This window comes from Paenibacillus sp. FSL R10-2771, assembly GCF_038000205.1.
Lineage (GTDB): Bacteria > Bacillota > Bacilli > Paenibacillales > Paenibacillaceae > Paenibacillus_AQ > Paenibacillus_AQ phytohabitans.
The window spans coordinates 173015-634387 of sequence record NZ_JBBOBM010000001.1; the positions used below are offsets into that span (position 1 = coordinate 173015).

The 461373-nt window shown below is 52.1% G+C and carries 379 protein-coding genes, 16 tRNA genes, 5 rRNA genes, 7 pseudogenes, 3 riboswitches and 1 other annotated feature (2 of these 411 only partly in view); of the genes and pseudogenes, 288 read left to right on the plus strand and 119 right to left on the minus strand.

Annotated features, from left to right (window positions below):
• From NSU14_RS00805 to NSU14_RS00845, 9 genes are all read left to right on the plus strand, one after another.
• Window positions 1–333: the 3' portion of a hypothetical protein gene (locus NSU14_RS00805; RefSeq protein WP_052422113.1), read on the plus strand. 204 nt of this gene lie to the left of the window's left edge; the window shows 333 of its 537 coding nt (coding positions 205–537); the start codon falls outside the window, past its left edge; its stop codon occupies window positions 331–333.
• Window positions 334–424: 91 nt separating this feature from the next.
• Window positions 425–772, plus strand: a complete 348-nt coding sequence (locus NSU14_RS00810; protein WP_042217668.1) for a general stress protein — start codon at window positions 425–427, stop codon at window positions 770–772.
• Between the two features lie 214 nt (window positions 773–986).
• On the plus strand, window positions 987–2159 hold the full coding sequence (locus NSU14_RS00815) for a SpoIIE family protein phosphatase (RefSeq protein ID WP_042140012.1): 1173 nt from the start codon (window positions 987–989) through the stop codon (window positions 2157–2159).
• The gene (locus NSU14_RS00820; RefSeq protein WP_042140011.1) at window positions 2156–5824 is read left to right on the plus strand and encodes a response regulator; all 3669 of its coding nucleotides are present in this window, start codon (window positions 2156–2158) and stop codon (window positions 5822–5824) included. The genes NSU14_RS00815 and NSU14_RS00820 overlap by 4 nt, the downstream gene beginning before the upstream one ends.
• 82 nt (window positions 5825–5906) lie before the next feature.
• Entirely contained in the window at window positions 5907–6776 is an 870-nt protein-coding gene (locus tag NSU14_RS00825) for a CheR family methyltransferase (protein WP_042140010.1), read from the plus strand.
• A gap of 17 nt (window positions 6777–6793) precedes the next feature.
• On the plus strand, window positions 6794–8464 hold the full coding sequence (locus NSU14_RS00830; RefSeq protein ID WP_340942158.1) for a response regulator: 1671 nt from the start codon (window positions 6794–6796) through the stop codon (window positions 8462–8464).
• A gap of 96 nt (window positions 8465–8560) precedes the next feature.
• Window positions 8561–8899: an STAS domain-containing protein gene (locus tag NSU14_RS00835; RefSeq protein WP_039309255.1), complete on the plus strand. Its 339-nt coding sequence runs from the start codon at window positions 8561–8563 to the stop codon at window positions 8897–8899.
• Window positions 8900–8917: 18 nt separating this feature from the next.
• Window positions 8918–9370, plus strand: coding sequence for an anti-sigma B factor RsbW (gene rsbW, locus NSU14_RS00840; protein ID WP_042140008.1), 453 nt, complete (start codon window positions 8918–8920; stop codon window positions 9368–9370).
• Entirely contained in the window at window positions 9367–10137 is a 771-nt protein-coding gene (locus NSU14_RS00845) for a sigma-70 family RNA polymerase sigma factor (RefSeq protein ID WP_039309251.1), read from the plus strand. The genes rsbW and NSU14_RS00845 overlap by 4 nt, the downstream gene beginning before the upstream one ends.
• Window positions 10138–10306: 169 nt before the next feature.
• Here NSU14_RS00845 and NSU14_RS00850 read toward each other — a convergent pair whose 3' ends face one another.
• Together NSU14_RS00850 and NSU14_RS35895 are read right to left on the minus strand one after the other, a co-directional pair.
• Window positions 10307–10639 carry a DUF5665 domain-containing protein gene (locus tag NSU14_RS00850; RefSeq protein ID WP_042140007.1) on the minus strand — a complete coding sequence of 111 codons (333 nt, stop codon included), beginning with the start codon at window positions 10637–10639 and terminating at the stop codon, window positions 10307–10309.
• Window positions 10640–10817: 178 nt separating this feature from the next.
• A complete protein-coding gene (locus tag NSU14_RS35895; RefSeq protein WP_081970286.1) occupies window positions 10818–11354 on the minus strand; it encodes a YtxH domain-containing protein in 537 nt (178 codons plus the stop codon).
• A 359-nt stretch (window positions 11355–11713) separates the two neighbouring features.
• Between NSU14_RS35895 and NSU14_RS00860 the strand changes: the two genes are divergently transcribed.
• On the plus strand, window positions 11714–12433 hold the full coding sequence (locus tag NSU14_RS00860; RefSeq protein ID WP_340942161.1) for a pirin family protein: 720 nt from the start codon (window positions 11714–11716) through the stop codon (window positions 12431–12433).
• Between the two features lie 118 nt (window positions 12434–12551).
• Here NSU14_RS00860 and NSU14_RS00865 read toward each other — a convergent pair whose 3' ends face one another.
• The gene (locus NSU14_RS00865; protein ID WP_039309247.1) at window positions 12552–12776 is read right to left on the minus strand and encodes a DUF1128 domain-containing protein; all 225 of its coding nucleotides are present in this window, start codon (window positions 12774–12776) and stop codon (window positions 12552–12554) included.
• 146 nt (window positions 12777–12922) lie between these two features.
• On the opposite strand from NSU14_RS00865, the gene yyaC reads away from it, so the two are divergent.
• Window positions 12923–13450, plus strand: a complete 528-nt coding sequence (gene yyaC, locus NSU14_RS00870; RefSeq protein ID WP_340942164.1) for a spore protease YyaC — start codon at window positions 12923–12925, stop codon at window positions 13448–13450.
• 88 nt (window positions 13451–13538) lie between these two features.
• Window positions 13539–14324, plus strand: a complete 786-nt coding sequence (locus NSU14_RS00875) for an alpha/beta fold hydrolase (RefSeq protein WP_042140005.1) — start codon at window positions 13539–13541, stop codon at window positions 14322–14324.
• Between the two features lie 76 nt (window positions 14325–14400).
• Here the strand turns inward: NSU14_RS00875 and NSU14_RS00880 are convergent, their stop codons facing one another.
• Both NSU14_RS00880 and NSU14_RS00885 read right to left on the minus strand, forming a co-directional pair.
• Window positions 14401–15708, minus strand: a complete 1308-nt coding sequence (locus NSU14_RS00880; protein ID WP_336101165.1) for an MFS transporter — start codon at window positions 15706–15708, stop codon at window positions 14401–14403.
• Window positions 15709–16275 (minus strand): winged helix-turn-helix domain-containing protein, encoded by a 567-nt coding sequence (locus tag NSU14_RS00885; RefSeq protein WP_340942167.1) that lies wholly within the window; start codon window positions 16273–16275, stop codon window positions 15709–15711.
• 207 nt (window positions 16276–16482) lie between these two features.
• Between NSU14_RS00885 and NSU14_RS00890 the strand changes: the two genes are divergently transcribed.
• The 3 genes from NSU14_RS00890 (at window position 16483) to NSU14_RS00900 (ending at window position 21731) form a co-directional block, all read left to right on the plus strand.
• Window positions 16483–17145 (plus strand): DUF6483 family protein, encoded by a 663-nt coding sequence (locus NSU14_RS00890; RefSeq protein ID WP_340942170.1) that lies wholly within the window; start codon window positions 16483–16485, stop codon window positions 17143–17145.
• Window positions 17146–17191: 46 nt separating this feature from the next.
• On the plus strand, window positions 17192–18385 hold the full coding sequence (locus tag NSU14_RS00895) for a class I SAM-dependent methyltransferase (protein WP_340942172.1): 1194 nt from the start codon (window positions 17192–17194) through the stop codon (window positions 18383–18385).
• A 682-nt stretch (window positions 18386–19067) separates the two neighbouring features.
• Window positions 19068–21731: an O-antigen ligase family protein gene (locus tag NSU14_RS00900; protein WP_340942174.1), complete on the plus strand. Its 2664-nt coding sequence runs from the start codon at window positions 19068–19070 to the stop codon at window positions 21729–21731.
• Window positions 21732–21830: 99 nt separating this feature from the next.
• Here NSU14_RS00900 and NSU14_RS00905 read toward each other — a convergent pair whose 3' ends face one another.
• On the minus strand, window positions 21831–22484 hold the full coding sequence (locus NSU14_RS00905; RefSeq protein WP_042140002.1) for an SdpI family protein: 654 nt from the start codon (window positions 22482–22484) through the stop codon (window positions 21831–21833).
• A 116-nt stretch (window positions 22485–22600) separates the two neighbouring features.
• A pseudogene (locus NSU14_RS00910) lies at window positions 22601–22867 on the minus strand (autorepressor SdpR family transcription factor); the annotation flags it as partial.
• Window positions 22868–23120: 253 nt separating this feature from the next.
• Between NSU14_RS00910 and NSU14_RS00915 the strand changes: the two are divergent.
• From NSU14_RS00915 to NSU14_RS00965, 11 genes are all read left to right on the plus strand, one after another.
• Window positions 23121–23735 carry a DedA family protein gene (locus tag NSU14_RS00915; RefSeq protein ID WP_039303123.1) on the plus strand — a complete coding sequence of 205 codons (615 nt, stop codon included), beginning with the start codon at window positions 23121–23123 and terminating at the stop codon, window positions 23733–23735.
• Entirely contained in the window at window positions 23732–24298 is a 567-nt protein-coding gene (locus tag NSU14_RS00920; RefSeq protein ID WP_042140001.1) for a thioredoxin family protein, read from the plus strand. The genes NSU14_RS00915 and NSU14_RS00920 overlap by 4 nt, the downstream gene beginning before the upstream one ends.
• 5 nt (window positions 24299–24303) lie before the next feature.
• Window positions 24304–24933 carry an MBL fold metallo-hydrolase gene (locus NSU14_RS00925; protein WP_042141679.1) on the plus strand — a complete coding sequence of 210 codons (630 nt, stop codon included), beginning with the start codon at window positions 24304–24306 and terminating at the stop codon, window positions 24931–24933.
• A 183-nt stretch (window positions 24934–25116) separates the two neighbouring features.
• Complete coding sequence (locus NSU14_RS00930; protein WP_039303119.1) at window positions 25117–25323, plus strand: hypothetical protein; 207 nt, start codon at window positions 25117–25119, stop codon at window positions 25321–25323.
• A 56-nt stretch (window positions 25324–25379) separates the two neighbouring features.
• A complete protein-coding gene (gene sigY / locus NSU14_RS00935) occupies window positions 25380–25922 on the plus strand; it encodes an RNA polymerase sigma factor SigY (protein WP_039303115.1) in 543 nt (180 codons plus the stop codon).
• On the plus strand, window positions 25912–26238 hold the full coding sequence (locus tag NSU14_RS00940) for a YxlC family protein (protein ID WP_039303114.1): 327 nt from the start codon (window positions 25912–25914) through the stop codon (window positions 26236–26238). The genes sigY and NSU14_RS00940 overlap by 11 nt, the downstream gene beginning before the upstream one ends.
• The gene (locus NSU14_RS00945; RefSeq protein ID WP_042140000.1) at window positions 26235–26456 is read left to right on the plus strand and encodes a hypothetical protein; all 222 of its coding nucleotides are present in this window, start codon (window positions 26235–26237) and stop codon (window positions 26454–26456) included. The genes NSU14_RS00940 and NSU14_RS00945 overlap by 4 nt, the downstream gene beginning before the upstream one ends.
• A 41-nt stretch (window positions 26457–26497) precedes the next feature.
• A complete protein-coding gene (locus NSU14_RS00950; RefSeq protein WP_445669992.1) occupies window positions 26498–26704 on the plus strand; it encodes a PLD nuclease N-terminal domain-containing protein in 207 nt (68 codons plus the stop codon).
• A complete protein-coding gene (locus NSU14_RS00955; protein ID WP_340942180.1) occupies window positions 26704–27618 on the plus strand; it encodes an ABC transporter ATP-binding protein in 915 nt (304 codons plus the stop codon). The genes NSU14_RS00950 and NSU14_RS00955 overlap by 1 nt, the downstream gene beginning before the upstream one ends.
• Window positions 27615–28382 carry an ABC transporter permease subunit gene (locus NSU14_RS00960; protein WP_340942182.1) on the plus strand — a complete coding sequence of 256 codons (768 nt, stop codon included), beginning with the start codon at window positions 27615–27617 and terminating at the stop codon, window positions 28380–28382. Before NSU14_RS00955 ends, NSU14_RS00960 begins: the two co-directional genes overlap by 4 nt.
• A gap of 157 nt (window positions 28383–28539) precedes the next feature.
• The gene (locus NSU14_RS00965; protein ID WP_039303101.1) at window positions 28540–28923 is read left to right on the plus strand and encodes a hypothetical protein; all 384 of its coding nucleotides are present in this window, start codon (window positions 28540–28542) and stop codon (window positions 28921–28923) included.
• 294 nt (window positions 28924–29217) lie between these two features.
• On the opposite strand, the gene NSU14_RS00970 is transcribed toward NSU14_RS00965, so the two are convergent.
• Complete coding sequence (locus NSU14_RS00970; protein ID WP_042139995.1) at window positions 29218–30081, minus strand: PocR ligand-binding domain-containing protein; 864 nt, start codon at window positions 30079–30081, stop codon at window positions 29218–29220.
• 101 nt (window positions 30082–30182) lie between these two features.
• On the opposite strand from NSU14_RS00970, the gene NSU14_RS00975 reads away from it, so the two are divergent.
• From NSU14_RS00975 to NSU14_RS01075, 21 genes are all read left to right on the plus strand, one after another.
• Window positions 30183–31142, plus strand: a complete 960-nt coding sequence (locus NSU14_RS00975; protein WP_042139994.1) for an acetylxylan esterase — start codon at window positions 30183–30185, stop codon at window positions 31140–31142.
• 105 nt (window positions 31143–31247) lie between these two features.
• Window positions 31248–32990, plus strand: a complete 1743-nt coding sequence (locus NSU14_RS00980; protein ID WP_340942187.1) for a sensor histidine kinase — start codon at window positions 31248–31250, stop codon at window positions 32988–32990.
• Window positions 32987–34657, plus strand: a complete 1671-nt coding sequence (locus tag NSU14_RS00985; RefSeq protein ID WP_340942189.1) for a response regulator — start codon at window positions 32987–32989, stop codon at window positions 34655–34657. The genes NSU14_RS00980 and NSU14_RS00985 overlap by 4 nt, the downstream gene beginning before the upstream one ends.
• A gap of 99 nt (window positions 34658–34756) precedes the next feature.
• A complete protein-coding gene (locus NSU14_RS00990) occupies window positions 34757–36400 on the plus strand; it encodes an extracellular solute-binding protein (protein ID WP_340942191.1) in 1644 nt (547 codons plus the stop codon).
• Window positions 36401–36409: 9 nt separating this feature from the next.
• The gene (locus NSU14_RS00995) at window positions 36410–37828 is read left to right on the plus strand and encodes a family 43 glycosylhydrolase (RefSeq protein ID WP_340942193.1); all 1419 of its coding nucleotides are present in this window, start codon (window positions 36410–36412) and stop codon (window positions 37826–37828) included.
• A gap of 36 nt (window positions 37829–37864) precedes the next feature.
• Entirely contained in the window at window positions 37865–41107 is a 3243-nt protein-coding gene (locus NSU14_RS01000) for a DUF6259 domain-containing protein (protein ID WP_340942196.1), read from the plus strand.
• 41 nt (window positions 41108–41148) lie between these two features.
• Window positions 41149–42765, plus strand: a complete 1617-nt coding sequence (locus NSU14_RS01005) for an extracellular solute-binding protein (RefSeq protein ID WP_076248497.1) — start codon at window positions 41149–41151, stop codon at window positions 42763–42765.
• An 18-nt stretch (window positions 42766–42783) separates the two neighbouring features.
• The gene (locus NSU14_RS01010; RefSeq protein ID WP_371916306.1) at window positions 42784–43692 is read left to right on the plus strand and encodes an ABC transporter permease; all 909 of its coding nucleotides are present in this window, start codon (window positions 42784–42786) and stop codon (window positions 43690–43692) included.
• A gap of 14 nt (window positions 43693–43706) precedes the next feature.
• The gene (locus NSU14_RS01015; RefSeq protein WP_042139988.1) at window positions 43707–44588 is read left to right on the plus strand and encodes a carbohydrate ABC transporter permease; all 882 of its coding nucleotides are present in this window, start codon (window positions 43707–43709) and stop codon (window positions 44586–44588) included.
• A 34-nt stretch (window positions 44589–44622) separates the two neighbouring features.
• Complete coding sequence (locus tag NSU14_RS01020) at window positions 44623–46692, plus strand: TIM-barrel domain-containing protein (protein WP_340942200.1); 2070 nt, start codon at window positions 44623–44625, stop codon at window positions 46690–46692.
• Between the two features lie 9 nt (window positions 46693–46701).
• A complete protein-coding gene (locus NSU14_RS01025) occupies window positions 46702–48219 on the plus strand; it encodes an FGGY-family carbohydrate kinase (RefSeq protein ID WP_340942203.1) in 1518 nt (505 codons plus the stop codon).
• Window positions 48220–48232: 13 nt separating this feature from the next.
• Window positions 48233–49111: a class II fructose-bisphosphate aldolase gene (locus NSU14_RS01030; protein ID WP_340942205.1), complete on the plus strand. Its 879-nt coding sequence runs from the start codon at window positions 48233–48235 to the stop codon at window positions 49109–49111.
• A gap of 34 nt (window positions 49112–49145) precedes the next feature.
• On the plus strand, window positions 49146–50195 hold the full coding sequence (locus NSU14_RS01035; RefSeq protein ID WP_336101152.1) for a DUF4432 family protein: 1050 nt from the start codon (window positions 49146–49148) through the stop codon (window positions 50193–50195).
• A 19-nt stretch (window positions 50196–50214) separates the two neighbouring features.
• The gene (gene araA / locus NSU14_RS01040) at window positions 50215–51708 is read left to right on the plus strand and encodes an L-arabinose isomerase (protein WP_340942208.1); all 1494 of its coding nucleotides are present in this window, start codon (window positions 50215–50217) and stop codon (window positions 51706–51708) included.
• A gap of 175 nt (window positions 51709–51883) precedes the next feature.
• Entirely contained in the window at window positions 51884–52171 is a 288-nt protein-coding gene (gene gatC, locus NSU14_RS01045) for an Asp-tRNA(Asn)/Glu-tRNA(Gln) amidotransferase subunit GatC (protein WP_340942211.1), read from the plus strand.
• A 25-nt stretch (window positions 52172–52196) separates the two neighbouring features.
• Window positions 52197–53654, plus strand: a complete 1458-nt coding sequence (gene gatA, locus NSU14_RS01050; RefSeq protein ID WP_076248502.1) for an Asp-tRNA(Asn)/Glu-tRNA(Gln) amidotransferase subunit GatA — start codon at window positions 52197–52199, stop codon at window positions 53652–53654.
• A gap of 38 nt (window positions 53655–53692) precedes the next feature.
• Window positions 53693–55138 (plus strand): Asp-tRNA(Asn)/Glu-tRNA(Gln) amidotransferase subunit GatB, encoded by a 1446-nt coding sequence (gene gatB / locus NSU14_RS01055; protein ID WP_340942214.1) that lies wholly within the window; start codon window positions 53693–53695, stop codon window positions 55136–55138.
• A 103-nt stretch (window positions 55139–55241) separates the two neighbouring features.
• Window positions 55242–55715: a GNAT family N-acetyltransferase gene (locus NSU14_RS01060; protein WP_042139980.1), complete on the plus strand. Its 474-nt coding sequence runs from the start codon at window positions 55242–55244 to the stop codon at window positions 55713–55715.
• A 37-nt stretch (window positions 55716–55752) separates the two neighbouring features.
• Complete coding sequence (locus NSU14_RS01065; RefSeq protein ID WP_256704045.1) at window positions 55753–57678, plus strand: DUF4097 family beta strand repeat-containing protein; 1926 nt, start codon at window positions 55753–55755, stop codon at window positions 57676–57678.
• A 125-nt stretch (window positions 57679–57803) separates the two neighbouring features.
• On the plus strand, window positions 57804–58235 hold the full coding sequence (locus tag NSU14_RS01070) for a Fur family transcriptional regulator (protein WP_039310392.1): 432 nt from the start codon (window positions 57804–57806) through the stop codon (window positions 58233–58235).
• 179 nt (window positions 58236–58414) lie between these two features.
• Entirely contained in the window at window positions 58415–60136 is a 1722-nt protein-coding gene (locus tag NSU14_RS01075) for a glycosyl hydrolase family 18 protein (protein ID WP_340942216.1), read from the plus strand.
• Between the two features lie 107 nt (window positions 60137–60243).
• Here NSU14_RS01075 and NSU14_RS01080 read toward each other — a convergent pair whose 3' ends face one another.
• Window positions 60244–60609 (minus strand): DUF2614 family zinc ribbon-containing protein, encoded by a 366-nt coding sequence (locus NSU14_RS01080; protein ID WP_042139978.1) that lies wholly within the window; start codon window positions 60607–60609, stop codon window positions 60244–60246.
• A 131-nt stretch (window positions 60610–60740) separates the two neighbouring features.
• Between NSU14_RS01080 and NSU14_RS01085 the strand changes: the two genes are divergently transcribed.
• The 19 genes from NSU14_RS01085 to NSU14_RS01175 all read left to right on the plus strand — a co-directional run bounded on the left by NSU14_RS01085 (window position 60741) and on the right by NSU14_RS01175 (window position 68430).
• Complete coding sequence (locus NSU14_RS01085; protein WP_042139977.1) at window positions 60741–61616, plus strand: nucleotidyltransferase-like protein; 876 nt, start codon at window positions 60741–60743, stop codon at window positions 61614–61616.
• 432 nt (window positions 61617–62048) lie between these two features.
• Window positions 62049–63606: ribosomal RNA gene (locus tag NSU14_RS01090) — 16S ribosomal RNA — on the plus strand.
• A 334-nt stretch (window positions 63607–63940) separates the two neighbouring features.
• Window positions 63941–66871: ribosomal RNA gene (locus NSU14_RS01095) — 23S ribosomal RNA — on the plus strand.
• Together the 16S and 23S rRNA genes with 16 tRNA genes alongside form the textbook arrangement of a ribosomal RNA operon.
• A 63-nt stretch (window positions 66872–66934) precedes the next feature.
• Window positions 66935–67010 (plus strand) — tRNA-Asn (locus NSU14_RS01100).
• A gap of 3 nt (window positions 67011–67013) precedes the next feature.
• Window positions 67014–67103, plus strand: a tRNA-Ser gene (locus tag NSU14_RS01105).
• 31 nt (window positions 67104–67134) lie between these two features.
• Window positions 67135–67206: transfer RNA gene (locus NSU14_RS01110), tRNA-Glu, on the plus strand.
• A gap of 5 nt (window positions 67207–67211) precedes the next feature.
• Window positions 67212–67287 (plus strand) — tRNA-Val (locus NSU14_RS01115).
• 33 nt (window positions 67288–67320) lie between these two features.
• A tRNA-Met gene (locus NSU14_RS01120) sits at window positions 67321–67397 on the plus strand.
• A 4-nt stretch (window positions 67398–67401) separates the two neighbouring features.
• Window positions 67402–67479: transfer RNA gene (locus NSU14_RS01125), tRNA-Asp, on the plus strand.
• Window positions 67480–67498: 19 nt separating this feature from the next.
• Window positions 67499–67574, plus strand: a tRNA-Phe gene (locus tag NSU14_RS01130).
• Between the two features lie 20 nt (window positions 67575–67594).
• Window positions 67595–67670 (plus strand) — tRNA-Thr (locus NSU14_RS01135).
• Window positions 67671–67675: 5 nt separating this feature from the next.
• Window positions 67676–67761, plus strand: a tRNA-Tyr gene (locus NSU14_RS01140).
• Window positions 67762–67766: 5 nt separating this feature from the next.
• Window positions 67767–67840: transfer RNA gene (locus tag NSU14_RS01145), tRNA-Trp, on the plus strand.
• A gap of 26 nt (window positions 67841–67866) precedes the next feature.
• Window positions 67867–67942: transfer RNA gene (locus tag NSU14_RS01150), tRNA-His, on the plus strand.
• Between the two features lie 49 nt (window positions 67943–67991).
• Window positions 67992–68067: transfer RNA gene (locus tag NSU14_RS01155), tRNA-His, on the plus strand.
• Window positions 68068–68085: 18 nt separating this feature from the next.
• A tRNA-Gln gene (locus tag NSU14_RS01160) sits at window positions 68086–68160 on the plus strand.
• A gap of 6 nt (window positions 68161–68166) precedes the next feature.
• Window positions 68167–68241 (plus strand) — tRNA-Gly (locus tag NSU14_RS01165).
• Between the two features lie 7 nt (window positions 68242–68248).
• Window positions 68249–68322: transfer RNA gene (locus NSU14_RS01170), tRNA-Cys, on the plus strand.
• A gap of 29 nt (window positions 68323–68351) precedes the next feature.
• Window positions 68352–68430: transfer RNA gene (locus tag NSU14_RS01175), tRNA-Leu, on the plus strand.
• 152 nt (window positions 68431–68582) lie between these two features.
• Here NSU14_RS01175 and NSU14_RS01180 read toward each other — a convergent pair.
• Window positions 68583–69503, minus strand: a complete 921-nt coding sequence (locus NSU14_RS01180) for an aldo/keto reductase (RefSeq protein WP_340942220.1) — start codon at window positions 69501–69503, stop codon at window positions 68583–68585.
• 155 nt (window positions 69504–69658) lie between these two features.
• Here NSU14_RS01180 and NSU14_RS01185 point away from each other — a divergent pair, with 155 nt between their 5' ends.
• From NSU14_RS01185 to NSU14_RS01200, 4 genes are all read left to right on the plus strand, one after another.
• On the plus strand, window positions 69659–70039 hold the full coding sequence (locus NSU14_RS01185; RefSeq protein WP_042139976.1) for a MerR family transcriptional regulator: 381 nt from the start codon (window positions 69659–69661) through the stop codon (window positions 70037–70039).
• Window positions 70040–70458: 419 nt separating this feature from the next.
• A riboswitch (purine riboswitch) is annotated at window positions 70459–70562 on the plus strand.
• Window positions 70563–70722: 160 nt separating this feature from the next.
• Window positions 70723–72135: an allantoinase AllB gene (allB, locus tag NSU14_RS01190; protein ID WP_076247776.1), complete on the plus strand. Its 1413-nt coding sequence runs from the start codon at window positions 70723–70725 to the stop codon at window positions 72133–72135.
• 19 nt (window positions 72136–72154) lie between these two features.
• Window positions 72155–72715: a cysteine hydrolase family protein gene (locus NSU14_RS01195; protein ID WP_076247773.1), complete on the plus strand. Its 561-nt coding sequence runs from the start codon at window positions 72155–72157 to the stop codon at window positions 72713–72715.
• Between the two features lie 381 nt (window positions 72716–73096).
• Window positions 73097–76165 carry a glycoside hydrolase family 2 TIM barrel-domain containing protein gene (locus NSU14_RS01200; protein WP_340942226.1) on the plus strand — a complete coding sequence of 1023 codons (3069 nt, stop codon included), beginning with the start codon at window positions 73097–73099 and terminating at the stop codon, window positions 76163–76165.
• Window positions 76166–76294: 129 nt separating this feature from the next.
• Here the strand turns inward: NSU14_RS01200 and NSU14_RS01205 are convergent, their stop codons facing one another.
• The gene (locus NSU14_RS01205; RefSeq protein ID WP_340942229.1) at window positions 76295–77176 is read right to left on the minus strand and encodes a helix-turn-helix transcriptional regulator; all 882 of its coding nucleotides are present in this window, start codon (window positions 77174–77176) and stop codon (window positions 76295–76297) included.
• Between the two features lie 165 nt (window positions 77177–77341).
• Here NSU14_RS01205 and NSU14_RS01210 point away from each other — a divergent pair, with 165 nt between their 5' ends.
• The 4 genes from NSU14_RS01210 (at window position 77342) to NSU14_RS01225 (ending at window position 82685) form a co-directional block, all read left to right on the plus strand.
• Window positions 77342–78739, plus strand: a complete 1398-nt coding sequence (locus tag NSU14_RS01210; RefSeq protein ID WP_340942231.1) for an MATE family efflux transporter — start codon at window positions 77342–77344, stop codon at window positions 78737–78739.
• A 453-nt stretch (window positions 78740–79192) separates the two neighbouring features.
• Window positions 79193–80059, plus strand: a complete 867-nt coding sequence (locus NSU14_RS01215) for an ABC transporter permease (protein WP_371916301.1) — start codon at window positions 79193–79195, stop codon at window positions 80057–80059.
• A gap of 15 nt (window positions 80060–80074) precedes the next feature.
• Window positions 80075–80968 (plus strand): carbohydrate ABC transporter permease, encoded by an 894-nt coding sequence (locus NSU14_RS01220; RefSeq protein ID WP_039309445.1) that lies wholly within the window; start codon window positions 80075–80077, stop codon window positions 80966–80968.
• Window positions 80969–81128: 160 nt separating this feature from the next.
• Window positions 81129–82685 (plus strand): extracellular solute-binding protein, encoded by a 1557-nt coding sequence (locus NSU14_RS01225; protein WP_445670080.1) that lies wholly within the window; start codon window positions 81129–81131, stop codon window positions 82683–82685.
• A 1233-nt stretch (window positions 82686–83918) separates the two neighbouring features.
• Here the strand turns inward: NSU14_RS01225 and NSU14_RS01230 are convergent.
• The 12 genes from NSU14_RS01230 to NSU14_RS01285 form a co-directional block, all read right to left on the minus strand.
• Window positions 83919–86150 (minus strand): AraC family transcriptional regulator, encoded by a 2232-nt coding sequence (locus tag NSU14_RS01230; RefSeq protein WP_340942235.1) that lies wholly within the window; start codon window positions 86148–86150, stop codon window positions 83919–83921.
• A gap of 183 nt (window positions 86151–86333) precedes the next feature.
• Entirely contained in the window at window positions 86334–86984 is a 651-nt protein-coding gene (locus tag NSU14_RS01235) for an urea carboxylase-associated family protein (RefSeq protein ID WP_340942238.1), read from the minus strand.
• 24 nt (window positions 86985–87008) lie between these two features.
• The gene (locus NSU14_RS01240) at window positions 87009–87692 is read right to left on the minus strand and encodes a cyclase family protein (RefSeq protein ID WP_039307263.1); all 684 of its coding nucleotides are present in this window, start codon (window positions 87690–87692) and stop codon (window positions 87009–87011) included.
• Window positions 87693–87723: 31 nt separating this feature from the next.
• Entirely contained in the window at window positions 87724–89538 is a 1815-nt protein-coding gene (gene ade / locus NSU14_RS01245; protein WP_340942242.1) for an adenine deaminase, read from the minus strand.
• Window positions 89539–89541: 3 nt separating this feature from the next.
• On the minus strand, window positions 89542–89823 hold the full coding sequence (locus tag NSU14_RS01250; protein WP_039307265.1) for a EutN/CcmL family microcompartment protein: 282 nt from the start codon (window positions 89821–89823) through the stop codon (window positions 89542–89544).
• A gap of 13 nt (window positions 89824–89836) precedes the next feature.
• Window positions 89837–90589: a hypothetical protein gene (locus NSU14_RS01255; protein ID WP_340942246.1), complete on the minus strand. Its 753-nt coding sequence runs from the start codon at window positions 90587–90589 to the stop codon at window positions 89837–89839.
• Between the two features lie 8 nt (window positions 90590–90597).
• Entirely contained in the window at window positions 90598–90879 is a 282-nt protein-coding gene (locus NSU14_RS01260; protein WP_019908484.1) for a BMC domain-containing protein, read from the minus strand.
• A gap of 270 nt (window positions 90880–91149) precedes the next feature.
• Window positions 91150–91587 carry a BMC domain-containing protein gene (locus NSU14_RS01265; RefSeq protein ID WP_340942248.1) on the minus strand — a complete coding sequence of 146 codons (438 nt, stop codon included), beginning with the start codon at window positions 91585–91587 and terminating at the stop codon, window positions 91150–91152.
• Window positions 91588–91672: 85 nt separating this feature from the next.
• Entirely contained in the window at window positions 91673–93103 is a 1431-nt protein-coding gene (locus tag NSU14_RS01270) for a hypothetical protein (RefSeq protein WP_340942251.1), read from the minus strand.
• A gap of 939 nt (window positions 93104–94042) precedes the next feature.
• Entirely contained in the window at window positions 94043–94309 is a 267-nt protein-coding gene (locus NSU14_RS01275) for a BMC domain-containing protein (RefSeq protein ID WP_076247750.1), read from the minus strand.
• Between the two features lie 51 nt (window positions 94310–94360).
• Window positions 94361–95704 carry a UbiD family decarboxylase gene (locus tag NSU14_RS01280; RefSeq protein ID WP_340942254.1) on the minus strand — a complete coding sequence of 448 codons (1344 nt, stop codon included), beginning with the start codon at window positions 95702–95704 and terminating at the stop codon, window positions 94361–94363.
• Between the two features lie 292 nt (window positions 95705–95996).
• The gene (locus tag NSU14_RS01285; protein ID WP_039307282.1) at window positions 95997–96752 is read right to left on the minus strand and encodes a helix-turn-helix domain-containing protein; all 756 of its coding nucleotides are present in this window, start codon (window positions 96750–96752) and stop codon (window positions 95997–95999) included.
• 327 nt (window positions 96753–97079) lie between these two features.
• Between NSU14_RS01285 and NSU14_RS01290 the strand changes: the two genes are divergently transcribed.
• From NSU14_RS01290 to NSU14_RS01315, 6 genes are all read left to right on the plus strand, one after another.
• Window positions 97080–98216: a BMP family ABC transporter substrate-binding protein gene (locus tag NSU14_RS01290; protein WP_042139960.1), complete on the plus strand. Its 1137-nt coding sequence runs from the start codon at window positions 97080–97082 to the stop codon at window positions 98214–98216.
• A 132-nt stretch (window positions 98217–98348) separates the two neighbouring features.
• Window positions 98349–99911 (plus strand): ABC transporter ATP-binding protein, encoded by a 1563-nt coding sequence (locus NSU14_RS01295; protein ID WP_340942258.1) that lies wholly within the window; start codon window positions 98349–98351, stop codon window positions 99909–99911.
• The gene (locus NSU14_RS01300; RefSeq protein ID WP_340942259.1) at window positions 99904–100950 is read left to right on the plus strand and encodes an ABC transporter permease; all 1047 of its coding nucleotides are present in this window, start codon (window positions 99904–99906) and stop codon (window positions 100948–100950) included. The genes NSU14_RS01295 and NSU14_RS01300 overlap by 8 nt, the downstream gene beginning before the upstream one ends.
• Window positions 100947–101882 (plus strand): ABC transporter permease, encoded by a 936-nt coding sequence (locus NSU14_RS01305; protein ID WP_042139958.1) that lies wholly within the window; start codon window positions 100947–100949, stop codon window positions 101880–101882. Before NSU14_RS01300 ends, NSU14_RS01305 begins: the two co-directional genes overlap by 4 nt.
• A gap of 100 nt (window positions 101883–101982) precedes the next feature.
• On the plus strand, window positions 101983–102939 hold the full coding sequence (locus NSU14_RS01310) for a nucleoside hydrolase (protein WP_336103103.1): 957 nt from the start codon (window positions 101983–101985) through the stop codon (window positions 102937–102939).
• A 3-nt stretch (window positions 102940–102942) separates the two neighbouring features.
• Window positions 102943–104334 (plus strand): ADP-ribosylglycohydrolase family protein, encoded by a 1392-nt coding sequence (locus NSU14_RS01315; RefSeq protein ID WP_076247743.1) that lies wholly within the window; start codon window positions 102943–102945, stop codon window positions 104332–104334.
• A gap of 109 nt (window positions 104335–104443) precedes the next feature.
• Here NSU14_RS01315 and NSU14_RS01320 read toward each other — a convergent pair whose 3' ends face one another.
• Window positions 104444–104998 (minus strand): UbiX family flavin prenyltransferase, encoded by a 555-nt coding sequence (locus NSU14_RS01320; RefSeq protein ID WP_336103104.1) that lies wholly within the window; start codon window positions 104996–104998, stop codon window positions 104444–104446.
• Between the two features lie 153 nt (window positions 104999–105151).
• Window positions 105152–105502 (minus strand): hypothetical protein, encoded by a 351-nt coding sequence (locus NSU14_RS01325; protein WP_042239628.1) that lies wholly within the window; start codon window positions 105500–105502, stop codon window positions 105152–105154.
• Window positions 105503–105712: 210 nt separating this feature from the next.
• Here NSU14_RS01325 and NSU14_RS01330 point away from each other — a divergent pair, with 210 nt between their 5' ends.
• The 10 genes from NSU14_RS01330 to NSU14_RS01375 all read left to right on the plus strand — a co-directional run bounded on the left by NSU14_RS01330 (window position 105713) and on the right by NSU14_RS01375 (window position 118268).
• Window positions 105713–107254, plus strand: a complete 1542-nt coding sequence (locus tag NSU14_RS01330) for a response regulator (protein WP_336103106.1) — start codon at window positions 105713–105715, stop codon at window positions 107252–107254.
• 20 nt (window positions 107255–107274) lie between these two features.
• Window positions 107275–109098, plus strand: coding sequence for a cache domain-containing sensor histidine kinase (locus NSU14_RS01335; RefSeq protein ID WP_042139950.1), 1824 nt, complete (start codon window positions 107275–107277; stop codon window positions 109096–109098).
• Between the two features lie 3 nt (window positions 109099–109101).
• Window positions 109102–110646, plus strand: a complete 1545-nt coding sequence (locus NSU14_RS01340; RefSeq protein WP_340942267.1) for a response regulator — start codon at window positions 109102–109104, stop codon at window positions 110644–110646.
• Between the two features lie 114 nt (window positions 110647–110760).
• A complete protein-coding gene (locus tag NSU14_RS01345) occupies window positions 110761–112452 on the plus strand; it encodes a sugar ABC transporter substrate-binding protein (RefSeq protein ID WP_076247735.1) in 1692 nt (563 codons plus the stop codon).
• 89 nt (window positions 112453–112541) lie between these two features.
• A complete protein-coding gene (locus NSU14_RS01350) occupies window positions 112542–113519 on the plus strand; it encodes an ABC transporter permease (protein ID WP_039307312.1) in 978 nt (325 codons plus the stop codon).
• Between the two features lie 2 nt (window positions 113520–113521).
• A complete protein-coding gene (locus NSU14_RS01355) occupies window positions 113522–114481 on the plus strand; it encodes a carbohydrate ABC transporter permease (protein ID WP_081970570.1) in 960 nt (319 codons plus the stop codon).
• Window positions 114482–114543: 62 nt separating this feature from the next.
• Entirely contained in the window at window positions 114544–115557 is a 1014-nt protein-coding gene (locus tag NSU14_RS01360) for an endo-1,4-beta-xylanase (RefSeq protein WP_340942271.1), read from the plus strand.
• Window positions 115558–115939: 382 nt separating this feature from the next.
• Window positions 115940–116701, plus strand: coding sequence for a methionine ABC transporter ATP-binding protein (locus tag NSU14_RS01365; protein ID WP_340948873.1), 762 nt, complete (start codon window positions 115940–115942; stop codon window positions 116699–116701).
• Window positions 116694–117356 carry a methionine ABC transporter permease gene (locus NSU14_RS01370; RefSeq protein WP_039307317.1) on the plus strand — a complete coding sequence of 221 codons (663 nt, stop codon included), beginning with the start codon at window positions 116694–116696 and terminating at the stop codon, window positions 117354–117356. The genes NSU14_RS01365 and NSU14_RS01370 overlap by 8 nt, the downstream gene beginning before the upstream one ends.
• An 87-nt stretch (window positions 117357–117443) precedes the next feature.
• Window positions 117444–118268, plus strand: a complete 825-nt coding sequence (locus NSU14_RS01375) for a MetQ/NlpA family ABC transporter substrate-binding protein (RefSeq protein ID WP_042141666.1) — start codon at window positions 117444–117446, stop codon at window positions 118266–118268.
• 117 nt (window positions 118269–118385) lie between these two features.
• Here the strand turns inward: NSU14_RS01375 and NSU14_RS01380 are convergent, their stop codons facing one another.
• The 6 genes from NSU14_RS01380 to NSU14_RS01405 all read right to left on the minus strand — a co-directional run bounded on the left by NSU14_RS01380 (window position 118386) and on the right by NSU14_RS01405 (window position 123895).
• A complete protein-coding gene (locus tag NSU14_RS01380; protein ID WP_340942274.1) occupies window positions 118386–119336 on the minus strand; it encodes a metallophosphoesterase family protein in 951 nt (316 codons plus the stop codon).
• A 43-nt stretch (window positions 119337–119379) separates the two neighbouring features.
• The gene (locus NSU14_RS01385; RefSeq protein ID WP_039307319.1) at window positions 119380–119721 is read right to left on the minus strand and encodes a DMT family transporter; all 342 of its coding nucleotides are present in this window, start codon (window positions 119719–119721) and stop codon (window positions 119380–119382) included.
• On the minus strand, window positions 119718–120617 hold the full coding sequence (locus NSU14_RS01390) for an HAD family hydrolase (RefSeq protein WP_340942277.1): 900 nt from the start codon (window positions 120615–120617) through the stop codon (window positions 119718–119720). Before NSU14_RS01390 ends, NSU14_RS01385 begins: the two co-directional genes overlap by 4 nt.
• 61 nt (window positions 120618–120678) lie before the next feature.
• Entirely contained in the window at window positions 120679–122025 is a 1347-nt protein-coding gene (locus NSU14_RS01395) for an ABC transporter substrate-binding protein (RefSeq protein WP_340948874.1), read from the minus strand.
• A gap of 34 nt (window positions 122026–122059) precedes the next feature.
• Window positions 122060–122896, minus strand: a complete 837-nt coding sequence (locus NSU14_RS01400) for a carbohydrate ABC transporter permease (protein ID WP_039307391.1) — start codon at window positions 122894–122896, stop codon at window positions 122060–122062.
• 48 nt (window positions 122897–122944) lie between these two features.
• On the minus strand, window positions 122945–123895 hold the full coding sequence (locus NSU14_RS01405) for a carbohydrate ABC transporter permease (protein ID WP_042139943.1): 951 nt from the start codon (window positions 123893–123895) through the stop codon (window positions 122945–122947).
• A 224-nt stretch (window positions 123896–124119) separates the two neighbouring features.
• On the opposite strand from NSU14_RS01405, the gene NSU14_RS01410 reads away from it, so the two are divergent.
• The 4 genes from NSU14_RS01410 to NSU14_RS01425 all read left to right on the plus strand — a co-directional run bounded on the left by NSU14_RS01410 (window position 124120) and on the right by NSU14_RS01425 (window position 127714).
• Entirely contained in the window at window positions 124120–124683 is a 564-nt protein-coding gene (locus NSU14_RS01410; protein WP_340942280.1) for a GbsR/MarR family transcriptional regulator, read from the plus strand.
• A gap of 705 nt (window positions 124684–125388) precedes the next feature.
• Entirely contained in the window at window positions 125389–125841 is a 453-nt protein-coding gene (locus NSU14_RS01415; protein ID WP_076247727.1) for an Lrp/AsnC family transcriptional regulator, read from the plus strand.
• A gap of 4 nt (window positions 125842–125845) precedes the next feature.
• Window positions 125846–126817, plus strand: a complete 972-nt coding sequence (locus NSU14_RS01420) for an EamA family transporter (protein WP_340942283.1) — start codon at window positions 125846–125848, stop codon at window positions 126815–126817.
• Between the two features lie 27 nt (window positions 126818–126844).
• Entirely contained in the window at window positions 126845–127714 is an 870-nt protein-coding gene (locus NSU14_RS01425; RefSeq protein WP_076247725.1) for a helix-turn-helix domain-containing protein, read from the plus strand.
• A gap of 50 nt (window positions 127715–127764) precedes the next feature.
• On the opposite strand, the gene NSU14_RS01430 is transcribed toward NSU14_RS01425, so the two are convergent.
• From NSU14_RS01430 to NSU14_RS01455, 6 genes are all read right to left on the minus strand, one after another.
• The gene (locus NSU14_RS01430; RefSeq protein ID WP_042139936.1) at window positions 127765–130269 is read right to left on the minus strand and encodes an ABC transporter permease; all 2505 of its coding nucleotides are present in this window, start codon (window positions 130267–130269) and stop codon (window positions 127765–127767) included.
• A complete protein-coding gene (locus NSU14_RS01435; protein WP_042139934.1) occupies window positions 130266–130964 on the minus strand; it encodes an ABC transporter ATP-binding protein in 699 nt (232 codons plus the stop codon). The genes NSU14_RS01430 and NSU14_RS01435 overlap by 4 nt, the downstream gene beginning before the upstream one ends.
• Before the next feature lie 96 nt (window positions 130965–131060).
• Complete coding sequence (locus NSU14_RS01440) at window positions 131061–132095, minus strand: sensor histidine kinase (RefSeq protein ID WP_042139933.1); 1035 nt, start codon at window positions 132093–132095, stop codon at window positions 131061–131063.
• Entirely contained in the window at window positions 132092–132778 is a 687-nt protein-coding gene (locus tag NSU14_RS01445) for a response regulator transcription factor (RefSeq protein ID WP_042139931.1), read from the minus strand. The genes NSU14_RS01440 and NSU14_RS01445 overlap by 4 nt, the downstream gene beginning before the upstream one ends.
• 167 nt (window positions 132779–132945) lie before the next feature.
• Window positions 132946–135288 (minus strand): exosporium glycoprotein BclB-related protein, encoded by a 2343-nt coding sequence (locus NSU14_RS01450; protein WP_340942288.1) that lies wholly within the window; start codon window positions 135286–135288, stop codon window positions 132946–132948.
• Complete coding sequence (locus NSU14_RS01455) at window positions 135285–137138, minus strand: glycosyltransferase (protein WP_340942291.1); 1854 nt, start codon at window positions 137136–137138, stop codon at window positions 135285–135287. Before NSU14_RS01455 ends, NSU14_RS01450 begins: the two co-directional genes overlap by 4 nt.
• Before the next feature lie 288 nt (window positions 137139–137426).
• Here NSU14_RS01455 and NSU14_RS01460 point away from each other — a divergent pair, with 288 nt between their 5' ends.
• From NSU14_RS01460 to NSU14_RS01490, 7 genes are all read left to right on the plus strand, one after another.
• Window positions 137427–137726: a LiaF transmembrane domain-containing protein gene (locus NSU14_RS01460; protein WP_039307338.1), complete on the plus strand. Its 300-nt coding sequence runs from the start codon at window positions 137427–137429 to the stop codon at window positions 137724–137726.
• A gap of 47 nt (window positions 137727–137773) precedes the next feature.
• Window positions 137774–138451, plus strand: a complete 678-nt coding sequence (locus tag NSU14_RS01465; RefSeq protein WP_042239590.1) for a PspA/IM30 family protein — start codon at window positions 137774–137776, stop codon at window positions 138449–138451.
• 4 nt (window positions 138452–138455) lie between these two features.
• A complete protein-coding gene (locus NSU14_RS01470; protein WP_042139929.1) occupies window positions 138456–138932 on the plus strand; it encodes a PspC domain-containing protein in 477 nt (158 codons plus the stop codon).
• Between the two features lie 3 nt (window positions 138933–138935).
• Window positions 138936–139643, plus strand: coding sequence for a PspA/IM30 family protein (locus NSU14_RS01475; RefSeq protein ID WP_039307345.1), 708 nt, complete (start codon window positions 138936–138938; stop codon window positions 139641–139643).
• 298 nt (window positions 139644–139941) lie between these two features.
• The gene (gene liaF / locus NSU14_RS01480; RefSeq protein ID WP_039307347.1) at window positions 139942–140589 is read left to right on the plus strand and encodes a cell wall-active antibiotics response protein LiaF; all 648 of its coding nucleotides are present in this window, start codon (window positions 139942–139944) and stop codon (window positions 140587–140589) included.
• 46 nt (window positions 140590–140635) lie between these two features.
• The gene (locus NSU14_RS01485) at window positions 140636–141670 is read left to right on the plus strand and encodes a sensor histidine kinase (RefSeq protein WP_340942297.1); all 1035 of its coding nucleotides are present in this window, start codon (window positions 140636–140638) and stop codon (window positions 141668–141670) included.
• Window positions 141671–141691: 21 nt separating this feature from the next.
• The gene (locus NSU14_RS01490; protein WP_039307403.1) at window positions 141692–142345 is read left to right on the plus strand and encodes a response regulator; all 654 of its coding nucleotides are present in this window, start codon (window positions 141692–141694) and stop codon (window positions 142343–142345) included.
• A 69-nt stretch (window positions 142346–142414) separates the two neighbouring features.
• Here NSU14_RS01490 and NSU14_RS01495 read toward each other — a convergent pair whose 3' ends face one another.
• Entirely contained in the window at window positions 142415–143749 is a 1335-nt protein-coding gene (locus NSU14_RS01495) for an MATE family efflux transporter (RefSeq protein WP_076247713.1), read from the minus strand.
• A 226-nt stretch (window positions 143750–143975) separates the two neighbouring features.
• Here NSU14_RS01495 and NSU14_RS01500 point away from each other — a divergent pair, with 226 nt between their 5' ends.
• The 3 genes from NSU14_RS01500 to NSU14_RS01510 all read left to right on the plus strand — a co-directional run bounded on the left by NSU14_RS01500 (window position 143976) and on the right by NSU14_RS01510 (window position 148586).
• A complete protein-coding gene (locus NSU14_RS01500) occupies window positions 143976–144797 on the plus strand; it encodes a YwmB family TATA-box binding protein (RefSeq protein ID WP_076247711.1) in 822 nt (273 codons plus the stop codon).
• A gap of 270 nt (window positions 144798–145067) precedes the next feature.
• A complete protein-coding gene (zwf, locus tag NSU14_RS01505; RefSeq protein ID WP_039307355.1) occupies window positions 145068–146618 on the plus strand; it encodes a glucose-6-phosphate dehydrogenase in 1551 nt (516 codons plus the stop codon).
• 381 nt (window positions 146619–146999) lie between these two features.
• The gene (locus tag NSU14_RS01510) at window positions 147000–148586 is read left to right on the plus strand and encodes a peptide chain release factor 3 (RefSeq protein ID WP_042139924.1); all 1587 of its coding nucleotides are present in this window, start codon (window positions 147000–147002) and stop codon (window positions 148584–148586) included.
• Between the two features lie 120 nt (window positions 148587–148706).
• Here NSU14_RS01510 and NSU14_RS01515 read toward each other — a convergent pair whose 3' ends face one another.
• A complete protein-coding gene (locus NSU14_RS01515) occupies window positions 148707–148943 on the minus strand; it encodes a small acid-soluble spore protein SspI (protein ID WP_042139923.1) in 237 nt (78 codons plus the stop codon).
• A 171-nt stretch (window positions 148944–149114) separates the two neighbouring features.
• Here NSU14_RS01515 and NSU14_RS01520 point away from each other — a divergent pair, with 171 nt between their 5' ends.
• From NSU14_RS01520 to NSU14_RS01555, 8 genes are all read left to right on the plus strand, one after another.
• The gene (locus NSU14_RS01520) at window positions 149115–149798 is read left to right on the plus strand and encodes a potassium channel family protein (protein WP_144026190.1); all 684 of its coding nucleotides are present in this window, start codon (window positions 149115–149117) and stop codon (window positions 149796–149798) included.
• 370 nt (window positions 149799–150168) lie between these two features.
• Complete coding sequence (locus tag NSU14_RS01525; RefSeq protein ID WP_076247709.1) at window positions 150169–150966, plus strand: TrmH family RNA methyltransferase; 798 nt, start codon at window positions 150169–150171, stop codon at window positions 150964–150966.
• 296 nt (window positions 150967–151262) lie between these two features.
• Window positions 151263–151961, plus strand: a complete 699-nt coding sequence (locus NSU14_RS01530) for a LytTR family transcriptional regulator DNA-binding domain-containing protein (protein ID WP_256704018.1) — start codon at window positions 151263–151265, stop codon at window positions 151959–151961.
• 122 nt (window positions 151962–152083) lie between these two features.
• Window positions 152084–153634: a radical SAM protein gene (locus NSU14_RS01535; RefSeq protein ID WP_042139917.1), complete on the plus strand. Its 1551-nt coding sequence runs from the start codon at window positions 152084–152086 to the stop codon at window positions 153632–153634.
• Between the two features lie 94 nt (window positions 153635–153728).
• Window positions 153729–153935 (plus strand): hypothetical protein, encoded by a 207-nt coding sequence (locus NSU14_RS01540; protein ID WP_144026189.1) that lies wholly within the window; start codon window positions 153729–153731, stop codon window positions 153933–153935.
• A 90-nt stretch (window positions 153936–154025) separates the two neighbouring features.
• Window positions 154026–155861, plus strand: a complete 1836-nt coding sequence (locus tag NSU14_RS01545; RefSeq protein ID WP_340942306.1) for an ABC transporter ATP-binding protein — start codon at window positions 154026–154028, stop codon at window positions 155859–155861.
• Window positions 155845–157119: an insulinase family protein gene (locus NSU14_RS01550; RefSeq protein WP_042139916.1), complete on the plus strand. Its 1275-nt coding sequence runs from the start codon at window positions 155845–155847 to the stop codon at window positions 157117–157119. The genes NSU14_RS01545 and NSU14_RS01550 overlap by 17 nt, the downstream gene beginning before the upstream one ends.
• Entirely contained in the window at window positions 157116–158102 is a 987-nt protein-coding gene (locus NSU14_RS01555; RefSeq protein ID WP_336101581.1) for a VanZ family protein, read from the plus strand. Before NSU14_RS01550 ends, NSU14_RS01555 begins: the two co-directional genes overlap by 4 nt.
• A gap of 91 nt (window positions 158103–158193) precedes the next feature.
• Here NSU14_RS01555 and NSU14_RS01560 read toward each other — a convergent pair whose 3' ends face one another.
• The 3 genes from NSU14_RS01560 to NSU14_RS01570 are packed head-to-tail and all read right to left on the minus strand — an operon-like array spanning window position 158194 to window position 160136.
• The gene (locus NSU14_RS01560) at window positions 158194–159177 is read right to left on the minus strand and encodes a HAMP domain-containing sensor histidine kinase (RefSeq protein ID WP_083705711.1); all 984 of its coding nucleotides are present in this window, start codon (window positions 159175–159177) and stop codon (window positions 158194–158196) included.
• Window positions 159140–159775: a response regulator transcription factor gene (locus NSU14_RS01565; protein WP_340948876.1), complete on the minus strand. Its 636-nt coding sequence runs from the start codon at window positions 159773–159775 to the stop codon at window positions 159140–159142. Before NSU14_RS01565 ends, NSU14_RS01560 begins: the two co-directional genes overlap by 38 nt.
• Window positions 159741–160136, minus strand: a complete 396-nt coding sequence (locus tag NSU14_RS01570; protein WP_052422102.1) for a hypothetical protein — start codon at window positions 160134–160136, stop codon at window positions 159741–159743. The genes NSU14_RS01565 and NSU14_RS01570 overlap by 35 nt, the downstream gene beginning before the upstream one ends.
• Before the next feature lie 255 nt (window positions 160137–160391).
• Between NSU14_RS01570 and NSU14_RS01575 the strand changes: the two genes are divergently transcribed.
• The 6 genes from NSU14_RS01575 (at window position 160392) to NSU14_RS01600 (ending at window position 175005) form a co-directional block, all read left to right on the plus strand.
• Entirely contained in the window at window positions 160392–161438 is a 1047-nt protein-coding gene (locus NSU14_RS01575) for a LacI family DNA-binding transcriptional regulator (protein WP_340942318.1), read from the plus strand.
• 141 nt (window positions 161439–161579) lie between these two features.
• The gene (locus NSU14_RS01580; RefSeq protein ID WP_340942322.1) at window positions 161580–163991 is read left to right on the plus strand and encodes a hypothetical protein; all 2412 of its coding nucleotides are present in this window, start codon (window positions 161580–161582) and stop codon (window positions 163989–163991) included.
• Window positions 163992–164283: 292 nt separating this feature from the next.
• Window positions 164284–165693 carry an ABC transporter substrate-binding protein gene (locus tag NSU14_RS01585; protein ID WP_340942325.1) on the plus strand — a complete coding sequence of 470 codons (1410 nt, stop codon included), beginning with the start codon at window positions 164284–164286 and terminating at the stop codon, window positions 165691–165693.
• Between the two features lie 73 nt (window positions 165694–165766).
• Entirely contained in the window at window positions 165767–166705 is a 939-nt protein-coding gene (locus tag NSU14_RS01590) for a carbohydrate ABC transporter permease (protein WP_231575227.1), read from the plus strand.
• Entirely contained in the window at window positions 166702–167571 is an 870-nt protein-coding gene (locus NSU14_RS01595; protein WP_336101583.1) for a carbohydrate ABC transporter permease, read from the plus strand. The genes NSU14_RS01590 and NSU14_RS01595 overlap by 4 nt, the downstream gene beginning before the upstream one ends.
• Before the next feature lie 51 nt (window positions 167572–167622).
• A complete protein-coding gene (locus NSU14_RS01600) occupies window positions 167623–175005 on the plus strand; it encodes a DUF5695 domain-containing protein (RefSeq protein ID WP_340942328.1) in 7383 nt (2460 codons plus the stop codon).
• A gap of 90 nt (window positions 175006–175095) precedes the next feature.
• Here the strand turns inward: NSU14_RS01600 and NSU14_RS01605 are convergent.
• Window positions 175096–175353: pseudogene (locus NSU14_RS01605) on the minus strand (cupin domain-containing protein); the annotation flags it as partial.
• A gap of 217 nt (window positions 175354–175570) precedes the next feature.
• Between NSU14_RS01605 and NSU14_RS01610 the strand changes: the two are divergent.
• From NSU14_RS01610 to NSU14_RS01660, 11 genes are all read left to right on the plus strand, one after another.
• Window positions 175571–176452, plus strand: a complete 882-nt coding sequence (locus NSU14_RS01610) for a hypothetical protein (RefSeq protein ID WP_076247697.1) — start codon at window positions 175571–175573, stop codon at window positions 176450–176452.
• A gap of 446 nt (window positions 176453–176898) precedes the next feature.
• A 16S ribosomal RNA gene (locus tag NSU14_RS01615) occupies window positions 176899–178456 on the plus strand.
• A 334-nt stretch (window positions 178457–178790) separates the two neighbouring features.
• Window positions 178791–181719, plus strand: a 23S ribosomal RNA gene (locus NSU14_RS01620).
• A 77-nt stretch (window positions 181720–181796) separates the two neighbouring features.
• Window positions 181797–181913: ribosomal RNA gene (rrf, locus tag NSU14_RS01625) — 5S ribosomal RNA — on the plus strand.
• 183 nt (window positions 181914–182096) lie between these two features.
• Window positions 182097–182756, plus strand: coding sequence for a response regulator transcription factor (locus NSU14_RS01630; protein ID WP_076248823.1), 660 nt, complete (start codon window positions 182097–182099; stop codon window positions 182754–182756).
• Between the two features lie 2 nt (window positions 182757–182758).
• Window positions 182759–184129, plus strand: coding sequence for a sensor histidine kinase (locus NSU14_RS01635; RefSeq protein ID WP_340942334.1), 1371 nt, complete (start codon window positions 182759–182761; stop codon window positions 184127–184129).
• A 58-nt stretch (window positions 184130–184187) separates the two neighbouring features.
• Window positions 184188–185270: a hypothetical protein gene (locus NSU14_RS01640; RefSeq protein WP_340942338.1), complete on the plus strand. Its 1083-nt coding sequence runs from the start codon at window positions 184188–184190 to the stop codon at window positions 185268–185270.
• A 212-nt stretch (window positions 185271–185482) separates the two neighbouring features.
• Window positions 185483–186190, plus strand: coding sequence for a type 1 glutamine amidotransferase (locus NSU14_RS01645; protein ID WP_340942341.1), 708 nt, complete (start codon window positions 185483–185485; stop codon window positions 186188–186190).
• 31 nt (window positions 186191–186221) lie between these two features.
• The gene (locus NSU14_RS01650) at window positions 186222–187019 is read left to right on the plus strand and encodes a dihydrodipicolinate synthase family protein (RefSeq protein WP_340942342.1); all 798 of its coding nucleotides are present in this window, start codon (window positions 186222–186224) and stop codon (window positions 187017–187019) included.
• 133 nt (window positions 187020–187152) lie between these two features.
• Window positions 187153–187839 carry a metallophosphoesterase family protein gene (locus NSU14_RS01655; RefSeq protein WP_340942344.1) on the plus strand — a complete coding sequence of 229 codons (687 nt, stop codon included), beginning with the start codon at window positions 187153–187155 and terminating at the stop codon, window positions 187837–187839.
• Between the two features lie 91 nt (window positions 187840–187930).
• Window positions 187931–188386 (plus strand): OsmC family protein, encoded by a 456-nt coding sequence (locus NSU14_RS01660; protein ID WP_042139898.1) that lies wholly within the window; start codon window positions 187931–187933, stop codon window positions 188384–188386.
• Window positions 188387–188432: 46 nt separating this feature from the next.
• On the opposite strand, the gene NSU14_RS01665 is transcribed toward NSU14_RS01660, so the two are convergent.
• The 6 genes from NSU14_RS01665 to NSU14_RS01690 form a co-directional block, all read right to left on the minus strand.
• Window positions 188433–189857, minus strand: a complete 1425-nt coding sequence (locus NSU14_RS01665; RefSeq protein ID WP_231575226.1) for a sensor histidine kinase — start codon at window positions 189855–189857, stop codon at window positions 188433–188435.
• A 2-nt stretch (window positions 189858–189859) separates the two neighbouring features.
• On the minus strand, window positions 189860–190546 hold the full coding sequence (locus tag NSU14_RS01670; protein WP_042139896.1) for a response regulator transcription factor: 687 nt from the start codon (window positions 190544–190546) through the stop codon (window positions 189860–189862).
• Between the two features lie 14 nt (window positions 190547–190560).
• Window positions 190561–192036, minus strand: a complete 1476-nt coding sequence (locus NSU14_RS01675; RefSeq protein WP_340942349.1) for an FG-GAP repeat domain-containing protein — start codon at window positions 192034–192036, stop codon at window positions 190561–190563.
• A 484-nt stretch (window positions 192037–192520) separates the two neighbouring features.
• Entirely contained in the window at window positions 192521–193138 is a 618-nt protein-coding gene (locus NSU14_RS01680) for a helix-turn-helix transcriptional regulator (protein ID WP_336103717.1), read from the minus strand.
• Window positions 193098–193361 carry a cupin domain-containing protein gene (locus NSU14_RS01685; RefSeq protein ID WP_197074303.1) on the minus strand — a complete coding sequence of 88 codons (264 nt, stop codon included), beginning with the start codon at window positions 193359–193361 and terminating at the stop codon, window positions 193098–193100. The genes NSU14_RS01680 and NSU14_RS01685 overlap by 41 nt, the downstream gene beginning before the upstream one ends.
• Window positions 193362–194042: 681 nt before the next feature.
• A complete protein-coding gene (locus NSU14_RS01690; protein WP_340942359.1) occupies window positions 194043–195458 on the minus strand; it encodes a glycoside hydrolase family 1 protein in 1416 nt (471 codons plus the stop codon).
• 140 nt (window positions 195459–195598) lie between these two features.
• Between NSU14_RS01690 and NSU14_RS01695 the strand changes: the two genes are divergently transcribed.
• Window positions 195599–196570, plus strand: a complete 972-nt coding sequence (locus NSU14_RS01695; RefSeq protein ID WP_042139890.1) for a LacI family DNA-binding transcriptional regulator — start codon at window positions 195599–195601, stop codon at window positions 196568–196570.
• 112 nt (window positions 196571–196682) lie between these two features.
• Here the strand turns inward: NSU14_RS01695 and NSU14_RS01700 are convergent.
• A pseudogene (locus NSU14_RS01700) lies at window positions 196683–197025 on the minus strand (winged helix-turn-helix transcriptional regulator).
• Between the two features lie 86 nt (window positions 197026–197111).
• Between NSU14_RS01700 and NSU14_RS01705 the strand changes: the two are divergent.
• Window positions 197112–197837 carry an SDR family oxidoreductase gene (locus NSU14_RS01705; protein WP_336103715.1) on the plus strand — a complete coding sequence of 242 codons (726 nt, stop codon included), beginning with the start codon at window positions 197112–197114 and terminating at the stop codon, window positions 197835–197837.
• Between the two features lie 245 nt (window positions 197838–198082).
• Here NSU14_RS01705 and NSU14_RS01710 read toward each other — a convergent pair whose 3' ends face one another.
• A complete protein-coding gene (locus NSU14_RS01710) occupies window positions 198083–198781 on the minus strand; it encodes a DUF6710 family protein (protein ID WP_042139889.1) in 699 nt (232 codons plus the stop codon).
• A 116-nt stretch (window positions 198782–198897) separates the two neighbouring features.
• Here NSU14_RS01710 and NSU14_RS01715 point away from each other — a divergent pair, with 116 nt between their 5' ends.
• Window positions 198898–199563, plus strand: coding sequence for a glycoside hydrolase family 32 protein (locus NSU14_RS01715; RefSeq protein WP_340942363.1), 666 nt, complete (start codon window positions 198898–198900; stop codon window positions 199561–199563).
• Window positions 199550–199690, plus strand: coding sequence for a hypothetical protein (locus NSU14_RS35900; protein WP_442950238.1), 141 nt, complete (start codon window positions 199550–199552; stop codon window positions 199688–199690). Before NSU14_RS01715 ends, NSU14_RS35900 begins: the two co-directional genes overlap by 14 nt.
• A gap of 86 nt (window positions 199691–199776) precedes the next feature.
• On the opposite strand, the gene NSU14_RS01720 is transcribed toward NSU14_RS35900, so the two are convergent.
• Together NSU14_RS01720 and NSU14_RS01725 are read right to left on the minus strand one after the other, a co-directional pair.
• On the minus strand, window positions 199777–200103 hold the full coding sequence (locus tag NSU14_RS01720; RefSeq protein WP_042139888.1) for a hypothetical protein: 327 nt from the start codon (window positions 200101–200103) through the stop codon (window positions 199777–199779).
• Window positions 200104–200231: 128 nt separating this feature from the next.
• Complete coding sequence (locus NSU14_RS01725; protein WP_076248795.1) at window positions 200232–200705, minus strand: DUF2798 domain-containing protein; 474 nt, start codon at window positions 200703–200705, stop codon at window positions 200232–200234.
• A gap of 138 nt (window positions 200706–200843) precedes the next feature.
• Here NSU14_RS01725 and NSU14_RS01730 point away from each other — a divergent pair, with 138 nt between their 5' ends.
• From NSU14_RS01730 to NSU14_RS01740, 3 genes are all read left to right on the plus strand, one after another.
• A complete protein-coding gene (locus NSU14_RS01730; protein ID WP_156118737.1) occupies window positions 200844–201038 on the plus strand; it encodes a hypothetical protein in 195 nt (64 codons plus the stop codon).
• Between the two features lie 276 nt (window positions 201039–201314).
• Window positions 201315–201734, plus strand: coding sequence for a MarR family winged helix-turn-helix transcriptional regulator (locus NSU14_RS01735; RefSeq protein WP_231575225.1), 420 nt, complete (start codon window positions 201315–201317; stop codon window positions 201732–201734).
• A gap of 241 nt (window positions 201735–201975) precedes the next feature.
• Complete coding sequence (locus tag NSU14_RS01740; protein ID WP_336103402.1) at window positions 201976–204225, plus strand: helix-turn-helix domain-containing protein; 2250 nt, start codon at window positions 201976–201978, stop codon at window positions 204223–204225.
• A gap of 111 nt (window positions 204226–204336) precedes the next feature.
• Here NSU14_RS01740 and NSU14_RS01745 read toward each other — a convergent pair whose 3' ends face one another.
• A complete protein-coding gene (locus NSU14_RS01745; RefSeq protein WP_042139882.1) occupies window positions 204337–205227 on the minus strand; it encodes a carbohydrate ABC transporter permease in 891 nt (296 codons plus the stop codon).
• 316 nt (window positions 205228–205543) lie between these two features.
• On the opposite strand from NSU14_RS01745, the gene NSU14_RS01750 reads away from it, so the two are divergent.
• The 5 genes from NSU14_RS01750 (at window position 205544) to NSU14_RS01770 (ending at window position 211203) form a co-directional block, all read left to right on the plus strand.
• The gene (locus NSU14_RS01750) at window positions 205544–206467 is read left to right on the plus strand and encodes an ABC transporter permease (protein WP_371916330.1); all 924 of its coding nucleotides are present in this window, start codon (window positions 205544–205546) and stop codon (window positions 206465–206467) included.
• Window positions 206468–206569: 102 nt separating this feature from the next.
• Entirely contained in the window at window positions 206570–208108 is a 1539-nt protein-coding gene (locus NSU14_RS01755; protein ID WP_336103403.1) for an extracellular solute-binding protein, read from the plus strand.
• A gap of 31 nt (window positions 208109–208139) precedes the next feature.
• Window positions 208140–208382: a hypothetical protein gene (locus NSU14_RS01760; RefSeq protein WP_144026232.1), complete on the plus strand. Its 243-nt coding sequence runs from the start codon at window positions 208140–208142 to the stop codon at window positions 208380–208382.
• A 31-nt stretch (window positions 208383–208413) separates the two neighbouring features.
• Window positions 208414–210243, plus strand: a complete 1830-nt coding sequence (locus tag NSU14_RS01765) for an APC family permease (protein ID WP_171720171.1) — start codon at window positions 208414–208416, stop codon at window positions 210241–210243.
• Window positions 210244–210435: 192 nt separating this feature from the next.
• Window positions 210436–211203 (plus strand): hypothetical protein, encoded by a 768-nt coding sequence (locus NSU14_RS01770; RefSeq protein WP_197074301.1) that lies wholly within the window; start codon window positions 210436–210438, stop codon window positions 211201–211203.
• Here NSU14_RS01770 and NSU14_RS01775 read toward each other — a convergent pair.
• Window positions 211178–213571, minus strand: a complete 2394-nt coding sequence (locus NSU14_RS01775; protein WP_340942377.1) for an AraC family transcriptional regulator — start codon at window positions 213569–213571, stop codon at window positions 211178–211180. The two genes, NSU14_RS01770 and NSU14_RS01775, sit on opposite strands and share 26 nt — an antisense overlap.
• Window positions 213572–213702: 131 nt before the next feature.
• On the opposite strand from NSU14_RS01775, the gene NSU14_RS01780 reads away from it, so the two are divergent.
• The 10 genes and pseudogenes from NSU14_RS01780 (at window position 213703) to NSU14_RS01825 (ending at window position 226239) form a co-directional block, all read left to right on the plus strand.
• Complete coding sequence (locus NSU14_RS01780) at window positions 213703–215232, plus strand: extracellular solute-binding protein (RefSeq protein ID WP_171720165.1); 1530 nt, start codon at window positions 213703–213705, stop codon at window positions 215230–215232.
• A gap of 154 nt (window positions 215233–215386) precedes the next feature.
• Window positions 215387–216664 (plus strand): transcriptional regulator, encoded by a 1278-nt coding sequence (locus NSU14_RS01785; protein ID WP_340942383.1) that lies wholly within the window; start codon window positions 215387–215389, stop codon window positions 216662–216664.
• Window positions 216665–216858: 194 nt separating this feature from the next.
• A complete protein-coding gene (locus NSU14_RS01790) occupies window positions 216859–217983 on the plus strand; it encodes an Ig-like domain-containing protein (protein WP_336103404.1) in 1125 nt (374 codons plus the stop codon).
• 250 nt (window positions 217984–218233) lie between these two features.
• Window positions 218234–218569, plus strand: a pseudogene (locus NSU14_RS01795) (ArsR/SmtB family transcription factor).
• Between the two features lie 20 nt (window positions 218570–218589).
• Window positions 218590–218903 (plus strand): annotated as a pseudogene (locus tag NSU14_RS01800) (alcohol dehydrogenase catalytic domain-containing protein); the annotation flags it as partial.
• Window positions 218904–220065: 1162 nt separating this feature from the next.
• Entirely contained in the window at window positions 220066–221625 is a 1560-nt protein-coding gene (locus NSU14_RS01805) for an extracellular solute-binding protein (protein WP_042139872.1), read from the plus strand.
• Window positions 221626–221742: 117 nt separating this feature from the next.
• On the plus strand, window positions 221743–222711 hold the full coding sequence (locus tag NSU14_RS01810) for an ABC transporter permease (protein ID WP_042139871.1): 969 nt from the start codon (window positions 221743–221745) through the stop codon (window positions 222709–222711).
• Between the two features lie 21 nt (window positions 222712–222732).
• A complete protein-coding gene (locus NSU14_RS01815) occupies window positions 222733–223608 on the plus strand; it encodes a carbohydrate ABC transporter permease (protein WP_039305372.1) in 876 nt (291 codons plus the stop codon).
• Window positions 223609–223654: 46 nt separating this feature from the next.
• Window positions 223655–224770: a glycoside hydrolase family 88/105 protein gene (locus NSU14_RS01820; RefSeq protein WP_336102045.1), complete on the plus strand. Its 1116-nt coding sequence runs from the start codon at window positions 223655–223657 to the stop codon at window positions 224768–224770.
• Between the two features lie 125 nt (window positions 224771–224895).
• Complete coding sequence (locus NSU14_RS01825; RefSeq protein ID WP_042139869.1) at window positions 224896–226239, plus strand: glycoside hydrolase family 28 protein; 1344 nt, start codon at window positions 224896–224898, stop codon at window positions 226237–226239.
• Between the two features lie 648 nt (window positions 226240–226887).
• Here NSU14_RS01825 and NSU14_RS01830 read toward each other — a convergent pair.
• The 4 genes from NSU14_RS01830 to NSU14_RS01845 all read right to left on the minus strand — a co-directional run bounded on the left by NSU14_RS01830 (window position 226888) and on the right by NSU14_RS01845 (window position 230312).
• A complete protein-coding gene (locus tag NSU14_RS01830) occupies window positions 226888–227979 on the minus strand; it encodes an IS4 family transposase (RefSeq protein WP_340942393.1) in 1092 nt (363 codons plus the stop codon).
• A 606-nt stretch (window positions 227980–228585) separates the two neighbouring features.
• Entirely contained in the window at window positions 228586–229230 is a 645-nt protein-coding gene (locus NSU14_RS01835) for a hypothetical protein (RefSeq protein WP_340942396.1), read from the minus strand.
• A complete protein-coding gene (locus tag NSU14_RS01840; RefSeq protein ID WP_340942398.1) occupies window positions 229227–229730 on the minus strand; it encodes a flavodoxin family protein in 504 nt (167 codons plus the stop codon). Before NSU14_RS01840 ends, NSU14_RS01835 begins: the two co-directional genes overlap by 4 nt.
• Before the next feature lie 3 nt (window positions 229731–229733).
• Window positions 229734–230312 carry a TetR/AcrR family transcriptional regulator gene (locus NSU14_RS01845; RefSeq protein ID WP_340942402.1) on the minus strand — a complete coding sequence of 193 codons (579 nt, stop codon included), beginning with the start codon at window positions 230310–230312 and terminating at the stop codon, window positions 229734–229736.
• 202 nt (window positions 230313–230514) lie between these two features.
• Between NSU14_RS01845 and NSU14_RS01850 the strand changes: the two genes are divergently transcribed.
• Entirely contained in the window at window positions 230515–231525 is a 1011-nt protein-coding gene (locus NSU14_RS01850) for a ketoacyl-ACP synthase III (protein ID WP_340942404.1), read from the plus strand.
• A 305-nt stretch (window positions 231526–231830) separates the two neighbouring features.
• Here the strand turns inward: NSU14_RS01850 and NSU14_RS01855 are convergent, their stop codons facing one another.
• Both NSU14_RS01855 and NSU14_RS01860 read right to left on the minus strand, forming a co-directional pair.
• Window positions 231831–232736, minus strand: a complete 906-nt coding sequence (locus NSU14_RS01855; protein WP_081970257.1) for a helix-turn-helix domain-containing protein — start codon at window positions 232734–232736, stop codon at window positions 231831–231833.
• A gap of 230 nt (window positions 232737–232966) precedes the next feature.
• Window positions 232967–233983: a LacI family DNA-binding transcriptional regulator gene (locus NSU14_RS01860; protein WP_039305455.1), complete on the minus strand. Its 1017-nt coding sequence runs from the start codon at window positions 233981–233983 to the stop codon at window positions 232967–232969.
• A 281-nt stretch (window positions 233984–234264) separates the two neighbouring features.
• Between NSU14_RS01860 and NSU14_RS01865 the strand changes: the two genes are divergently transcribed.
• Window positions 234265–239493 carry a carbohydrate binding domain-containing protein gene (locus tag NSU14_RS01865; RefSeq protein ID WP_340942408.1) on the plus strand — a complete coding sequence of 1743 codons (5229 nt, stop codon included), beginning with the start codon at window positions 234265–234267 and terminating at the stop codon, window positions 239491–239493.
• 99 nt (window positions 239494–239592) lie between these two features.
• Here the strand turns inward: NSU14_RS01865 and NSU14_RS01870 are convergent, their stop codons facing one another.
• A complete protein-coding gene (locus NSU14_RS01870) occupies window positions 239593–240147 on the minus strand; it encodes a GbsR/MarR family transcriptional regulator (RefSeq protein ID WP_042139863.1) in 555 nt (184 codons plus the stop codon).
• A gap of 256 nt (window positions 240148–240403) precedes the next feature.
• Here NSU14_RS01870 and NSU14_RS01875 point away from each other — a divergent pair, with 256 nt between their 5' ends.
• The 15 genes from NSU14_RS01875 (at window position 240404) to NSU14_RS01945 (ending at window position 259945) form a co-directional block, all read left to right on the plus strand.
• On the plus strand, window positions 240404–241603 hold the full coding sequence (locus NSU14_RS01875; protein WP_042139862.1) for a quaternary amine ABC transporter ATP-binding protein: 1200 nt from the start codon (window positions 240404–240406) through the stop codon (window positions 241601–241603).
• A complete protein-coding gene (locus NSU14_RS01880) occupies window positions 241600–242436 on the plus strand; it encodes an ABC transporter permease (RefSeq protein WP_039305343.1) in 837 nt (278 codons plus the stop codon). Before NSU14_RS01875 ends, NSU14_RS01880 begins: the two co-directional genes overlap by 4 nt.
• 17 nt (window positions 242437–242453) lie before the next feature.
• Complete coding sequence (locus NSU14_RS01885; protein ID WP_256704063.1) at window positions 242454–243338, plus strand: glycine betaine ABC transporter substrate-binding protein; 885 nt, start codon at window positions 242454–242456, stop codon at window positions 243336–243338.
• A gap of 361 nt (window positions 243339–243699) precedes the next feature.
• Window positions 243700–244311: a TVP38/TMEM64 family protein gene (locus NSU14_RS01890; RefSeq protein ID WP_042139861.1), complete on the plus strand. Its 612-nt coding sequence runs from the start codon at window positions 243700–243702 to the stop codon at window positions 244309–244311.
• A 406-nt stretch (window positions 244312–244717) separates the two neighbouring features.
• Entirely contained in the window at window positions 244718–245980 is a 1263-nt protein-coding gene (gene yunB / locus NSU14_RS01895; protein ID WP_340942417.1) for a sporulation protein YunB, read from the plus strand.
• A 656-nt stretch (window positions 245981–246636) separates the two neighbouring features.
• On the plus strand, window positions 246637–248232 hold the full coding sequence (locus tag NSU14_RS01900) for a response regulator transcription factor (protein WP_340942420.1): 1596 nt from the start codon (window positions 246637–246639) through the stop codon (window positions 248230–248232).
• Window positions 248229–249995 (plus strand): sensor histidine kinase, encoded by a 1767-nt coding sequence (locus NSU14_RS01905; RefSeq protein ID WP_336102038.1) that lies wholly within the window; start codon window positions 248229–248231, stop codon window positions 249993–249995. The genes NSU14_RS01900 and NSU14_RS01905 overlap by 4 nt, the downstream gene beginning before the upstream one ends.
• Before the next feature lie 128 nt (window positions 249996–250123).
• Window positions 250124–251527 carry an ABC transporter substrate-binding protein gene (locus NSU14_RS01910; RefSeq protein ID WP_340942424.1) on the plus strand — a complete coding sequence of 468 codons (1404 nt, stop codon included), beginning with the start codon at window positions 250124–250126 and terminating at the stop codon, window positions 251525–251527.
• Between the two features lie 182 nt (window positions 251528–251709).
• Complete coding sequence (locus NSU14_RS01915) at window positions 251710–252597, plus strand: carbohydrate ABC transporter permease (protein WP_039307163.1); 888 nt, start codon at window positions 251710–251712, stop codon at window positions 252595–252597.
• Between the two features lie 56 nt (window positions 252598–252653).
• The gene (locus tag NSU14_RS01920) at window positions 252654–253424 is read left to right on the plus strand and encodes a carbohydrate ABC transporter permease (RefSeq protein WP_052770361.1); all 771 of its coding nucleotides are present in this window, start codon (window positions 252654–252656) and stop codon (window positions 253422–253424) included.
• An 18-nt stretch (window positions 253425–253442) separates the two neighbouring features.
• Window positions 253443–255284, plus strand: coding sequence for a glycoside hydrolase family 127 protein (locus tag NSU14_RS01925; protein ID WP_340942426.1), 1842 nt, complete (start codon window positions 253443–253445; stop codon window positions 255282–255284).
• A 33-nt stretch (window positions 255285–255317) separates the two neighbouring features.
• A complete protein-coding gene (locus NSU14_RS01930; RefSeq protein ID WP_340942427.1) occupies window positions 255318–256208 on the plus strand; it encodes a glycoside hydrolase family 43 protein in 891 nt (296 codons plus the stop codon).
• A gap of 179 nt (window positions 256209–256387) precedes the next feature.
• Window positions 256388–257884 carry a glycosyltransferase family 2 protein gene (locus tag NSU14_RS01935; protein ID WP_156118736.1) on the plus strand — a complete coding sequence of 499 codons (1497 nt, stop codon included), beginning with the start codon at window positions 256388–256390 and terminating at the stop codon, window positions 257882–257884.
• The gene (locus tag NSU14_RS01940) at window positions 257881–259230 is read left to right on the plus strand and encodes a hypothetical protein (RefSeq protein ID WP_340942430.1); all 1350 of its coding nucleotides are present in this window, start codon (window positions 257881–257883) and stop codon (window positions 259228–259230) included. The genes NSU14_RS01935 and NSU14_RS01940 overlap by 4 nt, the downstream gene beginning before the upstream one ends.
• Window positions 259211–259945 carry a glycosyltransferase gene (locus NSU14_RS01945; protein ID WP_340942432.1) on the plus strand — a complete coding sequence of 245 codons (735 nt, stop codon included), beginning with the start codon at window positions 259211–259213 and terminating at the stop codon, window positions 259943–259945. Before NSU14_RS01940 ends, NSU14_RS01945 begins: the two co-directional genes overlap by 20 nt.
• A 1582-nt stretch (window positions 259946–261527) precedes the next feature.
• Here the strand turns inward: NSU14_RS01945 and NSU14_RS01950 are convergent.
• The 4 genes from NSU14_RS01950 to NSU14_RS01965 all read right to left on the minus strand — a co-directional run bounded on the left by NSU14_RS01950 (window position 261528) and on the right by NSU14_RS01965 (window position 269751).
• A complete protein-coding gene (locus NSU14_RS01950) occupies window positions 261528–263708 on the minus strand; it encodes a tetratricopeptide repeat-containing glycosyltransferase family 2 protein (protein WP_340942435.1) in 2181 nt (726 codons plus the stop codon).
• A gap of 16 nt (window positions 263709–263724) precedes the next feature.
• Window positions 263725–265554, minus strand: coding sequence for a tetratricopeptide repeat-containing glycosyltransferase family 2 protein (locus NSU14_RS01955; RefSeq protein WP_340942436.1), 1830 nt, complete (start codon window positions 265552–265554; stop codon window positions 263725–263727).
• Window positions 265551–267617 (minus strand): glycosyltransferase, encoded by a 2067-nt coding sequence (locus tag NSU14_RS01960; protein WP_340942438.1) that lies wholly within the window; start codon window positions 267615–267617, stop codon window positions 265551–265553. Before NSU14_RS01960 ends, NSU14_RS01955 begins: the two co-directional genes overlap by 4 nt.
• A 163-nt stretch (window positions 267618–267780) precedes the next feature.
• On the minus strand, window positions 267781–269751 hold the full coding sequence (locus tag NSU14_RS01965; protein ID WP_340942440.1) for a DUF6385 domain-containing protein: 1971 nt from the start codon (window positions 269749–269751) through the stop codon (window positions 267781–267783).
• Between the two features lie 274 nt (window positions 269752–270025).
• Here NSU14_RS01965 and NSU14_RS01970 point away from each other — a divergent pair, with 274 nt between their 5' ends.
• From NSU14_RS01970 to NSU14_RS01980, 3 genes are all read left to right on the plus strand, one after another.
• Window positions 270026–270562 carry a hypothetical protein gene (locus tag NSU14_RS01970; RefSeq protein WP_042139852.1) on the plus strand — a complete coding sequence of 179 codons (537 nt, stop codon included), beginning with the start codon at window positions 270026–270028 and terminating at the stop codon, window positions 270560–270562.
• Window positions 270563–270591: 29 nt separating this feature from the next.
• Window positions 270592–271170: a hypothetical protein gene (locus NSU14_RS01975; protein ID WP_042139851.1), complete on the plus strand. Its 579-nt coding sequence runs from the start codon at window positions 270592–270594 to the stop codon at window positions 271168–271170.
• A 121-nt stretch (window positions 271171–271291) separates the two neighbouring features.
• The gene (locus NSU14_RS01980; protein ID WP_042139849.1) at window positions 271292–271960 is read left to right on the plus strand and encodes an alpha/beta hydrolase; all 669 of its coding nucleotides are present in this window, start codon (window positions 271292–271294) and stop codon (window positions 271958–271960) included.
• Window positions 271961–272192: 232 nt separating this feature from the next.
• Here NSU14_RS01980 and NSU14_RS01985 read toward each other — a convergent pair whose 3' ends face one another.
• A complete protein-coding gene (locus NSU14_RS01985) occupies window positions 272193–273209 on the minus strand; it encodes a LacI family DNA-binding transcriptional regulator (protein ID WP_336100870.1) in 1017 nt (338 codons plus the stop codon).
• 118 nt (window positions 273210–273327) lie between these two features.
• On the opposite strand from NSU14_RS01985, the gene NSU14_RS01990 reads away from it, so the two are divergent.
• Window positions 273328–275028, plus strand: coding sequence for an alpha amylase N-terminal ig-like domain-containing protein (locus NSU14_RS01990; RefSeq protein WP_042139847.1), 1701 nt, complete (start codon window positions 273328–273330; stop codon window positions 275026–275028).
• Window positions 275029–275053: 25 nt separating this feature from the next.
• On the opposite strand, the gene NSU14_RS01995 is transcribed toward NSU14_RS01990, so the two are convergent.
• Window positions 275054–276169 (minus strand): M23 family metallopeptidase, encoded by a 1116-nt coding sequence (locus NSU14_RS01995; RefSeq protein WP_336100872.1) that lies wholly within the window; start codon window positions 276167–276169, stop codon window positions 275054–275056.
• A 223-nt stretch (window positions 276170–276392) separates the two neighbouring features.
• Here NSU14_RS01995 and lipA point away from each other — a divergent pair, with 223 nt between their 5' ends.
• Both lipA and NSU14_RS02005 read left to right on the plus strand, forming a co-directional pair.
• Window positions 276393–277298, plus strand: coding sequence for a lipoyl synthase (gene lipA / locus NSU14_RS02000; RefSeq protein ID WP_039307183.1), 906 nt, complete (start codon window positions 276393–276395; stop codon window positions 277296–277298).
• A 316-nt stretch (window positions 277299–277614) separates the two neighbouring features.
• A complete protein-coding gene (locus NSU14_RS02005; RefSeq protein WP_340942451.1) occupies window positions 277615–278385 on the plus strand; it encodes a YutD family protein in 771 nt (256 codons plus the stop codon).
• Between the two features lie 164 nt (window positions 278386–278549).
• On the opposite strand, the gene NSU14_RS02010 is transcribed toward NSU14_RS02005, so the two are convergent.
• The 4 genes from NSU14_RS02010 to ylbJ form a co-directional block, all read right to left on the minus strand.
• The gene (locus NSU14_RS02010; RefSeq protein ID WP_052422092.1) at window positions 278550–280001 is read right to left on the minus strand and encodes a S41 family peptidase; all 1452 of its coding nucleotides are present in this window, start codon (window positions 279999–280001) and stop codon (window positions 278550–278552) included.
• A gap of 34 nt (window positions 280002–280035) precedes the next feature.
• Window positions 280036–281217: a copper amine oxidase N-terminal domain-containing protein gene (locus tag NSU14_RS02015; protein ID WP_340942454.1), complete on the minus strand. Its 1182-nt coding sequence runs from the start codon at window positions 281215–281217 to the stop codon at window positions 280036–280038.
• A gap of 217 nt (window positions 281218–281434) precedes the next feature.
• Window positions 281435–282232 carry an NAD kinase gene (locus NSU14_RS02020; protein ID WP_039307186.1) on the minus strand — a complete coding sequence of 266 codons (798 nt, stop codon included), beginning with the start codon at window positions 282230–282232 and terminating at the stop codon, window positions 281435–281437.
• Window positions 282233–282311: 79 nt separating this feature from the next.
• Window positions 282312–283562, minus strand: a complete 1251-nt coding sequence (ylbJ, locus tag NSU14_RS02025; RefSeq protein WP_340942455.1) for a sporulation integral membrane protein YlbJ — start codon at window positions 283560–283562, stop codon at window positions 282312–282314.
• A gap of 428 nt (window positions 283563–283990) precedes the next feature.
• Here ylbJ and NSU14_RS02030 point away from each other — a divergent pair, with 428 nt between their 5' ends.
• Window positions 283991–284374 carry a globin domain-containing protein gene (locus tag NSU14_RS02030; RefSeq protein WP_042139845.1) on the plus strand — a complete coding sequence of 128 codons (384 nt, stop codon included), beginning with the start codon at window positions 283991–283993 and terminating at the stop codon, window positions 284372–284374.
• A 27-nt stretch (window positions 284375–284401) separates the two neighbouring features.
• Entirely contained in the window at window positions 284402–285106 is a 705-nt protein-coding gene (locus NSU14_RS02035; RefSeq protein ID WP_042139844.1) for a DUF2225 domain-containing protein, read from the plus strand.
• A 121-nt stretch (window positions 285107–285227) separates the two neighbouring features.
• Here NSU14_RS02035 and NSU14_RS02040 read toward each other — a convergent pair whose 3' ends face one another.
• A complete protein-coding gene (locus NSU14_RS02040; protein WP_039307194.1) occupies window positions 285228–285458 on the minus strand; it encodes a hypothetical protein in 231 nt (76 codons plus the stop codon).
• Window positions 285455–285610 (minus strand): YycC family protein, encoded by a 156-nt coding sequence (locus tag NSU14_RS02045; RefSeq protein ID WP_076248154.1) that lies wholly within the window; start codon window positions 285608–285610, stop codon window positions 285455–285457. Before NSU14_RS02045 ends, NSU14_RS02040 begins: the two co-directional genes overlap by 4 nt.
• A 104-nt stretch (window positions 285611–285714) precedes the next feature.
• Here NSU14_RS02045 and NSU14_RS02050 point away from each other — a divergent pair, with 104 nt between their 5' ends.
• Both NSU14_RS02050 and NSU14_RS02055 read left to right on the plus strand, forming a co-directional pair.
• The gene (locus NSU14_RS02050; RefSeq protein ID WP_042139843.1) at window positions 285715–287514 is read left to right on the plus strand and encodes a M3 family oligoendopeptidase; all 1800 of its coding nucleotides are present in this window, start codon (window positions 285715–285717) and stop codon (window positions 287512–287514) included.
• A 385-nt stretch (window positions 287515–287899) separates the two neighbouring features.
• Window positions 287900–288310 (plus strand): hypothetical protein, encoded by a 411-nt coding sequence (locus NSU14_RS02055; protein ID WP_042139842.1) that lies wholly within the window; start codon window positions 287900–287902, stop codon window positions 288308–288310.
• Window positions 288311–288443: 133 nt separating this feature from the next.
• Here the strand turns inward: NSU14_RS02055 and NSU14_RS02060 are convergent, their stop codons facing one another.
• A complete protein-coding gene (locus tag NSU14_RS02060; protein ID WP_039307200.1) occupies window positions 288444–288677 on the minus strand; it encodes an alpha/beta-type small acid-soluble spore protein in 234 nt (77 codons plus the stop codon).
• Between the two features lie 101 nt (window positions 288678–288778).
• On the minus strand, window positions 288779–289750 hold the full coding sequence (locus tag NSU14_RS02065) for an aldose 1-epimerase (RefSeq protein WP_340942458.1): 972 nt from the start codon (window positions 289748–289750) through the stop codon (window positions 288779–288781).
• 134 nt (window positions 289751–289884) lie between these two features.
• Window positions 289885–290128 (plus strand) — a binding site (T-box leader).
• 63 nt (window positions 290129–290191) lie between these two features.
• Between NSU14_RS02065 and trpS the strand changes: the two genes are divergently transcribed.
• Window positions 290192–291181, plus strand: coding sequence for a tryptophan--tRNA ligase (gene trpS / locus NSU14_RS02070; protein WP_042139840.1), 990 nt, complete (start codon window positions 290192–290194; stop codon window positions 291179–291181).
• Here the strand turns inward: trpS and NSU14_RS02075 are convergent.
• Window positions 291178–291369 (minus strand): hypothetical protein, encoded by a 192-nt coding sequence (locus NSU14_RS02075; protein ID WP_042139839.1) that lies wholly within the window; start codon window positions 291367–291369, stop codon window positions 291178–291180. The two genes, trpS and NSU14_RS02075, sit on opposite strands and share 4 nt — an antisense overlap.
• Before the next feature lie 449 nt (window positions 291370–291818).
• Complete coding sequence (locus tag NSU14_RS02080; RefSeq protein ID WP_042139837.1) at window positions 291819–292823, minus strand: metal-dependent hydrolase; 1005 nt, start codon at window positions 292821–292823, stop codon at window positions 291819–291821.
• A gap of 258 nt (window positions 292824–293081) precedes the next feature.
• Between NSU14_RS02080 and cyoE the strand changes: the two genes are divergently transcribed.
• Window positions 293082–294014 carry a heme o synthase gene (gene cyoE / locus NSU14_RS02085; RefSeq protein WP_042217328.1) on the plus strand — a complete coding sequence of 311 codons (933 nt, stop codon included), beginning with the start codon at window positions 293082–293084 and terminating at the stop codon, window positions 294012–294014.
• A gap of 56 nt (window positions 294015–294070) precedes the next feature.
• Entirely contained in the window at window positions 294071–294688 is a 618-nt protein-coding gene (locus NSU14_RS02090) for an SCO family protein (protein ID WP_144026206.1), read from the plus strand.
• Between the two features lie 94 nt (window positions 294689–294782).
• Here the strand turns inward: NSU14_RS02090 and NSU14_RS02095 are convergent, their stop codons facing one another.
• Both NSU14_RS02095 and NSU14_RS02100 read right to left on the minus strand, forming a co-directional pair.
• Window positions 294783–295133, minus strand: coding sequence for a DNA primase (locus NSU14_RS02095; protein WP_039307212.1), 351 nt, complete (start codon window positions 295131–295133; stop codon window positions 294783–294785).
• Between the two features lie 181 nt (window positions 295134–295314).
• Window positions 295315–296490, minus strand: a complete 1176-nt coding sequence (locus NSU14_RS02100) for an MFS transporter (protein ID WP_042139836.1) — start codon at window positions 296488–296490, stop codon at window positions 295315–295317.
• Window positions 296491–296746: 256 nt separating this feature from the next.
• Here NSU14_RS02100 and NSU14_RS02105 point away from each other — a divergent pair, with 256 nt between their 5' ends.
• From NSU14_RS02105 to NSU14_RS02170, 14 genes are all read left to right on the plus strand, one after another.
• Window positions 296747–297190: a hypothetical protein gene (locus NSU14_RS02105; protein ID WP_042139835.1), complete on the plus strand. Its 444-nt coding sequence runs from the start codon at window positions 296747–296749 to the stop codon at window positions 297188–297190.
• Between the two features lie 51 nt (window positions 297191–297241).
• On the plus strand, window positions 297242–298384 hold the full coding sequence (locus tag NSU14_RS02110) for a transglutaminase domain-containing protein (protein ID WP_340942465.1): 1143 nt from the start codon (window positions 297242–297244) through the stop codon (window positions 298382–298384).
• Between the two features lie 111 nt (window positions 298385–298495).
• Window positions 298496–300577, plus strand: coding sequence for a peptidoglycan D,D-transpeptidase FtsI family protein (locus NSU14_RS02115; protein ID WP_340942467.1), 2082 nt, complete (start codon window positions 298496–298498; stop codon window positions 300575–300577).
• 92 nt (window positions 300578–300669) lie between these two features.
• The gene (locus NSU14_RS02120; protein ID WP_042139832.1) at window positions 300670–302760 is read left to right on the plus strand and encodes a peptidoglycan D,D-transpeptidase FtsI family protein; all 2091 of its coding nucleotides are present in this window, start codon (window positions 300670–300672) and stop codon (window positions 302758–302760) included.
• A 75-nt stretch (window positions 302761–302835) separates the two neighbouring features.
• Window positions 302836–303615 carry a Cof-type HAD-IIB family hydrolase gene (locus tag NSU14_RS02125; RefSeq protein WP_076248166.1) on the plus strand — a complete coding sequence of 260 codons (780 nt, stop codon included), beginning with the start codon at window positions 302836–302838 and terminating at the stop codon, window positions 303613–303615.
• A 43-nt stretch (window positions 303616–303658) separates the two neighbouring features.
• Window positions 303659–304144: a DUF456 domain-containing protein gene (locus NSU14_RS02130; RefSeq protein WP_042139830.1), complete on the plus strand. Its 486-nt coding sequence runs from the start codon at window positions 303659–303661 to the stop codon at window positions 304142–304144.
• Window positions 304145–304170: 26 nt separating this feature from the next.
• A complete protein-coding gene (locus NSU14_RS02135; protein ID WP_042139829.1) occupies window positions 304171–305799 on the plus strand; it encodes a putative polysaccharide biosynthesis protein in 1629 nt (542 codons plus the stop codon).
• 115 nt (window positions 305800–305914) lie between these two features.
• Window positions 305915–306259, plus strand: coding sequence for a thioredoxin family protein (locus NSU14_RS02140; RefSeq protein ID WP_042139828.1), 345 nt, complete (start codon window positions 305915–305917; stop codon window positions 306257–306259).
• Window positions 306260–306372: 113 nt separating this feature from the next.
• On the plus strand, window positions 306373–307305 hold the full coding sequence (locus NSU14_RS02145) for a COX15/CtaA family protein (protein WP_336100894.1): 933 nt from the start codon (window positions 306373–306375) through the stop codon (window positions 307303–307305).
• A gap of 56 nt (window positions 307306–307361) precedes the next feature.
• Window positions 307362–309134: a UbiD family decarboxylase gene (locus NSU14_RS02150; protein WP_340942477.1), complete on the plus strand. Its 1773-nt coding sequence runs from the start codon at window positions 307362–307364 to the stop codon at window positions 309132–309134.
• Window positions 309135–309161: 27 nt separating this feature from the next.
• Window positions 309162–309908, plus strand: a complete 747-nt coding sequence (locus NSU14_RS02155) for a Cthe_2314 family HEPN domain-containing protein (protein ID WP_042139825.1) — start codon at window positions 309162–309164, stop codon at window positions 309906–309908.
• Window positions 309909–309999: 91 nt separating this feature from the next.
• Window positions 310000–310135, plus strand: a riboswitch (SAM riboswitch).
• A gap of 98 nt (window positions 310136–310233) precedes the next feature.
• A complete protein-coding gene (locus tag NSU14_RS02160) occupies window positions 310234–311250 on the plus strand; it encodes a methionine ABC transporter ATP-binding protein (protein ID WP_042139824.1) in 1017 nt (338 codons plus the stop codon).
• The gene (locus NSU14_RS02165; RefSeq protein WP_039307238.1) at window positions 311250–311918 is read left to right on the plus strand and encodes a methionine ABC transporter permease; all 669 of its coding nucleotides are present in this window, start codon (window positions 311250–311252) and stop codon (window positions 311916–311918) included. Before NSU14_RS02160 ends, NSU14_RS02165 begins: the two co-directional genes overlap by 1 nt.
• A gap of 57 nt (window positions 311919–311975) precedes the next feature.
• Window positions 311976–312854, plus strand: a complete 879-nt coding sequence (locus tag NSU14_RS02170) for a MetQ/NlpA family ABC transporter substrate-binding protein (RefSeq protein WP_042139821.1) — start codon at window positions 311976–311978, stop codon at window positions 312852–312854.
• Window positions 312855–313056: 202 nt separating this feature from the next.
• On the opposite strand, the gene NSU14_RS02175 is transcribed toward NSU14_RS02170, so the two are convergent.
• Window positions 313057–313305 (minus strand): NifU family protein, encoded by a 249-nt coding sequence (locus NSU14_RS02175; protein ID WP_039307240.1) that lies wholly within the window; start codon window positions 313303–313305, stop codon window positions 313057–313059.
• An 82-nt stretch (window positions 313306–313387) separates the two neighbouring features.
• On the opposite strand from NSU14_RS02175, the gene NSU14_RS02180 reads away from it, so the two are divergent.
• The gene (locus NSU14_RS02180; protein ID WP_076248176.1) at window positions 313388–313642 is read left to right on the plus strand and encodes a YuzB family protein; all 255 of its coding nucleotides are present in this window, start codon (window positions 313388–313390) and stop codon (window positions 313640–313642) included.
• Between the two features lie 23 nt (window positions 313643–313665).
• Here NSU14_RS02180 and NSU14_RS02185 read toward each other — a convergent pair whose 3' ends face one another.
• Entirely contained in the window at window positions 313666–314727 is a 1062-nt protein-coding gene (locus NSU14_RS02185) for an NAD(P)/FAD-dependent oxidoreductase (protein ID WP_340942485.1), read from the minus strand.
• 79 nt (window positions 314728–314806) lie between these two features.
• A complete protein-coding gene (gene mqnE, locus NSU14_RS02190) occupies window positions 314807–315913 on the minus strand; it encodes an aminofutalosine synthase MqnE (protein WP_039307245.1) in 1107 nt (368 codons plus the stop codon).
• Between the two features lie 371 nt (window positions 315914–316284).
• Here mqnE and NSU14_RS02195 point away from each other — a divergent pair, with 371 nt between their 5' ends.
• The 11 genes and pseudogenes from NSU14_RS02195 to NSU14_RS02245 all read left to right on the plus strand — a co-directional run bounded on the left by NSU14_RS02195 (window position 316285) and on the right by NSU14_RS02245 (window position 323217).
• Window positions 316285–316644, plus strand: a complete 360-nt coding sequence (locus tag NSU14_RS02195) for a HesB/IscA family protein (protein WP_039307246.1) — start codon at window positions 316285–316287, stop codon at window positions 316642–316644.
• A gap of 472 nt (window positions 316645–317116) precedes the next feature.
• Window positions 317117–318832, plus strand: a complete 1716-nt coding sequence (locus NSU14_RS02200; RefSeq protein WP_340942487.1) for a hypothetical protein — start codon at window positions 317117–317119, stop codon at window positions 318830–318832.
• Window positions 318819–319322, plus strand: a complete 504-nt coding sequence (locus tag NSU14_RS02205) for a hypothetical protein (RefSeq protein WP_340942489.1) — start codon at window positions 318819–318821, stop codon at window positions 319320–319322. The genes NSU14_RS02200 and NSU14_RS02205 overlap by 14 nt, the downstream gene beginning before the upstream one ends.
• A 499-nt stretch (window positions 319323–319821) precedes the next feature.
• The gene (locus NSU14_RS02210) at window positions 319822–320121 is read left to right on the plus strand and encodes a hypothetical protein (protein ID WP_340942491.1); all 300 of its coding nucleotides are present in this window, start codon (window positions 319822–319824) and stop codon (window positions 320119–320121) included.
• Window positions 320082–320591: a hypothetical protein gene (locus NSU14_RS02215; RefSeq protein ID WP_340942493.1), complete on the plus strand. Its 510-nt coding sequence runs from the start codon at window positions 320082–320084 to the stop codon at window positions 320589–320591. The genes NSU14_RS02210 and NSU14_RS02215 overlap by 40 nt, the downstream gene beginning before the upstream one ends.
• A complete protein-coding gene (locus NSU14_RS02220; protein ID WP_340942495.1) occupies window positions 320537–320932 on the plus strand; it encodes a hypothetical protein in 396 nt (131 codons plus the stop codon). The genes NSU14_RS02215 and NSU14_RS02220 overlap by 55 nt, the downstream gene beginning before the upstream one ends.
• Window positions 320933–320983: 51 nt before the next feature.
• A complete protein-coding gene (locus NSU14_RS02225) occupies window positions 320984–321262 on the plus strand; it encodes a hypothetical protein (protein WP_340942497.1) in 279 nt (92 codons plus the stop codon).
• Window positions 321263–321285: 23 nt separating this feature from the next.
• Window positions 321286–321546: pseudogene (locus NSU14_RS02230) on the plus strand (CdiA C-terminal domain-containing protein); the annotation flags it as partial.
• Window positions 321539–322423 carry a hypothetical protein gene (locus NSU14_RS02235; RefSeq protein ID WP_340942500.1) on the plus strand — a complete coding sequence of 295 codons (885 nt, stop codon included), beginning with the start codon at window positions 321539–321541 and terminating at the stop codon, window positions 322421–322423. The pseudogene NSU14_RS02230 and the gene NSU14_RS02235, both read left to right, overlap by 8 nt.
• A gap of 176 nt (window positions 322424–322599) precedes the next feature.
• The gene (locus NSU14_RS02240) at window positions 322600–322839 is read left to right on the plus strand and encodes a hypothetical protein (RefSeq protein WP_340942502.1); all 240 of its coding nucleotides are present in this window, start codon (window positions 322600–322602) and stop codon (window positions 322837–322839) included.
• A 21-nt stretch (window positions 322840–322860) separates the two neighbouring features.
• Window positions 322861–323217, plus strand: a complete 357-nt coding sequence (locus NSU14_RS02245; protein WP_340942504.1) for a hypothetical protein — start codon at window positions 322861–322863, stop codon at window positions 323215–323217.
• Between the two features lie 176 nt (window positions 323218–323393).
• Here NSU14_RS02245 and NSU14_RS02250 read toward each other — a convergent pair whose 3' ends face one another.
• Window positions 323394–328511 (minus strand): bacterial Ig-like domain-containing protein, encoded by a 5118-nt coding sequence (locus NSU14_RS02250; RefSeq protein ID WP_340942507.1) that lies wholly within the window; start codon window positions 328509–328511, stop codon window positions 323394–323396.
• A gap of 239 nt (window positions 328512–328750) precedes the next feature.
• On the opposite strand from NSU14_RS02250, the gene NSU14_RS02255 reads away from it, so the two are divergent.
• Genes NSU14_RS02255 through NSU14_RS02265 form a run of 3 tightly spaced genes read left to right on the plus strand, consistent with a single transcriptional unit; the run spans window position 328751 to window position 330558 of the window.
• Window positions 328751–329227 (plus strand): DinB family protein, encoded by a 477-nt coding sequence (locus tag NSU14_RS02255; protein WP_340948877.1) that lies wholly within the window; start codon window positions 328751–328753, stop codon window positions 329225–329227.
• On the plus strand, window positions 329228–329974 hold the full coding sequence (locus NSU14_RS02260; RefSeq protein ID WP_076247472.1) for a hypothetical protein: 747 nt from the start codon (window positions 329228–329230) through the stop codon (window positions 329972–329974).
• Between the two features lie 44 nt (window positions 329975–330018).
• The gene (locus NSU14_RS02265) at window positions 330019–330558 is read left to right on the plus strand and encodes a GNAT family N-acetyltransferase (RefSeq protein WP_340942512.1); all 540 of its coding nucleotides are present in this window, start codon (window positions 330019–330021) and stop codon (window positions 330556–330558) included.
• A gap of 218 nt (window positions 330559–330776) precedes the next feature.
• Here NSU14_RS02265 and NSU14_RS02270 read toward each other — a convergent pair whose 3' ends face one another.
• The 3 genes from NSU14_RS02270 to NSU14_RS02280 are packed head-to-tail and all read right to left on the minus strand — an operon-like array spanning window position 330777 to window position 333631.
• Complete coding sequence (locus NSU14_RS02270; protein WP_076247476.1) at window positions 330777–331493, minus strand: ABC transporter permease; 717 nt, start codon at window positions 331491–331493, stop codon at window positions 330777–330779.
• Window positions 331493–332443, minus strand: coding sequence for an ABC transporter ATP-binding protein (locus NSU14_RS02275; RefSeq protein WP_042139811.1), 951 nt, complete (start codon window positions 332441–332443; stop codon window positions 331493–331495). The genes NSU14_RS02270 and NSU14_RS02275 overlap by 1 nt, the downstream gene beginning before the upstream one ends.
• A gap of 27 nt (window positions 332444–332470) precedes the next feature.
• On the minus strand, window positions 332471–333631 hold the full coding sequence (locus tag NSU14_RS02280) for an alpha/beta hydrolase (RefSeq protein WP_042139810.1): 1161 nt from the start codon (window positions 333629–333631) through the stop codon (window positions 332471–332473).
• A gap of 16 nt (window positions 333632–333647) precedes the next feature.
• On the opposite strand from NSU14_RS02280, the gene NSU14_RS02285 reads away from it, so the two are divergent.
• On the plus strand, window positions 333648–333929 hold the full coding sequence (locus NSU14_RS02285; RefSeq protein WP_340942515.1) for a hypothetical protein: 282 nt from the start codon (window positions 333648–333650) through the stop codon (window positions 333927–333929).
• Window positions 333930–334052: 123 nt separating this feature from the next.
• On the opposite strand, the gene NSU14_RS02290 is transcribed toward NSU14_RS02285, so the two are convergent.
• The 4 genes from NSU14_RS02290 to NSU14_RS02305 all read right to left on the minus strand — a co-directional run bounded on the left by NSU14_RS02290 (window position 334053) and on the right by NSU14_RS02305 (window position 339485).
• Complete coding sequence (locus tag NSU14_RS02290) at window positions 334053–335108, minus strand: HAMP domain-containing sensor histidine kinase (RefSeq protein WP_340942517.1); 1056 nt, start codon at window positions 335106–335108, stop codon at window positions 334053–334055.
• Window position 335109: 1 nt separating this feature from the next.
• Window positions 335110–335805, minus strand: a complete 696-nt coding sequence (locus NSU14_RS02295; protein ID WP_042139808.1) for a response regulator transcription factor — start codon at window positions 335803–335805, stop codon at window positions 335110–335112.
• 263 nt (window positions 335806–336068) lie between these two features.
• On the minus strand, window positions 336069–338891 hold the full coding sequence (locus NSU14_RS02300) for an O-antigen ligase family protein (RefSeq protein WP_042139806.1): 2823 nt from the start codon (window positions 338889–338891) through the stop codon (window positions 336069–336071).
• 384 nt (window positions 338892–339275) lie between these two features.
• Window positions 339276–339485: a hypothetical protein gene (locus NSU14_RS02305; protein ID WP_042139805.1), complete on the minus strand. Its 210-nt coding sequence runs from the start codon at window positions 339483–339485 to the stop codon at window positions 339276–339278.
• 210 nt (window positions 339486–339695) lie between these two features.
• Here NSU14_RS02305 and NSU14_RS02310 point away from each other — a divergent pair, with 210 nt between their 5' ends.
• Entirely contained in the window at window positions 339696–340358 is a 663-nt protein-coding gene (locus tag NSU14_RS02310) for a YheC/YheD family protein (protein ID WP_042139804.1), read from the plus strand.
• 337 nt (window positions 340359–340695) lie between these two features.
• Window positions 340696–340839 (plus strand): sporulation histidine kinase inhibitor Sda, encoded by a 144-nt coding sequence (locus NSU14_RS02315; protein WP_042217282.1) that lies wholly within the window; start codon window positions 340696–340698, stop codon window positions 340837–340839.
• 135 nt (window positions 340840–340974) lie between these two features.
• Here NSU14_RS02315 and NSU14_RS02320 read toward each other — a convergent pair whose 3' ends face one another.
• Complete coding sequence (locus NSU14_RS02320; RefSeq protein WP_039306995.1) at window positions 340975–341949, minus strand: NAD(P)/FAD-dependent oxidoreductase; 975 nt, start codon at window positions 341947–341949, stop codon at window positions 340975–340977.
• A gap of 324 nt (window positions 341950–342273) precedes the next feature.
• Here NSU14_RS02320 and NSU14_RS02325 point away from each other — a divergent pair, with 324 nt between their 5' ends.
• Window positions 342274–343467: an NAD(P)/FAD-dependent oxidoreductase gene (locus NSU14_RS02325; protein WP_039306992.1), complete on the plus strand. Its 1194-nt coding sequence runs from the start codon at window positions 342274–342276 to the stop codon at window positions 343465–343467.
• Window position 343468: 1 nt separating this feature from the next.
• Complete coding sequence (locus tag NSU14_RS02330; RefSeq protein WP_076247483.1) at window positions 343469–343753, plus strand: hypothetical protein; 285 nt, start codon at window positions 343469–343471, stop codon at window positions 343751–343753.
• 184 nt (window positions 343754–343937) lie between these two features.
• Here the strand turns inward: NSU14_RS02330 and hemQ are convergent, their stop codons facing one another.
• Window positions 343938–344696, minus strand: coding sequence for a hydrogen peroxide-dependent heme synthase (hemQ, locus tag NSU14_RS02335; protein WP_042139802.1), 759 nt, complete (start codon window positions 344694–344696; stop codon window positions 343938–343940).
• A 279-nt stretch (window positions 344697–344975) separates the two neighbouring features.
• Here hemQ and NSU14_RS02340 point away from each other — a divergent pair, with 279 nt between their 5' ends.
• From NSU14_RS02340 to dnaI, 3 genes are all read left to right on the plus strand, one after another.
• Window positions 344976–345272 (plus strand): YuiB family protein, encoded by a 297-nt coding sequence (locus tag NSU14_RS02340; protein ID WP_039306983.1) that lies wholly within the window; start codon window positions 344976–344978, stop codon window positions 345270–345272.
• Between the two features lie 226 nt (window positions 345273–345498).
• On the plus strand, window positions 345499–347049 hold the full coding sequence (locus tag NSU14_RS02345) for a helicase DnaB (RefSeq protein WP_042139801.1): 1551 nt from the start codon (window positions 345499–345501) through the stop codon (window positions 347047–347049).
• 18 nt (window positions 347050–347067) lie between these two features.
• A complete protein-coding gene (gene dnaI, locus NSU14_RS02350; RefSeq protein ID WP_340942528.1) occupies window positions 347068–348024 on the plus strand; it encodes a primosomal protein DnaI in 957 nt (318 codons plus the stop codon).
• 370 nt (window positions 348025–348394) lie between these two features.
• On the opposite strand, the gene NSU14_RS02355 is transcribed toward dnaI, so the two are convergent.
• On the minus strand, window positions 348395–348553 hold the full coding sequence (locus NSU14_RS02355) for a YqzM family protein (RefSeq protein ID WP_144026185.1): 159 nt from the start codon (window positions 348551–348553) through the stop codon (window positions 348395–348397).
• A 186-nt stretch (window positions 348554–348739) separates the two neighbouring features.
• Here NSU14_RS02355 and NSU14_RS02360 point away from each other — a divergent pair, with 186 nt between their 5' ends.
• The 7 genes from NSU14_RS02360 (at window position 348740) to NSU14_RS02390 (ending at window position 362525) form a co-directional block, all read left to right on the plus strand.
• Window positions 348740–349210, plus strand: coding sequence for a GNAT family N-acetyltransferase (locus tag NSU14_RS02360; RefSeq protein WP_340942531.1), 471 nt, complete (start codon window positions 348740–348742; stop codon window positions 349208–349210).
• Window positions 349211–349473: 263 nt separating this feature from the next.
• On the plus strand, window positions 349474–349791 hold the full coding sequence (gene trxA, locus NSU14_RS02365; RefSeq protein ID WP_039306971.1) for a thioredoxin: 318 nt from the start codon (window positions 349474–349476) through the stop codon (window positions 349789–349791).
• Between the two features lie 178 nt (window positions 349792–349969).
• Window positions 349970–351961, plus strand: coding sequence for an excinuclease ABC subunit UvrC (gene uvrC / locus NSU14_RS02370; RefSeq protein ID WP_336100928.1), 1992 nt, complete (start codon window positions 349970–349972; stop codon window positions 351959–351961).
• Between the two features lie 643 nt (window positions 351962–352604).
• The gene (locus NSU14_RS02375; RefSeq protein WP_340942535.1) at window positions 352605–357176 is read left to right on the plus strand and encodes a galactose-binding domain-containing protein; all 4572 of its coding nucleotides are present in this window, start codon (window positions 352605–352607) and stop codon (window positions 357174–357176) included.
• Window positions 357177–357298: 122 nt separating this feature from the next.
• The gene (locus tag NSU14_RS02380) at window positions 357299–359137 is read left to right on the plus strand and encodes an extracellular solute-binding protein (protein WP_340942538.1); all 1839 of its coding nucleotides are present in this window, start codon (window positions 357299–357301) and stop codon (window positions 359135–359137) included.
• A 64-nt stretch (window positions 359138–359201) separates the two neighbouring features.
• Window positions 359202–360758 carry a helix-turn-helix domain-containing protein gene (locus NSU14_RS02385; RefSeq protein WP_340942541.1) on the plus strand — a complete coding sequence of 519 codons (1557 nt, stop codon included), beginning with the start codon at window positions 359202–359204 and terminating at the stop codon, window positions 360756–360758.
• A gap of 36 nt (window positions 360759–360794) precedes the next feature.
• Complete coding sequence (locus tag NSU14_RS02390) at window positions 360795–362525, plus strand: sensor histidine kinase (RefSeq protein ID WP_340942543.1); 1731 nt, start codon at window positions 360795–360797, stop codon at window positions 362523–362525.
• Between the two features lie 421 nt (window positions 362526–362946).
• Here the strand turns inward: NSU14_RS02390 and NSU14_RS02395 are convergent, their stop codons facing one another.
• Entirely contained in the window at window positions 362947–363156 is a 210-nt protein-coding gene (locus tag NSU14_RS02395; protein ID WP_340942546.1) for a hypothetical protein, read from the minus strand.
• Window positions 363157–363484: 328 nt separating this feature from the next.
• Complete coding sequence (locus tag NSU14_RS02400; RefSeq protein ID WP_340942548.1) at window positions 363485–365191, minus strand: CPBP family intramembrane glutamic endopeptidase; 1707 nt, start codon at window positions 365189–365191, stop codon at window positions 363485–363487.
• A gap of 257 nt (window positions 365192–365448) precedes the next feature.
• Between NSU14_RS02400 and NSU14_RS02405 the strand changes: the two genes are divergently transcribed.
• Together NSU14_RS02405 and NSU14_RS02410 are read left to right on the plus strand one after the other, a co-directional pair.
• The gene (locus NSU14_RS02405; RefSeq protein WP_340942550.1) at window positions 365449–366819 is read left to right on the plus strand and encodes a TrkH family potassium uptake protein; all 1371 of its coding nucleotides are present in this window, start codon (window positions 365449–365451) and stop codon (window positions 366817–366819) included.
• Window positions 366820–366833: 14 nt separating this feature from the next.
• Window positions 366834–367502: a potassium channel family protein gene (locus tag NSU14_RS02410; RefSeq protein WP_039306954.1), complete on the plus strand. Its 669-nt coding sequence runs from the start codon at window positions 366834–366836 to the stop codon at window positions 367500–367502.
• A 94-nt stretch (window positions 367503–367596) separates the two neighbouring features.
• Here NSU14_RS02410 and NSU14_RS02415 read toward each other — a convergent pair whose 3' ends face one another.
• The 3 genes from NSU14_RS02415 to NSU14_RS02425 are packed head-to-tail and all read right to left on the minus strand — an operon-like array spanning window position 367597 to window position 369595.
• Window positions 367597–368289 (minus strand): hypothetical protein, encoded by a 693-nt coding sequence (locus NSU14_RS02415; RefSeq protein WP_340942553.1) that lies wholly within the window; start codon window positions 368287–368289, stop codon window positions 367597–367599.
• The gene (locus NSU14_RS02420; protein ID WP_336100939.1) at window positions 368286–369227 is read right to left on the minus strand and encodes an ABC transporter ATP-binding protein; all 942 of its coding nucleotides are present in this window, start codon (window positions 369225–369227) and stop codon (window positions 368286–368288) included. The genes NSU14_RS02415 and NSU14_RS02420 overlap by 4 nt, the downstream gene beginning before the upstream one ends.
• Entirely contained in the window at window positions 369224–369595 is a 372-nt protein-coding gene (locus NSU14_RS02425; RefSeq protein ID WP_144026186.1) for a GntR family transcriptional regulator, read from the minus strand. Before NSU14_RS02425 ends, NSU14_RS02420 begins: the two co-directional genes overlap by 4 nt.
• A gap of 342 nt (window positions 369596–369937) precedes the next feature.
• Here NSU14_RS02425 and NSU14_RS02430 point away from each other — a divergent pair, with 342 nt between their 5' ends.
• From NSU14_RS02430 to NSU14_RS02445, 4 genes are all read left to right on the plus strand, one after another.
• Entirely contained in the window at window positions 369938–372205 is a 2268-nt protein-coding gene (locus tag NSU14_RS02430) for an AraC family transcriptional regulator (protein WP_340942558.1), read from the plus strand.
• A 239-nt stretch (window positions 372206–372444) separates the two neighbouring features.
• Window positions 372445–373401, plus strand: coding sequence for an ABC transporter permease (locus NSU14_RS02435; protein ID WP_039306946.1), 957 nt, complete (start codon window positions 372445–372447; stop codon window positions 373399–373401).
• A 14-nt stretch (window positions 373402–373415) separates the two neighbouring features.
• On the plus strand, window positions 373416–374315 hold the full coding sequence (locus tag NSU14_RS02440; protein ID WP_081970242.1) for a carbohydrate ABC transporter permease: 900 nt from the start codon (window positions 373416–373418) through the stop codon (window positions 374313–374315).
• A 62-nt stretch (window positions 374316–374377) separates the two neighbouring features.
• A complete protein-coding gene (locus NSU14_RS02445) occupies window positions 374378–376033 on the plus strand; it encodes an ABC transporter substrate-binding protein (protein ID WP_340942563.1) in 1656 nt (551 codons plus the stop codon).
• Between the two features lie 81 nt (window positions 376034–376114).
• Here the strand turns inward: NSU14_RS02445 and NSU14_RS02450 are convergent, their stop codons facing one another.
• Window positions 376115–377014 carry a LysR family transcriptional regulator gene (locus tag NSU14_RS02450; protein ID WP_039306940.1) on the minus strand — a complete coding sequence of 300 codons (900 nt, stop codon included), beginning with the start codon at window positions 377012–377014 and terminating at the stop codon, window positions 376115–376117.
• A 456-nt stretch (window positions 377015–377470) separates the two neighbouring features.
• Here NSU14_RS02450 and NSU14_RS02455 point away from each other — a divergent pair, with 456 nt between their 5' ends.
• The 9 genes from NSU14_RS02455 (at window position 377471) to NSU14_RS02495 (ending at window position 385774) form a co-directional block, all read left to right on the plus strand.
• A complete protein-coding gene (locus NSU14_RS02455; protein WP_042139787.1) occupies window positions 377471–378136 on the plus strand; it encodes a succinate dehydrogenase cytochrome b558 subunit in 666 nt (221 codons plus the stop codon).
• A gap of 35 nt (window positions 378137–378171) precedes the next feature.
• On the plus strand, window positions 378172–379914 hold the full coding sequence (gene sdhA / locus NSU14_RS02460) for a succinate dehydrogenase flavoprotein subunit (protein ID WP_076247508.1): 1743 nt from the start codon (window positions 378172–378174) through the stop codon (window positions 379912–379914).
• Window positions 379915–380288: 374 nt separating this feature from the next.
• Window positions 380289–381053 carry a succinate dehydrogenase iron-sulfur subunit gene (gene sdhB, locus NSU14_RS02465; RefSeq protein WP_042139785.1) on the plus strand — a complete coding sequence of 255 codons (765 nt, stop codon included), beginning with the start codon at window positions 380289–380291 and terminating at the stop codon, window positions 381051–381053.
• A 332-nt stretch (window positions 381054–381385) separates the two neighbouring features.
• Window positions 381386–382222, plus strand: a complete 837-nt coding sequence (locus NSU14_RS02470) for a DUF3891 family protein (protein WP_340942566.1) — start codon at window positions 381386–381388, stop codon at window positions 382220–382222.
• Between the two features lie 100 nt (window positions 382223–382322).
• A complete protein-coding gene (locus NSU14_RS02475) occupies window positions 382323–383030 on the plus strand; it encodes an ion channel (protein WP_052422084.1) in 708 nt (235 codons plus the stop codon).
• 19 nt (window positions 383031–383049) lie between these two features.
• Window positions 383050–383178: a hypothetical protein gene (locus tag NSU14_RS02480; protein ID WP_340942569.1), complete on the plus strand. Its 129-nt coding sequence runs from the start codon at window positions 383050–383052 to the stop codon at window positions 383176–383178.
• A 97-nt stretch (window positions 383179–383275) separates the two neighbouring features.
• Window positions 383276–384208, plus strand: coding sequence for a metallophosphoesterase (locus NSU14_RS02485; RefSeq protein ID WP_336103704.1), 933 nt, complete (start codon window positions 383276–383278; stop codon window positions 384206–384208).
• A 55-nt stretch (window positions 384209–384263) separates the two neighbouring features.
• Window positions 384264–384806 carry a GNAT family N-acetyltransferase gene (locus NSU14_RS02490; protein WP_052422082.1) on the plus strand — a complete coding sequence of 181 codons (543 nt, stop codon included), beginning with the start codon at window positions 384264–384266 and terminating at the stop codon, window positions 384804–384806.
• Between the two features lie 218 nt (window positions 384807–385024).
• Window positions 385025–385774 (plus strand): NADPH-dependent oxidoreductase, encoded by a 750-nt coding sequence (locus NSU14_RS02495; protein WP_042139784.1) that lies wholly within the window; start codon window positions 385025–385027, stop codon window positions 385772–385774.
• A gap of 122 nt (window positions 385775–385896) precedes the next feature.
• Here the strand turns inward: NSU14_RS02495 and NSU14_RS02500 are convergent, their stop codons facing one another.
• A complete protein-coding gene (locus tag NSU14_RS02500; RefSeq protein WP_042139783.1) occupies window positions 385897–386706 on the minus strand; it encodes a histidinol-phosphatase in 810 nt (269 codons plus the stop codon).
• Between the two features lie 59 nt (window positions 386707–386765).
• Window positions 386766–387668, minus strand: coding sequence for a LysR family transcriptional regulator (locus NSU14_RS02505; RefSeq protein ID WP_042139782.1), 903 nt, complete (start codon window positions 387666–387668; stop codon window positions 386766–386768).
• Window positions 387669–388066: 398 nt separating this feature from the next.
• On the opposite strand from NSU14_RS02505, the gene NSU14_RS02510 reads away from it, so the two are divergent.
• The 5 genes from NSU14_RS02510 to NSU14_RS02530 all read left to right on the plus strand — a co-directional run bounded on the left by NSU14_RS02510 (window position 388067) and on the right by NSU14_RS02530 (window position 392944).
• A complete protein-coding gene (locus tag NSU14_RS02510) occupies window positions 388067–388522 on the plus strand; it encodes a chemotaxis protein CheX (protein ID WP_042139781.1) in 456 nt (151 codons plus the stop codon).
• Window positions 388523–388550: 28 nt separating this feature from the next.
• On the plus strand, window positions 388551–389327 hold the full coding sequence (locus NSU14_RS02515) for an SDR family NAD(P)-dependent oxidoreductase (protein ID WP_042139779.1): 777 nt from the start codon (window positions 388551–388553) through the stop codon (window positions 389325–389327).
• A 164-nt stretch (window positions 389328–389491) separates the two neighbouring features.
• Window positions 389492–390979: a DEAD/DEAH box helicase gene (locus tag NSU14_RS02520; RefSeq protein WP_042139778.1), complete on the plus strand. Its 1488-nt coding sequence runs from the start codon at window positions 389492–389494 to the stop codon at window positions 390977–390979.
• Entirely contained in the window at window positions 390976–391722 is a 747-nt protein-coding gene (locus NSU14_RS02525; RefSeq protein WP_042139777.1) for an ABC transporter ATP-binding protein, read from the plus strand. The genes NSU14_RS02520 and NSU14_RS02525 overlap by 4 nt, the downstream gene beginning before the upstream one ends.
• A 1-nt stretch (window position 391723) precedes the next feature.
• The gene (locus NSU14_RS02530; protein WP_042139776.1) at window positions 391724–392944 is read left to right on the plus strand and encodes an ABC transporter permease; all 1221 of its coding nucleotides are present in this window, start codon (window positions 391724–391726) and stop codon (window positions 392942–392944) included.
• Window positions 392945–393223: 279 nt separating this feature from the next.
• On the opposite strand, the gene NSU14_RS02535 is transcribed toward NSU14_RS02530, so the two are convergent.
• From NSU14_RS02535 to NSU14_RS02545, 3 genes are all read right to left on the minus strand, one after another.
• Entirely contained in the window at window positions 393224–393340 is a 117-nt protein-coding gene (locus NSU14_RS02535; protein WP_209994562.1) for a YjcZ family sporulation protein, read from the minus strand.
• Between the two features lie 153 nt (window positions 393341–393493).
• Window positions 393494–394795: an aminotransferase class I/II-fold pyridoxal phosphate-dependent enzyme gene (locus NSU14_RS02540; protein WP_042141612.1), complete on the minus strand. Its 1302-nt coding sequence runs from the start codon at window positions 394793–394795 to the stop codon at window positions 393494–393496.
• 99 nt (window positions 394796–394894) lie between these two features.
• Entirely contained in the window at window positions 394895–395437 is a 543-nt protein-coding gene (locus tag NSU14_RS02545; protein WP_042139775.1) for a hypothetical protein, read from the minus strand.
• Window positions 395438–395649: 212 nt separating this feature from the next.
• On the opposite strand from NSU14_RS02545, the gene NSU14_RS02550 reads away from it, so the two are divergent.
• Window positions 395650–396435 (plus strand): helix-turn-helix domain-containing protein, encoded by a 786-nt coding sequence (locus tag NSU14_RS02550; protein ID WP_039306903.1) that lies wholly within the window; start codon window positions 395650–395652, stop codon window positions 396433–396435.
• A gap of 331 nt (window positions 396436–396766) precedes the next feature.
• The gene (gene gpmA, locus NSU14_RS02555; RefSeq protein ID WP_042139774.1) at window positions 396767–397516 is read left to right on the plus strand and encodes a 2,3-diphosphoglycerate-dependent phosphoglycerate mutase; all 750 of its coding nucleotides are present in this window, start codon (window positions 396767–396769) and stop codon (window positions 397514–397516) included.
• Between the two features lie 602 nt (window positions 397517–398118).
• Here gpmA and asd read toward each other — a convergent pair.
• Together asd and NSU14_RS02565 are read right to left on the minus strand one after the other, a co-directional pair.
• On the minus strand, window positions 398119–398910 hold the full coding sequence (gene asd, locus NSU14_RS02560) for an archaetidylserine decarboxylase (protein ID WP_340942586.1): 792 nt from the start codon (window positions 398908–398910) through the stop codon (window positions 398119–398121).
• A gap of 91 nt (window positions 398911–399001) precedes the next feature.
• A complete protein-coding gene (locus NSU14_RS02565) occupies window positions 399002–400099 on the minus strand; it encodes a YheC/YheD family endospore coat-associated protein (protein WP_340942589.1) in 1098 nt (365 codons plus the stop codon).
• Window positions 400100–400352: 253 nt separating this feature from the next.
• On the opposite strand from NSU14_RS02565, the gene NSU14_RS02570 reads away from it, so the two are divergent.
• From NSU14_RS02570 to NSU14_RS02590, 5 genes are all read left to right on the plus strand, one after another.
• Complete coding sequence (locus tag NSU14_RS02570) at window positions 400353–405605, plus strand: WIAG-tail domain (RefSeq protein ID WP_340942590.1); 5253 nt, start codon at window positions 400353–400355, stop codon at window positions 405603–405605.
• 214 nt (window positions 405606–405819) lie between these two features.
• Window positions 405820–406668 (plus strand): glycosyltransferase family 2 protein, encoded by an 849-nt coding sequence (locus NSU14_RS02575; protein ID WP_042139772.1) that lies wholly within the window; start codon window positions 405820–405822, stop codon window positions 406666–406668.
• Complete coding sequence (locus NSU14_RS02580) at window positions 406665–407720, plus strand: glycosyltransferase family 2 protein (protein ID WP_340942592.1); 1056 nt, start codon at window positions 406665–406667, stop codon at window positions 407718–407720. The genes NSU14_RS02575 and NSU14_RS02580 overlap by 4 nt, the downstream gene beginning before the upstream one ends.
• Window positions 407717–408454, plus strand: coding sequence for a glycosyltransferase family 2 protein (locus NSU14_RS02585; RefSeq protein WP_340942594.1), 738 nt, complete (start codon window positions 407717–407719; stop codon window positions 408452–408454). The genes NSU14_RS02580 and NSU14_RS02585 overlap by 4 nt, the downstream gene beginning before the upstream one ends.
• Before the next feature lie 47 nt (window positions 408455–408501).
• The gene (locus NSU14_RS02590) at window positions 408502–409233 is read left to right on the plus strand and encodes a sugar phosphate nucleotidyltransferase (RefSeq protein ID WP_042139770.1); all 732 of its coding nucleotides are present in this window, start codon (window positions 408502–408504) and stop codon (window positions 409231–409233) included.
• Between the two features lie 27 nt (window positions 409234–409260).
• On the opposite strand, the gene NSU14_RS02595 is transcribed toward NSU14_RS02590, so the two are convergent.
• Together NSU14_RS02595 and NSU14_RS02600 are read right to left on the minus strand one after the other, a co-directional pair.
• A complete protein-coding gene (locus tag NSU14_RS02595; RefSeq protein WP_076247532.1) occupies window positions 409261–409827 on the minus strand; it encodes a GNAT family N-acetyltransferase in 567 nt (188 codons plus the stop codon).
• Between the two features lie 443 nt (window positions 409828–410270).
• Window positions 410271–410495, minus strand: a complete 225-nt coding sequence (locus tag NSU14_RS02600) for a hypothetical protein (RefSeq protein ID WP_305954224.1) — start codon at window positions 410493–410495, stop codon at window positions 410271–410273.
• Here NSU14_RS02600 and NSU14_RS02605 point away from each other — a divergent pair.
• The 12 genes from NSU14_RS02605 (at window position 410415) to NSU14_RS02660 (ending at window position 420815) form a co-directional block, all read left to right on the plus strand.
• On the plus strand, window positions 410415–410669 hold the full coding sequence (locus NSU14_RS02605) for a nucleoside-diphosphate sugar epimerase (RefSeq protein WP_371916298.1): 255 nt from the start codon (window positions 410415–410417) through the stop codon (window positions 410667–410669). The genes NSU14_RS02600 and NSU14_RS02605 overlap by 81 nt on opposite strands.
• 27 nt (window positions 410670–410696) lie before the next feature.
• Window positions 410697–411038: a hypothetical protein gene (locus NSU14_RS02610; protein WP_039306867.1), complete on the plus strand. Its 342-nt coding sequence runs from the start codon at window positions 410697–410699 to the stop codon at window positions 411036–411038.
• On the plus strand, window positions 411035–411325 hold the full coding sequence (locus NSU14_RS02615) for a hypothetical protein (RefSeq protein ID WP_042139766.1): 291 nt from the start codon (window positions 411035–411037) through the stop codon (window positions 411323–411325). Before NSU14_RS02610 ends, NSU14_RS02615 begins: the two co-directional genes overlap by 4 nt.
• 20 nt (window positions 411326–411345) lie before the next feature.
• Complete coding sequence (locus NSU14_RS02620; protein ID WP_216626658.1) at window positions 411346–411750, plus strand: hypothetical protein; 405 nt, start codon at window positions 411346–411348, stop codon at window positions 411748–411750.
• A gap of 183 nt (window positions 411751–411933) precedes the next feature.
• A complete protein-coding gene (locus tag NSU14_RS02625) occupies window positions 411934–412458 on the plus strand; it encodes a GNAT family N-acetyltransferase (RefSeq protein ID WP_042139765.1) in 525 nt (174 codons plus the stop codon).
• A 139-nt stretch (window positions 412459–412597) separates the two neighbouring features.
• Window positions 412598–412696, plus strand: a riboswitch (purine riboswitch).
• Window positions 412697–412759: 63 nt separating this feature from the next.
• Window positions 412760–414097 (plus strand): 5'-deoxyadenosine deaminase, encoded by a 1338-nt coding sequence (locus NSU14_RS02630; protein ID WP_042139764.1) that lies wholly within the window; start codon window positions 412760–412762, stop codon window positions 414095–414097.
• 505 nt (window positions 414098–414602) lie between these two features.
• Window positions 414603–415220: an RNA polymerase sigma factor gene (locus tag NSU14_RS02635; RefSeq protein WP_340942601.1), complete on the plus strand. Its 618-nt coding sequence runs from the start codon at window positions 414603–414605 to the stop codon at window positions 415218–415220.
• Window positions 415220–416443, plus strand: coding sequence for a hypothetical protein (locus tag NSU14_RS02640; protein ID WP_340942603.1), 1224 nt, complete (start codon window positions 415220–415222; stop codon window positions 416441–416443). Before NSU14_RS02635 ends, NSU14_RS02640 begins: the two co-directional genes overlap by 1 nt.
• 191 nt (window positions 416444–416634) lie before the next feature.
• Window positions 416635–418533, plus strand: a complete 1899-nt coding sequence (locus NSU14_RS02645; protein ID WP_340942606.1) for an LTA synthase family protein — start codon at window positions 416635–416637, stop codon at window positions 418531–418533.
• A gap of 16 nt (window positions 418534–418549) precedes the next feature.
• Window positions 418550–419983, plus strand: a complete 1434-nt coding sequence (wsfD, locus tag NSU14_RS02650; protein ID WP_340942609.1) for a glycan biosynthesis hexose transferase WsfD — start codon at window positions 418550–418552, stop codon at window positions 419981–419983.
• Between the two features lie 96 nt (window positions 419984–420079).
• Complete coding sequence (locus tag NSU14_RS02655) at window positions 420080–420253, plus strand: aspartyl-phosphate phosphatase Spo0E family protein (RefSeq protein WP_081970240.1); 174 nt, start codon at window positions 420080–420082, stop codon at window positions 420251–420253.
• 103 nt (window positions 420254–420356) lie between these two features.
• Complete coding sequence (locus NSU14_RS02660) at window positions 420357–420815, plus strand: hypothetical protein (protein WP_340942611.1); 459 nt, start codon at window positions 420357–420359, stop codon at window positions 420813–420815.
• A gap of 547 nt (window positions 420816–421362) precedes the next feature.
• On the opposite strand, the gene NSU14_RS02665 is transcribed toward NSU14_RS02660, so the two are convergent.
• Window positions 421363–422142, minus strand: a complete 780-nt coding sequence (locus tag NSU14_RS02665) for an AAA family ATPase (RefSeq protein WP_042141605.1) — start codon at window positions 422140–422142, stop codon at window positions 421363–421365.
• 279 nt (window positions 422143–422421) lie between these two features.
• Here NSU14_RS02665 and NSU14_RS02670 point away from each other — a divergent pair, with 279 nt between their 5' ends.
• The 11 genes from NSU14_RS02670 to NSU14_RS02720 all read left to right on the plus strand — a co-directional run bounded on the left by NSU14_RS02670 (window position 422422) and on the right by NSU14_RS02720 (window position 434803).
• The gene (locus NSU14_RS02670; RefSeq protein WP_371916299.1) at window positions 422422–423519 is read left to right on the plus strand and encodes a CgeB family protein; all 1098 of its coding nucleotides are present in this window, start codon (window positions 422422–422424) and stop codon (window positions 423517–423519) included.
• Between the two features lie 32 nt (window positions 423520–423551).
• Window positions 423552–424685 (plus strand): CgeB family protein, encoded by a 1134-nt coding sequence (locus tag NSU14_RS02675; protein ID WP_076247543.1) that lies wholly within the window; start codon window positions 423552–423554, stop codon window positions 424683–424685.
• Between the two features lie 357 nt (window positions 424686–425042).
• Window positions 425043–426614, plus strand: coding sequence for a glycosyltransferase (locus NSU14_RS02680; protein WP_340942616.1), 1572 nt, complete (start codon window positions 425043–425045; stop codon window positions 426612–426614).
• A gap of 1042 nt (window positions 426615–427656) precedes the next feature.
• Complete coding sequence (gene wecB / locus NSU14_RS02685) at window positions 427657–428751, plus strand: non-hydrolyzing UDP-N-acetylglucosamine 2-epimerase (protein WP_042139753.1); 1095 nt, start codon at window positions 427657–427659, stop codon at window positions 428749–428751.
• Complete coding sequence (locus tag NSU14_RS02690) at window positions 428741–429727, plus strand: polysaccharide biosynthesis protein (RefSeq protein WP_042139752.1); 987 nt, start codon at window positions 428741–428743, stop codon at window positions 429725–429727. The genes wecB and NSU14_RS02690 overlap by 11 nt, the downstream gene beginning before the upstream one ends.
• The gene (locus NSU14_RS02695) at window positions 429724–430563 is read left to right on the plus strand and encodes a dTDP-4-dehydrorhamnose reductase family protein (protein WP_042139750.1); all 840 of its coding nucleotides are present in this window, start codon (window positions 429724–429726) and stop codon (window positions 430561–430563) included. Before NSU14_RS02690 ends, NSU14_RS02695 begins: the two co-directional genes overlap by 4 nt.
• On the plus strand, window positions 430560–431609 hold the full coding sequence (locus NSU14_RS02700) for an NAD-dependent epimerase/dehydratase family protein (RefSeq protein WP_076247556.1): 1050 nt from the start codon (window positions 430560–430562) through the stop codon (window positions 431607–431609). The genes NSU14_RS02695 and NSU14_RS02700 overlap by 4 nt, the downstream gene beginning before the upstream one ends.
• Entirely contained in the window at window positions 431609–432325 is a 717-nt protein-coding gene (locus NSU14_RS02705; RefSeq protein WP_042141602.1) for a glycosyltransferase family 2 protein, read from the plus strand. The genes NSU14_RS02700 and NSU14_RS02705 overlap by 1 nt, the downstream gene beginning before the upstream one ends.
• Window positions 432326–432439: 114 nt before the next feature.
• Entirely contained in the window at window positions 432440–433015 is a 576-nt protein-coding gene (locus tag NSU14_RS02710) for a class I SAM-dependent methyltransferase (protein WP_042139748.1), read from the plus strand.
• A gap of 25 nt (window positions 433016–433040) precedes the next feature.
• Entirely contained in the window at window positions 433041–433763 is a 723-nt protein-coding gene (locus NSU14_RS02715; RefSeq protein WP_340942623.1) for a glycosyltransferase family 2 protein, read from the plus strand.
• Complete coding sequence (locus NSU14_RS02720) at window positions 433760–434803, plus strand: glycosyltransferase family 4 protein (protein ID WP_042139746.1); 1044 nt, start codon at window positions 433760–433762, stop codon at window positions 434801–434803. Before NSU14_RS02715 ends, NSU14_RS02720 begins: the two co-directional genes overlap by 4 nt.
• A 62-nt stretch (window positions 434804–434865) precedes the next feature.
• Here the strand turns inward: NSU14_RS02720 and NSU14_RS02725 are convergent, their stop codons facing one another.
• Window positions 434866–435942 (minus strand): glycosyltransferase family 4 protein, encoded by a 1077-nt coding sequence (locus tag NSU14_RS02725; protein ID WP_305954227.1) that lies wholly within the window; start codon window positions 435940–435942, stop codon window positions 434866–434868.
• Between the two features lie 183 nt (window positions 435943–436125).
• Between NSU14_RS02725 and NSU14_RS02730 the strand changes: the two genes are divergently transcribed.
• Entirely contained in the window at window positions 436126–437082 is a 957-nt protein-coding gene (locus NSU14_RS02730; protein ID WP_179093610.1) for a YhcN/YlaJ family sporulation lipoprotein, read from the plus strand.
• Between the two features lie 219 nt (window positions 437083–437301).
• On the opposite strand, the gene nagA is transcribed toward NSU14_RS02730, so the two are convergent.
• The 7 genes from nagA to NSU14_RS02765 form a co-directional block, all read right to left on the minus strand.
• On the minus strand, window positions 437302–438507 hold the full coding sequence (gene nagA / locus NSU14_RS02735; protein ID WP_076247561.1) for an N-acetylglucosamine-6-phosphate deacetylase: 1206 nt from the start codon (window positions 438505–438507) through the stop codon (window positions 437302–437304).
• Window positions 438495–439223: a glucosamine-6-phosphate deaminase gene (nagB, locus tag NSU14_RS02740; protein WP_042141601.1), complete on the minus strand. Its 729-nt coding sequence runs from the start codon at window positions 439221–439223 to the stop codon at window positions 438495–438497. Before nagB ends, nagA begins: the two co-directional genes overlap by 13 nt.
• Window positions 439223–440101: a MurR/RpiR family transcriptional regulator gene (locus tag NSU14_RS02745; RefSeq protein WP_042139740.1), complete on the minus strand. Its 879-nt coding sequence runs from the start codon at window positions 440099–440101 to the stop codon at window positions 439223–439225. Before NSU14_RS02745 ends, nagB begins: the two co-directional genes overlap by 1 nt.
• Window positions 440102–441331: 1230 nt before the next feature.
• Window positions 441332–443149 (minus strand): FTR1 family iron permease, encoded by a 1818-nt coding sequence (locus tag NSU14_RS02750; RefSeq protein WP_256704013.1) that lies wholly within the window; start codon window positions 443147–443149, stop codon window positions 441332–441334.
• Window positions 443150–443840: 691 nt separating this feature from the next.
• On the minus strand, window positions 443841–445190 hold the full coding sequence (gene efeB, locus NSU14_RS02755; RefSeq protein ID WP_340942632.1) for an iron uptake transporter deferrochelatase/peroxidase subunit: 1350 nt from the start codon (window positions 445188–445190) through the stop codon (window positions 443841–443843).
• 5 nt (window positions 445191–445195) lie between these two features.
• Window positions 445196–446122, minus strand: coding sequence for an iron uptake system protein EfeO (efeO, locus tag NSU14_RS02760; protein ID WP_336103856.1), 927 nt, complete (start codon window positions 446120–446122; stop codon window positions 445196–445198).
• A gap of 709 nt (window positions 446123–446831) precedes the next feature.
• Window positions 446832–447809 (minus strand): LacI family DNA-binding transcriptional regulator, encoded by a 978-nt coding sequence (locus NSU14_RS02765; RefSeq protein WP_340942637.1) that lies wholly within the window; start codon window positions 447807–447809, stop codon window positions 446832–446834.
• 478 nt (window positions 447810–448287) lie between these two features.
• Here NSU14_RS02765 and NSU14_RS02770 point away from each other — a divergent pair, with 478 nt between their 5' ends.
• The 4 genes and pseudogenes from NSU14_RS02770 to NSU14_RS02780 all read left to right on the plus strand — a co-directional run.
• Window positions 448288–448512, plus strand: coding sequence for a helix-turn-helix domain-containing protein (locus NSU14_RS02770; protein WP_019908812.1), 225 nt, complete (start codon window positions 448288–448290; stop codon window positions 448510–448512).
• A gap of 1012 nt (window positions 448513–449524) precedes the next feature.
• On the plus strand, window positions 449525–450439 hold the full coding sequence (locus NSU14_RS02775) for a phosphotransferase (RefSeq protein ID WP_340941994.1): 915 nt from the start codon (window positions 449525–449527) through the stop codon (window positions 450437–450439).
• Window positions 450399–450614 (plus strand): DUF4275 family protein, encoded by a 216-nt coding sequence (locus tag NSU14_RS35905; RefSeq protein WP_076248456.1) that lies wholly within the window; start codon window positions 450399–450401, stop codon window positions 450612–450614. Before NSU14_RS02775 ends, NSU14_RS35905 begins: the two co-directional genes overlap by 41 nt.
• Window positions 450615–451132: 518 nt before the next feature.
• Window positions 451133–451232 (plus strand): annotated as a pseudogene (locus tag NSU14_RS02780) (LuxR C-terminal-related transcriptional regulator); the annotation flags it as partial.
• 367 nt (window positions 451233–451599) lie between these two features.
• Here NSU14_RS02780 and NSU14_RS02785 read toward each other — a convergent pair.
• On the minus strand, window positions 451600–451875 hold the full coding sequence (locus tag NSU14_RS02785; protein WP_336103859.1) for a hypothetical protein: 276 nt from the start codon (window positions 451873–451875) through the stop codon (window positions 451600–451602).
• 317 nt (window positions 451876–452192) lie between these two features.
• Here NSU14_RS02785 and NSU14_RS02790 point away from each other — a divergent pair, with 317 nt between their 5' ends.
• The 8 genes from NSU14_RS02790 to NSU14_RS02825 form a co-directional block, all read left to right on the plus strand.
• On the plus strand, window positions 452193–453182 hold the full coding sequence (locus tag NSU14_RS02790) for a LacI family DNA-binding transcriptional regulator (protein WP_076248452.1): 990 nt from the start codon (window positions 452193–452195) through the stop codon (window positions 453180–453182).
• Window positions 453183–453202: 20 nt separating this feature from the next.
• A complete protein-coding gene (locus NSU14_RS02795; protein WP_076248450.1) occupies window positions 453203–454192 on the plus strand; it encodes an N-acetylglucosamine kinase in 990 nt (329 codons plus the stop codon).
• Window positions 454177–455475 carry a 6-phospho-beta-glucosidase gene (locus NSU14_RS02800; protein WP_076248447.1) on the plus strand — a complete coding sequence of 433 codons (1299 nt, stop codon included), beginning with the start codon at window positions 454177–454179 and terminating at the stop codon, window positions 455473–455475. Before NSU14_RS02795 ends, NSU14_RS02800 begins: the two co-directional genes overlap by 16 nt.
• A 24-nt stretch (window positions 455476–455499) precedes the next feature.
• On the plus strand, window positions 455500–456426 hold the full coding sequence (locus tag NSU14_RS02805) for an ABC transporter permease (protein WP_042139731.1): 927 nt from the start codon (window positions 455500–455502) through the stop codon (window positions 456424–456426).
• Between the two features lie 96 nt (window positions 456427–456522).
• Complete coding sequence (locus NSU14_RS02810; protein WP_340942643.1) at window positions 456523–457413, plus strand: carbohydrate ABC transporter permease; 891 nt, start codon at window positions 456523–456525, stop codon at window positions 457411–457413.
• Window positions 457414–457447: 34 nt separating this feature from the next.
• Entirely contained in the window at window positions 457448–459082 is a 1635-nt protein-coding gene (locus NSU14_RS02815; RefSeq protein WP_042139729.1) for an extracellular solute-binding protein, read from the plus strand.
• Between the two features lie 44 nt (window positions 459083–459126).
• Window positions 459127–460866 carry a family 10 glycosylhydrolase gene (locus tag NSU14_RS02820; RefSeq protein ID WP_340942647.1) on the plus strand — a complete coding sequence of 580 codons (1740 nt, stop codon included), beginning with the start codon at window positions 459127–459129 and terminating at the stop codon, window positions 460864–460866.
• Between the two features lie 57 nt (window positions 460867–460923).
• Window positions 460924–461373 carry the start of a protein O-GlcNAcase gene (locus tag NSU14_RS02825; protein ID WP_340942650.1) on the plus strand. It continues 1269 nt past the right edge of the window, so 450 of the gene's 1719 nt are visible here — the first part of the coding sequence; the start codon lies at window positions 460924–460926; the stop codon falls past the right edge of the window.

Here is a 461373-nt window from a genome sequence, read left to right on the forward strand (position 1 = left end):
CTGCAGACCAAAGGTATCCCGCCTGAGATTACTCCGGACCCTTGGGGAGATTGCCTTGAATATCAATATGCTGACGTCTCCGCCGGTGTTTGTGAGGGTGTTGTCCTCTATGTACATGCTTCACCTTCCCAGGCAGAACAATTCGGCCTGAATCTTAACGGTCAGGAGCTGAATCCGGTAACTTCCAGCCTGCAGGAGACATTAGGGGCCCCGGATTTTGAAGCCGAGGACGGCGATGTATATATAAGAGGAAGTGCAGCGCTCAAAGTCTACCGCAATATGAACACCGGACAATGGGAGGGTATTGATTTATTTGACGGAAATTCTTTCTGAGGCTGTTTCAAGGGCGGCAATTCAGGTTAATGAATGCTCAGTCATCTTTTACCTGCGTTGCCCTCTTAAACAATACAAGGAGAGTGATTTCATGGATTCAATCGGTACTCAGGCATATGCCAAGTTGCTGGAGAATGGTGTTCAGGCGATAGAAGAAGTGAATCGGCTGCGTAGCAGCGGTTATACAAGAGATGACCTCTACGTGATCAGTCACGATGAAGACCGTGAAGGCCGTATCGTGGATGCTGCAGACGTGAATGAGGTCGGGCTTAGCGAAGAAGGATTATTTGGTGCGATTGCTAACCTTTTCCGTTCACGAGGCGATGCTCTCCGGTTCAAGATTACTTCGCTCGGCTTCAGTGCGGCGGAAGCGGCATTTTATGAGAAGGAGCTCGATCTGGGCAAAGTTCTCGTTATCGCCAAAAGAAATCCGAAATAATTGCCGGTCAGCTTTCTGTGACCTCTATAGTCCAATAGCGTAACCTCCAGCCCCACTACAAGCAGTGGGGCTGGAGGTTACTTTGTTGAAGACGAGGGCCTGATTCTCTTCCAATATCTTGATATATGGAAACAGGCCGTTCAAATATCGTATGATAGAGTGATAGAATTACAGGTTTTACGGTCCTAATACTATTCGTGTGAGGTGAGGGAGCTTGAGAATTTTAATCGTAGATGACAATCCGACCAATGTAATCATTATCCGTGAAATCCTGAAAAAAGAAGATTACCGGAATTTTATAACGGCTTCGTCCGCTAAAGATATGTTGAAGCTGCTCGGTGTGGGTTCTGGCAGTGATGAGAAGCGACCTAAGCAGTCGGATATCGATTTGATACTGCTGGATATGATGATGCCGGAGATGGACGGGATTGAGGCATGCCGTGTGGTTCAGCAATATGAGCATCTGAAGGACATTCCCATTATTATGGTCACCGCTGTGGGAGATTCCAAGAAGCTCGCAGAAGCACTGGATGCAGGTGCCGTAGATTATGTTACGAAACCGATTAACAAGGTGGAGCTGATGGCCCGCATCCGTCTGGCCCTGCGGCTGAAACGCGAGAAGGATTGGCATAAGGAGCGGGATCAGCGCATCCAGGATGAGCTGAAGCTGGCTGCCTTAGTGCAGAATGCAGTACTCAGCTTGCCGCTTACCGAGGAAACGTTTGAGGTGCATGCCATTTATCAGCCGTCCTTTGAGCTGGCCGGTGACTTATACGCCTGGTATCCGCTGGGTGACGGGCGTTATGCTGTCATTCTGCTGGATATGATGGGACACGGGATTTCTTCATCGCTGTTCTGTATGTTCCTGGCCTCGGTATTGAAGGATACCGTGACTACCTATGTGGAGCCGGAGAAGGTTATTCAAGAACTCAACAGGCGTTTCAACCAGCTCTATATTGAGAAGCAGCTGGTCCAGTATTACTTCACGGCAATCTATCTTGTCATTGATACACGGATGAAGCGGATTGATTATGTGAATGCCGGACATCCGCCGGCGCTGCTCTTCGAAGGAGAGGCCAAGACCCCGGTTCTGCTGGAGAGCAACTGCCACCCGGTCGGGCTGTTTGACCGGATTGATATCCAGCCGCAGAGCCTCAGCTATGAGGAAGAAGGACATCTGGTGCTGTTTACAGACGGCTTGCTGGAGATGGTCCAGGGAGAGCAGGCAGAACAGCTCGAATTCATGATCGGGCATTTGAATGCCGGTCATGACTGGCAGGAAGAAGTTATGCGCACTGCTTTCCTGAATGAGCCTGTGAATCAGGAGCGCGATGACGACAAGTGTCTGGTATGGATTTCGCTGAAGAAAGGGACAGATAGGGAATGAAAATAAAGGCTAAACTGCTAATCGGCTTCAGTGCCATGCTGGCCATTATGCTGGCTCTTACCATGATCGGGTATGACCGGCTACATTATATGAGCGGACAGCTTGACAGCTTCCAGGAGAGATACAGCAAAGGCCGCTCCTCTTCAGGGCTTCGCGGTGAAGTGAATGATATGGCACGGATTTTAACCACCTCGATGCTTAACGCGGATACACTCTCTGTGGATGCACAGAAGGCGGAAATTAACAGCAAGGTGCTCAAAGCCGAGGATCATCTGAAGAATATACAGGACTCCATGAAGACCACAGAAGAATTACAGCTGTTATCGCGGATTGAGGCTTCTTATTCTGCGTATAAGAATTATCAGAATAAAGTGCTGGAGATGCTGACTGCCGGGTACTTCCAGAATGCCAATACTTACCGTAATACAGAAGGACAAGATATCCAGAACGAGGTGCTGAACAGTCTGAACGCACTTTCCGATTATAATGCCTTCCGGATGACCGATGAGACCGCCAAAGCCAAGGAGGCCTCCGAGCGTTCGATTCAGATGGTAACCCTGATTATGATTGTGGGACTGCTGCTGGGGCTTGGGGTGATCCTGTGGGTTATCCCGAGTATTACGCGCGGTCTGAGTGTCGTATCCATGATGATTACCAGCTTTGGTAACGGCAAGATGCGGGCGATCCGGCGGATCAAGGTCAAATCCAAAGATGAGATTGGTGATGTAGCCCGCGTGTTCCAGCAGATGGCTGAGGATATTGAGCAGAAACAGCAGCTTGAGAAATCCTATGCCCAGGCGCAGAGTGATCAGGCTTGGCTGAATGCGAACATAGCCCGGGTAACGGAGCTGCTGCGCGGAGTCAGTTCACTGGATCAGGTATCGCAGACTTTTATCAGTGAGTTCACACCTGTGCTGGGAGCCCAGTACGGTGCTGTATATTTGAAGGATCAGAATAATCCGAACCTGCTGGTCAGCAGCGCTTTCTATGCCGGTGAGGAAGGCATCAAACCGAAGGAGAGCTTCGAGATCGGTCAGGGGCTGGTCGGGCAGAGTGCCTTGGACAAGCTGCCGATCAAGCTGACAGAGGCACCGGATAACTATATTTCCGTTTCCTCCGGATTCGGGGAATCGCATCCGGGTTACATTTCCATCCATCCGCTTTTATTTGAAGATGAGCTTATGGGGGTAGTGGAATTCGCTTCCTTTACTCCTTTCTCGGTGCTGCAGAATGAGCTGCTTCATCAGCTATCGAATAATTTGGGTATCATTCTGAATAATATCAGCCGCAGGCTTGTCGTTGAAGAGCTGCTGCGGGAATCGCAGGCGCTCACAGAAGAGCTGCAATGCCAGTCAGAGGAACTGCAGACCCAGCAGGAAGAACTCCGCCGTTCCAACGAGAATCTTGAGGAACAGACAGATGCGCTGAAGCGTTCCGAGGAGCTGCTGCAGCGCCAGCAGGGAGAGCTGGAGCATTATAATACGGAACTGGTCGCCAAGACCCATGCGCTGCAGGAGCAGGTGCAGGAGGTCGAAGAGAAGAAGGATGAGATTGAGCAGGCCCGCGTCCAGCTTGAGAAGCAGGCGATGCAGCTTGCGGTGACCAGCAAATACAAATCTGAGTTCCTGGCGAATATGTCCCATGAGCTGCGGACGCCGCTGAACAGCCTGTTAATCCTGTCTCAGCTTCTTACGGAGAATAAAGAAGGGAATCTGAGCGACAAGCAGGTGGAATTCGCCCATACCATCTATATGTCAGGTGCGGACCTGCTCAAGATGATAGATGAGATCCTCGATTTGTCCAAGGTGGATGCCGGCAAAATGGAGCTCAATTACGAAGAGATTCCGCTTACGGAGCTAAAGACCTTCGTGAAGCAGAACTTTGCGCCGTTGGCCAGTAAGAAGGGGCTGTCGCTGCGCTTATCCTTCGAAGAGCCGCTGCCGGACCATGTGTTCACGGACAGCCACAGACTGAAGCAGGTGCTCCGCAATCTCTTGTCCAATGCGTTCAAATTTACCAGCGAAGGACATGTGGAGTTCTCCGTCAGCCGGGCGGACACCAAGCAGCTGCCTTCCTATCTGCCGCATGAATTTGAATACATTGCACTGTCCGTCAAGGATAGCGGAATCGGCATCCCGTCTGACAAGATGGATATTGTCTTTGAGGCTTTCCAGCAGGTCGACGGGACAACCAGCCGCAAGTATGGGGGCACAGGTCTAGGTCTGTCGATCAGCCGCGAGCTGGCCCGTCTGATGGGCGGGGCAATTGGACTGGAATCGCGCGAAGGACAAGGAAGCATCTTCACCTTGTACCTGCCGGTCAAAGGGAATTACAGCCTGCTGCCGGGAGTGGCAGAAGCAGCCGCTGCACGGGATGCGGCGACGCTTGAAGAATACCGGGACGAACGTTCATGGGATGAAACCGGCGATGTGACCCCTACGCCCCTCGTGCCGGTTATTGTTGAGGACGACCGCGAATCGCTGACCGCCGGCGACAAGGTTCTGCTCATTATCGAGGATGACGAGAGCTTTGCCAAGATACTGCTCGGCATGGCCCGCGGCCGCGGCTTCAAGGGACTGGTGGCTCTTCAGGGAGATACCGGCCTGCAGATGGCCAAGACCTATTTGCCTGACGCGATTATTCTCGATATCCAGCTGCCCGTCATGGACGGCTGGTCCATACTCAGGGAACTTAAGGGTGCATCCCAGACCCGGCATATCCCTGTGCATGTGATTTCCGTGAACGATGAGATTAAGCAGGGCCTCATGATGGGCGCGATGGCCTACCTAAGAAAGCCTTCTTCCCGCGAAGCGCTGGACCGGGCATTCTCGCAGATTGAGAACTACACCGCCAGCACACTTAAGCATCTGCTCATTGTAGAAGATGATGATATCCAGCGCCGATCCATCATGGAGCTTATCGGGCATGATGATGTAGCCATTACTGCGGTTTCCACCGGCCATGAAGCCCTGGGCGAGCTGCGCAAGCAGAGGTACGACTGTATGGTCCTCGATCTTATGCTGGAGGATATGACCGGGTTCGAGCTGCTGGATCAGATCCGGGACGATGAAGAGCTGAATGATCTGCCGATCATTATTTACACCGGTAAAGATCTGGACAGCAAAGAAGAGACACAGCTGCGTAAATATGCGGAATCGATCATTATCAAGGATGTCCGCTCGCCGGAACGGCTGCTGGATGAAACTACGCTGTTCCTGCACCGGGTAGAGGCTAATCTTCCGGAAGATAAGCGTAAAATTCTGCAAAAGCTGCACAATAAAGAAGAATTGTTCGACGGCAAAAAAATATTGCTCGTTGATGATGATATCCGAAACGTCTTTGCCCTCTCCAGTGTTCTCGAAGGGTATCACATGGAAGTGAAGTTCGCCGAGAATGGGCGGGAGGCCATAGATATGCTGGTGGAGCAGACGGATTATGATCTGGTGCTTATGGATATGATGATGCCGGAAATGGACGGCTATGAAGCGATGCGCCGTATCCGGCAAATGCCGCAGTACCAGAAATTGCCGATTATTGCACTTACGGCCAAGGCGATGAAGGAGGACCGGGCGAAGTGTATTGAGGCCGGAGCGTCCGATTATATGAAGAAACCGATCAGTACAGATCAGCTTCTTTCCTTAATGCGTGTCTGGTTGTATTCGTAAGGGCGATTTCGGGGTAATAGCTATACAGTACCATTTGGAACGAGTCCGGAAATAAGGCTTAGGCAAGGGAGTATTGATAACAATGACAGCTATGGATCGCGGATATGAGGAGCAGGCTATTCAGGCAGGGAGCAAACAGGAGCTTGAACAGATTGAAATTGAGCTGCTTCTTAGCGGGGTACACCGTCTATATGGATATGACTTCAGGAATTATGCGCTGCCTTCATTGAAACGGCGTATCTGGCATCATGTCCATGCCGAGAATGTGCCCAGCATATCCGCCCTGCAGGAGAAAGTGCTGCATGACCGTGCCTGCTTTGAACGGTTTGTATACAGTCTTTCGATCCCTGTAACGGAAATGTTCCGCGATCCGGGACTCTTCCTGACCTTCAGGCAGAAGGTGGTCCCCCTGCTGCGGACCTATCCGTATATCCGGATCTGGCATGCCGGCTGTTCCACAGGCGAAGAGGTATATTCCATGGCTATTATGCTGCATGAGGAAGGGCTTTACGACAAGGCACGGATTTATGCAACGGATATGAACGCCCGTTCCCTGCAGCAGGCCAAAGAAGGCGTGTATGAGATCGGGAAGATGAAGCAATATACCAAGAATTATCTGGAGGCGGGCGGTACACGCGCGTTCTCGGAATACTACACTGCAAAGTATAATTCAGTGATTCTGCAGCCTTACTTGCGCAAGAATATTATTTTTGCCGAGCATAATCTGGCGACAGACACTTCATTTAATGAATTTAATGTTATTTTTTGCCGCAACGTAATGATCTATTTCAACGATGAGCTCCGCGATCATGTTCATGGCTTATTCCACGAAAGTCTCAGCCGGTTTGGAGTGCTGGTCCTTGGTTCCAAGGAATCCATTCATTTCACGAAATACAGTGACAGCTACGAAGCTTTGGACAGGGTGGAAAAAATATACCGCAAGAATAAGTAGCGGGTAAGGAGGGGCCTATGGGGGTTCAGGAACCGATTCATATACTGCTGGTTGACGACCGTCCCGAGAATCTGCTGGCACTGGAAGCAGTGCTTGAGAGTCAGCATTACAAGCTTGTCAAAGCCAATTCTGGTGAAGAAGCACTGCGGTGCTTATTAAGATATGAATTTGCAGTTATCGTACTGGACGTGCAGATGCCGGGTATGGACGGAATCGAAACCGCCAAATTAATCAAAGCCAGAGAGAAAACCAAGGATATTCCGATCATATTTATCTCTGCCAACAGCAAGGAGGCGGAGCATCTGTTCGCGGGTTATTCTGCCGGTGCCATTGATTATATGGTCAAACCATTTATTCCACAGATCCTGAAGTCCAAGATCGAAGGCTTTGTTAACATGTATCTGACCAGCAAGAAGCAGCAGCTTCAGTCTATGCTGCTGCAGCAGAAGACGCAGGAACTCGAGCGGATTAACGGGGAACTGGTCAAAGCCAAGGAAGAGGCGGAGATTGCCGCTAATGCCAAGACCGAATTCCTCGCGATGATGAGCCATGAGATCCGTACGCCGATGAACGGGGTAGTAGGCATGATCGATCTTCTGATGGAGACGGAGCTTGCTCCTGAGCAGAAGGAATATACGGAGATCATCCGTAAAAGTGCGGATACCCTGATTACGGTCATTAACGATATCCTTGATTTCACCAAGATGGAATCAGGCAAAATGGAAATGGAAGAGCAGTTGTTTGAGCTGCAAACCACCATCCAAGAGGTGTTTAGCTTATTTTCTGCGGAAGCAGGCAAAAAGAATCTGGAGCTGGCTTATTTCATCGACCAGAAGCTGCCGAAGCTCATTTACGGGGATATGGCCCGTTTGCGCCAGGTATTAATTAATCTGGTGGCCAATGCGGTCAAATTTACCAACCAGGGCGGCGTATATTTGGTTGCGTCCAGCGTGCCTACAGCTGATAATAAACTGGTAGTGGAATTTACAGTGAAAGATACAGGCATTGGAATTTCACCGGAGAAATGTGACCGGCTGTTCCAGCCCTTCTCTCAGCTTGATTCATCCATGACCCGCAAATACGGAGGGACAGGCCTGGGGCTCGCCATCTGTAAGTCGCTTGTTGGGATGATGGGCGGAGATATCCGTGTGGAGTCGATGGAAGAGAAGGGAGCTACATTCGTATTCACGATACAGGTAGCTGTCCCGGAGGATGAACTGGCAGGCAGCTGCCAGGAGGAACAGAGTGCGGGGAAAGTGGTTGACCGGCATTGGCGCAGCAAGGTGCTTGTCGTGGATGACCATCCGATCAACCAGCGACTGATGGTAAGCATGCTGGACAAGCTTGGCTATAATGCCGAGGTTGCCGAGGATGGCAGCCAGGCTGTAGAGATGGCCCGGAACTCTGCTTACGATTTTATATTCATGGATCTGCAGATGCCGGTGATGGACGGGCTGACAGCAACCTCCAGGATTCGCGAGGACAGCGGCGGTTCCCCGGACAAGACCATTATTATTGCCATGACTGCGAATGTCATGGAGGGCATCCAGAATCGCTGCACCGCTGCCGGAATGGACGGCTATATCAGTAAACCGCTCAAGCTAAGCAGCATCAAGCAGATTATTTCCCGGTATTCTGTCAAGGATAACCCCGCTGCCCAGCGGAATGCCTCACTTTTTAATGCATGATCCAGTAATTACCACAGCCGTTAAGTCCCCATTGTTGTTTCAACAGTGTTCCATTAGGGTTATTGGTAAAGAAAACATTTATCAGGAGAGTTGTCTATGAATACACATAAAAGCGAAAAGTTCCACGCAAAAACCGAAACAGAAGGCACAGTATGCACCGTTTATCTGATTGGAGAGCTCGATTTGTCTGTGGCTCCTGATTTCCGTCTGGTCATGGAACCCCTAGTGGGAGATACGGGACTTGATCTCGTGATTAATCTTAAGGATTTGAGATACATTGACAGCACAGGCATCGGGATTTTGTTGTCGATTCTCAAAGCAAGACACGGAATGGAAGTTAAATTTGCCGTTGAGGAAGTTCCTCCACAAATACAGAAATTGTTTGATATGACCGGCATTTCCAAGTTTTTTGCCCCCCAAGAGAATTCCCACTAGGAAAGGATCGAACTAAGGATGAGTGATGACGTGCAAAGAGTAGTTCTTCAGTTACCCGCCAGTGCAGAATATGTCGATATCGTCAGACTTAATTTATATGGCATTGCCTCTAAGATGGGTTTCACTTACGAAGATATTGAGGATATGAAGGTAGCAGTCTCGGAAGCCTGTAACAACTCCGTGCTTTATGCTTACGGGCAGGAAGACGGTTTGGTTGATGTAATCTTTGAAGTAGGATCAAGTGCTTTGTCCATTACTGTCAAAGATGAGGGGGAGAGCTTTGACGGTTTGGATTCGTCCGATGAACGTATGACGCTGCATGACAAGGAGCTGAATGATGTTCAGGTGGGCGGACTGGGATTTTATTTAATGCAGGCGCTTATGGATGACGTTAGCGTCGTTAGCGAAGCAGGGAAAGGGACAGTCGTTACCCTGACTAAGCGGCTTAATTACAGCGAGGAGAAAGTATGAACGACAAAGTGACTCCCCCAGAGTCCATGAATGAAGCAGTAAGCCTGATCTGGGAATACCAGCAGACGAAAGACAATGAAATAGCTACAGTGCTCATCCGTAAATACGAGCCCATGGTGAAGATGGCAGCCGGCAAAATTGCCCGTAACCGTCCGGATCTCTATGAAGATCTGTATCAAGTGGGACAAATGGCGCTGATCCGGCTGTTGCAGCAGTATGATATTAGTCTGGGGATACCTTTTGAGCCCTATGCTATGAAAAGCATGATCGGACATATGAAGAATTTCCTGCGTGATAAATCCTGGTACATACAGGTTCCAAGACGGATCAAAGAAAAAGGCGCACTTGTACAGCAGGCCATTGATGAACTTACCATTCGATTGGAACGTTCCCCTGCGGTGGAAGAAATTGCCCATTATCTGGATCTTACCGTGGAAGAAACTGTAGAAGTACTGGCCGGCAGGGAATGTTATCATTATGTCTCCCTGGATTCACCGCTCTCACAGGAAGAGACGGGTGCTACACTCGGCGAATTGATCAGCTCTGACGCCAATGACTATGAGACTGTGGAGAAACGTATGGATCTCCAGCAGGCTCTGGGACAGCTGAAGGAGCAGGAACAGCAGGTGCTGCTGCTGGCCTTCCAGGATGGCCAGTCACAGCGTGCCATCGCCCAGAAGCTCGGGGTATCGCAGATGAGTGTTTCCCGCATACAGAAGCGTGCTACCGAGAAGCTGAAGCAGATTATGGCTAACTCCTCTTATTAAGCTTAAGAAGTATGCCTTTATATTGAATAGCAGGACAAGCCCTTCCCCGCCGGGATAGGGCTTGTTTTGCTGTAGGCAGGAATAATCTCCCGTAGTTCCACGAGCAACACCCCTCCTGCAGTCTATTCTGGCGGGAGTAGGCTGCAGGAGGGGTGAGCGGGAAATTCACTTAGCTGTTGGCATCAATATACTTTTTGATTTCTCCAAGATATTCCCCGATAACCGGCACATCAAGAAACAAACTAAGAATATAGCCCAATAAACCGAGGATCACGAACGTACCAAGGGAAAGCCCCAGGCCTCTGGATACGCCGGCCATCAGATTAGTAATGATCCGCTTCTTGGGGTCCGTATAATTCTCTAGAATATCCTTGAATTCTGATTTTTCGAGTGAATCTGCGATTTTGTCGAGCCGTGCATTCAAGCGTTTGACCTCATGCCGCAGCTCGAAGGGATGCTCATCAACTTCATAAGCTTTAGTTCTGGTGTCCGCTTCTCCCATAAGGCGTACCTGCTTTCTATAGCCTGGAACAGGCTTTATTGAGAATATGAGGGTATAATCCATTTCGGCTTAGTGTGGGCCTATAAGCCTAAAAAAGGCATGCATAAATAGAGAGCAGCCAGCTACGGCGAGCTGGCTGCTCTCTTGTACTGCCTAAAAAGGCCGTATATCGCCGTTTTTAATAATTGGACTTGTAAGAGGATTTAACTTCCTCTTTAGCATCCTTAGCTTCATCAGCTATGTCTTTGGAAGCATCTTTAGCCTTGTCGGCTACCTCTTTAGAGGAGTCTTTGGCTTCATCCGTGACATCCTTGGAAGCGTCTTTAACGTCACCAGCCACATCCTTGGAGGCTTCGCTTACAGTTTCACCAATCTTCTTGCCTGTTTCCGACAATGTAGCAGCAATTTGTTGTTTGCTGTCGCTGACCGTTGTGAAGATGTCGGAGGCTTTAGCAGATACTGTACCTGCCAGATCGGTTGCTTTTTCGCTGACTGTAGTTGCCAGCGTTTTGGTCTTGTCTGTTACGGCTCCTGCAACCTCTTTGGTTTTGTCAGTGGCAATCGAGAGCTTGTCCGACAAATCACTGCGCATTTCACGACCGGGTTTCGGTGCGAACAACAGTGCCGCCGCAGCCCCAAGCAGACCGCCTATAAAAATTCCCTTGAAAAATGTGCCGCCGCTTTCTACTGGATATTCCGTTTCTGCCTTGTTCATCACCAATCACTCCTCATTAGATTATTATGATTTGAACTCCGGCTGCTATGCTGCCTGCCGTCATTCAAATTCAGGATAGCCTGAAGTATCTTACTTCGTATATAAACGTAGGGGTATATACTGAAACAGTTGGTGAGCATGGGAAAGATTGCCGGAGTATAGGGAAGCATCCCGGCAATAAAGGGTCTTTTCTATATATAAACGGCCACATTTACGGCTTTACAAACGGTTGATTGATGAAGAAAGGAAGGGGGTAAGAGATACTAAATCACAGCGCCTATATACATCTCATATAAGGAGCATTTATCCCCTGTTTAAGATATGGTGAAGGTTCCAACATCTATGGAGGTGCAAAGTTTATGATTAAAGTAGTCACATCAGCAGAGCGTCATACTTCGAATAGAGAATGGATACACAGTGAATTCAGCTTTTCTTTTGCCGATTACGATGACCCCAGCAATGCCCACTTTGGCGCACTGCTGGCCCATAACGACAATGAATTGAAGCCGGAGCAAGGCATGCATGAGCATCCGCATCATGATCTGGAGATTATTACTTATGTAGTTTCCGGAGTCCTGAAGCATCAGGATGATCTTGGTAATCATGCGGATCTGCAGGCCGGAAGTGTACAGATGATTAGCGCGGGTACAGGCATCAATCATTCGGAGACGAACCCGTCCCTAAGCTCGAATGTGCGTTTCTTGCAAATCTGGCTGCTGCCGGACCGTCCGGGAATGACGCCGAGGTGGGACGCAAGATTCTTTCCGGAGGAGCTTAAGCTGAACAACCTGCTTCCGGTGGCTTCCGGATCAGCGGACAAGGGAGCGCTTAAGCTGGGCGAGGATGTTACGGTCTATTTGTCCCTTCTGCAGACGAACCGGGAGCTGCATTATCCGCAGCAAGAGGAGCGGCGCACTCATATTTATCTGATTTCCGGGAATCTGGAGATTAGCTGCTCAGACGGCGTGTTTCAGCTTCAGCAGGGAGATGCGGCGCGTATCCGTAAGAGCTGTGATCTGACGATTAAAGGGACAAGCAATGGCGGAGATGCAGAGTTCATCCTGATTGATCTGCCGTAAATGCCAGGTGCAGACCTGCCTATACTCGAGCATCAACGCACAAAAGCCCTTCAGCTTCCCTATCCATTCCTACGGACGGGTCGGAGAGAAGGGCTTTTATCATGCCAATTTAACCGGATTATTTCTTGCGCAAGCGTCCAAGCTCAGAGACAAGCGCCTCAACCTGTGAGATGCTCAGCCTGTCGCTGCCCATGGCAACCTCATAAATATCCTGAATATCCTCATAATGCTCCACCGAAAAAGCCGAGGCCTGCATAGCCGCAGCGCTGGCCATTTTCAGCTTGTTTTTGATACCCTCGATCATATACTCAACATTTTCCTGGCTTGGTTTCGATAAATCCATGGGGTATAACAGTCCTCCCTAAGTGATAGTTCAAGTATTTTATCATGTTTGGACAGTGAAAGACCATTTTTTTGTCTGGATCACAGAAAACATGTTAAATTAGAGGGAATAATTCGCAGGCAATGGAGTGAGGGGGAGAGAAGTCTTTGGCAATCAGAGAAGAAGAGAGCAGGAAACGCCGCAAAATGGATGCTGACGGGCTGGCTTCTTTCTTCCGGGAGATCGCCGCCTTGCATCCGGCAGAGCAGCTGACCTTTCTGTGCATCGGAACGGACCGCTCCACTGGTGATGCCCTGGGGCCGCTAACTGGCAGCCGTCTGCTTGAATATGGTTTCCCCCATGTTACCGGTACGCTGCCGGCACCATGCGATGCTAATAATCTGGTCCAGCGGATAGCAGAGATTCCGGAAGGGCAGATTATTATCGCTGTGGATGCCTGCTTGGGGCCGCCCGCTGCGCTCGGGTATTACTTTGCGGCTGCGGAGCCGCTTCGTCCGGCACAGTCTGTCGGGCTGCTGCTGCCCGCGGTCGGAAACTACAGTCTGGCGGCGATTGTCGATGTGAACAGTCCCCGGCCTTACCGTACGCTGCAGACCACGCCGCTGCACCGGGTGATCGTTATGGCCGACCAGATTGCTCGTGCTGCCGCTCAGGGTTTCGGGCTCACGGGCTGAGAGCGTTTCAAAGGTACCTGATCTAGCTTAATAATAAAGACAAGCCGCGGTCTTCAACCGGATACTACATAGAAAGAAGGAAGCAGCCATGGAAAATGTTCGATGCGAAGGAAACAACATTTGTTACAGTGATCAAGGTAAAGGTGATGTCATTGTTCTGCTGCATGGATTCTGCGGGAGCTCGGAATACTTTGAGAAGGTTATTCCTGGCCTAATCGCCAATTACCGGGTCATTGCCCCTGATTTGCGCGGACACGGATCTTCAGATGCTCCGCTCGGAGCCTACACGATCGAACAGATGGCCGATGATGTTCTTTCACTGCTGAATGCCCTGGAGATTCCTGAGTGTTATTTGCTTGGACATTCCCTGGGAGGCTACATTACGTTGTCGTTTGCCCAGCGCCATGCCTCCAGGCTGAAGGGCTTCGGACTGATTCATTCCTCCGGTTATCCGGATAGTGAGGAAGCCAAGGAGAACCGGCTGAAGAGCGTCAGCATGATCCAGAACGAAGGGATCTTTGCTTTTGTAGATCAGCTGGTACCCGGACTCTTTGCTTCCGGAGCAGCTCCGCAGCTGCTGGAACGTGCCAAGGAGATCGGCTATAAGACCCCGCCGCAAGGCGCGGTAGGCGCGGCCATGGCTATGCGTGAGCGCCCGGACCGGCGTGATGTGATCTCGGCAACAGCGCTGCCGGTGCTGCTGGTAGCCGGAGCGGAGGATTCGAAGGTGACTCCAGAACGGACCTTCACCTCGGATAATCCGAATATTACCAAGGTGACGATAGCAGGAGTGGGCCACATGAGCATGTTTGAAGCTCCGGAGCATTTGTCGCAGATTATCAAGGATTTCGTACACACGCCTGTGCAGAAGTAATTCATTTAGCACACAAAGAGGCAGCACCCGCCGGATGGCGGAGTGCTGCTTCTTTGTGTTGGCCGCGCTGCGGCTTTTATTGAAATTTACGGATAGCCGGAACGCAGAGCACGAGAGCGACACAGGTAAGTCCCAGACTGGAGAAAATAATTATGGTCGGAACCCCGCCAATCAGGTCGGCCAGCCAGCCGACAAAGATATAGCCGACCGGCAGCAGGGCGAAGGAGCCGAATAAATCGAGACTGGCTACCCGTCCGAAGGCTTCCTTCGGAACCAGCTCCTGCAGGCTGATCTCCCAGATCAGTCCGAATATCATCAGCCCGAAGCCTTCAAGTGCAAAGAAAGCGATGGCTGCAGCCGGAGTACCCGCAAACGGCATCAGCAGCAGAGCCACACCACCCAGCATAGCACCGCCGTAAGCCATAATGCCGCGGTTCTTCCATTTCGGCCGCAGTCCGAACAGCAAGCCTGCGATAATTGCGCCTACACCGGAGAAAGTAACGGCAAGCCCGTAGACATAAGGAGGCCAGCCGTGATGGACCTTGAAGAGCCAGGGAAGAAGGACACTGCTGATCCCCGCGTAGCAGATGTTGATGAAGCAGAAGGCCAGAATCGTAATCCACAGCCAGGGGTGGCTGCGCAGAACGGAGATTCCCTCGATGAAATCCTCTTTCCAGTTAGGAGTATCCGGGGCTTCAGTATCCGGAAGAACGGAGGCCGCGGAATCTGCGGCGGGTCCGGGCTGCAATTTGACGATCAGCACTCTGCGCAGGTAGACAAGGCAGATTAGGGAGATCAGATAAGTGAAGGCATCCAGGCCGAAGCCGACACCTGCGGACAGGTGAGTGATCAGCAGACCGCCCAGTGCGGGGCCGATCAGGCGTACGGACTGGGTAGTGATTTGGGTCAATGAATTCGCAGCCACGCGGATGTCCGGAGTGAATACTGTGGCCCGGACTGCAGCATAAGCAGGCTGGAATAGACCATCGAGAAGGCCGTAGAAGGCTACCAGGATATAGAGCAGCGGAATACTGAGTATTCCGGTCAGGGCCAAGACTGCCGTTATCATCATCACGGCAAAGCGGGCAATATCGGCCAGCATCATAATCCGCACACGGTCGTAACGGTCCACGATATGTCCGGATACCGGAAGCATGATCACATTCGGCAGCATGTAAGCGGCCATAACCAGACCCATCGTGGTGGTTGATCCGGTCAGTGAATAGACGAGGACGGGCAGAATGACCATCGTCACCGAGCTGCCGAGGAATGAAATTAAATGTCCCAGCCACAGATAGGGAAAAGCGCGTGAGCGGACAAAAGGAGCAGCGAAACCCTGCAGCGGATTGCGCCTTTCCTGTCCGGAAGGAGCGGCGGTATTCATCTACTCCTGTACCTCCGCATCTGTATCCGTCTCCGGAGCAGGCTCAGCAGACTGCAGACGGCCCATCACGATTTCAACACCATACTCGTCACCGGCAGTAACTTTGGATTCCCAGGCGGTGATCAGCTCCAGCATCTCCTGATGGAATTTCGCAATCTCCGGAGGAGAGAGGGTGAGTCTGGTAATGAAATGCTCCACCTGGTCTTCTTGGCGGAAGTGGAAGCTGCTAAGCTGTTCCGAGCGGAACATCGTCCCTTTGGAGCGGTAGAATTTCTGGATGATGCCTCCTGCTGCTTCGGTGCGGACAAGCTCCAGGAGCCCGCCTTCATAGAGCTTGACGATGTGGTAGTGGATGTTCCCCGGTGTCTTGTTCAGCTTCCCGGCAACCTGCTTGGACGTGAGGGGTTCCCCCGACAGCGTATGCATGATCTTAATCCGCAAGGCGCTTTCCAGCAGCTTATCCTGTTCCGGGGTGACCTTCAAAGGCTGGACGTTATCTTCCAGTCGAGATTTGCTTGAAGCAGCTGCTTCCGGCGGGCTTTGCCCGGGGTCAGCGGGTTGGGACATCACGTTTCCTCCTGTAATTCAATCTGTGTAACAGTATGATCTGGATTCCAGATCGGTTATTTGTATTGTATTTGAGGCTGCTATTTTATGTCAAGAACAATTAGTAGCAGTGATAACAAGTGTTGGCTGAAGGACAGGGGTTATGCCAGGTGGCGCAGGCGGGTGGAATGGTTTAAGATGATTTCAAAGGCGAAAGGGTGAGCAAACATGTTCCGGAGAGATTATATCGTACGCATGATCGAGGATATGACGGCAATGGTTGCCAAGGTAATGACCTTGAAGCAGGATAAAAAAACAACAGAAGCCCTGTGGGAAGTGGACGAGCTGCTGATGCGGCATTTCCGCATAAATTCCCGTCTGCTCAATTCGCTGTCCGTAGAGGACATTATTGATATGTTTCGTCTCGGCGGTGTGCTGGAGTCCGATAAGCTGCAAGGGGTAGCCCGGCTGCTGAAGGAGGAAGGCGGTATTTACGCGGCAAAAGGGGATCAGGATCAAGCCCTCTACAGGGCGATGCGTTCCTTGCATTTGTTTTTGTATGCGGATCTGCATGGTGCCGACCGTGAGCTGCTGAACATGACGGGCGATATCAATGAGCTATTGGAGGAAGTGGAGCCTTACCGTCTTCCGGCCAAAACCGAGCGGCTGCTGATGGCCTACCAGGAATCCCTGGGACATTACGCCAAAGCAGAGAACAGCCTGTACCGGCTATGGGAGCAAGGGGAGGATGTTGCGGCGGAGGGCAGGGAGCTGTACGGACGGTTGCTGCTGTTGAGTCCGGAGCTGTTATCCCAGGGCGGGCTTCCTCTGGAGGAAGTGCAGCAGGGCGGGGAAGAATGGAGCAAGCTTACGGTTAATGCTATAATATAACGATATTCAGGAGACAACGTGCTCCATTTATAAATTCGAAAGTGAGATGTACCCAGTGGAATCTTTGAAAGCATTGATCGACCAATTGATTACCGGCCGTACACTGATTACGGCTACATTAAGCCAGCTGCGCAACAAGGGTGGGGTCACCTACAGCAAAGTGCAGATCAAACCTGTTGAATTAAAGGGCAAGCTGCACTATCAGTTCGCCTACTATATCGGCCCTAAGGTCGAACACCGCAATATTCCGGCAGAGGATGCCGCTGAGGAAATGCTGACTTTGCTGAGAGAGACCTTCCGACAAGGCCTGCTCTGTACCGCCAGTGCCGACTACCAGGTGCTGATCAGCAAAAAATACAAGGTGTCCATTCTGACTAAGTCTGCCAGCAAACAGGAGGCACCGGACCTGGCACATAACCGCCGGAAGCAGTATGTCCTGGACGAAGGAGAACCTGTGCCGTTTCTCGTGGAGCTGGGCATTATGAACAGCGAAGGCAAAGTGCTGGCTAAGAAATATGATAAGTTCCGCCAGATTAACCGGTTCCTGGAGATGGTCCAAGATGTGCTCGGTGATCTTCCGGCAGGCCGTCCGCTGACGATTGTGGATTTCGGCTGCGGCAAATCTTATCTGACCTTTGCACTGTACCACTATCTGGCCGTCCGTGAGCAGCGGGAGCTGAATATAGTCGGTCTTGATCTGAAGGCGGATGTCATTGCGCACTGCGGTGCCCTCGCTGCCAAGCTGGGCTACGACCGTCTGCGGTTCCTGGTCGGTGATATCGCGGACTATAATGAACTGGACCAGGTGGACATGGTTGTTACCCTGCATGCCTGTGATACAGCTACAGATGCAGCTCTGGAGAAGGCGGTACGCTGGGGCGCATCAGTCATCCTCTCGGTACCTTGCTGCCAGCATGAGCTGTTCGCCCAGGTGCAGAGCGATGTGCTGAGTCCGCTGCTGTCACACGGAATCCTGAAGGAACGCTTCTCGGCACTGGCCACGGATGCAATCCGGGCCAAGCTGCTTGATCTGATGGGTTACCGCAGCCAGCTGCTGGAATTCATCGACATGGAGCATACGCCGAAGAACATTCTAATCCGTGCCGTGCGGAGCGACAGCGGCGACAACGCCGCCAAATGGCGCGAGTACACCGCGTTCCGCGATTTTCTCGGTGCCAAGCCTTATCTGGAGCGCGTCTGCTCTGATCTGCTGCCCGGGGGAAATGCGGAGCTTAATTAATCAGCTTAATAGTTCAGAGTATGACAGAACGGCTGCTTCCTGCGGGGGCGGCTGTTTTTGTGCAAATATAATTTATTTCTCGCTGAAAGGGTGCCGTCCTTTAATAGGACCGCAAAGTCGGTTCCACTTGGGATTGCTATTGGAAGCTTCGGCCGCTATTGCGGTGCTGCTGTGGTGTTAATGGAGTGCAGCTGTAGACGCTGATGGAGTGCTGATGTAGTGCTAACTGTGGTACTGTGGTGCTGTGGTACTGTGGTGCTGTGGTGCTGCTGTAGCGCATCTGTAGTGAATTCGTATTGTTAGTGCTATTTTAGTGCTGTTTTCGTACTTTTGTAGGGCCATCTGTGATGCCCTGAATTAAATTCTTGCATCAAATACAACAATTCTTTCATTATGCCGCCTCTAATCGGGAATTGTTGTACAAAATGCAGCATTTCCCCTCCCCCAAGCCGATTTATGAAACTATTCTTGTATTTTGTACAACAATCCATCCAAACACCCGGGTATTTCTGAAGCAAAGTTGTAATACTTACAACATTTCGAATAATCCCGCTTGACTACCAGCTCTTAAGCGTTTATTTCCCCAATCTTAGACTTAAGTGTGGTTCATATAGCGACTTTCTTTTGCATTGCTATAGATATGGGAAGACTGTAAGCAACAATAAGAATAGGGGATTTAGGAATGCGGATAAATCGGTTTCAGCAGTACGGAGGAATGGCGGTCACTCTGGCTTGCAGTTTGGCGGTGATAGCAGCGGGCGGAGCGGCCTGTGTGCTGCGAGGATTCTTTTTTGCCAAGGAAATGTATCTCTTCCTGACCCTATGGTTTGTGTTGTGCGGAGTTCTAACCCTAGGAGGACTTGTCCTGTATGCCGCCTCCGGCTGGGAAAAGCGGCTAAAGCCGCAGGGGGGGCCGGCGGGGAAGACGGAGACCGTGCGGGCGCTACCTGGAGGGGGCGTGAAGGTAGATACAGCTGAAGCTGAGAGGTTAGCCGGAAGTGGGCGGTTGGTGACAGATCATGCCGGGAAGGCCGAGATAACGCAGGCAGCAGATGAGGCAGTGTCCGGGAGTGGCCGTATGTTGAACGGCAGTGTGAGTAGAGTTACGAGGTTGAGGGCTGCTGTATGGTTGTTGCCGGGCTGCTGCATTGTCATCTGTATTCTATACGCAATTCATGCATTCCGTGGCCCGCTATCCTCGCAAGGAACATTGGATGAATTGCTGCGCTGGGGATTCTACGCCAGCTTTGCTGTATTTGCTGTACTTGTGGCGGGAACCCGCCGGGGAGGAACTCTTCTTGCAGCGGTCTGGCATCTGCTGGGTCTCGTGATCAGCCTGTCTGCCTTATTGGCGGTATGCGGTGGCCTGCCGGTTCCTTACGCGGTAGCCTACAGCCAGTCACCTGAGGTCAGTGCGACCGGTGCCCGGCTGGCCGGACTGCTCCAGTATCCGAATACCTTTGGCGCGGTGATGGCTGTGTTTCTGCTGGAGCGGCTATTTGCTGCTGCTTATGGCTTCAGGCTGACTGGTCCTTCGGGAACCGTGAGTGGAGAAGACTGCGCAGAGGGAGAGGTTGAAGCATCCCGTGGAACGGTAAACCGGGCGGAGCAGGAGAACATAGCCAGCGGTGAAGCGGAGGATGGAACGGTAAGCAGAGCGGAGCAGGAGAACATAGTCAGCGGTGAAGCGGAGGGTGGAACGGTAAACCGGGCGGAGCAGGAGAACATAGTCAGCGGTGGAGCGAAGGATGGAACGGTAAGCAGAGCGGAGCAGGAGAACATAGCCAGCGGTGAAGCGGAGGGTGGAGCGGTAAGCAGAGCGGGTGAGACCGCTATGGCTGGCAGAGCGGACCGTGCACGGGGCTGGTCCGCAGAGCTGTGGCAGACAGCGGCGCGCCTGCTGCCGCTGTTCCCGTACGCCGCCGCGCTGCTGCTCAGCGAGTCGCGCGGCGCATGGCTGGCTGCGGCCTCCGCCGGCGCCGCAGCCCTGCTCTGGAAGCGGCAGCTGTCCGCGCCGCTTCTAATCACCGGCGCCGCGCCTGTGGCCGCCGCGGCGCTCCTGTACCGCCAGCTGGCCCGTACCGGGCTGGCGGCAGAGCCCTTGCCCGGCCTGCTGCTGCTGGCCGGGCTCTGGGCCGGCGCGCTGCTAGCCGGCCTATGGCTGCACCGCCGCAGCTGCCGCGCGGCGGGCTGGCACCGCGCCGCCATGCTGGCGCTGGCGGCGGGGGCCTGGACGGCGGCAGCCAGCGCCGTCCTGCTGCAGGTACGCGCGCGGATCACGGGGCCGTCCCCGACGGCCGCCGCGCGCGGGCTCTTCTACCGCGATGCCTGGAAGCTCGCGGCAGAGGCGCCCTGGCTGGGGCGCGGGGGCGAGACCTGGCGGCATTCGTACCTCGCCGCCCAGTCCCGCCCCTATGTAGGCAGCCAGGTGCACAGCGGTTATCTCGACATCCTGCTCAATCTGGGGACAGCCGGTCTGGCTGCTGTCCTCCTGCTGCTGCTGGCCGCAGGCTGGCTCGTATTCAAGGCGTCACCAAGGCTGCTTCCGCCTCTGCTTGTCATCATCCTGCATAGCGCAGTTGATTTTGACTGGAGCTACGGATTGATATGGCTGCTGCTCCTGCTGCTGCCTGCATGGGCTCTTGCAGAAACCATACATCGGCCAGTTGCGGAGGATACCGCCATCCTTACAGGGCTGCGGCGATCATGGCCGTATGCAGCAATCGCCGTTCTCTGCGTCTTGACCTTTATGCTAAGCATCCTTTCATATCAGGCAATGAGAGGGGCTGCTTTGTACAAGCAGGCCGCCCGCGTAAGCGGTGATCCTGCTGCACAAACTGCGCTGCTGCGGCAATCGCTGGCATGGAATCCAAGAGAGCCGCAGACGGCGGCCGCATTATCACGGCTGCTTCCAGAGGAGCAGGGAATGGACCTGCTGCTGGACAGTTTGCAATTTTCCCCCGGAGATGCTGCTCTGCACTGGGAACTTGCAGAGCGTTATCTGCAAGGCCGCGATCCGGGTGAGGCCTTGTACTGGGTGCGCCGCAGCCTGAAGGCGGACATATTTAACGCCGCCAAAAGACTGGCGGCGATTGAAGGGATGCTTAAAATGGCCGAACGCGGATGGGCGGAAGGGAACAGGCAGAGGGCTGCAGACAGCGCAGCTGCCGGACTGGAACTGCTGCGGCAATACAGCCTGCTTGCCGGCAGGGAGCATAGTGCAGGCCGGCGGCATAATGACCGCGGCTTCGGGATCAATGAGCAAGCCGAAGGGGTTTACCTTCGGCTGAGAGCTTTGCAGGCACTGGCTACGCTTGAGGAGCGGGAGAAGATTGTGGCCCGCTGAACAATGAAGCTCTAAGCAGGCACTCTGTCCGGCTGAATTTATTACATGCGCATCTCCAGCAGCGTTCTTCCAGATCTCGGTGCAGTCCTGCGGCCGGCTTCAGGCCTTGATCCTCCGTGAAATCAGCCACGAATACACATAAGGTACGATAATGGCGATAACCAGGGCGGTAATGATCATGCTGACCGACAGAGCTTTTGGCATAAAAGCCCCCAGTGCAATCAGCAGTCCGCCAATCACCCACATGATTCCGGAGAGACGGTGGGTCTTCCGCCAGACTACAGGGTTAGCCAGCGTCCAGGGTGTACGGACACCCGTGAAATAATTATCCCTGATCTGCGGCATGAAGTTTCCGATCACTATAAACAGCAGCCCGAGACTCACAGTAGCCCACTTCCCGGCGGCAAATTGCTCATCCAGACCGTGCGTGACCGACAGCACAAGTGCAGCATCGCATATAATGCCCACTGCCAGGCGGATCATTTTATAAGCGCTTTGAAACTTAGTGTAGTTCTCTCTTTTGGGATCAATTGTACGCATAAACTGCATGGCTATAGGGAAGATCAGTCCCATGAAGGAGAAAAAAGCAATGAGGGAGCCCTTGCTCCAGTAAGTGTTAACCTTGCCTGTAATGCTGAACTGGGCAGGAAGCTGATCCGGCAGCCTGCCGTAATTCAACAATGCGTAGCCCAGCGAGAACAATCCCAGAATGACAATCAGTGTGTCCTGCCATTTCCATTGGAAATCCTTCATCTTGATTCACCCTCCGTGTCAGAATAATGCTCCCGGCTCCTGGTCCCCTTTGAACCTGCGCCTTTTGAGCCTAACGCATCTTCAGCCGGTTTATCCGCAATGGTCTTACTCTCCGTACCGTCCTTACCCGTACCCGTCAATTCCAGGAACCAGCCCAGCACCTCTTCGAGCACCGTGGAATCCAGCGAATAGAGAATAAACTGGCCTTTCCGTTCGTCCTGCACCAGTCCCGCATGCTTCAGTGCATTCAGATGATGGGAGATGCTGGGTTTGGACATATTGAAAAAATCGGCAATTTCTCCGGCCGTCCTATCCTTTTCCCGCAGCAGGCGGAGAATCTGTCTGCGGGTCGGATCAGCCAGCGCCTTGAAGGATTCATTCAACTCCGCAGCCCCCTTTCGACATTTAAATAATTATCTAAATGTATAATAGATCTTCATTCCACACTTTGTCAATGCTGGAATACCTGCTTTTCTATAGCAGAGAACCGAATGTTCATTTTCCATAAGTAGAAGTCGTAAGCCTGCATATGCTAGAATAGGCTAGGAGAAGCTGGATACATAGAGCGGACGAGGCTTAGGATTCTGCCAGCAGAGTGCCAGGCTGATTACGCAATACACGGAAGGAGAGCTGCAGTTGCATTTTATATCTGAACTGATTTCGCATTTATTTGAATGGATTCAGAGTTTGGGTTACTTCGGAATAATGATTGGCCTGATGATTGAAGTCATACCAAGTGAGATTGTATTGGCTTTTGGCGGCTATCTGGTCTCGCAGGGAGATATTAATTATTTTGGCGCGGTTCTGTTTGGTACAATTGGCGGGGTAGTCGCCCAGATTTTTGTGTATTGGATCGGCCGTTACGGCGGCAGACCGGTGCTGGAGAAGTACGGGAAGTATATTTTTATCAAAAAGAAGCATATTGACCATTCTGAAGAATGGTTCCAGAAATACGGGACCGGAGTAATCTTCACCGCCCGTTTTATCCCGGTTGTCCGTCATGCAATCTCTGTTCCCGCTGGTATTTCGCGCATGCCGCTCGGTAAGTTCACTATGCTGACCACGCTGGCTGTTATTCCATGGAGTGCACTGTTTGTATATCTCGGATATACTCTCGGCGATAAATGGGAGACTATTGATGAAGTCGCAGCTAAGTATACGCATGAAATCATTCTTGCCGCACTTGCGGTTATTGTTCTGTATTTCCTGTTCAAGTGGTACAAATCCAAGAAGAAAGGTAGTGCAGTATGAAACAGAATGTAGCTTCTAAATTTGGTCAGGGATTGACCCCGCGCCAGTTCGTGGAAGGCATGACGAAGAACCAGCAGGCTTTTGAATCCTGGTATGAGAAGTTTGCCTGGACAGATGAGGGTGACCGGGAATATTTCGAGAGCCTGAATCACCGGGATGATCTGAGGGTACTGATTCTGGCTGCTGACTGGTGCGGGGATGTGGTTCGTAATGTCCCTGTGGTGTTCCGCATCCTGGAGACGGCAGGCATTAAGACTGAAGTTCTGATTCTGGAAGAGAATCAGGATGTTATGGATAACTTCCTGACCATGGGCGGACGTTCGGTTCCGATCGTGATTTTTGCCGATACCGGCGGCTATGTGCTGGGCCATTGGGGACCGCGTCCGGAGCATGTACAGTCACTGATGAGAGAGTTTAAACAGCAGAACCCGGACCGCGAAGCTGCGGATTATGAGGGCAAAATCACCGAAGTGCGCAAAGCCATGGGCCAAGCCTACGGAGAAGGAACGGAATCACACGCGGTTATTGCCAAAGAGCTGCGCAGTCTGATCTCCGGATTCTAATGCCGATGCTTAATATTAGGTCTTATAATCTTGGACCGCTTCAGACGAACGCTTATCTCCTGACAGGAGCCGACCCTGCCAAAGGTGTAATTATTGATCCCGGAGCCAATCCGGCTGCCCTTCTCCGTGCTGCTGAGGGTATGGAAATTGAGGCCATCCTGCTGACTCACGCCCACTTTGATCATATTGCCGGTCTGGATGAGGTCCGTAAGGCCAAGAAATGCCCAGTGTATATCCATGCTCTGGAGAGTGAGTGGCTGGGCAGTCCCAAGCTGAACGGCTCGCTGATGTGGCCTGAATCATCCCCTCCGGTCAGTACAGATCCGGCAGAATATGATTTGGCGGAAGGCCAGATTCTGAAGCTGCTCGGTTTAACCTTCCGGGTGCTGCATACGCCTGGACACTCTCCGGGGAGTGTCAGCTTCCTGTGCGGAAATGATCTGTTCTCCGGCGATGTATTGTTCAAAATGGGAGTAGGACGCACCGATCTTCCCGGCGGCAGAGAACGTGATCTGTTTGATTCGATCCGCGGTAAGCTGTACCGGCTGGATGAAGAAGTGAGGGTATTTCCCGGACATGGTCCGCGCACCTCTATCGGGTTTGAGAAGCAAAATAACCCATACGTTCCTATGTAACGACGTGTTTATGCCGGTTATGACATAATTCGGGAAATTAGAGATGGACAAGAAGATACAGAGTTGCTACAATAATGTTAATTAAATGTAACATTTACCTCGCGAAGCACGCAGACTGTGGAATAATCCCGGTTTGCGTTCTTTTTTTTGTCTATATGTCTTTAATTTCATGGGAGGAAGCAGATGAAGGAAGATATGCATCACCAACTGGACTATGGGGAATTGAGAACAGACGGGGAAGGCGTGGCGGAGCAGAATTCCGTAGAGTATGCTGCAGAGAATGGGGATAATAAGATTTCTCTGTTCTGGCGCTTCCCCAGAGGCAAGGGAGCCGTCCAGCCATGGAGGCGCAGGCTGTGGGAATTGCAGAATAATTCTGACCCTGAATGAACGATCTACAATACATAATCGTATTACAGAGGTGAGGAAGAGAAAGAGGAGGGACTATGGGCGACGGGACGCTGGAGAAGATCAGACTGGCGCAGCAGGGGGATGCCAAGGCAACAGCTATGCTGCTGCGGGAGCATTATCCCTTCCTGTACAAGTATCTGATTAAAGCTACAATGGACCCTTCACTTGCGGAAGAACTGGCTCAGGATACAATGGTCAGATGCATGGAGAAGATGGGAAGTTACAATGGAACCTCTGCATTTTCTTCATGGCTGATAACGATTGCCAGCCGGCTCTACATCGACCGCAAGCGGCGGTGGAAGCGTGAGTTGAAGTGGCAGAAGGAGCAGGCTCAGGAGCAGGGGAGCCGCAGTATCCGCTGGAGGTTTGAGAGCCGGAATATGGAGTGGAGTGAAGTGCTTGATGCCTTATCCCGCCTGTCTACTGCCCACAGAATGGCTGTACTGCTGAAGCATTATTACGGATATGGCTATGATGAAATCGGCCAGATGCTGCAGATCCCTTCCGGCACGGCCAAATCAAGGGTAGCAGCCGGATTGAATCAACTGCGAAAGGAGCTGGACGAGGATGAGGTTTAACAGTGATGAAGAGCTGCTGAATAAGCTGTCAGCAGAACTGGAGATTCTGGATCAGCACTATGCCGATGTGGCGCCCCCCTCCTTGCCGGAGCTGGAGCAGCTTATTGCGGCAGAAGCAATCCGCCGCGTGAAGCGGCAGCGCAAGGAACTGCTGATATTCTCTCTGGTGGCTTTACTCCTGCTCAGCGTAGTGCTGTCTATTCTAAACTCTGCCCCGGCACTGTTTTGGGGCTTGCAGGCGCTATTTCCGCTGGCAGCACTTGGCAGTCTGGGAGTAGCACGGATCAGGCTGCGACGGGAGGATGCTGAAGAGTGAGTGAATTGCAGAAGGCGCCTTTGTGGCTGTGGCTTTGTATAGCTGCTGTACTGATGCTGCAGGGGACTTGGCTGTTCCGTAATGCTCAGGGCAGAGGGAAGGGCCGAATGGCCTGGTTCTGGGGAATTTGGGGCCTTACCGGTTTCCCGTCACCAGTTTTGTGTTATCTGCTGTTTGTAGTTCTCCCGGGCAGGCGGAAGGCCGGGCAGAAGCGCTGAAGGCGGACAGGGAAGGCGATTTCAGAATAGCAAACTGGAGTATGGAGGGTGTACGGATGGATAAAGTGAACTGGGGGTTGATTGCGCCGCTGCTGGCGCTGCAGATTCTGCTGGCGGTTGTAGGACTGATCTCGCTGGCCAGGACAGAGCAGGTCCGCGGGCCCAAATGGATGTGGGTGCTGCTCCTGGTATTTGGCAACCTGCTAGGAAGTATAGCTTATTTCACACTGGGAAGGAAAGAACTCTGATGCCGCTGCTTGAGGTTACGAATCTCCGCAAAAGCTTTGGCGGACATCCCTCCGTGGACGGCATCAGCTTCGGAGCCGAAGCCGGGCGTTGTGTCGCTTTGCTGGGACCCAATGGAGCAGGCAAAACCACCACACTGCGCATGCTTGCCGGTCTTCTGCCGCCTACCGGAGGGAGCATCTCCTTTGGCGGCGCTCCTCCCGGAACGGATTACCGCCGGCAGCTTGGTTATCTGCCGCAGTCTCCGGCTTTTTACAGCTGGATGAGCGGACTCGAATATATGATCTTTGCCGCCAAGCTTAGCGGCATGGCCGCCAAAGAAGCGGCGGCGGTGTCGGGCGCAGTGCTGGAGCGCGTGGGGCTTAGCTCCGCAGCGCGCCGCCGGATCGGCGGATATTCCGGCGGTATGAAGCAGCGCCTGGGGCTGGCCCAGGCCTTAGTGCACCGCCCGCGTCTGCTGCTGCTTGACGAGCCTGTCTCTGCGCTTGATCCTATAGGGCGCCGGGAAGTGATGGAGCTGCTGCGGGACATCCGGGAAGAGACAACTGTGATTTTCTCCACCCATGTGCTGCATGATGCGGAAGAGATATGCGATGACGTCATATTGATGAACAGGGGAGCTATAGCTGTGCAGGGGACCTTGGCCCGTCTCCGGGCAGAGTACAGTCTTCCGGTTATCAGAATAACCACAGCGAAGGAAGACAAGGCTGTCCGGTGGCTGGAGGAGCTTAGGCACAAAGCTTTTATTGAAGAAGCAAGTATTTCGGACGGCAGGGCAGTCTTTAACGTAAGCGATGTCGGGCTCGCGCGCCGGATAATTCTGCAGGAAGCGGCAGGGCTGGATATTCCGCTGCTGCAATTTGAAGCAGGTTCATCAACGCTGGAGGACCTGTTTATGAAAGTGGTGGGAACATGAGCAAGCTCTGGACCCTGTATTACAGAGAGATGCTGGAGGCAGTGCGCAGCTATAAGCTGATCTGGATACCTGTAGTGTTTATTATTCTGGGCATCATGCAGCCGCTGGTCACCTTTTATATGGCTGATATACTGGCAGCCTCTTCAAATGTCCCGGCAGGATTTATGGACAGCTACGAGATGCCTGGGGCCGCTGCGGTAATGGCTCAGGCTCTGGGCCAATACGGAACGATTGGCATCCTGATTCTAGTGCTGGGGACAATGAACAGCCTGGCCGGGGAGCGGAGCAGCGGGACAGCCGAGCTGCTGATGGCCAGACCTGTTTCACCGGTATCCATCGTTGTTGCCAAATGGGCGGCAAATTTCACAGTGCTGATAATTACACTGGTCCTGGGGGTTGCGGGAGCGGCTTATTATACAGTGCAGCTTATGGGGAGCTTGGCCTGGGGCACAGTTGCGGCGGCTTCCGGACTCTATGCACTCTGGCTGCTGTGTGCGGTGTCACTTACGCTGCTCTTCAGCGCCTGGCTGCGCGGACCTGCTGCTGCCGGGTTTGCTCTCCTGCTGGCTGCGGGGATGAGTCTCGCCCACAGCCTGCTGCCTTCCAGGACTGCCTGGTTGCCTGCAGCTCTGCCCGGAATGTCTGCCGGCGTGCTTGCAGAAGGCAGAGTAACCGGCGGACCGATGATCTCAGCAGCGCTGTTAATCGTTGCTTGTATTGCCGGAGCCTCGCTGCTCATTGGCAGGAATAAATTGCCGAATTGATAAAATTGCAATGGAATAGCACGTTTTCAAGAATTTTCAGAGTATTTTCTGCGAAAAATCATCGGACTACTCTCCTGCGGCTGGACAGCTCTATCTTTTTTTAGTAGACTGTTGAAACAAGCAGAACCATGATAGATTTTGGTCAGGAGGTAGGACGATGCTGCGTTTAGGAGAGAAGATTGTCATTGTCGCGGACGCTTTTGAGCAGAGTCTTCCTATCGGAGACTACGGCTACCTAATTGCTTACGACCGCAATCCAGATAATGCGTTTGATTATGTCATTCGTGTTCCCGAGGCCAATAGAAATTTCTATGTTACGGCGGAGGATATTGAGGCCGAAGAGCAATTGCTGGTACTAGAAGCTGAAAGAGCCACGCACGAAGCTTTGATAGATTATGCTCTATCGACGTACAACGAGAAGCTGTTCCATCATTTGATGAACGGTGAGGAAGTTGAAGCGGAAGAGCTGGAGACAACATCCAAAGAAAGTTTGTCCCAGGCGGATTTCATCAAACAGGTGAATCTTCGCGCTTGGATTTAAGCAGAGCCGGCGAAAGCCGGCTTTTTTGTTTGTCGCGTGCCCAGCCAAGCATGCATCACCCTAACCGGTGAAAATGTAGAAATGAATTAGCATTTTTTTCGCGTACAGTAGTGCACACCTTGAAACAAAATGACTATTAACTGAAACGTTTATTACTATTTTGCTCTAGGGACCGGATGATAAGATCAGCAAAGAGCAGGCAGAACTGCTATAAGCTGGGGGTGATAAAAATCGGTTATTGCGGGAAGCTGCCATGGCGCCTTCCCTGCTGTATGCGCTTCCACTCAGGTGCAATCAGAACCGGTCCAGAGTGCGTCCTTGTAAAGTGTTTTCTTTGCGGTAGACTCTGGGCAAGGTGCCGGTGACCTTTTTAAAGGCTTTGGTAAAGTAATTATAATCGGGAATGCCGACTTGCTCCGCAATTTCGTAAATCGGACTATCGGTGTCACCCAGCAGCCTTTTGGCCATTTGGATACGCAGGCTACGGATGTATTCGGCAATGCCCATGCCAAAGTTCTGCTCCGAGAGCTTGTAGAGATGGGATTTGCTGATGCTGAATTCTTTGCACAGAACGGGAACGGACAGCGGTTCCTGGATATGCTCTGTAATATAACCGTCGATCTTTTGTGCCAGCGTATCCTCCTTCAGAACCAGCATCCGGGATAGATACAGGTAGCTGGCGCTCATCTCCATGGTTTTGGCGTAAGCATCAATGACTTCCTTGGAGATGTATTTTTTTCGCTGGAAGGCGCTGTACAGTTTATTCATATCCACATTATAGGGGCTTATATTCTCACAGACCTTCTCCCATAACTCATCGCGGGACCCGGTCTGCAGCAATTGGCCGAACATAATATACCCGATGACCTGATTGTCCGTTTGAATAGGCACCACCGTTTCGGTAAGTCCGGCATGACATTGATAGGTGTAGAGGGTTTTCTCCTTTTTCACTTGGGTGCAGGCTGCCTGGTCGCAGAGGATGCACTGGGCCTCTGCGCGCGGATCACTCCGGATGATGTGGCAATATGTCGAATGACGGGTAGGATAGGCAGCCAGCTCAGTGAAGGAATTGTCGAAAATCACGGTGCGGATACCGGTCAATGTATAGAAATTGCGCAGCAATTCCTTGACTTCGGGTAGGTTGAACAACAAGCTCATGGTGCGGCCTCCTCTTCTTCCGGGTTGTTCTGCGTTGCTGGCAACATTGTACTGTATTTGATATAGGACACACAAACCAAGAGAGACGGAGGTGCTTATTAATGCCGCTAGTCGATATGCCGTTAGAACAATTATTAACGTATGAGGGACGTAATCCCCGTCCGGCCAACTTCGAGGCTTACTGGGAACAAGCACTGCAAGAGATGAGAAATACGGATGCCCGTGTTGAACTGGTGAGAAGCGGGTTTCAGGTTCCGTTCGCCGAATGCTTCCATTTGTATTTCACGGGGACAGGCGGAGCGCGTATCCATGCGAAGCTGGTCAAGCCGAAGCATGTTGCAGGTCCGCACCCGGCGGTAGTGCAGTTCCACGGGTACGCCCATCATTCGGATGACTGGGCCGACAAGCTAATCTATGCTTCCTTGGGCTTTACTATAGCCACATTGGATTGCAGAGGCCAGGGAGGACTGTCCGAAGATGTTGGCGGGGTCAAAGGAACCACACATAAAGGGCACCTGATCCGCGGACTGGATGATGCGCCCGAACGGCTGCTGTTCCGGCAGATCTATCTTGATGCGGCACAGCTCGCTGGAATTGTAATGGACATGCCGGAAGTGGATGCCGCCCGCGTCGGTGCAATCGGCGGATCGCAGGGAGGGGGGCTGGCGCTGGCCTGTGCGGCGCTTGAGCCGCGGATCAACCGGGCTGCGCCAAGTGTCCCGTTCCTGTGTGATTATAAAAGGGTATGGGAAATGGACCTGGCCAGAGATGCTTACGAGGAACTGCGGACGTTTTTCCGTCACCGCGATCCCCAGCACCTGCGGGAGGATGAGATTTTTGAACGGCTCGGCTATATTGATGTTCAACACCTGGCGGACCGGATCAGCGGGAAAGTGATGATGGGGGTAGGATTACTGGATACGGTGTGTCCGCCTTCGACGCAATTCGCCGCCTATAACCGCCTCCGCTGCGAGAAGAAACTGGAGATCTATCCCGATTTCATCCATGAGCGGCTGCCGGGCTTCGAGGACAAAACCATACAATTTCTGCTTGAAATGTGAGAGGCTAACCGCCTCTCTTTATTATTGTTTAAGGGCCTGCTGCAGAGGTATGATGGGACTACAGGGGAGGCTTGTGGAAGGAGAGAGATGCTGTTGATCAGATTTATGAGAACGCTTTCAATTTATCCCAAACTTGTTATGGCTTTCTTGCTTGTCATTATTCCGCTCTACCTGTGGGGTCTAGTCATGAATCAATCCGGACAGGAGGTTGTCCAGAAGCAAATCTCGGAATCCATGGCCAGCCGTGTCCACTTCTATCTGACTTCGCTGGAGACAGAGCTGACACGGCTGACGCGGCTGAAGCTGGAGTATGTCAATGACGATGATTTGCTCTTGCTGGCGACGGTTCCGAACCAGTTGAACGATTATGAAAGGACCCGCGCCTTGTTATCCGCCAAGAGCAAATTATATTTGCTCAAAAGCTCCAGCCCGTTCGTGGAGAACGTTAAGCTGTATATTCCTTCCCTGGACCGGAGCATTAATGCCAACAATTTCGACAGTGAGATGCCGCTTGAAGAACTGGAGGACATTCTGAACCCGGCTCACATGAAATCGCCGATCTTCGGTATGGGCGAGAAGCTGCTGATGAGCGGCGTGTATCCCGATGCCGTGTATGCCGGCCGGCCGCCTGTGCTGGCCATCGAAATTCAGCTGTCACGCCCGGAGATTCTCCGCTCACTCTCCAGCATGGCCGAGGGGGAGGGCGGCGGAGCTGTATGGATGGACACTGGCGGTCAGTGGCAGATTGCCTCCGGTGTGGAGGACTCGCTGCTGGCTGCGTTCGGGGAAGCTCCCCGCGGGGAGTTGCTCAACGACAGCGGCGAGTCCGGCCAATACCGGCTGGAGTCGGCAGGCGTTGACTATTTTGGAGCCAGTGAATATTCACCGCTGCTGGGAACGACTTTGGCCGTGTTTGTTCCTGCGGAAACGGTGCTGGAGCCGCTGAACAAGCATCGCAACTGGATTTGGGGAGAGTCGCTGGTCGCTTTGCTGCTCGCCGTAGTTTTCTCTTACTGGATATACAGGTTTATTCATAAGCCGATGAGGCGGCTGATTACTTCCTTCCGGAGAGTGGAGATGGGTGATCTGAGTGTCAGGCTCTATCACGGCAATCAGGATGAATTCAATTATGTATATAACCACTTCAACCATATGCTGGAGCGGATTCAGGAGTTGATTCATGAGGTGTATGAGCAGCAGATCAGATCCCAGCAATCCGAGCTTAAGCAATTGCAATCGCAGATTAACCCCCATTTTTTTTACAACACCTTCTTCATTCTGCAGGGTCTCGTTCGTATGAGGGAACATGAAGTAGCCGAGCGGATGCTTCACCATCTCAGCGGCTATTTTCAGTTTATTACACGTAGTGGAGCAGAACAGGTCAGTCTGCTTGCAGAGATGAAGCACGCATGGTCTTATGTGGAGATTCAGAATATACGCTTTGCCGGTACAGTTACAGCCGAACTGGAGCCCATACCGCAAGGGTGGGAGACTTCTATGGTGCCTCGGCTCATTGTCCAGCCATTAATTGAGAATGCTTATGCCCACGGGCTGGAGAACAAGCTGGCAGAAGGGACGCTGCGGGTAACCTTCCGGGAGGAAGGGGCGGACCGGCTTGTCATCGGGGTGGAAGACAACGGCGAATCGCTGGACGATGAACAGCTGAATGCGCTGCGCAGAACGCTGGCTCTTGCTGAAGAAGCTATGGAGACGACAGGAATACTCAATGTGCACCGCCGGCTTCAGTTGAACTATGGTCCGGCGTTCGGAATTGAGGTGTCACGCAGCGGGCTGGGCGGATTGAAGGTGCTGCTGATGATAAGACGGGAAGAAGGGAGACAGCCATGATCAGACTGCTGATTGTCGATAATGAACGGTGGATTGTACGGAACCTGCTTGATCTGTTCGGGCACTGGGACAAGCTGGAGCTGGAGGTATACGGTGCTTATTCCGCTGCGGAGGCACTGGAGCAGCTCGGAAAGATGAAGTTCGATATTGTATTGTCCGATATCCGTATGCCGGGAATGGACGGGCTTGAGCTGCAGCAGGAAATCAGACGCCACTGGCCGTGGTGCAAAATTATTTTTTTGAGCGGATATAACGAATTTGATTATATACAGCAAGTCATGCGTGGCGGCGGGGTGGACTACCTGTTAAAGACAGAAGGTGAGGAAGCGATTCTTCACGCTGTGGAGCAGGCCGCTGCGCAGCTATATGCGGCGGTGGAAGCAGAGGAGCTGATCGAGCGGGCACACCGGCAGCTCCAGCTTGTCCGTCCCCTGCTGCTGGGCGATTATTTGCTGGAGCTGTTGCAGGGGGACAGCCCGCTCGTAAGCCAGCTTGCACATAAATTCCAGGAGCTGGAATGCCCGCTGGATGCCGGATGCGGCGTAATGCTCGCCATCGGGCGCGTGGACGATTGGCGGGACGAGCTTAGTGTAGCAGAGAGGGAGCTGATGCTGTACGCTATCCGGAATATTGCCGAAGAATATTGGCTCCCCTCCGTGCGCTGCCTCAGTCTGCGTTATGAGAAGAACAAGCTGCTGTGGCTGCTGCAGCCTATGGCAGATGCTCCGGAGGACAGGGAGCGGGCGCTCCGGTTCATCCATGGGACGCTTGAGACGATCGCCATGAGCTGCAAGCGGCTGCTGAAGCTGCGGCTGTCGTTCTCGGCCGGTGCAGCATTTCGCCCCTGGGAGGAGGCGCCCCGGCAGTTCAGCACCCTGAAGGCGCTGCTGGGACGGGGACTCGGCATGGGCAAGGAGCTTGTTCTGATCGAACAGCGCAAGGAAGCTGGAGATGAGGCGCAGCAGGCAGAGCTGCACAATCATGAAATTAGCAGCCAATTGGGGAAGCTGGGAGCCATGGCGGCTTATTTGGACAACGGACAGCAGGAGCATTTTTTTCTCGAATTCGGCAAGCTGGCAGCGTTGGCCTCCCCTTCGCGTGGCACCGACAACCGGCTGAAGCTGGAGATCTACTATTCGCTCATGTGTTTGTTGCTGTCTTATATGAACCGCTGGGAACTGCATGAGGTCATCGGAGAGTCCATTGATTTGGACAAGCTTACAAGATATGAGGCCCACCCTTCTTGGGAGAGCGCGGAAGATTATTTGTCGGCGCTGGCCATGCGGCTGTTTGAACAAAAGCAAGATGACCAGGTCTACCGCGAGCATGATTTGATTACCCGCGTCCGGTTGTACGTGGAGCACCATTTGGCCGGCGATCTCTCACTGACCCGGATCGGTGATGTCGTCGGCTACAATCCGTATTACTTGACCCGGTTGTATAAGCGTTTAACGGGCCAGTCGTTGCCGGATTACGTGGCTTCCTCCCGGTTGGCGGAAGCCCAGAAGCTGCTGGAGGGTGGCAGTCTGATTGTGCAGGACATTTCGAAAGCGGTCGGCTTTATGACGGAGCAATCCTTCTACCGCTTTTTCAAGAAGGAGACCGGCATTACTCCCCAGGAATACAGAGAGCGGCATACCTTATCCAAATCGGATAATCAAAAGTGAAAATCGGCGAGTAGAGGGGTTAGGGGAAGCGAGCCTATAATAATGCTAAATAAGGCGAACTTTCACGAAAGACCCACCAAGATTTAGGGGGGATAAGAAGTGAAGGGAAAGAGATTGGCAGTCTTGACGTCTTACGGAATCGTTCTGTCGCTTCTGCTGAGCGCTGGCAGTCCCGGAACGGACAGAAGCTTGAACTCTGCGGAACATGAAGCCTACCCGTTTGGAAAATACGATCCGCCGATTCAGCTTCATATCGCGCGTCCGGTTGATCAGACCTGGACGTATCCCGGCGGTGACAGCATTGAAGATAATATCTGGTACCGGGAGTACCGCAGCCTGCTGGGCATCGAAATTGAACACGATTGGACCGCCTTGCCGGGCGAGTACAACCGCAAGCTGAATGTCCTGATCGCATTGGGCAGTCTGCCGGAGATGTTCTCCGTCTCGGCAGGCCAGCTCAAACAGCTGGCCGATGCGGATCAATTGGAAGATCTGACCGCGGTCTACGAGCGCTACGCTTCCAGCCGCACCAAAAAACTGCAGATGGGAGACGGCGGCGCGGCCTTGGCTTCCGCCACGTTCAACGGCAAACTGCTGGCCATTCCCATCGTCAATGCTCCGATCTACGAAGCCAATCTGCTGTGGGTGCGTACGGACTGGCTGGACAAATTGGGTCTGCCTGAGCCCAAAACGCTGGAGGAGGTGTTTGCGATTGCCGATGCATTTACGGGGCAAGATCCCGACGGCAACAACCAACAGGATACCTTTGGCCTGGCGATCAATAATTACCTGTATGGCGGCATTGCCTCAGTTACGGGATTCTTCAATGCGTATCACGCCTATCCGCAGACCTGGATCAAGGACGGGAACGGTCAAGTGATTTACGGTTCCATACAGCCCGAGATGAAGCGTGCGCTGGGCAAGCTTCAGGAGATGTATAAGAGCGGGCAGCTGGACCGGGAATTCGGTGTCAAGGACAGCAACCAGGTGGTGGAGGATATTTCCGCGAACAAGCTCGGCATGACGTTCGGCGCCAACTGGAATCCCTATGTATTCCTGGATGCTGTACGACAAAACCCCGGAATGGAGTGGAAGCCGTTTGCGGTGCCTTCGGTGGATGGCGTGCCGGCCAAGGCCAGCGTAGGCTTCTCGGCCAGCGGATATGTCGTAGTGCGCAAAGGCTATCAGCACCCGGAGGCTGTGGTGAAAATGCTGAACCTGCATGAAGAGGTGGTTCACGGCTCCAGACGCGGCGAAGGCGAATTCATTACCGTGGAAGAAGCCGGCGGACGGATCAACACCTCCAGGCTGTCCTTTGTCCAATCCGGTGTATCCAACGAGGATGTGGCAGAGTCGTTGTCGTTACTGCGCGAGGCCATCAGGAACGAGGATGGAAGCCTGCTGAAGGATGCGCTCACCGAAACCGACAAATACGGGCCGACTCTTGATTACCTGACAACCGGGAATATGGATAATTGGGCCGTTGCCCATCAATATTTCGGGTTCGAGACGACCATGGACCACTATAGCGGCGACCGGCTGCTGATGACTGCCTTCGGCGGACAGACCCCTACGATGACAGAGAAGTGGGCCATGCTGGACAGACTCGAGAAGGAAACCTTCACCAAAATTATTATGGGGGCGGTTTCCATTGATGAATTCGATAGATTCGTAAAGGATTGGAACCGGCTTGGCGGTAAGGCGATCCTGGAAGAAATTAATGAACCGTATGGAGGAGAGTGAACGAGCAGCATGAGCAAATTATTCTACAAGCCTGAAGACGGCTGGCTGGCCGACGTTATCCCGTTCTATGAAGACGGCGAGTTTAAGCTGCTGTATCTGAAAGATTGGCGCGACAGGGAAGGACACGGTGAAGGCACGCCGTGGTTTCTGCTGGGGACCCGGGATTTCATTCACTACAAGGAATACGGAGAGGTTCTGCCGAGGGGCGGGGTATCCGAGCAGGACCTGTATATCTATACGGGATGCGTGCTGAAGAAAGACGGACTGTATCATATTTTCTATACCGGCAACAATTTTCATTATCCGGCGGAGGGCAAGGCGCAGCAGGCAGTGATGCATGCGGTCAGCAGTGATTTTGTACATTGGGAAAAACGGCCGCAGGATGCCTTCTACGCGCCAACGGAGGTCTACGAGGAGCATGACTGGCGCGATCCGTTTGTGTTCTGGAACGAGGAGGCGGGGGAATATTGGATGCTGCTTGCCGCCCGGTTAAAGGAAGGGCCAGCGGGCCGCCGCGGTTGCGTTGCCCTATGCGCCTCCAAGGACTTGACCGGCTGGGAGGTACGCGATCCGTTCTGGGCTCCCTACTTGTATACGACTCACGAATGCCCGGATCTGTTCCGGATGGGGGAATGGTGGTACCTTCTGTACTCGACATTCTCGGACCGTACAGTCACGCATTACCGGATGAGCCGCTCGCTGCAGGGGCCTTGGCTGGCGCCGGAGAACGATGCACTTGATACCCGGGCATTCTATGCCGCCAAGACCTGGACTGACGGTGAGCGGCGTTATGCATTCGGATGGAACCCGACGCGGGAAGGCGAGCATGACGGGGGCACCTGGCAATGGGGCGGACATCTGGTTGTGCATGAAGTCGTACAGGGCACGGAGGGTGAGCTGCTTGTAAAAGTGCCGGATACCCTGAATGCTGCGTTCAATAAGGAAAGCGCTTTATCCTTCACCGAAGTGCTCGGACGCTGGAAGTTCAGCGGCAGCACGGCCGCGGTTACAGCAGCCGATTCCTTCGCCGGTGCCTATGCGGGGCCATTACCGGACGGCGCCTGCAAGCTGGAGGCGACGATAACGTTCGCTCCCGGCACCCGGGGCTGCGGCATTGTTCTGCGGACCGATCAGGAGTTCGGGCAGGGGTATATGATCCGGCTGGAGCCGGGCCGTAACCGGATTGTTGTTGACCAGTGGCCGAGGAAGGGAGATGTCCCCTACGCCGTCGGCATGGAGCGGCCGCTGCAATTACTGCCGGAAACCGCCTGCTCGTTAAGCATATATCTGGAAGATCAGGTATGCGTAGTCTATGTGAACGAGGAGCTTGCGTTAAGCACACGGCTGTATGATTTCCAGCAGGGAGGGACGGGGCTGTTCGTGAGTGAGGGGAGTGCGGAATTCATATTCAGGCAGTTTGCAATGTAGGTCCATTCCAATCCGGATGAAGAGAGGGGATAGGTAATGATCAATGTTGTAAGAAGAACAGTGATGGTATGTGTGGCGTGTATCCTTTTATATAGCAGTCTGCCGGGCTTTAGTTCTGCAGATACGGCTAATGTAAAGGTGACGATTGATTCCGGCACGGCCGCCATCGACTTCACTTATGGCACGATAAACCTGGCCCGCGGCAACGAAGGCAAGCTGACCGGTATCCGCCATCTGGCGCAGAACAATCTGTGGAATGATACGGCTGCTTCTACCGTTTCAGCGAAGAGAGGGCATGTCACCTATGAACACACCTGGGGGTCGGGCACTTCGCTGGCTGAGCTGGAGACAACGGTTGCCCGTAAATATGACGGTACCTTGACCGTCAGCCAGCATGCGCAGACAGAGCAGCCAGGCATATCGGGCGTGCAATGGGGATTCATTATCCCCGATACGTATGATCTGATTATTCCCGCACTGGGCGGGATCCGGCTCACTGCCGAATCACCGGACGCCGCCTATGGCTTCTCCCAGTTCACCTATCCCGATGTCTGGGAGGCGCAGATGTTTCTTGTGCAGGGGGCAGAGGGCGGACTGCTGGTTCATGCGGATGACAATGCCGGTTTCTTCAAAACATTGCATGTGAAGCATGAGAATGGCAGCTTCTATGTAGGTATAGAGACGCAAGCGCCCGCTCCATTTCAGCAAACGACCAAGGCGGTCTCCACCGATTGGCGGCTTATAGCCTACGCCGGTGACTGGGCAAAAGGATCCGCGATGTACCGGGAGTGGGCAGATGGTGCCTTCGGGTTAGCTGAATCTTCCGCGAAGGCACCGGATTGGGCCAAGGATATCGGATTCACGGTGCTGACGGATCTGGAAGACCAGCCGATGCTTGAGGAGCTTGCACAGCGGGTAGATGCGGAGCGGACGCTGCTGGTTGTTCCCGGCTGGAGAGCAGACCCCTATGATGTGAATTTTCCCAATTATGAGCCGAAGCCGGATATCGCAGCCAGGATCGACGCTGCCCAGGCGCTGGGATTCCGCGTCATGCTGTATGTAAATATATTTGGAACATCATTTAACAACGAGAATTATACACAGATGCAGCCCTATCAGGTGAAAGATCCGTTCACGCTGGAGAGGAAGCGCTGGGAGTATACAGCAGGATCGGAACAGATTTCATTTGCCGTTATTAATCCGGCGGCGGAGGCGTGGCGGGAACTCTTCGTTAACAAGATGACTGCCCTGGTGAATGAGGTCGGACCGGACGCGCTGCACCTGGACCAGTCGCTGCTCATGTATAACGATGCCAACGGCCTGATTGACGGCAACAACATGATGCAAGGCAATATCGCCCTGCACCGCGAGCTTAGAGAAGCGCTGCCGGATATCGCCTTGGGCGGGGAGAGCCTGAATGAAATCACGACACGGTACGAGTCCTTTGCGCAGCGCCATGCCTATGGAATCTTCTCCGCGAGCGGAACATGGGATGACAGCAAAATCAGTCAGGTGGTTCCGGCCAGCTCAGCGATTTTTGCCCCGTATACGACCATTTACGGTCATCCCGATCATGCGAACCCGATCACGGAGGATTATTTCATGGCCTGGCATAAGGTTGTTCAGAACCGGCTGGGGGCTATTCCGATGCTCACAAGACCTAATCTGGGCCAGATCGCCAATCCTACGCCGCTGATGGAACAATTGCTGGATGAAGCGGGCTGGTACCAGAGTGCACAGCCTACAGCTGATTTCAGCAATATGTCTGATCCCACTCTGTTTGCTTTCAGGACAGCAAACGGCGGCATTGCCAAATATGTGCGCGATTCCTATGGCGAGAAGCTGACCGCCTACGACGGGAACCCTTCCGGCGGGGGCACCGACATCATGCGTTATTTGTACGGGGCAGAGACCTATCCGTTGCCGGGAAGCATTCCGGGGTGGCTGCTCTATGATGAACAGAAGCTGTTCGGGCTGGACCCGGACAAAACGTATCTGTATTTGAACCAGGTCCGTGATCCCGAGGGATTCCATGTCTATGAGTGGCCGGAGGATGTGGCGCTGAAACGGCTGTCCAGCCGGTCCACCCACACCACCATCGTTATGGACGACAAGCTTCAGTCCGGTGATATAGATCTGCTGAATTACGAGGGACCGGTTAGAGCAGGAGAGGTTCTGGGAGACGGTACCGTCCATACTACCGCTGCCCCGTTCCCTACCACGGGCGGATTCTCCTACTCCTTCCCCGGAGGAGGAACTGTGCAGCACTGGGGCGACCGGATCCTGGCCCATCCGCCTTACGCAGGACAGTGGCAGGGCGGGCATACCTGGCTGGAATTTGACATCAGTCTGCCCGCAGCAGCGGCAGCGAGCTTTCAAGCGGGTGTGCAGCTGGGCTCCGAGCAGAACGTTGCGAGCAGTGACGGTGTCACCTTCAAGGTATCCGCCTGGGATAAGGCAGAAGCGCCTGGGGACCGTACGGTGCTGAGTGAAGAGCAGTTCAGCAGAAGTGCCTCACCTACAGCCATGGAGCTGGATTTGTCGGAATTAGCAGGCAAAGAAGTGACCCTCCGGCTGGAGACGCATCCCGGTGTGACGGTGGACAATGATTCTGCCGTATGGGTGGCGCCGACGGTAGCCGTTGCAACTTACGGCGGCAACCGCAGCGTAAGCTTCAAGGTGAACAGCCCGCTGCCCTTAACTGTGGTGCAATCCAGCTACGGAGCAGCCTCGTCTGTAAGTCTAGGTAACAATCACTACGAAATTACAGCACCTGCCTCGGGTACGGTGTATCTGATTCACAACGTGTCTGCTCCTGTGCAGCTGCCATTATCGTTACCCGGCGCTCCATATCATTCGAGCCTGGTGTTCGAGGACGGAAGCGAAGGGCAAGCCCAGTCTCCGTTCGGCGGATTCCCGGGAAGCGGCTCTGTACTCGGTCTTGAGAAGCAGGGGCTGGATGCCCACCCGCCGCAGCACGGGCAGACGCATATTGAATATGCCTTGAATTTGCCCGCAGACACGCAGGCTGTACTGCAGGGATTCGCCGGCATTAAGGACGGATCGGATGACTCCCAGGGCGCCGGCTTCCGCATAGCGGTGAACGGAACCGTAAAGTGGTCGCAGGATATGATGCCGGGCGGGGCCTGGACGCCGTTCAGTATCCCGCTGGCCGAATATGCCGGAACTTCGGTCATCATCACCCTGATCACCGATTCTTTGGGCGATTACGGATATGACCGGGCCTTCTGGGGCCAGCCGGCTCTGATTGTGCAATAAAGAGATCATGCAGAAACCGAATATGAGGGGGAAGCAAAATCATGAGAAAAATTGCCGCTTTATCTATTAGTACCGTTCTTTTGGCCCTGACAGCCTGCAGCTCACCATCCAATACCAAAGACACTGCCAGCTCCAGTGCCGATCCCAAGCAACCCATTGACCTGCGGGTAGGCCGTTATTCCCTGCCCACCTGGGGGTATCCCGCAGGGGATGATTTTGCGAACAACATCTGGTACCGGCATTATGCTGACAAGTTCAATCTGAACGTCATACACGAATGGACAGCTCTGCAGAATGAATACAATGAGAAGCTGAACATCGTCATTGCCTCGGGATCGATTCCGGATATCGTCATCGAAGCCTCCACCAACCAGCTGGAGACCATGGTAAAGGCCGGTATGACAGCGGATCTGACCGATGTTTTCGAGGAGCATGCTTCTGATTTGACGAAGGAGATTCTCACCGGTGACGGCGGCCTTGCGATGGATTCGGCTACCTTTGACGGCAAGCTCATGGCTTTGCCCTACACGACCTCGGTCATCTATGAACCCAGTCTGCTGTGGGTGCGGCAGGACTGGCTGGATAAGCTGAACCTGCCTGTGCCGAAGACCATTGACGATGTGATTGCGGTGGCCAAGGCCTTCAAGGAACAGGACCCGGACGGCAACGGCATCGACGACACCGGCGGGCTGGCGTTCAGCAACTGGTTATTCGACGGGATTACCTCCACCACCGGATTCTTCAACGGCTACCATGCCTATCCGCAGAGCTGGCTCAAAGGAGATGACGGCAAAATCACCTACGGCAGCGTGCAGCCTGAAATGAAGAATGCCTTGGCTAAGCTCAGAGAAATGTATCAGGCCGGCCTGATTGATCCTGAGTTTGGCATGAAGGATACGACCAAGGTAACGGAGGAGGTCAGCGGCGGCAAATACGGCATCAGCTATGGACGCTGCTGGAATGTATACATGTACGGCACGGGCCTGGAGGGCCAGCCGGATATGGTCTGGACCCCACTGGCGGCCCCGAGCGCCGACGGGCAGGATGTGTTTGCCAATGTAGGCACAACCGTGGTGAGCTATTACGCGGTGAACAAAGACTATAAGCATCCCGAAATTCTCGTCCAATTGTTGAATGATTACAACGAGATGGCTTACGGTCCGAACCGGAATGATCCCGAGGTCAAGAAATTCTTTGCTTTCGAAAAAGGGCAGACCATTGTGGAACAGGGGCACTTGTCTCTGGCCCGGACTCTTACGACCGATGATGCTACCGTGAAATCTTTGGAATACCTGATCGAAGCCATCGAGAAGCGCGATCCCAGCAAGCTGGATCAGGCTCTGACCGAGACGGGGAAATACGAACCGAGCATAGCTTATCTGGACGGCAAGGGGACCGGCTATATGGAGTATCACCAGGTCAAAGCCTTCAAAACGATTGTGGAGGGCTATGGCACGGATCATCTGATTCCCCAGGCTTATGGAGGCACCACAGAAACGATGCTGAATAAAATGGGCATTCTGGGCGATTATGAACGTGAAATTTTCACGAAGATCATCATGGGTGCAGAGCCTATTGATGCATTCGATACTTTCGTATCCGAGTGGCACAAGCTGGGCGGCCAGCAGATTCTGGACGAGATCAACGCCAGCTTGTGATGAAAGGGGTAGCCTATTGTGAGAGCATTGCACCTGAAGAGCCGCTTCAGACATGAGTTGCCGTATCATTTGTTTTTGATACCGGGAATTATACTGGCCGTTCTATTCTGCTATATCCCGATGATGGGGATTGTCATGGCCTTCCAGAACTTTAGCGTGTTCAAGGGCTGGCTTGAGGGTCCGTGGGTCGGGATGGACAATTTCAAATATATTATTTCCATGCCCCGCTTCGGGCAAGTCATGTATAACACGATCTATATCTCGATTTTGAAAATTGTATTTTCATTGATTGTGCCTATCGTTGTTGCGCTGCTGCTGAACGAAATGCGCGGCCAGAGGCTGAAACGGGTGCTGCAAACTGCGATGTACCTGCCTTATTTCCTGTCCTGGGTGGTTTTGGGCGGCATTATCCTGGATGTCCTCAGTCTGGAGGGGGTGATTAACAGCCTCATCCAGGCCTTTGGCGGAGAGCCGGTGGGCTTCCTGTCCAGCAACCGGCTGTTTCCCGGCGTACTGGTCACTACTGAAGTGTGGAAGAACTTTGGCTTCAATACGATTATCTATATGGCTGCGCTAACCTCCATCAATCCGGATTTATATGAAGCGGCCATGATTGACGGAGCCAGCCGCTGGCGGCAGATCTGGCATGTTACGCTGCCCGGCATTCGTCCCACAATCATTCTTCTGGCTACTCTGAGTCTCGGCAATGTGCTGAACGCCGGGTTTGAGCAGGTATTCATGCTGCTCAATCCGCTGGTGGTCGATTCCGGCGATATCCTGGATACGCTGGTCTACCGGCTGGCCTTCAATCAGGCGCAGTACAGCGTAGCGACAGCCGTAGGACTGTTTAAATCCCTGGTGTCCGGAGTACTTATTTCAGTTTCCTATTATATGGCTTATAAGTTTGCCGATTACCGCATTTTTTGAAAGGGGGAGCAAGGGTGAAATACCGTTTGAACGGCAGCACCGTGTTCGCAGTATTCAACAAAGTGTTTCTCATTCTCTTGGGAATCCTCTGCATTGCGCCGATTGTCAATACGTTAGCCATTTCCTTCAGCTCCGCCTCGGCGGTGGCGATGGGGAAGGTACGGTTTTTTCCGTCGGACTTTTCACTGGACGCTTATAAATTTATCGCTACCCGTCCGGAATTCCTAAGATCCTTGGGCGTGGCTGTGATCCGGGTGCTTGTAGGGAGCGCCCTGCAGATGCTGGTTACTTTTATTTCGGCTTATCCCCTTTCCAGGGAGAACAGGGATTTCAGCATGCGGACGTTTTATGTATGGTTTTTCATGTTCACCATCCTGTTCAGCGGAGGCATTGTGCCCCTGTACATGCAAGTGAAATCCCTCCACATGCTGGATACCATGATGGTACTGGTCCTGCCGACAGCCCTGGCGGTCTTCAACATCGTTCTGATGATCAATTTCTTCAGAGGACTGCCCCGGGAACTGGATGAGTCCTTCCGCATAGATGGAGCCGGACACTGGACCATCCTGTGGCGGTTATACTTCCCGCTGTCCTTGCCTGCTTTTGCGACCATCCTGCTGCTGGCTATGGTAGGGCATTGGAATAGCTGGTTTGACGGAATGATCTTCATGAACCAGACCGAGAACTATCCGCTCGCCACCTATTTGCGCTCCATTATTGTCAGCTTCGATTTCAGCAATGTGAGGTCTGAGGATGCCGCACTCCTGGCCAGCATCTCACCGCGCACGACCAAGAGCGCACAGATCATTCTGGCCACGTTGCCCATCTTGTGTGTATACCCTTTTTTACAGCGTTATTTCGTGTCTGGTCTCGTTCTGGGAAGCGTGAAGGGATAGTTCCAAAAACTATTTACAGTAGGAGAAATGGATTATGCAGAAAATTGCCAGCGGAATCTTTAAGCTGACCTTCGGAACACCCGAAGAATTTACACCGGTATCGGTATTGAAGCCTGTCACATGTCTCGAAGCGCTGAATGCGCTTGAAGATCATCCGCTTCCCTTTCTAAGGGAGGATATTCATTTTCAACCGCGCCAGGGCTCCGTATTGCTGGAGATTCCCTTGGAGCCGGAAGAGGAAGTATACGGTTTGGGCTTACAGCTTAAATCGTTCAGACAGAGCGGCAGCAAGAAGAAGCTGCGCACGAATTCCGACCCGTCCGCGGATCTGGGAGACTCCCATGCGCCGGTTCCCTTTTATGTAAGTACTGCCGGTTATGCCATTCTGGTGGATACGGCCCGGTACGCGACCTTTTTCAGCGGAGGGTGCAAGAGAGTTGGCAGCAAGCAGGATCTGGAAGGCTTCGAATCGGCAGGCACCGAGAAGGGGCACTGGGAAGTGAAAAAGGGAAGCGGCAATATGCTGGTGGATATCCCTGCGGCGCAAGGAGTAGATATTTATGTGTTTTGCGGCGGGGATATGAAGGACGCGGTCAGCCGCTATAATCTGTTCAGCGGCGGCGGGGCGTTACCTCCGATGTGGGGATTGGGTGTCATGTACCGTGCAGACTGGCATGCGGATCAGGAGGATGTCCTGCAGTTAGCCCGGCAAATCAGGGAAGATGAGATGCCCTGCGACATGTTTGGTCTGGAGCCCGGCTGGCAGACGAACGCCTACTCCTGCACCTATGTGTGGGACAGCAACAGATTTCCGGATGAGAAAAGGCTGATCCAGGATCTGAATGATATGGGGTACCGGCTTAATCTGTGGGAACATGCTTATGTGCATCCTGATAGTCCTGTCTTCCCGGAGCTGAAGCCTTATTCGGCCGACAGCTATGTATGGGACGGTCTGGTGCCGGATTTCACGCAAGCTGAGGCCCGGAAAGCCTTCACGGACATCCATCAGCCCTTCATTGAGGCGGGGTTGTCAGGCTTCAAGCTGGATGAATGTGATAACGGCGATTATATCGGCAACTGGGGTTTTCCCGATTTCGCCCGTTTTCCGGGAGGGGCGGACGGGGAGCAGATGCACAGCTTGTTCGGCCAGCTCTATCAGCAAACGATGCTCGCCCCGTTCAAGGCAGCGGATCGCCGGACCTATGGACAGGTGCGCGCTTCCCATGCGCTCGCGGCGCCCTATCCCTATGTACTGTACAGCGACCTCTACGATCATGAAGACTTCGTACGGGGGCTGGCCACAGCGTCCTTCTCAGGCCTGCTCTGGTCGCCGGAGGTCCGTCAGACAGCAACGAGGGAAGAGCTGCTGCGCCGGATTGGCGCTGTGATTTTCTCGCCTCTGGCGGTGCTTAACTGTTATATGATTCCTTCGCCGCCATGGAAGCAATTCGATCATGACAAGAACCATGCCGGTGAATGGCTGGAGGATTGGCCCCAACTGGCGCAGCAATGCAGAAAGCTTCTGCAAATCCGAATGAGTCTGATTCCTTACTTGTATGCCGCATTTGGCAGATACCGCCAGCAGGGAGTACCCCCTATACGTCCCTTGGTGATGGATTACCCGGGTGACTCTGAGGTGCTGGATTGCTTCGACCAGTTCATGGTTGGAGAGGATCTTATGGCTGCTCCTGTTGTCTATGGTAACGGTGACACACGTAAAATCTACCTGCCTCAAGGCCGCTGGTACGAACGATTGAACGGAGAGTGGCTGAACGGCGGACAATGGATCACCCGCCAGGTTGCTGAGGATGAAGTTCCTCTGTATATCAAACAGGGCGCGCTAATTCCTTGGGCAGAGCCCGTTCTATGTGTCCGGGACAACACCGTTTTTAATGTAGAGCCCGTTCTGTACGGTGCGGAAGCAGGGGAATGCTCGCTTTTATGTGATGATGCAGTAAGCTATTCCATGATTTCTGAGAGCCTGCCTTTTGCCACAATTAAGGTGACCCAAGAAGGCGGTCTGAGCATAGATGAACAAGACATAATCTCTGAGCGCTATAGTATAGCCGGTGTGAAATACGTCCCGGATGGGGAGAGGGGCTGAACCGGGGACATGGCCGTCGATCTCATAGGCCTAGATATAGGGTCAACAGGAACGAAATGCCTGATCATGGCTCCAACGGGTGAGGTGCTGGCCCAGGCATACAGGGAATACCCCATGGAATCGCCGGAAAACGGCTGTTATGAGCTGAGTCCGCAGCGGGTGTGGGAAGCGGTTCAAGCTGTGATCAGTTCCGCAATGAACAAGTATGACAGACCGCCTGCCATGCTTGCCGGACTGTCCGTTTCTTCCTTTGGGGAGGCTGCCGTTCTGCTCGACAGCGGGGGCTGCGTGCTTGGAAACAGCCTGCTGTATATTGACAAGCGGGGAAGCGAGCAACTGGAGGTTTTGGTGGAGCATATCGGAGAAGAGAACATCATCGGCAAGACGGGTCTTCATCCCCATCCGATGTACACCCTCTCCAAATTGATGTGGTACCGGGAAGAGCGGCCGGACATTTATGAGCGGCTTCACACCTTTCTGCCGTTTGGATCATTCATTCTCTATAAGCTGGGTGCAGGACTGGTAATCGACTATTCGCTGGCGTCCAGAACGCTGGCCTTTGATGTCCACCGGCTTGAGTGGGATGAGGAGATTATCCGGGCGTCAGGCTTAAGGAGCGGGATATTTCCCCAGGCGCTGGAGCTTGGATCACGGCTGGGCAATATATCACCCGCAGCGGCTGAGGCGCTGGGGTTGCCTGCCCACCTTCAGCTGGTGCTCGGCGGACATGACCAGGTATGCGCTGCCATTGGCGCGGGAGTCACGGAAGAAGGCTCGGCCGTAGACGGCATTGGCACCGTAGAGTGCATCACGCCGGTCTTTCATAAAATGCAGGTCAATGATAAGGCGCTTGCGCTTAGCAAGCTGGCGCTGGTTCCTTATATCCAGGGAAGTTATACCACCTATGCGTTTAATTTCACTGGCGGCTCACTGCTCAAGTGGTACAGGGACCAGTTCGGTTATGAAGAGAAATGTGCGGCAGATGAGTCCGGCCGGAGTGTCTATGAGATTATGGGCGAGAGCGCCGGAGAAGGTCCTACAGACATTTTGGTACTGCCGCATTTTGCCGGCTCAGGCACTCCATACATGAATCCGGCTGCGGTTGGGGTCATCGCGGGCTTGAATTTCAACACCACGAAGGGTGAACTGTACAGAGCCTTGATGGAGGGCGTCACCTATGAGATGAGGCTCAATCTGGATTGTCTGGAGCAAGCGGGTATGCGTATCAGAGAACTAAAAGCCTGCGGCGGCGGTGCCAAGTCCGCCCTGTGGCTGCAAATCAAGGCGGACATCATGAACAGGGCCGTCATCGCCCTTGATATCGAAGAGGCGGGTATTCTAGGAGCGGTTATTCTGGCCGGGGTGGCGCTGGGAGTGTTCCCTTCCTATGCAGAAGCTGCCCGCCGTTTGGTGAAAATGGGCACTACCTTCTATCCGCGCCCTGAGAACCGTAGGCACTATGACGAGAATTACGCCAAATATAAACGGCTGTATCAAGCAGTGAATAACGTCATGTCGAACCCATAGGAGATGCTGAAGAATGCCATTAGTGACCCTGAAAGAGTTAATGAAGGATGCCGAAGCCAAGCGTTATGCCGTCGGCGCGTACAATGTGATTAATTTGGAGATGATCCGGGGAATCATTGCCGGGGCCGAGGAGGCGCGTTCACCGGTCATTCTGTCCTTTGCGGAAGTGCATATTCCGCTTGTTCCGCTGGAGGTGATCGCTCCAATTATACTGGCGGCTGCGAGGCAAGCGCAGGTTCCCGTTGCGGTACACCTGGATCACGGCCAGGATCACGAAATTCTGATCCGGGCGATGCAGCTCGGCTTCTCGTCGGTGATGTTCGATGGCGCGCATCTGCCGCTGGAGGAGAATATCCGCCAGACCAATGAGATCAGCAAAATCGCCAAGGCGCTCGGAGTTTCCGTAGAAGCCGAACTTGGCAAGATTCTGCGTCCGGAGGGCGGCGGAGCGGAGGAAGAGATCGAAGAATATGATCCGGACGATGTTTACACCAATCCCCAAGAAGCACAAACCTTTATTGAACATACCGATGTCGATGCGCTCGCCGTTGCTTACGGGACTGCGCACGGTGTTTATCTGACAGAACCGGTTCTGGATTTTGAGCGTTTGAAGCTCATCAAAGAGCTTACCGGCCTGCCGCTGGTGATGCATGGCGGGTCCGGACTGGATGAAGCCGCCTATATCACCTCCATACAGTGCGGCATCCGCAAGCTCAACTATTATTCCAATATGGCGCATGAAGTGGCGAATACCCTCCAGGCGAAATTGGCGGCCAACAGCGCGAAGCAGCACAAAAGCTATTATCATGACATATCCAGATGGGCTATGGAAGCAGTGCAGCAGGATATTGTGCGCACGATGAGAATTTTCGGGAGTGCCGGACAAGCCTGAGGCTTGCCTTCCCGGGTGCAGGAGGAATGGCGGTATGGCAAGACTTTATGGCAGAGAATGGACCCGGCGCGAGCTGGAGGCCAGAGTTGGCCGAATAGAGCAGCTTGCGGGAGTGCAGCCCTTTGTAATGAGAGAGGGGCCGGAGGCCGGTCAGGAAGTGTTCCGCGTGCGGACGGGCTCAGGCCTCTCCTATTGGGTGCATCCCGGGAAAGGAATGGATATCTCTTTGGCTGAATTTTGCGGCATTCCGGTTAGCTGGTCTGCCGCCAACGGCGATCCCCATGCTGCTTATTTCAGGGAAGAAGGGAATCACTGGCTGCAGACGGCTTCCGGCGGTTTGCTGATGACTTGCGGCTTGTCACAGGCGGGTGCGGCCGGCCGGGACGAATACGGAGCTTATGGATTGCATGGGCAGATCCATCATACACCCGCACGCCAGGCTTCATATCAGGCGGAATGGCAAGGCAATGAATATGAGATGCGCCTGCGGGGAGTCGTAGAGGAGACGTCCATTTTTGGACATAAGCTGCGTTTGACCCGCACGATTACAAGCAGGCTTGGAGAGAACAGTTTGCAGCTTTGCGATAGCGTGGAGAATGCAGGCTTTACCCCGGCCCCGCATCTGATGCTGTATCATTTCAACTTTGGCTTTCCGCTGCTTGCAGAGGATACCAGGATCATCTTGCCGGAGAGCAGCTGTGCTCCGCGTGATGATGATATGGAGATATCAGGGATACATGAATGGCAGGCGCCGGATCAACGTTTCAAGGAACAAGTGTACTACCATGAGCCATTGGAGCGGCAAACATACATCTGCGCTCAAATCAGCAGCCCTTCTTTTCCTGTACCCGGCTTATCCTCTTCTGCGGGAGGCCTGACGGCAGAGCTGAAGTGGGATCAGCGGACGCTGCCCAGACTGGTGCAGTGGAGAATGCCCGGAGCAGGCGAACATGTGCTGGGACTCGAGCCGTCCAATTGCTGGACCCGGGGGAGAGCGGAAGAGCGCGGAGCGCATTCTTCGAAGCTGCTTGAGCCTGGAGAGGCCGTTCATTACGAAATTGAATTGAAATTCAAAACGAGTTGAACAAACGGAGGAATTTGATATGCTGCAGGCTAAGCCTTATGTATTCTGGTTTGTCACAGGGAGCCAAGGTTTGTACGGAGAGGATGTACTCGAGCAAGTGGAGGAGAATTCCAGGAAAATGGTGGAGGAGTTAAACCGCGAAGGGGGCCTTCCGTATCCGATCCAATTCCGCGAAACGGTTACGGCTCCGGAAGCGATTCTGCGAGTTTGCCTTGAAGCCAATTCCAGCGGGACCTGCGCGGGGGTGATCACATGGATGCACACCTTCTCTCCGGCCAAAATGTGGATCTCGGGGCTGACCCAGCTGCGCAAGCCGCTGCTGCATCTCCATACCCAATACAATATCGAGATTCCCTGGGACAGTATTGATATGGAGTTTATGAACTTGAACCAGGCGGCGCATGGCGACCGTGAGTTCGGATTCATCGGCGCCCGCCTGCGCATGGCCCGAAAGATTATTGCGGGCCACTGGAAGGATGAAGAGGTGCGTGCAAGAATCGGAGGGTGGATGAAGACGGCGGCGGGCTATACCGGGAGCCAGACGATGAGAATCGCCAGGTTCGGCGACAATATGCGTGATGTCGCGGTGACGGAAGGCGATAAGGTGGAGGCGCAAATCAAGCTGGGGTGGACGGTCAACGGTTATCCGGCCGGCGATCTGGCTGAACGGGTTCGGAGTGTAAGTGATGCCAAGCTTCGTACGCTGATGGATGAATACGCCGAATTGTACGATTTTACGGATCAGGGACGTGCCGATGGCGCTGAACGGGAAGCCATTCGTGAACAGGCGCGGATGGAGATTGCGCTGAGCGAATTTTTGGAGGAGGGCGGATATACAGCGTTCGTGACCAGCTTCCAGGACCTGCATGGACTGAAGCAATTGCCGGGGCTGGCGGCTCAGCGGCTGATGGCGGCAGGCTACGGCTTCGGCGGTGAAGGCGACTGGAAGACGGCCGCGCTGGTACGGATGATGAAGATTATGGCCGGGAATCAAGGCACCTCTTTCATGGAGGATTATACGTATCATCTGCAAGAGGGCAATGAAATGGTGCTGGGTTCCCATATGCTGGAGATCTGCCCGTCCCTGGCTGCGGACAGACCAAGGATTGAAGTGCATCCCTTGTTTGTCGGCGGGAAGGAAGCTCCGGCGCGTCTAATATTTGGCGGCGCAAGCGGCACAGGAATCAATGCTACCCTGGTGGATATGGGCGACCGGTTCCGCCTGATCGTCAATGAAGTGAATGCCGTACAGAATGAACATAGAATGCCTCATCTGCCGGTAGCGCGCCTCCTCTGGCAGCCGCAGCCGTCCTTGACCCGTGCATCGGAAGCCTGGATTCTGGCCGGGGGTGCACATCACTTCGCCTTTTCCTTCCACACAACGAGTGAACAGCTCCGGGATTGGGCGCGCATGGCAGGAATCGAGTGTCTTGTCATCGACGCCTCCAGCACCTTGATTTCACTTGAAAATGAGCTGCGCTGGAATGACCTGTATTACAGGTTGAATCATTAGCCGGATTAAGCTTAATCAGTCAAAGACCCGCTTCCTGCCACAATCAGCAGGTGCGGGTCTTTTGCTGCATATATCTCCCTCAATCGACAAGCGCATTGAATTGTAAGGCCGTCTACAATATAATTAAAAACGTTATCCGGGCGCTTTAGCCCTTTAAACAGGAGGGATATTCATTATGAGCATCACCGTCAAAGATGTGCAGCATGTGGCCAAGCTGGCCCGACTGCAATTAAGCCCGGAAGAAGAGGCTACCTTCACCGAACAAATGAATGCTATTTTACAATATGCCGAGAAATTGAATGAGCTGGGTACTGAAAATGTAGAGCCGACCACTCATGTGCTGCAGGTCAGTAATGTGATGCGTGACGATGTAGTCAAGGAGAGCCTGTCCCAGGAGGCAGCGCTGCTTAACGCACCGGAAGATGAAGACGGACACTTTAAGGTTCCCGCTGTTCTGGAATAACTAAAGCCTGAGAGGAGGAAGCAAGTTGAGCCTGTTTCAATATCGATTACCTGAAGTACATAACATGCTGCACAGTAAAGCGGTCTCGGTCAGTGAGCTGACGGAAGCGTCGCTTTCTGCCATTGCGGAGCATGACAGTAAGGTTCATGCTTTTTTGACACTGAATGAAGAGGGGGCCCGTGATCAAGCACGAGCACTAGACGACAAGCTGGCTTCCGGAGCCGCGCGCGGTCTGCTGTTCGGACTTCCTGCCGGAATCAAGGATAATATTGTCACCAAAGGTCTGCGCACCACCTGTGCCAGCCAGTTCCTGACCAATTTCCAGCCGGTTTACGATGCCACAGTAGTTTCCAAGCTGCGCCAGGCCGATGCCGTAACGATCGGCAAGCTGAACATGGACGAGTTCGCCATGGGCGGCTCGAATGAGAATTCCAGCTTCGGCGCTGTGCGTAATCCATGGGATTTGGAGTGTGTTCCCGGCGGGTCGAGCGGTGGTTCGGCAGCGGCGGTTGCGGCCGGAGAAGTGTTCTTCACCCTCGGCTCCGACACCGGCGGCTCGATCCGCCAGCCGGCTTCCTATTGCGGAGTGGTCGGCCTTAAGCCAACGTACGGGTTAGTGTCGCGTTATGGTCTGGTGGCATTTGCTTCCTCACTGGATCAGATTGGCCCGATTACCCGGACCGTTGAGGATTCCGCGTATGTACTGCAGGCGATTGCCGGCTATGACGCCCAGGATTCCACCTCGGCCAAGGTCAGCATTCCGGATTACCTGAGCTCGCTGACCGGCGATATCTCCGGTTTGCGTATTGCAGTGCCGAAGGAATACATCGGCGAAGGCGTAGATGCATCGGTCCGCGAATCTGTGCTGTCAGCGCTTAAAGTTCTTGAAGGTCTTGGCGCCGTGTGGGAAGAAGTTTCTCTTCCGCATACTGAATATGCCGTAGCCGCTTATTATCTGCTCTCCTCTTCGGAGGCTTCCTCCAACCTGGCCCGTTTTGACGGCGTCCGCTATGGGGTTCGTGTAGACAATGGCGGCGGTTTGCTGGATCTGTACCATAACTCCCGCAGCCAAGGCTTCGGTCCTGAAGTCAAACGCCGGATTATGCTCGGCACCTATGCGCTCAGCTCCGGATATTATGATGCTTACTATTTGAAGGCGCAGAAGGTACGCACCTTGATTAAGCAGGATTTTGATGAAGTGTTCAAGAAATATGATGTCGTAATCGGCCCGACTGCGCCAACCACAGCCTTTAAGCTGGGCTCGCAGACCGAAGATCCGCTGACCATGTACCTGAATGATATCCTGACCATACCTGTCAGTCTGGCTGGTATTCCTGCTATCAGCATTCCTTGCGGCTTCGCTGAAGGCCTGCCTGTCGGCTTGCAGATTATCGGCAAGGAGTTTGACGAGAGTACGGTACTGCGCGTTGCGCATGCCTTTGAACAACATACAGAGCATCACAAGGCCCGTCCGCAAATGTAGCTACCAGTTTGAGTATATGCCCACAAAACTTTTAAGGGATGAGATTATCTATGTCTAAATATGAAACGGTCATCGGGCTTGAAGTTCATGTGGAGCTTCATACCAAGTCCAAAATCTTCTGCGGCTGCTCCACAGAATTCGGCGCTCCGCCCAATACACATACCTGTCCGGTCTGTCTCGGCCACCCCGGCGTATTGCCGGTTCTTAACCGTCAGGCCGTAGAGTACGCGATGAAAGCGGCGATGGCGCTTAACTGTACGATTGGCGATGTCAGCAAATTCGACCGCAAAAACTATTTTTACCCCGATTCGCCAAAAGCGTACCAGATTTCGCAATATGACCAGCCTATCGGCCTGAACGGCTGGATTGATATTGAAGTGAACGGAGAGACCAAACGGATCGGCATCACCCGTCTTCATCTGGAGGAAGATGCGGGCAAGCTGACTCATGTGGACGGCGGCTTTGCTTCACTGGTTGACTTCAACCGGGTGGGGACTCCGCTTATTGAAATTGTCTCTGAGCCCGATCTGCGTTCACCGGAGGAGGCGCGCGCCTATCTGGAGAAGATCCGCGCCATTATGCAGTACTGCGATGTATCCGATGTGAAGATGGAAGAGGGCTCGATGCGCTGCGATGCCAATATCAGCCTGCGGCCGGAAGGCCAGGAGGAATTCGGCATCCGGGCAGAGCTGAAGAACATGAACTCCTTCCGCGGCGTACTCCGTGGTTTGGAGTATGAGCAGTTCCGTCAAGGCGAGATTCTGGACGACGGGGGGATCGTTGTCCAGGAGACCCGCCGCTGGGATGAAGCTGGAGGCAAGACCTTGTCTATGCGCGGTAAGGAAGAAGCGCATGACTACCGTTATTTCCCGGACCCGGATCTTATCGTGCTGCATATTAGCGAGTCTTGGAAGGAACAGATCCGCGCGACCATTCCGGAGCTTCCGGATGCGCGGCAGGCCCGTTACAGTGAAGAATTTGGCCTGACCGCCTATGATGCCGGAGTCCTTACTTCATCCAAGCCGCTCGCTGATTTCTTCGAGGGCAGTCTGGCCTACACACAGGATGCCAAGGCTGTCGCCAACTGGATGATGGGAGACCTGCTGGGATACTTGAACAGCAATAATCTGGAATTATCCCAGGTGAAGATTACGCCGCAGGGGCTGGGTGAAATGATAGGCCTGATCACAGGCGGAACCATCAGCAGCAAAATTGCCAAGACCGTCTTCAAAGAAATGCTGGAGAGCGGTAAGCTGCCGGCAGTTATCGTTGAAGAGCAGGGGCTGGTCCAGATCAGTGATGAAGGGGCAATCAAAAAAATTGTCCAGGATGTGGTCGCTGCTAATCCGCAATCTGTCGAAGACTACAAGGCCGGCAAGAAACAAGCGATCGGCTTCCTCGTTGGCCAGGTTATGAAAGAAAGCAAAGGGAAAGCAAACCCCGGTCTTGTTAACACACTGCTCGCTGACGTATTAAACAGCTAGGGGCTGCTTTTGGCTAATAGATTGGGTAATAAGTCATAGAATCATGAGCACAGGGCTTGTCGGCAACGGCAGGCCCTCTGCAGTATATAAGGGGACTGTACGGATGGATACAATAGTGAAGCTGGATCTGCAGGATGAGATAACGCTGGATGAGCTCTGGAGTCTTCAGCATAAGGCGTACCGCCTGGAAGCGGAGATCATAGGGTTCCGTGATATTCCGCCGCTGCTGGAGACCAGAGACATGCTGAGCCGGGTTAAAGAGGACTTCTACGGCTGTCTCGACGACAATGAGGAGCTCATGGGGGCTGTTGCAGTAATGGAGGAGGCTCCCGGTAAGCTGACCGTTACACGCATGATGGTAAGTCCGGATCATTTTCGCCAAGGGGTGGCGGGCAGAATGTTAGAATTTATCTTTGCCCGTTATGCGGAAATGGAACAGTTTATCGTATCTACGGGGAAGCTGAATGTTCCGGCAGTAACGCTCTACACCAAACACGGGTTTATTCCTGCAGGTGTTGAAGAGGTAGCTCCGGGTGTGGAGCTGGTAGAATTTCACCGGAGCGGCAAGATTGAATGACAAGCGAAGCAAACGTTCTGAAAGGAGGAGTGCCGAGATGAATTCAGGTCAACATGATCATGAGAATAATCCCGTGCAGGATGAAGAGAAGGAAGCTGATTTGCAGGAAGCTGAAGCTGGCGGAGCACCTAATGCCCCTTACATCCCTCCCCGCCAAAAGCGGCGTCCCCGCAAACGCAAATTTATAGCCGGCCTGCTGGCTGCAGTTATTCCCGGCACGGGACATCTGTATCTCGGGCTGCTCCGTAAAGGAATTTCGTTTATCTTTCTTATTCTGCTGGATATTGTGGCGCTGCTGTATTTCTCATCCATCGGAATGCAGATCAATGTACCGCTGCTAATTTTGCTGGCGCTCCTGATCCCGGCATTGTACTTCTATAATGTGTTCGATGTGCTCCAGTCTGCAGACCGGATATTGCGGTTCCCTGAAGAGCATGACCCTGAACTATCGGATATGAAGGATTCTGCAAAGAATACAGGGCGCCGGGTGAGAATCAGCGAGCCGGGAGTTTCCTTTGGTCTGCTGCTGCTCATTGGCGGGGCGCTGCTCTTCCTTTTCCGCCAGAAGCCGCCCTGGCTTCAAGTGTTCATTGAGAACTCCGCAGGTGCAACCGTAGCGGTTCTGCTGATGATTCTGGGCCTGCTTCTGGGTGTACGGGAGATTGCTAAGGACTCGGGCGCACGTCTGAGCAAGGAACGGCGGAGCCGGCGTGTGGGCAGATATACTGCCTCCGCAGTGCTGATTAGTGTCGGAGTTCTGTTGCTCATGGATTGGCGTGACGGAACTGATTATATGATGCTGCTGCTGAAATGGTGGCCTGTTATTCCGGTATTATGGGGAGTGGAGTATCTGCTGATCCACTTCTTTTCCCGCCGCCGCAGCCAGAACGTCACTACTGCCAGAGCCCGTATGGACCTGCGCGGACTGTTCTCGGCCATCCTGCTCTCGGCATGCGTATTTATCGTAACGGAGCAGGAGCATTATCTGCATCTTTGGAACCGGGTCAGTCTTAATTTGACTGTAGCGGCAGTTGATTATGGAGAAGCTGAAGGAAGCCGTTATGAGAAGGCTCCGCTTATTGTTCCAGTTGAACTGAATACTTCCGGAATCAATATTGATGCGATTAACGGGGATATTCTGATCCACCGGGCTGCTGTGGAGGATATTGAGATTACAGCTACAGTCTGGGTGGATCAGCTGGACGGGGTGCTTGCCGAATCCATAGCGGATCAGTCTTTTGTCGATGTGACAGAAGACACGACGATCAAGATCACTCCCCAGGGGAAGGCGTACGGTGAATCCGGCAAACGCCAGCCGCGGATAGATCTGGACATTTCCCTGCCCGAGGACCGACGGTTTGATCTGGGGATACGCACGATGAACGGCGGTATTACTCTGCAGAACGTGGAGGCTATTTCCGATATTTCTCTGGAGACAGGGAACGGGGAGCTGATCCTGCACCGTATTTACGGCAATGTAAAAGGTAAAACCCTCAATGGCGCAGTACGCGCCAGAAACGTACAGGGGAGTGTTGAACTGACTACAAGCGGTGGAGATATGGGGGCCTGGGAGGTTAGCGGGGCTCTGAAGCTGTCATCGGCAGTCGGTAATATATCGGCAACGGATAGCGGAGATGCACTGGATCTTTCCACGAAGAACGGCAATGTGGAGGTAGCCGGAGCCAGATCGAAGCTGCATGCCGAATCTTTGAATGGCAGAATCAACATTCGTTCGAACGACTTCGGCGGAGACTGGGATATCTACAGTGCTGTCGGAGATATCGATCTCTACTTGCCGCTTACGGGTAATTATACGGTGGAGGGCTCAAGCGGGTACGGGGATATTGTAACGGACCTGCCGGGACTTGTAATCGACAAAAAAAACCTCTCCGGCCAGATCGGAACGGGTGAGTTCAAGCTTCGTGTGGATGGAAACAGCAATCTAAATGTGAGCAAATATTGAATTAAGTAATTTTTATTATATAATAATAAATATAATGTAAGGACTTCGTTGACAACATTGAAAGCCCGGTCTTACAATTACATTAGAGTTATTATTAAGTTGTATAATTAAAGGCGGTGGCATGGATGGGTAGTGGCGTACAGCATGCATTGGAGCAACTGAAGACAACCGGTGTCCGTATTACGCCTCAGCGTCATGCAATTCTTACGTATCTGATGGAAGCGATGAATCATCCTACGGCAGACGATATTTACCGAGCGCTTGAGCCTCAGTTTCCCAGTATGAGTGTGGCAACGGTGTATAACAATCTTAAGATGTTTATAGAAGCGGGTATGGTCCGCGAGCTGACCTACGGTGATAATTCCAGCCGTTTCGATGCCAATGTGTCTGATCATTATCATGTCATTTGCCAGGAATGCGGTAAGATTGAGGATTTCAGCTATTCTTCTCTCCATGAGGTAGAGGAGCGTGCCGAATTGGCCACAGGCTTTAAGATTCATGGATTACGTATGGAACTGTATGGTGTTTGCAAATGCTGCAACGAGAAGCAGCACTAAGATATGGAATTGCAGGCGTGTAGAATCCGAGTGCGGATTCTACACGCTTTTTTCTATGGAGCTGTTACAAAAATACAAAGCTTCCAGCAGTTTGGCGCAACCAATAGGGCCGCGATGTCGTATACTTAACAGAAGTGCTATCTGATTATAAATTTATCATACTGTTTGGAGGATATATTTTGGACAGAAGACAGAGACAAAGACGCGTCAAAAAGCGTGGAAGTCTTTTTCGCCGCTTATTGGGACTTGTCATTATAGCTGCCGCAGCCTTTTGGGTTGTTTATTATGTATTACCGAACCGTCAGCATCTGGATCCGGATTGGAAGGGGCTGGAGAAGCCTGTTTTTGTTAAGGGAGAGCTTACCGGATACTCAGCCTCAGGGACAGGGGACAGCCTGCTATTACCACTGCCGCTATTACAGGAATACGTAGATTCATCTATCCGTTACGAGGAAAAGAGCAAGTCTGTGATTCTGTCGACAGACAGCAGTCTTTTATATATGCAGGAAGATTCAACAGCAGCAAGTTTGAACAATGAGCCCCTGCAGCTTCGTCTTGCGCCTGAAGAGAAGGATGGGGTGACATATCTTCCGGCTGATACACTGGAGGACCTATATGGCTTTGAGGTAGACGAGGATAGCAGTACAGGTGCCGTTCTGTTAATGACTGCCGGCGAAACGGTGCCGTTAGGCAAGGTGAAGGGTAAGGAAGGCGGACGGACCAAAGCGCTACGCAGCGGAGCCTCCGTACATGCGCCAATCCTTGCTGATATGCCGCCGGGAGCCACAGTGAGAATCTGGAATTCAGACATCAAAGGCTGGCTGTATGTGCAGCTGGAAAGCGGATATACAGGGTTCGTCAAGGCGGATGATATTCTAGCAGACGGGAATAGAACAGTAGTGCAGCAGCCTGTGGCTCCTACCCGTGCCGAACGCAGCTGGAAAGGAAAGCCCGTTAATATGTTCTGGGAGGCAGTCTACGAACGCAAGCCGAATCCTGCGAAATTCGCTGATTTGCCAGGAATTAATGTGGTTAGTCCAACATGGTTCAGCATTATCGATGTTAATGGTAATGTTCGCAGCCAGGCTGACAGCGCCTATGTGGAGTGGGCTCATACCCAGGGCATGGAGGTATGGGGACTGCTCAGCAACAGCTTTGAGGCGGACCTGACTACGGAGGCACTATCCACGTATGACAGGCGGATGAATACAATTGTGCAGATGCTGAAGTATGCGGATCTGTACAACCTGGACGGTATTAATATCGACTTTGAGAATGTATATACCAAGGACGGACCTAATGTAACCCAATTCATGCGGGAACTGAAGCCCATGGCTCAGAGCCGGAATCTGATTGTCTCTATTGATGTAACTCCGAAATCAAACAGTGAAATGTGGTCCTTGTTCCTGGATCGCCGGGCGCTTGGAGCCGTGTCGGATTTCCTGATTGTGATGGCTTACGATGAGCATTGGGCGGCTAGTCCGGTTGCCGGTTCTGTAGCTTCCCTGCCGTGGGTGAAGAATTCTATAAGCCGTATTATTGAAGAGGATGCAGTCCCTGCCGAGAAGCTGATTCTGGGGATACCTTTGTACACTCGTATCTGGACCGAGAAGACCGAGAAAGGTGAAACCAAAGTAAGTTCCAAGGCCGTCAGTATGAATGCGGTCCAGGAGATACTTGCCGAGAAGAAGCTGACACCGGTTCTTGATAAGGAAGCAGGACAGAATTATGTGGAATACAAAGAAGAGGATGTTTTGCGCAAAATATGGATCGAGGATAAAGTTTCGCTGGCAGCCAGAGTCAATCTGGCGCAGTCCTTCGGCCTTGGCGGTGTAGCCTCATGGAATCGGAGCTTTGCCAATCCGGAAGCGTGGGAAGCACTCAAGGCAATTGCTGAATAATGCTTAGGTGGATTGATTATAAAACGGGTGTCGTCCAGTAGAGGACGACACCCGTTTTGTTTGTATCCGGCAGGAGATTATTTCTGTAAAGATTCATATGAATTCGATTATTGCTTCAATTGCTGGACTTCGAGTTCTTCAGCGGTAATTGTGGCTTGTGCAGGGTCCATCGTAAGGATGGTGTGACAGAACATACAGCGGTCCGTTTTGCCAAGCATTTTGGTCTGCTTATGGCATTCGGGACATTCCACCTGGACAGCACTGGTTGAGAGCATGCCCGCCCAGAAGTAGATGGCCAGACTGGCCATCATGGAGATTAGACCAATGACGAGACCGATAGCAGCGACAACCTTGCCTGCAGACCCCCAGAATACAATGCCTGCGGTTCCCATAATCATAAGACCCATACCCAGCATCGTAAGAAGCAGTCCCCAGGTGCGAAAAGCGTTGATTTTGGCCGATTTAAATTTCATGAGTATTATCTCCTAACTGAAATATAGTTCGGTTGTCCAGGAGGAACTGACATGAATATGTAGAATATCATTTATGTAAAGAGAATTATAACTGACTGGATGCAAAATCGCCAAATTTGATGGAGGGAAGTATGGAACTGTCCAATTTGACCCTATTAGGTGGGGAGACATTTGATGAGAATGTTCTTGGAGCCGTTGCTTTGCGGCAAAGAGGCAATGACACGTTTCAGAGCGCGCTGCTGCACGACTTTGATATGATGGTGCTCATGCTGCATGAGGAACAGGAGACAGAGCGGATTATAACCCACACCATTGCCGGGGACAGGCGGACGCAATCCGTGCATGTGGGTCTATCTGCATTGGAACGCGCTGTGATGGCAGGGGACAATAATGAACTCCTTACCAGTTTAATGTCCGGTGAGGTGATCTGGGACCCTAAGGGGATATTGGCGGAGATGCGGAAGGAACTCATTCAGTTTCAAGGTCCGCTGAAAGAGCGGGTATTGTTTATGGAATTCTCCCGTTTTCTACATATGTACGTGAAGTCGAAACGTTACCTTGAAGCAGGCTGTACTATGGATGCTTATAACTGCGTGCTTATCGCTCTGTATCATTGGGCACGTATTGAAGTGAGCGAGGCCGGATATTTTCCGGAGCCCGCAGTGTGGGGACAGGTCAAGAATTTGAATTCTCCGGTTCATAAGTTATATGAAGAACTGACAGTAAGTACAGAAACGCTGGAGCAGAGAGTCGAACTGATTTTGCTGGCCTGCGAGTTTGCGTTAATGTCAAAAATGGCGGATTGTTGCGCCATGCTTCTCCATATCCTGAGCAGCCGCAAGGAGGCTTGGAGTATTAAAGAACTTCTGCAGCATTCAGGACTGAGCCAGCTCCAGGCAGAGCTGCCGCTTGTTCTGCGCAAGCTTGTATCGCGTTCATTAATTAGAGAAATTACTTCTTGGGCTGTTGAGGCCGGGGACGGGCATGCAATTCGGTATACCCTTTAGTTAGGTGGCTGTCCACGGACATGAATAGACCTATAATAGAAAAAGTAAGCAGGAGGATGGAGAGAGGTAGTGTACTCTCTTTTTTTATTTGTTCCTTGCTGCATGAGCGCAGAAAATGAGGGGAATATTTAGGGTTGACTAGGACGCAACTTATGTGATAAATTATAACTCGTTCCTCTGACATAACGATGCGCTGCAAAGCAGTCGTAAATCAGCCGAAAAAAGAAATCAAAAAAAAGGTTGACTAAAACGAGGGCGCTGTGATATATTATAAAGGTCGCTGCTGAAACAAACAACGGCGGCAAACGATGAGACATTGATCTTTGAAAACTGAACAACGAGTGAGTGGGAAATCACGAAAGTGACTTCCAAAATAGAGAATGAAAATTCTCGTCAGATGTTTCAAAATGAGCAATCGCTCTTTCTAAATACAATTTGGAGAGTTTGATCCTGGCTCAGGACGAACGCTGGCGGCATGCCTAATACATGCAAGTCGAGCGGAGTTTGAATGGAAGCTTGCTTCCATTCATGCTTAGCGGCGGACGGGTGAGTAACACGTAGGCAACCTGCCCTCAAGACTGGGATAACTACCGGAAACGGTAGCTAATACCGGATAATTTCTTTCCTCTCCTGAAGAGAGAATGAAAGGCGGAGCAATCTGCCACTTGGGGATGGGCCTGCGGCGCATTAGCTAGTTGGTGGGGTAACGGCTCACCAAGGCGACGATGCGTAGCCGACCTGAGAGGGTGAACGGCCACACTGGGACTGAGACACGGCCCAGACTCCTACGGGAGGCAGCAGTAGGGAATCTTCCGCAATGGGCGAAAGCCTGACGGAGCAATGCCGCGTGAGTGATGAAGGTTTTCGGATCGTAAAGCTCTGTTGCCAGGGAAGAACGTCCGGTAGAGTAACTGCTACCGGAGTGACGGTACCTGAGAAGAAAGCCCCGGCTAACTACGTGCCAGCAGCCGCGGTAATACGTAGGGGGCAAGCGTTGTCCGGAATTATTGGGCGTAAAGCGCGCGCAGGCGGTCATTTAAGTCTGGTGTTTAAACCTTGGGCTCAACCTGGGGTCGCACTGGAAACTGGGTGACTTGAGTACAGAAGAGGAAAGTGGAATTCCACGTGTAGCGGTGAAATGCGTAGATATGTGGAGGAACACCAGTGGCGAAGGCGACTTTCTGGGCTGTAACTGACGCTGAGGCGCGAAAGCGTGGGGAGCAAACAGGATTAGATACCCTGGTAGTCCACGCCGTAAACGATGAGTGCTAGGTGTTAGGGGTTTCGATACCCTTGGTGCCGAAGTTAACACAGTAAGCACTCCGCCTGGGGAGTACGGTCGCAAGACTGAAACTCAAAGGAATTGACGGGGACCCGCACAAGCAGTGGAGTATGTGGTTTAATTCGAAGCAACGCGAAGAACCTTACCAGGTCTTGACATCCCGATGAAAGCATTAGAGATAGTGCCCCTCTTCGGAGCATCGGAGACAGGTGGTGCATGGTTGTCGTCAGCTCGTGTCGTGAGATGTTGGGTTAAGTCCCGCAACGAGCGCAACCCTTGACTTTAGTTGCCAGCAGGTGAAGCTGGGCACTCTAGAGTGACTGCCGGTGACAAACCGGAGGAAGGTGGGGATGACGTCAAATCATCATGCCCCTTATGACCTGGGCTACACACGTACTACAATGGCCGGTACAACGGGAAGCGAAACCGCGAGGTGGAGCCAATCCCAGCAAAGCCGGTCTCAGTTCGGATTGCAGGCTGCAACTCGCCTGCATGAAGTCGGAATTGCTAGTAATCGCGGATCAGCATGCCGCGGTGAATACGTTCCCGGGTCTTGTACACACCGCCCGTCACACCACGAGAGTTTACAACACCCGAAGTCGGTGGGGTAACCCGCAAGGGAGCCAGCCGCCGAAGGTGGGGTAGATGATTGGGGTGAAGTCGTAACAAGGTAGCCGTATCGGAAGGTGCGGCTGGATCACCTCCTTTCTATGGAGAATCGTCACCTGCAACGGTGACATTCAAATCGGAAGCGTAAGCTTCCACAACGAACCTTAGGGTTCAAACACTCACTCGTTGGTCAGTTTTGAGAGTTTAAGCTCTCATCTTTACCTTGATCCTTGAAAACTGGATACCGAAACGAATTTGCGTTTTAGAACATCTTTTAGCTGAAACTTGTGTAAGCAAGTTGAAATAGTTATTAGTGCAGAACGAAGGTTTTCGATTGTGCAGCGACCTTTGGCTTTGAATGTGTTGGTGAATGGAGCAATCCATGAGCGGCATTCAAAACAAGATGAGCAAGCAAGCGAAACACCGGAGTGACGGTTAAGCTAATAAGAGCACACGGAGGATGCCTAGGCGCCAGGAGCCGACGAAGGACGTGGCGAACAACGAAACTGCCTCGGGGAGCTGTAAGCAAGCTTTGATCCGGGGGTGTCCGAATGGGGAAACCCAGCTGTGGTAATTCGCAGTTACTCGTATCTGAATACATAGGATACGCAGAGGCAGACCAGGGGAACTGAAACATCTAAGTACCCTGAGGAAGAGAAAACAATAGTGATTCCGTCAGTAGCGGCGAGCGAACGCGGAACAGCCTAAACCAAGGGGCTTGCCTCTTGGGGTTGTGGGACGTCTCACATGGAGTTACAAAGGAATATGGTAGGCGAAGAGGTCTGGAAAGGCCCGCGATAGAGGTAAAAGCCCTGTAGCCTAAACTGTGTTCTCTCCGAGACGGATCCCGAGTAGTGCGGGGCACGTGAAACCCCGTATGAATCCAGCAGGACCATCTGCTAAGGCTAAATACTACCTGGCGACCGATAGTGAAACAGTACCGTGAGGGAAAGGTGAAAAGCACCCCGGAAGGGGAGTGAAATAGAACCTGAAACCGTGTGCTTACAAAAAGTCAGAGCCCGATCTATGGGTGATGGCGTGCCTTTTGTAGAATGAACCGGCGAGTTACGTTTAACATGCAAGGTTAAGGTGAGAAGCCGGAGCCGCAGCGAAAGCGAGTCTGAATAGGGCGATTGAGTATGTGGACGTAGACCCGAAACCGTGTGATCTACCCCTGTCCAGGGTGAAGGTGCGGTAACACGCACTGGAGGCCCGAACCCACGCATGTTGAAAAATGCGGGGATGAGGTGGGGGTAGCGGAGAAATTCCAATCGAACTCGGAGATAGCTGGTTCTCCCCGAAATAGCTTTAGGGCTAGCCTCGGTGAATGGAGTGGTGGAGGTAGAGCACTGATTGGGTGCGGGGCCCGCAAGGGTTACCAAGCTCAGTCAAACTCCGAATGCCATTAACTTCTTGCCGGGAGTCAGACAGTGAGTGCTAAGATCCATTGTCAAAAGGGAAACAGCCCAGACCATCAGCTAAGGTCCCCAAGTGTGTGTTAAGTGGGAAAGGATGTGGAGTTGCACAGACAACCAGGATGTTGGCTTAGAAGCAGCCACCATTGAAAGAGTGCGTAATAGCTCACTGGTCGAGTGACTCTGCGCCGAAAATGTAACGGGGCTAAACACACCACCGAAGCTATGGCTAGATGCTTTGCATCTGGGGTAGGGGAGCGTTGTATGCAGGTTGAAGGTGTACCGTAAGGAGCGCTGGACAGCATACAAGTGAGAATGCCGGTATGAGTAACGAAAAGATCAGTGAGAATCTGATCCGCCGAAAGCCCAAGGTTTCCTGAGGAAGGCTCGTCCGCTCAGGGTAAGTCGGGACCTAAGGCGAGGCCGAAAGGCGTAGTCGAAGGACAACAGTTTGAAATTACTGTACCACCGTAATCCGCTATGAGCGATGGGGTGACGCAGGAGGGTAGTGACGCGGACTGATGGATATGTCCGTCTAAGCAGTGAGGCTGATGTGTAGGCAAATCCGCACATCGATAAGGCTGGGCTGTGATGGGGAGCGAAAATTGTAGTAGCGAAGGTCATGATCTCACACTGCCAAGAAAAGCCTCTAGCCAGGAGAAGGTGCCCGTACCGCAAACCGACACAGGTAGGCGAGAAGAGAATTCTAAGGCGCGCGGAAGAACTCTCGTTAAGGAACTCGGCAAAATGACCTCGTAACTTCGGGAGAAGAGGTGCCTCGGTAGGGTGAATAGCCCGAGGGGGCCGCAGTGAAAAGGCCCAAGCGACTGTTTAGCAAAAACACAGGTCTGTGCGAAGCCGCAAGGCGAAGTATACGGGCTGACGCCTGCCCGGTGCTGGAAGGTTAAGGGGAGTGGTTAGGGGTTAAACCCGAAGCTGTGAACCGAAGCCCCAGTAAACGGCGGCCGTAACTATAACGGTCCTAAGGTAGCGAAATTCCTTGTCAGGTAAATTCTGACCCGCACGAATGGCGTAACGACTTGGGCGCTGTCTCAACGAGAGATCCGGTGAAATTTTAATACCTGTGAAGATGCAGGTTACCCGCGACAAGACGGAAAGACCCCATGGAGCTTTACTGCAGCTTGATATTGAATTTGGGTACGATCTGTACAGGATAGGTGGGAGCCGTTGAGGCAGGAGCGCAAGCTTCTGCGGAGGCGCCGTTGGGATACCACCCTGATCGTATCTAGGTTCTAACCTGGTACCCTAATCGGGTACGGGGACCGTGTCAGGCGGGCAGTTTGACTGGGGCGGTCGCCTCCTAAAGAGTAACGGAGGCGTTCAAAGGTTCCCTCAGAATGGTTGGAAATCATTCGCAGAGTGCAAAGGCATAAGGGAGCTTGACTGCGAGACCTACAAGTCGAGCAGGGACGAAAGTCGGACTTAGTGATCCGGTGGTACCGCATGGAAGGGCCATCGCTCAACGGATAAAAGCTACCCTGGGGATAACAGGCTTATCTCCCCCAAGAGTCCACATCGACGGGGAGGTTTGGCACCTCGATGTCGGCTCATCGCATCCTGGGGCTGAAGTAGGTCCCAAGGGTTGGGCTGTTCGCCCATTAAAGCGGTACGCGAGCTGGGTTCAGAACGTCGTGAGACAGTTCGGTCCCTATCTGTCGTGGGCGCAGGAAATTTGAGAGGAGCTGTCCTTAGTACGAGAGGACCGGGATGGACGTACCGCTGGTGCATCAGTTGTTCCGCCAGGAGCATGGCTGAGTAGCTACGTACGGACGGGATAAGCGCTGAAAGCATCTAAGCGTGAAGCCCCCCTCAAGATGAGATTTCCCAATTAGTAAGACCCCTTGAAGACGACGAGGTAGATAGGTTGGAGGTGGAAGTGCAGCAATGCATGGAGCTGACCAATACTAATCGGTCGAGGGCTTATCCAAATTTCGAAGAACGCAGATTCGTTTCGGATTCAGTTTTCAGGTGATCAAGCCTGATATGTATATTCCCTGATAGCTCAGTTGGTAGAGCACTCGACTGTTAATCGAGTTGTCACAGGTTCGAGTCCTGTTCGGGGAGCCATCTGGAGAGGTGTCCGAGTTTGGCCGAAGGAGCACGATTGGAAATCGTGTAGGCGCCACAAGCGTCTCGAGGGTTCGAATCCCTCTCTCTCCGTAGCTTTACCTTACAAATATTTAATCAGCATGGCTCGTTGGTCAAGGGGTTAAGACACCTCCCTTTCACGGAGGTAACATGGGTTCGAATCCCATACGAGTCATATATGGAGGCTTAGCTCAGCTGGGAGAGCATCTGCCTTACAAGCAGAGGGTCGGGGGTTCGAACCCCTCAGCCTCCACCATCTATCTTTAACAGAATAGATCTTTAACATTGACGCGGGGTGGAGCAGCCCGGTAGCTCGTCGGGCTCATAACCCGAAGGCCGCAGGTTCAAATCCTGCCCCCGCAACCAATTTGGAACCGTGGTGTAGTTGGCCTAACATGCCTGCCTGTCACGCAGGAGATCGCGGGTTCGAATCCCGTCGGTTCCGCCATCTTTATGAAGAAATGTTCGGCTCGGTAGCTCAGTCGGTAGAGCAAAGGACTGAAAATCCTTGTGTCGGGGGTTCGATTCCCTCCCGCGCCACCATATTTTTTACAACTTAATATGCCGGTGTAGCTCAATTGGTAGAGCAACTGACTTGTAATCAGTAGGTTGGGGGTTCAAGTCCTCTCGCCGGCACCATCCTCGGAGGCTTAGCGAAGTGGCCAAACGCATCAGACTGTAAATCTGCTCACGTACGTGTTCGGTGGTTCGAATCCATCAGCCTCCACCATTTTTAGGGGCATAGTTTAAAGGTAGAACAACGGTCTCCAAAACCGTTGGTGTGGGTTCAATTCCTGCTGCCCCTGCCAAGTAATATCCTATAAAATTTAATATGGCGATCGTGGCGAAGTGGTTAACGCACCGGATTGTGGTTCCGGCATTCGTGGGTTCGAGACCCATCGGTCGCCCCATTTCTTTTATAAGGGTTATAAGGCATTGCAATTAAATAAGCTTCATATGGCGACTGTGGCGAAGGGGTTAACGCACCGGATTGTGGTTCCGGCATTCGTGGGTTCGAGACCCATCAGTCGCCCCATTTTATTAAATCAAATGTTGGGGATTAGCCAAGCGGTAAGGCAACGGACTTTGACTCCGTCATTCATAGGTTCGATTCCTATATCCCCAGCCATTATATGCGGACGTGGCTCAGCGGTAGAGCATCGCCTTGCCAAGGCGAGGGTCGCGGGTTCGATTCCCGTCGTCCGCTCCATTTTTTTGGTGCCATAGCCAAGTGGTAAGGCAAAGCTCTGCAAAAGCTTTATCCCCAGTTCAAATCTGGGTGGCACCTCCATTATCTTTTAGAACTAATTCTATGTATATGCCGGCGTGGCGGAATGGCAGACGCGCTCGACTCAAAATCGAGTGGGAAACCGTGGAGGTTCGAGTCCTCTCGCCGGTATAATTTATGAAACTAGTCCCTTAGGAGTTTGACTCCTGAGGGATTTTTATATTTATACTCCATCTCAAATTAAGGATAAAACCCGCAACGAACTTAGATCATCAAATTCGTTGCGGGTTTTATATGTTTTATATGTTGATGCTAAGACTCACTTAAGGAAGCACGTTCCCGGCCGCGCGGTAGATCTCGTACCATTCCTGGCGGCTGAGGGTTATATCGGAAGCTTTGGCGATATCAAGCAAGCGCGCTGTGTTGGTGGTACCGACCACCGGCTGCATCTTAGCCGGATGGCGAAGGAGCCAGGCGATGGCGATGGCCGTATCTGCTACACCTTTTTCCGCAGTCAGACGGTTAATGACTTCATTCACCTCCGGGAACTTCTCATTGCCGAGGAATACGCCTTCAAAGAAACCGTATTGGAACGGTGACCAAGGCTGGATCGTCATATCATGCAGGCGGCTATACTCCAGGATGCCTCCATCATGGACAACTGATCCGGAATTTGTCATATTGACGTTGATCCCGGAATCGATCATGCCGGTGACCATTACGCTGAGCTGAAGCTGGTTGAACAGCAGGGGCTGCTTGACGTTCTTTTTCAGCAATTCAATCTGCAGGGGATTCTGGTTGCTGACGCCGAAGTGTTTCACCAAACCTCTGCTCTCCAGCTGATCAAAGGCTTCTGCTACTTCTTCAGGCTCCATAAGGGTGTCCGGGCGGTGCAGCAGCAGAACATCGACATAATCGGTCTTCAGGCGCTTCAGGCTGTTCTCTACCGAGCTCACAATATGCTCTTTGGAGAAGTCGAAGAAGCCATTACGGATTCCGCATTTGGTCTGAATCAGCAGTTGCTCACGCATGCCCGGACTTGCAGCCAGCACGTCGCCGAACACCTCCTCAGCTTTACCGGCAGCATAAATGTCAGCGTGGTCAAAAAAGTCTATGCCAGCCTCAAGGGCGCTGTGAATATGTACATCGGCCTCTTGTGGTGACAGATCTGCAATCCGCATACAGCCCAAGGAGATTTCAGCGACCTCCAGCGCACCATTAGCAACGTTAATTCTTTTTACCATTAATTATTCACTCCTTAAATGAAGGTACAGTGTTAAGCTTAGACCTTAGAGTTAGGTGTAAGTCAATAGATTTATAGAGCGGCTTTTCATAGAAACCAAATGGTGTTACCTTAAGAGATGAAACCGATACCAGCTGACAGAAGGGAGCTGCAATAATGGGATACAGCATCAAAACCATAGCACAAAAAAGCGGACTGAGCCAATATACGCTGCGTTACTACGAACGGGAGGGCGTATTGCCGGTTGTGGCAAGAGATGTTAACGGCAACCGGTGTTTTGACGATGAGGATCTGGAGTTAATTTCGTTAATCTGCTGTCTCAAGGATACAGGGATGGCGATTGCCGATATCAAGCAATTCATTGCGCTTTCGAAAGAAGGGGTAAGTGCTTTGCCCGATCAGCGCAGACTGCTGCAGGAGCATAAAGTGCATATTGATGAGAAGATTAAATTCTTTCAGAGCTTTGCGCAAAAGGTGGACCACAAAATTGCTTATTTTGCCTCCCTGGAGAATGAAGCGAAAGCAGCCAGACCCTAATCTTGAGCCGCAGGGTCGTATGATTATTGTCGCTGCAATTAAGGATTGGAAATGCTGCAGCCAGTACTTAAGCTTGTAGCGAAACCGGTATAAGAATGAGATGAATTATAAATAGAGTAAGGCCTTATATTGGGTTGGAAATCCTTGCGGAGACCGGGGTCCCGGGTTTTCCTAAGTTGCTTATACAGTAGATAAGAAGGGCAGCAGAAAGAACGGAATATCCGGGAAAATGGAATACAAAGACCGTTCATGTGATGTTAAATGACGCATAAATTGACCGTTTCTTGACAAAGCGGTTTATAATCTTGACGGGAAGCCTCTTGATGATATGATAAAGGTACTTAAGGAAGCCGATTCTGGATATAGTGTTATATTAATTAACATGACGCTGCCGGGATTGCTTGCTTATCAGATGGACTAATCAAATAAGCTCTTGCTCTTGTATAAGCTCAATAATTTGGTTTGAGCGTTTCGACCAGGCGACCGTAAATTGCCCCAGGCTACAGGAGGTATGTGATAGGAATTGCTTTTCACTGTGCGGAGGTATCCGGGTGAGGCAGTGTTTACTATTATGTGCCTTTTGTACCCTGGGTTTTTTGTTGTGTACAGAAGCGTGGAGCTGATCTTGCCTCGTCCGGCCAGAGTGAGGATTCAACCAAATTATAAAGAAGAGGTGTGTATTCATGGGTTATGAACTGATCATTAAAAATGCGAGCATTCCGCAAGGCGACAGACAAGTGCTGACGGACATTCTGGTGAACAAAGGTGTTATCGTAGGGTTCGCCAAGGATATTGACGCGGAGGCCGATACGATTATTGATGCACAGGGCAAATTGGTGCTGCCAGGAGTTATTGATTCGCATACTCACTTTAATGATCCGGGGTTCACACACCGTGAAGACTTCGTTACCGGAACCAGCAGTGCGGCGGCGGGCGGGGTAACGATGATTGTAGATATGCCTTGCTGCAGCGTACCGTCCGTGCGTTCGGTGGAGAACCTGCATAACAAGCTGAATGCGCTCGAAGGTAAAGGAATCGTCGACTACGCCATGTGGGGCGGAATTACCGGCGAGGATGTACGCAATGATGTGCTGGATATTGTGAAGGAGCAGGCTGCTGAGGGCGTGGTTGCTTTTAAAGTATATATGACACCGTCTGTGCCATCTTACCCGCGTGTGACGGACCCTGAGATGCTCGAAGCCTTCTATGCTGTAGCCGAAACTGGAATGCCAATCGGAATTCACGCTGAGAACTATGCCATCTGCGATTACTATACCCAGAAGCTGAAAAAGGAAGGACGGATGGATTACCCGGCATGGGCTGAAGCGCGCAAGATTCTGGCGGAAAAAGCGGCGATCCAGCTGGGCATCAGCTTCTCGGAGGAATCGGGAGCCCGCCTGCATATCGTGCATATGAGTACGGCGGCAGGCAATCAGCTGATCAAGGAAGCGAAGCTTAAAGGGGTGAAGGTGACAGCGGAGTCCTGTCCGCACTACCTGACGCTGAATGCGGTGGATGCGATGACGGAGTTCGGGACTTTTGCCAAAATTGCACCTCCGCTGCGCCGTACGGAAGATAATGAAGCGCTCTGGCAGGGGCTGGTAGACGGAACGATTGACTTCATGGCTACCGACCATGCTCCTTATGAGATTGCTACGGAAAAGGATGCACCAGGCATGGATGTCTGGACTTCCTTCCCGGGGATTCCGGGTGTAGAAACGCTGGTGCCGATCATGATTAGTGAAGGCTACAACAAAGGCAGACTCAGCTTGTCCCGCCTGGTGGAGCTACTGTGTACGAATCCGGCCATCCATTATGGCCTGTATCCGAAGAAAGGCGCGCTGGAAATCGGCACCGATGCCGACTTCACGATTGTCGATCTGGAGAAGGAATGGACGCTCGATAAAGATAAAATGCACTGCAAACCGAAATACACCCCGTTCCACGGAATGAAGCTGAAGGGCAAGGTGGATAAAACCATTGTCAGAGGCACACTGGTCTACGATGATGAGCTTGGTGTGGTCGGTAAACCGGGCTATGGCGAGTTCGTGAAACGGCAGACGATCAGCGAGCTTCCGCGTTTGCTGAAATACTAGGAGAAGGGGAGAGAACATAATGGCTAAACACGCTGTAGTAATTATTGATATGCTGAATGATTTCATCCATCCGGATGGAGCGCTGACTTGTCCGAACGGGACGGGAATCGTGCCTGCAATTCAGGAGCTGATCGAATTCAGCCACGAGAATGATATTCAGGTGATCTTCGTACAGGAGGCGCACCGGCAGAATGATGCTGACTTCAGGGTTAGGCCGGTTCATGCGATTAAGGGCACCTGGGGATCGGACTTCATAACCGAGCTGACTCCGCAGCCGGATAAAGGCGATTATATCGTGCAGAAAAGACGGCATAGTGCGTTCAGCTATACGGATATGGATCTTTTTCTCCGTGAGGAGGGGATTGATACGGTTGTAGTTACCGGGGTATGGACCAACGTCTGTGTCCGCTCTACGGCATCCGATGCGATGTACCACACTTACAAGGTCAAGTGTATCAGCGACTGCTGCGCCTCCAAGGATGAGGAGATGCATGTCTCCGGTCTGCGGGATATCGGGATTTTTGGAGAAGTGCTGACCCTGGCCGAGTATAAAGAGGTTAATGCTGTTGTAAAAGGCTAATATGTTGAAAGGCTAGTGCGATAAAGGCTAAACTTCGTATTCTAAAAGCTCCATGCTGTACGGCGGTTGCCGCTCAGCTGGGGCTTTTTGTGATTATGTGCGTGAAAGCGGAGTGGGGGGTGTTCCTCTAAATAAACAGATAAATAATCCAGTAAAAACGGTAAATATGCTATTCCATTTGCGGCTGCTAAAAGCTTAAGATGCAGTAAGAGGCCAGGGTCAAATGCCCCAAAGTCAGCTATGTGCACCTTAGTTGTGATCCTGCACTATGAACCTGCGAAGGTCTTGGGTAAAATTAAGCTGGAACTGCTGACGCAGACGGTAAGGGAATCATGGAAGAGAACAAAATCATTGTGAGAGACCAATAAGGAGGAAAATATAATGTTCAGCAACGAGCCCAGTCTGGACTGGTTAAGCGATGTTTCGGTTTTTAAGGTGAACCGATTGGAAGCGCATTCGGACCATCGTTATTACAAGACCATGGAGGAAGCGGAGCGGCAAGCCCCGATGGAGCTGCGTCATTCCCTGAACGGAGACTGGAAATTCAGCTACGCGGTGAATGCGGCCAGCCGGATTCAGGATTTCTATAAGGCGGATTATGATACCAGAGGCTGGGGGGACATTCAGGTGCCCGGTCATATCCAGCTTCAGGGGTACGGCAAGCCGCAGTATGCCAACACGATGTATCCCTGGGACGGGCTTGATGCTGTGCGGCCGCCGGCGATTCCGGAGGAGAGCAATACGGTGGGGAGTTATGTGAAATATTTTGAGGTTCCGGCGAATATGGAGAACGGGCCGGTCTTTATATCTTTTCAGGGAGTGGAGGCGGCGTGTTATGTCTGGCTCAATGGATATTTCGTGGGGTACAGCGAAGACAGCTTTACACCTGCGGAGTTTGAGTTAACCCCTTATTTGCAGGAGGGGGCGAACAAGCTGGCCGTTGAGGTCTATCAGCGCTGCTCGGGCAGCTGGCTGGAGGATCAGGATTTCTGGCGGTTCTCGGGTATCTTCCGCGAGGTGTATCTGTATACGGTGCCGAAGCTCCATGTGCAGGATCTGCGGATTAATGCGGAGCTGGATGCTGCCTATCAGGAGGGAACGTTAACTGCTGAAGTTAGCATGGCAACGGCGGCGGACGCTTTTGTGAAAATCGGGTTGAAGGATGCGGCCGGAGCCGTTGTGGCAGAAACCGAGGGGCAGGTTGTGGCTGGAAAGGCGGCCTTTACCCTGGAGGCAGGTACGGTGTCGCTGTGGAGCGCAGAAAATCCGTATCTCTATAGCGTCTGTATCTCTGTATTCGATGGCCGCGGAGAACTGGTGGAGGCGATTGTGCAACGGGCGGGGTTCCGCGTGTTTGAACTGAAGGACAAGCTGATGCTGCTGAACGGCAAACGGATTATATTCAAAGGAGTCAACCGTCATGAGTTCAACAGCCGCAGAGGGCGGAACATCACCAGAGAGGACATGATTAAGGACATCATCATCCTGAAGCAGAATAATATCAATGCTGTGCGGACCTCACATTATCCGAATCAGACGCTCTGGTATGAGCTGTGCGATGAGTACGGTGTCTATGTGATTGACGAGATGAATCTGGAATCCCATGGCTCGTGGCAAAAGATGGGCGCGGTTGAGCCATCCTGGAACATTCCCGGTGATAAACCGGAGTGGCAGGATATTGTAATGGACCGTGCAGTGTCGATGCTGGAGCGCGATAAGAACCATCCGTCCATCCTCATCTGGTCCTGCGGTAATGAATCGTATGCGGGTGAGGTAATTCTGAATGTGTCCCATTATTTCCGCAAGACCGATCCGGGGCGGCTGGTGCACTATGAAGGGGTGTTCCATAACCGCAAATACAATGACACCAGTGATATGGAGAGCCGGATGTACGCCAAGCCCGCGGATATTGCAGAATACCTGGAAGGTCAGCCGGATAAGCCATACATCAGCTGTGAATATATGCATGCCATGGGCAACTCAGTAGGCGGACTTCATAAGTACATCGAGCTGGAGAGCCGGTATCCGCAGTATCAGGGCGGATTTATCTGGGATTATATTGACCAGGCACTGGTAGCCAAAGACAGATACGGAGAGGAGTATCTGGCCTATGGCGGTGATTTTGATGACCGGCCGACGGATTACAGCTTCTGCGGCAACGGGATTGTCTACGCTGACCGGACTGTGACCCCGAAGATGCAGGAGGTGAAGTTCCTCTACCAGAACATCCGGCTTGTACCGGAACGGGATGCAGTGAAGATCATCAACGGTAATCTGTTCGAAGGGACAGAAGGGCTGCGGCTGGAGTTCCGGCTGTACCTGGAAGGGCGGCAAATCTTCAAGGGGCAGCAGGAGGTAGCGGTTGCGGCGCAGGCAGAGGCGCGGATTCCGCTTGCGCTGCCGGAGGTGTCAGGAGCTCCGGGAGAGTACACGCTGGCGGTAAGCCTGTTGCTGAAGGAAGCGGAGCTGTGGGCTGAGGCGGGATTTGAGACAGCCTACGGGGAGCATGTCTTCCGGATTGAAGCCGCTGAGGCTGCGGCGGAACTAGAGGATGTTATACTGCCTGCGGCCGGAGAGTTCAGGGTGATCGAGGGAGACGTGAACATTGGCGTAACCGGCCGCGGATTCGCTGCCCTGTTCTCCAAGCAGGCAGGTTCGCTGGTGTCGCTCTGCTACGGGGGGCGTGAGATGATTGCTACTCCGCCTGCTCCGCTGTTCTGGCGGGCAACCACGGAGAATGACAAGGGAACTGCGCTTGCTTACCACGCAGGCGGCTGGTTCGCGGCCAGTCTTGCCCGCAGCTGCACGGCGGTAAGGCTTGAGACCGGGAAGGACCGGGCCACGGTGACCTTTGACTATGTATTCAGCATCAGCCGGGAGCTGAAGACCCGAATTGAGTATACGGTCTACGCAGACGGTAAACTGCGGGTCCGTATGGTCTATACCGGAGCGGCCGGCTTGCCGGATGTGCCGGTTGTGGCTGTGTCCTTCCGGATGTCCGCCGATTATGGAGAGTCGGACTGGTATGCCCGCGGGCCGGAAGAGAATTACAGTGACCGCGCGTATGGAGCGCGTCTGGGACGCTTCCGGCGTAAGGTGACGGAGCTGCCGTCACCTTATCTGGTGCCGCAGGAGTCCGGCAACCGTACCGGCGTACGCCAGGTACGCATTACGGACGAGCGCGGCCGCGGGCTGCAGATTCAGGCGGCTGCGGGAGAGCCGCTGGAATGTACGCTGTCGCCATACACAGCGTTCGAGCTGGAGCAGGCAGCGCATCCTTATGAGCTGCCCAAGGTGCACTACACGGTTGTCACCATTGCCGCGCAGCAAATGGGTGTCGGCGGTGATGACAGCTGGGGAGCGCCGGTACATCCGGAATACCGGATCCCTGCGGACCAGCAGCTGGAGTGGGAGTTCTGGATGGCTGCGGCGTTGCCGGAGGCGGAGTAAGCAGTAGTACAATAACCCCGCAAAGCGGGATTTTGGCTTCGATGATGACTCAGGTAATTTGCGGAGACCCCGAAATATAAACAATAGCGAAACAGGCCATCAGCGGAGGAAACCGCTGATGGCCTGTTCTCATGAGAAGCGCTGGCGGTACTCCCGCGGTGACAGCCCCTCCAGCTTCATGAAGGTGGAGCTGAAGTAAGGCGCCTGGTTGAAGCCGACCTCTTCGGCAATCCGGGCGATAGGGAAGCTGGTCTGCATCAGCAGCAGCTTGCTCTGCTCGATCCGGTAACGGAGCAGATATTCCATCGGTGCACAGCCATACGCCTTGTTCATGCAGCGGGCAATATAGACCGGATGAAAGTTAAGGCTGTCTCCGAGCATCGCCGTAGTGATCTCTTCGCGGTAATGGGCGCGGAGGAAGGAGGCGGCCTGCTCAGCGCATACAGTGGACTGGGAGCTGTGCTGCTCCGGCTTCACGGAAGCGGCAAGCAGCTGCAGAATATCCTGGAAGAGAGTCTGCTGCCGGAAGCGGACCGATTCCAGGTGGGCAGTGGCTTGCAGCTGCCCCAGCTGGGCTAGCAGCTCTTCGATCTTGGCCGGCTGCAGCAGAGTGACGAATTGCGACAACGCGAGGTTAAACGAGCTGATATTGAAGAACGAAGCGGGCAGGCCGCCCACCGGCTCATTCGGGCTGCCGGAATCAAGTGCGGAACCGGGCAGCGCGGGCCAGTCATGGAAGGTTTGAAAATGAAGCCAATAATAGGCTGTCTCCTCCCGGCAGCCCTCCGTTCCGAAGTGGTGGCAATCCGGACGAAGGATTAAGGCATCTCCTGTCTTTACCGTAAACCGCCGCTCCTCTTCACCGATGTACAGGCAGCCTTGCCGGACGACGAGCAGATCGAATACTTTGATGTGCTGGCGGTTCGGATGCTGATAGCCGGGCGGGTAGTGATTGAAGCCGCTTGCAATATAATGCGGCAGGGGAGGAATGCGGAATAGGAGCGGATTCATTAGGGTAGCCTCCTGCAGGATGGTTTGAATATTGAAAGTTTAGGTTTGAGATATGGTACATTTTCCAGAGTATATCATCTATAATTTATTTCGAGCAAGCTTGAATTGCAAGGCTTGATTACACAGGTTATAGCAGCCGCATATCGGCAGAGGAGGGTTTATTCCATGAAACCCATGGGTGGGAAGAGCGGACTGTGGATGCTGGCCTGGCCTATATTTATTGAAATATTTCTGCAAACGCTGCTCGGGACAGTGGACACTATCATGGTCAGCCGGATCTCTGATGATGCCGTTGCCGTTGTAGGCATTTCGAATCAGTTATTTGGCGCTTTGATTACACTGTTTACCACGTTCGCCGGAGGTGCAGGTATACTGATTGCGCAGCGGCTCGGCTCCGGCCGCAATGAAGAGGCGCGTACGATTGCGATTATGGGAGTTACCGTAAGCACTCTCCTGGGGGTTGCCTTCAGTGTCAGCTTATTTCTGTATGCCGATCCGGTTGCCCGGATGCTTCATATTTCAGGAGAGCTGATTCCGCTATCTCATGTCTATCTCACTTATGTAGGCGGCGGATTGTTCATGGTTGGAATGACTGCCTCTCTAGGCTCTGCAATCCGCAATACAGGCAATACACGCGGGCCGATGTATACGGGAGTGGCTGTGAATGTTATTCATATTCTGCTCAATTATATTCTGATCTTCGGCATGTTCGGCCTGCCGGAGATGGGACTAAGCGGCATTGCGGTCTCCACGATGATCAGCAGGCTGATCGGTGTGGCTGTACTGCTGTATATGTTCAGCAGCGCTTTTGAGCGCAGAATCAGACTGCCGGATTTTCGGACCTTCCACCGCAAATTATTCGCGGAGATCGTCAGGATCAGCTGGCCGCTGGGACTGAACTCCTCCTCCTGGGTGCTGTCACAGCTGGTGATTTATTCTTTTCTCGCCCTGCTGGGTGCCAAGGAGCTGGCTGCACGTACCTATCTGAACACGCTGGAGTCCTTCTGCTTCACGCTGGGTTATGCCATCGCCATGGCCGGGCAGATTCAGATCGCCTATCTCTTCGGTGCCAAGCAGACGCAGGAGGCCTATCGTGCAGCATACCGGACGCTGTACATCGGGCTGGCTATCGTCAGCGCCAATGTGCTGCTATTGTATTTGTTCGGCCGGTCGCTGCTCGGATTCTTCACTGCCGATCCGGAGATTGTCGCTATCGGCGTATCCCTGCTGGCGCTTAATCTGCTGCTGCAGCCGTGCAAAATGCTAAATATGGCTATGGGCAACTCGCTTAATGCGATTGGTGATACCCGCTATACCATGGTGGTCTCGATGATCTCCATGACGCTGATTGGCGTAGGCGGCTCCTACTGGCTCGGAATTTCGTCCGGCTGGGGGCTGCTGGGTATCTACTGCTGCATGATTGCCGATGAAGCGGCAAGAGGAGGACTGGTGCTGCTGCGCTGGCGGAAACGGAAGGTGCTGAATCAGGCCGAATCGCAGTTTGCCGGGCGCCGGCAGGGAGTGAGGGAGAAGCCGGGCGTGGCATGTTCGGTAGAGCTTTAGAAGTATATATGATGATATGAGCGCGGGAGTACGCACACCATTCCCCCGGATTCTTCTCCTGAAGGAGAGTAATCCGGGGGCTTATTTGCGTTCAAGCGTGGTTACTGCACAAAAGTATGAAATGTACACCCTGGGGTTGGCAATAAAATACAGGGATAGCTGTAAGGTTCACTGTTCAGCTGCAGGAGGTATCTTCTATACTCAGGGCATCCATTGGACGAAGCCATAAGGGCCGCGAGGGGCGGAGGCTTCGGAGCCAGTGCCGCCAACTTATATAGGTATAGGAGAGTGAAGGCTTTGAGACACCGTAAGCGCAAGTCGGGTATGCCACTCGCTATCCAGCTTCCACTGAAGGGAACAGGCGGGCTGTCCCCGCAGATAGAGTCCGGCACGCGGAAGAGAAGGAAGAAGGGATTTCTGCATGAGCTGATTCATAACCGGATTCTTTTTCTGATGCTGCTGCCGGCGCTGCTGTTCTTCCTGGTCAATTCGTATTTCCCGATGGTCGGCGTGTATTATGCGTTCACCCAATTTGATTTCAATTCCGGGTTGTTTGATGCTCCCTTCGTGGGTCTGAAGAACTTCGAGTTTCTCTGGAAATCGGGTACGCTGATCAAGCTGACGCTCAATACCATCGGCTACAATCTGGCCTTCATCCTGCTCGGCAACGTACTGGCAATTGTCTGTGCGATCCTGCTTAGTGAGCTGCGCCACAAATGGTTCAAGAAACTAACCCAGTCGATTATGTTCCTGCCGTATTTTGTTTCTTTCGTTATTCTGAGCGTCATCGTCTACAACGTGTTCAATTATGATAGCGGTTTCTTGAACACCTTGCTGGCCCGGTTCGGAGCGGGACCTGTGGATGTCTATAATAAGCCGCTGGTCTGGATCTTCCTGATCATCCTGTTCTATCTGTGGAAAAATCTCGGCTACAGCATGGTTATCTACCTGGCGGCCATCACAGGGATCAGCGATGAGTACTATGAAGCGGCCAAAATTGACGGAGCGCATATTTTTCAGCGGATCTGGTATATTACGGTGCCGATGCTGAAGTCTACCTTCATAGTGCTGCTGCTATTCTCCCTCGGAAGCATTATGAAGGGGCAGTTTGACCTCTTTTACCAGCTGATCGGCAACAACGGGGTGCTGTATAACACAACAGATATTCTGGATACGTACGTCTTCCGCTCCCTGAAGGTGACCTTTGATATCGGCATGGCGACGGCGGCTGGGCTGTACCAATCGTTGTTCGGCTTCATCCTGATCATGACGGTGAACTACATGATCCGCAAAATCAATGATGATTACGCGTTGTTCTAGGAGGAGAGAAAGAGCATGCATATTAAAGACGATCACTATACCAGGCTGCTGCAGGGGCTGGCGTACACGGTTATTATCATCGGCTCGCTGGCGTGTCTGATCCCGTTTCTGCTGATTATATCGGCCTCGCTGTCCTCCAATGAATCGATTATCAGGGACGGTTACCATCTGATTCCTGCGGAATTCTCACTGGAAGGATACAAGACGGTGTTCACTTTTCCGGATGAGGTACTGCGCGCCTATGGCGTTACTCTGTTCACTACACTTACGGGGACGACGCTGGGGCTGTTCTTCATGACTATGGCTGGTTATGTGCTGGCCCGCAGGGATTTCAAATACCGCAATACGTTCTCGTTCTATATCTATTTCACCACGCTGTTCGGCGGGGGCCTCGTGCCCTGGTACATTATGATGACCAAATATCTGCATCTGACCGACTCGTATGGAGCATTGATTCTGCCGGGGCTGATGACGCCGTTCCTGATTATTCTGATGAAGAACTTCATCCGTTCTGCCGTTCCTGAGGAGCTGTTCGAATCTGCCAAGATTGACGGGGCGGGTGATTTCAAAATATACTGGCGGATTGTGCTGCAGCTGTCGATGCCCGGCATTGCCACGGTTGGACTGTTTCTCGCGCTGACGTACTGGAACGACTGGTTCTCGTCTTCCCTGTTCATCAATGACACACACAAGTATCAGCTGCAGTTCCACCTGTACAATGTGATCAACTCGGCTTCCTTCATTGCGAACATGGGAGCGGGAACCGGGGTAAGTCTCGGGGCAGATCTGCCTACAGAGTCAACGAAAATGGCGATGGCCATCGTTGTCACCGGACCTATTCTGTTTCTGTACCCGTTCATTCAGCGCTATTTCGTTAAAGGCCTGACGATCGGCGCGGTAAAAGGTTAGAACCTTGTAGCAGATCCGCGCTGTCTTTGGCGGCTGCTATTCGGCTAACATAGATATTGTGAGGAGCTGAACCAGGAAGCAGTATTACCAAACAACATTTTTGGGAGGGTTCATGATGAGCAAGAATGCACGGAAAAAACCGCTGGCTGTCCTGACAGCCATGCTGGCGGTCTCGCTGCTCGCTGCGGGATGCGGCGGCAGTAACGGCAACAATAAAGAGGCAGCGGGCAGCACGGATAGCGGTAAAAACAACACGGCTGCGGCAACAGAGGGCAGTACAACTGCTACGGCAGAACCCGGAATTGACACCTCCAAGAAAGTGGAGCTGCAGTTCTACATGCTCGGCGATGCGCCGAAGGATCTGCCGGCGATTGAAGCCGAAGTCAACAAGATGGCGGCAGCGGAGCTTAATACAACGGTTAAATTCAACTATACGAGCTGGACGGACTGGGATCAGAAATACAAGCTGCTGCTCTCCTCGGGCCAGGCGATTGACCTGATCTTCACGGCGGACTGGACCCAGTATGCTTCCTATGCGAAACGCGGTGCGTTCCTGGCCCTCGATGATCTGCTGCCTAAGGCCGCGCCGGAGCTGCAGAAATTCGTTCCTGAGTCGATGTGGGAGGATGTTAAAGTAGACGGCAAAATCTATACAGTGCCTGCGACGTACAAAGAATACGTGACCAACGGCTTCGTCTGGCGGGAGGACCTGCGCAAGAAATACAATCTTCCCCAGCCTACGGATCTGGCCAGCTATGAGGCTTACATGGACGGAATCCGCCAGAATGAACCGGATATGATGCCGGCCTCCCTGAATAGCGACATCGGCAATAATCTTCATTACATTTATACCGAGCTGAATAAGATGGTCGGTGCGCTGCCATATGGGATGGGCGTGAAATATGAATCCCCTACTGAAGTGTACTCGTACTGGGGCTCCGATGAGCAAAAAGAAGAGCTGAAGGTCATGAAGCGCTGGCAGGAAAAAGGCTTCATTCCCAAGAATGTGCTGAATATCAAGGATACGATGCAGGACCCGATTACTTCCGGCAAGGCGGCGAGCATGTTCGGGGATAATCCGACGCGCTTTAATGATATGGTCATGAAGATTAGCACCACACATCCCGAATGGGAGCTGGGGTATTATCCGTTCGGCAAGACGACGGGGTATGCCACTCCGGTGCATCCGGTTCATAATGGTTTTGCGATTCCGAAGAGCAGCAAGAATCCGGAGCGGGCGCTCGCTTTCTATGAAAAGCTGGTCCTGGACAAACGCTACAACCAGCTGACCGAATATGGGATTGAAGGCAAGAACTATACTGTGGAAGACGGCTATTACAAGCTGCTGGGAACCAGCCAGACCAACGGCTTCACCCGGGAGGGCATGAACGGCTGGGCATGGAGAAATCCGGAGTATATGCTGTTCGACAAGGGTTTTGACGGGGTGAAGGCAATCTTCGATGAACTCGACAAGATTCAGAAGCCCGATCTGTTCCTCGGCTTTGCAGAGGACTATACTTCCTATCAGGCAGAGAAGGCGGCGCTGGAGCAGGTCGAGAAGCAATATCTGTTCCCGCTCGAAGCGGGATTGGTGGAGGATATCGACAAGGGGCTGGAAACCTTCATGCAGAAGGCCAAGCAGGCCGGACTCGAGAAGATTCAGGCGGAGTGGACGAAGCAGTGGAACGCTTATACTGCGGAGAAAGGTATTAAGTAGAGAAGGGCCCCGGAAGCCGCATGGCTTTTGGGGCTTTTTTATGGGCAGGTGGTAGGAGGGGGCAGGTGCAACGGAGGCGCATTGGGTGGACGCTCCGAAAACGGAATGATGTTCCGATCGCTGTTGTATCCGGATTTTATTTATTTTACCTTAGCGGTGAAAATCCGTATACAAAGGCGACCGCTGCCGCTTCTCCACATTCATTCCGTCTTCTCCGCTGTTTAAGCGGTAGCCAGACCTGCACACAGCACTCGAAGCAAAAGAAAGCCACGTCAGACATCGGCTTCCGTGGTAGGGGAGGAGAGCAGAAAAGCCAGTCTCCGTGTATATGGAGACTGGCCAAAGCGGAGGAGCTTCTCCGCGTAGCTAGAGGCGGGCTTGGCGTTCCGCCAAAGCGAGGGAACACCAAGCAAAGCGTGAGAACATCCAGCAAAGCGTGAAAACATCCGCCAAAGTGGAAGGGGCATCTCCGTAGAGTTAGTGACGGCTTGGTGTTCCATCAAAGCGAGGGAACAACCACCAAAGCGGAGGGGGTATCTCCGAGTAGTTAGAGGCGGGCTTGGTGTTCCACCAAAGCGAGGGAGCAACCACCAAAGCGTGGGAATAACTAGCAAAATGAAGGGAGCACCTCCATAGAATTAGAGGCGGGCTTGGTGTTCCACCAAAGCGAGGGAGCATCCACCAAAGCAGGAGAATATCCACCAAAGCGGGGGAGTTCTCTGTGTACTGGGGACTAATCTTGCACAAAATACAACATTTCTGCTCAATATGCGCTAGCTAAGCGGGGATTGTTGTATGAAATGCAACATTTTGCCTCATTCTAGCGGCTAATCGCGAGGATTGTTGTATTTCCTACAACAATCCTTATAAATGCCCTGTATTGTTGGCTTAGTGTTGTAATACGTACAACATTTAGCTTGTCACAACCAATTTCAATGGGAACCGGGCGGGAACAGGAATAGGAACTGGAGTTAGATTGTGACTTGAGCTGGAGCTGGAGCTGGAGCTGGAGCTGGAGCTGGAGCTGGAGCGAGCTGGGACCGGAAAATGAAACTGGGACTTGAGCTGGAACTGAGACTTGAGGTGGAACAGGAACTAGAGCTGGAATTGGATTGGAACTGGAATGGAACTGGGACTTTAGCTGGAACTGGAACCGGAATTGGAACCAGCTACAGCAGAACTGCCGGAAATGCCAGCATAGCCGGCACTCCCAGAACATTAATGTGTCAACAATTAAGCATTCTTCGAACGCCGGTAATCCGTAGGCGTCGTACCGAAGCTGCGTTTGAACATCCGGTGCAGATAAGAGCTGCTGGTGAAGCCGCAGCGCTCGGCAATGCTCGTTACCGGCAGGTCGGTGTTCTCCAGCAAGGCGCATACCTCGCGCATCCGCACCTCCAGAATGACATCGACGATACTGTTCATGGTCTGCTGCTTGTAAAGGCGGCTGATATAGATCGGCGACATATCCAGCTCATCAGCAATCTGATTGAGACTTAGGTTCGGCTTCATGTAATTTTCGCTGATCTTGCTATTAATCTGGCAGATCAGATCATGCTGCTTGGAGTTCTTCTTCTCGTCCAGCTGTTCGCGCAATGCAGTGAAGAGAGCGGAGAAGGCTTCCTCCAGCTCGTCAATGGTCTCAATGGAATCCAGGCAAGGCAGCCCGCTGATTGCGTCGTTTTGTAAACGGTTACGTTTCTGGACAGTATTCACGATCTCCCTGACCGTCACGCTGAGTCTGGATACCGTTAACTGCACCGTCTGAAAGGGAAAGGCTTCGGTCTCCCGGATAATGCTGCTGAACTGCCCGGCAGCGTCCTCCAGTTTACCGCTCAGTAGCGCATCGGTGAGCTTCTTCTCCTTATCGGTAGGATAATGATACGTACTGGACTCAAGAGCGCATATGTCCTGGGCGTTAATGATACAGCCATGTCCGTAGAACAGTCGGTGATTCGACGCTTCCCGGACCTGCTTGTAGAGCTGGTGCAGCTGGCCCGCGTTATGGTCAATATGACTGTAGGTGAGGGTAAGGCTTAGCTTCAGATAGTCGGAGCAGGCCTGCTGGATCTGCCGGAGCAGCGTCTCGATCAGCCCGGTATCCGTATACTCCACGGGATCGATAATGTTCAGCAGCACAAGGATGCCGTCATCGTTCATATCCACAGTCTCGACCCGGTACGTCTGGCCGCAAATTTCCGAAGCGATATTCATAATGGCAAACTTGGAGGCCAGCAGGTAGGAAGAGCAGGCTTCCCTGAACTCTTTGTAGTGATCAATCCGCAGCAGGATCAGGCGGAAATCATCATTGAAGGTGAAGTGAATCCCGAGCTGGCGCAGCTTCTCTACCTGCTGAATAGACTGCAACGGCTTGAGGCCGAGAATGAGATCGCGCAGTGTATTTTGCCGGATCATGAACATGCTGTCTCGTTTCTCCGTTTCAAGAATGTTCATCTCGCTGACAATCCGGTCAATTGGCAGATACAGGCTTCTGGACATGATCCAGGAGAGGCCGATGCCGGCCACCAGAACAAGGGCTGCAATAAGCAGGGTGGTGTTGCGGATAGTATTCGTATGCTCAGTAATGTTGTCGTAGGGTGTAATCCGCACATACTGCCAGCTTAAGTCATCCGGTGCAGTATAAGAAATCAGCGAGTTCACGCCACCGAAGGGCCCGATGAAATAACCCGCCTCCTGGCCTTTGATCCGCTGTTCAATCCATCCGGCTTCCTCCGGGGAGAGCTCCTGCTGCTTCAGGCTGTTGCCGGACAGAAAAGCCCCCTGATCGTCCAGAATGTAAGTGGCGCTGGCAGAATTATTAGGACTGGTGATTTCCTTATTGATCCAGGGGGCAGAGATGTTAACGATTACCGCAGAGTTGATAGCCCGGTCCCAGCCGATGGCATCCAGACACAAAAAAGTATAAGCACGAACCTGGTCATTCTCCCGTGCACCATTGGAATACACTCTGGGAATCGGTGTGAAGGCCTTGTAATCCTGATAATGGCCCAGGATATCCAGAATAGGGGTGTCTACCAGCTCTTGCTCAGTAAATACACCGTTCTGCCCGTGGGAAGAGGCAATATACAGCTGTCCGCTTTTGGGATTATAGACATATATGGACTCAATATAAGGCATGGAGCTTAAGTAATTGCCCAGCTCGGACATGGCTGCCGTGACATCATAGATATCAGGCTTGTCGTAGAAAACAATTTTGGAGATCGTACTGTTGCGGTAAATTTGAAAAGAAAGCGATTGCGCAGCATCGGTCATGTTAACGACTTCCCTGCTGGTCTGCGTGAGGTTGCCGAGGTCGGACTGGAAGGCCTGCTTTTTTTCCACACCGATATAGTAATTATAATAGATGATGGTGGAGACAAGAAAAGTTAAGGAGACGCAAAGCGTAATACTGACTAATAACCTGCTGTACAATGCTCTTCGATTGCCGAGTTTGTGCAGTCCCATAAACAGCCCCCTGATTCACTGTGTACTCTGGCGATACCGGCCTGATCTATATTGTTCATAGTACAATTATAAGCTGCATACCATGAACGGGACAGTAGAGCAAGGTTACAACAGTGAACAGGATGGAGAATCGGGCAGTGAACAAATGCAAGATTTGTGTACAAAAGCTACCATAGTGCAGTTTTAACGATACGGTATATCCCGGTAAAGCGGGGGTACAGCCGGAGCTGGTTCAGTAATCTGCATCAGCAGCGGGGTTACCTTGAAGCCGTTGACCGGGGCCAGATCCTGCGAGCAGGAGGAGAGGGCGACGATCACGTCAGTCAGTGCTAGGAGCGCGACATAATCGCCGGGCCGGGAGAGTGGCTCTTCAATGACATAGTCAAGATTCTCATCCAGCGCATTGTTCATGAACCAGTTGATCGGATCGGGCAGCTCTTTGTGACCCAGCTGATATTTATGCAGCGCCTTCTGTAGATTGTCATGGCAGTTCGGATGCTCCTCCAGCCCGAAGTCGATTTTGTAGCGGTAATAGTCGCATGCCGGAAAAAAGAAATCATGTTTCCCCACCGTATCCTTCGTCAGCTGCATAAGCAGTCTGCGGCGGTTGCTGTAGAGGCCGTCGCCGGGCTTGAGCCGGATACTGCTGAGCGAGGATCTCATGTGTACGGGGGAGACATGCTCGTCAGGGTCTTCGGCATTGAAGCAGACGAAATCGCCCACCTGCTTGCCCTCGGTATCGATGATGTAGAGCGTCTGGCCTTGGCGGACCCGCGCGCTTCTTCCCTCGTAAGCCGGTACCAGGATTTCTTCAATTACCTTGTCTGTGGTCACGGTACAATCACCTGCCTCATCTGTTTATTCTATGAATACCGCGACGGCACGGATAGGGGAGCCGGTGCCTCGGCGGATCCGGAGCGGAAGTCCGAAATACAGGAAACGCTTCTGGGCGATCAGATGCAGATTGCAGAGATTCTCGGTATTGGTCATCCGGTACTCACGGCAGATCAGGTGGCCGGAAAATAGCGGGTCCAGCGGGTTATCAATAGAAGGCGCATCAATGCCGATGTTAATGATCCCCTGCTTCGCCAGCCATCCGGCCGCTTCATAATCCAGGCCAGTATAGCGGGTCAGCCATTCTTCAGTGCCGTAGGCACGGTTATAATGTCCAGTGTACAGCAGGACGATATCGCCTTTATCCAGATGGAGATGGTCTTTGCGCAGCGCCTGTTCCAGATCAGGCCGGGTAATGTAGGCGTCCGGTGAAATATGGGAGAGGTCCAGGCAGACAGCCGGTCCGTAAAAATACTCCAGCGGCATCTCATCAATCGTCGGCCCGTGCGGATCATATTCGTAAATTGCATCGCTGTGGGTCGGACCATGCTCGTTAATCAGCAGGTTGTTCGTGGCAAACTCGAAGCCGAGCTTGTTCTTACTCTCTTCATGGCTCATATTGGGGAAGATCATCGTCTTCTGATGCGGCGGAAAAACCGGCATTCCCTGATAGATTTCCTGTGAGAGATCAATCACTTGAATCCCCATGTAGCGTACTCCTTTCATTTAAAATACGGGCTCAAACGAGCGGCGGCAGCACGGTGAAGGCATCGGCGTCGATCAGGCCGATGTCGGTGATTTTCCAGGCCGGGCTGGTGACCAGCGACAGGAAGGAGAGATGCATGAACGGGACATGCAGCGTACAGCCCAGCTCCTCGCGGGCCAGCCGGTGCAGCTCGGTAATTCTTGCACTCATCTCTTTGCCGGTCAGCTCATCGGTCATCAATCCGCCGATGCGCAGCGGCAGATCGCCGACCACCTTGCCGCCTTCGATCATGGCGATGCCGCCGTCCATCGCGATGACGCGGTTGACCGCAGTCACCATATCTGCGTAATTGGTGCCGGTGACGATAATATTATGGGTGTCATGCGCCACGCTTTCGGCGATGGCACCGGCCTTCAGCTTCATGCCGCGGACGAAGGTTTTGCCGATCTTGCCGCTGCGGCCATGCCGTTCTACGACGAGCAAAGGCAGCAGGTCGTCCTCGACAGAGAGCTGCACAACGCCATCCTTCACAGCGGCGGTGTAGATGCCGGAGCCGGTCAGATTCTGGTCGGGGATGACCCCGATGGCGCGGACCCGGACGGTTCCTTGGGCACCTTCAGCGGAGAGCTGAAGGTCCTCCAGCTTAACCGGCTTGCGCTTCACAGACTTTTTAACAGAGTCCGGATAGATATAGGAGGGGATCTCACGGGTCAGCTCGCCATCACTGGCAACCTTGGCTCCGCTGATATAGACTTCGGCAATGGTCATGTTCGTCAGGTCGCTGATGACAGCGATATCGGCCTTCTTGCCTGGAGCCAGCACGCCGATATCCTGGAAGCCGAAATGGGTGGCTGGATTGATCGTGGCCATCTGAATCGCCTCAACCGGATCAATGCCGACGGCGATCGTCCGGCGGATGATATCATTCATATGGCCGTGCTTTAGCAGATCCTCCGGCACCATATCGTCGGAGACCAGGATGGCCCGCCGGGAATCCATACCCTCCTCGGTGATTGCCCGGATGCACTCCGCCATATTGCGCTGCGAGGAGCCTTCGCGTATGAATACACTGACCCCGTAGCGCAGCTTCTCCATCATTTCTTCCTTGGTCGTTGTCTCATGGCAGGAGACATGGCCGCCGCCGCAGATGATGTGGGCAGCCAGCTCCTGGCCGGACAGGCCGGGGGCGTTGCCCTCAATGCTTTTGCCGATAGCCTTGGCATAGGACACTGAAGCGAGCAGATCATCGATCAGGTAAGGGGCGTTGCGGTATACGGGATGGACGTTGCTGAAGCCCTGCAGCTCGCCGATTCCCTGAACATGGTCGTCATTCAGCAGTTCCTGCATATCTTTGGAGCCGATATCTGCGCCTGCGGTCTCAAGACCGGGCACATCGGGTGTAAGGCAAGGTACGGTGAACAGCACGCGGTTAGGCAGGGTCTTCGCTTCTTCAATCATCGCCTTCATTCCGGGAACGCCCAGCACATTGCCAATCTCATGGGGATCAGCCACCAGCGTGGTTGTTCCGGTTGGAATCGACAGCTTGGAGAACTCCGTAACCGTCAGCATCGCACTTTCAAAATGCATATGTGAATCGATAAAGCCCGGACTGATGAATTTACCGCGCATATCCTCGACTACTGTGGACGGCCCGATCAGTTTATCAGCCTCGCCCACAAGCAGAATCCGGTCACCTTTAATAGCTACATCACCGGGGTAAATCTCACGGGTGATTACATTGATAATATAGCCGCCCTTCAGCACCAGGTCGGCATGGAGCTGGCCGGAGAGCAGCACATCAATCATCCGCCGCCGCTGAATCGCATCTTTGATATCGGTTGTCAGCATAATCTACAAGCCTCCTGCTCTGGGACAATCCACACTATCCACGATTCCGACAATTGCGGCATCTATAGGAGCATTCGGATGCGTCGACGCCCGTGAAGCCACGCTGCCCACTGCATAGATAATGGTCTCTCCGATGCCTGCTCCTACAGTATCAACCGCAATAAGCGGCTGTCCCGCCGGGGTGTTATCGGGAAGAATGGGCTGTACGATCAGCAGCTTGGCACCGACGAGATTCTCATCTTTGCGTGTAGCTACGACGTGTCCAGTAATGATTCCCAGCTTCATGTGATCACCTCTTCTATTCAAATCCTGCATGGTTAATCTCAATTCCGTATTGCCGGGCGGTGTCCCGGGCCAGCGGGGTAATGACTGCCGGGCCGTTCAGAGTAATGGAGGTTCTGCCCAGCTTGAGGGCTGCGATGATATCCTCCTCTGTCAGCACCTGCTTCCTCGGCGGTTCATTACTGGAAGACAGCCAGCTTCCTAGACCGCTGGGCGCCAGGAGCCTGATCCCGTAGCCGGATATTGCGGTCACCATGCTGCGCATTTTCTCTTTCAGCAGCGGACTGGCCTGAGATAAACCCTGCTCGCTCCAGCGGTAATGTTCCGGCTCCGCTCCGAGAGTAAGAGCGCCCACCGGCTTGCCGGCACATAAGGCCTCCACAATCAGCCTCACGAAGGGATGCCCGGTATCCAGCTGAACAATCCCGGACAGGAGAGACAGCGACAATACAGGAATAAACAAGGCATCAGCATCGGCCGGGGAGAGTCTATGGGCCTGCCCGGGGGGGATAAGGTCATCTACTCCGGTTTGTCGTGCAAGTGCTCCGGCGCTATTTGTCCCGAGCAGCTGATCTTCCGCCCATACGCGCAGCCTGAAGTTACCTGTGCTTAAGCCCCGCACCGCAGCGTAACCATCCTCCATGCCGATAAAATGGCCGGCCAGCAGCACCAGCACCCGGGGATATTCCTCATTCAGCGCTGCCGTTCTGGACCGGTAAGACAATCCCAGCAGGGCATTCTCCGCAACTGTGCTATGCCGGCTGTCCATAGGAGTGCTTATTCAATGCCTTTGGACAGCAGTGCGCGTTCCACTTCACTGTGCGGACGGGGAATGACATGAACGGACACCAGTTCACCGACCCGTTTGGCAGCGGCAGCTCCCGCATCCGTAGCGGCTTTTACGGCGCCTACGTCCCCGCGTACCATAACCGTGACCAGACCAAAGCCGATTTTTTCATATCCGCAGATTTCCACGTTTGCTGCCTTCACCATGGCATCGGCTGCTTCAATTGCACCTACCAGACCTTTAGTTTCGATCAATCCGAGTGATTCTCCCATTATAGAAAACCTCCAATAATTTAGTTGTAATTCAAAAATGCCTGCTGGAAACGAGATACGCAGTAAGGGGATAAGACAGATAGACAGGCGGACGGACGGACAGACGGACAGACGAACAGACGAACAGATAGATAGACTGATAGTTAGATAGGTAGATAGGTGGACAGATAGACAGACAGACAGGCAGGCAGGCAGGCAGGCAGATAGACAGATAGATAGATAGGTAGATAGGTAGATAGGTAGATAGGTAGATAGGTAGATTGTTAGTGCTTATTCAATTTCTGGCAGATCCGGGGCCGAGGTACTGGCTGTTCCGGTTTGGTCGGTTTGATCAGCTTCAGCAAGTATGGCAGGTGCGGCAGATTTGGCTCCGTCCGATGTAGTTCCGGCGTCTGTCGTCTTGAAGTCTGCCGACAGGCCCGGCAGGAATCTGGACAGTATTTTGCGGTTCACATCTTCGTGGGCCTTGGCGATGACATGGGCGGAAATGACTGTACCTATCCGCTGGGCTTCGGCTTTGCCTGCATCTACCGCCGCGCCGACCGCAGCAACATCACCGCTTAAGTGAATGGTTACACCGAGTGAACCGCCGACGCCGATAACCTTCTCAACGGCAATCAGCTGCACATCCGCCGCTTTCAGGGCCGCATCTGCGGCGGAGACGGCGGTGGTATATCCGAGAGTCTCAATCAATCCGAGTGCCTGCATCACCGGCACCTCCTTTGTTATTGATGGGCTTAGTCTTTAGGACTGCTTGAGCGACAGGGCGGGATTACTTGTTTTATCAGAGTTGCTACTGGTCTGCAAAGCGTGTTAACCCAGGCAGCACACTTGCCAGCTGAGCGGAGGTTCCGCTGATTATGCAGTAGCTGCGTTCGGCGCGGAGGCTAAGGCCTGCATCCGGGCAGCCGCCGAGCAGCTGTTCCGCGAGGCCGATGCTGCTCCAGCGCGAGGCGGCATCGATTACGGCAATGGCCTCCTGTTGGCCTGCAGCCAGATGCCGCCGCAGCAGCGGGCCGGGCTGCAGGCTCGTGTATACCCGGACCCGGCGGGCGGAATCCCGCTGCAGGATGCCGGTGAGCTCCGTCAGCAAGCGGTCCAGCTTGGCGGAATCGTTGCTGAACAGCCGTAGCTCAAAGCTCCCGCCGCTGGCGCCCCACTGGATATCTGCTTCCAGAGCAGGATCACTGCCCAGCAGTTCTTCTGCGGCGAACAGCTGGCCCGGATGGCAGACAGGAACGCTTAGTATGCCTGCTGAGCTGCAGCTGCGGCCAGCAGTGCCTAGCACGCCGCGAAGCCTGCTGCTGATTACAGGGAACAGCCAGGCATCCATAGTTCCATCCCGGATGAGGGGGAAGGGAGTGTCCGGTGAAGCGGTGTTCCGGGAGTATGTTATTCCAGCTGAATCCTTGATCTGGGTAGCGCCAGCCCCGGGGATACCGGGCCGGCAGGGAATATCTCCGGCTGAATTCTTGCCCGAATGCTGAGCACCGACTGGAATAGAAGCCTGCCCACTCCCGGAAGATTGCCAGCCCCCGGAAGAATGCACGCTCCCGGTAGGAAGGGTGCGCAAGAGCAGAGGGGACAGATACCGTTCGGCAAAGCTCCGATGATCCCCAGGCACATTGACTGCCTGGGATCGTCCGGTAGCTGTGGATGCTGCCGGCAGTTCCTGAGGAAGATGTCTGTTGCTGAGTTGTGCAGCGTTATCCGGCAACCGGACTGGAGTAGGGGATGCACCGGGCAGGCCAAGTAATGCGAGCCTCTTCCCGGCCTGCTCCCGCTGGTAATTGACCCGCTTGATCCCGCCCGGAGGTTGCGGACAATCCCGGGGACTGCTGCAAGTGTCCGGGCAGTCCGCCTGCTTGCCTGCTGAACAGGAAGGGCCGGCGGAAACAGAAGCCGGAGCAGAAGAAGCAGAAGCAGCAGCAGCAGCAGCAGTCGCACCCGGAGCCGGAGCAGAAGAAGCAACAGGAGCAGCAGAAGCAGCCGTAGTAGCCGGAGCAGCAGAAGCAGCAGGAGTAGCCGTAGCAGAAGAAACAGAAGCCGGAGCGGGAGCAAAGACAGAAGCAAGCGCCGGAGCTGGAATAGGAACGGTAACGGGTGAAGTAACGGTAACAAGTGGAGCAACGGTAACAGGTGAAACAACGGATATGAGAGCAGGAGCAGCAGGGTGATTTCGCTCCAGAACCTCGGCAACAATGCTCTTCATGAAATTGGACAAGGGAAATCACCTCCTAAACTAAGTATGAATGCGCCCGTATAGGTTTCCTTCAGACAATTTTTCAGACAACTTGGGATCGTGTTGTTCACACGCAGAGAAGTGCTGCCAAACGGAAAAACGTCCACTAATCATAGGAAGAGTCCTATATAGCGTGCAGTACAAGCTAAACTTTAAAGACACTAACGAAAATCCTGCACGAAATACAACATTCCCCTCGTGAAATGGTAGCCTAATCCGGAATTGTTGTATAAAAGGCAACATTCCTCCCGTATTCAAGCTGCTAAGCGGGAAATTGTTGTATTTCATACAACAATCCTTACAATTTCCCAAGTATCGGGGTGTCTAAGTTGTAAAACGTACAACTTTTAGGCCTGTACTTACAGATGTGCTTACAGTAGTACTCACAGTACTTACAGACGTACTTACAGTAGCGGCTAGAAGGTAGTACTCACAGATGTACTTGCAGTAGTACTCACAGTCCTCACAGATGTACTCACAGATGTACTTGCAGTAGTACTCACAGTCCTCACAGATGTACTCACAGATGTACTCACAGATGTACTCACAGTAGTACTCACAGATGTACTTACAGATGTACTCACAGTAGTACTCACAGATGTACTTACAGTAGCGGCTAGGAGGTAGCACTTACAGACGTACTTACAGTAGCTGCTAGGAGATAGTACTCACAGATGTACTTAAGTTACTCGTTTCGCTGCCGGGCAGCGGGCCGGAGAGTAATGCGTTAGTCCTCGGGTGGAGTGCCACGTGTTGTATATAGCCAGCGCATATTCATGGCTATTTACACGCAGCCGCAGAAACGTTTCTAGCTGTCCTTGCTACCCGCACTTTATAACCGGCTTGCTCCGGTCACCGCTGATTTGCAGCCTGTTAGCTATAGTCTTAGGTGCATGCATATAGTTCTATAGTTCAATCCATCTACAGCAGCATCCGCGCCAGATCCGGGTGCGGACGCGGAATCACGTTGGAGGAAATCAGCTGTCCTCCGGCCCGGGGGCAGGCGGTGATACCGGCTTCCACAGCCGCCTGAACTGCGGCGACATCCCCTTCGACGATAACCGTTATAAGTCCGGAGCCGACGCGCTTGAAGTCGACCAGCTTCACATTTGCTGCTTTGCACATCGCATCCAGTGCTTCGAGGGCCGGGGTTAGTCCCCGGGTCTCGATCAATCCGATCGCTTGCATGATCCACCTCCTGTTAAGCTAATTTGTATCTCCATGATCCGGCTTCATCGTCTATAAATAATCTGCCAGCTCGATACTCTCCTGACCGGGGATGGAGGTCCGCCGGTAATGCTCCGCTTCAGCCAGCGGGAAGGTGGCGTCGATGCCCATTTTGGCGGTGACGCCGCGCAGGTTGTGCGAGGGCTCAAGCGGAGAACCCTTCGCTCCAGTGATAATGAAGGTGTCGAGGTCAGCCTGGACACGGGTGGCGATCGCCCACTCCACATCAAGCGGGTCCAGCAGGTTGACGTCCTCGTCGACAACGACCACATGCTTGAGATCTTTGTCGCCAGCGAAGGCGGCTAGAAGGGCGGTTTTGCCGTCGCCTTCCTGCACCTTCCGGATGCGGATGACCGCATGATAACGCCCGACGCCGCCCATGGTGATGTGAACATCTTTGACACCGGGGACGACCTGGCGGACGGAGCCCAGCAGGGCAATCTCACGTGCAATCGCCATCGGCAGCTTCTCCTCATAGCTGGCCGGGAGAATGGTCTGCCAGACCGGATTGTTCCGGTAGGTGACAGCAGAGAATTCGACGACCGGCTGCTCGGTGCGCGGGCCGTAGTAACCGCCGAGCTCGCCGAACGGACCTTCCGGTTCGCGGACCCGGGGGAGAATCCGGCCCTCGAATACAACCTCGGCCTCGGCCAACACTTCAAGATCGATCGTCTTGCAGCGGACTACTGCAAGCGGCTGGCCAAGCAGGGCAGAGGCGACCTCCAGCTTATCGGCATGGAACAGGTGGGTGCTGACCTGGGAAGCCAGCACGACTGCCGGGACGATGCCGAACATGAATGCCGCCTCCATCGGCTCACCGCGCTCCTCGAATTCCCTGTACTGCTGGAATAATTCAGGGGAGGAGATCAGGATGCTGGTCCGGTTGCCGTCCAGCAGCTGCATCCGCCGGATGGAGGTGTAGCGCTTCTGCCCGTCCGCGCCTTTGACGACCATCACCCCGGAGACATAATAAGCTCCGCTGTCCAAGGCGTTATAGGTGCAGACCGGGAACAGCTCCCGCAGGTTAATCCGGCTCGTAATCACGTTGTCCTGCACCGGAGCCTGATCACAGCTTCTCGTAGGCAGCGGATGAACAACGGCCTCGATCAGCCGTGGCAGCAAGTCTTCCGGCTGCATGCCCATACTCCCGGCGAGCAGCTCTTTGGAGCCGCCAAGACCGGCTGCCATCGGGACGGAGTAACCTTTTACCTTCTGGAAGACCATGGGCTGCCTGCCCTTCACGGCCTTAATCACGGCCCCTAGCTCAAACTTGGGGTCCACCTCCTTGCGGACCTTCAGCAGCCGGCCGCTGCGTTCCCAGTGCTCCAGCAATTGCCGTATATTCATGAATGCCATCCGGGCTGCACCTCCTTCACTCATTAATTGTTGAACTGTACACCGTTGTAAGCTTCAGCGTGCCTTGACTCGCGCACCTTCCAAAAAGGGAATAAAAAAAGAAGCCGCAGACATAGAGAAAAAAGATTCTCTAAATCGCGGCTTCCTTCATTCTGTGAACAGAAATGGGGCAAACCTTATATTGGGGCAGCGGATCTGGATATAATCGGGATCAGCCGGTATAAGTCATCATCACGTAAGCTTAAGTTCCATTATAGTGAAAAAAAGCGAAAAGTAAATGACTAATGTTATATTACATGACCTTACTTCTGATGCGGAAAGTACGCGGGGAGAGTCCACTCTCTCTTTTGAACATATTGCAGAATTGGGCATCATTAACGAATCCGGCAGCGGAAGAGACCTCGGAGATATGCATTTGGGTATGCAGCAGCAGAGATTTGGCATAATCCAGGCGCTTCAGTACAAGATAACGGTGCGGGGAATGTCCAAATCTTTCCTTGAACAGATGCCGGAAGCGGTCGTAGCTATAACCGGACATTTCTGCCAGAGAGGACACGGAGAGCTTATGGCGGTAATGCTCATTCATATAATTCAGCACATACTGCATCTGATCCTCTGCCGGGGAATGGAAATCCGAGGCGGCGAGCAGCCGCTGCAGATACACGGTAATTTCGCTCATTTGCAGATTCAGCAGCTCGGCGAACCCGTCGCGCTTGCGCTTGAATTCCGCATTCATCCGCTGCAGGGTCTGCAGTACGGTATGTTCCTTATCATCGTCAAAAACGCCGGATAGTGTATTGATAATCGGATTGCCGCAATGGAAGCCGACGAACAGCACCTCCGGGCTGGGCTGATGATTCTCGTCATGCTTGAAACCTGCCGGAATCAGGCCAAAGGTGAAGGGCCGGAAATGATAGCTGCGCGGTCCAATGCTGCAGGTTCCCTGGCCATGGATATAATACACAAGCTCGAAACATTCATGCTGATGCGGAGGGATATACGTATTTGCTTCATGCTCTGCATTTACAATATATAGAACACGGTCCATGATGAGCCTCCCTTTATCGTCATTTAGCCGAATCGTACAAAAAGATGACCGAAAATATATAAATATTTATCTTTTCTTTTGTTATGATCTTATCAATTAAACCGAAGATTCTCAACTGGACTGGCCATCTTGTTCGGATTTATGCGGTTTTTTCGAGAAATGTAACATGAAATGTTTGGTTTTCAAGGTAAATTGCTTGTTTTCAGAATTTCAACCGTCTTTTATTCATGCTGCCCGATGCTACCCGTTAGACAAAACGTGTAATTGGAACTTTATGCTATTTTATCAGCGTTGATCTATTACAAAACAGGGGTGTGAACTTAGAAAATGAAAAAGAAGATGCTCGCTTTATTGCTGATGGCGGTTATGGTACTGGTCACTGCATGCGGAAACAACACGTCCGGCAATGGTAATGCGGTCAACTCCGGAACAAATGCTGAAGGCGGAGAGGCTGCTGCAGGGGACAAGCTCAAGGTGGTGCTGCTTATTCCGGGAACGCTGGGCGACAAGTCGTTTTTTGATGCGGCGAACAGCGGCCTGCAAAAAGTGAAGGACGAGCTCGGCGCCGAAACAAAAGTGGTCGAAATGGGCGCGGACAAGACGAAGTGGGAACCTACTTTTAATGATATTGCTGCTGAGGATTGGGATGTTGTCATCTCGGGCGGCTCAGAAATTACGGAAATGTTCAATGCAACGGCTGAGGCGAATCCGGATAAAAAATTCATCAACTACGATACCGATATCGATGAAGCGCCTGAAAATATGTACAACATGTCGTATTCGACCAATGAGGTCTCTTTCCTGGCAGGGGCGGCGGCAGCACTTGCGACACAGTCTGATATGCCGAATGCCAACCCGGAGAATGTGATCGGATTCTTGGGCGGGATGGATATCCCCGGCATTAATGCTTTTCTGGTGGGCTACATCCAGGGCGCACAGTATGTTGATCCGGATGTGAAGGTAGCGGTATCCTATGCCGGAGATTTCGTGAACCCTGCCAAAGGCAAGGAATTGTCGCTGATCCAGTACAACTCGGGTGTGGATATTATTTTCAACGTAGCCGGCGGTACGGGACTGGGAATCTTTGATGCAGCCAAGGAAAAGACTAAATATGCTATCGGTGTTGATTCGGACCAGGCGCTGCTGCTGAAAGATACGGATAGTGAAAAAGCAAACCTGATTGTCACTTCCGCGATTAAAAAGATCGATACGGCCATTCTCGGCGCAGTGAAAAAACTGCAGGACGGGACGCTTGAGATGGGCAAACGTGATGTGCTCGGCTTCGTTGAAGACGGCGTAGGCATTGCGGAGAATGACATTTACAAAGACGTATTCCCTGCTGATCTGCAGGCTAAGGTGGAAGAAGTGAAGCAGAAGCTGATTAATAAGGAAGTTACCGTCGACAATGCGATGGGCATGGAAACGGCTGAAGTTGAAGCGATCCGCAATGCCGTGAAGCCTTAAGATTATTGATCAAAGATAGCTTTATAAAATGAAATTGGCTTATACAGCTCTGCAGTTGGAGGCTCTTCTCTTTGGGAGAGCTCCAGCTGCCTATTTTTGCAGACCACCCAAGTTGAAAGGCGTTGATGACCCATGGCAAATGCTCTGCTGGAAATGCGGGGAATCACCAAAGTATACCCGAACGGCGTTGTTGCCAATAAGGATGTCGGATTCTCCCTGCGGGAGGGCGAAATCCATGCGATCGCGGGAGAGAATGGAGCCGGTAAATCGACTCTGATGAAAATCATGTTTGGGATGGAGGAGCCGAGTGAAGGCGCGATCTATATCCGGGGAGAACAAGTGAAGCTGCAGTCCCCGCAGGACGCAATTGACCGCGGCATCGGCATGGTTCATCAGCATTTCATGCTGGTGCCTTCTTTTACTGTGGCCGAAAATATGGTGCTGGGCATGGAGCCGCGAAAAGGTGTGGGCTTCAATGCTGGTGAAGCGGTGCGTCTGACGGAGGAAACGGCACGCAAATATAACCTCTCGGTAAACGCCAGGGCTAAGGTGGAGGATCTGTCGGTCGGCATGAAGCAGAAGGTGGAAATTCTGAAGGCACTGGTTCGCGGGGCCAAAATCCTCATCCTCGACGAGCCGACCGCCGTGCTGACTCCGCAGGAAACAGAGGAGCTGTTCCATGAGCTGCAGCAGCTTAAGGAGCAGGGTCACACCATCGTGTTTATCTCGCACAAGCTGAAGGAAGTTAAAGCAATCTGTGACCGGATTACCATTATGCGCGGCGGCAGGAGCGAAGGGGTCTTCCAGACCCGCGAGGTGACGGAGCAGGAAATTTCACGGCTGATGGTCGGCCGCGATGTTGTGCTGAAGTACGACAAGGACAGCATTCCGCAGGGCAAGCCGGTGCTAAGGGTAGAGCAGCTGGCAGTTTCGGACAGTCAGGGCAAAGCACTCCTCGCGGAGATTAGCTTCTCGGTCCGCGAAGGCCAGATTGTAGGCATCGCCGGCGTCGAAGGGAACGGGCAGACGCAGCTGATTGAAGCGCTGACCGGTGGTCTGCGCGGCGTCTCCGGCAGTGGGGCGGTTAGTGTAAAAGGCACGGATATCCGCGGGCTGGATATTCTGGGCATCCGCAGCCTGGGCGTATCTTATATCCCGGAGGACCGGATGCGGCAGGGCTCCGCCGGAGACGCCAGCATTGCCGACAACCTGATCTCTACGCGCTACCGTTCGAAGGATATGAATAAGGGGCCTTTTCTCCACAGCTCCAAAATTGCTGCTCTGGCGTCATCGCTGGTAGAAGAATTCAAAGTGCGCTGCTCCGGTACACGGCAGCCAGTCGGCATGCTATCCGGCGGCAATATGCAGAAGGTGGTCGTTGCAAGGGAGTGCTCCACGAATCCGCAGCTGCTGATCGCTGAGCAGCCGACCCGGGGTGTGGATATCGGGGCTGCGCAATTCATTCATCAGAAGCTGCTGGAGCTGCGCTCGGACAAATGCGCCATAGTTCTGGTATCGGCGGATCTGAATGAAATTCTGGAGCTGAGCGACAGTCTTCTTGTGATGTATGAGGGGCAGATCGTTGCGTATTTCGATAATCCTTCTGCCGTGAGTGAGGAAGAGCTGGGACTCTATATGCTGGGAATTAACCGGCAGGACAAAGAGCAGACCGGGAGGGCCTTAAATCATGTTTAGAGCTAAATATTTTGAGGCAATCCGGACGGCAGCGGTTATTGGCATTGCGCTGATTATCGCATTCCTGATCATCTCGCTGGTCAGTGACCAGCCGCTCAAGACGATTGGCATTTTCCTGCTGGAGCCGTTCTCCACCAAGGGGCATATCGGCAATGTCATTGAGATGGCCATTCCGCTGATGTTCACCGGCCTTGCCGTCTCGCTGTTGTTCCGGGCCAATATGTTCAACCTGGGGGCAGAGGGGATCTTTTATTTCTCCGGTGTCGTGGCCTCTGTACTGGCGATTCATCTCAGCCTGAACAGCTGGCTGCATCCGCTGGTAGCAATATTGGCAGGCTCTATCACAGGGGCGCTGCTGTCAGCCATTCCCGGAATTCTCAAAGCGAAGTGGAACGCCAATGAACTGGTGACCTCGCTGATGTTCAATAATATCCTGTTCGGGGTGGGGCTATACCTGCTGAACTATCATCTGCGGGATGCCAAGGCCTTCGCCAACGTTTCGTTTAAATTCGAGAAAACTGCGCAACTGAGTAAGCTTTTTGCAGGCACACGGATTCATACCGGACTTATTATTGTATTGGTGCTGATCGTACTGGCCCATCTGTTCCTCTACCGGACCAAATGGGGCTATGAGCTGCGGATGACAGGCGTCAACCGGGAGTTTGCCCGTTACTCGGGCATGAAGACTGCCAAGGTTATCATTCTCGTGCATCTGATCGCCGGGTTTATTGCCGGGATGGGCGGCTCGGTGGAAGTACTCGGAATGTACAGCCGCTTTCAGTGGACGTCTTTGCCGGGCTATGGCCTGGATGGTGCCCTGGTGGCGATGCTGGCCAAGAACAATCCGCTGTCTGTCATTGTCTCTGCGCTTTTCCTGGCCTATATCCGTATTGGAGCCGATCTGATGGCGCGGCTGTCCGATGTGCCGTCCGAGATGATCTCGATCATTCAGGCTGTGATTATCCTGCTGATTTCGGCTGAGCAGTTCCTCAAGTTCTGGAAGAACCGCATGCTGCTGAAGGAGGCGAAGGAAGCATGAACAGTCTGCTAGATGTCATTCTGACGACGGATTTTGCCTTCTCTGTACTGCGTGTGACAACACCTATCCTGTTCGCTGCACTGGGAGCGCTCATCTCGAACCGTGCCGGAATCATCAACATCGGGATGGAAGGGATTATGCTGGTCTCGGCTCTGGCCGGTGTTATTGTCAGCGCCTATACGCATAGCGCCTGGGTCGGGCTGCTGGGTGCGGTATTGTCGGGAACGCTGATTGCCGGGATTTTGGCCTTTTTCACCTTGAAATTCAAGACACATATCATTCTAGGCGGTGTGGCGATTAATATGTTCGCCTCAGGCGGAACGGTGTTTATTCTGTATCTGCTCAGCGGGGACAAGGGTTCATCGACCTCCTTGGCGAGCAAAGTATTGCCGAGTGTGCAGATTCCGCTGCTGAAGGATATTCCGGTGCTGGGTCCGATTCTGTCGGGACATCACATTCTGACTTATTTCTCGATTCTGTCTGTGCTTGTGGTCTATTATCTGCTGAACCGCACCCCGCTGGGGCTGCGTATCCGCTCGGTAGGCGAGAATCCGCATGCAGCCCAGTCGGTTGGAGTCAGCGTGGTCCGGATCCAGTACACGGCGCTGCTGCTCAGCGGCTTCTTCGCCAGTCTGGGCGGAGCTTATATGTCGATGGGCTATTTGTCGCTGTTCACCCGTGATATGGTGGCCGGCCGGGGCTGGATTGCGATTGCTGCTGAATCCATGGGCCGGAGTACAACCGTAGGAACAGCGTTAACTTCGCTGCTCTTCGGCGCAGCCGATGCGCTCTCCAATGCCCTGCAGGTGCTGAAGATTCCGGCGGAGCTGATCGCCACGCTTCCTTACGTGGCGACGGTAGTGGGGCTGATTATATACGCGGTTTCGGAGACAAGGAAGAAGAACAAGAAGCTTAAGACGACTGCCAAATAGATAGATCTATAAGAAGCACTAAAGAATTTAGCGAAAAGCAAAAAGAAGCGTAGGGCTGCCTTCGGCTTTTCAATATTAAACCTACAAGGGAGCGACAACGATGCCAACACCTATCATAATTGACTGCGATCCGGGGCATGATGACGCGATTGCCATTCTGCTTGCGCTGGCTCATCCCGGGCAGCTGGAGATCCGGGGCATTACCACGGTTGGCGGCAACCAGGTTCTGGATAAAATCACCGATAATGCACTCAAGGTGCTTAGCTTTGTAAATGCCGATATTCCCGTAGCCAAGGGAGCGGCGGCTCCGCTGCTTGGTAAGCTGGTAACCGGAGAAGCAGCACATGGGGAGTCCGGCATGGACGGCCCCGCGCTTCCGGCGAGCAAGTTCAAGCCGGTGGAACAGGGAGCGGTAGAATTCATGCTGGAGATTATCCGCGCATCCAAAGAGAAGATTACCCTGGTGCCTACAGCTCCGCTAACGAATATCGCCCTCCTGATTACCGCTTATCCGGAAGTGAAGGACAGAATCGAGAAGATCTCTCTGATGGGCGGCGGGCTGGCCTATGGCAATGTGACCCGGACAGCGGAGTTCAATATATATGTCGACCCGGAGGCGGCGCGGATTGTCTTTGAATCCGGGATTCCCATTGTGATGAGCGGACTGGATGTAACGGATAAGGCGGCGATTTTTGAAGAGGAGATTCAGGAACTGAAAACCCGTGGACCCGTATCGGTAATGGTCGGTGAGCTGCTGGATTTCTATTCGATCTACGGCAAAAAGATGGGTTATATCGGCAATGCGCTGCATGACCCGTGCGCGATTGCCTGGCTGCTGCATCCGGAGCTTTTTGAATCGGAGCATCTGTATGTTACGGTGGAGACCGAAGGCAAGCTGACCCGGGGGATGACTGTTGCCGACCGGCGCAAGAAGCCGGAGCAGCCTGCCAATACAGAGGTGCTGCTTGGCGTAGACCGTGAAGCCTTTATCAAGCTGCTGTTCGATTCACTGGAGCGGTTAGACCGCGGGCCCCTGCCTGCGGCGGGAGAATTGTAGCGGATGGCAGGCTGGGAACGTCTGCAGGAGACGGTGCGGCTGGAGCTGCAGCAGCGGATAGAGGAAGGCTGCCGGCCTGGCAGTCTGGCAGAGAAGCTGGCTGCTGCCGGAAGTGATGAGGGCAAGCTCATGGAGGTATACCGGGAGCTGATGGCCCTTCAGGTGGCCGCGGACTTTCCTTACGAGGAGCCCTCGGATCTGGCGTCGATCAGACGGCTGCGCCCCGGAGGTCCGCGTAAGCTTACGGTGAATTGGACACCGGAAGAGTGGAGGGACAGGTTCTATGGAGCGTGGCTTGGCCGGAGTGTAGGCTGTGCGCTGGGCAAGCCGCTGGAATACTGGGATTATCTGTACGGGAAGGACGGCCGTACCGGCTGGGAGAACATTGAATTGTGGTTCCGCGGCGCGGATGCCTGGCCGATTACAGGATATACACCTGAGTACTCTACGGCCCGGGCGGAATACGGTCTGGGCTTAAGCGACTGGTCATTCACCAGTACCCGGGAGAAGATCAGCTACATGGAGAGTGACGACGATATCCGTTATACGGTCCTCGGTCTGATGCTGCTGGAGCAGAAAGGGCTGGACTGGGATTCCTGGGATATCGGCAAGCTGTGGCACGGGCATCTGACCTACAGCCAGGTATGTACAGCAGAAACACAGGCCTATATGAACTTTGCCGGCGAAACCTCCCATCTGCACGGTGAGAAGCCGGAGGATTGGCCGCTGCGGCAGGAGCGGGTGCGCATGCATCTGAATCCGTACCGCGAATGGATCGGGGCGGCCATCCGTGCGGACGCCTTGGCCTATGGAGCGGCCGGGAATCCCGAGCTTGCGGCGGAGCTGGGCTGGCGGGATGCCTCCTTCTCCCATGTGAAGAACGGGATCTACGGTGAAATGTTCAATGCTGCAATGATCTCTGCTGCGTTCGCGGGCCTTGATAACGAGCAGATTGTGGAGATTGGACTCAGCGAAATTCCTCAGACGAGCAGACTGGCCGGGGATGTGCGGACCGGAATAGCCATTGCACAGGAAGCGGGCAGCGAGCGGGAGCTTGTCAGCAGGCTATGGGACCGGTTCAGCCATTATGACCCGGTGCATACCAATAACAACGCCGCCATCGTTGCAGCTTCGCTTATATACGGCGGCAATGACTTCGAGAAAGCCGTGGTTACCTCTGTCTCTGCCGGGATGGATACCGACTGCAACGGTGCCACAGTCGGCTCCATTATGGGAGCGAAGCTGGGCGCAGCCCGGCTTCCCGCCAGCTGGACCGCACCGCTGAATGATCTGCTGTACGCGGATCTGCCGGGCTTCCACCCGATTGCGATTTCGGAGGTTGCCGAGCGGAGCTATCAGGTATTCCTGAAGATCCGTGCAGAGCTGGGAGAATAGGATTAGCTTGGCTTTCATACATTATTTTTCTTAAAAGAACAGGGAAGCCCGCAGCCATGCCACACTGGCTGCGGGCTTCCCTGTTTCGGCAGAAGACCGGAACGGCCCTCTAAGCTTCCCCCCAGCGCTTCATCAGCTGATGGTCAATCCCGAGTGCGTCTAGAACGCGGGCATTCATGAAATTCACCAGCTCCCAGATCTCGGTCGGATGATTGTAAAAGCCCGGCGAAGCCGGCATGATATCCGCCCCCGCCCGGGCAATCCGCAGCATATTCTCCAGATGGATCAGATGGAGCGGGGTTTCGCGCGGAACGATAATCAGCCGCCGCTTCTCCTTGAGCACCACACTGGCTGCCCGGCTAAGCAGTGTATCCCCCATGCCGTTAGCGATAGCTCCCAGCGTATTCATTGAACAGGGGATAATCACCATCCCGTCGGTCTTGAAGGACCCGCTGGCCACGGGTGCGAACAGATCCGTATTGGACAGCACGGTGGCGTATCCGGCAAGCTCCTGCATATCCGCGCCGCACTCGTATTTCATCACATTCTCTCCGGCACCTGTGGCGATGACATAGGTTTCAGCCCCAAGCTGATGCAGGCAGCGGATCAGGGAATAAGCGTAAATGGAGCCGCTGGCTCCGGTGATGCCGACGATAATTTTCATGGCGTAAGCTCCTTTGAAATGAAAAGAAGCCGCTGAACTAGAGAGGCATCCCTCTAATCAACGGCTTCCTTCAGTCTGTAAACAGAAATCGGGCAAACCTTAGGCCTATTCAGCGCACCCAGAATACAATCCGGACGCCGCCGCTTCTACTTGTTATTCACTGATAATAATCGTGCTGGCCCAGCCTGTACCCGGATCATAATCCCGGAGTACACCGGTGACGGGCAGATCCAGTTCATCGGCCAGCTTCTTCCGGAAGATCCGCTTGAACTCCTGATGTAGCGCAGCATCCACCGACTGCTTCAGCTCGGGATAGTTCTCTTCCAGCGCCCGCAGTGCAGTTACCCGCTGATGCTTCACCAGAAAGAGGATCATCGATTCGCCGGCGGCATCTATTCTCAGCTGTGTGACACCCACCCCATACAGTTCCCTATGCACTTCATTGTAGCAGCGGGAGAGGCGCTTCTTGAATTCGTTGGAGGATAGAAGACTGTTTACCGTCAAGAATATCACTTCCCTGTGTGAGATAATGCCGGATAATCAATGAAATTAACCCTAATTATAGAGAATATCCGCAAAAAGTAAATGACCAATGTTACTTTATATGACTCCGATATCTGATTAAGTTGTAATTCACATCATCGAACTTGTATGTTAGCATTATTTGTAATTCATTTGCTGACAAATTTAGATTCGGGGATTGGAGCGAGGCTCATGCTGAAAGTCATGATTGTTGACGATGAACCGTGGGTTCTTGAAGGACTTAGGACGATGGTTGACTGGGAGAAATCCGGTTACGAAGTATGCGCCGAAGCGCTTAGCGCTGTGGAGGCCCTCCGGTTAATTCAGGAGCATAAGCCGGACCTGCTGCTTACGGATATCAACCTTCCCGTAATGAACGGACTCGAGCTGATTGCTGCCGTGAAGGAAGTGATGGACCACCCGCCCAGATTCGTTATTCTGAGCGGATATGACGATTTCAATTATGCCCGCACTGCGCTGCGCCAGAAGGTGGATGGCTATCTGCTGAAGCCGGTCGATGATGAGGAGATCGGGGCGCTGCTTTTGAAGATCAGAGCCATCATCCAAAATGAAATCGCTTCCAGAGAGGAGGGCCGCAAGAAGCAAAACTTCCTGGTCCATAATCTGATCAACCGGTTCATTCAGGGGGAATGGAGCGAAGAACTGGAGCGCGCAGCGGATAGGCTGATGGACCTTCAGCCTGAGACGGAGCTGCAGTGCATCCTTGCTGCTGCTGTATCAAGCACAATGAGCCTGAATGAAGGGGAGGGGGAAGGATTCCCGGGTGAGCTTGGCTATGTCTTTCAGGACCCTGCGGGCAGGCCGGGTCTTATTGTGCGGTGTGCGGGGATGTCCTCCGAAGCCATTGAGGCCGCCGCCGCCCAGGTGCAGAGGGCACAGTCGGAGAAGCTTGGCGTTCCTGTGGCCGTACTGATCAGCGGCAAGCGGAAAGGGGCGCGCTCCATCCAGGAGTTGTACACACAGAGCCTTGAGGTCTGGGGATTGAAGTACCGCAGGGAGAAGGGCGGAATCTTCTACTATAACGACCTGGGAGCAAAGGGCCAGTCCCTGGAATTAGCTGAAGGGCATTTCACCTGTGTGCTGGAGAAGGTCAAGGCAGGCGAGACCGGGCAGATTCTGAGTTGTGTCAGGGAAGCGTTCGCTGCCATTACGGCCAAGCCGCTGAAGATCGATGCTGCCCAGGCCGAGGTGGCTCATCTGGAGATGACCTTATGCCGTAGCATCGCTGAAATGCAGGGAGATCCCGACCGAATCATGAACGCGATGCGGACGGAGTATGGCAATCTGGGCGGACTCGCGGATTATTACCGGCTGAGTCTGTATGTGGACAAGCTCTGCCTGCAGGCAGCGGCTTATCTGGCTGAATTACGGGCGGATAATGAAGGGAATACGATCTATAATGTCATTCAGTACGTGGATCTTGAATTCCGGAGCAAGCTGCAGCTTCAGGATATTGCCAAGCAGTTTCATATGAATTCGGCCTATTTGGGCCAGCTGTTCCGTAAGGAAACGGGCCGGAGCTTCAGCGATTATCTGAATGAGAAGCGGATTGAAGCGGCCAAGGGCCTGCTTAAGCGCACCCAGCTCAAGATATCGGATATCGCACTGCAGGTGGGCTTTTCGAATACGGATTATTTTATCGACAAGTTCAAGGGGAGGGTTGGTTCTTCACCTTCAGTCTACAAAAATGCCAATAAGAACAAGCAGCTCTGAGAAAGCCGGGTGCATAAGGCATGTGGAGAAAAAGATTCAAATTCACAACGATTGTTAACGATATCCCGCTCAATTACAAGTTCTACCTGATCTATATTGTCGGCGTACTCCTGCCTATAATGGTGCTTAATCTTGTATTTCTGGACCGGATTACGGATCTTATCAAATCCAGAGAACAGCAGAACCTGGAGATTTCCCTGGAGCGGGCGCGCAAGGATATTCTTGATTTCATCGAAGGGGGGGTCTCCGTCGGATATGCATTGTCTACGGATAAGAATCTGTACGAGATGCTGGACCGCACCTACACGGACTCCATAGAATTCTATAATATGTTCGACGAACAGCTGAGGGACCGGATGAACAGCTACATGCCTGTTAACAACCAGCTGGAGCGGATCAGCATCTACACAGACAACCGCACCATTGTATCCGGCGGGAATTACCAGGTCATGAATGACAAGGTATGGGCCAGCGACTGGTATAGACAGGCGAAGAATGCGAGTACCCAGGTGTTTGTGACCGCCTACCGGACTAGTGAGAACAAGAATCTGGCATCGTCAATCCCTACGCTAAGTGTAGTTGAAACGATGGATAATTACAGAAACTTGAATAAGTATGAGAAGGTGCTGCGCATTGATCTGGATCTTAATGAGATCTATGACATTATTGTCCGGGAGAAGGATTACTTGAGCCTCTACCTCATCAATGAGCAGAACAAGATTGTCATGTCAGCGGACAGCGGCTATCAGCGGCTCACCAAAGAACCCTATCCCGTATTCGATCAGCTGGGTAACGGTCAAGGTCAGGAGGAGGATGTTCGGATAGTACCTGTGGGTACGGCCAACTATCTCAAAGGCTGGAGAATTGCCGGAATCACCCAGGGTGAGCGGATTTCCCAGGCGATTCTGGATATACGTCTGTACGCGGCTGGGCTGGCAACAACGCTTACGCTGCTAACCAGCGGATTCATCTATATTATGCTGCGCTCTTACAATTACCGGGTGAAACGCCTGTCCCGTCATATGCAAAAGGTGTCTAACGAGAAGTTTGAGCTGATCACCATCGATGAGGGGCGGGATGAGATCGGCGGCTTAATCCGCAATTTCAACCGGATGACCTCCAGAATCCACTCGCTGATCAACGATGTGTATAAGCTGGAGATCCAGAGCAAGAATCTGGAGATGGAGCGCGTCAGGGCGGAGCTGAACTTCCTGCAGAGCCAGATGAACCCCCATTTTCTGTTCAATACGCTGAATGCGATTCTGGTGGTCTGCACCAAGAATAAGTATTCCGATGTTACGGATATTGTGAAAAGCCTGTCGAAGCTGCTGCGCAGGCTGCTCAGCTGGAAGGAAGACCTGGTGTCGGTGCAGGAGGAGATCACATTCATCGAGATGTATCTCAAAATCGAGAAATTCAGGTTCAGGGATAAATTCGACTATGTGTTTGAGATTGATGAGCAGTCACTGAAATATAAAATTCCGAAGCTGAGCATGCAGCCGCTGGTCGAGAACTCCTGCAAGCATGGATTACAGACGATTGAAGGGCTTGGCATTATCCGGGTGAGCACGGCAGTGCTGGATAACCGGCTGCAGATTAGCGTATCGGATAACGGCAAAGGCATAGAGCCGGATAAGCTTAAAGAGCTGCTGTTTGCCATCCGCAAGGAGGACTCCTCCGGGGCCAATATCGGAATCCGCAACGTCTACCGCAGGCTGGAGCTGTATTATGCCGATCAGGTGCGCTTCGAGATATCCAGCACACCGGGTCTGGGGACCTTGGTCACCTTCGGCATTCCGCTCAGGCTGCTGGAGATGAATCATCCCTTGGAAGGCGAGGTGTAACCAATGAAATACAAAGTATTATTAATTGATGATGAGCCGAGCGCCCTTGAAGGTATGCAGCTGTGGATTGATTGGGAGGAACTCGGCTTCGAGCTGTGCGGAACCTGCGGCAACGGCCGGGAGGGGCTGCGGCTGATGAAGCTGCTGGAGCCGGACCTGGTGATTACAGATGTGAACATGCCGCTCATGAATGGTTTGGAGATGATAGAGGCCTGGCAAGAGCAGGATGCCGGCAGACCCAAGTTCGTGATTCTGAGCGGCTACAGTGAATTTGAATATGCCCGCACGGCCATCAGCTACGGAATCAGCCATTATCTGCTGAAGCCGGTCTTTCCGGAGGAGGCCGCCGAGGAATTGCGGGAAATTCATCAGGAGCTGGAGCAGGAAGCGAACCGCAGAATGATTCATGAGATTGCCTCTGAAGAAGAGGCGGTGGCCTTGATTAGAGGACTGTTGTACGGGAAAAAAGCAGACCCGGAGCTTCAGGAGCTGCTGGATCGCCTGCCTGGCTTTCAGGGGGTCGGCACCTGGAATCTTTGTCTGATTCAGACTGTCCCGGAGCTGTATGCAGAGCTGCGGGGAAGGGCGGCTGCCCTGCTGGCCGCCTATCCGGCCATGGTGATGATGGATCTGGAGGCGGGCATGCTCGGGATTGTATACGGTATGCCGGCAGACAGACCTGAAGGCGGCACCATAGAAGAGGGGCTGAATATCCTCCGGCAGGAATACGGCAGCGGACAGATCTATATGGCCATTGGCGCCCCGGAGAACTCCCTGCCGGGGATTGCGGAGAGTTACCGCAGTGCCAAAGAGGCTTTGCAGCATTTTTTCTATAATCCTGAGTATGCAGGGATTCTGGCTTACCGCGGGATACAGGGCCAATCCTTCAGCTACCATTATGACCATATCCGGCTGATGGATGCCCTGCTTGATTCTGTTAATCTGCTCGATGCGGACGGTTACCGCAGAGCACTGGAGGAAGCGGACCGCAGCTTCCGTGCACAGCAGGTGGCACCGGAGGTGGTTCGGAAAATTGTGATTCATCTCATGTACCGGATCACCGAGCTCGCGCCCGGGGCGGAGGACGGAGGAGGGGAGCAGGGGACGGCAGGGTCTGGAATCGCGGAGATCCAGCAGGCCATGATCCCGCTGGATGAATTGCTCAGCCGCTTATTAATGTGCGGTGAAATGGCAATTGATCTCCTGATGCGTGAGCAGAATCAAAAGTCGCATGGCATTGTGCAGGAGATTAACGAGTATATCGGTGCGCATTTTCAGGAGAGTCTGAGCATTCAGAAGCTGGCAGAGGTCTTCTTCCTGCATCCCGTCTATCTGGGGCAATTGCTGATTAAGAAGAACGGCATGACCTTCAATGAGCAGCTGCATCATCTGCGGATTCAGGAGGCGGCGGTTCTGCTGCGCGGCAGCAAGCTGAAGCTCTCGGAGATAGCTGAACGTGTAGGTTATGTCAATTACGGCCAGTTTTTGAAACGGTTTGAAAAGGAGATGCACATGGGCCCGAATGAGTACCGCCATGCAAAGTTCTAAACTTTTATGGGGGTATACCTTTAATTCGGTCGTATTTTAGCAGGGTGATCACCTCTATAATTCATATATGTAAGTGCTTACAAATTAAAGACCAACACATTATGGAGGTGCTTTATGGGGGGCAAGTCGAAAGCGATGTACAAGTTTTCCCTAATTGTTCTGTTATCCCTAAGCTTTACGCTATCCGGCTGCGGGGGCAACAACAACAATACTGCGGGCAAAGCTGAAGAGACAACTGCGGCAGGAACCGCTTCAGCTAACACGGAAGGAAAGATAGAACCCTTTAAGGTAAGCGTATTCATTGGGGCAGCTGGACAACAGCCGACACCGGACAACAAAATTTACAAGAAGATCAAGGAAGAAACCGGAGCCAGCTTCGATATGGAATTCCTGGCAGGTGACATTAACCAGAAGCTGGGCGTTATGATTGCCGGCCAGGATTACCCGGATCTCATGACCGGGAATACCAAGCTTACAGCAGCAGGGGCTTATATTCCGCTGGAAGACCTGATTGAAGAGCATGCGCCAAATTTGAAAGCGCATTATGCCGAATACTGGAACATGATGAAGGACCCGAACGACGGCCATATTTATATCCTGCCTAACTACGGTGTATACAATGGTAAGGTTAACAGCTCCTGGTATTCGGGACCTGCCTTCTGGATTCAAAAAGCTGTCCTCAAGGAATTCAATTATCCGCAGGTGAAGACACTGGACCAATACTTTGACCTGATTGAGCAGTATAAGGCGAAATATCCTAAAATCGACGGAAGCCCGACGATCGGGTTCGAAATCCTGAACTATGACTGGAAAAACTGGGGTCTGTTCAATGCGCCGCAGCATCTGATCGGCCATCCAAATGATGGCGGTGTGGTTGTCAATGACGGCGTAGCTGAAGTGTTTGCAAATAAAGATTATGCGAAGCAATACTACCAGAAGCTGAATGAAATCAACCAGAAGGGTCTGATTGATAAAGAGACCTTTGTACAGAATTATGACCAGTATATGGCAAAGCTGTCCAGCGGAACCGTTCTGGGGATGTTCGACCAGCACTGGAACTTCAACGCTGCTGAGGATTCTCTGACTACCCAAGGTAAAATTGAACGCACCTATGTCGGTCTTCCGCTCGTATACGACGAGTCAACCAAAGACTACTACCGCGATCTTGCCGTTCTTAACCTTAACAACGGCTTCGGTATCAGCATCAATGCCAAAAATGCCGTGCAGATCATCAAGCTGCTCGACACTCTGATTCAGGAAGACTGGCAGAAAACGTTCTCCTGGGGTGTGGAAGGCGAAGATTATATCGTGGAGAACGGCAGATTTATGAGAACCCAGGAACAGCGTGACAATGCAGCCGATGCCACCTGGCAGCTGGCCAACAAAGCCAAAGCGATGTTTGATTACCTGCCCAAAACCGAAGGAAGCTTCAGTGACGGCAACTCAACGGATGCTGCTGCACAGCCGGAAGAATACAAAGCGGGTCTGAAGCCTTTTGACAAGGAAGTGCTTGATGCCTATGGCTTTGACTCTTACGTGGACTTCTTCAGTGAACCACCTGCCAACCCGGTCTATTATCCTGCCTGGTCCATCGACTTAATTGAAGGATCGGATGCCAAAATAGCCAGTACCAAGCTGAATGAACTGCAGACCAAGTTCCTGCCTAAAGCCATCCTTGCCGACCCGGCAGATTTCGATTCCGTATGGACCGATTACACCGGACAGATCGAAAAGGCTAATGTGAAGGCATATGAAGACAAGATCAATGAGCAGATTAAGTGGAGAATTGAGAACTGGAGTAAATAACGGAACGCTGTTTCCGGGATCAGAAGGTGGAGGGCCGATCAGGGCCTTCCACTTGCTAAATTAATTTCATGGAGTAGGAGACAACGAATATGGATGAGACCCTAGAAATAGATACTGTCGTCCGGCATCCGAAGAAGAACCGAAAGAAGAAAAAACAGCCGATTACCTGGCGCTTGATCAAAAACCAGAATCAGCTTATTTGGATGTCTGTGCCTTTGATGCTCTACATTATTCTTTTTGCCTATGTTCCCGTTTGGGGCTGGACCATGGCCTTTCAGAATTACAAGCCGGCGAAGTCCTTCGGTGAACAGGAATGGGTGGGACTCAAGCAATTCAGGTTTCTGTTTACAGATGATAACTTTATTCGTGTACTGCGCAACACGCTGGCGATGGGGCTTATCAATCTGATTCTCGGTTTTGTTACAGCTATCGTGCTTGCGCTGCTGCTGAATGAAATCAAGAAGGTCTTCTGGAAAAGGACCGTGCAGACAATCTCTTATCTGCCCCACTTCCTGTCCTGGATTATAGTTACCGGCATTGTGGCCACCTCGCTCTCCATTAACGACGGGATTGTAAATATCGTTCTGATGAAGCTGCATCTGATTAAAGAGCCGATTCTATGGCTCAGTGAGGGAAAGTACTTCTGGGGAATCGTAGGGGCTTCGCATGTGTGGAAGGAAGTGGGCTGGAATACCATTATTTATCTGGCGGCCATTGCCTCCATTGACCCGGCCCTTTATGAAGCTGCCGAAATTGACGGTGCTAACCGTTACAAGAAGATGATGTTTGTAACCCTGCCTGGTATCAAAGCAACGATTGTAATTCTGATGATTATGTCCATAGGACATGTCCTGGAAGCAGGCTTTGAAGTGCAGTATCTGCTCGGCAACGGGCTGGTAGTGGACTGGGCGGAGACGATAGATATCTTCGTGCTTAAATACGGGCTTGCCCAAGGGAATTATTCACTCGCCACTGCGGGCGGGATTTTCAAAACAGTTGTCAGTGTAACCTTGCTGCTTATGGCTAATGGGATTTCCAAGCGGCTTGGGGAAGAGAGGTTGTTATAATGATGGATAACCGACAAATTAGCCCTGGGCCAAAAGCAGGCTATACGGTGAAAAGGAGTCTAGGCACCGGAAGGCTTGAGCCGATTCTGTTCACTTCCTTCAATACGCTCTTTATGGTCTGTCTGGTGGTTGTGACATTATATCCATTCATCAACACGATTGCTGTTTCGTTTAATGAAGGGAACGATACGATCCGCGGCGGTATTTACTTATGGCCGAGAGAATGGACTTTTCAGAATTACAGGGCGATTTTTGCCACGGGAACTATTTTTGACGCTTTCCTGGTTTCAGTAGCCCGTACGGTAATTTCTACGATACTTAATATTTTTCTGACCACCATGCTTGCATACACCTTAAGCCGCAGGGAATATGTATTCCGCCAGCCGATTACTGTTATCTTTGTGCTTACGATGTATTTCAGCGCCGGTCTGATCCCGAACTATTTCCTGATCAAGGATCTGCATCTGTTAAACAGCTTCTGGGTGTATATTTTCCCGTCCATGATCAGCGCATTCAATATGATCGTCATCCGTACCTATATCGGAACCATTCCGGAGAGCCTCCTGGAATCGGCGAAGATCGACGGCGCCGGGGATTTCAGAATATTCATGCGGGTGGTGTTTCCGCTCTGCAAGCCGGTGCTGGCTACCATCGCACTGTTTGTGGCTGTCGGCGCGTGGAACTCCTGGTTCGATGCCTTTATCTATACCTCATCCAGACAGAATCTCAGTACGCTGCAATATGAGCTGATGAAGCTGCTATCCTCAACGATGAATTCCAACGGCAACCCAACCGTACAGAATGGGGTGGGGATGGATCAGAATTCGGCAAGAGCGATGGTGACGCCGCTCTCTATACGGGCAGCAATCACAGTCGTGGCCTCTGTGCCTATCCTGCTGGTGTATCCGTTTATGCAGAAGTACTTTGTAGTGGGCTTGAATGTCGGCAGTGTGAAGGAATAGGCGGCCGGAACGGCGCTTGCTTTGCCTGATCCGACTAATGTGAATAAGGAGTGTTGTTAGCCGTGAGAGAAAGCCTGGACTTCAAGGAGCCTGCACTGAAGCTGGTGTTCGCTGATGATTTCAAGATCGGCGCAGCGGTCAATCCGCGGACGGCCAGTTCACAGGAAAAACTGCTGGCTTATCATTTCAACAGCATTACTGCCGAGAATGAGATGAAGTTTGAGAGTCTGCATCCGGCAGAGGAGATCTATCGTTTCGGGGCGGCGGATACGCTGGTTGCCTTTGCCCGGAAGCATGGCATGGCGATGCGCGGGCATACCCTCGTATGGCATAATCAGACAACCGATTGGCTGTTTGAGGACAAAACGCACGGCATCGTAGACAAGAATACACTGCTGGCCCGGCTCAAAAGTCATATTGAGACCGTGGTCGGGCGTTACCGGGGAGATATCTACGCCTGGGATGTGGTCAATGAAGCTATTGCCGATGAGGGCAGTGAGCTGCTGCGCCCATCCAAATGGCTGGAGATCGCAGGACCGGACTTCATTGCCGAAGCGTTCCGGTACGCGCATGAAGCGGACCCGCAGGCGCTGCTCTTCTACAATGACTATAATGAATCTGACCCGCAGAAGCGGGACAAAATTTACACGCTCATGAAATCCCTGATTGACCGGGAGGTGCCGGTGCACGGCGTCGGCTTGCAGGCCCACTGGAATCTGTATGATCCGGGCCTGGATGAAATCAGGGAAGCGATTGAGAAATATGCTTCGCTCGGTCTTCAGCTGCAGCTTACGGAGCTTGATCTGTCACTGTTCCGCTTCGATGACAGGCGAACGGATCTTAAGGCTCCTCCTGCGGAACTGCTTGAGCTGCAGGCGGAGCGGTATGAAGCCGTGTTCCGGCTGCTGAAGGAATACCGCGAGGTCATCACCTCTGTCACCTTCTGGGGCGCAGCCGATGATTATACCTGGCTGGATGATTTTCCGGTCCGGGGACGGAAAAACTGGCCGTTTCTGTTCGATGAGAAGCATCAGCCCAAGCCTGCGTATAACCGGATTGTGCCGGGGAACCGCTGAGCGGAGGAGATTTTTCTTATATTTCAAAAAAGGATGGGGCCCTATTAGGGCCGCATCCTTTTTTGAAATATAAGAATTTATATGTTTCACATGATAACTTATCCTTCTATTTCTCGCTGAAACGGTACCGTCCTCACAAAAGGACGGTACCGTTTCCACTTGCGTATATACAAGAATAATCCCAAACGGCCCGGGGGCATCCTTATAATGGGTATCCCTTCCGGAGCGCTTATAAATCATTTTGAGAAAAATGATGACACAGCGGAAGAAATGCCTTATTATTTAAAGAGATTTTTAATGAAACAGATTTTAAATAATTATAGTACAATACAGCCGAAGGTGGAGCGCTGTAGTCCGGGCAGTCTATTGAGGAGGGCTTCATATTCTATCACTGAGTCAGGTTAGCAAAAGCTTCGCTCTGAAGGACGGCCCTTATACTGCTGTGGACAATGTATCGCTTGAAGTGAAGACGGGTGCTATTCACGGCATTATCGGGGCAAGCGGTGCCGGCAAATCTACACTCCTGCGGCTGATCAATCTGCTGGAGCGGCCCGATAGGGGAACGGTTACTGTAGACGGCAAGCTGCTTACAGAGCTGCCGGACAAGGAGCTGCGGCAGCAGCGGCAAAGAATCGGCATGATCTTTCAGCAGTTCAATCTTGTCGGCAATGCCACCGTCAGCCGCAATGTGGCGATTCCGCTGGAGCTTGCCGGAGTGCCGCGTGCCGGTCGGATGAAGCGGGCGCTGGAATGTCTGCAGTTTGTCGGGCTTGCGGACAAAGCTAATTACTATCCGGCGCAGCTCAGCGGGGGCCAGCGCCAGCGGGTAGCGATTGCCCGGGCGCTGGCGAACAATCCGAAACTGCTGCTGTGCGATGAGCCGACCTCCGCGCTTGATCCGGGCACCACGGCGGATATCCTGGGTGTGCTCCGCCACATCAATGATTCGCTTGGTGTTACTGTCGTTATAGTTACCCATGAGCTGGATGTTGTCCGGAGCATCTGCTCAGAGGTATCTGTAATGGAGCGCGGGCGGATGGTTGATTTCTTTTCCCGGGATGAGGCCGGCTTTCTTCCGCCGGGGAGCCATTCGGGCTCCTACCGGGAGAGAATTACGGGAAGAACGGGGGAACCCTATGTTTGAGAGCATGCTGAAGTATCAGGATCAGATGTGGCAGTCGATCGGAGAGACCTTTGTGATGGTCGGAATCTCCGTGGGGGCTGCGCTGCTGCTGGGGCTTCCGCTGGGGACACTGCTGTATTTTTGCCGCAAAGGCCAATTGTATGAGAACAGAAGCCTGTCTCTCATACTGAACAGCATTGTAAATGTGGTGCGTTCGTTTCCGTTCCTGCTGCTGGTAGTAGCTCTGATTCCGTTTACCCGCCTGGTGGTGGGAACGGCAATTGGCACGCTGGCGGCAACGGTGCCGCTGTCTATTGTCGCTATTGCCTATTATTCACGGCTGGTGGAGCAATCTCTGCTGGAGGTTCCCAGAGGAACGATAGAAGCGGCGTTATCCATGGGGGCATCCAGGCTGGGAGTGATCTTTAAGTTTCTGTATGTGGAGGCCCGTTCCGGACTGGTGCTGGGATTGACAGCTTCTACGATCAGCTTCATTTCTTTTTCAACAGTAATGGGCGTGGTCGGCGGCGGCGGGGTGGGCGATTTCGCGATCCGCTACGGATATCAGCGCTTCGAGACAGAAGTGATGATCTACGCCATTCTCGTCATGATTGTGCTGGTGCAATTGATTCAGTTCACAGGAAGTACGCTGGCAAGACTGCTGGATAAACGCTGAGATACTATATAACAATGGGGGCTGGAGATAATAATGAAGAAGACGATGACTGCAGGATACGGAACGGTTAAGAGAACCGGAACAAGAATGAAAGCTGCCTTCGGATTAACACTGCTCGTATTGGTACTCGCGCTTGCGGGCTGCGGAAACAACAAGGAAGCAGAAGAGACACCGGCTGCCGCCAGCACTGAACCTGTGAAGATCAAGGTAGCCTCGCTGATTCCGCCGATGACGGATATCCTTGATATTGTGAAGCCGATTCTGAAAGAAGAAGGCGTGGATATGGAGGTTGTAGTGCTGTCCGATAACGTGCAGCCTAACGAAGCGCTGGCGAACAAAGAGGTGGACGCCAACTTCTTCCAGCATGTGCCTTACATGGAACAGTTCAATGCCAGCAAAGATGCGAAGCTCGTTGCGGTTCAACCGGTATATGATGCCATTTACGGCGGTTATTCCAAGCGCTACAAGAGCATTGATGAACTGCCTGAGGGCGCGACCCTGGTGATGGCGAACGATCCTTCCAATATCGGACGCTCCCTGCAAATGTTCGCGGATGCAGGACTGATTACGCTGAAGGAAGGGGTAGGCATCCAGGCGACCCAGGCGGACATTACCGCCAATACCAGGAACTTTAAGTTCGAGGAGGTCGATCTGCTGATGCTGGCCCGGATGCTGGATGATGCGGATCTGGTGGCGATGACTCCGGCGTATGCCAGCCCGCTCGGCCTGACCCCCAAGAAGGATGCGCTGATCACCGAAGGTGAGGATTCCGCATTTACGATCACGCTCGTTGCCCGTGAGGACAACAAGGATTCCGAGGCGATCCAGAAGCTGGCTAAGGCGATCAGCGGCCCGGAAGTGAAGAAGTTCCTTGAGGATAATTACGCGGATATTGCGCTGCCTGCTTTTTGATTGAAAATAGACTGCATCCGCAAACGGATGTATAGTTTTGCAGCCTTTACGCACAGCAGCCTTCTCCTTATTGACGGAGAAGGCTGTTTTTATTGCAGCTTTTATAAGGAAGCTTGTTTATTTAATATGGACTTTTTCAGAAGATTGCCCAAGTACATTAACGGTGTTAACAACCTCGTATTGAGCCGCTTCAATCCAGGTTCCCGTAGTGAAATCGCGTCCCCGTACAAGCACCTTGTCAGCGTAGACCTCCACATAGAAGCCCTGGCTGCCCGTCTTGTGCTCATCCGCATTCGTCCAGAGGTAGGCCACAGAAGCGGCATTGAACATAGTGGCTGTCTCCCCGTTGCCGGGGTACATCGTATTGCCGGCCTCAAGCTCCCAGTGGGTATGCCCGGTGAAGAGCAGAGTCTGCGGATACTTCGCCAGGATGGAGCGCAGCTCCTTATCCTGTGTAACGCCATACCACTCCTGTGACTCCAGTGAACCGGCCACCGTGTCCTTCAGCGGCTGGTGCAGAAAGAGAAAGACCGGCTGATCCGGCGGCGCGGCTGCACCGAGCTCCAGCTCCATCTGCCCGTCAGGCTGCTGATTGTCCGGTGCCCGTTCTCCGAGTTTACGGTCCAGCCACTTAAGCTGTTCGTCCGACAGATTGCAGAACGTGGGCAGACCCTCCTCAGTTCCAAGGAAGATGAAATGATACCCGCCGGTCCAATGGTCATGATAGGCACCAGGCATACCCATACGGGAAGTGTACATCGCCAGGCGGGATTCCCAGTGGCCGAGGCCCACATCATGATTGCCCAAGGTGAAGCGGATCTCAGGCAGCGATGCCTGATGCAGCTGAAGAATACGGTGGACCTCCGCATATTCCTCTGCGAAGCCATGATCCGTGATATCCCCGATATGCATAATTCCGCTGCTGCCCTGCGCATGGGCGGCCAAATCCTGCAGTGCCCGTTCGAAATTCAGATTGTATTCATGTGCCGGATCGGCCGTGACATGGGTGTCGGTAATAATCTGGAAGGTTAACAGCGGAGGTTGTCCGCCATGTCCGCTTGTGTTCATTCGCAGGGTGAGCCTCCTTTGATGATGTATGAATAATATCTTCCTAATGCCCTTTGGCGCTGATGTTTAGGCCCACAATACCGGCTACGATTACGGTCACCCACAAGAGTGAGGAGAAGGTCAGCCGTTCTTCAAAAAAAAGCGCGCCCGCCACGGAGATCAGGATGATGCCTGCCCCCGACCATACCGCATAAGCAACTCCAACTTTGATGGAGGTAAGGGCAACATTGAGCGAGGTGAAGCTGATCCCGTAGAACAGGAACATCAGCACGGAGGGCCAGGGCCGGGTGAAGCCGTGGGATAGTTTCATGGAGAGGGTGCCGGAGAGCTCGAACACAATCGCCATTGCGAGAAACACCCAGGCTAAGGCCCCCTCGGCCCTCATCGTGCGATCCTTCCTATACCAAGCTCCGCATAAGACTGCACCAGACAATCTACATCCGGCAAAAGACTGCGTGCAGGCCGTGTATCTGCCGCACGGCTACTGCCGGCAGCCAGGTCTGTAGCCGCTGTATTCACGCCGGCCGGGCTGCTGGTTGCACCTGCTCTGGCCGTAGCTGCAGCAGCTGTCCGCCCGGCTGCCGCATTGCCGGCAATCCCGATGGCCACAGCCGCCCCGGCGGCCTTGGCCATCCGCATATCGCCGTTCGTGTCGCCGATCACGGCAGCTTCGGCCGGCTGTATCCCCAGCCGTTCGCAGGCCAGCAGCGCCATGTCGGGGAAGGGCTTGCCGCGCTCCACCTGATCTGTGCCGATCACGGCGCTGAAATACCCGCGTATGCCGAGCCAGCGGAGGTGATTCTCCGCCGCTGCGGTTTCATCGGCAGTGACTACGGCCAGCGGAATTCCTTCGGCTGCGCATTCTTCAAGGAAATGTAGCAGGCCGGGGAGCGGGAGCACTGGCTTGCTCTGCTCCATTAACGCATCCGCCTCCTGGCGGCAGCGGTCAGTCAGCTCCATCGACTCTGCCCAGGATAAGCCAAGCAGATAGCCTTGCCAGGACAGAATGGCATAGAGATCGTTCATGGTTCCCATGGCCAGGGGGCCGTTACGGTCATAATCAATAATTCTGCCCTCTGCATCGTGAACGGTCCCGAGCAGCGAGGCCAGGTGCTGCGCCGGAAATTCAAGGCCATGCTCCTCCAGCTGCCGGGAGAACCGGGCGAGGAAACACTCGCCCCAGCTGCCCCAGAGGGAGACGAACTCCAGGAGGGTGCCATCCTTGTCGAACAGAATGGCGGATATGGAATGCTCCCCGTACGGGGTAATGAGCGTAGGCATGCTGCCGTCCTCCTGTATCTGATAGTTCATTGCCTGAAGTATTTAGAGCATGAATTGCCGGTTATTTCAGTTTATCCAATGCCGCCTGGGCGGTTTGCTGCGCTTCCTTAAGGGCTTCAGCAGCCGGAATATTCTCAATCTGCACCTTGTCCGCAGCAATTGTCAGGGCATCGTTGATTTTACCGCCCGTAGGGTCCTGGAAGGGAGCAGAAGCGTGGGATGCCTGCTGTAACGGAATTTTGATCTGCGGATTAGTCTCACTGAATGTGACGAATGCCGGATCTTCGAGTGCAGACTGGCGGACGGAAATATACCCGGTGTTAATGGACCAGAAGGCGGTATTCTCGGAGTTCGTGAAGTAGGCCAGCCATTTCATGGCAGCCTGCTGCTCGGCATCTCCGGCCTTGGCAGGAATACCGGCCATAATTGCCTGAGCCACAGGTTTGCCTTCGCCGACTCCGGCCCAGCCCGGCTGCTCCATCGCGGAGACGATGCTGAAGTCGAGATCGCCCTGGTCGCCGCTGGAGCCGGTATATCCGGCCGCCTGGCCTTTCATTACATCGTCAATCGTCTTGTACCAGTACTCCCAGCCTTGTCCGCCGGAGTGAATACGCATGGTCTTGTCTTCATGAATCGACTGGCGGAAGAAGTCCCAGGTCTCGATCCATTCAGGAGAGTCGATCGTAACTGTTTTGCCATCCTCACTGAGAATGTTGCCGCCTTTACTGAGTACAGCGTCAATCATATTGCCGGAGCCCCACATCGGCTCCCAGCCGTAGAAGCTGGTTTTGCCGCCTTCTGTGACTGTCATTTTCTTGGCAGCTGCAGCGAGGTCTTCCCAGGTCTTAATCTGGCAGGGATCAATGCCGGCTTTCTCAAAAGCATCCTTACGGTAGTACATCACCTGCGTCGTTCCATACATCGGGAGGAAGTACTGCTTGCCGTCAACCTGGCCCTGGCTCAGGAAGGTCTGGACGAAATCGGCCTGATTGAAATCCGGCTGCCCGGCAATCAGCTCATCTATCGCAGCGAAGTAGCCTTTGCGGGCCCAGTCTATATTGGAAGAGAGCACGGCTGCCGGAACCTGCCCGGTAGCGATCGCTGCCTGAAGCTTCTGTTCGGTTTCTGTATAATCTGCCTGCACAATGCCCTTGACGATGACCTCCTGCTGGGAGGCATTGAATTTCTGAATGAGCGATTCCATATTTTCACCGAGCTTGCCGCCGAGTCCATACCAGAATTCAATAGTTACCGGTGCGCCTCCAGCCGGAGCAGCATTAGCGGCAGGCACTGTGGCGGCACCGTCCGCTGCCGTAACATTGCCCGAAGCAGAATTACCGCCACAGGCAGTGAGTACGGAAAGTCCGGCAATCATGGATACTGCAGACAACCTTTTGAATACGTTCATCATCATTCTCCTCTTTGTTTGGAAGTGTTAGATTTCAGCCTTTACTGGAGCCTGCGGTCATGTTGACACTTTGCATAATCGTTTTCTGCGCCAGCAGGAAGACAAGCAGCAGCGGGGCAATCGTGAAGGCGCTGGCGGCCATGATGAGCGGCCATTTCAGTCCGTACGCACCTCCTTCCACGAAGAAGCTGCGCAGACCGGCTGATACCAGCTGCAGGCTGGGGTCCTTGGTAATCAGCATCGGCCAGAAATAATTGTTGTACTGATCAATGAAGGTAATCAGCGCCAGTACGGCGAAGGATGACCGCGTAACCGGGACCAGCACCGTCCAGAGAATCCGCATATGCGAAGCGCCGTCCACTTCACCCGCCTCCACCAGCTCATGCGACACCTGCAGGAAGGCTTGTCTGATCAGGAAGATGGAGAAGATACTTACACAATTAGAGAGAATCAGGCCGGCATAGGAGTTCAGCAGATGCAGCTCGGACAATACCAGATATCCGGGCAGATAGACGGCTGTAGCCGGAACCATGTAACCGAACAGAATAACTCCGGCAAAAACACCCTTCAGGCGGAACTTCATATGCGTCAGCGCATACGCCATCATCCCGGAATTGATCGTCTGCAGGATGACGATGGAGACAGCAACGAAGATGCTGTTGCCCATATATCGGGCGAAGGGGGCCTCGTTCCAGGCTGCGGCGAAATTCCCCCAGAGCGGTACCTCAGGCCAGAGCGTGGGCGGGGAGCGCCAGATTTCATCATTGGTTTTGAGTGCGCTGGTAACCATCCAGTAGAACGGAAAGGCCATCAGCAGAGCAAGCGCGGCGAAAAAAATCTGGCGGGCCGGTCCGCTGAGCCGTGTGAGCATACGCAAGCGGTGAGACCTCCTTGTACGAAAGATAAGAACAGATAACTGCTATTGGTAATGGGTGGTCCGCTTGCTGATGCTGAAAGAGAACACCGACAGCAGCATGCATAGGAAGACCAGGACGACAGCTACAGTGGAAGCCTCTCCGATCTGGAACGATTCGAAGGCGGACTGATAATACAGATACAGCAAGGTGCGGGTAGAGCCGGACGGGCCGCCCTGCGTCAGCACATTAATCTGATCGTAGGCCTGAAGCGCCGAGATGAGCTGTACCACGAACAGAAACAGTGTGGTCGGCGAGATCAGCGGCAGCGTGATGCGGAGGAACTTCTGCACCGGACTTGCCCCGTCAAGCTCCCCGGCTTCCAGCAGGTCTGAAGGCACATTCCGCAGCGCCACCAGATAGAAGATCATCGCCCAGCCTACTGATTTCCAGATCGTTACGAGCAGCACGCCAATCAGCGCCCACTTGGGGTCTTGCAGCCACCCGATCGGCTCAAGGCCGAAGAAGCCGAGCACTGTATTGGCGAGGCCGACATCAGGCTCATATATCCAGGACCAGACGATGGATACGGCAACGGTTGGTGTGACCCAAGGCGAGAACAGCAGCACCTGATACAGGGCAGAGCCCTTTAAGTTGAACGTGGGGCCCCCGCGAAGTACCTGAGTAAACCTCGAAGCTAAAGCTCCACTTCGTGGGGTTGTTTTATGGTTCATCAGGAGGGCAAGGCCCAGTCCCAGCAGGATGATCGGCAGCACACTGCCCGCACAGAAGAGCACGGTTACTCTTAAGGCCTGGTAAAAAGCCGGATTGCTGAGCAGGTCGGTATAATTCTGCAGGCCGACAAAGGTCTTCTCCGGGCTCATGAAATCCCATTCCGTGAAGCTGAGATACAGTACATACAGCAGCGGTGCCAGCCAGAACAGGGCGAACGGGATCATTGCCGGCAGCGTGAACAGCACGGGCTTAAGGCCGCTAATAAGTTTTGAACGTGTCATTTTCGTCCCAATACCCCATTCCATCTACATTGTTTGGTGCGGTATAATGCAGAGGACAGTTCCTCTGTTCAAAAAAAATTGTACACTCATGGACGAGGCTTGTGGTCAAGCGGGAGTAAACATACTTCGGAATTTGTGTAAAATTTGTAGTAAGTCTGCCGCAAAGCTTCAGTTTTGTGTAATGTAGAGAGAACAATTCTATGCGAAAATGAGGTGCTACCCTGATGAAACATGCCGCATTTGGCGAGGACAACCCGCATCGTTCGCCACGGGAGCAGCTCCTTGGTCCGATGATTGATGCGATAGCGCAGACGATGGATTTGTATGGAGCGAATTATTCCTTCGGGCAGCTGTACGGAATTATGTTCTTTGAGGACAAGCCGATGACGCTGGAGGAAATGAAGCAGGTCATGAATATGAGCAAAAGCAATATGAGCTACGGTGTCCGCTCCCTGATCGCCTCCCGGATGGTTACGAAGCTGGAGGAGAAGCGTGAGCGGAAGGAGCTATATGCGGCGGAGACGGATTTCTTCCAGGCCTTCCGGAACTTCTTCACGCTGAAGCTTCAGCGGGAGATCGATGTGATGCAGGAGGCGATGGGGACGGCGGTGCCTGAACTGCAGGCCCTTATCGATGCGGAGGACACTCCGGAGGAGGAACGGCAGGCCTGCCTCAAGGATCTGGACAAGCTGAAGCATGCCGCTGAATATTATGTCTGGCTGCAGCAGTTCGTGTCCGGGCTTGCGGAAGGAACGGTGTTCGGCGGCGGCTTGCCGGGCAGAGAGTAGCTGCTGAACTCGGGGAAGTCGTAAGCCGCTGACGCTGGATAGAAGTAGCTGCTGTGCTCTGTCGCTGCGGACGGAGCAATGAAAGTCTGCGTCTCCAGTTCATCTATGACATAGGAAAACAACTGTGGGGAGACCGATATCCTGCGGGAACCGGACTGACAATCCCCTATTTGGCGAAAATACCCTGTTATTTAACCTGCGCGGACTCAGATTCCGCTAAATGTCTCAAAGACCCTTGTTTTGGTGTGCCCGGAAGTAAATAGAGGATTCTGAGTCCGTTTGCCCGGACAAAGCAGTCCTTTTCGTAAAATAGGGTCCTCTCAGTCCGGTTTGAGTATAGTTTGGTTTTGACGGAAGGGTTCAACCCAACCCAACGTTTACTCATGCAGCCAGCTGGTTATTGTACGCTCTCTCCGTTCTGCCCCAGTCTGGAGTTTTGCAGCAAATATCAAATATCCCCCAGCATCATCCCGCTCAAGCAGTGGCCCAAACCAGCTTCTCCAGCTGGCGGCTCAAGACTTGGGTTTTTTCGTATCAAACGCACCTACGATTCGTTATTCTCAGGATAGATTTGAGCCGGTATTATAACGATTAACGAGATTATTTCCCGTTTATCTTACGAAACGTTTGATTTTACTGATGAACACTAACGATTAGTCGTTATTCATATAAATCATGCTATAATTTTGCCCAGGAGGCGGTCTTGTGGATGAACTCGATATTAGAATTCTAAAGCTGCTGGAAGAGAACGGAAGACTGTCCCATGAAGAGATCGGCAAGCTGCTGCATATCTCGCGGCCATCTGTGCATCAGAGAGTCGGCAAGCTGGAGAAAAGCGGAGTAATCAAGGGCTATAGGGGAATTGTGGACTGGAGCAAGCTGGACCAGAAGATTAAGGTCATGATCTCCGTGAAGGTGGTCAGCCAGGGCTTTAAGGAGGCGGCAGAACAGATTATCCGCATCCAAATCCCGGGCGTGAGCATCATCGAATGCCAGCGGCTGGCGGGAGAGTGGTGCATGCTGCTTAAGGTGAGGGTGACCTCGCCGGAGGAGCTTACACTTCTGCTTGACGAGATTCTCCGTATTCCTGACATTAAGGAAACCTCGACTACTTTTATTTTATCTACTATATATGAGGACGGATTGAAGGGGGTGTAGCGGTATGCCGCAGAAGAAGAAAGTGAATCCGGTGTACGTGGTTGGTATTGCGCTATTGTGCGTTTATTTGTTTTGGGGAGGCACCTATGTCGGCATGAAGATTGCGATTGAGACGATGCCGCCTTTTCTGATGGCTGGAGTACGGTTTTTTGCAGCCGGTGCTGTGCTCTATATGATTGCCAGATTAAGCGGAGCGAAGCGTCCGGCCGGGCGCGAGTGGCGGTCTTCGGCGATTGTCGGCGTCTTGCTGCTGCTTGGAGGCAACGGTGTGGTGGCCTGGTCAGAGCAAAGAGTATCTTCATCCATCGCTTCCCTGATCGTTGCGGCCGTTCCCGTCTGGATGATGCTGATGGGCTGGTTTGGCCGCGGCGGCAAACGTCCGAATACCGGTGTCATCGCCGGGATTGTACTGGGGCTGCTGGGCATTGCAGTGCTGGTCTTCCAGCCGGGGAAGGGAGATACGGGCACCGCCACCGATTTGATCGGTATTATTACCTTATTAATAGCTTCCATAAGCTGGGCAGTCGGATCGATGTATTCACGCAGTGCTGCAATGCCGGATTCCCCGCTGATGTCAACGGCAGCACAGATGCTGACGGGAGGAGCGCTGTTGATGATTTTCTCCTATTTCACCGGCGACTGGTCCAAGCTCGATATTTCCGGCATTTCAATGCGCTCATATTTGGCACTCGGTTATCTGGTCGTCTTCGGCTCCATCGTCGGCTACACGGCCTACATCTGGCTGCTCAAGAATGCTGACGCGTCTCTCGTCTCAACCTATGCCTTCGTTAATCCGGTGGTGGCGGTACTGCTTGGCTGGCTGCTGGTCGGTGAACAGCTTACCTTGAATACACTGATTGCAGCCGTGATCATTATTGCAGCGGTCGTTCTGGTGACTATTTTCCGCGGCAAGCCGCAGCAGGCGGCAACTCAAGCAGCGCTTGATATACAAAAACAGCAGCGGTCGGTACACTGAGAGCATCTTAGCCGAAGGGGTGGAAGCATGTTTGACATGTTGAAGGTGGGCAGGAATATCGTTAGATTGAGAGGAGCCGCCGGGCTTACGCAAATGGGGCTCGCAGATAAGCTGGGAATCAGCTATCAGGCGGTCAGCAACTGGGAGAGAGGCGCAAGTATGCCGGATATCTCCAAGCTTCCGGAGCTGGCGGAAATTTTTGGCGTAGGGATCGGCGAGATCCTCGGAGAAGAGCAAGGGCGAAGCTCCCGGATTATCGAAAGTGTACTGGATCAGACCACGGGGGATTATTTCCAGCGGGGGGAAGGCACGGCACAAGAGCTTTCGGACCTTGCGCCGCTGCTGCAAAATGAACAGATCGGCGAAGCGTTTGAGCATGTGAAGGTGGGTGCGGCAGTAGACGATCTGTTGGCACTGGCGCCATTCTTAAGCGAAGAGACGCTGGATAAATGCGCCGTGGAGGTGTTTGAGCGGGAGGGGATTCAGCCGCTGCTGAAGCTGGCCCCGTTTATGAGTGAGGAGGGGCTGGACGAGCTTGCCAAACAAGCTTATGCCTCAGGAGGAAAACATGCACTTGTGGCGCTTGCCCCGTTTGTAAGTGAGGAGGGGCTGGAGGAATGCGCCAAGCTCGCTTTTGCCAAAGAAGGTCCGGGAGCGCTCCCCCCGCTGGCTCCGTTCCTCGAAGAAGAGCTACTGGATGAGCTGGCAGAGGCAGTCTTTGAGCGGGAAGGCTCGGGAGCGCTGCTCCCCTTGGCTCCGTTCCTCAGTGAAGAGGCGCTGAATGGACTAGCTGAGCGTATCTTCAATAAAGAAGGTGCGGCAGCACTCCTGCCGCTGGCTCCATTCCTCAGTGAGGATATTCTGGGCGATTGGGTGTCGCGGACCTTCGCCAAATAACTGCTGAAACAGCCGGTACTCTTTAGAGTATCCGGCTATTTAGCATGCCTTTATTCCATTTCACGCAGCCTTTCGACGATCGGGCTGCGGGCGAGCGGTCTGTAGGCACTTATTGTGATGAGATAAGACAAAACAGCCAGTACCGGAATGACCAGAATGAACGGCAGCCACATCATGCGGAATTCCATATAGGCCATACCCGCGGCAATATTCCTGGCGATCCAGTAAGTCAGCAGCACGCCTATAGTAGAGGTAAGCAGAGCGGTGAGCAGTACAGTATACAATCCTTCGTAAACAAGCATCCGTTTGAGCTGCTTCTTAGTCATCCCGATGCTCTCCAGAACGGCAAATTCATGCCTGCGGGCGATCACCCCGGTAAGGACAGAATTAATGTAATTGAGCAGACCTATGAGGGCGATTACGAGACTCAGGCCATAGCCGATAATCTCAAAAATACGGATATTATCGCTTAACTCCTCTCTGTAATCTTCTCTGGATTTCAGCTGCAGAGCATCCAGCGGGCGGATGCCCTCTCTGAGCAATTGCCCCGTTTCATCAAGCTTGGCGGGATCTGCATGCAGGGTAAGCGAGAGGATGTCTGCTGGAGTCCCGCTCTCCAAAGTGGCTTGGCGGAGCTTGGCTGCAGGCAGGAAGGCGTTGTAGCCGTTGCCGAAATATGTTTGGGTGGTTGCCGCAAAGAAAGCGTCATATTTCAGCACGGCCATCACTTCGTAGCTCTGCTTCAATCCGGGGTAGCTGATCCTATCTCCGGGATGATAGTAGCTTGCATAGGCGCCTGGCTCTGTAAGAGTCTGGGTCACCAGTATGAAGTCCCCGGAATCAAATTGCTCCCGGTTGAATTCCCCTTCGAGCACATCCTGTTCTGCGAGATCGTACCAGCCTGAATCCAGTCCGAAGAGCTGAGCGTGGACACGGGCAGGGATGCCCTGTGGATTGGCTGACGACTTCAGTGAAGCGCGGATGATATCATCCGGAGGAACGGTGAGCAGGCTATAATAGACTTTATCGATACTGTTCACCCCGTCTATATGACTCAGCTGCCTGCACAGTTCCTCGGACAGCTCTGTTTCATTGACTGAGCGTTCCCCCTCCTGCTGGATAATGCCCTTGTTGTGTATCATATAATCCCCATGAATGTAGGCGCTGAGGTACTTATTGACGTCCATGGAGGAGATTACGGTGAATATCGTATTAAACAGCAGAATGCTTAAGAAAAGCGAAGATAACATCAGGCTCAGCTTCTTTTGACTCCGGAACAGATTGGAGAACGCCATACGGTGTAGCTTGGCCCCGTGGTTTGAGGACCTGAGAGTTTTCACTCCGCCATTCTGAACGCCTGAGAATTTAACAGCTTCCACGGGAGCGATGTCCGCTGCCAGCCGTCCCGGCTTATGCGCTGCGATCCACACGGTCAGGAAGGAGAAGAGGGCTGCGCCTGCAAATATCCATGGACTGGACGAAAGCGAACTTCCTTTAAACTCTCCGGATAGCGAAGTGGTCAGAGGTGTAACCCATCTGCCGATTAGATAGCCGAAGCCAAGGCCGAACGGCAGGGCAATGAGGTATAGCAGCCTGGCTTGAATAGCGATGATTCTCCGCAGTTGTCTCGGGGTGGTGCCAATCATTTTCAGCAGGCCGTAGAACTTCACATCACGGACCACCGAAATATAAAAAATATTATAAATAAGCAGGTAGCCGCTAAGCATAATGATGAAGATAACTGCGGCGTATGGAATGATATTCACTGCATTTTCCGCCAAAGATACACTGGAATAAGCCCAATTGATTCCGATAGGAGCCGTAATTCCCGTGTCTGCCAGGACCTTGTTAAGCTTGCTCTCAATATGAAAGGAATTGCTGAACATGACACTCAGATTTGAGGTATTAACGTAGGAGCCGCTGTCTCTTGATTGTACGGGATCGATGTCTGAGAGGTTTTTATCGGTAAAAGCTTTCGAGACAAAGGCCAGTCCCGCCATCGCAAGCTCCTTGTCCGCTTCATAATAGCCTGACAAAGTGAACTTCTGGCTGATCATCCGCTCACCAATATCTATCTGCAGCGTGATTTCCTTGCCGAGCTCCGGCTGCACCCCCAGCTTGTCCAGAATCCAGGTGTTCAGGGCAACCTCATTCTCTCCAGTAGGCAATCCTCCCTCTGTGAACACGATAAAGCTGTGATCCGCGTAGACCTGATCAATCTGAAGCACCTCAACGGGATCATGCTTAAATTCTTTATTCCCCAGTCTGCCGGAACTGAGCGAGTAGTCATATAGTTTAATTGAAGGATGCTTCCGCAGTGTAGCTGCTTCTTCCGGAGTAAGGTATTTGAAGCCTCCGTGGAAGTCACTTCCGGCTGTTTTCATTTGTGCATATTGCATAGACTGGTTGATACTCAGAGCCATAGTGAAAATGGAAGTAATAAGCAGTGTAGTCAGCACAATAGCGCAGATGGCCGCCAAATTTCGCAACCGGTTGGCCCGCAGGCTGGCCATCGCCAGGTTGAACACGGTCTTCCGGTTGTTTGTAGCGATCATAACCGGCCCTCCCCGGGTGACTGCGTTAATCCTGAGGCGATCCTGCCGTCCTCAATGCGGATGATCCGGTCCGCCATCTGGGCGATGGCTTCGTTATGCGTAATCATAACAATAGTCTGGTCGAATTTGACACTGAGCTGTTTCAGCAGGATAAGCACCTCCTGGCTGGTCTTGCTGTCCAGGTTGCCGGTGGGTTCATCAGCAAGGATAATGGAAGGTTTGGTCGCAAGCGCTCTTGCGATGGCCACGCGCTGCTGCTGGCCGCCGGAGAGTGCAGCAGGCAGATTGCGGGTCTTCTCCTGCAGTCCCAGACTCGTGATAATCAGGTTCAGATACTCCTGGTCGATCTGGCCTCCGTCAAGCTCAATGGGCAGGACGATATTTGCCAGCACATTCAGGATCGGCACCAGATTATAGCTCTGGAAGACGAATCCGACAGAGCGGCGCCTGAAAATGGTTAACTTCTCATCACTCATCTGAAAAATATCATGCCCGTTGACATACACCTTGCCTTCTGTGGCCCGGTCCAGACCTCCGAGCATATGCAGCAGTGTACTTTTTCCGCTGCCGCTCGTGCCGACGATTGCCACGAACTCCCCTTTCTCGACATTCATAGATACGTTATCCAGAGCCTTGACCGTCTGCGCTCCTTTTCCATAATATTTCTTGAGATTCTCTATTCGCAGAATAGGCATGTTATATTCCTCCTGTGCGTATGTTCTTATTCACATCTTCAAGGTATCAGACAAATCTAACAGGAGAGTGTCTGAAATCTGACGGAATGGACATATTCAGCATAGCGGCAGGAAGATCGAGAACACAGTGCCTTGCCCGGGCACAGATGCAGCCTTCATATGTCCGCCTTGTGCAGTGATAATCTCCCGCGCCAGGAATAGTCCTATTCCCACGCCATCTATATCGCGCACATTATTTCCCCGGTAGAACCGCTTGAAGATTTGGGGCAGCTCTTCCTGGGAGATTCCCCGGCCGGTATCTGCGATATCCAGGCGTACAAACATCTCATTCGCTTCAGCGGTGATATGGATGCTGCCTCCCGCTCCTGTATATTTCACGGCGTTCTCCAGCAGATTGAATAACACCTCGGTTGTCCACTTGGAGTCATGGTGCGCGGTGATGTGGGCTTCACAGCTTATACTGATAGTGATACAGCTGCTCTCTGCCTGGATGAAAATCTGCGAAACTGCTTCAGAAACGGCGCGGATCACAGGAGAAGACACCATGTGCAAAGAAATCATGCCCGTCTCAAGTCTGGACAGCTTGACCAGGGATTGGATCAGCCAGTCGAGCTTTTCCGACTGCTTTTTAACTTGGAGAACAAGCGGGAGCGCATGCTCATCATGCACCAGATTTTCCTCAAGCAGCTGGCTGTAAATCATAATATTGGATAACGGTGTTTTGGTCTGATGGGAGATATCGGAGATCAGTTCTTTAATTTTATTCTTTTCCGTCTCCAGATTCTGTCCGTTCACTCTGGCAATCTCTATGTACCGCATTAATTTATGTTCTATGGAGGAGAGAAGGGTTTCTTCATAATTATAGTTTGGCTCACGCCCGAGAGTAGCGTTGTCTACCAGTATCTCTACCTGTCCCATAAAAGAAGTGAGCTGATGCCTGAGCGACCAGGACCAGGCCCCTCCCAGGATCAGCATGCAGAGTATAAACAGAAGGGAGAGTCCGAGGATGGATGAGCCAGTGGTATCCAGTAATATAATACAAGTCACATAAGCCAGCACCAGAATGATAAAAGCCGCAGCAAACCCCAGATTTACCAGCCGGGTATGCGGCAGTCGTTCTTGTCCCTTCATAGAGTCGGCCCTTCTGTCCATGTATACCCTAAACCATAAACGGTCTTAATATATTGGGGCGAGGAGGGTTCAGCTTCGATTTTGGCCCGCAATCTTTTGATCGCTACCGTCAATGCGTTCTCATCCACGAAGACAGCCTCCTGGCTCCACGTTTTGTCGATCAGCTGCTCTCGGGTCAGAATGTTGCCTCTGTTCACTACCAGTATGCGCAGCAGTTTCTGTTCGGACTTGCTCAGCAGCAGGGGGCGGCTGTTCTTGAAATATTCCATTTTGCCAAAATCAAATTCCAGCGGTCCGATAACGATCCTGTCACTGGCAGGTGCATCGCTCCTTCTCAGGACGGCCATTACCCGGGCCCGCAGAATCATCAGACTGAATGGCTTCGTAATATAGTCATCAGCTCCCAGCGCAAAGCCGGTAACAATATCCGGCTCCATGTCGTTGGCTGTCAGAAATATAATCGGCACTTGTGAGGTTCGGCGGATTCTCTCGCAGTAATCGAGTCCGCTTCCGTCCGGAAGATTCACATCCAGCAGAATGAGATCTATCTGGGTTGAGGATATAATCTGATCAGCCATCGCCACAGAATAGGCCTGCTCTATAATTAAGTCATTTTGAGCCAAGGACAGGGCGATTCCCTTGTTCAGGCTTCGGTCATCTTCAACGATCAGCAGTGTCTTCATGGGCGTAACTCCTTTGTGTGGATGAAGCGTTATCTCAATATTATGGCCATGACTGGGAGATCCTGCAAGAGAATATGATGCCGTATAATTTGGAAGGGACAGTAAAAAAAGCTGATCCCCAGCAGAATATCTGCTAAGAATCAGCTTTTAATTAATAAAATGAATTATCAGGGAGGTGTTGGTACAGTTGCCGGCATCGAAATATTGAGACCGCCGCTCATGTATCCTTGAACAGTATTGTTAAGGCTGAGACCTGCCGCGGATGCTGAATATACCATAAGCAGGCGCGTTTGTGCTGTAACAGGAATAGATAGGCCTGTAATTATACCGGAAGAGACGGATCCTACGGATATTATTCCTGTAAGCGAGGGAGACAATGTCATTGCAGTTCCAGGTACAGGCACGAATGTATTGTTGGGCGTTGTACTCGCGTACAGTTGGGCTGTAATAGTTACCGTAGTTCCCACCAGAGAAAGTGCTTGTGTTGTACTGAAATATCCGCTTAGGGATGTAATGGTTCCGGCACTTGGTACAGAAAAGGCATAATTGAGATTTGTGCCGCTTGCTCCGGTTAAATCAATAGTTCCTGAGGTAACGGATACGCCGCTTACTGAGCTTCCGAAGCCAATCAGTGCGCCAGTGCCTGGCAAACCGCCTGCTATCGTAGTTACAGTAGCAGGGTTTCCTGAAGAAAACGGGATATAGGCATTTGCGCTAGCCCCTGGAGTACCAGTGGCGCCAGTCGCCCCGGTGGCTCCTGTAACACCGGTAGCCCCGGTAGCACCGGTAGCCCCGGTAGCACCAGTCGCCCCGGTAGCGCCAGTTACGCCAGTGGCACCAGTAGCGCCGGTGACTCCATCTTCGCCAGTAGCACCAGTAGCACCAGTAGCACCAGTAGCGCCAGTGGTTCCTTCTTCGCCCGCAGGCCCCGTAACGCCAGTGGCTCCAGTAGCGCCAGTTGCCCCAGTAGCTCCATCTTCGCCCGCAGGTCCAGTAGCGCCAGTGGCTCCTGTAGCGCCCGTTGCGCCTGTGGCTCCATCTTCGCCCGCAGGCCCTGTAACGCCAGTGGCTCCAGTAGCGCCAGTTGCCCCCGTTGCCCCAGTAGCTCCCTCTTCGCCCGCAGGGCCGGTAGCGCCAGTGGCTCCAGTAGCGCCAGTTGCCCCCGTTGCCCCAGTAGCTCCATCTTCGCCCGCAGGGCCGGTAGCCCCAGTGGCGCCTTCTTCACCGGCTGGGCCGGTAGCCCCAGTAGCCCCAGTAGCGCCGACTTCGCCGGCGGGCCCCGTTGCCCCGGTAGGCCCCGTGGTTCCGGTTACGCCGGTCTCACCTGCCGGGCCCGTTGCACCTGTTGCGCCTATTTCACCGATAGGACCGGCAGACCCCGTCGCACCAGTCGCCCCGATTGCTCCTTGGTTTCCTGAGGAGCCAGCGCTGCCTGTTGCTCCGGTTGTACCCGTTGCGCCAGTCGCCCCTGTAGCGCCAGTCGCCCCCGTAGCACCCACCAGGCCTGCTGCACCAGTAGCTCCGGTTTCGCCTTTTGGCGCCGGCAGCGTAATTTCTGCCTTGGTAATGTCGGCGATTTCAATATAAGAAGCTGCTCCGTTACTGTAGATTGCCGTGATGGGCTGCCCGGCGGCTATATCAGAAGCGGAAGCTCCGCCAGTGCCGAAGATCAGTGTTGTGCTGTCAATCTTAAGGTTCACGACTTGACCAGCTTCTGTCAGTACACCAATCTGGCTGCCAGTCAGGCTGACGACAGTGCCGCGGGCAACAGTTCCGGATTGGGCCGGAGCATATCTTTCCGCCAGGCTGAAAATAGCTGCCGCCTGGGCACGGGTCACATCAGCGGTAGGTCTGAACGTTTTATCCTCGAAGCCTTGGACTACTTTTAACTGGGAAGCTGCATTGATATAGCCGGTAGCCCAAGCGGAAATTTGATTCTCGTCATTGAAGGGGAGTGGTTCGCTGGCCAGGGCAAGTGCTTCATTCTCCTTGTCGAGCAGACGGATCACAAGTTTAGTCAGCCACTCGCGGCTGGCATTCTGTGTTCCCCAGCCCGAAGCGGCTTCCTCTTCAGGTTTAATTAAACCTTCATTAATAGCGGTCTGCACCCAGGCACTTGCCCAATCACTGACTTCAAGCGAAGAACTGGCCGAAGTGCCGGAAGGCTCCTCTGTGCCCAGGAAACGGACAGCCATAATTGCAGCTTCCTGATGAGTCAGCGGCGCCTTTGGATTGAAGTTCCCGGTGGTATCTCCCTCCGCAAACCCCAAAGCGGCGATTTTCATTACATATTTGTACATCCACGAGCTGCTGCTTACATCATTGAAGGCTTTCTTTTCAGCTGCGGAGGCAATGCCTGTACCGCCGAATCCGGCACTGGGCAGCACGGCTGTTACCTGGCTAAGCACCATAACCGCCATTGAGGTTTTTACTAAAGCGGGTTTGATATCCTTTTTGGAGTTTTCGCTGCCGTGGGCGATTTCTGTATAGCGGGTTGTTGCTTTTTTCATCGAGTAGTTCCCCCTAAAGTATATGTTTGTCTTGCAACGCCCAGGCCGGTGAAGTAGGCTCTGTTCGCCAGCACTTTGCTGTCAAAAGGAATGTGTTCCGCAGCCATTTCGTTATGGGCACTGGCCCGTTCATATTGGCCGATGCGGTCATAACAGACACAGAGCTGCAGATGCGGCAGCCAGCTCCAGCAGGCATGCTGGAGAATGGCGTAATTGTCCAGCGGCTTGGTTAATTCGCTCGCCATTTTGTACCAGAAGATGGCTTTGCTGAAGTCGTTCTCCAGCATGTACAGGCTGCCAAGCCGGCAGCAATTCTCTGCGCGGGGCAGATCATAAGAGAAAGACTGGAGCGCTTTAGCTTTGGCCTGTTGTTCATTGCCAAGCTCCCGGTAGCAATCGGAGAGGCTTCCGCAGGCATTGATCCGGTCCTCGATCCAGCTGTCTACCTGCTGCAGGAACATTTCATAGAAAGAGATGGCTTTGTCCCATTGCTTATGTTCCCTCAGCTCATTGGCGAAGTAGAACAGATCCCGGGTGGAGAAAATCTCCCCGGCCGCATGACGGCTCTCGTAGATATTCAGGTTGCGGTCAGAATTCCCGTGGACTCTGCCATGGGTGATGGAAATATCCGAACGTCGCACCTTGCCGCTAACCTCCAGGTATTCATGGACGATACCGATCCAGCGGAAGCCGTTCTCCCGCTTGACCAGGCGGTTGCGTGTAAGGCTGGAGGTGACATTACCATGCTCGTCAAAGGCCAGATTGTAATTCATGGATACCGCGTCCATATCCCATTCCAAGGCGCTCTTCAAGGTGCTGAACTTCTCGGCATCTGCAGGCAGCAGAATATCATCAGCATCCATCCAGAGCAGGTAATCCTGTGTCGCCAGGCTGAAGGCATAATTCCGCGCTTTGGCAAAATCGTTGACCCATGTGAAATCAGCTACCTTGTCCGTGTAGCGCAGAGCAATTTCCCTGGTGCGGTCTGTTGAACCAGTATCCACAATGATGATCTCATCCACCAGTCCTGAGACACTGTCCAGACAGCGTTCAAGAGTGGCTTCCTCGTTCTTGACAATCATGCAGAGACTCACGGTGACGCTGCGTTTCATTTCATATAGAGCACTTGTAATATCGAGGCCCCATTTCCTGCGGGCTTTTTCTTTATTGGCAATCAGCTGTGCGTTGTACCAGCCGGGTGATTCCGGGAACAGCGGTGGAGGCTGGATATAGCGCACGAAGCAGTCCAGGGCGATCTGCAGACTGTATCCTGCCTGGAGCGCACGGTAGCATAGATCGTCATCCTCGTAGCATTCCAGTCCGAATTGTTCATCGAAGCCTCCGAGCTGACCGAAGGCATCACGGCGCATGAGCAGCAGATGGCTTAGCAGCCGGGTTGTGGTCTTGGCTTGTCCGGCTTTGGAGAGTGCGAACGATCTGGCGATATGATCCAGCTGCTCCATCTCTGTACAGATCACCGGAAGTCTTTGCGGGCCGCTAACATCATTGCTGACAGGGCCGATCATCGCCGCCTGCGGGTGCTGCCGGGCACAGCCGGTCAGGCTGGACAGCCATTCTTCAGACACAATCATATGGTCACGCATGAATACAAGGTATTCACCAGCCGCAAAGGATGCGCCCAGATTGTATCCTCCGGACACGCCGATACGTTCCTTGGACGAGAAGGAGCGCGCTTTTTTATGGAGAGTTAAATAGCTGCTGATCTCTTCACCGCCGCCATCGTTAATCACAATCAGCTCATAGGGGGCTTCCGTAAATAACTCAATACTGGCCAGGCATGATTTAAGTAATCGAAGATGTTGGGCCAATATGATAATGGATACTTGCATTCAATCCCTCCATTTGATTTGAAATGATATATATCACACTCTATCACAGTAAAGTGGACATATTCTGGACATTACCCGACAAAAGTCTTCATTATAATGTAGAGTCCAACAATAGTTGTGTAGCTTTATGCAAGATGAATTATTTCCCGAGCCCCGCAGTCTGCGGTCGTGCATAAGTCCCCGACTAAGGTCCAGTACATAAAACCGTCCACAGTCTGTTTTGAAAATCTGCGGTTTGCCCTAGAATAAGGTTATAAGAAAGAGATCAGCGAAAGGCGGTGAGAAAAAATGCAAAGAAAAGGTAACGGACTTGCGATTGTGCTGATTGCAATTGGAGCGGTAATGCTGTTAGGGATTTTGCCTCATTTGATTCACGGCATCTTCGGCATCCTGTTCCCGGTATTGCTGGTGGTTCTCGGATACTACGGAATTAAGAGCGGACGCAAGATTATCGGCTGGGTGGTAATGTTCATCGGTATCATGTCCCTGCTCTCCAAGCTTTCCTGGATTATCGGACCGCTGCTCGGTGTGGCGCTGGTAGTGTGGGGCATCTCGGTACTCCGGGGTAAGCGGAGCAGAACATACTAAGAGGTAGAACAATTACTTAATTAGAAGCAGGGAGGGAACAGGAAATCATGAGTGTTTTTCGCAGAATGAGGGATATCACCGTAGCCAACTTGAATGAACGCCTGGAGCAGAGTCAGGATCCCGTGAAGCTGATTGATCAATTTCTACATTCAACCCGTGAGGAAATTGGGGAGGCTGAGCGGCTGTACCAGCAGTACGCTTCCCATACGAAGCAATTGCAGCAGCAGGTGAATCAGGCAACCGCCATGAGAAACAAACGTGAAGAGCAGGCACTCCTCGCGCTCAAGGCCGGCGAAGATCATCTCGCCAAACTGGCACTGCAGGAGAAAATTATCCACGAGGAAAAGCTGGAGCAATACAGCGGGCTGCTGGAAACCAGCCAGCAATCACTCTTTGAGCTTGAAAGCCAGTTGAATGAACTCAAAATTGAGTATCAGACAGTGTACAGCAAACGCCAGTTCTATGCAGCCCGGATGGAATCACTTCGGCTGCAGCAGCGCATGAATCAAAGAGCGAGTGCTTACGGCGGCGGTGATGTTCCCAAGATGTTCGGCCGTCTGGAGGACAAGATGACCGATTGGGAGCTGGAAGCCAAAAGCCTGAGCGATTTGCGGCGGATGGGACAGGAATACGCAGTGCAGGCCGGTGAGACGGTGGCGACCGTGCTCGAAAGAGAAATGGCCCGCCTGAAGGAGAAGCTGAACAATGATGGCAGAAAGGAGTAGTACTATGACCCGATTGTACCGTTCAACCAGAGACAGGGTAATGACAGGGCTGGCAGGCGGATTGTCCGAGACACTCGGCATCGACTCCACACTGTTCAGAATTCTGCTGGTGGTCAGCATTCCTTTTAGCGGAGGAGCCACTATCCTGGTGTACCTTATCGCAGCAATGGTAATTCCCAAGGAGCCTACCCAGTACAATCCCTTCGGACCTGGACCCGGTGCGCCGGGCGGCCCATATGGCGGTCCTTACTCAGGCAGACCTGAGCATGGCCGCGGACCGCAGGGACCTCAGGGACAACAAGGATATGGCCCTTACGGCGGACAGCCGGGCTATAATCCCGGCTATGACAAAGCAGGCGCTTACACGGCTCCCGATTCCGGTCTGGATGCCATGATGAAGGATATTGAGAAGAAGGCACTGCAAAAAGAAGTAGAAGAGCTCAAACAAAAACTGTCTAAATATGAGAAGGGAGAAGTGTAAATCATGGGAGTATTCAAACGGATTAAAGATATGACTAAAGCGTCGGTAAACGACATGTTGGATAAGGTAGAGGACCCAATCGTAATGCTGAATCAATATCTGCGCGATATGGAGGCTGAGATTCATGAGGCTGAAGTAACGGTAGCGAAGCAGATGGCCAACGAACGCCGTATGAAGCAGCGTGTGGATGAAGCTGCTAAGGTATCCGGACAGCGTGCAGCACAAGCGGAACTTGCGCTTAAGAACGGCCAGGAGGAAGTTACCCGCAAGCTGCTGGAAGAGAAGATTTATTTCGATCAGAAGCATGTTGAATACAGCGAGCTTCACGCCCAGGCTGAAGTTCAAGCCAAGGAACTGGTGCAGCAGCTTCATGATATGAAGGATGAGTTCTACAAGCTGCGCAACAAACGTAATGAACTGGTCTCCCGCGCTCAAATGGCCAAAGCCAAGAAGCAAATGTCCCAGATCAGCAGTGTACATTCCATTGAAAGCGGAAGTGCATCCCTTGGATTCCACCGCATGGAAGAAAAGATCATGCAGCTTGAAGCGGAAGCAGATGTTATGCGTGCTCCGTATAGCCCTTCGGCAACCGCATATGCTAAGCCGGTAGATCCTGAGAAGCAGCTCAAAGTGGAAGAACAGCTCGCAGCACTGAAGAGCAAGCTGAATTCTGCTCCGGCAGCTCCTTCACTTGATAAAAAAGAAGAATAATGCCTGTTCCTAAAGAATAGGCAGATATGATATGCTGAACAAGGTAAAGCCATACGGTATGGATTCTCCATACCGGTATGGCTTTTGTAGCGGGAAGCGGTTATAGCTGCAGATAAGCTGAGGCTTGCGAAGTCAGCTTGGCAAAACTTAGATTATGCTTACGAAGTCAGTTTTGCTTCAAATATAAGAATTTATATGCTGGCATGATAACTTATCCTTCTATTTCTCGCTGAAACGCACCGTCCCTTAAAAGACGGCGTAGCTGTTTCCGCTTGGCAAAACTTTAAGGAGGTGCGGAATGGATAAACGGAACCGTTTGATTGCCATCGGACTGATTGGTGTCGGCTGCTTGATGATTTTTGGCAAATGGATCGGCTTCTTCTCCATTGTCGCACTCCTGTTCCTGCTGCTGGGGATTTACCGGACAACGTCAGGCAAGGTGAAGCAGGGGTATAAGCTTCTGGGGATCGGCGCGGTGCTGCTGCTGCTGGACCATCTGCTGCTGGTGCTTGGAATCTGCCTGATTTCGCTGGGGATGTTCTTTGTCAAATCCAAAAGAATGCAGCGCAAGGCCGGGTTTATGCAGAAGCAAAGCTTCTCTTCCAGATTCGACTGGGATCTCTCGCCGTGGGTCATGCGCAGCCTCAGTGCCTGGCATGTGCTGGGTGAGGCGGATGTGGATCTTTCGCTGGCGATGGCGGAAGAACAAGAGACAATTATGCTGTTCCAGGGTATTTTTGGCGATGTGGATATTCTGATGTCCGAGGATTACGGGGTAGAGATCGAAGCCTTCGTGCTGTTCGGCTCTATTGAATCCGGCAGTCACCGGGACACAGGGATGCTGAACCGGCTGAACTGGAAGTCACCCAACTACGACAGCAGTGAGCATAAAGTGAAATTCAATATCTCATATCTGATGGGTGATCTCGACATACGGTTTCCCTGATGAATACAGCATATGAGCAGAGAGATGGAAGGGAGGGCTCCCGGGCATGGGCAATAAAAGCAGTAACATGGTAACGCGCAGTATGGGCGAGGGGGCTCTGTTCTCTTTGATCATGCTGCTTGTTATTACATACATTATGTATACATATGGATTATTACAGCCGTTTGAGGACTGGAAGGTCGGCGTGAGAACGGCAATGACGCTGATTCTGCTGCCGATGGCCTTCGGCATCGGGTACGGGTTCTATCAGGGCTTCCGCAGCAAGCGCAAGCTGGAGCTGCTGCGGGCGACACTGGTAGCCTGGGAGAAGGGCAACCTCACCCCGGTAATGCCGGATCTGGGCCATGATGAGCTGGGCCGGCTCGGGGAACAGCTCGGACGGATCGGCGGCAAGTGGGAGAATCAGGTGACTACGCTGCAGCGGCTCTCCACCAATAATGCCAAGCTTGCCGAGCAAGCCCGGGTGACGGCGATTATCGAGGAACGCCAGCGGCTGGCACGCGAGCTGCATGATGCCGTATCCCAGCAGCTGTTCGCGATCTCAATGACGGCAACGGCTGTAGGCCGGACGCTGGAGAAGGATTTCGACAAGGCGCAGCGGCAAATTGCGCTGATTGAGGAGATGTCCGCCGTAGCCCAGTCGGAGATGCGGGCACTGCTGCTGCACCTGCGGCCGGTATATCTGGAAGGCAAGGGGCTGGAGCAGGGGCTGCAGGAGCTGATCAAGGAACTGAAGATCAAGGTTCCGATTGATATTGTGTTCGAGATGGATCAGGGCGTGCAGCTGCTCAAAGGCGTCGAGAATCATTTGTTCCGCATTGTGCAAGAGGCGATTTCGAACACGCTGCGCCATGCCAAAGCGGAGAAGATGGAGATCCGCCTGCACCGCCGCGGCGATACGGTCCGTCTGACGCTGCGTGATGACGGGATCGGCTTTGAGCTGGATGAGAGCAAGCAGACATCCTACGGACTTTCGAATATGCAGGAGCGGATAACGGAGATCGGGGGCTCGATCCAGTTCATCACCGCTCCCGGCAAAGGAATGCGGATTGATATTACCGTACCGGTAGTCAATGAATAGGGGGCAAGGGTAACCATGGAGATGGAGGAAGCGGAAGCGATCAAGGTCCTGCTGGTGGACGATCACGAAATGGTCCGGATCGGACTTGCTGCGGTGCTTGGCACCGAGGATGGGATTGAAGTTGTAGGTGAAGCCGGAAGCGGCGAAGAAGGAATCCGGCTGGCACAGGAATATAATCCGGATGTGGTGCTGATGGATCTGGTGATGGACGGTATGGACGGGATCGAAACAACAAGACAGCTGCTGAAGCTGTACCCGGACTGCAAAGTTATAGTGCTGACCAGTTATTTGGATGATGAGAAAATGTATCCGGTCATTGAAGCCGGCGCGTTCAGCTATCTGCTCAAAACCTCGCGGGCCAGTGAAGTCGCCGATGCAATCCGGGCTGCCGCAAGAGGGCAGTCCGTGCTGGAATCACAAGTGGCTTCCAAAATGATGAACCGGTTCCGCTCGAATGCCAGAGGTGAATCTCCGGCCTACAAGGAACTTACCGAACGCGAGATGGAAGTACTGAAGCTGCTGGCCCAGGGCAAGTCCAATCAGGATATTGCCGATCAATTAATTATTGGAATCAAGACAGTGAAATTCCATGTCACGAATATTCTCGCCAAGCTGGGCGTCGAAGACCGGACCCAGGCGGCTATTTACGCATATAAGAATGGACTGGCGGAATAAAGCCGTAGACCATAGAAGCCATTACGCACTTTCAAGAGAAATCAGCCCTGGCCCGGGAGGGACGGGGAGTTATCTTGAAAGTGTTTTTGCGTGCGCGTAAGGCTCACGTCCTTGCAGTTTGTATACATAACCTAAGGATAAGAGCAGATAACTAACCCCAAACCCGAGATAGACACCGGTTAGTTCGAGCTTCCGGATACATATATAAATGATCACCAGGGATACTGCATACACCACCCCCGAGTACATAAGCACCCACTTCTCCAGGTCAATCGCCTGCAGGGTAGAGCGCATAATCATCTGCAGCCCGTTCATCAGATTCAGCGCCAGCGCCAGCGGAAGAACATGTTCCACTAGTGAGATGACAACGGCCTTATCTGTGATGATGGCGATAAGCGGATAGGAGAAGGAGATCACGATCAAGGTTAGCGGAATGCTGATCATTAACATAAGCTGGAGTGACAAATACGAATATTTGGTGTACCCTGCTTGCTGCTTGCCGTAGGCCTGGGCGGTAATTGTCATACAGCTGCCCGCGAAGCAGTACATGGGAATCATAATGATCTCAAGCAAAGTGGTCACAACGGTGTATGACGCGATGAATTCAGAATCCATTCTGGAGATGATCGCCATGATGCCCATTGCAAACAAAGTATATTCAATAAGGTCCTGAAGAGCCATGGGGAAGTAGAGTTTCAGCAGCTGCTTGGCAATGGGCCGGTTGATCTGAAGAGAGAAGCTGAATAAGCTGCTTTTGCGGAAAAAATAGATGCAGACTATAATGCTCGCACCATAGCCCGCGACAGAGCCGACAGCGGCGCCGCTCATACCCAGCGCAGGAAATCCCCATTTGCCGAAGACGAGCACATAATCGAAGAATATATTCACGATGCCTGCTGCCGCGAAACTGAATGTTAACAGCTTGGCTTGGTTGATGTTCTTGAAATAGGCTGAGAAATTAAACAGAACCATATTCATGCCCATGGTCATTCCGCTGATATACAAATAATGAGTGGCAGGTGCGAAATTCAGATCATAGACCGTGCCCAATATCCATCTGCCAGTCCCTAACAGCAGCAGTTCGAACAGGATGCCGATCATGATGGACATTGTCATGCTTGTATTAAAAGCTTGGCCAAACTTAGGAATATCATTGTTGCCAAAGAATCTTCCGCCGATGATGTTGAAGGCTGCGCATAGAATGCCGATCGTTCCGGTGATCAGAAAAATAAAAGATGAGGCGATGCCCACTGCGGCAAATTCTTCAACGCCAAGCCTGCCGATAATCGCCTGGTCGCCGAGCTGAAAGAGAAGCTGGAGGATCTGGAGGAAAAGCATAGGGACAACCAGATCGTTGATAAGCCGGAAGTCAGCGCTGTTTCGGTGAAACCACTTTTTAAGCATGCTGATTGAGTACCTCTTCTATGTTTATAATATGAATCCTATTAATGGAAATATAAACTAATAAATACTTCTATAGAAATGATTAAAATCTCATTACATTCCGAGTGAACTATGCAGCTGCCGGATCGGGAGTCTCAGACAGTCTCTCTCAGCGGGGTATATCTTTCTCTGAAGCTGGATATCCTGTCTAGTAGATTACTAGAACGGATTGAGAGGGAGATGCAGAGTGGGGAACAGAGGACAGAGCAGAGTGATACTGGTGCTGGCGGGCTTGTGTGTGGCGGTTATGCTGCTTAGCGGCTTCCGCAGCGCGGGGACAGCCGGAGGAAATGGCTTACAGGAAGTATCTGCTGTGTCTGCGGTCACTGCTTCTACGGCCGGTGCGGGAGAGCTTCAGGATTCTCTGGCGCTGCTGACTACACTCGGCCGCGAGGTATCTGCTCCCGGGGCTCCGCTCCGGCTCGTATTGAAGTGGCAGGGAGAATATAGCGGAGAAGCTGCGGCAGACGCTACTGTACAGAACCTGTCTTCCCGGCTCGGACTCGGTGAAGTCAGCTCCTCTGATGAGGACGGGCATCTAACCTTACGTTCCTCCGCAGAACTCAGCGGAGGAGCGCAGGTCTCCCTGTTCTGGAGCGAGCTCGGCGGCGGACGGAGTTATTGCATCGTCACCTTCGAGACGGCGGATCTTCTGGGCTCGCCCAAGCTTCCGGCAGCAGCCGGAGACGCGGGAAAGGCGATGCTTCAGGCGGGTATTGCGGCAGAGTGGAACGTCTCGCTGCAGGCTCCGGCGAAGGAGCAGAGCGGACCTCAGGCTGCGCTCCTGGCCACAGAACAGAACCTTGCAGCGCAGCTCCCCGGCATTCATGCGGAAGAGAACTACGCAGATGAAACTACATCCAGCCGTTCGTATAGCGTGCCCGGCCTGCAGCGCACCGTCAGCAGCGGCGGACATGAGCTTGCGCTCCAGCTGGCGGTGCACAGGGACGGGAATGAGGACAGAAACCGTGTGACCCTCGGACTTCCGCTGATTACGATCGAATATTGAAGCCGGAGATTTCCGGGCTTACTCCGCAGCGGCTCCACGTTGCGGAGCTTTTGGCGGGGCGGTATAATATCGGTAGTATAAGCGGGAACATGTGAAAGCATAAGAAAGAGTAATGGAAAATTACGAAATCCCGAGAAAAACTGTCAGGAATGTGATAGCATCCTTAGTGCAATTATGATAAAATGACATCACGCCGTCATGCGTATTTTATATCATGAGCGGCGCTGAGAATGAATGTCAACTATATTACATACAGAGAGATGAGGAGCCATGGCTGAAAATCAAACCCTTGATGCACTGCATACACCCGGTGCTGTATTCTTTATCTTCGGGGCAACCGGAGATCTAGCCCGGCGTAAGCTTTTCCCGGCGATTTACAGTTTGTACCGTGAAGGCAAGCTGACACATGATTTTGCGGTAATTGGCGTGGCTCGGCGTCCCCGTACCCAGGATGAATTCCGGGAAGATGTGAAGGAATCCATCCGCGAGTTCTGCCGCTACCAGGCAGGAGATGCTGCGGAATGGAACGAGTTCGTGCAGCATTTCGAATACAAGTCTCTGGACATCAACAATATTGACGGTTTCCGTGAGCTGAATGCCCAGACGGAAGCGCTCGAAGAGAAGTTCCATATTCCGGGCAACCGCCTGTTCTATCTGGCGCTTGCACCTGAACTGTTCGGCAGTGTCTCCTTCAACCTGAAGGCTGGCGGCATGCTGCAGACCCGGGGCTGGAACCGTCTGGTGATCGAGAAGCCATTCGGCTACAATCTGGAATCCGCTGAACAGCTGAACGAGCAAATCCGCCAGGTGTTCAAGGAAGAAGAGATTTACCGGATTGACCATTACCTCGGTAAGGAAATGGTGCAGAATATTGAAGTGATCCGGTTCGCCAATGCTTTCTTCGAGCCGCTATGGAACAACAAGCATATCGCCAACATTCAGATCACACTCGGGGAAACCGTGGGTGTGGAAGAGCGCGGCGGGTATTACGATCATGCCGGAGCACTGCGCGATATGGGACAGAACCATATTCTGCAGCTGCTGACAATGATCGCTATGGAACCGCCAAGCCGTCTGCTGGCTGAAGATATCCGTGATGAGAAAGTGAAGGTGCTCCGTTCGCTTCGTCCTTACGCTACGGCGGAAGAGGTTCGCGAGAACGTAGTGCGCGGTCAATACACGCAAGGGCTCTACAAGGGCAAGACCCTTCCGGCTTACCGCCAGGAAGATAAGGTGGACCCGGAATCGAATACGGAGACGTACTTCGCAGCCCGTGTATTTGTAGACAACTTCCGCTGGGCAGGGGTTCCCTTCTATATCCGTACCGGCAAACGTCTGCCTGTGAAGACTACGGAAGTGGTTGTAGAGTTCAAAGGAATGCCGACCAATGTTTATCTGGGCCAGAAGCATAATCTGGAGCCGAACCTGCTCGTAATCCGTGTGAATCCGATGGAAGGCATCTACGTGAAGATCAATGCCAAGAAGCCTGGCTCGGAATCGGAAATTCAGCCGCTGGCGATGGATTTCTGCCAGAGCTGCATGATCGGCATCAACTCGCCGGAAGCTTATGAGCGTCTGCTGCATGATGCTGCGCGCGGGGATTCCACTTACTTCACCCGCTGGGATGAAGTGTCCTCGGCCTGGTCCTTCGTGGACCGTATCGCCAAGGCATGGAAGGAAGAGAGCAACGATCTCGCTTCCTATCCTGCCGGCTCCTGGGGGCCGGTCGAAGCCGATCAGCTGCTGGCTGGCGAAGGCTTCCACTGGTGGCCGGTTAACGGCCAGGATGAAGACAATGTGGTTTGGCAGGTTAACCGCTAAATCTTGAATAAGAGTACTGTTAGAGATCCCTCTGCATATCGCTGCAGGGGGATCTTTTTGCGGAATAACGGATTTCCTGCGGACCAGTCAGCCGAATTTGCTCTAAAGCCGGAATTTCTGTACATAATATTGCAAGATATTTGACTTGCGGAGCTTTTTTGTAGATAATGTTTGCCGGATTTTGCTATACTAAAAAGGATGCTTTCAAAATAAAGAATTTCTAGGCAAGGCGCCATAAAATATCCTATAAACCGTACTTCAACGATGTAACGATGAATTCTACGTGAAAGGATCTGGACGAATGAGTAGTGCACCGATTTGATGAAATCCGGTAATTGAAGCAGAAGCATGGATGAATTTATATATGAAGGGATATGTGTAATGAATAAGGCACCGGACCACAAGCTTCAGAGTGAAGTAGACAAACGCAGAACCTTTGCGATTATTTCCCACCCCGATGCGGGTAAAACAACGCTGACCGAGAAACTGCTCCTCTTCGGGGGCGCTATCCGCTTAGCAGGTACAGTCAAAGCCCGTAAGGCAAGCAAGCATGCCACAAGTGACTGGATGGAAATTGAGAAGCAGCGCGGAATCTCCGTCACTTCTTCCGTCATGCAGTTTGATTATCTGGACCACCGGGTGAACATTCTGGATACCCCGGGTCACCAGGATTTCAGTGAAGACACTTACCGTACGCTTACTGCGGCTGACAGTGCGGTCATGCTGATCGACGTAGCCAAGGGTGTGGAAACTCAGACGATCAAGCTGTTCCAGGTCTGTGCCAAGCGGGGCATTCCGATCTTCACCTTCATCAACAAGCTGGACCGTGAAGGCCGCAATCCCTTTGAGCTGATGGAAGAGCTGGAGAATGTACTGGGTATCCGCTCTGTACCAATGAACTGGCCGATCGGCATGGGCCGTGAGCTGTGCGGCGTATACGACCGGATGAAGAATCAGGTTGAGCTGTTCCAGGGCGACGATCATTCCGTGATCAGAGTACAAAAAGTGGAAAGCTACCGCGACCCGATCATCCGCGAGATGGCCGGAGAATACCTGCATGACCAATTATGTGCGGATCTGGAGCTGCTGGATGTAGCGGGCGATCCGTTTGACTATGAGAAAGTACTCCGCGGAGAGATTACTCCGGTATTCTTCGGCAGTGCGATCAACAACTTCGGCGTGCAGACCTTCCTTGATAACTTCCTGGATCTTGCACCGAAGCCTGAACCACGCCGCAGTACAGCTGGATCTGTTGAACCGACAAATGAGAAATTCACCGGCTATGTGTTCAAAATCCAGGCTAACATGAACCCGGCTCACCGTGACCGCATTGCCTTCCTGCGCATTGTGTCCGGCAAGTTCGAGCGCGGCATGAGCGTGAAGCATGTGCGTGCCGGCAAAGACATCAAGCTGTCCCAGCCGCAGCAGTTCCTGGCCCAGGACCGCGATATTGTAGAAGAGGCGTATCCGGGTGATATTATCGGTCTGTTCGACCCGGGTATCTTCCGGATTGGCGATACGCTGAGTCAGGCAGGGGATATCGAATTCGATGAGCTGCCGACCTTCTCGCCGGAGATTTTCTCCAAAGTGAGCATTAAGAATGCGCTGAAATCGAAGCAGTTCCAGAAGGGCATTGACCAGTTAACTGAAGAGGGCATGATCCAGGTATTCCGCACCGTTAACTTCGATGATATCCTGCTGGGCGTCGTCGGACAGCTGCAGTTCGAGGTGTTCGAGTACCGCATGAAGGGCGAGTACGGCGTAGATGTCCAGCTGCAGCGGATGAGCTACCAGTTCGCACGCTGGATTGTGGATGACACCAAGCCGGATGCAAGCAAATTCCGGATCAACTCCACGCTGGTTACCGATAAGAAGGGTAATTATGTAGTGCTGTTCGAGAACGAATACGCCATGCGGACCGCTATGGAGAAGAATCCGACGGCGAAATTCCTGGAAACCGCGCCTTGAGATGTACTGTTGAAGTAGGATAAGCTGACCGCTTATTCAATTGTTTGTTATAAAAAACCTCCGCGATCCACTGTGCAGCTGCACATGTGGAGGCGGAGGTTTTTGGCGGAATGAACCTCTTTAGGACGTGATGGACCCTGGCGTGAGCTTCTCCAGATGTCTGTGCAGCATGGAGAGCACCCGGTCCTGCTTGGCGGGATCAAGGTCCTTCCAGATCATTTCGAAGACAACGCCGAGTCCGGGAAGCGCGGCTTCCGGCCCGTCCACGGAGTTCTCGATCACTTCCCGCAGACCTTCTTCGGTCTGTCCGTGAATCTTGTGTACAATAGCCTGGCGCAAATCAATGGTGACTGGCATAATCGACCTCCTTAAGTTTTGTTGGCATAGGCTTCCTGGCTCAGCTTCGCAAAACTGGCTTCGGGAGCATGGGCTTAGGTTTTGTTAGCATAGGCTTTTAATAAGGTGCCCTGCGGCAGCGCTGAAAATTCAAGTTTATAACGGCTTATGCTATACTGTTTGAGATGCAAAATGCGGGCGGGAGGTACAACAATTATGGCAAAAAAACAATATGCCGTCATCGGAATGGGACGTTTCGGCTCAAGTGTAGCCAAGGCGCTCAGCGGTATGGGCTTTGATGTACTGGCCATTGATGCGGATGAGCAGCGCACCCAGGAAATATCGAATATTGTTACTCATGCCGTATCCGCGGATTCGACCGATGAAGAGGCACTGCGTGCACTCGGTATCCGTAACTTCGATGTGGTGGTTGTCGCGATTGGCGAGGATATTCAGGCCAGTATTCTAACCACGCTGATCCTGAAGGATCTTGGCGTGCCTGCAATTCTGGTTAAGGCCAAAAGCGAGCTGCACGGCAAGGTGTTGAGTAAAATCGGTGCAGATAAGGTAATCTACCCTGAACGGGATATGGGCATGCGGGTGGCGCATCATCTGGCCTCGCCGAACATCCTTGATTATATAGAGCTGTCGCCGGACTACAGCATTCTGGATATGAAAGTCTCCGGGCCGATGCTCGGCAAGAATTTGCAGGAGCTTAACATTCGTGCCAAATATGGCTGTAACGTGATGGCTATCCGCCGGGGTGAGGAAATGAATATTTCCCCCAGAGCGGAAGATCGTTTGAGCGAGGGCGATGTACTTGTCATCGTCGGCCGTAAGGACAACCTGACGAAGCTGGAAATGGCTTATCAATAGGGCTGTATGGATGAGTGATTACAGGTACAGGCCAGGTTCAAGTACAGATACAAGTACAGGTAGTAGGGTTAGTTGTATTTTGTGCAGTTATTTTAAATGAATTAATACGTTATTTGCAAATAGATGTATCTGGTACAACTAAAATCACACAAATGGCGGAATTTTACTCCAACCGCTACTTTTAGTTGTACAGACTGCAGTTAAAAGGGGATTTGCTGCGGAAAGGCAGTTTTTAGTTGCACTAACTGCAGTTAAAAGGGGATTTGCTGCGGAAAGGCAGTTTTTAGTTGCACTAACTACAGTTAAGCCGCCCGGTTGGTGTAGCATACTTAAAATCAGGAATCTGCAAGCAACAGAAAGGTAGGACCTCATGGAAATTATGTCGCCGCAGAATACGCGGGTGAAGGAATGGGCTGGACTGCAGGAGAAGAAGCACCGCGACAAGTCCGGTAAATATATCGTAGAAGGCATCCATCTGGTGCAGGAGGCGTTGCAGGCGGAAGCAGATGTGGAATGCCTGGCCTTTGATCTGGATAAGGGCATGCCGTCCGAGCTGAAGCCTCTGCTTCAGGCCGTGCAGGGCATGGAGGTAATTGGCGTGTCAGCAGCGGTTATTGCGAAGTGCAGCAGCACGAATACACCGCAGCCGGTGTTTGCCGTTGTACGTAAGGAGCAGCAGGGCGTGGAGGCCATCCTGGCGAAGCCGGATAGTCTGGTTGTTGTGCTGGACGGGGTCCAAGACCCTGGCAACGTGGGCACAATCATCCGCAGTGCCGATGCGGCAGGTGCGGACGGGGTGATCCTCGGCCAAGGCTGCGCCGATCTTTTCAATCCGAAGACCATCCGTTCCACGATGGGCTCGATGTTCCATCTCCCGGTAGTGGAGGGAGATCTCGGCACGATTCTGCCGCAGGCGCGGGAACGCGGCGCGCTGCTGGTCAGCACTTCGCTGACGGGTGAGGATTCCTGCTACACCCATGATTTCCATGGCAGCCAGTGGCTGCTGATCGGCAGCGAAGGCAAAGGCATCTCGCCGGAGACGGCAGCCCTTGTCGACAAGAGCATCATCATCCCGATGGCCGGCCGCGCCGAATCGCTGAACGCGGCGATGGCAGCGACGATTTTGTTGTTTGAGGGGATGCGGCAGCGGGGGAACCACGGAAAGTAGATTGAAAAATATGAGTTAGACATTGGAACGGACCTATACATGTAGTCCTGATGCTCAAGAAACCCTTGAGTCATCAGGATTTTTTTTGGTTTTTTGCAGTCGAAATATAGGGAGATATTCCCCACTTGGTGTTATATCTAATTGCATTTTTGAGTAAAAATGGTATAAATAATAAATATAGGGATCTCTAAAATGGATACTAGAGGTGAAATTGTATGTATAACATAGTGCTTTATGATGAAAATGATAGTTTCCTGGAGAAACTGCAACAGACTCTAATCGGAATTTTGGGCAAGATGAAGTGCGAATACAGTATTGAGAAATGGAGTGATCCACAAACTATACTGGGTAATATTGAGGTACGGAATAAGAGTTGTAATATTATCTTTCTGGGAATAGACAGTGATTCCGGGCAAGTCTTTCGCACAGCCGAAATACTCAATGCCAGAGATCATGATTATATTCTGATTCTGGTCTCAACCAGCTGCGACCAAGCCGTTGAAGGATATAAATATGGGGCTTACAGGTGGATTGTTAAAAATAATCTGCGAAGTGGGGTGGCCGAGGCCATTCACAGCTTAGATATCCTGATTGGAGGAAGCCGGAATGAGGGGGAGCCTCTGATCAGGTTCAAGTACCTTAATAATGAAGACTATGATTATATCAGCGTGCGTGAACGGGATATCATTCAGCTGTACAAAAAAAACAGGAGGGTTATTATGACCACTCCGCACGGAAATTATGAGCTGCTGCAGTATACCTTGAATTATTATAAGAAGTTGATCAACAACCCGAATTTCATTATCGCTTCCCGGTCACACTTGATTAATCTTGTTCATATTGAGGAACTGCGTGGGGATTTCTTTCAATTATCCGATGGGCAAACGATATGTATAGGGTCGGAAGGCCGTGTGAAGCAGCAGGTGAAGAAGGAGTATCTGAATTATGTAGATAGCTGCAAAAAATACAATTTCGCACAAAAATGTTTTATTTAAGAAGTAATATGCGCTAATAATAGAAAAACAGAGTGTTACGCAAATGAATAGATGGTTTTAGCTTAATATTGTGAAATAATTCACCAAAAACCCATGATTATGAAGGAGGCATTTATCTCACTATGGGCTATGAAACAAAGAACGCAATTGCTTTCTTGGAAAACTTACATACGGCTTATTGGTCCCGTTTAGGAACCGTCTTTGAAACAGAAGACAATCAGTATTTCTATGATACGGGGACAGGTAAAGTATTTGCCTGTGATCCCGCGGAATATGCGGTGCTTGCATGTTTGCTCAATACCTCAGACCCTGCTGAAATAACCGGACTGGAGCTGGAGGAGAGAGCGTTGACGAAGGCACTGGATACTATATTGTTGCTGGTGGAGCAAGAAAAAATCCTGCAGGCGCCTGAATTCAAAAGTTTTGTCATACCGGAGAAAGCTGAGCTGCCGGGGATCATACAGGGCGGCATTGAACAAATCATTATAGAACTGACTGAGAAATGCAATCTGAGATGCAAATATTGTCTTTATCAGGAAGATAACGTGGACACCCGCAATTTCTCCAAGCAGGACATGGATTGGGAGGTTGCCCGGAAAGCGCTCGATTATATCTCGCATAACGTGGGCAAAGAGCTGGCGCTTACATTTTACGGAGGGGAGCCGCTGGTTAACTTTAAGCTGATGAAGCAATGCATCGAATATAGCAAATCCGTTATGCCTGGTGTGAACATCCCTGTCTCTTTCACTACCAACTTAACACTGGTCACTGATGAAATTGCTGCTTATCTGGCAACGCTGGATCAATGTTCGGTCTTGTGCAGCCTGGATGGACCGGAGCATGTTCATGATTACTTCCGCGTAACGGTGGGGGGAAAGGGTTCGTTTCATCAGGCTCTACGGGGGCTTAAACGGTTAGTTAAGGCATTCGAGGGGAAGGCGCGGCATAAGCTGGGGATTAATGCGGTTCTTTGTCCGCCCTACAGTAAGCCACGGTTTGATGAGGTGAATGACTTCTTCAAGACGCTGGAGTGGCTGCCCAAGGACACTAAAATTGATTGTTCATATGTCGATACGGGAACGCTTGACTGGTCCAAGCTGGGACATGTGAAGACAACTCTAGGGGATGGGGAGTTCTATAGTGATGATGAACGAACCGATCCATTAGGCAAATGGGCTGAATATACGCTGGATTCTGATCAGGATGAAAGAGGCCTGGCCAAAGAGCTAAGCCAGAATAAATTGCTGAGAATTCACAACAGAGTGATTACCGATGAACCCTTATTGGGAATCCGCATGAATGGATGCTGTATTCCCGGCCGGAGAAGGCTCTATGTAACCACTGACGGTAAATTTAAGGTGTGCGAAAAAATGGCTAATTCACCCTATATAGGGGATGTGGAGGCAGGAATTGATATCGATGCCTTAAATAAATATTACTTCGAAGAATACACAGAAAAATCTATTAAGCATTGCTCCAATTGCTGGGCAGCCCGCCTGTGCAGTATCTGTTATGCGCCTTGTTATCAGGAAAACGGCTTGGATGAGGAGAAGAAACAATCTCAATGTTACGGCGAAAGGGCCTCCATGAAAATGTCGCTGAAACGGTATCATCAATTAATCGAGAAGAGTCCTGAGAAACTGGAGTATTTCAATGAGCTAACCGTATCGTAATTGTGGTAAACATGGTAGCAATAACGCTCTTCATGTGACGACAGGCAGGGTGTTATTCCTATAAATTTCAATGACCTGAGGAGTTGTGATCAAGATGAAACTGATTAATCCGGTAGGCAGAACAACCAAAATGGATTCACAAGCATTCTATGGCATGGACCCTATGTCAGGCTGTATTTGTTCTGGGTTTGCAGTAGTTTCGTTCTTTGCAGCAAAATTTGATGGCGGAAATTGTAACTGTCAATGTTCTGGAGGAAGCGAAAATAGTTCAGCTAACAGTGCAGTAGCGCGTCAGGCCTAATTTATTCCACAGCATCATATGAAACAGAGCCACTATTCCTGAGATGAGGTAGGGGCTCTGTTTAATAATTTTTACCATAGGAGATTAAGTATGAGTGTAGTATCTGCCAAGTTTAAGATTTGCCGGGATTACTGCAGGCTGCTGGGGAAGGTTACTGTGCTCCTATGGGGCAGCTCTTCTACTACCCTGATCTGCTTATTTATATTTAATCTGGTTGTGGGACTGGCTGTTCCTGTCACTACGGTAATCTGGAAGTATTTCCTGGACAGTGTTGTTGTGGCGTTGCAGAGCGGTAACATATCCACTCCGGTATTATGGATCGTGATCCATATGTTATATACACAATTCAACCATGTGATTTACAATATATGCAAATACTTCGAATCTAACCAAGCGGATTATATGAATAAACACATTACTGAATTAACTTTAGATAAAGTAGCGGAAATGGAAATGGCTGATTTTGATGATGCGGAGATATTCGACCATATCCAGAAAGTGAATAACGAATCATCGCAGCATTCGATCAATATTCTTAGAACCTTGATTACCTTTTTGCAGAACGTATCATCTATGGCAGGAGCTGTAGTGATTTTTTTGAATTTCGGGCCTATTGTTCTTGTGGTAAGTTTCTTTGCCTGTCTTCCCTCTCTGTTATTAAACATCAAGATGTCTGCCAAATTTTACGCTATTTATACGAAACGGTTCGAGCGCTTAAGATTGCTGGGCAATCTTAAATCCATACTTACCACCTATGAGAATATTAAAGAAATTAAAGTGAACCGGCTGAACCCGTACTTTAAAAAAGTGATTCTGTCTGATTTCGACAACTATCTGCAAGAAGATAAAAAAATAAGAAGAAATTTCTCCATTCAAAGCAGTATTACTAATCTGCTGGAGAATGTAATCTCCTACAGCTTCCAAATATATATTCTGATCACGGTGATCTCCAGGAAATTAACGATCGGGGATTTATCTTTATTTGTGAATACACTTTCCAATTTTCAGAATTCACTGGAAAGCATTCTCCGTTCTTTCTCTTCCCTGTATGAAGATGGGCTGTATATCCAGAATTTGTTCTCTTTATTAGAGAAGAAACGCCCGGAATCCTCTGATACAGAACAATATCCCTTCCCGGTTAATTTTGAGACCATACAATTCGATCACGTCTACTTCAAGTATCCGGGCAGCGAAGAGTTTGTGCTGAAGGATGTGAACCTGACCCTTGCTGTGCGTAAAAGCTATTCTATTGTAGGTTTAAATGGTTCCGGGAAAACGACGTTGATCAAGTTGATTCTCGGATTATATCAGCCTACCAAGGGAGAAATCAGATTGGGGGGGATTCCGTTACAACAGATTTCAAGTGAGAATTACCGTAAGCATATAGGTGCCATCTTTCAAGATTTCATCAAATATCCCTTCACTATTGAGAAAAATATTGCTGTTGGTGAAATTGACGACGCGGATAACTTCGCGCGGGTACAGGAAGCCGCGCGGCAGGCTGGAGCGGACCGGTTCATAGAACAGCTTCCCGAGCAATATAACACAAGACTCAATAAAGAATGGTCCAATGCTACCCAATTGTCGCTCGGGGAATGGCAAAAAATTGCCATCAGCCGCGCCTTCATGGCAGATTCCAGTATTCTTATCCTGGATGAGCCGACAGCTTCACTGGATGCAAGCGCTGAGTATGAGCTATTCACGAAATTCAAAGCCCTGATGGCGGGCAAAACAACAATTCTAATCACACACAGGTTCTCCACCATCCGACTGGTGGATGAAATATTTGTGCTTAAGGATGGAGGAATTATTGAGAGCGGGGACCATGAGAGCCTGCTGAGGTATGACGGCGAATATGCGCGTCTATATAAATTTCAGGCTGAAATGTACAATGAAGGGTTGTTTGTCCATGAAGGATCGTATTAACACAGGTACGCTGAGCAATGGGCTGGTTTACGGTGTACGGGAGACGGATTTGGATGCTGAAGAGGTTCAGTTGTGTCTGGTGCTGAAGACAGGATCACTGCAGCAGCGGGAAGATGAGAACGGAATAGCTCATATCGTTGAACACATGAATATGAACTTTGATAAATATAGTTATTATAAGCAGTGTCTGGAGTATACGAGTTATGGATTGACTGATTTTGACCGGACAGTGTATGTATTTAGCTGCCGCAATCATGAAGACAGTATCCGGCAATGTTTATTCATTCTGCGGCAGATTGCTGAAGGGATCTATATCCGAAGCGAGTTTCTGGAAGCGATCAAACAAGATATAGCGGCTGAAATTCATTCCCGGAGCCAAGCCGGCAAAAGTGAGACCGAACAGACTATTTTCGAACACGCCTTCTATCAGTCAAGGATACCTGCAGGCGATGCAGAAAGCGTCCGGCATACAAGCCACACACAGGTTACCGCGTTTCACAAACGATGGTACAAACCGGACAGAATGGCGGTCTTCGTCGTTGGGGCGGTGAATCACACGGAGATACAGCGAGAGATCATAGCCATATTCTCTGAGTTATTCTGTGCGGACAAAAGCCATAAGGATTCAAGAGATACTGGCATGCCGGCAGAATATCCTTCCCCCCAGAGTCAACGGTTAACCAAACAATTATTTACTGTGGGGGATATGAACCTGCTTGAGATTTACATGAAGCACACGGACCAGGTGGAGGTTACCCTGAAGAGTGATCTGCTGCGGAATATTCTTGTTGAACAACTGGATACCGTCTGTAGCGAAGCTTTGAGGTCTGTCGGTTGTCCGGTGGATTTTTTCGCAGCAATGTTCATCAATTTCATTAATTTACAGCAGTTCTGCAAATTTAGGGTTGTTTACCGGGGAGTACAGTCTCCGCACCAAATTATCGAAGTTATTAACACGGCGATTTGCAGTTTGGTCAATGATCCCAATATTGGGTGTATGGTTGAAAAAAACAAGAAAAAGTATGCGGATTATTACAGCTCATGTGAATTTCACAGCAGTTTGGATGTGCACGGGTTATTGGAGGAATGTGTGGAACACTTCATTCTTGGCTCCCCTTTGCTCTCCTACGAGCTTGATATGCAGCAGATTACGGATACGCTTAACAGTATCGGGTATGCAGAGGTCAGGCAGGCCGCAGAATTATTGTTAAATATCCAAGCAACCGCTCTAGTTGGAAGGGAAGAGGATATGCGATGAGAGCTACACGGAAAAGCGGCTGGGTACTGCAGCTTGTAATGGTTCTATTATTTGGGGCTTATGCGCTGTCAGTTATACAAATTATTCTATTCAAGACGATTCCGGTAACCGCTATGTTTGACATGGATAATAATCTGAGAAGCATCAATATCATTCCCTTCCACACGATTTCCGGGTTTATCCATAATGGAACAACAGGCGGGATGAGGGCGGCTGCGAATATACTGGGGAACATCGTTATTTTTATTCCGCTGGGATTATTGGTTTCTTATCAGGGCAGCAGCAAATCGTTTGGTGCTAAAGCAATTATTCTGCTGAGCGTTCCTCTGGCCTTAGAAATTATTCAATATGTCCTGGCTCTGGGCAGCAGCGATATTGATGATATAATATTGAATTTTGCAGGCGGGCTGATGGGATCAGCTATCTACAAGGGGATCAGCCTGGTGTTACATTCGCGGCAACGCATATTAGGGGCGATTGTCGTCTTCTATCTGATCTCAGGTATCAGCGGGATCGTGGCGGTCGGGCTGGTCCAACCTGAACTACTGCCATTTCTGGATACAGGAGTAGAGTATGTAACCGAGGATAAACCTGAATTGGATGGGATAGATGTATATACCAAAGGGGATTTACGCGGCAGTCTGGCAGCGGTGGAGGAGCATTATGTTGAACTATCGACGGAATCTGAAACAGTTATGGCCAGTGACCAGGAGAACAGTGGATTACCCCAGTACATAACCGAGAATCACAGGATTTCAATCGATGCAGCGACGCGGATATTTTTTGAGTATGTTCGTGTGGAGAAGGATGGTCTGTTGAAGTTTAAGATTATCAGCAGGTATGAGGAGAAAAAGCCCGGAGAACTCAGCGCTATCATGGAATTACCGGACGGGGAGGCGGGCAGCATGCACGCCGCGAGAGTCTGGTATGCTGATAGTCAGGAGTCAACCGCCAAGGTGCTGCTGGTCACTCTTAAGGAGTAAACAGGCTGATGCTATGGATTAGCGCTCTCTGGAGTAATCAGATGGCATAGTGCCCAGTTATCCTTCGATAAAAAATAGCACAATAGTCGTCTCACATTGGCAACCTTAATTGAAATGTGAATACATCACGGATATGTCTAAGTGTTAAAGCGCCTCGGTGTAGCTCGGCAATATTTCTGGCAATGGACAAGCCGAGACCAGCTCCCGTTTGGATTCCCTCGCTTTTTCTTGAATAATCAACCTTATAAAAACGCTCAAATAGCCGGTCCACTTGTTCTTCTGATAGAGGGGTCCCTTTATTCTCAATTTCGATCATGCTGTATTCAGCATCAGCTATTAGCCGTACATGAATGCTGCCCTGGGTGTAGGAGTATTTTAAGGCGTTCATGAGCAAATTATCTATGGCCCTGGCGATCTTTTCACTGTCTATGAAGGTAACGACCGGGTTAACAGGAATGTCCTTGATAAGATATACTTTGTTTTCTTCAGCTAACGGTTCAAATTCAAACAATAATTGATTCAATAGCTGTGCCAAATCAACTCTCCTTAGATTTAACCGGGAGTCAACCGAAGTAAGCCGGGTGTATTCAAATAAATCATCCAGCAGCTTCTTCAAATGAAACGCTTTGTTATAAGTGTTCTGAACACGAAGAAGTTCAATATATCCAATAATACTTGTAAGAGGTGTACGTAAGTCATGCGAAATCCCCGTAATCATCTCCATCTTGGATTGTTCAACTTCCCGTTCTTTCTCAATTTGCTGTTGCAGACGCTCGGTCATTAGATTGATGTTAACAGCTACCCGGCCAAGCTCATCCTGACGGTTAACCGGTACCCGATAGTTCAAGTCACCTTCGGTAATCAGCTGAAGCCCTCTCTCCAAAATCTTTAAGTCTTTTACAATACGCTTTGTTAACAACAAAAAAGTAGAAATGAATATGACTGTAAAGAAGGGAGTAATAAAATAAGGAAATATATTTACCAGCCACTCCGTTTCCATACCATTTCCAACCTTAAAGACGAAATGAATAAAGGTGTTATTCATAGCAACGGCTATAATTAAGCTTAGTATCATTCTGATTAAAATATTGAGCTGGATCTTTTTTTTTCTCTATTTTTTCTCTCAAATTACGAATATGAACCATTACGGTATTGTCAGAATATCCATAGGGCTCTTTCCATACACTCTCATAAATCTGTTCCGAACTAAAAACCTGTCCCGGCCGGGTAGCAAGCAAAGTTACAATGGCAAACTCAATTGGAGTCAAAGAAATATCAAGTCCGTTTAATTTCACGGAATGTTTATTTTTATCGATGATCAGGTTTTTTATGATAAGTAACGAATTGAATTCATCCTTCCCGGTTAAGGACTGACGGCGTAATTGGGCTTTTACACGGGCTAATAGCTCCAGTGGATTGAACGGTTTGATCATGTAATCATCTGCCCCGGTAGTCAGACCGGTAATTTTATCAATGTCCTCCTGCTTGGCGGATAGCATAATGATTGGAGTATTGGATATTTCCCTTATTTTGAGGCAGGCTGTGATACCATCCATTTGAGGCATCATGACATCCAGAATGACCAGTTGGACAGGTGTTGTTTTTATAGCATCCAGCGCCTCCTGCCCATCTGCTTCTTCATTTGAAGTGAATATTGAAAGGCGATAAATAATCCTCCAGGTTTGAGGGACTTATAAATCTGTGCTCATCAATATTCGAATTTTTCATTGTTTCTACTAAATGAGCAGCATTACGATGGCATGAATAGTTAGGATATTCCGCTTTCAAGTTATTCCTCATCGTGGTATCCATCTCAAACAGCAGGACTTTAGTTGTGTTCGTTACCTTAGTATTCATTATACGGGTAATCGCACCTGTGCCTGATCCAAGCTCTGCAACTGCCTTAATCTCATACCAAGGTGCTTGATTTACCATGCTGCGTGCAAGGAATCGGGAACTTGGTGTAACGCTGCCCACCTGTTTTGGATCTTGGATAAAGCTTCGTAAGAATAAGTGATTTTCGTTTACTCCCATATGATTTTCCTCTATTGATTTCTGGGTTCTTAGCCAGCAAGAATCTCCTTCGCTCACTTCGATACAGAAATACTAACTAAAATTTCTGAGGAATTAGGTAGGAGAATTCTAAAGAATTTCTGAAGGGAGGGCCGGAATGTTTCGGAACACCGGGGGAGGGCTAGACTCTGCATGGCTTAAAATTACATTTGAATGTCAAGTCGTGTTAATGATACAATGTGTGCGCAATGTAAAACGTTTAAATAGGGTGAAGGTATGAAGAAAATCGGAATTAAAGATATTGCCTTGCGCGCAAATGTATCCACCGCGATAGTATCATATGTGATGAATGGTACCCGTAATGTGAAGCCTGAGACGAAAGAGCGGGTCTTGAAGGTAATTGAAGAGTTTAATTACAGGCCTAACGCGATTGCCCAAAGCCTTAAGAGCAGAAGAACGAATACGATCGGAGTTATTGCGGAAGACATAACGGTCTTTAACACGCCGGAAATTATTGATGGAATAAATGATTATGCGGAGCAACATGATATGCATATCCTGTTAACCAACCTGCGTCTGCAAAAAAAGGTAGGGTACAATTATGCGGATACCGCTTCGTACCAGAAGCATGCACAGAATGCGGTATCAGATCTGGTATCCAATCAGGTTGAAGGAATCGTATATATTGGCGTGCATCCCCGTGATTTAACGGGATTAATTCATACGAATGACAAGCCGATTGTCTATACGTATTGCTACGCGCAGAATGAGTGTTCTATTCAGTATAATGATGAACAGGCTTCCTATGATGCCATCCAGTATTTAGTCAGCAAAGGGCATTCCCGGATTGCGGTCATCAGCGGCTTAATGGATTCGATCCCTTCGAGACTGCGGTTTAACGGGTATTACAAAGCATTGACGGAGTTTCAGCTGTATTTCGACCCGCAGTTTATCAAAGTAGGCGACTGGGGGGGAGAGTCGGGTTATCAGCTATTAGGTGAGCTTATGGAATTGCCCGATCCGCCTACGGCTATTCTTGTGATGAACGATTTGATGGCTGCCGGTGCCCTGAGAGCTGCAGCTGAACGCGGGATCTCCGTACCTAGGGACCTGTCGGTTGTCGGCTTTGATAACCGGGAATTCAGCGCTTATCTGAATCCCAGAATTACAACGATGGATTTACCGCTGCATGATATGGGGATATTGGCGATGAAGGCTCTATGTAATAGGATTAGCGGAAATGAGGAGACAATAGAGGAACCTCCGTTATGCAAACTGATTGAGCGGGATTCTGTAGCCGGGCCAAGAACCTCTATTAAATAATAATTGCGGGAAGAGACTGTTCACATGAAGTGGACAGTCTCTTTACCTGCAGCAGCGATAAATGGCTTGCTGGCAATTTTACACTGTGGTAATATTAACCCGAAATCTAAACGTTTAAATTAAACCGATAGGAGTGAGAACTTGAGACTGCTTCGTAATGATATGTTTGAAGTAAACCTCTCAACAGAAGGAACGGTCGAATCCCTCCGTATGACAGATGATCCCGTAAGGATGAACTGGGTAATTGATGCAGGTTATGTCCAGGAGGCCGGCTACGCTCAGGAGCATAAGCCTTTTGGACAGTGGACGGCTATGGTTAATGATGAACGGATTGAAAGCGCTAACCTGCAGCCCTACATTGAAGTTGCAGGTGATACATCGGCTACTGTAACCTTTGTGCATGATAAATTTAAAGTTCAATATGAATATCTGCTGAATAACAATGGAGAATGGACATGGAAGATCCGTTGTTCAAATCCAGCTGCAGCAGCCATCAGAATCAATGGATTTCACAGCTGGTTCTCTCTGGCCTATATCATGTTCCGTGATCGTGATGTCATGAGGAATATCAGGCATTCCTGCGCAGTATTTCCGCATATCGGCGGGGATTTCAGCAAATTTGCAGCAGTACGCAGAAGTAATGAGGCACCTCATCTGGCTATATACAGTACGGGGGAACGTATTGCTGCCTTTGGTACATATTGCAGTTATGTCAATCGTTTTCTGGAACAGGTCTCCCCGTCACTGGATGGAATGCTCTACCACAGGTTGTCATTTATTGAGGATGGAAGCTCGCTTGAGCAGTCGGCAGACAGTGATTGGATCTATGGCGGCTACGCACCTGTCACCTTAGAGCCTTATGGCGAAAGAGAATGGTCATTTGTGTTTACAACATTTAATGGGCAGGCGGATTTCTATACTAAAGCGCTCAAGTACGGACATCCGGGCTGGACCTACTCGTCCGTTACTACTACTGAAGGGAAATTTATTGCCGAAGTAGAATTGCCGGAACAGGAAACGCTGCAGTCGGTAAAAATGTATAGCGCAACCGGTGAAGCAGGCGTTGTTAACGAGACGGATATCTCAAGTGAATTCACAATCGTTCCCGCAGCAAAATCTAATCGGTTACGCGCAGTTCTGCCGCTGAAGTCAGCGGGGGAGATCAAGCTGGTTGCTCAGCTCAGTAACGGCAAATGTGATGTGCTAATCGGCAATGTCCTCGAGCCTGTTCATAAGATTCTTGAGAGACGGGCCGAATGGTTATGTGACAACAGCTTTAATACAGCCTCAGTAACCCGTCCCTATTCATTTCTGCCTTTATCCAATCAAGGAGAATCGCTTGGTAAATTAGCTTTCATTCTGATGAAGAATCTTCTATCGCCCCCTGTACCGGCACAAGTCAGAAAAGTAGAGCTGTCTGCTTTCCTTGATCTAAAATACCATTGGTTTGAACAGGGGGATTTCCTGCATCCCAAACCGCTTTACGGGTCCTTTTACCGTATATATGATTTTGACTATATCGGCCACGTGTATTATTTATTGTCCAAATTTGATCAATCATATTTATATTACGGAAGTCCGGAAATGTATCTGACCTGGGCCGCTCAGGTCATGTCTATGAGGCTGGACCCGGAGTGTCACCGGAATAAGCGTGAGCAGGAAGAATCGCAGCTTGTAGGGGTATTCATTCTGTATATTGCAGATTTGTTAGCGGACCTGAGGAAGAACGCATTAACGTATTGGCATGATAAGCTTAGCAAACTATGGTTAGCGCTGGTGGAAGGGCTGAAGCAGGGTGCGCAGGCGTATCAAGGAGCCGTGACGGAGCATTTCTATGATAATGCCGGTTTTGGACTTACCTGTGAAGCCTTATGCCTGGCTGGTTTAACAGATGAAGCTGAACGGTATGCCCCGCTGATTATTGCCAATATTGGATTCAGCAATGATTATAGAGCCAATGCTCCGGACCGCTGGTGGGAGGCCTTATCCTTCATGACGCATTCGTTATGGGGAGGATTGGTAGCGGGTGCCGCCCGGTCTTCTTATGAAACGATTGGAGATGCACGCCTGCTGGAAGCCGGTTACCGGGCAACAATGGCGATGTTTAACTGCTATGATTGGAATGTACATTCAACAACCCGCAAGCTTAAGCCCGGTGAGGCAGCTTCTACGTATAGCATTGCCGCCCCGAATTTAAATATGCCGGAGCTTTCCCGTAACCGCTTTGGCCAATCCATATTTAAGAAGTCGAGTGATCCGTTATTCAGCAGTCTGTTCTCCAATATTGAAGGGGACGACTGGGATATGGGAGAGGAGCTCGTCGCATATCTGCTCGGCTTTGGCTCAACCACCTATCTGTACACAGATAGCGAAGGAGAGCTGCGATGTGTAAATGGGTTGATTGAGCCGGCAGAGAAGGGCTGGGAGATTACAAGCTATGCTGCATATCCGGCCAGATATGTGATGCTGGAGCAAGGGCTGTCATTCGTTTCAACGGCAGGGGAAAGCCTCAAGAGTGTATTGTTTACCGGGGGGAAGTTTGAACGAGCATAAATTTAAACGTTTAACTAATTACACTGATTGAAAATTCATAAATATAGGTTGAAATAGTCGTTTTTCAATCTAAACTACGGGTGATATAATAAAGTAAGCGCTTCCTTAAAAGATTGGCTTTAAAATAAACTGGCGTTATTTATACGGTGAGTGGTTAACAGCGTAAAGAATGTCTTGAAAAGTCACTTTATTCGAATGGTTTTAGACTTTATGTTAAACGTTTAACTTTAAAGCCCGGGTTAAATGGATAGACATACAAATTCAAGCTAATTTCGAAGGGAGATCAGAGGCTATGAGAACAGGAAGGAAACTAGGGGCAGGTCTTATCCTGACTGCACTATTAGTAGGTGCAGCTGGATGCGGGGGCAATGAGGCTAATACAGACAATAACACAAGCACATCGTCACCCGGATCAGAAGCTACCAAAGCACCTGAAGCATCTGCCGAAAAGGTCAAAATTATTTACTCTATGTGGGGCAGCGCAGCTGAAGGGAATACAACCCAGGCGGTGGCAGATCGGTTCAATGCTTCCCAGGATAAAATTGAAGTGGAGGTGCAGGCGATTCCCTGGGAGAACTACATGACAAAATTGAATACACTTGCAACAGCCGGACAGCTGCCGGATACAGGGATGCTGAAGGAAGACGGAGTCATTCAATGGTCCTCTGAAGGGATGCTGAATGATGTAAGTGCCATGTACGAGGGAAGCGACAGCAAGCCGCTGGACAGCCTGGCCTACAAATATCAGGGCAAGCCCGTAGCCTATGCGGCGGCCAATGAAATTCTCCTGCTCTACTATAATAAAGACATGTTCGATAAAGCGAACGTACCGTATCCTCCATCTGCACTGGATCAGGCCTGGACATGGGATCAATTCGTAGATGCCGCGAAGAAGCTGACGAATGATAAGAACGGCAAGCATCCCGGTGAGGATGGCTTCAATGCACAGAGCATCGTTCAGTTTGGGGCTTCTGTGGAGAATCTTCCGTGGCAGCTGGAAGCCTGGACACTCAGTAATGGCGGGGGCTTCTACTCCGAAGATGGCACAGAGGTTAAGGTCGGGGAGGATGCAAGCATTGAAGCTATTCAGCGGGTAGCTGATCTGTATCTGAAGGATCATGTTGCCCCGTTGTCCGTCGGACAGACCGATGATGGAATCCAGCGCACGATTATTGCCGGTACTGTTGCTATGGCAACTAATGGACAATGGAATGTAGGAACCAGCCTGAATACGGCAAAAGAAGAAGGACTGAACTATGGCGTAGCTGTACTGCCATATATGAAGGATAAAATCACCATCAGCACAGGCGGTGCCAATGTGGTATTCTCCCAGACCAAACATCCCCAAGAAGCGATGGAATGGCTGAAATGGTACAACTCCGAAGAAAACAACTGGGAACTCATCTCTTCAGGTATTTGGATGCCAACGCTGGATAAATGGTATAAGGATGAAGCACTTACCCGCAAATGGGTAGAGAATCCGAACTTCCCTCCGTATGACGAATATAAGTCAGCCGTTGTCGATTATGCGCAGTCTCCTGCCGCGCGACCTGCTGCATGGTTCTATACGAACTATACAACGGACTTTAATACGCTGCTCGGATCCATACTGGGAGATGTCTGGACCGGTAAGACCACGGCTAAGGATGCGATCTCCAAGAATCTGGAGGCTTTGAAGGCGGCTCATACAGGCAATCAATAATAGGGCAGGGGGATAACCGCCGGTATTCTGGAAGCGGTGGTTATCCCCCTAACCATGAGGTGGGGAGCAAGGTATGGAAACCATTAAGATGAAAACCATTAATCCACTGCAGAAGCGGCGTTCCCGGATTTTTTCAGCCGAGGCGCGTGTTGCTTATATCTGTTTGATTCCTGCTTTTCTGGGATTAATCTTCCTGACGTATTTGCCGCTTGTCGGTGTGCTGGGCATCAGCTTGACGAATTGGACCGGACTCAAGAGCCCTGTGTTCATTGGCTTGGACAATTACATCAAAATTTTCACCACCGATCCTTACATTAAAGACTCGATTATCTCGACGATCTATTTTGCAGCGCTATCTGTAACCGGAAGCATGATTTATTCCCTGTTTATTGCGCTGCTGCTGAACCGGAAAATTCCGGCGAGGGGATTTTTCAGAGCTGTGTTCTATGTGCCTTATGTGCTGCCGGCTGCAGCGATTTACGTAGGATGGTCTTGGCTGTACGAGGGGAATTTCGGATTCTTTAACTATGTTCTCTCTGAGCTGGGACTGAACAAAATTCTGTTTATTGCAGATTCCAGCTTTGTCGTCCCTTCTCTCTCCCTGATCTCAGTCTGGCTGGCGGGGAACCTGATTGTTATCTTTCTGGCGGGGCTGCAGAACGTTCCGGTGGTCTACCATGAAGCAGCGGAAATGGACGGTGCGGGCGGATGGCACCGCTTCCGGCACATTACCATTCCGTGTATGACACCGATTATTTTCTACAACCTGTTGATGTGCCTGATCGCCAACCTTCAAGTTGTAACACCTGCGCTGGCGTTAACGAATGGCGGCCCGGGCAACTCTTCGCGGTTCCTGACCTATCTGATGTATGATCAGGCATTTGTAAATTACAGGCTGGGTTATGCCTGCGCAACGACCCTGATTATTTTTGCCATACTGGCTGTCTTTACTACGGTGTTGTTTAAGACCTCGGGCCGGTGGATCTACAATGAAGGAGGCGATGACAAATGAGCACAGCGGCATACGGCAGACTTAGAAGCAGGAAACGCAGAGACAGAACCCTGAACATTATAACTTTTGCCGTCGTCATCCTTTTCGCCATCCTGGCTATCTTCCCGATCTGGTGGATTTTCCGCACATCGCTTATGACGAACGCTGAGATCTACAAATATCCGCCTTCGCTGATCCCGGACAACTGGCTGTTCTCCAATTATGAGAAGACCCTGCAGGTATTTAAATTCTGGAAGTACCTATGGAATACGATGGTGATTATCGTCCCTTCCTGTCTGGCAGGTACATTTACGGCTACGCTCTGCGGATATGCCTTTGCAAGACTGCGTTTTCGCGGCAAAAACCTGATCTGGGCACTATGTGTGGGGTCCATGCTGCTGCCTGCGATGGTTACGCTTATTCCCCTCTATATCGGCTGGACGCGGGGGCTGGGCTTCAGTGACAGTTATTGGCCTTTGATACTTCCGTATTTCTGCGGCGGCGGTGCGTTCAATATCTTCCTGATCCGCCAGTTTATTATGTCGATCCCGCGGGAGCTTGATCAAGCAGCAACCATCGACGGTGCCGGATATTTCCGCATCCTGTTCAATATCATCATGCCTGCCATCAAGCCGGCTATGATCGTCGTCGCGTTGTTTATCTTCATCACACTATGGAATGATCTGCTCCAGCAGATGATTTATATTAATTCAAGCGATAAATATACGATAGCCCTTGGACTTACCAATTTCCGGGGCCAGCTGAAAAGCGACTGGTCTTTAACGATGGCTGCAACCTGCTTATCCTTCGCTCCGGGCGTCATTTTCTACTTAATCGGTCAAAGGTATTTCGTAGAGGGTATTACCCTTACCGGCTTAAAGAATTAGTCCGTTCCCCTTGTACAAAGGATTGTTCATACGACATGTATACAGGAGGTTATGATGACCATCATTTCTAAGAAAATGAGGCCGCTGGCGATCGCGCTGCTGCTGGTCTTTCAAACGCTGCCTCTGGAGGTTAGTGCTTCGCCTTCGGCTTCGGTGAGCGCAGTAAAGGATGAAATCTCCAATGCCAGCCTGTCTGCCAAAGTCGGAGATCTGGGACAAATTGAGGAGCTGTATATTAACAATAACCCTGCCAATAAACAGGGGGAACCAATCAACTTCGTGCTGCCTAACACTACATCGCCGCAAAATGGGATCCAGCACCAGTGGATGGGTGAAATGCTCTTTTCATACCGTACCGGTGCCAGTGAAGTATTTCCTGATAACAGGGATGGCTTCGTAGAAGTAGACACCAATAAAACACTGGCCGCCGGGGGATCTACGCAATATTCGGCCATCAATCCGGATAACCCCTATATAGACAAAACGGCTTCAGCAGACGGGAAAAGGGTCGAAGTCAATTATATCGGACAGAACCTGGACTCTACCGCCCAGCGGGTGATGAAAGGCTTCGATGTGAAGTCTGTCTTCGATATGGAGACGGATGACGGTTCATTGCTATGGGAAATTACCGTGAAGAACAAGAGCAGCCAGTATATCGAATTCGGGGATATCGGCTTGCCAATGCCTTGGAATAATAAATACCAGACCTTATCTGATACCTATGATGACCGTGTGACTGTGCATAATTTCGCTGGCGCCGACAGCGGGTATTCCTATGCTATCCGCACCAGCGGGGAAGGGAATTTCATGCTGTTCACCCCGGTGCCGGATAGCGGCGCGCGCATCGAGTATGTAGATTATTGGATGAATGAAGCAGGAGAACAGCGTGCTGCGGATACATTCGCGAACTGGACAGGCGACAGCGGTGGCTGGTATCCGGGGCTGAATGTTCTGTATATCCACTCCAAGGACATCCAGAAAACCGGCCGCGGATACTTCACCGATGCTTCCAGCCTGGTGCTGGGACCGGATGAGGAGAAGACGTATAAGTTCAAATTCTCAGCGGTGCGGGCCGGCGACAACACGCCGCAGGAAAGTGCCCAAAGTCCGAATAACCGTTCAACTTCGATGGAAGACCGCGAGACTAACCTCCGGTCCATCCTGTACAAGTCAGGCATCATTGATGCTGTAGCGGTGCCGGGCTTCCAGACAGCGATCAATATGCCTGTGAAGCTGGATCTGCACTATGATGACAGTATCGTTGACGTACAGTCGATCGATATTCAGAATGTGGACGAGAATGACCCGTTTGACGAAGCGCATATCCCGGATATCAAGCCCGGCAAGAGCAGGGAGGATATGGTCGATAATTCCCGGACCGGCCGCGGGCTTCCAGAAGGGAATGCGGGCTACGCAGAATCGTCCCAGTTTGTGGAGACCAAGATTGTGAATGGCGAACAGCATCATATCTATTCCCTTCAGTTTGGCTCCATCGGCAATAACAGCGTGCGTGTGGAGTATAAGCTGAAGGCCGGTAATGAATGGGTGGATAAATTCACCCAGTATGAATTCAATGTTCTGGCCGAGCTGGATGCCACTTCTGAAGCCCATTCCGGGTTTATGGCCGGGCAAACACAGGACAAGGACCCGGAAAGTGCGACTTACGGCAACTACTTCGACTGGTATCTTACAAGCGGTATTGACCTGAGTACAAGCCACTGGGGAGATGACTGGAGCCATGATAACATCAACTTCATGACCATGAAGAACTACCTTGCTCCGGATCCCGATGAAATCCGCTCCATTGAGAATTACCTGATTGACTTCATGTGGGAACGGTTCATGAAGAATACGCAGGACAGTTATATCGTTGCGAACTGGCTGAAGGATTCCGGTGCGTACACCGATAAAGACAAGCCTTATACACGAACGTTCTCCGAGATCATGGAAGCGACCGGATTCTTCAATATGTACCGGATTCAGAAGGCGTATCCCAATCTGATCGAGTACCGGGAATCTCCGCAGTTCTATCTGGAGAAGGCTTATAACATCTATTATAAGCGTGTTTCCACCGGAGCCATCGGCTTCTATGGCGAGCAGCAGATTCCGGATATCATTGAAGCCCTGAAAGAAGAAGGAATGCCGGCCGAGTCAGCCAATCTGCAGAAGAAGTTTGCCCTCGATAAGGGACGGAATATGACTTACGCCAATTATCCTTACGGGTCGGAATTTGAATATGATAATACCGGCGAGGAAGGGGCCTATGCTGCAGCTAAGGCGCTGCGTACCTACTACCCTGCGGACGGGCGTGCAGAAGCAGCTGAGGCAAGTATGGAAATGGCCGACTGGAAAACCCGTGCCATGCGCGGTATTCAGCCTACCTGGTTCCATTACTCTGTGCCGGTCTTCCGCGGCGGCGAAGGCTGGTGGAATTTCCAATATACGGCGTCATTAGCCGGATACATTATGGATGACTGGCTCCGCTATGAGGATGACGGCAGGTCCGTGGAGCAGACCGCGATTGCGCAGCAGCGCAACTATGCGGCGAAGCTTTCGAACTTCAATGCCGTCAACATGGGGCAAATCACGGCGGATTCTGTTGGCAGCACCTCCTGGAGATATTCGATGTATAAAGGAGGCACCGGCACCAAGGACGTATACGATGGCGGCTCGCGCGTCATGCATAACGGCTGGAATGATTTTTCCGGTGAATCTGAGGAAGGCCTCTCTGGCTCTTTGCTAAGCATCAGCTCCGATATTGTGACAGATCCGGTATTCGGACTGTTCGGATATGGCGCTCAGGTCACTGACGATGGCGTCAGCTACCACATTACGCCTAAGGACGGTTTCGGTAAGCGGATCAATCTGATCGACGAGAACATCTATCTGGCTCTGGAAAGCGATAAAATTGAACGTGCACAAATTCAAAAAGACGGCAAGGGATTTACGCTGCAGCTCCTGAATCCTACTGAAAAGGAGCATGCTTCGCGGATTACGTTCGACGGATCAGGAATGGAGAATGGCTATTATAACCTCAAGCTGAATGGCGCAGCTGCCGGGCAGTTCTATGTGAAGAGCAATAAAGGCGTGGCGATGTTCCAGATGGACAGGGCGGCGAGTGCTGAATTGACCATTGAAAAGTCAGCCGGTGGCGAAAATGCAGCTCCGCAGATGACTGCAGAGCTGGCGACGCAAACTCCGCAGGCACTGATTCCATTTATGCTGAACGGGATTGTGACCGATGACGGCGCGCCGGAAGGGAAACTGACCTACACATGGGAAGTCGTCAGCACGCCTGAAGGCGGCAAGCTGAGCTTCAATCATCCGAAGGCAAGCATTACACAGGCTACCGGTTCCAAAGAAGGCTCGTATACGGTTAAGCTTAGTGTGAGTGACGGGCAGAAGAGCGGTTCCGGCCAAGTGACCTTCGAGCTGGCTGCACCGCCGGAGAAACAACCTCCGGCTATTGGCCAGGTGACTGCGGCCCAGGATGTTGCCAATAACAGTATTGTGGTGTTGTCCGGCGCGGCAACTCCAGATCCGGTACACAGTGCGGAAGCTGAGTCCAAGCTGACGTATACATGGGCTGTTAAGCAACAGCCGGATGGCGCAGCGGACATTTCCTTTGTAGGCGGCGACAAAGCAGTGGCTTATGCCCGTGTAAGCAAGGCAGGCACGTATGTGTTTACCTTCACTGCGGCAGACGGAGACAAGTCAGCCAGCAAGGATGTAACGATTGAGATTAAGGAAGATACCGTTGATGCCTACCGTGCACTCAGTGTAGTGACCAGGAAGGATACCGCCCCGGTACTTCCCGGACAGGTGAATATTCTGTCCGGGGACGGATATAGTGAGAGGGAAATTGCCTGGGAGGCAATTGATCCGGGCAGCTATGCGGGTACAGGCCAGTTCGAAGCGAAGGGTACAGTCCAAGGCAGTGAGCTGGAGGTACGGGTCACCGTATATGTCGTGAATACAGGGCTGCAGAATGCGGCGCCGACAGCCAAAGCCTCTGCCAGCTTCTCCGGCGGCGACGGGTATCCGGAAGCGATGAATAACGGCATTGACCCTAAGAGCTCGGCAGATTTCTCACCGAACCGCGGTGCCGTGAACAGCGCATGGCATAACTGGGGAAGAGAAGGAGATCCGGCATGGGTGACGTATGAATGGGATCAGCCATTCCTGGCCTCTTCCATGGATGTCTATGTGTTCCAGGACGGCGGCGGAAACTTCCGTCCGAAGGATATGCAGTTAATGCTTCGCGATGAGAACGGGAAATGGTATACCCCGAGGGGCTTGAAGGGACTTGGCAACGAGCTTAATAAATACAATACAACCACCTTTGAGCCTGGCTATATTACAGGGGTCCGCATCGACATGAAGCCTTCTGTTAATGGCTCCGGTATTCTGGAATGGAAGGTATACGGATACACAGGGGCGGCAGATAAGTCAGAGCTGGTTAAGGTATATAACTATGTAAATACATTAAATGCTTCAAACTTTATAGATCCGGGTCTTGCGCCGGTTGATGCAGCGAAGGCGGAAGCTTCCGCTGTGATCAAGAATATGAATGCCACAGCCGGGGAAATTTCCCAGGCACTTGAGAAACTGCTGGCCGATCTGCGTCTGCTCAGTCCGCGTGATGGCAATATGGCTTTCTTGGCGAATCCTTCTTCCAGTTACACCTCACCGTGGGAGAGTCTGGCTGCGGTAAATGACGGGAAGAAAGATAGCGGCAGCATCCCGCACTGGGGAACATGGGGCCACGAAGGTGCAGAGGAATGGGTGCAATATGAATGGCCGCAGGGTGCTGCCATCCAAAGCTCCAACCTGGTGCTGTGGTCTGATGCGGGCGGGATCATGCCGCCTACTAAGGTTGTGTATTCCTATATCCCGCTTGATAGTGTCACCAATGAATGGGTGACAGCCGGTACGGTAACCGGTGGCATCAAGGTGGTTGACCATACTCCGGGGGAATCCTCGAACCCGTATACGTTTGATTCCGTACTGGAGGTTAAGGCACTGCGGGTTACCCTGACCAAGCAATCCGCGGCAGGCGATAACGGCGTTGGCCTGTGGGAATGGGAGGTTATACAGGCCGCATCCAATCCTGATCGCCCTGCACCGGTAACTCCCGCAGGGGTTGCACCATCTATTCTCCATGGAGATGACGGCAAGCTGACTGGTGTGACCACAGAAATGGAGTATAAGAAGGAAGGCGCAGGAGAATATACTGCAATCACTGGAACCGAGATTACGGGCCTCACCGCCGGCAAATATTATGTCCGGTATATGGAGACCGGTTCGCTGAGTGCCAGCCTGGATAAGGAAGTTATCATTCCGGAAGGGCAGATACAGGAACAGGACGCACCGGATTCAAGAGGGTGGGTGATCACGCACGCCAATTCGGATAACGGAGCAAAGGGGATCATCGAGGGCGTAAACGGCACCATGGAATACCGGAAGCTTGGCGATGAGAACTATGTGCCTGTTACCGGTACAAGTATCGGTGATCTGGAGCCGGGCAGCTATCAGATCCGGTACGCGGCGGCAGAAGGGCTGCAAGCAAGCCCGCCGGTAATTGTGGACATCCGCAATGAAGCCAAGGAAGACAGAGATGCCCCATCAGCAGATGGCCTGGTGATTACGCCGCCTGCAGCGGCAGGCGGCAACGACGGGAAGATTGACCATGTGACTGCCGATATGGAATACCGCAGGGTGGATGGCGGCCTATTCATCCCGGTCAGCGGAACCAGCATTGAAGGTCTGGAAGCCGGGAGTTATGAGCTCCGGTACGCCGGGACGGACACCAGCAATCCAAGCTCTGTGATCCTGATCGTAGTTCCTGACGGAACCAAGCAGGAACAGAATCCGCCGGCCGGGACAGAGGTCAAAGGTGTGGATGTCAGTGCAAGCGGCGCTAAGGACGGCAAGATCACCGGTGTGAATCCGGCGATGGAATACCGGCGAGAGGGAGGAGACGCTGGCAGCTGGATGGCCATCATAGGTGAAGAGGTTACAGGTCTTGGCAGCGGAACCTACGAAGTGAGAATGAAGGAAACGGCAACTCATTATGCGAGTCCATCCCTTACAGTCGTCATCAGCAATCCTGCTGTAGACCCTGGACCGACTGCAACGCCGGATCCAACCCCATTGCCAACCTCTACACCAACGCCAAAACCGGCGCCTACATCTGCACCAGCGGATGCTGCAGCACCGGTCAAGACACCATCGCCCACTCCTGTAACCATCAAAGTCGAAGGACATTTGATTAAGGTTGAGGCACCAAAGGCGGATCCGGCATCCGGTATAGCCAAAGTGGCCACAATCCGGCAGGCTGATATTAATAAGGCGCTGGAGCATGCGCAAGCAGACAGCAGGAATGTTAAGACGGTTAGAGTGGAAATACCGGAAGCGGAGGGAGCAAGTGCCTATGTGGTTGAGCTTCCCGCAGCTGCACTAGCCTCTGCTATAGGCAATATCAGGATAGAAGTTGCTACGGAAATCGGCACAATTATAGTGCCCTCCAATATGCTGAAGAGTATAGGAGCGGGCGCCAAGGGTGTGGAACTGACACTTAGCCGGGCGGATGCTTCCAATCTTGATCCAGCGGCAAAAGCCATGATTGGCAGCAGACCTGTTATTGAATGGGCTGTCGAAATGGATGGGGTGGCAGTAGCAGCCAATAACCTGAATGCACCGGCAGAGATCAGACTGCCATATGCTTCAGGTGCTGAAGAATTGGCAAACGCCAAATATTTAGCTGTATCGTATATTGATGCAAACGGCAAGCTTGTTCAGATCGACAATGCTGAATACGATGCTGCCGGGCAGGTCATGGTATTTACAGCGGCAAATGCCGGTGAATATGCAATTGTGTATACCAGGAAGAGCTTCAATGATGTAATCAAGGATTCGTGGTATGCGGCAGCGGTTGAAACGATGGCGTCCAAAGGCTTCATTGAAGGAACATCTGAGGCAACCTTCAATCCCGGCAACAAGATTACAAGAAGTGAGTATCTGGCCTGGCTGGTAAGGACACTGGAGCTTACTGCGGAATATAGCACAAACTTCAGTGATGTTGAGCGTACAGACCGCTATTATAATGAAATTGGAATCGCCAAAGTGCTTGGAATCGCATTGGGCTCGAACGGCAGCTTCCAGCCGGACACGGAAATTACAAGACAGGATATGGCTGTGCTGACCATGCGGGCCTTGCGGGCAGCAGGCAGAACCCTGCAGGCCGGTACAGCTGAGGATCTCAAGAAATTTACAGATGGCTCTAATGTAGCAAAGTACGCAGCGGGCGATATGGCTGCAATGGTTAAGAGGGGCTTCGTCAACGGGCGGGGGAATGAAAGCCTGAGTCCTGGCGGGACGACAACCAGAGCAGAAGCTGCTCAGGTTCTGTATAAGATTTTTTTACAGCAGTAATATAGTTATGTAAGCGGCCTTGATTTACATCTTGTTGATTGGCAAAAGCCCGCACCCGTGGCCTAACTGGCTTGGGAGCGGGCTTTTACATCATATAAGCTCCTGATCATTCTCATTCTCTGTATAGATGGAGATCAGCACGATTGCTGTCTCCTCGCCAATATTTTTGATTAAGTGAGGTGTACAGGCGTTCCAGCTAAAGGAATCACCCTCAGCAAACTCAGCTCCGTCTTCCCCTTGCTCGGCGTATATTCTTCCTCTAATGACCACATGCACTTCCTGTCCTTCATGCGCATGAGGGGCATCCCCGATCATGGCACCGGGAGGAAACTCTACAATCGACATCCGTACGTTTTTGGTGGAACTGAGATGTTCTACTTCAGGGCCTGGGCGATATTCTCCAGCGTGGTAAAGGCGGGATTCAGCTTGGAAAGCAGCTTATGGGAGCAAATCCGGCTGGGCGGGGAAGGGACTATTCCATTTAAGGAAACATCTGCTTGTCTACTTTTCATAACAATCTTGGTAAGGTAGGATGATAGCTATTCATAAGAGGTGGTAAATTGTTATGCTTAAAAAACACTGCTTGTTCTGCGATCAGATTGTCCCGATTACAGCTGAAGGCGATTACGATCGGTATGCAGACTGCTCCTGTTCACCCGGGGGGTTCTATAAGCTGCTGAGAGACAGCTATGAATCCATACTTTCGTTCTCACAACAACAGAAACGTGAAATGCTTCATTTGGTATCGGCGTATATCCGGGAGAAGACAGATTGTGGTGAGAGGGTCATTCTAAGTGCTGGAGATTTGGATTCAATTCTGAATTCTCCGACTATTCCTGTGACCCTTGAAGATAAAGGAAACCGACTGCTGCAATATCTGTATAGACATTCCGAGGGTCCGGGGGAGCCGGTTGTCATTCAACCCCTTTCCAGCAGCTATAACCTGACCTACTCTCCCAATCTGCAAGAACTGGTCTATATCATCGATAAGCTGAGAAGTGAGGAGTTGCTGATAAGGGAAGGTATGACCTTTAAGCTTACCGCGCAGGGATGGGGCGAAGCCGCTGCAATCACCGGAGGTGGGAAAATAAAGCAATGCGTCGTTCTTCTGCCGAATGAGGAGGAATTACGCACGGAGTGGCTGGATAAGCTGCTGCCTAAGATCGAGCAGTATGGCTATCTACCCCGCGTGCTTGCACAGGAAGGCGAAGAATATTCTTTGAAGCCTATAGCGGACAGCAAGCTGATTATCGCCGATGTAACCGGTCAGTCCCCTGCGGTGTATTTTGCAGCGGGATATGCGCTTGGTTTGAACGTCCCGGTGGTTTGGACTGTTAAGAGCGAGGATGCTGATAAACTTTGGGTACACCTGCAAGAAATCCGTCCCCTCGTCTGGGATACAGCTGAAGATCTAGTGGTGCTACTCCAGCAGAAGTTGAGTTTATAGAAGAGCCCCGTTACAAAGGTTTAAAGTTTGAAGCCGATATAATAGACAAGCACACTGGAGAATCGATCATGCGGAATTCTCAGCTACATGATAAATACAGAGATTATATTGAGGCAAAGAAAAAGAAGCAGCTATAAGAAGAAATCTGCTATGCTAGTTTTAAAATAATGCTTGCATAGAATATCCATACATGATATATTCTATTTCTGGCCGCGAAACATCAACGCCGAGCTCGAAAAGAAGTTGAAAAAAGAGCTTGCATTGATCGGCTGGATGTGATATATTATAAGAGTTGCTGGTGACGCGGTAAGCGGCGCTGACAACGAGCTTGATCTTTGAAAACTGAACAACGAGTGAGTATCGGAATTCACGAAAGTGACTTCCAAAAAAGAGAATGAAAATTCTCGTCAGATGTTTCAAAATGAGCAATCGCTCTTTCTAAATACAATTTGGAGAGTTTGATCCTGGCTCAGGACGAACGCTGGCGGCATGCCTAATACATGCAAGTCGAGCGGAGTTTGAATGGAAGCTTGCTTCCATTCATGCTTAGCGGCGGACGGGTGAGTAACACGTAGGCAACCTGCCCTCAAGACTGGGATAACTACCGGAAACGGTAGCTAATACCGGATAATTTCTTTCCTCTCCTGAAGAGAGAATGAAAGGCGGAGCAATCTGCCACTTGGGGATGGGCCTGCGGCGCATTAGCTAGTTGGTGGGGTAACGGCTCACCAAGGCGACGATGCGTAGCCGACCTGAGAGGGTGAACGGCCACACTGGGACTGAGACACGGCCCAGACTCCTACGGGAGGCAGCAGTAGGGAATCTTCCGCAATGGGCGAAAGCCTGACGGAGCAATGCCGCGTGAGTGATGAAGGTTTTCGGATCGTAAAGCTCTGTTGCCAGGGAAGAACGTCCGGTAGAGTAACTGCTACCGGAGTGACGGTACCTGAGAAGAAAGCCCCGGCTAACTACGTGCCAGCAGCCGCGGTAATACGTAGGGGGCAAGCGTTGTCCGGAATTATTGGGCGTAAAGCGCGCGCAGGCGGTCATTTAAGTCTGGTGTTTAAACCTTGGGCTCAACCTGGGGTCGCACTGGAAACTGGGTGACTTGAGTACAGAAGAGGAAAGTGGAATTCCACGTGTAGCGGTGAAATGCGTAGATATGTGGAGGAACACCAGTGGCGAAGGCGACTTTCTGGGCTGTAACTGACGCTGAGGCGCGAAAGCGTGGGGAGCAAACAGGATTAGATACCCTGGTAGTCCACGCCGTAAACGATGAGTGCTAGGTGTTAGGGGTTTCGATACCCTTGGTGCCGAAGTTAACACAGTAAGCACTCCGCCTGGGGAGTACGGTCGCAAGACTGAAACTCAAAGGAATTGACGGGGACCCGCACAAGCAGTGGAGTATGTGGTTTAATTCGAAGCAACGCGAAGAACCTTACCAGGTCTTGACATCCCGATGAAAGCATTAGAGATAGTGCCCCTCTTCGGAGCATTGGAGACAGGTGGTGCATGGTTGTCGTCAGCTCGTGTCGTGAGATGTTGGGTTAAGTCCCGCAACGAGCGCAACCCTTGACTTTAGTTGCCAGCAGGTGAAGCTGGGCACTCTAGAGTGACTGCCGGTGACAAACCGGAGGAAGGTGGGGATGACGTCAAATCATCATGCCCCTTATGACCTGGGCTACACACGTACTACAATGGCCGGTACAACGGGAAGCGAAGCCGCGAGGCGGAGCCAATCCCAGCAAAGCCGGTCTCAGTTCGGATTGCAGGCTGCAACTCGCCTGCATGAAGTCGGAATTGCTAGTAATCGCGGATCAGCATGCCGCGGTGAATACGTTCCCGGGTCTTGTACACACCGCCCGTCACACCACGAGAGTTTACAACACCCGAAGTCGGTGGGGTAACCCGCAAGGGAGCCAGCCGCCGAAGGTGGGGTAGATGATTGGGGTGAAGTCGTAACAAGGTAGCCGTATCGGAAGGTGCGGCTGGATCACCTCCTTTCTATGGAGAATCGTCACCTGCAACGGTGACATTCAAATCGGAAGCGTAAGCTTCCACAACGAACCTTAGGGTTCAAACACTCACTCGTTGGTCAGTTTTGAGAGTTTAAGCTCTCATCTTTACCTTGATCCTTGAAAACTGGATACCGAAACGAATTTGCGTTTTAGAACATCTTTTAGCTGAAACTTGTGTAAGCAAGTTGAAATAGTTATTAGTGCAGAACGAAGGTTTTCGATTGTGCAGCGACCTTTGGCTTTGAATGTGTTGGTGAATGGAGCAATCCATGAGCGGCATTCAAAACAAGATGAGCAAGCAAGCGAAACACCGGAGTGACGGTTAAGCTAATAAGAGCACACGGAGGATGCCTAGGCGCCAGGAGCCGACGAAGGACGTGGCGAACAACGAAACTGCCTCGGGGAGCTGTAAGCAAGCTTTGATCCGGGGGTGTCCGAATGGGGAAACCCAGCTGTGGTAATTCGCAGTTACTCGTATCTGAATACATAGGATACGCAGAGGCAGACCAGGGGAACTGAAACATCTAAGTACCCTGAGGAAGAGAAAACAATAGTGATTCCGTCAGTAGCGGCGAGCGAACGCGGAACAGCCTAAACCAAGGGGCTTGCCCCTTGGGGTTGTGGGACGTCTCACATGGAGTTACAAAGGAATATGGTAGGCGAAGAGGTCTGGAAAGGCCCGCGATAGAGGTAAAAGCCCTGTAGCCTAAACTGTGTTCTCTCCGAGACGGATCCCGAGTAGTGCGGGGCACGTGAAACCCCGTATGAATCCAGCAGGACCATCTGCTAAGGCTAAATACTACCTGGCGACCGATAGTGAAACAGTACCGTGAGGGAAAGGTGAAAAGCACCCCGGAAGGGGAGTGAAATAGAACCTGAAACCGTGTGCTTACAAAAAGTCAGAGCCCGATCTATGGGTGATGGCGTGCCTTTTGTAGAATGAACCGGCGAGTTACGTTTAACATGCAAGGTTAAGGTGAGAAGCCGGAGCCGCAGCGAAAGCGAGTCTGAATAGGGCGATTGAGTATGTGGACGTAGACCCGAAACCGTGTGATCTACCCCTGTCCAGGGTGAAGGTGCGGTAACACGCACTGGAGGCCCGAACCCACGCATGTTGAAAAATGCGGGGATGAGGTGGGGGTAGCGGAGAAATTCCAATCGAACTCGGAGATAGCTGGTTCTCCCCGAAATAGCTTTAGGGCTAGCCTCGGTGAATGGAGTGGTGGAGGTAGAGCACTGATTGGGTGCGGGGCCCGCAAGGGTTACCAAGCTCAGTCAAACTCCGAATGCCATTAACTTCTTGCCGGGAGTCAGACAGTGAGTGCTAAGATCCATTGTCAAAAGGGAAACAGCCCAGACCATCAGCTAAGGTCCCCAAGTGTGTGTTAAGTGGGAAAGGATGTGGAGTTGCACAGACAACCAGGATGTTGGCTTAGAAGCAGCCACCATTGAAAGAGTGCGTAATAGCTCACTGGTCGAGTGACTCTGCGCCGAAAATGTAACGGGGCTAAACACACCACCGAAGCTATGGCTAGATACTTTGTATCTGGGGTAGGGGAGCGTTGTATGCAGGTTGAAGGTGTACCGTAAGGAGCGCTGGACAGCATACAAGTGAGAATGCCGGTATGAGTAACGAAAAGATCAGTGAGAATCTGATCCGCCGAAAGCCCAAGGTTTCCTGAGGAAGGCTCGTCCGCTCAGGGTAAGTCGGGACCTAAGGCGAGGCCGAAAGGCGTAGTCGAAGGACAACAGTTTGAAATTACTGTACCACCGTAATCCGCTATGAGCGATGGGGTGACGCAGGAGGGTAGTGACGCGGACTGATGGATGTGTCCGTCTAAGCAGTGAGGCTGATGTGTAGGCAAATCCGCACATCGTAAGGCTGGGCTGTGATGGGGAGCGAAAATTGTAGTAGCGAAGGTCATGATCTCACACTGCCAAGAAAAGCCTCTAGCCAGGAGAAGGTGCCCGTACCGCAAACCGACACAGGTAGGCGAGAAGAGAATTCTAAGGCGCGCGGAAGAACTCTCGTTAAGGAACTCGGCAAAATGACCTCGTAACTTCGGGAGAAGAGGTGCCTCGGTAGGGTGAATAGCCCGAGGGGGCCGCAGTGAAAAGGCCCAAGCGACTGTTTAGCAAAAACACAGGTCTGTGCGAAGCCGCAAGGCGAAGTATACGGGCTGACGCCTGCCCGGTGCTGGAAGGTTAAGGGGAGTGGTTAGGGGTTAAACCCGAAGCTGTGAACCGAAGCCCCAGTAAACGGCGGCCGTAACTATAACGGTCCTAAGGTAGCGAAATTCCTTGTCAGGTAAATTCTGACCCGCACGAATGGCGTAACGACTTGGGCGCTGTCTCAACGAGAGATCCGGTGAAATTTTAATACCTGTGAAGATGCAGGTTACCCGCGACAAGACGGAAAGACCCCATGGAGCTTTACTGCAGCTTGATATTGAATTTGGGTACGATCTGTACAGGATAGGTGGGAGCCGTTGAGGCAGGAGCGCAAGCTTCTGCGGAGGCGCCGTTGGGATACCACCCTGATCGTATCTAGGTTCTAACCTAGTGCCCTAATCGGGTACGGGGACCGTGTCAGGCGGGCAGTTTGACTGGGGCGGTCGCCTCCTAAAGAGTAACGGAGGCGTTCAAAGGTTCCCTCAGAATGGTTGGAAATCATTCGCAGAGTGCAAAGGCATAAGGGAGCTTGACTGCGAGACCTACAAGTCGAGCAGGGACGAAAGTCGGACTTAGTGATCCGGTGGTACCGCATGGAAGGGCCATCGCTCAACGGATAAAAGCTACCCTGGGGATAACAGGCTTATCTCCCCCAGAGTCCACATCGACGGGGAGGTTTGGCACCTCGATGTCGGCTCATCGCATCCTGGGGCTGAAGTAGGTCCCAAGGGTTGGGCTGTTCGCCCATTAAAGCGGTACGCGAGCTGGGTTCAGAACGTCGTGAGACAGTTCGGTCCCTATCTGTCGTGGGCGCAGGAAATTTGAGAGGAGCTGTCCTTAGTACGAGAGGACCGGGATGGACGTACCGCTGGTGCATCAGTTGTTCCGCCAGGAGCATGGCTGAGTAGCTACGTACGGACGGGATAAGCGCTGAAAGCATCTAAGCGTGAAGCCCCCCTCAAGATGAGATTTCCCAATTAGTAAGACCCCTTGAAGACGACGAGGTAGATAGGTTGGAGGTGGAAGTGCAGCAATGCATGGAGCTGACCAATACTAATCGGTCGAGGGCTTATCCAAATTCTTAGAGCGCAGATTCGTTTCGGATTCAGTTTTCAGGAATCAAATTCCTGAAGCATTTACGCTGTAAATGCCCGTTTGGTGGCGATAGCGGAGGGGTTCCACGCGTACCCATCCCGAACACGACCGTTAAGCCCTCCAGCGCCGATGGTACTTGGACCGAAGGGTCCTGGGAGAGTAGGACGTTGCCAAGCACATGAAGCCATTGTTGAGTAATCGACAATGGCTTTTTTTGTTGCGTTTGGCGCCACTTGTATAACCATAGAATCCATAAGTACACTGTGAAATGTCATGTACACTCTGAAATCTGATATGATAAAGGTTAAATAGTTAACGGAACATTTTGCTATTACAGGAATCAGGAGGATATTTAGTAGATGGCTCATATATTAGTAGTTGAAGATGAACAGCCGATCAGCGATTTGATAACCATGAATCTTAAGCTGGTTGGACACACGTATTCCAAAGTGTATACCGGCTCAGAGGTTGCCGGAATGCTGGAACAGGAGCGGACGGATCTTATCCTGCTCGATGTGATGCTTCCCGGTCTCGACGGGTTTGAAGTGATGCAGCAGATCGCTCCTTTGCGGATTCCGGTCATTCTGATTACGGCCAAAAATGCACTCTCCGACCGCATCAGAGGCTTCGAGCTGGGTGCGGAGGATTATATAATCAAACCGTTTGAAATTCTGGAGCTGCTGGCCCGGATTAACGTTGTGCTGCGCAGGAATGAACAGGCTGCCCCTGCTTTTATTTGCGATGCGGTGGAAGTCAGGTTTCCGGAACGGCAGGTCCGGGTAGATCAGCAGCCGGTTGATTTGACCACCAGAGAATTTGAGCTGCTCGAAGTACTGATACGTAACCGGAATATCGCCCTTTCGAGAGAAAAGCTGCTGGAGCTGGCCTGGGGTTATGACTTTGCCGGAGACACCCGCACCGTGGATGTTCATATCCGCCAGCTGCGCAAAAAGCTCGGCTGGGAAGAACGGATCAAAACTGTATTCAAGCTGGGCTACCGCCTGGAAGTTCAGGTCTAGCCATGCGGTTCTGGCATAAGATTCTGCTCGCCGTCCTGGTTCTCTTCATAGCCGCTCTTGATGTAAGTGTGATAATGGTGATGAAAAAAAGCTGGCAGCTGAATATGGATAGCGAAACCAGGCGTGCGGCCAGTGAACAGCTGCTCATCACCAACAATATATACGAGAATCTGGATTCGATCCGGACACGTGGCCTAACCCTCACCCCTGCACTGATGGTCAGTGTGGCTAAGTCGTATGGGGGACACTACCGCAAACAGGGAATAGGACTGGAGTTGCGGGAGGACGGACAGCTTATCTACCCCAATCAGGCAGGGAAGAGCGCTGTGCAGGATGATCATGTGATGACGCTGGCTATGCCGCTCCCTGCTCCTTATCAGCATCTGGAGCTGACTTACAAGCGCGACATCAGCGGGCTGTATGCCCAGCAGCAGGAGCTTAACCGCTTTTTCGTGATGATTAACTGGATCGTCGGTCCATTGCTGGTGCTGCTGCTCTACCTTCTGATCCGGCACCTGACGAGGCCTCTCAAGCTGCTGTCCGAGACGACCAAAACGATTGCCGAAGGTAACTATTCTAACCGTGTGGAGCTGAACAGCAGGGATGAATTCGGGGAGCTGGCCTTCAACTTTAACCGGATGGCTGCTGTGGTGGAGCAGCGGATGACGGACCTTGCAGGCATGGCTGAGGATAAACAGCGGATGGTTGATAATCTTGCCCATGAACTGCGGACGCCGCTGACCAGTATGCAGGGATTTGCTGAACTTCTCACCTCGGCGAATATTGGCCAGGAAGATCAGGTCAAGGCCGGTCACTATATTTTAACTGAGACTGTCCGGCTCAAGAATCTGGCCTTCAAGCTGCTTGATTTGTCCGTTCTGCGGCATCAGCCACTGGTGCAGGCAGAGGTGGATGTGGCAGCCCTGTTCCAGGAGGTAGCGCAGACCGAGCTGCAGAAGGCAGCAGAGCACGGATTACTGCTGCAGATGGACAGCTCTATTCCCGCCGTGTGGGGAGATGCGGATCTTCTGGCATCCTTTCTGGTAAATCTGATTGAGAATGCCATTCCTGCCTCCCGGCCAGGCAGCATCATCCGCCTGCTGGCCTTTGAGCAGAACGGGGAAGGGGTGCTGGAAGTGCAAGACAGCGGAGCCGGCATGACGGAAGAGCAGAGTAAGCGTGCGTTCGAGCCGTTCTACCGCGCAGACCCGGCACGTTCGCGGGCCTACGGCAATGCTGGCCTCGGCCTGTCCTTGTGCCGGCAGATTGCCGAGGCGCATGAGGCCAGGGTTGAGCTGCATTCTGTCCTTGGACAAGGGACCAGCATCCGCCTCTTTTTACAACTCCATAACAACTGCCCCTCTACTCTATAACATCCCGGGATTAAGGTATAGACAGAGTTAGTATCTTAATCCGATGGAGGTAATACAATTGAACACAAAGAAATGGTCGGCTACGATGGCTGTAATCTTAGTCTCTGGAGGTGTATTCGCAGCCAGTGCGTTTCTCGTCCCCAGCCTGGTGAACTCTGCAGTCGTCGCTAAGAACAGTACGGCAACGCAGGGCAATAGCCAGCTTAATCTGACAGGAAGTACGGTTCCTGTACTGAAGGTGGAAGCACCGGCGCCGGTATCTACCGTGAATGATGATCTGCTTAAGCAGATGACCGAGGTGCAAATCCAGCAGATCTATGATTATATAGAGAAGCCGGGTGATCCCAATGTTTCAGGCCGGGAAATGACCGATTCGGAAATGAAACGCCATCTGGTTCTGCAAGATCAGTATGTATATGATGGCGTACGGCCCCAGAAGCCAATGCCCCTAGCGCCGGGTCAGGGTGCTTTGTATCTGGATATGAATACCAATACGTACCACTATCCAGAGAAGACATGGACCGATGAAGAGCATCTGCAACTGATCGACTGGTACTCCCGCTTGAATTATGTATTATCCAAACGATATGTGACTGCACCTCCCCTTCCGCAGAAGTATAGCAAGTCTGAAGTAGAGTCGCTGGCGGCTGAAAGTGTGCGCATGCTGTATGATGCTGATGTGTCCAAGCTAAACACCTATGTTGCTCTACCTGAACAGGAATATGGCTTTCGTTCAACCTGGAGGGTTCACTTCGCTCCGTACAAGTCATCTACCTTGCGCGGACAAGGCCAGGAATTCTGGGAATATGATGTGCAGATCGATCCGGAGACCGGGATCGCAGTGGATACGACAGCCATTAATGGGGCGTTGAAAAGAACGCCTATCGACGCAGCTGCCGCAGCTGCCATCCTCAAGGATAACAGCTGGATCAATAAAGCTACTCAGGTCGTGAAGGACAAGCAGGGAGAGAAAAGAAAGATAGTCAAAGCTTATCTGACCGATACTGAGGTGAACAACAAACGCGGGATGGTAGCAGTGGATGTGTTATTGGAAGACGGCAGCAAATATAATGCGGAGTTCCGCTATCCGAGTAAGATGCTGCGCTGTCTGATCTATGAACCTGCCGTAAAAGAAAAATAAAAGAAAGCCATACCTTTTGCTACAGGAAAGACAGTCCTGATGATCAAGCAGCCCTTGATTCATCAGGACTTTTTTTGTGCTTTGGAGCAGGAAAAAACATAGGATTGTTTATTATTAAGGGAGGACTCCTCCAGACAACGCAGAACATACTTACATTAGAGGAAGATGGTGTGAGTGTAGGTCATTGAAAATTTATTGAATGAGGTGGAGAGATGAGAATTCATTGCCTGCAGCATGTCCCTTTTGAAGCGCCGGAGGAAATTGCAGTCTGGGCCGGGAATAGAGGGCATGTGCTTACAACAACCTTAATGTATGAAGCACAGGCTCTGCCATCTATTGATGAGTTTGATATGCTCGTAATCATGGGCGGACCGATGGGAGTCTATGATGAGGAAATGATCCCCTGGCTGAAGGGGGAGAAATCCTTTATTGACGCAGCCATCCGCTCGCGCAAGCTGACGCTTGGAATCTGTCTGGGAGCCCAGCTGATTGCCGAACAAATCGGCGGTGAAGTCTATAAAAACAAGTGGAACGAGATCGGCTGGTTCCCTGTGAGATTGACCGGGGAGGCCAAAACGTCTACCTTCTTCAAAGCGTTCCCGGAGCAGTTTGTACCGTTTCACTGGCATGGAGATACCTTCAGCTTACCCGCCGGAGCCAAGAGGCTGGCGTTCAGCTTGGGCTGTACCCATCAGTGTTTTGAATATGAGGATTATGTAGCCGGCCTGCAGTTTCATCTGGAGGTTAATGACCCCAGCATCCGGAAAATCATCGGTAACTGTGCCGAGCAGCTGGAGCGGGAGGAGTATGTTCAAACGCAGTCTGAGATGGTGAATCAGCATGAGAAGGTAAAAGCATCCAATGAACTGATGTTCACGCTCCTCGATGCAATGGAAGACAAATTCCTGTCCAGATCCTAGCTGTCTGGCTCGCCATAGAAAGGAATATACGATGAAAAGTTTAAATGTAGCTATACCGACTCCTTTCCGGGAGGATGAAAGCTTAAATGTTGACGGATTTAAGGCCATTGTAGAGTATCAGAAGCAGAACGGTATAGAATCACTGCTTGTCTCAGGAAGTACCGGTGAGCAGCATTCCATGAGCATAGAGGAGAGACTGCAGATCATTGAATATTTTGACCAGCAGCGCTTTCAGGATATTGAGCTTGTCTTCGGGGCTTCCGCTATAAGAACACGGGATGCGGTACGTCTGGTGAAGGCGCTGGAGACCTCCGTAATCGATGTAATTCTGATCGGTTTCCCTCCGTATATCCGGCCCACGCAGGAGCAGGCAGTTGCTTATATAGAGGAACTGCTTAGCCATACGACCAAGCAGGTGGCTCTGTATAATAATCCCGGCCGGACCGGTTTCGATTTGACTCCAGAATCGCTTCATTCGTTAATTAACCGGTACCCCAACATCGTTGGCTATAAAGAAACAGGTGATTTGCAGCGTCATCTGCTGCTAACTTACCCGGACTATTTCATCATGTTTGCTGCAGGAGATGTCAAGCTTGTGGACAATTTCGTCACAGGCGGATGTAATGGTCTCTCAAGTGTGGCTGGTAATATATATCCGCAGGAAATTAAACATACCGTCGAACAGCTGCTTCAGCATAAACAGGTTGATGCTAACCCGGTCGAGGATCTGGTATCACGGGTCATAAGCGGGCATGCGATTATTAATATCAAACAGCACTATAACAGCCTGGGGATTAATGCGGGAGTCTGCCGTGCTCCGCTCATCTAATTAATCATTAAGCTATATAAATATTAATCTCCTTACGTATTGTGTTGGGGAATAGCACTGACCCATGCATTATATCTGTTAATGAGGTAGACTGGATTCAGCAGAAAGTAGGGACATCATGCGCAAATTCTTCATGACAGATATCCATGGCGACAAAGAGGGGTTAGAGCTCCTGCTCAGGCATGCCGGGGCTGACTTGAAACGGGATCAGCTGGTCTTTGGCGGGGATATGATTAACCGGGGGAAAGATTCGGCAGGTGTAGTAAAATATATTAAAGAACTCACGGACCGGCATCCCGGCCAGGTTCACGCGCTCATCGGCAATCATGAAGAAATGATGGGCGATTACATCAAAAACGGTGACAAGCTCTGGCTGAGCCATGGCGGGCATGACACGCTTGAGAGCTTTGCCCGTGCTTTTTCCGATCAGAAGGAGCGGCAGGCGCATATGGAATGGGCTTACTCCTTGCCCCTGTATTATGCAGATGAAGAATTTGTGTATACACATGCCGGACTTTGTACAGTGGAGCCTCTGGAGCAGCAGAGCCGGGATATTCTGTGGATGACGGAATATGAGTTCTACCGGCAGCCGCGGGAAGAGCTGCTTACATTAACGAACGGCAGGCCGGTGATTCATGGGCATACGCCGGTGGAACGGATATATTTTGACGGTGCCCGTATGAATTGTGATATGGGGTCCAACACCTACGCTGTGCTGGAAGAAAGGTCTCTTGGAATCGTGAATCTGACCGAGATGATCTACCATGTATACAAACAGGCAGACCAACGGCTGGAGAACCGGCGGATTGGACGCATTTAGACCAAAGCTGTACAGGGCCTGCTACGGCGGGGCGGGAGTGCTTGAGAAGAATGTATAAGTATCCGAAATGAACAAGAGAGGATTGAGGGAGATGAAGCATCCTTTTCACCTGAAGGCAGTATGGAACGGCGGACGAAACAGTGAGGGGCATATCGAAGCAGGCGGACTCCGCACGGTAATCTCGATTCCGCAGGAGATGGGCGGTCCGGGAACCGGAACGAATCCTGATGAGATGCTGCTGGGGGCAGCCTCGACCTGTTATTTGATTACGCTGGCAGCGATGCTCGAGCGTTCGGATATTGTACCACAGGAACTGACACTGGAGTCAGAGGCGACGGTAGATGTCACGAATAATGTATTTACGTACGAACGGATCGTGCACAAGCCACGGGTGGTGCTCCAGGCAGATGCGACAGCGGCCCAGCTGAAGAAGGCAGAGCGGCTGGCACATATGGCAGAGGAGTCCTGTATGATCTCCAGAGCTGTGGCAGGGAATGTCTCGATGGAGACACAGCCGGTTATTGAGATAGCCGTGGCAGGAAAATGAAGGCCGAATATCCGGCCAGCATTCCTGCGCACGGGGAGGTCCAAGCTCACAGATACACCGGCGGAGGAAGATGCTGCTCCAGCCGGTAAAGCGGCAGCTCCACAATCACGGAGGTACCCTTGGTGAATTCACTTTCGATCCGCAGCCGCCCGTCATGCAGCTCTATGATCTCCTTGCAGATGGCCAGGCCCAGGCCGCTTCCGGACTGGCGGGACCGTCCTTTGAAGAATTTGGTGCCGAGCTGTGCCAGGTCTGCGGCCTCGATGCCTTCGCCGTTGTCGGCTACGGTGGTGATGATGAGCTCCCCGTGTAACACTGCTGTAAGGCGGATGGCTCCCTGGGCAGGAGTGAATTTGAAGGCGTTGTCCAGCAAATTGACAAAAACCTGCTTCAGGCGGTTGAAATCACCGTCTACCGGCAGGGGCTGATCAGGAAGCTCGGCATAGAGGCGGATCTCTTTCGTCTGCCCCCGGTATCTGAACTGCAGCAGCAGATCCTCAAGCAGTCCCCTGAGATCATAAGGCTGGCGTACGATCTTGATCTCACCAGCCTGGAATTTGGAGAAGTCCAGCAGATCCTCGACCAGTCCGATGAGCCTGTCGGTCTCCCCGGTCATGACCTCAAGACCTTGCAGGGTCTCTTGTTTATCCGATAAATCACCTACCAGCAGCGTTTCGCCCCAGCCTTTGATCGAAGTAAGCGGAGTGCGCAGCTCATGAGTGACAGAGGAGATGAAATCATATTTGATCTTCTCGCTTTTGAGAATTTCCTCGGACATATAATTCAGTGTAACCGCGAGCGTACCGACCTCATCATCATATGGTTTGGCCGCCCGTACGGTGAAATTGCCGGTGGCCATTTCCTTCGCAACCCCGGTCAGCTGCTGGATCGGACCCACGATTCTTTTGGCGATCAGCAGACTCATCACGAACCCGAATCCAATTACAAGCACGCCGACTACGGCTGCATTCAGCACAATTCTCATAATAACGGCATATAAAGGCTCCGCAGAAACAGAGTAACGCAGCACGCCAATCGTACTTCCGGATTCCTTAAGTGCAATCGAGACGGCTATAATCCGCTCACCCTGTAACGGCTTAAGACTCTGGAAGCTTCCTTTGCCGCTGGTCAGCGCTGCTCTCACATCAGGGGTATTCACCTTCTCCTGACTTGAGAAGCCGAAGGAATTAATAATGACGTTCCCGGCCGGACTCAGCACTTCCACCTTACTGCTCTCTTCAGGAGAGAGATTCTCCAGAATATAACGTGCCCGTTCACTCAGGGTATAACCCTCCAGATACTTGTTGAAAAAAGTCGCTGAAGTAGCGGCCCGGGAATTCAAAGTTTCCATCGCGCTGCCCAGATAGTAGTAGTGGACGGCAGCAATAAAAACTCCCTCCAGCAGCAGGACGATCAGGAGCAGCATAAGGGTAATATAGACGATAAGCCTGGACCTGATTCCCTTTAGCAAAGTTAGCCCCTCCATATATAGCCGAATCCCCACACCGTTTCGAGGAACTGCGGCCCGGAGGACTCCTGCCCGATTTTTTGGCGGATTCGGCTGATATTCACATCTACAATCTTAAGGTCTCCCATGAAATACTGCCCCCACACGGCTGTCAGAATATCGTCCCGGTTCATCGCCTTGTTCGGCTGCTCCATCAGCAGCTTGACGATCATGAATTCGGTCGGGGTCAGCGGGATATCCTGCCCGTCCTTCAGTAATTTCCGTTCATCCAGCAGAAGGGTAAAAGGCGGAAGCTCCAGGTTGTTCTCCTGCGGCAGAGCTTCTCCGGGATACATCCGGCGGTACAGGGAGCGCACCCGCGCGACCAGCTCAACCGGACTGAACGGCTTGACCACGTAATCGTCTGCGCCGGCTTCGAGGCCCATGACCTTGTCTACTTCCTGGCTTTTGGCTGTGAGCATAATGATTCCGAGCCGGGGGAACTGTCCCCGGAGGCGGGTGCATACCTCGAAGCCGCTCATGCCTGGAAGCATCAGGTCCAGAATGGCGATGTCAAAATCCTTCCGTTCCCCTGCGCTTCTCAGAGCCTCTTCACCGGTAGAAGCCTCAGCGACTTCGAAGCCTGCACGCTTAAGATTCACACACAGAAGATCCCGGATCGGCTTCTCATCTTCCAGTATCAGCACTTTCATGAACAGCCTCCTTATTATTGCCGGGGCTTCTGCGGCGTGCCGGCCAGCTGCACTACTTCCTCGAGGGTCAGCTTCAGCTGATTATACTCCTGAAGGGAAGCACCCTGCAGCTTGGCTGCTGCACCGGCAGCGGGCATGACCGCAACGAACACCGTTGGCGCCGTATCATCATTGGTATTCTGCAGCTCATACAGCAGCTTATATTCTCTATTCTCTGACTTCAGCTTAGTCTCTGCTGCAGCCCAGTCCTTCTTGGCCAGCAGGCGAAGCTCAAGCAGCGGGGCCTGCCGGGCAGATTCCGCATTCTTGTAGCTGAAGCGGATATTCTCCCATGGCGCCGGTGACTCTCCCGGTGTCTCCAGAATCGTACGGCCAGCCCAGCCCTTAGGAATATGGAAGTTGAAGCCCCAGCGGTCAAACTGTTCTTCCACGAACTTCAGGCCGGTTCCGCCATCCCATTGATAATACTTGGTGATGAACGGAGTGGCCAGCGGGGCGTAACTCTCGGTACCCGCAGGCGGTACGAGAAAGCCGATCTCGACAATCCCGTCACCGTTAATATCTGTGCTGGCCAGAGGGTAATCCTTGATGGCCATGTTATTGCTGCCGAGCATTCCGTCAGGCGCCGGTGCCAGCGGCGTGAGTACAAGATCCTTGCTCCCGGCAAGCGCAGTACGCTGATAATCATCTGATGCCAGTATATCAGTAAATTTACTATTTTCCCAAGTCAGCAGCGAAGTGGAGGAGGAGTGTGCACCCACTGCGGCATCGATGAATAAGGCACTGCGGGTAGGGGATGCCTTGGCGAACTGGGCCCCAATTACGTTCCCGTCAAGCTTCTGATCAGACAGGGTCTGCAGTGTACCGCCCTGGAGCCGGAGCAGCTGAAGGTGCGTCTCGGGTTGTGTATCTGTGATATAGGTTCCCTGGAGTACAGCAATATCGGTTTGCCCTTCCCCGGTCAGATCCCCAACCACTACCTGATCATAGGGCTGCTTGAGAATCTCGGATAATTTGCCGCTGTTCAGACTGTGGACAGATAACTCTTTACTTAGTCCTTCCCCGCCGCTATATCCAAGCAGCAGATCCTCCGCTCCATCTGCGGTAACATCGGTGAACGCCACGTAATCCAGCTCACTGCCTACCCCGGTCAGAGTGGCGAGTTTACTCCACTTCCCGTCCTTTTGCGAGAGCAGGAGGGTATTGATTTCATAATCGGTCTGGTCTGTCTTATAGAAGGCCAGCAGCTCATCCTGTCCGTCCTTGTCGAGATCCTGCAATTGAATGGCGCTGCCGGATTCGGAATGGACGGGCACTGTTAAATGCGAATTGGCGGGAAGATATAATTTCACGATCCCGGTTAAGGTGCCATCGGCATTGCCCTGTGCCGGAGCCTGAAGCAGATCGCTTGGCGCCTTCAGGGTGCCGCAGCCGGAGGTGATTATACTTAAGAATAGAAGGCCGCTCAGGCCGGGTATGAATTTGTTCATCCAGTTACTCTCCTTATGATTCATCTGTGCCTAGTATATCCCAACCTTTCTGGCAATTAGTTGCAAAATGGTAAAGGAGCTGTAACAGAGCTTATAGATTGAACTAAAGTTCTTAGGGTGAAGAATCTGACGTACCTGCGGTGAACATTTGGACTTCCGGCCGCTGTTGTTTCCCGATTTCTTGATTTAGACTGCTGTTTGCAGCTGAAATCGGGAAACAAAGGCGGACGCTATCGCTCCTACAGTTCCAAATTTCCCTCCGCTACTCCTTCTTCACAAGGATATATAGTTCAAATTAACAGCTCAGTTTAGCTCCGGAGGGGAGAAGACAGGAAGAAGCCGCGGGATGCGTCGCGGCTGCTCGTCCTATATGGAGCGGCAAGAGGTGCTGCCGTTGTTGCTGGCCTAAACGGTGCAGTGGATGGGATGCCATGCATGGTCTGGCTGTCTTCGGCAGGGTCGGAAGCAAGTGCAAACTTGCGTTCTATCCGGAGCTCGCGGAATGTGCCTTTCGGTAGCTTTGCGGTGCCTGGCCGTAGCTTTTTTTGAAAGCTTTACTGAAGTAGCTCAGGTCGGCAAAGCCTGCCTGTTCCGCTACTTCCGAAATATTCGAGCCGGGGAGGAGGAGGAGCTCCCGGGCTTTTTCCAGCCGGATCTTGTTCATCCGTCCGACCAGCGTATGCCCTGTCAGCTTCTTGTACTCGCGGGATAAGTGGCCATAGCTCATGTGCAGCGATGCCGCTAGTTCTCCCACGTTCAGCCGGTCTCCCTGGAAATCCTCCAGGTAAACCTCCACCTTACGCACCAGTGGTTCCGAGGCAATTGCCGTGGTTACGCTATGTCCCTCCAGTGTCTGCCGCAGCAGGCAAAGACGCTCAAGCAGCCGGATTAGCAGCAGCTGCAATCCCAGCTCTGACGGTTCTGCGGCTACCGCTTCCTTAAGGAAGTGGGTTAGCATCACACTGAACCCTTCAGTATCACGATAAGCCCACGGCTTCCATTTCTGAAGCGACTTCAGGCGCGAATACAGTGAACGGGTATCCTCTTCTGCGCGTCCGGAATCAGCGCGGCGGAGCCGCCAGCGGAAGCAAGAGTTCTTCATGCGGGTTCCCCCGGGTGTAGGTATGGGAGTGCACCCTGCCGGGAGGGATCAGGAAGAATTCGCCTTCACGCACAGTGATCTCGTCTCCGTCAAAACGCGTGCCCAGCTGCCCGGACAGCACATAGTTGAACTCGAACCAATGTATATGCTGTGCATGATAGCTTATCCTTCTATTTCTCGCTGAAACGCCCCGACTGCTAAAGAACGGCGTAGCCGTTTCCAATTGGAAATTTTCCTGCATGATCTTTGCTCGCTCAGTGCCTTCACCAGGGATTAAGTGGAAAAATGTCATTTAATAATCTTGAAACGGGCGAGTTCAGAGAGATAGTTGGAAAAAAGGCACTTAATCATCTGGTAGTAGCTATGAGGAGCCGAGTTTAGGAAAAATAAGTGTCGTTTGTCCAACTAATCCGATTTTACCGGTTAAAGTTATATAATTAAGTGTCTAATTTCCACTTATTAGGGGGATATGTGTTGGAAACAGACGCCTCTACTGCGAGAATATACTGTAGTAAGGTGAGTGGTGTTAGGCGAATGTTTATCCAAAGAGTGAAGCGGACTGAGATTCCGTTATCTTGTTCATTTGAATCCGAAAGAGGGCGTGACGGGGCATATAAGGGATTCTGAGTCCGATTGACCTGTGATTTCGCCGAATTTGACCAAATAACGGAATCTCAGTCCTACTCACTAACTTCCGGGTAATCAAGAGCGCGGCTGGCTTCCCGCAGCTAAAATGCGTGATGATAACACATCTTCGGTGTTCTTGATAGAAACAGATAACGATGAACCGGGGGCGATTATGCTCAACAATGAAAATGGACTAATCGTATGGAAATTACCATAAGGTTAGCCTATTCCAACCAAAAAGACAGCCGGAATGGCTGCCTTTTGTGGGAAGAAGAGCTTAGCGCTGCAAGCTCTCTCCATTGGACGCAATAACGTCCTTATACCAGTGGAAGGATTTCTTGCGGTAGCGCTCAAGTGTTCCGGTATTGTCATCGTGGCGGTCTACATAAATGAAGCCATAACGTTTGCTGAGCTGTGCGGTTGAAGCGCTGACCAGGTCAATACAGCCCCATGAGGTGTAGCCCATGACATCCACGCCGTCCTCGATTGCTTCGCCCACCTGCACCAGGTGGTCATTCAGGTACCCAATCCGGTAGTCGTCATTGACGGTTGGCACGCCGTCTTCGCCGGTGATCAGCTCGTCCTTGGCACCGAGACCATTTTCGACGATAAACAACGGCTTTTGGTAACGGTCATGGAACATGTTCAACACATAACGCAGGCCCTGCGGGTCAATCTGCCAGCCCCATTCGGAAGCCTTCAGGTAAGGATTGGCTGCACCGCTGAACAGGTTGCCTTCGGTCTGGTTGCGCTTATTCTCGTCTCCCGTCTCACAGATGCTCACATAGTAGCTGAAGGAGATGAAGTCTACCGTGTGCTTCAGAATCTCGGCATCGCCAGGCTCCATATGGATTTCAATGCCTTTCTCTCTGAAGTAACGCTTCATATAGCCCGGATATACGCCTCTCGCATGAACATCCCCGAAGAAATAATTCATATGCTCCGACTTCATCGCTGCGATTACATCATCCGGGTTCGGAGTGAGCGGATAAGTCGGCATACTAAGGATCATACAGCCGATCTGGGACTGCGGGTTGATCTCATGACCAATCTTCACGGCGAGTGCACTTGCTACCAGCTCGTGATGAATTGCCTGGTACAGGTCCTGCTTGCTGAGCTGCTCCTTCGGCGTGTAAATACCACCGCTCATGAACGGTTCATGCAGAATGGAGTTGATCTCGTTGAAGGTCAGCCAATATTTCACTTTGTTCTTGTAGCGGGTAAATACCGTTCTGGCATACCGTTCGTAGAAGCCGACTAAATCGCGGTTAACCCAGCCGTTATACTGCTTGGACAAATGCAGCGGTGTTTCGTAGTGGGAGAGGGTAACAAGCGGCTCGATGCCGTACTTATGCAGCTCGTCGAACAGATCATCATAGAACTGCAGGCCTTGCTCATTAGGCTCCAGCTCATCACCGTTCGGGAAAATCCGCGACCAGGCAATAGAGGTACGGAAGACTTTGAAGCCCATTTCGGCAAAAAGCTTCACATCCTCTTTGTACCGGTGGTAAAAGTCGATTCCGACCAGCTTCATATTATCTTCAGTCGGAACTTCAGTAATCGGACCTTTGATCCCTTGCGGAGCGACGTCCTGGGTCGACCAGCCTTTGCCGTCCTCGTTATATGCGCCTTCAAGCTGGTTGGCAGCTACAGCGCCGCCCCACAGGAAGCCTTCAGGAAACTTAATACTCATGTAATATCCCGCCTTTTTATAGTTATGGATTCAGATATGGTAAGCTAATAATATGTCCTATAATGGAATGCTAAATGTTGAAACGCGTTACATGTCAATTGTTTTTTTGTGAGATAACAATTTATATAAGGAGAAGCCTCATGTCGAATCTTGATCAAATTGCCAAGCTGTCGGGATTCTCCAAAGCCACCGTCTCGCGGGTGCTGAATCATTCCCCCCATGTGAGCCAGGGGACGCGGGATACCATCATGAAGATCATGGAAGAGCTGGATTACGTGCCGAACGGCAATGCTATTTCCTTGTCCAAAGGGCAGACGGAGCAGATCGGTATGGTTACGGAAGGGATCAACGAAGTGATGCTGCCGTTTCTGAACAGCTTCGTTGAGACCGCCAGCCAGTACGGCTACCAGACGATCATTTATACTTCCGGAGGTGATCCGGTCAAAGAGCTGCAGGCCTTCGAGGATATGCGGCGGAAAAGAGTCGATGCGCTGGTCATCAGCACCTGTGTCAACGATCTGGAGCTCCTCAGCTCCTATGGCAAATACGGGCCGATTGTGTCCTGGCAGCGGATGGAGCGTCCGGAAATTCAGAGTGTCGCCATGAACCAGTATGAGGGATATATGCTGGGGCTGGAGCATGTGATCGCCCGGGGATACACGCGGATCGCCAATGCCTTTGGCAGGCCCACCAGCATGAATACCTCCGGGCGGATGCAGGCGTATCAAGACATTGTCCGCAAATACAATCTGCCTGTTCAGCCGGACTGGTCGCCTACCGGCATCTATTCTATCCGCCAGGGGGAACAGCTGGTCCGCGAGCTGCTGCTGAATCCGGGCGAACGCCCGAATGTCATTCTGTGCGCCAATGATCTGGTGGCGGCTGGTGTGCTGAACGAGGCCCGGAGGATGCGGGTGAAGGTGCCGGAAGAGCTGGCGGTTGTCGGATTCGATAATACCGAGCTGGCTCATACACTGGGGATTACCTCGATCTATAATCCGATTGCCGCGCAGGCGCAGAATGCCTTCCTGCTGATTCTCGGCAGGCTTAAGGGAACGGAAGCGGAGCAGCAGCAGCTGGAGTTTCAGCTGGTGAAGAGGGCTACGACGTAAGGAGAAGCGGATTTGCCCTCTTTCCCGGAGAAGGACAATCCTGTGAACAAAGGGATTGGGGGGACAAGCGGGAATGAGATGCAGCAGCATAAAAGTGGAGCGGCGGCAGGGGTTACAGCCGTTCCCCGCCGCCATCCAGAACCTTCAGATGCTCGCGTCCCCAGCCGCACATATTATCGAGAATGGTACTTAGCGTTTTACCGTGCGTGGTAAGGCTGTATTCGACCTTTGGAGGTACCTCGGGGAATATTCTCCGTTCCACCAGCTTAGCCTGCTCTAATTCCCGCAGCTGTTTCGTAAGAGTGCCCTGCGATACATCGGGGATCAGCCGCCGCAGCTCGCCAAAGCGTCGGGTCCCGTCTTTATAAAATGAACAAAATTAACGGCTTCCATTTACCGTCGATGGCATTAAGTGTTGCTATGACGCCTCTCAGCCTGGGCTCCTGCAGATTCAACGTATCTTCTCTTTCATTCCATAATGTACAAAATATAAACCGGGAATGTCGAAGAACACCCGGCAGCAGTGGAGGAGAAGGCAGACATGGACTATTGGAATTTGGAGCATAAGAAAGTGGTAATTATCGGAGGCAGTACGGGGATCGGGCTTGCAACGGCGGAGGCTGCTGCAGCGCTGGGGGCGCAGGTTGTTATCGCAGGGCGCTCCAGGGAAAAGCTGGAGCAGGCGGCGGATCATATCAGACAGCATAACGGCGGCGCGGTTGAAATCTATGAGCTGGACAACCGGGACGAGCGCCAGCTGGAGCTATTCTTCGCGGCAGTCGGACCCTTCGACCATCTGTTCACACCCGGAGCGGCGTATGTCCGGGGTCCGCTCACGGCTGAGCGGGATGTGGCAATCAGCTGCTTTGACGGCAAGTTCTGGCCGCAGTATTTTGCAGCCAAATACGCGGTGCCCTATCTGGCGGAGACCGGCTCCATCGTGCTTATGTCCGGCGCATTCAGCCAGCGTCCGCTTGACGGGGGAGCCTCCTATGCCGCTTGCAACGGCGCGATTGAGAGTCTGGGCAAAGCACTGGCAGTCGAGCTTGCGCCTGTCCGCGTGAATGTCGTATCGCCAGGGACTATCTGGCGGGAAGGACAGGAGGAGACGCCGCGTGGTGATCATTTCAAAGAATATGAGACGATGTCGCTTGTGCGGCGTACCGGCTACGACGAAGAGATTGCCCATACGGTGCTGTACCTTATGACGAATTCCTTCACTACTGGAAGTACTCTCTTTCCGGATGGAGGGTACCTGTTGCGGTAAGCTGCACTTGGGTGAAGTCTGAAACTGCATTGGGGTCCGCAAACTTCGGTTTGCCCAACCCTTACCGCTTAAACCTCCGCTGCACCACCACGCTTCCTTCCGCCAGCATACCCGCCTCTCCCGCCTTCAACTAACCAGCCCATTCCAGCCGCCGGAAGCGGGGCGTCCCGTACAAAAACAAAGGGCTGTGCCAAGCAGCCAATCCATGGCGCTTAGCACAGCCCTTGTAACGTGCCGCGCAGGCCTCAGAAAATAATCTTCTGCGCCGCCATAATCCGGCCGATTTCAAAGATAGCGGCACACTCTGCGAAATGAACCTCGGAGATTACGGAATGATCATGCGTTCTGTAATAATACTTGCCGTCGGTATATACATGATCATAGATGGGGCTGATGTCATACACCGAGGTAGGGTAGAGTTCTCCTTCGCCCTTGATGATCCCCGCAGTCACCGAATGGTGTCCCGAGCCTTCCACGAAGGAGATACCCATTGGAAGCCACAGTGTGACTTCATGGCCGATATCCTGTCTCCAGCTGCCGTTCAGAGTACCTTCCCCTATGCGGATCAGACTGTCGCGCAGTTTCCGGGGAATCCAGGGGGAGGGGAAGACCAGATCGCGCGCCAGGTGAATGATCCTGCTGCTGTTGTCAATCTGTCTCATCAGGAAGTGGAAGCTCTTTCCGTCCAGGGTAACCTCTGCCCACTCATCAAAGAACAGGTTGTCCGAGAAAATCCGCTCCATCTGGTCGATCTCACCGTAGAGTGCGGGCATCAGCATCAGCTGGCTCTGAATCCGCCTGCCGATGAGCCGTATGAAGTCTACAATCGGGTGGGTCTCCGGCTGGAAGTAGCCGTAATTTATATCATAATAAAAGCCGAGATTCTCATTGATTAAATCCTTGGCAAATGCCATGAGATTATCGAATTCGTGTTTCGTGTTCATGCACAAGCTGCTCCTTCAGTCGTATGATATTTTGCTTATCATATTACGACTAGGCTAAGGTGTCTGTGATGAAAAGAGCAGGTAATGATTGGGTTCTTAGCGTCAAAGCAAAAAAGATGCCCCATAGCTGCCCGTATCTCGGGTGCCTAAGGGGCATCTTTGTTCTGCTCAGGTATCATCCGCATTCCTCTATCTGGGGGCCGATGCACTGGGGACATGCAGTTAGCAAAGACCTGATATCCTGGGAGGAGCTGGACATTGCGCTGTATCCGGACGAGCACGGCTACGCGTCCTCCGGCAGTGCAGCCGTAGACTGGAACAATACGAGCGGACTGTTCCCGGAGAACCCGGGTATCGTCGCAGTCTACACCAGTTATCTGGAGCCGACGGAAACGTCGCCTGCCGTGCAGAGACAGAGCCTGGCCTACAGCCATGACAATGGCCGGACCTGGATCAAGTATGCAGGCAACCCGGTGCTGACCCATCCTTCCAAGGCGGAATTCCGTGATCCGAAGGTATTCTGGTCCGAAGCTCACGGGAAATGGATTATGGTGCTGGCGACGGATCAGACGATTACGTTCTACTCCTCCCCGAATCTGCGGGAGTGGCATACAGAACTCATCTACTCTGCTGCCGAAGGCACTCTAACCCTCCGCAGAGATTCCGGCGAGACCGGCCTCTCGGAAATATTCCTGGATCTACAGAGCACCGGGGGGAATTGGCAGCCTGAAGAACCTGCGTATCCTGCTGGATGCGTGTTCGGTCGAGGTGTTCGCCAATGACGGCCTCTCCGCAATCACCAGCCTGGTCTTCCCCAGGAGGAACCTGCTCGGGCCTGGCCTTCTATTCTGCCGGCGGCAGTGTACAGCTCCGTGGCAACCAGTCATTCATCCGATAAATAATATATAGGATTAACCTGATAAAGGTGTTCTACAAGCTGGGAAATAGCTTGTAGAACACCCTTTATTTGCGCCACCGGAGAGCGGCAGACATGCTTAGATTTTCCGGCCTTCATCTGCCCTGAATTCCCGCCGGAGCAATAGGGCCTCCGCATAAGTGATCAGCATCTGGATGATGACAAGGAAGATCTGGTTCACCAGATCCATAGCAGAAGAGAAAATAACTACAAATGAAATCAGACCTGTGAGGAGGGACAACAGAATGAGTCCTTTGGAGGCTTTGCGGTTCAGTCTCGCCTTGAACACATTCGTGAGTGTAATGAATACGCCCTGAACGAGAATACAATTGGCGAACAGAGTGAAATACGTCCAGAACCGGGCATCGAGTGAACGGCCAAACCAGTTAATCAGTACAAGAGCCACGACTAGTAGGAGAAGAGAGATACCATCCTTTCGGCTGAGCATGGCACAACATCCTTTATATTGGCTGATTCAATCCAGTTGTGAAAGATATCCATTATTACCCGCAGACTGGTTAAATCAAGCAAACGTCAGGCACTATGCGCTGCAGCCGGAGCCGGAAACATCCGGGTGAACAGGAAACGGGTCAGCGGACCGACAACAATCAGCTGCAGCGGCAAGGCACAGATGAAGTTGAGTCCCAGGATAGAGAAGTAATGACGGAAGAAGTTGTCCCCGAATCCGAAGTGTGCTAGTGTGCCATATAGAGACATGAGGATAACCATTCCGCAGACCATGAAGCATGAGATCGTCAGTACTTTCTTGATCATCGGGGCGGAAGGATTTACGATTTTGAAGGCCAGGCCTTTGGCGATTTTACTGACCACAACAATATCGCAGAACAAGGCAACGGCAAGTGCCGGCAGCAGACCAATCGCCACATCGGCGAACAGCCTGTTATTGAATCCGTTAGAGATGATTACATTATAAAAAGACATGAAAACGACCATGAAAAAGCACATGAGGCTGGTGAAAATTAAAGCTTCCTTTTTATTGCTGCCCATTTCTCAAACTCCCTTAAATATAAGTTTTTCAAACCACACTTATAGTAGCAGGGGGCGGAGTTATTGTCAACCTAGTTGACAATTATCGATCTAGATCCAATGCACCTTAAGACTAGATCTAACACAAGCAGCTGGTTAATGGAGGGCGGAACAAGCATTGGATATTACGGGCGGGTGGGTGGAGAGACAGGTGAGTGGACAAGCGGACGGGTGGGCAGGCGGGTGTGTGGACAAGCGGAGGGGGCAGGCGGTTGTGTGTGGACAAGCGGACAGACGGATTGGCAGCAAGGGGTACCCGGATGGTTCTGCGGCTGGCTAAGCGAGCGGACTTAAGTTCACCTGTGAAGACAGGCCCAAAATGTTGTACGTAGTGCAACTTGGACCTATGGCTCCTGACGGATTCGTAAGGATTGTTGTATGAAATACAAGAATTACTCCGTCTAGGCGCTTGAATAAGGGAGGAATGCTGCCTTTTATACAACAATTTTCGAATAATCCCGATATTGTGAGGAGAATGTTGTATTTTGTGCAGGATTTTAGTTAGCAACTTAAGCTCAGCTCATAAAATTAGATTTTACGCTAAATTGCATGTATAGATTGGAGGCCTTAATGATGAAAGAGTATATCCTTGGTTTGAACCTGGTCGATTTAATCAGCGAGAAGCACAAGGTTCTGCGGGACAGGGTGAATATGGCGAGCGGGGAGAAGCTCAATAAGACCGAAACACATATTCTTGCAATGCTTGAGCTGCATGTCATGCTGTCCATTTCGGAGATTAGCAGGCTGATCAGCATTTCCCGCCAGGGGACGCAGAAAACGATCAACAATCTGCTGGCTGGAGGGTATGTGGACACGGCCATTGTAGAGGGGAACAGCCGGGACAAGCATATCGTGCTTACTCCGCGGGGGGCTGAGGTGTGCAGGAGTATGCTGGAGATCAAGCAGGATATTGAGTCTGAGATAGCGGCCCGGATCGGCAAGGATCAGATGGAGGTATTGCGGAAGCTGCTTACAGAGGATTGGCTCTAAGATTACTGCTACGGGGCGTCCAGGCAGATTCACGGTTTGTCACGGTTAGAATGGCGTTAATCCAAGGGTCCCCCGGAGGCTTCCGGCGGGCCTGTTTGTGTTGCCTGCGAATGAATCCAGTCCTGGGAGGTGTACATTCGGCTAGTTGCAGCAGAGAAAATGCACACGTTAAAATTTCTTGGAATTCAAGATATGAAAGCGCTATAATTGAAAATGATTACATATTTGAAGGAGCCTATCTATGAAAAAGGGCAGGATGTTTTATAAGATTTTCATTCCTATTCTGGTGCTTGGCATCGGCCTGGTCATCAGCTTCGGCAGTTATATTTATATGACAACCAACCATTCTGTTATCGAGCGGGTCGCAGACGGCAAGAAGAGCCTGATTAACCAGATTAAGAATACGCTTGAGCAAAAAATTGAAACCATTGAATATGCCTTCAATACGTACAGCACTACGAATTCCTTCAGCGAAGTCATCCGGAATCCGATTACTGAATCAGACTTTCAGGCATACCGCAATGTCAACACACAGTTGAATTATATTGCCTCCCTGGGGATGGACGGTGTGGAGTATTCACTGATCAGCCTGGAGCAGAATTGGCAGATCTCCAATGGGCGGCTTACCTATTTAAACGGCGAAGACCGGAAGAGCCTGTACGAGAGTTATATCGATAATCAAAAGCAGTCGCTCTTCTGGATCAAGACTGATAAGGGCATCCGTTTTGTGAACACGCTGCCGGTCTTCTCCCAGACGAAGCAGGCGATTGCTTTATCCGATATCTCACTTCAGTCGCTCCGGCGTACTCTGCAGACGGAAGACAACACGCCTGTATTTCTGCTGAACAGGCAAGGGGATACACTCTATGAACCGGACCCGGCATCGGGAGAGAATCTGTTGACCGAAGAACAGCTCAGCCGGGTTACGAAGCTTGCAGGTACCGGCGGACCGGCGGGCATTGTGCCGCTGGAGAGGGCTAATCATCAGAAGATTAAAGCCATCTATGCGAAGTCTTCCTATAACAATTGGATCTATGTGACGCTGCTGGAACAGAAGGAGATCTCGGATGCGCTGAAGGCTACAAGGTTCGGCCTGATTATGATGATCCTGATGATTACGCTGCTGATTGTGGCTGTAGCTTATAGTACGGCACTTCATTTCACCAGGCGTATCCAGAAGATCCAGCGGAAGCTCGCCGGGGAGGGCCAGCCCGCCCCCAAGGATGAGATTGATTGGATTATTACGTCGATTGATACGATCCTGTCGGAGAAAGAGAGTCTGGAGGGGCTGCTGGAGCAGGAGATGCCGCAGCTGGAAACCCAGTGTATCCTGAACCTGTTCCGGGGCAGCATGTCGGCGGAAGAGCTGGAGCATAATATGGCCCGCTTCGGGTATTCGCTTACGGAGCATACGCATTTCGCCACGATGCTGATCCAGCTCGATAATTACGGGGAACGTCAGGCCAACGATAAGAATCTGCTGCTTGTTGCCGTGAACAAGCTGGTGGAAGAGCTGGTTCCGGCTTCGCGGAGAATGATTCCGATTCTGCTCAATGACAAGACGCAGGCAACGATCCTGGTCTTTGAGGGTGCAAGCGAGCAGGAGAACCGCAAGCAGGTCCTGGAGGATGCCAAGCGGATCATCAAGACCGTGAGGGACCTGCTCAAGCTCTCGGTCAGCGTCGGCATCAGCCGGTTCTACACCGACCTGACCGGCAGCAGGGAAGCCTGCGAGATGAGCAAGCAGGCGCTGCATCACCGGCTGAATCTGGGGAAGGAATCGATTATCTTTTATGAGGATATCTCGCAGGTGATTTCAGGCCCGGTGCTGCTGCATTACCCTTCGGAGCTGGAATCGCAGCTATTCGATGCGATCCGCCTTGGTGATGAAGAACGTGTATCCCGTTCACTCTATCCGCTGCTCGGGGAGATGATGAAGCACAGCAAGAACCCGCTCAACTTCGAGGTTACCCTGATCCGCTTCGTGAACAACCTGATTCAGCTGGAACAGCTGATCGGTGTAGAGGTGCTGCTGACCCAGGATAATTACGCCCTGTACCACCGGCTGCTGGATATCCGCAATCCGGAAGAGATTGAACGCATCCTGGTGAAAGAGGTTATTCACCCGATGGTAACCTGCATGAAGGAGAAGACCACCCGCCAGTTCCGCGGCCTGTCTGACCAGATTGCGGGTATCGTACGGACGGAATATGATCAGGAGCTGTCACTTGAGCTGATCGGCGAGCGCCTGCATTACAGCCCGAACTACTTGAGCAGTATCTTCAAGAAGGAGTTCGGGATGACCTTCAGCGAATATCTGATGGGCTACCGGCTGGAGACGGCCAAGAAATGGCTGGCAGAAAGCGATATGACGGTCAAAGAGATCGGCGAACGTCTCCAGTATCATAATCCGCAGAACTTCATCCGCTCCTTCCGCAAGAAGGAGCATGTCACCCCGGGTGCTTACCGGGCGATGAAGCAGGAGAAATAACAAGGCCTACGGACAGCAAACAGCCAGCCCCCGGTGAAGAGGGCTGGCTGTTTCGTTTATCCGGCAAGGTAAGCCTCTATATACTCTGGCCATAACTTGAGCCCGGGCTGGTCAGCCTTTGACCGCTCCCAGCATGGCACCTTTGGTGAAGTGCTTTTGCACAAACGGGTAGGCTGCCAGCATAGGCACAGTAGCGACTACAATCACGGCCATTTTAATCGTCTGGGCCGGCGGCACAATATCCACTGAGGCGTTGTCCCCCTGCATCCCGCTGGACACGATAACAATCTGGCGCAGCAGCACCTGAATCGGCCACTTGACCGAATCATTGATGTACAGGACAGCAGTCATATACGTGTTCCAATAGGCCACGCCGTAGAATAAGGACAGGGTAGCAATGGAAGGCAGCGCCAGCGGCAGCATGATTTTAAAGAGTACACCAAAATCATTGGAGCCGTCGATCTTGGCCGATTCCTCCAGTCCTTCCGGCAGCGCCTGGAAGAAGTTGCGCATAATGATCAGATTGAAGGCGTTGACCGCTGACGGGATAATCATGGACCCGTAGGTGTCGATCAGCCCGAACATTTTGACCACCAGAAAGGTTGGAATCATTCCTCCGCTGAACAGCATGGAGAAGACCACTACGAAGTTAATGAAATCTCTGCCTGCCAGATATTTGCGGGATAAGCCATAAGCCATCAGTGTGGTAAGAATCATACTGAATACCGTTCCGGCGGCCGTGACCCCGATAGACACGCCGAGGCCTCTAAAAATAGTAGGGGTAGACAGGATGAAACGGTAAGCATCCAATGAGAAGGTGGCAGGGAACAAGACGAACTTCTTCTCCACAACCTCCTGGGTCGAAGCAAAGGAGCTGGCAAAAACATTAATAAAGGGAAAAAGGCAGATCAGGGCAATGAGTGCCAGCAGGGTGGTATTGACGATGGTGAACAGTCGGCCGCCCACCGTTTCTTTTTTGAATGATGATGTAGATTGCGCCATGCGGTTATCCTCCTTGTAATCGTTTCAATGACACTGTAACAAGGCCGATTCATTCCGTATATAATCATTAGCTACGGCTTTGCCGGAGGGCAGAATAGGGGGAGCAGCAGGCTATAATCTTTATCCACGATGGGTATCCCTGCAAGGGGTGATGCTCCGGCAAAGCTTGCAGCGGCGCGGTTTAACCGGTCAGAGTAGGTAATGATTATATACGTAATCCGCTAACAATCTTAAGCTTGAGGCGTAAAGAAACGCGTTCAAGGAGGCCGAGCTGGTGAAGGAAGCAAATATCGCCGTGATGGAATCAAACCCGTCAATGGCAAGGAAGAAGCGGAGCGGACACAGTCTGCTGAGTCTAAAAAGAAACAAGCTGTTATATCTGATGATCCTGCCGGGGTTTGTGTATTTTGTAATCTTTAAGTACCTGCCGATGGGCGGACTGGTGATCTCCTTTCAGGATTATCAGCCGTACCTTGGCATTGGAGGAAGCCCGTGGGTCGGATTTAAGCATTTTGTCCGCCTGTTCACGGAGCCAACCTTCCTTATGCTGCTCAGGAATACACTGATCCTGTTTGCGCTGAATTTGGTGATCTTTTTCCCCCTGCCGATTATACTCTCGCTGATGCTGAATGAGGTCCGCAGCAAGATGTTCAAGAATGTGGTGCAGACGATCATTTATATTCCGCATTTCCTGTCATGGGTAATTATCGTATCCATCTCCTATGTATTCATGAATGTGGACGGCGGGGTGCTTAACGAGGCTATTGCCGCACTCGGCGGCCAGAAGATCAGCTTCCTTACTTCCCCGGAGTGGCTGCGCGTCATCTATATCGGACAGATTATCTGGAAAGAGCTGGGCTGGTCGACCATCATCTATCTGGCGGCGATTACGGTAGTAGACACCCAGTTATACGAAGCAGCAGAAATGGACGGGGCGGGAAGGCTGCGCAAAACGTGGCATGTCACGCTGCCGGCGATCCGTCCGGTAATCATCACCCTGCTAATCCTCAAAATCGGGCATACGCTGGATCTTGGCTTTGAGCATATGTATCTGCTGATCAACTCTCTGAACCGTGAAGTGGGGGAAATCTTTGATACCTATATTTACACCGCCGGTCTGAAGAACGGTCAACTCAGCTTCAGTACAACCGTTGGCCTGTTCAAAGGGGTTGTTGGTCTGATTCTCGTCATGCTGTCGAACAAGCTGGCCAAAAAGATGGGCGAAGACGGAGTTTACTGATTAGGTGTACCTCACTGTAATGCAAACGATGAATTCTTGCTCCCCGTTAGCGGGGGAGAGGAAGATACAGGCTAGTCCAACAATCCGAAAAGGGGAAAAGGTATGAACAAAAAAGTTAGCAAATTAGCAGTGCTTGCTGTTAGCGGGGCTCTGGTACTGAGTGCATGCGGCAACAAGGAGCCGGCAAATTCGGGGCAGGCTGCAAATACAGCCGGGAATGAAGCCGGGAAGGCGGCACCCGTAGCAAAGACAAAAATCAGCTGGATGAACATTCTCCATTCCACCACGCCGCCGACCGATACCGTGCTCAATAAAATCGAGGAGATAACGAATACCGAGCTTGATTTCTCCTGGGTCCCGGACGCCTCCAAAGAGGAACGGATCAATACGGCGCTTGCTTCCGATTCACTTGCGGATATCGTCACACTTACGCTTTTGGAGAATTCCTCGGTGCGCAATGCCTTGAAGGCCGGTGTATTCTGGGATGTCGGTCCTTACCTGGATGAATTCCCTAATCTCGCAGCGATCTCGCAGGATATGCGAACCTCAGCTTCAATAGAAGGTAAGCTGTACGGTATCCCGATGGTGAAGGATATTGCCAGAAACGGCGTTATTCTCCGCAAGGACTGGCTGGATAAGCTCGGACTCCAGGTACCCCAAACAACAGATGAATTAATGCAAGTAGCGAAAGCGTTTACAGAAGAAGACCCGGATGGGAATGGTTCGAAAGATACAACGGGCTTCATTGACCGGAGCGATCTGGTATTCGGTGCATTCAAAACGCTGGGCTCCTATTTCGGGACTCCGAGCAGCTGGGATGTGGATGATAGCGGTAAAGTTACGCCGGAGTTCGAGTCTGAGGGCTATGTTAAGGCGATGGAATACATGAAGGAGCTGTACAAGGGCGGTTACATCAATCAGGATTTTGCAGTAACGGCCAAGACGGACCAGCAGCAGGGCTTCGCCCAGGGGAAGGCGGGGATTTATGTCGGAGCGCTCTTTGATAGCAAGAACCTGCTTAATCTGGCCAAAGGCATTCAGGATCAAATGGAACTTGTGATGGTGAACAATATTACTTCCACCGGCAATGAGGCTGACCGGGCCATCTGGAGCTCAAGCAACGGCGTCGGCGGCCTGCTCTCCTTCCCTAAATCGGAAGTCAAGGATGAAGCGGAGCTCAAGCAAATTCTGCAATTTGTTAATGATATCATGTCGGAGGAAGTATTTGCGCTGATGACTTACGGAATCGAAGGTGTGCATTACACGATTGATGCAGACAAAGCAGTGACTATAACGAATACAGAGCTGTGGCAGCAGGAAGTGCAGCCGTTCTCTTCCTCGCGTCCTAAGGAGCCCGGTTATACTATTCATGATGCCGATCCGCTCCGGACAGAAGCGGCCCGTCTGATTCTTGAGAACGAAAAGTATGCAGTGCTTAATCCGATGTATTCCCTTGAATCCCCTACCTTCTCCTCGGAGGGATCTGAGCTGCAGAAGATCATTACAGATGCAACGTATAAGTTCATTCTTGAAAAAATTGATCTCGGCGGATTTAAGCAGGAGGTTGAAAAATGGCGTAAATCCGGCGGCGATGCCATCATCTCCGAATATGAAGCCGCTTTTAAAGCTGTAAACGGCTGATTGTTGAAAATAAAAGCGGATAGGAGCAACAATGGACGAAGCGGAATGCCTGCTTCGTCTTTTTGCCGTGGTTTTGGCAGCAGGGGTAAGCGTGGTTTCGGAAGTATGTGCAGTTAATAGAGAAAATATGCAGATTGTATTCTTAAAAACCGGAAATGTCTATGGTATCTGCACCTATACAGAATGTTATAAAAGGATTAAGGTATTAACCAGGCGGCGCAGCAAATGTCTCCATCCAGTTATAGGCCAGATTATAATTGAGCGCCAAGGGTAATATAACTTTAAAAAAAAGTCGGTGAGCTGAGATGATGTCTTCGGTAAAAAGATTCCTGATTGGACGGCCGCTGAAGTCGGATCAACTGGGCGAACAGAAATTAAACAAAACCAAAGCTCTTGCCATTCTATCCTCGGATGCCTTGTCTTCGGTTGCTTACGGTCCAGAGCAGATTCTGCTGGTGCTGATTACGATTAGTGCAGCAGCCTTCTGGTATTCCATTCCTATCGCTGTAGGGGTACTCGTGCTGCTGCTGGCGCTGATACTTTCCTACAGGCAGATTATTTTTGCTTATCCCCAAGGTGGCGGCGCCTATGTGGTATCCAAAGAGAACCTGGGCAAGTATCCGGGTCTCGTGGCCGGAGGCTCACTGCTCGTGGACTATATATTGACCGTGGCGGTAAGTGTATCGGCCGGAACAGATGCCATCACTTCAGCTTTCCCTAGTCTTCATCCTTATAATGTGATTATTGCCATCATCTTCGTCCTTCTGATTACGACACTGAATTTGCGGGGGGTCACCGAATCGGCGTCCTTCCTGGCCTATCCGGTCTATCTGTTCGTCCTTGCCATGTTTATCATGATCGGTCTTGGCTTGTTCAACATTGTGACCGGCAATGTGCCTGCCGAGCTGCATACCTCACTGGGTACACCGGTGGCTGGAGTGAGCTTGTTCCTGCTGCTCCGGGCATTCTCTTCCGGGAGCTCGGCGCTGACAGGGGTAGAGGCCATATCGAACGCCATACCGAACTTCAGGGCTCCGGCACCAAACAATGCAGCCAAGACACTTGCTGCGATGGGGATATTGCTGGCGCTGTTATTCTCAGGGATTGTCTTCCTGGCTTATTATTACGGGATTGCCCCGCGTGAAGAGGTCACGGTGGTTTCCGATATTGCCGAGCAGGTCTTCGGCCGGAACTTCATGTATTTCTTCGTTCAGGGGACCACGGCACTGATTCTGGTTCTGGCCGCCAATACCGGATATTCCGCGTTTCCGCTGCTGGCGGTGAATCTGGCCAAGGATAAATTCATTCCCCGGATGTTCACGGTCCGCGGCGACCGGCTGGGTTATTCTAACGGGATTCTCAGCCTCGGTATCCTGTCGATCATTCTGATCATTGCCTTCGAGGGACGGACTGAGCATCTGATTCCGCTGTATGCGGTAGGGGTATTTATTCCGTTCACGCTCTCGCAGACCGGGATGATGGTCAAATGGATCCGGCATAAGCCGGAGGGCTGGCTGCCCAAGCTGATCATCAATACGATCGGAGCGCTCATCAGCTTCATCGTAACCATTATGTTCTTCCTGACCAAATTCCCGCAAATCTGGCCGGTGCTGGTCTTCCTGCCGCTGATTATCCTGTTCTTCTACCGCATCCACAAGCATTATGAATCGGTGGCGGATCAGCTGCGGATCACCACCTGCGGCGAACCGCCGCTGGCGATCGAAGGGAATATCATTATTCTGCCGGTGGCCGGAATTACGCATGTAGTGGAGAACTCCCTGCGGTATGCCAAGTCGCTGGGTGCCGAACAGATTATTGCGGTCCACATTCCGTTTGAGCGGGAGGATGACGCCATATTCGAAGAGAAGTGGAAGAAATTCCATCCCGAGGTGCGGCTGGTGACGCTGTATTCGCCATACCGCAGCATCATTCATCCGCTGACGAAGTTCATCGATACCGTCCAGCGCAAAGCAAGCGAATCGAATTATCAGGTTACTGTAATCGTTCCGCAATTCATTCCGAAGAAAGGCTGGCATAACATCCTGCATAACCAATCCAGCCTGCTGATCCGCGCGCATCTGCTGTACCGCAGAAATGTAATTATTACTACTGTGCCTTATCATTTGAAAAAATAACTGCGTGATGCACGCAAAAAGCCCCCAGCCACGGATAACCGGTGGCTGGGGGTTTTATAAGCTTGAGGCTAATCTTGCTTTTCTCCCAACAGGAGCATATGGTAAGCTAAACTGTGACCTTCCGGATGATAGGAGATTCGCCTCGGGCAGGTTCGGTTAAGCAATAGCAACAGGCAGCGGATGGAGGGACAGTTGTTGAAAGTACGAGGCTTGAACGGATTCAAAGTTAAGACAGTGCTAATGATGATGATGCTTGTGCTGCTGCTCACGGGCTGCGCGCAGGGAACGGCCCATATGACGGTGAAGAAGAACGGTTCTCTCGATCTGGCCTTCAGCCTGCTGCTGGATTCCCGGGCGGAGAAGCTGGTCAGCGGTAAAATAGAGGAGCTCCTGACCACGCGGCTTGCGGCCGCAGGGATTGAGCTGAACAAAACGGCAAAGGGCAAATCCACAGAATATCAGTTTCGGAAATCCTATGCTTCGATCGAGGAGCTGCAGTCCAGCGGCAGCAGCCTTGATATTGTGGAGGCGGAGGTCGGACAGACAGACAGATGGCTGTATACCCGTTACGATGTAGTGGCCCAGCCTAAGCTGAACGCTTATTCGGATGAAATTATTGATGGCATCGGCAGCTTAAGCGTACCTAAATCCCTTGTGCGGCTGCTGATGGGGACCTTCTCCGTGGATTTCAAATTAACGATTCCCTATGATCTGTACGGGCCTAATAATGCGGCGGAACAAGACGGCAATACCTTAACCTGGCATATTTCACTTGCGGATTCCGAGCCCCTGCGTCTGGCTGTATACGTGCCGGATATCAGGAATATTGCCATCGCTGGCGGCGGCCTCCTGCTGATTCTGGCCGTACTTATAACGTTCTTTATCCGGTCAAGAAAATCACGCAAGCTCAAATCCGCGCCTGAGGACCCTGCGCTTAATAATCATCGGGCACAGCCTTAGGCTTCGAGCTGAAGTTGTCGCGGTACTGGCCGGGGGTCATCCCTTCCTGCTTGCGGAACGAGCGGATGAAGTTCTGCGAGTTGTTGTATCTGAGGCGTGAGGCGATATCCTTCACCGGCATATCGGTTTCCTCCAGCCATTTCTTGGCCATTTTGAAGCGATACATTGTAAGGTAGTCACTGAAGTAATACTGGGTCTCCTTACGGAACACACTGCTGATATAGTTGGCGTTATAATGCAGCCGGGAAGCACATTCCTCCAGCGTCAGATCCTTGTCATACTCATGCTGGACGATGTCGATCAGCTTCTCGGAGATGTTATGATACTGGGCATTCTGCCTGCTGTGGAAGATGACGATGACCGGCTGGATGACGATGGTCCAGAACCAGTCTTCAATCTCCGCAACAATATGCAGATCGGTCAGCTCTTCGAACAATGAACCATTGGCATGATAGATCTGATTCAGCGTAATCCCCGATTCCTGCATCATAATGAGCGTATTGTTCAGCAGCCGTGTCAGCGGAATCTGGTATTCCTGCGGTGAGAGCCCTAGCGCAAAAATACACTTGAAAAGCTTATGCAGCAGTTCCTTCGCTTTGTCGCTGTCAGCCAGCTTGATGGCATCCATCAGGTCATTTTCGGTATGGGTAGGGTAGTTCAGATTGAGATAATGCTTGCCGGAGTTAATGTTCTCGTACTGGATGATGATGCCTTTGCCGAGCGTGATCCGGTGCTTCAAGGCTTCCAGGCCTTCCCTGTAGGCAATGGACATTTTATCAAAAGAGTGGAACGGCAGACTAAGCCCGATGCTGACCTGCAGCTTCAGGTAATTATTAATCTCCTGCTGCAGCTTCTCCGTCAAGGCATAGAGCGTACGGTGAAAAGATTCCGTATTGCCGTCACTGCTGCCAATTACGGTCGCCAGGGCATGCCCCATCATCACAGGGGTCAGCCTGTTATCCGCCGATACCAATTCCTCAATCATATTATGCGCCGCAAATAACAGCAGATTGAGATCCTTTTTCTCATAGCTGTTCTCCTCGGAGAAGTCGATGCTCAGCGTAATGACAGCCATCGTCTTCCATTCCTCCACCTGCTTGCGGTACCCGTATTGCTCCAGTTCCTCCAGCAGCTCACGTTTCCTCAGATTGCCCTGAAAGGCCTGAATCAGGAAGAAGGTCCGCACCTGCCCGATGTGCTGGCTGACCTCTTTCTCCAGCTGGGATTTGGATTGGAACAGGGAATGCACCTGCTCGCCGATGAGCTGGAATTCATCCGTATGCCTGGCCCGCAGGCTTGGGCGGCGTTGCCCCATCTGATTAAGCAGCCGTTCGATCGGAGTGTACATACGCCGGGAGCCCAGCCACGCCAGCAGCACAGACAGCAGCAGCATGAACGTACAGACAAATACCGTATAGGTGCCGATTTTGCCGGATTCGCGGGTCAGACTCTCAATGGAAGTTACCGACAGGTAGATCCAGCCGTTGAGCTGGGAGCGCATATAGGTTATGGAATAATCTTCTTTGTTGATTTCGGTCTTGAATTGCCCTGAGGGCTCGGCTGCTGCGGCAATCCGCTGGAAGCCCGTGAATCCCCCTGCTTCGGCGGGCTGGCCGATCAGGGTACGGTCAGGATGGAGCAGAATCCGTCCGGATTCGTCCAGCATAATAATGCTGTCCAGCGGCTGCACATCGGAGTTGATGAAGTCCTGGAGACTGCAGGCGGGAATATTGGCCATAGCGAGCCCGTATTTCTGGAGCTTGGTGGTCGGGAGCTTCTTAATCAGGCTGATGCTGTAATTGCACCCGGTAACGTTAATACTCTCTTCGCTGTAGAACAGGGAGGAGGGATTCAGCACCCAGGACGATGTGCCTTGAATATTCATCAGGTTCGTGAGCTGCTCGTAATTCTGGTATTCATTCAGGCGGTAGAGCCCGGAATTCTTGATCATCCAGTTCTGCCGCTGATTTAATAGAATGACATCCTCCAGCTTCGTATCGAAAGATTGCATGTTGCGGATTTCGTTTCTTATGTCATTATATAAAATGAAATCGGTTACATTTAGCGGATTATTGAGCGCTTTTTTCAGCACAGAAGAGTTCACTACCTGGTTCAAGGTCTGGTTGACAGTGGTAAGCTTATGTTCTACATTTGAGGTAATTTGTAAAATAAGTTCCATTTTGCTTTCGTTAACATTTTTTTGAATTTCCTTGGAGGATGTGAAATAAGAGAAAGAACCAATGAACAGCACCGGCAGGATGCTGATTGCAAACGCGAACATCGTTAATTTACTTAGAAAGCTTAAGGATTTCACTAGATTCAGCACCTTTTTATGAGTAGTCGTAATCACTGCTTTAAGTGTATGCATCACGAAGGATAATAACAATAATCATCTGGTGCCGCAATAATCATTTTCTCTAATAATCACTACACATGCTAAATTATTCAATAAATAGGGCCTTATTGTATATAAATATTTCGATTTTAGGAGGTTATGAAATGTTCAAAGGATTGGCAGGCAGGCAGGTGACTCTTATATGCTGCTCTATTCTACTACTCTCGTTCGGTTTATTAAGTGCTTGCAGTGAGGGGCAATCTTCCCTTTCAGATACTGCCGGAGAGAAGCCGTCCATCTCAATTCTTGCGCCGCTGCATTTCCCGCAGACCCCTTCCAAGGATCTTATCGCCGAGATTGAGAGACTGACCGGGACGCAGCTGAATATTACCTGGGTGCCGGAGGGCGTGTACACGGACAAAATGAATACGGCGCTGACCACCGGTGCCCTCGGCAAAGTTACATTTGTGAAATTCACCGATTATAATCCGGTCAAGAATATGATCCGTTCCGACGCTTTTTGGGAGATTGGACCGTACTTGGAGGAGTTCCCGAATCTGCGCCAGCTGGATGCTTCTATCCTTAAGCAGACCACGGTGGACGGAGGGATTTATGGCCTCTATACGGAAAGACCTGCTTCCAGGCAGGGAATTATTATCCGTAAGGACTGGCTGGAGCATCTGCACCTGAGCCCGCCGGGGACACTGGATGAGCTGTACGAGGTGATGAAGCAGTTCACCTATAATGATCCGGACGGGAACGGCAAAGCCGATACCCTCGGACTGGTAGACCGCAATGACCTGGTGTACGGGGTATTTAAGACGTTAAGCTCCTATTTCGGCACGCCGAATAACTGGAAGATTGAGAACAACCGGTTTATTCCGGAATTCGCCACCTCTGAATACATGGACACGATGAATTTCATGCGCAAATTATATAACGAGGGGATTATCAACCAGGATTTCGCCCTGACGAGCAAGGATGTACAGCGGGATAAGTTCATCCGCGGGACGGCAGGGATATTCATCGGGAGCATGACAGACGTGCAGCGGCTGTCGATTGAGGCCAAGGCAATTAATCCCCAGGCGGAGCTTACTCTGATTAACCGGATTAAGGGGCCGGACGGGTACAAGGTATGGTCGATTCCCAAGTACAACGGCCTGTATCTTTTCTCCAAAAAAGCCATTGCCACAGAGCAGGAACTGAAGCAGGTGCTGGGGTTCTTTGACCGCACGATGGATAAGGATGTAGCCAACCTGATGGTGTACGGCTTCGAGGGCCGGCATTATCAGCTCGATGGGGAGGGGAAGGTGATCCTTCCAGAGGAAACCTCCCAGCTGCGTGTATTTGAGGTGAATCCGCTCTATTCCCTGATGATTGCCGATATCGGTAACAAGAACATTATGGAGGTCGCGCAGAAGGAGCAGCTGACGGCCCTTGCCGACCAGCTAAGCCAGGATAATGAGCAGTTTCTGGTCGATGACCCGGCAGTACGTTTAACCTCCGCTACCTATGATGAGAAGAACGCCGAGCTGTCGGCCATTATCGTAGATGCTACCTACAATTATATTCTGGGCAATATCGATGCGGACGGATTCGCCGGAGAGGTTGAGAAATGGCAGACCAGCGGCGGCAGTATGATCATCCAGGAATATACGGAGGCGGAGGCGAAGGCGCGGGCTAGTGAGGAATAATTGGTAAAAGTACATATTTAAGCTTGTCCACCCTAATTCTAACTGGTATATTTTGTATAACGAATAAGGTATTATCAGTTATCACAAATATGGTTAGAAAGGTGGTTATGAATTGAGGGCAATGAACACGATATTATCAGAACTGGAAGATTACTTGAAAAGAGAAGCTTTGACGATAACCCAATTCGCCAGGCATTCCCAGCTTCATTCCGGGACACTCAGTAATATCGTTCATGGGCACCGGCCCATTGCGATGCAGCAGCTTGACCGGATCACCCGGGCGATGGGGCGGGAGGAAGGCTTCTTCTATGACTTGTATATCGATAATTATATTATCGAAGGTTCTTCAGACTGGCGCAGAATTGGCCCGCTGCTGCTCCGCTGTGCAGATCTGGACAAGCTGGACAGCATTCAGAGAATCGCCCGCCATATTATGGACAACCTGATGTACGCTCCCCTGTTGTTTGATACGGCGGAGGAACTGTTCACTGCCGGGAAAATGGAGGCAGCCGCCGCAATCTATGAGATTGTTGCCGAAGGCGAACGCTTCCAGCATTCCGAACGGCTGGCGCTATGCCAGTATAGGTTATTTATGATTTCAATCAGTGATGATCAAGACAAGAACCTGCGGATAGCTAACCGGTTCGAGCCCTTCGTTGAGCGGTTGGATGAAGTGGACCAGCTGGATGCACTCAAAGAGCTTGCCAATACATACCGTTCCTTGCAGCGCTGGGACAAGGTCGATGAATTTGCCGCCAAAATGGGCCATAAGGCCAGAATTCAATATGATATGAAGGAACGCCCCCAACGGAGAACCTCCGAGCGCATCAAACATCCCGGGAGACCCTTGTTTTTCTATATAGCGTACAGTAACCTGCTTCGTGCTAATGTGTGTGATGAGCTTGGTGATTATGAGCAGGCCTTGGCCTACACCCATGCATATGCAGATCTAGGTTGGGTAAAGGAGCAGGGAGATGAGGTAGAGCATTGGAAGAACCTGTTTATGGAGTGGTCCAAAGCTAATGTTTGTTTAACCAGGTTGCTGAGCGGGGACTCTACGTTAATTGGGCAATATGCTGCCTATATCGACTCGCAACGGGAGGAAAGACTAACCGGATTATTATATATTCTGAAGGCCGCCAATAAATATAACCTTAATGTTGACGATACCTTGCAGCAGTTTAAGCAGGAAATCGAAGAGAGTGTTAATGATCTGGTCCAGGGGAGATACTCCCGGAAATTAGTGTTGGACCGGCAGGCGAATCTGTTGCTGGAATTGGCCAATTATTTTCTGGTTAAAGGGGAATATGACAGCGGCTTGGAATTTCTCTCTAAATCGGTTAAGAAGTATCAGGGAATAAATGATGAAAAGTATAAGATTCTCGGCGCATTGACCAAGATCCTCAAGCAGTCTGGTAGCAGTGCGGGATGATAAAGGGGTGAACAAAAAGACCGTAGCTGCTGAAGGGGCAACAGTTCCAAAGTCCTTCTTCATGCCCATTCCAGCCCCACACAGAAGCCTGCGGCGGGGCTTAACTGTATATATCCTTTGTCATAGAGGGTAAAGGGGTCATGCGTGGTATACTTATAACTAATTTACCATAATTGACCAAGGGAGTAGTTATAATGTCGAAACATCGCTTGTTTGCTCTACCATTAATCTTAATTGTCCTTATTAATCTGGTAGCAGGTACAGCACATGCCGCGCCAGTCAAACCGGCAAATCCTAAATTCACGGAAGTCTCGATTTCGTTGATCACAGGGGCAAAAACTGATCTGACCACAAAGCTGAAATCATCAGCCAAAGTGGCCTATCTCTTTACCAGCAGCAATGCAAAGATTGCATCGGTCACTGCTGCCGGTGTGGTAACTGGAATCGCACCCGGCAAGGCGACGGTTACTGCTACGGTCTCCCAGAAAGGGTACAGCGGCAAAGCAAGCATTGTTATTCAAGTAGCAGCAGCGGCCAAGAGTGGCAGTACGGCTAATGTATCGGCTAAACCCGTTGTTTACAAAGATATGGTGCTGCTGGATACCGACATCCGCAAGGGCTTGCAGACCTTATATAAGAAGGATTATGCCAAGCTGACAGCGGATGAAGCCGCTCAACGCGATAAGCTGATGAATATCGACCGCCAGCAATTGTTAGCGGGCTTACAGTCACTGGTTATAAAGGCAGCTCCAACGTGGTCAGCAAGTATGGTGCAGGATTTCGCCGCCCATAACCTTGAGGGCAATATCAAAGACATTGCGGCCCTGTTCTCCAAAGCCGATTCAGACAAAGCTTCGCAGACAGCAGCATTGGAGATACTCAAATCCTTCAAGACGGATAAAGCGCTGAAAGCTTTCGGTAATTTGCTGATGTCTTCAGCAGATGCGGATCTGAGATACAGCCTTGCTTATCTGATTAGCACGTTTGAAGGGAACTCAGAAGCGCTCTCGATTCTGATCAACGCTAATTTCAAGGAGACGGATAGCAAGACGCGGACCAATATTGCTGCTTCTTTAATCCCGGTGGCCGGAAAGAACCCGGATATGATTAATAGTGTCATACTCATTTATGGACAACTCCCGGATGCGGAGAAATCCCAGTTCTCAGGATTCTTTGCCTATGATGCTACCCGGACAGAATTGTACAAGGCTTGGAAAACCGTCTTGAACGATAACCTCCAATCCCCTGTTGATGCACTCAAGAACGCTTCAGGCATCCTCTTGAACGATTTGATGAAATATCCGCATTTCCAGAATTAAAGAGTTAGGAATATAAAAGCATCTGTAGCGACAGGCATTCGCGAAATAGCGGTAGTCCAGGACCTTATTACATCCTTGGGCTGCCGCTATTTGCATAGGGAATCCGCTGAATTGGCTGGTTTTTATCTAAAAAATTTCACGTGATCTTGATTTTCTTTCCCAATATTGCAGGGCTTATCCATGTATGACATACTCATCAGCAAATGGTTCACTCTATTGAACGGGTGAGCGGGATGAGAGGGGGAGTGACATGGATAAGCAGCAAGCTGTCCGGTTAATCAAGGAAGATTTTCAAAATGTGCCAGAAAATATTGCCGGCCATCGGGAATGATACACGCCAGTCGATTATTACAGCACTTATGGAGACTACCTGTAAGAACGGCCTGCGTGTAGGCGAGGTTACGGAACTGACTCATCTGTCGCGTCCGGCGGTGTCCCATCAACTTAGAATTCTAAGAGAGGCTGGTATCATATGGTTAGAGAGGAAGGGGCTAAGAATTACTATTTTATGGATGTCAGAATCAACCTCGGTACGCTGAAAAATGCGGTAAACCATCTCGATGAGTTCATTGAACGGTTTTATTAGACAAAAGCGGAGGTTCCATCATGAAAGCAATGGTTATCGAAAAATACGGACAAACCCCGCTGGTGTTAGCCGAACGTCCAGTGTCTGAAGCGGGTGAGCATGAGGTGCTCGCGGAAATCCATGCGGCAAGTATAAATCCGATCGACTTCAAAATCCGGGATGGTAAAGTGCGGATGTTATTGAAATATGAGATGCCGCTTATTTTGGGAAATGATTTCTCGGGTGTGGTTATCCAGGTGGGGATAAGGTGAAGAAATTCAGGGTAGGTGATGAAATCTACGGCCAGCCCGGAAAAAGCAGGATCGGCACCTTCGCCGAGTATATTTCTGTTCATAGATGATATCGCGTGATGCCCGGCAGCCTTACCTTCGAATAGTTTCTCCGCAAATGCATCTACAACATAATATTTCATATACCCGTCCCCAAGAAAATGAAATTAAATACCATTTAACCGTATCCTCGTATGGTTTACGACTCTGTACTATACAACGCGTGAAGAATCTAATCCAACAAGCAAACGGCAGACGGCATTCTCATCGCCCCATTGTGCCGCTGTACAACTGCCCCAGTCGAAGAAATTCTCGGGTTGCTGATTGAGTGTGACGTAGATTCGTTACTTGAAGAGGGTGAAAAGGGTGGTAAGCGCGCGAATTACAGTCAAGTTCACTGTGTAACCGCAAAATTGTTGTACAAATTACAACTTTGGTTCACAGATATCCGGGTAATCCGAAGGATTGTTGTACGAAATACAAGAATTTCCCCGCTGTGCCGCCAGTTGGAGGAGAAATGCTGCATTCTGTACAACAATTTTGAAATTCGGCCAATTTATTGAGGGAAATGTTGTATTTGGTGCAGGATTTTTGAGTAATATTGGATTTGCTCCCCTCCTGCTCCCCTCCTGTTCCCCTCTGCCGCTCTAATCATAACTCCGGCGCTCCTTCCTCCCCGACCTTATCACACTATTTCCAGTTCTTAATCAAGCCCCGCCGCTCCCCAGCCCTGCCGATCTATTCCCAGCTCCATAGGTTCTACCCTCAGCACTCAAATCCCAGCTCCGCCGCGAGCGAAGCGGTGGGGCATTCCCTTTGCCCCCCTTTCAGGGATATACATTGAAAGGGCCCACCCGTGGAGCGGCAGAAAGGGACGGAGGGAGGTTTGGAACTGTAGGAGCGATAGCGTCCGCCTTTAGGTTTGGATTTCTACCGTAAGCAGCGGTCCGAATCAAGAAATCCAAACCTAACAGCGGCCGGAAGTCCAAAGCTCACGCAGTCCCGCCCGGCGTCGTTCCCAAACTGCCGCTCCCAAACCGCTGCTCTCAGCCCCCATGCCCAGCCCACCGCACAATGTATATCCCCCTCCCCCCATCACACGATAATCATTAACCCACACCCCCAGCCCCAGCGCGCCTTTATGAGTAAATGATTGTATTCGTAATCCTCCGTGGACTGTAATGTGAGGCTTGTAACCAATACAAGTTAAACGGAGGTCAAAAAGGAATGACAAAAAAATCCTTCACCCTGCTCCTCAGCTCGCTGCTGACACTCAGCATGCTGTCCGCATGCGGCGGCAACAACAATAATGAGGCGGCGGCAACCAAAGATCCAGGTGCAAGCACCGGAACCAACACGGCAGCGGCTACAGAGCCAGCAGCAGAACCGGAAAAGCCGACAGAGATCAAAATCATGCTCCCGCTGAACACGACAGATACTCCACCGGACACGATCAAGACGGAAGTGGAGAAATTGACGAATACGAAGCTGACCTATCAGTTTTTCCCGGCAGATACCTATGAAGAGAAGCTGAACTCCTCCTTCGCCACGGGCTCACTGCCGCAGGTTACGTATCTGAAGAATCAGACGACCTTCCTGCAGATGAAGGAAGCGATCAAGGACGGACAGTTCTGGGAGATCGGGCCGCTCCTCAGCGAATTCCCCAACCTGAACAAGCTGAAGCCGGAAATCCTCAATAACACCAAGGTAGACGGCAAGCTGTATACCCTGTATATCGGCCGTCCGCTGGCCCGCCAAGGGATTATCTACCGTAAGGACTGGGCGGATAAGCTGGGACTCGCAGCACCAGCCAATACCGAGGAACTGTTCGCAATGGCTAAAGCCTTCACGGAGCAGGACCCTGACGGCAACGGGAAAAAGGATACGATCGGGGTGGTTGACCGGAATGAGCTGGTGTACGGGGCGTTCAAAACCGTCTCTTCCTGGTTCGGCACACCGAACAACTGGGCGGAAAAGGACGGCCAGCTGGCTCCGGAATTTACCTTCCCGCAGTACTTCGACACAATGGATTTCTTCAAAAACCTGCGTGACGGTGGATACATGAATCAGGACTTTGCAGCAACCAGTAAAACGGATGCGGTAAATACGTTCACCAGCGGTAAAGCAGGACTGTATATCGGCGGTTCCATGCAGGATATCGATTCCCTGAACAAGGACTTGATCAAGAACGTGCCGGATGCCGTGCTGGACACACACAGTATGGTGGCCGGACCTGACGGCAAGTTCGCCCAGTGGATGATTCCCGGCTATAACAACGTAGTGCTGTTCCCGAAATCAGCGGTTAAGGATGAAGCAGAGCTGAAGAAGATTCTGAAGTTCTTTGATTACATGATGACTCCTGAAGTGGCCAACCTGATGTACTGGGGGATTGAAGGTACACACTATACCGTGGAAGACGGCAAAGCCAAAGCAACAGATAATAAAGAGCTGATTGAACGTGAAGTCAAAGGCTTCAAAGACAGCGTAATCGGCGAATACGAAACGAACGGCATGTACCAGAGTCTTAACGTACTGCCGGGCCGGATTCATGCAGAAGAGCTGGTGCTGGAGAATGTGAAGGTAGGGGTTGCCGATCCTACGGCAGCGCTCGATTCGTCAACCTACACTTCCAAGGGTGTTGAACTGCAGCAGATCATTACAGATGCCACTTATAAATACATGTACGGCCAGCTCGATAAAGCCGGTTTCGAGAAAGAAGTCGAGAACTGGAAGAGCCGGGGCGGGGCCCAAATCATCGAAGAATACAATGCCGTGTACAAAAAATAAGCAGAACGCAGCAGCTTTGACTGCGGGCTGACCACATGAAAGAAGGCTGCCCCGGGTTAGCGCTTCGGCAGCCTTTTTTTCAAATATAGAAGAATTTACAGAGAAAGGAAGAGAATCATGCAGGAAGTTACCGCCCAGCCCCGTGTAGTTCCCGAACCGAAGCCTAAGAGCTATAAGAGCAGCAGCGAGCTTAAAAAACGGCTGTGGAGAAACAAATTACTCTATGTGATGCTGATCCCCGGAGTGCTGTATTTCATTGTATTTAAATATTTGCCGATGTACGGACTGATTATCTCCTTCCAGGATTACAAGCCTTACCAAGGGATTACAGGGAGCGAGTGGGTTGGAATGAAGCATTTCAGCCGCCTGTTTACCGAACCTGATTTCCTGAATATTCTGGGGAATACCCTGATCCTGTTCGGGATGAATATTCTGATTTATTTTCCGATTCCGATTATCCTCGCCCTGATGCTCAATGAACTCAGAGGCACTTTTTTCAAAAGATTCTTCCAGACCCTGGTCTACCTGCCCCACTTCATGTCCTGGGTTATCGTCGTCTCGATTTCCTTCGTCATGGTGACGATGGACGGGGGGATTATCAACGAACTGCTGGCCTACTTCGGATTCTCCAAAATCAATTTCCTGCTGAGTCCCGGCTGGTTCAGACCCATGTACATCATTCAGGTCATCTGGCGGGAAGCGGGCTGGGGTACGATTATTTATCTGGCTTCCATCGCTGCGATCGATCCCGGGCTCTATGAAGCTTCGCGTATGGACGGAGCCGGAAGGCTCAGACAAGTCTGGCATATTACACTGCCGGCGATCCGCGGAGTCATCATTACCCTGTTTATTCTGAAAATCGGTTCCGTACTCGATCTTGGATTCGAACATGTCTACCTGCTGCTCAATTCCATGAACCGGGAAGTTGCGGAAATTATCGATACGTATGTCTACACCGCCGGACTGCGGCAAGGGCAGTTCAGCTATAGTACAGCCATCGGCTTCTTCAAGTCGATCGTGGGTCTGATCATGGTAGTGACCGTCAACAAGGTATCCAAGAAAATAGGAGAAGAAGGCGTATATTAAAATGCCGCAGGAGGAATTGAAATGGTAGAAGACCGTACGATTAGCGGTAGAATATTCTCCGCTGTCAACTTTACACTGCTTGCCATCATCGCGCTGGTAACGGTGCTTCCCTTTGTCCATGTAGTAGCAGGGTCCTTCACAACCAGCGCAGAGCTGGCGGCCAACAAATTTGTACTGATTCCGAAAGTGTGGAGTCTGGAGGCCTACAAATTTATTTTCTCAACGAATACAATCTTCAGAGCCCTGGGTGTGTCGATCGGGGTAACACTTATAGGGACTTTGTTCAGTATGTTCATTACGTCGCTGATGGCTTACGGTCTCTCCCGCAGGGATCTGGACGGACGCCGGGTATTTAACTTCCTGGTAGTATTCACGATGCTGTTCCACGGAGGAATGATTCCAACGTTCCTGGTGGTCAAAGAGCTGGGCCTGATTGACTCGTATTCAGCATTAATTCTCCCGTCGGCGATCAGTGCCTTCAATATGATTATCCTGAAGAACTTCTTTCAGAACATTCCTGAAGGACTGGAGGAATCGGCCAAAATCGACGGCTGCAACGACTTCGGCATTCTGTTCAAGATCGTATTGCCTTTATCGCTGCCGGCGATTGCCACGATCTCCCTGTTCTATGCGGTGACGTACTGGAACACTTATATGAGCGCCATTCTGTATCTAGATAACAGCGCCAAGTGGCCGATTCAGGTCCTGCTGAGACAGATTGTCGTGCTGGCCAGCGGGATGGATCACAGTGCAACGCTCGATGGCACGGTGCCGCCGCCGGATCAGACGATCAAAATGGCTGTAATTGTGGTAGCAACGCTGCCGATTCTGATGGTGTATCCATTCCTGCAGAAGCATTTCGCCAAAGGCGCGATGCTGGGCTCGATGAAGGGCTGATGCTGAGGGCAGGCCGGGTATTCTGAAATATGAAAGGGGTATAACAATGATAGGCAGTCTGCCGCAAACACCTTTAGAATGGGCGCAAAAAGCCTGTGATTCTTTGATGGATACGTATCAAGCGGGGGAGCTTCCGCCTGCGCACCGCTGGCATTATCACCAAGGCGTGTTTCTATGCGGGATGGAGCTGCTGTGGGAGGCTGTCCAAGAGGACCGCTATATCGAATACATCCAGCAGTATGTGGATGATCTGGTAGATGAATACGGCAATTTCTATTTTGCCCGGGATGAGCTGGATGCCGTACAAGCGGGGCTGTTGCTCTTCACGCTGCATGAACGGACCGGCAAACTGAAGTACCGGGAGGCTGCGGCTAAGCTCAGGAATCTGCTGCGGACGCTGAACAGAACCTCCGAAGGCGGCTATTGGCATAAGGACAAATATGCGAATCAGATGTGGCTCGACGGGCTGTATATGGCCGGGGTCTTCTCCCTGAAGTACGCGAATGCTTACGGGGAAGAAGACTTGCGCGCAGCGGTGCTGCACCAGGAGCGGCTGATGCGCAAATATATGAAAGACGAGGCTACCGGCCTGCTCTACCATGCCTGGGATGAGAGCCGCCGTATGCCATGGGCGAATCCGGAAACCGGCTGCTCGCCGGAGTTCTGGAGCCGGTCGCTCGGCTGGTACGGGCTGGCGCTCTCGCAGTTCATGGATGAGCTGCCGGAGAAGGATCCGGGGCGGGCCGAGCTGGCCGCCGAGCTGAGCGGCTTCGTGCAGGCGCTGATCCGCTATCAGGACCCGCAGAGCGGTCTCTGGTATCAGGTGGTCGATAAGGGAAATGAGCCGGATAACTGGCTGGAGACCTCCGGCTCCTGCCTGTTCGTCTACACGATTGCCAAAGCGGTGAAGCTGGGAATTCTACCGGCGGAGGCTGAAGCTGCAGCGGCAGCGGCGGCACGGAAAGGCTACGAGGGCTTAATTCAGGTGCTGGAATGGGATGAGCAGGACCGGCTGATTCTGCCGGATATCTGCATCGGGACCTCGGCGGGAGATTACCGCAACTATGTAACCCGCCCGAAGGTCAGCAATGACCTGCACGGAGTAGGGGCGCTGGTGATGGCCTGTGTGGAGATGCAGGCGTTGTACCCGGCCAAAGTGTAGCAGAGCTTGAGGCTGGCGGTTCGGCAGAATCGTAGTGGAGTTTGAAGTGGCTGTATCCGGCGGAAAGCGCAGTAAAGCTTGAGGCTGCCTGGACCAGCAGTGGATTAGTAGAAAGGAGGCGCGCAGTGTTTAATATTGCGGATTACGGAGCGCTCCGGGATAGCGGGGTTCCGGCAACGGCAGCGATTGCGGACGCGATTGAAGCGGCGCATCAGGCTGGCGGAGGTACGGTGTATGTTCCGGCGGGCACCTTCCTGACAGGTGCCGTGCGTTTGCGCAGCAACATAGAGCTCCATCTAAGTCCCGGAGCGGTATTGTCCTTCAGTACCGATCCGGCGGATTACCCGGTCGTGGTATCACGGTGGGAAGGAGTGAAGCAGGAGGTGCACGCGGCCTGCATTTATGGGGCGGAACTGGTGAACGTCTCGATCACAGGCAGCGGGACGATTAATGGAAACGGTGCACCCTGGTGGGAGAAGCACCGGAATCACCCGGGAGAGCTGGAGTATCCCCGCCCGAGATTGATCGGCCTGGATAATTGCAGCCGGGTGACCCTCCGGGATCTGACGCTGATTAATTCTCCCAGCTGGACCGTGAATCCGATCGGCTGCAGCAATGTGATGATCGATAATCTGTCGATCCTGAATCCGGCAGATTCGCCGAACACGGATGGCATTAATCCTGAGTCCTGCCGTGATGTCCGCATCAGCAACTGCCATATCGATGTGGGCGATGACTGCATTGCCATTAAGGCAGGCACCGAGGACACCAAGGAGCGGATTCCCTGCGAGAATATCACGATTACGAACTGCGTGATGGTCCACGGGCATGGAGCGGTGGTGCTGGGCAGTGAGATGAGCGGCGATATCCGCAACGTGACGATCAGCAATTGTGTGTTCAAGCAGACGGACCGGGGCATCCGCATGAAATCGCGGAGAGGGCGCGGCGGGATCATTGAAGATATCCGTGTCAGCAACATTGTGATGGAGGATGTGATCTGTCCCTTCACGCTTAATCTGTATTATTTCTGCGGGCCGCGGGGCAAGGAGAAGTATGTTTGGGACAAGAACCCATATCCGGTAACGGAGGAGACCCCGCAGTTCCGGCGGATTCATTATGCCAATATTACTGCCCGCAATGTTCACGCAGCGGCAGGATTCCTGTACGGGCTTGCCGAGCAGTATGTATCGGAAATCACTTTCACTAATATTGATATTTCGATGGCGAAAGATGCAGTGCCCGGCCATCCTGATATGATGACAGGCATCGAGAATATGCAGCGCCGGGGATTCTACCTGGGCAATGTCCGCGATGTGCAATTTCAGCAGGTCAGTATTGAGAACCACGAAGGACCGGCCTTTTACGTTGAGAATGGGGAAGATGTGGAGTTTCTGAACTGCCGGTCGCGGAACACGGCGAAGCCGGAAAAGCTGGTGGAGCAGGTTACGGTGGAACTGGCGGGGAAATGAAGTCGGGCATCAATTGGGCGGAATATGGGGGGGAAGAGCGGTTGATACCCTCTGACCTTAGTGAATAAACTATATACACAAGAGTCTGGTCCTGTTAGGGGACCGGGCTCTTGTTGTATGTTTGATCACTGTAGCGCTGCTGTACCATCCGCTGCACTGGAAGCTTTCGCCCAATTGCACTTAAGGGATTCATCCATCGGCTGGCCATCGTTCGATATAACTGTATTTTGTACAACTAAAATGATCAATTATTGCGCGAGGGGAGGTTTAATTGCACTCTATACACTTATATAACTCCCCTATGCTATAAAGAGACACTTTTCTCTATTCTAATTGTACAGAATACAGTTATTCCTGCTTTTCCGGTCTTTCGCCGTCTTTTAACTGCACGAAATACAACTATTCCGAAATGTGCATCCGCACTCACTCCTTAACTCTAGAGGAGCTTTGCGGCGTAACTGTCTGCAACACAGGCTAACATCCGCATTTGCTGTCGGGCGGTAACCCGGAGTGTGCAGCGTAATCCCCAGTCAGTTTTTAAGTTCAATATAGTTAGCTGAAATCTTGCACGAAATACAACAATTCTCTCGTGATAGCGGGTTAAATCCGGAATTGTTGTACAAAAGGCAAGCCTGTTGATTCCCCATATTATGGTATGGATATAATTCCCAAAACAACCTTGTTCCTGAGCAGACTAAGTTGAACCTGCCACTCCAGCGGAAGACTAAATATACGCCAATGCTGCATAAATTCCCAAAGGGTCAGTTGAGCAAAGGCAGGCACGTTGGGGTGGATTTCATCATAAACACGTCTCAGAAGTACATAGACCGCAAGGGCCACAAACAATTGGCTGTATACTGCATTTTCAGTGGTTCCAAATAGACATGGCACGTTCAGATGCTGTTTAATCCAGCGGAAAAAGACTTCAATTTCCCAGCGTGCCTTATAGATTTCAGCGATCACATAAGCAGACTCTTTTCTCAAATCGGTCACGACCCGTACGACTTCCCCCCGGTCATTCTCAAATTCTACGACCCGGTGGCGCTTAGCGGATTGGCACTTCCCTTGACCGATATAACAAGTAATATCACGAACAATGTTCGTTTCTCCCTCTGCGGGTCGCTGGAGGTTTCTCGGCTTCACCAAATGGAGATTGTCTTTGAGTCGAATCACAAACGACTGGCCCTGAAGCACATATTGATCCAATCTGCTGATTTTTCCGTACGCCCGATCCTGTACCAAAATGTAGTCCGTATCTGCCAAGACTTCTCCAAACGGAGCGTCATTGCGCTTCGCGATCGATTCCTCCACGTTCACGGGTGAACGCTGACCCTGCGAAAGAGCAACATGCAGCTTAATGCCCCCTCTGAATTTTTTGTACGAGGCCCAAGGCATTCGGGAGTTCGCCGCCGTGACCGTAGTCGAGTCAATCAGCAGAAGATCTTTAGGCAGATTCAGATGCCGCCGGGTTTGACGGTTACATTTCGTGACGAGCATTTGAAAGATACGTTTGAAGATTTCGTAAGGGACTTCACCGGCCTTGCCGGAAAGGGTGGAGTAATGAATCTCAGGCAAGTCAAAGTTTGGGCCTAAGCGGGCACTTTGCCGGAAGCCGTCCCATTTGTGGTAGCAGGCTTGGACAAAGTAATCGAGTAGCAACCCGACGGTCATTTTGGTTCCTCTATCCACGTAGTCCTTGGTTTGTCCGGTCACCATTTCGACTTCATCCGATGTTAACACTTGTTTGAAAACAGCTAAGAATGGGGTATATTTATTCATGAGGTCGCCTCATTTCGGTTTGGTTTGGTCGTACTTACCATTACCCGAAATGGCGGCCTTTTTTGTCCCTTTTTTTGGGAAATCAACACGCCTATACAAAAGGCAACATTTCCCCTACTCCATGTGGTTTAGCATAAGGATTGTTGTATTTCCTACAACAATCCTTATAAATATCCCGGTATTTATGTATCCGAGTTGTAATGCGTACAACATTTGTACTTTTATAGGCAGATGTATCTGCAACCGTGTCCGCGTTCGCAGTCGCATTCGGATTAACGTCAAAGTACCCTCATTTACATCGGCCTCCGCAGGAGGACGTCAGCTAGAGTTATAGAATGAACTTAAGAATCTAACCTGCTGTATTGCGCTGCTGTATTGCGATTGCGCCGCTCTATTGCGAATTCCTTGCTCGGCACAGGGGCGTTAATCGGCTAACTGTCATTCTTAAGTTCAGCTTATATAGCAAAGCAACTTTTGCTGCCGGGCGGCGACCCGGAACGTATGGCGCAAGGCCCGGCGTACCAACCATTACGAACAATATTTGTACTGGCGTGCGTTCAGTATATTTTACAGCCTTCTGAGTATATCTTTTCTCTTCAGGCCGTTCTTCTTGGCGGTGGCATTCCAAAAGGAGTGGGTTGCGGCGAATTTCCAGGCGAAGCGCGGGAAGTTGGGGCTGAACAGCATAGATTCATCTGCGCTTCTGAATTGGATATTAGCGGCCATGCTGTGCATTGCTTTTCCCAGGTTCTTAAGCGGACCCTTGCCGGGAGGGACCTTCTCCAGGGAGCCCAGCATTTCACCGGCACCTTGACCCAGCGCCTGCCCGAAATGAACTCCGGCCCGTGTGCACCAGTGTTTAAGGATATCCAGAGCAATGTGATTCTGACTGCCCTCATAGAAACCATTGTTGATCATAGCATAGACATAGATATCCTTTTCTTGCTCATGCTCGGATTTAAGGTATTCCTCGAGGGTTGCCAGCAGCCTGAACAAGTGTGAAGGGATGGCATCTACATAGAGCGGGAAGGCAATCACCAGTACATCCATACGGCACAATTCGCTGTATTGCGCAGGGGTGAGCGGTCTTTTGTTCGGATTATAGTAGGTTAGTTCATTCCCCGTGCGGATAAGCGGCTCGAGCATCTTCAACAATATACCTGAGTTACTGTTAACGGGCTTGGGGCTGCCGTTGATCATGGCGATGTTCATTGGATCGCCTCCTTAATGCTGTGCAGGCTGTCATGGAAGTACACATGGTTTCCTGCAGAATACAAATTCAGGCTGTTCGCGGCGACCAGCGTTCTGGCTGTGCTTTTTTCAGCCTCGGTGATGTCATCCCCATAGAAATGCACCGATAGTGTGAACTGGTGATCATACCGGTTGCGGTGATGGGTTTCTCCATTCTTGGTGACAAAATAGGGAAGGACGTAGGAAATACTCCGGTTCAGCACATTCAGGACAAAGGGACTGTAGCTGCCGTACATACATTTGCTGATGATAATCAGTTCATCGCTTTTGGAGAACAGCTCACCCAGATGGTTATAGCCATCCCGTATCACGCATGCGCCGGGCGTCCGGGTCCAGCAGCCGAAGCAGCCCATACACTGGCGGATGGTACCATTGTCCGAGATAACAGTCAGCTCTCCTTGCCCGCCCTCTGCCCATCCTGCGAATTCCTGCTCCTGCAGATCGTGCACAATCGTTCTCATGGTTCATGTCTCCTTAACTACAGATTCAAGCGCTAACAAATCACGCCAGTTCCCCGAATAACGCACCCCGTTATTGGTAAGCAGTGAAGCAATACCGTGCACCATCGCCCAGTGTGAAATCAACTGACGGGAGAACTCTGCTTCCGGCAGTCCGATGCTTGTGAACAATTGATAGGCAGTGGTCCGGAATAGAACGAATGGCGGATAACTGTCGGAATTATAGTTGTCTAAATCAATGACTAAGCCTGAGTGGTAGAATAAAAACTGGAAATATTGCGGATGCTCCATGAAAAAATCAATGTAAGCCTGCCCCAGCTGGAACATCGCTTCCTGGCGGTCCTCCTGTCCTTGAACGGATGCACGCAGGGACTCCATAAATTGCTCTGTGACATGCTCACCCATGGCGGATACCAGCACATCTATATTTTTAAAATGGCTGTAGGGGGCGGTGTGGCTGACTTTGCATTCGGCTGCGACCTTGCGCAGGGAAAAGCTGTTGATGCCGTCTGTGTTAATGAGCTTAATGCCTGCTTCTATAAGCTGGCTCCGTAAATTGCCGTGGTGGTAGGGTTTATCCGTCACTTTCCTGCAGCCTTCCTTTCCGTTATCTTTACACTGTAAAGATTGTAGCACTGAATCTTTACGATGGTAAGATACATTGATCACACAAGGCGAGCTGGAAATCATTCTCACCTGTAATTTTTTTGCAAAGTAATTCAGTTTAAGTTATCATTAGTACCAAGTACTAATATCAGATACTATAACTAACGATGAGGTGATATTGATGAAGGGTGCAAGAATTACAGCGATCGGCTCTTATGTACCGTCCCGGAGACTTACGAATCATGATCTGGAGCAAATGGTCGATACCAATGACGAGTGGATTGTTCAGCGGACGGGTATACGGGAGCGCCGAATCAGCCGCGCGGATGAATATACCAGTGATTTATGTGCAGCCGCCGTGCAGGATCTGATGAAGCGTTACGGTAAAAGCGTACAGGATGTCGATATGGTTCTCGTGGCTACCAGTACGCCCGATTTCTCTTTTCCTTCCGTGGCAGCCATTGTGCAGAACCGTCTCGGTATTCCGCTTACTTCGGGAGCGATAGATATGAGTGCCGCATGCGCGGGGTTTGTTTATGCTCTGCATACGGCTCATGCGCTGGTGTCCTCGGGATTGCATCATAAAGTGCTGGTCATCGGCGCTGACGCGCTCTCCAAGATCACGGATTACACTGACCGCAGTACCAGTATTCTGTTCGGTGATGGTGCAGGGGCTGTACTTGTGGAGAGCGGCGGGGATAAAGATCACTTCTTAGGGTTCAATCTCGGCAGCGACGGGAGCGGAGCGCAGCATGTCTACCGGACTGGGCTGGCGGACAAGGTGAACGGAGTGGAGCTTGCCGCTACAGGCAAGCTGGTACAGAACGGGCGTGAGGTCTTCAAGTGGGCGGTCCGGACAGTTCCGCAGGGGGTGCAGCAGGTGCTGCAGAACGCAGGAGTCAGCCTTGCGGAAGTGGATTGGTTCATCCCGCACAGCGCTAATCTGCGGATGATTGAACCGGTCTGTGAACGGCTGAAGTACCCGTTCGAACAAGCGCTGTACAGCCTTGAATATTTCGGCAACACCTCGGCGGCCAGTATTCCGCTTGCCCTCGATCTTGGCATCCGTGAAGGAAAGGTGCAGAATGGCCAGCGGATCCTGCTGTACGGATTCGGTGCAGGCCTCACCCACGCGGGCCAATTGGTCAGCCTGTCACTGGACCCGCAGGTGGGTGCTCCAACACCTCTTTAATGTCAGCAGAAAACACTCATAAGAAGATCCACATCGGACATTTTATCAAGGCGGTTTCCGAATCATTAAATCGTCAGATATCGTGAGATATGTATTAGACTAGCCACAACTATGTAAGACAGCGGCAGCCATGGACGAGAAAACAAAGTCCTGGACTGCCGCTGTTTTATTGAGATAAGGTTTCCCGTTAGCTTAATTCCGAAATCCCTGGGGCAGGCCGAGGGGAAATAGCCCCAATGCTGTGCTAAATATGTTGTTAGCTGATGGATTCGCCTTCACCATTCTCCGGTCCCCGCTATACGTGTCTACTTTACTTTATTCAATAAGATTGTCACCATTCTGCTCAATGTCCCTTGATCGACAAAAGGAGCAAGGCTTGCCAGCAGGTCTGGGCTAAGCTGTTCAGCTTCGACTCCATTAATCAACTTCTCGAGATTTTCCCTGTCCAAAAAAGGTGCGAGGCTCATGATCCGGTCCGCATCGATGGTGCCATCTGCAACCCGGTCTACCAAGCGGCTTAACGTTTCTCTGCTAATAAAGGGTGCCAGCCCTTGAACGGAATTCCAGCTCACGCTGCCCTCATCTGCCTGATGAACCAGTTCATCCAATATACCTGTTCCAAGGAACGGAGCCAGCCGCATGATCACGTCTAAGTTAAGGATGCTGCTGTCTACTCGTTCTGTAACCTTATGCAGAGCGCTTGCTTTTACAAACGGTGCTAACTCTACAAGTTCTTCCATCTCCACCTCACCGGTATTGACCATCTCTGCAACTTGGTCCGGCCTGTTCTCTGCGATCTCCTCAACGATCGTTCCTAGGTGCTGATGCTCCCGATTTTCTGCGTTGTCTCCTGCATTTAGAATGTCGTCTACCGTTTTGCCGAATAACCTCGCAAACTTCGGAAGCGTTCCGATATCCGGAAGCGATTCGCCTCGCTCCCATTTTGATACCGCCTGATGACTTACATTCAGTTGATCGGCAAGTTCCAATTGGGTCAAATCCTGGTCTTTGCGAAGCTTCGAAATATAAGCTCCAATTTTACGCAAGTCGAGCATTGTATACCTCCAATGAAACAAAATGTACAGTGCGCACTGTCGAAAACAGCATAGCATTTTGGCAAACGCAATCCTATCAAGCGATGGTTGAATGGTCACATGCGCTTTATTCAACTGCCGGTAGAATTGTCCGGATTGAGCTTTTGCCAGTTTCATGTATTGTTTTTTTTCTACAAATCATTTCCATTAGCCTGCGCGTTCGCTTTTAAACACAAATAATGGGGACCAAGCCGAAAAATGGTCCCCATAACCAGAAAAACGGTACCTTGAACCATCCCATCAAATGAGAGATTATAGTATCGAAAGCGGTTTCAGTATGGTTCAGGTAAGCACGGAATGATGAAACAGAGGGGAGGTAGTATGCTGCACCCGGAAGAAGGCGCAGCTCAGCGGTTCAACCCGCTTCCGCAGGATTCACGGATGATTAGCGCCGGCTCAACCACGAAGGAGCCGCCTTCCGACTGATTGTTAATGAGATCGAACAGCATATGGGCCGCGAGTACACCGAGCCGTTCCTTGTTCTGGCGGATTGTAGTCAGTGTCGGGCTGGTATACTGGCAGGCCTCGATATCATCACAGCCGATGATGGCGACATCCTCCGGCACACGGAGGCCATGCTCCTTCAAGGCGCGGACCGCTCCCAGGGCGAGCAGATCGGAGGCGGCGAAAATGGCTTGCGGCAGACTTCCGGTCTGGATCAGCTGCTTCATGGCGGCGTAGCCGCTGGGCTCGAAGAAATCGTCACCATGCACGAACCATTTGGGATTCATCGTCAGACCGAAACCGGCAATGGCTTTGACATAGCCCGCTTCGCGCCGGTTGGAGATATCCGAATCGGCCGTACTGCCGATGAAGCCAAGCTCCCTGTGGCCGAGCAGATAGAAATGCTCCACCACTTTGGAGGCAATCTGGTAATTATCCGACATCACATAGCCGGATTTCTTGCCGGTCAGCTCCAGGTCAACGCCGATGCAGGGAATATTGCTTCTATCCAGATCCTGTATGGCAGGCTCCATCTGTTGTCCGGAGATAATGACGCAGCCATCCACATGGAAATGCAGACAACGCGAGAAATAATCGCCGCTGCTGATGAATTTCTCATTGGAAAAGAAGATCAGGTCGTAACCCAGCACGCCCATCTGCTTCTTGAAGGAATTCAGTACCTCTACAAAAAAAGGATGGGTAAACTCCACATTCAGCTCACCGGCAAAAATAACCCCGATCAGATTTGACTTCTTGGTAGCCAGTGTTTTGGCGGAGCTTGAGGGGGTGTATCCGGTTTGTTCGATAATCTCCAGCACTCTTTGCTTCGTTTTTTCGGAAACATCGCTGTAATTATTCATTATTTTCGAAACAGTGGATACAGAGACCCCGGCCATTTCGGCAATTTTTTTGATATTCATCTGCATGCTAAAGTCACCCCCGCTTAATAGTTGTAACAGGGCCAAAAGACGGGTATGCCAGGGTTTCTCAGGCTATAGGGCCGTTCATCGGACACTCGGCTGCTGCTAAGAAATAGTTCTTTCTAGAGTCTATTCAACTTGCCGAAACAAGTCAAAGGTTTATTGCACTCAAGGGATAAGTATGGATATTATCGAAACCGATTTCGATTATTGCAGCTGAGAAATACCCGGCTATGCAATTGTGACGGGTGAGACTGGAAACTAGAGGAGGCATAAAGGAAATGAAAAGAAATGTATCTGCGGTGTTAGCGGCCGCTGTGATCATTACCGGACTATTGTCACCACTGGGCGGCGGAGCGGCAGGCGCTTTGCCTGCGAAGAGTAAGCTGGCAGCTGCGGGGAATGCAACAGCTGCGGTGCAGAACAGAAATTTGACTGCCGCTGAAATGAAAGCGTTTACTGATGTGAGCACGGACAATTGGGCGGCGGATGCCATACAGCGCTGGAGCCGCAACGGTGTGATCTCCGGTTACGGGGACGGCAGCTTCAGGCCGGATTATCAGGTGACGAGGGCAGAATTCGCGGCCATCATCAACCGCATATTTGGCTACAAGGAAGCAGCAGCCTCACTCCCGGCGGATATACCTGCGGGAGCCTGGTACAAGAACGATATCGCCAAGGCGGTAGCGGCAGGTTATCTAAGTCCAGGAGCAGATAATCATATCCAGCCTGCAGCTAAGCTGAAGCGCGGGGAAGCGGTTGTGGCGCTGCAGAGGATTCTCCGGCTGGAGACTGTCAATCATGCAGGGCCGGTGTATAGCGATCTGGCCGGGGCAGCCAGCGAGGTCATTTCAGCAGCGGATGCATTGACTGCAGCCGGCTATATTCAGGGCTATCCGGGAGGCTTGTTCAAGCCGGACGGAAACATTACCCGCGCCGAGCTGGCCAAGATGGCCGATACGCTGGTGCAGGAGCTTCAGTCCTCCGGCGGGGAAGTGAAGCTGGGGACGGTGCAGGGGAATGTGGTGCTGAACCATGAAGGAGGTACGCTCAAGGACAGCATAATTGAAGGCAATCTCTATCTTACCGAAGGTATCGGAGAAGGGGATATCCGTATTGAAGGTGTGCAGGTTAAAGGCACAACCTATATCCGCGGCGGCGGTGAACACAGCGTGACCCTTGCGGACAGCAGTCTCGGCACTATTCAGGTTGCGAAGCCCCGCGGCACAGTCCGCATTGTTGCCAGCGGGACCACAACAGCGGGAACCATACAGCTGAACTCAGGTGCCATCCTTGAAGAAGGCAATCTCACCGGAGAAGGATTCACCAATGTTGTATTGCCGGCGGGGGAGAAAACGGTCACCCTTAAAGGAAACTATGGAGTGGTTTCCACCGCAGATCCGGCAGGAAGCCGCATTGCACTGAACATCTCCGGCAAGCTCGCTAAGCTGGTGTGGGGAGCCTCCGGCACGATTGTGCTGATGGACAAAGCGCAGGTGGCCGAGCTGCTCATTAAAGCCGGGGCTAAAGGCTTGACGATCCAGGGCAGCGGCAGCTTCGGCACCGTGCTGAATCAGGCGGATGATGTTACTGTAGGCGGCTTTGCCCTCAAGCAGGGCAGCAGCACGAATCTGAATCCGGCTGCACCGCTGGCCAGCCAGCCTCCTGCTGCCGCAAGCGGCGGAGAGACTGCCGCTACGGCTACACCGGCTGTGACCCAGACGCCGGAAGCTACACCAGCGCCGACGCCAGTGGTAACGCCGGAGCCAACACCGGAAGCTACACCGGAGCCGACGCCGAAAGCTACGCCGGAGCCGACGCCGGAGGCAACACCAGCGCCGACGCCGAAAGCTACACCGGAGCCGACGCCGAAAGCTACGCCGGAGCCGACGCCGGAGGCAACACCAGCGCCGACGCCCGAACCGACGGCAACACCGGTAATTACGCCGAGTCCGCTGCCTACATCGACCCCGTTGCCGGAAGTCACACCAACTCCGGCACCAACCAGCGATCCGTGGAGTCTCGTGTGGAATGATGAATTCGATGATAATGTCATTGATCCGGCCAAGTGGACTTATGACCTTGGAGACGGAACCATTGTCGGCAATCCGGGCTGGGGCAACAATGAGCTGGAGTATTACACGAGCGACAGGAAGAACGTGAAGGAAGAAGACGGCAAGCTGGTCATCACCGCGCTTAAAGAAGCTGTGGGGGGTAAACCGTATACCTCCTCACGGATCAAAACAAAGGGATTGTACAGCAAACTGTACGGTAAATTCGAGATCCGGGCGAAAGCACCGACCGGCAAGGGGCTCTGGCCGGCGATCTGGATGCTGCCGGAAGATTACACCTACGGCAATTGGGCTGCCTCCGGAGAGCTGGATATTATGGAAGGCTGGGGCAGCCGGCCGAATGTGGTTGCCGGAACCATTCACTATGGTTCCCAGTGGCCGGATAATGTCTATTCCGGCAAGGAATATGTGCTGCCGGGCAATTCCACGATTGAAGATTACCACACCTACTCCATCGAGTGGGAGCCGGGGGAAATCCGCTGGTATGTGGATGGAGTCTTATTCTCCACCAAGAATGACTGGTACAGCAAGAGCAGCGGCCAGCCGGCAATGAATGCGTATCCGGCACCGTTCAACCAGAGATTCCACCTTCTGATGAACCTGGCGGTAGGCGGTAACTTTGACGGTGACCCTACAGAGGATACAGTATTTCCGAGTTCCATGGAGATTGACTATGTCAGAATATATGAGCTAACCGGACGCGAGTACCGGGAACCGGTACCGGTTGAGTTTGAGAAGGAGCCTTATCTGGAGGGAGCTAAGCTGCCGCTTGGGGACGGCAACTTCATTTATAACAGCGGCTTCACCGAACAAGTGGAAGGCGATGCCGGAATGGGCATTCCGAATACAGCGCACTGGGTATTGTACAAGGATGAAGGAGCGGATGCAGCTCTATCGGTTGAGCCGATAGGTGGGCAGAATTTCCTCAAGGTGAACATCAGCAGCGCCGGCGGAAATTCTTATTCGATTCAGCCGCAGGCCATCGTCTCAGTTGCGAAGGGAAGATACTACAAGCTGAGCTTCGATGCCAAGACGGATACGGCGCGTGATATTAGTGTCCGCCTGACAGGCGGGGCGCCGCTGGGATTCCCGTCGTATTCACCGGCGTTCAAAGCTGATCTGACAACGGAGATTCAGCATTTCGAGACGATGTTCCAAATGAAGGAGAGCTCGGATAACGCAGCGCGGATCGAGTTCAATATGGGCACCAATGCATCACCGGTATGGCTCGGTAATGCCAGGCTCGAAGAGATTGAGAGTATCCCCTTCGATCATGACAGTGCCAAACCGCCGCTCGGAAGCGGCAACCATCTCTACAATGGCAGCTTTGATCTGGGCGAGCCGGACCGGCTGAGCTATTGGCATACCACGGCTGCAGGTGGTGCAGCGGTGCTTCCGGTTGTGGTAGACCCGGGCGTCCTCAAGCTTGAAATTTCAGGCGGGGATGGCGGCAGCGCTGACGCTGCATTGCTGCAGAAGGGAATCTTCCTGGTGCAGGGGCACGATTATAAGCTGACTTTTGAAGCCGAAAGCGCCTCCGCACGGACAGCAGTAATTGAACTGCAGGGCAATAACGGGCAGGTATACGCTTCACAGCCCGTGCAGCTTACAGCAGACAAACAGCAGGTAGAGGCGGTGTTCACGAACCTTGCAGGAGCAACGGATCATCTGGGTCAATTCGTCCTGCGGCTTGGCGGGACTGCCGGAACCGTGTATGTGGATAATTTCGTTCTGCTGCGCACCAGCTTCTATTATGACCCGGCCCTGACCTATTACCCATTGCTGAACGGGGACTTCAGCTTCGGCCTGAACAGCTGGGAGCGGCTGGTTACGGAAGACGGCGGGCAGAGTGCAGCGGCGGCAGTGGACGGAGTGGTGAAATTCAGCATTACGAATACCGGTAATCAGCCGTATTCGGTCATGCTGTTCCAGAATGGCCTGAAGGCAGCCGCAGGCTCGGATTATGTGGTCGAATTCGATGCCAGTTCCAGTGTCGCACGCCAGATCAGCGTGAAGGCGGAGAATGCGAAATACATCCCTTCGCTGGATAAGACAGTGGATGTATCACCGGCAACGGGGCATTACAGATTCGAATTCCGGCAGACAACGAATGATACGCTTTCGCTGAAATTCCTGCTTGGCAAGGTGGGCGATGTGAGCGTTCCGCAGAGCCATGACATCATCATCGATAATGTGAAGTTCGAGATCAAGGACGCGCCGGCCAAGCCGCAGGAGCTGCTCGCAGACAGCACCGGTAACCGGGTGTCGCAGCCGATCGAGCTTACCTTCATAGAGAAGGGAGACTGGTCCGGCAAAATTAATGCCGTGAAGGTGGACGGTGTCACGCTCGCGGATGAACTTTACAGTCTGAAGCCCGGCGCGATTATCATCGGTGCCGCAGCATTCCCGGCAGAGGGCAGCTATAAGATTACCGTGGAAGCTGACGGTTATGTAGGCTCAAGTGTCGTTCAGGCCATTCTGGCCAATGACAACAATCTGGTGGTCAACGGTTCATTCACAAGCGGTGACTCGGGTTGGTCGACATGGTCCGGGGGAGGCGGAGTCTCAAACTTTAAGGTGAACGAGGGTGTGGCAGAGATAGAGATTGCCGCTGCCGGCGGCGATACCTGGAGTACACAGTTCTATCAGGAGCATATCAAGCTGGAAGCAGGCAAAACCTACGAGCTGAGCTTCAAGGCCAAATCTACGGTTGCGCGGCAGATTATTGTGGAGTACAGCGGAACCTCGGCCCAGTCAGCTCAAGCGAAGTTTGATGTCACGGCAACCTGGGCGACTTACAGCGCGCAGTTCAGTGTTACGAATGACATCCCGCTGAAGCTTAACTATCTGATCGGCAAAACCTTAGGTGAAGATGGGACGGCAAACAGTACGGAGCACACGATCTCCTTCGACGATATTGTAGTCAAAGAGGTTACAGGCGGTCCTGTCATCGAACCTGCCAGCGGCACACTGGATAACGGAACCTTCAATGCGGATCAGGGCATTAAGGGCTGGACGCAATACTTCGACGGACCCGGCTCAGCCGCAGTCCAGAACGGCGAACTGGCGGTCTTACTGAATTTTACCGGAATAGCCAACTTCGCTGCACAAGTCGATTATAGAGACCTGAAGCTTGTGCAAGGCAAGACCTACACCCTGACCTTCAAGGCCCGCTCGGATGTGAACCGGCTGATTGAAGTGGCCGTTGAACATTTCGGCCCGGATTACAATAAGTATTTACCGGTGACAGCCATTGCTCTGACCGGTGAGATGGAGGCGTACAGCTTCACCTTCACTATGAATGACAGCACCGATGCGGGTGCACATCTGGTATTCCTTATGGGGCTCATTGACGGAAACAGCGCACAGACCAACACGGCCATCCAGGCCGGCAACCATATTTATATCGATGATGTCAGTCTGGTTGAGAAACTGTAACAGTAAAATAACAGAGAACGATAAACGGCCGCGATCCTTGAATTTAAGGATCGCGGCCGTTTGCATTTGTACGGATAGGATTAACGTATATGGCTGATATTATTCTTTAGGGATCAATTCAAAAATCTTGCCGGTCTCCAGCGCTTCGATCAGCTTCAGCAGCCAGCGGTAATATTTGATCGCTTCCTCAATTTTGGCCTCATCGGTCAAAAGCAGACGTCCGATGTCCGGCTCGTCCGAATATTCTTGCTTCATCTGCTGGATCTCGGACAATGATTTGTTAAGTGCAGTCATATTACCCTCGACTGCTTTTCTCCATTTAATGGAGAAGTAGTCGCTGAAGTTCTGATGCCAGTCCGGGACCACCTCGAACAGATCCTTGCGGGTGCCTTTTCCCCAGACTTTATCGATCATCTTCAGATCCAGCAGCGTGCGCACACCGGTACTCATCGATGTCTTGCTCATACCCATAGTGCTGCTCAGTTCGTCCAGTGTAACCGGACCCTGATTGAAATACATGTAACCGTATAAATGCCCAATGGACAAGGTAATTCCGTACAAATCCATATTTTTACCGATGGAATCGATGACCCGCTCACGGACTTTGCTGATTCTCTCTATTTGTTCGGGCAGAAGCCCCTCTAAATCGTTCATGATGTCCCTCCTGAGGAATAGGCTGACAGGCAACAAACCTCTCCAATGTATTGTAATCAAATCCGCTGCTATAAGTAAAGAATTCATCTGGAACGGAATACGGCGTTAAACAGAGTATTCTATACGTAAAGTTCGTAAAGTTAAAACTGTATACTAAATTTTAAGCGAATATGCGCTTTGCGTCTCTTTTCACAAGTCCGTTACACTAGGTCAGGAGAACTAACCTGAAATATTAAGGGGAGAGAAGGAGGTCACCATGGCAATTATAGAGGTGAAACAGCTTACCAAAGTATTCGGTCATGATGCGGTACGGGCACTTCCATTATTAGAACAAGGCTGGTCCAAAGAGAAGATTGCCCGGGAAGCCAAGCTGACGGTTGGCGTGAATAAAGCCGAATTCAGCATTGAAGAAGGAGAAATATTTGTCATTATGGGATTGTCGGGCAGCGGTAAGTCCACGCTCGTCCGGTTATTGAACCGGCTGATTGAGCCCACTGGGGGCCAGGTATTGTTCAAGGGCAAGGACGTTGTCCAGATGAATCCGGAGCAGCTAAGAGAGTTCCGGCGCAAGAATATCGGCATGGTCTTTCAAAAGTTCGCGTTGTTCCCGCACCGCAGTGTGCTGGCCAATGCTGAATACGGACTGGAAGTGCAAGGTGTGGAGAAAAGCAAGCGAACCCGTCTTGCCATGGAGGCACTTGAGCTGGTCGGCCTTAAGGGCTGGGAGCATCACCGGCCGGATCAGCTGAGCGGCGGCATGCAGCAGCGTGTCGGTCTGGCCAGAGGGCTGGCCAATGATCCGGATATCCTGCTGATGGATGAGGCCTTCAGTGCGCTTGATCCGCTGATCCGCAAGGATATGCAGCAGGAGCTGCTGGAGCTGCAGGCCCGGGTGAAGAAGACCATTGTATTCATCACGCATGATCTCGATGAGGCGCTGCGGATTGGTGACCGGATTGCACTGATGAAGGACGGCGTCATTGTCCAGATCGGTTCGCCGGAAGAGATCCTCATTCAGCCTGCGAATAAATATGTAGAACGATTCGTTGAGGACGTCGACTTGTCCAAGGTGCTGACAGCCGCTCATGTCATGCGCCAGCCGGAGATGATCCGTCCGGAACGCGGACCCCGGGTAGCCCTGCAGCTTATGCGGGACAGCGGAGTATCCAGCCTGTATGTGGCGGATAATGAAATGAAGCTCCAAGGTGTAATTACAGCGGAGAATGCGGCACAGGCACTGAAAGAGAACCGGAGCATTCTGGAAGTCATGCAGCGGGAGATTCCCCGTGTACGGCCGGATACCCTGCTGAATGACCTGTTCGAGATGATGTCGGAGACGCATCTGCCGGTTGCCGTAGTAGACGAGGGTGACAAGCTGAAGGGCATTGTCATCAAGGGAGCCGTGCTGTCCGCACTTGCCGGTAATGCGGTTCCGGAAGGAGGGCTTGGTTCATGAATTTACCCAAAATACCGCTCGGAAAGGGCGTAGAATGGCTCGAAGACTGGCTGACAACTTATTTCGGCCCCTTCTTCGATCTCATTCATGCTGTGATCGGCGGAATGGTAAGCGGCATTGATGCGGCGCTAACATTCCTGCCCGCGATTGTGCTGACCATACTTATCGCCGCTCTGGCATATTGGATCGGCAAATGGCGGATGGCATTGTTCGCAGTGATCGGGCTGCTGCTGATTGATAATCTCGGATTATGGGACCCCTCAATGCAGTCGCTGGCCCTTGTGCTGACGGCTTCCTTGCTGGCTGTAATTATCGGGGTTCCGCTGGGCGTGCTCTGTGCGCAGAGCAAGACCTTCCAGAATATTGCTACGCCTATACTTGACTTTATGCAGACGATGCCGGCGTTCGTATATCTGCTGCCTGCGGTATCGTTCTTCTCTCTGGGTGTAGTGCCAGGGGTGATTGCTTCTATTATATTTGCTATCCCGCCAACCATCCGTCTAACGAACCTGGGTATCCGGCAGGTATCGCCGGAGCTGGTGGAGGCTGCGGATGCCTTCGGATCCACAGCAGGACAGAAGCTGTTCAAGCTGCAGCTGCCGATTGCCCTGCCGACTATTATGGCCGGTATTAACCAGACCATTATGCTGTCACTGTCGATGGTCGTAATCTCGTCCATGATCGGCGCCCAGGGTGTCGGAGCCTATGTGTACCGTGCGGTATCACAGGCCAAGACGGGGGCAGGCTTCGAAGCGGGGATTGCCATTGTTATTATTGCGATATTGCTGGACCGTCTGACCCAGAAGCTGTTCAAGCCCAAACAACAAGGATAGAGGAGTGTTTAATTCATATGAGTAAATTTAAATCGATGAAACTGAGCCAGCTTGGCTTGATTATGCTATTGATGATGGTTGTTGTTATTTCCGGATGCTCGTCCAAGGATAATTCTTCGGTGAAGCTGGCTTATGTAGCCTGGGATTCGGAAATTGCCAGCACGAACGTGGTTAAGGAAGTACTGGAATCGAAGCTTGGCGTTACGGTAGAAATGCTCCAGGTCGATGCCGGTCCAATGTGGGCAGGGATTGCTGACGGAAGTGCGGATGCGATGGTAGCCGCCTGGCTGCCGGGTACCCATGCTTCCTATCTGGAGAAATACGGCAATGATATCGTAGATGCCGGTGTGAATCTGGATGGAACGAAGACTGGACTTGCCGTTCCTGCTTATATGGATATCAATTCCATTGAGGATCTGAACAATGCGGAGGTTGCGGCTTCGCTGGATAACATGATTATCGGAATTGAACCGGGTGCCGGAATTATGACGGCTACTGAAGCGGCAATTGAAGCGTACGGATTAAGCGATTATACGCTGCTAGAGAGCTCTTCGGCGGCGATGGCACAGGAGCTGCAGAAAGCTTTTGACAACAATGAACCGATCGTAGTTACCGGCTGGACCCCGCACTGGATGTTCGCGAATATGGACCTGAAATATCTGGATGATCCCAAGAATGTATACGGCGGTGCTGAGCAGATCCATACTATGGTACGAAAAGGCCTGCAGGATGATATGCCCGATGTGTATCTGTTCCTAAGCCAATTCAAATGGACCGCAGACGATATGGCTCAGGTTATGGTCAAGATTCAAGGCGGACAATCGCCGGAGGAAGCGGCCAAAGATTGGGTCGATAACAATGAAGCCAAGGTGAATGAGTGGATTACCGGAGTGAATTTGTAGAGATTGTTCAGCGAATCAGCTATTTGGCAGAGAAGATCGATGTGTGCTATGATTGAAAGAACATAGGCTACAATTCTGTAACTTGTACGCTAACGACTGTTCTTTAGATGTACATATCATAAGCAAACTCATTCAACAAACACCCCGAGAGGGGTGTTTTTCTTGAAAAGATAAGAATGTATATGCTTCGCGTAATAAATGTTCCTTATCTTTCTCGCTGAAACGGTACCGTCCTTATTAAAGGACGGCAACGCCGTTTCCACTTGAGATTCACGAAACAAACGTTAATGAGCGATTCCCTTATGTTCAGTATGAAATCAGGAGACAGCTGCTGCAAGGAGTCAGGAAAGGGGAGAACTCCGTGACCGAGACCATTAATGCCTGGATCGACTGGCTGCTGCAGAGTCTTGGATTGAGCGGCCCTTCCATTCTATTCGCTACCGTTCCGCTGGCGGTACTGCAAAGTTTATTCGGATTTTTCCCACTAGCGATCCTGATTGTGCTTCACGTCTCTGTATTTAATGTTATTGGCGGGATGATTGTCAGCTGGCTGGCCTGTAATATTGGTGCGGTGCTCGTCTACTTCCTGTTCCGGCGCTATCTTTCGGAGTGGTTTGACCGGAAATGGGGATATAAGCTGAAGCGCTATGACAAATGGCAGATGTATCTGGACCGCTACGGCATCTGGACCCTGGTGCTGCTGCGTACGATTCCGATTGTGCCGAGCAATATTATCAATCTGATGTCGGCCGTTTCTCCGATTAAACCTGCTGCTTTTATCTGGGGGACGGTGCTTGGGAATCTGTCTTACATCTGGCTGTTTGGAACGATCAGCTCCTCGCTGATTGTCCCCCGGGAGGAGTGGAACGGATTCCTTACGTGGTATGCGGTGTTTATGGTAATTCTGATCGCTATTTTTGTCCGCCGTCACTGGGGGCATCTGCAGGAGGATAAGCGTAAGCGGATGGGGTAGGAGGCAATATAGATTAAACTTAAGATTTTAAGTAAAGAAGTATTCGTAACTGCGGTGAATATTTTGGACTTCCGGCCGCTGTTGTCTACAGATTTCTTGATTTGTACCGCCTTTAGCGGTAGAAATCCGTAGACAAAGGCGGACGCTTCCGCTCCTACAGTTCCAAAATTCCCCTCTGTCACTCCCTCCTCCAACTCAAATTCCAGTTCAATCTATATAAAGGATAAAAGGAAGTAGAAGCGTAGAGCAGTTCTTCGGTGTTACACCGGGAACTGCTCATTTTCGGTTAAAAAGGATAAGTGTCTTCACTGCTTTCCCACATTGTGGGGTTATTTTGCGTTCGTCCCGAATAGCCTATAGTACATGGGCGGCTTGACCGCAGGAATGTCGGGAGGGACTGCAAGGCATGGGCAGAATCAGAAAATGGGGGAACCGGCGGGCAGGCGTATCAATCTTCGGGCGTCTGCGTCTGCCGAGGTTCAGCTGGAGCGGGCTGCCGAGACCGGCCGGGCGCAGCCCGGCGTTCAAGGCCAAACCGTCGAAGGCAGTCTTCCGGCCGCCGGGTTCGGGAGCAAGATTCGCGGCGAAACCTTCAAGGTCCGGGGCGGGGGCATCAAGCCGGGGCGGTGTATTCGTGGCGAAGCCTTCTAGGTCGGGAATCCGGCCGGACAGGAAAGAAGCGGGTTATGAGACGGCTTCGCCCGGTGCGGGAGCAGGCGCTCCGGGCTACCGTGTCTGGCGCAAAGCCAGCCGGAGCGGGGGATTCAGCCTGTTCCGCGGCCGGGAGGGGAAGAAGCAGGAGGCCGTGGCCGGGAAAGGCCGGAAGCCGCGCCGCCGGGGCAGATTCTGGATCATCCTGAGTCTGCTGCTGATTCTGGCTGTGCTTCAGGGGCTGCGTTATGTGGAGCAGCATTTGAAGCCGCCGATCCTCCATCTGGCGCAGATCCGGGTGAAGCAAATCGCTACGGAATCCATTAACAAGGCGATTACTTCCCAGGTTGCGGACGGCGGGAACGCGGAAGCGCTGATTGACTGGAAGACGGATAAGAACGGCAAAATATCCGGGTTCATGCTCAACTATAAGGAGCATATGCGGATTACTTCACAGGCGGCCGAAGTCATCCAGTCCACGCTGCAGGAGCTGCATAACCAGACGGAGCATATTCCGCTGGGCCAGGCGCTGGGCAGTCCGCTGATTGCCTCATTTGGGCCGGATATTCCGATCAAAATCGAACCGCAGGGCGCGGTAAAGGTGGAACTGAACACGCGGCAGCAAAATGCCGGCATCAACATGATTCTCGTTGAAGTCTTTATTCATATTGTTACCGAGGTAGCGGTTGTCATTCCGTTTGATATGGAGCCGCAGATCGTGGACACAGAAATTCCTGTCTCCTACCTGATGGTTGTCGGCGATGTCCCGATGTACTATTACGACAATCAGGGCCAGCCTGTCGGCGAGAACGGCAGCAGCGCGCCGGGAATAGCTATTCCCGCACCTTCACTGAACACGGAGAAGAACGGAACTGGCGTAGACGGCACAGTACCTGATGAAAGCGGCTCAGGCGGAAATACGAACAGCGGAGAGAATAACACACCGGCCGGGAGCGGCAACTCTGCGCCTAGCACAAACGCCGGGAATGCCGGGGCCAATGCGGGCGGCGGAGAGTAATGGGATATAGATTGGTAGAACATATAAGTGGAAAAAATCCATCTGCTGTTGGCAGAATCTCTGATTCCGGTGACTTAGTTGGAAAAACGGCACTTAATTTCAGCCGGATTCGCTGACGGCGGGGATATAGACAGGATTAAGTGTCATAAATCCAATTAATTTCTGTAAGGCAAGCAAACTGGAAGGATTAAGTGGAGAAAATCCACTGCTTACGTTGAAGGGTCAGGGACAGCGATAATGCGGGCCTGCGGGCGTTTAAGTGAGAATAAAAAAGACTATAATTTGCAAGCAAGAGCCGCCAAAGAAATGGGCGGCTCTTCTGTATTTGCTCGGACAGGAACGTTAGCCTCTCTTAACGCGGCATAGAACAGTGAAAACATCGTACCAGATTGCTGTTTACGTATCAGGAACGTAGCCTCTCTTAACGTGGCATAGAAACGTGAAAACATCGTACCAGATTGCTGTTTACGTGACAGGAACGTTAGGCTCTCTTAACGCGGCATAGAAACAGCTTCTCTCCCGGACTCCGCGCACGCTCCCAATAATAGTCCACCAATCCAATATTAATGCACTATGAATAAGCCGGAACGGATTTTATAATAAGGGCAAAGATGCGGCTGATATGTAATTCAAACCAATTCGGGGGGCTGAGCATAGTGAGAATATTGATAGTGGATGATGAGCCCAGACATCTCAGAGGGATGGTCAATCTGATTGGGCGGCTGCGGCCGGAGGACCAGGTGGTGGCGGCGAAGGATGGCTTGTCGGCCATGGAACTGGTGAAAGCCCACGGCCCGGAAGCCATATTGACGGATATCCGCATGCCTGGCATGGATGGACTTGAATTTCTGGAACGGCTTAAGGTAGAAGGCATTAAAACCAGGGTTGTAATGGTATCCGCTTACAATCTGTTCGAGTATGCGCAGCAGGCGGTTCGTCACGGCGCTTTTGATTACCTGCTGAAGCCGGTGGAGATTGGGAAAATTGCGGAGGTCTTAAGCCGGATCGACCTTCAGCTGACAGCGGAACAGCAGCAGTACCGCGAAGAGGAAGAGCTGCAGCACCGCCTGAAGCTGGCTTCTTCCGCCTACCTGAGCCGGTTGATACTGTCCTGGCTGAACGGCAGTGCGGCCCCGGAGGAGCTGGAGGAGCTGAACCGTTATGAGTGGCTGCGGGAGAGCGGTGTGGCTGTGTATTCGGAGCTAAAGCACCGCCGGGACAGCGGGGAACAGCAGGACAGCGGCTCCTTCGTCCGCTCTCTGGAGCAGGCCTGGAGTCGGTGGGGAGAGGCCATAACCTTTCCCTTGAGCGGGATGATGGAGGACGGCGTTCAGGCGGCCGTGACCTTGATTACGCTGGAAACGCTTACCCAAGGCAAGCGGGAGGAGGCCCGCTACATCGCCCAGTCTTTGGCGGCTGAGTGGGTGCATGCGGGACAGCTTGTCCACGGGATTGGGCCGCAATGCCATTCCCTGCTTGCCGAAGCGCCGCGGTCGTATCTTGCAGCCAGGACGGCCAACAGCTACAATTTCTACGATTTCCGGCAGGGATTGCTTTTTGCGGATGAGCTTATTTCAACCCCCGGAGCTGGAGCTCCTGACTGGGGCAGGCTGTATGATGCTTTGAAAATGGACGATGCCGCCCTTGTTCAGGAGGTCTGCGCTGAGACCGTCTATCAGCTGGCGGACGCCGGACAGGCCAGTCCCATGCTGCTGAAGGAGCAGGCCTCGCTGATGCTGCTGCAGATCCGGAGTGACCATCAGGATATTCTGGACAAAAAGACGGGGCAGATGCTGACCGATACGGCCACGATGCTTATCCGTTCATGCCGTTCATATCAGGAATTAATGACCAAACTTAACCATGCGCTCCGGGAAGCGCATCTAGCCCTGGCCTTATCCAGACAGGATAAGAGTGAGGTGGTCATCGCGGAATGCCTGGGCTGGATACAGGGGCATACGAAAGAGAACCTTACCCTGGAACGGGCAGCCGAGCATTTCCACTTTAACCCCTCCTATTTCAGTACGCTGATCAAGAACAGGACGGGCAAAACCTTCTCCGAGCATGTGACGGCGGTCCGTATGAAGCGGGCTAAAGAGCTGCTTGCAGCGGAGCAGTTCAGAGTATACGAAATTTCCCTGGAATGCGGATTTCAGGATACGAAATATTTTTGCCGTGTATTCAAGAAATATCATGGCATGTCGCCAAAAGCTTATAAGCACGCACTTTCGCAAAGGAAACGGGAGGCATGAAGATTACCTTCCGTTACCGGTTGCTGGCAAGCTACATCCTGCTGATCGCGGTTCCCCTGCTCGTACTCGGGGCATTGTTCTATCGGACCAGCTTGAAGATTATCACGGAGCAGGCGCAGAAGAATGTGTATGAGATTGTCAAAAAAAATAACGAAGTCATGGACACGAAGCTGCGGATCGTGGACCAGAACAGCATGTCCTTATTTCTCGATAAGGATCTGTTCCGCATTTTCAGCCAGCTGGACCCCGCGAACCAAGTGGAGCTTTTTGCGGCGGACCGGCAGGTGACGGCAGTGCTCGGCAAAACCTTTTCCCAGAACCAGGATATCTATGCCTACCAGCTATGGACCTCATACTTTACCTTCGGGCAAACGCTGCCGCAAGGAGACCCGGTTCAATCGGATATATACGATCTGGCCCGGCAGGCAGGGGGGAAGCTGGTGTGGATTCCTACCTATGATTTCGTATCTATGTTCAACCAGCCTTATCTGCAGGACGGGAATCTGGAGTTCCGTTATTTGTTCTCGGCCACACGCGTGCTTGATTTCACGTATCTCAGCAATACGAAGCTGGAGAAAATGGATGCCGGGGTGGAACGCCCTGTACTTGCCATTAGCTTCAAATCCGAGGTGCTTAAATCCTTGTATGAGGACAGCATACCGGGAAGCTCGCGCTATATGGTGCTCGATCCGCATGATAAGGTGGTCGCCAGCAGTGAGCCGGGGGCTGTTGCGCAGACCTATAAGGAGGCGTGGCTGGACGAGCTGCAGCAGGAGAAAAGCGGGGCGCGGAGAATGACGCTGGACGGCGAGGCGGTGATCGTCTGCTTTGACCGCTCGGAGGTTACCGGCTGGATGTCTGTCGTGTGGATTCCGGAAGCAGGGCTGGTGAGCAGCTTTGTGCCGGTGATCCGCGCTTCCATTACTGTCATGGCCGTGGTGATGGGGATAGTGGCGCTTATCCTCGCTTTTTTCATTGCCGGTAAAATTACCAAACCGATCAAGCGGCTGTTAAGCGCGATGAGATCGGTGGGCGAAGGAGATTTCCAGACCCGCGTGGATGTGGTAAGCAACGATGAATTCGGCATTCTGACGCAGCGCTTTAACCGGATGAATGACCGGATCCATCTGCTCGTGACAGAGAATTACGAGACCAAGCTGAAGGAAAAGGAAGCCGAGATTCAGGCGCTGAACATGCAGATGCATCCGCATTTCCTGTACAATACCCTGAATGTGATGAACTGGACGGCGATTGAGAATGATCAGCAGGAGCTCAGCAAGATGCTTGTCTGCCTGTCCAATATGCTGCATTATACTTCGAGGAAGACATGGGGCGCCGTTCCTTTGTCCGAAGAAATGAACTGGATGAATAACTATTTCTATATTATGTCGATCCGGTTCGAGGACAAGTTCACTGTAGAGTATGATATGGACCCGCGGCTCTTCGAATACGATGTGCCACGGCTGCTGTTCCAGCCTTTTGTGGAAAATGCGATTCTGCATGGCTTCGATCAGACCGAATCGGGCGGCATCATCGGAATCCGCGGCTGGATTAACGGCAGAACCCGGCATTACGAGGTGGCCGACAACGGCCGTGGCATGAGCCAGGCGACTGTAAATGCGATTTTGCACCAGAAAGCATCTTCCGTGGGCATTAAGAATACCATTGACCGCATTCAGATGACCTATGGCGGCGAGTACGGAATCTCCATCTTCTCTTCTCCGGGAAAAGGCACCAAGGTGGCCATTACACTCCCGCTGTAAACCCAATCACAGTCCACCAATCCAAAGAGATTAGGGTTATGTAAGCGCTATCCTGTAATTTATAATAAAGGCATCATAGACTGCAGCTATGAACCCGTTGAACTTAGAAATCGAGAGGGGCTCGGAATATGTTGCTACCAAGAAAACCGGTCTTCATTACATTGGCTCTGATTCTGATGCTAGCCGCTGTGCTGTCTGCGTGCTCGAAGTCGGGTACAGCAAGCCCTGAGACTTCCACGCCTTCCGGGAATGCCGGATCGAAGGAGAACATTACGCTGCGGATGACTGTATGGGGATCACCGGAAGAAGTGGCTCCTTACAAAAAAGCCATCCAGAACTTCGAGGCCAAGCATACAAATGTCAAGGTTGAGCTTCAGCATATTGCCGCTGATTATGATACCAAGCTGACGACCATGGTTGCCGGAAATGATGTTCCGGATATCGCCATGATGGAATCGGGTACGATTGCCTTTCCGATGGCGGAGCAGGGCAAATTCTATAATCTCCAGGAATTTCTCGATACGGATGCCGACATCAGTCCGGATACGCTGGTTCCCAATATTACCTATTCACTGGAGCCGGGCAATGTAATTGGAATCGGACCGGGGCCGGAATCCTTCGGACTGTTCTACAATGAGGATATCTTCAAGGAAGCCGGCATTGAGCCTCCCCCGTCGAATGTGGCGGATGCCTGGACCTGGGATGAATTCGTCGAGGTCGCCAAGAAGCTGACTGTGGACACCAATGGCAAAACAGCAGCCGACCCGGACTTCGATCCCAAAAAAATTAAGCAATATGGCGCAAATCTCTCCACCTGGTGGGGGGTATACAGCAACTTTATCTATTCAAATGGCGGGGATTTCATCTCGGCGGATGGCAAGACCTTCGCGCTTAACCAGCCGGAAGCTGTTGAAGCCCTCCAGAAAATAGCCGATCTGATGAATGTGCACCACGTATCCCCTTCACCCGTGCAGTCGAAGAATATTCCGGCAACGAATGTAGCTCTCCAGACCAAGAAGGTAGCGATGACGGTGGACGGGCAATGGGCAAGCGCAGGCCTCGCCCAGTCGAAGTTCAACTTTAACGTCGGGGTCATGCCTGTAATGAAAGAGCCGGTAACCACCGTGGTCTGCGGCATGTTCTCGATCTTCAAATCCACCAAGCATCCGCAGGAGACCTGGGAGCTGCTGAAGGCGCTGCTCGATCCTGAAGCCTCCATTGATATGCTTACAGCCGGAACCTGGATGCCTTCTCCCAAGGACTGGTACACCGATCCGGCGCTGCTCGCCAAATGGACGGAGAATCTGGATGCCAGACCCTCCGGCTATAAAGAAGCCATCGTCGATGTAATCTTGACCAAAGGGCATCAGACGCCGACCGGCTATGTGAAGAATTTCAACAATATTATGGATCTGGTTAATCCTGCCCTGGATAAGGTATGGCTCGGCCAGCAAACCGCCCAGGAAGCGATGGACTCGATCGCCGTAAAGGCCCAGGCCCAAATTAAGGGACGCCGTGATATCAAGGAATAACCAACTGCGAAACTAGTAGCAGGGAGCGGCGTCCGATACCTCGTTCGCCGTTCTTTTTGCAAATATAAGAATTTATATGCTTACGCTTTAAATTATCCTTCTATTTCACGCTGAAACGGTACCGTCCGTCTAAAGGACGGCAAAGCCGTTTCTACTTGCGAAATTCGAGACTGGAGGCCGGTATGCGAAAGGGAATGTTCTATGGGCTGCTGTTCACCGCCCCCGCAATACTTGGGTTTGCCATTTTTACGCTGGGTCCCATGATCGCAAGCCTGGTGCTCAGCCTGACCAACTATAATGTGTTCAAGGATCAGACGTCTTTTGTCGGTCTGGATAATTTCGTGCGGCTGTTCTCAGGTGAGGATGAGCTGTTCTATAAATCGCTGGGAATCACCTTTTATTTCGTCGTGCTGCGCGTGCCTGCAGTTATTCTTATTTCCTTCGGCATCGCGCTTCTGCTCAATCTCAATGTAAAGGGAAGAGCCATCTTCCGTACGATTATCTATCTTCCGAGCATTGTTCCGGCGGTGGCCTCGGCCATGATCTGGATGTGGCTGCTCAATCCCGATCTGGGCCTCATCAATTCACTGCTCAGCCGGCTGCATCTGCCGACCAGCGACTGGCTGTACGGGGAGAGCAGTGTCATCCCGTCAGTGGTTCTTACCACGCTATGGGGCATCGGCAGCACGGTGATTATTTTTCTCGCCGGACTTTCCGGTATCCCCCGGCAGTATTACGAAGCGATTGAGGTGGATGGAGGCGGCTGGTTCCGCAAGCTGAGCCACGTGACAGTTCCGATGGTCACCCCCACGATTTTTTTCAATACGATCATGACGATTATCGGCTCCTTCCAGGTCTTCAACGAAGCTTATATTCTGACGCAGGGCGGACCGAACAACCGGAGTCTTTTCTATGTATTTTATTTGTGGAGAACGGGCTTCCGGGATGCTGAAATGGGATATGCGTCTGCGCTGGCCTGGATCTTGTTCATTATTATTCTGTTCTTTACCTTTATCGTCTTCAGAACCTCGAAATCATGGGTGTATTACGAAGGGGGGGACCGTGCTTGAGGCCATCGAAGCTATCACTTACCGCAAGCTACGGAGCGCTTATCCTGATCTCTGCCATGTTCGTCATTCCGTTTGTCTGGCTGATCCGCAGCTCGCTGATGAATTTGTCACAGATTTTCACTATGCCTCCCGAATGGATACCGAAGCCGTTTCAGTGGAGCAATTTTCATAAGGCGCTTACGGTGCTGCCGTTCGATGTTTTCTTCAAGAACACGCTGATCATCGTGGTTACGGTACTTGTGGGAACCGTAATTACCAGCAGCATCGGGGCCTTCGGATTCTCACGGATTCAGTGGAAGGGCCGGGATACGGTGTTTGCCATCCTGATGACCAGCATGATGCTGCCGGCGGCGGTCACGATTATCCCGAGCTTTCTCGGCTGGCAGCTGATGGGTCTATACGATACGCTGTATCCGCTGATTGTACCCGCTTATTTCGGCGGCGGAATCTTCAATATCTTCCTGCTCCGGCAATTCTATCTGACGATTCCGCGAGACTTTGATGAAGCGGCCTTTGTGGACGGGGCGAATTACTGGCAAATCTATACCCGGCTCATCTTTCCCTTAAGCCGTTCCGCGATCATCGTGGTTGCCTTATTCAGCTTTCTGGCCTCCTGGAACGATTTCATGGGCCCGCTGATTTACCTGAAAAGCGACAGTCTCTTTACTCTCGCTCTGGGTCTGCAAATGTTCCAGGGTACCTACACCGCGCAGTGGGATCTGCTGATGGCGGCCTCGGCCACCGTCGTTCTGCCCTGCGTCATTGTGTTTCTGGCCGGGCAGCGTTACTTTCTGGAGGGCATTACCTTAACAGGATTAAAAGGATAAAGGAGGCGGGGAACGGAAATGGCAGAGCAACAAGCGAAGCTGCATGCCTGGCAGGGTGTGTCTTTTACGAGTATAACCATTAATGATCATTTCTGGCGGCCGCGCCTGGAGGTGCTCCGGCAGACCACTCTGCCGGACTGCTTGTCCAAATGTGGGGATACCGGGCGCATCGATAACTTCACCAAGGCCGGGGGCCTGATGGAGGGGCATTACGAAGGCAAATATTATAATGACTCGGATGTCTACAAGGTGCTTGAAGGCATAGCCTATGCGCTGATGCACAGGCGGGATGCGGCGCTGGAAGCTGAAGCCGACCGGATTATCGGGCTGATATCGGCAGCGCAGGAAGCGGATGGATACCTTAGTGCTTACTTCACACTGGAGCATCCGCAGGGCAAATGGACGGATATGGAGAAGCATGAGATGTATAACGGCGGCCATTTGATTGAGGCGGCGGTTGCTTATTATGAAGCGACCGGCAAGCGCGGGCTGCTGGAGGTGGCCTGCCGTCTGGCCGATCATTATGATGAGGTGTTTGGCCCCGGCAAGCGGCACTGGGTGGAAGGGCATCAGGAGATCGAGCTGGCGCTGGTGAAGCTGTACCGCGTGACCAGGGCCGAGCGCTACTGGAAGCTTGCGCTGTGGCTGCTGGAGGAGCGCGGCCATGGCCATGGCACGGGCGCGATCTGGGACAATCCGGAATGGGGACCGGCCTATTGCCAGGATGATGTTCCTGTCCGTGAGATTAAGCAGGTGACCGGGCATGCTGTCCGTGCCATGTATATGTACACGGCAATGGCGGATATTGTCCATGCTTCAGGGGATTCCGCTTATGCGGAGGCGCTGCACCGGGTCTGGACCCACACGGTGGAGCGCAACATGTATGTAACGGGCGGCATTGGGCCGTCCAGGCATAATGAAGGCTTCACCTTTGATTATGACCTGCCCAATGAAACAGCCTATTGCGAGACCTGCGCCGCCATTGCCATGGTGTTCTGGAATCACCGGATGAACCTGACGTTCGGAGACGGCAAATACGCCGATGTGGTAGAGCGTGAACTGTACAACGGCGCCTTGTCCGGAATATCCCTGTCCGGGGATAAGTACTTCTATGTCAATCCGCTTGCTTCACAGGGCGGGCATCATCGTGTGCCCTGGTTCGAAACCTCCTGCTGTCCGACCAATCTGGCCCGTTTTCTGCCTTCCCTGGGCCAATACGTCTATGCTACTGCAGAAGAAGGCCTGGTGGTCAATCAGTACATGAACAGCGAGGCAGAGCTTGTGCTGGGCAGCGGACTGGGCGTCAGGCTGAAGCAAAGCACGTTGTATCCCTGGGATGGCCGGATCGAGCTTGAGGTGAACCCTGCAGCAAGTGCCGGCTTCAGTATCCGGCTGCGTGTGCCGGAATGGTGCAGGGGATACCGGCTGAAGGCTGGCGGCGTCAGCATCAGCGGGGCCGGAGCCTTGACGGATCAAGGGTATCTGGTGCTTAACCGGCATTGGTCGCCGGGAGATAGGGTTGTGCTTGAGCTGGATATGCCCGTGAATCTTGTGCGGGCCAAGCCTGAAGTGGAGGCGGACAGAGGGAGGGTTGCCGTTCAGCGGGGACCCGTGGTGTACTGTCTGGAGCAGACGGATCATCCCGGATTGTCCTATGATGCCTGCTCCATTCCGCCCCGGGCGAAGTTCCGGGTGGAACACCTGCCGGTGCTGCTGGGCGGGGTGACGGTGCTGCAGAGCCGGGATGAAGAGGGCAGACCGCTCCGGTTCATTCCCTATTACGCCTGGGACAACAGAGAATCCGGCTTCATGCAGGTCTGGATCCGGGAACAGGAAGAGAACGGACTATACAGCTGTTAATTTGCAGGTTGCGGAGAAAGGAGGGGCGTTCGCTTGCGAGGAATTACGAACCCGATTGTGCCGGGCTGGTATGCAGACCCCGAAGCCAGGACCTATCACGGCAGGCATTATATTTATGCCACCAGATCATTCACGGAATATACGCGGCAGATGAATCTGGATGCCTTCAGCTCCGGGGATCTGATCCATTGGAAGGTTCATGAGAGCATAATTGAAATGGATGATTTCCCCTGGATCTGGAGAGCGGTATGGGCTCCGACCCAGATCGAACATAACGGCCGGTATTATCTTGTCTTTGCCTCGAACGATATCCAGAAGGACGGTGAAGCAGGAGGGCTGGAGATTGCCGTTGCAGATGCTCCCGAAGGCCCCTACAGGGGGTACCTCCACCGGCCGCTGATCGGCAAGTTTATTCACGGCGCCCAGCCCATTGACGCTCATCTGTTCAAGGACGATGACGGTGTAATCTATCTGTATTACGGAGGCTGGGGACATTGCAACGTGTGCCGGATGAATGAGCAAATGACGGGTTTTGTCCCTTTCCCGGACGGACAATTGATCTGTTCTGTTACGCCGCCGGGTTATGTGGAAGGACCGTGCATGATCAAGAAGGACGGTCTGTATTATCTGATGTGGTCGCAGGGCGGGTGGACCAACGGGACCTACCGGGTAGCTCATGGCGTAAGCGATAGTCTGCTGGGACCGTTCGATAACAAAGGGACCATACTGGAGAGGCAGGAGCCTCTAGCGGAAGGCCCCGGCCATCACGGATATTTACATCTTCCTGACCGCGATGAATGGCTGATCGTCTATCACCGGAGAATCATCGGAGACCCGGAGCCGGGCAACCGTATGTTATGTATTGACCGAATGGAATTCGATGCCGGCGGAATCAGGCCGGTAGTGATGACCAGCGGGTGGTAAAAGCGACCGCCGCAGCTTGACGTGGGTATCCGCTTGGCGGATACTATCTGCCGAATACGGCATAAACAGGGATACCTGCCCCATCCCGCTCATACATTATAGACAGCACAGTTATGACCATTGGAGTGTGAGTCTGGATGTCCTATGAAGCGATGGATGCAATCCATACAATTGAAACCATGAATACTGTTAAAGCTGTCAGCACGGAACGTCTGGCGGGAAGATACAGCTATCTGGAACGGGAGGGGCTGCTTCCGCTGCCGGTGCAGGGAGGCGTTACGCTTGTGGTGGAGCTGCGGCATGCGCAGTGGTCGGCGGAGTGCCTGCGGCTGCTGCTCCGGCACTCCGGTTCTACCGTGCGGCTGATTGCGGTCCCGATGACTGCTGAATTTCCGCTGCAATGGTTGTCAGAGCAGTTCTCGGGGGAGCCGAATCTGGTATTTCTCCCCTTTGCCGCCGGGAATTATAGGGTGAATGAGGCCTTGGCTTATGCTGAGACCTCTTTTGCCGTTCTGCTGGAGGACCGTGTGATGGTGTCTCCCGGCTGGCTTGGCAATTTGCTGTGGCCGCCTATTGATGATCCTGCGGTGGGCGTGGTAGCTCCCCGTTCCTCCAGTGAACGGGGCGAGGGGCAGGAACAGCTGCATTTTGCCGGATACTCTGAACTGTCAGCTTATGCAGCCCACATCCTGGACAAAAGGCAAGGGGAGTGGAGGTACGCGGAGGTACTGGGCGGGTCCTGTCTGCTTATAGCAAGAGAGCTGCTGCTGAGGGTAGGAGGCTTCGATTCATCACTAGCGGAGCGCAGGCTGATCATTGCCGACTGGTGTCTGCGGGCCCGGATGCAGGGGGCAAGTCTTGCGCTCAGTGATCCGGTATATGTGCATGTCCTTCACCCGCTGGAGGAAGGCGCTGTGATTAACGCAGGCAATGCGTCCTCTGCAGCGGGGGCGCGGGCATACCGCCGGAAATGGAATCTGCAGGGCAGTCCTGCTGATGCGGGACTGCTCCAGATTCCCGGTGATCTGTCTGCTTGTCTGCCGCAGCCGGCAATTCCGCTGGGCCGGCATACGGCGGAGACTCCGCTTGTGACCGCTGTTGTCTATTTCGAAGAAAACTGGACGGCAGCGGATTCGCGTGAGCGGCAGCAGACGCTGCAGGAAGGCCAGAGCTACAGCAATATCCGCTGGGTGTGGGTCCGGGACAGCTGGAGCCAGTCTTTTCCCGAATTTCCGGTGCATGAGCGTGACGCTGTGATTACTGTGCATGGCGAGAAGCCCTGGCTGCACGCGCTGGAGAATATCTCGGCTCTCTATGGCAGCGAAGTCATTGTCTACTTATCTGCCTCTGCGGCATATGACAGCCGTTACATCGAGAAGCTGGTGGAAGTCCTGCAGCATAGCCGGGCGGATATTGTTGTCAGTGCGGATTATGCAGCGGAAGAACCCGGGCAGCGGCCTGGGGCAGGCGGGACTACGCAGCATCTTCCACTTGAACGCATCGCACACAGAAGCGGAGTCACGCCCGGAAGGATTATGAAGCGGGAGGGCTTCTTCCGCAGTCTGGCGCTTATTCCTGATCCGGATCTGTCGGTGGGCTATGCTGGTGAGCCGGCAGGCGGCCGGGATAAGCTTCATCCGTCAGCCCCCGGCGGGGAGGGGGAGGGACACTTATGAACTATATCGTGCTTAGCCGTGTTTCCTGGGAGGATTATGAGTATAAAAGAATGCTGGAGCTGCTCCCGGACCGTGGTGAGGTCTGTTTTGCCGGGCATATGACGCCTGCCCGGCAGCGGAGCAGCGGGATCAGGTCCGTGACACTGGCCGAATTGTATAGTCTGAATGCCAAAGAATATACGCTGCTTGTCTCTTCGCCTTATTGGCTCCCGGATGTGCTGGCGCTGCAGCCTGCTTATACTGTAGCCCTGCTGGAACTTTGTCCGGAAGGGGAGGATAGTGTTCTCTGGGACAAATACAGTGCGCTGCTCGCGGCGAAGGCCGATCTGGCGGGAACCACGTCAGAAAGGATATATCTGGAGCAGAATCTGCGCCGGAAGGGAATTGTGTATCTCAGCGGAGACCAGCCCTTATCCTACGGACTGCTCCGCCGGGAGGAGCAATTGTTCTTCCTGTCCGATTACGAAGCGATCTGGAACAGGGCGCTTACGGAATTATGGCAGCCGCCTGTTGATTCGGATGGGGAGTCCGGTTGGCTGGACATCCAGCGCCGGCACCGCACAGCCTTCTATATATCCATGTGCGCCAAGATGCCCCTCCAGCCTTCAGTGCATTATTTAGCCGCTTCTTATTTATATTTGCGGGGAGATGAAGCCGCTTCGCTGTATCTGGCCCAATCCTTTGAGCTGATGCTGCTGCATGATTATACGGATTGTCTGCATTCGCATTACCGTTTCTTCTCGGCGATCGAAGCGAAGAAAGGCAATCTGGAGCTTGCCGTCCGGCAATACGAAATCACGGCGTTTACGGCCGGGGAAAGGGCGAAGGCTGCGCAGATGAGGCAGTGGCTGAGTGGCGGCGAGGCGGAGCATGAGCTGCTCCGGGCAGAGATTCTCACGGTAAATGAGGATGGAGCGGCGGCAAATGAGATTCTGAGCCGGTTATCCGGGCCGGAAGCCCGGCAGCGGCTGCTGTTGAATTATATCGGAACCTTTCAGTGGGAGAAGGCGCTGCAGCTCTATGAGGAAATGGAGGCGGACGGGACGGCTGCTGCGGAGAATACTGGGCTGGGCGGATTTGCAGGAATAGCAGGAATAGCAGGGGCTCCTGAGATTCCGGGGCTTGCGGGGGGCACCGCTCCGGCCTTTGAGGATGCAGTGCAGCTTCCGGTGATTGAAGGGACACTGCATTTGCTGTATGGCCGGCGGCATGCCGCTATCCGCAGCTTCCTTCGTTCGGCGGGAGCGGACCAGGGAGCCAGACAGCTGTTTGCGGAAATGGCCGATATGGAAGAAGCCGTACAAGGCTTGAGAGGGAGGGTAATGGATGGCGAAGAGCATGCATGAACCGCTGCGCAAGGCATCCGGCAACCGCCTGACGGCGATGATGCAGGTGCGTAATGAAACCGGCCGTTATCTGGAGCAGGTGCTGGAAGAGCTGAGCGAATTTGTCGACGATATCGTAATAGTGGACGACGGCAGCACGGATGGTACGGTACGGCTGTGCAACTCTTTTGCCAAGGTTAGCAAGCTGGTGACACTGGAGCACTCCATCTTCGGCCGTGAATGGGAGCTGCGCAAGACACTCTGGGATCTGGCGGTATCTACCGGTCCGGATTGGCTGCTGTCCGTAGATGCGGATGAATTCTATGAAGACCGGGCCAAGCAGGAAATGCGGCGTTTGATCGATCAGGACGCTTACGACTGGGTAGCGTTCAGGTTGTTTGATTTCTGGGGCGGCACGACCCATTACCGGGAAGATGAGCACTGGAATATCCACATGAAGCACACGCGCACACTGGTCCGCTATCTGCCCGGCTTCTATTATTACACCCCGCGGATGGATCACCATGTCCCCCGGCTGGCGTTGTCCTATGCGGTCCTGCAGGGCTTCCTGGCCGAGCTGCGGGTGAAGCACTACGGCTGGGCACTGGAACCCGAAGAGCTGCGCCGCAAATACGACCGCTACATGGAGCTTGACCCCGAAGGAAAATGGGGAAGCCTCGAACAGTACCGCTCCATTCTGGATGAGCATCCCCGGCTGGTGGAGTGGAGGGAATAGGGTGCGGGAGCCTGGGAGTAACTGGGTGCCTAACTGAACGACTAACTGAAATTCTGACTGAACAACTAACTGAACGACTAGCTGAACAACTGACTGAACGACTGACTGAACATCTAACTGAACAACTAACTGAACAACTAACTGAACAACTAACTGAACAACTAACTGAACGACCAACTGAACAACTAACTGAACATCTGACCGAACAAACTGACTGAACGACTAACTGAATAACTAACTGAACAACTGACTGAAATTCTGACTGAAAAACTAACTGAATACTTAACTGTAAATCTCTATTGGCTGGACTTAAGGTTGCAGCTTATAAAACTAATTCTACACCCTGCGATTATCTGGACCTCCGGACGGTTGCAGTTGCCGCAGGAATTCCCCGGTTCATCCGCCCACTTTCTGCGGCGGAAAGCGTAATTTTTATAAAATCCTGCACATAATACAACATTTTCCTCAGGATATCGGCTCAAATCCAAAAATGTTGTATAAAATGCAGGATTTTTCCTTTTTAGAGCGGTTCAGCAGGAGAATTGTTGTATTTCTTACAACAATTCTCCTAAACACCCAGTTATCTATAGGTCGAAGTTGCATAACGTACAACATTTAGGTCTGCGGTGCATACTGAGAAGTCTCCATGTTGCCGGAAACGAATAAAAGTGATAAATATTTACGTATTCCGCTATCCCGCAGTCTTTGAACGGTAACTTGCGGGGTTGTTGTCTAAATTCAGATTATCTAACTGTTATATCTAATCGTATATCTAACTGCTAATCTAACTCTACGCCTAAACAAACCGGGGAGCTTGTTCTATGCTTTTACACAAACTTCTTGATGTTACCCTGGGAGTTTCGGGTGGAGTGTGGGAGATAGAAATATCTATGGTTGTGCTGGAGATGGACGATGTGAGGAATAAGGGGATACGAATACCTTTGATTGCGCTAGGAGTGGGCGAGATGGGGAAATGAGTAATATTACCGGGCTTGTCCTCAAAGGATGAAATGACTCCATTCTGCTGTATGTGCAAGCAGAATGGATTGAAGCGGCTGGCTATCTGCATTTCTATCTATCGTGCGTCATGCAATCAGCTGATGACAGCCAGTATAGAGTAAGGTTGAGTGTTGCTGAGTGTGCTGAGTATTACTGAGTGTGCTGAGTGATGCTGAGTGATGCTGAGTGATGCTGAGTGATGCTGAGTGATGCTGAGTGATGCTGAGTGATGCTGAGTGATGCTGAGTGATGCTGAGTGATGCTGAGTGATGCTGAGTGATGCTGAGTGATGCTGAGTGATGCTGAGTGATGCTGAGTGATGCTGAGTGATGCTGAGTGATGCTGAGTGATGCTGAGTGATGCTGAGTGATGCTGAGTGATGCTGAGTGTTGCTGAGTGTGCTGAGTATTACTGAGTGTGCTGAGTGATGCTGAGTGTCGCTGAGTGTTGCTGAGTGATGCTGAGTGTCGCTGAGGCCCATAGAGTGTTACGAGGCCTTTTAGCAGTTTCTATAAATTTTAAGTTCTATCAATGTTGTGAGAGATGTGCATACAGAAGCGGTTCCTGGCAGCTACGGTCCGTGTCACGGTGCTGCCTGGAGGGCGGACCTTACAAGCAGCAGCCAGGGGATGCTGCCGGAAACGACAGGTATTCCTTGCGGGTGAACCTTGGCTGCGAGCAGCAGCTTGTGGTAGCTGAGGCCAATGGCTGCCGCAGGTCCGCCGGATTGCCGCAGCGCCTGTTCGTCAGCGGGGTCAAGCCGGGGGATCAGCCCGCAGGAATCGGCTATTGCTGCGTATAGCAGCCACTCGGCAGCATCGCCGGGCGAGCTGTAAAAATGAGCTTGCCCGGTATACATAGTGCACCACTGCTTCTTGACCGGAACAGGCGCGTGCAGCAGCCCGTGTAGCAGAGGCTGGGGCAAGCGGCTCCAATGGAAACGTGAAGCTTCCATTGGCTTGAATAACAGGAGCAGTGTAACCCAAGCACCTGCCTGGACCAGCAGCTGCGCAGCGTAAGAAATATCCGGAAAGCTTAACGGTGTATCTGTGCTGAGCCCAAGCTGTGGTGAGCTGCCGGAAGGCGGAGCAGAATTGTCTGCGTAATCTTCAGCGGTGCGCTGCGGGATGGCGGAATTGCCGGATTCAGCATGCCGGGGACCTCTTTCCCGCCATCTGTCAGTTCCGGCAGCTTCAGCAGGCTCATCGGCCTTACATTCCATATGCGGCTCCGGCTCCCGCTCTGCCGGATGAGCTGATGCACCGGCGGTCTGCTGCGCGAGCCAGCGGTGCACAGCAGCAATGCCTGGCCTGTTCCGGGCCAGGCGCTCCAGCCACTGTCCTGCTGCAGCGCTCCCGCCGCTGCGGCAGGACAAGGCCCACAGATAGCCGGATATCCATGGCTCATCCGGCTCATCCAGCAGCAGCATCCGTTCCAGCCGGACGGATGCGGTACAGGGCTGTTCCGGGTCCCGGAACAGCGTGCCCAGCAGCACCTGCACAACCTGCCGGATGGCTTCCGGCAGATGCGGTGCTGCGCTGAGCGCCGCCAGCCATTCGGCGGCGCGGGCATTGAGTGCGGCAGGCACCAGCCTGCTCAGCACTCTCTGGGGCAAGGCAGGGAGCAGCTGAAGAGTGATGGCCGTCAGCTGCTCCTCTTGTCCGGACAGCAGGCACAGCGGTACAAGCTGTGCCCAGGCGGCGGAATCGTCAGGGGTGTAGCCGAGAGCCTGCCTGTAATGGTCCAGTGCCTCCTGATATAGAAACAGCTGCTCGCAGACCTGCCCGGTGAACAAGCGGGTGCGGCTTGTGCCGCTGCCGGAGGAGGAGGGGTATTTATGCGCGGTATTACCGCTGTCCAGTGCCCGCTGAAGCAGATCGTAAGCCCGCCATAACTCCCCTTGCTCCAGAAGGAGTCCGGCATAGCTCTCCAGCAGATCTGTGAAATCTGCATACAGAATGCTCCCGGCCTCGTAGACAGCCTGCGCCTCTTCCGGACGTCCTCCGGCCTCCAAGGCGTAGGCTGTCTTGAGGTAAAGGTCAGCGGTATATCCGGAGTCAGCCGGAACTTCTTCCAGCAGCGGGAGGAGAACCTCCACCGCAGCATTGTAGTTTCCCTGCTGGTAATGCTCCGTACCCAGTGCGTACCGCAGATGGATGCTGCGGGGTTCAAGATGCAGAGCGGAGTGGATCAGCTCCAGATTGCGGCTGGTTTTATGCTTGCGCTGCAGCTCACCGTCCAGATATCCATAGTGATGCACCGGCAGAGCTGCGTATGCGATATGTCCTCCCGGAAGGCTCCAGATACTGGAGGCCACCTCCTCATGAATGCTGCCGCGAAACAGGATGCGTTCATCATTGCGGAACAGCCGGCACACATTGTCCGTCACATAATCCTTTTCAGGGAACTCACCCACATAGTGGATAAAAGGCAGGAAATAACCGTCAGCAACCTGCGTCTCCAGCAGCCGCTCCAGCTCTTCCGGCTTCCAGCCTGCGATTGCTTCATCCGCATCCAGCACCAGAATCCAGGCATAGGAGGCCAGCCGCAGTGCCCGGTTCCTGGCCTTGGAGAAATCATGCTCCCATGGCATCTCAATGACCCGGGCACCGGACCTGCGGGCGATCTCCATGCTGCCATCCGTCGATCCGGTATCGGCAATGATGATCTCGGAGACCAATCCCTGCACGGATCTCAGACATTTCTCCAGATGCTGGGCCTCGTTCTTAATAATCATGCAGAGCGATAGCCCTGGATTATGCATAGTCAGAAGCTCCTTCCTAATCAGCGGGTCTGGGAAGCGGAAGTGCGAGACGTGCTCTTGCGGCCGCCGGGGAAAAGACGGATGAAGCCTCCAGCGTAGCCAATACCTTGTCAGCCAGGGATATCCAGGGCTGTACAGCTGCCGCAGATTCGGAGGCAGGTGTTGTACCGCCCGTTGTCCGGGCAAACGCAGGGTACTGATGCAGCGCCGCTATATCGCCGTACGTCAGCTCTGCTGCGGGAATGGCTTCCGCCCGCTGAAGCAGCCGAAGCAGAGAATCGGCAGAGGATGGCTCCGGTTCTCCAGCGTAATCTTGCCCTTCCTCAGCATGAGCCCCCGACCTCCGCTTATTTGCAGCGCACTCCCGCACGACCTGTTCCCCCGCAGTAAGCTCTCCCTCACCAAACTCCCGCACGACCTGTTCCTCCGCAGCAAGCTCTCCCTCAACACGCTCCCGCGCAACTGTTTCCCCCGCAGCAAGCTCTCCCTCAACATGCTCCCGCGCAACTTGTTCCCCCGCAGCAAGCTCTCCCTCAACATGCTCCCGCGCAACTTGTTCCCCCGCAGCCCGCTTCCCCACAGCAGCCTCATCGCTGCCGCCCAACACATCAGCCGCCGCCGCATAACAACCGTCCGTTACCAGCAGCCGCACAAGCTCCGGGCGCTGCTCCGCCAGGATGACGGGCAAATGCTCGGCCAGCCAGCCCCTGATCTCAAGCTCACGCCCGGCACATTTGAACAGCCGCACCAGCCGGGTAACCAGCGGCAAGGGCTCCGGATGAAGCTGAGCCGCCCTTGTGAAGCAGGCTATTGCTTCGTTATCCTCGCCGATCTGCTGGCATGCCTGCCCCAGAAGAGTCCGGGTAAGGTAAGTGCCGAGACCGGATTCCGTATGGTAGGCGGGAGGCGAAACTCCGATGTCGAGCGCCCGGCCCAGCGCAGCTTTGGCCTCGGCAAAAGCTGACACCTGCAGCAGCAAAGCCCCTTTTATATGATGAAGATCGGGATAATCCGGGAAGAGGGCAAGCCCCCGTTCACAAGCCTCCAGCGCACCCGGGAGATCACCTGTTACAGCCAGGCAGCGGATTTCGTATTTATACAGCAGATGAATATAGCTCGTATCCGGCTCCACATGGTCCAGCGAAGTCTGGATATGCTCCAGGGCATGCCCGTAATCGCCCAGCCGCATATATTCAACCGCCATATTGAAATGATGAAAAGCATCCCCGGGATTCAGCTTCAGCTGTTCCTTAAGCAGCCCGATATTACGGCTGATTTTATCTTTTTTCTCCACAACCCCGTCGGCATAGCCGTAATGATGAACAACGACAGTGCTCATATGCATCGCGGCGGCCGGGGTTTCCTGCACAATCACAGCGGCGATCTGCTCATGAATAATTCCGCTGAAGCGATAGCTCGCGCGGCTCTTAAACATGCGGAGGATCGGATTGACCGTAATGGTCTGCGAGGCGCGGTCCGTCCCCTTATGGTTATGAATCCGCACAAAAAACGCCTCATACTCCGTATGCTCCGCGCACACCAGCAATTCTTTTTTACTCCCGGGCTCCAGCTCTTCATCCGCATCCAGCACCAGAATCCAGGTTCCCCGAGCCCCGGCCAGGCCGGCATTGCGTGCGGACGCGAAATCCCCGTTCCAGGGGAACGGGATGATCCGGGCACCGAAGCTGCGGGCGATAGAGACCGTGGAGTCGGTGGAGCCTGTATCCACAATTATGATTTCATCCGCAACGCCGCGTACACTCTGCAGACAGCGGGCCAAAGTGTCGGCTTCATTTTTGACGATCATACATAAGGAGATCAGCGGTTTGCGCGGTGTTTTTTTCATAAGCTTAGGTCTGCTCCTCTCTGCCGCTGTCTGTAATTCCAAGTCGTGTGCCAGGGCGTGCGGTTCAGCACCTCGATGGAATGGGCAGTCGTGGTCCGATCCTCCTGAAGACGCCCGTGGGCCTGCTCCCCCTTGAAGCTGTTTGCAACTTCCCCGAGCCCCAACTCCGCCAAATGCAAATAACATAGCGCCAATCCGGCACTAGCTGCCTCATCCCCGGGAGATTCTTCGAGCGAAAGCCGGTACCAGTCCGCTGCTTCGGCATAATGCCTTTTATCCGCCAGCATCTCTCCGAGATACCGCAGCGTCGATCCCCGCGCTTCTTTGCTGCTGACCAGACGGATGAACAATTCCCCCGCCTCCGCCCGCCAGCCTTCTTCATAGAGCACCTCCGCCAGATCGCCTGTATGAGCAGGGAAACGATCCACAAGCAGCTTACCCAGTGTCACAAGCTCCAGCTTCACAGCGAGCCGGATTACCTCGGTAATGAGCGGAGAGTGGCCGGAATCAGCAACGGCTGCTTGCGGGAGGACTGCTTCTGACGACAACTGTGTATCGATAAAAAGCAATCCGGAGCGCAGCTCTGCAGGCGATTGCAACCATTTCTCTTGCTGGAGTTTCTCGCCAAGCTCCCACGTACAGACCGCTTCAAGGAGCCATAGCTGCCGCATAGTCTCTGTATCCAATTCCCCGGGAGACAGCTGCAAGGGTTGTGCCCGCAGCTTGGCTGCAGTCTTTCTGAACGCATGATATTTCCCGGTGCTGACCCAGGAAGAGAGGATGAGCAGCACAGTACCTGTCTCCAGCGGAAAAAGCTCGGGCGGCAGCTCAGCAATTACCTTATAAGCGCCAAGCTCATATAAAGTGCGGATAATTGCGCCTCTTGCTGCGCTCTGTCCGGTACCGGACAGCTGTATTAGCAGCCCTGCGATGTCCTCATCCGGCACCTCCAGCTGCTGGAAGGCAGAGGCGATACCCTGCATCGCCGGGAGATACAGCGAATGATGCTGCAGTGAACGGTGGAACAGACGGGCGGCCTCCTCCTGCTTGCCAAGCTGCTGTGAGATGACCCCCATGCGGTGCAGCGGGCGGAAGCTGTCCATGCCTTGTTCGCTGACATAAGCTCTGTGCGGAGCAGCGGCGGAGGAAGTGTCCACTGCATGCTGGTAAGACTGATACGCACGATCAGGAAGCCCCTGGCTCTCCCAGGACTGTCCCTGAATATAGTGTAAGTCGGGATAATCGCCATAACGCGTAAGCTCGCGTGTCAGGAGGCTGTCGAGCGCTTTTACTTTACCGGTGGCCAGATAGATTTTGCATAGATCACGAATCATGGACGGACGGTATGAGACCTGAAGCGGAGCATGGCTAAGCGTATGGTGCAGCAGTTCTTCGGCTTCCTTCAGCCGCCCGTCCTGACAGCAGGTGACCGCCAGATTATAGCTGTAAAAGGCATCGTCCGGCTCTTCTTCCAGCGCAAGGCGCAGCAGCTGTTCGTTGCGGCTGATTTTATTTTTGGCATTCATAAGGGAGGGCAGGTAGCCGAGGTGAATGATCTCTATGCTGCTGGTTCCGATTGCGGCGGCTCCATGTATTTTTAGAATAGAGGGATCTACACTTTCATGAATTCTTCCGCTGAAAAGATAGCCCTGTCCATTGCGGAATAACCGCACATTACTGTGATACAGACGGTCCTCCGGATTACTCCCCAGCCAGTTCTCTATGCGTACTGAATAAGCTTCGGCTGTGCTGCCTTGCAGGATATCCTTGATTGACTCTATGGAAGTCTGCAATATTTCATCCGCATCCAGCACCAGGATCCAGTCGGTATTCGCGCAGGACAATCCGGAATTGCGTGCTGCCGAGAAATCATTACTCCACCCGACCGCATATACGTCAGCCCCATAAGCCCGGGCAATGTCCATCGTTTGATCTGAAGATCCGGTATCGGTAACGATGATTTCATCAGCACCGCTTAGACTGGCAAGACAGCGGGGCAGGAGCTCGGCTTCATTTTTGACAATCAGCTGCACTCCGAGCGTTGGTTTGGCAGGTTTATTCACGATTGTTCCTCCTTGGCGGGCCATATCATTAGGTACTGCTTATTGCTAGTTGAGGCACAGGGTCGCGTTTTGCCGTCTTATGTAGAAGCAGAATGCTGCACAGGAAAGAGTACATGGATATCCATGCACTCTTTGCTTCTGCATCATATGACGGGCATTTCTTTTACGTTCCTTGTGCATCAAAAATGACATTAAGCGTAGAAGCCGCACCCGGCGTAGAGGATTGATAGGACAGGCGGGTGTATTTCAGGAACCGTGCAGGCACGATGACGTCAACCGAACCAGCCGGCAGCGGATTGTCGCCTGTAGTATCCACGAAATAGTTAGTTCCGTCCGCGCTGATCTCAACACGGGTATTCACCGGATTGGCTCCGGTATTCACAATGAAGTAAGAATAGGTGCCCAGTACGCTGGTAGTATTGGCCGGCAAAGGCGTGTAGGTATCTGAAGTTGCAATTCCGGTTGTAGCCAGCTCAATAAAGCTGCGTTGTGAAATCGAGGTTACGCTGCTCAGCGTACCGGCAGTGATCGTAGCCCCGAGCACACTAGTGATGGTACCATCGAGCAGGTTAGTAACCGTACCAGCCGATGATAATGTACCAGCAGTAATTGTAGCCCCGAGCACACTAGTAATCGTACCGGCAAGGATGTTAGTAACCGTACCAGCCGATGATAATGTACCAGCAGTAATTGTAGCCCCGAGCACACTAGTAATCGTACCGGCGAGGATGTTAGTAACCGTACCAGCTGACGACAATGTACCAGCAGTAATCGTAGCCCCGAGCACGCTAGTGATGGTACCATCGAGCAGGTTAGTAACCGTACCAGCCGAAGACAATGTACCAGCAGTAATCGTAGCGCCAAGCACGCTAGTAATCGTACCATCGAGCAGGTTAGTAACCGTACCAGCCGAAGACAACGTACCAGCAGTAATCGTAGCGCCAAGCACACTAGTAATCGTACCATCCAACAGGTTAGTAACTGTACCAGCCGAAGACAATGTACCGGCAGTGATCGTAGCCCCGAGCACGCTAGTGATGGTACCATCGAGCAGGTTAGTAACCGTACCAGCCGATGATAATGTACCAGCAGTAATCGTAGCGCCGAGCACGCTAGTAATCGTACCATCGAGCAGGTTGGTAACCGTACCAGCTGAAGACAATGTACCAGCAGTAATCGTAGCGCCAAGCACGCTAGTGATGGTACCATCGAGCAGGTTAGTAACCGTACCAGCGGATGATAATGTACCAGCAGTAATCGTAGCGCCGAGCACGCTAGTAATCGTACCGTCCAGCAGGTTGGTTAACGTACCAGCAGTAATCGTAGCGCCAAGCACGCTAGTAATCGTACCGGCAAGGATGTTAGTAACTGTACCAGCCGAAGACAACGTACCGGCAGTAATCGTAGCGCCAAGCACGCTAGTAATCGTACCGGCGAGGATGTTGGTAACCGTACCAGCCGAAGACAATGTACCGGCAGTGATGGTAGCGCCAAGCACGCTAGTAATCGTACCATCGAGCAGGTTGGTAACCGTACCGGCTGAAGACAATGTACCGGCAGTAATCGTAGCCCCGAGCACACTAGTAATCGTGCCGTCGAGCAGGTTAGTAACCGTACCAGCGGATGACAATGTACCAGCAGTAATCGTAGCGCCAAGCACGCTAGTAATCGTACCATCCAACAGGTTAGTAACTGTACCAGCCGAAGACAACGTACCAGCAGTAATCGTAGCGCCAAGCACACTAGTAATCGTACCGGCAAGGATGTTAGTAACCGTACCAGCTGACGACAATGTACCGGCAGTAATCGTAGCACCAAGCACGCTAGTAATCGTACCATCCAACAGGTTAGTAACTGTACCAGCCGAAGACAACGTACCAGCAGTAATCGTAGCGCCGAGCACGCTAGTAATCGTACCGGCGAGGATATTGGTGACTGTACCAGCCGAAGACAATGTACCAGCAGTAATCGTAGCCCCGAGCACGCTGGAGATGGTTCCGTTTAAGATAACGGTGGTCAGATTTCCGCTGGCATCCGTTGTCAGTGGGCGGTCAATCAGAGTCGAAGGGTCCCGGCCGAAAATAAGCGTGCGCAGATTGTCCGGATTGGCTTGAAATGAACTGAAATTCGGCAAAGTTATTCATCCTTTCTTCATAGAATGGATATCGTCTGCTTACTCATGAAAAAACCCAAACCGTCGTCTGGGTCTCAAGCATATATAAGCTGGCGGGTGGAACAGGGTGAAGCCTGTACGTTTAAGCTGGACCATTCGAATGGTGTGATATTACTATATGGAGAATTTAAGAGGATGACTGGGTTGCGGGTGCAAAAATACGCATATTACCGAACAACCTGCCAGACGTCCTTGCATACTATGAGAATATGCTAGAACGAGGGAGGGTAAAGCTATGCCCAATGATGCTGTATTCAACCAGAACAGCCAGCCGCTGTATACAGAGCAGGTCAACACCTATATTGCTCCCGGTATTGATACCCTTCCTGAGGCGGGAGCCGCCATGTCAGGCTTATTGTTCGGGTTTTCCTTTGCTTCCACAGTTACTACTGCAGCTCCGCTTGTGATGCAGGTATCCAATCCGGGCGGCAACGGACGTACGGTGTATATTTCGCGCGTAATCGCGAGCACCGGGACAGCAGCGGTAACCTTAACACTGCTGCGCAATGCAACAGTCGGGGGATCTATCGTAACCCCGGTCAACTATAACTTCGGCAGCGCGGTCACCAGTGTGACGACTGCACGGACAGCAACGGCGGCACCCACCGGAAGTCCGGCAACGTTAATGTCGCTGCTGCTGGCCACAGGTCCGGTGATTCTTGATTTGGACGGAAGAATAATTCTGTCCCCCGGCAGCTCGCTTACGATAAGCATTACAATTGCATCTGGCAGTACAGCGGCTACCGGGAACATCAGCTGGTGGGAGAACTAGAACCAGACCCGAACGGGAGGGAGCGGCTCATGCCTAATAATTATGTAATTAATGACAATGACCAGCCGGTCTATGTAGAGATGACGAATACTTTTCGGGCACCGGACATTAGCGCACCGCCGGAGATAAGCGCTTCCCAGTCTGCCGTTTTATTCTCGGCGAATGCTTCGAACTCGGCAACGATTGTCCTGGGACTTGCTTCTGCCATCATCACAGTGCGCATCAATAATCCGGCCGGCAGCGGCAGAACCTTGTATTTATCCCGCGTAAGCGGCAGTATCGGCGGGACCTCGCTGCTGACCTCCATCTCAGGAACCTTTACCATTGTTAGAGGAGGCACAATCACTTCGCCTGCTACTGTAACTCCGGTGAACAATAATCTGGGCAGCCCGGCGGCCAGTGCCATGACGGTTCAGTCCTCTACCGCGGCAATCACCGGAGGAAGCGTATTAGCCACTTATCAATTAGCGCCGGGAGTATTTACTCCGGCCTTTACCGGAAGTATCATCGTTCCGCCTAACAATGCAATCAGCATCAATGTAACCTCCTCAAGTGCTGCGGTCGGAACCATTATCTCTGCGCTGAGTCTGACCTGGTGGGAGAGATAACCGCTGTTTTGCAGTCGGTTCATAGCAGGAAAAGGGAGTAAACCTTGACTTCAGCACTGTTAAGGTTTATTTTTCTATAAATGGATAAAATGGATATTAATAAGGGGTGAAATGAGGATACATGAAGGATAGCTGCTTGTTTATACATGGCTTCACCGGAGGCGAATATGAGGTTGCTCCATTGTCCCAGTATCTCGGAGCGCATGATTGCCTGTCCAGAACGTTTACGTTACAGGGACACGGGGGCAGCCGCAGTGATCTGCTCCAGTCGGACCGCCAGGGTTGGCGGCAAAGCGCCGAGGATGAGCTGAGTACATTGCTGACCCGGACAGAGGGCGTACATCTGATAGGTTTTTCTACAGGAGCGCTGATTGCTTCCCATCTATCGGTTCAATATAAGGCCAGGATCAAATCACTGACTTTGCTGTCCACCCCTGTATTTCCGCTGAATCCGGTCGAGATCCTGCGGACGCTGGGGCAGCCGGAGATGATCAGGAATTACATCCGTAAATGGGGCTCCACTCCCGCGAAGGCCACAAGAGAATTTCAGCGTCTGGTCCGCGAGAGCTTTGAGATCTATCCGCAGATGGATCTGCCAACCCTCATTGTGCAGGGCAGGCGCGATCATCTGGTGAAATTCAAAAGTGCAGGCTATCTGGAGCAGACCATCCCCTCCGGCCGCAAGCAGGTGCTGATTATGGAAAAGAGCGGGCATATGGTCTGCCACAGCGAGGAGAGCCCGGCGATGATGAGGGAAGTACTGCAGTTTATCCGCAGCTCCGGTCATTAATTCAGGGAAGGTAGACGGACAAGCCGAAGAGCCCCTTTTCACAATTCAGTGGAAGGGGCTCTTCGGCATGCAGTTCTTATTGTATGATTTCACATTGACATTGCCTATAGTGCGTGTTAATTTCAATTTAAGGAAACCGGTTTCCCCGGATGGGGCCGGTATAGCCCAGCCAAGTCCAGTCCGGGTTATTCATTCGGACGAATTGCCTCATTTAATCTATTCAGTCCGCAGACTACTTACTGCTTCGCAGGGAAGACAACCTTGGAATCAGCACCGGCTCCAGCAGCTGTCCGCTCTCAGTAGTGACCGTGGTGCCAAGCCTGTCCATTAACAACCGTCCTGCGGAGACCCCGAGCTGGAAGGTATCCATATTGAGTGAAGTTAGCGGAGGTGTGGTATAGGGAGACAGCGGGTATTCATCGAACGTGGCGATGCCCAGCTGCGCCGGAATCTGAACATTCAGTTCCCGGGCAGCCTGGAGCACTCCAAAAGCAGAGAAGTTACTCATGCAGACAATAGCATCTGGCGGTTCTGCGCTTTGCAGCAGCTGCATAGCCGCGTCATAGCCATCCTCTTCGGCTGCTCTGCCATTGATAATCCGGTCGCTGCGCACCGGAAGTCCCGCCTGACGCAGTGTGGCCGTATAACCGGCGATACGGCGCAGGAACAGAGGCTCGTTCTGCTCGCCGCCAATAAAAGCAACCGAGGAATATCCCTGCTTCAGCAGATGCTTAGTCAGCACGGTTCCTCCCAGCTCATTGTCACAATCGACCCATGTTCCTGGAGGATTAATTTCACCGATCGAGATATAGGGGAACTCCAGCCTGTTAAGCTCTGCGCATAGCTCAGGAGTCAGCACAGAAGTGTTGGCAATGATACCGTCCACCCGCTTATTCAGCACCAGTCTGTGCAGGAAATGCCCCTCAGCCTGATCATGCTGAATGTTGGCAATGGTCAGCTCATATTTCAGAGGTCCGATGACGCTCTCCACCCCGCCGATAATGTTATAAAAGAACTGATTCAAAAATTCGCTTTCCTTAGACATATCGATCAGGATTGCGACCGTATTACTGCTTTGTCTGGCAAGTCCGGTGGCAATACTGCTGGGAGTATAGTTCATCTGTTTAATAATATCCCTGACCCGGGTTTTCGTTTCCTCGGATATTTTGGGAGAGTCATTCATTACCTTGGATACGGTGGATTTGGCAACTCCTGCCGCCTGGGCAATATCCTTAATCGTAACTTTCATAGCGATCCCTCTCGGTCATAACGGTATTTGTATTCCATGACAGTGAACTCGTTCTACCTGCCATAATAACACAGATTGTGCAAGCTACTCTATGCAGTACCAAAGGAGACTGAACCTGATGTCCAAGCATTTGTTTCTGTACCATACGGCCGAGGACCCTTTCGCTTTCCCGGCAGGTCCCGGCACCCTTAAATTGCGTTTATTTGTGCAGAGCGGACAGTCGCTCTGCTGTACCGTTATCCATTCCGACCGCTACGATTCACCCGGCAGCGAGCTTCCGCAGGAGATGGAGCGGACCGGTTCTGCCGGGGCCTATGACATTCATGAGGCGGTACTCCGGACGGAGACCGGCAAATGCCGGTACCAGTTCCATATCAAGAATCCCGCAGGGGAAAATGTATGGTATGGAGAGAGGGGAATGTCGGAGAACCGGGAGCAGGCAGGGGCTTTTCAATATGCATATATTCACCGTCCGCAGGCAACCCTGCTGCCTTCCTGGACTGCAGATGCGATTGTTTATCAGATTTATCCCAGCAGCTACAACCAGGGGACGTTACAAGGCATTGCGGACAAAATCCCCTATTTGCACGGGCTGGGTGTGACCGCCATTTATATGACTCCGATCTTCGAATCGCCTTCTGAGCATAAATACAATACATCCGATTATTACAAGGTGGACCCGGGCTTTGGTACGATGGAGGATCTGAGAATGCTGGTTGATACAGCACACCGACACGGGATGAAGGTTCTGCTCGATGCGGTATTCAATCATGCCGGGGATACGTTCTTTGCCTTCAAGGATGTGTTGGAGCGGGGAGAGGCATCGCCGTATAAAGACTGGTTCTATATCCGTTCTTTCCCTGTACGCCAGGCGCCGGTTCCCAGCTATGAGACCTTCGCCAAAGCGGAAGCCAGCATGCCGAAGCTGAATATGGATCATCCGGATGTAGCTGATTATATGATGGAGGTAGCCAAGTATTGGGTACGGGAGGCGGGAATCGACGGATGGAGGCTGGATGTGGCCAATGAAGTGTCCCCGGCCTTTTGGCCGAGGTTCCGCCGGGAATTGAAGGCCGAGTTCCCCGACCTCCTGCTGATTGGTGAGATTATGCATGCTTCCGGACCGTGGCTCCGGGGAGACCAGTTCGACGGCGGGATGAACTACGTGCTGCGGGATGCGGTGCTGGAGTTTTTTGCCGGACAATCTGCGGGCCCGGTCCGCTTCATGGAACAGGTGCTGCACCAGGAAGCCCTCTATAATGATCAGGCTAATTCAGCTATGTTCCAGCTGCTGGGCAGCCATGACACCTTGCGTTTTCTGACTGCCTGCAAGCAGGGAGGCAGGGGCTGGGACCGTGAATCCACAAGCTTAAGCCGGATGAAGCTGGCTGTATTTTTCCAGATGACCTATATAGGTCTGCCCATGATTTATTACGGTGATGAAGTTGGAATGGAAGGGGCTACGGATCCCCACTGCCGGCAGCCGATGGTCTGGGAGGCTCAGGATCAGAATATCCTGCTGCAGGAATGGTACAAACAGCTGATCTCTCTGCGAAAAGAACATGAAGTGCTGCGGACAGGCGGATTCCGCCCGTGGTTTACAGACGAGCCGCGCAATGTCCTAGGTTATGTGCGGCGCAGTGAGCAGGACCGGATGGGCCTTATTATCAATAATTCTCCTAATGCGTACCAGCTTGAGCTATGCAATTACCGCCCGGACAAAACTGTGCTGGTTGATCTGTTGAGCGGACTCACCATCCGCACCGATAAGCGGATGCTTGTGGAGATTGAGCCGTTTGGCTGCCTGATGCTGCATTAAATGAAGATCTGCATGAAGCAGAGGCTCATTTCTTGTTTTTGCTTTTTTTGAGCTGCCGGAATTCCTGGTTCTCCCACTGTTTGAGCAGCGGATAGGGATCGAAGGCCCATTCGGTAATTCCGCGGTCACGGTAGATCCCGTAATGCAGATGGGGCGGGAATTTGCCCTGGGTGCCCGGACTGCCGTATCCGGAGCTGCCCACCCAGCCGATGGTCTGGCCTGGAATCACAATATCCCCCCGGGATAAGGACTTCTCATAACCCATCAAATGCGCGTAATAATGGTAGCGGTTCTCGATATCACGAATGCCGATCCGCCAGCCGCCGTAACGGTTCCAGCCCTTGGTCTCCACCACTCCGAAGCAGGTGCTGCGGACGGTCAAGCCATGCGGTGCGAACAAGTCCGTCCCTTCGTGGACACGCGCCCCGCCCCAGCTCCGGCCTGTTCCCCAGGTGCTGCGGTAGGCGTAGTTCGTACCTATCGGCAGCGGGAAGGCGCTGCCTGACAAGTCAAGCCGCCCGAAATGCTCATACAGCTTGGCGAACTGGGCTATCCGCTGAGCTGCACGTCCGTTATGGTAATACTCCCAGATGCCGATGCTGAAGTCGCTGGAGGATCTGCCGTACTTAAGCAGATGCTCTGCCATGCTATAGAGCACATCAATATCATTCCCGGGATCGGCAATGCCGTCTCCCGTGCCGTCACGGCCGAAGCCGCCGAAGAAGGTGATGGATTCCGGGAACTTATCCTCCTGATTAGGGTTCAGGGGTCCGGACCATACGGGTGCAGGGATGGAGATACCGGTGAGCCGGGCGGGAGCTGCTGCAGGGTCTGTTTCTGACGCCGCAGGGCTTTTTTTCTTTTTGGCGACAGACCGTTCATATTGATCAATCGCAGCGAACCGGAACCAGGGAATTCCGGTTGCTGCACTCATCTGTTCATAGAGCCCTTTGCGTGCAGCGGCGGCGGCTTCTTTGCTGTCTGCGGCTACGGGACCGCTGGACGTCAGCTCCGGCAGCTTATGATAACGGGCAGCGTGGGCGGGGGTACTCATAGCAGGGCTGCTGCCCCAGAGCAAGGCGGCTGCCGACATGCATATAAGGGTTCTCCGGGTGTTATAACTTCTGAATAGGGCAGGCATAATCTCAACCTCCTGTGTTCCGGACGCTTAGTCATCTATACATCCTCATGAAATGGCACCTTGCAGGTGCTTTTCTTTAGATTGAAGCAAAAGCGTTATTTTTATCCGTTACCGCCCAAAGGTTCACAAAAACAGGCAAATGACTATTCCACATGCTATAATATGAGGCAGCAACTTTTAACTATGAAAATGACATTCAGATCGAAAGCGGGGTTTCATCATTTTGACTAATAGAACAGCCAAACAGCCCAAGCCAGACTGGATCAAAATCAAGTTAACCACCGGTGAAGATTATCAGGAAATTAAGGGCATGATGCGTTCCAAGACGTTACATACCGTATGTGAAGAAGCGCGCTGTCCGAATATTTATGAATGCTGGGCGAACCGTACGGCAACCTTCATGATTCTGGGTGATATTTGCACACGGGCCTGCCGTTTCTGCGCTGTAAATACAGGCTTGCCGACTGAACTCGATCTGCTCGAACCCGAACGTGTAGCTGAAGCTGCAGAAGGGATGATGCTTAAGCATTGTGTGGTTACCAGCGTGGCCCGCGATGATCTTAAGGATGGGGGCGCGCAGATTTTTGCCGAGACGGTAGCCGCTATTCGTAAGCGTCTTCCTCTGTGCAGCGTAGAGGTACTGATTCCCGATTTCCTGGGCGACCGCGGGAGTCTGGAGATCGTGATGAACAGCAATCCGGATATTCTGAATCACAATATTGAGACCGTGGAACGCATGTCGGACCGTGTCCGGGCCAGAGCCAAATACCGCCGTTCCCTGGAGCTGCTGCGCCGCGCGAAGGAGATTAAGCCGGATATTCCAACGAAATCAAGCATTATGCTTGGGGTCGGCGAGGAGTGGGACGAAATTCTGCAGGCGATGGATGACCTGAGAGCGGCAGATTGTGATATATTGACATTAGGACAATACCTTCAGCCTTCGCCGAAACATCTGAACGTGGAGAAGTATTATCCGCCGGAAGAATTCGCTATGCTGAAGGAAGAGGGAATGAAGCGCGGCTTCAGCCATGTGGAGGCGGGTCCGCTGGTGCGCAGCTCCTATCATGCGCATGATCAGGTGAAGTCTGCTGCGGTTGCGCGTGAGGCGCGTTCGGTTTCCCAGGCTTAAGTGTAGTGCTTAATCTTATGTGCGTTCTATAATGTAATCTTTACAAAAATTTGCTGTGCAAATTTGCCACGTGACGGAGTCACAGGGGATAGGTTTTAAATGCTTTTTTAAAGTATTAGCTTTAAATTGGCTCTATGCTTTAGCCTTAAGGTTATGGCTTCAGGTTTCAGTTGTTAAGAAGGGGAAAGGACCAATGGCGCGTTAGCGGCGAGGTCCTGGGGTGTACGGTTGCACCACCCCTCCGCGTTGATGGAGTCGCGGAATGACGGCTTATCAACGCCCCCAACCCTCTCATAGAAAGGCAGGCGACACACGCTTGATCGTTATAGGTGGAAAAGGTTACGAGCTCATGCTCGATCATAAGGACGGCTGGAACCCGGAAGCATTTCGCGGAAGATACAGCGAGGTGCTGGACCGCTACGATTATATTATCGGTGACTGGGGGTACAGCCAATTGCGTCTGAAAGGTTTCTACCGGGATAATCACCCCAAGGTGAACCGGGATACGGCTATTTCAGGCATGGTGGATTACATTAATGAATACTGTAATTTTGGCTGTGCATATTTTGTGCTGCACAAGCTGAAGGAAGCTCCGCAGGAGGGAACCTTCAAGGATATTCTGATTAAGGAAGTTCCTGAACCGGGAACGGAGGAAGAACTGGAGCAGGAGTCTGCCGAGCCGGCAGGGAATGTGAAAGATCACCGCGAATCCCCGTCCAAGGGAGGGAACCGGGACAAGGATAACGCAGGCGGTTCGGGCCGGGAGCATGCTGCCAAAGACAGACCTGTGCGTGAACACCAGAGCCGGAATCACCGCAACAAGGAGCAAGGCAAGAAGAACCACAAAGAGTTCCAGGGCCGAGGCCAGCAGCAGGGAAATCAGGGTGGCAATCAAGGCAACTCGAATAATCAAAAGCAGAACAAAGAGAACAGAGAAAATAGAGAGAGCAATTCCAACAGACAGAACAACCAGAACAAGCAGGATAACCCAAGCAACCAAAACAAGCAAGATAACCCAAGCAATCAAAACAATCAAAATAAACAGGATAGCCAGAACAGCCAGAATCCGAATAACAGCCAAGGGTAGGCAACGCCTGTTCACGGGGCGGTTATTCCAGGTTTTCTCCGGTGTTTCGGTGCATTCTCCCGCAGTGTCGCTTATGCGCTGCCGATAACCTAAAGAGTCCCTTCAGCCACATGGCTGGAGGGACTCTTTCGATGTCAGTGCAGTATTTTAGCTATGGAGTCCAATTATTTAACCGATAATTTCAGCTGATTTTGGGCAGCGTTATAGCTCCACGTAAGCAGCGGGAACTTTTTCTTGAAGGCACCCAGCTCGATGAAGGTTTCGCCGTCCTGGTATAGCGCCTCTTTGGCGGCCAGGGTGAATCCTGAACTTTTGCCGGCTCCGGTCGTAATCAGCACCTTCTTGTTCTTCGCGTCCCAGGTTACTTCGCTCTCTACAAGTGCGGACAGTACGCGGGAGGAGGCATAGACTTTATCCCCCTGCTTGATCAGACCGACATTTCCGGCAAAAGCAGCACCGTTGATATCCAGAATATGATTGTCACCGGAGGCTGTGATTCCGGTTAGACCGGCGATTTGCAGAGCGGTGATCAGCTGGGCTGTTTTGCCCTTGATCTCAATATCAGGAGCGAGTCCGATGTGGTTGAAATCCTCCTTGCTTGGAGTCAGATACTTCATCGTTGTCAGCTTCAGCTCGCCGCCGTCCGACATGGGAATCAGACTCTGAATCCGCGCCTTGCCGTAAGAACGGGTACCGACGATTGTAGCCAGTTTGTTGTCGCGGAGTGCCCCGGTCAAAGCTTCGGAAGCACTGGCGGTGTATTCATTGGTCAGTACAACAACGGGAACGCCGATTTTGCTGCCGCTTGTGATCGTTACAGGTGTCAGTACGCCGCTCTGATCGGAGGTGTACATCATGATACCGGCATCCATGAACTTGGCGGCAATATTCTGGGCGCTATCCATGTAGCCGCCTGTATTGTCACGCAGATCGAGCACCAGTGACTTCATTCCGGCTGCCCGCATTTTATCCAGCGCTGTGGAGAACTCTTCGTCAGCGGTCTGTGTGAAGCCGTTGATGGCAATATAGGCAACCTTGGACCCGATAATTGTGCTGGTAACGGATGTTGTGGTAATTTCACTGCGGGTAACACTGTAGGATTTGCTAACGCCGTCCCGCTGGATCAGCAGAGAGACCTTCGTGCCGGACGCGCCGGCAAGCTCATCGCCTGCCGTATCATCTACCCTTACACCGTTGATCTTAAGAATGATATCCCCGCGTTTCAGACCGGCTTTCTCTGCGGGGGAACCGCTCATCACTTCTTCAATGTAGAGTTCTTTGGGCGTATATACGAGCCGGACGCCGATGCCGACATATTCCAGATCAACCGCGTGGCCGAAGTCCGCAGCTTCCGCCTGATCGAAATATTGGCTGTAGGGATCATCCAGCGTACTTACCATGCCGTCAATCGCACCACGGATGAGCGTATCCTGATCAATACCCTCCACATTGTAGTACTCAAGATATTCCATAATTTCATTGATGATATCCGTTTTGGAGGATTGCACTGCTTCAGTGGAAGCAGCAGCGTCTGCGGCCGAAGCGGCAGGAGCCCAAGCGATGGATAAAGCCAAGCAGCCGCTGAGGGCTGCAGTAAGGATCTTGGCTGATTTCATAAGTTCATACATCCTTTTGATATATTTTGATATTCTAGGATTGCGCACTATCAAAGCTGATGTGATAAGTGTCGTCAATGGTCCATGCGCCGCTTTCCGATTTGCTCAGAATGAAGATGAGGGACTGGGTGTAGCTCTCTCCCGATTCACCGTCTTTTATTGAGACTTCCGTGTAGACCGCAGCTTCGTCAGCCGCATAATAGTAGATATTCGCATTTGTCAGCGAGTAGCTGAGATCATAGGAATCGAAAAGATCCTGCAGATCGGCTGCACTGGCAGCGTCATATTCCTCACCGTAAGAGGTCATTAGTGCCAGGGTTCCATTAACATTCTGGGTAGTCATATTCTGATAATATTTGCTGAGATTATCCTTGATTACTGTGGCGTCACCCTGTGGAAGCACCGCCTGCTTCATGCCTTGCTCGCGTGTAAGCAGCACCGTGGATTCCTGTACCTCCATTCCGGAGATTTTCCAGGAACCGTCCTTACGGACCAGTGTGTACAAATATTCGAACTGCTCATCCGGGATATAATAACCGCCGGTTCTAACCGAGCTTTCGACAGTGTAGACAGTAGCCTCGTCTCCGGCAAGACTCAGAATCTTAAGGCTTGTAATAGTATTCTTGAGGTCGTACAGCTCGAACAGGGAATTCATATCCGTTACAGATTCCATATTATCGGATTCGGAATCTACCAGGGAGTAGAAGCTGATGGCTTTTTCTTCATTATAATATTTATTGGATAATTGAATGAGTGCTGTAATATCCTTCTCATCGCTGGAGGAGGATTGCGGTACGGTAATTTTCACGCTCCGGCTGGCTGAATCCCAGACGGCTGTTCCGCCGGTGGCTTCAGCTATGAAACGCAGCGGTATGTAAGTTGTACCTGCCGTGGATACCGGAGCAACCGTAAGCTGCTTGACCGTACCGTTGACAGTAGCACGTTTGCTGCCGACCTTAAGGCTGATATTCAGGCCTGTACCTGTCCCTGTAACTGTTCCTGTCTTGGAATCCCATAGCACCTGCAGCCCGAGCTTCTCGAATATAACCCGGAAAGGCACCAGCACCGTATTATCCTTCAGATAAGGGGTTCCGGCGGTGAAGGTAAGATTGCTGTTGTTTATGTAGACTTTGATAGGTTTCTCTGCTGCAAAAGCGGGAACGGCCAGTACGAGGGCCAGCAGGCTCACGCCAATGAGGGATAGTAGTTTTTTCAATAGATTCTCTCCTTTTAATTAGCAAACTTTGTAAAATAGGTTCATTATACCATTTGAAAATTCCCTCTGTCCATTTCTTATGAACGATGCTCCGGAGGTAGCAGGACTCCGGGCAGGCGGCATGATAAAGCCGGAGAGGCGGGGCATCTCCGGCTGTAAGAGCAATGGAAAGCAGACGTATCATTCGGTTCGGATACCTTCTATTCCCCAGAAAATCCTACACTAGAAACGCTTCACGGACACGGTTCCAGAAAGGGAAAGGGCGGTACCGGGCAAAACTGATTTTTTTGTCGGACACCTGGCAACGTACAGAGATCAGATCATCCACAGGAATATTGTTATGGTCCACGGTCAGCAGCAGACGCTGATCCTTGCGCGAGAAAATATCGCAGTGATGATGCTTGGGCAGCAGCAGCGGTGAACCCATCGTGCGGAATACCCGGTTATTAATCGAAGCAATCTCCGAAATCTGCAGCGCCTCGATCGTGGGATGCACCATGGCGCCTCCCAGACTTTTGTTATAAGCGGTACTGCCGGAGGGGGTAGAGATGCAAATGCCGTCACCGCGGAACATTTCGAAGGTTACATCGTTAATATCAATCTGGATGACAACCGTTCCGTCTACGCCTTTAAGTGTGAATTCGTTCAGGGCAATATGCGAGCTTGAACCGGACTTCTTGTGAATTTCCAGTTCAAGGAGCGGATACTGCACCATGCGTGGATTATGCGGCCCTATATCTCCGCACATATAATCGATCAGGGTCGGCAGCTCTTCAGCTTGCCAGTCCGCATAGAAGCCTAGATGCCCGGTATGCACACCGACAAAAGCCAAATTAGGAATCTGGTCGATAAACGTATGAAAAGCATGCAGCATGGTGCCGTCGCCGCCAATCGATATCACAATTTCCGGAGACTTGGCATCCAGCTCCAAATCCCGCTCCGCCGCCAGCTTGTGAAATTGCTCCGCTAGTTGGATGGACAATTCATCTCCGCGGTCCAGAACATAATATCTCAAGATGTACAGGCTCCTTTGTATGATTCAGTCATACACCGATCATAATCAATCTTGACCCGGAACACAATATTTGAATGAGTTAAAAACGCCGCAGCCTGCCCGCCAGCAGCATCAGCAGCGACAGCACAAGCATACAGGCCAGCAGCAGGCAGAGCAGGCTGATGCTGCTGATCAGGGCCGAATCCGGTGAAGCCAGGCCGGAGGCAACGGGCAGCGCCCCCCACTGTCCGGCCATTCCTGAGCTGACCACCGGCTTCCAGAGCAGAAGAACAAGCCCGGCAGAGAGCAGGGCATGCACTAACCGTGCGGCCATAAAGGGAAGGTAACGCAGTCCGGTGCCATTCAGTATACTGGCTACCTGGGCGTGAACGGATAATCCTCCCCAGGAGAGGATGAACGCTGCAGCGGCCACCTTGAACTGCAGCGGAATTCCTGCTGCCGCTTCTCCGGCCGAGCGGGCCCCGAGTGTCACCTCGAATAACCCGCTGACCAGAGCGGCCGAGAGCCCCGGCGGGAATCCGGCCAGGGACAGCAGCCTGCCGGTGGAACTGAACAGCATGGACATAATTCCGGCGCGGGCAAGCAGCTCCATCAGCACATTGAAGAATACTACCAGGCCCCCAACGACAATAATAAGCTGCAGCGAGGACTGGATGGCGTTCCTCAGCAGTTCGCCGAGACTTCGGCCGTCTTTACGGCGGGCCTCAGCCATGGCATTCATCGCGGTGCGCAGTCTGCCGTAGCTTGGTCCTGGCGGGGCTGCAGATGAGGGCGCTGCGGGGAGAGAGGGAGCTGTCCCGGAGTCCACGTGTCTGCTGCGGCCATGAAATGACATCAGCAGTCCAACGATGAATCCGCCCCCGTAATGGGCAAGGGCGAGGATAAGCCCAAGGGAGGCATCATGGAAGAACCCGACGGACACGGCGCCAAGCAGGAAAATAGGGTCTGAGGAGGTGGTGAAGGCCACAAGCCGTTCCCCCTCCACCTTGCTGATCATTCCCTGCTCCCGCAGCTTGGCGGTTAATTTGGCCCCGACGGGATATCCTGACACATATCCCATGGCAGCCACGAATCCGCCGCTGCCGGGTATATTGAAGAGCGGGCGCATAAGCGGATCAAGCAGCGCCCCGAAGAGGTGGACGATGCCAAAGCCCAGCATGATTTCAGAAATGACGAAGAAGGGGAACAGTGAAGGAAACAGCACGTCCCACCAGACAGCCAGCCCGCGAAGTGCCGCATCCAGAGAGCTGGACGGATGGATCAGCATCAGCAGCATGCAGCCCGCCAGCAGGATACCGAGCAGCGGGCCGGCAATTTTGTTCAGTGACATTGATGGCACCTCCAATTCTATGCTTAGTTGTATGCCGGAAGTGGGACAAAAAGCACAAAAATAACGCGGAAAGCGGTTACATTTACCGGTGCTTTTTCACCGGAATTATGATATTATAAAATTAATTAATGCACATCTGATCAAGATTGATTTAAGGGATGGAGTGATGGTGATGAGTGTAGTTGCCGGAGTTCTTGTTTGTGCTTTTGTATATGTAATCCGGGTCTCTCTTGTCCCGCCTGGTGATGAAGAATTTAGAACCTACTGACTACAGTAGTTAACGAGCGCTGAACTTAGGTTTGGCGCCTTTTTTTGTGTTTTTTCCCTTAGGATGCATGTCTTAAGGCAGGGATAACTGTGTAGCTTATTTTTTGGTATAATAAAATAACTGCTTGTCATATTAACAGGGAAGAAGGCTGAAGCCTCCAATGAATTCGAATGAGAGTCTGTTTGACAACCTGGGAGGTGCCGAGGGAGTTCACCGTCTGGTGGAAGTGTTCTACTCCAAGGTACAGCTCCACCCGCAGCTAAGTCCGTTATTTCCTGAAGATATTACTCCTGTACTGGAGAAGCAATATCAGTTTCTAAGCCAGTTTTTTGGTGGTCCTGCCCTTTATTCGGAGCAGCACGGCCATCCCATGATGAGAGCCAGGCATATGCATATTCCCATCACTCCGGAACGGGCGGATGACTGGCTGAACTGCATGAAGGCCGCACTTGAAGAGACCGGTGTGGAAGAGCCCCTGCGTTCGTTCGTACTCAGCCGGCTGGCGGGTCCTGCGCATCATTTTGTCAATATGCCCCATGAATAAGAGCTGCTGTGAAAGGATGAGGGCATTTTGCCGGAATTAATACCCCTGTATTCAATTAAGGTTGTATGCTGCAACTGCGAACATGAATTTTCAACATCCAGAGTACGTCCCAGTCTCAAAAAAGCCATCCGCCGTGATGCTGATTTCTGCTCGTATTACAAGGATGAGAATCCTGACTATTATGTTGTACGTGTCTGTCCGAAGTGCGGCTTCGCATCCACGGAGAATTCAGCAGACAAACTGGTGGAATGGCAGCGCAAATCTTTTGAAGCGCAGGTGGGCAGACGCTGGGTAACCCGAGACTTCGGGGACAAGCGCAGCTGGGAGGTAGCTCTGGAGACTTACAAGCTGGCTCTGATCTGCGCACAAAGCATCAAGGACAAGGAACGGATCATTGCAAGTCTGCTGCATCATATTGCCTGGCTATACCGCTATCAAGGGGATACGGTACAGGAACAGCGTTTCTTGCGTTACTCGCTTGATGAGTATGTGAAGGTGTTCGAGAATGATTCCTCGGGAGGAAATGATGCCCGTCTGATGTATCTGATCGGGGAGCTTAACCGCCGTGTCGGCGAGTTCACTGTGGCTGTAAGGTGGTTTTCCCGTGTGATTAATGACCAGAGAATTACAGATGCGGCTATGATCCGCGCTTCACGTGAACAGTGGGCCATTCTGCGGGAGCAGATGCGCGGAGAAGAGATTGATCCGGACGGCCTTCCGTCGGCTACATAGAGAACCGTACTTGGATTTTGAATGTCGGTCCGCAGTCATCCGGACACCAAAAAGGCGTAGAAGAGAAAACTCCTCATACGCCTGTATTTGGTGACGGAAGCGGGGCACTGTCTTCCGCTGCTTAGCGGACAGCCCGGTCGAACAGCAGATAGTCCCCGTCATTGTCGATGACCGTGGGGCTGGCACTGCAGCAGGGGAAGACCAGCAGCTTTTTTTTGCCGTCACGCACGATTTGCAGCTCTTTGGGCTTCATAGGCAGAAGAACATTCTCCTGGTCGCAGAACGGGCAATATTGTACGTACATGTCTCCCAGAATAATATCATAAGGCCAGGTATGGCTAAAGGGAATCATTCCTTGTCCTGCTCTGTACTTGCTTTCTTGGATAATTCGGCGATTTTTTGCAGCAGGATATGTTGAGGCATATGCATCAGGTGTTCCAGCGGAACTCCGAGTTGTTTGGATAACGTAATGGCCGTTTCCGGCGAAATTTGCAGTGGCTTCACAAGGGTGGCCTCCTTAACATTGGTGGACTATCGTAATTCACTTTACCATGGCTGCAGCACAAATACAAAGAAAACCAATATGAACAAAGGAATGGTGAGAATACATGAAACAGCCTTTATCATTGACCTGGGAACTGGAATCCATTTTCCCTGGAGGTTCGGCTTCCCCCCAGTTTGAGAGTTTTTTGAACCATCTGGAAGAAGACATTGAGAGCTTGCGCCGGCAGGTCGCTGCGGCAGTTGCGCCAACCGATGCTGCTTCTACGGAGTCGCTGGACGGTGTGATCGAACTGCTGCAGAGCTGTGCCGGACGCCTCACGCAGGCTGCAGAATTCACCGGCTGTCTGGGAGCCCAGAATCAGCAGGACAAAGGGGCTGTAAGGCTGTCGTCCAAGGTAACTGGCATGCGGGCCGGATTCGAGGGCGTCAGCTCTGCATTCGACAATGTGCTGCGCCAGACTCTGGACGGGGTATGGGCTGAATGGATGGCCCGGCCGGAGATTGCCCCGCTGAGCTTCGTGCTCAGCGAGAGCCGTGATCAGGCCCGTGAGAAGATGAGTCCGGAGCTTGAGAGCCTTGCGCTTGAACTGGCAGTTGACGGATACCATGGCTGGAGCGAGCATTACGAAACGATCGTGAGCCGGGTCCAGATTCCTTTTGAGGATGAAGAAGGCCTGAAGCTGCTGTCTGCCGGCCAAGCCTTCAACAAGCTGGATGACGAGGACCCTGAGGTCCGCAGCACCATGTTCCGCAAATGGGAAGAGGCCTGGGCCGGCGCTGCTGATTATTGTGCTGATACCCTTAACCATCTGGCGGGATTCCGCCTGAAGCTGTACAAAGGCCGGGGCTGGGAGGATGTGCTGAAGGAGCCGCTTGGCATTAACCGTATGACGCGGGAATCGCTCGATGTGATGTGGGAGGTTATTACGAAGAACAAGCCTGCGATTGTGTCCTACCTGCAGCGCAAGGCGAAGCTTCTTGGCCTGGAATCCCTGGCCTGGGTTGATGTGGAAGCGCCTGTCGGCAAGTCCTCCGGCAAAATCCCTTATGAACAAGCGGCAGCCGACATTGTTACCCAGTTCCGCAAATTCAGTCCGAAGCTGGCGGACTTTGCCGAACATGCTTTTGACAATGACTGGATTGAGGTCGAAGACCGTGCGGCCAAACGCCCCGGGGGATTCTGCGTATCATTCCCGGAGAGCAAAGAATCGCGCATCTTTATGACCTACAGCGGTACTCCGTCCAATGTATCGACACTTGCGCATGAGCTCGGTCACGCCTATCATTCGTTCCTGCTGGATGACCAGCCTCTGTTCAACCAGAACTATGCCATGAACGTGGCTGAGACGGCCTCAACCTTCGCTGAAGTCATAGTGGCTGATGCACAGGTGAAATCCGCAGGCAATGCTGAGGAGAAGCTGGCGCTGCTTGAAGCGAAGATTCAGAACAGCGTAGCGTTCTTCATGAATATTCACGCCCGCTTCCTGTTTGAGACCCGCTTCTACGAGAAACGCAAAGAGGGTCTGGTGAATGCGGAAGAACTGTCTGCCCTGATGGAAGAAGCGCAGAAAGAAGCCTTCTGCGGTGTGCTCTCAGAGTACCACCCGCATTTCTGGGCCTCCAAGCTTCATTTCTATATCACGGATGTGCCGTTCTACAACTTCCCTTACACCGTCGGATATATGTTCAGTACCGGACTGTACCGGCTTGCGTTGCAGGAAGGCGCATCCTTTGCTGATAAATATGACAGCCTGCTGAAGGATACCGGAGTCATGACACTGGAGAATCTGGTGTCGAAGCATCTTGGCGTGGACTTGTCCAAGCCGGACTTCTGGCAGGGGGCCGCAGATTTGATTGCTGCAGATATTAATGAATTCCTGGAAATGACAGCGCATCTGGCCTAAGAATTTGTCGGAAATAAGGCGAATTGATTTTTTTGCAGTAAAACAATAGCTGTAGAATATGGTATGAATACGCAAAGCCCCTGGATACAGGGGCTTTTTTAGTAGCGTTTTTGTCGAAAAAGGGCGATATAAGGATGGATTTAGCTAATAGTATTAAGAAATTTGCGCATTCCTAGGGATAATAACCCAATTATGTTGAATAATGTTGTATGCGTTTAATTAGTGACCTATAATGTGCCTAAAGCCTTATATAAGGGCTGTTAGGCTGATATTTTACTACTCTGTATTTTTGCCCACACAAAACTTAAGCCATAGCTTACGAAACGTGTTTGTGAAGCTGAATCATGGAATTTGTATCACCCACAAAACTTCTAGGAGGATATGTATGTTGAGGACGGAACAACTATCGCTGGCAAGACAAATCGATCTGGTGTTTAAGGAACTGCAGGAAGAATTGTCAGGATTGACTTCCGGTATCGTATTTGTGCAAATCAGAAATAACGTCATCGGCAAGTTCGGCATCCGCCATAATCCGCTTGCCGGGCGCAGCGGGAGCTATGCAGCGGAGCAGGAAGGATTGACTGCGGGTCAGCAATCTTCTTTCCGGGTGATGGCTCTGGAGAGCCTGAAGTACAAGAAGCGCTGGACTCATGGCGAGATCAGCTATGAATTTGCCGTCCGCCAGGGGATGGTGGTTGTGGATGCGACACTGGAGTCTAATTACAATATGGCCAACCTGATGATCCGCTACCCCCGCAGTAACCATGGCGATGTCTCTGACCAATCCTTTGGCTGATTACCCGATTATATAAATCTTTGGTATGCCCATATAAAAAGCCCCCCTGCGCTTCGACGAGAAGCGCGGGAGGGCTGTGAAGCTGCTCGGCCTAAGCTATGCGCTTGGCCGGATACTTATGATAAGGCTGCTACTACGAACGACCGGACAGTTGTTGCTCTGCCAGTTGCACCAGACGTTTGGTGATGTATCCTCCCAAAGAACCGGTTTCGCGGGAAGTGTAGTTCCCATAATAACCGTCAGCCGGGATAGTTACTCCAAGCTCTTGTGCTGCTTCATATTTCAACTGCTGCAGCGCTGCATTCGCTTGAGGAACGACCAGGTTGTTAGAACGGCTACCACGACCTTGTTGACCTGCTTGACCCATGTTTGTTCACCTCCTTCGCCCGTTGTGAAGATAGTATGAGCGCTAGGGGGAGAATTCATGCACGAATTTCGAAGGTTTAGAGGCTGGTAATTATATGAAATTTACCCGCCGGGATAAATCATCTGCAAGCTGCTGCCGAACACGAGTATCTGGCCTGGTTCAAGCGTGACCATTCCGGTGAAGGAAGCATCCTGCTGAAGATTCGGCGCATCCGGAAGCCAGGTGAGCGGTTCAATGCAGAGGAACTGGTCAGCCTCTCCTTTGGTATAGAGGACCCAATGGCGGAATTGTTCCTTGTCCACCGAATAACGCAGTCCGTAGCCGTCATCGCGCATCAGTAACGCTTCGGCAGGCTGATGATCATCCATCCTCAGGGCCGTATCCAGATTCTTGCCTTGGAGATTCATATGGCTGTTAAGACTATCGAGTTCACCGAGCGGTAATAAATGTCCGCTAGGCAGGAGTTCATTATTTAGCTCATAAACGCTTTGCACAGGGAGAGTTATGCTCCAGCGCTCAGGGGCGCCGTCAAGCATAAACCATGTATGATAGCCTATACCAAATGGAATGCGACTGCCGCACAGATGGGTAACCTTGAGTGTCTGCACCAGGTCAGGCCCCTGCAGGCGGAATGTCATCTCAAGCTTCAGCGGCTCGGGAAATTGCCTGATCCACTCCGGATCATCCGTAGTTGTGAATTCGGTTGTTACCGCGCAGCCTTCCTCGTCTTCTTCAATATCGCTGACACACCAGGCTTGGGTACGGTGCAGGCCGTGAATATGATGATCGCCTGAATTCCGGTCGAACTGGTAGCTGGTGCCATCGAACGCGAACTGCCCGTTTCGGATACGGCCGGGCGGTACCAGAAGCGGAATACCGAAGTGATAAGGTTTCTGAATATAAAAAGCCAAGTCGCTTTCATCAGGCTGGCGCAGGATTTGCCGCTCCTCCTTGCGGTCCCATAAGGAAATTACATTGTTCCCCAGCCGGGGCAAAAGCGTGACTTCCAGCTCACGGCTATGCAAAATGTACGTATCATAACCGTTCCACTGCCCTTTGGTCACCTGTTTCATAAGAGATATGCTCCTTTGATAAACTGTAATCAGATCATACACGAATATCCTTATCATACCAGATTTATTCGGCGGTGGTTAGAGATTTGACAACTTCTCCGGCACGCTCTATGATGAAGGCAACAATGAATGACAACAACGTGATGACAGGGACAAGTAAGCATGGACTGTACCTTCAGAAAGCCGGTGGCTGATGTGAACCGGTGGTGCACCTCTGACCGAATGGACCCTTGAGCGCCGCGATCGAACAGGCTGCATAAGCCTTCAGTAGACCGGCCGGCTCTTCCCCGTTAACGGAAGCAAAGGCTGCTTGCCTGTCCTTCAGGGATAACTTAGGAGCAGCGAATAAGGGTGGTACCACGGTCTCACGTCCCTTGCGGATGTGGGGCCTTTTTGCGTCCTGACGCAAACGGAATAAACAGATGATGGAGGATAAAGATCATGGCTAAAAAAGTATTATCGGGGATTCAGCCCAGCGGTTCGCTCACGCTCGGAAATTATATCGGAGCGATCAAGAATTTCGTCAAGCTTCAAAGGGAATATGAATGTTACTTCATGGTGGTGGATCTGCATGCCATTACGGTTGCCCAAGACCCCGCTGCCCTTCGTGAGAATTCGGAATCGGTAGCTGCATTGTATCTGGCTGCAGGCATTGATCCTGCCATCTCCCATGTCTACATGCAGTCCCACGTGCCTCAGCATGCTGAGCTGGGATGGATTCTGACGACACTGACTGCTATGGGTGAGCTGGAACGGATGACGCAGTTTAAGGATAAATCGGCAGGCAAAGAATCCGTAGGAGCCGGATTATTCGTATATCCATCGCTGATGGCTGCAGATATCCTGGTCTACAACGCCGATCTGGTACCGGTGGGTGAAGACCAGAAGCAGCATCTGGAGCTGACCCGCGACTTGGCGGGGCGCTTCAATCACCGGTTCGGTGATTTCTTCACCATTCCTGAGCCGTATATTCCTGAAGTCGGGGCGCGGATTATGTCTCTGGATGACGGGACCAAAAAAATGAGCAAAAGCGACCCAAATGCCGGCAGCAGAATCGGTCTGCTGGATCCGCCGGATGTCATCCGCAAAAAGATCAGCCGCGCAACCACGGATTCAGGACGCGAAGTGGTATTTGATCCGGCCAATAAGCCTGAGATCAGCAACCTGATGAGTATCTATGCCGAATGCTCGGGAATGAGCCTCCAGCAGATAGCAGACAAGTATGAAGGGCAAATGTATGGCGGCTTCAAAAAAGAGCTTGGCGAAGTAATCGTCGCCCTGCTTGAACCCATCCAGCAGAGATACCATGAGATCCGCAGCTCAGGCACACTGGGCGATATTCTGGCTCAAGGTGCCGAAAGCGCGCGCAGCAGTGCTGCCCGGACACTGGAAGGCGTGAAGGAACGGATGGGCTTCCTGCCTTACCGTTAAGAGGAGGGCAGCTTGCGCTCGGCCTTGCGTCTCAGCCGGGCTTTGATGATGAAGCCCCAGCCGATATTGAGCACGCACAGGGCGCCGAGCAGCAGCGCCAGCCAGATGTTATAGCTGATTGAAATGGAAGCTGCCGTAAGTATGAGAATTGAAGAGCAGGCGAACCACAGTGACAGACCTTTACCCATATGTTCCAGCCTTCCTTTCTGCTGCAATAGCGGTGGAGTGAGTCCCGGAGTGCTTTCTGCACCCCGGGATTTTCAATTCATATCATGAAGTATATACTGTAACCGCTTTATTGTGATTGTGCCTTATGCGGTCCGGGGCGTCAAGAGGCGGCAAGAGTATTAGACCTCAGGAAGATTTAACCTGCTGCAATTTTAGAACCAGTAAAGGTCCAATGACGGAATCCTGCACAGAATACAACATTTTCTTTATTAAATCGCCTCTAATCAAAAATTGTTGCACAAAAGGCAGCATTCTCCTCCTTCATAGCCGCTTAAGCGGGGGAATTGCTGTATTTCATACAACAATTCGTAAAGAGGGTGAACTTCAACTCATTGCCCGTATAAATTAAAAAGATGGCATCCGCATGGGCGGATGCCATCCATCTACATGATATGCCTTGTTTACGCTGCTATGTCTTAACTGTCCCCGGATCAATGGCGAAGCGCTCGTCGAGCTTCTCACTGCTGAGCCAGCCTACATAAGTATTCAGCGGATGATACTGGTTGTCCATGACCAGTACTGCAACGAACGGGAATTGCTTACGGTGTAAATAACGAACATCCCCCCAGCGTACAATATAACCAGAGGGCAGCTCTTCGACCTCGGCGACAGCGTAAGAGGTAAAATACAGAAAAGCCTGAATATCCGGATGGGATTTCGAATGTTCAACCGCGGGGTGAGTGGAGCACACCGCATGCTTGAACCATTCCAGCTTGCCGTTGTTCAGCAGTCCGACGTTGTAGCTGCCATCCGGCTTGGCTTTGACCACGTTCCAGCGTGTAGGCGAAATCGTAGGGATGACAAAGTACCGGTCACCAGCATTATGGTGCACATCCTTGTTCTTGATGTTACGTGTGATACGCGCATGTACGAGCGTCCGCCAGATGTAATACAAGACGATGCTTGCGTATAGGGTAATGAACAAGGGTGCCGGAGGCACAATCCCGCTGATCCAGAGAATGATCGCTGCCGCATGGCTGCCGAAGATGAACGGGTCGAAGATGTGGATAATATTCCAGGCAATCCATTTCTCGGTGAACGGGCGTGCCGCCTGGGTCCCATAGGTGTTGAACAGATCCGAGAACACATGGATGGCAACGCCGATGAAGCTCCAAAGCGCAATATGGCTTAAGGCATGGAGATCCGTTAATCCGAAGACCGGACCTATGACCACTGTGATCAGAGCCGGCCATAACAGTAAAAAGGGCAGGGAATGGGTGATTCCCCTGTGATTGCGGATATAAACTGCGTTGTCCTTCAGCCGCAGCGCAGTATCAGCATCCGGTGCCTGAGAAGCGAGTACAGTAGCGACCATTACGGCACCGGCAAGTGTCCCATTCGCGGCGACTGAAGGATCAACGAACGACAGACCGGCGAGTCCCAGTCCCATAACAAAATGTGTAGCGGTATCCATTGGTCAGATCTCCTTTGTACGGAAGTTCTCTATTAATAACTACCCAATTTAGCGTCCAGTTATTTAGGGGGGAGGAAATAAATATTGTCACGTAATTGTCGAATTGATGAACATCATGGTCAATGATTGTCAAAGTCTTTCCCAGTTTGCTATGATAAAGTTAATAGCGGAGCGAGTAATATTATCCAGATGCAGCCGAACGGTTACTAAGGCTCCGGCGGAACGTTAAGAAGTCCCTTAGAAGGAGGAACACCATACGTGGACAATCAATTGAGATATCAAGCTTCTTCCGATTCCGCATCAATGTCTGCCAAGTCTCCACCGGAAGGTGCAAGCTGGCGCGACTTCATTACGGTGACGAAACCCGGTATTATCCGTTCCAATCTGATCGCTGCTTTTGCAGGCTACTGGGTAGCTTCAGGCTGGGATGTACAGTATGGGCGCTTAATCCTTACCCTGCTAGGCACTATGCTGGTTATGGCCTCGGCCTGTGTATTCAATAATTATTTCGACCGGGATCTGGATATGAAGATGGAAAGAACCCGTGAGCGGGGCTTGCCTACAGGCAGGCTGAAGCCTCAGACAGTGCTGCTGTACGGCATTGGGCTGGGTATTGCCGGCCTGGCTGTGCTGTTTGCTTTTTGCGGAGTACTGGCTGGACTGTTTGGCATCGTCGGCATGTTCGTATATGTTGTAGTGTATACCCTTTGGCTCAAAAGAACATCTACCTGGAGCACTTCCGTGGGAGCCATCTCCGGTGCCATGCCGCCTGTAATCGGTTATGTGGCTGTTACCGGAACCGTAGACCTTGGTGCCTGGCTGCTGTTCGCCATGCTCTTCCTGTGGCAGCCGCCCCACTTCTGGGCACTTGGTATCCGCCGCAAAGAGGAGTACAGGGCCGCAGGGTTCCCGCTGCTTCCAGTGGTCAAAGGGACGCGCCGCACCAAGTTCCAGATGATCCCTTATGTGGCACTGCTGCTGCCTATCCCTGTACTGATGTACATGTATGACTATGCAGGAATATTTTATCTGATCGTATCGTCAGCTTTGTCGCTGGCCTGGCTCTATTTAACCTTAATCGGATTTAAGGCGAAGGATGATGATGCCTGGGCCAAGAAAAATTTCTTCTTCTCCATTAACTATCTGACCATAAGTCTGATTGTGCTGGTATTGAATACGATCCACGGTTAAATTTTAGATACACGCGGTGGAAGTACGGATTCTTATGATGAATGGGGAGGGGTCCTGTGCAGACCTTGAAACGCTATAAATGGACCTGGCTGATGCTGCTGGCGGCGGTAATTATGGCCGTCTATCTGGTAGTGAATTCGCTTAGCTTCGGAGACAAGAAGCTGCCGGTCATCGGGGAGGTACAGGACTTCTCTCTGGAGAATGTGGATGGACAGCAGGTGAGCCTTGCGGATACGGCAGGCAAAGCAAGGCTGGTCTATTTCTTCTTCACCGAATGCCCGGATGTGTGCCCTATTACTACTTACATGCTGTCACAGACACAGGATCTGCTGGTGAAGGATGGCAGCTTCGGCAAGGATATTGAATTTGTCTCCATTTCCTTTGACCCGGAGAACGACACACGTGAAGCGATCAGGGCATTTGGCGACAAGTTTCATGCCGATTATAACGGCTGGTATTTCCTGCGCGGGGATCAGGAGCAAGTGCGCAAGCTGGCGGCTGAATCATTCAAGGTTCTGATCTACGGTAACAGTAAGGATGATTTTGCCCATGCCAACCTTATTGGTCTGGTAGACCGGACCAACCGCCTCCGGGGATTATATGATGCCGGGGATACGGAGAATGTGACTCCGGAGTTTCTGGCCGAATCGGTTAAGAAGCTGGCCCGTGAATAGATTTGCCCGAATAAACCAAACGCCTTGCCGGACTCCTTCCAATTAAGGAGGGACCGGCAAGGCGTTTTTGGTGTTGACTATAGACCGAAGCCAGCTAGTTGTTGCTGAACGGCTGCGGATAGAGAATATATTCCTCAAGCCCGGCTTTTTCAAGCTGGGTGATGCTGTACTCGTCAGGAGTGCCTTCGACACCGGCATAACCCCGCCGGGTATACATATGCACCGCATCGGGAAAGGCATCGCGCAGTACGCCGCGGATTTTTTTGCCGGAGCTGTCATTGTCCATATACAGGTATACTTCTCCATCACCGACAGTGCGGCGCAGGGATTCCAGCTTGAGTGTGTTCAAGGTGCCGAAAGTGCACAGAATGTCGACCTCCGGCGCGAGCAGCCGTCTCAGCCGGCTGCGGTCATTCTTGCCTTCGACAATAATGGTAATGGACATAGGTGCTCACTCCCGGATCGTAGTTGGTTATGACGATATTGTACCTAAGCTTCGCCAATTTTAACAGTTCAAAGAGCAATATGTATTCATTCCCCGGGAAATGTCGTAAAAACAAACGTCATCAAACAAACAATCACCCGGCAGAAAAAATGCGGGTGATTGCTGGCGAATGCGGCTGGAATCAGGCGGCATGGCCGTTCAAGCCCGGAGAATAAGCAGCGGGACTGCCGGATCTTCCGGGGGGGAGCAGCAGAAGGGCTGTCATCAGCAACACGAAGGCAATGAAGTAAGGGGAGACATAGTCCCGCAGCTGTCCGGCGGCTACCGGCCCGGCAAATGCCCCGAGCGACATAGCAATGGATTGCAGCGAGAAGGTACGTCCCATCCGGCCTGCACCGCCCAGACTGATGAACAGGGAAGCCATGGCCGGGAATAACACACCTTTGGCTGCGCCCAGCATGAACAGAACGACTCCCGCCGGGATGCTGCGGAAGGCGGCCAGAGTGAAGAAGCAGATCGCCATTCCCAGCAGGGCGGCAGCAATGCGGATGCCAGGGGCCAGCCGGTTCAGGAAGAACAGGCTGAGGGTTAGTAGTGCCCCGAGGCTGAGCAGCGACAGCAGAATTCCGGTCGAAATCATTCCGCCGCTTCCTTGAGACAGCGGAAGTTCAAAGAAGAGTACCCCTTGGGAGCAGGATACGAAAAAAGGCAGCAGATAGTAGCGCTTAGAGACTGGAATAACGGCTGACAGCGGATTCGCCGCTTTCTCCTGCGGCAGCGGCAGAGCGGGTTTGTGTACAGCCAGCGCAGGAGAATGCTTCGGGACACTGAAGAAGGCCATCACACCTGTCAGGATGAGCAGCCAGCCCAGCGTGCTGAAGGTACCGGAATAGCCGGCCTTGGCCACGATGAACGCACCGGCCGCCGGTGAGACCACAGAGGCCAGCGTGTGGATGATTCCGTGGCCTGACATGTACTTGCCCTGGGTAGCCGGGTCAGAGGAGAGGGAGGCCAGCAGGGTCATGCAGGCAGGCGAGAGGAAGGCCAACGCGAAGCCGCTTGCTGCGCGCAGCAGCAGCAGATGCCAGGGCAGCTGCGCATGAGCCTGGAGCAGCAGGATTAGTCCGGCTGCTGTAAGGGCAAAGACGATGTAACGGCGGCTGCCGTTGCGGTCAACCAGTACACCGGCCAGCAGGTTGCCGGGGAGGTGGGTCAGCGAATACATCCCCATCATCCAGCCGATAAAGGCCGGCCCAGCTCCCAAAGACATGGCAAACGGCGTCAGAATGGGATACTGGGCATGCAGGTCAAAGAAGGCAAGGAACAGAAACAGATACAGCCACAGCGCGGTTTTCACGGGTAACACCTCCAGATTGGTGGCCAGCCGATGAGTAATGGAACGGAATTCACTTGGAAGAAACGGCCTACTTGTACTTTACGTGCACCGGAGGGGGCTTATACCATTTTCTTGGCCAGACTCTGTATGCGCTTCTGCAGCCCGGGAACCATGAATTATAAGAGGTATTCATGTATAATAATTATTATTAATGATATGTCTGACGGGACAGGAGTCCCGGAGTGGCGAAATTTGCGATAGGGGTGTTGTGAAATTGATGGATCCGGCAGTGTGGTCACAATTTATCAGAGAGAATTGGCTTGTTATCGTTATTGCGCTTGTCCTGCTGTTTGCAGTAATTAATCTCGTTAAGACTGTATTGAAATGGGCAATTGTTATCATTATCGTTGCAGGCCTGTTCATCTACAGCGGGGTGACCATGGATCAGATAGGTAATGCTGTTAACAAAGTGGCGGACGGGACGGTCAGCACACTGAAGAACGAAGCGCAGGAAGTCATGCTTAAGGAAGCGCAGGATGCGGTGTATACCTCCGGCGGTGATGGCACTTTTACGATCACTACTCCAAACCTGGAAGTGAAGGGCTCCGCCGCAGAGGATAAGGTTGAAGTAATCTTCCGCGGGGTCAGTCTTGGAAAGTGGAGTGTAACGGATACCACCAAAACATTTATCGATGAAGCCCGGAAACAGGCTGGCAAATAAAAGTGCAGCTGAACTTTGGGCAGGCTGGCCGCAGAAGGAGGAGCGAGAGAGATGCTGAACAGCTGGTTAGATAGTCTTAGTGAAGCCAATATCATCTCGATCGTCCTGCTGGTGGTCGTGCTGTTCTCCGTACTGCAGGGATGGGGCCGGGGCTTCAAAAGGGCGGCCGGAGGGCTGTTCGGACTGCTCGGCTCCGGAATAATGGCGATCGCGGCCCTGATCATGGCGGTTCCGGCTGCTGTATACCTCTCGCCACTAGCCGGGGAGTGGGCATCAGGCGTTGTTCTGCCTGACATCCGGCTGAGCCAGTGGCAGCAGGTGTATTATACAGCCGTATCGGTGCTGGCGAACTCGCCGCTTGTGCGGTTCCTGCTCCTGCTGCTCCTGTCCTACAGTCTGATCCGCCTAATGCTGGGTCTGCTGTTCCTGCTGCTGCCTTTCCGCCTGCCGCGGTTTTCGTCAAGGCCGGGAGGGAAGATCACGGGGGCCAGCCGCTTAAGCGGAGCCGTTCTAGGCTTCGCCGCAGGGCTTGCCCGCGCACTTGTCCTGGTCTTCGCGCTCTACATCGGCGTAGGGCTGAATCCGGACAGCGGCTTCAGCCGCTATGTGGAGTCCTCGCCGATCTACAGCCAGAGTGCGGCAGCGGTATTTGAGCCGCTGGCCGGTGAACAGGTCCGGGGGAAGCTTCCGGTGCTGACCAAGGCGGTAGCCGCCGAGATGAATGATATTCTGCGGCGCAAATATGAAGTGATCGACCATGATATCTCCGCGGACATCGCTGGTGCAGCCGCAGATGTTGCCGGACAGGCTGACGGGGATGAAGAGAAGGCCAAGCTGCTCTATGATTGGATCGGCTCACGCATCACCTATGACTATACCAAGGCAGAGAACTATGAGCAGAAACGGATCTGGCATGAGCAGACCCCGCAGGATACCTTTGATACCCGGCTGGGAGTATGTATAGATTATGCCCGTCTCTATGCCATGATGGCCCGTTCGCAGGGCCTTCAGGTGCGGGTTGTAACCGGCAGAGGCTATGACGGGCAGGGCGGTTATGGTCCCCATGCCTGGAATGAGGTCTATATCAGCAGCAGGGAAGCCTGGATTCCGCTGGATTCTACCTGGGCCAGCAGCGGTAACTGGTTCAATACCAAGGATTTTGATTCAACGCATATCAAGGAAAACATCCTCTGACAAGAAGCGGGAGCTCCTCCATCTATGGTACAATAACAGCGTGTAAGAAGAGCTCTGCCTGTGGACTGCCGGATATACGGTTTTGCATAACATACAAGGAGAGGACATGCTGTGAGATGGTTCGGTAAGCCGGGCTCCCGCCCGGATGGAGGTTCTGCCCGAAACTACCTGAGTTTACGCATAAATCTGTTTTTCTTCGGCACTTTTTTTATTTTCTGCATTATTATTATCCGCCTTGCAGGGCTGCAGTTTGTGGAGAGTCCTGAGCTTACTGAGGTCGAGGCCAGCCGGGAGACCAAGGATGTGCCGCTTGCGGCGATCCGGGGAATTATTCATGCTGCCGGCGGTGAGAAACTTGCCTATTCCACATCCATTCAGTCGTTATATATCACTTTAACCAAAGAATATACAGCCAAAGCCAAGAATAAGGACACCGGAGTATACGACTTCACTGCTCAAGCCAAGGCAAGGACGAAGTCACTGGTGGCGCGGCTCACGTCAGTTTTTAATGAATATGGTGATCCTTCCGCCAAAAAGCTCTCGCAGGAGGATATCCTTGCTCTGCTGGATCTTGATTATAAGAAATCGCTTGGTTATGTCCCGCGCAAAATCAAGACGGGGCTGACGGTGAAGGAAATCGCTCATTTCATGGAGAACAAGGAAAGCTATCCTGGGGTAGCTGTTGTGGAAGAAAGCGTCCGCCATTATGACAAGGATACAGTGGCAGTTCAGACGGTAGGCTATATGAAGCTGTTCCGTTCTACAGAGGACTATAATATATACAAGAATATCCGTAATGCCATGAAACAAACGGGTGCTGATCCCGGCCTGACTTACAGGGAAGATGAATTTGTCGGCATCTATGGTCTCGAACAGCAATATCAGCGCGAGCTTAGAGGCAAGAACGGTTATCAGACCCTCTCCGTTAATCCGCAGAACATGGCTGAGGAAGTCATTGCATCGGTTCCGCCTGTCAAGGGCAACGATATCTGGATGACGATCAATAAAAACGTGCAAATGAAGACAGAGCAGGCCATTATGGATCAGATCCGCTGGCTGCATACCAATCCGGTCCAAGGCAAATATCATCCGGATGCCCTAACCGGGTATGCGGTTGCGATGGAAGTAGATACAGGCAATGTAGTAGCGATGGCCAGTATGCCGGACTATGATACGAATGTCTGGAATGCCGAGAAGCTGCTGCCGGAAGTATACGATAAGATCAAGGATAATTACCAGAACGGGACGATTAATGAGAATATCTCCGGCTTCTCAGGCAATGGGCTGAAGTCCTTGATTTTCCTGGGTTCCACAATCAAACCGTTAAGTGTGTTAATTGGTCTCAATGAAGGCTTATTCACCACCACCGATACGTATACGGACAAGGGAATCGCGTATTTCGGCAAGGATGACAGTTCCTCTGTAAGCAATTCCTCAGGGCACGTCCTGGGGCCGCTTGATCCGGCCAAGGCGATCCAGGAGTCATCCAATGCTTTTATGGTAGACTGGGTCGGCAATGCGCTCTATAAGAAGTATCAGAGTGAAGGAATCGCGGTATGGGACAAGTATATGAAGGCCTTCGGACTTGGGGTTTCGACACAGAGTGGACTGCCGGGTGAGAGTGCCGGAGTTGCCGATTATATCAACACGAAGCAAGCGGGTTCTGTCCAGGCGGCGTTAGTCTTTGCCTCCTTCGGTCAGAAAGGCAAGTATACCGCACTGCAGCTTGCCCAATATACAGCGACGCTTGCCAATGAAGGGGAACGGATCAAGCCGCAGCTGGTCAGCAGGATTACAGATGCCGGAGGCCATACGGTCAAGGAATTCGGACGGGAAGTTCTGGACAAAATTACGTTTGATCCTTCGTACTGGAAGGAGATCAAGCAGGGGATGAACACGTCGGTTAAGGTGTTTGACGGATTCCCGTATGACTTTGCCCGCAAGACAGGGACCTCTGAAATGGATGCGTACGGTGCGGTCCGTGACAACGGAGTCTTCATTGCTTATGCTCCGCGCGAGCATCCCAAGCTTGCTGTAGCGGTGATTATTCCGGAAGGCGGCTTTGGATCGAACAGTGCTGCACCGGTGGCCCGCAAAATATTTGAAGCCTATGACTCAGAATACGGGCTCGATGGAGTCCCCCAAAAAAATCTTCCGCCAGTAGAGCAGAAACAAGAGTCAACTGTGAACTAAGAGGTTTATATTATTTTTCCCGCTGAAACGGTGCTGTCCTTATCAAGGGCAGCCAAGCCGTTTCCACTTGAGATGTAGAGGAGTGAAAAACTGTGAGTGTTTTCCGAAAGCAGGCCTCTCCCCCGGACGAGAAGGACAGCAAGAGTTCGCTTGGCCTGCGGCTCAACGTGTTTTTCTTCAGCACGTTTGTAATCTTTTGCGTAATTATTATCCGTCTGGCTGTTGTGCAGTTTGTGGAAGGACCTAAGCTGACCGAGGTGGAGACCAGCCGGGATACCAAAAGTGTACCGCTCGCGTCCATCCGTGGTGCGATTCGCGCAGCCGGAGGAGAAGAGATTGCCTATTCGACCTCCGTTCAATCGCTGTATATCACCCTGACGAAGGAATATACGGCCAAAGCCGTGGATAAGGAAACCGGAATCAGTGCACTGAAGCCGGAATCGAGAGCTAACGCCTATGCGCTGGCAACCCGGCTGGTCGAGGAATTCGATAAACATGGTGATCCGGACGGCGAGAAGCTGACGGTGAATAATGTAATTACTTCATTGGATTTATATTTCAAGAAATATTCGGGTTATATGGCACGCAAGATCAAATCCGGTCTTACCACCCAGGAAGTTGCTTATTTCATGGAGCATAAAAGCGAGTTCCCCGGTCTTGAGATTGTTGAAGAAGGCGTGCGGCATTATGACAAGGACACGGTTGCTGTGCAGACAGTCGGGTATATCAAGCCCTTCAAATCGTCCAGTACACTTAATATTTATAAGAACATCCAGAACGCAATGAAGAAGATCGATGCCGATCCCGGCCTGAACTATAAGGATGATGAGTTTGTCGGCTTTGACGGTCTGGAGCTGCAATATCAGCGGGAGCTGCGCGGCAAGAATGGTTATCAGGTCATTTCAGTGAATCCGCAGAATATGGCCGAGAAGGTTGAAGAGGTTGTACCGCCGGTCAAGGGTAATGATGTCTGGATGACGATTAATAAGAACGTCCAGCTCAAGACGGAAGAGGCCATTACGGAGCAGATCAGCTGGCTGCACAGTCATGCCGTCCAGGGCAAAACCCACCCCGATGCACTCACGGGTTATGCCGTAGCCATGGAAGTGGATACAGGCAATATTGTTGCCATGGCCAGTATGCCGGATTATGATACCAATGTCTGGACGGCGGAGAAGCTGGATTCCGATACTTGGAATAAAATTATGGGTAACTATCAGAATGGGACGATTACTCCGTATTCTTCGGGGATGTCCGGCCATGGATTCGGTTCTACCGTATTACTGGGTTCAACCATTAAGCCGCTGAGTGTGCTTGTGGGCTTGAACGAAGGATTCTTCAGCACCTCTTACCGGTACAATGATAAAGGGATCGCTTATTTCGGTAAGGATGACAAATCCTCCGTGCGCAATTCCTCCGGACATGTCTACGGTTCGATGGACCCGGCCAAAGCGATTGAGGATTCCTCCAACGTATTCATGGTGGATATGGTCGGCAAGAAGCTTTATGAGCAATATAAGGGCAAGGGGATTGAAGTTTGGGATAAGTATATGAAGGAGTTCGGCCTCGGTGTCTCCACACAGAGCGGGCTTCCCAATGAGTATCTGGGACAGATTAACTATACCGATATCAAGGCAGCGGGCAGTGCGCAAGCCGCACTGGTCTATGCCTCCTTCGGGCAGCAGGGCCGTTATACGGTACTGCAGCTGGCACAGTATGCTTCCACGCTTGCCAATGAAGGTGTGCGCATCAAGCCGCAGCTGGTCAGCAAGATCACCGACTCTGAAGGCAATGTGGTCAAAAAGTTTGAGCGCGAGGTGCTGGATGAAGTAACGACCTTTGACCCGTCCTTCTGGAGAGAAATCAAACAGGGCATGAACAGTAAGGTTACTGCATTTACGGATTTCCCTTATGATTTTGCCCGTAAGACAGGTACCTCCCAGCAGCTGGGGAAAGGTGAATTGCGTGATAATGGGGTATTTATTGCTTTTGCCCCGCGTAATAATCCTAAGTTAGCAGTTGCTGTGGTCATCCCTGAAGGCGGGTTTGGTTCCAACAGTGCCGCGCCGGTCGCGCGTAAAATATTCGATGCGTATGACTGGGAGTACGGGCTGGATGGCAACCCGAAGAAAAATGTAAAAACTGCAGATCCGGCCAACGGAGATGCCGTAAACACAAATTGACGAACCGCCGTAGCCTGATTGACAAATACTCAGCTGCTCCCGACCGGGAGACATACAAGAATGGAGGGGTGGCAAATGATTGCCAAATACCGCCTGCTTGCATTGGATATGGATGGAACCCTACTGAATGATGAACAGAAAATCACCCCCAAAACGGTGGAATGGATCAAAAAAGCGATGAATGCCGGCGTACATGTCTGCCTGTCTACCGGACGTTCGTCCCGGAGTGCGATGCCTTATGCCGTGCAGCTTGGCCTCGAGACCCCGATGATTATGGTAAACGGAAGTGAAGTCTGGCGCGCACCGGGAGAACTGTACCGCCGGTCCCTGATGGATGTGGAACTGGTCAAACAGATGCATAAGATTGCCGAAGAGTTCGATATCTGGTTCTGGGCATATTCCGTGGATGAAGTATACAACCGCGACACCTGGGACGGCGAAATTGACAGCAGGGAATGGCTGAAGTTCGGTTATTCTACCGAGGATAATGATATCCGCCATAAACTTCTGATGCGTCTGCAGGAGCTGGGCGGGCTGGAGATCACCAATTCCTCGCCGTTCAATCTGGAGATTAATCCGCTTGGCGTCAACAAGGCATCCGGCATTCTGGAAGTCTGCAAGCTGCTTGGCATTAACATGTCCCAGGTTGTGGCCGTCGGCGACAGTCTGAATGATCTGGCGGCCATCCAGCAGGCCGGATTCGGAGTAGCGATGGGCAATGCCCAGGAGACCGTTAAGCAGGAAGCCGATGCTGTTGTGGCTACGAACAATAATGACGGGATCGCGGAAGTGATCCAGAAGTATATTCTTGCGGAGGCCGGAACCTCGGCCGGCAGAATTTCTAAGCAGGCTTAGCTTACTTATCCTATCCAAAACAAAACTTGAGGAGTTGAAGGAATTGACGATCCTGGGTTGGATTCTGATCATTGCTTTGTTTGCAGTAGGGCTGGCAGGAGCGGTATATCCAATCCTGCCGGGCGCGCTGGCGATTTATCTGGCCTTCTTCGTATACGGCTGGTTCTTTTCCTTCCACTCCTTCGGCGCCTGGTTCTGGATTATCCAGACACTGATTGTAGTGGTCCTGTTCGTTGCCGATTATGTGGTCGGGGCCTGGGGAGTCAAAAAGTTCGGCGGCTCACGGGCATCCGTCATCGGCAGCACGATCGGCCTGATTATAGGCCCCTTTCTTATTCCGGCCTTTGGTCTGCTGATCGGCCCGTTCCTCGGGGCCTTTGTCGGCGAACTGATTGCCGGCTCGAAGCCCGGCAAGGCGGTTAAGGTCAGCTTCGGCTCCTTGCTGGGGCTGTTCAGCAGTACCGTAGTCAAGATCATTTTGCAGATTGTTATGGTCGTCCTCTTCTTTATCTGGATCGGACGGTATTAAATTTATTGTGAAGAAGGCGAAACAGCTTGTCCACCAAGAAAGAATCTTTTGTTAAAGGCACGCTTATTCTGGCTGCGGCCGCACTTGTGGCCCGCATCCTTGGACTTGCCCAGCGGGTTCCGCTGGAACATCTATTCAATGATATCGGGAATGCATCCTTTACACAGGCTAACAATGTGTATCTCCTGCTTCTTCCGCTGGCGACCGCCGGAATACCCAGCACGCTGAGCAAAATGGTATCAGAGCGTTATGCTCTGAACCGTCCGCATGAAGCGCAGCAGGTATACCGTGCCGCCCTTATTTTTGCAGCTGTTGTAGGTGTTGTAATGAGTACAATACTGTACATAGCCGCTCCGTATTATGCGGAGTACACCAAAGTTCCTGAGAGTACGCTGGCAATCCGGGCGATTGCCCCGGCGCTGCTGCTGTTCCCCGCAATCGCAATGATGCGCGGTTACTTCCAGGGGCGCAATAATATGATGGCCGGCGGTATCTCGCAGATTATTGAGCAGATCGCCCGGGTATCGACGGCAATTCTGCTGGCTTTTATTCTGCTGCGCCAAGGCTACAGCAACACATGGATGGCTGCAGGCGCTTCTTTCGGCAGTGTGCTCGGGAGCGTCGGCGCTTTCGGTGTCATGCTGTATTACGCAATGAAGATGCGCCGCAGCGAGGAGCAGATTGCTCTTTATGAATCGAATGAGGCACGCCTTCCGTTACTTGGAATTTATAAAGATATTTTTAAGCTGTCCATTCCAATTGTATTATCTTCGATCACAGTACCTGTTGTGAACTTTATCGATACTTCCTTTATTGTACCGCTGCTCAGCGGACGGATCGGAATGGAGGAAGCTACCCGGGCTCTGGGGATCTTCGGCAGCCGTGCACAGAGTATAGCGGGTATTCCGCCGGTGCTCTCCATCGCGCTTAGTACGTCGCTCATTCCGATTATTTCAGCGGCGTACGCCCGCAAAGATGAACAGCATCTGAAACGCCAGGTTACCCTGGCCATGCGTATTTCCATTCTTACCGGCACACCAATTGTACTCTCTCTCGTTGTGGCGGCATATTCTGTCAATGGACTGATCTTCAGCAGTCTGGACGGCAGCGGGATTGTAGCGATGCTGACGCTGGGCACTATTTTTCAAATCACTATGATGACTACGAACTCTATTCTGCTCGGAATGGGCAAATCGCGGATTTCAATGTATTACGTGCTAGCCGGGATTATCGTGAAGTTCGCTTCCAACTTCCTGTTCAGCCAGCTGTTCGGCATTTATGGCATCATCGGCTCTACGGCCCTGTGCTTCATTGTCATTACGCTGCTTAATCTGCGGATGCTCAAAAAGATCATTCCCTTCGAAATTCTCGGCAAACGCTGGGGCGGATTCTCAATCGCTGTACTCGCATCGGCCGGAATCGGTTATGGCCTCAATGAAGCGGGGATTATGCTGACTCATCTGATGCCGGCAAGACTGGCATTCCTGATTACATGTCTGGTCGTTGGAGCTGCCGTGGTTATCATTTACCTGGTGCTGTTGATTGTTCTGGGTGTACTGAGCAGCCAGGAAATCGCTGGTTACCCGCGTCCGCTGCGCAAACTGCTGAATCCTTTAATGAAGCTGCAGCCTGCGCACGTGCGTGCAAACGAATAAAGCTGTGATCATTGTCTTATTTTGTCTTTTTTATTTGACTTATTCCGTACATTTTGCTTCACTTAAAGAGAAGAGAATCATGGGTAACGGTTAGATGAGAAAGGATGGATAATAGATGAACAAAATTAGTTCTCCTGCTGAGTTTCAGGTGTCAATACAATCTCCGCGCTTAACGGTGGCGGTATTCAAGGCGGATTGGTGCTCGGATTGCAAATTCATTGATCCGTTCATGCCGGATGTGGAACAGAAATATAGTGACCGCCTTACACTCGTTGAAGTGGATGTCGATGCAGTAGGCGACGTCAGCCAGGAACAGAATATTCTGGGCATTCCGAGCTTTGTCGCTTATACCGATGGACGGGAGCTGGTCCGATTCGTGAATAAGCTTCGTAAGTCCCGTGAGGAAATTGAGAATTTCCTGAATACGGCGCTGGATGTTTACCTTAGTATCCACAAGTAATGAAGCAGCACCGCTTTCGCCCTACCCGAGCAGAAGCGGTGTTTTTTTTCTAGAATGGTCTGCGGGCGCAATCATTATACTAATTCATTCCTATAAAAATGCGGGTGATAACATTGACGACCCTTCAATTAAAATGGCTTAGCTATATAACCTGCCTCGTTATGTTTCTGGCGCTGCTCGGCGGAGCGGTGGTTACCAAGACGGGTTCGGGGCTGGAATGCGGGAATGAATGGCCGCTGTGTCACGGAAAGCTGATACCGGCGTATACCGTAGGCTCCCTGATTGAATATACCCATCGCCTGTTCAGCGGACTTGCGGGTCTAATGTCATTGGCTTCGATGTTTGCGTTCTGGCGTTACGCCCGTAAGCGCAGGGATCTGCTTACCTATGCCTTGTTAACCCTTATATTCGTAGTGGTGCAAGGCGGAATGGGAGCGCTTGCGGTAATCAAGTCGCAGTCTGCTGCAGTGATGGCTCTACATATGGGATTCTCGCTGATTGCGTTCGCCAGCTCACTGATGCTTGCGCTTGGAGCCAGACGGAGCTACCTTTCTGGGGAAGAGAATAGCACTGCAGAACCGAAAGTTAGCAGGGGCTTCCGTAACTTAACCTGGTTTACTGCGTTATATTCTTATATGGTCGTGTATATTGGAGCTTATGTAAGTCATACCGATTCACAGGGGGGCTGTTCAGGCTGGCCGCTGTGCAATGGGGAATGGATTCCGGAGCTGTCTGGCGGGGTGGGCATTGTATTCATACACCGGGTTGCAGCAGCGCTGCTGTTCCTGCTGACTGCTATTCTGGGACATCTGGCTTTCTGGAGATACAAAGAGCTGCCGGAGCTGAGGGCTCTGGGTGTTGCCGCAGTGCTGCTCTGCCTGATGCAGGTATTCAGTGGGGCTGCTGTGGTTCATACGCTGTATAATGAACGACTGTACATATTTACCGCGTTATCGCATATTTTGCTGATTGCCGGCTTGTTTGGGGTTCTATGTTATATGAGTGTCCGTGTCTGGCAGTTAAGCGGAACGGACAAGAAGCAATAAGATTACCGTTAAGGGCATGGGGACAAGGTTCGGCCCGGTTCGAGGAGGAACGCTTAGTGGGATACGGTAATTTGCGACAATGGATCGAACAGCTCCGCAGAGACAAGGATCTTGCTGTGATTGATACTCCGGTTGATCCGCATCTGGAGCTGGCCGAGATTCACCGCCGGGTGGCCGGTGAGGACGGCCCGGCGCTGCTGTTTACAAATGTACAAGGAACGCCGTTCCCGGTTGCAACCAATCTGTTCGGTACTGTCCGACGGGTGAACAAGGCCTTCGGGACCCGGCCGGAGCAGTTAGTGAAATCCATGACGGCAGCTATGGAAACGATGATTCCGCCATCAGCTGCCGGACTATGGAGAGAAAAGGGCCTGCTGCTTGACCTGATCCGAGCAGGAACCAAGAATATACCGCAAGGTGAAGCGCCGGTCCTAGGCATCTGCCGCAGCAGTAATCCGCTACAGGAATTACCCCGAATTACCAGCTGGCCTAAGGATGGAGGGCCGTTCATCACCCTTCCTCTGGTCTATACAGAGAGCATAACCAACCCCAAAGACCATAATCTCGGGATGTACCGGGTCCAGATTCATGATGACAGCACGACCGGCGTTCATTGGCAAATCCATAAAGGGGGCGGCTTCCATCACCGTCAGGCTGAGCTGCTGGGGGAGACCCTTCCGGTCTCTGTCTTTATCGGCGGGCCTCCTGCCCTGATTGCGGCTGCTGTTGCCCCGGTTTCAGAGCGGCTTCCGGAATTGATGCTGGCATCCCTTATGCTGGGCGGGAAGCTCCCTATGGTGCAGGACCCCCTGGGCGGTCACCGCATTCCTTCAGAAGCTGAATTCTCCATCCGCGGGCGGGTGTCTCCGTTTGAGCGGAGACCGGAAGGTCCATATGGCAGTCAATCCGGCTATTATTCGCTGCAGCATGATTTTCCCGTGATGCATGTGCAGCGGATGTGGCACCGCAAGGACGCGATATTTCCGGCCACGATTACCGGCAAACCCCGCCAGGAGGATTATTATCTGAAGGATTATCTGCAGCGGCTGCTGGCTCCGGCCTATCCGCTGATGATGCCTTCAGTGAAAGCTCTGTGGGCGTACTCCGAATCCGGCTCGAACGCCTTGGCTTCGGCTGTTGTCAGGGAGAGCTATCCGCGTGAGGGACTGGCTTCGGCTTTCCGTATTCTGGGGGAAGGCCAGCTTTCCTTAACGAAATTCCTGCTCCTGACGAATGAACCGGTTGAGCTTACGGATTTCCCCAAACTGCTGGAAACCGTGCTTGAACGCTTTAATCCGGCATCGGATCTGGTGATCTTCGCTAACACCTCCATGGATACCCTTGACTATACCGGCCGTAAGCTGAATCATGGCAGTAAGGCTGTGATGATGGGCACCGGCAACCCGGTCCGTGAGCTGCCCAGAACCTATACGGAGGGTCACCTTCCAGCAATCACCGGCGCCGTGCCCTATTGCGGCGGATGTTTAGCCGTTTCCGGAGCATCCTATATAGAAGACCCTGAGCTTCCCGTCAGGCTGGCCGCTTCCTTCAAGGAGAAGGGCACAGCCTGGCCGCTGATTGTTCTGGTGGACGATGCCGCTGAAGCGGTGCGCACACAAACCTCCTTCCTGTGGACAGTGTTCACCCGGTTTAATCCGGCGGATGATATTTATGCGGAGACCCATGCACTGCGTAACGCAATCAGCTATTCCCTGCCGATTGTAATAGATGCCCGGATGAAGCCGGGGTACCCGGAGGAGCTGGTTCCGCATGAGGACACGGTTGAACTGGTGAACCGGAACTGGAACCGTTATTTCCCTCTTGTATAGATCTTAAGTATTCTGAGGAGGACAAATATGCTGCGGACATTACTGGGAGAGCCGCCCCGCGAGAACAGCGGGGTACTGGCCGAAGCCATGGACAACATGGCGAAGGTCGCCTCCATGCTGCGCAAGGAGATGAACACACATCAAGACCGTGACCATGAATACCGCAAGCTGGAGATATGGACACGCGGTCTGATCTCATCGCTGGACGAGCTGGAGCAGAGCTGGTTCGCCGCCGCCTTTTACCGGAAGTCGGTGGTTGCCGGTTATATGGATGATATGTCGCCCACGGAACAGGGAGAGTACGCCAGGTATGTGTATTTTTATAAGGACGGCTTCATCCGGGTGTTCTCCCTGCTGGACAAGCTGGGTACGGTTCTGAACAGTCTGTATGATCTGAATACAGGTAAAGTCAAAGCGCATTTCTCTTACTTCACAGTGCTTCGCCAATTTCAGCTGCTTCATGCGCACAACCCGCTGGCCAATGAGCTGGAGAAGATCAGGAACTCTTACCGCGAACCGGTGGAGAATCTGCGCAAACGGCGCAATGCCGAGATTCACTACATGAACGCTGAGATGACGGATGATCTCTGGCAACGCCATCAAGGGCTGCATGACAAAATCCAACTGGAGGATCTTGACAGTCATCTGGAGGATTTGAGGCAGAGCCTGGAGATGGTGTGCAAATCTTTATCGGCTGCCTTCAGGTACAGCAATGAGCAGTGGCACAAGAATAAAGCTGCATCCAGCCAGCGTTCAGAGCACGGACAGCCGTAAAAACTTACCTTTGACAAAGAACCGGAAACTTAATATACTTATGCAAGTATTTACTTCTAACATGAAACGGCATATATAACTTCATACTATAATCTTATCGAGAGCGGCGGAGGGATAGGCCCGATGAAGCCCGGCAACCGATTTGTACACAGCTTAGCTGCTGGCTGCAAATGTCATGGTGCTAATTCCTACAATGCCGCTAGGTTTGCGGTCTTGGCAGATGAGACGGCATTGTTTACTTCACACACACGGCCTCTTCCGATCTGCACGGATCGTAAGAGGTCTTTTTTGTTATAAATTGCATGGAAGAAGGAGGACGGGGCGATTGATAGAGCTGAAAGATTTAACGAAAGTATACGGTAAGGGAAGCAAGGCCGCAACGGCGCTTTCCGGACTAAGCCTGTCGATTAAGAAGGGGGAGATATTCGGTGTGATCGGCCACTCCGGTGCAGGCAAAAGCACGCTGATCCGCTGCATTAATCTGCTGGAACGTCCGAGCGAGGGTGAAGTATGGGTGGATGGGGTGGAATTGACTGCACTCAGCCAGGGACAGCTGCAGGAGCAGCGGCGCAAGATCGGGATGATCTTTCAGCATTTCAATCTGCTCTCCTCCGCAACCGTCTATGACAATATCGCCTTTCCGCTGCGGCTGGCCGGAACCTCCAAGACGGAGATTGAGCGGAAGGTTCAGGATCTGCTGGCTCTAGTCGGACTTGAGGAGCACCGGAACAAATATCCGGCTCAGCTGTCCGGAGGCCAGAAGCAGCGGGTCGGGATCGCCCGTGCTCTGGCGAGCGATCCGGATGTTCTGCTATGCGATGAAGCGACTTCAGCACTGGACCCGCAGACAACGGATTCAATTCTGCGCCTGCTGCTGGATATTAACCGGAAATTTCACTTGACCATTGTGCTGATTACGCATGAGATGCATGTCATTCAGAGCATTTGCGACCGGGTGGCTGTCATTCATGGAGGCGGGATTGTGGAGCAGGGCGATGTTGCCCAGGTTTTTTTGAAACCAAGGCATGAGGTTACGAAAGAATTCATCCGCAGTGAAACTCAGGCGGACGGACCGCTGCGGCAAGCGATTGATGCTGTACATGCCGGATATACTAAGGCGGTCAAAATTACTTTTCTCGGGCAAAAAACGTACGAATCGACCCTTTCCCATGTGGCGCAGGGAACCGGAGTTAATTTCGCCATTCTGCAGGGAACCATTTCTACTATCAAGGATGTTCCTTATGGTCAGCTGATTGTCCGGTTTGAAGGGCCATCCGAAGCCGTGGAAGCAACACTTTCCGAGCTTGCGGCTGAAGGCCTTGATGTGGAGGTGATTTCTTAATGGGCGGACTGGATTTTAGCGCGATTAACTGGGAAGAAATGCTTGATGCCACGGTCGCAACATTAAAAATGTTAGCTTTTTCAGGAATATTCACAATTATCCTTGGTTTACCGCTCGGAATTGTGTTATATTTATGGGGCAAGTCTAATAACACTATTATCAGGGTTGTTTACTCGGTATTATCATTCGTCGTAAATATTCTGCGTTCGGTTCCCTTTATTATTCTGATGGTTGCCCTGATTCCGTTCAGCAAGTCGATTATGGGTACCTCGATAGGCGTACTTGGAACGATTCCGGCGCTGGTGATCGGCGCGGCTCCATTCTTCGCCAGACTGGTAGAGACCGCACTGCGGGAGGTTGACCGGGGGATCATCGAAGCGGCGCAGGGTATGGGAGCATCCACGGGACAGATTGTAATGCGCGTGTTGCTGCCGGAGGCTCGTCCGGGTCTGCTGGCCGGTGTTACGATTACGATTGTTACCCTCGTCTCGTATACCGCAATGTCCGGGATGATAGGCGGCGGCGGTCTGGGTGACCTGGCGATCCGCTACGGCTATTACCGTTATGAGAAGGAAGTCATGATTATCTCGGTGGCCCTGATGGTTATTCTGGTGCAGCTGCTGCAAATGGCCGGTGACCGGCTGGTAAGACATTTTACACGGAAATAAGGTATGTCCATATAGAGCCTTATTCATACAAATTATTGATTAGAGGGGGATTTACAGATGAAAAAAGTACTGCTTACATTCTTCAGCTTGACCATGATATTGGTGCTTGCAGCTTGCGGCAACAATAACGCTGCGAATAACGCGGCAAACTCTGCGGCTACAACGGCGCCAACGGAAGCTGCTGCTGCAGAACCGACCACTGAACCTGCTGCAGAACCGGTAACCCTGGTCATTGGAGCTTCTCCTGTACCGCATGCGGAAATTCTGAAAGCTATTGCCCCGCTGCTTGAAGCACAAGGCATTAAGCTTGAGATCAAAGAATTCACGGACTATATCCTTCCGAATACACAGCTTGCCGAGAAACAACTGGATGCGAACTTCTTCCAGCACAAGCCTTACCTGGATGACCAGAATGCCAAGAACGGCACGGATCTTGTATCTGTAACCGCGGTTCACGTTGAGCCTTTCGGCGCGTATTCCAAAAAAATCAAAGCAATCAGCGAACTGGCTGACGGTGCCAAGGTTGCCATCCCGAATGATGCCACCAACGGCGGACGCGCATTGATCCTGCTGGCTAAGAACGGTCTGATCAAACTGAAGGATGACACCAACATCACTTCCACCAAAGCTGATATCACTGAGAATACGAAGAAGCTTGAAATCATTGAGCTGGATGCAGCTATGCTGCCGCGTCAGCTGGACGAGGTAGATCTGGCGCTGATTAACACCAACTATGCGCTGGAAGCCGGCCTGGTTCCAACCAAGGATGCTTTGTTCATCGAGGGAGCAGATTCCCCTTACGCCAACCTGCTGGTAGCCCGTCCGGATAACAAAGATTCCGATGCGATCCAGAAGCTGGCTGCGGCCCTGAACTCTGCTGAAGCCAAAGCCTTCATCGAAGAGAAATATGAAGGTGCAATTATCCCTGCATTCTAAGCCTAAAGCTTAAGCTGAACAACTAAAGAGAAGACCAGAAATGCCCTGTCAGCCGGGAACGGTTAACAGGGCATTTCTGGCCTTTGGGAGGGATGGGTAAGGTTACCGGGAACGCGGCGGGTTGATCCTGCCTGTGAAATCCACTATAATAAAAAAAATCCCGGCCTTCTCAACGGAGGCCGGGATGATCTATGATACGGGATTAGAATACTTGAATAACTTCTTCCACGCCTTCTACTTCTTCAACAAGAGCGCGTTCGATCCCGGCTTTCAGCGTGATCGTGGAGCTTGGGCAACTGCCGCAGGCACCCATAAGCTTCAACTTAACGATGCCGTCTTCTACATCGATCAGTTCGACGTCACCGCCATCGCGCTGCAGGAACGGACGAAGTTTATCGAGCACTTCCAATACTTCATCGTACATGGTTGCACTTTGTACATTCTCACTCATTTCTCAATCACTCCTTTCGTATGTTTATTATAGTACAAAAAGTTAAAAAATAAAATGGTTAGCGCAGAATAGGGAGATCATCATGAGACCAATTATAGAATTTTGTGCCAGTAATATCGGACATGGTACAGAAAAGCTCAAAAATAAGCTGGAGCAAAACCCCGAATACGATGTGGTGGAGTACGGCTGTCTGAACAACTGCGGACAATGTTATCTGCAGCCCTTCGCCATGGTCGACGGGGAGATTATTGAAGCCGAATCCGCCGAAGGACTTGAAGAGGCGATTGAGGCAGCCATTAAAGAGGCTGAGGCATGGGATAGCCTTGAAATCGACTAAACCGCAGCCGTGGTTTGGTTGTCCTACCCGAAATGGCGCTTAGACATCCAGAGCACGCCGCTTTTGAGCAGGCGCGGAACACGGCCCATGACGGAGCGGCGGCCCATCAGGCCGAAGCCGGCATTTTTACCCAGTGAACCGAGAGTCCCCTTAAGCTTAATCTTATGCAGCTTCGGCGTCTCACCCCGCCATAGGGCCTGAATAATCTGCCCCACCTGTTCTCCCTGGGCACCTGCGGCTTGTGCGCTTGGTGCGAAGGGCAGGCTGGCGCAATCCCCAATCACGTATACCTCCGGATAGTCGGCCACATTGTAATAATTTCCCACAATGATCCGTCCTCCACGGTCTTTGGGGAGTTCAAGCTGCTGGACCACCTGCACCGGCTGAATGCCGGCAGTCCAGACCGTAACATCAGCAGGAATTGCCTGGGTGCCATTGAAGATGGCATCCTTTTCTACATGGGAGACGGATACCCGTCCTATGGTCTCCACATGATGCTCATTGAACCATTCCTCCACATACTGTGACAGCTTGGCCGGGAAAGAAGACAATACCCGTTCCCCGCGGTCCAGAATAGAGATGTTCAGATCAGGCCGGCTCTCCCGCAGTTCTGAGGCAATCTCAACTCCGCTCAGTCCTCCGCCTACAATGTTAACCGTTCCGTAAGGCTTCACATCGTTCAGCCGGCGGTAGGTTTCGCGGGTCCCGGCAAAGCTCTGAATACTGCAGGCATAGTGCTCGGCTCCGGGGATATTATGGAAATTATCGGTGCAGCCGAGCGCTATCGCCAGAATATCATAAGATATCGGTTCTCCGGTATCGAGGAATATCACCCGGCTCTCCAGATCGATGGAGCCCACCTGACCATAGCGGATCGTTAAGCGGGGATGAACCGGGAATTGAATCCGCAGATGATAATCCGTTACAGTTCCTGCGGCCAGTGCATAATATTCCGTCTTGATTCCCTGATACGGCATCCGGTCAACCAGGACGATTTCCACATCATGGGGGAGATGGTTGTTAAGTAGCTGCTGAATGAGGGCAAGACCGCCGTAGCCGCCGCCCAGGACAAGTAGAGTTCTCATGCGAACCGATCTTCCTTTCAGGTATGGTGCGAGATGGGCAAGGCAGTTCCGCAGGATTATAGGCTGGTGCGGTTAGTTGTTACTCGTATACTTTAATCTCGTTGTAGAAAGTATCCCGTTCAACCGGAATCCGTCCGGCCCCTTTGACGAGCCAGATCAGCTCTTCACGTGTCAGGCCTTCCGGGGTCAATGCGCCTGCGGCATGGCTGATCCGTTCTTTGAGAATCGTGCCATGTACATCTGAAGCTCCGAAGCTGAGGGCGACCTGGGTCAGCTGTGCTCCGATATTAATGAAGTAGGCTTTGATATGGTCAAAGTTATCCAGCATCAGGCGGCTTACTGCAATCGTCTTAAGATCCTCGTAAGCAGAGTTCCGGCGCATAATGCCTGCATTCTTGTTCTTAGGCTGCATGGAGAGCGGAATGAACACCATGAATCCGCCCGTTTCGTCCTGCAGCTCGCGGATTTGCAGCATGTGGCGGATGCGGTCCTCGCGGGACTCAATGGAGCCGTACAGCATAGTCGTATGTGTTCTCATACCTATATTATGGGCAGTGCGGTGAACCTCCAGATATTCCTCAACATTGGCTTTGTCCACACGCATTTTTTTGCGGTACTGGTCGGACAGAATCTCTGCCCCTCCCCCGGTAAGGGTCTTCAGTCCGGCGGCGCGCAGCTGCTCCAGTACTTCACGGATGCTAAGGCCGCTGATGCGGGTGAAGAAGTCGATCTCTGCTGCGGTGTAGGCCTTGAGAGTGACGTCAGGGAAGTGCTCGTTCAAAGCTTTTAGCGAATCAACATAGTACTGGAAGGGCACGTTATCATTATGGCCTCCGACAATGTGGAACTCGCGTACGCCGGGATGGATATGCTGCTGCACATATTGCACCATTTCCTCGCCGGAAAGGGTATAAGCGCCGTCTTCTCCCTCATCCTTGCGGAAATTGCAGAATGCGCAGCGGGATTCGCAGACATTGGTGAAATATAGACTCATGTTTTCGATAAAATATACTTTATTCCCGTTTTTTCGCTGGTTAACCTCATTGGCTAATTGCCCGATCGTTAATAAATCATTGCTCTCATATAAATAAACGCCATCTTCCAAATTTAATCTTTCTCCGCCGCGGACCTTCTCAATGATGTTCGCCATCCGGGCATCCATGTGGGGTGTTATAAGGGTAGACATATAATTTCCTCCTGAAGGTTGGCGAGGCAACTGCATCGCAGAATCGTGAGCTAATGACATGAGCCGGCAGCAGACCGGCATGAAATAGAGGTTAGATGTAACCTCGTGACAAATTTCCGAATTTTTACGTATATCGCTTTTCCTATTATAAACCTCTCCCGGAGGGTGAGCAACCGCCAGAAAACTTAAGGGAACCCGGCATGAAATGCATAACTGCGGTACGTTTGCGACTTGAGGCTAAGAGAATAGTGGAGTATACTTAATTTAAATTATAGAAGTGCAAATTATTTGAACATTACCTGAGGCCTTAGGGCTGGTTGATAAAAGCTATTGCAAAAATATGCTCACAAAACTTTTGGGAGGTTAAAGTTATGATTAACATTAGTGAATTAGCAGCAGGCCAATTGAAGACCATGCTTGCTGAGCAGGAAGTACCTGATATGTTTCTCCGTCTGGGCGTAACTCCCGGGGGCTGCAGCGGATTCTCTTACGCCATGGGCTTCGATGATAACGAAAGCGAGCAAGACGTGTATATGGACATTGAGGGCTTGAAGGTAGTCGTAAGCAAAGACGATATCCGTTACCTCGACGGCCTGGAGATCGACTTCGAAGAATCCGGCATGACCGGCGGCTTCACCATTAACAATCCGAACGCCACTGCTACGTGCGGCTGCGGATCTTCTTTCCGTACGAAGGAAGATGCAGGCAAGCCGGCGGCTGAGCCTTGCTAAGACGGGTAAATGATGGGATGTAGCACTGGAATCTAATATAGACAGCTGAATATGCAGCCGTTAATCACGGCTTCCCAACCTCTTGAATTGTGTAAGAAGTACTTTACACTTTTCAGGAGGCTTTTTATTTGGCCAAAAAGCAGAAGAAGATTGGAATGACAACGGATCAAGGTTAAAGGAAATGCCGGAGGGATGGATAACCATAAAATTTATGGAAAAATAATCCGATAATAAAAAGAATATCCTATATATTTAATTATAAATTACATAGGAAATATTGCTGTGCGGACAAAGCGGGAGGGTGGACATGGCGTCAACGAAGCTTATATTTAACGAAGATGAAGTCCAGCGCCTGCAGACCAAAATAGGCCAGGTAAGCCAGGACACTAACCGGCTGTATTTGCAGCTGAAGGGCCAGTCCAGCGGCTGGGGCGGAATTCCCCTGGGAGACCACCTCGTGAAGGCCCAGGTCATGATCAACGAATTAACCGTAGAAGCAGAGAAATTGGAGGATATTATCCGGACCGCCCTGAAGGGGGTTGCAGGACTCCAGGAGGAGAATAAACGGCAGGCCGACAAGCTCACGCAGCAGTTTAGTCTTCTCGCGGGTGTATTCGGAAGCTTTGGGACACAAGGTCCTGCCGGGCGGATTTCCATTCCTGCCATTGTGCAGAAGAGTGTAGCGTATCTGATCACGTCTGTTACCGTCCTGCTGGGAAAGGATGAGCTGAATAACGATCCGGCAGTGCAGAAGCTGCGGAATATCATCCAAACGTCCGGGCTTTTGACCGTAGAGGGTATTGCGGCCCTAAGCAAGCTGAAGGATATCTTCGCGGCGCGGGATGGGATCGCGAAGGCGCAGATGGCCTTCAAGGTCTATGAAGCGTTCGGGAACAAGACGCAGATGGAGGCCGTCCATGCGCAGGCTGAGGAAGCACGCCGGAAGCTGGCTTCGCTGGGTGTAGCCAAGGTCCAATATGAAGCAGGGAAGGATCTAAGCGGCTATTTCAAGCAGCCAGCTGTCAAAGCCTGCGATTATGATCCATCGATCACGGCGGAGAGTGTACCGCTGATACATAATGAAGAATATCTCCTGCTGCTGCGGATGGCGATGGAGAAGAGTGCTGCTGGGAACTACGCGCGAAGCCAGCTGGAGGTGAAGCGGCTGCAGATTGAGGCGGCTGAACGTAAGTTGGCGCTGGATAGCAATACGGAAGCGAAAAAATACAACTTTGAGGAGTACAGCAAAACACTTATAGGAAACACATGGGTACTCAGTAAAAATGGCATAACAGACCAGGAGGCGGCGCAAGCATCCATAGCGTATCAGGAAGCCATTAGGAATGGAGAAATCAAATCTAATCTGGATAATGTGCCCGTTGATATCATGCAGGAGCAGATTCTGGCAGCGAAAGACGGGACCAACTACTGGACCGGTGCGAAATTATCGAAGCTGCAGGCCTATGGTATAATCATTAGCAGTGTAGTCGCCAGTTTTCAAGGGATTGAAGGAATGCGCGGCAATGTAAAGATAAAGAGAAGCCTTCCGTTGCACCCCGGTGCGGGTGAAATATCTGCGTCCAGGGTGAAAAAGGTAAATGTTCCGTTATCTGAGGGGAAGGGTAAATCTAGTAGTGCAGATTCTAACATAGGTGTAGTAAGTGAGGGTTCGGGTGGTCAAAATTTACTATCCAGTATAGGGAAAGTAGACAAAGCACCTTCAACAGTTAAATATTTAGAAGATGGTATTAGAAATGAGCCGTTTGAGCATGGTCTGTTTTTCGATAATGACGGCAATGTGATTGGTAGATTAATCTCTGATGGGGAACAAGCAAAAATTGACCTTTCTGCTTATAAAGATATAGCAAAGGATACAACATTTACTCATAATCATCCTAGTAGTAGTAGGTTTAGTATTGCTGACCTAGAAACAGTGGTATATTTCGATATGGCAGAAATAAGAGCTGTGACTCCAAATGGGGTAACGTTCAGTATTAAGAGAGGAACTCTTGGATGGGCGATACATCCACTGGATGTTGAGAAAGTTTTTAAACAAACACAAAGAGAGCTTTCCAGTGACCCTATGGTTCAAGCATTATTTAAAGAAGGTAACACAGAGGCAGTATGGGATAGGTTATATAGTAAAATGGCAGAAAAGATGGGAGGGGATTTTAATGTTTTTAAATAATGATGAAAGAATTAACTCGAAATTTCTTTATAGAAAACCTGTAGTTATTGGAATTTTGGACGATAGTGATAATGATCCCAATGATATGAGTTGGATGTTTGATAACTCATGGGAATTGTTAAAGTTGAAATTTTCAGAAAGTTCATTTCAGGAGTTAGTTATAGGGTTAGTGGAAATATTCAGGAGGGGAAAACCGAACTATTCATCACTTGGTGAAATGTTTGGAAACGATTCAAATGTGGAGGAAGATGTCGAGAAAATAGTATACAAAATAACTACTATTGAAAGAAATTCAAATGATATTATGAAAGTTGAGATGCATCTTGATCCTATAACTCGAAATATTAACGAAATGTATTTGTATGTTCGGGAAGGGTCAGATTTATTAACGCTTAATGAAATGCTTGTCGAGAAATACGAGGGTTTATCTATAGATTTTAATGACAAGTTTATTATTATAGATAGAGATTATAGGATCATCATTTTATGAAAATATAAGCGTGAAGCGGCTCTCATCTTGCAAACAAGCTGGGAGCTGTTTTGCGTTTATGTAAAAAGCAATATCAGCACGTGAAACGGGCTGCTCCGGCCAATTCTGAACTGCCGTTAATTACACCTTTGGAAGCGAGCACTTCAACAGCGGACTATGCCCAATGGAAATGGGGAATATCCTGAAATGTCTTGTGATTATAGACAGCTGCATATGGGCCGCAGAGGATATATAGTCTGGCAACATAATCGTGGCTAGTGATGAACTGACCTCAAGCTGTAAGGCGGAAGCTCGTGAGATCTTAGATTAATTGACGAAGACATGATTATAATTCGTCAGAAGTAACATATGGATTAAAATGTGAAGTAGTGAAAAATATGAAGCAGGGAAGGATCTAAGCGGCTATTTCAAGCAGCTGGCTGTCAAAGCCTGCGATTATGATTCGTCGATCACGGCGGAAAGTGTACCGCTAATACATAACGAAGAGTATCTGCTGCGGATGGCGATGGAGAAGAGTGCCGCTGGAGCCTATGCAAGAAGCCAGCTGGAGGAGATCAGGATCGTTGAGGCAGTGAGGCAGGTCCAGGAGCAGATCGAATCTGCAAGACGGCTGAACGGTCCGCCGCTGGAACTGCCGGATGGTACTCCGATTACCGCTAGCAGCAAAGAAAATGAGACGACGCTGGCTTTTTATGTGGACAAGGTCTATGTGGAATGCAGGTCACCAAAATCGGCAAAGCCGGGAAAGTGTTCAGCGGGGTGGAAGACGTTGTCAGCCAGGCGGCGAAGGATGCCCTGAAAGGGATCAAGCAGAAGCTCCCGGATCTGGGGCCGGTCTTACAGACACCAGAGGGGCTGGCCTTCAAGGCAGGGGAGATACCCGATGGACCTTCACTGCCGAGGACGCCGGTGCAGCAGCAATATATGGATGCGATGGATGAAGTGGGTGGCGGTGCGAATGGGATTGGCAGCGGGTTTAAACGAACTATACCTAGTAAACTCCCAGATGCGAATGCTTTACCCAAAGGAAACCCGGCTAAAATCGAGAAAAATGCAAGTCCAGAAAAAATCAGGGCATTAGAAAGGGAAAACGAGGCTGCAAAAAAATTAGCGGAATATGGGTATGATATTGAACAGAATCCAAAGGTAGGACCAACTGATGGTATAGGTTTGGATAAGAAACCTGATTTTAGTATAGGGGGTACAATATTTGATTGTTATTCTCCAAGTCCTGCGAAAAACCGGAAATTGGAATTCAAATTACTGTAAGAGAAAAGGGAGAGTATCCCGCTGAACATCCAGCGAATGCTATAGATACATTCTTTTTCAAAGATGAGTTCATTTACGACTATAGGATTACTTTTAGGCATGATAAATTTTATGAAGATACTTTATCTCAGAACAGGTTAATGTATGTAATGGTTTTTAAAATAGTTGAGTACTTGGATTGCATTGCTATACTCTTCGGTCCTGGAGGTGAAGATATCTGCTATTTTAGTAAAAAGGGAGCGTATATTATAAAAGGAAACGTTGATTGGTTCGAAAATGAATGCAAAGAAGATGTATTGTTGAGTGGAAAAATAATGTATTTTGATGGAGAACCAATGTAGATCCGTTGATTACCAATTTCAATAATAAGAGAGAAACGAGAAGTAAATATTATGCTGGGTTCGGTAGCTTCCCTCCTTGTCCCGGGAATGCAGGTCACCAAAATCGGCAAAGCCGGGAAAGTGTTCAGCGGGGTGGAAGACGTCGTCAGCCAGGCGGCGAAGGATGCCCTGAAAGGAATCAGGTCGAGGCTCCCGGAGCTGGGTCCGGTCTTACAGACACCGGAAGGGCTGGCCTTTAAGGCAGGGGAGATACCCGATGGACCTTCACTGCCGAAGATGCCGGTGCAGCAGCAGTTTATGGATGCGATGGAGGAAATGGTTTTGGGTTAAAACCTGATTCTAACCCCGACTTTGTATTAGAAGGTAATATATTTGATTGTTATGCTCCTCAGGGAGAGTTTTCAAAAAATAAAATTAAAGAAATACAAGGTAAAACTAAAAAACAAGCCACAAGAATTATTTTGAATCTTGATGATTTTAACCCTAGTGACATAGAAAGCTTGAAACAAGAAATACTAAGAAAGGCTAATCCTAATGGGGATTTGAAATATTTACAAGAGTTGCTGGTTATAAAAGACGGTGAAATCACTAGATGGTTTACGAAAGGTGATTAATATGGAAATAACATATTATTTCAGCAACAACGTACTTAAAAGAGAAGAAATTGAAAATTCACTTCTACAGCTTGTGGAAAATGTTATGGGAAATGAAAGTGACATTAGCTTCACACAGCAAGAAGAGAGTGAAGAAGGTGAAGGAGATACATTATATGTTAAATGTAATTTTTTCAGCTTTACCACAACACAATTTAATGTAAAGAGTATATCTAGAGATTTTGATATTGAAGTGAACTATGGCTTAGAATGTAATGTATACGAGAACGGAGACAGAAAATTCATTGAGTTTTTAGGTGAAATGCTAAAAAGTAATATCGGAGAGGCTCTCCTTTTAAAAGATTCTGAATATAAAATACTTGAGAGAAAAGATGATTCCTTGCTTGTGGACAGCCACTTTTTCAATGGTGATATTGAGGTTCTATCACTTACTTATATTCAGGGAACATACAAAAAATTCGGAGTGCGAATTGATGCAGGCCTTACTACAGAAGAGATCAAGCTTGAAAGCATAAAACTAGTTGAGGAACATGAGAAAGAATATAACATCAGTGTAGTAGAAGATCCTGATTACACCTCTGAATTTATGCTCAACTGGGGAGATATACAGATTAATATTAGTAATACTGGTGCAACAATAAATTTATCCTGTGGTCATATTTTTGCACATGAAGATAGTTTAAGATTGAAGAAGATACTACGATTTTTCAAGCAATTCACAAATGCTTTGCCAGGGGATTACGAGCTATCGGTAAAGCAAGGGTATTGGAAACAGAAACGCAGTACCTTGGTTACAAGAAACAACAGTGAAGTTACTATAAACAACCAGACTGAGGAAGCGCATTTATTGTATGAAATCAATTTCTTTGATCATTAAAGACTGAACAGCTGGGTAATTCTTTCATGAACTAAATTTCATCATCCTCGTCTTTAATTTTGAGTGTAAATCATTGTGTCGTATAGTACAGGTCATTATTGGTGATTCCACCATAGTTGACCTGTTTTTTATGTCTGGTAACAGAAGAGGTACAACAAACCTGTATACTATAGATTATGTGGAAAATAATTACTATAATGAAAAGGAAACTTATATATTTGGATGTTAATTGCCCTTCCGCTGCTGAATCATATCAGAATTGGGAAGCGAGAATTGCTGATGAGCTTAAAGCATACACTATTGAAATTAAAGAAGCTGAAAAATTAGGATTAGAAAATGTTGCAGAACAACTTCGAAAGAACTTTGAAGCGGAAAAGCAATATATTATTGATAGATATGGTCCAATAGAAGAATAATTTTATTGAAGGGAAGATTTTATGACCACAATAGGTGAATTAGTAGAAGAAATTAAAACGGATACAATAAAAAACAAAGATTTAATTGTATGTCTAGAAGCTGGAAATTTAAGAGTCGTAGCTATGGCAATGTTTAAACTAATAGAGAGAAATTATTGTGATAGTAGGATAATAGATAGACTTACGCAACTTGGAGAACTTTTAAAGGACAGTAAGTTTATTGGACCATGGCAGTTTGGACATGCAGCACTAGCCACCTTAAGTCTTTTAGAAAATGAAGATGCAAAGATAAGATTTAATGAAGTTTTTGAAGGATTAAGCGATAATGATAAATTTTTGGTGGATAATTTTATTAAGTCGGAAGCATATAAAGTATAGAAAAAATACTGATTATAATAAAATATCACAGTTATCTTTCAAATAACTGAAGGTTCCTTAAGATTATAGATTATTCTGCATAAGCATTCGAAGCTGATGAGTCTCAAATATAATAGGACTAGGTTCAGGCATAAAAGACCCCCAAAACCACTTCAACATGGTTTTGGGGGTCTCTTTTATTTGCGCATAAGAATCCGGTATATCAACATCGCCGCTTCGGCACGCGTGGAATATGCAGTGGGCTTGAGCTGCTGCCGGCCGTCTCCCTTAATGAGACCAGCTGCTGCCAGTGCCGCAATATCATCGGCCGCATCAATGTTAATTAGGTGGCGATCTGTAAAGCTGTCTAAACCGGAGGCAGGTATCGTACCCGGATTCCAAACTTCTGCAGCCTGTAGGGCTCTAGCTGCCATAACAAACATCTCTTGCCGGGAGAGCGGCTCATTCGGATGCGTAGAAGATGTCCCCGCGAAGCCGCCCCCTTCTGCTGCATTCAGTCCCAAAGCCCGCACCAGTAAAAGTGCGAAATCCGCACGTGAAACGGACTGATCCGGCCGGAATTCAGTTTCAGATATACCGTTAATTATGCCCTTGGAAGTAAGTACTTCCACTGCGGACTTTGCCCAATGGGAATAGGAGATATCCTGGAATGTCTTGTGGTTATAGACCGCTGCATAGTGGCCGGACGAAAGAGTGGTTGAGAAAATGGCCTGCTGCCTCTCTGCCTTATAATCCCCGCTGACTACAGGCTGGATGATTCCCTTGCCATTGACATGCCACACAACAATAAAGGCATTGCCCGCTGCAGGAACGGCTGGTGAATGCGGAAGTCCGATCTGTATGGCTGATTGCAGGCTGTCTGCTTGAAGCTTTATCCCATCCAGACGAAGCTCATACCCGATTAGCGGGCTGTCTCCTAACTTCCCTTTAAGCGTTCCTTCCGTATCGACTGTTCTTACTAGTAAAGTTACAGTCTTCACGCCGTCGAGGATTGCTGCAGGGAAGAGACTGTCTGGTAACATAATCGTGGCCAGTGACGAGCTGACCTCTATCTGCAAGGCAGAAGCTCCTGAGCGAAATACTGAAGCAGGTAGGCGCAACTCATATTCTTTGATGTCCTTGGCCGGATCAACAGTAAGCGGAATCCGGATTGTTTTATTACCGGTTGAATCCGCTTTGGCCAAAGCAATTATTTTTTGTAAAGAGGAATCCATCAGTAGGGCGCTGGCTTTCCCTGCATCAACCGTTATGGGCAGTTCAATTCTGACGCTGCCGTCCAGCAGGAGTACTGTAGTCGAAGAATCTCCAGCTGTTGATCCGGAGCCGCCGGTATTTGGAGCAGCAGCTGGAATTGGTGTAGCCGTAGAACACGGTGTGGCAGAAGGCGCCGGTGTGGCAGAAGGCGCCGGTGTAGCAGAAGGACCCGGACTTGGCTCTGTTTCTGGTTCCGGTTCTGGCTCTGGCTGAGTTCCCGGTCCCGGCTCCTCAAAGGGAATGAACTTCAGGAAGTCACCCCAGATGATATTTCCCTCCGCATCCCTCGTATAAGAGTTCACTGGATTCAAACTAGCAAAGTTAGCATCTGTCAGCTGCTTGCCTGACTTATTGACTGACGCTGTACCATCGTACATGAAGTTATTGTCGGCAGCCAAAGCAGCTGGATACTGGTCTTTCCCGATGCTGCCCGTCTGGTAGGATACGAAGCCGTCGATCCTAAAGTCTGCAGTGATTTGGCCATAAGTGGTGAAGCTCATATTTCCGCGTGTATTATTAAATCCGATATTGTTCATAGCAATTACACCCGGATTACTGTTACTGGTGAAGCCATACGCGCCATTTCCGAAGGCAATGGAATTGCGGATGGTATGAGGGACTTTGATGCCTTCTCCCCCCAGCTTGAATCCGTTTTTATCGCCGGCGCCAACCGTTCCGTCTGTTAAAAATCCATTGTTGAAGGCTGCGCTATTCTCGATTAATACTGGACCGATTGCGCCTGAGCCTGCTTTGGTATACAAGTCCCAGCCATCGTCAATATTGTTATGTGCCAGGCATCCTCTGAAAATATTCCCAATACCTGAAGTCAATTTCGCGGCAAAGCCATCTGCATTATTGTCTGCCGGATCACGGTTATCGAAGGAGGTGCTGTTTAGAATTAAGTTGTAGGATGGCCATTCGGCTATTTCTTGTGCCGTTCCGTCCGTACGGCTGATTTGGAGGCCTGTGTCCCCGTTAGCATAGAAGCGGCTATTCTCCACGATGTTATAATTCCCTCCAACCGTAAAGCCTTTCGTATTTGGCGCCGAGCGGGTGAAATCAATCCCCTTCACATGCCAATAGTTCCCGCTGAGCAGCACGCCTTCTGTTTTTTTGTCAAAATCGATGACGGGTCTTGCCCCTGGTGCCGCCTCCAGGTACTTCTTAGCAGATGCGGTTCCATCATTGTACCTCTGAATGACAAGCGGTGATTTCCGCACGTAATGGCCGTCAAGCACGATAATATGCTGGCCTGGTCTGACATATTCAATGGCGGTGTCGAGATCAAGCGGGAGATCAGCCGTACCCTCCCCGGCACTTGTTCCCGCAGGAGATACATAGATATGTTCTCCCTCCCCATAGCTGCTCAGGGTTACTGTGAAGTTATGGACGATTTTATCGTAAGAGGTCAAATACTGGGTATCCTCTGGTACAAAAGTAACGCTGAAGTTCGTATCCCCCTGATCAGCGAGTACCGCCGGAACCGCAAGACGCTTATCGGCTTTAGCCTCGATATCCTGGGCGATGATTTTAGAGCCTTGCTTCACTGTTACGGTTCCGTTGACATTAGGACGAACAATCATTTGATATTCTGGTGTAGAAGTCTTGCTTAGAGATAGTATGCTCAAGCTTGGTATAACCGGAGCTGCCGGTGGTTCAACCTTAGGAGAATCTGTAGCTGCTGATGTCACCGTCAACTGGATATTGCGGATATTAATTGTAGCGAGACGTGCCGCATAGAATCCGACATACATTTTGGCGTCTTGTACGTTAAGAATATCCGGCTCAAAAATGATAGCTTCCTGATCATTGTTAAGCTGTCCAGTAAAGCCGCTATTCGTCTTGGAGAGCGTTAGACGATAAGGAGCTGCAGGAGCCGTGTTGCCGGGGGCAGGCCGCTCATTCCTCAGCATGATCGTCTGAATGCCTTTACTTCCGGTTCCGTCAGACTTCAAGATGCCGGACCGGACAAAGAGCTGGGTGCCGATGGCGCTTTTGGTACCGCCGCTGTAGCCGCCGATAGCAGCGATATTCGAGGCGAATACGCTGGAATTTCCAGGCGTCCCAATAGCATCCCGTGCCATGATGCCGAATGACTCTTGTCCGTCATAAGGAGTTTTGGCAAAAGCCGACACGGAGATATCCGCAGACAGCATGAAATTATCTTCTGACGCATCAAGCTCTGTGTAATAGAAGGTAATGCCATCGTGGTCTTCAGTCACCTTGCCGCCGCCTTCCAGCGCAATCAGCTCTACCGTTCCGTCCTCTTGTAGAAGCATCTTGTTATTAGCAGCGGATGTGGATTGGCCGAATTGAATGCTGCGCCAGACGGGTTCAAGCTTCTCTTTTACCGTGACAGAATACGTAATCGGCTGTATGGATGTATCCGCAGGGATGATCCCGATGTCATATACTCCGGCCCTTTGGTTATCAAACTTGGAGCTGTCCAGGATGAAATCGCTTAGGACTTCCCGGTCCAAGTTGTCATAGACCTTCGATACGATCAGATGATCGCTGTTAAAGTTATCGCCTATAAAAAAGGTCGTTGCCGGATAGCCTGTTACTTCGATACCGGTTAGCTCTTTAATTTGGACCTTAACGTGGAAGGTTGCTGTTGATCCTTTATGAGTTACTGTGATTTCTTTATCTCCTGGTACCGAGGTGTTGAGGGGAGAAACGGTATATTCATCTTTGGTCAGGCGGATCTGAGTGCCATCAGAATAATGGGCATAAACTGCTAATCCTTCTAATTGGATGGAATCACCGATATAATAGACGGTTTGTTTGGGTTCATGTCTAATCTCCAGCTTGGACAGGGCAGCGTCAATGACTTCAACGTTAAAGGCAGCCGCCATGGATGGAGTCTCTGTGGAGGTGATATTGATTTCATATGGACCTGAATCCGTAAACACATGCGGCGATGTATCAGTAACGGGCTGTCCGCTGATGGAGAGCGAATAGAGACGGCTGTCCAGTTCTGTGATCAGGTAATGATCATTATAGTCAGCAACGACCACAAGTCCCTCCGGATCAAACGTATCTCCCGGATAATAGACCGTTTTGGCCGGCTCATATTTTACCGATAAGGAGGTCACTGTCAGCGGGATAATTTGCAGCGGGATGGTTGCCGAAGCGCCGTTATAATTAATCCTGATCGTATTCTCTCCAGCCTTAGTGCTGTCAAAGCCGGTAACAATATAATCAGCGGAAGACAACACGGCTTCACTGTTATCAGAAAAGACAGCCTTAACAGCCAGTCCGGTCAGATCAAGGGGTTCACCCATCAGATAGGAGGTTTTGGTCATCCCGCTCGTATCAGCGATTAAGTGGGATACACGTTTGGCCTCGACCTTGATGTCTAGTTCACTGAAGGTTACTTCCGCATCTCTTGCTACATAGATTCCGGCAAAGATCGTATCCGTGAATGTATCGTCGAGTGTTACAATTTGAGTTTGTTCACCGATGCTTAGCAGATAAGTATTGCCTGATTTTTTAATGCTGAGATTATAGGTTTCTCCCGCAGCAGGAGCATTGATTCCGCTAAATGCAGGAAGCTTTATTTGCGAGGTTTTTTTATAAAATCCTTTCATTACCTGATCCAACGCACCGACTGCAGCATAATTAGAAATGGTTTTGCTGTCATCTCCATTTGTTCCAACAGTATCCCTGAGCATAAGTCCGAAGGATTTCTGATTAGGCGTGCTGACGCTGGATCTGCTGTTAAATAAATTCACTGTAGCTTTGGCTTGGAGCTCAAAGTTCGTGTCAACGGGAAGTCCTTTGTAATAAAAGGAAAGTCCCTCCTCTCCAGAAGCAATCTTTCCGCCGTACGTACTCATTATTACTGTATTTGGATCTTGAACAATAGGTTCGGGGTTCGTAGCTGGTACTGTACCCGGTCCAAAGGCGCTAAATGCCCAAGGTCCCAGATCCACCTGTTTTTCTTGGCGTACTTCCTCTGCAGACAGGGATAGTGGAATAGACGAGAACAGGAGCAGGAAAATTACAAACATAGCTGACAAGCGTTTTGATTTTCTCACAATGATTAAAACCTCTCCTTATTGGAACGATTTGATCAATGTAAAAGTCTGATCTACGAGATTATACGTTACGTGTGAAAAGTACAGCTATAATCAATACTTCACAAACCGCCGGATATAGTGGTGCAGAGAAAGGATATGAGTTAATGACACTTGGTTTACGAGGGAGGATAACAGGGGAATATCGCGAATCATGAATAGTAAGCGTAATGAAATTTACGAGTATTGGAGGCAGCGGCATGTTGAAGCTATTCGAGTATAACTGGCAGGTGCGCAAAGACTGGTTCGACTGGTGTGAGACGGTGGACGGGGAAGAGCTGATGAAATTACGCACTGGAGGCATAGGATACATTCTTCCTACGCTCTATCACATTGTGACCGTCGAGTATGGCTGGATCTGTGGCGGGGTACAAGAGAAAGAGATTGAGATTCCTTCATTCGAGGAAGTGGCCAGCTTGCAGCAGGTCAAGGATTTATCCGCGCGGTGCCATGAGGAGCTTGCTCCATTCGTGTACGGCTGGAATGAGAGCCTGGAAGACCGGATCATGATTGATATCACGGATGAAGGGGAACACGAACCCCACAAATACGGCGAGGTTATGCGGCATCTGATTGCCCACGAGATCCATCACACCGGTCAATTGTCTGTATGGTCACGGGAGATCGGGAAGCCGCCGGTTACGGCTAACTTTATTGGCAGAGGACTGTTTAACTAAATGCTGAAATTGACCCGGAAAATGAAGGTAATAGCTGCGTCGGGTATATTGTTAATAGCACTGCTGATGATCTCTTGGGGAGTCTATGCCAAGCCGGTGCATGCTGCCTTGGTCAATTACTCTAGCATGGTTGAAGTGGCACCGGATGTTTATATAGAGCCGGATATGACAAAGGAACTGCAGGATCAGCTGCTATATTACGTTGAGCTTGCCCAAGAGAAGGTTACGGCTATTTTTGGTAAGCGAACTTCAACTCCGTATTTGATTGTGGCGCTAACTTCCAGGAGTCTGGGGAAATACACTGAAAATCCGACCGGACAAACCTATTACCTGCCCTGGAATAACTATATTGTGATCGGCCCGGACGGGTTTAATGAAAATGTGATTTCGCATGAATTCACCCACGCTGAATTGAGGGAAAGACTGCGCAACCGCAATGTAGTACCTGTGTGGTTTGATGAAGGTCTGGCTTCAATGGTAGACGGGAGATTGTCTAATAGCACAGCGGCGTGGGAACAGGTAACCGATAAAGGGAAGAAGCCTGTGGATTACGGCCTTTTAGACTCGTATGATGCCTTCAGTTATGGAACTCCGGAAGCCTGGAAGAATTACAATTTGGCTTGTTATGAAGTTACGCGGTGGTTCTCTAGTGCAGGAGAAGAGGGGCTTCTCAAGTTAATCCAAGCGTTGAACCAAGGGGCAGATTTCGCAGAGCAATATGCAAGAATTGAACTTGCTGAGCCATGAAGCCTCCCCGGATTACAACAGTAAGCATAAGGATGTGACCAAGCATGCAGTTTGAAACAAACCGGCTGCTGATCCGGGAATTCATGTCCGAGGATGTCCAGCGGGTGCATGAATATGCCTCCGATCCGGCAGTGGCCAAGTATATGATTTGGGGACCCAATTCCCTGGAGGATACCCGGAGCTACATCCGGCTGACCTTGGATATGCAGCAGCAGGAGCCGCGCCAGGGGTTCGAGTACGCAGTCGTTCTGAAGCAGGAGGATGTACTGGTAGGCGGCTGTGGGATACATATCAGCGGAGAAGGGCAGGGAGAAATCGGATATTGCTATAACCGGTTGTATTGGGGACAGGGTATTGCAAGTGAGGCTGCCGCCGTGCTGCTGGAATGGGGCTTCAATGGCCTTGATCTTCACCGGATCTACGCGACCTGCCGCCCGGAGAATATCGGATCTGCCAGAGTCATGCAACACATAGGAATGGTATACGAAGGACATCTGAGAGAACATATGCGCCATAAGGGGAAGTGGCTGGACTCTTACCAATACTCTATCCTGAAGAACGAGTATATGGCGGCACGCGGCTGAATTGGAACAACAGCCCATTCGCGGAGCGTCCATTCAAGTGCACACGTTGATCTTACGCAAAAAAAGAAGGCGTCCCAGAAGCCGTTTCATGGCTTTTGGGACAGCTTCTTTTTGCTGTTCTCTAGTCTGGCAATAGTACAGTTAGAGCGGCATAACGGCAACTTCGTTAATCTTGCCTGCTTCTTCCGGATCAGCTTGTCAGTAGTTGCTTTCCTTGTTTATGGCTGCTCCGCATATCTCCACCAGGCAAATGTTCCGGCTATTCCGATTATCCCTGTATACGCAAGTATCAATATACTGCTGAGATGTAAGGAACCGGTGCTTTGAAATACCGACGGGATGGTCCATGGGAAATAGGGTGCAAATCCAAATGAGGCCAACACATTGGACAGAATGACGATGATCAGGATGAGCCCCAGGGGTGCCAGATAGCCCTTGGTCACATTAGCCAAAAGAATGGTTGGTGCGGTCACAAAAATGTACAATAGCGAGGTGATCAGGAACTTAAAGAACAAGCTCGAAATGAAGGAAGCGGACCCGCCTTGGGCGCCCATGATCGCCCCTACGGCAAAACCCACGGCAAACATATAGACGGAAAGTAACAGGCACCATGCTAAAATGACAAGGAATTTGGACAATACAATTTTCGCTCTGGACACGGGCTTTGCCAGCAAATCTTTGATGGTTCTATCCGCAAATTCCCGTCCGAATACCCATGCCGCAACAAAGGTATATCCGATAAGCCCCAGCGGGGCAAGTGTATCAAGCAATCCGGTTAAATACTGCTCCCAGCTGACACCGCCGGCGTCACTGGATAATACATTTCCGACGCCCATCATGATGGGGCCGAAGCCTAACACAAGAAACATGATCCAGAACACATTGGAGCGGATAATCTTGCGAATCTCACAATGTAACACAGATAGAATATTCATTATTTAATCCCCCTGGTCATACCAATGGTGCGGAGAAAATACCCTTCCAAATCCTCCGTAATCACCCGGAGCGATGTTGGCGGCTGATTGCGTTGAACGAGCAGTTCGGCCAGCCGTTCAGGATGATCTGCCGCATGTTCATTGGTTAGTTTAATAGAGCCGTCCAGGGTGTCCTCAAAGGCATAGCCATGCTCTTCAAGCACCTTCTTTAAGGCAGGTTTGTTCAGTCCGTTCACCACCAGGTTTTTCTGTAAGGATTGCTCCAGCTTATCCATTGCGACTTCCTTAACAAGGCGACCATTATGAATAATTCCTATGCGTGTGGACACTTTCGAGAGCTCCTCTAACAGATGGCTGGATATAAAAATAGTTACGCCGAAATTGGTTGCCAGATTATATAACATATTCCGTATCTCCGCCACGCCTGCAGGATCAAGGCCGTTGATCGGCTCGTCCAGGATTAGAATTTCCGGATTGTGGATCATCGCTTTCGCAAGTCCCAGGCGCTGCTTGTTACCCAAAGAGAGATGCTTTGCTTTTTTCTTTTGGTGCGGCTCAAGTCCCAGCTTATAGATCACCTGATGTACGGCATCCTTGTCAGCCACCCCTTGCATGCGCCTTGCGATGTCAAGATTCTCAGTTACCGTGAGATCGGGATAAAAAGTAGCCTCCTCCAAATATCCGACCTTGCTCCATAATTTAGAGTTTCCGGCATCGACCTTTTCACCTAACATATAGAGCTTGCCGGAGGTTGGCTTCAGCATCGCCAGGAGCATCTTGATGGTCGTTGTCTTCCCGGCGCCATTCAGACCCAGGAATCCAAAGATCTCTCCTTGGCTCACCTCCAGCGAAAGATTGTTTAATACGGTATAATCGCCAAACCTTTTGTGTACTCCGTCAATCTGTATAGCGGGTGTGCTGCCGCTTCTTTTCTCTGATAAAATTCGCATAGCTGTTAACTCCTCCTATGACAATCCCTAAGATTGGCGGGGTGCGGCTGGCCCAAGCCCAATGGAACAGAGCCAATTCAGCGCTACCTCATGCAGCACGTTGATGTTATCTACCTGACAGTGCTCTAATCCGCCAAGCCGTCTATCCTCTATCGCGAAGAATGTCTTGTTTGCCGAACCTGCCTGCTCGTAATTCTTCATAGCCTGTGTCAGCGGATTGGGCTGAACCAATATCTCTTCCGCTCCATGCATGACAAGCAGCGGACATTCGATCTGGTGGAGTACGCCCTCAAGATCATAGGCAAAACGCGGATTCCCCGCAAAATCCTCCAGGCTGTCTGCCCCCAGAATTCGCATGCCGTGTGCGGCCAGACTTGGCGGCATCCAGGACAGCATGGCTTTCCAGTCGAAGGCATGCGTACCTCCGTCGGAGATGACGGCAGCAATTCTGTGATCGAACGAAGCGAAGCGCAAGGAGTCGTAAGCCGCAAAACTCTCCCCGTGCACGATAATCTTATCCGGATCGACTTCCGGCCGTGTCAGAAGGAAGTCGATGGCCCGGGAATGAAACGCTTCGCTGTCCGCCCGTCTGCCCTTTCCCTTTTCATACATCGAGAGACCGGTGCCGGGCTGATCATAGACCAAAAAGTTATATCCGCATGCAATGAAGGCAGGACCCAGCCAGAAATAATTCTCAATGGACCACTCGTCACCACCGTTAAGCGCAAATACGGTCGGCTTGGGGCCTTCTATCCAGGAAGGGGAGAAGAAGTAACCATCCAGCTTAACATCCTCGTAATCAACCTCAATCTTCTCCGGCGGGACATCGAAGTACTTTCCGGCGGCTTCGAAGAGTTCATTAACCTTTTTAAAGATACGGATTTTCCGGGTATCATCATCCATCACCGAATACTCTGCGATTCTATAGTAATTGCAGGCACGAATATAGCAGTTCCGTGCGGTATACCAGTTTCCGGCCGTTTCGGCCTCCTTGCCGTGTTTTTCCAATGCCTGAGCGGTGATGAGCCACTCCCTGTGCCACGTAGCTTTGTCATCGGGGTCAATTCTTTTGCAGGCCTCGTAGATTTCGGTGACATCCGTAGCACCGAGGCTTGCCATACCCAAAGCTTTGGTAACCTGGTATGACATCATGTAATTGTTGGGCCAGCGGCTGAACTCAATTGACATTTTAATATCCTCCTTTTTGAACTTGAAGCTTCATCGTCACTGCGGTGAACATTTGGACTTCCGGCCGCTGTTGTCCCCAGATTTCTTGATTTTGAACCGCTGTTCGCGGGTGAAATCCGGTGACTTGCTGATGCTTTCGATGCGAGCTTTCCTGCGGAAAGCTTTCAGGCGGTCGCTACCGCTCCTACAGTTCCAAATTTCCCCTCCGCTTCTTTTGCTTTTTGTTTATTTCTTTAGTGCTTCTAATATAGAAATTATTTTTACATCCAAAGATGAAGCTTCGGTAAAAGAAAAATAAATGTTTATAAAGAGAATATAAAAAACTATAAACTGCTAAAACACAAAAAGGCTGTTGCCTGGGTGTCACACCCGGCAGCAGCCTGTAATCTTTGGTTGTTGAAGCAGAAGTGCGTAAATACAATCAGTGAAGTGAAGCCAGGGGAAGGCTGAATCGTATCCCCAAACCGCCATATTCGGAAGGGAAGGCCATAATCTCTCCTCCGTGATGCTCAATAATAGATTTACAGCTTGCCAGGCCCAGCCCAAGTCCGCCTTTTTGGATTTGCCGCGATTTATCCACCGTGAAGAATTTAAGGAACAGAGAAGAGAGATCCTTATCCGGCACGCCGATTCCGTTATCCTCGATTTGGAAATAGGCATGATGCTCCCTCAGGTATCCGGTCATATACACGTTCAGCTTATTCTTCCCCCCATATCTTACAGCATTGCTGAAGAGGTTGCCGAACACCCGGCGGATCATCGGTTCATTGACCATTAGCCATATACTGTCCGTGAATGAATGGCGGCAAGTCAGTTCGTTGTCAAGTCCAGCCAGCTCAACCTCATATTCAAAAGCAATGTCTTCAAATAACTCTGTTGCCCTTACAGGCCCGGCTACCATGGATTCAAGCTCCAGTTTTTGTTTGGTGAAGCTGGAGAGATCATTGATGAGCTCAACCATATATGCTGACTTCTTTTGAATCAGTTCATAATATTCCTGCTTTTCAGTGTCGGGTAAGTCCTTGTGCGTAGCCAGCAGTTCGGTGAAACCGTTAATAGAGGTCAGGGGTGTCTTCAAATCGTGGGCGATGGCTGCAATCATATCGGTTTGTTCTCTGTGGGCGAGTTGCAGTTTATGCTCCATCTTATTGAAGTGCTTATAAAGCTCTCCGATCTCGTCATTACCCCTCGAAGCCAGCGGAGGCAGGGGATGGACAACATTTACTTCCCCCAGCCGGGTATTCAGACGCCGGATGGGCTTCTCTATGCAAAAGTAAATATAGATGATCAGAATAATAAATACACAACAGGCGATGACGAAGATGGGCAGCAGCAATGCTATATATCGTGAGTCCAGCAATGTAGTGCGTATAGGGGAATATACTGCGAAGACAAACTTCAAGTACAGTCCAATGGAAAACATAAGAATGAGAAGCATCAGCAGGAATAAAAGGGGAAGTTTTATTTTCAGTTTCATCCTATTGCTCTCTTTCCGTATATTTATAGCCTATACCCCAAATGGTTTTAATGAAGTTATGTTCAGGACCCAACTTCTTGCGGATATTCTTGATATGGACCGTTACGGTATTGATTTCTCCGTACTCGTCTCCCCAGACCTTCTCATAGATCTGCTCACGGCTGAGTACCTGATTGGGATGACGCATAAGGATAGACAGAATTTGAAATTCTTTCGCGGATAAGTCGAGCTTCCGGGTATGCAGGAAGGCTTCAAACGTTTTATCGTTCAAAATAAGCGGAGCATCTGCCTTTTCTCTACCGGGGCTAAGCTCATCCCACTCTTTATGCAGCCTGTCCACTTTTCGGAAATGGGCTTTTATCCTGGAGGCCAGCTCCTGAATACTGAAAGGTTTGGTCATGTAATCGTCTGCTCCTATTTCGAGACCGACGATTTTATCAATGTCCTGATCACGCGCACTTAAAAAAAGGATGGGAACATTATAGGATGTCCGGATATTTCTGCAGACATCAAGTCCATTCATATCAGGCATCACTATGTCCAGAACAATGAAATCAATGTGGTTATCATCCACTGCAGATAAGGCTTCTTCCCCGGACCTGGCTGTGATGACTTCAAATTGCTCGTACCTTAAACTTTTGGTGATGAGTTTTACGATTTCTTCATCATCGTCTACAACTAATATCGTTTTTGACATTTGACTACCTCCCAGACACCAAAAGACCTGATATAAATAATAATTCGTTAATCCGGTTGATGCAATCTTCCACAGGTCTCCTTCCTGCCGGCCGCAGCATCCCTGGACCATTGCAGCGGTTAAACGGAGAATGCCGAACGCACGGTTAACGTGACGATTCCCGGTGTGGTTGATCTTACGCAAAAAAAGAAGGCGTCCCAGAAGCCATTTTACAGCTTTTGGGACAGCCTGTTTTTACTGTTCTCTAATTTCAAATAGTACAGTTAGAGCGGCATAACGGCAACTTCGTTAATCTTGACTGCTTCTTCCGGATCAGCCGTAATCAGCTTGTCATACACTGCTTGATCCTGGGCACTCTGGGTTCTCTGCTGTACAGCGAGGTACCAGCGGGCCGTTTCCCGGTTGACGGCATCGTTATAATCCTCAGTCAGCCCTTGCTGCAGTGTGGCTGCGGCGGCTTGCCATTGTTCCGATAAATATTGGATCTTACCGGCGTTCAGCAGCATAACTGAAGTAATCATCGATCCCCGTCCCTGCTGATCTTCAGCCGGAAGGGTACTGAACCATTCTTCATCCGCAGCCGCATGGGCATAAGCGTCCAGACCGGTTTTGAAATACCGTTCCTTATTAACCGTCTCCTGATCCCCCAGATCCGTCTGGCCCAGTGCATAAGCCTCCAGTGCCCGCTTCAAGGCTGCGGCTCCCAGCTCCTGGGAACGGCCGATCACCGCGCTGTACCAATCTGTATCCCAGAGGGTTGCGGTCTCCGTCAAGTCTTCGTAACCGTTGGTGAAGCCTTGCTTCACCGTTGCCCCAGCAGCTTCCTCGTCTCCGGACATGGATTGGATTCGCCCTGCATTCAGAGCAATCGTTGAGGTAACGAAGAATTCACGGCCCTGAAGCTGCTCGGGTGGAAGAGTCTTCAAATGCTCAATGCCGTCCGTTACATGTTTGTAGGAAGCCAGCGCACTGTTGAAATACTTCTGTTCCCCTGCTTCATCTCGCTTCGCATAGGCCTGCAGCCCAAGGAGCGAGGTCCGGCTGATCAGATGATCATACCAGTTAATATCCCACATGAACTTGTCCGCATTATCGAGATACACCCGGTAAGATTCTTCACTCTGGCCCTTCAAATCATAGTATTTCGCCAGCTGGGATAGCAGATCTTTGTTATAGGGCTCACCTTCAAGTGCGCGGGTTAACACCGTATAGGATTCGTCCAGAAACTGTGTATTCTGTGTTTGGGTAAATACCTGCTGATCCAGCATGGATAGATAAGCCGCCGATTCGGGATGATTCGGGCGGGTTTTGAGTGCTTTTACCAGAGGGGCCTTGATCTCTTCATAGGATTGGCTGACTTTGACCAGCTTCTTGGCGGTATAGGCTTCAGAGCTGGAACTGATATACCCCAGAGACAGGAACAGCAGATACCCGGTGCCGATTCCCAGCAGCCCGAAATACCCGGCTCTGATCCAAAGCTTGTTCCACTTGAGACGGAGCGGTCTGCTCTCCATGACAACGGTCATCCCTCCCAGAGCGAGGAAGACCAGAATCCCCATGAACGCATAGCTCATATTGAAATCAAGCAGGCTGTGAACAAGAATCGACAACGCGATAATGAGATAGAAGAACCCGTTATTGTAATCGTCTTTGTCGCGTTTCAGGTATCCTCTTACATACTTGCAGAAAATGAACAGGATGAAGCCCATGAACACGATAAAGCCGAGAATGCCCACTTCAATCAGGTACTGCAGGAAAAAGTTGTGGACCTGGCGGCTCAGGTAAGGGTTGTTCTGGTAGTGCTCATAGAGTGACGCCCAGCCCCCGCCTCCGGTCCCCAGTAACGGATAATCTTTGACCACCTTCATGGCATCTTTGTAAAAGGTGAAGCGTTCAAGTACACTGTGCTGCTTGAAGTTGATATTCTCCAGCCGTGTTCCGATATTCTCCGGCAGAATATTACGCGCACGGGTTCCGATAAACAGGAAGGCGATAAGCAACACACCGGCAACGGATACCACAGGAATCCATACTCCGCTCCAGCGGCGTGATTCTGTGCTGCCGAGCTTGCGGCTCAGCCAAGGGGCAAAGTAATGCTGGACAACCCAGCAGAGAGCGGCGGCGCAGAATGATGCACCCAGCAGGTATCCCCAGCCCTCAAGGGCTGCAGAGGAAGTGAAGGCCGTATTCAGCTCCAGGCCCAGTCTGGTTACCGGATTCGTAATCAGCAGAGACAATACGCCGGCAATGGCGAGATTAATAATCCAGAGTATCTGCTGCACAGGCTTCAGGAAGAGCAGCAGAATAATGAATACTACAGGCATCAGGACCAGACCGCCGCGGGACAAGGTAAGCAGCAGCGAGACAATGAAGGGAACCAGCATAAATCCGTGCATCAGCCGTCCGTACCATTTCCGGGAGCGGATCAGCGCGAATAAGGCGACGAACAGAAAAGCCATCAGGAACGCTGCATATGTATTGGCATACTGGAAAATGGAAGTCAGGCGAAGCCCGTTCGAATCGGTCATCACTGCTTCAGTGTACTTGCCGTTGACCACAGTATCCGAGAACCAGCCTACAAGACTGCCGGCAAGCTTCCAGCTTCCGAGCCAGTTCAATAGACCGAAACCGACGATCAGATAAGCGATTGCGAGGATACCCAGCTGAATAACATTATTGAGCTGCCTCTGGCGGAGCAGATACACGCTGATAATGAAGACCGCCGCATAAGTAAATTGGGTGAACAGCATGTTCATAGCCATATAATGCGAGGCAGCGCCAAACAGTGACAGGGCGTACGTTAACGGGAGCAGGATTGCGGCGAGGGTAAGCAGATCGCGCTGCCCGTCCAGCCTGAAGGTCTTGAAGTACAGGACAGCACAGGCCAGCAGGAGCAGACCGCTCAGCAAGGCAGCCATATAAATAGGCTTCTCAAATTCCACTCTCATTCCGTTGAACAATCCAACCTGGAAGGGGGTCCACCCCAGGAACAGGATGAAGGCAATGCAGAGCGCCCATGCGGGTCCGGAATTCTTTTCGATCGTCTTGGACGGAGCCGCTTGCTTGCCGTATACAGGTTTCGACACGTTATATTCTCCTTTTTTCGAGTATTCACGCTACTAATTCTAACATAGAACCATTTAAGGTATATTGTGTAAAATGATGATAATGTGAAATTATGGATGGTATTTTGAAAATCCGGAGGAGGATAAGCAGGTTTGAAGCCGGGAGGCATATTCATAGCGGGTCCGGGGATGGATTTTGGAGAGCAGCCGGGTGTTAAGGGCCGGATAAGACTCAGCTAATGAAGCTGTCCATTGGCACAGGCCAACCCTTTACGGATTCATAGAATATAGTATCTCAGGCAAATCTATGAGGCATGTATACGTGAGATTCCGCTCAAAGGCAGCAATGATAAAAGGCAGTCTGCTCTACGGATGTCTTTTGCCATAGCTGCCGGGAGCTTTGCTTCAGGCCGGAAGGATGAATTTGAAATTAATCATGAACACGATCAGGGCAGCGGCCCCCAGGGAAAAGGCGATACAGCCGGCGCCCAGAACCCTGCGGCGGTCTTTGATGAATTTGAAGCCCAGCGCGCAGACGAGTATCGTGGTTCCTGCCAGTACAACAGACATGCCGACCATCGCAAACCAATACAGGATTTCAAAAAACTGTGCCATTAGGAAACCCTCCCCTCCAGGCTATAATACAACGAATTTTAAGAATATTCCAGCTCTGGAATAAACGGAACACCGGGATATACGGCCCTTGCGGCTATATGCCCTTTTTTGCTGCGGACTCCCTTACCACGGACAATCATACAGGAGGGTGCGGTCTTTCGTGAGTAATCTATAGGGTAGGCTGGGAATTCGAAAGGAGAGGGCGAAAAAATGGCGGGGAGAGAACTGGCAAGCAAGTTGCTGAAGACCGCGGCGTTGCTTAGCGATTCACGGGTTGCCGGTTACATTCCGAGAACACGGGAATATAGTGCTGCCGGACTGCTGGCGATGCTGGGAAGATACGGGAATGTTGTGATTAAGCCGGTTGTCGGCGGCGGAGGCTACGGGGTGATCAAGGTGTTCCGGGATCACAGGGGTTACGGCTTCACGTATATGCATAATACACGTATATATCGTGATTTTGCTTCGATGAGGTACGCGCTGGACCGCTTCAAGGTAAAGCGGAGATATTTGATCCAGCAAGGCATTTCCCTTGCCCGGATTTCCGGGCGTCCGATTGATTACCGGGTCAAAGTGGTGAAAAACGGCGATCACTGGGAATTCCGCTCCATGGTAGGCAGAGTAGCCCGGCCGGGATTGTTCGTTACTAATCTCTGTAAAGGGGGAACGATGCTCAGCTGCCGTCAGGGACTGAACAGATCGCTGCCGAGAATCCGGACCTCCGCCAAGAAAGCGGAGATGCGCCGGCTGACTTTAGTCTGCATTGAGCTGCTGGAGCGGCATTTCCCCGGCATCGGTGAGCTGGGCTTCGATTATGCTGTGGATCAGCGGGGGAAAATATGGATTCTGGAAGTAAATACAAGACCAAAATAACCGAAAATTGATTAAGAAAATTTTAATAATTGACGATAAATACATTAATAAGCTAATATTGCGTTTAGTCGTGTCAATTCCGAGGTAATATGAACATAAATATCCCAGCCAATTATGAACATTCTAAAAATTATTTTTAAGGATAAGCGGGATATCTGCCCTGTGCATAACTATTATCCCCATAGTCCACCGTGCAGTACCTGACATTACAACCCTTACTAACATATTATGCACAGGATCTCCACAGTAGCTTGTGGATAATGAGAACGCTTGTTCGAATAATGATAGTTTGCTATGATAGATTCAGATCCAAATAAAGGAAAGGTAGGTGAACGTTATGGTTGAATTGTCGGATGAGATGCTGCTGGACTCTTATCATAGAGCGATAGAGCTGCAATTGGAGCATGATTTCATCGCTCTGCTACTCGCTGAAATTCGCAAACGGAACTTACACTCTCCAGTTCATGCGGTTCTTCACTAAAGATCAGAGCATACCTTTACAGCACCCAGAATTAATCAAACCGCAAGTAACACAGAATAGGGTATCTTTTCAAGTTGAGGTGGAATCAACCTGAAAGGATACCCTTTTATTGTAAGTTTTAGGTTATACGCAATCCTAGAGTTTGAGATTACTGCTGTGTCCCGGGGACAGCTTTGCTTCCGGATCAATATACACCTTGGCATTATTCACAGCAGTCGGCGCTTCTCCGAAGCCTACAGCAATCAGCTTCAGCTTGCCCGGATACGTGGTGATATCGCCTGCGGCGAAGATACCCGGAATGCTGGTCTCCATGCGGGAGTCTACCACAATGGAGTTGCCGTCGATCTCAATTCCCCATTCCGCAATCGGTCCCAGTGAGGAAACGAAGCCGAAATTGACAATGACACTGTCTACTTCGATTTCCTGCGTTTCTTTGGTCTTGATATGAGACAAGGTTACCTTGGTGATGAACTCTTCACCATGCAGCTCAGTGATCTCGGATGGCGTAATAACATTGACCTTGGAGGCCATCAGATTCTCGACACTGTGCTCATGGGCGCGGAATTTATCCCGGCGGTGAATCAGGGTTACCTGCTCTGCGATAGGCTCAAGCATAAGTGCCCAGTCCACGGCAGAATCGCCGCCGCCGCTGATCAGCACTTTCTTGCCTTTATATGCATTCAGATCGCTTACAAAATAATGCAGATTGGCTTTCTCGAAACGCTGCGCATCAGGCACTTCCAAGCGCCGCGGCTCGAATGCGCCTACACCTGCTGTGACAATAATAGCTTTGCTGTGATATTCAGCTTTATCGGTGGTGACGATGAAGTGGCGCTCGTCCTGCTTCACAACAGATACAACCTTCTCCTCCAGACGGATATCAGACTGGAAGAGCTCCATCTGCCGTGAAAGGTTATCCACCAGCTCCTGTCCGGTGATCTTGGGAAAACCGGCTACGTCGTAAATATATTTTTCGGGATAAAGAGCAGCAAGCTGCCCCCCCAATTGGGGCATACTTTCAATAAGTGTTACCGAAGCCTGGCGCATACCGCCGTAAAAAGCGGCAAACATACCGGCTGGTCCCCCGCCTATGATGATGAGATCGCTCATAGGAACGGATTGCTCTAGTGTCACGTAATATTACACCTCCGAGTTGATAGTTTCAAATTGCCATACTTGCGTACCTACTCATTATAAACATTGTGGCACCCCGCTGCAAAGCCTTTGATTTCACTGAAAAATGTGACATTTTGTTGTATGATTGTATTTGATTAAAACGATACTAAGGTTTACAATGGATATGGTTATTTTAGAAATCCTTTAAGTTTTATTGGAAATTCTTCTGAATTTAAGTGTATAAATTCACAAAAGAAACCTAATTTTTTTACAAAAAATAACACATAGACAGATTCACCTGTTGGAAGGAGCCGGAACATGAGCAGTATTCCCAAAATTGTTATCCTAGGCGCGGGATATGGAGGTATCTTGACCGCCCAGCGGCTGCAGAAAGCTTTGAACTATAATGAAGCGGATGTAACCCTGGTGAACCGCCATGAGTATCATTATTTCACGACCCATCTGCATATGCCAGCAGCAGGAACGGACAGCATCGAGCATACCCGCGTATCCATCTCCAAGCTTATCGATGAATTCAAAATCGATCTTGTTAAATCTTCCGTACAGGAGATCCGTACCCAGCAGAAGAAGGTTATTCTGGAAGACGGAACCCTCTCGTATGATTATCTCGTAATCGCACTTGGCGGCGAGCCTGAGACCTTCGGAATCCCGGGACTCGACAAATATGCGCTGACCATCCGCAGCATTAACTCCGTGCGGCTGATCCGTGAACATATTGAGTATCAATTTGCCAAATACAAGAATGAGAATAATGCACAAGAGCATATCAACTTTGTTGTCGGCGGCGCGGGCTTCAGCGGCATTGAGTTTGTGGCTGAACTGGCAGACCGGATTCCGGCACTGTGCAAAGAATATGATGTCGATCCAAGTATGGTCAACATCTATAATGTAGAAGCTGCACCTACTGCGCTGCCTGGCTTTGCTCCGGAGCTTGTCGAGCATGCCATGACAGTGCTTACGAAGAAGGGGGTAACCTTCAAGTTCGGCGTGGCGATCAAAGAATGCCTGCCTGGCGGTGTCATCCTTGCAACCGGTGAAGAAATCAAAGCTTCCACGATCGTATGGACCGGCGGGATCCGCGGCAACCGTCTGATTGAAGCTGCCGGCTTCGAAGCCATGCGCGGACGTGTGAAGGTAGACGAATACCTGCGTGCTCCGGGACATGAGAATATCTTCATCATTGGTGACGGCTCCCTCATGATTAATCCGGAAGGGCGTCCTTACCCTCCAACGGCACAGATTGCAATGCAGCAGGGAGAATGCTGTGCGCATAATCTTGTAGCGGCCATCCGCAGCCAGCAGCCGAAGAAGTTTGCGTTCAGCAACAAGGGCACCGTAGCCTCGCTGGGCAAAGGCCAGGGGATTGCAGTAGTGGGCGATAAGACCTATAAGGGCTGGACAGCGGCGCAGCTGAAGAAGGTTGTAGACATGCGCTACCTGCTCATTATCGGCGGCATTCCGCTGGTACTCAAGAAGGGAAGATTCCTCTAAGATGCGCCATTGCAGCGTACAAGTTCGCGGACTGCTCACGCGTGAGGAGCTGGACCGCTACAATGCTCTAATTGAGGTCGGTTCCTATCTTGAAGATCAGACACGTTATGATCTGGCTTACAATATCCAGAAGGAAATCGACATTCTCATTCTCCCGGCCATAGAGCGCCTGAAGGATAAGGGCCGCGCCCGTGACCGGGCGACGGCTGAATATCTGGAGAGTCTGCGGGATGGGGAAGACGATGATGAGGACGAAGAGGCTGAAGGTAAGAATACGTCCGATTGAGGATATAGATTTGTGAATAGGACACGACCAATAGACCGCATACCTTCGCGAGAGGGCGGTCTATTTGCGTTTATTGGACAGCAGCGTCATAAGCAAGTTTCTTGTTACTATAGCAAAAGTCCAAATAAAGGGAAGCTTTCCTGTGAGGAAGACTTCCCTTTATATACTGTGGTTATTCTTCGTTTTAGAGCTTCAGCATCTCTTCGAACGATTCCTCAGTCAGCAGATTGCCGACATAGAAGGGACCGAACTCGCCGTAGCGGGCACTCACTTCATCAAAGCGCATCTCATAGACCAGCTTCTTGAACTGCAGGGCATCTTCAGCGAACAGGGTCACGCCCCATTCCCAGTCATCGAATCCGACGGAGCCGGAGATGATCTGCTTCACCTTGCCGGCATATCCGCGGCCGATCAGGCCATGGGAATGCATCAGCTCACGGCGTTTGTCCATGTCGAGCATGTACCAGTTGTCCGCAAGCTCGCGTTTCTTGTTCATCGGATAGAAGCAGATATGCTTCGCTTGCGGCAGAATAGGCTTCAGCCGGGCGGCAACATGCGGATTCAGCATCGGATCGCTGCCGTCTCCTGCAGTTCCTCCTGCGGCGTAGTTGCTGAGTTCCACAATACTTACATATGAATAGGCTTTGGTAGTATATTGGGCGAAGGCGATTTTGTTAAAAGCAGTCTCAAGCGCATTCAATGCTTCCAGGCTTTCCCGCAGAAACATCATCACGAAATCAGCTTTCTGGCCAACGATGGAATACACGGTGGAGCTGCCTTCCTTGGCTTCTTCCACGGGCCCCCATTCCTGCATGAAAGCATGCAGCTCCTCCAGGGCAACGGCGCGTTCTTCATCATCGGCTGCCGTCCAGGCATTCCAATTGAGAGAGCGGAAGTCATGCAGGGCATACCAGCCTTCCAGTGTCAAAGCGGCTTCGTTCATGTTCTCACTCCTTTAAAATTTGCATACGTTTAATATGTATAAACATATTTCCGAAAAGAAACGTGCACCGTTCTTATGAAGACGCTGCAGCCGTTTCCATTTGCTATTTGCATTGTATCGCATGCGAACGGCCAAGAGCAAACTCTGCAGCCGCCATTTGCGCTGATCGCAAACCACTGGACGATAATGTTCATTGCTTCGCTACATTTTTTCTAGTAAACTTACTATTAAATAAGGTTTGGTGTGCGGTTCTTTATAGAGAGAGGGGATGGCGGTACGATGGGATTTATTCCAGTGTTTGTTCTGGCCGTTTTGTTCTTTGTCATGATGTTTGGCATTGGCTTTATCCTTAACATGTTAATGAAGACTACGTGGTTTCCCGCATACCTGTTCGTAATCGTTATTCTTCCCGTAGTGGTCTACTCCATCTGGGACCGGAGCTCCATGTCGTTATGGGAGCATCTCTCTACCTTCCATGTAGTCGACTATCTTACCGGTATAGCCGGCCTTGCCGGTGCTGTACTGAGCGGCTGGACCATTCAGAAGCTGCGTCTGGGCGGATACAAAATGTTCTGAGGAATGTGCAGAGCAGGCAAGACAACAAACGGCTGATCTCCTTCAAAACTAAGGGGAAGCCGTTTTTTCTTATCTTTTCCGCTAGAATCAGCAAGTGTTACAAAGCTGTCGATAATAGGGGGAAAAGCAGCTTTTTTGGGCCTTTTTTTACATTTCCGGCCGGGTGTTTTGTGATAGAATAGAAATCTATATGAATTCGTATAGAAGAGGGGGAGGTTTTCCGCAGATGCGTATGAGCAACCTGCATCATTTCACCGAACATCATCGGTACTGCGTTTCCCGCGAATTCGGTCTAAGCCATGTGGATGGACGAATGCTCGGTTCGGTCTATCAGCCGATGGTCGGCGCTTTTGCCATCAGCCTGTACAGACTGCTGTTCGAGCATATTCCTGCTGAATCCATCGGGTATTCCGGTGTGGAGCAGCAGCGCAGGCTCTTTATGACCCTGGGCGTGGAGCCTAATGAGAAGGGCCGCAAATATTTAGTTGACCAGGCTTCACGGCTGGAAGCGGTGGGGCTGCTGCAGACCTGCCGGATTTATGCCGCGGAGAACGATGATTATATGTACGAGTACGAATTAATGCCGCCGTTGTCGCCGTCGGAATTTTTTGCGACCCAGCATTTAACGCTGCTGCTCAGGGATAAGATCGGCAAATTCGCCGTATTGTCGCTGCGCGAGCAGTTCTGGAACCGGGAACCGGAAGAATGGAGCCGGCGGTCGGTCGGTAAAGAGAATATTTCGCTGCCCTTTTATGATATTTTTGAGCTCAATACTCATGTCATTGATTACGAACTGGAGCAGGCGCTGGCCGAGGTAGCTACCGTGCGTCAGCCGGGAACGGTTGATGGCGGCGAGCCGAATATCGGCTACAGTGACATCATTCTGCGGTTCCCGCGTGAGTCGGTCAACCGTGCGCATGTGGAGAAGCTGCGTTTTGATCATAACCAGATGGGCGTTATTAATTATGTGGCCCGCAAGTACGAGCTTGGCCCGCAGGATCTATGCCGCCTGCTGGACGAGGACGATGTCTTCACGCCGGATGGCGAGGTGATTCTGGATACACTGCAGTACAAGGCCAGCCAGCATTTCCGCCAGGATATGAAGCGCCAGGAGAAACGTGAGATCGCCGCTGCCAAGGTGGTGTCGCTGCGCTCTGCTGCCGCTGATGAGAGTGATCCTTCCGGTGCGCCGGTGGAGCAGTCTGTCGAAATGGAGTTCTATGTAGAAGTGCCTCCGCAATTTATGTCCAAATGCGACATTCACCAATATAATATGATGCTGCGCAACGAACCTTATACACGTCTGCTGCAGACGTTTTTCCCCGGGGCTGTTCCGGGCCAGCTGATGGATATCTTCGAGAAGATCGATTTGAACTACAAGCTGAACGGTGAAGTCATCAATGTACTGATTCACTATTTGATGACAATGGTGGCCTCCGGCGGCGACCAGCGGATGAACCGCAATTTCGTCGAGGCCATTGCCTCCAACATGCTGGTCAAGCAGGTGAATACTTACGAGAAGGCTGTGCGTTATATCCGCGACCAGTCCAAGGTGAAGGGCAAAGGAGCGGCTTCCGGCTCTGCCGGCACGGCCGCGGCGGGAACACGCCAGCGTTCATATACGAAGAATACCGGACGTTCCGGCAAGCCGGAGATCCCGATTGTGCTGGATGACGGCAGTGCCGGGACCGTATCGGATGAGGAATTCGCGGCGATGATGAAGAAAGCGGCCGAGATTAAGGCAAGTAAGAAAAAGGGCGTCCTGAGAACGCCCTAAAGAAAGCGAGGTGCGGCGATGGAGTCTATGGGCGAAGTGCTGCGTTCGATGAACAATTCTGCTCTGCGCCAGCGCTCCCGTGATCTGGAGCAGGGACTGTTTAATAATCCCCTGGTCAAGCAGCTTCAGGCTGATCATCCGGAGCTGGATGAGTCACGGCTGCGGCTGCATTTAAGCCGGCTTTACCAGTATGTCGAGGAGGACCGCCACTGCAAGAACTGTCCGGGCCTTGAGAACTGTCCGAATGATTTCCAGGGACACTACAGCAAGCTTACAGTGGAGACTGTTAACGGGATACCTGATCTGTATGAGCGCAAGACACCCTGCAAGCTGAAGATCGCGCAGGATAACCAGGATAACATCCGCAAGCGGATCCGCAGCTTCTATGTGGATGAGCGTGTGCTGAACGGCGGATATGATGAGATGGACATTATGGGCAAGGACCCCCGGCGGGCCAGTGCCGTGAGCCGGATATTTGATTACATTGCAACTGTGCGGGCAGAGGGCCTGACTTCCCGGGGAATCTACCTGCAGGGCAGCTTCGGGACAGGCAAGACCTTCCTGATGTGCTATCTGCTCCATGAGCTTGCGATTGCCGGTCACAGCGGCGTAATTGTGTACATGCCCGACTTCATTGAAGAGTTGAAGCTAATCATGATGGACAACCAGAAGCTTAAGGAAATGGTAGATACGATGAAAAACTGCGATCTGCTCATTTTTGACGATATCGGTGCCGAGAACCTGAATCCCTGGGCCCGTGACCATGTGCTGGGTGCGATCCTGAATTACAGGATGAACCGCAAGCCGACCTTCTACACCTCGAACTATCCGCTGGATGGGCTGGAGAAGCATCTGAGCATGACCAGCAAGGATGGCGAAGAAGTCTACAAAGGCCAGCGGCTGATGGACCGGATCGCCCCGTTTGTGGATGTCATTCCGCTCCATGGGGACAATCAGCGGGGTACGGTAAGATAAATTCCGCTGCATGATATATATTACTGGACGGATCATTTATAATCCCGCCGCTTACTGGCTGCGGAGGTTATGAGTGGTCCGTCTTTTGTTGCTTAAGAGGCCTGAATGTTGTAAGGAATGCAACTTGTGAGCATAAGAAACGGGGTGTTTGTCGATTTGGGCCGCTTAAGCGAAGGGAATGTTGTATTTGGTGCAGGATTTTGCGTTACTCAACCATTCAAATCAGCAGAAATAAGAGCTGCTCTGCCCGCACACAAACAGCGGCGGGACCCGGACATTGAAGTTCCTGGCCCCGCCGCTGTTTGGTATGAGTTCTCCGTATGCATCTAGCTTATGCGTAAACTTCGGTGTTGCTCTGCTGCCTGCAGCTTTATTCGGACATAATAAACTTGATGATAACCATCCCGAAGAAAACTACGGTCATAAATCCTGTCATTCCAAAAAAACCGGCCATTAGGTCGCCAAGGTCATTACGGGGCTCTTCGTTGACATGCTCCCGCGGGTCACGGACTTGCGCGTTGACATCCATCGTTTCTTCCTCCTTGCTGTTGCATGACTGTGCAAAGTAAGTTACAGTTATACATGTGAGAGAAGTCATTGACAATTAATGCGCTTTCTTTAAGTATACGAACTTGCCGGGAAGTTGTAAAGATAAGATCGGCGCCTAGCCTTGTATGAGATGCAAAGAGGTGATTCGATGATAAGTATTAGACCTATGGAACCGCAGGAATACGATTTTCTAATGGATATGCATTATGAGTCAATCAATATAGTACAAGGGAAGCCCTCCAGGAGTGAACTGCTGAGTTCACCGGATATCGTGAAGTACAACGAGAAGTGGGGGAAAGAAGGTGATAGGGCGCTAATCGCTCTGATTGACAACCAGCCCGCAGGTGCTGCCTGGTACAGACTGTTTGATGAGACGAACCAAGGCTATGGATTCGTGGATGCTGAAACCCCGGAATTAGGTGTCGCTATACGGCCCGGCTATAGAAAGCAGGGCTTGGGAATCAGACTAATGCAGGCTATCATCCAGCAAGCCGTATCCGATGGATACCCATCGGTTTCTCTTAGTGTAGATCCGGAGAATCAGGCGGCCGTCCGCTTATATGACAAGCTTGGATTCGAATATTTCGGGATATCCGGAACCTCCCGGACGATGAAGTTAAACCTTAGGCTAATTTGATTTTATACAATATAATTTTATAAAACATATAACAAATGCATTGTATTTATGTTATACTGTGGATGTGTCGCTAAATGGTAATCTGGTTATCATATTACATGAAGCATTTTATCCCGCTATATTCTCGGAGTAATTTTCGCCATCTTGGCTCAGGCTATAGAAGCGGATCTTATTTCGTACAGCTAAGCTTAGGCTTCCAAGTATTTTGAACAATACTGTTTCAGGAAGCGGATGCTCACAAAACTTTGAGGAGGAACAATATCATGGCTATCGTGAACGTGTCTGACCAATCCTTCGTTAATGAAGTGGAAGGTCAAGGTACTGTAGTAGTAGACTTCTGGGCACCTTGGTGCGGCCCTTGCAAAATGCTTGCCCCTATTCTGGAGGAATTGTCCACCGAGCTGGGAGACGGCGTAAAAATTGCTAAATTGAATGTAGATGAGAATCCTGAGACGGCTTCCCGTTTTGGAGTGATGAGTATCCCTACTTTGATCTTCTTCAAAGACGGCCAACCCGTGGACAAAGTCGTAGGACTGAACTCCAAGGATTCCCTTAAGAATATCGTAGCTAAACATCAATAAAGATTAATTCCGCTGTATCCGGGGGCCTCGCGGCCCCTTCACACAAAGCGCCTTCGGTCATCCGAAGGCGCTTTGTGTGTCAAATAGAAACGGGTGTTCTATAATAAGGCTTGAATCTGTAGTACATTCTATTCTAAACTTACCTTATAACAGTGTAGTAACAGGTGGGGGAGAACTCATGGATTATATGGATAATATCCGCAACAAACTGGCTCTGCTGCCTGATCTGCCCGGCTGCTATCTGATGAAGAATGATGAGGGTACGATTATTTATGTGGGCAAGGCCAAAGTGCTGAAGAACCGCGTGCGCTCTTATTTCACCGGCAGCCACAACGGCAAGACGCAGCGGCTTGTCGCCAATATTGTTGATTTCGAATATATCGTCACATCGAGCAATATGGAAGCACTCATTCTGGAGTGCAATCTGATCAAGAAGCATATGCCGCGTTATAACGTGCTGCTGAAGGATGATAAGACTTTTCCGTATTTAAAAATAACGAATGAAACGCATCCGCGCCTTGAGGTCACGCGGCGGGTGCTGAAAGATAAAGCTAAATATTTCGGCCCGTATCCGAATAGCTATGCGGCCCAGCAGACCAAGAAGCTGCTGGACCGGATGTATCCGCTGCGCAAGTGCGGGGTGATGCCGAAGGAAGTCTGCCTGTATTATCACATGGGCCAGTGTCTGGCTCCCTGCGAGAAGGAAGTGCCGAAGTCCGCTTACGAGGAGATTACGCAGAGCATCTCGTCCTTCCTGAACGGGGGGCATGATGCGGTGAAGAAGGATCTGCAGAAGAAAATGCAGGAAGCCGCAGAAGAGTTGTATTTCGAGCGTGCCAAGGAGCTGCGTGACCAGATTATTCACATCGATGCCCTGATGGAGAAGCAGAAGATCAACACGGTTGATACCAAGGACCGGGACGTCTTCGGCTATGCAGTCGATAAGGGCTGGATGTGTGTGCAAATTTTGTATATGCGGCAGGGTAAAATGATTCAGCGCCACTCGTCGGCTTTTCCGTTCTACGGGGAAGCGTACAGTGATTTCATGTCCTATGTGACGCAGTATTACAGCGATAACCCGGCATTGCCGCAGGAAATCCTGCTGCCGGATATGCTGAGTGACGGAGCCGTTAAAGCGCTAACGCCAGAGACCGGTACAGGTGCTGCGGTAACGGGCTTGCAGACTGCTGCAGGCATGCTGGGCAGCCGGGAAATGCAGGCGGCGCTGGAGGCGGAAGATAGGGCGGAGGTTGCAGCGCCGCCGCAGGAGCAGGCGGAACAGGAAGCGGCTGCTGAAGGAACCGTGGACGCGGCCGGAGGAGCGGCAGCCCTGCAGGAATGGCTGGGCATCAAGGTACTTGTGCCGCAGCGCGGGCTCAAGAAGCAGATGGTCGGCATGGCCTGCCAGAACAGCCGGGTGGCGCTGGATGAGAAGTTCCGCCTCATTGAGCGGGATGAGGAGCGCACCTCCGGTGCGGCGAGCAGTCTGGGCCAGAGTCTGGGACTTGAATCGCTTAACCGGATTGAAGCATTCGATAACTCGAATATTCAGGGTACGAATCCGGTCTCGGCGATGGTTGTGTTCATTGACGGCAAGCCGGCCCGCAAAGAGTACCGCAAATATAAGGTCCGCACTGTGCAGGGGCCGGATGATTATGAGACGATGCGTGAGGTCATCCGCCGCCGGTATGAACGGGTGCTTAAGGAGAATCTGCCGCAGCCTGACCTGATTGTGGTCGATGGAGGCAAAGGCCAGATCTCCTCGGCGATCGATATTCTGCAGAATGAGCTGGGTCTGTTCATTCCGGTCTGCGGTATCGTCAAGGATGATAAGCACAGAACGGCGCAGCTGCTGGTCGGGGATTCCGCCGAACCGGTATCGCTGGCCCGGGACAGCCAGGAGTTCTATCTCCTGCAGCGGATTCAGGATGAGGTTCACCGGTTCGCAATTACGTTCCACCGCGAACAGCGCGGCAAATCGATGGTCACCTCGAAGCTGGATTCGGTTCCGGGAATCGGGGAGAAGCGCCGGAAGTCGCTGCTGAAGCATTTCGGCTCGCTGAAGAAGATCAAGGAAGCTTCCGTGGAAGATTTCCGTGTTCTGTCTATTGGCGAGAAGCTGGCCCGGCAGATTCTGGATGCGCTCAAGGATGAGGAACCGTCATTATAAATAGGCTCAAACGGTAACGAAACAGAGGCCGGCCCCATGGGGGCCGGTTTTTTGGTGACATAGGAAATTATGCTATTCGTCAGGAATCCCGCTGAACCCCCGGAAGACGGGCCGATGGAGGACCAAATGTATGCGAAAAATCGGATACAATGTGCTTCCGTGAGGGCAACCGGACCAAATGTATGCGAAAAATCGAATACAATGTGCTTCCGTGAGGGTAACCGGACCTAATGTATGCGAAAAACCGAATACAATGTGCTTCAGTGAAGGTAACCGGACCAAATGTATGCGAAAAATCGAATACAATGTGTTTCCCCGAAAGAAACGAGGAGCATTGGTGCCCTTAATTTCCCCGGAGGCTGCCCCAGAAGTAGCCTCTATTTTTGTCCGTTAGATGATGAAGTACTGGGCTTTTGCTGCGAAAATAAGTTAATCCTTACTTTCTGCATAAAATCGTTGATTTGTATAATTGCAACCGGTTTCGGTAAAAGGTACGCTTATCTTGAATCTATGAAAGCGCTTATATACGTGGGCTGTAGACTGCTTAAACCAAGGTAAAAGGAGGCTGATGATCACACCGGAAAGATTTTGTTTATGAGCTGGATGGCTGCATTCCAAATAGACATGAGGAGGATTAAGGGTAATGACATATTCCAAAAGGTTAAAACGCAAGAAAGGTATAAACGGCACCGCTTTTTTTCTGAGCATAATCATGCTGCTAAGTGTCGCATTGGTCATTCCGCCCGGCCGTGCGCATGCCGCCGGCTCTTATCTGCTCTCCCAGGACCGCCCTGCTTATGCGTCGGGCACGGAGGGCAATAACACCCCGGATCTGGCCGTTGACGGCAATACGGGTTCCCGATGGAGCAGCGCGTGGGGGACCGACCCGAACTGGATTTATGTTGATCTCGGGGCATCTGCCGCAGTAGACCGCGTTGTCCTGCGCTGGGAAGGGGCGTACGCCAAGTCCTACAAAATCCAGGTATCCGCGGACGAATTGAACTGGAGTGATGTCTATTCCACAACTACGGGAGATGGCGGCGTGGATGATCTCACGCTCAGCGGCACCGGCCGTTATGTGCGGGTATTGGCAACCGTGCGGAGCCTGACGCAATACGGCATTTCCCTCTTTGAGTTCGAGGTTTACGGCACGGGTGGGGTTAATCCTCCTCCGGTAGTGCTGGGGCCGAATGTGGCCTTGAACAAGCCGGCGACGGCATCGTCTTATCAGGTGGCTGACTATCTCCCTGCTGGCTCCACATTGCCGGCACTGGCAGTGGACGGCAACGGGGCTACACGCTGGTCCTCCAACGCTACCGATAATGAATGGCTTAGCGTAGACCTTGGTAGTGTACGGACACTTGGCCGGGTCATCCTCAATTGGGAGGCTGCCGCCGGCCGGACCTATGATATCCAGGTTTCAAATAACGGCAGTTCATGGACTACAATCTACCGGGAGCTTCACGGTGACGGAGGCACACTTAATCTTCCAATCTATGCCACCGGCCGGTATCTGCGGATGAACGGTATCAGCAGAGCGACCTCCTTCGGTTACTCGATCTTTGAATTTCAGGCGTATGATTATGTGACAGGTGATGCCAAGCCGGTCTATAACATTCCCGCACTGCCGGCGCTGACAACAGTGGCCGTAGGTCAAGGCAGCTATGCTGCGAATGACCTCTCGGTTCCCCAGCCCAAATATCCGCTGTACAAATCGGATGCACTGACTGCGCCGCTGCCTTCCAATGACTGGTGGCAGTCGATCATGATCAATCAGCTCGGCAACGGCATCATTACCCTTCCGCTCAAATCGAAATATACCAAGCAGGGACTAAGCGTTCTGAACCCGGGCGCAGGCTACTTAAGTGCCGACGGCAAGGCGCAGGAAGCCGCAGGCAGCCCGGATCTGTTCCTGATGGCCAGCAACATTAATACTTCAGGGATGTCGAACCGGATAACCGCTTACGGCGACTGGTCAGCAACTGCCGTGTTAAGCGATGGTACTGCTGAGAAGATGAAGACGACCTTCGTCAAAGGCTCGCCTTATCTCTATTCACAATTCAGCGATCCGGCCAGTCCTGAAGTCTACCTGCCGGCAACGGCCCGCTTCTTCGATGACAGCAATAATACGATTCTGGCGGCTGACGGCGCCACGGTTACTGCAGACCATATCGGTATTGCGGTCACGAATTCCAATGGCGCGCCAACGCCCGTAATGGTGACCAGAAACTATGGGCTGTATGCACCGGCCGGCACAACCTTCAAGAAAGTCGGCGCCAAGCTCAAAATCCAGCTGGGCGGTGGCCAGAACTACCTGAGCTTGTCGGCTCTTCCGGCACCCGCAAATCTGAATTACTTCTACCAGCACGGATATGCATTCGTGACGGATACAAAGGTGGCTTATACCTTCAACGAGACCACATCGGATGTCACGACCACCTTCAATGCGACTACAGAACTCAAGCGTTCGGGCTTTCCGAATACAACGCTGATGGCGCAGCTTCCCCACCAGTGGAAGGTTACTACTACGCCGCTGACTGCGGTCTCCTTCCCGTCGATCCGCGGAACGATGAAGGTTACGGAGGGCAATTCCTTTGCCACTGCCGATAAATTCTACGGCATTGTGCCGCAGTTCACCGAGCCGGGCGATTCCGGCTACTCCCGCCAGGATCTGCTCAATTATCTGGCGCTGCTGGATACGGACACCGCCACCAATCTGATGCAGGCCGATGCGTACTGGCAGGGCAAGAAGCTGCATCCGCTGGCAATGGGTGTGCTGATCGCCGATCAAATAGGCAGCGAGAGCTACAAGAATCTGTTCCTTTCCCGGATGAAGACGGTGCTTACAGACTGGTACACGTATACTTCGGGAGAAGCTAACTACTATTTCGACTACAACACCGACTGGGGAACCCTGATCTATAAGAACAGCGAGTTCGGCGCGAACTCCGGCATTACAGACCATCATTTTACGTATGGCTATTATGTCTTTGCTTCTGCTGTACTGGCCACTTACGATACCGACTTCAGGAACAAATTCAGCGGGATGGTTGATGAGCTGATCCGCGACTATGCCAATCCGTCGAAGACCGATCCGAAATATCCGTACTTCCGCAACTTCGACCCGTATGAAGGACATTCATGGGCCGGCGGTTATGCAGACAATGACAGCGGCAATAACCAGGAAGCGGCAGGAGAATCACTGTTCGGCTGGGTAGGCCAGTATATGTGGAGCACACTGACCGGCAACACAGCGTTCCGGGATGCTTCCATTATGGGCTTCACGACCGAGCTTAGAGCGGTGCAGCAATACTGGTTCAACTACGACCAGGATAACTGGCTGCCGGGCTATACGCATAAATCTGTCGGGCAGATTTACGGAAGCTCGAACTTCTTCGGAACCTTTTTCAACGGCAATCCGGTGTATGTCTATGGGATTCACTGGCTGCCTACGGCAGAATATTTGACCAGCTACGGGTTCGACACAGCTAAGGCTGCCGGATTATACAGCGGCTTCGTAGCCGATAACGGCGGGCCGGAAACGGACTGGTACCATATTGTCTGGCCGATACAGGCGCTGAGCGATCCGCAGGCTGTACTGAATAAATGGAATCCGGCACTGCCGCAGCAGAATGAATTGTTCAATACGTACTGGTTCGTGCATAACATGGCAACTCTTGGATCACGCACCAAAGACATTTGGGCAGCGAACGGGTATAGTGCAACTGTGTATAAGAAAGGATCGGCATATAGTGCACTGGTCTGGAACCCGACGAATGCGGCAATTACCGTTACGTTCCGCAACGCGGGAGGAATTACGGGCTCAGCTGTAGTTGAAGCCAAGAAGCTGGTGAAGGTTGACCCGACGAAGGTGAATTCGGGGACGCTGCTCACTCCGCCTGCCCTGACAGCGGATACAACGCAGAATGCAGCCGGCCAGCCGATTGAGCTGACATTCACAGATAATGCGGCCTGGAGAAGTGCGGTCAGTACGGTGAAGGTGGACGGAACTTCTGCTGCGGCAGCGAATTATACCGTGGCAGCCGGTAAAATCACGCTGAACACCGCGTTGTTCCCTGCGGCGAAGACCTACACGATTACGGTTTCGGCAACGGGCTACAACGATGCTTCAGTGCAGCAAGTGGTCACTGGCGGAGCAACCTCTGCGAATTTGGCCTTGAACAAGGCGGTTACTGCCTCGGAGAATCCGAGACAGCCGGCTGCGGGTGCAGTGGACGGAGATCAGGGTACCCGCTGGGAATCGGCCTTCAGTGATCCGCAGTGGATTCAGGTCGACCTCGGTTCGAATCAGACGGTCAGCCGTGTCCTGCTGAACTGGGAGGGAGCATATGCCAAATCGTATACGATCGAGACTTCAGCAGATGGTACGAACTGGACGCCAGCGTATTCAACCACAACTGGAGACGGGACCCTCGACGATGTCAGTTTCACCCCGGTCAGCGCCCGTTATGTGAAGGTAAACGGGACGGAGCGCGGCACACAGTACGGGTATTCTTTATGGGAACTGGAAGTGTACGGCAGCGGCGGCACCGTGACACCGCTTGCTCCGCCTGCCCTGGCAGCCGATACAACGCAGAATGCAGCCGGCCAGCCGGTTGAGCTGACATTCACGGATAATGCAGCCTGGAGAGGCGCAATCAGTGCGGTGAAGGTGGATGGAACTACAGCGGCGGCAGCGGATTATACCGTGACTGCCGGTAAAATTACACTGAACACCGCGCTGTTCCCAACTGCGAAGACTTACGCGGTTACGGTAACTGCAGCTGGATACAATGATGCCTCCGTGCAGCAGGTGATTACCGGCGGAACACCGCCGTCGGTGAACCTTGCCCTGAATAAGGCAGTTACCGCTTCGGAGAATCCGAAACAGCCCGCTGCGGGAGCAGTAGATGGGAATCCTGGCACCCGCTGGGAATCGGCCTTCAGTGATCCGCAGTGGATTCAGGTTGACCTCGGCTCTGCTCAGACGGTCAGCCGAGTCCTGCTGAACTGGGAGGGAGCGTATGCCAAATCCTATACCATTGAGACTTCGGCAGATGGCACGGACTGGACAACGGCCTATTCGGCGGCAACCGGAGACGGGGAACTGGACGATATCAGCTTCAACCCGGTCAGCGCGCGGTATGTGAAGGTGAACGGTACGGAGCGGGGCACACAGTACGGCTATTCTTTATGGGAAATGTCGGTCTATTAATCAGGGCGGCATTGGCGATAGAATAGAGGCATCAACGTAAAGAAATGGTGAGGATTATGCACAGGTCAATGTTATTGCGGTTCTTGCAGGAAAGGCAGAACCAGGCTGCCTCCAATAGGATAATGGGAGGGAAATTGCTGCAATTGCTGTTAGTTATGCTGGTTCTGGGTGGTCTTGCTGCCTGCTCAAATGGCGGTCAACTAACGGACCTCCAAACGCAGGAGGCCACTTCAGAGGACGGCCCTAACGCACTGAGCTCAAGCCGAACTGCCGATGCCGGTAGCGCTGGCAACGCCAATACCACTGACAGGACTGGTAATGCTGATAGCGCTAATCGCAGCAATTCCGGCAGTTCCGGTGATCCCGGCAATACGTTGCCTGCGGATCATCCGGCCACCGCCCTTTCAGCATTGGCTGCCAAGGTGAAGCCGGTCCGGTTCACCGTCTTTGTGAACTATGACTGGTATACGGCGCCGACCTGGGAGGGCAGGCCGCATAGCCGGTGGATCTCCGATAATCTGAAGGTTGCGCTCACTCCGGTACAATCCAGCGGGGCTGCCGCCCAGAAGCTGAACGCGATGATTGTCTCGGATCAGCTTCCCGATGTGCTGGTCATGGACCGGGGCAAGGATGTGGAACGGCTGCAAAAAGCAGGCAAGCTGGTGGCACTCGACCCTTATTTGGTGGAATATCCTGAATTTGTCCAGACCATAGGCGAGGATACATTGAACATGCTGCGCAGTGAAGACGGCAAGCTGTACCAGATTCCGAACTGGTATATTAACGGCAGCAACGGCAGCGGTAACGCCGGTTTCCTGGTTGAGAAGAAGATCTACCGGGCGCTTGGCTCCCCTAAGCTGGAGACATGGGATGATCTGGAGGCTTATCTGAAGCGGGTGCAGCAAAAGTATCCTGAACTCGTCCCGATTGACTTCGGGGAGACCCGGGACGAAGCGGATATACAGATGATCGGCATGCTGTACAGCGGTGCGGCGGATAACCGGACACCAAGCTTCATCTCTCCCGGTTCAGGACAAATCTTCGGTGTGCCCGCCGGCTCCCGATTGACTTCTGTGTACCGGGATCCGGCATTTCTGGAGACGCTGCTGCTGGCTAACCGGTTGGTCCGCCAAGGGCTGACGTCTCCGGATCTATTAACCGAAACCCGGGATCAGGTGCTGGAGAAGCTCAAAACCGGCCGGATCGCTGTATTCGGCGCGTATGACGCCATCGTGGAAGGGATCGGCCGCGAGGCGGATAATCAGCTCTCGGCCAAAGATCCGCAAGACGGATACGATATCATCTGGCCGGTGCACCGGGCAGGCGTTGATCCAGATAAGGTGTACCCTTCCGGATACAATACGCTGGGCTGGAATGTCAATGTGATTACAACCCGGGCCAGAGATCCGGAAGCCATCTTCTCCTATATGAACTGGGCGACGAGCCCGGAGGGACAGCGCATTATTTTCTTCGGGCCGCAGGGAATGTTTTATGATAAAGTGGAGGATGGAATTCCGGTTCCAAATGATTCCTATATTGGCCGTAATTTGAAGCAGTATGATGCTCTGAAGATCGGAGAATTCAACTGGTATGGTAATACCTCATATATTGATTCAGCCAAAGCCAGACGCGAGAAGCTGCTGCCTGCGGAGGCCCGGGACTGGACAACACTCGGGCAAGCGAATGTAACGTTCAGGACGGCGATGAACATCACCGAATTCTCCAACCTCGATCCGGCGCCTGCCTCCGAAGAGGGAATCATTCTGCAAAGACTGAAAGACCAGTATGCGCAGGTAATCCCCCGGATGATTTTTGCGGCAAGCGGGGAAGAGGTCAGGCAGCTGATGGAGGAAGCAGACAGGGAGGCGGCGGGCTTGGGATATGACAGGCTGCTCGCCTGGAAAACCGGAGTATGGCGGAACAATCTTAAGAAGATCAAGGCCTATTCCCCGCAATACTAAACGTTTGGAAAGAAGAGGGATACGATACGTACCCTCTTTTCCGCATGAAGGAGTGCTGATTGCGATGTACAGAGCCGTCCTGGTGGACGATGAAAATTATGACTTGGAGGGTCTGCGCTGCCTGATTCCCTGGAGTGAGCTTGCCATTGAAGTGGTCTGCAGCGAGAGCAATCCGCTTGCCGCTCTTCAATATATCGAGAATCATGAGATTGATCTGCTGATCACGGACATCAGGATGCCCGTGGTTTCCGGCATGGAGCTGTCCCGCCTGGCGCTGGAGCTGAATCCGGGGCTGAAGATCGTGTTCATCAGCGGATACCAGGAATTTCACTATGCGAAGCAGGCGCTTGATTTGAAGGCGCATGCCTATATTCTGAAACCGGTTGATGACGAGGAGCTCATCGGCGTGCTGCGCACAGCTACCGCTGAACTGAATCTTGAGCGGAGCAAGGGTCCGGAAGACGGCGGCGTAATCGCGTCCTTTGATTTCATCAAAAATGATGTGCTGCAGCACCTGCTGGAGGGCAGTATTGACGGTGTGACACTGGGGGCCTTCCTGGCCCGGTATCCGCTGGATCTGGCCTTCTCCAGCGCCTCCGCGGTGCTGATTGAGGCAGATGATGTCCTCCGGCGGGTACAGGAGCATCCGGAGGAGGTCTATGCCGGTCTGGACAGGCTGTTCCAATACATTGGGACAGAGATCGAATCCGCCGGTGCCGGGAAATGGTGCCGGCTGAACCGTTCACAGCTTGGTTTCGTGTATACCGGGCAGCGCCTGGAGCTGGAGGAGTGGCTTCAGCAGCTGGTGCTGAAGGTTCGCGGGCACACTGCTTACACTATTACTGTGAGTTATGGTGCTGAGGTGTTTGCTCTGGAAGCGCTGAGCTCATCTTTTTCCCAGGCCAAGGCATATATGAACGGCAAAATGTTCCTGGGCAAGAACAGAGTGATTCCCCCCGTAATGAACAAGCCGGGAATGACCCAGGATATTAAAGAGCTGAGCGTTGTGCTGGAGGGAATGTTCGGGGCTATGGCAGGCTACAGGCTGGCTGATATTTGCGACTGCATTGATGAGCTGTTCGAGATGGCGGCCCTGTTCGAGCATCCGGTGAAGGTCTATCATTTCTCCATTCATATCGTCACCCGGCTTGAAGCCTATCTGGGGACGCTGAACGAAACCTATGAGAGTCTGGAGCAAATGGACGCCATTCATCATCTGGAGACGGTGGATGATATTAAGCGCTGGCTGCGGTATACGCTGTTCCAGATTTCCGAGATCCTGTTCATGAAGAAGCAGCATAAGAACCGCCGGCTGATGGAGCAAATTGAGGTCTATATTCAGGAGCGGCTGACGGAGAATCTTACCTTACGGCTGGTGGCCAGCCATTTCGCCTATTCACCGAACCATCTCGGGGTCCTGTTCAAGGAGCACACAGGCGAGAGCTTCAATGAGTACCTTGTGCGGATCCGGATGGAGAAGGCGATTCTTCTGCTTGATCAGCATCAATACAAAATCTACGAAGTGGCTGATAAGGTTGGCTACAAGAATATCGCTTATTTCAGTAGGCAATTTCGTGAATATTTCAATATTACCGCAGCCGATTACAGAAAGCAGAGCTGATCCGGCATGCAGAGGAAGCGTACGAAACCCCTATACATGCCTTTGGGCTACAAGCTGCTTATTTCCTATCTGCTGCTGGTGCTGACACCGGTTATCGGCATCGGAAGCTACGCCTATGTCTCCTCCGTGCGTTCCACTGAGGAGCACACCAGAAGCAATCTGGAGGTGGCTGTCAGGCAAATTGCCAGCAACGTCGATTACCGGCTGAAGGATGTGGTCCGCAGCACCGACGAGCTATATACGGATCAGACCCTCTCGCGTTATTTGACAGGTTATCATTCCGGCTGGGAGAAATATAGCATCATGTCGCAGTATATTCTTCCGAGGCTGGAGAATGCTGCGAATCTGCCGGACCCGGAGGTTAAGCTGTCCGTGTATGTCAGCAACCCTAATGTCGGAGAATTCTATTACAACGAGAGTGCAGCGGGCGATGTCCGTAAGTATTCCCTATTTCACATGGACCGTATTGAGAATGAAGACTGGTATAGAGGGCTGAAGCTGCATTACGGCTCCTATGAATGGCGGCAGGTGGGCAACGACAGGACGGACGCGAGCATCTCCTACCTGCGTCCCTTGATCAATTACGATACACTGCAGCTGAACGGCCTGATCAAGATGACGGCGAATATGAAGTATATCTTCTCTGATGCCGGCTCGGGACAGCTGGGCGAGAACAGTATTCTGTTCATCGTGGATAATGACAACCGCCTGCTCTTCATAAGCTCCCGCAACAAGGTTAAACCGGATTTGCTGCCCTCAGCTGCTTCAGACTATATTCAGCAGCCGGATTCCTATATGCAAATTAAACAGCCGGTTACGAATATGCCCGCCAGCGTAGTAGCCTGGATTCCGTATTCTTCACTGCAGAAGAATTCACAGCAGGTCCGTAATGTGACCATCGGCATCTGTCTGATCACTCTGATCCTGCTCTTTCTGATCAGTCTGGTGATGTCCCAGTATTTCGCACGGAGCTTCCAGAAGCTGATCGCTTCCCTGAAGTCTTTTAAGGAAGGGGATTTCCACAAACGGATGCCGGTGCAGGGCAATGATGAGTTTGCGGAAATCGGCAGTGCTTTTAACGACATGGCTTCAACTATACAGCGGTTAATTGACGAGGTCTATGTCGTCAACCTGGAGAAGAAAGAGACCGAGCTGCAGGTGCTGCATTCCCAGATGAATCCGCATTTCCTGTATAATACCTTCTCTTCGATCAGCCGGATGGCCAAGCTGGGGGAGATCGATAAGCTGCATGAGGTCATCCGTTCGCTGGCCAGGTTCTACCGGCTGACGCTGCACCGCGGGGAGATGATCATTCCGGTGGAGCAGGAACTGCAGATTGCCGAGTCTTATCTGGATATTCAGCGGATTAAGAATGTGGACCGTATCCAGGTGACTTATGATATTGCACCGGAGGTTCTGGAGAGCGAGAGCGTGAAGTTTATTCTGCAGCCGTTTGTGGAGAATGCGCTGGAGCATGCCTGGTACGATGATGAGATTTCGCTGATCATCCGGGCTTACCGGGAAGGAGCGGATATGATCTTCGAGGTGGAGGATAACGGGCTCGGGATGAAGGAAGAGCTGATCGGGCAGATTCTGGAGCCTGCGGGCCAGGGAATCGGCTATGGCATCCGCAATGTGGACCAGCGGATTCAGCTGCAGTACGGCAGGCAGTATGGCGTAGCCATTCACAGCTCGCTTGGTGAAGGGACGCTGATCCGGCTCCGGTTTCCCTGCCGTCCGTATCAATCTGTGCAGGACGAGTCATAGAAACGGTGTGCCTACCGGATTATGAGCAGAAGGGGCTGTCCCGTAAGCAGAATTTCTTCTACTTAAGATACCTATTTCGGGCTCCCAGCGGTTTATCTTTGGGCTTCTGCAGCAATTGTTCTTCGAGCTCCGCGTCGCAAGTTCAAGTTTCTCACCACTGATTTGGATTTGGAGGACTCGCCGAGTTCATCCAACAATGCAGCAATTGATGTATTCAGTTCCAAGTGGGAATTCACTAATAGTTGTATACTGTGCAATTAAAAACTGCGAAAAGGCAGGCTTGCCTCTTATAACTGTAGTCTGTACAACTAAATCTGCCAGAATGGTGAAAATGAAGGTTCACTTGGCCATTTAATTGTACGAAATACAACTAAACGGAGAATCGGTTATAAATCAGACGATTTAGTTGTACGAAGTGCAATTAAGTATACCGCATACCGCATACCGCATACCGCATACCGCATACCGTAATCGGGTCACTGTAAACGATTGGGCGGGACGAATAATTGCGCTGGGTATTGGCGTAGATGATGGCTATGGTGAGCCTTTCAGGAGGGGGGCTGTCGCGGCCGCCACCGGGAATAGGCAGCGTCATAGAGGTTTCGTTCAGCCGGTTGACGGCTGCATCCACGACACGAGCGAGGGGTCCAAAGGAATGTCTTCTTCCAGATCCCTTGGCAAGCAAAGTGGGTCCATGGACGATTGAATGTACAAAGAAATCGCTCCTTTTGAAATGGTTGGGTGGTACCTCCATTCTACCAAAAAGGCGATTTCTTTTTTGTGTTTGTTGAAAAAAGTGTTTCGTATCCCGCTTAAAACGGTCCGTTCGCGGAGCGTCCACCCAAGTGCCCACGTTGATGCTACTGCAAAATAAAGAGCTGTCCCAAGCAGCCATTTCATGGCTTGTGGGACAGCCCCATTTGGATATGCAGGGCGGATCGATACGGTTCCGTCTATGTCTAGGTCAGAGGCTGGACCGGCTCCGCCTGCTCCGGCCCCCGCGGAGGGTTGAAGCGGTACACGATGTAGCCGACGATGAACGGCAGGATGATCGTGACAATACCGGCGCCGATGTTCACCTTATCCTGCATGAAGATCAGCGTGGCCCCCATCAGGATGCTGTCAAACACCACATGGCTGAACATCACAGCGATGAAGCCGTAGCGCAGGAAAATATAGCTGAACAGCAAACCGATTACGGTTAGCTCAATCGGGCGCGAACTGACCGGATAGATCGGATAGAGGGTATGCCCGAGCGCCCAGATCAGCGTAGTGATCAGTGCAGCGATGAAGGTATTCTTCACGAGCTTCTTGAGCATCCGGATGCCGAACAACCGGTAGACAGCCTCTTCAGAGAGACCGGCAAGCCAGGCGACAATCGGCAGCAGCCAGGCGTATTTCATATTGTAGGGAGACTGGCTGGCATCTGTAGTGGACCAGTTATCCAAGGCGAATGACAGAATAATGAACATGATGGTCTGCACGCCGAGCAGGACGAATGCCCATACATATCCGGCGCGGATACTGTCCAGTACATACTGGCCGTAACCGGGCTCTTTGGCACGGGGCCAGGGGTTAAGCTTCTCTTCTGCGCGCCACAGGCCGTCGCCTCCAACCAGTGAGAAGTAGAGCAGTGAGGACATTAGCAGGCTGTACAGAACATAGATGATGAACATCACTACAGCGGTAATCCGCGCTTCGGCACTGTCACCGCCTGATTCGGGAAGCACATTGTAGCTGCTGACCATCATAATCAGGAAGTGGGCGGAGCTAAGGAAGAGCCCGCGCCTCCAGGACGTGTGACCCCGGCGCAGAATGCTGTAGATCAGCGCAAGAATACCCAGAAGCAGTGTAGGCAGGCCATAGCCGAACAAGGTGAGCTTCTTGGCAAGAGCGGTCTGGTCTTCAACATAGCTATCATGCCAGGCCGGGGCAGTGAATCCGGCGCGGAAATAGGAGACCTGCTCACCGGAGAAGTTAAAGTTATAATGCAGCAGCGCTTCTCCGACCTTAACCGAGCTCTCCGTGTAGACAAGCCCGTACTCATCGCTGCCCGTCTCGATCTGGAGCTTCGCCGGATTTGCACCCCATAGCTGCAGCCACGGGCGGGCCAGCTTTTCTTTTTGCTCAAGGGTAAGACCCGCTTCACTGCTTGCAGTTATTGCAGTACCGGCAGGGCTCGTTACAACCTTGGCCGGTCTTTCCCCGTAATCGAGTCCTGCGGCACCGGCATCGGCTCCGCGGGCAAAGGCAACTACTTCACCGGTATACATATTGATATCCACGGAGAGCAGGGCATCCGCTTCACCGGAAGGATAAAGTGCGGCATGGTAGACATCGAACGGGTACCGCTGGTCCAGCTTGTTCTTGGTGTAATCCTCAAGCAGCTTCTCCCTGGACATATAGCCGTAGAAAGAGGAGTCTGTCTTATAGAGGATAGTCCATTCATCCTTCACTCCTGCTTCGTGGCCGAGCTGCTGTGCTGCGAATGCGGCGGCTTTGTCCTGCACTTCGCTTTTGCTGATAATTGCTGTGTCCTCACCGGAGCCCTGGAAGAGCTGGGGGGCGACCTGGAACATGACAAACACAATAAGTCCGAGAATTCCAGCAAGGATAAGTTTGGTGGTAAGGGGCCGCTGCTGTAGGGGCTGGCCGACGGGATTCATGAAACGCCTCCTTGAAATGAAATACTCTTGTACATTCCATTATAATATTACTTGCCCGGCAGTTACAAAAAATTGCCGTATTATCCTTTTACGTGGAGAGGTCCAAGCTTATGCTTGTTTATTTGCAGATTGTTCTTTATTTGTACTCCAGCTTATTTTGAAAATGATTCTTTGTGAAGTTAGGCAATAACGTATATAATTTTGTATGTTTATTTGATATTGAACAATTCTTAACTTCCAATAAGGAACCTGAAAGGATGAGGAGTTTGGTTTCACCGTTTCCCAAAATAACGGGCTTCAGATTTCTGAAGCTTGCTCCTCCGCAAATCCTGGTGCTTGGGTTCGCCGCAGTAATTATGATAGGCACTTTACTGCTCATGCTTCCGGTATCAAGTGTAGCCGGGGAGCCGCTTCATTTCATGGATGCGCTGTTTACTGCGACCTCTGCCGCTTGTGTGACCGGACTTGCCGTTGTGGATACCGGAACCCACCTCAGCGGATTCGGACAGGCCGTCATTCTGGTGCTGATCCAGATCGGCGGACTCGGCTTCATGACGATGGCCACGCTGTTTGCGCTTGTGCTTAAACGCAGAATCTCGCTGCGGGACCGGCTGATTCTCCAGGAAGCAATGAATCAGAGCTCGATGGAGGGGATTGTGCGGCTGATCCGCAAAGTGCTGATCTACTCGTTGGTTATTGAGGCGGCAGGAGCCATCCTGCTGTCCGTCCGCTTTGCCTTTGATATGCCGCTTCCGCGTGCCTTATATTATGGCCTGTTTCATGCGGTGTCGATGTTTAACAATGCCGGGTTTGATCTGTTTGGCGGCCATGATAACAGCCTGACAGCATATGTCGGTGATCCTGTGATCAACTTGGTCGTGATGTTCCTGATCATTTCCGGCGGGATCGGCTTCATCGTGATGTCCGATCTGGCCGAGTACCGGCGGAAACGCCGGCTGTCGCTGCACAGTAAGGTAGTGCTGTCGATGACTTTCGGACTTATTCTGACAGGGATGACAGTGATCTTCATCTTCGAGTTCACCAACGCACGGACGCTGGGACCTATGAATCTCGGAACCAAAATCTGGGCGTCCCTATTCCAGTCCGTTGCACCGCGTACAGCCGGAGCCAATACGCTGGATATTACAGGATTGCGCCAGGCGACACAGTTTTTCATCGTCATTCTGATGTTTATCGGCGCTTCCCCGGGTTCAACCGGCGGCGGCATCAAGACGACAACCTTCACGCTGATGATCGGAGCAGTCATCTCTATGCTGCGCGGCCGGGAGGACATCGTACTCTTCCGTTACCGGCTGGCCCAGGAGCGTGTATTCAAGGCCTTGACCATTACGCTGCTGGCTCTGCTGCTGATCGTTGCGGTATCGATGATGCTGTCGACTACGGAGGGTCTGCCTTTTCTGATGATTCTGTTCGAGACGACCTCGGCCTTCGCCAATGTGGGACTAAGTCTGGGACTGACGCCGGAGCTGACACAGGTCGGCAAAATCCTGATCTGTCTGACGATGTTCGCCGGACGGCTTGGACTTCTGACGCTGGCCTATGCACTGGGTCCGAAACAGGGTAAACCTTTGTATAAGTATCCGGAAGGCAAAATGATAATTGGATAAGGGGAAATAGAGACATGAAAGCACAACAGTTTGTTGTAATCGGCCTGGGCCGCTTCGGTTCAAGTCTGGCGCTAGAGCTGATGTCCATGGGCTATGAGGTGCTTGGGATCGACCATCAGGAGGAGCGGGTGGAGGAAATGACCGGCCGGCTGACCCATGCGGTGATGGCGGATGCTACGGATGAAGGGATTATGCGCTCCCTCGGAGTGCGCAATTTCGACTGCGGGATTGTGGCGATCGGCGATAATATGGAGCGGAGCATACTGGCCGCAATTCTGCTCAAGGAGCTCGGTGTCAAGCAGGTGGTCGGCAAAGCGATCTCGATTCTGCATGGGCGCGCATTGTCGAAGCTGGGCGTGGACCGGGTGATTTTTCCGGAGCGTGATATGGGAATCCGTGTGGCCCACCAGCTGGTGACACCGAACTTACTGGACTATATTGAGATCTCCAAGGATTACAAGGTTGTTGAGCTGACAGTGCCTGCCTGTATGGACGGCAAAAGCCTCTCCGAGCTGAACACGCGCGCCAAATACGGCTGCAGCATCATTGCCCTGAACCGTGAGGACGGCATCATCGTTGCCCCGACGGCGCATGACCATGTGCATCAGGGGGATATTATGGTGGTAATCGGCTCCAATGACAGCATCGGAGAGTTCGAGGATGAAGCGGTGAATGCGGATTAGGTGCGGAATACCAGCCTGTGTATCTCTATAAAAGAATGCAAAAAAACGTCCGGCTGACGTGCAGCCGGGCGTTTTTTGCTCTTCAGAAAGACGGCTACATCCGTATGTCAGTCCGGCGGTATATCAGCCACCCGGCCCCCGCGCACAGGGCGATGATCCCCCACGCGAGGAGAGTGGTTCCAGGCTCGAGCATTGCGGGGTCTGACGAGAATAATGCGAAGTTCTCCATGTACTCCATGGAAGGGAACATTTGGGAAATGAGGGCGACAGCTCCGAAATACACGATGGCCAGCAGGGTTCCGGTGATTACTTTGAATCTGTAATAACAGGCGCCGATCAGGAAGGTGGCTACCGACACATCGAGCAGGGTCAGCATGAACACGTACGCAGAGAGCAGGATCGGCCGGTCCACATCAACCGGGAGTCCGATCGAAGGAAGAACAGCCCGGCCGATCAGATACACGGCAGTCTCCGCCAGCGCAGCCGTTATGCAGAAGGCCAGCAGGGCCAGCAGCGAGCTGACGTAGAAATTGCGGCGGGTCACACTGAAGCTGCTCATCAGCGGAAAGGTAATAGCCACGGTAACGATCATGCTGACAATCATGAAGATAGACATAATATTCCGGTTAACGCTGAAGATATTGTCCGCCGTTCCCATATCCCAGGCGGGCAGAAACTTCATCAACAGTACCAGGGCGGTGTCCACACAAACGAATATACTCAGCAGAATCAAGGCGCCTCTGCGGTAATCTTTCAGATGAAACTTCATTAAACTCCGGTAGCTCATCGGTTTCCGCCTCCTTGCGAATTCTCTGCATCGCGCAGCGTCAGATATACGAACAGCTTCTGCAGCGGAACCGGAGACAGCTCAACGCCCTGATCCTGGAGCATTCTGCGTTCGGCGGGGCCGGAGAGATCCTCAAGCGCAAGCAGCAGCTTGCCCCCCAGGCGTTCACTGTGCAGTACCCGGACATCCCCCAGCAGCTTCTCCAGCACGTTAGCAGGTCCGGAAGCATAGACGGCGTTGGCGGCAAAATCCTCTACAGGACCCTGGAAGGCGACACGACCTCTTTTGATATAAACCATCCGTTCAAACAGGTTCTCCGCTTCTTCGATCAGATGTGTAGTCACTACAAAGGTGCGTGGATTATTGCTGTAATCCTCAAGCAGGGTCCGGTAAAAGATTTCGCGCATCGAGGCATCGAGGCCAATTACCGGCTCATCCAGCAGCGTCAGCGGAGCACGGCTGGCCAGCCCCTTAATGATCCCTGCCATGGATTGGCCGCCGCGCGACAGCTGCTGGTAATTTTTGCTGCCCTTTAGCTGGAATTTGTCCATCAGCTCACCGGCCAGCTGCTCATCCCAATAGGGGTAGAAGATCGAGGCAAACTTGAAGATTTCCTTCAATGAGTAGTTCTCCCAGGAGCGTTCATAGGTCTTGACCAGACAGATCTGACTCAGTGCCGCTGCATGCTCATTCACATGATCGCCGCCATACGTGATCAGTCCGCTGTCTGCGAACCTCTGGCCGGCAATGAGGGAGAGCAGGGTGCTTTTGCCGCTGCCGTTGGCTCCGATCAATCCATGAATCATCTCCGGCTCCAGGCTCAGCGAGATATCATGTACGCCCTGGCCTCCGCGGAAAACCTTGCTCACATGGCTTAAATCGAGCCTTGCGCCGGATGGAACTGCCGCTGCTGCATGCTTCTTCCCCGTAACCATCATCGGTTCTCATCCCCCTTACGGATCATTTCAGACAATTGCTCCGTTGTAATGCCCAGCTTCGCGGCCTCACGGATCATTGCCACCACATATTGCTCATAGAACTGCTGCCTGCGCTTATTCGTCAATTCGGAGCGTGCTCCCGCTGCAACAAACATTCCGATCCCCCGCTTTTTATACAAGATTCCCTGCTCTACGAGCAGATTCACGCCTTTGGCCGCCGTTGCCGGATTGATGCTGTAAAAGGCTGCGAACTGGTTCGTGGAAGGCACCTGGGTCTCCTCGGGCACGGTTCCATCGATGATGTCATTCTCAATCAGCTCCGCAATCTGCACGAAAATCGGCCGGTTGTCATCCATCTGGATACCCACCGCTTCACCACCTAACTGGTTAATTACTCATGTAACTAACCTTAAGCGGAAATCAGTCCGGTGTCAAGTACATTCACCTGCAAATGACGGAAATGGGCTTCGTTTTCGAATTTGTTTGAAAAAATTTCCTATACACATATGTAAAATGTAATCTGAAATGTTAAAATAAAAACATTGAAGTGATCCGGACGGAGAGATTTGCCGCGAGGCACAGATTAATTGTCTCAGGGGGTTGGAAAATCCAAATGTAAGCGGTAACATATTAATACAGCCAGCTGAGGTATGGACAGAAGATAATTTCAAGGCAGTTATATATAGAGACATCCTTAGGGGGATAGCAATATGAAAAAAACACCGATGATCCTGCAGCTGGCACTGATTCTATTCTGCATCATGGCGATTCCCACAGCGATTCTGACTTGGTACAGCGGGTCACAGATTATACAGAACTCAGAAGTAGCCATTGGAGAATCCACGCTTGCCGGGCTGAATGCCAACCGCAAGTTAAATGAGAATGCGCTTGCCAATCTGGCCCAGGACACGTCGCGTCTGGCGGCGACGAATATTTTTGACCGTATCCGCAGCCTTGAGACGTACGATGAAATTAACGCAAATTACAACAACGTGAGCCTGGCACTCTCTGTGACGAAAGAGCTGCTGAACTTGAACCGCCGGGTAGACGGTGTGTACTCTTCGTACTTTTATTTGAATGATTCGGATTATGTGTTCTCTACTGACAGTAGCATCACGACGCTGGAACGGTACGAGTCCATCGATTGGATTACAGAAGCGCTTGAAGGACGCAGAGGCATCAGCGGGGTGTGGGTTCCCCGTAAGCTGGAGTCGGGTGAAAATGTTGTGTCGTATGTTTATCCCCTCAACCGCCTGTCCTCCACCACCCGCGGGATTATCGTAGTCAACCTGAAGGAGAGCCAGATCGGCAAATATCTGCATGCTACAGAGATCGGAGACAGCAACTACCTGCTGCTGGACTCAGACGGTAAGGTCATTTCCTACAATGATCATTCACTGCTGCTCTCTGACGGTCAGAAGCTGCCTTACCTTCAGGAAATACTGAATCAGGAATCCAGTGAAGGCTATACATTCCACGAGCTGGACGGCAAGCGGATGATATACGCATGGAGCCGTTCGGCAGTGTCCGGGTGGTGGAATGTGAGCTGGAGCTCCATGGATGAGCTGATGATCAAATCACGGGATATGCAGGGGAATATCATTCTGCTTACCGGAGCTATCATATTGCTCGGGACGCTGCTTGCCATCTTTCTTGCGACCTGGCTGTCCAGGCCCCTCCGGCAGCTGGTGCGGACGATCCGCTCGAAGAGCGACCTGGGTGTGGTCAATAAGAATGAGCTGGCCTTCCTGGATATGGCGTTCAAACGCATGCAGGAGGAAGAGGAAAGCCTGTTCCAGCTGCTGCAGGAGCGTGAACAGGATACCCGGAGTCTTGCAGTTCACCGTCTTTTGCGCGGTGAGATTCCGCCCCGGATCACGGAGGCTTTTCCGGAAGTAGGCTACAGAGTTGTTGTCGTGTCTATTGACCAGTACCGGCGGTATGTGGGCAATACCAATGTGGAGACGCGCAGCTATCACCGGTATCTGCTCAATGCGAAGTATGAGAGCTTCTTCCCGGAGGGGGTACTCGCCCGCAGTGTCTATCATAACGATGGCTGTATAGTGATTGTGCTGAACTTTGCTCCGGATGAGTCCGGGGAGAAGGAGGGGCTGATCCGTCAGGCGCTGGAGCAGATCCGGGATCAATCACTTGAATTGCTGGAGCATTCAGTCACAATCGGTGTAAGTGAATTGGCTGATGCACCCGAGAGGGTTGCCCTGCGGCTGTTTGAAGCGATGGAAGTCATCAAACGCCGGATGATTAACGGGGCGGGAAGCATTATGTACTGGCACGATGAAGAGGAGGGCAGCCGTAAATACCTCGATTCCGAGAGTAGTGAGCGGAGGATTCTCAACTTCCTGGATGCCGGTGAACTGGCCGGGATATTTAAAGAGCTTCAGAGCATCCGCAGCCAGATCGCTTCGGAAGAGAATATTTCCTACGATAATATTATGTTTATCTACTATCAGCTGATGGGGGCAACGATCAAGCACCTCCGTGAGAATCATATCAGCACGGGCCGGATGGTTATGGGCAGAGGGAATGTGTACTCCATTCTTGCTGCAATGGATACACTGGATGAGCTGGAGGAATATCTGCATGGTTTCTTCACTGAAATCGTACAGAGCCTGGACCGCAGCACGAGTGAAACCAATCATGCGGAACGAATCATTCATTATTTGAAGAAAAATTTCCGTGAAGAGATTGTGTTCGAGGATATGGCCAAGGAAATCGGCATCAGCTATTCTTATATGCGCAAGATCGTCTATGAGCAAACCGGCAATAGCATGATTGATTTTGTGAATCAGCTGCGGATCGAGAAGGCCAAAGAGCTGCTGCTGGATACGGAATGCTCAATCAAGCAAATCGCAGCAGAGGTTGGCTATTATAATGTTCAGAGCTTCAACCGCTTTTTCCGTAAATATGAAGGCATGCCGCCAAGCAGCTTTAAATCGGCCAAGAGTAAGAGCTCCTAAGAGCCTTCTCCTGGCCGGATTTTTTTGTCTACATTTGAAAGCGCTTTATTATTTTTGGGAATGCCTATCACATTTGATCATAATTGTGCTGCAAAGGCCTTTAGAACGGCACTTCAATCAAATTTGATGGTGATCATCAATACTCATGATTTTCAAGATCAGGCAAAGGGGCTAGCATAGAAATCGAGCCGGAGGACATTGGCCGGCAAGAAGAACATTGAAGGCAGGAGGTGAAAATTTTGAAAGTTGCAAGCGCTTCACAAACAAACAACAGTCCTCTATTAAGAAAGAAACAGGGATTCGGATATTATTTGCAGCGTGACTGGCAGCTCTACCTGCTCGTTATGCTTCCGCTGGCATTTGTAATCGTATTCAAATATTTGCCGATGACCGGACTTGTAATTGCCTTTAAGGATTACAAAATTGCACGGGGCTTCTGGGGCAGTGACTGGGTCGGAATGGAAGTCTTCCAGGAGCTGTTCGCCAAGGCTGATTTCATTAAGGCCGTCCGGAATACGCTGCTGCTCAACGTGCTTGACCTCTGCTTCAGCTTCACAATGCCGATTGTGCTGGCGCTGCTGCTGAATGAGGTCAAAAGCATACGCTTCAAGCGCATTAATCAGACGATACTGTACTTGCCTCACTTCCTGTCCTGGGTCATTATCGGGGCTATCGCTTATCAGCTTCTTAGTGAAGGCGGCGGTGTTGTTAACAATCTGATTGAACTCATGGGCGGTACCCGTATTCCGTTCCTGCAGGAAGACAATAACTGGCTGATCAGCTATCTGGCCATCGGTGTGTGGCAGAGTATGGGCTGGGGCACCATTATCTACCTGGCGGCGATGAGCGGGATTAATCCGGAGATGTATGAAGCGGCTACGGTCGATGGAGCAGGACGCTGGAGAAAGGTGTGGAATATCACGCTGCCTTCCATCCGTGCGACTATTGTGACCTTGCTGATCATGGCTCTGGGGAAAGTGATGGACGGCTCATTCGAGCGTATTTACGCTCTGCAGAATAAGGCCACCACAGAGTTCACCACGACCATTCCGGTGCTGGTGTACCGCTGGGGGATCGAGAGCGGCAACTTCAGCCGGGCGACAGCCATCGGATTATTCCAGTCCGTCATCGGTATTATTCTGGTCATCTCAGCGGACCGTGTAGCCAAGAAACTTGGCGAGGATGGAATATTGTAGAAAGGAGAGGAACCATGAAAGCAACAGCCGGGGGCTCTGCCGCACCCCATAAAGCACGTATAGATATCTGGGAATTTCTGATCCGCTTCGCAATCGTCTTAGTCTCGCTAATATGCCTGCTGCCGTTTATTCATGTCGTATCGAAATCCCTGAGCTCTGACTCCTTCGTCATTGCCAATAAGGTCTTTTTGTGGCCGCAGGGCTTCACCATCGAAGCGTACAAAAAAATCTTCGCGGATGCCAGTATCCTCCGTTCATTGTATATCACGGTTATCGTGACTGTACTATTCACGATTCTGGGAATGATTCTGACCATCTGTGCCGCTTACCCGCTGTCGAGAGCCCAGTTCAAGGGCCGCCGGGTTATCACCTTCATCTTCCTGTTCACGATGTACTTCAGTGGAGGCATCATTCCGGACTATATGAATATTAACAATCTGGGACTGATGGATACGATCTGGTCACTGGTTCTGCCCTTGTCGTTCAGTGCCTTCAATCTGCTGATTATGAAGACTTCGCTAACGCACGGTATACCGGTAAGTCTGGAAGAATCGGCGCGGATCGACGGTGCCGGGCATTTCCGGATCCTGTTCAGCATTGTCCTGCCGCTGTCCAAGCCGATTATGGCGACACTTGCCCTCTTCTACGCAGTCGGCCGCTGGAATGCTTACCAGGATGCCCTGTTCTATATTAAGCATGAGATATCCCTGCGGCCGCTGCAGCTCAAGCTCTATTATCTGGTTATCCAGGCGAGTGAAAGCTTCCAGCTGGAAGCCACCCAGGTACAGCTCAGTAATCCGGAGGTCCTTAAGGCATCCGTTGTAGTATTTGCTACTCTGCCTATTCTCTGTGTGTATCCGTTCGTCCAGAAATACTTCGTTCAAGGTGTTATGCTCGGGGCGGTCAAGGAGTAGTCCAGCGCTCTAGTATATAGTAATTCTATTTGAATCCGAAAATTACAAATGGGGGAATTGCGATGAACAAAAAAGGTTTTGTTTCATTATTGATGGCGTCTGTGATGACGGCCGGTATGCTGGCCGGATGCTCCGGGGGAAATAACAACGCTAAGAATGACAACACTGAGCCTACCACAGCCCCGGCAGAATCAGCCGCAGCCACGAACCAGACTGAAGGAAGTTTCCCTGATTACTCCAAGGGCTTCGAGAAGAAGGTCTCGCTGGATATTCCGGTCTACGAACGGGCGTATGAGGGCTGGAATGTGTCCGATAACTATTATACCCGCTGGGTACAAGCTGAATTTGGCGACAAGTACAATATCGAAGTCAATTATGTACCGATTACCCGCGCCAAAGAGGTAACAGATTACGAGCAGCTGCTGGCATCGCATAAAGCCCCTGATATCATCTTCCATTACGACATGCCGCAAGCGCTTACTTATTATGGTGAGGATGTTATGCAGCCGCTGGATTATGCTGAAATCGAAAATTACGCACCAACCTATTGGAAAAACATGGGCTCCACTATTGAGCAGTATGGTACAGTGGATGATCAGAAAACCTTCTTCTTCGCTGCCCGCCCTGAAGCCGACAACTTCGTCAACATTATCCGCAAGGACTGGGTTGAAAAGGTTGGCATGAAGGTTGAAGATTTGACTTCCCTGGAGAAATACAACGAGATGCTGGCGAAATGGAAAGAGGCCGGACTCGGTGTGACCGGCGGCAACCTGCTGCAGAACTTCTATAACTTTAACTATGCCTTCCGTGAATGGCCGGTTGACGCGAAATACCGTGCGCTGTATTCCGATCTTAGCGTAGCTGACCTTACCACGGCTGATACAGAGGCTTACTTACGAAACCTGAACTATCAGTATAATAACGGTCTGCTTGATAAGGAATTCTATCTGCGTAACGACGAGCCTAAGGTCAAAGCTGAATTTGTTTCCGGCAAAACAGGGAACTTCGCCTTCTACCTGGCAAACAATACGGATGTCTTTGCTGCTACCCTGCAGAACAACCCGGATGCTGAATTTGCTGTAGTGCCTCCTTATGCAGGTGTTCCGGAAGGCAATAAGCCTCAAGGACGCGCCTACTGGCCGTTCGGCTTCATCATGGGGATTAACTATGAATCTACACCTGAGGAACGTGCTGCAGTCTGGATGTATCTGGAATGGCTCAGCCAGCCGGAGAACCTGTTCAAATTCCAGAACGGTATCGAAGGGGAGAACTATACACTTGATGCAGACGGTATTGCGCTGAAGAATCCAGATTACAAAGGCGAAGCTGTTCTGGCACAGAACAATAACAAAGATTACTGGGGCCTTGTAACTGAAATTGCACAGTATCCGGATGCAGCCAAAACCCGCACGGCTAATCTACGCAACTGGGCACCGGCCGGCTATGAGACGCTTGCTGATGATCTGGTGAAGTATTACGATGAAGTTGCCGAATTCCGTACACCGGATGCCCTGTTCAACGTTGTACTGGAGAAGGTAAACGAATACAAAGCAGACCTGAATACACTGTTCCAGGAACTGTATGTGAAGGTCGTGCTGGCTCCTGAAGCTGAATTCGATGCTACCTATGAAGCAGCCAAGAAGACTTACCTGGATGCAGGCTACCAGGAAGTTCTGGATGAGAAGCAAGCTGCCATTGATGCAGGTAAGTTCCGCTAATCCTATGTCATAAAATCTCTGTAACACATTCACCCGGCAGGCTATTCCGTAGCAATATGGAAGCTTGCCGGGTGATTTCTGTTATTCGCGTCCGGACAGGAACACTTCTTCTGTTACCTGCACGAGGCAGCGTGCTGCAGTGCTAAGTCCGCCGCTGCCCTGGTAGATCAGGCAGGTGGTCCGCTGCGTCTGTTCCAGCTCCTTGATGTGCAGGGAGACGAGTCCCCCGCCGTTCAGCAGCTCCGGGCGGAGATAAGACTTCGGCAGCAGCGCGGCCGCCTTGATGGTCGGCAGCAGCCGGACAATCGCTTCGAAGGAGTCGATCTCCATCCGCACATCGGGATCAACGCCGCAGCGCTGGAACAGATCATCAGTCGTCCGGCGGTACCAGGTGCCCTTGGAGAAGAGAATCATCGGCAGCCGGGAGAGATGCTCCATCGTGAGCCGCGGAGACTGGGCCAGCGGGTGGTGCTCGGCGACGACCAGCCGGAGCTGGTCCTCGAACAGCGGGATGCAGCGCAGCCCCGGCTCCTGAACCTGGGAGGCGATGATGCCGACATCGCATTTGCCCTCGCTGACTGCGGTAACCATCTCATGTGTCTTCCCGGTGATCAGCTTCAGCTCGGCCGCCGGGTATTTCTCCATGTAGGCATTCACCAGCGGAGGCAGTGTGGTTTGCAGTGTGGTCAGGCTGGCCCCCAGCGTGACGAGCTGCGGTTCGCCTTCCTTGAACTTGGACAACGCTTCCAGGAACTTGGAACGCTGCTGCCGCTGCTCCAGCGCGTAGGTATAAGTGAGCCGTCCTACCTCCGTAAGCTCCAGCCGCTTGCCGAAACGGTGAAACAGGGCGACCCCGAGCCGTTCCTCCAGCTTGGATATTTTGCGGGACAGAGCGGGCTGGGACAGGTTAAGCTGGCGGGAGGCCCGGTTCAGGCTGGAATGCTCCACAACTGCAGCAAAAGCGTCTAAATCATCGTACATTACAAGCACTCCTTTGTCCCGATCTGTAAACGGCGGATTGTATTAGAAGATTGCTGGTTAAGGATTCCAATGGATTAGTGATAAAAAGCATAGCCGGGAGCCGGGAGATACGTTGATTTATAGGAGTATTCGTCTGAAACTGAAGTGAATTCTCAGTCTAAATGAGAATTATTATCATATTAAAAATATTCTTATGCGTTTATTGTATAACGATTAATAATTAGATTGCAATTCCCTTATAAGCGAAAAAAGAGTAACATGAAAAGTGACACAAGATATTCACATATTGTGAATAATAAAGCAAAGTCCGGGAAAACAATGAAAAGTGGTGCAAATAGACATTTTGCTGCTTACTGCAGCCTGCCGCTGCCCTGTTTCAACTGTACTCCCGGCGGTGTATGCTCTTTAAAAAGATAATTTGAAAACGCTGTTTTAATTGGAAAGGGGACACTTTGCATGAGAGGATTTTATTCCAGAAAGATTCATTCCTTGCTCGGCATTATCCCGCTCGGGGCCTTTTTCCTTGAGCACATGCTGACGAACTTCGCAGCAGTAGAGGGTGGTGCTTCCGGTTTCACAGACAGTGTGCTCTGGCTGAACAGCCTGCCGCTGGTCTTCTTCCTGGAATTGTTCGGCATCTGGCTGCCACTGCTGTACCACGGAGTGTACGGCCTGTACATCGCTTATCAGTCGAAGCCGAACCTGAACCGCTACAATCTGGAAAGAAACTGGCGTTATACGCTGCAGCGCATCAGCGGAATCGTCACCTTCATCTTCATTGTCTGGCATCTGTACGATACCCGTGTCCAGGTGGCGCTTGGCAATGTAGAGCATGAAGAACTGGGCGGTGTCATGCACAATATTGTGACTAATCCGCTGCTGATGACCTTCTATATCATCGGTATTGTAGCAGCCTGCTTCCATTTCTCCAATGGCCTGTGGTCCTTCCTGATCAGCTGGGGTATTACTGTGGGGCCGCGTTCGCAGCGGGTGTCCTCTATCCTCTGTCTCGGTGTGTTCGTACTTGTTACCTTCATGTTCGTACTGTCACTGGTGACTTTCCGTGACGATGAATTTCAAACCGCAGCCACGGCGATGCAGTCGCTCCGCAGCTTTATTTAGGAATATACAGATTTTAATTCAGGAGGGGAACAATCATGGCATCAGCCGATATTATCATCGTGGGCGGCGGTCTGGCCGGCCTGATGGCTACCATTAAGGCCGCCGAATCCGGCGCGCATGTACATCTATTCTCACTGGTCCCTGTCAAAAGATCACATTCGGTCTGCGCGCAAGGCGGCATCAATGGCGCAGTAAATACAAAGGGCGAGGGCGACTCGCCCTGGGAGCATTTTGACGATACCGTCTACGGCGGCGACTTCCTGGCCAACCAGCCCCCGGTCAAAGCCATGTGCGAAGCCGCACCGGGCATTATCCACCTGATGGACCGGATGGGCGTCATGTTCAACCGCACGCCGGAGGGGCTGCTCGACTTCCGCCGGTTCGGCGGGACGAAGCGCCACCGGACAGCGTTCGCCGGAGCGACAACCGGCCAGCAGCTGCTGTATGCGCTGGATGAGCAGGTGCGCCGCTGGGAAGCCGAAGGCCTGGTGACCAAGAGCGAGAACTGGGAATTCCTCTCCGTTATTCTCGATGACGAGCGTGTATGCCGCGGCATCAGCGCCCAGAATCTGAAGACGATGGAGATTCAGACCTTCCCGGCGGATGCGGTCATTCTGGCCAGCGGCGGCCCGGGGATTATTTTCGGCAAAACAACGAACTCGGTCATCAATACTGGAACCGCTGCAAGCGCTGTATATCAGCAGGGTGTGCATTATGCGAACGGGGAATTCATCCAGATCCACCCGACAGCCATCCCGGGCGATGACAAGCTGCGGCTGATGTCGGAATCGGCGCGCGGCGAAGGCGGACGTATCTGGACCTACAAGGACGGCAAGCCGTGGTATTTCCTCGAAGAGAAATATCCTTCCTACGGCAATCTGGTGCCGCGCGATATCGCAACACGTGAGATTTTCAATGTGTGTGTGGATCAGGGACTGGGCATTAACGGCGAGAACATGGTATACCTGGATCTTTCGCATAAGGACCCGAAGGAGCTCGACGTCAAGCTGGGCGGTATTATCGAGATCTACGAGAAGTTCATGGGCGATGATCCCCGCAAAATTCCGATGAAAATCTTCCCCGCTGTGCATTATTCGATGGGCGGCATGTGGGTTGACTATAACCAGATGACGAATATTCCCGGCTTGTTCGCCGCAGGGGAATGTGAATATCAGTACCACGGGGCGAACCGCCTTGGCGCGAACTCGCTGGTATCGGCCATTTATGGCGGTATGGTCTCCGGGCCGAAGGCTGTGGAATATATCAAAGGCCTCAAGAAGTCGGTCCAGGATATCTCCTCCACGGTGTTCGACAGCTTTCACAAGACTCAGACGGACAAATATGAGTCTCTGCTGGGGATGACAGGCACGGAGAATGCTTACGTAATCCACAAGGAGCTTGGCGAATGGATGACGGCTAACATGACCGTGGTGCGTGAGAACAAGAAGCTTGAAGCGACCATCGGCAAAATCAAAGAGCTGAAGGAACGCTACCGCAACATTAACATGAGCGACACTTCACGCTGGAGCAACCAGGGCGTTGCCTTCACGCGCCAGCTGTGGAATATGCTGGAGCTGTCAGAAGCAATGACCCTCGGAGCGCTGCTGCGCAACGAGAGCCGGGGGGCGCATTACAAGCCGGAGTTCCCGACGCGCAATGATGAGGAATTCCTCAAGACGACCAAAGCCGCCTGGACGCCTGACGGCCCGCAAATCTCATACGACGAAGTCGATGTCTCGCTGATTCCTCCGCGGGTCCGGGATTACTCGAAGGACTGATAGGACGAAGCGGCAGTACAGTAGGGACGCTGAATTGCTGGCATGTCCTGGCGGCGGGGAATCTGCAGTTTAACTGTATTTCATACAGCTATTCCTGCACCGCTGCCGCATGGGAGACGAATAACTGTATTCAGTGCAGTTAGAATCTTCTGGACTGGCTGGAATGAGCCTTTTTATGAAATATAAATGTATAAAGTGCAGTTAAATCGTAAATTAGGCTGGAACCCCTGGTTTTAATTGTACAAAGTGCAGTTAGCGCCGGAATCGAAAGATCATCAATACGTTAAAAGCTTAAAGCGTGTGCTTCCGGAGCGAGTTTGGCGAACTGGATTCGGAGAAGGCTATGCTATCCAAAATTTTAGGAGGTAACTGACATGGCGGAAACTGCAGCAGCTCCCAAAAACGTAAAATTTATCATTACCCGCCAAGACGAGCCGGAAACGAACCCGTATACGGAGGAGTTCGAGCTTGCCTACCGTCCGGGAATGAATGTGATCAGCGCGCTGATGGAAATCCAGCGCAATCCGGTGAACGCGAAGGGTGACAATACGGTCCCGGTGTGCTGGGAATCGAATTGTCTGGAGGAAGTATGCGGCGCCTGTTCCATGGTGATCAACGGCAAGCCCCGGCAGGCCTGCGCAGCGCTGATCGATAACCTGGAGCAGCCGGTGCGCATTGAGCCGATGAAGACCTTCCCGGTAGTCCGTGACCTGGTGATTGACCGCAGCCGGATGTTCAATGCCCTGAAGCGGGTTAAGGCCTGGATTCCGATCGACGGCACTTATGATCTGGGTCCGGGACCCCGGATGCCGGAGAAGAAGCGCCAGTGGGCTTATGAGTTATCCAAGTGCATGACCTGCGGTGTCTGCCTGGAGGCTTGCCCGAATGTCAATGAGAAGACCAATTTCATCGGTCCTGCAGCCATCTCGCAGGTGCGCCTGTTCAACGCCCACCCTACAGGTGAGATGAACTCCGATGAGCGCCTGGAGGCACTGATGGAAGACGGCGGTATCGACGGCTGCGGCAACTCGCAGAACTGCGTGCGCGCCTGCCCGAAGGGAATTCCGCTGACCACCTCCATTGCCGAGATCAACAAGCAGACGACGAAGCATATGTTCAAGCGCTGGCTGGGCGTGTAACGATACAGCTTGCATTTTCTTTACGATTTATATCTGCGGCAGTGTAATCAGCTGCTATCCTTAAACCACAGGCCGTTCAGGAGTATTTCCTGAACGGCCTGTTTGCGCCAGGAGTTCATTTCCTGTTCCGGTTGGAACTGGAAAGGGCTATTGCAGCCGGATATGTTTCTTTCAGGGTGGAAAAAGGGTACATTTTTAGACAGTCTTATATTGTGTTGCGCATACAATAGAGCCGTTAAGGTGCGCCGCATTCCAATAAATATAGGTGGATATGTTATAATCTACATAGTGGATGGCAGGATTCAGACAGCGGATAACGGGGAGGAATTACAGTGATTTGTCGTGAACAGGACGGAGCGTTTGTGATGGTGAAGCAGCATGAGCACGGGCTGCTGGCCGGGGAGTTTGCGAAGTGGTTCAAGGAGGAGCATACGCCTGCGGAAGGCCGCCGGGAGGAGGTGCTGCGGGCGGTGAGCAATCATGACCGGGGCTGGATCGATCTGGATGAGACGCCGTTCTGGAACGATGCGGAAGATGCGCCGTACAGCTTCATCGACTTCCCGGTTGTGCCTAAGCTGACTTTTTATAGACGGGGCATCAACGAGGTTGAAGCGGATACGCCTTATGGGGCGCTGCTGTGCAGCTCTCATTTCGAACGGCTGATCGAGGTATCGGGAGAGGAATGCCCGGAGCTCACCCGGTATCTGCAGGATGAAGCGGAGCGCAGAGCCCGTATCCACCGTGAGCTGGAGCAGAGCCGGCCGCTTGAAGAAGGCGAACTGTATTATGACGCCAGACTGCTGCAGTTCTGTGATGACCTGTCGCTGTTTCTGGCGCTGAGCGAGCCGGGCAGCGCCGAGTCCGAGAAGCATCCCTGGTTCGCAGACGGCTTCTCGGGCAGCGAGGAATTCAGCTTCACATCCGGACGTGCGATTCAGGCAGAGTGGCAGGACAACGCTACGCTGACGCTTACCCCGTTCCCGTTCACGAAAGAGATCGGAGTAAGCTTCAAGCTGCGGCGGGTCAGCCGCAAGGATATAGAGCATAAAGGCATCGCTCTGGCATACAAGGAGACACCGGAGGAAGAATGCCGGATCACTGTAATCAGCGGAGCAGGAGAAGACGATGTGCAGGTGAAGACAGTTACCGGTGAACGCACTGCCGGTTAGGCACAGGGGGCAGGGACGGGTCGCAGCATTTTATCTGTGAGGATAACGGTACCTTCAGGGCAGGACAGGAGTCCGGGGCCGTAGAACAGGAGAGTAAGGCATGGCGTGGTGGATATGGATTTTCAATTTTGCTGTAATCATATTGCTGGCGCTGTGGTTTCTCCGGATTAAGCTGAGCTGGATGGGCAAAGGCGTTCTGCTGGCTCCCATTCTGATCTATGCCCTGATTTCGGTTGAGGATCTGCTGAACCTGATCGATCTGGGCACCATTGTACCCGGCAACCGGGGACTGCGCGGTCTGATTCTGATTTTTGTCCTGGCTTCGGTCCTGTTCTATATTCTGTTTATTTTTCATGAGATCAAGGACTCCAACAGCAAGGAAGTCAGGCTGCAGCAGACACTGGTCCGGATCAGCATCGCGGCGTTTACCTGCATTATTTTTTTTACAGTCGTATATACATCCATATATAAGCTGTTTGGCCAGTCCTCTTTCCAGGGCGAGGGGATAGGCCAGGATCTGCTCAGCCAGCTGATCACCTTCCTGTACTTCAGCGTAGCTACATTTACGACAGTCGGTTACGGGGATGTGGCCCCCATAGATAACACTTCGCGGCTTGTTGTAGTTATGCAGATCTGCTTCAGCTTCATAACCGTTGCCTATGCCCTGTCCATGCTGGGCTTGTTCCGCAAAATTCTCGGACCCGGCACCACTGAAGAGGAGATTGAGGCGGCTATAGAAGTGGACATTGATGACAAAGTGGAAGAAGCTGTAACGGATAAGCATGAGGAGAGAGAGCAGGAAGAATAGGAAGAAAAGGAAGCACCGGATGAACGGGAAGCACCGGATGCCGGAACCCCGCCGAAGCGGCCTTGAAGCAATAAGATGTCTGATGAACCAGCGGATTAGCCTGACGATTAGCCTGACGATTAGCCGTATCTCAGGCGCTGATGAATGAACCGGAGGAAATATTGCCAATAAGCGCAACATGCTCTGTATACGAACATAAGCGGCATTAACCGAATAGATTTCAGGATAGAAAGGAGAATCTCCCTATGAGTACAAAATCGTCCGGGGGCTCTCCCAGGTCTGACCTGCCGGCAGCAGGCACCGGCGGTCATACCCCTCCGCAGAAAGAGGGGGCCGGCGGCCGCAAAATGACCCGCCGCCAGTTCCTCGCCCGGGGGGCGGCAACCGTAGTTGGCGCCGGCCTGCTTACCGGCGGCTATGCCTGGCAGGGCGAGCCGAACTGGCTGGAGATTACGCGGAGGGAGCTGCCGCTGAAGGATCTCCCTTCGGCTTTTGCCGGTACCCGGCTCGTTCATTTCAGCGATGTGCATCTGGGCTTCAACAAGGATGCGCATGATCTGGCCCGGCTGACTAAGCACATCAAGGAGGAGAAGCCGGATCTGATCTGCTTCACCGGGGATATTGTGGACAGCTACGCCGAGGATTTGACAGACTCGGTCGCTATACTGGCAGAGCTTGAAGCTCCGCTGGGCAAGTACGCCATCCTGGGCAACCATGATTACAAGAATACGGAGCTGCTTACCCGCCTGCTGAACGAGTCCGGCTTCCGTGTGCTGCGGAACCAGTCCTACCTGATCAAGCAGGGCGGCGCTGTGATGGCGGTGGCAGGACTGGACGATATGCTGCATGGCAAGCCGGACCCGGAGGCCGCAATCCAGGGCATCCCGGACGGCACGTTCACGGTGCTGATGATGCATGAGCCGGATTACGCCGATACGGCGGAAGGGTATCCGTTTCACCTGCAGCTCTCGGGGCACAGCCACGGCGGTCAGATCCGTCTGCCGCTGCTGGGTGCGCCGTTCACGCCTTACGGCTCGCAGAAATACATAGACGGCCTGTATTACACAGAGAATAAGGCGATGCCGGTGTATGTGAACAGGGGATTCGGCGAAACCATGATGCCGCTGCGCTTCATGTGCCGGCCGGAGCTTACTGTACTGACTCTGCGCCGGGAGTAAGACGGCAGAGCTTGAGGATGCGGCTTAACGAGAGCAGCAGAAGAGGGTGAAGTTCATGAGCACTTATGAAGCGATTATGGGTATGGCGCTGCAGGGAGCGGCGGTAGAACTGAAAAGTATGGCATCCGCTGACGGTGCAGTGCTGCGGGCGCTGCTCTCCCATCCGGAGGTGCAGCCGCATATTCAGCTGCGCCAGGGCTCATCCTCCCAGCAGGGCGTTCTGGATAAGCTGGTGAACCGGATGCTGCATGGTTATGACCCTTGCGCATTGCATGCAGGCATCTATCTCAAAGGACAGCCGGAGCTGATCGGATCGGTCTCCCTGCAGAACTGGAACCGGCATGAGGGCAAGGCGGTGCTGGGGTATATGCTTAATCCTGCATGGTGGGGGCGCGGTTTCGCCACTGAAGCACTGGGGCTGCTGCTGGCCTACGGGTTCCGCGAACTGGAGCTGCTGAAGGTGGAGGGACGCTGCCGCGGGGACAACCTCAGATCGGAGCAGGTGATGCTCAAGAATGGTCTGACCCTGGAGCGGACACTGCCGATGGCGGACGGCTCGGGCGATGTAATGAAAGTATTCACATTGTTACACAATTGAAATAATGCCGTTATCAAACTCTAACAGTCTCCGGTTAAACTAAGTACATGACCCCCTTTTGAAAATATAACTGCTGTTGGGACCCGATGATTCGGGTCCATTTTTTTGTGGCGTGCCGTATGCCGATTCCGGTTTCACCGCATTCTGCTGGCGGTAGCCGGAGTCATTAGGCTATGATGGATATATCGAAACAGCATTTGGCGAGGAGGACATAACTCTTGAACGAAGTGATTAGACTACTTACGAACCACCGCTCTTTCCGGCAATATACAAGGCAGGCGGTAGAACCAGAGAAGCTGAAGACCATAATTGAGGCAGCCCAGGCCGCACCATCCTGGGTGAACGGCCAGCAGGTATCGGTCATTGCGGTACGCAGCGAAGAACGGAAGCGGCAGCTGTCGGTATTGAGCGGGAACCAGAAGCATGTGGCCGAAGCGCCGGTATTCCTGGTGTTCTGCATGGACTTTCACCGGGCCCGGCTGGCGGCAGAGCTGGAAGACCAGCCGTTTGAAGCGGCAGGAGATGTGGATGCGCTGCTGGTCGGTGCAACCGATGTCGGCATCGCTTTAGCGAATGCGGTGGCTGCTGCGGAGTCGCTGGGACTGGGGATTATCCCGATCGGCGGCGTGCGCCGCCGCACAGCGGAAGTGATTGAGCTGCTGCAGCTGCCCGAATATGTATTCCCGGTGGCCGGCCTGTGTATTGGCTATCCGGGTGAAGAGCTGCCGAAGAAGCCGCGCCTGCCTATGGCGGCTGTGTATCATGAAGAAACATATAACCCTGATCAGAAAGCCCTGATCCAAGAGTACAATGAGACCCACCGCGAGTCACTTAGGGCTCAAGGGCTGACCGAGAGGGATTGGAGCAGTACAATTGCCCGCTTCTATGCCCTGAATCCGCAGTACGGCGACGCCGGGCGGACGCTGAAGCAGCAGGGCTTCACCTGCGATAATCTGAATAAGGAATAACCATAGCAAAAATGCACCGCAGCGGTAACGGCGGACGATGGCAAGCATCGTCAACAGCCGGACCGCATGCGGTGCATTTATTTTGTCCAGCAGAGAATTAAGCCGTCTCCGTTATCCTACAGCTATAGTCCTACTGTAATCTTCTCGCGCCGTTTGTAGTAGACCCAGTGCTTAAATCCGATCTCCTTGAGCCGCGCGGCAACGTTATTGCGCTGATCAGCCACCCGGGAAGGCTTATGGGCATCGGAGCCGAAGCTGACCTCCACGCCGAAATGCAGCGCCCGCTCCAGAATCTCATCCGACGGATACCAGCCGCCGCACAGCTTGGTGCCGCCCGAGGTGTTGATCTCGATGGCCAGCCCGCATTCGCTGATTGCGCTTAAGGCTTCATCAATCTCCCGGGGAGCGGAGATTTCCGAGAACTGCGGATAGTTGCCCTTCATCGCATCAATGTGTCCGAGGATCTGGAACATGCCGCTGCGCGCGGATTCGGCGATCAGCCGGTAATACTCCGCTTTGGCTGCCAGCTTCTGCTTTGGACCCAGACCCTTCCAGCGGCTTTTATTAAATATGCTGTTGCCGTCCACGCTGTGCACCGAACCGATCACATAGTCAAACGGATAGGCGGCCAGCGTCTTCCGGTACAGCTCCGCATGCTCGGGGAAATAGTCGGACTCAATGCCGAGCAGGACATCAATGCGGCCTTCGTACTCCTTTTGCAGAGCCAGTACTTCCTCTACGTAGTGGACAAGCTCCGATTTGGCCATCGCGATACGCGGAAAAGCCTGCTCGGACGGACTTCCGAAATAGGGCGTGTGATCGGAAATTCCGATTACATCAAGACCCGCGGTTATTCCGGCTTCAATATAATCCCTGATGCTTCCGTCAGCATGACCGCAGCGGAAATGATGGGTATGCAGGTCGAAATTCATAGAGGTAACATCTCCTTAGGCCAAGGTGGCAGAATAGGTTGCAGGTTGCTGATCATTAGTTACTCTGAGCCGATGAACTGGGTTTCGGGCATTCCCTTAAGATCGCTCAGAAACTGCCTCATGGCCGAATTGACGTACTTCCCGGATTTGGTGATGACGCCTACAGGGTGGGTGACCTCAAGCTCAATGATCGGGACGATTTTGAGCGTGCCGCTTCGGACCTCGGCGGTTACAGACTGTTTGGAAATAACGGCTGCCCCGAGATCCAGCTCCACCATCCGTTTCACCTCTTCGCTGCTGGTCAGCTCCATGATGACCTGGGGCTGGATACCGTGTTTGGCGAGTACTTCATCGGCGAATCTCCGGCCGACGGTGTCCGGGGACAGCAGGATGAGCGGTGTTTTGCCAAGTGCCTCAATACCGGCCGATTTGACCTGGGCCAGAGGATGGCGGGGCGAGACGACCAGTTCAAAGGTATCATAATACAGGACGGAAGTTGTCATTCCGGGACTGCGGCCGATCAGATAGCCGATGCCGACATCAACGAGACCGTTCTCGACATGCTGATAGATTTGTGAAGAGGACATGGACGAGATCGAGGTTTTGATATGCGGGAACTGGTCCTGGAAATAGGACAGAATCCGCGGCAGAATCTGAATGGCAATGGAGGTGGTCGTGCCGAGAATAATATGCCCCTGGGGATTCTCTTCAAGATCCGCAAGACGCTGCTTAAGCTCTTCAACGATACCTACAATCTGCTCCGCATGCGTGAGGAATACCTGGCCCCGGTCTGTCAGGGTTACAGGCTGATTCCGGTCCACAAGCTGGGTTTTGAATTCTTCTTCGAGACTTTTGATCTGTGCTGAAACCGCCGGCTGGGTCAAATTGAGTAGTTCTCCCGCCTTGCGGAAGCTCATGGTTTTGGAAATGGTAATCAGTGTTTCAAGCTGGCTGATATTCATGGACTGCCCCCTAATGGCTACCGGATTGGTGCCGCCGTATATTGGTATCGTTGTGGGAAAGTGACTTCTTTCCAGAGGACGTTTGCGCCGTTAACAGCTTGATGGGCCAGGGTCTGCATGCTGCGGATTGTCTGCCAGGAATGAGGGGGAAATACGCAGTGAATGCTGCACCCGGAGGGAAATGCGCCGCAAATCTTACGTTCAGTGTTGGCATTTGATTAAATTATAGGAGATTACACCCGGCAGGGCAATGTCGCCGTCCAAACTATCTTGTGAATTCATTCGACAAGACCATTAATTTTTGATGAATAATGCCGATATATGAAGTATAATAAATCATTATTGCTTAGGACTTTTGGTATATGACTAAAGCCTGGTCGAGGGGGGACAGCACTTTCATGAAAGCAGAAGTAATCAATCCGTTTCTAGAGTCTGCACGAATTGTAATTGAACAGGTGATACAAGTCTCGCCGTCTACCGGTATTCTGGGTATTAAGGACATTGAACTGATCGATAATCATATATGGATTCAAGTGGGAATGACAGGTCAGCTCAGCGGGAATATTATCTTCGGAATCGCCGAGCACGTGGCGCTTAAGATGGTTTCGGCCATGATGGGCGGCTATGTGATTACGGAAATGGACGAGATGGGCCAGAGTGCCATTTCGGAGCTTGGCAACATGATCAGCGGCAATGCCAGTACTATTCTCTCCAATCAAGGGGTTTCGGTAGACATTACACCGCCGAAGTTAATGAAGACAGAGAGCATGTCCGTCCTTCCGCGCAGAGCGCTGAGTATTCCGCTTATGATGGAAGGCATCGGGGAGCTTGATATTCAGGTTATGATCTCTTAGGCGGATATTCGGGAGCTGAACACATTCCATGGCATTACAAGGCAAGGTTGTTGTTATTACAGGAGCTTCGAGCGGTATCGGTGCGCTTACGGCACAGATGATCAGCCAGCGTGGGGCCGTTCCCATTCTGCTGGCCCGTTCGGAAGACAAGCTGAAAGAAACCGCGGCCGGGATACCGGGCGTTTTTGGACTGTTCGTCTGTGATGTGACCGATGAGGCGGCAGTGGAGCGTACCTTCGCGGAGATTCTTGAACAGTACGGCAGAATCGACATTCTTCTCAATAATGCCGGTTATGGCAAATTTGCGGCTTTTACGGAAATGGAGTCCGGCGAATTCGATGCCATGATGGACGTGAACTATATGGGGATTGTCCGCTGCACCAAGGCGGTAGTGCCTCATATGCTGGAGCGCGGCAGCGGTCAGATCGTGAATGTGGCCTCTATGGCCGGCAAAATCGGCACAGCCCGCGCAGTTGCCTATACGGCTACGAAACATGCTGTTCTCGGCTTCACCAATGCGCTCCGCCAGGAGCTCCGCAAGAGCGGAATTATTGTCTCGGCCGTGAACCCCGGACCCATCGCCACCGAATTCTTCAAGACCGCCGATCCTTCAGGCAATTATGAGAAAAGCGTGAGCCGGATCATGATGACTCCGCAGCATGTGTCTGCGAAGATCGTGAAGCTGATGGACAAAGGCATGGAAGAAGTGGATCTGCCCGGTCTGGCAGCCTTCGGGATTCGTCTATACGGCTTGTTTCCGCGGCTGGCGGATAAGCTGACCTATAACGCAATGAACAGAAAATGATTGCTCAGCTATGAAGCAAACGGCTTGTCCCCTTTTGCATGCAGGATGGAATTACATATATAAAATATGGCGTAGATTGGAACTTATGGCCTTCCATTTGGTGGAGAGGCCTTTTTGGCATATAATGAACATATTATCTTAAGCGAAAAGGATGAATTACTATTATGAATAAAGCTTCTTTTGCAGCTATCGGCATTCAGGAAGACCTCGTTGCCCGATTGTCTGAATTCGGCATCACCGAACCATCCCCTGTACAGGAGCAGACGATCCCGCTTCTGCTGGAAGGAAGAGATGTTCTGGCCGCATCCCAGACAGGGACAGGCAAAACTCTGGCCTACCTGCTGCCGCTGCTGCAAGGGATCAATCCGGACCAGAAATCGGTGCAGAAGCTGGTGCTGGCACCAACCCAGGAGCTGGCGATGCAGATTCTCCGCGAAGCAGAGCGCTACGGAGCCCACCGGGGCATCCGGGCGATGGGGCTGATCGGCGGGGCGGCGATCAAACGCCAGATTGACAAGCTGCGCGAGCATCCCCAGCTGGTTGTAGGTACACCGGGACGCGTGCGGGAGCTGATCGGGCTGCGCAAGCTGAAGATGCATGAGGTGACGACGATTATTCTCGATGAGGCGGACCAGATGTTCCAGCTCAGCGGCGCGGGCGAAGTGACGAAGATCGTCAGCAGCGCGCTGCGCACACGCCAGTTGGTTATGCTGTCCGCGACCATCGGACCGGAAACCAAGCTCTTGGCCAACAAGGAAATGAAGAACATCGCAGAGGTGGGCATTGATCCCGGGATGATGACGGCCCAGAGTCTTGAACATCACTACGTGGTATCCGAGGAGCGGAACAAGGTGGATATGCTGCGCCGGGTGATCCGCCACTACAAGCCCGAGCGGGCGATTGTGTTCGTAAATGCCACCGACGATATTGCTGAGGTGACCGCGAAGCTGAATCATCTGGGCCTACCTGCCGCAGCGCTGTACGGCGATGCCGACAAGGTTACGCGCGCAAACGTGCTGGCCCGCTTCCGTGACGGCAAGCTCAAGGTGCTGGTCGCCAGCGACGTGGCGGCCAGAGGCCTGGACATTGAGAATCTGACACTGGTCGTCAGCTTCGATCCGGCCTTTGATTCCGAGCACTATGTCCACCGTGCCGGACGCACGGGGCGCATGGGCAAACGCGGCTTGTCCGTAACGATTGTTACGGAGCAGCAGACGTTCATCATGCGCAAATTCGCCCGCGAGCTGGATATCCAGCTGGACGAGCGGGAAATGGCCTTTGGCAAGGCGCTGACGGAGGGCGAGCGCAGTGAATTCCGCGGCGGCGGCGCAGGTGCAGCCCGCCGCGAAGGCACTGCCCCGCGCGGCGGCGAAGCCGGGCCGCGCACCGGCAAGCCGCAGGTGCGGACCTCGGCGGCTGGAACAGCCGGAGGGACGGGCGGCGAAGCTCCGGCAGGGCAGCCGGGCGCAGCTGGTGCTGGGGCTGGTACGGTGCGGCGTGAGCAGCACCGGCCGGGGATTGCCGCGAGCACGCGCAGCGCGGCATCACCCGCAGGCAAGGCACGCAGCAATGCGGAGCGGGACAAGAACCGCAAGAACAAGGGAGCCCCGAAGTGGCTCAAGAACAAAACCCCGAGAGGTGACGGCCAATGAACACAGCTCCCGTATTGCAAATTACGGGCTTAAGCGGAGGATACAGCCTGAACAAGCCGGTGCTGCATGATATCGGCCTGCAGGTTCAGCCCGGTGAAATGGTCGGGCTTATCGGTTTGAACGGCGCAGGCAAAAGTACAACCATGAAGCATATTCTAGGACTCATGTCTCCGCATAAAGGTGAGATTACCGTGCAGGGCAAGACGCGCAGCAGCGATCCCGAGAGCTACCACAGCGCGCTCTCCTTCGTTCCGGAGTCCCCCCTCCTCTATGAGGAGATGACCGTCCGCGAGCATGTTGAATTTACTGCTAGAGCTTACGGGGTGGAGCGCAGCGATTATGAATCGCGCACCAGCCAGCTGGCCGCACTCTTTAATATGGAGGACAAGATGGATACGCTGTCGTCCCATCTGTCCAAAGGCATGAAGCAGAAGGTGATGATTATGTGTGCGTTCGTAGCACGCCCGGCACTGTATGTGATTGACGAGCCGTTCCTCGGCCTCGATCCGCTCGGCATCCGCTCACTGCTGGATTTCATGCTGGACCTGAAGAAATCCGGGGCGTCCATTCTGCTGAGCTCGCATATCCTCTCCACCATCGAGAATTACTGCGACCGGTTCATTGTGCTGCACCGCGGAATGGTAATCGCGGAGGGAACGCTCGCCGAGATGACCGCGAAGGCCGGGCTGCAGGGCTTGAACTTGGAGCAGCTGTTCTACGAACTGGTTCAGGGAGGGAAATGATATGGATTTGAAGGAGCTGCGCCGGCAGCGGCGCAGCCGGTTTACAGGAAGCCTGATCCCCTATATGGGGTATATCATCCAGAGCGGGGTAGCAATGGTGTTCCTGCTGGTGCTGATCATCTTCTCCGCCTGGTACACTTCCCTGCTGCGCGATATCCCGGCAGGTATTCCCATCCGCTGGATTATGCTCGTCCTGCTGGTGCCGGCGGCGGTGCACAGCAGCTTCCGGACCTATCTGCAGACTCCGGATACGATCTTCCTGCTGCCGCAGGGCCACCGGATGAAGGAGTACTTCGCCCCTTCCTGGGTCAGCGGGAATGTGTGGAAGATCCTGCGGCTGGCTTTTGTCCTCATTACCTTATGGCCGCTGTACATACGCACGGATGAATCCCATCAGGGGCTGCTGGCCACGCTGCTGGTCCTGATCCTGGTGAAGCTGCTCGCCAGCTTCGGGTTATGGCGGGAGACCGCTATGCTCTCCCGGCCGGCTGCCATAGGCTACAACCTGCTGCGCTGGGCAGTGGGCACCCTGATGGTTGCGGCCTGGGTATGGCAGCCGCCGGTCCGTGCGCTGATCTTCATCGTAATTCTGGCCGCAGCCTACGCGGCAGCGCTGGCCGTACCCGGCCGGCATTCTGTTCCGTGGGAACGCCTGATTACGATGGAGAAGAATCAGGGGACCCGGGCGCTTATGGTCCTCGGCTGGTTCGTTGATGTCCCTGGACGTGAGCAGCGGGTCTATGCCCGGCGCTACCTGTCCCGGTGGGGCGGCGGCATAACCTGGCAGCGGAATTCCGCCTACCGCTTTCTCCTGACCAAAAGCTTCGCCAGAGGCGATATCTTCGGAATCGTTCTGCGGATTGCCGTATTGGACCTGTTCCTGGTCTGGATGAATCAGGACAGCTACACCGGCAGCGGCATTTATATCTTCTTCCTCTTCCTGATGGGGATTCAGCTGACGGCGCTGCGCAAGCTGCACAGCGAGTCGTTCTGGCTGACCGTGTATCCGCTGCCGGAAGGCAGCAAGAGCAAGGGAACCATCCAGTTTGTATTCCGGGCGCATCTGGTGCTGGCTCTGCTGACCGGACTGCCTCTTCTGCTTCAGGCGGGAGCGCGTCCGCTGCCGGTTCTGGGAACATTGGCGTGCGGAGCGCTGCTGGCCTATCTGTTCAAGGCCTACTCCACCCGCAAGGAAGCCCGGACGGATGAGGATGACTTGTAGAACAGACTCTTTTAGCAACAAAAATGTGCACATGAAAAATGGCCTCATACTCTGCTGACGCGGAGCGTGAGGCCATTTTTATATAGAGGGAGTTGCCCTCTTAATTTCAAAATATAAGAATTTATATGTTTCACACGATAACTTATCCTTCTATTTCTCGCTGAAACAACACCGTCCCTTAAAAGGACGGCAAAGCCGTTTCTACTTGGGTGGAACAGGGAATGCTGCAACACGGGGAGCGGAGAGAGCGCTGGGCTCCCTCCAGGGACTTATTCCCGGTTAGACAAAGAGTGAACGGCTGATGATAACCAGCAGGATAAAGAGAACCAGAATTGCGCCTGTGCTTGTGAATGCACCGTGTCCGTATCCGTATCCGCCTCTAACTTCTTCGCTCATGTTCATTCCCCTTTCGCGTTTGAGTTGTTGTACTTGAGTACATCGTATTGTATGTGCGGAGGGAAGAACGTGTATAGGCCAATGCCATAGGGCAGGGCAAAAAAAGTCAGCCCCGGAAATCCGGAGCTGACTTACGTGTGCAGAGGCTGGGAATCAGGCTTTCTCCAAATCGCGGATGCCTGCATAGACCAGATCGAACAGATCCTCAAGCTGATCCTCTTCGATGCAGGAGAAGGCAATGCGCAGATCTGTTTCGCCAAGGGCGATGGTGCCCAGCCCGTAATTGTGGATCAGATGGAGCCGTAAGGCTTCAGCCGGCACGGTGAGCAGCTTCAGGCACATGAAGTACCCGGAGTTGAACGGATAATAAGTCCATACATCATCGCCGTATTTGCCGCTGTCCAGCAGCGCCTTCACTTTGTTGGCCCGGCCTTTCATGATCTGGAACTTCTCTTCCTTCTGGGCGGCGAATTCCGGCGCCTTCAGCGCATCCAGTACAAAGGTCTGGGACGGATGCGCTCCGCTGGAGATGGTGGCCCGGATAATACCGAGTGTTTTTTGCTCCAGGGCAGCCAGCAGCTCTTTGTTCTCGGAAGCATAGGTAATGAAGCCGACGCGGAAGCCCCAGACAAATTCTTCTTTAGTAGCTCCGTCGATCTTAATTGCCAAGACACGGGGATGCAGATTCGCGAGCTTGCCAAACAGCGATTCCTTCAGTGAATCCTCGAAAAAGAGTCCGAAATAAGCATCATCGCTGACGACTACGACATTAACGCCTTCTTCAGCGGCACGCAGGATTGCGGCAACGATGGCTTCGCCTTCTTTAATGCCTGGTGTATACCCTGTCGGGTTATTAGGGAAATTGAGCAGGACGATGGCTTTGCCGCGGTCCTTCTGGGCCAGCAGCGCATCCAGCAGTCCTTCGCTGTTGAAGCTCATATCTTCGGTGAACAGCGGATAGTTAACGGTTTCGGTCAGACGGCGGATGCCGAAGGTCAGCTCGTAGTTCTCCCAGTTTTTGTCCGGATAGATGACGGCATCCCCTTGTTCTGCGAACAAGTCGGCAACTATGCTAAGCCCGTGTGTCAGGGCGTTCGTAACGACAGGATTGCTGAAGGATTTGCCTTCAAGCGACGGATTCTCACGCAGCATCTTCTCCCGCCATACCGTACGCAGCTCCGGCTTGCCTGCAGGAGGCGCGTAGCCGTACAGGTCTTTGGGGCTGTAGGCGGAGAGTTTATCCTGGATCACACCAAGGTGCATCGGCATTCCGTTCTCGGTAGCAATACCGATGGTAGCATTATACTTCTTGGCATGAGCCGTCGCTTCTGCAGACTGGCTCAGGATTCCCTCTTTGGGGAAATAGATTGCTTTGCCGAGATTAGAGAGCATATCGTACACATGTTCATTGCCTGCCTTGATGCTGTCATTCAATTGTCCAGCCAGTGGATTCATCAGTTTCATCCTTCCGGTATTCTTCTGGGATATATACGCTAACATTGCCTAACATTATATCACCGTGAATTGCCGCCGTCACTGAGGAATGCCGCGTTTTCACAAATACTTTTGGAATAAGCCGGGCGGCTCCTCCCAGATCTGGACTTCGACGTAACGCTCAGGGCCAGAGTCTCCTGCTGCGTTCCATTTCTGCGGCAGACCGTATTCGCGGACCACCTCAAGGATCTCTTTCAGTGTGTAGACCTGCCCGCGGTAAGGTTTGCCGTCCGCATAGCGCATGGTGGGAAATAAATCGCCGTAGGTGAAGCTGATCCGCTCAGGGTTGAAGGCCGCAACCGGGATATTCAGCTCCATCCCCTGTGGATACCACTGCTGCAGCCAGGGGCATCGCCCCAAAGTCATGTAATGCGGATGCCGGCGGACCGGCTTGCCTCCTTTGGCGATAAATTGCTCTCTCGCCCTCTGTTCAAGGCTGCGGCGGATCTGCAGATAATCTGCGGAACGCTGGCTGGCAAAGCCCTTACTCTGCTCCCGGATATCCTGCAGCACCGTCTCCGCTGTTTCAGGCGAAAGGTCAGACAGATTCCGGAAGGGGCCGGTGGATTCATCATAATAGTGAAAGAGATAGTGGTAGTCCATATACTTCCCGCCGATCTATAGTAGGATGATTCCTATATTTTAACAGATAGAGGGTTGATAGGAACAGTCCTGCAGGTAGGGGAAGATGTACAAAAGGGAACCGGACAAGGTATTATGAAAAGTAAGCTTACGCATTCGAAGCGGGTGTTACTGCCCGTTATTTCGAAGGAATACAGGGAAGGCATGCCCACAAAACTTTAGGAGGGACCAATATGCTGCATGCATCGCCATCCTCTTTTGTAATCCTCCCGGCTCTGGCGAAGATCGTCTGTGAACCGGGCTGGAAGTGGCAAAAAAGAGAGAAGCCGCTGCAAAATTATGATTTGTTCTATGTCTGGAGCGGGGAAGGAACCGTTGTGCGCAGCGGAGTGCCCTATCAGGTGGGGAAGGGAAGCTGCTTCCTGTTCCGCCCGGGAGATCACACCAGTGCTACACATAATCCGCAGAAACCGCTTGTGCTTACATATATTCATTTCGATGTCGCTGAAGAGGTGACGGAGATCCCTGCGCCTTATCATGAACTGACGGAGACCGTGGAGTTCGAGCATCTGCTGGCCCGTTACGTCCGCCTGTTCCTGGTGCAGACCTACGCTGCAGAGGAAGAAGGCCGCCTGATCCTGAAGCAGCTGATGATTCATCTGCTGCGGCAGGACCAGGTCGTGCCAATTGAGCGCCATGTCAGCAACCAGCTGGCTGAGGTGATCCACGAGGTGGCTAACTATGTCAGCCAGCATCCAGGGGCTGCGCACCGGGTGGAGGATCTGGCCGCACGGGCAGGGCTGTCGCCGCGTTACTTCTCGATCAAGTTCAAAGAGATCACCGGCTCCTCGGTTCAGTCCTATGTGATCCGCACCCGGATTGAACGGGCCCAGCATCTCTTGCTGTACGCCGGTATGAATGTGACTGAGGTGGCGGATGCGCTGGGCTACCGCGATATCTTCTTCTTCAGCCGCCAGTTCAAGCAGCACACCGGCAAAAGCCCATCGGAAATACGCTGACAACCAGCGCTCCCGAATATGGCTGGATGGCCCGGTGACCCGGGAGCACAGCGAAACAGTATGTAAGCCCTTCTCGTCCAGGCGGGAGAAGGCCAGTCCTGCCGGATTACCGGCAGGGCTTTTTGGGGAATAGATAATATAGACCTCTGACGGAACGGCGCGCCCATTCAGGGCGGGGCCGTTTCTTCTATTACAATGGCTGCTGGGAAGCCGGGGACGTAAAGTTGAAGAGAGCACCTGTCTGTGACAGAATATAAGAATGATCCGCATAAGAACTGAGAAGCTGCCGCTAAGAGCAGCTGAATAAACACACGGGAGAAGGAGAGAACTTATGTACGAAATAGTACTGATACGGCATGGAGAGAGTGAATACAACCGGCAGAACCTGTTTACGGGCTGGAGTGATCCCGATCTGACGGAGAAGGGTGTGGAAGAGGCGAAGAAAGCAGGCAAGCTGCTGAAGGATGCGGGATACACGTTCGATCTTGCCTTCGCCTCGGTGCTGAAGCGTTCAATTAAGACACTAAACTATGTGCTGGATGAGATGGATCTGCTGTGGATTCCCGTGCAGAAATCGTGGAAGCTGAATGAGCGCCATTACGGAGCGCTGCAGGGCCTCAGCAAAAGTGAAACCGCACTGAAATACGGCGAGGAACAGCTCCATATCTGGCGGCGCAGCCTCTCGGTCCGGCCTCCGATGCTGGAGCCGGATGATCCGCGTTATGCCAGAAATGATATCCGCTATAAGGAAGTGCGTCCCGGCGATATTCCGCGCGGAGAGAGCCTGGAGGATACCGTGCACCGGGTTGGCGATTTCTGGGGCAACCGGATTGTGCCGCTGATCCGCAAGAAGGAACGCGTCCTGATCTCGGCGCATGGCAATACGCTGCGGGCCCTGATCAAATACATGGAGGATATTGATGAAACGGCGCTGCTGGATCTCAATATTCCAACCGGCGTCCCGCTGGTCTACAAGCTGGATGATGATGTGAAGCCGATCAGCCGCTTCTATCTCGGCGAGCCGGAAGAGGTACAGGAGAAAGCGCGCGAGGTGGCTAATCAGAGTAAGGTTACGGAGTAACTCGGGTAATTAGAGGGATAAATCCCTTTGATTAAGCTGGAAGTGGGCTGGACGAGGGAATTAGAGGGATAAATCCCTTTGATTACGCTGGAAATGGGCTAGGCGAGGGAATGTATGCGAAAAACCGAGTACAATGCACCAGCGTTAGGGCAGACGAGCCGATTGTATGCGAAAAACCGAGTACAATGCACCAACGATAGGGCAGACGAGCCGAATGTAAGCGAAAAACCGAATACAATGCACCAAAGATAGGGTAGACGCGCCGAATGGATGCGAAAAACCGAATACATTGCACCAAAGACAGGGCAAACGAGGCGAATGTATGCGAAAAACCGAGTACAATGCGCCAGCGATTGGGTAGATGAGCCGAAGGTAAGCCGGGTATACTGATGCTCAGAGAGCGAAGCAGGTAAGGAACACCTTTATACGGTAAAATTATAGCAGAAGTAAACGGTCCGGACTTTTGCGAAACGCTTCTTCAGCAATAACAAAGCCCCGCACAAGATACACTCACGTATCTTTGTGCGGGGCTTTGCCTGTCTGTGAAGCATTTCATAAATCCCTCTTGAGCTGTTTCTTTCAAGCCGGACTCTGCCCGGTAGCTAAGTAGCCCGCCGCATCTCACCCAGCAGCTCGCCCATCTTCACCTTCGTGTCCACGGTAAGCCCGTGGCGCGGGGTGAAGGTGCCGCTCTCCAGTAGAAGAACTACGGTAGAACCGAATTCGAAATAGGCTAGATCGTCGCCTATTTGCCATTCAGTAGCGGATTCATCAGTGTAGCGGATACTGCTCACATTCATTGCGCCTACCTTGACCATGGCGGTTTCGCCATAGCTGCCGGCTATATAAGTAATCAGCCGTTCGTTGCGGCTCAGGACACTCTTCATATGCCGCATGCCGAAATCATTCACGGGATAAGCCCGCCCGCGGATATAATCGCTCTCCCGCAGCTGTCCGGTTAACGGGGAATGAATCCGGTGATAATCGGTGGGGCTCAGGTAGAGGACGAAATAATAGCCTTTTTTATACAATTCGAGGTGTGGCGAATGATTAAGCAAATCCTCCAGCGTATAATCCTGACCCTTCACATTCATTATTGTTCCGCAGTTAATGTCGCCCATTGCCGTAATCATGGCATCCACAGGACTTGCCACAGCCTGTTCACCGCTTGCCACCGGCCGCATTCCCGGCTTCAGGCGTCTGCTGAAGAATTCATTAAGTGTACGGTATTCTCCTGCAGTCTTCTCCGCCTCGGCGGCAGGAATATGATAGGAACGAATAAATACCGGAATCATAAAGCGGCTGAGTCTGCTATGGGAAAAAGCGCCCATTACCCGGGAAAGCCATCTGTGTGAGGATAGCTCGGTCATCAGCCGCAGCAATTGTTTAACCATGCCCATCTCCCTTCCATCATGCAGCAGCAAGGTCCCGGTAGCCAAGGACCTCACCCGCTCTGCATTATATTGACATAGAATAGAAGACAAATCAATAAGAGTTATGCCGTGCAGCCTCTTCATACAGATATCTGGCATAGCCCATTGGGCGGCGGTAGCTTTCTTTCCAGATGAGGCCGAGCCCGGCTTTCTTGAAGCCGTAACGCTGGTCGCGCCCGTTGCATTCGATGAAATATAAGCGTCCGCTCCCCGTAACGCCGATGTCCAGACCGATATCGGCAAGGCCCGGGAGGCTCTGCTCCAGCTCACGGGCAATGGCGAGACTGAGGGAGAGGACAGACATGCGGATCCGCGAGGCCGCTTCGCCGGGGAAAGCCTTCTCCAGAGCGAAGGATGAACTCAGCGCTTCGCCCCCCCGGGCGATGTTGGACACGAAGCCGCCCGGTGGCGCCAGCTTGGCGAACATGCCGGTTACCTGCCAGTCTCCGCCCCAGCCGCGCTGTACAGTAATGCGCAGATCAAAGGGGCGGCCGTTTATCTCAGCCAGTGGTATCCGCTCCTGCACCAGGTACGGTACCGAAGAGAGTCTGGCGCGGAGTGCCCGGGGCATGGCGCCCTGATTCACCGGCACACTGTACCAGCGTCTTGAGCCGGTAGGAGAGTAGCTCCATTTCCACCGTCCTGCCCCGCTGATCCGTGTAAGACGCATAACCCCGTTACCTACACTCCCCCGGCAAGGCTTGAGAATGAGATCCGGATATCTCTCCATCATTTCCTTCAGGCCGGACATTCCGGCGGATGTGACTGGCAGAACCGTCTGCAGTTCCTGGTTTTGCTCCAGCAGGCCGTGAATCTGATCCTTGCCGTAGCGGTTGCATGTATTGTATACCTGAATACCCTGCCGGAGCAGCCGCTGGACGCCGCTGCTGCCCGGGTCATAGATCGCCCGGTTATGGATGACCTCCGGCGTCGGGATGACTTGACTCCGGTATCCGTGCAGACCCTTTATATATGCCCTGCTGAAGCCGGTCTGCGTATCGATGCCGGACAGCTTCAGAAAGCAAGGGGTTAATCCGTATGCGGCGGCGGCCTCCTCGTAGTTGGCCAGAGATTCCTGTCCGGTTTTTAACCGGGGAACGCCCCCGTGCACAGCGGCATTTAGCAGTATCCCAACGAGCTTTTGCCCCATGTTCGTTCCTCCCGTTATCTTGAAGTAGCTTCCCGGCTGATTTTTCGTCTCCTGTCATTGTATGTGTGTACGTGCCCGTCAGGGTTGGACGGATGCGCGGCGGCAGATGCCCTTTTTTGAGAGGCGGGAATGAAATTCTTTTGAACACTACACCCTTTTCTTAACAAAGCTTAGCCGGAGGAATGGTGTCATCAGCCCATACTACTGCATATGATGCCTAGGAGAAACAACAGATGGAAGGAGGAGACTGCTTGTGAAGAGTTCCAAAAGAAATCAGCATCGCAGTTCAAAAAAGCCGCTCTATTATGTAGATGATCCCAATAAGACTGAACTTAGCATGTTGAAAAGCAGTCCCAAAATACAAGAAGTGAAAGAATCTGCCGCCGTAGAAGCGGTGGATACTGTGGACCGGACGCTGCAGGTCAGCGGGGTGGAAATCCTGGAGGCGCCGGAGGAGGTCCGGCAGACTTTGCTTGAACCAGAGGCTATTCAGGAAACGGTAGTGGAAGAGGACCAGGAGCAGCATGAGGATGTTGAATCTCTGGTGGAGCCGGCTGTCATTGTAACTGTGGAAAAAGAGCGCCTGCAGCCCGTCTATACCGATGATCTGTCCGATGCGGCAGTCACCGGTGCCAAGATTGCTCCGCGCACGATTGACGGGTCCAAGCTGAAGTTCGGCATCATTGGTACGCCATGGCTGCAGGACTATGCTGTGCAGAACATCAACATCGCGGACAAGGCGATTACTTCCTCTAAGATTGCTCCGGAATCCATTGCCGGCGAGCATCTGGCGGAAGGCAGTATCAGCGGAGGGAAGCTGCTGGATCATTCCATTGGCGGAGAAAAGCTGAAGAATGGCAGCATCGGTCCGGAGAAGCTGGCTGACCGGATTATTGGCGGAGGGCAGATTGCCGACGGAGCCATCAGCAGCCGGCATCTCAGCGAGTTCATCATCACGGCGGAGCTGCTGGATGACGGTGCGGTTACCGGAGAGAAAATTCTCAGCAGCAGTATTGTCAGCCGCCACATCGGCAACGGCAGTATTGACCGCTCGAAATTGGCAGATGAAGCCATATCCGGGGACAAAATCGCCGATGGAGAGATCAGCGGCGTCAAGCTGGGCGACGCGGTGATTGAAGGCCGCCACGTAGGTGAAGGCGTCATTACATCGAAGCATCTGGCTCCTGGCGCAATTGGACGGGAGCAGCTGGCTACCCGGCTGATCGGGAAAGAGCAGCTTCAGGCGGGCATCATTGACGGCGGGCATCTCGCGGACGCAGCAGTCGGATCACGGCAGATCAAGGAGAAGGCTGTCCGCAGCCAGCACTTAAGCCCGGAGAGCGTAAATGCGGAGCATATCGCTGACGGGGAAATTGGCAGCCGGCATCTGGCGGACCGCAGTATTTCATTCGTGAAGCTGGCAGAGGGTGCAGTGGGTACAACACAGCTGATCGAGCAGGCGGTGACTTCCTCCAAGATCGCGGACCAGAGCATCCTGCCGCATAAGCTGGCTGATGAAGCGGTAACTACACGCCATATCGCCAAATCCGCAGTACGCGGACCGCAGATTGCCCTGCAGGCCATCACCTCGGCCCATCTGCAGCGCGAAGCCGTAGACAATTCCCACCTGGCTATAGAATCTGTCGGATCTGCGCAGCTCCAGCAGCATGCCGTTCTTGCCGGGCATTTGGCTCCCGGGGCCGTTACGGAAGAGCAGCTGGCGTATGACTCTGTTACGGGAGAACATCTTAGTCCCCAGAGTGTCAGCTCAACCAAGCTGGCGGACGGGAGTGTCATTTCCGCCAAGCTGGCCACCGGTGCGGTTGGCGGAAATGCCCTCGCCAGAGAAGCGGTCAGCGGAGAACATATCGCCGTCTGTGCCGTTGAAGAGAAGCACCTGGCCGATGGCAGCATCAGCAGCCGCGTGCTGCAGGAGGAAGCGGTCGACGCTGAACATCTGGCTCCGGGAGCTGTAGAGCGCAGGCATCTCGGGGAAAATAGTGTAACTTCATCCGCCCTGCAGTCCGGTTCGGTATCGGGAGATAAGCTGGCTTCCGGAGCAGTGAAGGAGGCGCACCTCGCTGCCAGCATTGTACAGCCGCATCATTTGGCCGACCATGCTGTAACTTCATTGAAATTATCGCCGGAGAGTGTCTCAACAGACAAACTTGGTGATTTATCGGTTACCTCGATCAAGCTGGCTGACGGCAGTGTGAGTGCTTCAAAGCTGGCAGCTTTAGCCGTGCAGAGCGAACATTTAGCAGCAGGTGCCGTTGGACCGGATTCCATCAGCGATACATCGGTGCAGGGCAGACATCTCGCGCCGGGAAGTGTGGGCGGAGCGCATATCCGTCCGATGTCGGTCGGTAACGGACATATCATTCCTAGCTCTGTATCCTCTATCCAGATTCAGGATGGCAGCATCGGTGCCGCCAAGCTGGCGGAGGGTGCTGTAGCCTCCCGCCATCTCGCAGCCGGAATTGTAGCTGGCAGCCACTTGGCTGAATCCTCGGTAGAAGGACAGCATATAGCTGGCGGCAGCATCAGCCTGGCTCATCTGGCGGCAGAAGTCCGCAGCGGGGAGCTTCTGCCGGACGGCAGCATCAGCGGGGAGAAGCTGGCCCCGGGGGCTGTGGAATCTGTCCATCTGGCCCCGGACAGCGTGCAGACTATCCATTTGACACCGGAAGCCGTAGAAGGGCAGCACATCCGTGCAGGCGAGATCACGCTGGCGCATCTGGCGAAAGAAGCGCGCAGTGCAGATCTCCTGCCGGATGGCAGCATCGTGGGCAGCAAGCTGGGAGCAGGCGCTGTAGGCGCTTTTCATCTGGCGGCAGGCAGCGTCTACAGCGGCCATCTGGCTGCGGGTGCCGTAGACAGCCGTCATATCCGGCCCGGCAGCATCCAGCTGGCACATCTGTCCCAGGATACACTGACCTCAGATCTGCTGCCGGATGGCAGCATTAGCAGCGAGAAGCTGGCCGCAGGTGCGGTAAGCTCGCTGAATCTGCAGCAGGAGAGCATCTATGGCGAGCATCTGGTTGACGGTATACTGCAGGAACGGCATTTGCATTCCGGCCTGATCAAGCTTGAGCATCTGGCAGATGAAACCCGGAGTGCGGAGCTGCTGCCGGACGGCAGTATTGGCGGAAGCAAGCTGGCGGCAGGTGCGGTAGGCTCCTTCCATCTGGCTGCGGGCAGCATCTATGGCGGTCATCTGGCTCCAGATGCAGTGGACAGCCGCCATATCCGCACCGGCAGCATCCAGCTTGCACATCTGGCTTCCGAGACGCTGAGCGCCGAGCTGCTGCCGGATGGCAGCGTTGACGAAAGCAAGCTGGCCACAGGAGCTGTACATTCACAGCATCTGCAGCTGGAGAGCATCCACGGCGAGCATCTTGCGGATGAATCGCTTGAAGAGCGGCATTTAAGTTCGGGTATCATTAAGCTTGAGCATCTGGCAGACGAAGTACGAAGTGCTGAGCTGTTGCCTGACGGCAGTATTGGAAGCAGCAAGCTGGCGGCAGAGGCAGTGGGGCCGCAGCATCTGAAGCCGCAGAGCGTCCACGGAGAGCATGTCGCGGAAGGGTCGCTGGAAGGGCATCACTTGGCCTCCGGCAGCATCCTGCTGGAACATCTGGCGCAGGAAGTCCGCAGCTCTGAGCTGCTGCCGGACGGCAGTATCAGAGGAAGCAAGCTGGCGGCTGGTGCAGTAGGCTCTGTTCATCTGGCTTCCGGCAGCGTCTATGGCGGTCACCTGGCACCGGAAGCAGTGGACAGCTGCCATCTGCGCGCGGGCAGCATCAAGCGTGAGCATCTGGCTGAAGATACGCTGAGCTCAGAGCTGCTGGCAGATGGCAGCATCACCGGAAGCAAGCTGGCGGAAGGTGCTGTAGGTGCCCAGCATCTGCAGGAGCAGAGCATCCAGAGCGGACATCTGGCAGACGGCGCATTGGAAGAGCGTCATTTGAGCAGCGGTATTGTGACGAAGCTGGAACATCTCGCAGCGGAGACTCGCAATGCAGGGCAGATAGCAGACGGCAGCATCACCGGCAGCAAGCTGGCGGAAGGTGCTGTAGGTGCCCAGCATCTGCAGGAGCAGAGCATCCAGAGCGGACATCTGGCAGACGGCGCATTGGAAGAGCGTCATTTGAGCAGCGGTATTGTGACGAAGCTGGAGCATCTCGCAGCGGAGACTCGCAATGCAGGGCAGATAGCAGACGGCAGCATCACCGGAAGCAAGCTGGCGGAAGGTGCAGTGGGTGCTCAGCATCTGCAGGAGCAGAGCATCCAGAGCGGACATCTGACAGACGGTGCGCTGGAAGAGCGTCATTTGAGCAGCGGTATTGTGACGAAGCTGGAGCTTCTCGCAGCGGAAACGCGCAATGCAGGGCAGATAGCAGACGGCAGTATCACCGGCAGCAAGCTGGGGCTAGGCGCAGTAAGTGCCCAGCATCTGCAGGAGCAGAGCATCCGGAGCGGACATCTGACAGACGGCGCACTGGAAGAGCGTCATTTGGGCAGCGGCCTTGTGAAGAAGCTGGACCATCTCGCAGCGGAAACGCGTAATGCAGGGCAGATAGCAGACGGCAGCATCACCGGCAGCAAGCTGGCGGCAGGCGCAGTGGGTTCCTATCATCTGGCTCCGGGCAGCATATTCGGGGGCCATATGGCCCCGGGCGCGGTAGACGGCCGCCATATCCGCACCGGCAGCATCAGTCTGGACCATCTGGCCGAGGATACGCTGACCTCCGAGTTGCTGGCAGACGGAAGCATCACTGGCAGCAAGCTGGCGGCAGGCGCAGTAAGTGCCCAGCATCTGCAAGGGCAGAGCATCCAAGGAGAGCATCTGGCAGACGGCGCACTGGAAGAGCGTCATTTGAGCAGCGGCATTGTGAAGAAGCTTGAGCAGCTTACAGAGGAAACGCGCGGTGCAGGGCAGCTGACGGACGGCAGCATTACCGGCGAGAAGCTTGCTCTTGGCAGCATCGGAACCCAACATCTGACCGAAGGTTCGGTAGGGAGTGCAGAGCTTCAGGACGAAGCGGTGGATGCTTCCAAAATCACTTCATTTGCCATTCAATCCCGCCATCTGGAAGAAGACAGCGTGCAGAGCTATCATATTGCTCAAGGTGCAGTGACCGGAGACCATCTGGCGCCCGGAACGGTTAATCCCGAGCATCTGTCGTTCAGTCCGGTACAGAGTGCCGGGAACCGGGAGGTTCTGCAGCAGTTCGGCATGACAGCCTTCATGTTTAATGGAGACGCGCAGAGTGTTGAGGTAACTGTATCTTTTGATGAGAGCTTCGGCCATACCGGCTATGTGCTGGTCGCCATGACCAACCAGCCGTATTTCCATGCTTCGCTGAAGAACAGATCGGGCGGGGACGCGACGATTGAAGTAGTGCGCCTGCGCGAAACTCCTCACTTCTATGGAGTGCTGTCCTGGATCGCCCTCGGTTCGCCTCTGGTGAAGCCGGCTGCAGATCATCGGGTGTTTGATTAGAGCAGGAAGATGAACCACAAAGAGCGCAGCCGCCGGCTGCGCTCTTTGTGTTGATAAGGGCGGCAAAATCCGGGTTCAACCGGACTGCGGCAGCGGGAGGGCATTTGTCCAAATTTCTGCAAGAAGGGAGACACTTGCCGTTACCCGGGACAGCGGATTACATAGACTGTGATGTAACCCTCAGCCCGGAGACCATGCCCTGCAAGGAAGGTGGATGAGCTTGAAGCACATACGTACATCTGCCCGCCGCACGGGGCGGCGGGCTTTGCAACCCAAACGGCGGATTTCCCGGCCGGCGCGCCCTGCCGTGCCGCTCCCTGCGGCCAACCACCCCGCTCCCTATGTGTCGGTGATCATTCCGGCTATGAATGAAGCCGGAACGATTGGCAAGGTGATTGCCGGAGCCAGGGAAGTCCATCCCCGCTGTGAGGTTATTGTTGTGGTTAACGGTTCTGCCGACAATACGGCAAAGATTGCATTGTCACTGGGAGCACATGTCATTCACTTCGAGCAGCCGCTCGGTCATGATGTGGGCCGCAGTGTTGGAGCAGAGGCGGCCAAAGGAGAGGTCCTGCTTTTCATTGACGGGGATTTTGTGCTTACCGCTTCACAGCTGCGTCCCTTTGTGGCCGCGGTCAGTCATGGAACAGATGTGGCTCTGAATGATTACTCCGGTCCGGTCCGTCAGGAATTCCCGCATCCGGTGGTGCTCTCCAAGCATGTGCTCAACATTATGCTTGGCCGTCCGGATCTGAAGGGCTGTTCGCTGACGGCGGTGCCTCATGCACTCAGCCGCAGAGCTCTTGCCTCTCTGGGGAGCGGCCTGTTATCACGGCCGCCTCTGGCACACGCGCAGGCGGTGCTTGAGGGCCTGCAGGTGAAGGCTGTGCATAAGGTGCCGGTCGGCAGGCTGAATGCCGTACGGCCCAAGCAGGCGGGAACAGATCCCTTGCGTGAGATTATTCTCACGGATCATCTGGATGCGGCAGGTCTGGTCCTTCAGCGCAGAGGCGAAAGAGCGGGCTTCATTGACGGCAACCGGCGAAGGGGGATGGTGAGATGACAGCAGCACCGGAGCCTTCATCCGGACACCGGCAGGAGGTTCACGTATCTTCCCGTGCAAAAGCATCGGGCAGAAGCAGGGCTTCTGCCCGGCGTACCCGGCCGGGCAGCTCCGCCTCCCGGAGCAAGGCGGCCAAACCAGCCGCCGCTGCGCCCCGCCGGAGCAGCGCCGCCAAAGCTGCAGCTGTCCGGCGGCAGGCGGCAGGCAAAGCGGTTTCCCGCCGCGCGGCAGCGGGGGCTTCTGCCGCCGGCAATGCTGCCGGCAGCGGAGCAGGACGGCAGCTGCCGGCTCTGTACGGTTCATTGTCCGTGGTTATCTCGGCCAGGAATGAGGAGCAGACCTTGTTGAAGCTGCTTGATCAGGTAACCCGGCTCAAGCCGCTGGAGATTATTGTCGTGCTTAACGGCTGCAGCGACCGCAGCTTCCAGCGTACCCGGCTATGCCCACAGGCGACAATTGTGCATATTCCGGAATCTGCCGGACATGATGTGGGACGGTCGCTTGGCGCCAAGCTCAGCCGGGGTGACATTCTGCTGTTCCTGGACGGGGATATGGTGATTCCCGCCCGGCAAATGTCTCTTTTTGCGGAGGCGGTGGATGGCGGTGTTGATGTAGCCTTGAATGATCTTGATCATCTGCTGCCCCCCTTTGCCCTCAGTGATGCGGTTACCCGCTGCAAAATGTATCTGAATGCCGTACTGGGGCGGAGTGATCTGGGCGTCAGCTCGATGACAGCTGTTCCCCATGCCTTGTCAAGGAAGGCGCTGGAGCGGATCGGCTACCGTGAGCTTATGGTGCCGCCGAAAGCGCATGCGCTCTCGGTTATGCGGCAGCTGCGGGTGGAGAAGGCAGGCACGGTGAATGTGATCAAGCATAACCGGCTGCGCCAGAGCAACACAGGGGCCGGAAATGCGATGGAACAGCTGATCGCCGGTGATCATGCCGAGGCGCTGGCCCAGGTTCTTGGAGAGCAGCAGGCAAGCGGGCGGCTGTCCGAGAGCCATCTGCAGGAGCAGCGCCGGCAGATGGCGGCGTGGAGGAATGCCCTATGACACTGACCAGCATTATTATTCCAACGTATAACAGGCTCGGCCTGCTGCGTTCCTGTGTTGAATCAATCAGGGCGTATACGGATTCACCCTATGAAATTATTGTAGTCGACAATGCCTCAAGTGACGAAACGGATGCTTACTGCCGCACGAATAAGCTTACCCTTGTTTCCCTTCCGGAGAACCGCGGTTTTCCGCTGGCCTGCAATCTGGGGCTGCAGCTGGCTGCGGGAGATGAGCTTTTGCTGCTGAACAATGATGTTATTGTGTCGCAGGGCTGGCTGGCGAATCTGAAGAGCGCTTTGTACAGCGCCCCGGATATCGGAATGGTGGGTCCGGTGACCAATTATGCCAGCGGACGGCAGCAGGTGGAGACGGGGTATACGGATATTCCGGGTTATCATGCTGAAGCCCGTTTGGCGAATGCTCCGGATGCGGCGAAACGGCTGGAGGCCAGAAGGCTTGTAGGGCTGTGCTTATTATTCAAAAGAGAGCTCATGGATACCATCGGCCTGCTGGATGAACGCTTTTCACCGGGACATTTCGAGGATGATGATTACTGCTACCGCGCCAGACTGAAGGGATACCGGCTGCTGATCGCGGGAGATTGTCTGGTGCATCATGAAGGCAGCGCCAGCTTCAGGGAAGTCTACTCTTCCTCACTTCAGGAGCTGGTGGAGCGTAACCGCAGATTATTTATGGAGAAATGGCATGTAGATCCCGCACAATTCATCTGAGGGGCCAGGCCAAAGGCTAAAGACATAGATAAAGAGGAGGAAAGTAAGTGAAAGGAGTCATACTGGCGGGCGGAACAGGAACAAGGCTTTACCCGTTGACCCGGCTTATGAACAAACATTTGCTTCCGGTCGGCAAATATCCTATGGTGTGTTACGGCATTGACCGGCTGCGCCGGGGGGGTATAACCGATATTCTCCTGGTCATCAGCAAACAGTCCGCAGGACAGTACACCGACTTTTTGGGCAGCGGCGCGGAATTCGGTGTATCCCTGACTTACAAAATCCAGGAAGCTGCAGGAGGCATCGCGGAAGCGCTCGAGCTGGCAGAAGGATTTATTTTGCCGGGGGAACGGTTTGTTGTGCTGCTTGGTGACAATCTTTTTATGGATGATCTGAAGCCTTATGTGGAGAGTTATCTGCAGCAGCCGCAGGGATCGGCGAAGGTGTTACTGAAACCGGTCGATGATGCGCGGAGATACGGGGTTCCGGTGTTTGACAGCGGGGATTCGTCCCTGATTGCTTATATTGAAGAGAAGCCGGAGCATCCGAAGACTAAATTCTGTGTTACAGGTATTTATATGTACGATGAAGCGGTATTCGATATTATCCGCCGCGTATCCCCTTCCAAGAGAGGGGAGCTGGAAATTACCGACGTGAACAATATTTATGCCGCAGAGCGCAAGCTTAGTTATGATGTGCTCAAGGGCTGGTGGAGTGATGCGGGAACGTTCCAGTCCTTACGCGAAGCCGGAGAAAAGCTGAGAGATACGCTGCCCTGAGGGGCAGCTTTTTTAATAGATAAGTATTTATATGTTGTGGGGTCCCCGCAAAATACCAGTATCATCATCGAAGCTAATGGCGGGCCGGGCGATTCTCCACCAGAGCAGGTCTTCGGTCTCCCGGTACAGCTCTGCATCCAGATACTGCAGCACGCGGTGCGAGGCGGTATTATCCTTCTCGGTATCCGCGATGACCCAGCGTGCATCCGGATGATTGAAGATCCAGGCCGTGATGTGCCGCACCGCTTCCGTAGCGTAGCCTTGCCCCCGGTACCTCTCATCGATGACATAACCAAGGATGACCTCGCCTTGTTCATTCGGCCCGCCTTTGAGGATCAGGAAGCCGATAATCCGCTGCTCCTCCCGATGAATAATGGCCCAATTGGTCAGCCACGGATAGTTCTGCTCATCCTGGAGAACCTTGGCGTGCCTGACACGCATGGCATAACGCATCTCTTCGTCATCCAGCAGGGTTGGGGCTGCGGTTACGTTCAAGCCCAGCGACTGCTCCAGCTCCGCGTAATTGTCCAAGGCCAGTGCCAGCTCGGCTGCAGTCAGGGGCCGCAGATTCAGACGGTTGTCTGTAAGTTTCATAGATTACCTCCAGTTCCATTCCGGATACATAGATCCGGACAACTATAATATAGCTCCGATTTCAGCCAAGCATAGTCTGCTGTTGAACTGCTTGTCAATATCCTCCAGTTGGTAACCTTCCCGTAAGCCTCGGCATTATCCGCGCCAGTCTCCCCTCCATGCCCCACGAGTTCCCCGCCAGTCCCCTCGAGTCCTCCGTTGCTGCCCCTTCAGTCCTTCGCGCCCGGAAGCAGTTGGATTTTCTCCACTTAATAATCCCGTTTTGTCTTTTGTATCCACCCTAAGTGGAAAAAAGGCATTTAATTCTTCACTAATGTACTTTTTTGCCCGGCCAATATAGAAATAGTTGTCCTTTTTCCACTTGTTGCTCTGATTCCCGGTCATTCGAATAAATTAAGTGACGTTTTTCCACTTAGCAGCCGCAGCACTTGCAGCCGCTGCGCTTAGCTGTCTTGTGACACGCGGACCTCCATAACTTGCGGAGCTTCTCCGGCACCGTCACGGCTGATGCCGCATATGCTGTAGCAGGGCGTTTGAGCAAAGGAGACATGAAGGTGCAGAGTAAAATTACAAAAGTCCTGCAGCACATGGCCCATACGCACGAACAGATGGCTCGGATTCTCGACGCCGAACGCCACGTAGCCGTCCGTATGTCGCAAATAGTTCACGATCTGCCGGATGCGGACCCTGATTTCGGCGGATTCAGTGGGCTGGTAGAAAGCTCAGGTCAGGTTAACAAGAACATTATTGCTTACTTGAATGCACTTGCCGATCTTGAAGAAGCGATGGCAGAGGGAGTAGGCAGAGTGATCAAGGAACTAAACGGTCAGGAAGAAGAGTAGCGCGTAACCAGAGCAAGGAGGCGGAAGATGAGCAGAGAAAAGGCTTATCTGCAAATGCTGGAGTCGACCGCTGTAATCCAGTGGAACATCGCGATGATCCTCGAGGCCAAAGCGGTGGAAGCGGAAAAAGTGAAGCAGTGGACCCATCATCATATCCACGCTAGAGCATTCGACTCCCATGAAGACCAGCTGAAGGAATCACTCTCCATCCACGAAGTGATCGTAGAGATGGTGGAGGGGCTGACGAAGCTGGAGAACGGGCTGTACAGTAATCTGAAAGCAGTACTGGGCAGCGGTGAAGATGAGGGCGGCGGTGATTTCGGCGGAGACGGCGGGGATGGATTCAGCTTCGGAGACGATAGCAAATGAGCGGCGGGCTTCTCTCCGAACATGCCGTCAAGCTGGAGATGATCCGCTCGATCGCCCGCAGTCAAGCTGCGCTCGCAGCCATCCTCGAGAGCATTGCCGAAGTTACGGGGCAATCGGAGCTGACAGCCCGCAAGCTGAGCGACAATATCAGGATTCTGAGCGGGTACCAAAGTTCAATGTGCCGGATGATATCCGGCATTTCACTGCATGAGCCCAAACAGGGAGTTCCTGCTGCGCCATGGCTGAGCAAGGATTGCTCAGAGGGTACTGCTGCAAGAAGTAGATGAAGTACAGGAGGAGTAGACAGATGAAGAGAAAGAGACTTGGCAAGCTGCGCTCAGGCAGCAAGGGCCGCAGACGCACACTGCTGTTGTCACGGAAGACCAGGGTGCGCAGAGGCCTTGGACGCAAAACGCGCAGAGGACTGATCCGCAAGACGGGCAAGAGAGCGCCGCTGCTGCGCAAGAAAAGAAGACTCCGCCGCCGGCTTGTCCGCAGGGTGCATGTGGTTCAGCCGCCGGTACAGGTTGTTCCGGCAGTCGAAGCGCCGCCGGTAGCGCAGGTAGTCCCGCTCCCCCCGGATCTGGGCGTCCCTCCGGAGCTGCCGCCGGGAGACGCCTTTCAGCAGGGCTACACCGAAGCATACAACGTGGGGTTCGACGCAGGTTTCGCCAAGGGCTTCGAGGACGGGCATAAGCTGGAGCTGGGCTGAGCGAGCAGCAGCTGTGGCTTAGAAGATGAGCGGCTATAGAGGTTGGCAAGTTCTCCTGCCGCCTCTATAGCCTATGGACGATACTGGAAATGGCGGCCTATCGGAATTTTCGCCCGGATATGGTAGACTTCTTAACAGAACTTTACCGGGTTCGAATGCCAGGTAGGAAAGCGGGGACTATACATGATTGGGAATGAGATACGAAGAGCACAGAGCAATGAAATCGGAGAGATTATGGATCTGATTGCCAAATGTGTACAAGTTATGCAGGCAGGCGGAAGCGATCAATGGGATGAGAGCTATCCGAACCGTGAGATCATTGCAGCGGATATTGCTACAGGCACATTATTTGTCTGTCTGGACAACGAAGCCATTGCCGGTATTATTGTGCTGGATGAGAATCAGGCGGAGCAATATGGGGCAATTGAATGGTTACAGCAGCAGGGGCCGCATCTGATCATGCACCGGCTCGCGGTTCATCCGGAGTTCCAAGGTAAAGGGATCGCCCGGCAGCTGATTGCTTTCGCTGAAGAGCACGCCCGTCACAGCGGGTATAGCAGTATTCGGATGGATACTTATGCCAAGAATGAACGGGTACTCAAAATTTATCCCTCGCTTGGCTATGTGCAGAGAGGCGAGATTCATTTTCCCGGCCGGGTAGCGGCTTTTCCTGTATTTGAGAAGGTGCTGACGGAGATTTTCGGATAGTTTATGTAATGTTATATTACATATTTGAAGATAATAATAGCGGATAATCCATTTTTATCTGCTGAAAATAGTTTCGTGTTAATATTTATAACTTATGTTGACAGGAAAGTTGTCTTTACTTTATGATGGGATTATTCAGAAGCAATTGAATAGTCCTTTTCGTATATCCTTAATAATTGGTTTAAGGGTCTCTACCGGGAACCGTAAATTTCTGGCTACGAAAATATGCTGAGGCATATTTTTGTGGCCTTTTTGTGTTATAAGCCAGCTGGACATCAACAAGGACAAGGGGGAATGGGTTATGGCGAACATCCTGATCAAGCATGCGGAGATTATTACAATGAACAAGCAAGAGGAGATTATATACGGGGATATCCGCATCAAGGATAATCTGATTGTAGAGATCGGCAGCGGGCTTGAGGTGCAGGGGGATGAGACGGTACTTGATGCCAAGAACCGCACGGTAATTCCCGGCTTTGTGCAGACCCATATTCATCTGTGCCAGACACTGTTCCGCGGCAAAGGCGATGATCTTGAGCTGATGGACTGGCTGCGCAAGCGGATCTGGCCGCTGGAGGCGGCGCATGATGAGGAGTCGCTGTATTATTCCGCTATGCTCGGCATTGGGGAGTTAATTACAAGCGGCACAACGACCATAGTGGATATGGAGACGGTGAACCATACAGACTTTGCCTTCCAGGCAATCGCCAAAAGCGGCATCCGTGCCCTATCCGGCAAGGTGATGATGGATCAGAAGAATGCGGATGCACCGGCGGCGCTGCAGGAGGATACGGCAGCTTCTCTTCAGGAGAGCGTAGATCTGCTGGAGAAGTGGAATGGATATGGCAACGGGCGGATTCAATATGCATTTTCCCCGCGTTTTGTCATTTCCTGCACGGAGCCGCTGCTGAAAGAGGTACGTAACCTCTCGGAGCACTATGGGGTCAAGGTGCACACCCATGCTTCCGAGAATCTGGGGGAGATCGAGATTGTGCAGGCGATGACCGGTATGCGTAACGTGGTGTATCTGGATCATCTGGGGCTGGCGAATGAGCGCCTGATTCTGGCCCACTGCGTCTGGCTCGATGAGGAAGAGAAGCGGATTCTGCGGGACCGCGGAGTTCATGTCAGCCATTGCCCGGGCTCCAACCTGAAGCTGGCCTCCGGCATCGCCGATACTCCGGGAATGCTGCATGATCATATCCATCTTAGCCTTGGTGCGGACGGTGCTCCATGCAACAACAACCTGGATATGTTCAATGAAATGCGTCTGGCGGCGGTGATCCAGAAGCCGCAGCATGGGCCGACCACGATGGACGCCAGAAGTGTGTTCCGGATGGCAACGATTGGCGGTGCGAAGGCGGTGGGCATGGAGGATCAAATCGGCAGCATCGAGGTTGGCAAAAAAGCCGATCTGGCGATCCTCAACCTGTACAATTTCCATACCTTCCCTTCCTATGATGTAGATCCGATCTCGCGGATTGTCTATTCCGCCACCCGTGCGGATGTGGAAACGACGATTGTGGACGGACAAATCCTGATGCATAAAGGCCTGCTGAAGACCGTCGATAAGGAAACCGTGCTCCATGAAGCTAACCGTTCCATCAAAAGACTGCTGGTGAACACTCCGCTGGGGTAATGGCTCTATTTCTGAAGCACGCTCAGGATCATCACACATATCGCTCTTAAGAGCTAACTAACCGGTGTTCCGGGAACTGAGCGGCGGAAGTCGCAATATTCACCGCAATTGGAATCGGTGCGAACAGTGGGCAAGCCTCTCGTTCAAGCTATATACTATGCAGGAGACTCAGGTCCTCTGTTTTTTTGTTTTTTTGAGTTAAATACACGCTGTACTGGCGGAAATGTTGTACTTTTTGCAACTTGAATCGCAAGATACCATGGTGTTCGTGAGGCTTGTTGTACAAATTACAACAATTGCCCCGCTAACCCGCTTGGAGGAGGAGATATGCTGCTTTTTGTACAACAATTTCGAAATGGAACCGAAATAACCAGGGAAATGTTGTATTCTGTGCAGGATTTTTAAATTAAAAAATTTACGCAACAACGTCGGCTGCCCGGGAAGTCCGCTTTTAACACTGAGGAGCAGGCTGGATGAAGGAATGAGTTGATTTTTATTATAAGAAGTGAACCCTCCCTCCATTCTTGAGGTCAAATATAGTGAGGTGAACCCATTGGAACTGGATGGATTGGAGCAGGCGGAGGCTATCAGTGAAGAGCAGCTGCGGCAGATAATGAAGCTTTATGGGGAAGATGTGTGGAATTATATTTATTTCTTGACCAAAAACAGTGATCAGGCGGATGAGCTCACGCAGGAGGTGTTCATCAAATGCTTTTACCGGATCGGTACCTACCGGGGGATTTCATCGCTCAAAACCTGGCTGTTCACGATTGCCCGCAATACGGTATTCTCCTACCGCAAATCGCGGTTTTTCCGCTCCGGGCTGTGGGGCGGGATGCAGCCGTTACCCGCTACGGCTCAGCATCGGAAAGAGGCAGCGGGGCAGGCAGTCGTTGCCCGTTCGGCGGAGATGGAATATCTCGGTAACCGGCAGGTGGATGAGATCTGGAGCATGATAATGAAGCTGCCGGATAAGCTGCGTGAGGTGCTGGTGCTTGATCTTAAGGCAGAGCTGTCGGTCCGGGAAATCGCTGGGCTGATCGGGATATCCCCCGGCACCGTCAAATCGAGGCTGCACCGCGCACGTCATAAAATCCAGGACAAACTAAGGAGGATGGAGTAATGGATAAGCGTGAGCAGGAGCCGCAGTGGTATGAGCTGGCCCGTAAAGGCCCGTTTCCGGAAATGAAATTTACGGAAGAAGCTGCTGGCAAGGTGGCCCGGCAGATTGGAATGGACGGTTCCTCACTAAACCAGGTGCTGCCATCCGGCCGGCGGCGCAGGGCAATCCGCCTGCGGATACTCTCCGCCGCCGTCATCCTCCTGTTGTTCGGAGCCGGGGCAGTGTATTGGGGAAGTGGCTGGTCCGGTCAGCACGGGGGTTTTAATCCGTTACAGGTAAGCAGCGCCGGAATAATCGATCCTCCGGTTGCGGGCCAGGCTGATCTTACGGATGAAGGGCTCAGGGCGACCGCTGAACAGGTAATGCTTGAGCAGCTGGGAAAGAAGCTGCCCTTTGTGAGCCTAGAGCCGCTCGTGGAAGAAGGAGAAATCCTGGCCGAATTTAAAGATGGGGATAGTTTTGCTAAAATCTGGTTTGAAACAGAGACTGGCAAGGTAGTGCGGACGTACATGGATACCTTTTTCGCTCCTGAACAAATCGATTCTAAATTCATTGATGAAGCGATGGATCAGCTGCGGAAAGCTGGTTACAAGGGAGAATTCACAGTAACTGCGCTTCACCATTCCGTCCACTACGGGACAAACGCTGATGAACAGGGCATACAGACTGATGACAGTCTCATAGCGGAGGAAGGGCAGATTGATTACGAGAACGGCGTCTACCGCAGCTCGACCTTCAAAATGGGTGAGAATGAGGTGAGTGCGGAAGTGAAGCAGGCAGGTCTTAAGGCAATTAAGCTGCTAAGGGAAAAGGGCACCGATCACCTCTATTCCATCAAGCGCACCGTTGCGCAGAAATGGGATGTACTCGTTTTGACGTATGGAGAGAGTGAACGCGGGGCTACTACAGTTATGATGGACTATGCTACACAAGACATACTGCAAGTGTTCGATGTTTCACTTTACGATGAGAAGTCATTCAGCTCCGCCGATCCAAACACGAATCTGCTGGATATGGATAAGGCGAAGTTCCAGCGCTCTGCTGCTGCCATCGCCGACGAAATGTTCGGCATTCGGCTGGGGGAGTATACAATCGTCAAGGAGATGTCAGGCATAGGATCGATTGCTTTTAAAAGTCCTGACGGAGCAACAATCATTACCGGGTCGTATAATCTGGACGGCACTTTTTACATGATCCAGCAGACGCCAGCCACTGCCGAATAATCTATCATTTTCATAAGATTGAACAAGGACGCACGCCCGTAAGGGCGGCGTCTTTTTACATTTAATAGAACCTCCAGTTTTGATAACTATTTCAAGTATTGCTATACTAGAGAAATCTGAACTTTTACAGAAAAATGCAATAGAGTTTACAGAGATTTTCAATAAAGAGAGTAAGAGGGGATCGAATTATTATGAACGACAAGAAACATGTGCCGGTGCAGGCTCATTTCTATATCGTTATCGGACTGGTCTGGCTAAAGCTGCTGCTGCTGAGGGGTTTGTTTTTTGACCGGATTGCGTGGGAATGGATTGCTGCGGATATTGCACCGGTGCTGCTGATGATGGGGGTGCTGGCTCTTATTACACCTGTGCGGATGAGGAAGGCCGTCTTCTGGGGCTTCAATGGTCTGTTGTCGCTGCTGTTCTTCGCGGCCAGTGTGTACTTCAATCATTTCGGCTCGGTGCCGACTTATCTGGCGCTCTATGAGCTGAATCAGGTGTTCCAGGTGAAGGAAAGCGTAGAATCTACGATTGAGCTGATCGATTATCTGTTTTTTGCCGATCTGGTCATTATGATCATTTATTTGCTGTTCCGCAGATGGAAGAATGGTCCTGTACAGCAGCAGCGTGGCAGTCAGCCTTCACGCAGAGCCCGGAGAGTCTATCTGATCGCCCTGCTGGTGGCTATTATCGGCGGCGGTTCGTTGTCGGCCTATTCCATTGATTCTGCACGCGGAATTACGAATGAGCTGGTTCAGGCGGAAAGCGCCGGATTTCTGAACTATGAGGTGGTTGCCGCGATCAAAGCCCAGGAGGATAACGGTCTCATCGGCACCGGGGATATCAACGAAACGATTGCCAAGGTGGAGGCGCTGGAAGCTGCTTATCCATACAAGGATATCGCAGGGGGACTGCCGGAATATTTTGGATCGCAAAAGGGTAAAAATGTAATTGTAATCCAAATGGAAGCATTTCAGAATTTTCCGCTGCATCAGTCGCTGGATGGCCAGGAGCTGACACCGGTGCTGAACAGCTTGGCCGGAGAGGGCTTTTATTTCCCGCATGTCTTCCAGCAGGTTGGTCCGGGCAACACCTCGGATGCGGAGTTCATGAGCAATACTTCGGTTTATCCCATTGCAACGCTTGCGATGTCAACGGGCTTCGGAGACCGGGAACTGCCGGGGCTACCGCGTCTGCTGCGGGATAAAGGGTATGAAGCGTACACTTTCCACGTGAACAAGGTTGGTTTCTGGAACCGCAACGAGCTGTACCCGGCGCTTGGCTTCAATGGCTACTATGATAAAGGGTATTTTAAAAATGATCATTTCAACGCCTTCGGGGCTTCGGATGAGCAGCTCTATGCTACAGCGGTGGAGAAGCTGGCGGCATTGCAGAAGAAGGGTACGCCTTTTTATGCCCAGCTCGTAACGGCCTCCAGCCATCATCCGTTCCAGATTCCGGACAGCTTCAAGAAGATTAAGGTTCCGGAGGATCTGCAGGGCACAATGCTGGGCGATTACCTGACGGCAGTGAATTATACGGATTATGCGGTCGGCACTTTGATTGACGGGCTGAAGCAGCAGGGCATGTGGGATGATACTGTGCTGGTGCTGTACGGCGACCATTTCGGCCTGCAGCCGAAGGATGTTCCGGCGGAGCAGGTGGAGGAAGCACTCGGAACCCCGTATGATGACCGGATCAGCCGGTTTAACATTCCGCTGATTATTCATGTGCCCGGGATGGAGCAGGGACAGGTCGTGGAGCGGACCGGCGGACAGCTGGATGTGCTTCCTACGGTGGCCAACCTGCTGGGGGTATCACTGAAGGACGAAGGCTTTACCGCTTTTGGGCATGATCTGCTCAATATTGACAGCAATGTGGTGGGGATGCGTTATTATTTGCCTACGGGCTCCTTTTTTAATGATGAGGTGATGTTCGTGCCCGGCAAAAGCTTCGCGGACGGAGAGGCCATCTCGCTGGATACGTATGAGCCGGTGGAGGATTTCAGTAAATATCAGACCGATTACGACTATATCCTGAAGCTGATGGGTTTGTCCGATGAATACGTGAAGCTGCTTCCGCAGCGTTAGGAGGAGAGACAGGGATTTGAAAAAGCTGAATAAAGCAGAGACTCTTGTGGCCCTTGCGGGCTGCGTTCTGATCCTCTATCTCTTGTTCCTGAAGCCCTTCTCCGGCGTTGCCGACAACGGGGATTTCAAGCGCATGATGGAGACGGTCGGACTGAATTATTATGACAACACAGAAAGCTATGCGGACCGCTTTTTCAGCTATAGCCATAGCCGGTTTTCCTATGAAAATCTGTTCAAGGGCTTCTATCCTTCCTCACAAATTCTCGTTGTGCTGGTGCCGCGACTGCTTGCCGGGCTGGTGCATGGAAGTTACTTCGATATCCGGCTGGTTGCGTGCGTCTACGCTATGCTGCTGCTGTGGGCGACATGGCTGCTCGTGAAGCTCGGGGCCAGAGGCTCCTATATTACGGGGCTGCTGCTGGGGGCGGGGCTGCTGTTTGTCTTCTATGATATCGGTTATCTGGCTTATTTCAATTCGCTGTTCGGTGAGCCGGTATCGATGGTGTTCATGCTGCTCACCTTCGCGCTCGGACTCCGGCTGGCCGGATCAGAGCGGCCGCCGGCAGGCGGGCTGAAGCTGTTCTTTATTGCCGTGCTGTTTCTGGTCTGCTCCAAAATCCAGAACGCACCCGTCGGCCTGGCGTTTGCCCTGATCTTCCTGCGTTTGCGAACCTTGAATGGAACAGGGAACTGGCGCAAGCTGGCGCTCCGGTTCGCGGTGGCGACGGCGCTCGTGTCCGTGGCTTTGTACGTGGCTGCACCGAAGGAACTGAGGCATATCAACCTCTATCAGACGGTGTTTTTCGGAATTCTGAACGAGTCGCCGGATGTGCGCGGTGATCTTCGTGATCTGGGTCTACCGGAGCGGCTGGAGGTTCTGGCGGGGACGAATTATTTCCAGGCCGGTACGGCCATTAAGCAGGATGATCCTTCACTTACAGCGGATTTCTATAATCTCGTATCTCACAAAGACGTGCTTTTCTTCTATCTGGGACATCCTTCGCGTCTGGTAGAGAATATGAAATATGCAGCGAAGAACAGCATGTCCATCCGTCCCTATTATCTCGGAAGCTATGAAAAGAGCATGGGGAAGCCCGAAAGGGCAATCGACTATACCTATAGTACATGGAGCCAGTTCAAGAAGAACCATCTGCCGCATACGCTCGGGTTTCTGGTTCTATTCTATCTGGTGTATTATGCGATTGTATTGGCTCACTACTTCCGAAGCAGGGGGCGGCAGGCGAGGATTGCCGGGGAAATGATGATGCTGCTGGGGCTGATTGGACTGTTCTCGTTCCTGGTGCCAATCCTCGGCGACGGCCGGGCGGATATCGGCAAGCATCTGTTCCTGTTCAATGTCTGTTTCGATATGATGGCCGTAGCGATGTTTGGCTGGGCTGTGCATAAACTCGTTATGCTTTTGAAACCTGTTTTCGCGGCAAACCGCTAATTGACCCGTTACGGATTATAGAATACAATGTGTTTGGAACTTTAGTAAAAGAGTGGAAAATGGCTTGGAACAGCCTCATTCTACAAGGGGGCCGCTATGCGTAATGATGATTACAAGGACAAGATTGAACAGGCAAGGCAGGAACTGAACAAACTAGCCCTGGAACACGGGATGCAGGATGTAAGGGTGCTTCGCCAATCGGTGAAGCTGGATGCGCTCCTAAATGAGTACAGTGATTGCAATACAGAGAAGGACGACCAGCTTTATTAGAGAATCAAAGAGCAGCTTTGTAAATTCAAAAGACACTTTAACGGCAGATATGCCGCTAAAGTGTCTTTTTTGATTGTATAGGAAAGTAGGATATTCGTCTGTTGTGGATCATTTTCTTTGGAATTTGAAGCAGGTCCGTCTGAAGGACAAATGTGTTCTTGTATCAGGAATTCCACTGAATCCCCGGAAGCCGGAGACTTGGGAAATCAAAGGGATAAATCCCTTTGATTCCGCTGAAAGTGGGCGGCAGGCAGGTATAAGGGGCAAAAGTGCCCCTGAATCCGCCGAAAGTGGGCGATATGAGGAAATTAAAGGGATAAATCCCTCTGATTCCGCCAAAAGTGGGCGGCAGGAGGAAATTAAAGGGATAAATCCCTCTGCTGATTTCGCCGGACGCTGGCCCAAGGCAAGAATGAGTGGCAAAAGTGTCCCTGAATCTGCCGAAAGTGGGCGGCAAGCAGGAAAGAGTGGCAAAAGTGCCCCTGAATCTGCCGAAAGTGGGCGGCAGGCAGGAAAGAGGGGCAAAAGTGCCCCTGAAGGCAGGAGAAGATCAAAGGGATAAATCCCTCTGATTCCGCTGAAAGTGAGCGATATGAGGAAATTAGAGGGATAAATCCCTCTAATTCCGCTGAAAGTGGACGGTATGAGGAAATTAAAGGGATAAATCCCTCTAATTCCGCTGAAAGTGGACGGTATGAGGAAATTAAAGGGATAAATCCCTCTAATTCCGCTGAAAGTGGACGGTATGAGGAAATTAGAGGGATAAATCCCTCTAATTCCGCTGAAAGTGGGCGATATGAGGAAATTAGAGGGATAAATCCCTCTGATTCCGCTGAAAGTGGACGATATGAGGAAATTAAAGGGATAAATCCCTCTAATTCCGCTGAAAGTGGACGGTATGAGGAAATTAAAGGGATAAATCCCTCTGCTGATTTCGCCGGACGCTGGCCCAAGGCAAGAATGAGTGGCAAAAGTGTCCCTGATTTTACCGGCGGCTGCCCCAAACAAAGTAGTCAGAATAGAGCAATGTGAGATGGGCTTAAAATCTACATCAGCTGCACCGGCTGCATAGCTCCAGCCTAATTCACCTGCTAGGTGACTTTGTTCTGTTATATGTCCGAAGCATCCGAAGCATAGTCATCTCCCAGCAGCTCACGGAGCATTCTCTGCCGGTCGGTCATGAAGGCCCGCGTCACCGTATAGTGGTCTGTGTCTTCCAGAGCCACAGGCGTAATGCGCTCACCCTCCAGCTGGAATATATCCGCACCCGGATAGGACATCAGAATCGGGGAGTGAGTAGCGATGATGAACTGGGAGTTCTGTGCTGCCAGCTCATGCATCCGCACCAGCAGCGACATCTGCCGCAAGGGGGACAAGGCCGCCTCCGGCTCGTCCAGAATATAGATCCCCTGTCCGCCGAAGCGGTGGACGAAAGTGGAGAAGAAGGATTCTCCATGGGACTGCTCATGCAGAGAATTGCCGCCGTAGGAGTCTTTGATGGATCTCCCAGCCTCCGGGTCCTCGTCCAGCTCATCGATGTAAGTAGCCACATTGTAGTAACTCTCCGCACGCAGGAAGAAGCCGTCCTTCGGCCGCTTGACCCCTTTGGCAATCCGCAGATATTCATAGAGACTCGAATGCGAGGCTCGGGTGTTAAATGAGAAGTTCAGCGTTCCGCCTTCCGGGTTGAACCCCCAGGCGGCTGCGATTCCCTCCAGTACAGTCGATTTCCCTGTTCCGTTCTCCCCTACAAGAAATGTAACCTGCTTCTGAAAAGCAATCCGCTCCAAAGCCCGCACCACCGGCAGATTAAACGGATAGGTATCAAAGGAAGGCACCTGTTCACGAAGCAGGTCTACATGGCGGAGATAGAGCATCGGGTCATACATCGAACTCATTTCTAAATCCCTCCTCTTAGCCGGATAGATGGAAAGCTGTTTCTTCGATTCTATATGAATTTTGGGGTGCCCGCAAAGCACCTGACTAAAGGCTTCGGCGCTCCCCCTCACTTTCCGGGGAACTGGAGTGGATGAAATCTGCAAAGGTTCGGGCCATGCGGGCGAAAGACAGGGGGCATGTGCCAATTTCGCCGTGATACAGACAGATGTCCATGAGGCGGATGCTGACTCCGCATATAGTACACTGTCTTGAGAATATGACGGGGCAGGGTGAAGGCCGTGAAAGCAAAAAATAGAAACGTGCGTCCGCGGGATTACCGTGACGGTTACACGGAAGGATACCGTCTCGGCTTGTGTGAAGCCGTGAAGCGTCTGAATTCTCCTGTAGTGGGTGCATGCCGGCCGTTTAAGCTGATGTATGTGCCCCAAGGGTTTCAGGCGATAGACACGGGAGTAACAGAAGCGCTGCGGCAGCTGGTCAGTGAGCTAATTATCTGTTCTCCGGAAACCATGCTGGAGGTGGCAGCGCGTGAGTCGCCGGGAGCGGTGCTTGTGATGAACGGGCTGCATGTGTTTCCCGAGAATCATCTGGAACAAATTACGGAAATAAGAAAATTGGGTATTCCGGCAGCGATCTGGTTTGTGGATGACCCGTATTTTACCGAGGACACATCAGTCATTTGCCGGCACTATGATTACGTGTTTACACACGAACTGGGCTGCGTAGAATTCTACCGTTCCCTCGGTGTGACTTCGGTGCATTACCTTCCGCTGTGCGTCAACCCGCAGATGTTCTACCCGCGCCGTACCGGACCGCAGTATCAATACGATGTTGTATTTATCGGCAATGCCTTCCGCAACCGGACGGAGCTGTTCGATGAACTGGCCCCGTTCCTCCGCGGCAAGAAGGTGCTGATCGCCGGCGGCTTCTGGGAACGGCTGAACACCTTCGAAGAACTGTCTCCATTCATCAAAAGCGGCTTCATCCCTCCCGAGGAAACGGCCAACTATTACAGCGGTGCCAAGCTTGTCATTAATATTCACCGTCCGTGGGAAGGCGGGCAGGACAACCGGAATACCTTCCAGCTGCCGTCCCTCTCCATTAATCCCCGGACCTATGAGATCAGTGCCTGCGGAACGATGCAGCTGACCGACATCCGCGAGGACCTGGGCAGCCACTACCGTCCGGGTCATGACCTGGAGACCTTTGCTTCTGCCGACGAGCTAAAACGCAAAATTGACTATTACCTGAAGCATGAGCAGGAGCGCCGCAAGTATGCGCTGCGGGGACTGCAGACGACACTGCGCCACCACACGTTTACCGCGCGTCTGCCTCATTTGCTGGGAGTTCTTGCTGCACAAGGGTGAAATCCATTATGGGATAGAAGGAGCGAATAAACATGAATAATCAATTTATAATGCCTGCGCCGCCTCTGCCGCGGACCCCTGCGGAAGAGCAGAAACTGAGTGGCCGCCTTACCGGCTTCAAGGTCGGATACGACGAAGGTTACCTGCGCGGACGCCTGGCGATTCTGGATGGCCGGCCGGAAGAGCCGCTTCCGGTACGCAATATCCATGTCATGTATGTGGCTTCAGGCAAAGGGTATCCGTATTCTCCGCTTGATGATGCGGTACTCTTCGCCCTGCAAAGACTGACCGCGCAGGTAACAATTACGGATGTACGCCAGAATCTGGTGGAGCTGGCTTCGGCCCAGCGTCCGGATCTGGTCCTGGTCCTGGACGGTCTGGATTTACCGCTGGATCAGGTCGCCGTTCTGCGCGGCAGAGGCATTAAAACTGCGATATGGCTCACCGATGATCCGTACTATACGGATTTCACCATGAAAATCGTTGCCCACTATGACTATGTATTCACTCTGGAGCGTAATTGCGTGGAGTTCTACCGCGGCCTCGGGTGCTCTGAAGTTCATTATCTGCCTTTTGCCGCCCACCGCGAGCATTACCGCCCGACTACCGGACGTTCGCCGGTCAGCCGCGATGTCAGCTTCATCGGGTCTGCTTACTGGAACCGGATCAATTTCTTCCGCGATATCATGCCGGAGCTGATGAGCTACAACACGGTGATTAACGGAATCTGGTGGGACCGTCTGCCGGAAGCGCCTATCTATGGTGACCGGATTGAGATCGGCAAATGGATGTCTCCGCAGGAAACGGCAGTCACCTACAGCGGTTCGAAGATTGTCATCAACCTGCACCGCTCCCACATTGATGAGGTAGCCAATAACAATACGTTGTATATTCCGGCCGCATCGCCGAATCCCCGCACCTTCGAAATCGCCGCCAGCGGCACGCTGCAGCTCAGTGACGCCCGGGATGACATGGGTTCCTTCTATAAGGTCGGGGAAGAGATTGACACCTTCTCAAGCCCGCAGGAAATGATGGATAAAATCCGTTTCTACCTGACGCATGAGGAGGAACGCCGGGATATGGCGCTGCGCGCTTTTGAACGGACCCTGAAGGACCACACCTACACCATACGCCTGAACCAGCTGCTGACGGTCATTTACGGCTAAATCCCCGCAGAACGATTGAAAAATGTGCGCATCACCGGGGACAGGTGTCGTGCCGGCATCTGTGCCCCCTCAATATACTGGATGGAGTACCGGGTTATGATGTTAGCCTGCCTGCGGCGGATATCCACCGGATGAAAGAAAGTAAAGCTTAGCGCATGCTCGTAAAACTTAAGATGATGCTTCCGGAGCGAGTTTCACACGAAGAAATGCTCTGCAGTGAATGCTTCGTAAAACTTAAGTTTACGCTTCCGAAGCGAGTTTTACTGCGATGAAATTGCCTTGATGCTAAGCTTCGTAAAACTTTTAGGGAGGTGAATGGCTGCTCCACAGCCCCTCGCGGGGGAGCGCCGAGACACCATGGCCGACAAAGCTACAATCGTCCTCTTTTCCCATGTTTCCAATACACGCAGTATTACGGGTGCGGAGAAGCTGCTGTTGTTCTTCAGCCGGGAGCTGTCTCCTTACTTTAATTGTATTCTCGTAGCCCCGCAGGACGGGAAGCTGACGCGCCTGGCTCGGAGCTACGGAATCAATGTCCAGCTGTTATCTATTCCGCTTGTCTATGGAATGTACACTCCATACGCAGGCCTTCCGGCAGACATCCGCAAGCTTCAGGAGAGCCGGGAGTACCAGGAACTGAGTGACTGGCTTGCGGGTGTGCGCCCGTCGTTCATTATTTCCAGTACCTGTGTGCACGCTCTGCCGCCGATGGCAGCGAAATCACTGGGCATTCCGGTGGTGTGGAAGATCTCCGAGACCATTACGGATAACGAATTCACTCCGATCAGCGTGGAGCTGATCCATAACAACAGCGATGAGATTCTGGCCATCTCGCAGACGGCTGCGGCTTGCTTCCCCGAGGATATCCGTGAAGGCAAGGTGACCCAGCTCCCCCCGTCCTGGAATGAAACGGAAATGATGTTTGAAGCCTGGAGCAAGCTCCGGGGAGAACGGCGGAGTGAACTGAAGGTAGCGCCGGAGGAACCGCTGATCGGTTATGTCTCTTCCTTCATTAATAAAGAAAAAGGTCTGGAGCATTTCGTCAAAATGGCTGTCCTTGTCCATGAGCAGCATCCGGCAGCCCGTTACATTGTAGTGGGTTCCCCCGGAGACAAAAGCTACTATGAACGCTGTGTCCGCAAGGTGAAGCTGGAGGGGCTAACCTCCCGGTTCAGATTTGTCGGATATGAAGAATGTCTGCCCGCAGCCTACTGCGCCATGGATCTGCTGGTCGTTCCCAGCCTGATCCGTGAAGGCTTCGGCATGACGGCGCTCGAAGGCTATGCCTTCGGCAAGCCGGTGGTTGCTTATGATTCCGGCGGCTTGCGGGAGATTCTGAACGCTGCAGGCTGCGGCGAGCTGCTTGTGCCTGCGGCCGACATCGGTGCGCTGGCCGAGCGGGTGAACACGCTGCTGGCCGCTCCGGCCATGGCGGCGGCCATTGGCAGCCTGGCGCGGGAACGCATCGAGGCCGTCTACGGCCCGGCGGCTTACCGCGCCCGCCTGTACGGCTTAGCGGAGAGGTGGTATCTCCGCTATTGCCTCGCGCCGCCGCAAGTCAGCGGCGCCGAAGAAGCCCCGCCCGCAGCTCCGCCGGCGGGCGGGGAGGATGCCCCCGCGGCAGAGGCGCCGCGGGTACGCCCCTCGCGCCGCGCCGCACGGCTGCGGGGCGCGAAGCTCCGGCGCGGCAGGCTGCGCCGCGCCAAAGCCCGGGCGCGCGCGGCGGAACGCGCCCGCGCCGTAAGAAACGCGCGGCAGGCTCCGCGCGCCGGAAGGCCAGCGGCGGCGGCAAGCACCGCCGCGCGGGCCATGCGCGCCGCCGGGGAAGACGGCGGCGCAAGGCGGGCTGAGGTCCGCAGGAGTCCGCGGACCGGCACTTTGCCGGCGCTGCGCCAGCCGCCGCCGGCATCGCATCCCTCAGAGGGATAAATCCCTCTGAATCCGCATTACCCGCCGGAATCGCGCTAAATAGAGGGATAACTCCCTCTAAATCTGCTCCACCAGGCGTAATTGCGCTAATTAGAGGGATAAATCCCTCTAAATCTGCCGCCCCCGCCGGAATCGCGCCAATTAGAGGTATAAATCCCTCTAAATCCGCCGCCCCCGCCGGAATCGCACTAATTAGAGGTATAAATCCCTCTAAATTCGCCCCCGCCGGAATCGCGCTAAATAGAGGGATAACTCCCTCTAAATCCGCCGCCCCCGCCGGAATCGCGCTAAATAGAGGGATAAATCCCTCTAAATCTGCTCCACCAGGCGTAATCGCGCTAAATAGAGGGATAACTCCCTCTAAATCTGCTCCACCAGGCGTAATTGCGCTAATTAGAGGGATAAATCCCTCTAAATCTGCCGCCCCCGCCGGAATCGCGCCAATTAGAGGTATAAATCCCTCTGAATCCGCACTACCTGGCGGAATCGCGCCAATCAGGATCACAAATGCCCCTGAATTTGCCCCACCCGCCGGAATCGCGCCAATCAGGAGCACAAATGCCCCTGAATTTGCCCCACCCGCTGGAATCGCGCCAATCAGGAGCACAAATGCCCCTGAATTTGCCCCACCCGCTGGAATCGCACCAATCAGGGGCACAAATGCCCCTGAATTCGCCGCCCCCGCCGGATTCGCACCAATCAGGGGCACAAATGCCCCTGAATTTGCCCCACCCGCCGGAATCGCACCAATCAGGGGCACAAATGCCCCTGAATTTGCCCCACCCGCCGGAATCGCACTAATCAGGGGCACAAATGCCCCTGAATTCGCTCCACCCGCCGGATTCGCGCCAATCAGGGGCACAAATGCCCCTGAATCCGCTCCACCCGGCGGAATCACCAGAATCAGGGGCACAACTACCCCTGATTCCAACGCTACTGGCGGGCCAGTCCTTCACCGCTGCTGCGCCGGACCGGCTGCCAGCTCTGACAGAACCGTCTGCCCTTCCTTAAGGGCAGGCCATAATCAAAGGGGAGTGAACCCATGAAGATCATGACGATTTTGGGCACACGGCCCGAGATCATCCGCCTCAGCGTCATCATTCCGCTGCTCGATGAGCATGCGGAGCGGCATGTGCTGGTGCATACGGGACAGAATTTCACGGCCAGCCTCAGCGGGATTTTCTTCGCCGAGCTGGGACTCCGCGCACCGGACTATGTGCTGCAGGATAAGCAGGCCGGACTCGGGGGCCAGCTGGCCGCCATGTTCGGGAGCCTGGAGAGCATCCTGCTTCAGGAGAAGCCCGACCGGATTCTGCTGCTGGGTGACACGAACAGCGCGCTGTGTGCAATCCTTGCCGAACGGATGGGCATTCCTGTGGTCCACATGGAAGCAGGCAACCGCTGTTACGATTTGAAAGTGCCGGAGGAGAAAAACCGCCGTGTCATAGATGCCGTCTCGACCATAAATATGCCTTATACCCAGCAGAGTAAAAGACATCTGCTCAGCGAAGGATTTCCCAGCCAGCGTATCGTGTTAACCGGCAATCCGATCCATGAGGTGATTACGCATTATGAGGAGCAAATCGGGTCCAGCGATATTCTGTCCCGGCTGAGCCTTGAAGCAGGCCGGTATCTGCTGGTGACTGCCCACCGGGCCGAGAATGTCGATGATCCTGAATCCCTGCTCCAGATTATGTCGGGACTTAACCTTGTGGCTGAACATTATGGACTCCGCCTGATCTGCAGCATCCATCCCCGTACGCGCTCCAAGCTTACGGAGCAGTTCCCGCTGACTATGAACCCGCTGGTGGAATTCCATGAGCCCTTCGGATTTTTTGATTTTGTCCATCTGGAGCGTAATGCCCTGTGCGCCATTACGGACAGCGGCACCGTTCAAGAGGAATGCTGCCTGATGGGGGTGCCGACAGTGACCATCCGCCGGACCACAGAACGTCCGGAGACGGTCGATTGCGGAAGTAATGTAGTGTCCGGCGTAGAGCAGAACAGCATTCTGCGCTGTACCCGGCTGATGACGTCACTTAAGCCTGCCTGGGAGGCGCCGGAGGGGTACCTGACCCCCGATGTCTCGGTTAAAGTAGTTAAATTTCTGCTTGGAGGGAACCTGCATGTTCAATAATAAACGGATTCTGGTTACAGGCGGTACCGGTTCCTGGGGGCATGAGCTTATCCGGCAACTGCTGCCGCAGCATCCCAAAGAAATCATCGTATTCTCCCGCAGCGAGTCTGCACAGGTAGCCATGAGCCGTGAATTTGAAGATAAGCGCCTCAGCTTCGTCATCGGTGATATCCGTGACAAGGATGCCCTCGTGGCTGCATGCCGCGGAGTGGATTATGTGTTCCATCTGGCGGCGCTCAAGCATGTTCCTGTGTGCGAAGACCAGCCGTATGAGGCGCTGAAGACCAATGTGGTCGGCACGCAGAATGTGATCGAAGCAGCGATTGCCAACAATGTGGAAAAAGCGATTTACATCTCCACCGACAAAGCAGCCAATCCGTCGAACTTCTACGGCATGACCAAAGCGATCGGCGAGAAGCTGTTCGTATACGCCAACCTGATCGGTTCAGGCACCCGTTTTGTAACAGTGCGCGGCGGCAATGTTCTGGGGACGAACGGCAGTGTCGTCCACTTGTTCATGAAGCAGATCAAGGACAAGGGACAGGTGCGGATCACAGATATGAATATGACCCGCTTCTTCTTCACCCTGCGCGATGCCATCACGCTGCTGTTCAAAGCCTCTGAGGTCAGCATCGGCGGCGAGATCTTCGTCATGACCATGCCAACCTGCCGGATCGTGGACTTGGCCGAGGTACTGATCGAAGCTTCGGGCAGAAGAGATGTCAGCATGATCGAGGCTGGAATCCGCCCGGGTGAAAAAATCCATGAGATTCTCATGAGTGATTTCGAGAGCTTAACTACCGTTGTCTACGATGAGCAGTATCTGGTTATTCTTCCTACCCTGGATATGCCGGAGCTGAAGGAGCACTACCGCGAATACCCGCATGTGTCCTTCAACAGCTTCAGCTCGGAGAACAATCTGATGGATCAGGCAGAGATCAAGGACATTCTGATCCGGGGAGGGTTCCTCAAGTGAAGCTGCTTATCCTCGGCGGAAACGGTATGGCGGGTCACATGCTGGCGGATTTTTTTCGCCGCCAGGGCAAGCATCACGTCTTCCATACAACCCGGGATAAGAACGATCTTGGCGGGCTGTATGTGGATGCCGATGATATTGCCGGCGTAGAGAAACTGGTCGAAATCGTCTCTCCCCATTGCATGATTAATGCAATGGGTGTACTGAATCAATTCGCCGAACGTGACGTAATCGGTGCTTACCATGTCAACGGATTCCTTCCCCACCGTCTGCGGCGGGCAGCGGACAGCGTCCATGCCCGGCTCATCCACATCAGTACCGACTGCGTGTTCGAAGGAACGCGCGGCGGGTACACAGAAGAGGATGCCACTGACGGCACATCCGTTTATGCCATCACCAAAAGCCTTGGAGAAGTGCGTGACCCCGGCCACCTGACGATCCGCACCTCCATTATTGGTCCCGAAATCCGCTCCGGCGGCATCGGGCTCATGGAATGGTTCCTGGCCCAGAAGGGCCGGGTAACCGGCTATGAACGTGTGATGTGGAACGGAGTCACCACACTGGAGCTGGCCAAAGTGATCAGTTCCCTGCTGGACTCTGATCTGTCCGGGCTGATCCATCTGGCCCATCCCCGGCCGGTGAGCAAATATGAACTGCTGCAGATGATGCAGTCGGCGTTTCATAAGGAGGATGTCAAGATCATCCCCGAACGGGTCCATGTGCAGGACCGGACGCTGATCAGCACCAGAAGCGACGTGAACTTCGAATTACCGTCCTATCCCGAGATGCTTGCGGAGCTGGCTGACTTTATGCACGGCTCAGAGATGCCGACATGAAGGGCCGGAGGCTGCTGATAACCGGAGCCGCCGGCTTTACCGGCAGGCATGCCGTAGCTTATTTTGCGGCTGAGGGAGCTGAAGTGACCGCTGTGGTACGCCGCTGCGCAGCGGAAGCTTCCGTCTTCCCGGCAGGCGTTCAGCAATATATCTGTGATCTCGGCGACCGTAAGGCTGTCGCCGGGATGATTGGAGAGGTCATGCCGGATCAGGTGCTGCACCTGGCAGGCAAGAACTCGGTTCCAGAGTCCTGGCAAGACCCGCTGCTCTATATGGAGACTAATGTAATGGCTACATTGTATTTGCTTGAGGCGCTGCGTTTCCAGCCGGCCAGCCGTATCCTGGTGGCCGGCTCCCGCCTTAAGTACAGACCGGATTCCGCGGCAGGCCCGCCACATCCCTACAGTCTCAGCAAGACGCTGGAGGAACTGGTGTCGCTGGCCTGGGGGACGCTGTTCAAACAGCCTGTTCTGATGGCGGAGCCCTCCAATCTGATTGGTCCCGGACCGTCCACCGGCTTCTGTTCCTTACTGGCGCAGCATATTGTGCGCAGTGAAGCTGCGGCCGGCAGGGGAGAAGCTCCACCCGCCGCATTCCGGATCTCCTCGCGGCATGTGCAGCGCGACTTTCTGGATGTGCGTGATGCCGTTAGAGCCTATGGCTATATTCTGGATCAAGGAGAGACCGGCAAGATCTACCGGATTGACTCCGGGGCGCAGCGGGAGCTTGGGGAGATTGCCGGGAAGCTGCTGGCCCATGCAGCGGCTCCGGTGGAGATGGACTGGGGACCGCAGCATGCGGAGGAAGGTCAGGCTGCTGCTTCCCCAGCATCTGCCGTTCCGGCGAAGCCTTCGTCTGCATCTGCTGCTTCCCCAGCATCTGCCGTTCCAGTGCAGCCTTCCTCTGCATCTGCTGATAGAGAAGTGCTGCAGGAAGAACCTGAGGACAATGCCGCCGTTCTCGGCTGGAAGCCGGGGATCGGTCTGGACCGGTCACTTGCGGACATTATCGGCTATACAAGGGCCGGCAAGGAAGGAAGAATATGATGAAGCCCAGAGTATCGGTAATCATTCCCTTTTATAATTGCCCTTATATTGAGCAGGCGCTGCAAAGCGCCTTGGCTCAATCCTGGCAGCCTTATGAGATTATCGTGGTTGATGACGGATCATTCATGCATGCAGAGCGCATTACCCCATATTTGCCGCATATTCACTACCTGGGCAAAGCCAATGGTGGTACTGCCTCCGCACTGAATCACGGTATTGCCCATTCTACAGGGGATTATGTAGTCTGGCTTAGCTCGGATGATATGTTCTATCGTGACAAGATCAACAACCAGGTTCTGTTCATGGAGCAGAACCGTTTGCTGATCACATACACCAATTTCAACTTCATTAACGGGGATTCGCAGCTGACCCAGCTGAACGCAGCGGCAGTGTTTCATAACCAGCTGGACTATTTACGCTGTTTCCTGCAGGGCAATCCCATCAACGGCTGCACCGTGATGTTCAAGCGGGAGATATTCGGAGCCATCGGCCTGTTCAATGAAGCTCTTCCGTACACTCATGATTATGATTTGTGGTACCGGGCGATTCTGAACGGATACCCTCCTATTATGCTCAATCAGTCTTTAACGGCCTACCGCCGGCATGACGGCATGGGGACGATCAAACATTATGATGTCATTATGGCTGAAGCCGCAGCGACCAATGCCCGCTATCATGCCCCGCTGAGTAGCCTGATCGCTTCCATGGGCGGCTAAGCAGGAGTAGAAATAAGAAGCGGGTGCAACTAATTAAGCCCATGCTTCCGAATTGAGTTTTGCGAAGAGAATTCAGGAAGTTGATGTTATCACAACTTTTAGGAGGGAAAGCATATGTACCGGGAAATAGAAGTGAAAGACTTCCTGCCGGTCCTGCTGGAGCAGCTGAAATTCTCCGAGAGTATCCTGGATATCGGCAGCGGTACCGGTACGCTGCTGGAACGATATGAAGCGGCTGTTGTGCTGGGGCTGGATATCCACAGACCTTATCTGCTGCACCGCAAATACAAATCCCCGCATATCATTCCGGTTCATGCCGATGCCAGCCATATTGATAAGCTGTTTCTGCCGGGAACATTCTCTGCGGTTACACTGATTGATTCCCTGGAGCATTTCTCGATGAGAGAAGGCACGGAGCTGCTGCGGAAAGCGGAGATCATTGCTTCGAACCGGGTAGTCGTATTCACGCCGCGGGGGTTCTTCCCGCAGGAGGGAAAGGATCATTTCAACCTGCACGGAGAGTATTACCAGAAGCACTGGAGCGGCTGGGAGCCTGAGGATTTCCTGAAGCTGGGCTACGCTGTAACCGTACTGAAAGGCTTCCATCATGCGGAGAATCCTTCATTCCGTGAAGCGTTTGGCGAGGATCATGCGCCGCTGGATGCTTTGCTGGCCTGCAAAACAGTATAAATTGAATCGGGAAGGAGGTGAGCGCATGATTCCAAAAACCAAGGTTTCGGTGGTGATTCCCTTCTACAATTGCCCTTATGTGGATTTGGCGGTGAAGAGTGTGCTGGCTCAGAGCTACCCGGACATTGAGCTGATCGTTGTCGATGACGGTTCTACACGCTATATGGAGAAGCTTGAGGCGTACAAGGACAATATTGTGTATATCCGCAAAACCAACGGCGGTACCGCCTCGGCGCTCAACATTGGAATCAAGGCGGCCAGCGGAGCTTATTTTGCCTGGTTAAGTGCTGATGACCTGTTCCACCCGGATAAAATCAAAAGGCAAATGGAAGCCATCCGCAGCTCTGGAACCTCCTTCAGCCATACGGCCTATTACTATATTAATGAGCTCGGAGAGCGGTTCTCGGGAGTCATCAGCATGCCGTTTCATAACAGGGGTGATCTCATTGAGACCATGATGTCGGGCTGTCCGGTGAACGGCAGCTCGGTTCTGCTCGACATGGAGATTTTCAATAAGGTAGGACGGTTTAACGAGAAATTCCTGTATACACAGGATTATGATCTGTGGCTGCGTATCCTGCCGTATTATGAATGGTCCTATATCGAGGAGCCGCTGCTGGATTACCGTGTGCACAAAGAGATGGGCTCTGTCATACACAGTGAAGCGCAGAACCGGGAGATTGCTCTGGTGCAGAGCAGGCATCAAGGCATTCTGACGCAGCTGCTGAGAAAGGAGAGAGGGAAATGAGACTGACATTCCCGATTCTGACGTTGTCCAGAGGCGGTGCGCAACGGATGCTGGCCGAGCTGGCCAACCGTCTGGCGGAAATCGGCCATGAGGTGGTTGTTCTTTTACCCAGTCACGGCATTGTGGAATATGAAATGAAATGCCCCATTATCACTGCACCGGCAACGGTGCTGACCGAAGATGATTTTCCATACGGGGATGTGATCATCTCCAACTATTATACAACGGTGCCGGTTGCAGAGCGGGCCAGTAAACAGGGCAAGGGGCTGCATATCCGGCTGGCCCTATGCTATGAGCCGACTTTTTTACCCAATAATAATCTGTCGTTTGCCTCTTATAATATCACCCGCAACCTGCTTGTACTCTCACGCTGGCAGCAGGAGATCGTACGGATTAATCATGGCATTAAGGGCAGAATTGTTCCGATTGGTCTAAACCCTGATTTCACTAATACCCATTTACGCGGCAGAGGCGGGAATAAGATTGTCGTCTCGGCCATTATGCGCCGTCCCGAGGGCGGGTTCTCAGGCCACCGGGAACAGGATTATCTGCTTCAGCAGCTGGACATAGTGAAACAGCGGCATCCTGAAGTGGAGATATATATTATCACGCCACCGTCGGAATATGCTTCCTCCGAAACGCTGCAAGCGATGCTTGGGGATGGACGGTTTCAAATACGTACTCCGGGTAATGATTCTGAGCTGTCGTATCATTATAATGAGAGCGACATTTTTGTCAGCTCCAGCACCTATGACACCGGCTCATTGCCGGGGCTGGAAGCTATGCGCTGCGGTGCCGCGCTGGTCACCGTATATTCCGGGGGCAATCTCGAATACTGTGTACACGGGCATAACTGCCTGATGTCGTACCGTTACGAGAACCGGTTGGCCGAGGATGTCTCTGCACTTGTTTACAATAAAGAGCTCCGTCAGCGTCTAGCCGCGAGAGGAGAGTTGGATTCGGGGCGTTTCACCTGGGAAAGAAGCATGCAGATCTTTCAGACTGAGCTGTTTGAGATTGTATCCAAACAGGGCGTATAACCTAAAAGAACCTTCAAAACCCGGAAGCTGTACGGGGTTGAGGGTTCTTTTTTACGTTATTTTCAGAAGATCGAGAAGGAATTCATCATTTCACGGAAGGAGTGGGCATATTGCTCGAATCCAAAACGGGATACCATATGCTGCCGGCCCTGCTGGCGGATCGCTTCACGCAGCGGAATGTTGTTCATTAGCTCAAGCCCTTCGTTTACAGCCGCTTCCAAATTTCCGATCGGGTAAAATTTACCCGTAATGTTGTGGGTAATAAACGATCTGACCCCGTCAGAATCGGTGCTAAGTACAGGACAGGTACAGCAGATGGCCTCAGCTACAGCATACCCGAAGCCCTCTGTGATAGAGCTTGACAGCAGGAATCCCCCGGAACCGGCGATGGATGAGTAATATACCGGCATAATATGATTCGGAATGTTGGTGAACACACTGAGGCGGTCTTTCAGGCCCAGGGATTGCAGCTCTCTGTTAAATTGCTCCTTCTGGTCATCTGCAGCGAGATCGGGATCATGGAACATCCAGAGATGAAGATCAGGCTTGTGGAGCCGGATCTGATGGGCAATCTTCAGATATTCACTCCAGTTCTTATTGGTTTCCAGCCGTCCTACCCAGGCGATGACCGGATCGCAGGGCGGTTCACCGGGGATATGCTGGAAGGACTGCACATCCACAATGTTGGGAATGACATAACGGTGCAGCCAGGGACAGATCTCGATAAACAGCTCCAGTAAATGATCTGTGGGGGGAATCAGCACGGCATTGCAGTAGGAGCGGAGAAAAGGTACAGAATCAATAATCAGGTTCCTCGCATCACTGCGCTTGCCAAGTCCCTGAGATTCATATATCAGAATACGGCCATACCCCAACCGGCGCAGACGTTCCAGCAGTAAATAGTCTGAAGTTACAATAATGGCATCATAATTATGCGTATCCAGCACCGCTTTGATCTCTGCATCCACGGAAGTGATAAACACCGGGAAGTTTGTCTGGTTGTGGCTTCCGGACCCCGGCATGAGGTAGAGCACATGGCATTCGATGCCGCTTTTCTGAAGACTCTCACACCGCAGCTTGTTAAGTGTCTCTACCCCGCCGCTTGGTACATAAAACGTGAATAAAACCTTCAAGATCACCCCTCCTGACATTAACCTTGCGGAGAAACACAGTCTGCTGTTTATAAGATACGCCAAGTTTCACTTACGCGTGACGGTTAAAGGGCGATGTGCCAAATCCTTTCAGGATAGCTTGGCAGGGCAGAGGCCATGCTAAAGCTTGTTACGCTGCAATTAACTATTCTTATGACGGGGGATGAACGGATGTTACGGTCGAAATTCGGTTTAACGGTTTCTGCTGCGCTGCTGCTGGGCGCGGTGAGTATTACAGGATGCGGTGCGAATAACTCTGCAACGGACAATACGGTGGAAACAAAAAGTGTAAGGGGGACGGACGGACGTATTCACGTCAACTCTGCGCAGAACGGAATGCGTGCGAATTCCTTCGACAGTATGGAGATGAGTGAGGAACTGGCGAATCGTGTGGCGGCCATGCCGGAAGTCCGTTCAGCCAACGTAATGCTGGTAGGCAAAAGCGCCTATGTAGCCGTAATGCTGGAAGAGGCGTCCGGAGGAGTCCATGCCAAGAGCACCCGGGGAATCCAGTCGTACAGCTATGGCAGTACCAGCGGCAGCGGCACATCCGGGATGCTGAGCGGTACGGGCAGACCGGCAGGCGGACTGGAAACAGGGATAGGTGCCGGAATGGGCGGAATGGACAACAGTACGCGTACCGGTAGAGGAACCGCAGCCGGTAATCCGGGCATGACAGGAACAGGCGGTTCCATTGCCGGAATTCCGGGAAGCATGACAGGCACGGGTACTGTAGGCGGTACGGGCGTTGCAGATCCGGAGAATTATCTGGGGAACGGCAACAACGGTATCATGTCCCGCAGCAATATGGTCGATGGACGCCATATGAAACGCGACATCGATGAAAGTCTGGGCAATACCATTGGAATCCGCAGCGTATCGCCGGGTAACGGAACCGCGATTACGGATAAGGACACGCTTACCCAGGACATGAAGGATAAGATCGCCGCAGAAGTTAAAAAGGGGAAGACAGACCTTAACAATGTGTATGTATCGGCCAACCCCGATTTCGTTGAGCGGGCAGATTATTATGCGCAGGAATTCCGTGCAGGGCATCCGCTTAAAGGCTTTGCGAATGAATTCCGCACGATGGTCGAACGGATTTTCCCTACGCGCAGCGGGTATTAAGTATTTAAGCATTAAGCATGAAGCGTGAAGCATGAAGCATTAAGTAAACTGCCCTGTCTCAATTAGGCTAGTATTCCAGCAGAATATGAAGCTTATTCAGCATGAGGGCATAGCACAGACACAAACAGCCAAGCAGCCACCGCACCCGAATCCGGGCCGAAGGGCTGCTTGGCTTGCTTATACATATATAGATCAGGGAAGCGGCAGACAGCTCGCAGCTTACCCGATTTCAGCCTCAAGCTTGCGTCCGCCAATCCATACTCCGCGCAGATTCAGTTCATCGTCCAGAAGCAGGATATCGCCGCGTTTGCCTGCCTCCAGCGACCCGATAGACCGCTGCATGCCAAGCGATACAGCAGGGGTAAGGCTGGCTGCCTGTGAAGCTTCCTGCAGGCTGAGTCCGATCTCCTGAACCAGGTAGCGGAAGCCGCGGATCATGGTCAGTGTACTACCGGCGAGCGACTCAGGATGTTCCTTCAGCGAGGCAATCCCGCCGCTGACAATAACGGGCAAATCGCCGATGGCATATTCCCCGTCGCTGAGTCCGGTCGCCGACATGGCGTCTGTGATCAGCAACAGGTTATGCCCGTTCTTGAGCCGGGCGATAATGCTGATCGCTGCCGGATGAACATGAATGCCGTCAGCAATCACCTCCGCGCGGATGCGCGGATCGAACAGGACGGCTCCTGCGGTCCCTGGTTTGCGGTGATGCAGCGGCGTCATGGCATTGAACATGTGCACAGCCTGGTTTAAGCCGGCATCTGCAGCGGCAATAACCTCTTCGAACGTGGCGTCCGTGTGGCCGAGCGCTGCCGTAATTCCATGCTTTCGCAGCCACTGGATGGCTTCCAGTGCGCCTTCGCGTTCCGGAGCCAGTGTAACCTGGCGGATCATCCCCGGATACCGGGCTTCCCATTCCTCCAGCCATAACGTATTGGCCGGGACAATATGCCCGGGATTCTGTGCTCCGGGCCATTTCGGGCTGATGAACGGCCCTTCCAGATGTACGCCTGCCAGCTGGGCATAAGGCATGCCGCCGTCAGCGTTACGATAAGCATTCACTTCAGACAGCACGCGGTCAATGTCAGCCTTGGCGGCAGTCATAGTTGTAGCCAGCATAGACGTTGTGCCTTGGGAAGCATGGAAGCGCGTAATGGTATCCAGTGAAGCGCCATCGCTGTACATGAAGTCATGACCTGCCCCCCCATGCACATGCACATCAACAAATCCGGGAATTAGCAGTCCTTCCGGCTCAGGTGAAGTTCCCGTCTGCCAGCTAGCATAGGCTGCCGGAAGCCAGGCGGCCTCTCCGGCATATTGGATCAGTCCCTCCAAAACGGCGATTACGCCCTTTTGGATGACTCCGTCAGGAGTAAGGACTTTGCCGTACAGCAGTTCACCGGTTGAACCGTTTATTTCAGCCATTTTGCTGCTCCTTCATCAAGCAGGACCACAACATTCGGATGGCTCTGCAGCAGCGAGGCGGGGCATTGGGTCGTGATTGGACCCTCCAGCGCATTTTTTACCGCTTCCGCCTTCTCTTCCCCGCGCACCAGCAGCACAATCTGCTTGGCCTTGAGAATACCGCCGATACCCATCGTTACGGCCTGCCGGGGCACATCCTCCAGCTTGTCGAAGAAGCGGGCATTCGCTTCCAGTGTTTCCTCCAGCAGATCAACGACATGTGTGCCGCTGCTGAGGCTGGCATCCGGCTCATTGAAGCCGATATGGCCGTTGCTGCCGATGCCGAGAATCTGCAGGTCCACAGGACCGTTATCTTCCAGCATCCGGTCATAAGCCAGGCATTCGGCATCCAGATCCGGTGCATTTCCGTTAGGGACATGAGTGCGGGCAGGATCGATATCGATATGGTTGAACAGATGCTCATTCATGAAGCTGCGGTAGCTCTGCGGATGATCTACGGGCAGACCGACGTATTCATCAAGGTTATAGGAAGAGACTTTGGCGAAGCTCACAATGCCCTTGCGGTGCATTTCCACCAGCTTCGCGTACACGCCGACCGGAGAGCTTCCGGTAGCCAGACCCAGCACGGCCTTGGGATTGCTCTGCACCAGGCTGGCAATCAGGTTCGCCCCGGTTACTGCGAAATCTTCTTCGTTCTGGAATTTCAAAATATTCATTATGATTGTCCTCCCCGTTTATGACGGTAGTGTTGTACATTCAGATACGACTGCTCCAGCTTGGGAATGAAATCCCCGAACCGGGTGCTGACCATGCCGGTGAACAGAATATCGATAATATGCAGCTGTGCGATCCGTGAAGCCATATCACCGCGCCGCATACCCTGCTCAAGTGATGATGAGAACAGCGGGATATCGGCCAGTGTTGCCAGTGTGCTGCTTCCGTATGAGGTCAATGAGACTGTCGCTGCGCCGCTTGCCGCAGCACAGGTTAACGCATCGATCGTCTCCGGGGTTTCACCCGAATAAGAGACTGCAAACGCGACATCACCGGCAGCGAGCGAAGAAGCGGAAGTAATCTGCATATGCGAATCGGCAAAAGCCGTGCAGTTCACGCCGATGCGGATCAGCTTCTGATAGAAATCCTGGGCGACAATGGATGAGGTTGCCATCCCGTACAGATCGACCCGCCGTGCCCGGCAGAGCAGATCGATCACGCTCTGCAGCCGTCCGAGATCAAGCAGCGAGGTGGTATCCCGGATGGAGGCCAGATGATTAGCCTGCATCGCCTCGACAATGAACGGCAGCGGATTGCCGGCTACGATGTCCTGGTAAGAGGAGCCGCCGTCCTGCGGCGAAGCATCGCTGTGGGCGAGCTCAGCCGCCAGCTTGACTTTGAAATCAGGGAACCCTTTGAAATGCAGCACCTTGCAGAACCGTGTAATGGTTGCCGGGCTGATGCCGCACTCTTCGGCCAGATCCGTAATCCCCATATGGACAATTTCTCCCGGGGAAGCCAGTATGCGCTCCGCCAGCTTGCGTTCCATTTGCGACAGCTTGGGCTTGTCATGCTGCAGGGCATGCAGGATTGGAGACAAGTACTCACCTTCTTTTCTTTCGTTCTTTGTAATCCTGTAGTTTGTTTGTACTTATGTTGACGCTAAAGCTGACGCTGATTTCTGTGTTTTGTGGAATAGATGAACAGTCAATCTGAAATATTTCCTGAAATTATTTTAATTAACAAGGCGATAATAACGAAAATTATTTTCATACTCAGAATAAAACAAATCACCGAAGGATGCAATAGTGAGTTTGCCCTAAGGGGGCGGGAGACATGCCGGCTGGAAGTGTGTGATAGCTGAGGAGGTGCTTATTGGGGGCCGCCTGCCGGAACATGGATGCGATGCGGGATGTACCGTACCGGCTGCGGCTGGTGATGCGATTGGGAGGGTGTGTCTGTCGGGGACGTGTCTGCCAGTGATGTGATTGCTGGAAATGCGTATGGGGGAACGGCCCTCCGGAGATATGTCCGCCGAAGATGCGCTTGTTGGGGAACGTGTCCGCCGGAGGGAGCTGCTGGAAATGCACCTGCCGTAGACGCGCCTGCTATAGACGCGTCTGATGGAACCCATCTGCTGGAGATATGTCCGGCGAAGATGCGCTTGTTGGGGAACGGCCCTCCGGAGGGGGGGCCAGCTGGAAATGTGCCGATAAAGCATCTGCTGGGATACGTCCGTCCGCCGGGGAATTAGTTGGATTTTCGTCATTTAAACCAGTCCTATTCTGCTTTTTGATGGGTTTAAGTGGATTTATGTTACTTAATTCTATCCATATCTTCGTCGTTTGCTATTTGAGTAAAAATAAGTGTTGTTTTTCCAACTGTGATACTGTAAACAGGATTTCTTCCATTATTAGGTGACGTTTTTCCACTTAATTCTCCTTTGCAGGCTGGGTTTAACAGTCAGGGAGAGGCTGAAAGCGCATTTGAGCTAACAATGGCATCATAGGAAGGGCAAAAGGAAGAAGCAGATCGTGGCAGGGGACAGAGAGCAGGCGTTGGAAAGCAGAGAACAGACAACAAAGGGCAGAAAGGAGAAGCTGGGGTAAGAAATAAAGGTTAAAGGAGAGGGCAGAACAGATAATAGGAAGCAAAGGGCAGAAAATAGAGAAGAGAGAACAGAAGGCGGCGGGTAGAAGCTGGAGAGCAGTGAGCGGTGAGTAGGGAGCAGGGAGTAGAGGGGGACAATGAATATGGCGCTGGCAAAATAGAAGCTGCCATCTGCGTGTTTGAGGTCACTCACGCTGATGACAGCTGTATGTTAGTGTGTTTATTTGGTTAACCGGTTTGGTGTGCGCATTCTGCGGGAAGCTTGTCTGCCGCGCAGCAGCTCCCAGAGGATGAAAGCGAGAATGAGTATTTGCGGCACAAAGGTCTCCCAGGTCGGATACAGGCCGAGCCAGCCGATGGATGGGAGGCTGCTCTCCGCATGTGCCGGTATTTTGCCGGCTACCTGGAGCGCGTGGATGCTCTCACCAAGGAAGCGGAACACGAGATAATAGATCAGCACTGTGGCGGTGCGGAAGAAGGCCGCAATCGGCAGTCTGGCGCTCAGTGCAATGATTGCGTAGCCGAGAACGACCAGTACTGCAAGTGCGCCGCCAATCCCGAGCAGCAACTGGGAAGTAGCGATAGCAGGAGCCATGCCTGCATAGAAGATAGTTGTTTCCGCTCCTTCGCGCAGGATTGCCAGCGCAGCGATGAAGAACAGGTACCATAGATTGCCTTTGGCAAGCGCACCCTGCATCTGGCGGTCCACATACTTATTCCAGGCAGCCGTACTGGATTTACCATGCAGCCAGCGGCCGACGGTGAGCATCATGACCACGGCGACCAGACCGGCAATGCCTTCGATCAGCTCACGTGCTCCTCCGGAGGCTGCCTGCGAGATGGTGTAGGTTAGCAACACGGCGATGCCGATGCTTCCGGCCAGCCCCACCGCAGCCCCGGACCAGACCCAGCGCCGGGCCGCGGGTTCTGCTTCTCTGCGCAGATAAGCGAGCAGAGCGGCGAGCACAAGAATCGCTTCGAGCCCCTCACGCAGCAGAATGAGTGCCGCATCCCACGCAGTATACGTCTGTTCTCCGGCCAGCGGAGTCAGCTCGGCGAGCATATTGTCCAGGATCTCCAGTGCCCCGGCAAGCTTTGGAGGATCGGAGAGCAGGTAGCCGGTGACGGCGGTGCTCTCATTCTCGATATTGGCATAGACTTTGGGCGAGGCAATCTGCACGGCGCCTTCTGCCGACGGCCAAGCTGTGATGAACTGCTCCATTACCGCGGCTGCTGCCGGACTGTCTCCGGCTTCGGCGGAGGCTGCAGCTTTGTTCAGGTAGCTGATCAGCCCTTCAATAGAGGCCGGTTCTGCTGGCGCACTACCCGTATCGACCGCCTTGCCCTCGCTGTAGCCGGACAGCAGCGCAACCAGCGCCTCGGCTTCCGCCAGCGCGGCTTCTTCGCGGAGCGGCTCAGCCTGCAGCGCAATGCGCAGCAGGCTCATCTTCGTCTCCAGCAGGCCGTAGACGGCGGGATTGTCCCCCCGGATGCCGCGCTCCGCCGGCGTCCAGCCGTTCACGACGGCGCGGTAGGCTTCCGCCGCCGCCGTCCAGTCGGCGCTGCGCGCCGCATCCCGCGTGCGCTCCGCCGCGGGCAGCAGCTTCGCCGCCGCTGCGCGCCCGGCGGCGCCTGAGTCACCGCCGCCCCCGTCTGCGGCGGCGGTGATGTACGCGTCCACGCTTCTGGCGAGCGTGGACAAGGCGGCCTTGGCGGGCGCTCCGCCGCCGGCCGCAAGGGCCTGCGCCGCGGCTGCCAGCGCGGCGTCGACTTCAGCTGCCGGACCGGCGAGTGCCGGGTCCGGCGTGCCTTCGTTCGCGCTGCGCCACAGCGCCGCGAACGATTCCACATCGGCCGCCGCCGCATCCCAGCGGCTCTGGCCGGACTCTACCAGCGCGCTGCCTACAGGCGGCAGCAGCTCATCGAGCGGCGCGCCTGACGCAGAAGCCGGCGCGCTGGGCAGCAGCAGAAGCAGGCAGATCAGCAGCAGCGCTGCCCGGATCTGCCGCCATGGACTGATTTTAACCGTTATGATCATCGGGATCATTCCCTTCGCGAATAGGCATGCTATTATCTTTCCTCTATAGAAGGCGGACTTAAGTGTTGCGTCTGAAGCGTGGTTGTCACTGTAGTGAACATTGGGACTTCGGGGCGGCAGTAACTGTTGTACCTGATTCTCCGCTAACAATCCTGCACGAAATACAACATTTCTTTTGAAATATCGCCCCTAAACTAAAATTGTTGTATGAAATGCAGCATTCCACCGGTTCCAGGCTGGTAAACGAAGCGATTGTTGTATTTCATACAACAATCCGTCCAATTAGGCAGGAAACTAGTTATTCGAGTTGTACCCAGTGCAACATTTTGCCTGATTCCGTTTGCTGCCGTGCCAGCTGCCAGCCGCCCCTCCATTTACTCAATCCCGCCGATACTCCGTTTCTTTCCGCAATTTCCCTGTCACACATCCTGTTCTCAAATCTCCAGTCTGCTCCGGATTATTTGTTCTTGATCGTTCGTCCCACAACTCGTTCATCCCGCAATTTCCGCGACGCACTTTCCTGTTCTCAAATCTCCAGTCTGCTCCGGATTATTTGTCCCTGAACATCCGTTCCATATCGTTCATCCCGCTGATTCTGGTCACACTGCGCAGCCCTACGAACCCGGATATATCCAGCGCCGAATTCAGCGTCATTTCCTCACGCTGAATCCGGACTTAGCTATATCTGCCGTCACCCCAGCAGCGTCTCCCCGATATAACCACCTTCCCGTACTCCGGGGAAGCAGGCAAATACGGCGCTGCCGGTATGGACCATATATTCATTCAGCCGGTCATTCTTCGAGAGGCGCTGCTGAATGCTCACGAACTGCTTCACCAGATCCTTCTGGAAGCTGATGAAGACCAGCCCTGCATCCAGCTGTCCGGTTTTGAGATCCATGCCGCTGGAATAGGAGTAGGAGCGGCGCAGCATTTTGACTGAACCGTCCCCATGGGCGAGGGCCGAATGGGAATCCGGCGGAATGACAGGCTTGCCGCTGGCATCCGCCGCCTCCAGATTGAGCTCGGCGAATTCATCCCGCGCTCCAATCGGAGCGCCGCTCTGCCGGTGACGACCGAACGTTGCTTCCTGATCGCTCAGCGTAGAGCGGTCCCAGACCTCAATACGAAAGCGAACACGGCGCAGTGCGAGATACGTGCCGCCATTCATCCAGGCTGGGCCATCGCCGCTTCCGCTCCAGACGACACTTCGCATCTCGGCGTCATCGGTGACGTCGGGATTACCCGTGCCGTCCTTGAAGCCGAGCAGATTACGCGGTGTGCCGCCTGCCGGGTCGGCGCTGCCGGTGCGCTGGAAGCCCTCCTGCGTCCAGCGCAGCACGGCTGTGCCCCGGGCGATGCGGGCCAGATTGCGGATGGCATGGAACGCTACCTGCAGATCGTCGGCGCAGGCCTGCACACAGAGATCGCCGCCGCACCACTGCGGCTCCAGGCTGTCTCCCGTGAATGCCGGGAGATCGGTGAAGGAGGCCGGCCGTTTCGCAGCCAGTCCGAACCGGCTGTCAAAGAAGGCAGGACCCGCCCCGAAGGTAAGCGTACATTTGGAGGGGGTAAGACCATCGGCCTCGCCGGTGTCGGCAGGCGGAAGATTGGGATTGTCGTTCACGCTGCCGATCAGCGTACCGGCAGTAAGGGCAGCGGCGGCGGTGGTCCAGGCCTCCAGCAGTTTTTTGACCTCGCTGAGCTTGGTTGTTGTCAGATCAAACGAGGCGAAGCACAGGAAATTCTGCGCAGGCGTAATGATTCCCGCCTGATGATTCCCGTAGAATGGAATAATGTCCGCTCCCGCGTGTTGCGGGGAAGAGAGTGCCTGTCCCGGCTGCCCGGCTGCTTTGCGTGCCGCCAGAATGCTGCCTACCCCGCCGCCGCCGAGCAGCAGGCCGAGTCCGGAGGCGCCAGTAAGCCGCAGCATATCGCGGCGGCTTAGTTTTTTATCGAATAATAGCTGATCTTTAGAAGCAACCTTGGAGAGAACGCTCTCTGTCGCGGGAGTTTCCCGGGAAGTCCTGTCTTTCTTTTTCATACCGGTCACACTCCCAGAATAGTTCCCATGTTGGATAGAGGCTCAGCTAAGGCGTCCAGATTCTGGCTTAACGTCCGGACCTCAGCTTCTTTCAGCGTTTCGTAGGAAACGTAGCCGTCACCGGATTTGAACGGTGCCAGCTCATTCAGCAGTGCGGTGAACCGCTCGCCGATCGTTTGCTCCAGCGCAGGGTCTTTTTTGGCCAGCTCGGGTTTCAGCAGCTCATAGATCTTCTGGGCACCTTCTACATTGGCGACAAAATCATACAAATCCGTGTGGGAGTAACGTTCCTCTTCACCGGTTACTTTGGAGGAGGATACTTCATTCAGCAGCTCCACAGCTCCGGTAACGAGCAGGTTGGCATCAATCTCAGCGGTTTCCACCTTGGCACGCAGCAGCTGCGCATCCTTCAGTAAACGGTCCGCGACATCAGTCATTCCATCTGTGGTATTGTTCTGCCAGAGGGCCTGTTCAATCTTATGGAAGCCGCGCCAGTCCGCAGCGTCAACATCGTTCTCGCGGGCATCAATATTGGGGTCCAGATCTCCAAGCGCTTCAGCAATGGGCTCAATCCGTTCATAATACATGCGTGCCGGAGCATACAGCGCTTTGGCGTCTTCAAGTTTGCCTGCTTTCACCGCATTGGTGAAGCCTTCGGTCTGTTTCACGAATTCGTCGCATTGTTCAATTACATATTTCCGGTACTCGTCGATGGCCGTGGTGAAATCCGCCGTAGCGTCAGCAGCAGTTGAATCTGCAGTTGCGGCAGGTGTACCGGTTGACACATTGCCCGTCTGGGCTGCGGCATTATTCCCGGAGGTATTGCTGTTATTGCCGTTGTTGCCATTATTATTGTTATCATTGCTTGCACAGCCGGCAAACAGGAGGGAAGCCGCAAGCAAACCCGCGGGTACTGCATAACCTATCTTCATTCTGTTGGACACCCCTTTTGTTTATGTAAATGATAATCGTTATCAATGATGGACCTATCATAAATCTCCATCCAGTACCTGTCAATAAAAATGTGATAATTATCATATCCATGCTGACTCACACAAATAAAACACCAAAAACGCCTCCCGACAGGCGGAAGACGCAGTTTAATTTTTTGAGTATATAGGAATATATACTTTTTCATATGATAACTTATCCTTCAAGTTCCCCTGAAACGGTACCGTCCTTTAAACAGACAGCATAGCTGTTTCTACTTGATGCCGGCACGAAATACAACAATTTACTCATAAAAACGGCCGAACTCAAGAATTGTTGTAGAAAAGGCAGCAATTCCTCTTGTTTCAGCAGAAGATCGGGGGAATTCCTGTATTCCGTACAACACTCCTCCCGGACACCCTGGTATTCATGAACCGGAGTTGCACTACGTACAACATTATGCCTTTTTACAGGCCGAAGGCAAAACTTAACTATCTTACTCTAAGCTCGCTCTGCTGCCGGTGTCCCAGAGACAACAGCGTGATCCCCGGCGGAATGCCTGATATACGCAATGTTTTTTAAACGTTCCGCCACATTGAAGTTTATAGCATTCGTGACAGCGCTGGATTAACTCAGCACGAATTATTCCGCGTACCTGCCGGCAATTGACCGATTGGTTAGGAAACGAGCAGTGATCGCAGATTACTTATTCTACACCGTGGACCGCTCAATAATCCGGTAATCCAGCTTGCGGTAGACCGGATCAGGGTTGTCTGAGCTAATCTGCTCATGAATAATACGGAAGGCGGATGCACCCATCTCATACAGGTGGTTATCTATGGTGGTGATCTCCAGCAACCGGCCGATCGGCTGGTTATCGAAGCCCATAACCGCGAGGTCTCCGGGGATACTAAGACCGGCTTTGCGCGCCTCAATCATCAGTCCGGCTGCCACATGATCTCCGGTAATAATCATAGCTTCAGGCCGCTCCGGCATCTCCAGCAGCGACCGTGCCACGGCCGCTCCGTCTTCTTCCGTCGTGCAGTCGTAGATCATCCATTCCTCCTGAAAAACCAGCTTGTGCTCAGCAATGAATTCGCGAAAGGCAGTCTGCCGGATAGAGGCGCTGCTGCCATTCTGCCTGCCTTCGCAATAGCCGATGGTGCGGTACCCTTTGCCCTTCAAATACTGCAGCCCCTGCTTGAAAGCCGCATAATGCTCAATATATACAGAGGAATAACGGCGCTGCCCGCTGTCCTGGCAGGTTACAACCGGACCGTACGCGGTATACTCCTCAATCAATTCAGGCTTCAGCGCAGTCGATACAATGACCACACCGTCGATTTCTTTATTGCGCAGCATCTCCAGCACTTTAATCTCTTCATCTGGCAAATAATTGCTCTGGCACAGGATCAGCCGGTATTGCGCGAGCAGTGCCTCATGGGCAAGACCATTCATAATAATCGAGAAATAAAAAGCATTGATATACGGAAGAATCACCGCCACTGTACCGGTACGTCCGGTAATCAGGTGGACGGCGTTCATATTGCGGGTGTAGTTTAACTGCTCAATCGTATCGAGGACGGCGGCTCTTTTGTCTTTGCTGACATAAGGATGATTATTCAGCACCCGCGAGACGGTCGTTACGGAAACTCCGGCAATCCGGGCGATTTCTTTAATATTAGCCATGGCGTATGCTGCCCCCCGAGTCAGAATTGGAATGGTTTTATTTTACCATAGAAATTTTCACATTTTCGCATATAAAAAAGCTTGCTATGGAATCCATTTCATAAATTACACTGGGGTTGTTAGCAGCCTTACCGGATTAAGCCGGCGTGACCGAAAGGGCGTGACGGACCGGTGAAGTTTGCGGCGTAACGCTGCGGGCGGACGGATTCACAGCAACATTTTTTTGCCTAAGCATTACTTAGCAGCGTGTTTTCTATAGACTTTGCCCCAACGGATGACGCCCTTAACGATAGGAGCTGAAGCCGTTTTTATTATGCGTTTTGGTCAGGAATGCCAGGGTTGTCCCCGATCCGCGTCTGTCCCCGCCCAAATTAATGCTGCAACAGCACCATTAACTGCCACCCTACATAGTATGGTTTGACTGTATCCCTTTACCTTGTTATACCAAACAAACCCAGAGCAAGGAGGGGTGACACCATTGAAAGGGAACGAACATCATAGCAAATTTCTGTTGACGCATCGTGAGCGCGAAGTATTCGAGCTTCTAGTGCAGGACAAAACTACACGGGATATTGCAGGACTGTTATTCATTAGCGAAAAAACCGTCCGCAACCACATTTCCAACGTCATGCAAAAATTAAACGTAAAAGGCCGTTCGCAAGCGGTTGTCGAGCTGATCAAGCTTGGGGAGCTGAAAATATAGCTGCCGTGCTTCAGAGGTGACGCGTTTAAGCCTTCTCGTATCCTTCGGGGTGAGGGGAGGTTTTTTGTTGTGGAGGAAGGGTGACACGTGATATCGATGGCATATGAAGTTCCTTCGATAAAGAGTGGCAGAGCAGCTCCTTGTCATGCGCAGTTTAGCATAATAATTCTCTTCAATGATTATGGTATAATATGCCATATTATGATTTTTCGGTTACAGGAAGAGGGGAACGTTAATGCAAACAGTATATATATTGTCAGGACCAGCAGGAGTCGGGAAGTCAACAACTTCAAGTACATTGGTTTAACGTCTTAAACAACAGTGCTTATATATCAGGTGATGATGTAAGCCATATGCACAGTAGTGGGCGTCAGAAGCCTTGGGAAAGCAAATCGGAGTTGACCCTCATTTGGAATAATATCTTGAGTCTTATTGACTGAAAGATAAAGTAAAGGAGTTAACCCTAAATGTCGTCTATGTGGTTTTATGGATTGACCATGAGACCCTCTTAAAAAGAGACCAGTTTAGATTGCCCGAACACCAGATGGGGGATCGTCAATTGGTTCAAAGAAGATGAAGGTTACGGACAGATAATGCTAGACGGGCAGGGTGGTAACCATGTTTTGTACACTTTAGCAAAATACTACCAGACTCAAATAGGTTACCGAACGGCTTTCGGTTTCTCAAAGAAGGTCAAAAAGTTGCATTCGATCTACTCGAGTTTCCTGGTATAGTTGATTCTCAGCTTATAACAGCTAAGAATATGCAAATCGGGAAACGATAGCTCAATAACGACACAAAGGCAGTCGGTCAGTGGATCGGCTGCCTTTGCTCAGCTCGAACGGGCAGAATAGCGTGGTGGATACAGGTTTCTTAAATGTACTATAGGGCAGTTTCGAGAGTTAATTCCTATAACTGTTTAATACCAACCGCAATGAAATTTTAGTGGTAAAATAATACTGTTTCATGTTTGCATGTCATTATTAAAACGCCAACTGTTAGGGGAAGGTATATGGGAAGTTCGAATTTATGGGATGCAGATTGGGAAATTTCAGAGGAATTGGCCCAAAGATTAATAAGTAGTCAGTTTCCACAGTTATCGTCTAAAGAAATCAAAAGACTAGGTTATGGTTGGGATAATACAGTTTTCCTTGCTGGAGACGAATATGTTTTTCGTTTTCCAAGAAGAAAAGTTGCTATTGATACGTTAAAAATGGAAGCGAAGATATTACCGAAGCTTGAGGATTTTATTTCTATCCCTTATTCGAAACCACTTTTTTTAGGTGAAGGGAATAGTGACTATCCTGCACCATTTCTTGGTTATCCATATTTATCGGGAATGTTTCCAATTGGATTAACTGATGAGCAACGCACATTATCGGTAGCAACACTCGCGCACTTTTTAAAAAGATTGCATGCATTTCCAGTACAGGTGGCTCAAGAAAACGGTATTCAACATGACCACAGGAATCTCACAGATATAGCATTACGAAAAGAAAAAATGCTAAAATTCTTGTCCGATCTGAAAATTCATATTAAGGAGGAAGAACATTCTGCAATTGCTGATTATTTGGTGCAGCTTAAAACAGACCAAGTAAAACAAAGGAACGTATTCCTTCATGGTGATCTTCATTTTAAAAATATGTTGGTGGACGAGAATGGAAAAGTTTCAGGAATTATTGACTGGGGAGATATGAATATTGGTCACCCTGCCTGTGATTTGAATGTTGTTTATAGCTTTTTGCCTTATCATGCTCGTACTGAGTTTTTCAGAGAATATGGGGAAGTGGATGAAGAGACGAAGTTATTAGCTCGTTTGATTGCTGTGTATATTCCGATGTTAATATTAATGCAAGCAATTGACGACAAAGATGAAAGAGTAGCTGATGAAGCAAAAGCGAATATTACACGAGCGCTCGCTGATTAATAGAAGTTATCTTAATATAGTGTTTAATAATGAACCAAAGGATTCTTGTTTTGTTTTTTATCAACATTCAGATTATGCATTAATTTTCGAGAAGGCATTTATGTTTACAGTTGATGATATGCTCACCGAATCTGATATATATGTTGTAGACAAGAGTTTAACTAGACATATGTAAAAACTCATGAGACTGGATGATGTGGGCCTTACTTTGGCCGAAAAAGTGAAACTTCATTGAAGTAACGAGGAACGATTGTTCAATACACTACGGTATCTTGTCTAATGCTCAGCTGCCGTTTCTAATTGAAGTAAGAGCAGGAATATAAATAAATGGAAACGAAAACATAATTCAGCATCCCAAATAGGTCGATTAGCATGATTTTAACAACCGAGGATTTTTGTAAGCATCATAAAACTAAAAGGAGTAGCTGTTACTATGAAGGATTTACATAATTTTGTTTCAGATCCTTATGGATTATTATGTTGCTCAATTAATGAAATGGATTACTAAAAAAGAGCCTTCTCAAGGAACTATGATAGACGCTACAGGCAAAAAAATATTTGAAGCCATCCTAAGTAGTGAAAAGTCATGAACTAACGGGAACGATAGTTAAATTACGTTACCGTTACCGTCTTTTGATTAGGTGATTTCCTTAATATCAACAATCAGTTTACCAGTGCCTAGATTATCAGTGTATTTCAAACCACACCACGAACGTCATGCAAAAATTAAACGTAAAAGGCCGTTCGCAAGCGGTTGCCCTGGCTGATCAAGCTTGGGGAGCTAAAAATATAGCTGCCGTGCTTCAGAGGTGACGCGTTTAAGCCTTCCTTTATCCTTCGGGGTGAGGGGAGGTTTTTTGTTTCAGTTATAAGTGAACTGTGAATAAAATGCAAATAGACCAAGCGATTGCTGTCCCTTGAGGGTAAGCGTTGCCCGGTCTATTTCTCAAACTTAATAATCATGGTTTCAAAATCCACCTTGCATTTGGCTTTCATCATAAAATCAATACCAATAATTCCGTCAAAACCATAAGGCTCTTGAATCGAACCAAGCTGAAGCTGGTAATCTGCTTCTCATAACAAATTTCACTCTTTCCCCATACTCCATACATCCGCTGGCTCGCCCATTTATATAAAATCAATGTGGATACCTATTGCAGCTAATCCATCAGAATCAAAAGCGGTTGCCGTACTCCTGAGAAGAATTCCTCTACCACTTCAACATCGCTTCTGCTCGTATGGAAAACATACAGCTCGCGAGTCGGATGTAGCTTATGCATCTCTTTATAACCGCTCCATGCCTCCTCGGATTTATCGTAGTCTTGAATGACTGCCATATCCTCTAATTGGCGTACACGGTTGCTGGAGGTTGCCTTGATTGCTTCCACCAGAACAAAGCGGCTTGGGTGCAATTTCGTAATCTCTCCCCATTTCATCGGCTTCACCTCGCTTGGTTAATCTTATTTTTAGTATAGTATAGATGCTTAAGGATGACGGAAGTGAGTGCGGTGATTGTCATTGTAACTGATCTGCATTTTATAGATTGACGAATATTGGGAATGGTTGTATATTCGTATTAAAGTATAAACCTTTAAACTTTAAGAACGGTTTTGAAGTTTTGGATAAAGAGAAAACTCACATCTAATGTTCGATTTTCAGTTATAATGCAGTTTTTGCGAGAGGAGTTACTCTTTTTTATTTCTCTGAAAGTTAAATCGATTAAACTTTAGGACTTGGAGGCATAGATACTTAAATGAACATTCATGATGTAGCCAAGAAGTCGGGGCTCTCTGTAGTGACCGTATCCAGAGTTCTAAACAATTCACCCTCTGTACGTGAGGGCAACCGCCAGAAAGTGCTGAGTGCGATTGAGGAGTTGAATTATCAGCCCAATTCAGCAGCGCGTAGTCTGGTTCGCGGCAAGACTGGAGTCATTGGGATGTCGATTACCAACTTTAACGACTCTTTCTATGACCGCGTGATTCGCGTGGTGAACCGGAAGCTGGCAGAGCAAGGGTACTTCCTGGCCTTGTCTATAGCTGAGAATGAGGATGACGGTGTGAACTTCCTGTTTCAGAAGGACCGCGTGGACGGGATTATCCTGTTATCTCCGCTTGAAGAGAAAGAATATGTGGAGGAGCTGAAACGAAAAAACATTCCGGTTGTCCTGCTGGATAACCAGTTCCAGCATGAGGATGTTCCGAGTGTGCTGGTTGATAACTATCAAGGTGGTTACGAAGCGACTAATCATTTGATTAGTCTTGGTCACACCCGGATCGCCTATATCGGCGGCCCTTCGGTGTTTCTGAGTGTAACGGAGCGCAAACGGGGGTATGTCCAGGCGCTGGATGAAGCGGGGCTAACGCCCTTCTGCACAGAATATTGCGGATTTACGGTAAGCAGCGGTTATGAGGTAGCGAAGAGATGGATTCGCGAGGATAAGCTGCCGACAGCCATCTTTTCGGGAGACGACTTTATTGCGCTCGGGGTTGTTCAAGCCCTGCGTGAGGAAGGAATTCTGGTACCGCAGGATATCTCCGTGGTCGGCTTTGATGATCAGCAGTTCGTAGGTGAATTCTACCCGCGGCTCACGACAGTCAGGCAGCCCGAGGCGCAAATGGGCAATATAGGCGTTGAATTACTGCTGAAACTGATCAACGGGGAGGTGACGCAGCCCGCTGTAACGAAGCTCGCTCCTCAGCTGCTCATTCGTGAATCCACCGCATCTGTCAGATTAACTTGAATTATAGGAGTGAATCATCTGTGAAGTATTTTTTGGGAGTGGATGCAGGAGGCAGTAAGACCTGCGCAATGATTGCAGACGAACAGGGGAAGGTCATGGGTGCAGGCAAAAGCGGGAACGGGAATCATCAGCTGGGCCGTGAGCAGGCGGCGGACAGCTTGCACCAGGCCGTATCGGAAGCCATTACGGCTTCAGGGCTGACCCGGGATCAGCTGGATTACTCCTGGTTCGGACTGGCGGGAGCGGACAGAGAGGCTGATTTTAGAATTTTGCGGCCGATCATCGGCAGCCTTGGCCTTCCCCGGACGGAGATTTCCTGCGATACCTGGAATGCGCTGCGGTCAGGTACAGAGAAGAACTATGGGATCGTGCTGATTTGCGGATCGGGCGTGAACTGCAGTGGTAAAAATCCGGCGGGTGCTGCATACCAATGCGGCGGCTTCGGTTACCGGTTCGGGGATTTCGGCGGCGGCTATGATCTGAGTATGGAGGTATTCCGCAGCGTCCTCAGGGCGGATGACGGAAGAGAAATGGAGACAGTGCTTAGCAAACGCTTAACTCAATTGCTGGGCTATACCACCGTTTCAGAGTTAAGAGAGGATTACCTCGATCATTTCAGAGACTTGCCTCCCCAAATTGCCGAGCTGTTGTTTCAAGCGGCAGAGGAGGGGGACCCCGTTGCCACCGGGCTTCTGGTCAAGCAAGGGGATGAGCTGGGTTTGGCTGCGGCGTCGGCCATCCGCCGGTTGGCCATGGAGGAGGACATCTTCGATATCGTGCTTGCAGGCAGCCTGCTGACCAAGGGAGACCGCTCAGGCATCATCCGGCGGGCCATTGAGCGAAGAGTGAAGCTGGCGGCTCCGAATGGCACTTTAAGGATTCTAACCCGTGAACCGGTTGTAGGATCGGTCATTCTGGCAATGGAAAGCAGCGGTGTGCATGTGAATCAGGAGGTTCTTGATCATCTATCAGAGGGTAAGGAGGGACAATTGTCATGGAGGAAACATTGAAGCTGGTTGTCATCGGAGCGGGGTCATCGTATACACCTGAATTAATTGAAGGGATCATCCTGCATCACCAGGAGCTTCCCATCCGCGAAATATGGCTGGTGGATATTGAGGAGGGCAGGGAGAAGCTGCATACGATTGCGGAGCTGAGCAAGCGCATGATTGCTGAGTCCGGACTGCCGATTACTGTAGTAGAGACGCTTGAGCGCAGGGAAGCTATTGCCGGAGCGGACTTTGTCTGCACGCAGATCCGGGTGGGTATGCTGGAAGCGCGCAAATGGGACGAAAGGATTCCGCTTCAATACAGTGTCATCGGCCAGGAGACGACCGGTCCCGGAGGAATGATGAAAGGCCTGCGGACCATCCCGGTTATTCTGGATATTTGCAGGGACATCGAGGAGCTGGCCCCGGATGCCTGGCTGCTGAATTTCACGAATCCGGCCGGAATGGTGACTGAAGCTGTCCACAAGTATTCATCGGTCAAAAGCGTAGGCCTGTGCAACTCGCCGATCGGTTTCCAAAAGTGGCTCTCCGGGTTCTTCGGACTTCCCATGGAGAAGATCTATGCCGAGTTTGTCGGCATCAACCATCTGCACTGGGTATCCGATGTCGTAATTGACGGGAAGAGCAAGCTGCAGGAGCTTATTGATTACCCCGAGAGCTATAAGGCAGGCAATGTGCCGTTTGATGCCTGGGACCACCGGTTTCTGAATAGTTTGCAGGCTATTCCCTCGTATTACTTGAGCTATTACTATATGACAGACGAGATGCTGGCGGAACAGAAGGAAGCAGCGGCAACGACCGGATCACGCGCTGAAGTTGTGAAGAAGGTGGAGGAAGAGTTGTTTGAGCTGTACCGGAACATAGAGCTGAAGGAGAAGCCGAAGCAGCTGGAACAGCGCGGCGGAGCCTATTACTCGGAGGCGGCAGTGCTGCTGATGCGCTCCATTCATAATGATTCCCGCGATATCCAGACGCTGAATGTAAGGAATAACGGAATTATTGACTTCCTGCCGGACGATGCCTCCATTGAGGTGAACTGTGTGGTCACCAAGCAGGGTCCGCTGCCGATTCCTCTGCGCAGAATTCCTCAGTCCGTCAGAGGCCTGCTGGCTGCGGTCAAGCAGTATGAGAGTCTCACCATCGAGGCGGCTGTTCACGGAGACCGGGATGTGGCTCTGCAGGCTATGGTCCATCATCCGCTCATGCCATCAGTCACCGTAGCTGAACAGCTGCTGGATGAAATGCTGGAGAAGAACAAACCGTATTTACCGTTATTTCACTAGAATCGTCCAGAGGAGGTAAAGCGGATGAACACGGCCGGAAAAGCGAGCAGGTGGAAGAGATTTACCAGTCAGTTGGATTTGCAGTCCATGGTTTGGCCGGGCATTATCTTTGTATTCATTTTTAGCTATATTCCTATGTATGGCGTAGTGATGGCGTTCCAGCAATACGATATTTTTAGCGGCATGATGAAGAGCCCCTGGGTTGGACTTATGCAATTCAGAATGTTCTTCGAAGCCCCGGAGTTCTGGAATGTGATGCGAAATACGATTGTGATTAGCCTGCTTAAATTGATTATCTCTTTTCCAGCCCCGATTCTGCTTGCGCTGATGCTGAATGAAGTCGGTCATATGGGCTTTAAACGCGTGATCCAGACCGTCAGCTATCTGCCTTATTTCCTGTCCTGGGTTATTGTATCCGGTTTCGTATTTTCGCTGCTATCCGTAGATAACGGAACGGTGAACTATGTGCTGGAGCGGTTCAATCTGGCCGGGGAGCCCATTAACTTCCTGGCGGTACCCAAGTACTTCTGGTCCATTCTGGTAAGTGTAAATGTATGGAAGGAAGTCGGGTTTGGGAGCATTGTCTATCTGGCTGCGATAGCAGGTATTGATCCGACCCTATATGAGGCCGCTTCTATAGACGGAGCAAGCAGGTTTAAGCAAATTCACCTGATTACACTCCCCAGCATTACCCCTATTATTGTCATCTTTATGATTCTTGCCATAGGCAGTCTGCTCAGTGCGGGCTTCGAGGACATTCTGCTGCTGGCAACCAATCCGATCCTGCGCCCCTACTCCGATGTTATCGACACCTATGTATACCGTGTTGGGATATTAAATGCCAGATTCTCTTATGCGACAGCTGTAGGGCTGTTCAAAGCGGTAATCAGTATCATTCTGCTGGTGACGGCCAACACAATCGCCCGCCGGGCAAATGTTAGTCTCTGGTAGGTACTACTACTCATAGCGAATGCTTCCGGGTGCAAGTTTTACTGCGGTGTATCGACTGTGAGTAATGCTCCATAAACCTTGTAGGAGGGGTGAACAATGAGACTAAGCCTGGGCGACAAAGTGATGCAGCGGACTATTTATATCCTTTTGACACTGCTGGCGCTACTCATGCTGTACCCGTTTTGGAACGCGTTAGTCATTTCTTTTAATCTGGGCAGTGATACGGCGCTCGGCGGTGTAACCCTGTTGCCAAGAGCATTTACCCTGGAGAATTATTATATTGTGTTTCAGGATGACCGCCTGCTGAATTCTTTTCTGATCACCATTCTTAGAACGCTCATCGGCACAGCATTATCCGTTTTCTTCACCGCCCTGTTAGCCTACGGAATGTCCAAGAAGACTTTGCTTTTCCGCAAACAATATATGGTGTTTTTCATGATTACGATGTTCTTCAGCGGAGGGCTCATCCCCAGTTACTTACTAATTCGCTCTTTGGGCATGCTGGACACCTTTTGGGTTCTGGTTATCCCCGGCATCATCAGTGTCTGGAACATGATTGTCATCCGCACCTTCTTCAGCGCATTGCCGGAGGGACTGGAGGAATCAGCCAAAATCGACGGCAGCAGCAACTACGGCATTTTCTTCCGGATCGTGATTCCCGTCTCCGGCCCGGTTCTGGCCACGATATCTTTATTCACCGCAGTAAGTTACTGGAACGATTGGTTTACGGGAGCGATCTATATCACCAAGGATCACTTGCTTCCTATACAGACGCTGCTGCGGCAGGTGATGAACTCCAACATTATGACCCAGATTGGCTCCTCGAATGCGATCGCGCTGGATCATATGAACCGGAACCGGACGATTACCACGAAGTCACTGACTATGGCTACGATGATGGTCGCTACCCTTCCGATTATCCTGACGTACCCTTTTCTCCAAAAGTACTTTGTGAAGGGCGTAATGATCGGTTCATTGAAAGAATAGCAGTGTCCATATTACGTAGAAAGAAGGGAAAAGAATGCGTAAACGCCTGAAATGGATAGCTTTGTTGCTGACTTCGCTGGTGCTTCTGCTCACGGCCTGCAGCGGAGGTGGGAATTCTGACGCTTCGCAGAACAATCTGAATACAGGGGCCGGCACAGAGGACGGCAGCGGGATCAAGCCCGTTACCTTCAGCTTCTATGGCAACTACGACTGGCTTACGACCTCACCCTGGGGGGAGAACGAGGCGACGAGGTGGATTCAGGAGAACCGCAAGGTTACGGTTGAACCGATACAATCCGGAGGAGCAGCCGGAGAAAAGCTCAACACGATGATCGTCGGCGGTGATTTGCCGGATGTTATTTTTACGGACCGGGGGTCCTCAGTAGAACGGCTGGTGCAGGCAGGGCAGCTTGTTGCACTGGATGATTACTATGAGAAATATCCGAACTTCAAGAAATATGTCAAAGAATCCACCCTGAATCTGCTCCGTTCAGATGACGGGCAAATCTATCAAATCCCGAACTGGTATACCTCCGGGCAATTCGGCAACGGCGGGTGGATGGTGAATAAGGATATTTATAACGCACTCGGCAGACCGGCGCTGGAGACCTTTGATGACTTATATCAGTATTTGCTCATGGTGCAAGACAAGTACCCGGATGTAGTCCCTCTGGAGGTTGGGGAGAAGGGGGCAGGTCTGGAAATTATGTATGGCGGTTTCAGGGAGAACTCCACCAGCAAGTTCGTTACACTCATGGGGCATCCGGAGGGCGACAAGCTGACATCTATCCTGGACGATCCCGCTTACGAGGAGATGGTGCTGTATATCAATAAGCTGTACCGTGAACGGCTGATTACACAGGATGCGCTGCAGCAAACCCAGGATGCGGTCAAGGAAAAGGTCAATACCGGCCGGGTAGCGGTCATGGTTGAATCCAATATCACTACGTATGGAGCCGAGGGGCACCGGGCATTGACAGCAAGCCATCCGGACAGCGGTTATGAGATTATTTGGCCGATCCATAAAGCCGGTATAGATAAGACCAAAGTATTTGTAAGCGGCTTTGAGACGCTGGGCTGGAACGTCAGTGTTATTACGAAAAAGGCCAAGGACCCGGAGGCTATCTTCGCTTACTTTGACTGGATTACGGGTCCGGAGGGACAAAAGGTGCTGTTCTTCGGCCCTAAGGGCTTATACTGGGATGAAGAGGACGCGGATGGAGCGCCCATCCCGAACGAGAAATACAAGACCACTCCTGCTAACGAGCGTACGGATACGATGAGAAAATTCGAGGACTTTAACTGGGCGGGAAATACGACCTTCATTGATACGGCGAAAATGAGCCTCGAGGCGCTGCTCTCGGCGAACCAGAAATCATGGGAGACCGTAGCGCAGTCCACGGTGACCTGGAAAACCGCGCTGGACATTACGGAATTTGTAAATACCGATCCGCTTCCCGATACGGAGACCGGCATCATCGCACAGAATGTCGCGGATATCTATACCCTTGCTTACGCCCAGATGGTTCAGGCGAAGTCGGATGAAGAGGTGCTGGCGGCACTGGAGACGGCTAAGAAGAACACCGCAAAGGCAGGGCTGGATAAGCTGCTTGAGTTCAGAACTGAAAAGTGGCAGGAGAATGTTAAGAAAATCAACGCTACGAAATAACTCTTGTTAGAAGTTCAATAAGACTATGATGTGGAGGCGAGATTATGACATTTGCACTGAGATCGGGGTTCATGGCGGTGCTGGGTATCGTGTTGGTTTCTTCGGTAGCAGGTGGTTCCCTTCCCGTGCCGGCCCAGGCCGAGGAGGGGAACAATCCCCCTTTTGAGACGGAAGTGATTGTACGGACCGTGAACCAGTTCAAGAACATGGCGGATGTCCAGAATTTCATCAGTCTGTCCACCAGCTACGGGGTCGATGTCATCAGCATGAACGTGAAGCAGGATGAAGATGATGAGGTTCCGTCCGGCAGTGTATTTTATCAGAGTGATATCGCGCCCATTGCCCAGGGCTACCAGAATTTCGATGCTCTGCAGGCTGTCATTACGGCAGCTCATGCCGCAGGAATCAAGGTTCATGCCTGGATTCCCCAGTTCCATGACCAGCAGGCCTTCCTGGCTCACGATGAATGGCAGATGCAGGCGCTGGTGGACGGGGTTCAGACTCCGTTTACAGGCTCTAACGGCAACGAATATTTCGTCAATCCAATTCATCATGAAGTGCAGCAGTATGAGCGTTCCATCATTCAGGAAGTGATTGAGAATTATGATGTGGACGGCGTTGTGCTGGACTGGATCCGCTTCGACAATTACAACATGGACGTCAGTGATTATACGGTTGCGAAGTATCAGGCGGAGTTCGGGTATTCGCCGCTCAGCATTGACTTTGATACGGATTCGCCGCAGCGTCAGCAGTGGAACGAATGGAGAACCGAACAAATTGGGCAGTATGTAGGCGATATCCGTGAGGATATTTCCACATCCTCGAATCCGGATGCGCAGCTTGGTGTGTATATTTTGCCGCCGGAATTTACAGAGGTTGGACAGAATGTAGCCAAGTTCAAGGACAAGATCGACTTTGTCGCGCCGATGGCGTACTTCGATGACTGGGAGTTCAACAGTGATTGGGTATACAGCACTTCCTACGGCATCCTGAAGGATACGAGCGACCGGATCAGCGGCAGTGCTGCGGACATCGTAGCCACCTTGGATAATGACTGGACCGATGATCAATATCAGGAGGTTTACAAAGGCATCCGCGAGAATTATCCGGACGTGAAGCGCCTGTCGTTCTTTGCCTACGGGGCCTGGCCGGAAGATGAGCTGGCGAACATCCATGAACGTGAGACCTGGCCGACGCCAGGCTGGACGGCTCCGGTAGAGCAAGATTATCCGGCCCAGCTGCCCGCTGTGTGGAAGGCGCGGAATATCGGTTCCATGCCGGGGAACGCCACCTACAATGCTTCCAATAAGCAATTTACACTCAGCAGCAGCTCGACGGATATTTGGGGGAATGCAGATCAGCTGAATTATATATACCAGCCCGTGAGCGGCAATGCGGAGATTGTTGTTAAGGTGCAGTCCACCAGCTGGCTGGACAGCTGGGCCAAGGCCGGCATTATGATCCGGGAGTCCATGGGCCATAATTCCAGGCACGCGGATATGATGCTTACCCCCGGGAATGGGGCGACCTTCCAGTATCGTGCTGAAACCGCAGGCGATATGACCGACCATACTGCGGCCGGCTCGGCTCCGAAATGGCTGAAGCTGACCAGAACCGGAAATACGTTCAAAGGGTCGATTTCGGCAAACGGGAGCAACTGGCAGACAGTCGGAACGGTTCAGATCCCCATGAAACGCAAGGTGTATATCGGCATAGCCCTCAGCAATCCGGGGAATGATTCGCGGGGCAAGGCCGTGTTTGGAAATGTGAAGGTTACGGATTAAACCTAAGAGCCGGGAAATGAAGTTTACTTTGATAGGCAGGCTGAAGGAGGCGTGAATATGACTATGCCGCTACGGGAACGGCAGTATTACTTCCGGGACTACTACGATCAGGGTGAGGAGCTGGTGCTGGAAGGGCAGCGGCTGAGAATCGGGTTGACTTCAAAGTTCTCCATGATCCAGAAGTGGGAGTGGCCGCTTGCTGCGGATGGCCTGATTGTAATTATTGAACCGCCGCAAGAAGGAGAGATACCCGCACCGGGCAATGCCACGCTGGAGCTTGAATATGAGGGGTCGCTTAAGGCGGATGGCTACCGGCTGGACATCCGTAAGGACGGAAAAATTACAATTGCAGCCTCCAATAAGAGAGGACTAAGGTATGGGATGGATGCTCTGCACCGGCTGCTGAGCATAGATGAAGGCAAGTGCCGGTTGCCTGTCGCTACAATTCACGATGAGCCTTCTTTTCCAGTCCGCGGCATTATTGAAGGTTTCTATGGCATGCCGTGG

Excerpts from the sequence above, each read along its gene's own strand:
- NSU14_RS00810 (WP_042217668.1), top strand. The coding sequence starts at position 425 with ATGGATTCAATCGGTACTCAGGCATATGCCAAGTTGCTGGAGAATGGT.
- NSU14_RS00820 (WP_042140011.1), top strand. The coding sequence starts at position 2,156 with ATGAAAATAAAGGCTAAACTGCTAATCGGCTTCAGTGCCATGCTGGCC.
- NSU14_RS00825 (WP_042140010.1), top strand. The coding sequence starts at position 5,907 with ATGACAGCTATGGATCGCGGATATGAGGAGCAGGCTATTCAGGCAGGG.
- NSU14_RS00830 (WP_340942158.1), top strand. The coding sequence starts at position 6,794 with ATGGGGGTTCAGGAACCGATTCATATACTGCTGGTTGACGACCGTCCC.
- NSU14_RS00835 (WP_039309255.1), top strand. The coding sequence starts at position 8,561 with ATGAATACACATAAAAGCGAAAAGTTCCACGCAAAAACCGAAACAGAA.
- rsbW (WP_042140008.1), top strand. The coding sequence starts at position 8,918 with ATGAGTGATGACGTGCAAAGAGTAGTTCTTCAGTTACCCGCCAGTGCA.
- NSU14_RS00845 (WP_039309251.1), top strand. The coding sequence starts at position 9,367 with ATGAACGACAAAGTGACTCCCCCAGAGTCCATGAATGAAGCAGTAAGC.
- NSU14_RS00850 (WP_042140007.1), bottom strand. The coding sequence starts at position 10,639 with ATGGGAGAAGCGGACACCAGAACTAAAGCTTATGAAGTTGATGAGCAT.
- NSU14_RS35895 (WP_081970286.1), bottom strand. The coding sequence starts at position 11,354 with ATGAACAAGGCAGAAACGGAATATCCAGTAGAAAGCGGCGGCACATTT.
- NSU14_RS00860 (WP_340942161.1), top strand. The coding sequence starts at position 11,714 with ATGATTAAAGTAGTCACATCAGCAGAGCGTCATACTTCGAATAGAGAA.
- NSU14_RS00865 (WP_039309247.1), bottom strand. The coding sequence starts at position 12,776 with ATGGATTTATCGAAACCAAGCCAGGAAAATGTTGAGTATATGATCGAG.
- NSU14_RS00875 (WP_042140005.1), top strand. The coding sequence starts at position 13,539 with ATGGAAAATGTTCGATGCGAAGGAAACAACATTTGTTACAGTGATCAA.
- NSU14_RS00880 (WP_336101165.1), bottom strand. The coding sequence starts at position 15,708 with ATGAATACCGCCGCTCCTTCCGGACAGGAAAGGCGCAATCCGCTGCAG.
- NSU14_RS00885 (WP_340942167.1), bottom strand. The coding sequence starts at position 16,275 with ATGTCCCAACCCGCTGACCCCGGGCAAAGCCCGCCGGAAGCAGCTGCT.
- NSU14_RS00890 (WP_340942170.1), top strand. The coding sequence starts at position 16,483 with ATGTTCCGGAGAGATTATATCGTACGCATGATCGAGGATATGACGGCA.
- NSU14_RS00895 (WP_340942172.1), top strand. The coding sequence starts at position 17,192 with ATGTACCCAGTGGAATCTTTGAAAGCATTGATCGACCAATTGATTACC.
- NSU14_RS00900 (WP_340942174.1), top strand. The coding sequence starts at position 19,068 with ATGCGGATAAATCGGTTTCAGCAGTACGGAGGAATGGCGGTCACTCTG.
- NSU14_RS00905 (WP_042140002.1), bottom strand. The coding sequence starts at position 22,484 with ATGAAGGATTTCCAATGGAAATGGCAGGACACACTGATTGTCATTCTG.
- NSU14_RS00920 (WP_042140001.1), top strand. The coding sequence starts at position 23,732 with ATGAAACAGAATGTAGCTTCTAAATTTGGTCAGGGATTGACCCCGCGC.
- NSU14_RS00925 (WP_042141679.1), top strand. The coding sequence starts at position 24,304 with ATGCTTAATATTAGGTCTTATAATCTTGGACCGCTTCAGACGAACGCT.
- NSU14_RS00930 (WP_039303119.1), top strand. The coding sequence starts at position 25,117 with ATGAAGGAAGATATGCATCACCAACTGGACTATGGGGAATTGAGAACA.
- sigY (WP_039303115.1), top strand. The coding sequence starts at position 25,380 with ATGGGCGACGGGACGCTGGAGAAGATCAGACTGGCGCAGCAGGGGGAT.
- NSU14_RS00940 (WP_039303114.1), top strand. The coding sequence starts at position 25,912 with ATGAGGTTTAACAGTGATGAAGAGCTGCTGAATAAGCTGTCAGCAGAA.
- NSU14_RS00950 (WP_445669992.1), top strand. The coding sequence starts at position 26,498 with ATGGAGGGTGTACGGATGGATAAAGTGAACTGGGGGTTGATTGCGCCG.
- NSU14_RS00955 (WP_340942180.1), top strand. The coding sequence starts at position 26,704 with ATGCCGCTGCTTGAGGTTACGAATCTCCGCAAAAGCTTTGGCGGACAT.
- NSU14_RS00960 (WP_340942182.1), top strand. The coding sequence starts at position 27,615 with ATGAGCAAGCTCTGGACCCTGTATTACAGAGAGATGCTGGAGGCAGTG.
- NSU14_RS00965 (WP_039303101.1), top strand. The coding sequence starts at position 28,540 with ATGCTGCGTTTAGGAGAGAAGATTGTCATTGTCGCGGACGCTTTTGAG.
- NSU14_RS00970 (WP_042139995.1), bottom strand. The coding sequence starts at position 30,081 with ATGAGCTTGTTGTTCAACCTACCCGAAGTCAAGGAATTGCTGCGCAAT.
- NSU14_RS00975 (WP_042139994.1), top strand. The coding sequence starts at position 30,183 with ATGCCGCTAGTCGATATGCCGTTAGAACAATTATTAACGTATGAGGGA.
- NSU14_RS00980 (WP_340942187.1), top strand. The coding sequence starts at position 31,248 with ATGAGAACGCTTTCAATTTATCCCAAACTTGTTATGGCTTTCTTGCTT.
- NSU14_RS00985 (WP_340942189.1), top strand. The coding sequence starts at position 32,987 with ATGATCAGACTGCTGATTGTCGATAATGAACGGTGGATTGTACGGAAC.
- NSU14_RS00995 (WP_340942193.1), top strand. The coding sequence starts at position 36,410 with ATGAGCAAATTATTCTACAAGCCTGAAGACGGCTGGCTGGCCGACGTT.
- NSU14_RS01000 (WP_340942196.1), top strand. The coding sequence starts at position 37,865 with ATGATCAATGTTGTAAGAAGAACAGTGATGGTATGTGTGGCGTGTATC.
- NSU14_RS01005 (WP_076248497.1), top strand. The coding sequence starts at position 41,149 with ATGAGAAAAATTGCCGCTTTATCTATTAGTACCGTTCTTTTGGCCCTG.
- NSU14_RS01020 (WP_340942200.1), top strand. The coding sequence starts at position 44,623 with ATGCAGAAAATTGCCAGCGGAATCTTTAAGCTGACCTTCGGAACACCC.
- NSU14_RS01025 (WP_340942203.1), top strand. The coding sequence starts at position 46,702 with ATGGCCGTCGATCTCATAGGCCTAGATATAGGGTCAACAGGAACGAAA.
- NSU14_RS01030 (WP_340942205.1), top strand. The coding sequence starts at position 48,233 with ATGCCATTAGTGACCCTGAAAGAGTTAATGAAGGATGCCGAAGCCAAG.
- NSU14_RS01035 (WP_336101152.1), top strand. The coding sequence starts at position 49,146 with ATGGCAAGACTTTATGGCAGAGAATGGACCCGGCGCGAGCTGGAGGCC.
- araA (WP_340942208.1), top strand. The coding sequence starts at position 50,215 with ATGCTGCAGGCTAAGCCTTATGTATTCTGGTTTGTCACAGGGAGCCAA.
- gatC (WP_340942211.1), top strand. The coding sequence starts at position 51,884 with ATGAGCATCACCGTCAAAGATGTGCAGCATGTGGCCAAGCTGGCCCGA.
- gatB (WP_340942214.1), top strand. The coding sequence starts at position 53,693 with ATGAGATTATCTATGTCTAAATATGAAACGGTCATCGGGCTTGAAGTT.
- NSU14_RS01060 (WP_042139980.1), top strand. The coding sequence starts at position 55,242 with ATGGATACAATAGTGAAGCTGGATCTGCAGGATGAGATAACGCTGGAT.
- NSU14_RS01065 (WP_256704045.1), top strand. The coding sequence starts at position 55,753 with ATGAATTCAGGTCAACATGATCATGAGAATAATCCCGTGCAGGATGAA.
- NSU14_RS01070 (WP_039310392.1), top strand. The coding sequence starts at position 57,804 with ATGGGTAGTGGCGTACAGCATGCATTGGAGCAACTGAAGACAACCGGT.
- NSU14_RS01080 (WP_042139978.1), bottom strand. The coding sequence starts at position 60,609 with ATGAAATTTAAATCGGCCAAAATCAACGCTTTTCGCACCTGGGGACTG.
- NSU14_RS01085 (WP_042139977.1), top strand. The coding sequence starts at position 60,741 with ATGGAACTGTCCAATTTGACCCTATTAGGTGGGGAGACATTTGATGAG.
- NSU14_RS01180 (WP_340942220.1), bottom strand. The coding sequence starts at position 69,503 with ATGGTAAAAAGAATTAACGTTGCTAATGGTGCGCTGGAGGTCGCTGAA.
- NSU14_RS01185 (WP_042139976.1), top strand. The coding sequence starts at position 69,659 with ATGGGATACAGCATCAAAACCATAGCACAAAAAAGCGGACTGAGCCAA.
- allB (WP_076247776.1), top strand. The coding sequence starts at position 70,723 with ATGGGTTATGAACTGATCATTAAAAATGCGAGCATTCCGCAAGGCGAC.
- NSU14_RS01195 (WP_076247773.1), top strand. The coding sequence starts at position 72,155 with ATGGCTAAACACGCTGTAGTAATTATTGATATGCTGAATGATTTCATC.
- NSU14_RS01200 (WP_340942226.1), top strand. The coding sequence starts at position 73,097 with ATGTTCAGCAACGAGCCCAGTCTGGACTGGTTAAGCGATGTTTCGGTT.
- NSU14_RS01205 (WP_340942229.1), bottom strand. The coding sequence starts at position 77,176 with ATGAATCCGCTCCTATTCCGCATTCCTCCCCTGCCGCATTATATTGCA.
- NSU14_RS01210 (WP_340942231.1), top strand. The coding sequence starts at position 77,342 with ATGAAACCCATGGGTGGGAAGAGCGGACTGTGGATGCTGGCCTGGCCT.
- NSU14_RS01215 (WP_371916301.1), top strand. The coding sequence starts at position 79,193 with ATGCTGCTGCCGGCGCTGCTGTTCTTCCTGGTCAATTCGTATTTCCCG.
- NSU14_RS01220 (WP_039309445.1), top strand. The coding sequence starts at position 80,075 with ATGCATATTAAAGACGATCACTATACCAGGCTGCTGCAGGGGCTGGCG.
- NSU14_RS01225 (WP_445670080.1), top strand. The coding sequence starts at position 81,129 with ATGCTGGCGGTCTCGCTGCTCGCTGCGGGATGCGGCGGCAGTAACGGC.
- NSU14_RS01230 (WP_340942235.1), bottom strand. The coding sequence starts at position 86,150 with ATGGGACTGCACAAACTCGGCAATCGAAGAGCATTGTACAGCAGGTTA.
- NSU14_RS01240 (WP_039307263.1), bottom strand. The coding sequence starts at position 87,692 with ATGGGGATTCAAGTGATTGATCTCTCACAGGAAATCTATCAGGGAATG.
- ade (WP_340942242.1), bottom strand. The coding sequence starts at position 89,538 with ATGCTGACAACCGATATCAAAGATGCGATTCAGCGGCGGCGGATGATT.
- NSU14_RS01250 (WP_039307265.1), bottom strand. The coding sequence starts at position 89,823 with ATGAAGCTGGGAATCATTACTGGACACGTCGTAGCTACACGCAAAGAT.
- NSU14_RS01255 (WP_340942246.1), bottom strand. The coding sequence starts at position 90,589 with ATGGACAGCCGGCATAGCACAGTTGCGGAGAATGCCCTGCTGGGATTG.
- NSU14_RS01260 (WP_019908484.1), bottom strand. The coding sequence starts at position 90,879 with ATGGGAGAATCACTCGGATTGATCGAAACTAAAGGTCTGGTAGGTGCA.
- NSU14_RS01265 (WP_340942248.1), bottom strand. The coding sequence starts at position 91,587 with ATGCAGGCACTCGGATTGATTGAGACTCTCGGATATACCACCGCCGTC.
- NSU14_RS01275 (WP_076247750.1), bottom strand. The coding sequence starts at position 94,309 with ATGCAAGCGATCGGATTGATCGAGACCCGGGGACTAACCCCGGCCCTC.
- NSU14_RS01280 (WP_340942254.1), bottom strand. The coding sequence starts at position 95,704 with ATGGCATTCATGAATATACGGCAATTGCTGGAGCACTGGGAACGCAGC.
- NSU14_RS01285 (WP_039307282.1), bottom strand. The coding sequence starts at position 96,752 with ATGGACCGTGTTCTATATATTGTAAATGCAGAGCATGAAGCAAATACG.
- NSU14_RS01290 (WP_042139960.1), top strand. The coding sequence starts at position 97,080 with ATGAAAAAGAAGATGCTCGCTTTATTGCTGATGGCGGTTATGGTACTG.
- NSU14_RS01295 (WP_340942258.1), top strand. The coding sequence starts at position 98,349 with ATGGCAAATGCTCTGCTGGAAATGCGGGGAATCACCAAAGTATACCCG.
- NSU14_RS01300 (WP_340942259.1), top strand. The coding sequence starts at position 99,904 with ATGTTTAGAGCTAAATATTTTGAGGCAATCCGGACGGCAGCGGTTATT.
- NSU14_RS01305 (WP_042139958.1), top strand. The coding sequence starts at position 100,947 with ATGAACAGTCTGCTAGATGTCATTCTGACGACGGATTTTGCCTTCTCT.
- NSU14_RS01310 (WP_336103103.1), top strand. The coding sequence starts at position 101,983 with ATGCCAACACCTATCATAATTGACTGCGATCCGGGGCATGATGACGCG.
- NSU14_RS01315 (WP_076247743.1), top strand. The coding sequence starts at position 102,943 with ATGGCAGGCTGGGAACGTCTGCAGGAGACGGTGCGGCTGGAGCTGCAG.
- NSU14_RS01320 (WP_336103104.1), bottom strand. The coding sequence starts at position 104,998 with ATGAAAATTATCGTCGGCATCACCGGAGCCAGCGGCTCCATTTACGCT.
- NSU14_RS01330 (WP_336103106.1), top strand. The coding sequence starts at position 105,713 with ATGCTGAAAGTCATGATTGTTGACGATGAACCGTGGGTTCTTGAAGGA.
- NSU14_RS01335 (WP_042139950.1), top strand. The coding sequence starts at position 107,275 with ATGTGGAGAAAAAGATTCAAATTCACAACGATTGTTAACGATATCCCG.
- NSU14_RS01340 (WP_340942267.1), top strand. The coding sequence starts at position 109,102 with ATGAAATACAAAGTATTATTAATTGATGATGAGCCGAGCGCCCTTGAA.
- NSU14_RS01345 (WP_076247735.1), top strand. The coding sequence starts at position 110,761 with ATGGGGGGCAAGTCGAAAGCGATGTACAAGTTTTCCCTAATTGTTCTG.
- NSU14_RS01350 (WP_039307312.1), top strand. The coding sequence starts at position 112,542 with ATGGATGAGACCCTAGAAATAGATACTGTCGTCCGGCATCCGAAGAAG.
- NSU14_RS01355 (WP_081970570.1), top strand. The coding sequence starts at position 113,522 with ATGGATAACCGACAAATTAGCCCTGGGCCAAAAGCAGGCTATACGGTG.
- NSU14_RS01370 (WP_039307317.1), top strand. The coding sequence starts at position 116,694 with ATGTTTGAGAGCATGCTGAAGTATCAGGATCAGATGTGGCAGTCGATC.
- NSU14_RS01375 (WP_042141666.1), top strand. The coding sequence starts at position 117,444 with ATGAAAGCTGCCTTCGGATTAACACTGCTCGTATTGGTACTCGCGCTT.
- NSU14_RS01380 (WP_340942274.1), bottom strand. The coding sequence starts at position 119,336 with ATGAACACAAGCGGACATGGCGGACAACCTCCGCTGTTAACCTTCCAG.
- NSU14_RS01385 (WP_039307319.1), bottom strand. The coding sequence starts at position 119,721 with ATGAGGGCCGAGGGGGCCTTAGCCTGGGTGTTTCTCGCAATGGCGATT.
- NSU14_RS01390 (WP_340942277.1), bottom strand. The coding sequence starts at position 120,617 with ATGCCTACGCTCATTACCCCGTACGGGGAGCATTCCATATCCGCCATT.
- NSU14_RS01395 (WP_340948874.1), bottom strand. The coding sequence starts at position 122,025 with ATGAACGTATTCAAAAGGTTGTCTGCAGTATCCATGATTGCCGGACTT.
- NSU14_RS01400 (WP_039307391.1), bottom strand. The coding sequence starts at position 122,896 with ATGCTCACACGGCTCAGCGGACCGGCCCGCCAGATTTTTTTCGCCGCG.
- NSU14_RS01405 (WP_042139943.1), bottom strand. The coding sequence starts at position 123,895 with ATGACACGTTCAAAACTTATTAGCGGCCTTAAGCCCGTGCTGTTCACG.
- NSU14_RS01410 (WP_340942280.1), top strand. The coding sequence starts at position 124,120 with ATGAAACATGCCGCATTTGGCGAGGACAACCCGCATCGTTCGCCACGG.
- NSU14_RS01420 (WP_340942283.1), top strand. The coding sequence starts at position 125,846 with ATGCCGCAGAAGAAGAAAGTGAATCCGGTGTACGTGGTTGGTATTGCG.
- NSU14_RS01425 (WP_076247725.1), top strand. The coding sequence starts at position 126,845 with ATGTTTGACATGTTGAAGGTGGGCAGGAATATCGTTAGATTGAGAGGA.
- NSU14_RS01430 (WP_042139936.1), bottom strand. The coding sequence starts at position 130,269 with ATGATCGCTACAAACAACCGGAAGACCGTGTTCAACCTGGCGATGGCC.
- NSU14_RS01435 (WP_042139934.1), bottom strand. The coding sequence starts at position 130,964 with ATGCCTATTCTGCGAATAGAGAATCTCAAGAAATATTATGGAAAAGGA.
- NSU14_RS01440 (WP_042139933.1), bottom strand. The coding sequence starts at position 132,095 with ATGAAGGGACAAGAACGACTGCCGCATACCCGGCTGGTAAATCTGGGG.
- NSU14_RS01445 (WP_042139931.1), bottom strand. The coding sequence starts at position 132,778 with ATGAAGACACTGCTGATCGTTGAAGATGACCGAAGCCTGAACAAGGGA.
- NSU14_RS01450 (WP_340942288.1), bottom strand. The coding sequence starts at position 135,288 with ATGAAAAAAGCAACAACCCGCTATACAGAAATCGCCCACGGCAGCGAA.
- NSU14_RS01455 (WP_340942291.1), bottom strand. The coding sequence starts at position 137,138 with ATGCAAGTATCCATTATCATATTGGCCCAACATCTTCGATTACTTAAA.
- NSU14_RS01460 (WP_039307338.1), top strand. The coding sequence starts at position 137,427 with ATGCAAAGAAAAGGTAACGGACTTGCGATTGTGCTGATTGCAATTGGA.
- NSU14_RS01465 (WP_042239590.1), top strand. The coding sequence starts at position 137,774 with ATGAGTGTTTTTCGCAGAATGAGGGATATCACCGTAGCCAACTTGAAT.
- NSU14_RS01470 (WP_042139929.1), top strand. The coding sequence starts at position 138,456 with ATGACCCGATTGTACCGTTCAACCAGAGACAGGGTAATGACAGGGCTG.
- NSU14_RS01475 (WP_039307345.1), top strand. The coding sequence starts at position 138,936 with ATGGGAGTATTCAAACGGATTAAAGATATGACTAAAGCGTCGGTAAAC.
- liaF (WP_039307347.1), top strand. The coding sequence starts at position 139,942 with ATGGATAAACGGAACCGTTTGATTGCCATCGGACTGATTGGTGTCGGC.
- NSU14_RS01485 (WP_340942297.1), top strand. The coding sequence starts at position 140,636 with ATGGGCAATAAAAGCAGTAACATGGTAACGCGCAGTATGGGCGAGGGG.
- NSU14_RS01490 (WP_039307403.1), top strand. The coding sequence starts at position 141,692 with ATGGAGGAAGCGGAAGCGATCAAGGTCCTGCTGGTGGACGATCACGAA.
- NSU14_RS01495 (WP_076247713.1), bottom strand. The coding sequence starts at position 143,749 with ATGCTTAAAAAGTGGTTTCACCGAAACAGCGCTGACTTCCGGCTTATC.
- zwf (WP_039307355.1), top strand. The coding sequence starts at position 145,068 with ATGGCTGAAAATCAAACCCTTGATGCACTGCATACACCCGGTGCTGTA.
- NSU14_RS01510 (WP_042139924.1), top strand. The coding sequence starts at position 147,000 with ATGAATAAGGCACCGGACCACAAGCTTCAGAGTGAAGTAGACAAACGC.
- NSU14_RS01515 (WP_042139923.1), bottom strand. The coding sequence starts at position 148,943 with ATGCCAGTCACCATTGATTTGCGCCAGGCTATTGTACACAAGATTCAC.
- NSU14_RS01520 (WP_144026190.1), top strand. The coding sequence starts at position 149,115 with ATGCGGGCGGGAGGTACAACAATTATGGCAAAAAAACAATATGCCGTC.
- NSU14_RS01525 (WP_076247709.1), top strand. The coding sequence starts at position 150,169 with ATGGAAATTATGTCGCCGCAGAATACGCGGGTGAAGGAATGGGCTGGA.
- NSU14_RS01530 (WP_256704018.1), top strand. The coding sequence starts at position 151,263 with ATGAAGTGCGAATACAGTATTGAGAAATGGAGTGATCCACAAACTATA.
- NSU14_RS01535 (WP_042139917.1), top strand. The coding sequence starts at position 152,084 with ATGGGCTATGAAACAAAGAACGCAATTGCTTTCTTGGAAAACTTACAT.
- NSU14_RS01540 (WP_144026189.1), top strand. The coding sequence starts at position 153,729 with ATGAAACTGATTAATCCGGTAGGCAGAACAACCAAAATGGATTCACAA.
- NSU14_RS01545 (WP_340942306.1), top strand. The coding sequence starts at position 154,026 with ATGAGTGTAGTATCTGCCAAGTTTAAGATTTGCCGGGATTACTGCAGG.
- NSU14_RS01550 (WP_042139916.1), top strand. The coding sequence starts at position 155,845 with ATGAAGGATCGTATTAACACAGGTACGCTGAGCAATGGGCTGGTTTAC.
- NSU14_RS01555 (WP_336101581.1), top strand. The coding sequence starts at position 157,116 with ATGAGAGCTACACGGAAAAGCGGCTGGGTACTGCAGCTTGTAATGGTT.
- NSU14_RS01560 (WP_083705711.1), bottom strand. The coding sequence starts at position 159,177 with ATGATACTAAGCTTAATTATAGCCGTTGCTATGAATAACACCTTTATT.
- NSU14_RS01570 (WP_052422102.1), bottom strand. The coding sequence starts at position 160,136 with ATGGGAGTAAACGAAAATCACTTATTCTTACGAAGCTTTATCCAAGAT.
- NSU14_RS01575 (WP_340942318.1), top strand. The coding sequence starts at position 160,392 with ATGAAGAAAATCGGAATTAAAGATATTGCCTTGCGCGCAAATGTATCC.
- NSU14_RS01585 (WP_340942325.1), top strand. The coding sequence starts at position 164,284 with ATGAGAACAGGAAGGAAACTAGGGGCAGGTCTTATCCTGACTGCACTA.
- NSU14_RS01590 (WP_231575227.1), top strand. The coding sequence starts at position 165,767 with ATGGAAACCATTAAGATGAAAACCATTAATCCACTGCAGAAGCGGCGT.
- NSU14_RS01595 (WP_336101583.1), top strand. The coding sequence starts at position 166,702 with ATGAGCACAGCGGCATACGGCAGACTTAGAAGCAGGAAACGCAGAGAC.
- NSU14_RS01600 (WP_340942328.1), top strand. The coding sequence starts at position 167,623 with ATGATGACCATCATTTCTAAGAAAATGAGGCCGCTGGCGATCGCGCTG.
- NSU14_RS01610 (WP_076247697.1), top strand. The coding sequence starts at position 175,571 with ATGCTTAAAAAACACTGCTTGTTCTGCGATCAGATTGTCCCGATTACA.
- NSU14_RS01630 (WP_076248823.1), top strand. The coding sequence starts at position 182,097 with ATGGCTCATATATTAGTAGTTGAAGATGAACAGCCGATCAGCGATTTG.
- NSU14_RS01635 (WP_340942334.1), top strand. The coding sequence starts at position 182,759 with ATGCGGTTCTGGCATAAGATTCTGCTCGCCGTCCTGGTTCTCTTCATA.
- NSU14_RS01645 (WP_340942341.1), top strand. The coding sequence starts at position 185,483 with ATGAGAATTCATTGCCTGCAGCATGTCCCTTTTGAAGCGCCGGAGGAA.
- NSU14_RS01650 (WP_340942342.1), top strand. The coding sequence starts at position 186,222 with ATGAAAAGTTTAAATGTAGCTATACCGACTCCTTTCCGGGAGGATGAA.
- NSU14_RS01655 (WP_340942344.1), top strand. The coding sequence starts at position 187,153 with ATGACAGATATCCATGGCGACAAAGAGGGGTTAGAGCTCCTGCTCAGG.
- NSU14_RS01660 (WP_042139898.1), top strand. The coding sequence starts at position 187,931 with ATGAAGCATCCTTTTCACCTGAAGGCAGTATGGAACGGCGGACGAAAC.
- NSU14_RS01670 (WP_042139896.1), bottom strand. The coding sequence starts at position 190,546 with ATGAAAGTGCTGATACTGGAAGATGAGAAGCCGATCCGGGATCTTCTG.
- NSU14_RS01675 (WP_340942349.1), bottom strand. The coding sequence starts at position 192,036 with ATGAACAAATTCATACCCGGCCTGAGCGGCCTTCTATTCTTAAGTATA.
- NSU14_RS01680 (WP_336103717.1), bottom strand. The coding sequence starts at position 193,138 with ATGAAGAACTCTTGCTTCCGCTGGCGGCTCCGCCGCGCTGATTCCGGA.
- NSU14_RS01690 (WP_340942359.1), bottom strand. The coding sequence starts at position 195,458 with ATGAGTATTAAGTTTCCTGAAGGCTTCCTGTGGGGCGGCGCTGTAGCT.
- NSU14_RS01695 (WP_042139890.1), top strand. The coding sequence starts at position 195,599 with ATGTCGAATCTTGATCAAATTGCCAAGCTGTCGGGATTCTCCAAAGCC.
- NSU14_RS01705 (WP_336103715.1), top strand. The coding sequence starts at position 197,112 with ATGGACTATTGGAATTTGGAGCATAAGAAAGTGGTAATTATCGGAGGC.
- NSU14_RS01710 (WP_042139889.1), bottom strand. The coding sequence starts at position 198,781 with ATGAACACGAAACACGAATTCGATAATCTCATGGCATTTGCCAAGGAT.
- NSU14_RS01715 (WP_340942363.1), top strand. The coding sequence starts at position 198,898 with ATGCCCCATAGCTGCCCGTATCTCGGGTGCCTAAGGGGCATCTTTGTT.
- NSU14_RS01725 (WP_076248795.1), bottom strand. The coding sequence starts at position 200,705 with ATGGGCAGCAATAAAAAGGAAGCTTTAATTTTCACCAGCCTCATGTGC.
- NSU14_RS01730 (WP_156118737.1), top strand. The coding sequence starts at position 200,844 with ATGGAGGGCGGAACAAGCATTGGATATTACGGGCGGGTGGGTGGAGAG.
- NSU14_RS01735 (WP_231575225.1), top strand. The coding sequence starts at position 201,315 with ATGATGAAAGAGTATATCCTTGGTTTGAACCTGGTCGATTTAATCAGC.
- NSU14_RS01740 (WP_336103402.1), top strand. The coding sequence starts at position 201,976 with ATGAAAAAGGGCAGGATGTTTTATAAGATTTTCATTCCTATTCTGGTG.
- NSU14_RS01745 (WP_042139882.1), bottom strand. The coding sequence starts at position 205,227 with ATGGCGCAATCTACATCATCATTCAAAAAAGAAACGGTGGGCGGCCGA.
- NSU14_RS01750 (WP_371916330.1), top strand. The coding sequence starts at position 205,544 with ATGGCAAGGAAGAAGCGGAGCGGACACAGTCTGCTGAGTCTAAAAAGA.
- NSU14_RS01755 (WP_336103403.1), top strand. The coding sequence starts at position 206,570 with ATGAACAAAAAAGTTAGCAAATTAGCAGTGCTTGCTGTTAGCGGGGCT.
- NSU14_RS01760 (WP_144026232.1), top strand. The coding sequence starts at position 208,140 with ATGGACGAAGCGGAATGCCTGCTTCGTCTTTTTGCCGTGGTTTTGGCA.
- NSU14_RS01765 (WP_171720171.1), top strand. The coding sequence starts at position 208,414 with ATGATGTCTTCGGTAAAAAGATTCCTGATTGGACGGCCGCTGAAGTCG.
- NSU14_RS01775 (WP_340942377.1), bottom strand. The coding sequence starts at position 213,571 with ATGCATACACTTAAAGCAGTGATTACGACTACTCATAAAAAGGTGCTG.
- NSU14_RS01780 (WP_171720165.1), top strand. The coding sequence starts at position 213,703 with ATGTTCAAAGGATTGGCAGGCAGGCAGGTGACTCTTATATGCTGCTCT.
- NSU14_RS01790 (WP_336103404.1), top strand. The coding sequence starts at position 216,859 with ATGTCGAAACATCGCTTGTTTGCTCTACCATTAATCTTAATTGTCCTT.
- NSU14_RS01805 (WP_042139872.1), top strand. The coding sequence starts at position 220,066 with ATGACAAAAAAATCCTTCACCCTGCTCCTCAGCTCGCTGCTGACACTC.
- NSU14_RS01810 (WP_042139871.1), top strand. The coding sequence starts at position 221,743 with ATGCAGGAAGTTACCGCCCAGCCCCGTGTAGTTCCCGAACCGAAGCCT.
- NSU14_RS01815 (WP_039305372.1), top strand. The coding sequence starts at position 222,733 with ATGGTAGAAGACCGTACGATTAGCGGTAGAATATTCTCCGCTGTCAAC.
- NSU14_RS01820 (WP_336102045.1), top strand. The coding sequence starts at position 223,655 with ATGATAGGCAGTCTGCCGCAAACACCTTTAGAATGGGCGCAAAAAGCC.
- NSU14_RS01835 (WP_340942396.1), bottom strand. The coding sequence starts at position 229,230 with ATGAACATCGCCATGATCAACGGCAGCCCCAAGCCCGTTAACAGTAAC.
- NSU14_RS01840 (WP_340942398.1), bottom strand. The coding sequence starts at position 229,730 with ATGAGAACGATTGTGCACGATCTGCAGGAGCAGGAATTCGCAGGATGG.
- NSU14_RS01850 (WP_340942404.1), top strand. The coding sequence starts at position 230,515 with ATGAAGGGTGCAAGAATTACAGCGATCGGCTCTTATGTACCGTCCCGG.
- NSU14_RS01855 (WP_081970257.1), bottom strand. The coding sequence starts at position 232,736 with ATGAAACTGGCAAAAGCTCAATCCGGACAATTCTACCGGCAGTTGAAT.
- NSU14_RS01860 (WP_039305455.1), bottom strand. The coding sequence starts at position 233,983 with ATGAATATCAAAAAAATTGCCGAAATGGCCGGGGTCTCTGTATCCACT.
- NSU14_RS01865 (WP_340942408.1), top strand. The coding sequence starts at position 234,265 with ATGAAAAGAAATGTATCTGCGGTGTTAGCGGCCGCTGTGATCATTACC.
- NSU14_RS01870 (WP_042139863.1), bottom strand. The coding sequence starts at position 240,147 with ATGAACGATTTAGAGGGGCTTCTGCCCGAACAAATAGAGAGAATCAGC.
- NSU14_RS01875 (WP_042139862.1), top strand. The coding sequence starts at position 240,404 with ATGGCAATTATAGAGGTGAAACAGCTTACCAAAGTATTCGGTCATGAT.
- NSU14_RS01880 (WP_039305343.1), top strand. The coding sequence starts at position 241,600 with ATGAATTTACCCAAAATACCGCTCGGAAAGGGCGTAGAATGGCTCGAA.
- NSU14_RS01885 (WP_256704063.1), top strand. The coding sequence starts at position 242,454 with ATGAGTAAATTTAAATCGATGAAACTGAGCCAGCTTGGCTTGATTATG.
- yunB (WP_340942417.1), top strand. The coding sequence starts at position 244,718 with ATGGGCAGAATCAGAAAATGGGGGAACCGGCGGGCAGGCGTATCAATC.
- NSU14_RS01905 (WP_336102038.1), top strand. The coding sequence starts at position 248,229 with ATGAAGATTACCTTCCGTTACCGGTTGCTGGCAAGCTACATCCTGCTG.
- NSU14_RS01910 (WP_340942424.1), top strand. The coding sequence starts at position 250,124 with ATGTTGCTACCAAGAAAACCGGTCTTCATTACATTGGCTCTGATTCTG.
- NSU14_RS01915 (WP_039307163.1), top strand. The coding sequence starts at position 251,710 with ATGCGAAAGGGAATGTTCTATGGGCTGCTGTTCACCGCCCCCGCAATA.
- NSU14_RS01920 (WP_052770361.1), top strand. The coding sequence starts at position 252,654 with ATGTTCGTCATTCCGTTTGTCTGGCTGATCCGCAGCTCGCTGATGAAT.
- NSU14_RS01925 (WP_340942426.1), top strand. The coding sequence starts at position 253,443 with ATGGCAGAGCAACAAGCGAAGCTGCATGCCTGGCAGGGTGTGTCTTTT.
- NSU14_RS01935 (WP_156118736.1), top strand. The coding sequence starts at position 256,388 with ATGAATACTGTTAAAGCTGTCAGCACGGAACGTCTGGCGGGAAGATAC.
- NSU14_RS01940 (WP_340942430.1), top strand. The coding sequence starts at position 257,881 with ATGAACTATATCGTGCTTAGCCGTGTTTCCTGGGAGGATTATGAGTAT.
- NSU14_RS01945 (WP_340942432.1), top strand. The coding sequence starts at position 259,211 with ATGGCGAAGAGCATGCATGAACCGCTGCGCAAGGCATCCGGCAACCGC.
- NSU14_RS01950 (WP_340942435.1), bottom strand. The coding sequence starts at position 263,708 with ATGCATAATCCAGGGCTATCGCTCTGCATGATTATTAAGAACGAGGCC.
- NSU14_RS01955 (WP_340942436.1), bottom strand. The coding sequence starts at position 265,554 with ATGAAAAAAACACCGCGCAAACCGCTGATCTCCTTATGTATGATCGTC.
- NSU14_RS01970 (WP_042139852.1), top strand. The coding sequence starts at position 270,026 with ATGCCCAATGATGCTGTATTCAACCAGAACAGCCAGCCGCTGTATACA.
- NSU14_RS01975 (WP_042139851.1), top strand. The coding sequence starts at position 270,592 with ATGCCTAATAATTATGTAATTAATGACAATGACCAGCCGGTCTATGTA.
- NSU14_RS01980 (WP_042139849.1), top strand. The coding sequence starts at position 271,292 with ATGAAGGATAGCTGCTTGTTTATACATGGCTTCACCGGAGGCGAATAT.
- NSU14_RS01985 (WP_336100870.1), bottom strand. The coding sequence starts at position 273,209 with ATGAAAGTTACGATTAAGGATATTGCCCAGGCGGCAGGAGTTGCCAAA.
- NSU14_RS01990 (WP_042139847.1), top strand. The coding sequence starts at position 273,328 with ATGTCCAAGCATTTGTTTCTGTACCATACGGCCGAGGACCCTTTCGCT.
- NSU14_RS01995 (WP_336100872.1), bottom strand. The coding sequence starts at position 276,169 with ATGCCTGCCCTATTCAGAAGTTATAACACCCGGAGAACCCTTATATGC.
- NSU14_RS02010 (WP_052422092.1), bottom strand. The coding sequence starts at position 280,001 with ATGAAATCAGCCAAGATCCTTACTGCAGCCCTCAGCGGCTGCTTGGCT.
- ylbJ (WP_340942455.1), bottom strand. The coding sequence starts at position 283,562 with ATGTCACTGAACAAAATTGCCGGCCCGCTGCTCGGTATCCTGCTGGCG.
- NSU14_RS02030 (WP_042139845.1), top strand. The coding sequence starts at position 283,991 with ATGAATTCGAATGAGAGTCTGTTTGACAACCTGGGAGGTGCCGAGGGA.
- NSU14_RS02040 (WP_039307194.1), bottom strand. The coding sequence starts at position 285,458 with ATGATTCCCTTTAGCCATACCTGGCCTTATGATATTATTCTGGGAGAC.
- NSU14_RS02050 (WP_042139843.1), top strand. The coding sequence starts at position 285,715 with ATGAAACAGCCTTTATCATTGACCTGGGAACTGGAATCCATTTTCCCT.
- NSU14_RS02055 (WP_042139842.1), top strand. The coding sequence starts at position 287,900 with ATGTTGAGGACGGAACAACTATCGCTGGCAAGACAAATCGATCTGGTG.
- NSU14_RS02060 (WP_039307200.1), bottom strand. The coding sequence starts at position 288,677 with ATGGGTCAAGCAGGTCAACAAGGTCGTGGTAGCCGTTCTAACAACCTG.
- NSU14_RS02065 (WP_340942458.1), bottom strand. The coding sequence starts at position 289,750 with ATGAAACAGGTGACCAAAGGGCAGTGGAACGGTTATGATACGTACATT.
- trpS (WP_042139840.1), top strand. The coding sequence starts at position 290,192 with ATGGCTAAAAAAGTATTATCGGGGATTCAGCCCAGCGGTTCGCTCACG.
- NSU14_RS02075 (WP_042139839.1), bottom strand. The coding sequence starts at position 291,369 with ATGGGTAAAGGTCTGTCACTGTGGTTCGCCTGCTCTTCAATTCTCATA.
- NSU14_RS02080 (WP_042139837.1), bottom strand. The coding sequence starts at position 292,823 with ATGGATACCGCTACACATTTTGTTATGGGACTGGGACTCGCCGGTCTG.
- NSU14_RS02095 (WP_039307212.1), bottom strand. The coding sequence starts at position 295,133 with ATGTCCATTACCATTATTGTCGAAGGCAAGAATGACCGCAGCCGGCTG.
- NSU14_RS02105 (WP_042139835.1), top strand. The coding sequence starts at position 296,747 with ATGGATCCGGCAGTGTGGTCACAATTTATCAGAGAGAATTGGCTTGTT.
- NSU14_RS02110 (WP_340942465.1), top strand. The coding sequence starts at position 297,242 with ATGCTGAACAGCTGGTTAGATAGTCTTAGTGAAGCCAATATCATCTCG.
- NSU14_RS02125 (WP_076248166.1), top strand. The coding sequence starts at position 302,836 with ATGATTGCCAAATACCGCCTGCTTGCATTGGATATGGATGGAACCCTA.
- NSU14_RS02140 (WP_042139828.1), top strand. The coding sequence starts at position 305,915 with ATGAACAAAATTAGTTCTCCTGCTGAGTTTCAGGTGTCAATACAATCT.
- NSU14_RS02155 (WP_042139825.1), top strand. The coding sequence starts at position 309,162 with ATGCTGCGGACATTACTGGGAGAGCCGCCCCGCGAGAACAGCGGGGTA.
- NSU14_RS02165 (WP_039307238.1), top strand. The coding sequence starts at position 311,250 with ATGGGCGGACTGGATTTTAGCGCGATTAACTGGGAAGAAATGCTTGAT.
- NSU14_RS02170 (WP_042139821.1), top strand. The coding sequence starts at position 311,976 with ATGAAAAAAGTACTGCTTACATTCTTCAGCTTGACCATGATATTGGTG.
- NSU14_RS02175 (WP_039307240.1), bottom strand. The coding sequence starts at position 313,305 with ATGAGTGAGAATGTACAAAGTGCAACCATGTACGATGAAGTATTGGAA.
- NSU14_RS02180 (WP_076248176.1), top strand. The coding sequence starts at position 313,388 with ATGAGACCAATTATAGAATTTTGTGCCAGTAATATCGGACATGGTACA.
- NSU14_RS02185 (WP_340942485.1), bottom strand. The coding sequence starts at position 314,727 with ATGAGAACTCTACTTGTCCTGGGCGGCGGCTACGGCGGTCTTGCCCTC.
- mqnE (WP_039307245.1), bottom strand. The coding sequence starts at position 315,913 with ATGTCTACCCTTATAACACCCCACATGGATGCCCGGATGGCGAACATC.
- NSU14_RS02195 (WP_039307246.1), top strand. The coding sequence starts at position 316,285 with ATGATTAACATTAGTGAATTAGCAGCAGGCCAATTGAAGACCATGCTT.
- NSU14_RS02200 (WP_340942487.1), top strand. The coding sequence starts at position 317,117 with ATGATCAACGAATTAACCGTAGAAGCAGAGAAATTGGAGGATATTATC.
- NSU14_RS02205 (WP_340942489.1), top strand. The coding sequence starts at position 318,819 with ATGTTTTTAAATAATGATGAAAGAATTAACTCGAAATTTCTTTATAGA.
- NSU14_RS02210 (WP_340942491.1), top strand. The coding sequence starts at position 319,822 with ATGGCGATGGAGAAGAGTGCCGCTGGAGCCTATGCAAGAAGCCAGCTG.
- NSU14_RS02225 (WP_340942497.1), top strand. The coding sequence starts at position 320,984 with ATGCTGGGTTCGGTAGCTTCCCTCCTTGTCCCGGGAATGCAGGTCACC.
- NSU14_RS02240 (WP_340942502.1), top strand. The coding sequence starts at position 322,600 with ATGTGGAAAATAATTACTATAATGAAAAGGAAACTTATATATTTGGAT.
- NSU14_RS02245 (WP_340942504.1), top strand. The coding sequence starts at position 322,861 with ATGACCACAATAGGTGAATTAGTAGAAGAAATTAAAACGGATACAATA.
- NSU14_RS02255 (WP_340948877.1), top strand. The coding sequence starts at position 328,751 with ATGTTGAAGCTATTCGAGTATAACTGGCAGGTGCGCAAAGACTGGTTC.
- NSU14_RS02260 (WP_076247472.1), top strand. The coding sequence starts at position 329,228 with ATGCTGAAATTGACCCGGAAAATGAAGGTAATAGCTGCGTCGGGTATA.
- NSU14_RS02265 (WP_340942512.1), top strand. The coding sequence starts at position 330,019 with ATGCAGTTTGAAACAAACCGGCTGCTGATCCGGGAATTCATGTCCGAG.
- NSU14_RS02270 (WP_076247476.1), bottom strand. The coding sequence starts at position 331,493 with ATGAATATTCTATCTGTGTTACATTGTGAGATTCGCAAGATTATCCGC.
- NSU14_RS02275 (WP_042139811.1), bottom strand. The coding sequence starts at position 332,443 with ATGCGAATTTTATCAGAGAAAAGAAGCGGCAGCACACCCGCTATACAG.
- NSU14_RS02280 (WP_042139810.1), bottom strand. The coding sequence starts at position 333,631 with ATGTCAATTGAGTTCAGCCGCTGGCCCAACAATTACATGATGTCATAC.
- NSU14_RS02290 (WP_340942517.1), bottom strand. The coding sequence starts at position 335,108 with ATGAAACTGAAAATAAAACTTCCCCTTTTATTCCTGCTGATGCTTCTC.
- NSU14_RS02295 (WP_042139808.1), bottom strand. The coding sequence starts at position 335,805 with ATGTCAAAAACGATATTAGTTGTAGACGATGATGAAGAAATCGTAAAA.
- NSU14_RS02305 (WP_042139805.1), bottom strand. The coding sequence starts at position 339,485 with ATGGCACAGTTTTTTGAAATCCTGTATTGGTTTGCGATGGTCGGCATG.
- NSU14_RS02310 (WP_042139804.1), top strand. The coding sequence starts at position 339,696 with ATGGCGGGGAGAGAACTGGCAAGCAAGTTGCTGAAGACCGCGGCGTTG.
- NSU14_RS02315 (WP_042217282.1), top strand. The coding sequence starts at position 340,696 with ATGGTTGAATTGTCGGATGAGATGCTGCTGGACTCTTATCATAGAGCG.
- NSU14_RS02320 (WP_039306995.1), bottom strand. The coding sequence starts at position 341,949 with ATGAGCGATCTCATCATCATAGGCGGGGGACCAGCCGGTATGTTTGCC.
- NSU14_RS02325 (WP_039306992.1), top strand. The coding sequence starts at position 342,274 with ATGAGCAGTATTCCCAAAATTGTTATCCTAGGCGCGGGATATGGAGGT.
- NSU14_RS02330 (WP_076247483.1), top strand. The coding sequence starts at position 343,469 with ATGCGCCATTGCAGCGTACAAGTTCGCGGACTGCTCACGCGTGAGGAG.
- hemQ (WP_042139802.1), bottom strand. The coding sequence starts at position 344,696 with ATGAACGAAGCCGCTTTGACACTGGAAGGCTGGTATGCCCTGCATGAC.
- NSU14_RS02340 (WP_039306983.1), top strand. The coding sequence starts at position 344,976 with ATGGGATTTATTCCAGTGTTTGTTCTGGCCGTTTTGTTCTTTGTCATG.
- NSU14_RS02345 (WP_042139801.1), top strand. The coding sequence starts at position 345,499 with ATGCGTATGAGCAACCTGCATCATTTCACCGAACATCATCGGTACTGC.
- dnaI (WP_340942528.1), top strand. The coding sequence starts at position 347,068 with ATGGAGTCTATGGGCGAAGTGCTGCGTTCGATGAACAATTCTGCTCTG.
- NSU14_RS02355 (WP_144026185.1), bottom strand. The coding sequence starts at position 348,553 with ATGGATGTCAACGCGCAAGTCCGTGACCCGCGGGAGCATGTCAACGAA.
- NSU14_RS02360 (WP_340942531.1), top strand. The coding sequence starts at position 348,740 with ATGGAACCGCAGGAATACGATTTTCTAATGGATATGCATTATGAGTCA.
- trxA (WP_039306971.1), top strand. The coding sequence starts at position 349,474 with ATGGCTATCGTGAACGTGTCTGACCAATCCTTCGTTAATGAAGTGGAA.
- uvrC (WP_336100928.1), top strand. The coding sequence starts at position 349,970 with ATGGATTATATGGATAATATCCGCAACAAACTGGCTCTGCTGCCTGAT.
- NSU14_RS02375 (WP_340942535.1), top strand. The coding sequence starts at position 352,605 with ATGACATATTCCAAAAGGTTAAAACGCAAGAAAGGTATAAACGGCACC.
- NSU14_RS02380 (WP_340942538.1), top strand. The coding sequence starts at position 357,299 with ATGGGAGGGAAATTGCTGCAATTGCTGTTAGTTATGCTGGTTCTGGGT.
- NSU14_RS02385 (WP_340942541.1), top strand. The coding sequence starts at position 359,202 with ATGTACAGAGCCGTCCTGGTGGACGATGAAAATTATGACTTGGAGGGT.
- NSU14_RS02390 (WP_340942543.1), top strand. The coding sequence starts at position 360,795 with ATGCCTTTGGGCTACAAGCTGCTTATTTCCTATCTGCTGCTGGTGCTG.
- NSU14_RS02400 (WP_340942548.1), bottom strand. The coding sequence starts at position 365,191 with ATGAATCCCGTCGGCCAGCCCCTACAGCAGCGGCCCCTTACCACCAAA.
- NSU14_RS02405 (WP_340942550.1), top strand. The coding sequence starts at position 365,449 with ATGAGGAGTTTGGTTTCACCGTTTCCCAAAATAACGGGCTTCAGATTT.
- NSU14_RS02410 (WP_039306954.1), top strand. The coding sequence starts at position 366,834 with ATGAAAGCACAACAGTTTGTTGTAATCGGCCTGGGCCGCTTCGGTTCA.
- NSU14_RS02415 (WP_340942553.1), bottom strand. The coding sequence starts at position 368,289 with ATGAGCTACCGGAGTTTAATGAAGTTTCATCTGAAAGATTACCGCAGA.
- NSU14_RS02420 (WP_336100939.1), bottom strand. The coding sequence starts at position 369,227 with ATGATGGTTACGGGGAAGAAGCATGCAGCAGCGGCAGTTCCATCCGGC.
- NSU14_RS02430 (WP_340942558.1), top strand. The coding sequence starts at position 369,938 with ATGAAAAAAACACCGATGATCCTGCAGCTGGCACTGATTCTATTCTGC.
- NSU14_RS02440 (WP_081970242.1), top strand. The coding sequence starts at position 373,416 with ATGAAAGCAACAGCCGGGGGCTCTGCCGCACCCCATAAAGCACGTATA.
- NSU14_RS02445 (WP_340942563.1), top strand. The coding sequence starts at position 374,378 with ATGAACAAAAAAGGTTTTGTTTCATTATTGATGGCGTCTGTGATGACG.
- NSU14_RS02450 (WP_039306940.1), bottom strand. The coding sequence starts at position 377,014 with ATGTACGATGATTTAGACGCTTTTGCTGCAGTTGTGGAGCATTCCAGC.
- NSU14_RS02455 (WP_042139787.1), top strand. The coding sequence starts at position 377,471 with ATGAGAGGATTTTATTCCAGAAAGATTCATTCCTTGCTCGGCATTATC.
- sdhA (WP_076247508.1), top strand. The coding sequence starts at position 378,172 with ATGGCATCAGCCGATATTATCATCGTGGGCGGCGGTCTGGCCGGCCTG.
- sdhB (WP_042139785.1), top strand. The coding sequence starts at position 380,289 with ATGGCGGAAACTGCAGCAGCTCCCAAAAACGTAAAATTTATCATTACC.
- NSU14_RS02475 (WP_052422084.1), top strand. The coding sequence starts at position 382,323 with ATGGCGTGGTGGATATGGATTTTCAATTTTGCTGTAATCATATTGCTG.
- NSU14_RS02480 (WP_340942569.1), top strand. The coding sequence starts at position 383,050 with ATGAACGGGAAGCACCGGATGCCGGAACCCCGCCGAAGCGGCCTTGAA.
- NSU14_RS02485 (WP_336103704.1), top strand. The coding sequence starts at position 383,276 with ATGAGTACAAAATCGTCCGGGGGCTCTCCCAGGTCTGACCTGCCGGCA.
- NSU14_RS02490 (WP_052422082.1), top strand. The coding sequence starts at position 384,264 with ATGAGCACTTATGAAGCGATTATGGGTATGGCGCTGCAGGGAGCGGCG.
- NSU14_RS02500 (WP_042139783.1), bottom strand. The coding sequence starts at position 386,706 with ATGAATTTCGACCTGCATACCCATCATTTCCGCTGCGGTCATGCTGAC.
- NSU14_RS02505 (WP_042139782.1), bottom strand. The coding sequence starts at position 387,668 with ATGAATATCAGCCAGCTTGAAACACTGATTACCATTTCCAAAACCATG.
- NSU14_RS02510 (WP_042139781.1), top strand. The coding sequence starts at position 388,067 with ATGAAAGCAGAAGTAATCAATCCGTTTCTAGAGTCTGCACGAATTGTA.
- NSU14_RS02515 (WP_042139779.1), top strand. The coding sequence starts at position 388,551 with ATGGCATTACAAGGCAAGGTTGTTGTTATTACAGGAGCTTCGAGCGGT.
- NSU14_RS02520 (WP_042139778.1), top strand. The coding sequence starts at position 389,492 with ATGAATAAAGCTTCTTTTGCAGCTATCGGCATTCAGGAAGACCTCGTT.
- NSU14_RS02525 (WP_042139777.1), top strand. The coding sequence starts at position 390,976 with ATGAACACAGCTCCCGTATTGCAAATTACGGGCTTAAGCGGAGGATAC.
- NSU14_RS02530 (WP_042139776.1), top strand. The coding sequence starts at position 391,724 with ATGGATTTGAAGGAGCTGCGCCGGCAGCGGCGCAGCCGGTTTACAGGA.
- NSU14_RS02535 (WP_209994562.1), bottom strand. The coding sequence starts at position 393,340 with ATGAGCGAAGAAGTTAGAGGCGGATACGGATACGGACACGGTGCATTC.
- NSU14_RS02540 (WP_042141612.1), bottom strand. The coding sequence starts at position 394,795 with ATGAATCCACTGGCTGGACAATTGAATGACAGCATCAAGGCAGGCAAT.
- NSU14_RS02545 (WP_042139775.1), bottom strand. The coding sequence starts at position 395,437 with ATGGACTACCACTATCTCTTTCACTATTATGATGAATCCACCGGCCCC.
- NSU14_RS02550 (WP_039306903.1), top strand. The coding sequence starts at position 395,650 with ATGCTGCATGCATCGCCATCCTCTTTTGTAATCCTCCCGGCTCTGGCG.
- gpmA (WP_042139774.1), top strand. The coding sequence starts at position 396,767 with ATGTACGAAATAGTACTGATACGGCATGGAGAGAGTGAATACAACCGG.
- asd (WP_340942586.1), bottom strand. The coding sequence starts at position 398,910 with ATGGTTAAACAATTGCTGCGGCTGATGACCGAGCTATCCTCACACAGA.
- NSU14_RS02565 (WP_340942589.1), bottom strand. The coding sequence starts at position 400,099 with ATGGGGCAAAAGCTCGTTGGGATACTGCTAAATGCCGCTGTGCACGGG.
- NSU14_RS02575 (WP_042139772.1), top strand. The coding sequence starts at position 405,820 with ATGAGCTTGAAGCACATACGTACATCTGCCCGCCGCACGGGGCGGCGG.
- NSU14_RS02580 (WP_340942592.1), top strand. The coding sequence starts at position 406,665 with ATGACAGCAGCACCGGAGCCTTCATCCGGACACCGGCAGGAGGTTCAC.
- NSU14_RS02585 (WP_340942594.1), top strand. The coding sequence starts at position 407,717 with ATGACACTGACCAGCATTATTATTCCAACGTATAACAGGCTCGGCCTG.
- NSU14_RS02595 (WP_076247532.1), bottom strand. The coding sequence starts at position 409,827 with ATGAAACTTACAGACAACCGTCTGAATCTGCGGCCCCTGACTGCAGCC.
- NSU14_RS02605 (WP_371916298.1), top strand. The coding sequence starts at position 410,415 with ATGGCCCATACGCACGAACAGATGGCTCGGATTCTCGACGCCGAACGC.
- NSU14_RS02610 (WP_039306867.1), top strand. The coding sequence starts at position 410,697 with ATGAGCAGAGAAAAGGCTTATCTGCAAATGCTGGAGTCGACCGCTGTA.
- NSU14_RS02615 (WP_042139766.1), top strand. The coding sequence starts at position 411,035 with ATGAGCGGCGGGCTTCTCTCCGAACATGCCGTCAAGCTGGAGATGATC.
- NSU14_RS02620 (WP_216626658.1), top strand. The coding sequence starts at position 411,346 with ATGAAGAGAAAGAGACTTGGCAAGCTGCGCTCAGGCAGCAAGGGCCGC.
- NSU14_RS02625 (WP_042139765.1), top strand. The coding sequence starts at position 411,934 with ATGATTGGGAATGAGATACGAAGAGCACAGAGCAATGAAATCGGAGAG.
- NSU14_RS02630 (WP_042139764.1), top strand. The coding sequence starts at position 412,760 with ATGGCGAACATCCTGATCAAGCATGCGGAGATTATTACAATGAACAAG.
- NSU14_RS02640 (WP_340942603.1), top strand. The coding sequence starts at position 415,220 with ATGGATAAGCGTGAGCAGGAGCCGCAGTGGTATGAGCTGGCCCGTAAA.
- NSU14_RS02645 (WP_340942606.1), top strand. The coding sequence starts at position 416,635 with ATGAACGACAAGAAACATGTGCCGGTGCAGGCTCATTTCTATATCGTT.
- NSU14_RS02655 (WP_081970240.1), top strand. The coding sequence starts at position 420,080 with ATGCGTAATGATGATTACAAGGACAAGATTGAACAGGCAAGGCAGGAA.
- NSU14_RS02665 (WP_042141605.1), bottom strand. The coding sequence starts at position 422,142 with ATGTATGACCCGATGCTCTATCTCCGCCATGTAGACCTGCTTCGTGAA.
- NSU14_RS02675 (WP_076247543.1), top strand. The coding sequence starts at position 423,552 with ATGAATAATCAATTTATAATGCCTGCGCCGCCTCTGCCGCGGACCCCT.
- NSU14_RS02680 (WP_340942616.1), top strand. The coding sequence starts at position 425,043 with ATGGCCGACAAAGCTACAATCGTCCTCTTTTCCCATGTTTCCAATACA.
- wecB (WP_042139753.1), top strand. The coding sequence starts at position 427,657 with ATGAAGATCATGACGATTTTGGGCACACGGCCCGAGATCATCCGCCTC.
- NSU14_RS02690 (WP_042139752.1), top strand. The coding sequence starts at position 428,741 with ATGTTCAATAATAAACGGATTCTGGTTACAGGCGGTACCGGTTCCTGG.
- NSU14_RS02700 (WP_076247556.1), top strand. The coding sequence starts at position 430,560 with ATGAAGGGCCGGAGGCTGCTGATAACCGGAGCCGCCGGCTTTACCGGC.
- NSU14_RS02705 (WP_042141602.1), top strand. The coding sequence starts at position 431,609 with ATGAAGCCCAGAGTATCGGTAATCATTCCCTTTTATAATTGCCCTTAT.
- NSU14_RS02710 (WP_042139748.1), top strand. The coding sequence starts at position 432,440 with ATGTACCGGGAAATAGAAGTGAAAGACTTCCTGCCGGTCCTGCTGGAG.
- NSU14_RS02715 (WP_340942623.1), top strand. The coding sequence starts at position 433,041 with ATGATTCCAAAAACCAAGGTTTCGGTGGTGATTCCCTTCTACAATTGC.
- NSU14_RS02720 (WP_042139746.1), top strand. The coding sequence starts at position 433,760 with ATGAGACTGACATTCCCGATTCTGACGTTGTCCAGAGGCGGTGCGCAA.
- NSU14_RS02730 (WP_179093610.1), top strand. The coding sequence starts at position 436,126 with ATGTTACGGTCGAAATTCGGTTTAACGGTTTCTGCTGCGCTGCTGCTG.
- nagA (WP_076247561.1), bottom strand. The coding sequence starts at position 438,507 with ATGGCTGAAATAAACGGTTCAACCGGTGAACTGCTGTACGGCAAAGTC.
- nagB (WP_042141601.1), bottom strand. The coding sequence starts at position 439,223 with ATGAATATTTTGAAATTCCAGAACGAAGAAGATTTCGCAGTAACCGGG.
- NSU14_RS02750 (WP_256704013.1), bottom strand. The coding sequence starts at position 443,149 with ATGATCATAACGGTTAAAATCAGTCCATGGCGGCAGATCCGGGCAGCG.
- efeB (WP_340942632.1), bottom strand. The coding sequence starts at position 445,190 with ATGAAAAAGAAAGACAGGACTTCCCGGGAAACTCCCGCGACAGAGAGC.
- efeO (WP_336103856.1), bottom strand. The coding sequence starts at position 446,122 with ATGAAGATAGGTTATGCAGTACCCGCGGGTTTGCTTGCGGCTTCCCTC.
- NSU14_RS02765 (WP_340942637.1), bottom strand. The coding sequence starts at position 447,809 with ATGGCTAATATTAAAGAAATCGCCCGGATTGCCGGAGTTTCCGTAACG.
- NSU14_RS02775 (WP_340941994.1), top strand. The coding sequence starts at position 449,525 with ATGGGAAGTTCGAATTTATGGGATGCAGATTGGGAAATTTCAGAGGAA.
- NSU14_RS35905 (WP_076248456.1), top strand. The coding sequence starts at position 450,399 with ATGAAGCAAAAGCGAATATTACACGAGCGCTCGCTGATTAATAGAAGT.
- NSU14_RS02785 (WP_336103859.1), bottom strand. The coding sequence starts at position 451,875 with ATGAAATGGGGAGAGATTACGAAATTGCACCCAAGCCGCTTTGTTCTG.
- NSU14_RS02790 (WP_076248452.1), top strand. The coding sequence starts at position 452,193 with ATGAACATTCATGATGTAGCCAAGAAGTCGGGGCTCTCTGTAGTGACC.
- NSU14_RS02800 (WP_076248447.1), top strand. The coding sequence starts at position 454,177 with ATGGAGGAAACATTGAAGCTGGTTGTCATCGGAGCGGGGTCATCGTAT.
- NSU14_RS02805 (WP_042139731.1), top strand. The coding sequence starts at position 455,500 with ATGAACACGGCCGGAAAAGCGAGCAGGTGGAAGAGATTTACCAGTCAG.
- NSU14_RS02810 (WP_340942643.1), top strand. The coding sequence starts at position 456,523 with ATGAGACTAAGCCTGGGCGACAAAGTGATGCAGCGGACTATTTATATC.
- NSU14_RS02815 (WP_042139729.1), top strand. The coding sequence starts at position 457,448 with ATGCGTAAACGCCTGAAATGGATAGCTTTGTTGCTGACTTCGCTGGTG.
- NSU14_RS02820 (WP_340942647.1), top strand. The coding sequence starts at position 459,127 with ATGACATTTGCACTGAGATCGGGGTTCATGGCGGTGCTGGGTATCGTG.